The 461,373-nt window shown below is 39.8% G+C and carries 352 protein-coding genes, 4 tRNA genes and 3 pseudogenes (2 of these 359 running past the window's edge); 180 read left to right on the top strand and 179 right to left on the bottom strand.

All coding sequences use genetic code 11. From position 1 onward, the window contains the following. The 6 genes from FIU21_RS01995 to FIU21_RS01970 form a co-directional block, all read right to left on the bottom strand. On the bottom strand, positions 1 to 799 hold the start of the coding sequence (locus FIU21_RS01995; protein ID WP_004359642.1) for a BACON domain-containing protein. The gene continues 821 nt to the left of window position 1, outside the view; only the first 799 of its 1,620 coding nucleotides appear in the window; its start codon is at positions 797 to 799; its stop codon lies beyond the left edge, outside the window. Positions 800 to 1,439: 640 nt separating this feature from the next. After that, positions 1,440 to 3,320 carry an IS1634 family transposase gene (locus FIU21_RS01990; protein WP_172891284.1) on the bottom strand — a complete coding sequence of 627 codons (1,881 nt, stop codon included), beginning with the start codon at positions 3,318 to 3,320 and terminating at the stop codon, positions 1,440 to 1,442. 519 nt (positions 3,321 to 3,839) lie between these two features. After that, on the bottom strand, positions 3,840 to 4,652 hold the full coding sequence (locus FIU21_RS01985) for a PepSY-associated TM helix domain-containing protein (protein ID WP_004359641.1): 813 nt from the start codon (positions 4,650 to 4,652) through the stop codon (positions 3,840 to 3,842). Between the two features lie 207 nt (positions 4,653 to 4,859). Then, entirely contained in the window at positions 4,860 to 5,585 is a 726-nt protein-coding gene (locus FIU21_RS01980) for an SDR family NAD(P)-dependent oxidoreductase (RefSeq protein ID WP_004359640.1), read from the bottom strand. Beyond that, positions 5,582 to 5,830: a hypothetical protein gene (locus FIU21_RS01975; protein ID WP_394358101.1), complete on the bottom strand. Its 249-nt coding sequence runs from the start codon at positions 5,828 to 5,830 to the stop codon at positions 5,582 to 5,584. The genes FIU21_RS01980 and FIU21_RS01975 overlap by 4 nt, the downstream gene beginning before the upstream one ends. 228 nt (positions 5,831 to 6,058) lie before the next feature. After that, positions 6,059 to 6,146, bottom strand: a tRNA-Ser gene (locus FIU21_RS01970). Between the two features lie 477 nt (positions 6,147 to 6,623). Here FIU21_RS01970 and pyrG point away from each other — a divergent pair. The 4 genes from pyrG to FIU21_RS01950 all read left to right on the top strand — a co-directional run bounded on the left by pyrG (position 6,624) and on the right by FIU21_RS01950 (position 14,247). Next, positions 6,624 to 8,234 carry a CTP synthase gene (gene pyrG, locus FIU21_RS01965; protein WP_036866321.1) on the top strand — a complete coding sequence of 537 codons (1,611 nt, stop codon included), beginning with the start codon at positions 6,624 to 6,626 and terminating at the stop codon, positions 8,232 to 8,234. Beyond that, positions 8,235 to 10,166 (top strand): membrane protein insertase YidC, encoded by a 1,932-nt coding sequence (gene yidC, locus FIU21_RS01960; RefSeq protein WP_004359637.1) that lies wholly within the window; start codon positions 8,235 to 8,237, stop codon positions 10,164 to 10,166. A gap of 2 nt (positions 10,167 to 10,168) precedes the next feature. Then, entirely contained in the window at positions 10,169 to 12,328 is a 2,160-nt protein-coding gene (dpp5, locus tag FIU21_RS01955; protein WP_036885981.1) for a dipeptidyl-peptidase Dpp5, read from the top strand. Between the two features lie 296 nt (positions 12,329 to 12,624). Further along, positions 12,625 to 14,247, top strand: a complete 1,623-nt coding sequence (locus FIU21_RS01950; protein WP_036885979.1) for an MFS transporter — start codon at positions 12,625 to 12,627, stop codon at positions 14,245 to 14,247. A 642-nt stretch (positions 14,248 to 14,889) separates the two neighbouring features. Here FIU21_RS01950 and FIU21_RS01945 read toward each other — a convergent pair. The 6 genes from FIU21_RS01945 to FIU21_RS01920 all read right to left on the bottom strand — a co-directional run bounded on the left by FIU21_RS01945 (position 14,890) and on the right by FIU21_RS01920 (position 19,523). Continuing rightward, positions 14,890 to 15,399 (bottom strand): Lrp/AsnC family transcriptional regulator, encoded by a 510-nt coding sequence (locus tag FIU21_RS01945; RefSeq protein ID WP_004359634.1) that lies wholly within the window; start codon positions 15,397 to 15,399, stop codon positions 14,890 to 14,892. A gap of 95 nt (positions 15,400 to 15,494) precedes the next feature. Next, positions 15,495 to 15,971: an ExbD/TolR family protein gene (locus tag FIU21_RS01940; RefSeq protein WP_004359633.1), complete on the bottom strand. Its 477-nt coding sequence runs from the start codon at positions 15,969 to 15,971 to the stop codon at positions 15,495 to 15,497. Next, entirely contained in the window at positions 15,968 to 16,513 is a 546-nt protein-coding gene (locus tag FIU21_RS01935; RefSeq protein WP_004359632.1) for an ExbD/TolR family protein, read from the bottom strand. Before FIU21_RS01935 ends, FIU21_RS01940 begins: the two co-directional genes overlap by 4 nt. Beyond that, positions 16,510 to 17,025, bottom strand: a complete 516-nt coding sequence (locus FIU21_RS01930) for a hypothetical protein (RefSeq protein WP_004359631.1) — start codon at positions 17,023 to 17,025, stop codon at positions 16,510 to 16,512. The genes FIU21_RS01935 and FIU21_RS01930 overlap by 4 nt, the downstream gene beginning before the upstream one ends. A 108-nt stretch (positions 17,026 to 17,133) precedes the next feature. Continuing rightward, entirely contained in the window at positions 17,134 to 17,967 is an 834-nt protein-coding gene (locus tag FIU21_RS01925) for a MotA/TolQ/ExbB proton channel family protein (protein ID WP_004359630.1), read from the bottom strand. A 740-nt stretch (positions 17,968 to 18,707) separates the two neighbouring features. Then, positions 18,708 to 19,523, bottom strand: a complete 816-nt coding sequence (locus FIU21_RS01920) for a hypothetical protein (protein ID WP_004359629.1) — start codon at positions 19,521 to 19,523, stop codon at positions 18,708 to 18,710. A 141-nt stretch (positions 19,524 to 19,664) separates the two neighbouring features. On the opposite strand from FIU21_RS01920, the gene FIU21_RS01915 reads away from it, so the two are divergent. From FIU21_RS01915 to FIU21_RS01900, 4 genes are all read left to right on the top strand, one after another. Next, complete coding sequence (locus tag FIU21_RS01915) at positions 19,665 to 21,443, top strand: biotin/lipoyl-binding protein (protein WP_004359628.1); 1,779 nt, start codon at positions 19,665 to 19,667, stop codon at positions 21,441 to 21,443. Positions 21,444 to 21,532: 89 nt separating this feature from the next. Then, a complete protein-coding gene (locus FIU21_RS01910; RefSeq protein WP_004359627.1) occupies positions 21,533 to 22,066 on the top strand; it encodes an HDIG domain-containing metalloprotein in 534 nt (177 codons plus the stop codon). Between the two features lie 134 nt (positions 22,067 to 22,200). Next, positions 22,201 to 23,091, top strand: coding sequence for an RluA family pseudouridine synthase (locus FIU21_RS01905; RefSeq protein ID WP_004359626.1), 891 nt, complete (start codon positions 22,201 to 22,203; stop codon positions 23,089 to 23,091). Between the two features lie 11 nt (positions 23,092 to 23,102). Next, the gene (locus tag FIU21_RS01900; RefSeq protein ID WP_004359625.1) at positions 23,103 to 23,258 is read left to right on the top strand and encodes a hypothetical protein; all 156 of its coding nucleotides are present in this window, start codon (positions 23,103 to 23,105) and stop codon (positions 23,256 to 23,258) included. A gap of 368 nt (positions 23,259 to 23,626) precedes the next feature. Here FIU21_RS01900 and FIU21_RS01895 read toward each other — a convergent pair whose 3' ends face one another. Next, positions 23,627 to 24,604: a FecR family protein gene (locus FIU21_RS01895; RefSeq protein WP_036885976.1), complete on the bottom strand. Its 978-nt coding sequence runs from the start codon at positions 24,602 to 24,604 to the stop codon at positions 23,627 to 23,629. Positions 24,605 to 25,283: 679 nt separating this feature from the next. Next, positions 25,284 to 25,808, bottom strand: coding sequence for an RNA polymerase sigma-70 factor (locus FIU21_RS01890; protein ID WP_004359623.1), 525 nt, complete (start codon positions 25,806 to 25,808; stop codon positions 25,284 to 25,286). A gap of 257 nt (positions 25,809 to 26,065) precedes the next feature. Between FIU21_RS01890 and FIU21_RS01885 the strand changes: the two genes are divergently transcribed. Further along, a complete protein-coding gene (locus tag FIU21_RS01885) occupies positions 26,066 to 29,404 on the top strand; it encodes a SusC/RagA family TonB-linked outer membrane protein (RefSeq protein ID WP_036885974.1) in 3,339 nt (1,112 codons plus the stop codon). Positions 29,405 to 29,408: 4 nt separating this feature from the next. Next, on the top strand, positions 29,409 to 30,941 hold the full coding sequence (locus FIU21_RS01880; RefSeq protein WP_004359621.1) for a RagB/SusD family nutrient uptake outer membrane protein: 1,533 nt from the start codon (positions 29,409 to 29,411) through the stop codon (positions 30,939 to 30,941). A gap of 927 nt (positions 30,942 to 31,868) precedes the next feature. On the opposite strand, the gene FIU21_RS01875 is transcribed toward FIU21_RS01880, so the two are convergent. The 7 genes and pseudogenes from FIU21_RS01875 to FIU21_RS01845 all read right to left on the bottom strand — a co-directional run bounded on the left by FIU21_RS01875 (position 31,869) and on the right by FIU21_RS01845 (position 40,210). Next, positions 31,869 to 32,177 (bottom strand): hypothetical protein, encoded by a 309-nt coding sequence (locus FIU21_RS01875; protein WP_004359620.1) that lies wholly within the window; start codon positions 32,175 to 32,177, stop codon positions 31,869 to 31,871. Positions 32,178 to 32,222: 45 nt separating this feature from the next. Then, positions 32,223 to 32,747 carry a hypothetical protein gene (locus tag FIU21_RS01870; RefSeq protein WP_004359619.1) on the bottom strand — a complete coding sequence of 175 codons (525 nt, stop codon included), beginning with the start codon at positions 32,745 to 32,747 and terminating at the stop codon, positions 32,223 to 32,225. Between the two features lie 414 nt (positions 32,748 to 33,161). After that, a pseudogene (locus FIU21_RS13440) lies at positions 33,162 to 34,619 on the bottom strand (DUF4091 domain-containing protein); the annotation flags it as partial. Between the two features lie 42 nt (positions 34,620 to 34,661). Further along, positions 34,662 to 36,038: pseudogene (locus FIU21_RS01860) on the bottom strand (sialidase family protein); the annotation flags it as partial. Between the two features lie 24 nt (positions 36,039 to 36,062). Then, complete coding sequence (locus tag FIU21_RS01855; protein ID WP_004359616.1) at positions 36,063 to 38,051, bottom strand: glucosamine-6-phosphate deaminase; 1,989 nt, start codon at positions 38,049 to 38,051, stop codon at positions 36,063 to 36,065. After that, positions 38,051 to 38,839: a glucosamine-6-phosphate deaminase gene (gene nagB, locus FIU21_RS01850; protein ID WP_004359615.1), complete on the bottom strand. Its 789-nt coding sequence runs from the start codon at positions 38,837 to 38,839 to the stop codon at positions 38,051 to 38,053. Before nagB ends, FIU21_RS01855 begins: the two co-directional genes overlap by 1 nt. Before the next feature lie 54 nt (positions 38,840 to 38,893). After that, on the bottom strand, positions 38,894 to 40,210 hold the full coding sequence (locus tag FIU21_RS01845; protein WP_004359614.1) for an MFS transporter: 1,317 nt from the start codon (positions 40,208 to 40,210) through the stop codon (positions 38,894 to 38,896). Positions 40,211 to 40,466: 256 nt separating this feature from the next. On the opposite strand from FIU21_RS01845, the gene FIU21_RS01840 reads away from it, so the two are divergent. Continuing rightward, positions 40,467 to 42,011 (top strand): alpha-L-fucosidase, encoded by a 1,545-nt coding sequence (locus FIU21_RS01840; protein WP_004359613.1) that lies wholly within the window; start codon positions 40,467 to 40,469, stop codon positions 42,009 to 42,011. A 246-nt stretch (positions 42,012 to 42,257) separates the two neighbouring features. Here FIU21_RS01840 and FIU21_RS01835 read toward each other — a convergent pair whose 3' ends face one another. The 5 genes from FIU21_RS01835 to FIU21_RS01815 form a co-directional block, all read right to left on the bottom strand. Continuing rightward, on the bottom strand, positions 42,258 to 42,866 hold the full coding sequence (locus FIU21_RS01835; protein WP_036886029.1) for a type 1 glutamine amidotransferase family protein: 609 nt from the start codon (positions 42,864 to 42,866) through the stop codon (positions 42,258 to 42,260). A 786-nt stretch (positions 42,867 to 43,652) separates the two neighbouring features. Beyond that, positions 43,653 to 44,540, bottom strand: coding sequence for a hypothetical protein (locus tag FIU21_RS01830; protein ID WP_004359611.1), 888 nt, complete (start codon positions 44,538 to 44,540; stop codon positions 43,653 to 43,655). Continuing rightward, positions 44,530 to 44,907: a LytTR family DNA-binding domain-containing protein gene (locus tag FIU21_RS01825; RefSeq protein ID WP_004359610.1), complete on the bottom strand. Its 378-nt coding sequence runs from the start codon at positions 44,905 to 44,907 to the stop codon at positions 44,530 to 44,532. The genes FIU21_RS01830 and FIU21_RS01825 overlap by 11 nt, the downstream gene beginning before the upstream one ends. A gap of 113 nt (positions 44,908 to 45,020) precedes the next feature. Next, complete coding sequence (locus FIU21_RS01820; RefSeq protein WP_004359609.1) at positions 45,021 to 45,656, bottom strand: SanA/YdcF family protein; 636 nt, start codon at positions 45,654 to 45,656, stop codon at positions 45,021 to 45,023. Between the two features lie 679 nt (positions 45,657 to 46,335). Further along, a complete protein-coding gene (locus FIU21_RS01815; RefSeq protein WP_004359608.1) occupies positions 46,336 to 47,586 on the bottom strand; it encodes a phosphoglycerate kinase in 1,251 nt (416 codons plus the stop codon). Positions 47,587 to 47,703: 117 nt separating this feature from the next. On the opposite strand from FIU21_RS01815, the gene queC reads away from it, so the two are divergent. Beyond that, positions 47,704 to 48,360, top strand: a complete 657-nt coding sequence (gene queC, locus FIU21_RS01810) for a 7-cyano-7-deazaguanine synthase QueC (RefSeq protein WP_004359607.1) — start codon at positions 47,704 to 47,706, stop codon at positions 48,358 to 48,360. A 332-nt stretch (positions 48,361 to 48,692) separates the two neighbouring features. Here queC and FIU21_RS01805 read toward each other — a convergent pair whose 3' ends face one another. The 5 genes from FIU21_RS01805 to FIU21_RS01785 all read right to left on the bottom strand — a co-directional run bounded on the left by FIU21_RS01805 (position 48,693) and on the right by FIU21_RS01785 (position 57,618). Then, entirely contained in the window at positions 48,693 to 51,080 is a 2,388-nt protein-coding gene (locus tag FIU21_RS01805) for a bifunctional dihydroorotate dehydrogenase B NAD binding subunit/NADPH-dependent glutamate synthase (RefSeq protein ID WP_004359606.1), read from the bottom strand. A gap of 170 nt (positions 51,081 to 51,250) precedes the next feature. Continuing rightward, positions 51,251 to 52,540 carry a serine--tRNA ligase gene (serS, locus tag FIU21_RS01800; protein WP_004359605.1) on the bottom strand — a complete coding sequence of 430 codons (1,290 nt, stop codon included), beginning with the start codon at positions 52,538 to 52,540 and terminating at the stop codon, positions 51,251 to 51,253. A 456-nt stretch (positions 52,541 to 52,996) separates the two neighbouring features. Then, complete coding sequence (locus FIU21_RS01795; protein ID WP_004359604.1) at positions 52,997 to 54,496, bottom strand: DUF5687 family protein; 1,500 nt, start codon at positions 54,494 to 54,496, stop codon at positions 52,997 to 52,999. Next, positions 54,497 to 55,111, bottom strand: a complete 615-nt coding sequence (gene lolA1 / locus FIU21_RS01790) for an outer membrane lipoprotein periplasmic chaperone LolA1 (RefSeq protein ID WP_004359603.1) — start codon at positions 55,109 to 55,111, stop codon at positions 54,497 to 54,499. It lies immediately after the preceding gene. Between the two features lie 44 nt (positions 55,112 to 55,155). Beyond that, a complete protein-coding gene (locus FIU21_RS01785; RefSeq protein WP_004359602.1) occupies positions 55,156 to 57,618 on the bottom strand; it encodes an FtsK/SpoIIIE family DNA translocase in 2,463 nt (820 codons plus the stop codon). 103 nt (positions 57,619 to 57,721) lie between these two features. On the opposite strand from FIU21_RS01785, the gene FIU21_RS01780 reads away from it, so the two are divergent. The 3 genes from FIU21_RS01780 (at position 57,722) to tilS (ending at position 61,108) form a co-directional block, all read left to right on the top strand. Then, positions 57,722 to 58,396: a 3'-5' exonuclease gene (locus tag FIU21_RS01780; protein WP_004359601.1), complete on the top strand. Its 675-nt coding sequence runs from the start codon at positions 57,722 to 57,724 to the stop codon at positions 58,394 to 58,396. A 149-nt stretch (positions 58,397 to 58,545) separates the two neighbouring features. Continuing rightward, a complete protein-coding gene (locus tag FIU21_RS01775) occupies positions 58,546 to 59,748 on the top strand; it encodes a class I SAM-dependent rRNA methyltransferase (RefSeq protein WP_004359600.1) in 1,203 nt (400 codons plus the stop codon). Beyond that, on the top strand, positions 59,738 to 61,108 hold the full coding sequence (tilS, locus tag FIU21_RS01770; protein WP_004359599.1) for a tRNA lysidine(34) synthetase TilS: 1,371 nt from the start codon (positions 59,738 to 59,740) through the stop codon (positions 61,106 to 61,108). Before FIU21_RS01775 ends, tilS begins: the two co-directional genes overlap by 11 nt. A gap of 165 nt (positions 61,109 to 61,273) precedes the next feature. Here tilS and FIU21_RS01765 read toward each other — a convergent pair whose 3' ends face one another. Continuing rightward, positions 61,274 to 63,601, bottom strand: coding sequence for an outer membrane beta-barrel family protein (locus FIU21_RS01765; RefSeq protein WP_231291315.1), 2,328 nt, complete (start codon positions 63,599 to 63,601; stop codon positions 61,274 to 61,276). Positions 63,602 to 64,283: 682 nt separating this feature from the next. On the opposite strand from FIU21_RS01765, the gene FIU21_RS01760 reads away from it, so the two are divergent. The 5 genes from FIU21_RS01760 to nadC all read left to right on the top strand — a co-directional run bounded on the left by FIU21_RS01760 (position 64,284) and on the right by nadC (position 70,599). After that, positions 64,284 to 65,840, top strand: coding sequence for a sensor histidine kinase (locus FIU21_RS01760; protein WP_004359597.1), 1,557 nt, complete (start codon positions 64,284 to 64,286; stop codon positions 65,838 to 65,840). A gap of 40 nt (positions 65,841 to 65,880) precedes the next feature. Then, positions 65,881 to 66,588, top strand: a complete 708-nt coding sequence (gene rprY / locus FIU21_RS01755; RefSeq protein ID WP_004359596.1) for a response regulator transcription factor RprY — start codon at positions 65,881 to 65,883, stop codon at positions 66,586 to 66,588. A 475-nt stretch (positions 66,589 to 67,063) separates the two neighbouring features. Next, a complete protein-coding gene (gene nadB, locus FIU21_RS01750; protein WP_004359595.1) occupies positions 67,064 to 68,653 on the top strand; it encodes an L-aspartate oxidase in 1,590 nt (529 codons plus the stop codon). A 71-nt stretch (positions 68,654 to 68,724) separates the two neighbouring features. Then, positions 68,725 to 69,717, top strand: coding sequence for a quinolinate synthase NadA (gene nadA / locus FIU21_RS01745; protein ID WP_004359594.1), 993 nt, complete (start codon positions 68,725 to 68,727; stop codon positions 69,715 to 69,717). A gap of 15 nt (positions 69,718 to 69,732) precedes the next feature. Beyond that, positions 69,733 to 70,599 (top strand): carboxylating nicotinate-nucleotide diphosphorylase, encoded by an 867-nt coding sequence (gene nadC / locus FIU21_RS01740; RefSeq protein WP_036885959.1) that lies wholly within the window; start codon positions 69,733 to 69,735, stop codon positions 70,597 to 70,599. A 227-nt stretch (positions 70,600 to 70,826) separates the two neighbouring features. Here nadC and FIU21_RS01735 read toward each other — a convergent pair whose 3' ends face one another. Then, the gene (locus FIU21_RS01735) at positions 70,827 to 72,401 is read right to left on the bottom strand and encodes an NAD(P)/FAD-dependent oxidoreductase (RefSeq protein ID WP_004359591.1); all 1,575 of its coding nucleotides are present in this window, start codon (positions 72,399 to 72,401) and stop codon (positions 70,827 to 70,829) included. Between the two features lie 154 nt (positions 72,402 to 72,555). Between FIU21_RS01735 and thrA the strand changes: the two genes are divergently transcribed. Then, on the top strand, positions 72,556 to 74,991 hold the full coding sequence (gene thrA, locus FIU21_RS01730; RefSeq protein ID WP_004359590.1) for a bifunctional aspartate kinase/homoserine dehydrogenase I: 2,436 nt from the start codon (positions 72,556 to 72,558) through the stop codon (positions 74,989 to 74,991). Between the two features lie 189 nt (positions 74,992 to 75,180). On the opposite strand, the gene FIU21_RS01725 is transcribed toward thrA, so the two are convergent. The 5 genes from FIU21_RS01725 to ypfJ all read right to left on the bottom strand — a co-directional run bounded on the left by FIU21_RS01725 (position 75,181) and on the right by ypfJ (position 80,869). Further along, positions 75,181 to 76,098 (bottom strand): IS982 family transposase, encoded by a 918-nt coding sequence (locus tag FIU21_RS01725; protein ID WP_172891283.1) that lies wholly within the window; start codon positions 76,096 to 76,098, stop codon positions 75,181 to 75,183. Positions 76,099 to 76,763: 665 nt separating this feature from the next. Then, positions 76,764 to 77,759 carry a hypothetical protein gene (locus FIU21_RS01720; RefSeq protein WP_004359588.1) on the bottom strand — a complete coding sequence of 332 codons (996 nt, stop codon included), beginning with the start codon at positions 77,757 to 77,759 and terminating at the stop codon, positions 76,764 to 76,766. 23 nt (positions 77,760 to 77,782) lie between these two features. After that, positions 77,783 to 77,995, bottom strand: coding sequence for a hypothetical protein (locus tag FIU21_RS01715; protein ID WP_004359586.1), 213 nt, complete (start codon positions 77,993 to 77,995; stop codon positions 77,783 to 77,785). A 57-nt stretch (positions 77,996 to 78,052) separates the two neighbouring features. Beyond that, complete coding sequence (locus FIU21_RS01710; RefSeq protein WP_004359585.1) at positions 78,053 to 79,096, bottom strand: hypothetical protein; 1,044 nt, start codon at positions 79,094 to 79,096, stop codon at positions 78,053 to 78,055. An 888-nt stretch (positions 79,097 to 79,984) separates the two neighbouring features. Continuing rightward, the gene (ypfJ, locus tag FIU21_RS01705) at positions 79,985 to 80,869 is read right to left on the bottom strand and encodes a KPN_02809 family neutral zinc metallopeptidase (protein WP_036885956.1); all 885 of its coding nucleotides are present in this window, start codon (positions 80,867 to 80,869) and stop codon (positions 79,985 to 79,987) included. 331 nt (positions 80,870 to 81,200) lie between these two features. Here ypfJ and pheT point away from each other — a divergent pair, with 331 nt between their 5' ends. The 3 genes from pheT to FIU21_RS01690 all read left to right on the top strand — a co-directional run bounded on the left by pheT (position 81,201) and on the right by FIU21_RS01690 (position 86,765). Beyond that, a complete protein-coding gene (gene pheT, locus FIU21_RS01700) occupies positions 81,201 to 83,669 on the top strand; it encodes a phenylalanine--tRNA ligase subunit beta (RefSeq protein ID WP_004359581.1) in 2,469 nt (822 codons plus the stop codon). A gap of 12 nt (positions 83,670 to 83,681) precedes the next feature. Further along, complete coding sequence (locus FIU21_RS01695) at positions 83,682 to 84,413, top strand: YebC/PmpR family DNA-binding transcriptional regulator (protein ID WP_004359579.1); 732 nt, start codon at positions 83,682 to 83,684, stop codon at positions 84,411 to 84,413. A 687-nt stretch (positions 84,414 to 85,100) separates the two neighbouring features. After that, positions 85,101 to 86,765 (top strand): AMP-binding protein, encoded by a 1,665-nt coding sequence (locus FIU21_RS01690; protein WP_004359578.1) that lies wholly within the window; start codon positions 85,101 to 85,103, stop codon positions 86,763 to 86,765. Between the two features lie 134 nt (positions 86,766 to 86,899). Here the strand turns inward: FIU21_RS01690 and FIU21_RS01685 are convergent, their stop codons facing one another. Together FIU21_RS01685 and FIU21_RS01680 are read right to left on the bottom strand one after the other, a co-directional pair. Then, complete coding sequence (locus FIU21_RS01685; RefSeq protein WP_036885952.1) at positions 86,900 to 88,702, bottom strand: M6 family metalloprotease domain-containing protein; 1,803 nt, start codon at positions 88,700 to 88,702, stop codon at positions 86,900 to 86,902. A 12-nt stretch (positions 88,703 to 88,714) separates the two neighbouring features. Further along, positions 88,715 to 89,554 (bottom strand): EFR1 family ferrodoxin, encoded by an 840-nt coding sequence (locus FIU21_RS01680; protein WP_004359573.1) that lies wholly within the window; start codon positions 89,552 to 89,554, stop codon positions 88,715 to 88,717. A 111-nt stretch (positions 89,555 to 89,665) separates the two neighbouring features. Here FIU21_RS01680 and FIU21_RS01675 point away from each other — a divergent pair, with 111 nt between their 5' ends. The 4 genes from FIU21_RS01675 (at position 89,666) to dapA (ending at position 93,989) form a co-directional block, all read left to right on the top strand. Continuing rightward, complete coding sequence (locus FIU21_RS01675) at positions 89,666 to 91,210, top strand: ComEC/Rec2 family competence protein (RefSeq protein ID WP_036886028.1); 1,545 nt, start codon at positions 89,666 to 89,668, stop codon at positions 91,208 to 91,210. Between the two features lie 24 nt (positions 91,211 to 91,234). Continuing rightward, a complete protein-coding gene (gene truA / locus FIU21_RS01670; RefSeq protein WP_004359569.1) occupies positions 91,235 to 91,996 on the top strand; it encodes a tRNA pseudouridine(38-40) synthase TruA in 762 nt (253 codons plus the stop codon). 10 nt (positions 91,997 to 92,006) lie between these two features. Next, on the top strand, positions 92,007 to 92,933 hold the full coding sequence (locus tag FIU21_RS01665) for a DMT family transporter (protein ID WP_004359566.1): 927 nt from the start codon (positions 92,007 to 92,009) through the stop codon (positions 92,931 to 92,933). A gap of 171 nt (positions 92,934 to 93,104) precedes the next feature. Further along, the gene (gene dapA, locus FIU21_RS01660; RefSeq protein WP_004359564.1) at positions 93,105 to 93,989 is read left to right on the top strand and encodes a 4-hydroxy-tetrahydrodipicolinate synthase; all 885 of its coding nucleotides are present in this window, start codon (positions 93,105 to 93,107) and stop codon (positions 93,987 to 93,989) included. A 527-nt stretch (positions 93,990 to 94,516) separates the two neighbouring features. On the opposite strand, the gene FIU21_RS01655 is transcribed toward dapA, so the two are convergent. After that, complete coding sequence (locus FIU21_RS01655; RefSeq protein ID WP_004359561.1) at positions 94,517 to 94,807, bottom strand: DciA family protein; 291 nt, start codon at positions 94,805 to 94,807, stop codon at positions 94,517 to 94,519. 3 nt (positions 94,808 to 94,810) lie between these two features. Next, positions 94,811 to 95,917: a DNA replication/repair protein RecF gene (recF, locus tag FIU21_RS01650; protein ID WP_004359559.1), complete on the bottom strand. Its 1,107-nt coding sequence runs from the start codon at positions 95,915 to 95,917 to the stop codon at positions 94,811 to 94,813. Between the two features lie 299 nt (positions 95,918 to 96,216). Here recF and FIU21_RS01645 point away from each other — a divergent pair, with 299 nt between their 5' ends. Next, a complete protein-coding gene (locus tag FIU21_RS01645) occupies positions 96,217 to 96,891 on the top strand; it encodes a tetratricopeptide repeat protein (protein ID WP_004359557.1) in 675 nt (224 codons plus the stop codon). Positions 96,892 to 96,897: 6 nt separating this feature from the next. Beyond that, complete coding sequence (ribH, locus tag FIU21_RS01640; RefSeq protein WP_004359555.1) at positions 96,898 to 97,374, top strand: 6,7-dimethyl-8-ribityllumazine synthase; 477 nt, start codon at positions 96,898 to 96,900, stop codon at positions 97,372 to 97,374. A 430-nt stretch (positions 97,375 to 97,804) separates the two neighbouring features. On the opposite strand, the gene radA is transcribed toward ribH, so the two are convergent. After that, the gene (gene radA / locus FIU21_RS01635; RefSeq protein WP_004359554.1) at positions 97,805 to 99,205 is read right to left on the bottom strand and encodes a DNA repair protein RadA; all 1,401 of its coding nucleotides are present in this window, start codon (positions 99,203 to 99,205) and stop codon (positions 97,805 to 97,807) included. Positions 99,206 to 99,268: 63 nt separating this feature from the next. On the opposite strand from radA, the gene FIU21_RS01630 reads away from it, so the two are divergent. The 3 genes from FIU21_RS01630 to FIU21_RS01620 all read left to right on the top strand — a co-directional run bounded on the left by FIU21_RS01630 (position 99,269) and on the right by FIU21_RS01620 (position 103,112). After that, the gene (locus tag FIU21_RS01630) at positions 99,269 to 100,189 is read left to right on the top strand and encodes an ABC transporter substrate-binding protein (RefSeq protein ID WP_004359552.1); all 921 of its coding nucleotides are present in this window, start codon (positions 99,269 to 99,271) and stop codon (positions 100,187 to 100,189) included. Positions 100,190 to 100,223: 34 nt separating this feature from the next. Beyond that, a complete protein-coding gene (locus FIU21_RS01625) occupies positions 100,224 to 102,398 on the top strand; it encodes a tetratricopeptide repeat protein (protein WP_004359550.1) in 2,175 nt (724 codons plus the stop codon). Between the two features lie 99 nt (positions 102,399 to 102,497). Beyond that, positions 102,498 to 103,112 (top strand): DNA alkylation repair protein, encoded by a 615-nt coding sequence (locus FIU21_RS01620; protein WP_004359548.1) that lies wholly within the window; start codon positions 102,498 to 102,500, stop codon positions 103,110 to 103,112. A gap of 853 nt (positions 103,113 to 103,965) precedes the next feature. Here FIU21_RS01620 and FIU21_RS01615 read toward each other — a convergent pair. From FIU21_RS01615 to FIU21_RS01595, 5 genes are all read right to left on the bottom strand, one after another. Beyond that, positions 103,966 to 105,423: an IS4 family transposase gene (locus FIU21_RS01615; protein WP_172891275.1), complete on the bottom strand. Its 1,458-nt coding sequence runs from the start codon at positions 105,421 to 105,423 to the stop codon at positions 103,966 to 103,968. Between the two features lie 425 nt (positions 105,424 to 105,848). After that, positions 105,849 to 106,661 carry a hypothetical protein gene (locus tag FIU21_RS01610; protein WP_004359546.1) on the bottom strand — a complete coding sequence of 271 codons (813 nt, stop codon included), beginning with the start codon at positions 106,659 to 106,661 and terminating at the stop codon, positions 105,849 to 105,851. Positions 106,662 to 106,814: 153 nt separating this feature from the next. After that, positions 106,815 to 107,795, bottom strand: a complete 981-nt coding sequence (locus FIU21_RS01605; protein WP_004359544.1) for a CapA family protein — start codon at positions 107,793 to 107,795, stop codon at positions 106,815 to 106,817. Beyond that, positions 107,761 to 110,274, bottom strand: coding sequence for a DUF3160 domain-containing protein (locus FIU21_RS01600; protein ID WP_036885947.1), 2,514 nt, complete (start codon positions 110,272 to 110,274; stop codon positions 107,761 to 107,763). Before FIU21_RS01600 ends, FIU21_RS01605 begins: the two co-directional genes overlap by 35 nt. A 32-nt stretch (positions 110,275 to 110,306) precedes the next feature. After that, complete coding sequence (locus tag FIU21_RS01595) at positions 110,307 to 110,867, bottom strand: FG-GAP repeat protein (RefSeq protein WP_050759740.1); 561 nt, start codon at positions 110,865 to 110,867, stop codon at positions 110,307 to 110,309. Positions 110,868 to 111,944: 1,077 nt separating this feature from the next. Here FIU21_RS01595 and FIU21_RS01590 point away from each other — a divergent pair. The 9 genes from FIU21_RS01590 to FIU21_RS01550 all read left to right on the top strand — a co-directional run bounded on the left by FIU21_RS01590 (position 111,945) and on the right by FIU21_RS01550 (position 123,960). Next, positions 111,945 to 113,573, top strand: a complete 1,629-nt coding sequence (locus FIU21_RS01590; protein WP_036885940.1) for a nucleotidyltransferase family protein — start codon at positions 111,945 to 111,947, stop codon at positions 113,571 to 113,573. A 52-nt stretch (positions 113,574 to 113,625) separates the two neighbouring features. Continuing rightward, positions 113,626 to 114,669: a CDP-alcohol phosphatidyltransferase family protein gene (locus FIU21_RS01585; RefSeq protein ID WP_172891282.1), complete on the top strand. Its 1,044-nt coding sequence runs from the start codon at positions 113,626 to 113,628 to the stop codon at positions 114,667 to 114,669. 120 nt (positions 114,670 to 114,789) lie between these two features. Next, positions 114,790 to 115,584, top strand: coding sequence for an HAD family hydrolase (locus tag FIU21_RS01580; protein ID WP_004359534.1), 795 nt, complete (start codon positions 114,790 to 114,792; stop codon positions 115,582 to 115,584). 29 nt (positions 115,585 to 115,613) lie between these two features. Further along, positions 115,614 to 116,921 carry an inositol-3-phosphate synthase gene (locus tag FIU21_RS01575; protein ID WP_004359532.1) on the top strand — a complete coding sequence of 436 codons (1,308 nt, stop codon included), beginning with the start codon at positions 115,614 to 115,616 and terminating at the stop codon, positions 116,919 to 116,921. Between the two features lie 403 nt (positions 116,922 to 117,324). Further along, on the top strand, positions 117,325 to 119,859 hold the full coding sequence (locus FIU21_RS01570; protein ID WP_496109401.1) for a DUF5686 family protein: 2,535 nt from the start codon (positions 117,325 to 117,327) through the stop codon (positions 119,857 to 119,859). A 32-nt stretch (positions 119,860 to 119,891) separates the two neighbouring features. Further along, positions 119,892 to 120,275, top strand: a complete 384-nt coding sequence (gene crcB, locus FIU21_RS01565; RefSeq protein WP_004359528.1) for a fluoride efflux transporter CrcB — start codon at positions 119,892 to 119,894, stop codon at positions 120,273 to 120,275. Positions 120,276 to 120,392: 117 nt separating this feature from the next. Beyond that, the gene (locus tag FIU21_RS01560; RefSeq protein ID WP_172891281.1) at positions 120,393 to 120,545 is read left to right on the top strand and encodes a hypothetical protein; all 153 of its coding nucleotides are present in this window, start codon (positions 120,393 to 120,395) and stop codon (positions 120,543 to 120,545) included. A gap of 274 nt (positions 120,546 to 120,819) precedes the next feature. Then, on the top strand, positions 120,820 to 121,704 hold the full coding sequence (gene fabD, locus FIU21_RS01555; RefSeq protein ID WP_004359527.1) for an ACP S-malonyltransferase: 885 nt from the start codon (positions 120,820 to 120,822) through the stop codon (positions 121,702 to 121,704). 90 nt (positions 121,705 to 121,794) lie between these two features. Beyond that, positions 121,795 to 123,960 carry an alpha-amylase family glycosyl hydrolase gene (locus FIU21_RS01550; protein WP_004359525.1) on the top strand — a complete coding sequence of 722 codons (2,166 nt, stop codon included), beginning with the start codon at positions 121,795 to 121,797 and terminating at the stop codon, positions 123,958 to 123,960. 463 nt (positions 123,961 to 124,423) lie between these two features. Here FIU21_RS01550 and FIU21_RS01545 read toward each other — a convergent pair whose 3' ends face one another. Beyond that, complete coding sequence (locus FIU21_RS01545) at positions 124,424 to 125,995, bottom strand: Rne/Rng family ribonuclease (protein WP_004359524.1); 1,572 nt, start codon at positions 125,993 to 125,995, stop codon at positions 124,424 to 124,426. 319 nt (positions 125,996 to 126,314) lie between these two features. Beyond that, on the bottom strand, positions 126,315 to 126,593 hold the full coding sequence (locus tag FIU21_RS01540; protein WP_004359523.1) for an HU family DNA-binding protein: 279 nt from the start codon (positions 126,591 to 126,593) through the stop codon (positions 126,315 to 126,317). Positions 126,594 to 126,946: 353 nt separating this feature from the next. On the opposite strand from FIU21_RS01540, the gene coaW reads away from it, so the two are divergent. Next, positions 126,947 to 127,777 carry a type II pantothenate kinase gene (gene coaW, locus FIU21_RS01535; RefSeq protein ID WP_004359519.1) on the top strand — a complete coding sequence of 277 codons (831 nt, stop codon included), beginning with the start codon at positions 126,947 to 126,949 and terminating at the stop codon, positions 127,775 to 127,777. Between the two features lie 735 nt (positions 127,778 to 128,512). Here the strand turns inward: coaW and FIU21_RS01530 are convergent. Beyond that, positions 128,513 to 129,874, bottom strand: a complete 1,362-nt coding sequence (locus FIU21_RS01530; RefSeq protein WP_036885934.1) for a TrpB-like pyridoxal phosphate-dependent enzyme — start codon at positions 129,872 to 129,874, stop codon at positions 128,513 to 128,515. Positions 129,875 to 129,993: 119 nt separating this feature from the next. On the opposite strand from FIU21_RS01530, the gene FIU21_RS01525 reads away from it, so the two are divergent. Further along, positions 129,994 to 131,436, top strand: a complete 1,443-nt coding sequence (locus FIU21_RS01525) for a sodium:solute symporter (RefSeq protein ID WP_004359517.1) — start codon at positions 129,994 to 129,996, stop codon at positions 131,434 to 131,436. Positions 131,437 to 131,761: 325 nt separating this feature from the next. Here the strand turns inward: FIU21_RS01525 and FIU21_RS01520 are convergent, their stop codons facing one another. Next, the gene (locus tag FIU21_RS01520; RefSeq protein WP_004359516.1) at positions 131,762 to 132,310 is read right to left on the bottom strand and encodes a glutathione peroxidase; all 549 of its coding nucleotides are present in this window, start codon (positions 132,308 to 132,310) and stop codon (positions 131,762 to 131,764) included. Between the two features lie 284 nt (positions 132,311 to 132,594). Here FIU21_RS01520 and FIU21_RS01515 point away from each other — a divergent pair, with 284 nt between their 5' ends. The 3 genes from FIU21_RS01515 to FIU21_RS01505 all read left to right on the top strand — a co-directional run bounded on the left by FIU21_RS01515 (position 132,595) and on the right by FIU21_RS01505 (position 136,067). Next, complete coding sequence (locus FIU21_RS01515) at positions 132,595 to 133,437, top strand: hypothetical protein (protein WP_036886022.1); 843 nt, start codon at positions 132,595 to 132,597, stop codon at positions 133,435 to 133,437. Positions 133,438 to 134,280: 843 nt separating this feature from the next. Continuing rightward, positions 134,281 to 135,255 carry a bile acid:sodium symporter gene (locus FIU21_RS01510; protein ID WP_004359514.1) on the top strand — a complete coding sequence of 325 codons (975 nt, stop codon included), beginning with the start codon at positions 134,281 to 134,283 and terminating at the stop codon, positions 135,253 to 135,255. Between the two features lie 2 nt (positions 135,256 to 135,257). Beyond that, a complete protein-coding gene (locus FIU21_RS01505) occupies positions 135,258 to 136,067 on the top strand; it encodes an SGNH/GDSL hydrolase family protein (protein ID WP_004359513.1) in 810 nt (269 codons plus the stop codon). 378 nt (positions 136,068 to 136,445) lie between these two features. On the opposite strand, the gene FIU21_RS01500 is transcribed toward FIU21_RS01505, so the two are convergent. Then, on the bottom strand, positions 136,446 to 137,357 hold the full coding sequence (locus FIU21_RS01500; protein WP_004359512.1) for a DMT family transporter: 912 nt from the start codon (positions 137,355 to 137,357) through the stop codon (positions 136,446 to 136,448). Between the two features lie 349 nt (positions 137,358 to 137,706). On the opposite strand from FIU21_RS01500, the gene FIU21_RS01495 reads away from it, so the two are divergent. Both FIU21_RS01495 and FIU21_RS01490 read left to right on the top strand, forming a co-directional pair. Continuing rightward, on the top strand, positions 137,707 to 138,396 hold the full coding sequence (locus tag FIU21_RS01495; protein WP_004359511.1) for a peptidylprolyl isomerase: 690 nt from the start codon (positions 137,707 to 137,709) through the stop codon (positions 138,394 to 138,396). Between the two features lie 54 nt (positions 138,397 to 138,450). Then, a complete protein-coding gene (locus FIU21_RS01490) occupies positions 138,451 to 140,949 on the top strand; it encodes a zinc-dependent metalloprotease (RefSeq protein ID WP_004359510.1) in 2,499 nt (832 codons plus the stop codon). A 232-nt stretch (positions 140,950 to 141,181) separates the two neighbouring features. Here FIU21_RS01490 and FIU21_RS01485 read toward each other — a convergent pair whose 3' ends face one another. Next, positions 141,182 to 141,529, bottom strand: a complete 348-nt coding sequence (locus FIU21_RS01485) for a DUF4491 family protein (protein ID WP_004359509.1) — start codon at positions 141,527 to 141,529, stop codon at positions 141,182 to 141,184. A 188-nt stretch (positions 141,530 to 141,717) separates the two neighbouring features. Here FIU21_RS01485 and FIU21_RS01480 point away from each other — a divergent pair, with 188 nt between their 5' ends. Next, positions 141,718 to 143,463, top strand: coding sequence for a phospho-sugar mutase (locus tag FIU21_RS01480; RefSeq protein ID WP_172891280.1), 1,746 nt, complete (start codon positions 141,718 to 141,720; stop codon positions 143,461 to 143,463). Positions 143,464 to 143,952: 489 nt separating this feature from the next. Here the strand turns inward: FIU21_RS01480 and FIU21_RS01475 are convergent, their stop codons facing one another. From FIU21_RS01475 to FIU21_RS01460, 4 genes are all read right to left on the bottom strand, one after another. Beyond that, positions 143,953 to 146,496 (bottom strand): ATP-dependent Clp protease ATP-binding subunit, encoded by a 2,544-nt coding sequence (locus tag FIU21_RS01475; protein WP_004359507.1) that lies wholly within the window; start codon positions 146,494 to 146,496, stop codon positions 143,953 to 143,955. A 141-nt stretch (positions 146,497 to 146,637) separates the two neighbouring features. Next, positions 146,638 to 146,769, bottom strand: coding sequence for a hypothetical protein (locus FIU21_RS01470; RefSeq protein WP_004359506.1), 132 nt, complete (start codon positions 146,767 to 146,769; stop codon positions 146,638 to 146,640). Then, positions 146,759 to 148,204 carry a DUF4270 domain-containing protein gene (locus tag FIU21_RS01465; RefSeq protein WP_004359505.1) on the bottom strand — a complete coding sequence of 482 codons (1,446 nt, stop codon included), beginning with the start codon at positions 148,202 to 148,204 and terminating at the stop codon, positions 146,759 to 146,761. The genes FIU21_RS01470 and FIU21_RS01465 overlap by 11 nt, the downstream gene beginning before the upstream one ends. Before the next feature lie 33 nt (positions 148,205 to 148,237). Beyond that, a complete protein-coding gene (locus FIU21_RS01460) occupies positions 148,238 to 149,047 on the bottom strand; it encodes a glycogen/starch synthase (RefSeq protein ID WP_004359504.1) in 810 nt (269 codons plus the stop codon). Positions 149,048 to 149,276: 229 nt separating this feature from the next. Between FIU21_RS01460 and panC the strand changes: the two genes are divergently transcribed. Next, entirely contained in the window at positions 149,277 to 150,128 is an 852-nt protein-coding gene (panC, locus tag FIU21_RS01455) for a pantoate--beta-alanine ligase (protein ID WP_004359503.1), read from the top strand. A 9-nt stretch (positions 150,129 to 150,137) separates the two neighbouring features. Further along, a complete protein-coding gene (gene panD, locus FIU21_RS01450) occupies positions 150,138 to 150,482 on the top strand; it encodes an aspartate 1-decarboxylase (protein ID WP_004359502.1) in 345 nt (114 codons plus the stop codon). Positions 150,483 to 150,795: 313 nt separating this feature from the next. Here the strand turns inward: panD and FIU21_RS01445 are convergent, their stop codons facing one another. From FIU21_RS01445 to FIU21_RS01400, 10 genes are all read right to left on the bottom strand, one after another. Beyond that, a complete protein-coding gene (locus tag FIU21_RS01445) occupies positions 150,796 to 151,224 on the bottom strand; it encodes a biotin/lipoyl-containing protein (RefSeq protein ID WP_004359501.1) in 429 nt (142 codons plus the stop codon). 9 nt (positions 151,225 to 151,233) lie between these two features. Beyond that, a complete protein-coding gene (locus FIU21_RS01440) occupies positions 151,234 to 151,383 on the bottom strand; it encodes a hypothetical protein (RefSeq protein ID WP_004353441.1) in 150 nt (49 codons plus the stop codon). A 17-nt stretch (positions 151,384 to 151,400) separates the two neighbouring features. Then, entirely contained in the window at positions 151,401 to 152,966 is a 1,566-nt protein-coding gene (locus tag FIU21_RS01435; protein ID WP_004359500.1) for an acyl-CoA carboxylase subunit beta, read from the bottom strand. A 263-nt stretch (positions 152,967 to 153,229) separates the two neighbouring features. Further along, positions 153,230 to 153,730: a hypothetical protein gene (locus FIU21_RS01430; RefSeq protein ID WP_004359499.1), complete on the bottom strand. Its 501-nt coding sequence runs from the start codon at positions 153,728 to 153,730 to the stop codon at positions 153,230 to 153,232. Continuing rightward, positions 153,717 to 154,253 carry a Panacea domain-containing protein gene (locus FIU21_RS01425; RefSeq protein WP_004359498.1) on the bottom strand — a complete coding sequence of 179 codons (537 nt, stop codon included), beginning with the start codon at positions 154,251 to 154,253 and terminating at the stop codon, positions 153,717 to 153,719. The genes FIU21_RS01430 and FIU21_RS01425 overlap by 14 nt, the downstream gene beginning before the upstream one ends. Positions 154,254 to 155,261: 1,008 nt before the next feature. Next, positions 155,262 to 157,391, bottom strand: a complete 2,130-nt coding sequence (locus FIU21_RS01420; protein WP_036885929.1) for a YgiQ family radical SAM protein — start codon at positions 157,389 to 157,391, stop codon at positions 155,262 to 155,264. Positions 157,392 to 157,476: 85 nt separating this feature from the next. Beyond that, complete coding sequence (locus tag FIU21_RS01415) at positions 157,477 to 157,806, bottom strand: DUF8442 family protein (RefSeq protein ID WP_004359496.1); 330 nt, start codon at positions 157,804 to 157,806, stop codon at positions 157,477 to 157,479. Positions 157,807 to 157,844: 38 nt separating this feature from the next. Then, positions 157,845 to 160,433, bottom strand: a complete 2,589-nt coding sequence (locus tag FIU21_RS01410; protein WP_004359495.1) for a golvesin C-terminal-like domain-containing protein — start codon at positions 160,431 to 160,433, stop codon at positions 157,845 to 157,847. Then, positions 160,433 to 160,993, bottom strand: coding sequence for a 1-acyl-sn-glycerol-3-phosphate acyltransferase (locus FIU21_RS01405; RefSeq protein WP_004359494.1), 561 nt, complete (start codon positions 160,991 to 160,993; stop codon positions 160,433 to 160,435). The genes FIU21_RS01410 and FIU21_RS01405 overlap by 1 nt, the downstream gene beginning before the upstream one ends. After that, a complete protein-coding gene (locus FIU21_RS01400; protein WP_004359493.1) occupies positions 160,993 to 161,265 on the bottom strand; it encodes a hypothetical protein in 273 nt (90 codons plus the stop codon). The genes FIU21_RS01405 and FIU21_RS01400 overlap by 1 nt, the downstream gene beginning before the upstream one ends. Before the next feature lie 201 nt (positions 161,266 to 161,466). Between FIU21_RS01400 and FIU21_RS01395 the strand changes: the two genes are divergently transcribed. Together FIU21_RS01395 and FIU21_RS01390 are read left to right on the top strand one after the other, a co-directional pair. Further along, entirely contained in the window at positions 161,467 to 163,110 is a 1,644-nt protein-coding gene (locus FIU21_RS01395; RefSeq protein WP_004359492.1) for a diphosphate--fructose-6-phosphate 1-phosphotransferase, read from the top strand. A gap of 468 nt (positions 163,111 to 163,578) precedes the next feature. Beyond that, positions 163,579 to 164,409 carry a glycoside hydrolase family 25 protein gene (locus FIU21_RS01390; RefSeq protein WP_394358099.1) on the top strand — a complete coding sequence of 277 codons (831 nt, stop codon included), beginning with the start codon at positions 163,579 to 163,581 and terminating at the stop codon, positions 164,407 to 164,409. Here FIU21_RS01390 and prmA read toward each other — a convergent pair. Beyond that, a complete protein-coding gene (gene prmA / locus FIU21_RS01385; RefSeq protein WP_004359490.1) occupies positions 164,333 to 165,202 on the bottom strand; it encodes a 50S ribosomal protein L11 methyltransferase in 870 nt (289 codons plus the stop codon). The two genes, FIU21_RS01390 and prmA, sit on opposite strands and share 77 nt — an antisense overlap. Before the next feature lie 168 nt (positions 165,203 to 165,370). Between prmA and FIU21_RS01380 the strand changes: the two genes are divergently transcribed. After that, positions 165,371 to 166,417, top strand: coding sequence for a hypothetical protein (locus FIU21_RS01380; RefSeq protein WP_004359489.1), 1,047 nt, complete (start codon positions 165,371 to 165,373; stop codon positions 166,415 to 166,417). A gap of 42 nt (positions 166,418 to 166,459) precedes the next feature. Continuing rightward, the gene (locus tag FIU21_RS01375; protein WP_004359488.1) at positions 166,460 to 168,067 is read left to right on the top strand and encodes an OmpP1/FadL family transporter; all 1,608 of its coding nucleotides are present in this window, start codon (positions 166,460 to 166,462) and stop codon (positions 168,065 to 168,067) included. Between the two features lie 419 nt (positions 168,068 to 168,486). On the opposite strand, the gene FIU21_RS01370 is transcribed toward FIU21_RS01375, so the two are convergent. The 6 genes from FIU21_RS01370 to hcp form a co-directional block, all read right to left on the bottom strand. After that, a complete protein-coding gene (locus FIU21_RS01370) occupies positions 168,487 to 168,684 on the bottom strand; it encodes a hypothetical protein (RefSeq protein WP_004359487.1) in 198 nt (65 codons plus the stop codon). A 43-nt stretch (positions 168,685 to 168,727) separates the two neighbouring features. Beyond that, positions 168,728 to 169,492 carry a YaaA family protein gene (locus tag FIU21_RS01365; RefSeq protein ID WP_004359486.1) on the bottom strand — a complete coding sequence of 255 codons (765 nt, stop codon included), beginning with the start codon at positions 169,490 to 169,492 and terminating at the stop codon, positions 168,728 to 168,730. Between the two features lie 147 nt (positions 169,493 to 169,639). Continuing rightward, positions 169,640 to 171,754: a prolyl oligopeptidase family serine peptidase gene (locus FIU21_RS01360; protein ID WP_004359485.1), complete on the bottom strand. Its 2,115-nt coding sequence runs from the start codon at positions 171,752 to 171,754 to the stop codon at positions 169,640 to 169,642. A 107-nt stretch (positions 171,755 to 171,861) separates the two neighbouring features. Further along, the gene (locus FIU21_RS01355; RefSeq protein ID WP_036885922.1) at positions 171,862 to 173,064 is read right to left on the bottom strand and encodes a GDP-L-fucose synthase family protein; all 1,203 of its coding nucleotides are present in this window, start codon (positions 173,062 to 173,064) and stop codon (positions 171,862 to 171,864) included. Positions 173,065 to 173,192: 128 nt separating this feature from the next. Next, a complete protein-coding gene (gene gmd / locus FIU21_RS01350; protein WP_004359483.1) occupies positions 173,193 to 174,284 on the bottom strand; it encodes a GDP-mannose 4,6-dehydratase in 1,092 nt (363 codons plus the stop codon). A gap of 703 nt (positions 174,285 to 174,987) precedes the next feature. Further along, positions 174,988 to 176,640: a hydroxylamine reductase gene (gene hcp / locus FIU21_RS01345; protein ID WP_004359482.1), complete on the bottom strand. Its 1,653-nt coding sequence runs from the start codon at positions 176,638 to 176,640 to the stop codon at positions 174,988 to 174,990. A gap of 378 nt (positions 176,641 to 177,018) precedes the next feature. On the opposite strand from hcp, the gene FIU21_RS01340 reads away from it, so the two are divergent. Then, the gene (locus FIU21_RS01340; RefSeq protein WP_004359481.1) at positions 177,019 to 177,477 is read left to right on the top strand and encodes a helix-turn-helix domain-containing protein; all 459 of its coding nucleotides are present in this window, start codon (positions 177,019 to 177,021) and stop codon (positions 177,475 to 177,477) included. Between the two features lie 11 nt (positions 177,478 to 177,488). Further along, positions 177,489 to 179,480: a dipeptidyl-peptidase 3 family protein gene (locus tag FIU21_RS01335; protein WP_004359480.1), complete on the top strand. Its 1,992-nt coding sequence runs from the start codon at positions 177,489 to 177,491 to the stop codon at positions 179,478 to 179,480. Positions 179,481 to 179,954: 474 nt separating this feature from the next. On the opposite strand, the gene FIU21_RS01330 is transcribed toward FIU21_RS01335, so the two are convergent. Continuing rightward, complete coding sequence (locus FIU21_RS01330; RefSeq protein ID WP_004359479.1) at positions 179,955 to 182,246, bottom strand: NADP-dependent malic enzyme; 2,292 nt, start codon at positions 182,244 to 182,246, stop codon at positions 179,955 to 179,957. A 123-nt stretch (positions 182,247 to 182,369) separates the two neighbouring features. Here FIU21_RS01330 and FIU21_RS01325 point away from each other — a divergent pair, with 123 nt between their 5' ends. The 4 genes from FIU21_RS01325 (at position 182,370) to FIU21_RS01310 (ending at position 187,933) form a co-directional block, all read left to right on the top strand. Continuing rightward, the gene (locus tag FIU21_RS01325; protein ID WP_004359478.1) at positions 182,370 to 183,005 is read left to right on the top strand and encodes a TetR/AcrR family transcriptional regulator; all 636 of its coding nucleotides are present in this window, start codon (positions 182,370 to 182,372) and stop codon (positions 183,003 to 183,005) included. Positions 183,006 to 183,075: 70 nt separating this feature from the next. Next, positions 183,076 to 184,479 carry an SGNH/GDSL hydrolase family protein gene (locus FIU21_RS01320; RefSeq protein WP_036885920.1) on the top strand — a complete coding sequence of 468 codons (1,404 nt, stop codon included), beginning with the start codon at positions 183,076 to 183,078 and terminating at the stop codon, positions 184,477 to 184,479. 57 nt (positions 184,480 to 184,536) lie between these two features. Continuing rightward, positions 184,537 to 186,054: an MBOAT family O-acyltransferase gene (locus tag FIU21_RS01315; RefSeq protein ID WP_004359476.1), complete on the top strand. Its 1,518-nt coding sequence runs from the start codon at positions 184,537 to 184,539 to the stop codon at positions 186,052 to 186,054. 532 nt (positions 186,055 to 186,586) lie between these two features. After that, the gene (locus tag FIU21_RS01310) at positions 186,587 to 187,933 is read left to right on the top strand and encodes a YihY/virulence factor BrkB family protein (protein WP_004359475.1); all 1,347 of its coding nucleotides are present in this window, start codon (positions 186,587 to 186,589) and stop codon (positions 187,931 to 187,933) included. Between the two features lie 529 nt (positions 187,934 to 188,462). Here FIU21_RS01310 and FIU21_RS01305 read toward each other — a convergent pair. From FIU21_RS01305 to pyrB, 13 genes are all read right to left on the bottom strand, one after another. Continuing rightward, positions 188,463 to 189,935: a glycoside hydrolase family 125 protein gene (locus tag FIU21_RS01305; protein ID WP_004359474.1), complete on the bottom strand. Its 1,473-nt coding sequence runs from the start codon at positions 189,933 to 189,935 to the stop codon at positions 188,463 to 188,465. A 16-nt stretch (positions 189,936 to 189,951) separates the two neighbouring features. Then, positions 189,952 to 191,049: a DegT/DnrJ/EryC1/StrS family aminotransferase gene (locus tag FIU21_RS01300; RefSeq protein ID WP_004359473.1), complete on the bottom strand. Its 1,098-nt coding sequence runs from the start codon at positions 191,047 to 191,049 to the stop codon at positions 189,952 to 189,954. Between the two features lie 46 nt (positions 191,050 to 191,095). After that, positions 191,096 to 192,055, bottom strand: coding sequence for a GNAT family N-acetyltransferase (locus tag FIU21_RS01295; RefSeq protein ID WP_172891279.1), 960 nt, complete (start codon positions 192,053 to 192,055; stop codon positions 191,096 to 191,098). A gap of 79 nt (positions 192,056 to 192,134) precedes the next feature. Beyond that, complete coding sequence (locus tag FIU21_RS01290; RefSeq protein WP_004359470.1) at positions 192,135 to 192,560, bottom strand: sugar 3,4-ketoisomerase; 426 nt, start codon at positions 192,558 to 192,560, stop codon at positions 192,135 to 192,137. 27 nt (positions 192,561 to 192,587) lie between these two features. Continuing rightward, complete coding sequence (gene purT, locus FIU21_RS01285) at positions 192,588 to 193,769, bottom strand: formate-dependent phosphoribosylglycinamide formyltransferase (protein ID WP_004359469.1); 1,182 nt, start codon at positions 193,767 to 193,769, stop codon at positions 192,588 to 192,590. 102 nt (positions 193,770 to 193,871) lie between these two features. Beyond that, positions 193,872 to 195,026 carry a dTDP-glucose 4,6-dehydratase gene (gene rfbB, locus FIU21_RS01280; RefSeq protein WP_004359468.1) on the bottom strand — a complete coding sequence of 385 codons (1,155 nt, stop codon included), beginning with the start codon at positions 195,024 to 195,026 and terminating at the stop codon, positions 193,872 to 193,874. 96 nt (positions 195,027 to 195,122) lie between these two features. Further along, positions 195,123 to 195,620 carry a metallophosphoesterase family protein gene (locus tag FIU21_RS01275; protein WP_004359467.1) on the bottom strand — a complete coding sequence of 166 codons (498 nt, stop codon included), beginning with the start codon at positions 195,618 to 195,620 and terminating at the stop codon, positions 195,123 to 195,125. Beyond that, complete coding sequence (locus FIU21_RS01270; protein ID WP_004359466.1) at positions 195,620 to 196,240, bottom strand: cytidylate kinase-like family protein; 621 nt, start codon at positions 196,238 to 196,240, stop codon at positions 195,620 to 195,622. Before FIU21_RS01270 ends, FIU21_RS01275 begins: the two co-directional genes overlap by 1 nt. A 15-nt stretch (positions 196,241 to 196,255) precedes the next feature. Then, positions 196,256 to 197,629: an MATE family efflux transporter gene (locus FIU21_RS01265; RefSeq protein ID WP_004359465.1), complete on the bottom strand. Its 1,374-nt coding sequence runs from the start codon at positions 197,627 to 197,629 to the stop codon at positions 196,256 to 196,258. Between the two features lie 1,064 nt (positions 197,630 to 198,693). Then, positions 198,694 to 199,149 carry an aspartate carbamoyltransferase regulatory subunit gene (gene pyrI / locus FIU21_RS01260; RefSeq protein ID WP_004359464.1) on the bottom strand — a complete coding sequence of 152 codons (456 nt, stop codon included), beginning with the start codon at positions 199,147 to 199,149 and terminating at the stop codon, positions 198,694 to 198,696. Positions 199,150 to 199,252: 103 nt separating this feature from the next. Further along, a complete protein-coding gene (locus tag FIU21_RS01255) occupies positions 199,253 to 199,672 on the bottom strand; it encodes a hypothetical protein (RefSeq protein WP_231291312.1) in 420 nt (139 codons plus the stop codon). A gap of 43 nt (positions 199,673 to 199,715) precedes the next feature. Next, positions 199,716 to 200,093, bottom strand: a complete 378-nt coding sequence (locus FIU21_RS01250) for a hypothetical protein (RefSeq protein WP_436972086.1) — start codon at positions 200,091 to 200,093, stop codon at positions 199,716 to 199,718. A gap of 64 nt (positions 200,094 to 200,157) precedes the next feature. Then, a complete protein-coding gene (pyrB, locus tag FIU21_RS01245; protein ID WP_004359461.1) occupies positions 200,158 to 201,105 on the bottom strand; it encodes an aspartate carbamoyltransferase in 948 nt (315 codons plus the stop codon). A 163-nt stretch (positions 201,106 to 201,268) separates the two neighbouring features. Between pyrB and FIU21_RS01240 the strand changes: the two genes are divergently transcribed. Further along, a complete protein-coding gene (locus FIU21_RS01240) occupies positions 201,269 to 203,572 on the top strand; it encodes a transglycosylase domain-containing protein (RefSeq protein WP_004359460.1) in 2,304 nt (767 codons plus the stop codon). A gap of 578 nt (positions 203,573 to 204,150) precedes the next feature. Here FIU21_RS01240 and FIU21_RS01235 read toward each other — a convergent pair. From FIU21_RS01235 to FIU21_RS01210, 6 genes are all read right to left on the bottom strand, one after another. Beyond that, a complete protein-coding gene (locus tag FIU21_RS01235) occupies positions 204,151 to 204,696 on the bottom strand; it encodes a hypothetical protein (RefSeq protein ID WP_004359459.1) in 546 nt (181 codons plus the stop codon). A 30-nt stretch (positions 204,697 to 204,726) separates the two neighbouring features. Then, positions 204,727 to 205,242, bottom strand: a complete 516-nt coding sequence (locus FIU21_RS01230) for a hypothetical protein (RefSeq protein ID WP_004359458.1) — start codon at positions 205,240 to 205,242, stop codon at positions 204,727 to 204,729. A 120-nt stretch (positions 205,243 to 205,362) separates the two neighbouring features. Continuing rightward, complete coding sequence (gene ruvC / locus FIU21_RS01225) at positions 205,363 to 205,938, bottom strand: crossover junction endodeoxyribonuclease RuvC (protein ID WP_004359457.1); 576 nt, start codon at positions 205,936 to 205,938, stop codon at positions 205,363 to 205,365. Between the two features lie 25 nt (positions 205,939 to 205,963). Continuing rightward, positions 205,964 to 206,608, bottom strand: a complete 645-nt coding sequence (locus FIU21_RS01220; protein ID WP_004359456.1) for an MBL fold metallo-hydrolase — start codon at positions 206,606 to 206,608, stop codon at positions 205,964 to 205,966. Between the two features lie 68 nt (positions 206,609 to 206,676). Continuing rightward, the gene (gene rsmG, locus FIU21_RS01215; RefSeq protein WP_004359455.1) at positions 206,677 to 207,300 is read right to left on the bottom strand and encodes a 16S rRNA (guanine(527)-N(7))-methyltransferase RsmG; all 624 of its coding nucleotides are present in this window, start codon (positions 207,298 to 207,300) and stop codon (positions 206,677 to 206,679) included. A gap of 50 nt (positions 207,301 to 207,350) precedes the next feature. Next, a complete protein-coding gene (locus tag FIU21_RS01210) occupies positions 207,351 to 208,121 on the bottom strand; it encodes an RsiV family protein (RefSeq protein WP_004359454.1) in 771 nt (256 codons plus the stop codon). A 69-nt stretch (positions 208,122 to 208,190) separates the two neighbouring features. Between FIU21_RS01210 and FIU21_RS01205 the strand changes: the two genes are divergently transcribed. From FIU21_RS01205 to FIU21_RS01040, 34 genes are all read left to right on the top strand, one after another. Beyond that, on the top strand, positions 208,191 to 208,814 hold the full coding sequence (locus FIU21_RS01205) for an HAD family hydrolase (protein ID WP_036885916.1): 624 nt from the start codon (positions 208,191 to 208,193) through the stop codon (positions 208,812 to 208,814). Positions 208,815 to 208,919: 105 nt separating this feature from the next. Continuing rightward, positions 208,920 to 209,738 (top strand): 3-methyl-2-oxobutanoate hydroxymethyltransferase, encoded by an 819-nt coding sequence (gene panB, locus FIU21_RS01200; protein ID WP_036885914.1) that lies wholly within the window; start codon positions 208,920 to 208,922, stop codon positions 209,736 to 209,738. A 178-nt stretch (positions 209,739 to 209,916) separates the two neighbouring features. Next, positions 209,917 to 211,092, top strand: a complete 1,176-nt coding sequence (locus FIU21_RS01195) for an MFS transporter (protein ID WP_004359450.1) — start codon at positions 209,917 to 209,919, stop codon at positions 211,090 to 211,092. Between the two features lie 525 nt (positions 211,093 to 211,617). Beyond that, on the top strand, positions 211,618 to 212,568 hold the full coding sequence (ftsY, locus tag FIU21_RS01190; RefSeq protein ID WP_004359448.1) for a signal recognition particle-docking protein FtsY: 951 nt from the start codon (positions 211,618 to 211,620) through the stop codon (positions 212,566 to 212,568). Positions 212,569 to 212,727: 159 nt separating this feature from the next. Further along, the gene (gene rimO / locus FIU21_RS01185) at positions 212,728 to 214,029 is read left to right on the top strand and encodes a 30S ribosomal protein S12 methylthiotransferase RimO (RefSeq protein WP_004359444.1); all 1,302 of its coding nucleotides are present in this window, start codon (positions 212,728 to 212,730) and stop codon (positions 214,027 to 214,029) included. Between the two features lie 88 nt (positions 214,030 to 214,117). Further along, a complete protein-coding gene (locus FIU21_RS01180; protein WP_004359441.1) occupies positions 214,118 to 214,411 on the top strand; it encodes an HU family DNA-binding protein in 294 nt (97 codons plus the stop codon). Beyond that, complete coding sequence (locus FIU21_RS01175) at positions 214,404 to 215,771, top strand: HU family DNA-binding protein (protein WP_004359439.1); 1,368 nt, start codon at positions 214,404 to 214,406, stop codon at positions 215,769 to 215,771. Before FIU21_RS01180 ends, FIU21_RS01175 begins: the two co-directional genes overlap by 8 nt. 190 nt (positions 215,772 to 215,961) lie before the next feature. Continuing rightward, a complete protein-coding gene (locus FIU21_RS01170) occupies positions 215,962 to 216,957 on the top strand; it encodes an AAA family ATPase (RefSeq protein WP_004359437.1) in 996 nt (331 codons plus the stop codon). A gap of 50 nt (positions 216,958 to 217,007) precedes the next feature. Then, the gene (locus FIU21_RS01165; RefSeq protein ID WP_004359435.1) at positions 217,008 to 217,880 is read left to right on the top strand and encodes a DUF58 domain-containing protein; all 873 of its coding nucleotides are present in this window, start codon (positions 217,008 to 217,010) and stop codon (positions 217,878 to 217,880) included. Continuing rightward, entirely contained in the window at positions 217,877 to 218,911 is a 1,035-nt protein-coding gene (locus FIU21_RS01160) for a hypothetical protein (RefSeq protein ID WP_004359433.1), read from the top strand. The genes FIU21_RS01165 and FIU21_RS01160 overlap by 4 nt, the downstream gene beginning before the upstream one ends. Before the next feature lie 20 nt (positions 218,912 to 218,931). After that, positions 218,932 to 219,888 carry a vWA domain-containing protein gene (locus tag FIU21_RS01155; RefSeq protein WP_004359431.1) on the top strand — a complete coding sequence of 319 codons (957 nt, stop codon included), beginning with the start codon at positions 218,932 to 218,934 and terminating at the stop codon, positions 219,886 to 219,888. Between the two features lie 56 nt (positions 219,889 to 219,944). Further along, positions 219,945 to 220,940 carry a VWA domain-containing protein gene (locus tag FIU21_RS01150; protein WP_004359428.1) on the top strand — a complete coding sequence of 332 codons (996 nt, stop codon included), beginning with the start codon at positions 219,945 to 219,947 and terminating at the stop codon, positions 220,938 to 220,940. Between the two features lie 5 nt (positions 220,941 to 220,945). Then, positions 220,946 to 221,644: a tetratricopeptide repeat protein gene (locus FIU21_RS01145; protein ID WP_036886012.1), complete on the top strand. Its 699-nt coding sequence runs from the start codon at positions 220,946 to 220,948 to the stop codon at positions 221,642 to 221,644. A gap of 10 nt (positions 221,645 to 221,654) precedes the next feature. Further along, positions 221,655 to 224,207: a BatD family protein gene (locus FIU21_RS01140; protein WP_172891278.1), complete on the top strand. Its 2,553-nt coding sequence runs from the start codon at positions 221,655 to 221,657 to the stop codon at positions 224,205 to 224,207. A gap of 39 nt (positions 224,208 to 224,246) precedes the next feature. After that, positions 224,247 to 224,942, top strand: coding sequence for a phosphatase PAP2 family protein (locus FIU21_RS01135; RefSeq protein ID WP_004359421.1), 696 nt, complete (start codon positions 224,247 to 224,249; stop codon positions 224,940 to 224,942). A gap of 8 nt (positions 224,943 to 224,950) precedes the next feature. Further along, a complete protein-coding gene (locus FIU21_RS01130; RefSeq protein ID WP_004359420.1) occupies positions 224,951 to 226,222 on the top strand; it encodes an S-adenosylmethionine:tRNA ribosyltransferase-isomerase in 1,272 nt (423 codons plus the stop codon). Positions 226,223 to 226,345: 123 nt separating this feature from the next. Then, a complete protein-coding gene (locus FIU21_RS01125; protein ID WP_004359419.1) occupies positions 226,346 to 227,566 on the top strand; it encodes a DUF2027 domain-containing protein in 1,221 nt (406 codons plus the stop codon). A gap of 14 nt (positions 227,567 to 227,580) precedes the next feature. After that, positions 227,581 to 229,548: an NAD(+) synthase gene (locus FIU21_RS01120; protein ID WP_036885908.1), complete on the top strand. Its 1,968-nt coding sequence runs from the start codon at positions 227,581 to 227,583 to the stop codon at positions 229,546 to 229,548. Further along, entirely contained in the window at positions 229,545 to 230,057 is a 513-nt protein-coding gene (locus FIU21_RS01115; RefSeq protein ID WP_004359417.1) for a hypothetical protein, read from the top strand. The genes FIU21_RS01120 and FIU21_RS01115 overlap by 4 nt, the downstream gene beginning before the upstream one ends. A 1,249-nt stretch (positions 230,058 to 231,306) precedes the next feature. Next, positions 231,307 to 231,459 carry a hypothetical protein gene (locus FIU21_RS01110; RefSeq protein WP_172891277.1) on the top strand — a complete coding sequence of 51 codons (153 nt, stop codon included), beginning with the start codon at positions 231,307 to 231,309 and terminating at the stop codon, positions 231,457 to 231,459. Positions 231,460 to 231,655: 196 nt separating this feature from the next. Then, a complete protein-coding gene (gene gyrA / locus FIU21_RS01105) occupies positions 231,656 to 234,235 on the top strand; it encodes a DNA gyrase subunit A (protein ID WP_036885906.1) in 2,580 nt (859 codons plus the stop codon). A gap of 169 nt (positions 234,236 to 234,404) precedes the next feature. Continuing rightward, positions 234,405 to 235,667, top strand: a complete 1,263-nt coding sequence (locus tag FIU21_RS01100; protein ID WP_004359415.1) for a tetratricopeptide repeat protein — start codon at positions 234,405 to 234,407, stop codon at positions 235,665 to 235,667. An 82-nt stretch (positions 235,668 to 235,749) separates the two neighbouring features. Beyond that, complete coding sequence (locus FIU21_RS01095) at positions 235,750 to 236,862, top strand: hypothetical protein (protein WP_004359414.1); 1,113 nt, start codon at positions 235,750 to 235,752, stop codon at positions 236,860 to 236,862. A gap of 53 nt (positions 236,863 to 236,915) precedes the next feature. Beyond that, positions 236,916 to 238,064: a tetratricopeptide repeat protein gene (locus FIU21_RS01090; protein WP_050759742.1), complete on the top strand. Its 1,149-nt coding sequence runs from the start codon at positions 236,916 to 236,918 to the stop codon at positions 238,062 to 238,064. 2 nt (positions 238,065 to 238,066) lie between these two features. After that, positions 238,067 to 239,380, top strand: coding sequence for a DEAD/DEAH box helicase (locus FIU21_RS01085; RefSeq protein WP_004359412.1), 1,314 nt, complete (start codon positions 238,067 to 238,069; stop codon positions 239,378 to 239,380). Positions 239,381 to 239,589: 209 nt separating this feature from the next. Continuing rightward, positions 239,590 to 240,660: a 3-phosphoserine/phosphohydroxythreonine transaminase gene (gene serC / locus FIU21_RS01080; protein WP_004359411.1), complete on the top strand. Its 1,071-nt coding sequence runs from the start codon at positions 239,590 to 239,592 to the stop codon at positions 240,658 to 240,660. 90 nt (positions 240,661 to 240,750) lie between these two features. Then, complete coding sequence (locus tag FIU21_RS01075; protein WP_004359410.1) at positions 240,751 to 241,668, top strand: NAD(P)-dependent oxidoreductase; 918 nt, start codon at positions 240,751 to 240,753, stop codon at positions 241,666 to 241,668. 88 nt (positions 241,669 to 241,756) lie between these two features. Next, the gene (locus FIU21_RS01070) at positions 241,757 to 243,004 is read left to right on the top strand and encodes a DUF1015 domain-containing protein (protein WP_172891276.1); all 1,248 of its coding nucleotides are present in this window, start codon (positions 241,757 to 241,759) and stop codon (positions 243,002 to 243,004) included. A 21-nt stretch (positions 243,005 to 243,025) separates the two neighbouring features. Then, positions 243,026 to 243,619 (top strand): IMPACT family protein, encoded by a 594-nt coding sequence (locus tag FIU21_RS01065; protein ID WP_004359407.1) that lies wholly within the window; start codon positions 243,026 to 243,028, stop codon positions 243,617 to 243,619. Between the two features lie 162 nt (positions 243,620 to 243,781). Continuing rightward, on the top strand, positions 243,782 to 245,239 hold the full coding sequence (locus FIU21_RS01060) for an IS4 family transposase (protein WP_172891275.1): 1,458 nt from the start codon (positions 243,782 to 243,784) through the stop codon (positions 245,237 to 245,239). Positions 245,240 to 245,397: 158 nt separating this feature from the next. Beyond that, complete coding sequence (locus FIU21_RS01055) at positions 245,398 to 246,210, top strand: DNA-deoxyinosine glycosylase (protein ID WP_172891274.1); 813 nt, start codon at positions 245,398 to 245,400, stop codon at positions 246,208 to 246,210. A gap of 640 nt (positions 246,211 to 246,850) precedes the next feature. Then, positions 246,851 to 251,977, top strand: coding sequence for a translocation/assembly module TamB domain-containing protein (locus tag FIU21_RS01050; RefSeq protein WP_231291381.1), 5,127 nt, complete (start codon positions 246,851 to 246,853; stop codon positions 251,975 to 251,977). Continuing rightward, positions 251,961 to 254,384 carry a translocation and assembly module lipoprotein TamL gene (gene tamL, locus FIU21_RS01045; protein ID WP_036887004.1) on the top strand — a complete coding sequence of 808 codons (2,424 nt, stop codon included), beginning with the start codon at positions 251,961 to 251,963 and terminating at the stop codon, positions 254,382 to 254,384. The genes FIU21_RS01050 and tamL (FIU21_RS01045) overlap by 17 nt, the downstream gene beginning before the upstream one ends. Positions 254,385 to 255,227: 843 nt before the next feature. Beyond that, a complete protein-coding gene (locus tag FIU21_RS01040; protein WP_172891273.1) occupies positions 255,228 to 257,108 on the top strand; it encodes an IS1634 family transposase in 1,881 nt (626 codons plus the stop codon). Positions 257,109 to 257,380: 272 nt separating this feature from the next. Here FIU21_RS01040 and FIU21_RS01035 read toward each other — a convergent pair whose 3' ends face one another. From FIU21_RS01035 to FIU21_RS01015, 5 genes are all read right to left on the bottom strand, one after another. Continuing rightward, entirely contained in the window at positions 257,381 to 257,866 is a 486-nt protein-coding gene (locus FIU21_RS01035) for a dihydrofolate reductase (RefSeq protein ID WP_004359715.1), read from the bottom strand. A gap of 173 nt (positions 257,867 to 258,039) precedes the next feature. Beyond that, entirely contained in the window at positions 258,040 to 258,834 is a 795-nt protein-coding gene (locus FIU21_RS01030) for a thymidylate synthase (RefSeq protein ID WP_004359716.1), read from the bottom strand. A 70-nt stretch (positions 258,835 to 258,904) separates the two neighbouring features. Continuing rightward, complete coding sequence (locus FIU21_RS01025) at positions 258,905 to 260,308, bottom strand: methyltransferase RsmF C-terminal domain-like protein (protein WP_004359717.1); 1,404 nt, start codon at positions 260,306 to 260,308, stop codon at positions 258,905 to 258,907. A gap of 4 nt (positions 260,309 to 260,312) precedes the next feature. Then, positions 260,313 to 262,406 (bottom strand): PorE family type IX secretion system protein, encoded by a 2,094-nt coding sequence (gene porE / locus FIU21_RS01020; RefSeq protein WP_036886061.1) that lies wholly within the window; start codon positions 262,404 to 262,406, stop codon positions 260,313 to 260,315. A 109-nt stretch (positions 262,407 to 262,515) separates the two neighbouring features. Beyond that, a complete protein-coding gene (locus tag FIU21_RS01015; protein ID WP_004359719.1) occupies positions 262,516 to 265,224 on the bottom strand; it encodes an endonuclease MutS2 in 2,709 nt (902 codons plus the stop codon). 691 nt (positions 265,225 to 265,915) lie between these two features. Between FIU21_RS01015 and FIU21_RS01010 the strand changes: the two genes are divergently transcribed. Then, positions 265,916 to 267,934 (top strand): TonB-dependent receptor plug domain-containing protein, encoded by a 2,019-nt coding sequence (locus FIU21_RS01010; RefSeq protein ID WP_231291321.1) that lies wholly within the window; start codon positions 265,916 to 265,918, stop codon positions 267,932 to 267,934. Positions 267,935 to 268,175: 241 nt separating this feature from the next. Then, positions 268,176 to 268,919, top strand: a pseudogene (locus FIU21_RS01005) (IS4 family transposase); the annotation flags it as partial. A gap of 201 nt (positions 268,920 to 269,120) precedes the next feature. Here the strand turns inward: FIU21_RS01005 and FIU21_RS13435 are convergent. The 5 genes from FIU21_RS13435 to lepA all read right to left on the bottom strand — a co-directional run bounded on the left by FIU21_RS13435 (position 269,121) and on the right by lepA (position 273,779). Beyond that, positions 269,121 to 269,372 (bottom strand): HNH endonuclease, encoded by a 252-nt coding sequence (locus tag FIU21_RS13435; protein ID WP_367302985.1) that lies wholly within the window; start codon positions 269,370 to 269,372, stop codon positions 269,121 to 269,123. 295 nt (positions 269,373 to 269,667) lie between these two features. After that, on the bottom strand, positions 269,668 to 270,789 hold the full coding sequence (locus FIU21_RS00995; protein ID WP_172891272.1) for a hypothetical protein: 1,122 nt from the start codon (positions 270,787 to 270,789) through the stop codon (positions 269,668 to 269,670). Between the two features lie 42 nt (positions 270,790 to 270,831). Beyond that, entirely contained in the window at positions 270,832 to 271,377 is a 546-nt protein-coding gene (locus FIU21_RS00990; RefSeq protein ID WP_172891271.1) for a hypothetical protein, read from the bottom strand. Then, positions 271,370 to 271,969, bottom strand: a complete 600-nt coding sequence (locus FIU21_RS00985; RefSeq protein ID WP_036864618.1) for a Crp/Fnr family transcriptional regulator — start codon at positions 271,967 to 271,969, stop codon at positions 271,370 to 271,372. Before FIU21_RS00985 ends, FIU21_RS00990 begins: the two co-directional genes overlap by 8 nt. 28 nt (positions 271,970 to 271,997) lie before the next feature. After that, on the bottom strand, positions 271,998 to 273,779 hold the full coding sequence (lepA, locus tag FIU21_RS00980) for a translation elongation factor 4 (protein ID WP_004359732.1): 1,782 nt from the start codon (positions 273,777 to 273,779) through the stop codon (positions 271,998 to 272,000). 171 nt (positions 273,780 to 273,950) lie between these two features. Here lepA and FIU21_RS00975 point away from each other — a divergent pair, with 171 nt between their 5' ends. From FIU21_RS00975 to FIU21_RS00965, 3 genes are all read left to right on the top strand, one after another. Then, entirely contained in the window at positions 273,951 to 274,349 is a 399-nt protein-coding gene (locus tag FIU21_RS00975) for a DUF8479 domain-containing protein (RefSeq protein ID WP_004359734.1), read from the top strand. A 163-nt stretch (positions 274,350 to 274,512) separates the two neighbouring features. Next, the gene (locus tag FIU21_RS00970; protein ID WP_004359742.1) at positions 274,513 to 276,033 is read left to right on the top strand and encodes a Y-family DNA polymerase; all 1,521 of its coding nucleotides are present in this window, start codon (positions 274,513 to 274,515) and stop codon (positions 276,031 to 276,033) included. Beyond that, positions 276,030 to 276,455 carry a YolD-like family protein gene (locus tag FIU21_RS00965; protein WP_004359744.1) on the top strand — a complete coding sequence of 142 codons (426 nt, stop codon included), beginning with the start codon at positions 276,030 to 276,032 and terminating at the stop codon, positions 276,453 to 276,455. Before FIU21_RS00970 ends, FIU21_RS00965 begins: the two co-directional genes overlap by 4 nt. Before the next feature lie 401 nt (positions 276,456 to 276,856). On the opposite strand, the gene FIU21_RS00960 is transcribed toward FIU21_RS00965, so the two are convergent. The 4 genes from FIU21_RS00960 to FIU21_RS00945 all read right to left on the bottom strand — a co-directional run bounded on the left by FIU21_RS00960 (position 276,857) and on the right by FIU21_RS00945 (position 280,816). Then, complete coding sequence (locus FIU21_RS00960) at positions 276,857 to 277,225, bottom strand: hypothetical protein (protein ID WP_254361430.1); 369 nt, start codon at positions 277,223 to 277,225, stop codon at positions 276,857 to 276,859. 64 nt (positions 277,226 to 277,289) lie between these two features. Then, complete coding sequence (locus FIU21_RS00955) at positions 277,290 to 277,997, bottom strand: hypothetical protein (RefSeq protein WP_155812490.1); 708 nt, start codon at positions 277,995 to 277,997, stop codon at positions 277,290 to 277,292. Positions 277,998 to 278,026: 29 nt separating this feature from the next. Further along, the gene (locus tag FIU21_RS00950; RefSeq protein ID WP_004359752.1) at positions 278,027 to 279,274 is read right to left on the bottom strand and encodes an ABC transporter permease; all 1,248 of its coding nucleotides are present in this window, start codon (positions 279,272 to 279,274) and stop codon (positions 278,027 to 278,029) included. A 336-nt stretch (positions 279,275 to 279,610) separates the two neighbouring features. Further along, positions 279,611 to 280,816 carry a pyridoxal phosphate-dependent aminotransferase gene (locus FIU21_RS00945; protein ID WP_004359754.1) on the bottom strand — a complete coding sequence of 402 codons (1,206 nt, stop codon included), beginning with the start codon at positions 280,814 to 280,816 and terminating at the stop codon, positions 279,611 to 279,613. A 224-nt stretch (positions 280,817 to 281,040) separates the two neighbouring features. Between FIU21_RS00945 and FIU21_RS00940 the strand changes: the two genes are divergently transcribed. Both FIU21_RS00940 and FIU21_RS00935 read left to right on the top strand, forming a co-directional pair. Continuing rightward, entirely contained in the window at positions 281,041 to 281,520 is a 480-nt protein-coding gene (locus FIU21_RS00940) for a DUF4494 domain-containing protein (RefSeq protein WP_004359756.1), read from the top strand. A gap of 33 nt (positions 281,521 to 281,553) precedes the next feature. Continuing rightward, a complete protein-coding gene (locus FIU21_RS00935) occupies positions 281,554 to 282,225 on the top strand; it encodes a YggS family pyridoxal phosphate-dependent enzyme (protein WP_004359757.1) in 672 nt (223 codons plus the stop codon). A gap of 221 nt (positions 282,226 to 282,446) precedes the next feature. Here the strand turns inward: FIU21_RS00935 and hisC are convergent, their stop codons facing one another. Both hisC and FIU21_RS00925 read right to left on the bottom strand, forming a co-directional pair. Next, positions 282,447 to 283,496 (bottom strand): histidinol-phosphate transaminase, encoded by a 1,050-nt coding sequence (hisC, locus tag FIU21_RS00930; RefSeq protein ID WP_004359758.1) that lies wholly within the window; start codon positions 283,494 to 283,496, stop codon positions 282,447 to 282,449. Positions 283,497 to 283,547: 51 nt separating this feature from the next. Next, positions 283,548 to 284,270, bottom strand: a complete 723-nt coding sequence (locus FIU21_RS00925; protein ID WP_004359760.1) for an RNA methyltransferase — start codon at positions 284,268 to 284,270, stop codon at positions 283,548 to 283,550. 217 nt (positions 284,271 to 284,487) lie between these two features. On the opposite strand from FIU21_RS00925, the gene tamL (FIU21_RS00920) reads away from it, so the two are divergent. The 13 genes from tamL (FIU21_RS00920) to FIU21_RS00860 all read left to right on the top strand — a co-directional run bounded on the left by tamL (FIU21_RS00920) (position 284,488) and on the right by FIU21_RS00860 (position 297,706). Then, positions 284,488 to 286,752 (top strand): translocation and assembly module lipoprotein TamL, encoded by a 2,265-nt coding sequence (tamL, locus tag FIU21_RS00920; protein ID WP_004359762.1) that lies wholly within the window; start codon positions 284,488 to 284,490, stop codon positions 286,750 to 286,752. A gap of 122 nt (positions 286,753 to 286,874) precedes the next feature. Beyond that, positions 286,875 to 287,681: an MBL fold metallo-hydrolase gene (locus tag FIU21_RS00915; RefSeq protein ID WP_036886070.1), complete on the top strand. Its 807-nt coding sequence runs from the start codon at positions 286,875 to 286,877 to the stop codon at positions 287,679 to 287,681. A 198-nt stretch (positions 287,682 to 287,879) separates the two neighbouring features. Next, entirely contained in the window at positions 287,880 to 288,044 is a 165-nt protein-coding gene (gene rd / locus FIU21_RS00910; protein ID WP_004359765.1) for a rubredoxin, read from the top strand. 687 nt (positions 288,045 to 288,731) lie between these two features. Then, the gene (locus FIU21_RS00905) at positions 288,732 to 290,213 is read left to right on the top strand and encodes a hypothetical protein (protein WP_004359766.1); all 1,482 of its coding nucleotides are present in this window, start codon (positions 288,732 to 288,734) and stop codon (positions 290,211 to 290,213) included. Positions 290,214 to 290,440: 227 nt separating this feature from the next. Beyond that, complete coding sequence (locus FIU21_RS00900; RefSeq protein ID WP_004359768.1) at positions 290,441 to 290,950, top strand: DMP19 family protein; 510 nt, start codon at positions 290,441 to 290,443, stop codon at positions 290,948 to 290,950. Further along, positions 290,943 to 291,422, top strand: a complete 480-nt coding sequence (gene smpB, locus FIU21_RS00895) for an SsrA-binding protein SmpB (RefSeq protein WP_004359770.1) — start codon at positions 290,943 to 290,945, stop codon at positions 291,420 to 291,422. Before FIU21_RS00900 ends, smpB begins: the two co-directional genes overlap by 8 nt. An 8-nt stretch (positions 291,423 to 291,430) precedes the next feature. Next, positions 291,431 to 294,178, top strand: a complete 2,748-nt coding sequence (metH, locus tag FIU21_RS00890; protein ID WP_004359772.1) for a methionine synthase — start codon at positions 291,431 to 291,433, stop codon at positions 294,176 to 294,178. Positions 294,179 to 294,451: 273 nt separating this feature from the next. Then, complete coding sequence (map, locus tag FIU21_RS00885; RefSeq protein WP_004359774.1) at positions 294,452 to 295,312, top strand: type I methionyl aminopeptidase; 861 nt, start codon at positions 294,452 to 294,454, stop codon at positions 295,310 to 295,312. A gap of 36 nt (positions 295,313 to 295,348) precedes the next feature. Continuing rightward, a complete protein-coding gene (gene tsaD, locus FIU21_RS00880) occupies positions 295,349 to 296,380 on the top strand; it encodes a tRNA (adenosine(37)-N6)-threonylcarbamoyltransferase complex transferase subunit TsaD (RefSeq protein WP_004359776.1) in 1,032 nt (343 codons plus the stop codon). Positions 296,381 to 296,414: 34 nt separating this feature from the next. Beyond that, the gene (locus tag FIU21_RS00875; RefSeq protein ID WP_004359777.1) at positions 296,415 to 296,918 is read left to right on the top strand and encodes a CinA family protein; all 504 of its coding nucleotides are present in this window, start codon (positions 296,415 to 296,417) and stop codon (positions 296,916 to 296,918) included. Positions 296,919 to 297,043: 125 nt separating this feature from the next. Continuing rightward, entirely contained in the window at positions 297,044 to 297,307 is a 264-nt protein-coding gene (rpmB, locus tag FIU21_RS00870) for a 50S ribosomal protein L28 (RefSeq protein ID WP_004359782.1), read from the top strand. Positions 297,308 to 297,312: 5 nt separating this feature from the next. Continuing rightward, entirely contained in the window at positions 297,313 to 297,501 is a 189-nt protein-coding gene (rpmG, locus tag FIU21_RS00865; protein WP_004359784.1) for a 50S ribosomal protein L33, read from the top strand. Positions 297,502 to 297,547: 46 nt separating this feature from the next. After that, entirely contained in the window at positions 297,548 to 297,706 is a 159-nt protein-coding gene (locus FIU21_RS00860) for a DUF4295 domain-containing protein (RefSeq protein ID WP_004359785.1), read from the top strand. A gap of 472 nt (positions 297,707 to 298,178) precedes the next feature. On the opposite strand, the gene FIU21_RS00855 is transcribed toward FIU21_RS00860, so the two are convergent. The 3 genes from FIU21_RS00855 to FIU21_RS00845 all read right to left on the bottom strand — a co-directional run bounded on the left by FIU21_RS00855 (position 298,179) and on the right by FIU21_RS00845 (position 298,473). Beyond that, a tRNA-Glu gene (locus tag FIU21_RS00855) sits at positions 298,179 to 298,253 on the bottom strand. 30 nt (positions 298,254 to 298,283) lie between these two features. Continuing rightward, a tRNA-Glu gene (locus FIU21_RS00850) sits at positions 298,284 to 298,358 on the bottom strand. A gap of 28 nt (positions 298,359 to 298,386) precedes the next feature. Continuing rightward, positions 298,387 to 298,473, bottom strand: a tRNA-Ser gene (locus tag FIU21_RS00845). Between the two features lie 375 nt (positions 298,474 to 298,848). Here FIU21_RS00845 and FIU21_RS00840 point away from each other — a divergent pair. After that, positions 298,849 to 300,258, top strand: a complete 1,410-nt coding sequence (locus tag FIU21_RS00840; protein ID WP_231291322.1) for a B12-binding domain-containing radical SAM protein — start codon at positions 298,849 to 298,851, stop codon at positions 300,256 to 300,258. A gap of 654 nt (positions 300,259 to 300,912) precedes the next feature. Here FIU21_RS00840 and FIU21_RS00835 read toward each other — a convergent pair. Beyond that, positions 300,913 to 301,515 carry an OmpH/Skp family outer membrane protein gene (locus FIU21_RS00835; protein ID WP_004359790.1) on the bottom strand — a complete coding sequence of 201 codons (603 nt, stop codon included), beginning with the start codon at positions 301,513 to 301,515 and terminating at the stop codon, positions 300,913 to 300,915. Between the two features lie 28 nt (positions 301,516 to 301,543). Then, positions 301,544 to 301,738, bottom strand: coding sequence for a hypothetical protein (locus FIU21_RS13210; RefSeq protein WP_036886137.1), 195 nt, complete (start codon positions 301,736 to 301,738; stop codon positions 301,544 to 301,546). 77 nt (positions 301,739 to 301,815) lie between these two features. On the opposite strand from FIU21_RS13210, the gene FIU21_RS00830 reads away from it, so the two are divergent. From FIU21_RS00830 to FIU21_RS00815, 4 genes are all read left to right on the top strand, one after another. Next, positions 301,816 to 303,267: an aminoacyl-histidine dipeptidase gene (locus FIU21_RS00830; RefSeq protein ID WP_004359792.1), complete on the top strand. Its 1,452-nt coding sequence runs from the start codon at positions 301,816 to 301,818 to the stop codon at positions 303,265 to 303,267. 169 nt (positions 303,268 to 303,436) lie between these two features. Continuing rightward, positions 303,437 to 305,491 (top strand): molecular chaperone HtpG, encoded by a 2,055-nt coding sequence (gene htpG, locus FIU21_RS00825; RefSeq protein WP_004359794.1) that lies wholly within the window; start codon positions 303,437 to 303,439, stop codon positions 305,489 to 305,491. A gap of 612 nt (positions 305,492 to 306,103) precedes the next feature. Next, positions 306,104 to 306,793, top strand: coding sequence for a monofunctional biosynthetic peptidoglycan transglycosylase (gene mtgA / locus FIU21_RS00820; protein WP_004359795.1), 690 nt, complete (start codon positions 306,104 to 306,106; stop codon positions 306,791 to 306,793). Between the two features lie 57 nt (positions 306,794 to 306,850). Continuing rightward, positions 306,851 to 309,406: an ATP-dependent helicase gene (locus tag FIU21_RS00815; protein WP_004359796.1), complete on the top strand. Its 2,556-nt coding sequence runs from the start codon at positions 306,851 to 306,853 to the stop codon at positions 309,404 to 309,406. A gap of 76 nt (positions 309,407 to 309,482) precedes the next feature. Here the strand turns inward: FIU21_RS00815 and FIU21_RS00810 are convergent, their stop codons facing one another. The 3 genes from FIU21_RS00810 to ispE are packed head-to-tail and all read right to left on the bottom strand — an operon-like array spanning position 309,483 to position 316,574. Continuing rightward, the gene (locus FIU21_RS00810; protein ID WP_004359797.1) at positions 309,483 to 312,359 is read right to left on the bottom strand and encodes a PD-(D/E)XK nuclease family protein; all 2,877 of its coding nucleotides are present in this window, start codon (positions 312,357 to 312,359) and stop codon (positions 309,483 to 309,485) included. A gap of 52 nt (positions 312,360 to 312,411) precedes the next feature. Next, the gene (locus tag FIU21_RS00805) at positions 312,412 to 315,711 is read right to left on the bottom strand and encodes a UvrD-helicase domain-containing protein (protein WP_004359798.1); all 3,300 of its coding nucleotides are present in this window, start codon (positions 315,709 to 315,711) and stop codon (positions 312,412 to 312,414) included. Positions 315,712 to 315,734: 23 nt separating this feature from the next. Next, a complete protein-coding gene (gene ispE, locus FIU21_RS00800; RefSeq protein ID WP_004359799.1) occupies positions 315,735 to 316,574 on the bottom strand; it encodes a 4-(cytidine 5'-diphospho)-2-C-methyl-D-erythritol kinase in 840 nt (279 codons plus the stop codon). 99 nt (positions 316,575 to 316,673) lie between these two features. Here ispE and dnaB point away from each other — a divergent pair, with 99 nt between their 5' ends. After that, the gene (dnaB, locus tag FIU21_RS00795) at positions 316,674 to 318,194 is read left to right on the top strand and encodes a replicative DNA helicase (protein ID WP_004359800.1); all 1,521 of its coding nucleotides are present in this window, start codon (positions 316,674 to 316,676) and stop codon (positions 318,192 to 318,194) included. Between the two features lie 379 nt (positions 318,195 to 318,573). Here dnaB and FIU21_RS00790 read toward each other — a convergent pair whose 3' ends face one another. After that, complete coding sequence (locus FIU21_RS00790) at positions 318,574 to 319,284, bottom strand: GDSL-type esterase/lipase family protein (protein WP_004359801.1); 711 nt, start codon at positions 319,282 to 319,284, stop codon at positions 318,574 to 318,576. A gap of 148 nt (positions 319,285 to 319,432) precedes the next feature. Beyond that, positions 319,433 to 319,852, bottom strand: coding sequence for a lysozyme family protein (locus FIU21_RS00785; protein WP_004359802.1), 420 nt, complete (start codon positions 319,850 to 319,852; stop codon positions 319,433 to 319,435). A gap of 375 nt (positions 319,853 to 320,227) precedes the next feature. On the opposite strand from FIU21_RS00785, the gene FIU21_RS00780 reads away from it, so the two are divergent. Beyond that, a complete protein-coding gene (locus FIU21_RS00780) occupies positions 320,228 to 321,019 on the top strand; it encodes a glycoside hydrolase family 25 protein (RefSeq protein ID WP_004359803.1) in 792 nt (263 codons plus the stop codon). Positions 321,020 to 321,103: 84 nt separating this feature from the next. Here the strand turns inward: FIU21_RS00780 and FIU21_RS00775 are convergent, their stop codons facing one another. From FIU21_RS00775 to FIU21_RS00740, 8 genes are all read right to left on the bottom strand, one after another. Continuing rightward, positions 321,104 to 321,538 carry a hypothetical protein gene (locus FIU21_RS00775; protein ID WP_004359804.1) on the bottom strand — a complete coding sequence of 145 codons (435 nt, stop codon included), beginning with the start codon at positions 321,536 to 321,538 and terminating at the stop codon, positions 321,104 to 321,106. A 134-nt stretch (positions 321,539 to 321,672) separates the two neighbouring features. After that, positions 321,673 to 323,340 carry a formate--tetrahydrofolate ligase gene (locus FIU21_RS00770; RefSeq protein WP_004359805.1) on the bottom strand — a complete coding sequence of 556 codons (1,668 nt, stop codon included), beginning with the start codon at positions 323,338 to 323,340 and terminating at the stop codon, positions 321,673 to 321,675. Between the two features lie 498 nt (positions 323,341 to 323,838). Continuing rightward, positions 323,839 to 324,291: a YqaA family protein gene (locus FIU21_RS00765; RefSeq protein WP_004359806.1), complete on the bottom strand. Its 453-nt coding sequence runs from the start codon at positions 324,289 to 324,291 to the stop codon at positions 323,839 to 323,841. Then, entirely contained in the window at positions 324,264 to 325,208 is a 945-nt protein-coding gene (locus FIU21_RS00760; RefSeq protein ID WP_004359807.1) for a hypothetical protein, read from the bottom strand. Before FIU21_RS00760 ends, FIU21_RS00765 begins: the two co-directional genes overlap by 28 nt. An 86-nt stretch (positions 325,209 to 325,294) precedes the next feature. Further along, positions 325,295 to 326,563, bottom strand: coding sequence for a phosphoribosylamine--glycine ligase (gene purD / locus FIU21_RS00755; RefSeq protein ID WP_004359808.1), 1,269 nt, complete (start codon positions 326,561 to 326,563; stop codon positions 325,295 to 325,297). A gap of 124 nt (positions 326,564 to 326,687) precedes the next feature. After that, on the bottom strand, positions 326,688 to 328,898 hold the full coding sequence (locus FIU21_RS00750) for a S9 family peptidase (RefSeq protein ID WP_004359809.1): 2,211 nt from the start codon (positions 328,896 to 328,898) through the stop codon (positions 326,688 to 326,690). Continuing rightward, positions 328,888 to 330,435: a THUMP domain-containing class I SAM-dependent RNA methyltransferase gene (locus FIU21_RS00745; protein WP_036886074.1), complete on the bottom strand. Its 1,548-nt coding sequence runs from the start codon at positions 330,433 to 330,435 to the stop codon at positions 328,888 to 328,890. The genes FIU21_RS00750 and FIU21_RS00745 overlap by 11 nt, the downstream gene beginning before the upstream one ends. Positions 330,436 to 330,576: 141 nt before the next feature. Then, the gene (locus FIU21_RS00740; RefSeq protein ID WP_004359811.1) at positions 330,577 to 331,521 is read right to left on the bottom strand and encodes a serine O-acetyltransferase; all 945 of its coding nucleotides are present in this window, start codon (positions 331,519 to 331,521) and stop codon (positions 330,577 to 330,579) included. 168 nt (positions 331,522 to 331,689) lie between these two features. Between FIU21_RS00740 and FIU21_RS00735 the strand changes: the two genes are divergently transcribed. Together FIU21_RS00735 and FIU21_RS00730 are read left to right on the top strand one after the other, a co-directional pair. After that, positions 331,690 to 332,400 carry a glycoside hydrolase family 25 protein gene (locus FIU21_RS00735; protein WP_036886140.1) on the top strand — a complete coding sequence of 237 codons (711 nt, stop codon included), beginning with the start codon at positions 331,690 to 331,692 and terminating at the stop codon, positions 332,398 to 332,400. 242 nt (positions 332,401 to 332,642) lie between these two features. Next, positions 332,643 to 333,806, top strand: coding sequence for a penicillin-binding transpeptidase domain-containing protein (locus tag FIU21_RS00730; protein WP_050759745.1), 1,164 nt, complete (start codon positions 332,643 to 332,645; stop codon positions 333,804 to 333,806). A 718-nt stretch (positions 333,807 to 334,524) separates the two neighbouring features. Here the strand turns inward: FIU21_RS00730 and FIU21_RS00725 are convergent. Further along, on the bottom strand, positions 334,525 to 336,735 hold the full coding sequence (locus FIU21_RS00725) for a RelA/SpoT family protein (protein ID WP_004359814.1): 2,211 nt from the start codon (positions 336,733 to 336,735) through the stop codon (positions 334,525 to 334,527). A 144-nt stretch (positions 336,736 to 336,879) separates the two neighbouring features. Between FIU21_RS00725 and FIU21_RS00720 the strand changes: the two genes are divergently transcribed. Together FIU21_RS00720 and rho are read left to right on the top strand one after the other, a co-directional pair. Beyond that, entirely contained in the window at positions 336,880 to 338,397 is a 1,518-nt protein-coding gene (locus tag FIU21_RS00720; protein ID WP_004359815.1) for a DUF4301 family protein, read from the top strand. Between the two features lie 816 nt (positions 338,398 to 339,213). After that, positions 339,214 to 341,169, top strand: a complete 1,956-nt coding sequence (rho, locus tag FIU21_RS00715; protein ID WP_004359816.1) for a transcription termination factor Rho — start codon at positions 339,214 to 339,216, stop codon at positions 341,167 to 341,169. Between the two features lie 475 nt (positions 341,170 to 341,644). On the opposite strand, the gene FIU21_RS00710 is transcribed toward rho, so the two are convergent. Next, positions 341,645 to 342,910, bottom strand: coding sequence for a type IX secretion system plug protein (locus FIU21_RS00710; protein ID WP_004359817.1), 1,266 nt, complete (start codon positions 342,908 to 342,910; stop codon positions 341,645 to 341,647). Then, positions 342,907 to 343,353 carry a hypothetical protein gene (locus FIU21_RS00705; protein WP_004359818.1) on the bottom strand — a complete coding sequence of 149 codons (447 nt, stop codon included), beginning with the start codon at positions 343,351 to 343,353 and terminating at the stop codon, positions 342,907 to 342,909. Before FIU21_RS00705 ends, FIU21_RS00710 begins: the two co-directional genes overlap by 4 nt. Positions 343,354 to 343,524: 171 nt before the next feature. Here FIU21_RS00705 and galE point away from each other — a divergent pair, with 171 nt between their 5' ends. From galE to FIU21_RS00685, 4 genes are all read left to right on the top strand, one after another. Then, entirely contained in the window at positions 343,525 to 344,562 is a 1,038-nt protein-coding gene (gene galE, locus FIU21_RS00700) for a UDP-glucose 4-epimerase GalE (protein ID WP_004359819.1), read from the top strand. A gap of 569 nt (positions 344,563 to 345,131) precedes the next feature. Further along, the gene (locus FIU21_RS00695) at positions 345,132 to 345,725 is read left to right on the top strand and encodes a TetR/AcrR family transcriptional regulator (protein WP_004359820.1); all 594 of its coding nucleotides are present in this window, start codon (positions 345,132 to 345,134) and stop codon (positions 345,723 to 345,725) included. A gap of 76 nt (positions 345,726 to 345,801) precedes the next feature. Next, complete coding sequence (gene fabG / locus FIU21_RS00690; protein WP_004359821.1) at positions 345,802 to 346,548, top strand: 3-oxoacyl-[acyl-carrier-protein] reductase; 747 nt, start codon at positions 345,802 to 345,804, stop codon at positions 346,546 to 346,548. Positions 346,549 to 346,757: 209 nt separating this feature from the next. Further along, positions 346,758 to 347,429 carry an RluA family pseudouridine synthase gene (locus tag FIU21_RS00685; RefSeq protein ID WP_004359822.1) on the top strand — a complete coding sequence of 224 codons (672 nt, stop codon included), beginning with the start codon at positions 346,758 to 346,760 and terminating at the stop codon, positions 347,427 to 347,429. Positions 347,430 to 347,618: 189 nt separating this feature from the next. On the opposite strand, the gene mltG is transcribed toward FIU21_RS00685, so the two are convergent. Continuing rightward, positions 347,619 to 348,653: an endolytic transglycosylase MltG gene (gene mltG, locus FIU21_RS00680; protein WP_004359823.1), complete on the bottom strand. Its 1,035-nt coding sequence runs from the start codon at positions 348,651 to 348,653 to the stop codon at positions 347,619 to 347,621. Positions 348,654 to 348,812: 159 nt separating this feature from the next. Here mltG and FIU21_RS00675 point away from each other — a divergent pair, with 159 nt between their 5' ends. After that, positions 348,813 to 349,457, top strand: coding sequence for an HAD family hydrolase (locus FIU21_RS00675; protein WP_036886076.1), 645 nt, complete (start codon positions 348,813 to 348,815; stop codon positions 349,455 to 349,457). 247 nt (positions 349,458 to 349,704) lie between these two features. On the opposite strand, the gene rlmH is transcribed toward FIU21_RS00675, so the two are convergent. The 4 genes from rlmH to FIU21_RS00655 all read right to left on the bottom strand — a co-directional run bounded on the left by rlmH (position 349,705) and on the right by FIU21_RS00655 (position 352,145). Next, a complete protein-coding gene (rlmH, locus tag FIU21_RS00670; protein ID WP_004359825.1) occupies positions 349,705 to 350,175 on the bottom strand; it encodes a 23S rRNA (pseudouridine(1915)-N(3))-methyltransferase RlmH in 471 nt (156 codons plus the stop codon). A gap of 1 nt (position 350,176) precedes the next feature. Beyond that, positions 350,177 to 350,740, bottom strand: a complete 564-nt coding sequence (locus FIU21_RS00665) for a Maf-like protein (RefSeq protein ID WP_036886078.1) — start codon at positions 350,738 to 350,740, stop codon at positions 350,177 to 350,179. An 11-nt stretch (positions 350,741 to 350,751) separates the two neighbouring features. Further along, positions 350,752 to 351,270, bottom strand: a complete 519-nt coding sequence (locus FIU21_RS00660) for a KdsC family phosphatase (protein WP_004359827.1) — start codon at positions 351,268 to 351,270, stop codon at positions 350,752 to 350,754. Between the two features lie 80 nt (positions 351,271 to 351,350). Next, a complete protein-coding gene (locus FIU21_RS00655; protein WP_004359828.1) occupies positions 351,351 to 352,145 on the bottom strand; it encodes a Rossmann-like and DUF2520 domain-containing protein in 795 nt (264 codons plus the stop codon). 131 nt (positions 352,146 to 352,276) lie between these two features. On the opposite strand from FIU21_RS00655, the gene kdsB reads away from it, so the two are divergent. From kdsB to pyrF, 6 genes are all read left to right on the top strand, one after another. Continuing rightward, the gene (gene kdsB, locus FIU21_RS00650; RefSeq protein WP_004359829.1) at positions 352,277 to 353,017 is read left to right on the top strand and encodes a 3-deoxy-manno-octulosonate cytidylyltransferase; all 741 of its coding nucleotides are present in this window, start codon (positions 352,277 to 352,279) and stop codon (positions 353,015 to 353,017) included. A 643-nt stretch (positions 353,018 to 353,660) separates the two neighbouring features. Further along, positions 353,661 to 354,824: an AIR synthase-related protein gene (locus tag FIU21_RS00645; protein ID WP_004359830.1), complete on the top strand. Its 1,164-nt coding sequence runs from the start codon at positions 353,661 to 353,663 to the stop codon at positions 354,822 to 354,824. A 6-nt stretch (positions 354,825 to 354,830) separates the two neighbouring features. Continuing rightward, entirely contained in the window at positions 354,831 to 355,802 is a 972-nt protein-coding gene (locus FIU21_RS00640; protein ID WP_004359831.1) for a hypothetical protein, read from the top strand. 18 nt (positions 355,803 to 355,820) lie between these two features. After that, the gene (gene prfA, locus FIU21_RS00635; protein WP_004359832.1) at positions 355,821 to 356,933 is read left to right on the top strand and encodes a peptide chain release factor 1; all 1,113 of its coding nucleotides are present in this window, start codon (positions 355,821 to 355,823) and stop codon (positions 356,931 to 356,933) included. 19 nt (positions 356,934 to 356,952) lie between these two features. Beyond that, complete coding sequence (locus tag FIU21_RS00630; RefSeq protein ID WP_004359833.1) at positions 356,953 to 357,459, top strand: hypothetical protein; 507 nt, start codon at positions 356,953 to 356,955, stop codon at positions 357,457 to 357,459. Positions 357,460 to 357,619: 160 nt separating this feature from the next. Further along, entirely contained in the window at positions 357,620 to 358,447 is an 828-nt protein-coding gene (pyrF, locus tag FIU21_RS00625) for an orotidine-5'-phosphate decarboxylase (protein ID WP_004359834.1), read from the top strand. A 596-nt stretch (positions 358,448 to 359,043) separates the two neighbouring features. On the opposite strand, the gene FIU21_RS00620 is transcribed toward pyrF, so the two are convergent. Then, positions 359,044 to 359,823 (bottom strand): porin family protein, encoded by a 780-nt coding sequence (locus tag FIU21_RS00620; protein WP_004359835.1) that lies wholly within the window; start codon positions 359,821 to 359,823, stop codon positions 359,044 to 359,046. 78 nt (positions 359,824 to 359,901) lie between these two features. Continuing rightward, positions 359,902 to 360,984 (bottom strand): PCMD domain-containing protein, encoded by a 1,083-nt coding sequence (locus tag FIU21_RS00615; protein ID WP_004359836.1) that lies wholly within the window; start codon positions 360,982 to 360,984, stop codon positions 359,902 to 359,904. 240 nt (positions 360,985 to 361,224) lie between these two features. On the opposite strand from FIU21_RS00615, the gene FIU21_RS00610 reads away from it, so the two are divergent. From FIU21_RS00610 to hutI, 5 genes are all read left to right on the top strand, one after another. Beyond that, the gene (locus FIU21_RS00610) at positions 361,225 to 361,932 is read left to right on the top strand and encodes an SDR family NAD(P)-dependent oxidoreductase (protein WP_036886082.1); all 708 of its coding nucleotides are present in this window, start codon (positions 361,225 to 361,227) and stop codon (positions 361,930 to 361,932) included. Between the two features lie 843 nt (positions 361,933 to 362,775). Beyond that, on the top strand, positions 362,776 to 364,479 hold the full coding sequence (gene ftcD, locus FIU21_RS00605) for a glutamate formimidoyltransferase (protein ID WP_004359844.1): 1,704 nt from the start codon (positions 362,776 to 362,778) through the stop codon (positions 364,477 to 364,479). A 248-nt stretch (positions 364,480 to 364,727) separates the two neighbouring features. Then, entirely contained in the window at positions 364,728 to 366,737 is a 2,010-nt protein-coding gene (hutU, locus tag FIU21_RS00600) for a urocanate hydratase (RefSeq protein ID WP_004359846.1), read from the top strand. Positions 366,738 to 366,771: 34 nt separating this feature from the next. Further along, positions 366,772 to 368,253, top strand: a complete 1,482-nt coding sequence (gene hutH / locus FIU21_RS00595) for a histidine ammonia-lyase (RefSeq protein WP_004359848.1) — start codon at positions 366,772 to 366,774, stop codon at positions 368,251 to 368,253. Between the two features lie 108 nt (positions 368,254 to 368,361). Then, the gene (gene hutI / locus FIU21_RS00590) at positions 368,362 to 369,606 is read left to right on the top strand and encodes an imidazolonepropionase (protein ID WP_004359850.1); all 1,245 of its coding nucleotides are present in this window, start codon (positions 368,362 to 368,364) and stop codon (positions 369,604 to 369,606) included. A gap of 780 nt (positions 369,607 to 370,386) precedes the next feature. On the opposite strand, the gene FIU21_RS00585 is transcribed toward hutI, so the two are convergent. Together FIU21_RS00585 and FIU21_RS00580 are read right to left on the bottom strand one after the other, a co-directional pair. After that, positions 370,387 to 370,938 (bottom strand): 30S ribosomal protein S16, encoded by a 552-nt coding sequence (locus FIU21_RS00585; RefSeq protein ID WP_004359858.1) that lies wholly within the window; start codon positions 370,936 to 370,938, stop codon positions 370,387 to 370,389. Positions 370,939 to 371,131: 193 nt separating this feature from the next. Then, positions 371,132 to 371,926 (bottom strand): DUF5715 family protein, encoded by a 795-nt coding sequence (locus FIU21_RS00580; protein ID WP_036886085.1) that lies wholly within the window; start codon positions 371,924 to 371,926, stop codon positions 371,132 to 371,134. Between the two features lie 108 nt (positions 371,927 to 372,034). Here FIU21_RS00580 and FIU21_RS00575 point away from each other — a divergent pair, with 108 nt between their 5' ends. The 4 genes from FIU21_RS00575 to FIU21_RS00560 all read left to right on the top strand — a co-directional run bounded on the left by FIU21_RS00575 (position 372,035) and on the right by FIU21_RS00560 (position 375,828). Further along, complete coding sequence (locus FIU21_RS00575; RefSeq protein ID WP_004359860.1) at positions 372,035 to 372,982, top strand: PhoH family protein; 948 nt, start codon at positions 372,035 to 372,037, stop codon at positions 372,980 to 372,982. A gap of 21 nt (positions 372,983 to 373,003) precedes the next feature. Continuing rightward, entirely contained in the window at positions 373,004 to 373,954 is a 951-nt protein-coding gene (locus FIU21_RS00570; protein ID WP_004359861.1) for a phosphoribosylaminoimidazolesuccinocarboxamide synthase, read from the top strand. Between the two features lie 146 nt (positions 373,955 to 374,100). Continuing rightward, complete coding sequence (gene ubiE, locus FIU21_RS00565) at positions 374,101 to 374,835, top strand: bifunctional demethylmenaquinone methyltransferase/2-methoxy-6-polyprenyl-1,4-benzoquinol methylase UbiE (protein ID WP_004359862.1); 735 nt, start codon at positions 374,101 to 374,103, stop codon at positions 374,833 to 374,835. A gap of 240 nt (positions 374,836 to 375,075) precedes the next feature. Beyond that, entirely contained in the window at positions 375,076 to 375,828 is a 753-nt protein-coding gene (locus tag FIU21_RS00560) for a shikimate dehydrogenase family protein (RefSeq protein ID WP_004359863.1), read from the top strand. 518 nt (positions 375,829 to 376,346) lie between these two features. On the opposite strand, the gene FIU21_RS00555 is transcribed toward FIU21_RS00560, so the two are convergent. Further along, positions 376,347 to 377,432: a 4Fe-4S binding protein gene (locus FIU21_RS00555; protein WP_036886089.1), complete on the bottom strand. Its 1,086-nt coding sequence runs from the start codon at positions 377,430 to 377,432 to the stop codon at positions 376,347 to 376,349. Positions 377,433 to 377,678: 246 nt separating this feature from the next. Between FIU21_RS00555 and gcvT the strand changes: the two genes are divergently transcribed. The 8 genes from gcvT to FIU21_RS00515 all read left to right on the top strand — a co-directional run bounded on the left by gcvT (position 377,679) and on the right by FIU21_RS00515 (position 386,927). Next, a complete protein-coding gene (gene gcvT / locus FIU21_RS00550; RefSeq protein WP_004359865.1) occupies positions 377,679 to 378,764 on the top strand; it encodes a glycine cleavage system aminomethyltransferase GcvT in 1,086 nt (361 codons plus the stop codon). Between the two features lie 38 nt (positions 378,765 to 378,802). Then, positions 378,803 to 379,183, top strand: coding sequence for a glycine cleavage system protein GcvH (gene gcvH / locus FIU21_RS00545; RefSeq protein WP_004359866.1), 381 nt, complete (start codon positions 378,803 to 378,805; stop codon positions 379,181 to 379,183). Positions 379,184 to 379,311: 128 nt separating this feature from the next. Continuing rightward, positions 379,312 to 380,622, top strand: a complete 1,311-nt coding sequence (gene gcvPA / locus FIU21_RS00540) for an aminomethyl-transferring glycine dehydrogenase subunit GcvPA (protein WP_004359867.1) — start codon at positions 379,312 to 379,314, stop codon at positions 380,620 to 380,622. Between the two features lie 31 nt (positions 380,623 to 380,653). After that, on the top strand, positions 380,654 to 382,144 hold the full coding sequence (gene gcvPB / locus FIU21_RS00535) for an aminomethyl-transferring glycine dehydrogenase subunit GcvPB (RefSeq protein WP_004359868.1): 1,491 nt from the start codon (positions 380,654 to 380,656) through the stop codon (positions 382,142 to 382,144). 34 nt (positions 382,145 to 382,178) lie between these two features. After that, entirely contained in the window at positions 382,179 to 383,543 is a 1,365-nt protein-coding gene (gene lpdA, locus FIU21_RS00530; RefSeq protein WP_004359869.1) for a dihydrolipoyl dehydrogenase, read from the top strand. 759 nt (positions 383,544 to 384,302) lie between these two features. Next, positions 384,303 to 384,908 carry a riboflavin synthase gene (locus tag FIU21_RS00525; protein WP_004359870.1) on the top strand — a complete coding sequence of 202 codons (606 nt, stop codon included), beginning with the start codon at positions 384,303 to 384,305 and terminating at the stop codon, positions 384,906 to 384,908. A gap of 251 nt (positions 384,909 to 385,159) precedes the next feature. Further along, on the top strand, positions 385,160 to 386,242 hold the full coding sequence (locus FIU21_RS00520; protein ID WP_036886101.1) for a sensor histidine kinase: 1,083 nt from the start codon (positions 385,160 to 385,162) through the stop codon (positions 386,240 to 386,242). Continuing rightward, on the top strand, positions 386,217 to 386,927 hold the full coding sequence (locus FIU21_RS00515; RefSeq protein ID WP_004359872.1) for a LytR/AlgR family response regulator transcription factor: 711 nt from the start codon (positions 386,217 to 386,219) through the stop codon (positions 386,925 to 386,927). The genes FIU21_RS00520 and FIU21_RS00515 overlap by 26 nt, the downstream gene beginning before the upstream one ends. 209 nt (positions 386,928 to 387,136) lie before the next feature. Here FIU21_RS00515 and trmB read toward each other — a convergent pair whose 3' ends face one another. Continuing rightward, on the bottom strand, positions 387,137 to 387,934 hold the full coding sequence (trmB, locus tag FIU21_RS00510) for a tRNA (guanosine(46)-N7)-methyltransferase TrmB (protein WP_004359879.1): 798 nt from the start codon (positions 387,932 to 387,934) through the stop codon (positions 387,137 to 387,139). A gap of 135 nt (positions 387,935 to 388,069) precedes the next feature. Between trmB and FIU21_RS00505 the strand changes: the two genes are divergently transcribed. Both FIU21_RS00505 and FIU21_RS00500 read left to right on the top strand, forming a co-directional pair. Beyond that, entirely contained in the window at positions 388,070 to 388,861 is a 792-nt protein-coding gene (locus FIU21_RS00505; protein ID WP_004359880.1) for a Cof-type HAD-IIB family hydrolase, read from the top strand. A 73-nt stretch (positions 388,862 to 388,934) separates the two neighbouring features. Continuing rightward, positions 388,935 to 389,567 carry a cation diffusion facilitator family transporter gene (locus FIU21_RS00500; protein ID WP_004359881.1) on the top strand — a complete coding sequence of 211 codons (633 nt, stop codon included), beginning with the start codon at positions 388,935 to 388,937 and terminating at the stop codon, positions 389,565 to 389,567. Positions 389,568 to 389,987: 420 nt separating this feature from the next. Here the strand turns inward: FIU21_RS00500 and tnpC are convergent, their stop codons facing one another. The 6 genes from tnpC to bamG all read right to left on the bottom strand — a co-directional run bounded on the left by tnpC (position 389,988) and on the right by bamG (position 399,384). Continuing rightward, positions 389,988 to 391,421 carry an IS66 family transposase gene (gene tnpC, locus FIU21_RS00495; RefSeq protein WP_172891270.1) on the bottom strand — a complete coding sequence of 478 codons (1,434 nt, stop codon included), beginning with the start codon at positions 391,419 to 391,421 and terminating at the stop codon, positions 389,988 to 389,990. A 276-nt stretch (positions 391,422 to 391,697) separates the two neighbouring features. Continuing rightward, a complete protein-coding gene (locus FIU21_RS00490) occupies positions 391,698 to 393,362 on the bottom strand; it encodes an AMP-binding protein (RefSeq protein WP_004359882.1) in 1,665 nt (554 codons plus the stop codon). Between the two features lie 223 nt (positions 393,363 to 393,585). Then, complete coding sequence (locus FIU21_RS00485) at positions 393,586 to 395,733, bottom strand: peptidylprolyl isomerase (RefSeq protein WP_004359883.1); 2,148 nt, start codon at positions 395,731 to 395,733, stop codon at positions 393,586 to 393,588. A gap of 100 nt (positions 395,734 to 395,833) precedes the next feature. After that, the gene (locus FIU21_RS00480) at positions 395,834 to 397,099 is read right to left on the bottom strand and encodes a hemolysin family protein (protein WP_004359884.1); all 1,266 of its coding nucleotides are present in this window, start codon (positions 397,097 to 397,099) and stop codon (positions 395,834 to 395,836) included. A 322-nt stretch (positions 397,100 to 397,421) separates the two neighbouring features. Beyond that, entirely contained in the window at positions 397,422 to 398,075 is a 654-nt protein-coding gene (locus FIU21_RS00475) for an LptA/OstA family protein (protein WP_004359885.1), read from the bottom strand. A gap of 1 nt (position 398,076) precedes the next feature. Continuing rightward, positions 398,077 to 399,384 (bottom strand): BamG family beta-barrel-assembly machinery protein, encoded by a 1,308-nt coding sequence (bamG, locus tag FIU21_RS00470; RefSeq protein ID WP_004359886.1) that lies wholly within the window; start codon positions 399,382 to 399,384, stop codon positions 398,077 to 398,079. A gap of 155 nt (positions 399,385 to 399,539) precedes the next feature. Between bamG and FIU21_RS00465 the strand changes: the two genes are divergently transcribed. From FIU21_RS00465 to FIU21_RS00450, 4 genes are all read left to right on the top strand, one after another. Further along, on the top strand, positions 399,540 to 400,718 hold the full coding sequence (locus FIU21_RS00465; RefSeq protein WP_004359887.1) for an Lnb N-terminal periplasmic domain-containing protein: 1,179 nt from the start codon (positions 399,540 to 399,542) through the stop codon (positions 400,716 to 400,718). 6 nt (positions 400,719 to 400,724) lie between these two features. Beyond that, the gene (locus FIU21_RS00460) at positions 400,725 to 401,093 is read left to right on the top strand and encodes a hypothetical protein (RefSeq protein ID WP_004359888.1); all 369 of its coding nucleotides are present in this window, start codon (positions 400,725 to 400,727) and stop codon (positions 401,091 to 401,093) included. 84 nt (positions 401,094 to 401,177) lie between these two features. After that, positions 401,178 to 404,537, top strand: coding sequence for a preprotein translocase subunit SecA (gene secA, locus FIU21_RS00455; protein WP_004359889.1), 3,360 nt, complete (start codon positions 401,178 to 401,180; stop codon positions 404,535 to 404,537). Continuing rightward, on the top strand, positions 404,518 to 405,270 hold the full coding sequence (locus tag FIU21_RS00450; protein ID WP_036886105.1) for an ABC transporter ATP-binding protein: 753 nt from the start codon (positions 404,518 to 404,520) through the stop codon (positions 405,268 to 405,270). The genes secA and FIU21_RS00450 overlap by 20 nt, the downstream gene beginning before the upstream one ends. Before the next feature lie 234 nt (positions 405,271 to 405,504). Here the strand turns inward: FIU21_RS00450 and FIU21_RS00445 are convergent, their stop codons facing one another. The 9 genes from FIU21_RS00445 to FIU21_RS00405 form a co-directional block, all read right to left on the bottom strand. Continuing rightward, complete coding sequence (locus FIU21_RS00445) at positions 405,505 to 407,670, bottom strand: cytochrome c biogenesis protein CcsA (RefSeq protein WP_004359891.1); 2,166 nt, start codon at positions 407,668 to 407,670, stop codon at positions 405,505 to 405,507. An 82-nt stretch (positions 407,671 to 407,752) separates the two neighbouring features. After that, on the bottom strand, positions 407,753 to 409,450 hold the full coding sequence (locus FIU21_RS00440) for a di-heme oxidoredictase family protein (protein WP_004359892.1): 1,698 nt from the start codon (positions 409,448 to 409,450) through the stop codon (positions 407,753 to 407,755). A 103-nt stretch (positions 409,451 to 409,553) separates the two neighbouring features. After that, on the bottom strand, positions 409,554 to 410,915 hold the full coding sequence (locus FIU21_RS00435) for an imelysin family protein (protein ID WP_036886107.1): 1,362 nt from the start codon (positions 410,913 to 410,915) through the stop codon (positions 409,554 to 409,556). A gap of 47 nt (positions 410,916 to 410,962) precedes the next feature. Further along, entirely contained in the window at positions 410,963 to 412,267 is a 1,305-nt protein-coding gene (locus tag FIU21_RS00430; protein ID WP_004359894.1) for a putative porin, read from the bottom strand. A 668-nt stretch (positions 412,268 to 412,935) separates the two neighbouring features. Beyond that, a complete protein-coding gene (locus FIU21_RS00425) occupies positions 412,936 to 413,892 on the bottom strand; it encodes a hypothetical protein (protein ID WP_004359895.1) in 957 nt (318 codons plus the stop codon). Between the two features lie 4 nt (positions 413,893 to 413,896). Continuing rightward, positions 413,897 to 415,981 (bottom strand): alpha amylase C-terminal domain-containing protein, encoded by a 2,085-nt coding sequence (locus FIU21_RS00420; RefSeq protein ID WP_172891269.1) that lies wholly within the window; start codon positions 415,979 to 415,981, stop codon positions 413,897 to 413,899. Between the two features lie 40 nt (positions 415,982 to 416,021). Further along, positions 416,022 to 417,134, bottom strand: coding sequence for an MORN repeat-containing protein (locus FIU21_RS00415; RefSeq protein WP_004359898.1), 1,113 nt, complete (start codon positions 417,132 to 417,134; stop codon positions 416,022 to 416,024). A gap of 1,121 nt (positions 417,135 to 418,255) precedes the next feature. Further along, positions 418,256 to 419,194 carry a ribose-phosphate pyrophosphokinase gene (locus FIU21_RS00410; protein ID WP_004359899.1) on the bottom strand — a complete coding sequence of 313 codons (939 nt, stop codon included), beginning with the start codon at positions 419,192 to 419,194 and terminating at the stop codon, positions 418,256 to 418,258. 54 nt (positions 419,195 to 419,248) lie between these two features. Then, entirely contained in the window at positions 419,249 to 419,857 is a 609-nt protein-coding gene (locus FIU21_RS00405; RefSeq protein ID WP_004359900.1) for a thiamine-phosphate pyrophosphorylase, read from the bottom strand. A gap of 73 nt (positions 419,858 to 419,930) precedes the next feature. On the opposite strand from FIU21_RS00405, the gene nspC reads away from it, so the two are divergent. The 3 genes from nspC to FIU21_RS00390 all read left to right on the top strand — a co-directional run bounded on the left by nspC (position 419,931) and on the right by FIU21_RS00390 (position 423,921). Continuing rightward, complete coding sequence (nspC, locus tag FIU21_RS00400; RefSeq protein ID WP_004359901.1) at positions 419,931 to 421,097, top strand: carboxynorspermidine decarboxylase; 1,167 nt, start codon at positions 419,931 to 419,933, stop codon at positions 421,095 to 421,097. 59 nt (positions 421,098 to 421,156) lie between these two features. Then, positions 421,157 to 421,852, top strand: a complete 696-nt coding sequence (locus tag FIU21_RS00395) for a DnaJ domain-containing protein (RefSeq protein WP_004359902.1) — start codon at positions 421,157 to 421,159, stop codon at positions 421,850 to 421,852. A 521-nt stretch (positions 421,853 to 422,373) separates the two neighbouring features. After that, a complete protein-coding gene (locus FIU21_RS00390) occupies positions 422,374 to 423,921 on the top strand; it encodes a Gfo/Idh/MocA family protein (RefSeq protein ID WP_004359903.1) in 1,548 nt (515 codons plus the stop codon). A gap of 110 nt (positions 423,922 to 424,031) precedes the next feature. Here the strand turns inward: FIU21_RS00390 and FIU21_RS00385 are convergent, their stop codons facing one another. The 4 genes from FIU21_RS00385 to rpsF form a co-directional block, all read right to left on the bottom strand. After that, positions 424,032 to 425,105, bottom strand: a complete 1,074-nt coding sequence (locus FIU21_RS00385; protein ID WP_004359904.1) for an AAA family ATPase — start codon at positions 425,103 to 425,105, stop codon at positions 424,032 to 424,034. Positions 425,106 to 425,191: 86 nt separating this feature from the next. Next, positions 425,192 to 425,719: a 50S ribosomal protein L9 gene (gene rplI, locus FIU21_RS00380; protein WP_004359905.1), complete on the bottom strand. Its 528-nt coding sequence runs from the start codon at positions 425,717 to 425,719 to the stop codon at positions 425,192 to 425,194. Between the two features lie 15 nt (positions 425,720 to 425,734). Beyond that, a complete protein-coding gene (gene rpsR, locus FIU21_RS00375) occupies positions 425,735 to 426,004 on the bottom strand; it encodes a 30S ribosomal protein S18 (RefSeq protein ID WP_004353605.1) in 270 nt (89 codons plus the stop codon). Between the two features lie 3 nt (positions 426,005 to 426,007). Next, positions 426,008 to 426,352 (bottom strand): 30S ribosomal protein S6, encoded by a 345-nt coding sequence (gene rpsF, locus FIU21_RS00370; RefSeq protein ID WP_004359906.1) that lies wholly within the window; start codon positions 426,350 to 426,352, stop codon positions 426,008 to 426,010. A 137-nt stretch (positions 426,353 to 426,489) separates the two neighbouring features. Between rpsF and FIU21_RS00365 the strand changes: the two genes are divergently transcribed. Then, a complete protein-coding gene (locus FIU21_RS00365) occupies positions 426,490 to 426,693 on the top strand; it encodes a hypothetical protein (protein ID WP_004359907.1) in 204 nt (67 codons plus the stop codon). Between the two features lie 603 nt (positions 426,694 to 427,296). Here FIU21_RS00365 and FIU21_RS00360 read toward each other — a convergent pair. The 3 genes from FIU21_RS00360 to mazG all read right to left on the bottom strand — a co-directional run bounded on the left by FIU21_RS00360 (position 427,297) and on the right by mazG (position 429,788). Further along, a complete protein-coding gene (locus tag FIU21_RS00360) occupies positions 427,297 to 428,211 on the bottom strand; it encodes a ribonuclease Z (protein ID WP_004359908.1) in 915 nt (304 codons plus the stop codon). Positions 428,212 to 428,319: 108 nt separating this feature from the next. Beyond that, on the bottom strand, positions 428,320 to 428,877 hold the full coding sequence (locus FIU21_RS00355) for a lipocalin-like domain-containing protein (RefSeq protein WP_004359909.1): 558 nt from the start codon (positions 428,875 to 428,877) through the stop codon (positions 428,320 to 428,322). Between the two features lie 29 nt (positions 428,878 to 428,906). Continuing rightward, the gene (mazG, locus tag FIU21_RS00350; RefSeq protein WP_004359910.1) at positions 428,907 to 429,788 is read right to left on the bottom strand and encodes a nucleoside triphosphate pyrophosphohydrolase; all 882 of its coding nucleotides are present in this window, start codon (positions 429,786 to 429,788) and stop codon (positions 428,907 to 428,909) included. Between the two features lie 145 nt (positions 429,789 to 429,933). Between mazG and FIU21_RS00345 the strand changes: the two genes are divergently transcribed. Beyond that, positions 429,934 to 432,627, top strand: a complete 2,694-nt coding sequence (locus tag FIU21_RS00345; RefSeq protein WP_004359911.1) for a valine--tRNA ligase — start codon at positions 429,934 to 429,936, stop codon at positions 432,625 to 432,627. A gap of 252 nt (positions 432,628 to 432,879) precedes the next feature. Here FIU21_RS00345 and FIU21_RS00340 read toward each other — a convergent pair whose 3' ends face one another. From FIU21_RS00340 to FIU21_RS00330, 3 genes are all read right to left on the bottom strand, one after another. Further along, on the bottom strand, positions 432,880 to 433,590 hold the full coding sequence (locus FIU21_RS00340; RefSeq protein ID WP_004359912.1) for a DUF2461 domain-containing protein: 711 nt from the start codon (positions 433,588 to 433,590) through the stop codon (positions 432,880 to 432,882). 135 nt (positions 433,591 to 433,725) lie between these two features. After that, a complete protein-coding gene (gene nth, locus FIU21_RS00335) occupies positions 433,726 to 434,373 on the bottom strand; it encodes an endonuclease III (RefSeq protein WP_004359913.1) in 648 nt (215 codons plus the stop codon). A 62-nt stretch (positions 434,374 to 434,435) separates the two neighbouring features. Then, entirely contained in the window at positions 434,436 to 435,056 is a 621-nt protein-coding gene (locus tag FIU21_RS00330) for a Type 1 glutamine amidotransferase-like domain-containing protein (RefSeq protein WP_004359919.1), read from the bottom strand. A 208-nt stretch (positions 435,057 to 435,264) separates the two neighbouring features. On the opposite strand from FIU21_RS00330, the gene FIU21_RS00325 reads away from it, so the two are divergent. Then, complete coding sequence (locus FIU21_RS00325) at positions 435,265 to 435,486, top strand: hypothetical protein (protein ID WP_004359920.1); 222 nt, start codon at positions 435,265 to 435,267, stop codon at positions 435,484 to 435,486. Positions 435,487 to 435,884: 398 nt separating this feature from the next. On the opposite strand, the gene FIU21_RS00320 is transcribed toward FIU21_RS00325, so the two are convergent. Then, the gene (locus FIU21_RS00320) at positions 435,885 to 437,147 is read right to left on the bottom strand and encodes an Nramp family divalent metal transporter (RefSeq protein ID WP_004359922.1); all 1,263 of its coding nucleotides are present in this window, start codon (positions 437,145 to 437,147) and stop codon (positions 435,885 to 435,887) included. 795 nt (positions 437,148 to 437,942) lie between these two features. Here FIU21_RS00320 and FIU21_RS00315 point away from each other — a divergent pair. The 4 genes from FIU21_RS00315 to FIU21_RS00300 are packed head-to-tail and all read left to right on the top strand — an operon-like array spanning position 437,943 to position 442,276. Continuing rightward, positions 437,943 to 439,661: a glutamine--tRNA ligase/YqeY domain fusion protein gene (locus FIU21_RS00315; protein ID WP_004359923.1), complete on the top strand. Its 1,719-nt coding sequence runs from the start codon at positions 437,943 to 437,945 to the stop codon at positions 439,659 to 439,661. 17 nt (positions 439,662 to 439,678) lie between these two features. Next, positions 439,679 to 440,872, top strand: a complete 1,194-nt coding sequence (locus FIU21_RS00310; protein WP_004359925.1) for a tetratricopeptide repeat protein — start codon at positions 439,679 to 439,681, stop codon at positions 440,870 to 440,872. Between the two features lie 31 nt (positions 440,873 to 440,903). Continuing rightward, on the top strand, positions 440,904 to 441,554 hold the full coding sequence (locus tag FIU21_RS00305; protein ID WP_004359927.1) for a DedA family protein: 651 nt from the start codon (positions 440,904 to 440,906) through the stop codon (positions 441,552 to 441,554). Positions 441,555 to 441,589: 35 nt separating this feature from the next. Then, positions 441,590 to 442,276 (top strand): sigma-70 family RNA polymerase sigma factor, encoded by a 687-nt coding sequence (locus FIU21_RS00300; protein ID WP_036886111.1) that lies wholly within the window; start codon positions 441,590 to 441,592, stop codon positions 442,274 to 442,276. A 24-nt stretch (positions 442,277 to 442,300) separates the two neighbouring features. On the opposite strand, the gene FIU21_RS00295 is transcribed toward FIU21_RS00300, so the two are convergent. From FIU21_RS00295 to aspS, 5 genes are all read right to left on the bottom strand, one after another. Beyond that, positions 442,301 to 443,332 carry an esterase-like activity of phytase family protein gene (locus FIU21_RS00295; protein ID WP_004359932.1) on the bottom strand — a complete coding sequence of 344 codons (1,032 nt, stop codon included), beginning with the start codon at positions 443,330 to 443,332 and terminating at the stop codon, positions 442,301 to 442,303. Positions 443,333 to 443,693: 361 nt separating this feature from the next. Further along, entirely contained in the window at positions 443,694 to 444,761 is a 1,068-nt protein-coding gene (locus tag FIU21_RS00290; RefSeq protein WP_004359934.1) for a mannose-1-phosphate guanylyltransferase, read from the bottom strand. Between the two features lie 128 nt (positions 444,762 to 444,889). Continuing rightward, positions 444,890 to 445,219, bottom strand: coding sequence for a hypothetical protein (locus FIU21_RS00285; protein WP_004359936.1), 330 nt, complete (start codon positions 445,217 to 445,219; stop codon positions 444,890 to 444,892). 65 nt (positions 445,220 to 445,284) lie between these two features. Next, positions 445,285 to 445,566 (bottom strand): winged helix-turn-helix domain-containing protein, encoded by a 282-nt coding sequence (locus FIU21_RS00280; RefSeq protein ID WP_004359938.1) that lies wholly within the window; start codon positions 445,564 to 445,566, stop codon positions 445,285 to 445,287. A gap of 241 nt (positions 445,567 to 445,807) precedes the next feature. Continuing rightward, entirely contained in the window at positions 445,808 to 447,565 is a 1,758-nt protein-coding gene (gene aspS, locus FIU21_RS00275; RefSeq protein ID WP_004359940.1) for an aspartate--tRNA ligase, read from the bottom strand. 290 nt (positions 447,566 to 447,855) lie between these two features. Between aspS and FIU21_RS00270 the strand changes: the two genes are divergently transcribed. Next, a complete protein-coding gene (locus FIU21_RS00270) occupies positions 447,856 to 448,242 on the top strand; it encodes a DUF1573 domain-containing protein (protein WP_004359942.1) in 387 nt (128 codons plus the stop codon). 327 nt (positions 448,243 to 448,569) lie between these two features. Here the strand turns inward: FIU21_RS00270 and FIU21_RS00265 are convergent, their stop codons facing one another. Both FIU21_RS00265 and FIU21_RS00260 read right to left on the bottom strand, forming a co-directional pair. Continuing rightward, entirely contained in the window at positions 448,570 to 449,109 is a 540-nt protein-coding gene (locus tag FIU21_RS00265; protein ID WP_004359944.1) for an FHA domain-containing protein, read from the bottom strand. Positions 449,110 to 449,298: 189 nt separating this feature from the next. Next, a complete protein-coding gene (locus FIU21_RS00260; protein ID WP_455131088.1) occupies positions 449,299 to 450,294 on the bottom strand; it encodes an HU domain-containing protein in 996 nt (331 codons plus the stop codon). A gap of 138 nt (positions 450,295 to 450,432) precedes the next feature. Between FIU21_RS00260 and rfbC the strand changes: the two genes are divergently transcribed. The 7 genes from rfbC to FIU21_RS00230 all read left to right on the top strand — a co-directional run bounded on the left by rfbC (position 450,433) and on the right by FIU21_RS00230 (position 458,727). Then, the gene (gene rfbC, locus FIU21_RS00255) at positions 450,433 to 450,987 is read left to right on the top strand and encodes a dTDP-4-dehydrorhamnose 3,5-epimerase (RefSeq protein WP_004359946.1); all 555 of its coding nucleotides are present in this window, start codon (positions 450,433 to 450,435) and stop codon (positions 450,985 to 450,987) included. A 103-nt stretch (positions 450,988 to 451,090) separates the two neighbouring features. After that, positions 451,091 to 451,882 carry a DUF4738 domain-containing protein gene (locus FIU21_RS00250; protein WP_004359947.1) on the top strand — a complete coding sequence of 264 codons (792 nt, stop codon included), beginning with the start codon at positions 451,091 to 451,093 and terminating at the stop codon, positions 451,880 to 451,882. Positions 451,883 to 452,491: 609 nt separating this feature from the next. Next, on the top strand, positions 452,492 to 453,298 hold the full coding sequence (locus FIU21_RS00245; RefSeq protein ID WP_004359948.1) for a hypothetical protein: 807 nt from the start codon (positions 452,492 to 452,494) through the stop codon (positions 453,296 to 453,298). Then, on the top strand, positions 453,299 to 453,691 hold the full coding sequence (locus FIU21_RS13205) for a hypothetical protein (RefSeq protein ID WP_231291323.1): 393 nt from the start codon (positions 453,299 to 453,301) through the stop codon (positions 453,689 to 453,691). Continuing rightward, the gene (locus FIU21_RS00240) at positions 453,681 to 454,238 is read left to right on the top strand and encodes a condensin complex protein MksE (RefSeq protein ID WP_004359950.1); all 558 of its coding nucleotides are present in this window, start codon (positions 453,681 to 453,683) and stop codon (positions 454,236 to 454,238) included. Before FIU21_RS13205 ends, FIU21_RS00240 begins: the two co-directional genes overlap by 11 nt. Then, positions 454,222 to 457,869, top strand: a complete 3,648-nt coding sequence (locus FIU21_RS00235; protein ID WP_004359951.1) for an ATP-binding protein — start codon at positions 454,222 to 454,224, stop codon at positions 457,867 to 457,869. Before FIU21_RS00240 ends, FIU21_RS00235 begins: the two co-directional genes overlap by 17 nt. A 12-nt stretch (positions 457,870 to 457,881) precedes the next feature. Further along, a complete protein-coding gene (locus FIU21_RS00230; protein ID WP_004359952.1) occupies positions 457,882 to 458,727 on the top strand; it encodes a DUF7281 domain-containing protein in 846 nt (281 codons plus the stop codon). Between the two features lie 41 nt (positions 458,728 to 458,768). Here FIU21_RS00230 and mnmE read toward each other — a convergent pair whose 3' ends face one another. The 3 genes in view from mnmE to FIU21_RS00215 are tightly spaced (at most 10 nt apart) and all read right to left on the bottom strand, a layout consistent with a single transcriptional unit that may run on beyond the window. Beyond that, positions 458,769 to 460,157, bottom strand: a complete 1,389-nt coding sequence (gene mnmE / locus FIU21_RS00225; protein WP_004359953.1) for a tRNA uridine-5-carboxymethylaminomethyl(34) synthesis GTPase MnmE — start codon at positions 460,155 to 460,157, stop codon at positions 458,769 to 458,771. Between the two features lie 10 nt (positions 460,158 to 460,167). After that, entirely contained in the window at positions 460,168 to 460,929 is a 762-nt protein-coding gene (locus FIU21_RS00220) for an exodeoxyribonuclease III (protein WP_004359954.1), read from the bottom strand. A gap of 8 nt (positions 460,930 to 460,937) precedes the next feature. Then, positions 460,938 to 461,373, bottom strand: the end of a protein-coding gene (locus FIU21_RS00215) for a nucleoside phosphorylase (protein WP_004359955.1). It continues 440 nt past the right edge of the window; the window shows 436 of its 876 coding nt (coding positions 441-876); its start codon lies off the right edge, out of view — the gene reads right to left on this strand; the stop codon is at positions 460,938 to 460,940.

Below are 461,373 nucleotides of genomic sequence, written 5' to 3'. Positions count from 1 at the left end.
TAATACCATCAGTGCTACAATACTGAATCAAAGTAAAGATAGGAGAAGGCGTGATAAAGGTGTATGTCTCCTCAAGTCCGTAAGCTGGCATAGCTGTTTGATACTCGCGCAGGTAGCTACCACGACCCAACTCAAAGTCCATAATCTTATGTTCGTCCTGTGGTACACCTGGATGAATAGGGAGGAGGTAGCGTTGAATACCCGACTGAGATACAACAATCTCACGGATAACACTACCGCTCTTTGCGTAAAGTTTCACCTCACGTTTCTGATAGGTATCGTTACGTTCAGCAATCAGTTTGATTTCTTCCTCAGACTTAACAATCTTCAGCCAACTAACTTCTTCGCTGGTAGTTACGTCATAGACAGACGAATTCGTCGTAATGTCAATCGTCTTCTCACCACCTGTCTGTGGAAGATAGATAGCATTTGGAACCACGTCAAGCGTTACGTCAGCAGCGCTCTGAGTCACAGCAATCTTACCAGATGCGCCATTGGCGTTAACGAGTACATAGCTTGTGCGCTCTGTTCCAATCTTGTTTTCAGTTACCTTCACCTTCAGTACGTTACCGTCCTGAACCAGCGAGAGCCAGTCGCCTTCCTGTGGAGACGATGCAATCCAGCTGTTTTGATTTGTTGTTACACTAATGTTTCTTTCGCTTACGCCTTTGTCAAAGGCAATACTGTTTTCAGAAAGCACCAGTGTTGGCATTTCAAATTCGTCTTCCTTTGCACATGAGAACAAGCAAAGAAGAATGCCGCCTAACATTAGGGAGTAGAGTGTCTTTTTTAATTCCATACTCTTCAAGGGTTTTATTAGATAAAATATAATATTGATTAGATTTTTTTAAAAGAGAAAAATCTCTTTGTCTGGTATTTAAAAATGAGTAAAAGCTTTAAATGATGGTATTTATCTTATTCGCGCCAAATTAGATTATCTGTCGCAAATATATTATTTGATAAGAACAAAAGCAAGTCGATTTGGTTAAAATAAACTAATCATTTGTTATTTATTTCTCATCTTATACACGCATGTAAATAAATACAAATATGTTCTTTTAACACATATTTCTGATTTACTTTTCGGCAAGTCAAGTCTTCCGCCAGACTTATCACCTTATTTAATATTCTATATAACATCATTATTATTACGGTCTGTAAAATTTTTCGAGTGCAAAGGTACTGGCTTCTTGTTAAGGTGGCAATACTCATTTATAGGTAATTTATTGTTGATTTTTTGTGTGATTAGGTTTTCTTATCCCTAATAAAGATTACATAACTTTGATTATTAGTTATGGTTTATTGGGTTTTGTGGACTGTGAAAAATAATTACAGAATACGCCTTCTGTAAGCCTTTTGTTTATAGAAAATTGCTCTAACCCAAGTTTAACACCCACTTTCGCCTAATTGTTACTGTCACCGTACTTTTCTCGTTTTTCTTATGGGCTCTGTGTCCTACAAATTTTATTCTTTTTGAATGGTGAGTGTTTTAAGTTCAACTTATCGTATATCTGTTTTGCTTGCTTCGAAGGACTACTACATTGGCGCATCTCGATGGTTTCACCTAATGGATTCTTCCCTTTTGTGGTGACGAGCTTTTGGGTACTCATACGTCGTACTATCTCGGTCCAGTAACAGGATTCTCCTTCTCGTTTTAATTGACAACGGATAGTGTTTACCACCCAGTAGGCTAATAAACCGAAGAAGAGGTGTGCGTCGCTTCGCTCATCTTTCTGATGATAGATAGGACGGAGGTTGAGTTCATTCTTTAGTTGTCTGTTCGTACATTCTATCTCACGGATGAGATTGTAGTATTCCCATGTCACACGCTCAGAAAGTGTCCTGACATTGCTGCGGAGGAAATAGACTCCATGACCAGATTCCATTGCCGAGAGGTCTTTTATCTCCCAGTCTACACGTAGCATCTCCTTGGGTTTCTTCTCATTTTTTATGTAGCTTATCTGGTAGAACTTCGCTATAGAAGGGTACTTCTGTATGGCACGTCCTGTACGTTCAACAACCTTTTCATAGGTTTTCGTTCCACCTTTCTTGGAGATTCCTTCGTTTATCCTCTGCAGGTCCATCTTAAAACGCTCTCTCCAAACCCTGTTCATGGACGACTCTGTCATAGCTTTCGAAGGAGATGTTATTTCGAGATAATAATCCTCATCATCCTCTGTCTTAACCTCTTTCAGCGTTATCTTCTGCCGACGGGCATCCATTACTGTAACGCTCTTGTTATCATCACTGAGCGTATAGTCTTTCATTTTCGTACGAGATACGCAGAGATAATTGTAACCCTTTTTCTTTATTAACTCCAAGTTCTCTTCCGTGGCAACACCTGCATCCATGATAACGAGCGTATCCTTGGTTCGTGATGGATTCCTCTTTGCCAGCGTATCAATCATATTGGGTAGAGACTTGGGATCTGCTGTATTACCCTCCAAGATAGAAGAATAACGTATAAAACCTTCTTTATTGATACATAATGCAAGTACAAGTAGCTTACAGTCAGAGCGTTTTTCTTTTGAACGACCGAACTTGGCTTTATCGCTATTACGCTTACTACCCTCGAAATAGAAGTTGGTTAAGTCGAAGAGCATCAACTTGTTGTCTATATTAAAGAGATCGTCAGTAACGCTGCACAGATGACGCTCTAACTGTTCCTTTAGTTCATACAACTTGTCAGTGATTTTATACAGAGAATTGATCCCTGGTGTCCAGCCAGGAACTCCACTGTAAAGTTCGCCAGCAGCTGAGTTATCGCGCAAATAATAATAAGATGAACGTTCAGAGACTGCATATACCGTGCGAACAATCAATGCTGACAAAGCCGTGTGTATCGCATTCTCCGTCCAGCCGTTTTTGCGCAGAAAACCCTCTAACTGCAGCTTGTCTATCGTCTGCTTGCAGAGCCACTCTGCACCAACATTCCTTGCGTCAGTATAGTTTGCCGTCTCGAGGTCAATGTAGTTCTCATATTTTCTCAGCGACTTCTGCTCTTCCTTATTAAACCGATCGATTCCACCTTCTTTCTCCATACGGCTCCACCATTCGTCAGCCTTTGCCTGTTCAATAGGAGTAAGTCCCTCAAGGCGTTCTTTGAAAAGCGAGGGTGTACTTCTGGTTTTGAAGCGTTCGGTAAGAGCGTATGCAATTTTTCGAACCTGTACAGCAGTAAGTGAAGGTTCAAAACCTATGTTCAACAGAATTAGCGAATGTACATGACCCTGCACGTCACGATATGACTCCTTGATGCGATAATAAGGAGCCATGTCGCCTGTGGCAGGGTTGAATCGTGTCTGTACATTTGCGTGCATGAGTGCAAAGTAACAAAATATTTTTGATATGGCTGTGTCCTACAAATCAGATTTTACTCCTCGTTACAATACCCTATACTTGATTATCAATCATTTATCAAATTGATACTACACAAAACATCCCGAAAATTTATGAAAAATAATTTTGCCGGTTAAACTTGGGCTAAAAATGGGGTTTTGTAACGGTCAGATAATCAAGGTCTTACAAATACGATTTGAAAAGGGCGTCTTTTAGACTCTTAAAGGGCGTTAGTTAGACCTCAAAAGGGCATCTTTTGAAAGCCAATTAAGGCTTAATTCGAGTCTAATTGGGCGTTAGTTGTTTTTTAGTAGTTTGAATAATCTTTACATAATATTGATTATTTAATCCTCTGTGAGTGGATGAATGCAGTTGGGAGTTAGTCTGTACATTTAGGTAAGTGCTTCGTAGAAGGATAAACGTAAAAGCCCATTGATGGTATTCTGTAGGTTAATCAACCGAATACAATCAATGGACTTGTGATATATGATGATTATGTTTTATGCTTTTTTCTTCTTAGCACTTCTTCTCTTCCACCACAGGTAGTAACCACTAATAGGGAGGAAGCCACCGATAAGGGCTGCGATAGCATAGAGAACGCGTGAGAACCATCCGCCCCATGTTCCTGTGTGTAACTGCTTAAAGAGCATACCGCCCTTTGGCTTCTTACCATGCTGATCGCCTTTCATGTCTTTTGCTCCCTCCTTGTGTGTTTGTGATTGTCCCTTCATCTGACTCGCGTTCGTAGGGGCAAAAGCTTTATCGTTTGTTCCGCCCTGCTTCATTCCATCTTTAGGCTGTTGCATCTTCATTTCCTTTGGTGGCATAGGCTGACCGAAGAGTTTAGACATTCCCGCTCTGTACCAGCCGAAAGAGAAGACAGGACCAGTGAGTGCCATGAGGAAAAGGAAGATAAAGACATAGATACCTAATGACACGTGAGAGTCGTAAACAAAGCGACGGAAACCCTTGTCAGTGCTGACGGTCAAACGACTTTTCAACGCCTTCTTGGTCTTTGGCCACCAGATGACAACACCCGATAACAATACGATTGACATACAGATTGCTGACACAGCTGTAAGGATGCGTCCAAGTGACTGTCCACCCTCATGTGCATTCTCAGGTTTCATAAAGAGCCAACGGTGCAGTCGTACTACCATTGTATAGATTGGCATCTCTTTGGCATTCATGTCAAAGAGGGGTGCGAGGTCTTTTATTAGCAGTATTGCCAGACCACTGAAGCACAAAATAGCCATGACTACGCCTAATGGTAAAGCAAACCAACGGTGAATCTTTAAACAGAATTTTCTCATATCCTAAATAATTATTGTTTTGTTACTTGTTTATCTGTTGTTTCCTCTTTTACTTATCCTTTTCCTTCCCTTTCGTTATGGACAGCTTTTAAGACTTATATGCTTAGATGATTGAAAACCCTGAAAGTTTATTTTATGAGGAAAGAAATTAGTGTTTGTTTATGTTGTTGTGGAGATTTTGTTTGTTTTCTTTGTATGAAAAAGAGGTTAACATAGCTTCATTCGCCTCCATATCCAGTTAGGGATATGTCGCCATAAGTAGGTGAGTACGCACCAACGGCTATCGATGACGCAGATGTGTCGTCGGCTGTTAATAGCCTTTATAATACTACGTGCCACCTTTTCTGTGGTCATCAGCATCGGGAGGTGAGAGGTACCAGCGAGTAGGGGAGTGTCGACAAAGCCGGGACGGATATCGGTGAAGTGGATGTTATGATATTTACAAGCAGCGAGTTGTTCCAATGCTTGTAGATAGGTGTTCTGCATCGCCTTTGTTGCACTATAAGCAGGAGCCGGTCCGAGTCCTTTTGTTCCAGCGATAGAGGTGATACATACGATGTGTCCACCTCCCTTATTGGCAAAATAGCGATAGGCACAACCAATCATTCGTGTGAATCCAACAGCGTTGGTTTCCATCGTTTTGAGTTCTATGTCAGCATTAAGACTTGGGTTTTGCCAACCGATTCCTGCGGCATGAAAATAGAGGTCGAGTCCTCCCATACCTTCTATAAGTTGCAGTAAGGAAGTTTCTGCATCTTCGTTATTTACATCAATTTGGGCGGTGTAGACTCGCTCTGGTGCTATAGCTTGCAAGTCTGTCAACTTGTCTATACGACGAGCAGCCACACCAACCGCCCATCCTTGTGCGATGAGCAGTCGTGCTACTTCATGTCCGATACCGCTGCTGGCGCCTACGACGATTGCTTTTTTCATTTCAGTAAGTCCTTAGGTAAGAGTTCGTTGAGGCTATCTTCGCGAATAATCTTTGGTACAGCCTTGCCGGGAAGCACTAAAACTTTTTTACCATTGCGGTAGATATGCAACTGTCGTGAACGTATCACAGCTGTTATCTCATCATCATTCTGCATCGCCTGCCATATAGGATAGTAGACACCTTCTTCGTTAAAGAGCTTCTTCTGCAGGTGTGAACACATATTGGTAGTATCGAGTTCTATCATTTCTTTCGTTAAATTTGGATGTTATTACGTGGATACAATATCCGTTTCCTAATCTTACTTTCTGCAAAGTTAGGAAAATAAAGCCGTATAACAAGCAATGAATTGGAAAATACGTGTTTTGTGTAAGGATGTGTAGTTGTGGTTATTAGAATGTTTCCCTTTCTATATTAAGTTGTCAGAAAAGAAAAAGGTGCAAGCCACGTAATCCATTGGCTTACACCTTTCTTGCGGAAAGAGGGGGATTCGAACCCCCGATACCCTTTAGGGGTATACACGCTTTCCAGGCGTGCCTCTTCAACCACTCGAGCATCTTTCCTTGTGAATCCTAACGTATATCGTCTATATGTTAGACTCAAATTGGTTTGCAAAAATAGAACTTTAGTTTTACAATAATGCGGCAGTAAAGAGGATTTTAAGTTTCTTTAAAGTTTTAGAGTAGTCTTCTCTTGTGATATTCTTCTTAGTTCGTTATTGCTAAATTGTAGTTTTCTTATGTAATAGTAACTGTTTGAAATATAAGATTTAGTCTTGTGAAAGGGGTGTTTTGTTGCAAAATATTTTATTAAAATGTCTCTTAGTTTTGTAATAATAAAATCTGCCATAAGGTAGATAAAATCTCATTGTAATCATAGATGATAGCACTGTTTATAGGTCTTGTGGCAATTAAATGAAATATACTATGTTTTTTTTATCTTTATATCCCGCCTAATTCATGGAAAATTAGTATCTTTGCATTTTAGTTTAGAACCAACGATTTTCGTTTTAGAAGATAATAATTAAACATACATACATCGTGGCTGAAACAAAGTACATTTTCGTTACGGGCGGCGTAGTTTCTTCACTTGGTAAAGGAATTATCTCGTCATCAATCGGTAAGCTTCTTCAAGCAAGAGGTTACAACATTACCATTCAGAAGTTTGATCCGTACATCAACATTGACCCAGGTACGCTGAACCCTTACGAGCACGGTGAGTGCTACGTAACAGAGGATGGTATGGAGACCGACCTCGACCTCGGTCACTATGAGCGCTTCACAGGTATTAAGACTACGAAGGCGAACTCTATGACTACGGGACGTATCTATAAGAGCGTTATTGACAAGGAGCGTCGTGGCGACTACTTGGGTAAGACTATTCAGGTTGTTCCTCATATTACGGATGAAATCAAACGTAATATTAAGCTTTTGGGGCAGAAGTATCACTATGACTTTGTGATTACTGAGATTGGTGGTACTATTGGTGATATTGAGTCAGCTCCTTTCCTTGAGGCTATTCGCCAGTTGAAGTGGGAATTGGGTAAGCGTGCTATCAATCTTCACTTGACATATGTTCCTTATCTTAAGGCTGCAGGTGAGTTGAAGACAAAGCCAACTCAGCACAGCGTAAAGGAATTGCAGAGTGTAGGTATTCAGCCAGATGTGCTCGTGATGCGTACAGAAAAGCATCTTGACGATGATATTCGTAAGAAGGTCGCAGCTTTCTGTAATGTTGATTTCGACTGCGTTGTACAGAGTGAGGACCTCCCAAGTATCTATGATGTTCCTGTAAATATGTTAGAGCAGGGTTTGGATGCTGCTATTCTGCGTAAGTGCGGTGAGGAAGTTGGTCCTAAACCAGCGCTCGGTCCTTGGAAGGAGTTTCTTGATCGTCAGCGTAAAGCAACTAAGGAAGTACACATTGGACTTGTTGGTAAATATGACTTGCAGGATGCTTATAAGAGTATTCGTGAAGGATTGTTGCAGGCTGGAACCTATAACGACCGTAAAACAGTTATTACCTTTATCAATTCTGAGGAACTGACAGAGGAGAATGTAGCTGAGAAACTTAAAGGACAGGATGGTATTGTGGTTTGTCCGGGCTTTGGTCAGCGTGGTATTGAGGGTAAGATTGTTGCTGCTCACTATACACGTACACATGATATCCCAACCTTCGGTATCTGTCTTGGTATGCAGATGATGGTGATTGAGTTTGCTCGTAATGTCCTTGGGTATAAGGATGCTAACTCACGAGAGATAGATGAGAAGACTACACACAATGTGATTGATATTATGGAAGAGCAGAAGAATATCACCAATATGGGTGGTACGATGCGCCTTGGAGCCTATGAGTGCGTACTGCGTCAGGGTTCACATACCTTTAATATCTATAAGCAAGAGCATATACAGGAGCGCCATCGTCATCGTTATGAGTTCAATAACGACTATGAAAAGGAGTTTGAGAAGCATGGTATGATGTGTGTTGGTCGCAATCCAGAGAGCGACTTGGTTGAAATCGTTGAGATACCAGGTTTGAAGTGGTATATTGGAACACAGTTCCACCCAGAGTATCAGTCAACTGTACTCGGTCCACATCCGCTCTTCCTCGACTTCGTAAAGACTTCAATTGAAAATCAGAAAAACAAATAAATGGATAAAAGAACAATCACAGGGTTTGTACTTATTGCCCTGATCCTCTTTGGTTTTGCTTGGTGGCAGCAGCCATCAGCTGAACAGGTAGCACAGCAGAGAGCTGAATTTGTAAAGGATTCTATCGCTGCAGCTAAGAAAACTCAGACAGCGAAACTTGCAGCTGAGAAGCAGGCACAGCAGAAGGCTGCGCAGGCTACTGATACTACAGCACTGTTTTATTCTGCATTGAGTGGTAAAGCACAGGATATTACGCTGAAGAATAGTAAGGTAGAACTGACTTTGAGTACCAAGGGTGGTGTTGTAAAGAAGGCTGTTATCAAAAACTATATCGGTCATAATATCGCTGTTAAGGATGGTTCACAGGACCAAAAGAATGTTACTTTGTTTAGTGGTGACGACCAGAGCCTTAACTTTATGTTGGCTGCAAAGAATAGTAATATTGAGACAAAAGACCTTATCTTCACTCCTTCAAATGTGACAGATTCTACTGTTACGTTTACAGCAGTTGCAGGAAAGGGTAAGACACTTACCTTGAGCTATACACTTGGTAAGGACTATTTGCTCAATATGTCTTTGCAGGCAGAGGGTATGGGTGGACTCTTTGCTCCAAACTATAACCAATTGGATATCAATTGGCAGGATCGTTGTAGACAGCAAGAACGTGGTTTTACATTTGAGAATCGTTATGCAACACTTACTTACAAAAAGCATGATGGTGGTACTAACTATTTAAGCGAGACATCAGAGAAAGAAGAGACGACAGAAGAGCCAATGGACTGGGTGGCTTTCAAAAACCAGTTCTTCTCTGCTGTGATGATTGCAAAGGATAACTTTGCAACAGGTGCAAAGCTTAAGAGTACACCACTTGAGAAGTCTTCTCATTACCTTAAGCACTATGAGGCTAATATGAAGGCTGGCTTTGATCCAACGGGTAAGCGCCCTTCAGAGTTCGAATTCTACTTTGGTCCTAACGATTTCCGTCTGCTTCAGTCTGTTGAAACAGAGAGTAAGTTTGCAAAGGAACTTGATATGGAACGCCTCGTATATCTTGGTTGGCCATTGTTCCGCATTATTAACCGTTGGTTTACTCTTTATGTATTCGATTGGTTGAGTAAGGTGTTCCCAATGGGAGTTGTATTGATTCTCATTACCTTATTATTAAAGCTTATTACCTTCCCAATGGTGAAGAAGAGCTATATGAGCTCTGCTAAGATGCGTGTGTTGAAGCCAAAGTTGGATGAAGCAACGAAGCAATTCAATAAGCCAGAAGACCAGATGCAGAAGCAACAGGCTATGATGCAGAAGTATTCAGAGTATGGGGTGAGTCCTTTGTCAGGCTGTCTTCCTATGTTGATACAGATGCCAATCTGGATTGCGATGTTCAACTTCGTACCGAATGCTATCCAACTTCGTGGTCAAAGCTTCCTTTGGATGCACGACCTCAGTACTTTCGATCCAATCTTCTCATGGAACCATGACGTTTGGCTCGTTGGTGACCATATCTCATTGACTTGTATCCTCTTCTGTGGTGCTAACTTGCTCTACACATGGTTTACCATGCAGCAGCAGAAGGATCAGATGGTTGGACAGCAGGCTGATCAGATGAAGATGATGCAGTGGATGATGTTTGGTATGCCATTGTTCTTCTTCTTCATGTTCAATGATTATTCATCAGGTCTGAACTTCTATTACTTTATATCACTCTTCTTCTCAGCTGCTATCATGTGGGCATTGCGCAAGACAACCAATGAGGAGAAACTTCTGGCTATCCTTGAAGCACGTCGTGAAGAGCGAAAGAACAACCCTAAGAACAATATGGGTAGTGGACTCTTCGCTCGTATGCAGGCTTTACAGGAGTTACAGAAGCAGCAGCAAGAAGAACTTCGACGCAAGCAAGATGAGCTAAATAAGAAAAAGAAAGGTCTATAACTATGAACAAAAACTTAACCATGGCAATGACTGCGGCTCTGATGATGAGTGGTAGCGTTGCACAAGCACAGGATGTGAACATCGGACGTAACAACATTACGCTGACAAGTGACCTCATGACTCCTGAGACACTTTGGGCTATGGGACGTATCGGTGCTGCACAAGCCTCACCTGATGGCAAGAAGGTTGTCTATCAGGTGGGTTATTACAGTGTCAAGGAAAACAAAGGACACCAGGTACTACGCGTGATGGATGCCGATGGTAAGAACGACCGTCTGCTGACTACCTCTGCAAAGAGTGAGGGAGATGCAGCATGGCTCGACAACAACACCTTGGCATTCCTTACAGGTGGACAGCTGTGGACAATGAATGTAGACGGTACTAACCGTAAGCAGTTGACACATTCGGATATCGACATCGAAGGTTTCCGATTCTCTCCAGACTGTAAGCGTGTTGTTCTTATCAAGAGCATCCCTTACTATGGCACTATCAAGCAGAACCCAAGCGACTTGCCAAAGGCTACGGGTATGGTTATCACTGACATGAACTATCGTCACTGGGACCATTACGTTAGAACAAATGCACATCCATTTGTGGCAGATGTAACTGCTGAGGGTGTTGGTGCGGGTGTTGATGTACTCGAAGGTGAACCTTATGAGAGTCCGTTGGCACCATTCGGTGGTATTGAGCAGATTGATTGGAGCAAGGATTCTAAGTTCATTGCTTATACCTGCCGTAAGAAGGAAGGTACACAGTATGCTATCTCTACCGATGCCGACATATATATATATAATGTGGAGACTCGCCAAACAAAGAATCTCTGCAAGCCAGCCGACTATGTTGAGCCAAAGATTGATGCTACAAAGAGTATGCGCAATCAGGCTGTAAATCATCAGGCTGGCGATATGAATGTAGGTTACGATGTTAACCCTAAGTTCTCACCTGACGGCAAGTACATTGCATGGCAGAGTATGAAGAACAATGGTTATGAGAGTGACCGCAACCGCCTCTGTGTCTATGAATTGGCAACAGGCAAGAAGACATACGTTACTGAAAGCTTCGATTCAAATGTAGACGACTACACATGGAGCCTTAATTCAAAGGACCTCTATTTCATTGGTGTATGGCATGCAACGGTCAACGTCTATCAGACGAATCTTAAGGGCGAGGTGAAGCAGCTTACAGAAGGCAATCATAACTATGTAAGCATCTCACTCCTTGGTGATAAGAAGTTGCTTGCTATCCGTCAGAGCATCTCTCAAGCTAATGAAATCTTCGCTATAACTCCTGCTAAGAAGGAGAAAGCAAGCGTTCAGACACAGCTCAGCTTTGAGAATAAGTATATCTATGACCAGTTAGCTTTGGGTGATGTAAAGTCTCGTTGGGTAAAGACAACTGATGGTAAGGAAATGATGGAATGGGTAATTACTCCTCCACACTTCGATCCAAATAAGAAATATCCTACATTGCTCTTCTGTGAAGGCGGACCACAAAGTCCTGTTTCTCAGTTCTGGAGCTATCGTTGGAACTTTCAGATAATGGCAGCCAATGGCTATGTCATCATTGCACCAAACCGTCGTGGCTTGCCAGGCTTTGGTAGTGCATGGAATGAGGAAGTTAGTACCGACTGGACCGGTCAGTGTATGAACGACTACCTCTCAGCAATTGATGATGCAGCTAACAATCTCCCATTTGTAGACAAAGACCGCTTAGGTGCTGTTGGTGCTTCATTTGGTGGCTTCTCTGTTTATTATCTTGCAGGTATTCATAAGAAGCGCTTTAAGTGTTTCATCTCTCATGATGGTGCTTTCAATCTTGAGAGTATGTACACAGATACTGAGGAAGCTTGGTTCAGCAACTGGGAGTATGACGATGCTTATTGGAATAAGGACAAGAGCGAAGCTGCAAAGCGTACTTACGCAAACAGTCCTCATTTGAATGTTGATAAGTGGGATACTCCAATCCTTTGTATCCACGGCGAGAAAGACTATCGTATTAATGCTAATCAAGGAATGGGTGCTTTCAATGCAGCTCGTCTGCGTGGTATCCCTGCTGAGTTACTTCTCTATCCTGATGAGAACCACTGGGTATTGAAACCACAAAACAGTGTTCTCTGGCAGCGTACATTCTTTAATTGGCTCGACCGCTGGCTGAAGAAGTAGGTGATTAGTAGACAAGTGAACGAGTTTACAAGTCAACAAGTTGTTTGATAGTATTAACTCGTTTATTTGTCAAACAAGTAGACAAGTCAATAAGTCAACAAGTAGACAAGTTGCTTGATAGTATTAACTCGTTTACTTGTAAACGTGTTAACTCGTCAACTTATAAACTCGTTAACTCGCCAACCTATTCACTCATCAATTCATTCATTTTTAACTTATAATCTAACAAATAACTGGTTTACTTGTCAACTTGTCAAACTTGTCAACTCGTAAACTTGTTAACTAATAAAATCATCATGACTGATAAAATTCAAACATCATTGAGAGATTCAGCAGCGATGCGCTGGACGGCTCTCCTCCTTTTATCCCTGGCAATGTTCTGTGCCTACATCTTTGTTGATATCCTTTCTCCAATCAAGGAGTTGATGCAGGAGCAGAGAGGTTGGGACTCAACCGCATTCGGTACTATGCAGGGTTCAGAGACATTCCTTAATGTCTTCGTTTTCTTCCTCATCTTCGCAGGTATCATCCTCGATAAGATGGGCGTTCGTTTCACTGCTATCTTGTCTGGTGCAGTGATGTTAGCTGGTGCTTTAATCAAGTACTATGCCATCAGCGACAGCTTTGCTGGTAGTGCACTTGACGTATGGTTTACCAATAACCTCAACCACATTCCTGTCTTCGAGCAGTTGGGTGTATCTCCTTTCTATCAGGGTATGCCAGCCTCTGCAAAGGTTGCAGCTTGTGGTTTCATGATATTTGGTTGTGGCGTTGAGATGGCAGGTATCACTGTTTCTCGTGGTATTGTAAAGTGGTTCAAGGGTCGTGAGATGGCATTGGCAATGGGTTCAGAGATGGCTTTGGCTCGTCTTGGTGTTGCTACCTGTATGATTTTCTCACCATTCTTTGCTAAACTTGGTGGCGATATTAATGTTTCTCGTTCTGTAGCTTTCGGTGTAGTACTTATCTGTATTGCATTGATGATGTTCATCGTTTACTTCTTCATGGATAAGAAGCTCGACTCACAGACAGGTGAGGCAGAGGAGAAAGACGATCCATTCAAGATTAGCGACCTTGGTAAGATTCTGTCAAGTATGGGCTTCTGGCTCGTAGCATTGCTCTGTGTGCTTTATTACTCAGCTATCTTCCCATTCCAGAAGTACGCTGTAAATATGCTTCAGTGTAACCTTACCTTCCACGAACTTCCTGCAGGTTCATTCTGGGCTTCATCAAGTGTGACTATCATACAGTATGTTATCATGCTCGTTGTTGCTGCAACTGCATTCATGTTCAACTTCATGAAGAATAAGGCTTTGAAGAATTTTATGCTCTTCTTGTCTGTTTTGAGCCTTGTAGTTTATTGCTACATGGGTTATATGCGTCAGTCTGCAGAGTCTATCTTTGCTGTATTCCCATTGCTCGCAGTAGGTATTACACCAATCCTTGGTAGCTATGTTGATCATAAGGGTAAGGCAGCTTCTATGCTCGTTTTGGGTTCATTGCTTCTGATTGTTTGTCACCTCACTTTTGCCTTTGTTCTTCCACAGTTTAAGTCAAGCCAGGTAGGTGGTGTTATCGTTGCTTATGTAACCATCCTCGTTCTCGGTGCTTCTTTCTCACTCGTACCAGCTTCATTGTGGCCAAGTGTTCCAAAACTCGTAGATGCAAAGATTATTGGTTCTGCTTACGCCCTTATCTTCTGGATTCAGAATATCGGTCTGTGGTTGTTCCCACTCCTTATTGGTAAGGTACTTGATAAGACAAACGTAGGTGTTACTGACCCAACACAGCTCAACTACACAGCTCCGTTGGTTATGCTTGCTGGTTTGGGTGTGATTGCTCTTATCATTGGTCTTACTTTGAAGGTAGTAGATAAGAAGCGCAACCTCGGTTTGGAAGAGCCAAATATCAAGGAATAATAGTTGTATGACAACGGGTAAAAGCCCATATACTAAGTAGTAATGGGTCGCTCGTAAATTGTTCTACAGCTTAAAATAAATTATATTGAAAAGTCCTCGCAAGTATATTTCTGCTTGTGAGGACTTTTTTTATTTATAAAATGATAAAGTTTCTGTGAGTTCAGTACCTCTTACTAAGTTCTTCTTAAAGTCTTTATATTTATTGATTTTGTAAAGAAAAATCACATAACCAATTTTAATTGATGCTTAACAGCGTTTGAATTAACGCCCAATTGGCTTCTAAAAGATGCCCTTTTGAGGGCTAACTAACGCCCTTTTGCGCCCTTGTTAAGCACCTTTAGAAATGTTGTTTTGTAACTGTTTCGTTAATAGGGAGTTATAGGCGTATGGCTTATGTTGGTTTTGAGCATTAAAAAGAGGCTTGTTGTTGAGTTTTATGTCAATACTTTTCGCAGCTGATGATGTGTAAAAAGTGACGTGATAAGAGCTGATATAATCGAGGGATAAATTGTTTGAATAGGGGAGGAAAGCATGAAAACGAAGAAACCCACACATCGACTGTGCGGGCTTCTTTGTATGTTTCATCCTTTATAGAAGGATTTTTGGTTATTCTACGCTATTAATAATAGGTAGATAATGTTCTTACTCCTCGTCCTCTTCATCATCATCTAAAACGACGTCAGCAACCTTCATACCCTCAATAGGTAAGGTGCGGTCGATAACAGCATTGTAAGAGATTGAGCTCTCGCTGCGTGACAGACCAAGTGGCATCAGCTTGTCGTGAATGACAGACATAAGGTGATGGTTGTTGTATGCGTAAATCTTCAAGAAGAGGTCATACTCACCTGTGGTGTAGTGACACTCTACAATCTCTGGAATCTGACGCAGAGCTTCAACAACATCATCAAATTTCTCAGGATTCTTAAGGTTCAAACCAATGAATGCACAGGTCTCATAACCGATACGCTCTGGGTCTATAATAAACTGTGAACCCTTTAATACTCCAAGATTTGTTAACTTCTGAATACGTTGATGAATGGCTGCACCGCTGACGTTACATGCACGTGCAACCTCAAGGAATGGAATTCTTGCATCCTCAGAAATGAGGTGCAGAATCTTCTTATCAAGACGATCTAAACTTCTATGTGCCATTATTTACAATTTGATTTTGCTTACAAAGGTATTAAAAAAACTCTTAATAAGTAAGTTAAAAAGTCGTTTTTTACAACAAATTACAACTTTATAACCTACTTCAGTTTGTTATTCCTACTCATTGTGGCTGTAAAGTTGACATTCAACACGTTAGCCTCTCTCAACACTTGTTTGAGATCCATAATCGTACCCATATCTGCATGGCGGTCTGCCTTGATGCTTACACTTAGCTCCTTGCGCTGTTCTGGCGGTAAGGCGGCAGAGAGTTGAATCAGATATTTCTTTATTTCAGGAATCGTTGTGATATGGTCATTTAATTGTACAACCATCTTCTCTCCTTCTACTTGACCGAGACTATTGATGGGACGACCAATATAGATGTGCTGTATAGTTGAATTATTATACATGCGTGAAAGCTCTGTTGCCATTGGCACTTGGTACTTTACGTGTACGTTTGCTTTCCTCATGTGTACAACCAGCATGAAGAAGAAAAGAATAGAGAAGATAAGATCGGGCATAGAAGCTGTGTTCAATGCAGGGATCTCATGATTTCTTCCACGATAGAGTTTCATTCTGTACCCCCTTTCTCTGTGTTGTCTGCCTTGCTAACAGTATACACCTCTGATATTCGCATAGGCACTTCGTCGGCTATTTGCTTCTGCTGTTCGTTGCTACATAGCTCAAACTCTTTTCCAAAAAGATTGAGTGCACGTTGGTTGCGAAGGGTGTTATACGCTGCAACTAATTGGTTTTGCACGTGGATATAAGTATCGTATGAAGCGTTACGGCTGCTCTGTAACTGGATAAGATGCCCCTTTCCGTTAGTTTGAATAAGCTGTGTTGCGCGCTGTAAGAGCTCCTTCATCGTCACAACCTTTCCATCAAGTGTCACTTGATTCTCCGCATCGATAACAATACGCATTACTTTTCTGCTATCAACGGCAGCAGGTGGTGTCTTTGTTTTGTCGATAGCAGGCAACTGACGTGACAGTCCTTTGTCGAGGTCCATAGAAGAGGCAACAAGGAAGAATATCAACAGCATGAACGAAATATCTGCCGTTGACGTCGTATTTAGTATAGGAACTTTCCTTCGTTCTCTCTTACGAAACATCATTTTCCGCGTCCCTTTCTGTAATAACGAGTCGCTCCAAAGGCTACTACTCCTGCTGCAAGAACAAGTAAAAGTAGTGAACTGTTCACAAACATATCTGTTATACGAAGCCAGAAGCTATCTGTGAAGTTCTCTCCATTGACCATCATTGTCTGCGTAGAACCGAAAACAAAGGTCAAGAGTAAGATGAGTGCTGTTATTCCATATGTAGTATAGGTAATCTTTCTTGCAGGAATACCATTCGTCATTCCTTCACTTCGGTTGGCTCTTCGTATGCCTCGAACTACGGCAACGATAGAGGCTATAGTTGTGATAGCAAGCAATCCCCACATAAACCAAAGCAAAACGTCGGTAAGCATAGGTGCATTGAATGCTGTGTTGCCTGTAAAAGGGGTGTCATAGCCAATGAGGTAGAAAGCCAAAAAGACAATAGCTGATAACGCTACTATCACGTAGAGGACACGCTGTGATATGCGTTCTTCGTCCATCTTTGCTATACCTTTTATTTTCATCATAACACTTTTTAATTCAGAATTCAGAATTCAGAATTCATAATTGTAATTACTTCTTTAATTCATAATTATGAATTTTGAATTTCTCAATTATGAATTATGAATTTTGAATTATGAATTCTGAATTCTCTTAAGTTTATATTTCATGATTGCATCCAACAATGTGATGGCTGATTCTTCCATCTGTGCTGTGATATGGTCAATCTTTGAGAGGATATAGTTGTAGAATATCTGCAGCACGAGGGCTACGATGATACCGAAGATGGTTGTAATTAAAGCCACCTTCATACCTGATGCCACAATCGTTGGACTAATATCGCCAGCCTCTTGAATCTGATCGAACGCCATAACCATACCGATAACGGTTCCAAGGAAACCGAGTGATGGAGCCATTGCAATGAAGAGTGTAATCCATGAACAGCCCTTCTCAAGGTTAGCACTCTGAACACTACCGTATGAGGTAACGCTACGTTCTATATTTTCTATAGAATCGTCTATACGCAACAAACCTTGATAACAGATGGAAGCTACTGGTCCACGTGTGTCGCGACTCAGTGCTTTTGCCTGTTCAATCTCGCCTGCAACAATCATATCATCCAACTTACCAACAAATCGTTTGGCGTCTATTTCTGAAAGACTTAGATAGATAATGCGTTCAATACAGAATGCTAAGCCTAACACCAAAGCTAATGCTACCAACGACATGAAGCCTGCATTACCCTCGATGAACTTACGCTTTAAGGATTGGTGGATGCCCGTATCTTGTGCGGTTGGTGTTTTAACGGTTGCTGTATCGGCTACACCTGTCTCGTTCAGTGCATCATCTGAAAGTGTGTCAGCAGTAGCTGTGGTCGCTGCTTTGGCTGGTGCCTGTGCTGAAACGATGGTTGAGCAAGAGAAGGAGAGTATTGTTATGATTGAAAACAACGCTATTAATTTCTTCATATTCTTAAAACCTGTAGTGGTCTCCTTTTTATAACGGCATTGCTGCCTTGGTTGTGAAAGGCTTTTTAGCCTATGTATATGACGGCTAAATTACCTCTATAATTATCTGCGCAAAGGTATATAAAATTGTAATAACAGCCAAATCTTGTGCTTGAAAAGATTAAACCTAAATCGGTTTATTAGATTACAACGCTCATATTTTTACGATAACTATCCCCAATTAGATGCTCTCACAAAGGGGAATAAATACAAGGTAAAATGTGAATAGATTTGGTGTCTGACCGTTTTCTACAAACAACTTATTCCTTGATTATGCAATATATGTAAACTATTTTCAGACGACTCAAGTCTAATACATGCCCTTTAGGTTTCTTAAAGACGCCCTTTTGGCTTGCAAAAGGTGCCCTTTAAGCCCCTTGCTAACGCCCTTTTGAAGTCCAATTAAGCATCTTTTGATATGCTACTTTCTAACTAATTGATTTCCTTTTGGTTACAAGTCTTCCTTTTATATGTGTTTTTGTCTTTATTTATAGATGTTTTATTTGAAATTATGTAATGATTTTTCAAATCTCTATCCGTATCTTTGAGGTATTAATAAGAAAAGGTATCTTGCGTCGGAAAGTTATAATAAAATATGTAGTTTGATAGTTTTTATCCTATCATTTTGTTTAATAAGTTACTTCAGTCCTTCCGTTAAAACTATGTAAGAATCATCTATAGATTTAACGGAAGAAACATATTTATTTCTTAAAACTCTGTGTAATAGCGTTCTTCTCTTCTGCTTTTTGAGCTTCTTTGTTTGCTTCCAACGCATTCTTCTTGCGGTGATACTGCATCACTTTCTTACCGAAAAGAGCAGCCATGGAGTCTTCAGAGAGGTAGCGCATAGAACCAGAGTCAAAGCCGACAGAGTCTTGTGGGATGCGGTGTCCCTGTTCGTCAAGTGTGTCTTTATAGATATAAAGTCTACCGTTGAAGATGTGCCAGCTCGTATAAACAGTCACCTTAGGATATTCCACAGGACTTTCATCTTCCAAAGAGTTAGCTTTCATGATGTAACCCACAGGTGAAGCCTGGTTATAACTCTTCAGTGTAAAGCCATACTCACGCGGTGTAAACAAGGCAGCCTTCATAGAATCGCTCATGCCAGCCAATATTTCCTCCTCTGTCTTCGTAGGGTTAGGCTTCAACTTTGGCAAGACTTGGAAAGTCCATGTACCCTTCATTTGTTCAAGATTAATAACCATTTCTGCCTCAAAGGGGTCAATAGGATTAGGAACAATAGCTAATTCGTCGCCTATCTCGGGTGTACCATAAACCATGCCATTGCGTTTTGCTGTTACAATGTCAAACTTTACAGGGTCACCTCCCTCGTTTGGTAGGAGAACAATTATAGAATCAGAGCAACCGTCGCACGCCAATCCGTAGCGTGTACTATCACCTTTCATTTGAACCTCAACATCGATAGCACTGTAATCTCCAGTCGATACTTGGTTGTAACAAGCTGTAAGGAAAAGCAGTGCAAAGCCGAAGAGAGGGAAAAACTTTTTCTTCATGTACTAACTTTTAGACTGCAAAGATAGTCAATTATTGCAAAAAATATTAGCGGTCAGTCGTTTTTTGGAAATTTTTATCTAATTTTGCAGGTCAGATTGCATGCTGCAATCCCTTCATTTAGTAACATATTGAAAATATATATGGGAAAGAAAATTGAGTTCAGTCTCATTTATCGAGACATGTGGCAGAGCTCTGGTAAGTTCCAGCCACGTAAGGATGAGTTAGTTCGTATCGCACCAGTCTTCGTTGAGATGGGCTGTTTTGCACGTGTAGAAACCAATGGTGGTGCATTTGAACAGGTTAATCTTTTAGCTGGTGAGAACCCAAACGAGTCTGTACGTGCCTACACCAAGATTCTGCATGAAGCTGGTATCAAGACGCACATGCTTGACCGCGGTCTGAACGCTTTGCGTATGTATCCTGTTCCTGATGATGTTCGTGCATTGATGTATCGTGTAAAGCATGCTCAGGGTGTGGATATCACTCGTCTTTTCGACGGTCTGAATGACATTCGTAATATTGCACCTGCATTGAAGTGGGCTAAGGAAGCTGGTATGACTCCACAGGGAACACTCTGTATCACTACCTCTCCTGTTCATACAATTGAGTACTACTGTAAGTTGGCTGATGAGGAAATTGCAGCTGGTGCAGAGGAACTTTGTTTGAAGGATATGGCTGGTATCGGTCAGCCTGCATTCCTTGGTGAGTTGACTCGTCGCATTAAGGAGAAACATCCAGACATTATTCTTGAATATCACGGTCACTCTGGTCCAGGTTTGTCAATGGCTTCTATGCTTGAGGTAGCCAAGAATGGTATTGATATTCTTGATGTTGCTATTGAGCCTTTGTCATGGGGTAAGGTTCATCCAGACGTTATCTCTGTACAGAGCATGTTGAAGAATGCTGGCTTTGATGTACCAGAAATCAACATGGATGCCTACATGAAGGCACGTGCTATGACTCAGGAGTTTATTGATGAGTGGCTCGGCTACTTCATTAACCCACAGAATAAGATTATGAGTTCATTGCTTCTTAGCTGTGGTTTGCCAGGTGGTATGATGGGTTCAATGATGGCTGACCTTGGTGGTATTCGTTCAACTATCAATAACCTCCGCAAGAAGAAGGGCGAACCAGAGCTTTCTGTTGATGATATGCTTGTTAAGTTGTTCGATGAGGTGGCATATGTATGGCCACGCGTAGGTTATCCTCCATTGGTGACTCCATTCTCACAATATACAAAGAACATTGCCCTTATGAACCTCCTCACCCTTGAGCAGGGTAAGGGTCGCTTCGTAATGATGGACGATTCTATGTGGGGAATGATTCTTGGTAAGAGTGGTCGTGTTCCTGGTGAGATATGTCAGGAGTTGAAAGACCTTGCTAAGCAGAAGGGTCTTGAGTTCACTGATGCCGATCCTCACACCTTACTTCCAAACGCTCTTGACGACTTCCGTAAGGAAATGGATGAGAACGGATGGGATTACGGACAGGATGATGAGGAACTCTTCGAGTTGGCTATGCACCCAGAGCAGTACCGTAACTACAAGAGCGGACAGGCTAAGAAGAACTTCCTTGCTGACCTTCAGGCTGCAAAGGATGCTAAACTCGGTGCAAAGGTAAGCCCAGAGGAGGCAGCAGCATTCAAGCATGCTAAGGCTGATGCTATCGTTTCTCCTGTTAAGGGTCAGCTCTTCTGGGAATTCCAAGGTGATGGTGAGGCTGCTCCAACTATCGAACCATTCATCGGTAAGGAGTATAAAGAAGGTGATGTATTCTGCTACGTTCAAGCTCCTTGGGGCGAGTTCGTGACTGTTCCTGCTGCCCTCGGTGGTAAGTTAGTGGAAATCAACGCTAAGCAGGGTGCCAAGGTAGACAAGGGCGACGTTATCGCTTACATCGAGAGAGCACACGAAGAATAAAGAATCATTATTATAAATGATAGGGCCACGGCTCCTCATTCATGGCGGTGTAAGCCGACTGGGAGAGGAGGTGTGGCTTTTTTCGTGATATGGATTACCAAGTAATTATCAATAAATACTATCCCGAGGATAACGAACTACGTCATATCCTTCTTGTTCATAGTCGTGCTGTAGCGGATAAAGCACTTGCTATTGCTGATTGTCATCCAGAGTTATCGCTTGACAGACAGTTCATTGAGGAAGCTGCAATGCTACATGATATAGGTATCGTACGTTGCAATGCCTCAGGCATACAATGTTTCGGCACTGAGCCTTATATCTGTCATGGTCGTATTGGTGCAGAGATGTTGCGTGCAGAAGGCTTCCCTCGACATGCTCGCGTTTGTGAACGTCATACTGGAGCGGGTATCACTCGTAGCCAAATCATTGCACAAAAGCTGCCACTTCCTCAGCAAGACTTCCTCCCTGAAACCATGGAAGAGAAGGTAATTTGTTATGCTGATAAGTTCTTTTCTAAGTCTCATCTTGATGAAGAGAAGACGATAGAGCAAGCAATAGCAAGTCTTTCCAAGTTTGGCGAAGAAGGTGTTGTACGCTTTCGTGAGTGGGTCAAGATGTTCTAAAACGGCATTGAGCGTATTGACAATCTTATTATAGGAAAGCAATATATTAGCTGTTTTATCTCAGTCGTAGGCCATTCGGATGATTTATTAGGTGTGTAATAGTTTTAATCATTATTTCTTTGTACTTTTGTAGTATGATAAGAAAGAACCCATATACAGAAGAAAAATATAAGCATTATAAGGTGACGGCCCCCGCTCCATTGCTTGAATGGTTGTTGGCTAACCTGAATGAGAGTAAGAGTAAGGTTAAGGCAACGCTACAGAATCGTGGTATCAAGGTGAATGGTAAGTGCGTTACACAGTTTGACCATCCACTGAAGGCTGGCGACAAGATATCTGTTAGCAAGAGCAAGAAGAACGATCTCTTCCGTAGTCGCTATGTGAAGATCGTCTATGAAGACAGATTTTTGGTAGTGATTGAAAAGAATATTGGTATTCTTTCAATGGCTGCTGGCCATTCTTCATTGAATGTGAAGACTGTTCTTGACGATTATTTCCGTAAGACAAAGCAGAAGTGTACGGCACATGTTGTCCATCGACTTGACCGTGATACATCAGGACTGATGATTTATGCTAAGGACATACAGACGGAGCAGTTACTTGAGCATGACTGGCATAATATCGTTTATGATCGTCGTTATGTAGCTGTAGTAAGTGGTGAGATGGAGCATGATGAAGGTACGATTGCCAATTGGCTAAAGGATAATAAGTCATACGTAACCTATAGCTCGCCAGTGGATAATGGTGGAAAATATGCCGTTACACATTTTCATGTGCTTGATCGTACGGTAGCTCACAGCCTTGTTGAGTATCAGTTAGAGACAGGTCGTAAGAATCAGATTCGTGTACATTCAGCCGATATGGGGCATCCTGTCTGCGGTGACATAAAGTATGGTAATGGTGATGACCCACTTCATCGTCTTTGTCTACATGCATACGTACTCTGTTTTCATCATCCTGTTACACACCAGCGTATGGAGTTTGAGACACCAATACCTGCTGTATTCAGACATTTATTCAAATAAAGCATTCTTGAATGGAGAACTTACAATATTTTATAGCCCTCCTTGCCGTATTAGTTATCGGTCTTATTCTGATTAAGAAGATAACAGGTTGTATCTTCCGCATCATCATTACGCTTGCAATTCTTGCTTTTGCTTATTGGGCTTTGACTGGTTCACACGTCCTTTAGAAATCCTATTATTGAATTATTTACGTGAGAATAGATATTACTTTCTCACGTAAATAATTCTTTTTATAGTGTCGTTTGATTAAATCTTTCTCATCTTGGAAAGCTATTAGCGTCTTACTATCTTCATTATAACGACCATAATGCCCCTTTCTCTTTATCTTCAACCGATGTGTTGATGCCTAACACATGTCGTGCGGATGGTAAGCACCAATGGTGCTGACCGCTAATAACATTTTAATTTGTTATTGAAGTAGAGTTGAGTTGTCGTTAGAAACGAGTTATATAGTCTCTTCTCATTTTATAGCTTTTCCAAAATTTAAGAAACTGATTTAGCCGTTTCGTGGCAAAAAGATAGCTCTCTCAGAAACTTATTCTGAGAGGGTTATCTCTTTGTCGTGGATGGTGTAGTGGAAAGAGATGGTATAAGAAAGTCCGTCTAAGACATTTCTTATATCCTTGTTTCTCTTGATTACACCTGTGTAAGTTTTTGTGTGGTCTAACTTAGCGTCAACAATAATCTTGTAATCGTAGAGCTGCTCAAGGATTTTGGCAATCTCATTGATTCGCATATTGTTAAATGGGATTATGTCGTCACGCCATACAGCGTCGGCAAGTGCATAACTGTTTTCTGTCTTAATGGTCTTGGAATCCTTGCTGACAGTAGCCTTTTGGTTAGGATGAAGGACAACCTTTCCTTCTCCGTTCAGTCCTGTTACTTCCAATCTACCTTCTATCAAACTGATAACTTCTTTTCCATCAGTAGCTTGATCTTTAAAGTTGAAGGTTGTTCCCAATACCTTTGCTGATGCTCCATCACTGTTTACAATGAATGGTTTTGCAGCGTTCTTTGTTACGTGGAACAATGCTTCGCCCTTTAAGTTTACCTTACGCTCGTCGCCCTCAAAGTTATCTGCATAACTAATTGTAGCTCCCTTGTTGAGCCATACGGTAGAATTATCAGGTAAAACGACTTTCTTTACCTCGTTCATCGCTGCAATAGTAATCGTTTCTGCAGACTGGTGAAGATAGGCAAAGAGTCCTCCTCCAATCAGTAATACGGCAACAATAATTGCTGCAGCATAGCGGAGAAAATAAAGTTTATTCTTATTTCTGTTCTGTTCTTCGTATTCAGTGATTTGGTCAAATAGTTTAGTCTCTGCTTCTTCAATTTTCTTAGATGTAGCAAACGAGTTGTTCTTTCCTAAATGGAAAGCCAACTCCATCTCGAAGAATTCCTTTTGGTTTTCCTCCGAGACTGCCAGCCATTCAGCCAGCTGCTCCATCTCCTTGGCTGTTGCTTTGCCAATAAGATAGTCTTTAATGGTCTTGTTATTTATTTCACTCATTCTGTTTTGTTTCAACTGAGGCGTATTGTATTTTAATATTTTAGTCAGCAGTTTTCCTGCTACTCATTTCTTATAACAACCTAATTCGTCTTTTTACGTAATAGGAATTAATAAAAAATGTTATAAAGATTGATATATCATCAGATTATATAATGTGTTTACATTGCTAACTAAGGGTTGATGGTGTATTCTTCTCAATAAATATTGTTGTTATATTCCTTTACTTCTTACACCATCGATGCCTCTGTGGGCTACGTGTCTTTAAATAAAAGCACTATTAGCCTCATATCTCCGTGGGGGATTTATCTCAAAAAAGCAAGGAAATATATTGACAAAATATTCGAAGAAAAGGTAGAAAAATGGCATAAAAGTGATTTATTTTAGTGCATTTGTAAGTTGTTTACTATCAGATAGTTGTAAATAAGGATTTTAAAAGGTGGTTAATTGGACTTCAAAAGGGCGTTAGTAAGAGCTCAAAAGGGCACCTTTTGCAAGCCTAAAGGGCGTTAATTGCAAGCCATTTTGTGGTCTTTATAAAAGCAATATGTGAAAAATTAGGACAAAGCTTGGTGTTTTGAGGTTTGGAGTATAAGGTCTATTTTTTGTGTTTAAACTTTTAAGAGATGCCACTTATAACCACTATAAATTTCTTGCCACATACTTTTTCTTTGAAAAGTCCTTAAGTATGTCGCTTTAACCTTGTTCTTAAAGTCTTCAAAGCCTTGTATAAATGTACCTCAACAGTGCGAATCGAGATTCCTAACTGCTCTGCAATCTCCTTGTTTTTCTTATCGTGCTGATAACTCAGTATGAAAACTTCACGACATTTAGCAGGAAGTTCGCTGATGGCATCGTTGATTTGCTTTCTTGTTTCCAGTCCTTCTATGTAGCCCATTACGTCGTTAGCCTCTGGGTCATAATAGTCTAACTTGAACTGAGTTACTTTCTTCACGCTGTCAGCATGGTTATTGACAACGGTGCGGTGCTTAATGATATTGAGCGCACGAGTATAGACAATACGATAGAGGAAAGCCTTGATATGGCTCTCGTCTTCAATGTCTTCTTTTCGTTTCCATAACTCCATGAAAGCTTCCTGTACGATATCCTCTGCCTCATCGTCTTGTACAAGACGAGTAGCATAGAAGGAGAGGGAGGGATATAATGCCCTAAATATCTGTCGGAACCTTTGTTCTGGTAATGTCATTGTTTATTCTTTAATCCTGCTTACTATGGTTCTATCCTATCTACAACTTTATTTTTTGCAATGTTGTTAGCAGGAGAATTTCAATATTTATGAACAAAGATACACTTTTTATACTTGTAAAGAGGAATGAAGGGGTTAATTTATGTGAAATGGGTATGAGGCATCTTTATTAAATAAAGATAATTGACTATCTTTGTGTATGTAAACTCAATGTTTTGTTAGTGTATTGTAAGAATAATACTATTTAAACTGATTCCATGGTGATAGATGGTCGTCTGAAAGTATTACTTTCCCTCAGAACGTTTATGTGTGCCTTTCTTTTGATGATAGGTGTACATAGTGTTTCTGCACAGGTATCACTAACAACAAACCAAACTGATTTAAAGACTGTTATACAACGAATTAAGTCGAAAACTAAGTATCGTTTTTTCTATGATGATGCGCTTGGGAAACAGAAGGTTAATGCTGTTTCTATAAGTAATTTACCGATTGATTTTGTCTTGAATAGACTCTTTGAAAATACGGGGATAACTTATAAAATCATCGATAATATTATCTATCTGAAGAAGGAGAAACCAGCTATAAAAAATAGATATACGAATAGTACGGAAGCTGCTTACCAACAACGTAAGAGAGAGGAGCCTGTTGCGCCAACGCTCTATACCTTTAATGGGCAGGTGCAAGATGTAGAGGGTAATCCGCTTATTGGTGCAACCATCATGGTAAAGGGTAGTTCTAAGGTACGTGCGATGTCTGATTTAGAGGGTAAATTTGTCCTAAAATCAGAAACACCTAACCCTATTTTGATTATTTCTTGTATCGGTTTTGATGCGATAGAAAAGCGTATAGAGAATAGAAATAATCAGTTGTTTGTGTTGAAGGAGAGTCCCTATGAGTTAGAGGCAGTCTTTGTAACAGCTTTGGGTATCAGCCGTTCGGGTACGGCTTTGAACTATAATGTCAAGCAGATGGATGGTGACGAGTTGAACAAGGTGAAGACAACTAACATTGCTAATGCCTTGGCGGGTAGGATGGCTGGTATCTCTGTTAATGAGTCTGCAGCAGGAATGGGGGGTGCAGCACGTGTGGTAATGCGTGGTCCGAAGTCTTTAGCGCAGAGCAATCAACCGCTTTATGTGGTCGATGGTATTCCTATTAACAATCGTAGTAATGATGATGTGAAGGGGGGCATCTATTCGATACAGCCTGGTGCAGAGGGTATTTCAGATATTAATCCTGATGATATTGAGAGTGTGTCGGTGCTTAGTGGTGCTGCTGCAGCAGCCCTCTATGGATCAGCCGCAGCGCAGGGGGCTGTGATGATTAAGACAAAATCGGGTCGAGTGGGGAAGACATTGGTGGAGTTTTCTACAAGTACACAGTTCCTTTCTCCCTTCGTCTTACCTGATTTCCAGAATGAATACGGCAATCGTACCAATGAGATGAAGTCATGGGGAACGAAGAATACGTCGGGTACTGGTGGTTACACTCCAAAGGATTTCTTCCGTACAGGAGTCAACTTTACGAATAATGCGACAGTGATGTCAGGTACAGAGCGCAATCAAGTCTATCTTTCTTTGGGTTCGTCTACTGTGCGTGGTATCATTCCGAACAATGATTTTGAACGTTATAATCTCACATTTAAGAATGTATTCTCGGCATTACAGGACAAGCTAAGGCTTACTTTTTCTTTTAAGTTTGTCAGAGAAAATGATAAGAATATGTTGGCACAGGGACAATACTTTAATCCACTGACTTCTGTCTATCTCTTTCCACGTGGAGAAAGTTTTGATGCTATTAAGGAGTTTGAGTCTTATGACGTAGCACGCAATATCAATTTGCAGAATTGGAGCTATGGAGACGACTTGAAGATGCAAAACCCTTATTGGGTTACGAACCGTATGTTGAAGACAACAAAGCGTAACAGATACCTTACAGACCTTGGTGTGAAGTATCATCTTACGAATTGGTTTGCCCTTGAAGGAAGACTTCGTTGGGATGAAGCTGTTAATAGATTGGAAGACAAACGATACGCTTCAACGCTTGATATTTTCGCTCATTCGCCTTATGGATATTATAGTTATTGCAAGATAAATGACCGTTCTTTCTATGCAGATGTTATGGCTGACGTTACTAAACGGTGTGGTACTCTCTCGCTGGTAGCAAACGTTGGTACTGCTTTCTCACATACATCCTATGACGTGTCAGGCTTTCAAGGAGGTTTAAAAGCGCCTTCAAATATCTTTACTCCTAATGGAATAGATTATAATAGAGTGTCGGGAGATAACCGTCCAATCTTTGATATCACGCGTCATGCAATTCATTCCGTACTTGGGAGTGTGGAGTTAGGCTGGCAAGAACGTGTTTATCTGACAGTGACAGGGCGTAACGACTGGGACTCTTCACTTAGTAATACAGCCCAACAGTCCTTCTTCTATCCTTCTGTGGGTATGTCGGCTATTCTCTCAAAGATGCTCAAATTGCCGAAGTTCATTGACTTCTTGAAGTTCCGTACCTCATGGGCATCAGTGGGTTCTGCCATTTCTCCTAATATTTCCTCTGCTTGGCGTTATGAGTATATTCCTTCTACTGGTACTTACCATACGGTTACTTATAAGTTTCCAGACAACTTCTATCCAGAGCGCACGAACTCTTGGGAAGCAGGAATGACGGCACATCTGTTTAAAGAAGCTATGTCTGTAAAGTTCACGTTGTACCAATCTGACACGAAGAATCAAACCTTCCTTCGTTCTATTACACTTGGTGGGGCGTTTAATCGTGAGTATATTCAAGCAGGAGATGTGCAGAATCGAGGTTTAGAATTGAGCATTGGCTATAACAAGAAGTGGAGTAATCTTCGTTGGTCAACCAATATGACTTATAGTACAAACCGTAACCGGGTTGTTAGATTACTTGATAATCCTAACGAGACATTGCGTCAAGGAGGTCTGAATGGTTGTGAGGTGATATTGATGCAAGGTGGTACGATGGGGGATCTCTATACATTCACCGATTTTAAGCGTGATGCACAAGGGAATGTTTTGCTCAATACCGATGGGCAGGTGATGCAGATGGAGTTAGCTTCACCTAAGTTAGTTGGTTCTGTTTTACCTAAGGCGCAACTTGGTTTGAGCAATAATTTCTCATGGAAGGGAATAGAACTTGGAATGTTGATAACAGCCCGTTTAGGTGGTGTCTGCGTGTCACAGACGCAAGCTTTTATGGATTCGTATGGCGTTTCTAAGAAGACTGCAGAACTGAGAAATAACGGTGGTGTCTCAGTTGGCAATCAGTTGGTTTCTACGGAGAAGTATTATACAGTTGTCGGAGGAGAAACTCCGATTTGGGATGAGTATGTCTACAGTGCTACTAACGCCCGAATCAAAGAGCTTTATTTGGGTTATACCTTCGATAAACTGATTCGTGGTGCAAAGGTGTCTGTGGCTTTGACAGCAAGAAATCTCTTGATGCTATATTGTAAGGCACCTTTCGACCCCGAGGCAACTTCCTCAACCGATATTTATTATCAAGGATTTGATTATTTCATGCAGCCCAGTCAACGCTCATTGGGCTTTAGTATCAACGTAAAACTCTAAGATTATGAAGTTGAGTAGAAAGAAACTGTTTTTCTTCTTCTGTCTGCTGACAGTCTTTTCTTCCTGTACGGGTGAATTCGTTGATATTAACCGACCAGGCAGTAAGCTATCGCCAGAGGAGTTGAAGCGCGATAACTACGCTGTCGGTTCATTTTTGATTCAGATGCAGGGGGTAGCTTTTCCAGAGCAGGAGAATGCTTATCAAACAATGATAGACTTCGTTGGTAATTATCTTGGGCGTTATACCACCTACACCAAGGAATTACCAAAGAATCATACACTCTTTAATGCAAGCAATGCTTGGTGTGCTTGGCCTGCTTCTTATGCTCCTCCTATGGTATCTGCATTTGATGAGGTTGTCAAACTGAATGGTAAGAAGAATATTTCTTATGCGTGGGCATTGATTCTGCGTGCACAGGCTTTCCTTCGCTTTACAGATATCTATGGATCTTTCCCACTCAGTATGAATGCAGATAATACGGAGGTTTATACATCTCAGAGAGATATCTATTTACAGCTGATAAAGGACTTAAATGAGGCTACTACTTATATCTCATCTGACACGCAACTGGCTAAGGAAATGATAGTCTTTGCACCATACGACCTCGTATATAAGGGTGACTTCAATAAGTGGCGTAAGTTTGCTAATTCGCTTAAATTGCGCATTGCTGTGCGTATCAGTAATGTAGAACCAACGTTGGCACGTTCTTTAGCTGAACAAGCGGTGAGAGATGGTGTCATAGAAGGGAATGAGGACAATTGTGCTATTCGTTATAATAAGTCGGGTTTGTGGACAACTGCTGTTTCATGGGGCGACAGTCGTATCTGTGCTGACATTGAAAGCTATATGACTGGCTATAAAGATCCACGAATGAGTATGTATTTCCTACAGCCTATGACGGCAGGGCAGCGTAAATATATTGGCTGTCGGGCTGGAGCAGCGATAGGGAGTAACATTGTTGCTAAGCGTCTTTATTCAACAGTCAATGTGCAAGAAACGACACCAAGTTTATGGCTCACTGCATCGGAAATGGCATTTTGTAAGGCGGAAGGCGTCTTGCGTGGTTGGAATATGGGTGGTGGTACTGCCAAGGAGTATTATGAACGAGGCGTAACATTGTCTTTCAATCAATGGGGAGCAGATGGTGTTGTAAACTATTTGTTGGATGACACCTCGACAGAAGCTAACTATGCAGATGCCTTAGGTGGCTTTGGTGGAGCGGCTGCAAAGGCTTCTACGATCACCATAAAATGGGACGACAATGCGCCTATGGATGAGAAAATGGAGCGTTTGATTACGCAGAAGTGGATTGCTTTGTTCCCAAATGGACAGGAAGCATGGAACGAAATTCGTCGTACGGGTTATCCTCGTATCTTCTCTGTACCACAGGCAACAAATGGTTATACGTTGTTGACGCCTAATAGAATACCTTTTGATAAGAATCAACAGATTAATAATCGCAGTAATTACGACAAGGCTGTCGAACTTTTAGGTGGTCCTGATGATTACGCAACACAAATGTGGTGGCAGAGATAGATTGTCTTTTTGTGTTCATTTTAGCAATAGTTTGGCGGAAATTTGTTTACAAAAATCTGCGCTTTGAGATGCTGTTCTTATACTCAAAATGACAGTTTTAGTCACTCTTGTAATCATCATATAGTCAGATAGTTATAAGAGTGTATTTGTAAAGGTGCTTAATTGGACTTCAAAAGGGCGTTAGTAAGACCTTAAAAGGGCATCTTTTGCAAGCCAATTGGGCGTCTTTTCGAATCCAATTAATCATCTCTTTATTTTATTATGATGATTTTTTGTTTACAAATAAAAGAGCTCTTTCGAAATATGGAGTGATAAACTAAAAGTCTTATATCATAGGCACACGGAGTCACGGAGGGGACGGAGGTAAACGCAATGTTACGGAGGTGCCGACGGCACAAAGAGCTACGGAGGTGTAGCGTACAGATTCTTGATAACTATTTTGAGGTAAACGCTTTGTATATAAATTGCTAATAGCATTGATAAATAGGCTCCGTTGCTCTATGCACCGACGGTACCTCCGTGACTTCCATTGCTTTTTTTAACCCAAATCGGTCATTAGAGGCTAAACATATTTTGTTTTATTATCGAGCAGATTGTTTGACTTTGTAATGCAGACGTAGTGGGCTACGTCAAGTTACAAAGACATACAAGATACCGATAAGAAAAAAAAGATGTTAGGAAACAATACCATAGTAATAAGAATTATACATATTGTGGTCTAATGACCGATTGGGGTTAAATAATTCTCCGTCTTCTCCTTTTCTCTGTGTGACATTTTGTAAGAAACCTAACCTTAAGTGACAAACCTTATCACTCCAAAATCCTGAAGACCCAATAAAAGAACTATAAACGTGTAGATTAAAAATAATAATCGAGTAGAAAGGAAAGGTTTAGTTTTCTTTCTACTCGATTTTTACTTGTTAAGGGTTATGCTCTTTTCAAGTACGCAGCAAGACCATGGCGTGGACCAAGATATTTGACGTCTATTGTAGTAATAGGCTTGATTTCTTCTATGACATATTTCTGTCCTTGATAATTGATGATTTGTCCAACTTGATACTCTGCGTTGAAACGAACCATCTGCTTCTTGCAGCGTTCAGAGACACCAAGGAAAAGCATACGACCAGTTCCATCTGAAAAGATCTCAATCTTTGGTGTAAACTTTCCGTAGTTGATATTGTACCATACCCCTATGACTATTGCTATGATTCCGCACAAGATAACAAGTGCAGCCATTATGTAATATGTGTTTATCTCCATTTGTGAATGTTGAAATGTAGGTTAATTCTTTTGATACTTATGCATATCCCAGTTCGCATAGCGTTCAAGATTCTTGTGTAGAACGTCAGCCTGTGAGAAGTACTCCCATGGAATGTTATGGGCTGATATACCCAATACGGCACAATCTATGAAAATGCTTTTTTGATATTTCCCGTAGTGGAAATAAACTTTATTGTGCTCTACACGTTCCAATTTACCAAACATTGTTACAAAGCCGATTCCATCCTCATAGATTTGTAACTCCATGAAGGGCTGTTTCTCTTTCCATTTTATCAGCGTTCCTATTACTAAAAGAATTGCAATTATCCAGAGACCATGAATAATAAAGTTTACTCCAGATGAGAGCCAAGCTACGCCTTTCATCGAATTAGCAAAGTCTAACATAGCTTGCTGTACGTTTGGTATGCGTGTAATGCCATAAATAATTAGGAATACAACCCATCCTTGTATAACTCCTTTCCATTTTCCTTTCCCTTCATATTGGCTTGCATCCAATATGTGTTTAGAAACTAATTTGTCTTCCATTTGATTTTTATAAGTTGTTTATTTGCTACAAAGATATAAAAGTTCCTACATATGAGCAATTTAAATAGTTTTTTTTGTTGTAAGATGCTCTCTCTTTTTGTCCATTTGATGTTATTTATTAGATTGAAAGGAATATTTTTTCTTTTATTGTGTAGGATATAACCATTTGTGAATAATTCTAATTCAGTTTCTCAATATGACGATGATAGGGTAATTCCATTAAAAATGCGTTTCCTGTCTTTTTTATCATCTCATGTATGCTGTAAATTTGTAAATTTATAATCGGCTTACTTGAGTTGTTATAAATGACAGGAAAAGAATTTCATCGTAATATAATAGTAGTATTGTGTAATACCTCCTTAATTTGTTTTGGCTTAATCACTTCGGGTTTTGAAAGACCTTTCCCTATAATGTTTATTTGTTGAGCAGTAACTCAATCTTATTTATGCTTGATTTCAATTCAGCCTCGTTTGGTGTTGGATTTTTGAACTGAGAGAGAGCGTCTTCTAACATCTGTAAAGCTTTCTGATTTCTTTTTTGCTTGTACTCCTTGCGTAATATCTCAATCTTTGTAACGTTTTGTACACCTCTTATTATATGTTCAAACCGGCGGCTTGAGTGCATTCCTGGATATACGATGTAGGTGTCTCCCGGTGTGAACAACTTAAAGCGACTGTCATACATTGGGTTATCAGTCCAGTTCATCCATGCCCAGCGGAGGAAACCATTGAAGCCATTAGCAATACAATAGAGTGGGAGGTAGGTTGCTTCTATCGGCTCGTTGTTGCTGCCAACATTTGGCATGGCATTGGGACAGGCGGTATAGGAGGTGCTAATCCAACCTTTTGATTTTCTCAAAGCAAGGTCTTCTTGTGTGAATTGTTGCTTCCAAGCAATGCAATAGTCATAGATTTTATCGACAAGTTCTTTGTGGTAGTTTCCTGCTAATGACATCTTGATACCCGGTGCTGCCTCCTGCGCAATTTGGTAGGCGTCTTGCATAGCATCGAGGGCGCGTTCGTCCATTGCTATGACTGTTCTGTCAAACCAACCTTTCTCCTTCTGGTGGGCAGCAAAGGAACGTAAGAATGGAATCCATAAGTCGCTGTACTCTTTGCTATTAGTTGTCGTTTTAAGTTCCTTATAGCTTTTCGAGGCTTCATCATAATAGGTGAAAGTCATGTCCCAAGGCACCATTGAAAAACAATTGATATCTCCATTGATTCCACAAGAGTCGAGGAATGAAATCCAACGGTCGAAGGCAGTATAATCATACGACCATGTTCCGTCTGCCTTTCGTGTCGTTTCAATCATCGCATCGAACTTGTCATTGCTCTGTACGCCCCAAGGTTCGTAGAAGAGAATGGCTGATGCATTGTGTTGTCCTGCACGTGCAAGCAACTGCATGTATGGCCGGAGGATGTCAAGGTGTGCTTGACTCCAAGGAGCTACACCATAATATCTACTAACAGCGTAGGGTTGTTGCCAGAAGTTGAGATGGAAGTTGTCAGAGAGGGTGAGCTTGCGATTAAGCACTTTTATTGTGAATGGGATGGTGCTGACTATCTTACCGTCTTGTTGTAGCAGTAAGTTTAATTTGTAGCTACCTGCCTTAATGTTTTGAGGAATCTCAATTGTGCACCATGCAGACTTGCCATACATAGAATCATCAGCCTTTATGCTATCATCGCCAATGATGTCGGGCATGAGCCATGTCTGTAAGGAGTCGGGATGATTACCACAGTTTTGGAAGTCATCGGTGATAACGGCAGAAAGAAAATGAGCTGTAGCAGTCGACAGGAGTCGATTGCTACAGCTCATAGTTAATTTCAAGTTGCCCTTTACCACTTCTGGCAATGGGAACTCAAGTCCGATACGTTCGCCTTTCCAGGCTGTTATTTCTTTCTTTTCACTTGCTTTTTTTTTTACAGCAAGTGGTGCTTTGGTCTGATGTGCCTTAGCTGCATCAACCACGTACTTAGAACGATCAACGTAAGGAAGAATGTCATATTCTCCATTAGTAATCGCCTTCAATGACAGACTCTTGAACTCAATGTCATAGCCGTCATTCTGTCCGCGAACCTCATAGAGGAAGCCGATACGCTGGTTCTTCATAAGTACCATTGTTGAATAGCATGAAGACTCGTCTGTTACACGCAGACCTTTCTTCCAGTTGCTACCCAATGCCTTTGCTGTAGAATAGTCAGCGTAAGCTGCTAACTCCTTATAGAAGAAACCTACACTGTCGCGACGTGCGCTGAGTGGTACTGACTGAAGGGCTACAAAAAGCTTCTTGCCGTCAGCAATTCGCTTTGCAGGAACAATCAGAATACCACCGTTGCAGGCATTTACCTGCTTGCCAGTCATATTCTGTGGCATAACCTCTTCGCCCCAGCTACCTGTAGCTTTCGCTGCATCTTTGTAAGTAAAGATATTAAAGCGTCTGCCTCCGTAAACGTCACGGCAGCTCAGTAATACGCTACCATCAGGCATCTCCTCAACCTTTGACTCGTCCTGAGCAATAGAAGGAGCCTTTGAAGGAGTACCTAAGACATGCCATGTGCGACCGAAGTCGTCAGAATAGATAACAAAGGTACCGCAACGGTCAACGCCTTTCTGACGGATAGGATGTGCGATGTAAAGGCGATAGAACTTGCCATTACGGATGTAACGGCTCTGCATAATCTTACCTGATGTGAGGAAAATACCATCTGGGTTGCCACCATTAGGCAGCTTTCCATCGTATAGACCGTGAATCATCTCGGTAAGGTCTGTTCCATTGTCCCATGTCTTACCACCATCAGTACTGTGGAAGAAGTAAGCGTGCTGTGGGTTCTGACGGGTTGCAGTCTGATAAGCACTCTTACCTGCTACACAGTGAAGTAATACATTATCTGACGTGCGGTCAGCAATGATACTTGGGTCACCGAAAGCAGTACGAATTGGGTCAGCTGCATGTTCGTTACCGCGTGCTACGCAAACAGTATCAGACCAAGTCTTACCAAAGTCCTTACTCGTTCGCATAACAATGTTAATCTGCCACAAACCATTTCTGTTGTTCCATCCCACGTCGGTATGACTAAGGCGGAAGTCGCAAGCTGCTAACAGTGTTCCCTTACGTGTCTCGGTAATAGCTGGGATACGATAAGGAACAGGGCTGTTTGCTCTATCAAAAACGATGGTGGTAAAACCATCATCGTTCTTGATATTATTGCTCTTCTCTGTTCCCATTGCACCTACCTGTAAGAGTGAGGCGCAGAGGGAAACAGTTAATAAGATCTTCTTATACATTAATTCTTGTTTGTCTTATAAGTACTAAAACTTGTATTCAACAAATGCTTCCATTGCCTCGTAGCAAGCCAAACCTAAGTCATCATAAAGCTTAGCAGTACCACGATTGCGGTCTTCTGAACGCTGCCAGAAAAGACGTTCGTCGTTGCCAAGGAATGGAGCACTTTCCATCTGACTCTGGTGTTTGAGGATAGAGTTACGCTTTGCACGTAGCTCTTCAGGACTGATAGGAACACACATTTCGATGTTCTCAATTTCCCATTCTGCCCAAGCACCACGATACATCCATACGCGACAATCCTTCAACCATTCAGACTTAGCTTCCTTCTCGAGGTCGATAGCAGCCAAAACAGCATCTGTACACTTACGGTGAGTACCATGTGGGTCAGCCAAGTCGCCAGCTACATAAATCTGATGTGGCTTAACCTTTGTAATGAGTTCTCTTACAATGTTCACATCAGCTTCGCCCATTGGGAGCTTCTCAATCTTACCAGACTCATAGAAAGGAAGATCGAGGAAGTGAACATGGTCGAGAGGAATCTGATTAAAGGTTGAAGCAGTACGTGCCTCGCCACGACGGATAAGTCCCTTGATGGTACGGATATCCTGTGAGTCGATGTCTCCTTCCTTCTTGTTCTTCAAGAACTCCTTAATCTCTTTGTACTTAGACTTGATAACCTCATCTTGCTCATTAGCAAAGAGCTGATTAAAGCCGTTGATGAAGTGCATGAAACGTACAACTTCCTCATCACCTACAGCGATGTTACCTGATGTCTCGTAAGCTACGTGAACGTCATGTCCCTGCTGTACCAAACGACGAAGTGTACCACCCATTGAGATAACATCATCGTCAGGGTGTGGAGAGAATACAATCACTCTCTTTGGGAATGGATTAGCACGTTCTGGACGATAGGTGTCGTCAGCATCTGGTTTACCACCTGGCCAACCTGTAATTGTATGCTGGAGATCATTGAAGATCTTGATATTTGCATTGTATGCAGAACCATAGAGTGCAAGGAGTTCGCTAAGACCATTCTCATTGTAGTCCTTGTTGGTCAACTTGAGAAGTGGCTTACCTGTAATCTGGCAAAGCCAAACAAGTGCAGAGCGTACTAACTTATCTGTCCATTTGCATGAAGCAACGAGCCAAGGATGCTGAATACGTGTCAACTTAGCGGCTGCAGAGAGGTCAATAACAACATGCGCATCGTTATGTGTTTGCAAGAAAGATGCTGGAATAGCATCACTTACTTTACCCTCAACGGTCTTCTTGATAATGTTAGCCTTCTCTTCACCCCATGCAGTAAGGAATATCTTACGTGCAGAAAGGATTGTGCTAACACCCATAGTGATAGAACATGGAGGAACAGACTCCTGAGAACCGAAGCTCATCTTCATCTCCTCACGTGATGTCTCGTCAATCAAGATAAGACGTGAAGCAGAGGTAATGCTTGAACCTGGCTCGTTGGTAGCGATATTACCCATACGGCCAATACCTAAAAGGATAACATCAAGACCACCTAATTCCTTAATATGCTGCTCGTACTGACGGCAATGCTCCTGTACATCATTCTGAGCAATAGTACCATCTGGCGTAAAGATGTTCTCTACATCAATATCAATATGATTCAAGAAACGCTCTTTGAGCTGATTGATACCACGATTTACGTTTTCCTCGCTCAGTGGGAAATACTCGTATGCGTTGAATACAACAACATTCTTGAAACTCAACTTACCAGCTTGATGACGCTTGATAAGTTCCTGGAAGATAGGAGTGAGGGAAGAACCAGAGCCTACGCCCATAACATACTTTCTTCCTTCTTGTTCTCTCTTCTTGATGTCTGCCTCAAGGTGGTTGGCAATGTCGATAGCTCCTTCTTCAATTGTTGGGAAGATATCGGTAGGAACCTTCTCAAAACGTGTTATCTCAGAGCGTTCAATAGCTGTTGCAGGACGATAAAACTCCTCAGGTATTTGATTGAGTACAATCTGTGAACTTAAATTCAGTTTCATTACAAGTTCTCCTTTTCTATGTCTTTAAAGTATTTGTATGTTTCTACTGTTAGCTTGTCTGTTGCACTTTCATCACAAACGATGATACCATGCTCGTGCATCTGTAAAGCACTGATAGTCCACTTCTGTGTGAGCGGACCTTCAACAACAGCACGCAAAGCTTCTGCCTTGTTGTGACCATTTACAAGAATCAACACTTCCTTTGCATCCATTACTGTACCAACACCTACTGTCAGTGCATGTACTGGAACCTTGTTAGGATCATTGTCAAAGAAACGTGAGTTTGCAATACGTGTATCTGAAGTCAATGTCTTGATACGAGTGCGTGAACGGAGAGATGAGCCTGGCTCGTTGAAAGCAATGTGACCATCAGGGCCGATACCACCCAAGAAGAGGTCGATACCACCTGCCTCACGAATCATCTCCTCATAATGCTGGCACTCAGCTTCGAGGTTCTCTGCATTACCATTCAAGATATGAATGTTCTCCTTTGGGCAGTCGATGTGGTTAAAGAGATTCTCAGCCATAAAGCTGTGATAGCTCTGTGGGTGACTCTCTGGCAAACCAACATACTCATCCATGTTGAATGTAACAACATTCTTAAAGCTTACCTTACCTTCTTTATATGCCTTTACCAACTCAGCATACATGCCCTCTGGTGAAGAACCAGTTGGCAAACCGAGTACAAAAGGCTTGTCTTGATTCTTAGCAGCATTAATACGCTCAATAACGTAGTTTGCTGCCCATTTAGACAACTTTTCGTAGTTAGGTTCTATGATTAATCTCATAATCTTTGGTTTTAATTATTATGTTTTGGTTTATTATGTTATAAAATTCTTTTCTTATGCTTCAAGTTTTTCTGTCTTCGTATCATCTGTATAGGTGAATGGGACAAACCATGTAACCAACAGTGCTGGAATAGTACATACCAATACGAAGATAAAGAACTGGCGATACCCCAAGAAATCGCTGAAAACACCACTCAACATACCGGGTAACATTACACCCAGGTTCATGATACCACTTGCGAAAGCGTAGTGTGCCATCTGGTGTTTACCTGGTGCAATCTGTTGCATCATAAAGAGGGAGAGTCCAACAAAGCCGAAGCCATAGCCGAAGTATTCCATTACGATAGCACCACCAATCAACCAAAGGCTCTCTGGCTGATAGATAGCTAAGAATGTATAAGCTATGAATGGGATATTGAATACCAATGCAAGTGAGAAGAGACTCTTTTGTAGTCCTCTCCATGCAATGTAATAGCCTGCAAGGATTGAACCGATGACAAAGGCTGCAGCACCAAAGGTACCATAGCAAAGTCCAATCTCTTGTTCACTCAATCCTAAACCTTGGTCGGCACGTGATGCCTTGAGGAAGAGAGGAACAATCTTCATTACAAACCCTTCAGCAAAGCGATAGAGGATGATGAAGAAGATATAATATACTATGTGTTTCTTCTTGAAAAAGTCGATAAATACCTCAACAAGTTCACCTAACGATTCTTTTAATGTTTTAGGAGAATCAGTTGTAGTCTTCTTTGGATTTGGGAGTATAATGATGTGGTAACAGCCTATCACTAACATGATTGTAGCGATAATAAGCATGATAAACATCCATGCCTTTGTTACGCCGAAATGTTCAATAAACGTACCTGCAAGGTAGACTAATCCTCCAGTCGCAGCAATCTTTGCAATGTTATAGAATGCTCCTTGCCAACCAATCCATCGTGCTTGCTCTTCGTTTGAGAGCACAGACATATAGGTTCCGTCTGCTGCTATATCATGCGTAGCACCACTCAGCGCAATAACAGCAAGTATCGCTATTGTGACGGGGAAGAAGAAAGGAAGATGAAGGGCAAAGGCTACTAAGGCAAAAAGCACACCTGTAAGCAGCTGTGTCAATACAACAAAGAATTTCTTTGTCTTATAAATCTCTAAGAACGGACTCCATAAAGGCTTCAAAGTCCAAGGAAGCATGATGAGAGAGGTCCAAAAGGCTATCTGCTTGTCAGATACTCCCATTCCTTTATACATTAGTGTACAAACCATATTGAGTACGACGAAGGGCATACCCATGGCAAAATAAAGTGTAGGAACCCATGTTGCTGGACTATGCAGCATCTTGTTTTCCTCTTTTAGGTTCTTAGGGTTTAGACTCATTTTCTTTATATAGGATTTCTAAAGAAAGTAACAGTTAAAGAGAGGTTTTTACTTATCAAAAAGGTTTTATTTAACTTTAATTTACCAATGCAGTGAATCTCTTACTTTGAAAACCGCACTTCTCTGAATTCATACTATTGTACATATAACGCTTATAAATGTGTTTTATTGTGAACGTATTTGGTTTTCTCGACGAAAATATTTAAATTTGCCGTAGAATATTAAAATTACATTTATAAATCATTACCTAATAATTATGTGGCTGAATTCTTATTCCCATTTTTTTAAGGCAACGATAGCTTGTACAAGCTTATTATTCTCGCCGGTAGTTCTTCCAACGCTTCATGCTCAGGAGCAGAACGTTGTAATAATCAATCCGACAGATTCTCCTGCGGAAATTGTTCGTAAGGCAGCAAATGTCGTTCCTTCTGCTCGTCAGTTTAATTGGCAGCGTCAGGAACTTACTGCTTTCTTGCATTATGGTATAAACACCTATACTGGTAGAGAGTGGGGCGATGGTAAGGAGTCACCAGCTATCTTTAATCCTACTGACCTTGATGCTGATCAGTGGATACGTGAGTTGAAGGCAGCAGGCTTTAAGTGTGCTGTCCTTACTTGTAAGCACCATGATGGTTTCTGTTTGTGGCCATCGGCTTATACAGAACATAGTGTTAAGAACTCTCCATGGAAGAAGGGTAAAGGTGATGTTGTACGTGAGGTGAGCGATGCCTGCAAGAAGTATGGTATGGACTTTGGTGTCTATCTCTCTCCTTGGGATCGTAATTCAGACCTTTATGGAACTGAAGCTTATAACGACTTCTTTGTTAAACAGTTGACAGAATTGCTTACACAATATGGTAAGGTAAGTGAAGTGTGGTTTGATGGTGCTTGTGGTGAAGGACCAAATGGTAAGAAGCAGGTGTATGACTTCGTACGTTGGTATGAGCTTATTCGTAAGTTACAGCCAGAGGCAGTGATAGCTGTCATGGGACCTGATGTTCGTTGGGTTGGTACAGAGACTGGCCGTGGTCGTGAGATGGAATGGAGTGTTGTGCCAAAGGACAATCTTGATCAGGATGCTATTGCAAAGAACTCACAGAAGGAAGTACTGACTGCACCTGTTGGTGATATGATGGGGCAAGACCTTGGTAGTCGTAAGAAGATTGAAAAGGCAAAGTCACTTATTTGGTATCCAGCTGAGATTGACGTATCTATCCGTCCGGGATGGTTCTATCATGAGGATCAGGATAGCAAGGTGAAGTCGCCTAAGGAACTGATGGATATCTATTTCACATCTGTTGGAATGAATGGTGTACTCCTCTTGAATCTTCCTCCTAATAAGGAAGGTAAACTCTCTGAGGCTGATATAAGAAGTCTTCGTGGTTTCCGCCAGTTGTATGCAACAACCTTTACTGATAATCTTTTGGCGAAGGCTAAGGTTACTTGTGTGCTTTCAGAGGGTAAGGGTCGCAATGTTATTGACGATAATTATGACACATCTGTACGTCCAAAGATGAAGGATGGTAAGGCTGTCTTCCTGTTCAAGCTGAAGAAGCCAGCTACCTTCAATGTTCTTTCTGTGCAAGAGGATATCCGTAAGGGACAGCGTGTAGAGAAGTTCTCACTTGAGGTGAAGGATGCCAAGGGCAATTGGAAGAAAGTAACTGAGGGTACAACCGTTGGTCATAAGCGTTTGCTGAAGTTCCCTGTTGAAACTGCTAAGGAGGTACGCCTTATTATCAGTGAGGTGCGTGCAGTGCCAACTATCTCTGAAATTGGACTTTATCGCTTAAGAGATTAGAATATCATTCTCAGACTTATTACAACAAGTTATATAGAAAGAGCGTGTGTCAAAATGCAAATTAATAACTTGACAACTTTCAAACTATAAGTAGTTTTTCCTAAAACAAAGAAAAGACCATTTCTTTACTCAAAATCGAGTACAGAAATGGTCATTTTTAATGAATTGTTTCAAACTGTAAGATTATCAAATTGGTATATACATTTTGATACACCCTCTCCTAATCAATTTTATTTGTTAGTATTACTACTGTTTTACAAATCCATTCTTATAAAAGTCATACCAATCTGCAATCTTTTTAGGAGTATTGGCTTTCAGAAGTAAGAGCATTTCACGAGTGAACTCCAAGTGACCAGTAATATTTGCTGTAACGATATTTTTATCACTTACAGCCTGTGCGTTCACATATCCTGTTTCGTTCGTGTATCTTTCACCACTCCATTGTTTAAGTTGGTCGAGACCATTACCCGTATGTTTTACGTTGTTCAAGAAGCCATGAGCACACAGAAATGATGCTCCGTTGCATATAGCTCCTACGGGTTTGCCATTATTCAATGCTTCTTGTACCAATGGCTCAACAAGTTCTGCTTCAGGAGAATCCCATTGATTGCCACCGATAAGCACTAAGGCTGCATAGTCTTTGGGCATATTCTCAAAAGAATAGTTGGGCAATGTTTTGAATCCACCAATGGAACAGACTGCATCTAATGTCGGAGCAACTGTATGCACTCTGTACTTGATTTCACTACCTGGTATTACGCCAACATGAAGGGCTGTAGAGAGAAAAGCACCTTCCCAATCTGTGTACTCATTCAATAAGACAAACAAAACTTTTTGAAGGTTAAGTAGTGCCATTATCTTATTCGCATCTTCATGATTGGCTGTGTTGTATAGTGTGGCATCGTCAACCCATTTCTTTTCAATGTAATCGTGCATAGGATAAGCATTGATAGCAGCTTGAATACTGTCTTTGCCGTAACCAATTGTACAAGCACAAATAGCCACATCGCATCCCAAATCCTTTAATTCTTCGAGATGATTCTTTATAGAGCATTCTCCTCTTGAATAATCTCCCTGTGTAACAATACCAACTTTTCTTCCGTTGTATTCTATGACATCAAGAAAATCACCATTGGATATTTCTTTAAAATAACTGTTAGAATTTTGAGAGCTTTGTTCCAATAGCTTATCATGCACAATCGTTAGTGTTGTTGTTTTCCCACTATTTTGGGGACCTCTTAATGAGATAATTTCCATATTATTTATATTTTAATTACAAACAAAATAACTCTTCAGCGATAATGAACGTTGAATATCAAGAACTTATAAACGTAACATTGTGGCAAAAAGGCTCGAAATGACATTCTTTACCAGAACTTGTATGTATCTATTAATGTAACTTGTTGATAATCAACAGTAGTTTATACATCTTATCGCTGAATAGTTACGTATAACCTTATTCATTGATTAAATGCTTTTAAAAAATAGTGCAAATATACAAAAATAACAAGATATAAACATCTTATTCAAACTAAAATATATATTTTGTCTTAAGAACTAAAGTTTGTCATACTCTCTTCAATATATTTACGTACAAATGAGTCTTTTATTCTTTTATTTGATATTCCTATTAACTTGTTTCTATTTTGTTTTCTTAAATATCAACAGGTTATCTGAATATCCCTTCCAATCAGCCACTCCACAAATACTATCTGTTGGTGTGCGATAGAAGGTGTTGCCGTTGTTTCCACCTGTCAGATAAATGGCATCGGTAAAACCATAGTCGGCAAGGGCTTGTGCAAAGTCGTAGAGGGATTCTTTATGGATTGTCTCAACATACCAAATCATTGTAGAGCCTGCCTTACGTGCTAATGCACAGCGTGTCACTTTTCCCTTTAAGGCAAACTGCTCCTCGCATATTTGTCCTGCCGATACGAGGGCAAATTGGCGGAATAGACTTCCATTGTGGGCTTTGACATACTCCTTTATGGAATCATCTTGACCGATACCTATTTGCCACTTGTCGCCAACAATAGCTACAAAACCAGCCTTGTTATGGTTGCTGGCATACTCCTTACCATGATAGATAAAGTCGCCAATGTATTTGTACTGATGGTTTTCATCCCAATAGAAGTCCCAACCATGTGTGACGAGGCAGACGGTAGAGTCGCTGTCAGAAGGGGCAGTGCGAGATAGGGTAGGTGTGAGTCCATGCAGTTCGTATAGTCTCATACTTACTCCATAGAGTGAGTCTATTTTCATTGTCACACCTTGTAGAGAATCTGTCGGCATTTTTTCCAAGTCGCGAATAATTTCATTTGAAGTGCGACTTAGTGGGTAATCAAAAGCGAGGGTACTGCTATTTGCTTTCTGCCAGAAGTAGAAAGTTGCTGTAGAAAGGACGATGAAAGCAAGCACTATAAGTCCTACCCACCACCTTCGAGATGTTAGTTGCTGCTTGTCTGTTAGCTGAGAAGGCTTGAACTCCGTACCTCCTAAGAACTGAATATCGTCGTCACTATAGCTCATTCTGTTTTTGTTTTAAACCCTCTTCAAGGAGCTGCAGCGCTTTATGGGAGATAGAGTCGAGTACTATCTTTTGTGATAGTTCTTTTCTCCACAGGCTCAGCTGGTCCTTCTTCGTGTCAATTCTACTGATATAGTGAAGGTTGAGAACGTATTGTTTACCCACCCTTACGAATACAATTTCTTGCTGTCTCATCTGTTGATCAATGAGTTCTGTAATGGCTTTGAGGTTCATCCATAACTGTATCTCCTCACCATTTGAAAGCGTCATCACACAGTAGTTGCCGTCTGACCGGATATAAAGAATCTCGTCAAACGCCAGTCGCATCATTTCTGTGCTTCCGTTTTGTATGATTAACAGCTGTTTCACTACTTATTGTCAACAAATTGTTATAGTACTGCAAATTTAGTAATAAAAAGCTATACTCTTGTTGCTTTGTATAGAAAATCTATTTCTGTCAGTCATTCAATGGTTTAGAATGGCTACTCACAGAAGTCTTTTCGATGTGTAATATACAAGTCAATAAAGAGTTTAACTCTTGCCAGCAACTCCCTTATATGTGTCCATATCGCCCTTGGATGTCGTACGTCATCAGCATTATATCCCACAGCTTTAATATTCATCTTGTCTGCTAAAAAGATGCTACGTTCATTGTGCCACTTCTGTGAGATGATAATCATATCATTTACTCCAAAGTGTTGCTTAATATTTCTCATAGAGAGTAGGGTGCGATAGCCTTGTCCGTCCATTGTGATGATACTATCAGGCACACCTCTTACTATAAGGTCGTGGCGCATTGTTTGTGGTTCGTCATATCCTTCGCGCTTGTCTCCACTGATAATAAGTTGTTTGAACTTCCCATGTTTGTAAAGTTCTACAGTCGCCTTGATACGTGCCATATAGAAGGAACTCGGTCTTTTCCCTCCCCTTGCCTTTGGGTTAGTACCGAGCAGTAAGGCTGTCTGCATAGTGGGAACATCATTGATATCATTGAATGTTCTTCCTTTTGCATTCTTATCAACAATAATATTGCACAATGCAATTATCGCTCCGAGTATAGCAATGATAGCGGTGGTGGAAAGAATGATTTGCTTTTTCCTTTGTTTGTTTTTCTTCATCTTTGTTTGAGTTAAATATATCATGTTGTCATGTACTTTAATGGTCATGTTTTGATACTGTTTTAATAACCTCATTGCAAAGTTAGTTTTAATCTTCTACTTACTCTCATCTTTTTTCTCCCTGCTGATGAAATAGTGCTCAAGCTGTATGAAACTGCGAGTTGTTAATTCATAATTCAAAATTCATAATTATGGTTACCGTTTGGGGGACAGTTTAAACGTCAAAGTTTAAGGTTTTAAGTTTAGTTATCAATTATCTTTACAAAACAATGGAAGATAAGGCAAGAAAAACCTCAAAAAATATGCGTTTTAAGCGTTCTTGTAAATGTTTTGTTATCAGGTTGTTGTGAGTGTGTGTTTTAAAAGGTGCTTAGTAAGGGTGCAAAAGGGCGTTAGTAAGGGTTCAAAAGGGCATCTTTTAGAAGCCAATTAGGCGTTAATTCAACTCCGATTAAGCATCTACTAAAATTGTAGGTATGAAGTTTTTATTACAAAAGAGTGTCGATTGATGAAGATTATAACCTGTTGTTAAGTTGTAAATCGTTAATTAGTTTCCTGTAAGCCATTAGATACTACTCTCGTATATGGTTCGTTTCCTCGTTTAGTTCGCTATATAAAAAAAGCCGTCACTTCATGATGAAGCAACGGCTTTTGTATATTTGAGAGATAGATAAATCTCTTACTTCTCGATAGCAGCTACACCTGGGAGTACCTTACCCTCGATAGCCTCGAGCATAGCACCACCACCAGTAGATACATAAGAAACCTTGTCAGCAAGACCAAACTTGTTAACAGCAGCAACAGAGTCACCACCACCAACGAGTGAGTAAGCACCATTCTCCTGAGTTGCCTGTGCAACAGCCTTAGCAATCTCACCAGTACCCTTAGCAAAGTTCTCCAATTCGAATACGCCTACAGGACCGTTCCAAAGGATAGTCTTAGAAGCGAGGATAATCTTCTTCCATGCCTCGATGCTCTCATCAGATGCGTCCATACCTTCCCACTCATCAGGAATCTGGTCGATAGGGAATACCTTACGCTCCGTGTCGTTAGAGAAATCCTTACCACAAACAGTAGCAACAGAGAGTGAAAGGTTTACACCCTTCTCCTTAGCTGCAGCAATAACGTTCAATGCCTCTGGCATCAAATCGTCCTCATGGAGTGACTTACCAATCTTACCGCCCTGTGCCTTGATGAAGGTATAACCCATACCGCCACCGATGATGAGGTTGTCAACCTTGTCGAGGAGGTTCTTTATAACACCGAGCTTAGAGCTAACCTTTGAACCACCGATGATAGCGGTGAAAGGATGCTGAGCGTTCTTCAATACGTTGTCGATAGCTGTAACCTCTTTCTCCATGAGGTAACCCAACATCTTGTGGTCAGCATCGAAGTAGTCAGCGATAACTGCTGTAGATGCGTGCTTGCGGTGAGCTGTACCGAATGCATCGTTTACATATACGTCAGCGTATGAAGCGAGCTTCTTAGCGAAGTCCTTCTGACGTTCCTTCATCTCTGCCTTTGCAGCGTCGAACTCTGGAGTTCCCTTCTCAACACCTACTGGCTTGCCTTCCTCTTCTGGGTAGTAACGAAGGTTCTCAAGCAAGAGAGCCTCGCCTGGTTTCAATGCAGCAGCCTCAGCTTCAGCGTTACCAGCGTCCTTAGCGAACTTAACCTCAACGCCGAGAGTATTGCTTACGTTCTTAACAATCTGGCTCAATGAAAGCTCTGGCTTCACTTTGCCCTTAGGCTTACCCATGTGGCTCATCATGATAAGAGCACCACCGTCAGCCAATACCTTCTTAAGTGTTGGCAAAGCACCACGGATACGTGTCTCGTCAGTTACATGACCATTCTCATCCAAAGGCACATTGAAGTCTACGCGGACGATAGCCTTATGTCCAGCGAAGTTAAAATCGTTAATTTTCATTTGTTCTTTATTATTTGTAACGTTATAATATTCCTATCCGCAAAAATACTAATTTTTGATGGATTGGTGAAATCAAACACTATCTTTTTTGTAAATTTGCAGAAAAATAAGATTGTAATGAAAGATTCGGTTATTATTGTCAGTGGTGGACTTGATTCTATCACGTTGCTTTATGATAAGGCGGAGACGATCGCTTTAGCAATCTCTTTCGACTATGGTCAGAACCATGGGGCTAAGGAACTGCCTTATGCTCAGTATCATTGTGAGAAGTTGGGGATTCCTCATATAACGATTCCACTGTCTTTTATGCACCAGTATTTTAAGAGTTCGTTGCTTGATGGGGCTGATGCTATTCCAGAGGGGCATTATGAAGAGGAGAATATGAAGTCGACTGTTGTTCCTTTCCGTAATGGTATTATGCTTGCGATTGCAACGGGTATTGCCGAGAGTCATGAGTTGAAGCGTGTGTATATTGCAAATCATGGTGGCGACCATACGATTTATCCTGACTGTCGCCCAGAGTTTATTCATGCGATGAATGGTGCTACGGAGGCTGGAACCTTTGTGAAGGTGCGTGTGGAGGCTCCTTATACGGAGATTACTAAGGCTGAGATTGTGGCGCGTGGTGCTGCGTTGGGAATAGACTATTCTAAGACTTGGAGCTGTTATAAAGGTGCTGATATTCACTGTGGTAAGTGTGGAACATGCGTTGAACGTAAGGAAGCCTTTGAAGCTGCAGGGGTGAAGGACCCAACGATTTATAGCAAGGAATGATAGGGTAGTTCTATTATTGCTTACCTCTTAATTTCAAAAACTAAAACAGTCGGATTGAAGAACTCAATCCGACTGTTTTGATTATAGGGTTTCGTACTATCCTGCACACGCTTCTCATATACTTTGTTTGTGAGTATATTGCCCTTTATTATGTGTACAGAAAGTAAGCTATTTATGCCTCTTTGCACATGTGTTGATGCTTCGCACGAATGGTGCTTACGTACAACACCATTGGTGCTAAGGCTTAGCACCAATGTTTATTGTTGTTGGAAAGGGAGTAACTGTTATTAAAAAAACGTGCTACTAACCAATACAAGCAACAAGCAGGGTGATTAGTGGGCTGCTAATAATTGTTCTGCCATGTTTGCAGCGGCTCTTCTTCCGTCTCCCATGGCAAGGATGACGGTTGCACCACCACGTACAATGTCACCACCAGCAAAGATTTCTGGCTGTGAACTCTGCATCTGTTCGTTGACAACAATCGTGTCTTTGCGACCTAACTCAAGTCCTTTTACAGACTTAGGTACCAATGGGTTAGGTGATACACCTACGGCAACGATGACCTGATCGCACTCGACTGTGACGGTCTCACCAGTCAATTCAGGACGACAGCGACCACTTGCGTCTGGTTCTCCGAGTTTCATCACGTCTAAGACGGCAGCACATACACGGCCCTTCTCATCTGCCTTATATTCCTGTGGATTATGAAGTGTGAGGAAGTTAATACCCTCTTCTTTAGCATGTTTCACCTCTTCAAGACGTGCTGGCATCTCGGCTTCAGAACGACGATAGACGAGTGTGACGTCTGCGCCTAATCGTTTGGCAGTACGACAAGAGTCCATAGCAGTGTTACCACCACCGATAACCAAGACTTTCTTACCCATAATAATAGGTGTGTCGGTCTCTGGATTGGCTGCGTCCATGAGGTTTACACGTGTCAGATACTCGTTACTTGAAAGGATATTGATAGCGTTCTCACCTGGAATACCCATGAAGTTAGGCAATCCGGCACCTGAACCAACGAAGATACCCTTGAAGCCTTTCTCTTTTAAGTCTTCTATGCTGATGGTCTTACCGACGACAGTATCGGTCTGGAAGTGTACGCCTATGCGACGAAGATTATCTATTTCGACATCAACAATCTTGTTTGGTAGACGGAACTCAGGGATACCATATTTCAATACACCGCCAATCTCGTGTAGTGCCTCAAATACATAAACCTCGAAGCCACGCTTAGCCATATCGCCAGCAAAGCTTAATCCTGCAGGGCCAGAACCGATAACAGCTACCTTGATACCATTGGATGGCGCAACGTCTGGCAATGCCATGTGTCCACTTTCACGCTCGTAGTCGGCTGCGAAACGCTCAAGATAACCGATAGCTACGGCTGGTGAGTTCATCTTCAAGTGGATACAACGGCTCTCACATTGCTTCTCTTGTGGACAAACACGGCCACATACGGCTGGTAGGGCAGATGTTTCCTTGAGTATCTTGGCTGCTTCGAGGAAGTCGCCACGCTCTATATTCTTAATGAAGTCTGGTATGTGAATGTTTACAGGACAGCCCTCTACGCAAGAAGGTTTCGGACAGTCAAGGCAACGTTTAGCCTCTTGCATAGCCATCTCTGGGGTTAATCCGATATTTACTTCCTCTAAACGAGTCTTCGCACGATAGTCGGCATCCAGCTCTGGCATCTTCACACGCTCAATAGCTGTGCGCTCCTTTGGCTTTAGGGCTTTACGTAATGTGGTGCGCCAATCGGCTCCCTCCATTTCTTCTGATAGGTGGGCTGTAGGTGATGAAGTGTTTTCTTCTTGACAGTTTGCTGCTCCATTTTCTGCGTTGTTCTTATCTCCTGTCTTCCCTTGAGCCTCTTTTCCCAACTTATTTTCCGTCAGGCACTCCCCTCCTTCGGAGGGGTTGGGGGAGGTCTCAAGCTCCTTAAACGTCCCCATTCGCTTGAACATCTCGTCCCAGTCGACGAGGTCGCCATCGAATTCAGGACCATCAATGCAGACAAAGCGAGTCTTACCACCAATCGTCAGACGGCAAGCACCACACATACCTGTTCCGTCCACCATAATAGTATTGAGTGAAACATCGTTAGGAATGCCGTATTTCTTAGCTAAAAGAGAGGTGAACTTCATCATGATAGGAGGTCCGATAGCTAACACCTTGTCTACGTGTTCGCGCTGTATCACCTTTTCTACGCCCACGGTTATGACACCTTTCTCTCCGTAGGAACCATCATCGGTCATGATGATAACCTCATCAGAGTATTTCTTTACGTCATCTACCATGATGACTAACTCCTTAGTACGACCGGCGAGGACAGAGATTACTCTGTTGCCAGCTTTCTTTAGTGCTGTAAGAATAGGGAGAATGGCAGCGATACCAATACCACCACCCGCACAGATAATCGTACCGTAGTTCTCAATATGGGATGGAGTACCGAGTGGTCCGACAATATCAACAATCTCATCGCCTTCATTCAACTGGCAAAGTTTTGTTGATGAGCGTCCTACCTCTTGGATAACCATGGTGAGCGTACCCTTTACTGGGTCCGATTTCGCAATGGTGTAAGGTACACGTTCGCTGTGGTTGTCAACACGCACGATGATAAAGTTACCTGGACGGCAGCTTCGTGCAATGAGCGGTGCTTCTACTTCTAAGCAGAAAACCTTCTCTGAAAACTGTTGTTTACGGATAATCTTGTTCATGGAGTGGTAATAGATATGAAAAGTACTGACCCTATGTGTTCTTTATACTTTGGGTGTTCTTCTATTGTAAAGAGTCGTATAAAAGATTGATAAGGGTAAGTAGCTTTTGTTGTTTTATTAGTTGTTCGCGGTAATAATGCCCCTCCTTTTTAAGGGAGGGGCTGTATTCTTTAGTCCATCTTGTCATCGAGCATCTCGAAACCACAGTAAGGAACGAGTACCTTTGGTACACGAATACCCTCTGGGGTCTGGTTGTTCTCGATGATAGCTGCAACGATACGTGGCAGAGCAAGGGCTGAACCATTCAGTGTGTGACAGAGTTCAATCTTCTTATCCTCGGCATGACGGAAACGACAATGCAGACGATTTGCCTGATAGCTTTCGAAGTTTGACACGCTTGACACCTCCAACCAACGCTCTTGTGCAGCACTCCACACCTCAAAGTCATAGCAGAGAGCAGCTGTAAAGCTAATGTCTCCACCGCAAAGACGGAGGATGTGATAAGGCAATTCGAGCTTCTTTAAAAGACCTTCAACGTGGTCTAACATTTCATCCAATGACTGATAAGAGTGCTCTGGCTTATCGATACGTACAATCTCAACCTTATCAAACTGGTGTAAGCGGTTCAAACCACGTACGTCCTTACCATAGCTACCAGCCTCACGACGGAAACAAGCAGAGTAAGCACAACGCTTAATAGGCAGGTCTTGTTCGTTGAGAATCTCGTCACGGAAGATATTTGTTACAGGAACCTCAGCTGTTGGGATGAGATAGAGGTCGTCAAGATTAGCATGATACATCTGTCCCTCCTTATCTGGCAACTGACCAGTAGCCTGACCAGACTCCTGATTTACTACCAATGGTGGCTGTACTTCCAAGTAGCCACTCTTACGAGCTTCATCGAGGAAGAATGCCTCTAAGGCACGTTGGAAGCGTGCCATCTTACCGATATAGAGTGGGAAACCAGCACCAGTAATCTTCACACCAAGATCGAAATCTACCAAGTTAAACTTCTTCAGCAAGTCCCAGTGGCACAATGCGTCAGCAGGTAGGTTTGGCTTCTCGCCCCCTTCCTTTACAACAACATTATCCTCAGCATCCTTACCTTCAGGTACAATCTCGTTAGGGATGTTAGGAATTGTCAGTAACACGTCTGTCATATCCTTCTGAGCCATATCCATTATCTCTTGAAGAGCCTTGTCAGAAGATTTTAATAGTGCTACCTCTTCCTTTATCTTGTCAGCTTCGTCTTTCTTTCCTTCTTTCATCAGTCCACCAATCTGCTTCGAGAGCTGATTCTGCTGCTGCTTGTTTGTGTCAAGCTTCTGCTGAGTCTCACGACGCAAACGGTCATATTCCAATACTTTCTCAATTGCCTCACGTGCACCTTTGAAGTGTTTCTTCTCCAGTCCTTTGATGACGCGTTCAGTTTCTTCACTGATGAGCTTTAATGTAAGCATAACGTTCTAATCTTTATTTTAATTTGTTTCTGAGAGCAAAGTTACGAAAAAACTTCTATAAGTCAAAAACATTTATATTACTTATTTTGTTCTGTGTTGAGTTGAATTAACTATAGTTGTTTTTCTAATGATTGTAGATATTTTCCTGTTAAGAGAAGAGTTTCTTTGATTATATTGGCTATGCTTGGTTTATAAGTATTCCTCTTGTCACCTTATTCATTGTTATTTGGCGGTTCTATTCACCCTAAAGTTCATTTTGTTTTTAGTACTTTTATTGTGGGGTTGAGGCTGCGCACATATTGTGCTCACGCTTAGCACATGTGGTGCTCATGCTTAACACATGTGGTGTTGATGCTTAGTACTATGTAAAAGGTGGTGAAGATGATGCGAGTTGTGAGTGATTACCCAGTCTAACTGCCCATTTTTGGTTTTGGTTTTAACGGAAAGTTGTTTTCTTTATCTACTCTTCTGAAACCCTTCAAGTTGTTCGTATTGGTTGTCTTTCATCTTTCGGCTGATACTACTAATCCAACGACGGTGAGTGGTTATGAAGATGATACCAAGGAGGGAGAGGATAGTATTAGAGAGGATAGGTTGGTTTAGCCACCATGTACCTAATGCGGTAATTGGGAATGGACTGATGATGGTAATGATTGTAACGATGAGTTGTATATAGTTAGTATTCGCATTCTTGCCCGTGTGGGTAGCTTGCATAGAGAATGTTACCTTATTATATATTGCCATTTGAAATAGAATACGATAGGCGACGCCAGCTGCAAAGAGGGCATAAGATAATATTGTCCAAAAGCTTATCTTCCCAATTAGAGCTACAGGGAGGAAAGCGAGCAGCGGTATCAAGAGTAGGGCAGTATAGAAATAATACTTTGCAAGCAAAAGATTTTGGATACTATTACGCTGTATCAGTAGGCATTCATAGTAATTTCCTTCATAACACATGATTCTTGAGAGTGAGCTTAGTCCGTAGATGATAAAGCTATAGTAGACAAAGCCGTTAATCTTAACCATATCACTCTCAGGGTCAAAGGCTGTGATTAGACTAAAGATAAAGATACCAAAGGTGTTGAGAAAGAAGAGCAAACGGAGTCTTTTGTTGCGTAGAATACCCCACACTTCAATCTTAAGATACTCACCAATCTGGTTGAATCGGTCGAAGAAAGTAAGGTTTATGCTATTTTTGTCATGTTTCACTGGTGCTGCTGTGTATTGCTCTTGGAGAATACGATGCTCAAGGACGTTGCGATTTAGCAATATCATTCCTATTAGAAGTAATATCATTACAGCATATATCCACACTTCTCCTCTTATCATTGCATTACCAATCTCTGCCCAACGGTGGAGGTAACCCTGTGAGGAAGGGAAGAAGATTGTTATTATGGCGATAAATAAATAGGTAAGAATAGGTATGAGCCAATACCACAGTCCACGTGCCGTCAGCACTTGTGTAAACTGGAAAAACTGTCCGTTGATAAGCAGAAGGAGGTAAAGTCCTGCTGTATAACCAATCATAGCCGATGCACCCAACTCTGGAATGAGCGTTTTGATACCAAAGGGAATACAGATAAAGAGAAAGTTTACATTCTTGAAAACTATCAGTTGTCGCAGAATCAGATAGTCTGTATAGCTATGTTTGGGCAGCGGTAAGAGTAGATAAGGACGGATATGCATCAGTAATCGGTGGTCTGTCGTATATCTGAAAATATAATCAATGAACAGAAACACAGGTATTAGGGCATAGATGAAACGATAGCCGCCAAGATTATCCTCGATAACGAGGTCTGCCAATTCACATCCAATCCATACAAAATAAGCACAAAGAAAAATAGCCAACACGTAGTAAAAGTACTTTGCTACGTTGTTGGCTTGCCATATTTTATTTCTTCTACCCGATAGGCAGAAGTGCTTATGTAATGTTTGTATAGCTTCCCAGTAAGTCATTTATCTCAAGTCTATCACCTCAGCAGACGGATAGTTCTTCTTGTTGAAAGTAAAGATATTGTCTGAAAGGTTCTTGCGCTGAATACCAGAAACGGTGATAGTAGTCCACTTATTAGCCTGCTTAATCTTAATCTTTTGTAGCTGATAGGCTTTGCTTATAGTTACATAAGTCTCAGGAATATTACGTTTTGGATTGGTTGCCTTCATGTGTACCACGTAAGAACCACCTTCATTTGTCATTGAAAGGTTGTAACCCTGACGATACAATGTCATCAATGCGTAAGGGTTCATTGAAAGACGCTGTGCTTCAGTAGGTGTAGAAACATTCACTTCGTCAGTAGATTTCATATATGACCATTGTGTTATACCATTAAACCATACAGTTGTCTGTGGCGTTGTGGCAACAAACTTAACACCTTTCACAGAAATAGTACCGGCAGTTCTACCTACAGCACCGGGTCTGGAAAGTGCAAAGCGAGCCGTAAAACCACCCAAGTTAGAAATGTTAGCTGCAGCTTTATCCATACAAGCCTTAGCCTGATTAGCATTCTGTGCGAAAATACTATTTGCCATAAAGATGGCTACGAACAATAGCAAATATTTAATCTGTTTCATTGTTTTATCTTTTTTATTCTGATTTCCTATACTTTTATTCTTAGTTATCCACGTAGGATGGTAAGCATATTATCAAGACTTACCTCGTCGCTTATCAGTACCTCACGTGGCTTGGAGCCCTTTGCTGCACCAACGATACCTGCTTTCTCCATTTGATCCATCAGTCGACCAGCACGGTTGTAACCAATAGACAGGCGACGTTGAATCATACTTGTAGAACCTTGTTGGCTGACAACAATAGCACGTGCAGCCTCTTCAAACAATGGATCAAGGTTGTGAGTGTCCAGTGAGCCACCACCTCCAGCTTCGTCTTCAGACAATGGTTCTGGGATTTCTAATGGGCGAACCGGTCCTGGTTGATTAGCAATGAACTTGGTAATGTTCTCTACTTCAGGAGTATCAACAAAGGCACACTGTACACGAACAGGGTCAGCACCATTGAGATAAAGCATATCACCACGTCCAACAAGCTGTTGTGCACCTGGTCGGTCGAGGATGATACGTGAGTCCATCATCGCTCCAACACGGAAAGCAATACGTCCAGGGAAGTTTGCTTTGATGTTACCAGTGATAATTGTTGTTGTTGGTCGCTGGGTTGCAATAATCATGTGAATACCGATAGCACGTGCCAACTGTGCGATACGTGTAATAGGCATCTCCACTTCCTTGCCCGCAGTAAGAATCAAGTCACCGAACTCATCAATGATGACAACGATGTATGGCATGAACTCATGACCTTCTTCTGGGTTCAGTTCGTGTCTGAGGAACTTCTGATTATATTCCTTTATATTTCTAACACGAGCCGCCTTCAGTAAGTCATAACGCTCATCCATCAACACACAAAGACCTTTCAATGTCTTTACAACCTTCTGAACGTCTGTGATGATTGGTTCATCTTCATTCTCCTCAACAGCTGCCATGAAAGGTTTGGCTATAGGAGAGTAAACGCTGAACTCTACCTTCTTTGGGTCAACCAGTACAATCTTTAGCTCATTAGGATGCTTTTTATAAAGAAGGGAGGTGATAATAGCATTCAGACCGACTGACTTACCCTGTCCGGTAGCACCCGCAACGAGTAGGTGAGGAATCTTAGCAAGGTCGACCATGTACACCTCATTGGTGATAGTCTTACCCAATGCGATTGGTAACTCCATTGTAGAGTCTTGGAACTTGCGTGAGTTCAGAATAGAGAACATTGACACAATGTTTGGCTTAGCATTTGGTACCTCAATACCAATCGTACCCTTGCCTGGCATTGGAGCAATGATACGGATACCGATAGCCGCCAAACTCAGCGCAATATCATCTTCAAGGTTCTTTATCTTAGAGATGCGAACACCCTGGGCAGGTGTAATCTCATAGAGAGTAATCGTTGGGCCGACTGTTGCACGAATACTACGAATCTGTACACCAAAGTCGTTTAACACCTTGATAATACGGTCTTTGTTTGCTTCTAATTCCTCTTGACTAACGTAGTTGGTCTTAGAATCAGAAGTATATTCCTTTAATAGGTCAAGTGAAGGGAACTTCCACTTTGTAAATGGCTCACGAGGATTGATAGGAGTCAGTGGAAGGTTGTTGTTAGCAAGCGTCTTGCTATTTGCTTTCTCCTCAACTTTCTCCTCCTCAACTTCAAAGCCTGGACCTTCTTTCTCTGCTGTATTCTTAGCCTTGTCACTACCATTAGGTGAATAGAGTGAGTCTGGTTCTTGTTGAACGATTGCAGGCTCTGTTGGTAAGTCGATAGGTTCTGCGAGGGTTGGATCAACATATTCTGCTGGTTCTACAGGTTCTTCCTCAATAACTACCTCATCATCATAGACGTTTTCAGTGTTGTCTCCCTTACTATCATGTACCACCGTAAACTTCACTTTGTCACGAATATACCCAAATGGGTTAATCATCTTGCGTACGACAGTAATCGTTTCGGAAGTAAGATAAGTGAGATAAGCCAACATGATAATCACCAATATAGCGATTAACCCCGGTGTACCAACAAGGTTTTCCATGTATTGTACACAGAAAGCACCATGGTCTCCTCCTGGATTATAGACTTGGTCACCCATCAGTGGGGTAAGTGCTTTGGCAAAAGTAATAGACGACCATATCATTACCAAAGCCATACCCATGAACCATTTCGTTAGGTTTAGCTTTTTGTAGGCTCCCATCATACGGAGACCACAGAGTGCAATGAAGGCTGGAATAATAAAGGCTGGAATACCAAAACAGCGGGAAATAAGTCCGTATGATATGATTGCACCGAGTGAACCGCATACATTTTGGAAAACTCTACTTGTGTTTTCCACCTCTCCAGGACGAAGGTCTGTTACTAAACTTTGGTCTGCTGCACCTGTACTGAAATAGCTAAAAAAAGCTACACAGATATAGATGGCAACGCATAAAAGGATAAGTCCGGCAATAAATCCAGTCTTGTCGTTAATAATGTTATTTAGTCCGATCGCCTCGGTGAAAGTCTTTCTTTTATGTTCTGTTTTCTTCTTTGCCATTTATCGCTATTCTTTTATACTTGCAAAAGTAATAAATTAGTGCCACATAAGTGCCGTTTTTCAAACTTTTTTTTTAATTTTGCAAGTTAGTATGCAATCCGAAATGAGTACAGTATTATACAGTAGATTCGATAAAAGTAAAATATCACAGTTGCCAAGGGTTACTTTCCCAGGGAAGATTGTCGTTGTCTTAAATGAAGCTGAAGCTGAGAAGGCGGTTAATTATTTGCTTTCTAAGGACATTATCGGTATTGATACGGAAACGCGTCCTGTCTTTAAGAAAGGGCAACGTCGTAAGGTTGCACTCTTGCAAGCCTGCGACCGTGAAGTGTGTTTCCTCTTTCGTTTGAATCTCATAGGTGTACCTGATTGTATTAAACGTTTTCTTGAAGATACAACAGTGCCTAAAGTGGGACTCTCTTTGGGCGATGATATGTTGATGTTGCATCAGCGACTCGACTTCAAGCCGGGTTATTTTATAGACCTTCAAGACTATGTTAAGTCGTTAGGTATTGAAGATATGAGTCTTCAGAAACTCTATGCAAATGTCTTTCAAGAGCGTATAACAAAACGTGAACAATTATCTAATTGGGAGAACGAGATATTAAGTGATAAGCAGAAAATATATGCTTCTACAGATGCTTGGACGTGTATCAAACTCTATGAGCGTCTGCATGAGTTGAAACATAGTGGTAATTACGAACTCGTTGTCGTTCCTCCAAAGGTGAAACCTACACCAGAAGAAATGGAGCATACACCAGAAGTGACATCAGAATAACATCTCTATGTAAATTATTTTCATGAAGATAATTTTTTTTTTTTCATGGAGAAAAAGATTTCTTTTCACGTAAATAAATATTTATCTTCATGAAAATAATTCGCGAATCGGCAAGAAGCGGAAACCAATAAACTCTAAAAAGGAACTTTATGTATAAGCAAGTATATTTGAAAAGGGGCAAAGAAGAGAGTCTTCTTCGCTTCCATCCATGGATCTTCTCAGGTGCTATCAACAAGATAGAAGAAGGACTTGAGGAAGGCGATATTGTGCGTGTGATGACGCATGATAAGAAGTTTATTGCTGTTGGTCATTTCCAGATAGGCTCTATTGCTATCCGTGTTCTCTCATTCCACGACGTAAAGATAGATGATATGTTTTGGGAAAGTCGTTTGAAAGCGGCTCTTCAAGTGCGTCAGGCGATTGGTGTAATTCGAGAAGAATCAACAGGAACAGGACTGTTCCCAAACACAACATACCGTCTTGTTCATGGTGAGGGCGACAATCTTCCAGGATTGATTATTGACATATATGGCAAGACTGCCGTTATGCAAGCCCATTCTGTAGGTATGCACGTATGCCGTGAGGTAATTGCAAAAGCCCTTGTTAAAGTAATGGGCGATAAGTTGGACAGCATCTATTATAAGAGTGAGACAACGCTTCCTTACAAGGCGGATCTTGGTCAAGAGAATGGTTTTATCTATGGAGATACTGACAATAACATAGCGATTGAGAATGGCTTAAAGTTCCATATTGACTGGTTGAAAGGTCAGAAGACGGGTTTCTTTATCGATCAGCGTGAGAACCGCTCTCTCTTGGAGTATTATGCGAAGGGAAGAAGTGTACTAAATATGTTCTGTTACACGGGTGGCTTCTCTGTTTATGCTATGCGTGGCGGTGCAGAAGTGGTGCATTCTGTTGACAGTTCTGCTAAGGCTATTGAGTTGACTAATAAGAATGTAGAACTCAACTTCCCTAATGATTCACGCCATGAGGCAATCTGTGAGGATGCTTTCAAATATCTTGACGATAACGATGGCAAGTATGATCTTATCATTCTTGACCCACCTGCCTTTGCAAAGCATCGTAACGCATTGAAGAATGGTTTGCGTGGTTATACCCGATTGAACGTCAAAGGATTTGAAAAGATTAAGCCGGGAGGAATCTTATTTACCTTTAGTTGCTCACAGGTAGTCACAAAGGACAACTTCCGACAGGCTGTCTTTACTGCTGCTGCACAAGCTGGACGTAAGGTGCGCATCCTGCATCAGATTCATCAGCCTGCTGATCATCCAATTAATATTTATCATCCAGAAGGCGAATATTTGAAGGGTCTGGTCCTTTATGTTGAATAAAATCAAACGATTCATAGCTTCTGAGCATCTGCTACAAGTAGATGCTCTTTATTTAGTAGCGCTGTCTGGTGGTGCAGATAGTGTTGCCCTTTTGCTATGTCTCAAGGAGTTGGGCTATCGTGTTGAGGCTGTTCATTGCAATTTCAATTTGCGTGGAGAGGAGAGTCTGAGGGATGAACAGTTTTGTGAGGACCTTTGTCAACGTGAGAATATCCCATTCCATAAAGTCCATTTCGATACACAGGCTTATGCCGATTTGCATAAGGTGAGCATTGAGATGGCTGCACGTGAACTGCGTTATCGTTATTTTTTTCAGTTGAAAGAGGCGTTAGGTGCTAACGGAGTATGTGTAGGGCATCATAAAGAAGACTCTGTAGAGACAATTCTCATTAACCTTGTTCGTGGAACAGGATTGAGTGGTTTGATGGGTATTCGTCCTCGTAATCATGATGTTATTCGTCCATTACTTTGTGTAACACGCCAAGAAATTGAAGATTATCTTCGTCAACAAGCTGTTTCCTTTGTTACTGATAGCACTAACCTAATAGATGATGTAGTGCGGAATAAGATTCGGTTGAATGTCCTTCCACAGTTATCTGAGATTAACCCATCGGTTAAGGATGCTATTCTTACTACTGCCAATCATCTCTCTGAGGTAGATGCTATTGTGCAGGAGTCGCTCAAAGAGGCTTTTGGGAAGGCTGTTTGCTTTATCAATTCTGTAACTCAAGTTAGTTCAAACAGTTTAAGTAATGAACCTTTCCAGCTCAACTTGTCTGTTATTCGTGCGTTTCCTTCTCCTTCTTATCTCCTCTTTTATATACTAAAACCACTCGGTTTTTCATCATCTCAGATTGCAGAGATGGTTTCACATCTTGATGGACAGACGGGGCAGCTGTGGTATTCTCCATCGCATGAGGTAACACATGATCGTGGTGTTTTCATGGTTTTACCTCGTGAGGAAACTGAACCACGTCACCTTGTTATCCCTGAAACAGGGCGTTATGTCTATGATGAGCAATTGTCTCTTCGACTGACTGAACGAGCATTGACACCTTCTTCAAACGTTTCATTCTCAAAGGTTCCTACTGTTGTTGACCTTGATGCATCCTCTATCCGATTTCCTTTGACCTTAAGACGTGTTGCAGAGGGCGATCGATTTACTCCTCTTGGCATGCGTGGTACTCAACTAATGAGTGATTTTCTCACCAATCTCAAACGTAACCGCTTTGAGAAACGTAACCAGTTGGTCCTTCTTGATGCTACAGGTACTATCCTTTGGGTCCTCGGTCTTCGTATCAATGACCGTTTTAAGTTGACCCCACAGAGCACTTCTTGCCTACAGATAGAGATCTTGTAATGTAGAAGAACTTTCTGTTTATTCTAATCTTTATCTACTTGTGTAGTGAAGGAATGGGCTTAAAATAATCATAAACAAAATGGTCGACCATTTCTGTTTTTACAGAAAGGGTTGACGTTTTTTGCAAAAAAGGTTGACCGTTTTAATCAAAAAGGTAGCAGATAGCTACAGACGTTCTGCCTCCTTTACTTTGTTCTTATTTGTTTCAAACTTTCTACTTCCGAAATTGTAATGTACACGGAAGATAACTTGGCGGCTTTCACTGTTCCCCCAAATGTCTAAATTCAATGCTCCCTTACGTCCATAGCTATCCCAACGCTCAGTGTGAAGTAGGTCGGTAATCATCAAAGATAGGGAGAGCTTGTCTCGGAGTAATCGTTTACTCAGTCCGATATCTATACTTCCACTTGGTTTGAAAACCTCATAACTTCTGCCTTGTCGTTTACTTGCGTATCTTGCTGACAGTTCCATACGAACTTTTGCAGGTAGTTGTATGTCGTTTGAAAGTGAAAGATTGCATGAGGGGCGCCGGTAGTCTTCTTTATAAGATTCATAATCAAGATGGTTGATAAAGTAGTAAGCACCGATGTTTGCACTTACATCCCACCACGAGGTGAGACGTTTGTTATAGATAAGGTCAAGTGCCAGCTGTTTCTGTTTACCAATATTCTTGGTTGTCATGACTATGCAGTCTTTCTTGTATGCATCGGGAAGCTGCGTAAAATAGTTGTTTAGCTGATTGTAAGAGAGCGTTACACTAAGATTATTCTTTGTGTAATCTAAAGATATTCTATGATTTATTTGTGGCTGAATAAATGGATTCCCTTTCCAATAGGTTAGTTCATCTAATAGATATTCAATGGGGTTAAGGTCTTCGTATCTTGCTTTGTCTTGCCGTTTACTGTAGGCAAGTGTGAGCTTTGCTTTGTTGTTAAGATCATAACTGATAGAAAGATTAGGAAAGAGTCTTGTGTGATTGTTCTTATTCTCCTCCATCAGTTTTCCGTCCAAATAGGATTCTAAAGTCCCGATAGTCTGCATATATTCAATCCGCATACCTGCAGTTGCCTGTATATGTTTCCACTTCTGGGCATATTGTATATAGCCTTCAAGGTTTGACTCTTGGTAGGTAAACCTGTTAGACCTTGTGTTGTCAAGCACACCTTTTGCATAGAAGCCAAAGCGATTGTTACTTTCTACCTTGGCAGCTTTAATACCTGTAAGGAGCTCTCCGTCATGGCTATTCTTCAGTTTATAGTCAATAGCAGATGATATGATGTTTATATTCTTCTTGGATTTAGCTGGATAGTTGTCTTCCCTTAGTAATGTTCCATTTGGAGAGTAAAACGTATTAGGCTGATTGTTATTACTTACAACATCAACGTGAATCCAATCTGCATTTGCAGTGATGGTCTGCTGTTCTGTAATATTGAACTGATAGCCTATGCCTGTCGTATATTTTGTATTCTCTTGTTTGGTATAATCATTCCTTGCTTTAAGTATTTCATGAAGCGTGTCTCTACCTTTATATATCCAAGTAGTTGTTGCTGTCACTCCGGGACCTGTTAAGGCATCAACTGATGCATTTAGCATAAGTTTGTGTTTCTTGTTAGGTTGGAATACAAAAGCCAGTCCCCCTGCGTAAGTGTTACGCTTGTCTGTATCATTGGTCTCTGAGAAGTTTCGGTCTCCTTCTTGCATTCTATCAGTACCATACTCCATGTCATAGTGTCCAATGTTATGACTATAGTTAATGCCCAGCTGCCATGTCTGTTTGTTATAAGTCATACTAAAATCAGAACTTTGGCGTATGTGATTCCAAAAAGACATACCATGAGAGGTCGAAATGTAAAGTCCTCGTTCGTTGTTGTCTTTTAGTTTTATGTCAATAATACCACTTGCCCCTTCTGAATCATAACTTGCATCAGGGTTGGTTGAAGTAGTTATGCTTGCAATGTTAGAAGATGGAATAGTACGCAGATAGGCTGTAAGCGTTTCACCTTGAAGTCGTATGCGTTTTCCGTTCACGTAAACGGCGGCATTGCCAAGGGCAGAAAGCGATAGATTTCCTTTATTATCAAGCCTTACACTTGGGGTGTGGCGCAGAACATCTAAAGAGTTGCCAAGGTTAGCAAGATAGGATTCTGCAACAGAAATGCTTATCTTCCCACTTTCCATTTTAATGAGTGAGCGTTGTTTGCGAGCTGTGACAATAACGTCTTTCAGCTCTGTACCGTCAGGATATAAATAGATGTTATAAATGGAATGGTTATTTGGAATGGAGAAAAGAATAGTAGTATCACGGCATCCGATAGCTCCGCAGTATAGTTGATAACTACCATCAATAAGGGTGTAATTAAACTTTCCGTCCGTCTCAGTTAGTCCATTGGCAATTACTTTTCCTGTCTTCTGATCAGAAATGATAATTGTTGCTGCATCAATAGGTTCCTTTGTTTGTTGTTGGATACTAAAGGTTACGGTCTGTTGAGCCATAAGATCAGATGTATTCAGCAACAATAGAGTTATAACTAAGATGATGTGTGTTGCGAAAGGTCTTGTTTGTAATCTTTGAATTGTCATGAGGTTTGTTATTTTTATAGTATACTAAGCACTCAACACGCTTGGTGTTTACCATCATCACCACTCGTGCTGGGCATCAACACATCGGTAAAATATGAGAAGTTAGGTTATTATTATCATTATAATATTGTAATAGATGAAAGATTAACTTATGTGAGAGATGTTTACTGGATAGCATATTAATTTATTTTTGTTTATAGGCAATAGGTTTAATGATTCTACAAAGATAATAAAATAATATTTTTCTTAGGTGTTTTTTGTATAAAAAATAAACGTTTTGTTTTCAGCTAATGCTTTTTATTGATTTATAGAAAGACTTACTTACTTTTGTTTTGTGAATCTAAACAAATGTTTTATTAGCTCTTTTACTTTCTTGTATATCTTTTGGAGTAATCAAAACTGTATGTTTAAAGATTATACTTGATAATTATTAAATTAAAAAGTAATATTTAGTTAACGAAAATCAATTATGAGTTATTTCTTAACTTTTAGATGTTAATTGTTTAAGGAAATCCTATCTTTGCATTCGAAAAATAAATATATGGTGCTGTGAGTGGAGTCTTTCCATGACCAGTATGAATATAAACAGAGAGTAATGAAGAAGAAAACAATTTGGACAATAGCCATAATCATGGGACTTTCGTTCCTTGGTTTGCTTCTGCTCCAGCTCAACTATATTGAAGAGATGGCTGAGATGAAGAAGGAACAGTTTGACGAATCTGTCAACCGTGCCCTCTATCAGGCATCACGCAATATGGAGTTGAATGAGACTCTTCGTTATTTGGAGGATGATGTAAACAAGAAGGAACGCTCACAAGACGACGAGCAGAGCACAGATAAAGATACATCTACTGCCGCACATCAGGCTCCTGTCACAGATGATCAAGGCGAACCCTATACCTCATTCGAGGCAAAGTTGCTTCAAGCAAAGCCTTCTTTGACACCAAAGGCTATGATTCTGCGCAATGATAGTAGTACATTGTCTGCTACAAAGCGTAATATGCAGGAGATTGTTCGCAATCGTTATGTCTATCAGAAGGCGATGTTGGAAGAGGTGATTTACAATATCCTTTATTCCGCTTCAGACAAACCATTGCGCAATAGAATCAACTTCAAGCTGTTGGATCAAGACTTAAAGGCGGAGATGATGAACAATGGAATCAATATTCCTTATCATTTCACGGTGACGACACAAGACGGTCGAGAGGTTTATAAATGTCCTGATTATGTAAGTGATGGTGAGGAGAATACTTATTCTCAGGTGTTGTTCCGTAACGACCCTGTAAACAGAATGGGTGTTGTAAAGGTTCATTTCCCACAGATGAACAACTACATCTTCTCCAGTGTACGGTTTATGATTCCGTCAATCATCTTTACTTTCGTACTGTTGGTTACCTTTATCTTCACGATTGTAACTATCTTCCGACAGAAGCGGTACAGTGAGATAAAGAATGACTTTATCAATAACATGACGCATGAGCTTAAGACGCCTATCGCAAGTATCTCTTTGGCAGCTCAGATGATGAACGATAAGACGTTGACAAAGAGTCCGAAGATGATAGAACACTTAGGAGGTGTTATCAATGATGAGTCAAAACGTTTGCGTTTCCTTGTTGAGAAGGTACTACAGATGAGTATGTACGACCGTAAGAAGGCTGTTCTAAAGAAGAAATACACCGACCTTAACGAGATGGTTGAGACGATTGCTCACTCCTTTAGTTTACGTGTTGAGCATACTGGCGGTAAGGTGTATACAGAGATCGAAGCGGTTGATTCGCTCATGTATGTTGATGAAATGCATTTCCAGAATGTTATTTTTAACCTCTTGGATAATGCAGTTAAATATGCGAAACCCGACCAACCATTAGATGTCTATTTGAAGACTTGGAATACGAATGAGAATCTCTATCTCTCAGTTCGTGATACTGGTCAAGGAATAAAGAAGGAGAACTTAAAGAAGATCTTTGATAAGTTCTACCGTGTTCACACTGGTAATCTTCACGATGTCAAAGGCTTTGGATTAGGCTTGGCATATGTAAAGAAAATGGTTGACTTACATGAAGGTGAGATTAAGGTGCTGAGCGAATATGGTAAAGGAACAAAATTCGTCATTAAACTCCCCGTTATTCGCGATGAGGAGGATGAAGAATAAAAGATAATTAAGAGTATAAACAATTTAATACGTATAAGTTATGGATGATAAATTGAAAATTCTGTTGTGTGAAGACGATGAGAATCTCGGAACACTGTTGAGTGAATATCTGCAGGCAAAAGGCTTTCAGGCTGACCTCTGCCCTGATGGTGAGGTTGGTTACAGAGCCTTCTTGAAGAGCAAGTATGATATCTGTGTGCTTGATGTTATGATGCCAAAGAAGGATGGTTTTACCCTTGCACAGGAGATTCGTCAGGCAAATGCAGAAGTTCCTATCATCTTCCTTACTGCAAAGCAGTTGAAAGAGGATATCTTGGAAGGTTTCAAGATTGGTGCTGATGATTATATCACTAAGCCATTCTCTATGGAGGAACTCGTATTCCGTATTGAGGCTATCCTCCGTCGTGTAAGAGGAAAGAAGACCAAGGAGTCAACAATGTACACCATTGGTCGCTTTACTTTCGATACACAGAAGCAGTTGCTTACACTGGATAACAATCCTGAGAAGGCTACTAAGCTTACGACAAAGGAGAATGAGTTGCTCGCTTTGCTTTGCGCACACTCTAACGAGATTCTTCAGCGTGATTATGCTTTGAAGACTATTTGGATTGACGATAACTATTTCAATGCACGTTCAATGGATGTTTATATCACTAAGTTGCGTAAGCATTTGAAACCAGACCCACAGGTTGAGATTATCAATATTCACGGTAAGGGTTATAAACTCATCGTTCCAGACGAGCAGTAAAAACTTTATTCTGTAAGTTTCTCTTTACAGAACCACTAAATATTAACGCTATTCTTTCCTCTTTTAAGGGGATTGAATAGCGTTTTTTCTTGTTCAATATGGAAGTGGAAGGATAAGGATTTTGTATAAAGTAAAGATGAAAACCTCGTTAGTATATCATAAATTATAGTAATCCTTATTATGTGTTAGTACTCCGCACCAATGGTGTTAAGCCTTCGCACTATATGTGTTAAGCCTCCGCACATGATGTGCGCAGTATTCGGACAGCATATAAAAAGCATCAATACTGGGATTGGAAACGTGCTAAAAGAGGATTGCTTATACTTAATTCAGAGAAAAAGGTTCTCGTGTTTGATAGGAGAAGAAAAAGTTTTCTCATGCACGCATAAATATATATGCTCTTTTCTTACCATTGTTATGGTAATTTTTATTACTTTTGTACCGATTAATTTTTGATATCAGAAGGAATCATATTATGATACACAAATTCGATTTTCTGGTTATCGGTAGCGGTATAGCAGGAATGAGTTATGCACTGAGTGTGGCAAATAGTGGTAAGGGAAAGGTTGCCCTTGTTTGCAAAACTTCTTTGGACGAAGCCAATACGGCTAAAGCACAAGGAGGAATAGCAGCTGTAACGAACCTTGCCATAGACAATTTTGAGAAGCACATCAACGATACTATGGTCGCTGGTGATTATATTTCTGACCCTTTAGCTGTAAGACAAGTTGTGTGTAATGCGCCAGAAGCTATCAAAGCGCTTGTTAACTGGGGTGTAAATTTTGATAAGCATAAAGACGGTACATACGACCTACATCGTGAAGGAGGGCACAGCGACTTTCGTATTCTTCATCATGCTGATGATACAGGCTTTGAGATACAGCGTGGATTGATGAATGCGGTGAGAGCTAACCCAAATATTACAGTCTTCGAAAATCACTATGCTGTTGAGATTATCACGCAACACCACTTGGGTATAAAGGTGACACGCAGAACCCCAGATATAGAATGTTATGGTGCGTATATCCTCAATCCTGAAACGAAAAAGGTAGAAACCTTCTTAAGTAAAGTAACACTCATGGCTACAGGTGGAGTGGGGGCAGTCTACGCAATGACATCTAATCCAGTGATAGCTACTGGAGATGGTATTGCAATGGTTTATCGAGCAAAGGGAACGGTAAAGGATATGGAGTTCGTACAGTTTCACCCGACGGTTCTTTACAATCCTTCTGAGACGCATCCAGCATTTCTGATTACTGAGGCTATGCGTGGCTATGGTGGGGTGTTGCGACTTCCTAATGGTCAAGAGTTCATGCAAAAGTATGATAAACGTCTTTCTCTTGCTCCACGTGATATCGTTGCTCGAGCTATCGACCATGAGATGAAGATTCACGGACTAAATCATGTTTGTCTTGACCTGACACATAAGGATGCTGAAGAAACGAAGCGTCATTTCCCACATATCTATGAGAAGTGTTTGAGCGTTGGGATTGATATAACAAAAGAATATATCCCTGTTTGCCCCAGTGCTCACTATATGTGCGGAGGTATAAAGGTCGATTTGAATGCAGAAAGTTCTATTCATAGACTCTATGCTGTTGGTGAATGTTCATGTACGGGGTTGCATGGTGGAAACCGACTTGCCAGTAACTCGCTGATAGAAGCAGTCGTCTATGCTAAGTCTGCAGCAGAACATACGCTTCAAATGATTGACAACTATGACTTTAATACAAATATTCCTGAGTGGAACGATGAAGGCACAATGACCAATGAAGAGCATGTTTTAATCACACAGAGTATTAAGGAAGTTGGCGAAATCATGAGCAATTATGTTGGTATTGTTCGAAGTGATTTACGTTTGAAGCGTGCTTGGGCAAGACTCGACTTATTGTATGAGGAGACAGAAAGCCTATTTAAGCGTGTGACGGCAACGAAGGATATATGCGAACTCCGTAATATGATAAATGTCGGTTATCTGATAACACGACAAGCCATAGAGCGAAAGGAAAGTCGAGGATTGCACTACACAGTAGATTATCCGAAGCATGCATATGACGAGAAGTAGTAAAAGAGTATAGATAGATGATGAGAGAAGCACAATAACCATTGTACTCTCAGCTTATAATACAAAATAGAATGATTGAAAAAAAATGGCTGGAACAGGGCTTTATAGATGAACCTATTCCTGAAGGGACAGATGTGAAAACTGAAATTCGTCGAATGTGTAAGGAAAAGAATGCACTTATCATGGCGCATTATTACACAGAAGGCGTAATTCAGGAGTTGGCAGATTTTGTAGGTGATAGTTTGGCTTTGGCACAAAAGGCAGCTACTACAGATGCCGATATCATCGTTATGTGCGGCGTACATTTCATGGGTGAGACAAATAAAATCTTATGTCCTGAGAAGACTATACTCGTCCCTGACCTTAACGCCTCTTGTTCGTTGGCAGAGAGTTGTCCAGCCGATGAGTTTGAAAAGTTTGTAAAAGCACACCCTAATCATACCGTGGTAAGCTATGTCAATACAACTGCAGCAACCAAAGCTGTGACAGATGTTGTAGTGACGAGCAGTAATGCAAAGCAGATTGTTGAGTCTTTACCAAAGGATACTCCTATCATTTTTGGACCAGATAGGAACTTAGGACATTATATCAGCGAGCAAACAGGACGTGAGATGTTGCTTTGGGATGGTGCATGTGAAGTTCATGATAGGTTCTCTGTAGAGAAGATTCAGCAGTTAAAACGCGAACATCCTGCAGCAAAAGTACTGGCTCATCCTGAGTGTCCACCTACTGTACTCTGCTTAGCTGATAAGGTTGGAAGTACATCTGCCTTATTGAAGTATAGTGTTGAGAATGATGCTCAGGAGTTTATTGTGGTGACGGAGAGTGGTATTCTTGTTGAAATGCAGCGATTGGCTCCACAAAAGACCTTTATTCCTGCTCCTCCTAATGATAGCGATAGCCCTTGTAATGAGTGTGAGTATATGAAATATATTACTTTGAGGAAGCTGTATAATTGCTTGAAGTATGAGTGGCCTGCTATTGAGGTTGAGCCAGAAATGGCAAAGAGGGCTGTCAAATCAATTCATAGAATGTTGGATATCTCAAACAGATTAGGTTTATAATTTAAAGATATTATTATGTTGTCAGTAGAAGAACTAAACGATAAACTTATCGAACTCGCTTTCAGTGAGGATATAGGTGATGGTGACCATACAACGCTTTGCTGCATCCCTGCTGATGCTAAGGGTGAAAGTAGATTACTGATTAAGGAAGAAGGAGTCTTGGCAGGAGTTAATGTTGCTAAAAGGGTGTTCCATCTTTTTGACCCTGAACTACAGGTAGAAGTCTATGTAGAAGACGGTTCTCATGTGAAGCCTGGCGATATTGTTATGAGTGTGAAGGGTAGAACGCAGAGCCTTTTGCAGACAGAACGTCTTATGCTTAACATCTTACAGCGTATGAGTGGTATTGCAACGATGACCCATAAGTATCAGCAAGCACTCATTGATGCAGGTACGAAGACACGCGTTTTAGACACACGTAAGACGACTCCAGGTATGAGAATGCTGGAAAAAGAGGCTGTGAAGATTGGTGGTGGTATGAACCATCGCATTGGTCTCTTTGATATGATTCTTCTGAAAGATAATCATGTTGATTTCTGTGGTGGTGTACATAATGCGATCTCTATGGCAAAGCAGTATTGTAAGGACCATGGTAAGGATGATCTCAAGATAGAATGTGAGGTAAGAAACTTTACCGAGTTGGAAGAAGCATTGAGTGAAGGCTGCGACCGTATCATGTTTGATAATTTCACACCAGAGGATACTCGAAAAGCAGTTGAGATGGTTGCTGGACGCTGTGAGACGGAGTCAAGTGGTGGAATTACCTTTGACACGATGATTCCTTATGCGCAAGCTGGTGTTGATTTTATTTCCTTTGGTGCACTAACACATAGTGTTAAAGGACTTGATATGAGCTTCAAGGCTGTGGTTTCAAAAGACTAATTCTTAGTTAAATACCAATACCTCTGATTTCTTTTCATGAAGAAAAATATTTTTCTTCATGAAAAGAAATCTTTTTGTTCACGTAAATAAATATTTCTTTTCATGAAAGTAATTTGATAAGATAGAGTCTATAGAAGTAGAAAAAGGTACTCCAAGGAATCTAATACTTTCTCTATCAAGCTATAAACAAAGCCTATTGACCTGCTTACTAACAGAAGCAAACAACTTTATAATTGCTGGAGATAAGCCGAAACCATTTCAGCACAGCGCTCTCCATCAATGCCCGCACTAACGATTCCACCAGCATAACCAGCACCTTCTGCACAAGGGAAAAGCCCCTCAAGGCGGACATGCATGAGGCGTTCTCTATCACGGAGGATACGAACAGGAGAACTTGTACGAGTCTCGGAAGCAATCATGACAGCTTCATTCGTAAGGAAACCATGCGCTTGTTTACCAAAGGTTCTGAATGCTTCTTGGAGTCGTTTTGTGATAAATGATGGCATCCAGAAATGAAGTGGACTGGAAATAAGTCCTGGTGCATAGCTCGATTTAGGAAGATCATACGACAGACGATTGTTCACGAAGTCTGCCATACGCTGTGCAGGAGCAGTCTGTTTGCGGTTTCCCTGCTGCCATGTGTCTCGCTCTAACTGTTCCTGATAACGCAAGATACGCAAAACATCATCACCTTCAACATCCTCTGGATTTAATTGAACAACCATACCCGAGTTAGACCATTGCGTTCCACGATTGGCAGGACTCATACCATTGGTAACTGTTTGTTCTGGCCCAGTTGCTGAAGGAATCACAAAACCACCAGGACACATACAGAAAGAATATACACCACGTCCCTGTGCTTGTGTCACAAAAGAGTACTCTGCTGTTGGAAGATACTTCCCCTTACCGTTCTTATTATGGTACTGTATTTGATCGATTAAGTGAGAAGGATGCTCCAATCGTACTCCAACAGCGATTCCTTTTGCTTCCATCTCAATTCCTGCCTCTGCAAGATAGCGATAGACATCGCGTGCAGAGTGCCCCGTAGCAAGAATGACTGGACCATGAAACTCACGCTTCACACTCACAGTTCCACTGTTATCAACAGCCTCAACACCAACAACTTTATCACCATCGAGTATCAAAGAAGTCATCTTTGTTTGGAAATGAACCTCACCACCACAGTCAAGTATTGTGTTACGCATATTCTCTATGACACGAGGAAGCTTGTCTGTACCTATGTGTGGATGGGCATCAGCGAGGATAGAAGGTGATGCACCATGTTGACAAAAGACATTTAGAATCTTATCAACAGGGCCACGCTTCTTACTTCGTGTATAAAGTTTTCCATCAGAATACGCTCCAGCTCCACCTTCACCAAAGCAGTAATTTGATTCAGGATTAACCTCTTGTGTCTTCGAGATTAAAGCCATATCTAACTTACGATCACGTACATTCTTTCCTCGTTCGAGAACTATTGGGCGCAATCCTAATTCGATTAGCTTCAGAGAAGAGAACAAACCAGCAGGACCAGCGCCTACCACAACGACCGAAGGACGACTGCTTACGTCTTGGTATTCAGTCTTCACATAAGGGTCGTCTTGTGGAAATTCGTTAATATAAACACGAATTTTCAGATTAACATATATGTCACGATGGCGTGCATCAATAGAACGCTTCAATACTCGAACACGATAAATGGTACGCTCATCCAGCCCCTTTTCTTTTGCAAGATATGCCTTCATGTTGTTTTCATTATAGGCAACTTGGGGCAAAACGCGTAATTGATATTCCTCTGTCATATATAGTATAACTTCTTCTTTTTGCCACAAATTTACTCAAATATATCGAGAAATTCGTTGGCTATTGCAATATTTCTTATTATTTTTGTGGCTAAGTTTTGCACCTCCCCCATTGTAAAGGGGATGCCAAATAATAACAAAATAAACATCAGGAATGAAAGTATTAAAGTTTGGCGGAACATCCGTAGGTTCTGTCTCGAGTATTTTAAGTCTACAAAAGATTGTAGAAAAGGAGGCTAAACATCAACCAATTATTGTGGTTGTTAGTGCCTTAGGTGGTATAACAGATCAGCTCATAGCTACTTCTCAACTTGCCTTGAAGGGTGATGAAAGTTGGAAAACAGAGTTCGAGTCTATTGTTGCACGACATCATAAGATGATTGATGCGATTATTACCGACCCACATGACCGTGAGATGCTATTCAACAAAGTGGATAGTCTTTTTGAGCAACTTCATTCTATTTATTACGGTGTATTCTTAATTCACGACTTCAGTCATAAGACAGAAGACACTATTGTAAGCTATGGTGAACGTCTAAGTTCAAGAATAGTAGCAACGCTTATTCGTGGAGCAAAGTGGTTTGATGCACGTGAGTTTATCAAGACTGAAGAGAAGTTGGGCAAAAGAAGTCTCGATTCAGAACTAACTAACAAACTTGTAGTAAATACTTTCTCTGACCTTCCTCGTATCTCCCTTGTACCTGGTTTTATAGCACAAGACAGTGACTCTGGCGATATTACCAATCTTGGGCGTGGTGGAAGTGATTACACGGCATCCATCCTTGCCGCATCACTCAATGCTGAAGTCTTGGAGATATGGACGGATGTTGACGGCTTTATGACAGCTGACCCTCGTGTCATCAAGAGTGCATATACCATTAATGAACTTTCCTATACGGAGGCCATGGAGCTTTGTAACTTTGGTGCAAAGGTCGTTTATCCTCCAACGATATACCCTGTTTGTGTAAAAAACATCCCAATCAAGGTAAAAAACACATTCAATCCAGATGGACAGGGTACGATTATTAAAGCACACATAGAGAACAATCAAAAACCTATTAAGGGTTTATCATCTATCAAAGGTACTACGGTCATTACTGTGACAGGTCTTTCAATGGTGGGTGTTGTTGGTGTCAACCGTCGTATCTTTAGTTCTCTTGCCAACAATGGTATCAGTGTCTTCCTCGTATCACAGGCAGCCTCAGAGAATAATACCTCTATCGGTGTGAAGGATGAAGATGCCGACAATGCTGTGAAGGTACTTAATGAAGAGTTCCGACTTGAGATAGAAGATGGACGTATGTTCCCTATGCACGCTGAAAGTGGACTTGCAACAGTGGCGGTCGTTGGTGAGAACATGAGACAGACACCGGGTATAAGCGGTAAGCTCTTTGAGGTTCTTGGTCGTTCTGGTATTAGTGTTATTGCTATTGCGCAGGGTGCATCTGAGATGAATATCTCATTTGTTGTGAAAGGCTCTGACTTAAGGAAAGCACTGAATGTACTTCATGATTCACTGTTCTTATCGGAATATAAAGTGCTGAATCTCTTTATTTGCGGTATTGGTACAGTAGGAGGAAAGCTCATTGAACAGATTAAGAGCCAGTATGAAGAGTTGAAGCAAAATTCTAACTTAAAGTTGAAGGTGGTGGGAATTGCTTCATCTAAGAATGCTATTTTCAATCACGACGGCTTAAGTCTTGATAATTATCGTAAAGAACTAAAGGAGAGTGAGCCTTCTAATCCAGAACATTTGCGTGATATTATCCTAAAGATGAATATCTTTAACTCGGTGTTTGTGGATTGTACTGCTTCTAAAGAGGTGGCTGCACTCTACCAGTCTTTGTTGGAAAATAATATCTCTGTGATTGCTGCCAACAAGATTGCAGCATCTGGAACATATGATGATTATTACCATTTAAAGCAGACAGCCATTCAACGTGGTGTCAAATTCCGCTTTGAAACAAACGTGGGTGCAGGTCTACCTATCATTGGTACAATCAATGACTTACGCAATTCAGGTGACAAAATACTTAAGATAGAAGCTGTATTGTCTGGTACACTAAACTTCATCTTTAACGAAATTGGAGCAGATGTTCCTTTCTCTGAGACTGTAAAACGCGCTAAAGAACAAGGCTATAGTGAGCCAGATCCACGCATAGACCTTAGTGGAACAGATGTCATTCGTAAGTTAGTTATCCTTACACGTGAGGCTGGATACAAGGTGGAACAAGAGGATGTTGAAAAGCATCTATTTGTTCCTGATGATTATTTCCAAGGTTCAGTAGAAGACTTCTGGAGGCGTCTTCCAGAACTTGATGCTAACTTTGAACAACGTCGTCAGCTATTAGCAGAGGAGGGTAAGCGTTGGCGTTTCGTTGCCACTATGGAACATGGTAAGACTAATGTTGCATTAAAAGAAGTGGATTCTAACCATCCTTTCTATAATCTTGAAGGTTCTAATAACATAGTTCTACTGACAACTGATCGTTATAAAGAATACCCTATGCAGATTCAAGGCTATGGTGCTGGTGCATCTGTTACCGCAGCAGGTGTGTTTGCAAACATTATGAGTATTGCAAATATATAATGATACTATAAATCCAAACCTAAAGGGCATACACAATGTATGCTCTTTTTTTGTGTTTCTCTCGAAATATGGAGTTAATAACCTGAACTCGGGATAAGTATCATCCCACTCTTCTGTTTGGTTTAGTACAACGGCTCTTTAGACTCAATCTTTTGATTGGGCCTAAAGATAATAATAAAACAGATTACTTTAGAATAATGTAAGCTGTCCCGAATGTTGCTCTATAGCAAAGTCTATGTTCACTGCTGGCTTCTTCTCAAAGAAGCTGTAGGCTGCAATAGCAGAGAGAACATTCATTGCGAAATTAAATATGCTTCTATGCCTTGAATGCACTAATTGAGCTACATTCTTTAGCTCATCATTGATAGTCTCTATTACAGATCTTTTCCTTAGAAGAAGTCTATCATAAAGTGGCATTAGTTTGTTTTTCATGTTACTCCTAATGCCCGTAACTAAATTTATTCCATCATTGAACAATCGCTCAAATAATCCTTGAGAAATGTACCCTTTGTCTGCAAACAATTTACCAAACACATTGTCTGTCAACCTGTTAAATACATTTTCGTCTCGGTCATCAACATTTGCTTTAGTGAGCATAAAGTTTAGAATCTCACCTCTTTCATTACAGATAAGATGTAGTTTGAATCCAAAATACCATCCCATTGTACTCTTACCCCTTGTTGCATAATTTCTAAAAACCTTATTGCGACAAATACGTTTATTATGGCAAACTGGAATACAAGTTGAGTCAATAAAACTAATACCAGTACACCTCCCAAAACAACATATTTGCAGGAACATCATCATCTCTACAGAGACTCTTGCCTCTAATTCAAGAAAACGATTATAAGACAATTGATTTGGAAATAAATCTGCTAAATGCTCTTTTACGAAAAAGGTATAATAGTGACGAAAATTACGATAGGAATTAAAGTGGAAGCAAATTAATATCGTTATGATTTCAGACTTACTCATACGCCACTTGCGATGGCGATGACACCCTTTACTCTTTTCTGAGAGACCTATTTTATCAGTTTCTAACTCAAATTCTTTGCAAAAGTCATCTGCAATACAGAAAATTTCAGTAATTTTGTCCTTGGTAATCATCGTTATGTTTATTGTAAATAATTGATTTTCAACTATAAAGTTACAAAAATATAATGAGATTACCAACTTTTTGCAGACTTTTCTTATCCCGAGTTCAGGTTAATATGTCCCTTTGCTCCCTACACTGTCGATGACTCAATGAACTACATGTTCATAAATAAGACTTCCGTTTACACTGTGGCTCTGTGTCAGATTTACGCACATTCAATTAGTAAATGCGGATATTCTCGGCAAGAAATATATTTACAAAACATTCAAGGAAAAGGTAGAGAAATGGATAAAATGTGAGTTCTTTTAATACATTTGTAAGTTGTTAGTTATCAAAATGTTACAAACCAAGGCTTTAAAAGGTGCTTAATTGGACTTTAAAAGGGCGTTACTTGGACCTCAAAAGGGCATCTTTTGCAAGCCAAAAGGGCGTTATTTGCAAGCCATTTGGTGGTCTTTACAAAATCAACATGTGAAAAATACGGACAAAATAGCATCTTTGGAGGTTTGGAGTGAGAAGTTTTTTCTTTTGCGTTTAGTATTTAGGAAATAACACACAGAGCAACGCTAAGTTTCTTACAGCAAACTCAGCGTTGTTTTGTGTGCCTTATTATATAATAGCATTAGCTTATCATTCCATATTTCTGAAGAGCCTTTTTTATAAGTACAACTAAAAGCTATAATAACAGATTCCATTCAACTTTTTCTGTTTTCATGTCATCCGGCTCTTCATTCAACGTAAAACCCTGTGGCTTTTGTCCTTCTACCCTTATTTCAACGACGGTCATGACATTACGTTTTAACACTAACTGCTTACTTTCTTGTTCGACAGTCCCATCGTCTTTCGTCCATGTTACCTTCACCTCCATCGTCAATTGATATCCATCTTCACACGCTTTTGGAATGTTAGAAAAGGAGTAGACGGAACTATGATCATATGTATCACTACCCTTTGTTAAAGAGATACGCCACCCGATATAGTTAATTACCAGACTACCTTCTTCTGGTGGTGTCACCTTGAAGTGCAACCCGAACACCGACCTTTTCATATCAACGGTCAGTTCCTTTGATGTTTTTGGACTGAAATCATTGATAGTACCATAGAGTTTCACAAGGCGTGGATATTGAAAAGTACGCCCCTTAGCTACAGTCGTTTCGCCTTTTGTTAGACTATTCAAGTTTTCTTCTTTTGAGAATACAAAGCTATTAGTAACTTTTGTAGCCTTATTTGCCCCATGCAAGAAAGGAGCTGAAAACTCATCTTCATTTGCGAAAAGTTCATCATCACCTTCCTCCACAATCAAACACTCTACTTTATAAAGATTGTTCACATTCATCTTTAGTGCAATCTTTGAAAGGCTGGTAAACAAACCATAAGCATACATTGAGTAGTTTTCATCATTAGGTTTCTTCTCGTAGACATTAACAGCATAATACTTCCGTTTCCGGCTTTCGCTAACAGCCCTACTCAAAGGTTGATATTTCGCCCCTATAGCTTCTTCTATTGTTTCTATACGTAATTCTTTGGGGTGAATACGCACGACTCTTGTCAACTTTTGCTTAGCATTATTCGGTTTTTTACCATCTTCACCATTGTCTAATACTGGCTTTTCGCAGGCTGCAAACAATAGTAAGCACAACAAAAGTCCAATCCATGTTACTTGTCTTTTCATATCGGTAATTGTTTAAGTTATATTCATTCATCCCAATCCGTCTGCGTGTCAGAAAGATTAAAAGCGGAGAAAAAGTCTTCTTTTGATAATTGTTGAATACTGGGCTCAGTCTGATTTCCAATCACTTCTTGTGTACTCGTCAATGTATTTGGATATTTCCCTGGTGAACCTTCCAACAAATGGAAAGAGGTTAAAACGTGATATTCACTTATTAAAGGTTTGATATATGTTTTCATGTTTACTTATTAAAAATCAATTATTTATCATGGTTTTGTGTATAAGTACAAGAAGGCTTATCTATTAAGATACTTCTTACCATTCACGATTATAATCCCCTTATAATCTTTATCTACTCTTTGCCCTGAAAGGTTATAAATAGGACCATCGAAAGTTATCTTCTCTCTCACCATAGGACCTTGTATTTCTAATGCTACATCAAAGCCAAGGAAACTCTTTGTGTTTGTAGTCTTTGATGGTGTATAAACGAGATAAGCTTTATGTGCTTCGGTAGTAAAGGCTTTTCCATTTGCTTCTTTCCAATAAAAGCCTACTCCGTTACGACCTTTTCCAAACACATAGTATACCTCTCCACCTGACGTTGTAGTCTTAATATCCTCACCACGCAACGCATTATAAGGGTCTGTTTCACCTATCTTACTTGTTTCTTCAAAGATATACTTACCTTCTTTTGCTTCTAAAACAACAGCTGTACCCTTGGGAAGAACATCTCCTTTTTTATATTCCCGACTTCGAGAGAGGACATTACCTTCAATCTTATAGGTACGAGCAACAACCCCCTCAGGAATAATAAACGACCTGTCACTATAATAAAGTGTTGCTCTCTCAGCAGAAGAAACTGCAAGAGAGACGTCCTTATTAAATGTCACTACTATTGATTTAATATATGCAGCTCGTGAGGAAGAAGGGGTAAAAGCCACTTTCTCAGTTTCTTCATTCCATGGCTGTTTATAAAACTCGTTACTACCAACACGGATTCTGGAATAAGAAAGTTGGTCTTTTTCTTTATTATATAACTTTAGTAGGTGGTTAACATCAGAAATAACAAAAACAACTGACGTTATTAAACAGTCCTTGCTTTCAACCGTCAGCAGCCTACCAAAGTTAAGTATAATGAATTCATTTTTCTTGATTGTGATAAATGTAGGTGTAATAGGCTTTCCCAACAGATCACTAAACTTTAAAGTTATACCATCCTTCTCGATAGTGTTTTGCACTGCTTGAGAAGAACTTGAGAAATCGAATATAACGGAATTCTGCGCCCATATCATTACAGGCAACAACAACAATAGGAATAATACAATAAACTTTTTGGTCATAGTTATTAAGTTATATGTTTTATCAATCAAGTTTGTAGCCAACGTTATTCATGTTCCATTAAGTAGGAAATAGGTTTCTGTAGACTACTCTTTATCAATAAGTTGTTTAGTTCTTTACAGTGCAAAGATAAAAAAAATCAACAAAAAACAAACAAATTTAAACAAAGAATATACAAAATGTGGATTAGTCTCTTTAAAAATAGAGTTTACATCTATAATTCCTTTCTATTCATCACAGCCCCACTATACTTTAAAAAGGGTTCTTCTGTTAAATGTGTAGATGTTTTCCGTATTGCTTTAACGGGAAGAACTGAGGTTGCTCATTAAACAAAAGCATAGCTAAGAATGTCAACTATTTGTCCTATCATCATCCTCTGATATTGAAAACATTTTCATCTTAAGACTTCAAAAATCTGTAGATAAGGATTTGAAAAATCATTACATAATTTCAAATAAGACATCAATAAATAACGGCAAAACCACATACAAAAACCAGTTTTGTAATCAACAGGAAATCAATTAGTTATAAAGCAGTAAAGTAAAAGGTGCTTAATTGGACTTCAAAAGGGCGTTAGTTTGACCTCAAAAGGGCACCTATTGCAAGTCAATTTGGCGTCTTTTAGAAGCCAAAAGACGACGTGTTAGACGCGAAGTGTATGAAAATGATTTACAAATCTCAGCTAATAAGGGGGGTAAGTTGTTTGTAGAAGGCAGATAAACACCGCACCTAATTACATTTATTATGTAGTTTATCCCCCTTTGTCAAACCATCTAATTAGGGGTAATCATCTCATTTATGTGGCTTAATCTCATTCTATTAACAATCTACGCATTTAATGGAAGAACCATAAGTATACTTTTAGATGAAGATAAGGTTGTTTAATATCCTTAGTCTAAATCCCCTGGTGCAAAGGTTGTTGTATTCCAATCACCAGTTTCGATACCTTTCTTTAACCAGTACATACGCTGTTCGGAAGTTCCATGGGTGAAAGTCTCAGGAAGTGCATAGCCACGAGCTTTCTTCTGGAGATAGTTATCTCCGATTTTCTCAGCACAATCAATAGCCTCTTCGATATCACCATCAGTAAGACTTTGATATTTTTCATTGTCATAATGTGCCCAACAACCAGCATAATAATCGGCAAGAAGTTCTAATTTTACGCTCAGTTTGTTCGCTTCTTCCTTACTAACACGTGCCATCTTTGCATGACATTTGCCAAGGATTCCGCGGAGATATTCCACATGATGACCCACTTCATGCGCAATCACGTAGGCATACGCAAAGTCAAGGTCGCCCTTTGCTTGTATTCCTAAGTCCTTACGCATACCGCTAAAGAAACTTAAGTCGAGGTAAAGACGTTGGTCATCAGAGCAGTAGAATGGACCCATAGCAGCAGAGCCATTGCCACAAGCAGTTTGTACAGCACCTGTGAAAAGAACAAGCGTAGGGTATTGATATCTCATGCCGTGCAACTGAAACTGTTCCGTCCATACATCTTCTGTACCTGCAAGAATCTGTTTTGAGAAGTCAGCAAGTTTTTCTTCTTCCTCTGTAAATTGATGTTGTTCTCCACCAGTTTGTATCTCAGTTTGTCCTTGCATCTGCTGTTGAACGATGTTGTTGACTACATCTCCCATGTTTCCACCGCTTAAAAAGGTGATAAGTGCAATGACAATGATACCTCCGATACCACCAATACCAGCTTTTGCGCCAGTACCCATGCCGCGACGATCTTCTACATTATTACTTTCTCTGCGTCCTGTAAGTCTCATTTTATGTCCTTTGTTTTTTAAGCTTAATTGTTCTATGTTGGCAAAGGTAAGGCATTATCTTGAAATCTGCAAGTATTACAACCCTGTTCCTATAACCTAAATGTATGTCTTATATACTATAAAACTGGTGTTTTCATGGATTAAAGCTATGTGATAACGACTTTGAAAGATAGCTTTATGTGCGTAAAAAATAGTCTACTTTTTCTTTGTTACGATTATAGAAAGAGAGACTTTCTCTATATGCAACGGCTTTTTTCTTTTATCCTTTTGCTATATCTGAGTTTTTTCGTAAATTTGCATGTATTTTCAGAACAAACAATATAACTATATAATGAAGATTTCATACAAATGGCTAAAGGAATACGTTGATTTCAATCTTAGTCCAGAAGAGATTGCCGTTGCGCTCACTTCCATAGGTTTGGAGGTAGGCTCACTTGACGAGGTTGAAACGATACGTGGTGGATTAAAGGGTTTATATGTTGGTAAGGTGCTTACTTGCGAGGCACATCCAAACTCTGATCACCTTCACGTAACAACCGTTGACCTTGGCAAGGGAGAACCACAGCAGATTGTATGTGGCGCACCGAATGTTGCAGCAGGACAGAAGGTAATCGTTGCTGACTTAGGTTGTGTACTCTATGATGGCGACAATGAGTTTACTATCAAGAGGAGTAAGCTGCGTGGTGTAGAAAGTCTTGGTATGATTTGTGCCGAGGATGAGATTGGTGTTGGTACTGCTCATGATGGTATCATTGTGTTGCCAGAGGATGCACCAGTAGGTCAGCCAGCATCAGAGTATTACCAATTAGACAGTGATTGGCTGATTGACATAGACATCACTGCTAACCGTGCAGATGCGTTAAGTCATTATGGTGTAGCTCGCGACCTCTATGCATGGTTGACACAGAATGGTTATGAGACTTCGTTGCATCGCCCATCTTGTGATGCTTTCACGGTTGACAATCATGACCTTCCTATTGATGTGACCATCGAGAATACAGATGCTTGCCGTCGTTATGCTTGTTTGAGCATTACTGATTGTGAGGTAGAGGAAAGTCCACAATGGTTGAAAGACAAACTGAATATTATCGGTTTGCGTCCAATCAATAATATCGTTGATATCACTAACTATATCATGATGGCTTATGGCCAGCCTATGCACTGTTTTGATGCAGACATGGTTAAGGGTCATCATATCATCGTTAAGGATAAAAACGAGGGAAAGAAGTTCGTTACTTTGGATGGTGAAGAGCATATACTTGGTGAGCACGACCTTGCAATCTGCAATGAGGAAGACCCTATGTGTATTGCTGGTGTCTTCGGTGGAAAGGGTAGTGGAACTTACGAAACGACAAAAAATGTAGTATTGGAGAGTGCTTACTTCCATCCAACATGGATTCGTAAGAGTGCTCGTCGTCATGGTCTTTCAACTGATGCCAGCTTCCGTTTTGAGCGTGGTATTGATCCAAATGGTGTCATCTATGCGCTAAAACAGGCTGCAATCCTTTGTAAGGAACTTGCAGGTGGAAAGGTAAGTATGGAGATTCGTGACGAGTATCCAACTAAGATGGAGGGCTTCCCAGTTCGTCTGAACTACGAGTATTGCGACCGTCTTATTGGCAAGAAACTCGGTAATGAAACGATTAAGCGTATTGCTGAAAGCCTTGAAATGAAGGTAGAGAAGGAAGATGCAGAGGGACTCAATCTCCTCGTTCCTCCTTATCGTGTTGATGTACAGCGTCCTTGTGATGTTGTTGAAGACATCCTTCGAATCTATGGATATAATAATGTAGAGATTCCTACAGAGTTGAAGTCTTCATTGACAATTGCAGAAGAGGCTGACAAGAACTATCACCGTGAGAACATCATCGGTGAGCAGTTAGTAGGTGCTGGCTTCTCAGAGATTATGAACAATTCACTCACAAAGAGTTCTTACTATGAGGAGACAGGCCTTAATGCTTATCCTTGGGAGGAGACTGTAAAGGTAATGAATCCACTTTCAGCAGACTTGGGTGTGATGCGTCAGACCCTTTTCTTTGGTGGTTTGGAGAGTATTGTACGTAATGTAAACCGCAAGGCACAGAATCTCCGCTTCTTTGAAGTAGGTAATGTCTACAAGTTCAATAAGGAAAAGTGGTCAGAAGAAAGTCCTGTTAAGGCTTATAGTCAGGATTATCACATGGCATTGTGGGTGACAGGTAAGCGTGTACAAGGTTCATGGGCACATCCTGATGAGGAAAGTACATTCTATGAACTAAAGGCATACGTAGAGAATATTCTTCGTCGTATCGGTATTGCACAGGGCTTACTCGTTAGCGAAAAGTCTGATAACAACGTCTTTGATAAGGCGATAGTACTGAAGACACGTGCCGGTAAGGTACTCGTAGAGATGGGTATTCTTAGCCACAAGCTTTTGAAGAGTTTCAATATTGATCAGAAGGTTTATTATGCAGAGTTGGATTGGGCTGGATTGATGAAGGCCATCCGCAAGAATAAACTTCAGTTCCAGGAGATATCTAAGTATCCTGCTGTAAGCCGTGATCTTGCCTTGTTGGTCGACAATAATGTTGAGTTTGCACAGATTGAGGAGATCGCTCGTCAGGCAGACAAGAAACTTTTGAAGCGTGTTGAACTCTTCGATGTTTATCAGGGTAAGAATCTTCCTGAGGGTAAGAAGAGCTATGCAGTAAACTTCATTCTTCAGGACGAAAGCAAGACACTCAACGACAAGGCAATTGATGCCATCATGCAGAAATTAATTAAGAATTTAACAAATAAACTCGGAGCAGAACTCCGTTAACAAACAAATCCAATGGGTAGAGCATTTGAATATCGCAAAGCAAGTAAGCTCAAGAGATGGGGTCACATGGCCCGTACGTTCACAAAGTTAGGTAAAGAAATCGCTATTGCTGTTAAGGCAGGTGGTCCTGAGCCTGAGAACAACCCACGCCTTCGTGCGATTATAGCAACATGTAAGCGTGAGAACATGCCGAAGGACAATATCCAGCGCGCTATTAAGAACGCAATGGGTAAAGACACCAGCGACTACAAGGAGGTAACATACGAGGGTTATGGTCCTCACGGAATTGCTGTGTTCGTTGAGACATTGACCGACAATACTACACGTACTGTAGGTGATGTTCGTTCAATCTTCAACAAGTTCAATGGTAATCTTGGTACACAGGGTTCTCTTAGCTTCCTTTTTGATCATAAGGCAGTCTTCACCTTTAAGAAGAAGGACGGCTTGGATATGGAAGAGTTGATTCTCGACTTGATTGACTATGGCGTTGAGGACGAATTCGATGAGGATGAGGAAGAGAACGAAATCACAATCTATGGTGAACCAACAAGCTTCGGTGAGATTCAGAAACACTTGGAGGACAATGGCTTTGAGATTACTTCTGCTGAGTTCACTCGTATTCCTAACGACTTGAAGGACGTAACACCTGAAGAGCGTGAGACTATCGATAAGATGGTTGAGCGTTTGGAAGACTTCGACGACGTGCAGAATGTTTATACTAACATGAAGCCAGCTGAAGACTAATCATCGTCTCTAATACACCTATATATGATAAGGTGTAACTGGTTTTAAGAGTATAGAAAGAGATTATATCAAAAATGTAGTCAGAGTTTTTATTGGGAAATAAAAGTTATATTTCCCAATAAAGTGCTACTGGCAGATACACAAATCATGTGTTTCTACATTTTTGATATAGTCTCTTTTTGTTTCTTGTTTGTTGGTGTTTCTACTCCTATTGTTATCCTATAGAAAGATAATAAAAGTCGGTTTTGTTGTAATTTTTCATAACCTTGTTTTTAAAACATGCTTTTTGGGCTTCTAAAAGACGCCTAATTGACTTGCAAAAGATGCCCTTTTGAGGTCCAACCAACGCCCTTTTGAAGTCTAACTAAGCATCTTTTACAAAGTGGCTTTGTAACCTATTGATATCGTGTAAGTTGCAAAGGCACGAGAAATAGCGCTAATATATGACTTTTATAGGTGATTTGCAGTCTATTATGTAAATATATTTCAATTGTTTAGTACGCTTTTTAAATAAGAAAATAAGTACAGAATGATGAAAAACTAAATTCAACTTTGAATTCTTTTTTTCGAAGAAAAAAAAGGAATATTTCTCCTCTTTTTGTCTATTTAGTATATTTTTATTGCACAATGTTTTTGTAAATGTGCAGAAAATTACTTAACTTTGCACGCAAATCATATTTTTGTGCAATGGATTCTATAAAAAGTTTCAACGCGTGTATAGAAAAGAGTATCAAGGATAACTGGGATAAAGATGCTCTGACTGACTACCTTGGTGCTACACTTCAATACCATGATGTAGCCCGTAAAATAGAGAAATTACATATTCTTTTTGAGAATAGCGGTTTGAAGAAGGGTGATAAGGTTGCTCTTTGTGGTAGAAATTCCTCGTCATGGGCAGTTGCTTTCTTCGCAACTCTCTCTTATGGAGCTGTAGCAGTACCTGTTCAGCATGAGTTTAAGCCAGAACAGATTTACAATATTGTTAATCACTCGGAAGCAAAACTTCTCTTTGTTGGTGATGTTGTGGCTACAACAATCGATGGAGAACAGATGCCTCAGTTGGAAGGTATAATATATCTACCAGACTTCTCATTGATTCTTTCTCGTTCAGAATCATTGACAAATGCTCGTGAAAACTTGAATGCGCTCTTTGGAAAGAAGTATCCAAAGTTCTTCCGTGCAGAGGATGTAAATTATTTCAAAGACGAGGCTGACGACCTTGCACTGATTAATTATACCAGCGGAACTACTGGTTTTTCAAAGGGTGTGATGCTCAGTTATCGTTCTGTGCGTAGTAATCTCGCTTGGGCAACAGCCGATTTGAAACCACATATTAAGCCTGGTAGTAAAGTTCTTTGTATGTTGCCAATGGCTCACATGTATGGAATGATTTGTGAGTTTATCTGCCAGTTTAGCTTTGGCAGTCATCTATATTTCCTCACACGACTGCCGAGTCCTTCTTTGATTTCTCAGGCTTGTACTGATATTCGTCCTGCTATTATTATTGCAGTACCAATGGTTGTTGAGAAGATTATTCGTAAGAATGTCTTTCCAAAGGTACAAAGCACAGCAACTCGTATGCTGCTGAAGATGCCTGTTGTTAGCAAGAAGGTGAAGGAAAGAATCAGTGCGATTGTTATGGAAGCCTTTGGTGGCAATGCGTATGAACTTGTTACCGGCGGTGCAGCTCTTAACAAGGAGATAGAAGACTTTTTGGTAAGCATTAATTTCCCTGTAACAAGTGGGTATGGCGCAACAGAATGTGGTCCGATGGTGACTTATAGTGATTATAAGGACTTTGTACCCGGTTCTTGCGGCACGGCGGTTTTGAATATGGAGGTGAAGATTGATAGTTCTGATCCTGCAAATGTTCCAGGCGAAGTAATAACGAGGGGAGAGAATGTGATGCTTGGTTATTATAAGAATGAAGAGGCTACTAATGCTGTTCTTGACAAGGAAGGCTGGTATCATACGGGCGATCTTGGAACTATGAGTGCTGATGGTCATCTCTTTATTCGTGGACGTATAAAGAATATGCTTTTAGGCTCTAACGGTCAGAATGTTTATCCAGAGGAAATTGAAGATAAGCTAAACTCTATGTCTATGGTCAGTGAGTGTATTATCATTCAGCGTGGTGATAAGATTGTTGGCTTGGTTTATCCTGATTTTGATGAGGCAAAAGAGATGGGCTTCTCACAATCAGATTTGCAAGAGATTATGGAGCAGAACCGTCTGGAACTGAATAATATGTTGCCATCTTTCTGCCACCTCTCGGCTATAGAGTTGCGTGATGAAGAGTTTGCGAAGACTCCGAAGAAGAGTATTAAGCGCTATCTTTACCAAGAGAAGTAAAAATGTTTTAGGTGATAATATGTACATTCTTGTAGGTCTTTGCGGTTTTGTACATATATTTTGACCAATAAATAAAGCCGCCTCCCAATGGACTATCCATTAAGAAGCGGCTATTGTATGTTTAAAAGTTTGTACTACTTCACAAATTTCCTGTTGTTCTGAATGTAGATTCCATGAGGTAGGATAGAGGCGTCAGTGCCTACATATCTGCCGTCAAGGGTGTAAATACGGTTGTCAGATGTACTCCTTTCAATGATTGAAGGTGCCTGAATACCGTTGGTTTCATTGTTCTTAAACTTGAAACTAACATATCGTGCAGCATCATTCTCTACGATGTCAAATATTGACTTATTCAGAATAGTACCATCATACATCTTAAAGTTGTTAATCTTGTTGTTTCCATTGTAAGGGTAAAGGTCGCCATTGAGCTGAGCGGTGTATACATTTAGTTTTCCTCCAGCATTGGCAGCTGCTAATATTTTACCATCTGCAGGGATAGGGATTACACGTGGTTTACCCTTTACATTGTTGGGATAATCAAAGACATTTACTTTGCCAGAAGGGTATGAGATGCGATAGGCAAACAACCCCTTCCCGTATGTACCATATCCCCAGCCTTGATTCCATGGTCCTTTTTGAATACTCTGCAATACAATATACTCATTTGAATTTTTAGGGTTGACAATCTTGTATGCCTTTCCTCCATTATCGATGCTCTTTAGGTTGTTTATAGTGATATCATTTTTAAGTTCATCAATATTTATCCAGCCCATTACTTCACGTTCCCAAGCAAGATAAGATGCTGGTACACGTCCATTACGTACTTCTGTTCCACCATCCATGAGGTCCCAGAACTCCATACCTTGGTTGTCTTGGCTTTTTGCTTCTTCATCAAGAGCATAGATGTCCGGGAGTCCAAGTGTATGAGAGAACTCATGACAGAATAAACCTATACCGTTAATTTTCTTGTTATTCTTAGATGTCTTATCACTTCCATTAAGCTCATTGCTGACTCCATAGCGTCGGATACTTTTACCGTCAAACTTATTTGAGACAGTAATTGTACCAGACTTTGGCCATATGTTTGAAACTTTATTATCATGGTAATTGGCAGAATGTCCTGCATAGATTATATAAACCAAATCAACGATACCATCGTTGTTCGCATCGTATTTTGCAAAGTCTACCAAATCATCCACAGCAGCACAAGCATCAGCAAGTAATAAGTCCATTCTATCATTACCTGCACCATAGATAGCATGTTTCTTGGGTAATTTGATAGGACCTACAACGTCAAAGATAGGTGTAAACTGTCCATAACTACAATCCTTGAAATAACCACGAACACCTTTGTAGTTCTGATTCTGACCATAACGAGAATCTGTGAAATGATCCTCATTCATCAGATAGTTTGTGAACACCTTCTTTGTATCTTGGATAGTAAATGTTGTGTCTTGGAACTCTGCAAGGATGACAAGGGCCTTTGGGCTACCTGTGTGAGGAAAATAAGGTACGCCATTGTAGCCAGAATCTATGATTGGTCCTCGTGTAAGAGGAGAGTTTTCGTATGTGTTTTCAGATTCTTCAGCAATCTTATTAACGTAAGCAAAAAACTTCTCCTTATCTTGCTTAGCAATCAGGTTACGCTCAGCTTGTGAACGAGATAGTGCTTCATGTGCAAGCTGTTTTGTTGCTATAAGTTTTCCGTTTCTCTCTACTTGTCCAATATAGTAGTTGTTATCCTCACCTTGTACAAGTAATACACCATCAAGCGTTGTGTACCAGTTGATATGTTCATCACCACGCAAAATGACAGTAATAACAGTGCCATCAGCCTGTCTTACTTGTACAGGTATTGATTCTGCCTTTGCTGCCCAAGTAGTAAGGGAACAAAGCATCAGGCATACTATGAGCGATAGTTGTTTTAATGTTTTCATTATATTCACCGTTTAGTTTCTTTTACTTAATTTGTTATAGAAATATTGTCCCTTCTTCTGTGTACGTTTACCAAACTCAATTGCATGGTGTGGACAGTGATGATAACACGAGAAGCAGGTGAGGCATTTGCCATTGTGTAGCCATTCTGGTTCAAAGCCTAAGCCACCTTTGATGTCACTAACAGGACAAACATTTGCACAAATACCACACTTCACGCATCGACGACTGTCTACATGAAAGGGCTTATCCGTAATGAGGAAGTGTTCAAAGAAGCCTCCTACAGGACCAGAGAAGAAAGAAGGAATAGGACCTCTTATTAGTTGGTTCCAACCCCAAATCTGATTGCTATCCTTATGAGGACGCTGTTTAAGAATGTTAGAGAATTCTTTTAACTGCTTTGAAGCAAGTTCCTTCTTTTCTAATTCTTTCTCTTTCGTATCTACATCCATACCTGGCAAGCCAACATATGACTCTGGCATAATTAAAGAACATACCGCCTTAAGTGACAGTGCGTCATTCACTGTTACACTCTTTAATTGCTGCTGAAAGCGTTCCATAGCTTTACCGATAGAATCTCCAGCTGTAACCAAGCAGAAACAATAATGTTTAACGTGGGAAGTGTCTTCTCCCAGAGTCTTTATTGTTAATTTAGTTAGAAACTCTTTTACAATATTCGGAACTCTCCAACCATGTATAGGAAAGATGAAACCTACGTGTTCATCCTTTTCTAATGTAAAAGAACAGTCGCTATTGATTACTTCTGGGATTGAAACAAGTGTATCACCAGTTTCTAAAGCCAATGTCTTTGCAGCCCATTTGCTATTACCTGTACCAGAAAAGTAGAATATCATGTGGCAAAGGTACTGATATTTTGTAAATCTTGCAAGATAAGTAAGTGCAATATTGTTGTTTTTCAGTTCTTTTTCTTACATTTGCAAGAAGTACATGAAGACATTAATGCTGTGAAGAAGAAAATGGACTTACTGATGTATCCCTCAGTCAAGTTACTCTTACCTTTGGTGTTGGGTATTGCTGTTGGTGATGCTTTAGAAGAAGATATATCCTCTATGTTTTGGTGGTTGATGACAATCTGTATGATTGGCATTACCTTTGTGGTGTGGAGGAAGAAGTATCTTCAGAGTCTATTATTGCTCTTTACGGTCTTTCTTGTTGGTGGAACTTTTGTTTCAATGAGCCGGCAAGCTGCAAAGATACAGCTTCCCAATAAGCAAATAACCTTTAAGGCAGTTCTTCTTAGTAATCCTGTCGTTCGTGGTAAAGTCATACAAACAGACTTAATGGTTATGACTGCAGGCGAACCGATGAAGGTTAAGGCTTCAATACTTCGTGATACGATAACAAATCGTTATCGAACACTACACCTTGGAGACGGAATAGAAGCTTCAGCTTACCTTGAAGAACCAATAAACTTTGCGGATGCAACCTTTGATTATGCCCGCTGGTTGAAGTTACATGGCTATTCTGCAGAAACCTTTATCTTTTATAATCAATGGCAGAAAACCAAAGTGAGTCTTCGTCAGATGAGCTTTCTTCAACGTACATCTTTGTCTGCTGCGCTCCATAGAGAGAAGTTAATGAGAGTATTAGAAAGTAATCTTGATAGCACTCATTTAGCTGTTGTGTCTGCAATGACGCTTGGAGATAAACATTTGATTAGTAGAGATATAAAAGAAGATTACTCCATAACTGGTGCAAGTCATGTGTTAGCTTTGTCAGGTTTACATCTAACTATCTTGTATAGTTTGCTTTTGTTTATTCTGAGTTGGTGTGAACGTGTTATGCCCAGGGGCTTTAAAAGGGGAATCAGTGAACTTCTTATTCTGTTTATTCTATGGAGTTATGTCGTCTTGGTAGGGATGTCTTCGTCTGTTGTTCGTTCTGCAGTGATGCTGACTATCTACTCTTTTGTAACCCTCTTGAATAGAGAACGGTTGTCAGTTAATACTTTGGCACTAACTGCTATCATTATGCTTGTTAGCAATCCTAATAGTCTTTTCGATATAGGTTTTCAACTATCCTTTATCTCTGTATGGTCAATTCTATTGTTCTATCCACTCATTTATGAGTTAATCCCTTTACAGCAGAAGAAGAGTTTATTTGTTTTCAGGTGGTTGTGGGGAATGATTGCTGTGTCATTGGCTGCACAATTGGGAACGGCACCTTTGATAGCTTTCTATTTCGGAAGGGTCTCTACAATCTTTGCTGTTAGTAGTCTTATAGCTGTACCATGCACAATGCTAATCGTATTAGCATCATTCTGTTTGTTACTTCTTAGTCCATTGCCTTCTTTATCATCGTTTATTGGGAAGTGCATCTGTGTTATTACAGAAGGATTGAATACCTCACTTCATTGGCTTGCAAGCCTACCTTGCGCATGCATAGAGGATGTTCATGTAACCATTTTCCAGCTCTTTATATACTATTTCATGCTGATGGCTATTTGGATTTTATGGAGTTTTTTAGCTGGGAAGATAGAGTTTAAGTAATTATTTGTACCTTTGCAAATAGTTATGCAACGATATTTTATCACCCTTTCATACGATGGAACGGCCTATCATGGCTGGCAGATTCAACCCAATGGGATTTCTGTACAAGAAGTATTGGAACACGCTTTGTCTACAATACTAAGAGAATCGATTGCTATTACAGGTGCAGGACGTACCGATGCTGGTGTACATGGCAGAATGATGGTTGCACACTTTGACACGGAATTGTCGTTTGACAGTGCACAATTAGTTTATAAAGTAAATCGTTTATTACCACGTGATGTCTCTGTAAGTAGGATTGAACCTGTCGGTGAAGACCTCCACGCACGCTTCTCAGCGACCTCACGTACTTATCATTATTATGTTCATACGGGGAAACAACCATTCTCACGGCAGTATTCGTGTGAGTTTCGTTATGCTTTAGACTTTGATAAGATGAATGAGGCTGCAGCCTATTTGATAGGGGAGAAAGACTTTAAATGTTTCTGTAAGACAGGAGCGGACGTTAAAACAACTATCTGTAATCTTACCGAAGCACGATGGATTCCTGCAAATGAGGAATTTGCTTTGACAACTGATAATACTGTCACGAATTGGTGTTTTGTGATAACAGCTAACCGGTTTCTACGCAATATGGTACGTGCAGTTGTTGGTACATTAGTAGAAGTGGGAAGAGGTCGTCTTTCGTTAGATGATTTTAAGAAGATTGTAGACGGTGGAACAAGAAGCGATGCTGGTGAGAGTATGCCAGGCAACGCCCTCTTCCTTTGGGAAGTAAAGTATTAGAATATAGCTTATGTGGATTCTTTTGGCTTTTGTTTCAGCAACATTGCTGGGACTTTATGATACGTCGAAGAAGTTTTCTCTCCGTGGGAATGATGTCATACCTGTACTCTTTCTCAATACACTCTTTTGTTCGGCAATCTTTCTGCCATTGATATTATTGTCACAATATACCCATGTACTCGATTCCAGTATCTTTCATGTCGGAACTGGTGGGTGGGAGATGCACCGATGGATCATACTAAAGAGCGTTATTGTACTCCTTTCTTGGGTATTCGGTTATTTTGCGATTGCACAGCTACCCTTAACGATTGTCGGTCCAATCAACGCTACACGTCCAGTGATGACACTTGTCGGTGCTATGCTTGTCTTTGGCGAACGACTAAATACTTGGCAATGGATTGGTGTCAGTCTGGCTATTATTTCCCTGTTCCTATTGGCAAGAAGCGGTAAGAGAGAGGGTATAGACTTCAAGCATAACAAGTGGATCTTCTTCTTGGTATTGGCAGCCATGATGGGAACATGTAGTGGACTGCTTGATAAATATCTGATGGCAAGCCCTGAGAATGGTGGGGTAGGGCTCGATCGTATGATGGCACAGAGTTGGTATAATATCTATCAATGTATCATGATGGGTGTAGTTCTCCTTGTCTATATCTTCAATCAGAGAAAGAAAGCAGAGCGTACAGCCCATTTCTCATGGAAGTGGTCTATCCTGCTCATATCTATATTCCTATCAATGGCAGACTTTGCCTACTTTTATACACTCTCATTACCAGGTGCGCTGATTTCCATTGTGTCAATGGTACGTCGTGGTTCCGTCCTCGTATCGTTCTTATGTGGTGCATTACTGTTTAGAGAAAAGAACTTAAAAGCAAAGGCAATCGACTTATGTTTTGTTCTCCTTGGAATGATATTCCTATGGATTGGCTCACGTTAAGATGATGACTTACTCTTTAAGATAAAGGATAAAAGTCTTTGGTTATTGATAAATATTTGCTATATTTGCAACGATATTGGTAGACGCCTTTCAGCGTTTAATATGAATAGGACTGCACATTAACTCCCCATGGAGTCTTTACCGTGAGTCTCTTAAAAGACGATAATTACTATGCAGAATGTTTTTCATGGATTAGGTATAGCATTGATAACTCCATTTAAGGAAGATCTCAGTATTGATTATGAAGCACTTGAAAACTTGGTTAACTACCATTTAGATAACGGTGCTGACTTCTTCTGCATTCTTGCTACTACTGGTGAGTCTCCTTGTCTTTCGCGTGAAGAAAAGGATCAACTGACTGCTGTCATTAAACGAATCGTTAATGGTCGTGTGCCAATCCTAAAGTATTGTGGTGGAAACAATACTGCTGCTGTTGTAGAAGAAATTAAAACGACTGATTGGAGTGGTATTGATGGTATTCTTAGCATCTGTCCTTATTATAATAAACCAAGTCAGGAGGGACTTTATCAGCATTTTAAAGCTATCGCAAAGGCAAGTCCACTGCCGATTGTCCTGTATAATGTGCCTGGTCGTGTTGGGGTCAATATGACTGCAGAGACAACAGTTCGTATTGCTTCAGGGTTTTCTAATGTTGTTGCTATCAAAGAGGCGTCAGGTAACTTAGAGCAGGTAGACGAGATTATTAAGAACAAACCAAAGCACTTTGAGGTTATCAGTGGTGACGATGCCTTGACCTTCCCAATGATAGCAAGTGGTGCAGTAGGTGTTATCTCAGTTATTGGTAATGCCCTGCCTAAGGAGTTCTCACGTATGATTCGTTTGGAATTTAAGGGCGAGTATGAGCCAGCACGCAAGATACATCATCAGTTTACTGAGCTTTACAAACTTCTCTTCGTTGATGGTAATCCTGCTGGTTGTAAGGCACTCTTGAATGATATGGGTATGATAGAGAATGTCTTGCGTCTTCCTTTAGTTCCAACACGTATTGAGACAAAGCAGAAGATGAATGAGATTCTCAAAGGAATGAGAATCTAACAATAATAAGTATCAGAATCGTAGTATAACAAAAGGGCAGGTGACTGCCCTTTTATATTGGTTATAAAAGTAAAGAGCACGATAGAAACTCTATTATGCTCTTTCTTATTTCTTGTGTGAAATGTCTGTTTTATGCTTGATTTTTGGTTCATGCCTCACGGCAATCCCCAATCATCTTGCATCATTGTTATCCTTAATCAATCCTTTTTATTACCTTAACTAAAAACCTATTTGTGTTATTTGAACAATCTCTTTTGTTCTACCTTAAACTAAATAACTAAAAACCTAAATCTATTACTACTAACCTAAACAATCTATTATTTGTCTTTTGACGATGCAAAGGTAAGCATTGTTTGCGCACACACCAAATAATTCACGCATAAATTTCCTTCAATTTGTTGTTTCTTGATTTGTATCAATTACAAATAATGAAAACAGTTGCAAAGAGAGAGGAATGATAACGAGTAAATATCCCATTACTTCTTTGATTATATAAGTTTGTTATTTCCTATGATAGAAAGGGCGATTTAGTAGATTTTCACTTCGGAAATAACCATAGAACCAACTGCAGCATTAAGTTTCTTGACTAAGTCTGATTGCATCATGCAGAGGTTGGCACGTAAAGCTGGGTTTATAATCTTTACGAATAGAGTTTGATTTTTGATAAACTTCTCTTGTGTGTATCGAGCAACAGTCTCACCAGCCACAGCGTCCCATGCAGCAATAATACGTTTCTGTAGTAGGGGAGACTCAAGTCCTTCTTGGCGTAAGAACTGATTGAGCAAGTCATCTAATGGTTGTACTTTCCGTCTAAACATATCTTATCCTTCTCTTTCGTTTATTTCTCCACCTTCTACAGAGAACAGCTTGTAATTGAAGCCACTACCTTGTAGAATTTTATCTAAGTGATCACGGTTCGTATCTGTGATGAAAATCTGTCCGAAATCATCACCAGAAACCAAGCGTACTATCTGTTCTACTCGACTACTATCGAGCTTATCAAAGATGTCATCAAGCAATAATAATGGTGTGTTATTACCTGCTGTGCGTCTAAGGAAATCAAACTGTGCAAGCTTCAGCGCTAATACGTATGTCTTATTTTGTCCCTGACTTCCTTCTCGTTTCATAGGATAGCCACCAAGTTTCATCACTAAGTCATCCTTATGCGTGCCATGAAGCGAATAGCCCATAATACGGTCTTTTGCTCGATCACGCTGAATAACGTCTAATAAGTCGCCACGCTGACAATGCGAAACATATTCGAGTGACACCTGTTCTCGCTCACTGCAGATAGTCTGATAGATACGTTGGAAAACAGGGGTTAGCTCCTCTACGAAGGCAGCCCGCTTCTTATATACTGCTTCACCATGCTCTGCCATCTGCATCTCAAGTAGTTCCAGAAGAGTAGCATCTGGTTCTTCCTCTTGCTTCAGCAAGCTATTACGCTGTTGTAAAGCCTTATTATATCGGCTGAGCGATTCTATATAAGGTGTGTCGTATTGCGAGATAACCACATCCATCAGCTTTCTTCGCTCTTCGCTTCCTCCTTCAATAAGGGTCGCATCAGCTGGAGAAACAAAAATCAATGGCACCAGTCCGATATGCTGTGACAGTCGTTTATATTCTTTCTTATTGCGTTTAAAATGCTTCTTTGAGCCACGCTTCATACCGCAGTACACCTGTTCATGCTCACCAGCATCCGTACAATAATCCCCTTCCAGTACAAAGTAGTCTGCATCATGGCGCATCACTTCCGAATCCTTTGGGTTAAAAGCACTCTTACAGAACGAAAGATAATAGACTGCATCAAGCAGATTAGTCTTTCCCTCACCATTATGTCCAATAAAACAGTTAAGCTTAGCCGACAAGTTTAATGTTGCCGCCTGAATATTCTTATAGTTTATAATGGATAGTTTCTCTAATTGCATTGTCTTATTTTATTGCTTGAATGTTAAGGAGATGAATGTGAGTGAATGCTCCTTATGACTAAAAGAACTGTAAAGAAACAACTCCTCCTCTGTTAAGAGAATAAAAAGTAGAGTTAATCCGATTAACCTTTAAACGCTATATTATTCCATTCCATTCTCTGCAAAGTTAACTCATTTCCGTTCAATAAAAGAAAAAAGTCGTTGATAAATTTCAATATATGCGACTTTTTGATTAATTTTGTCCCGCTATAATGCGTACCTTACAGTTTAGAATAAAATAAAAACATCATAACGTAAAAATGGTAAACAACAAAGAACAGGGTACATACGAAGATACCCTTAACAAATCAGAGGCTACGTTCTTGAAGTACAAGAAGCCTTTCATTATCGCTATCGTTGCTATCGTAGTGGTTGTAGCTGGCTTTATCCTTTACAAAAACTACATTTCTGCTCCACGTGAGGCAGAGGCAAGTACTGAGTTGGCTAAGAGTCAGACACTCTTCAACAGTCAGCAGTATGACCAGGCTCTCGCTGGTTTCCAGAAGGTTCAGAGTGACTATAGCAGCACTGATGCTGGCAACCTTGCAAACCTTTATGTTGCACTTTGCTATGCACATCAGGCTAAGCCAAACTGGGCAAAGGCGTTGGAGAACGCAGAGAAGTTTAGCACAAGCGACGACGAGATGATTAGTCCAGCTTCTCAGATGGCACTTGGTGATATCTATGCTAACAACAACCAGAATGATAAGGCTGTTGAGTGCTTCAAGAAAGCTGCAAAGATGGCTAACTCTGAGGCTGCTGATAACACGAATCTCACTATTGCTCCATTAGCATTGCGCAAGGCTGGTGTCCTCCTCGAGAGCGAAGGTAAGAAGGCTGATGCACTTGAGATTTACAAGGATATCAAGAATACTTACGTCAACTCTCCTATCTATCAGGATATTGACAAGTATATTGAGCGTGCTTCTAACTAAGCAAACATGGCAACAGAACTTCATCATTTATCCGACTACGATGCGCAGAGTGTACCAGATGCAAGTAACATGTGCTTTGGTATCGTTGTAGCTGAGTGGAATCCGGAGATTACTGGTGCCTTGCTTGATGGTGCTGTAAAGACACTCGAGAAGCATGGTGCTATTCCAGAGAATATTCATATTAAGACTGTTCCTGGTAGCTTTGAACTCATTTATGGTGCACAGATGATGACTAAGAATGACGGTTTCGATGCTGTTATTATTCTTGGAAGTGTTATCCGCGGTGAAACACCTCATTTTGACTATATCTGTGAGGGTGTGACATACGGAATAGCTCATCTCAACGCATCACAAAATATTCCTGTTATCTATGGTCTTCTGACAACCAACGATCTCCAGCAGGCTAAGGATCGCAGTGGTGGCAGACTTGGAAACAAGGGTGATGAGTGTGCGATTGATGCTATCAAGATGGCTAAGTTCTAAAGCAATAGTTTAAAAAGAAAATATTAAAGGCAGTAGCAATGGTTTTATCCCATTAGCTACTGCCTTTTTTGTTTGTATCTGTTCGGATGGTTTTATTCTTTAAATAGCCCTTAATTTGCGTTTATTGCATGCTGAATTATCTTTACATTATCCCCTTGTGTTTTACTCAAAGAAACAGTGAGATAACGCCACTTTGAGCGTCTTTGTAACTCTTTAGTTATAAAGGAGTTGTAAGTGTCTATTCGAAAAGGTGCTTAATTGGACTTCAATAGGGCGTTAGTTAGACCTCAAAAGGGCGTCTTTTGAAAGCCAATTAAGCCTTAATTCAAGTCCAATTAAGCACCACTTAGAATATTGGGTACTGAATTTTTATTACAAAAACGAGATGTTGTGTGTTGTGAGAGTTCGTCTCAAAGTATTCATTTTCGTTTTATCCAAACAATGCTCTGAGTGCTTCTTCAACCTTTCTTACGGGGTGAAGTTGTATATTGTACTTACCTGTAAGTCCTGAAAGGTTATACTTTGGAATAATGATATGGCTAAAACCTAATTTCTCAGCTTCTGCAATGCGCTGCTCAATACGGCTGATAGGACGTACTTCGCCACTCAATCCGACCTCACCACACATACACCAGCCTTGTTCTATTGGTGTGTCAACATTCGATGAAAGTACGGCAGCAATGACACTGAGGTCCATCGCCATGTCTGTCACACGTAAACCACCTGCAATGTTCAGGAAGACATCCTTCTGCATCAGCTTAAAACCGACACGTTTCTCTAATACAGCGAGGAGCATGTTAAGGCGTCTTTGGTCGAAACCTGTGGCTGAACGCTGTGGAGTTCCATAGGCAGCTGATGATACAAGTGCTTGTGTCTCAACAAGGAAAGGACGTGCACCTTCGATAGTACTTGAGATAGCAACACCCGATAATCCCTCATGGTCTTCCGTAAGAAGAAGTTCGGAAGGGTTGCTAACCTCACGAAGTCCCTGCTGTTCCATCTCATAAATACCGAGTTCTGAAGTAGAACCAAAGCGGTTTTTTATGCTTCGGAGGATTCGATACATATAATGTTGATCGCCTTCAAACTGAATCACGGTGTCAACAATATGCTCTAATATCTTTGGTCCAGCAATGCTTCCCTCTTTATTGATATGTCCAATGAGAATCACAGGAACGCCACTTGTCTTGGCAAAGCGTAGAAGAGCTGATGCACATTCGCGTACTTGAGTAATGTTTCCGGGACTACTGTCAACGTCTTCTGTTGAGATAGTCTGGATTGAGTCTATCACAACAAGCTCTGGCTGTACGTCACGAATATGCTCAAAAATATGTTCTAAGGATGTTTCCGACAAGATAATGATGTTTTCTGCAATATCTTTGGAAATACGTTCGGCACGCATCTTTATCTGATGAGGACTTTCCTCACCGCTGACATAGAGTACACGTTGCGTCATGTGGAGTATTGTCTGCAGTGTCAGCGTACTCTTACCAATACCGGGTTCGCCACCAAGTAGTACGATACTACCCGGTACCAAGCCGCCACCTAACACACGGTTAAGTTCACCATCGTGCATGTCTATGCGTGGGTCATCGTGAGATGAAATGTCACGGAGACGCTGTGGCTTATTTGCTAAAGCCGAAACAGAGCCGCCAGAAGCCGCATTGCGCAATGTTGTTGCGGCATTGCGTGCAGCTTGTGAACCCGTATCAGCAGCGATACGGAACTCCTTGAATGTGTTCCACTGCCCACAGTTGGGGCATTTACCAATCCATTTTGGACTTTCCTGTCCACAATTACTGCAGACGAAAGCTATCTTGTCCTTTGCCATAAGTAAGACAAAAGTAATAAGATTTTTCTTAGTTACAAAATTTATTCTTAATTTTGCAACTATATGAAACGTATTAATTACCTGCTCATACTGGCTGTGCTTACCTTTGTCAGCTGCGGTAAGAGCGACAAGGAGCTGCAGGCTGAACGTCAGGCACAGAAGGTTGCTGAGCGTGAAGCTTATCAGAAAGCTTATAAAATAGCTGTTATGCCTACGATGGATTGCCTTCCGGCGTATCTATTGAAGGATAGCTTGTTATATGATACAGCGAAGGTTGACATTAGACTTTGTAGGTTTAATGCACAGATGGATTGCGATACGGCTATGATTGGGGGAAGTGTACAAGCTGCTTTCAGCGACCTCGTTCGTACAGAAAGACTGAAACATAGAAACAAGGTGCTGATGCACTATCTGACAGATACGAATCTTAATTGGCAACTGATTGCTGACAAGGATTCGAAGTTGAAGCAACTCTCTGACCTAAGTGATAAGATTGTTGCTATGACTCGTTTCTCTGGAACTGACCTTCTGACTGATATGGCGGTGAAGAAGGCTAAGCCTAAGTATCAAGTCTTTCGTGTACAGGTTAATGATGTACTGGTGAGACTTGCTATGTTGCAGAACCATGAGATTGATGCTTACTGGTTTGCTGAACCACAGATAACAAAGGCTTTGTCAGCAGATAATAACTCCCTTTTCAATTCGGAAGATGCTGGTGTACACCTTGGTGTGGTGGCTATAATGGATAAAGTGCGTCGTCAAGATGAAGAAGCAGCCTTTGCAGCGGCTTATGATAAGGCTGTAGAGCAAATCAATAAGAATGGTGTGAAGTATTATTCTGCCTTGATTCAGAAGTATATGAAGGTTGATGAGTCTGTTGTACGTGCATTACCTGACATCAAATATACGAAGATTGGACCACCACGTAAGGCAGACTTGCTCATGGCACGCAACTTTCTTAGCAGTGGTAAGGTTAGTAAGTAAGAACTGAATAGTAATCATATAAAGGAGTAGGGAAGTGAATGTAGAGGAGATTCTTAGCAAGGCTATAAACTGTTTAATGGACAGAAGGTTGAGTAATGCCATTGAGGTATTAGAGCAACTTTATGTTCAGCGTCCATCACTTATGGGTCACAGTGAGTTTGAAGCTATCAAAACTGATTATCAGTTGATGGTAGACTATATGGGAAGGGGCTTCTCAGATAGTCATCGTGAATCACTCTACAGCACATTGTTGCAGCGACTTTACCGTGTTGCTGCCGACCTTGAGATTAGCTGGCGATGCAAGAATGTTAGTGCATACGTTAACTCTTTTAGGGTAATTGACCACCTGAATACCAGCCATGACTTCGTTCGTACAGTGTTAGAATCTTTTGTTTCAGACATCGCTATGCTCTCACTTCAACCAGAAGAAACAAGAGAACAGAAGAGTACTGAGTTATATGATCGTCACCAATCGTTTATGAATCGTCTTTTTAGTGCCTTATGGACATCGTGTCAATGGACTGATGATGATTGTAAATTCTATACTGAGCTGCTCCTTTCTCCTACTGTTATGTCAACTGATCAGCAGGTAATTGTAAGTGCAATTAGCCTTGGTGCAATGAATCAGTTTGATATTAATAAGTTTAAAACACTTGTCAATGTATATCAGCAGGCTACAGACGAGCATGTAAGACAGCGTGCATTGGTGGGCTGGGTGTTAGCAGTCTTCGAAGGAATGGACATCTTCCCAGAGCAGGATGCGTTGATACGTGAGCTCTGTGAGAACCCTACCATCACTCGTGAATTACTGACTTTACAGATTCAGTTCTTCTATAGTAAGGATGCTGAGAAGGATAATGACAAGATTCAACGTGATATTATGCCTGATATCATGCGCAACTCTAATCTGACAATCGGGCGTCTTGGCATTATGGAAAAGGAAGAAGATGCGATAGAGAGTATCCTCCACCAAGATGCTGATGAGAAGCGCATGGAGCAGATGGAAGAGAAGGTACGCAAGATGATGGATATGCAGAAGCAAGGTTCTGATATCTATTTTGGCGGTTTCAGTCAGATGAAGCGATTCCCTTTCTTCAATGATATGGTGAATTGGTTCACTCCTTTCTACTTGAATCACCCTGCTTTACGCCCTGTGATAAGTAAATTAGGCGACACGAAGTTCTTAAATACTCTCATGGAAAGAAGTAATTTTTGTGAGTCGGATAGATACTCTTTTGCTTTTGCTTTAGAACAAATCATCAATCAGTTACCATCTGATATTAAGGAGGTAATAGGTTCTGATGCAATGTTAGGACCGTTGGCAGAAAGTGATGATGTGGAAGATGCTATTAGTATTCGTCGTACCTACTTACAAGACCTTTACCGTTTCTTCCGTCTTTATCATACAGCTAATGACTTTATTAATCCATTTGAGGATAATGGTAAGGGTGACTTTGTTGCTGATACCTTCTTCTTTACGTATAAATCCTTCATGGGTACAGGGCTCGATGATGTCAAGTTGCGCTTGGCTTCACACTTGTATAAGCATCAGCAGATGACGGAACTTGCAGAATTGCTCACTACTTTCCAGAGTGCAGACCCACGATATGCCATCTTAATGGGCTATACAAATATCCATATGGGTAAGGCTGAGTTTGCTTATCAGTTCTTCGACTATGCGTTGAAGGCTGAGCCTGATAATCAGTGGGCGCTGAAAGGAAAAGCAAGAGCAGCGCTTGACGCAGAGGATTATAAAACTGCAGAAGAGGTGTATACTGAGTTGCTGAAATTAGAACCAGGTCATAAGAATTACACAATGAACCGTTGTGTTGCTCTTTTGAAGTTAGGTAGGACGAGCGAGGTGCGTGAAGAGTTATTCCGTCTTGACTATCAATATCCGGAAGACATGAATGTGAAGCGTGTTCTTGCATGGGCAATGCTGTCGGATAATAGTCTTGATAAGGCTTCACTGTTGTATGATACGCTGTTAACATCAACTCCAGCACATGAGGATTATTTGAATGCAGGTTATTGTCAGTGGGCTATGGGTAATGTTCAACATGCTGTTGAATTGTTCCGTGAATGGATGGTAAAGAGTGGAAAGAGTACTGAACAATTATTAGAGGAGTTCCGTAGTGATGCTGATACATTGGAGATGTACGCTATTTCTGAAACTGACTGCTTTTTAATGTTGAGTTTAGTTGGTTAATATCAATTATCAATTGGTGTTCAAATACTTAATAATTAAACTGTTGTGGTATAGAAAAGCCATAATAGAATTTATCAATTTATATAGATTAATAGGATAATGAATGAACAGATACACGAGAAACTGAAAGAGATTAAACAGTCTTTCCGCCTCTTGATGAATGGAGTTGCATCGCACTCTATGCGTCAAAAGGGTGTTACGTATAAGATAAACTGGGGAGTACCAATCCCTGATTTGCAGAAGATGGCAGCTGAATATGGTAAGGATTATGAGCTCGCTATAGAACTATGGAAAGAGGATATTCGTGAGTGTCAGGTACTGGCTACGCTTATTATGCCAGCTGAGAAAATGGATGAAGACCTTGTGGAGGTATGGATGGAACGCCTTCGTACACAAGAAATGGCTGAGTTATTGGCGTTTAATCTTCTTCAGTATCTTGACTTTGCACCTGCTTTGGCATACAAGTGGATTGCTTCTGAACGTGATATGTATCAGCTTTGTGGCTATCAGTTGCTTGCTCGTTTGTTTGCTCGTGGTATGGAACCTAATGAGCGAGGAATTAATGAGTTCCTTGATCAGGCACACACAACGTTAGCAGGTGAGAGCCTACCATTGAGACATGCTGCATATAATTGTGTTCTAAGTTTCTGCGAATTAAGAGAAGACTTCGATACTATAGCACAGAAAGCGCTTGCTGATCTTAATATCCTTTAGTATAAAGTGATAGTAGAAAACTACTCTTTTATCAATAAGCTAAAGTAAGGATGTCTTCTTTTTAAGGCTTTATAATGTTTTGTTAGAAGAACTATTACAGTCTTTTTTCCTATACTCTACCAACGTATAGCTACTTTTCAAATGGCATATTGCTGCTTAGCACATGTGGTGCGGATGCTTAACACCATATGTGCGCATGCTTAGCACGAGGTGTGCGGATAGTTAACATCAACGATAATGAGGGCTAAATACTATGCAAAAGGGTGTTGGATTGAGAGAAAATTATTGTTAGAAAAGAGTAATAACATCCATAGAAAAAGCCGATACACCATTTAGTGCATCGCCTTTCCTTTTTTATTTGTCTGCTGTTAATCGTTTTCAACAGCTTACGATTTAATTTCTGGTCTTTTGTTTACTTGATAATTACTAATCAAGATTAATCTTCTTTGAAACAATCAATGCCTCTGCAATTACTGCTGCAACGATAGTAACAATACCAAATGTCAACATAATGTTATCCTCTCTTCTTTTGTGCGGAACCCCTTTGGTTCTGCGGTTATTACTTATTTTTCTTTGTTAATTCAGTGCAAAGTTAGGAAAGATATTTGACATAGCCAACTTTTTTAGTCTTGTTTGCAATATAACACGTGGATGCTTGATGTAAGTCAATAGTATTGACTATGGTCAAAAAGTAACTAAAAAGAGTTCAAAAAAGGTCGTATAAATTTGTTATGATTACTTAGAAAACGTATCTTTGCATACGATTAACTAAAGTTTCCCACCCCTCTATTTCATGGGTATTTCAACCAAACTGCTTTGCGAATACCCATGAACGTGAGCCGTTAACACTTGTCTAAAATATGTTTACGGTTGTGAGCTTTTCTTGTTGCCTGTCTTCCAATGCTTGGACCATAATCTCAAAGTTGTTCCGCATTGCTGAGTCGGTGACTATTAACTGCCCTATCTCACTAACAGAGAACCCAAGAACGTCACAAAGAGCAGCAAGCAATCTCTCTATGCAATTCAGCACACGATGCCATAACGTAAGTGCCATGACATCATCTTCCATGTCAGCAAACAATTCACCCATGGTCTCATACTCTGACATCCGTTTTTCTAACGACATCACGATATATGTAATGTAGCAGAGCGTTGCATCAGCAATCTGACCATCAAAGTCTCTCCCCATGTATGAGCCGAGTCCGAGATGTCCTTTTGTCTCCTTGTTGACCACTTCAATGTTCCATCGTATCTGGTATAACTCGAAGGCACGCACAAAGCTCATCGATAGATCCGTACTAAGCATGATGTTCCAAGTCTGTCGACGCCCATATTTAATCAGGTATATCCTGACTGGTATATTCCCCAGACAGCCCCTCAACTCAATGTACTGACACTTGTACTTCCGGCAGCATTTGGTACGTCTTGCATACATTGCTACGAGCTCAGCAGCATTGTGTCGCTTATTCTCCACAAAGTACTTTGTCTTTCCCATCTTTGCAAGACCAATGTAGTGTATAGCTCCGTTGCCTACTCTCCTGATTTCCTCAATGAACTTCTCACAGGCAAACCAACTATCCGCCAAGGCATAATGGGGATGAATACCTCTCTTCCACATGCGCTGGAGCATCCTTATGGCGGAGTCCATCTTGCTCATACCGCATTCTTGATTCCGCTCATACGCTGGGCTCTCTTTCATGCGTCTCTTGGAGAATCTGCTGCGGAGTGCCTTCTTGCCAAGTCCGCCGTCCCCTTTCTTTCCTAATTCCTCATGGATGGAGAAGTCGAACGGCAGAGAGGACTTACCATCGAAGAACAGGCACAAAAGAAGCTTGTAGCCTAAGACATAGTTCATTCGTACATGGTCGAAAACCTTGGTAATATGCTCAAACTTCCTACCAGTCTTTTCCAAGGTTGTATCGTCAAATATAACACAGGAGTTCTCGCTCTCTGTCTGAATGCCATTCTTACGGAGAATGCATTCAAAACGAAGAACAGTATAGCTAAGCAAACGACGCCAATTCATTGCCTGCCTGACCATCATACGATAATAGCAGTTCTTTCCAGTGGTGAGAAGATGGTAGAAATTCTTCTTGTATATGGAGTGTATCGTCTCACCATTAATACGGAAAAGACAAAGGGAAAGAATCTGTTGAACAGCAGAGATACCATCGTGTTTCTCCAAAGAAAGCCTACAGAGCAGACGTCCAAAACCAAATTTTGAGAAAAGTGAGAGAATATCGCTACTCATCTTACTTTTAACACTTAAAAGCTTGGATATCTCGCTTAAATTGTCTAATTTTGCATCCATAACAGTTACTCTTTAATTTGTTGATAATCAATGTAATAAAGCACTACAAAGTTACCAATAATTATTGAGAAACTGTTATTTTAAGCCAACTTTTTGAGGGTGGGAAACTTTAGCGATTAAGTATTTAAGATAACATACATTTATGGATAGGCTCATTATTAAGAACCAAGAGTTTGACAGTAGTATGGATGCTCGTTTCCTCGAGATTCAGAATGCTCGTCGTCAGGCTTTGGCTCAGAAGGCTAAAAAGCACTAAAACAAACGCCTCGCGTTAGTGGCTATTCGTAGCTCGGTAATGCGAATTAGGTAAGAAAACGTGTAGAAGATTAATCTTAGAAAACAAGAAAAGACCCAATCATCATTAAATGATTGGGTCTTTTCTTATAGTGATTTGGTTAATCACTTACTATCTTTATTATGCTTGTTTAGAAGTCGACATCCTCTCCAACCTCATCGGCTTGCATTTCCAAATCCTCTGGGTTGGTGTCGAATGTGGTACGATAGCTTTCTTCAGTGAGCTTGTCCTCATCGAAATCCTCATCGTCCTCATCGTCTGTATCTCTATCTTCTTCAGGCATCATTTCGTCTTCATTATCCAAATCCTTCAAGTTTTCTTCTTCTCCAATCTCATCAAATGATGAAAGTTTAGTAGTAAGTACGTTTGAAATTGGCTTTTCTTTAGCAAAGATAGCTTCTGTCCATGAGCCCTTTGAAATCTCAAGAACTTCGAAGCCATCAGCGACTTTCTTCTCATAAAGACCACCTGGTTTCTTCAGACGAACGGTCGGAAGCGTAGTTGTACTTATATCAAATCCACTTAAGATAATATCCTGTACGCTCTGTGGAAGGCTCTCCCAACCACCGCCAAAGTTACGCTCAAGTACTTCTATTAGCTTTTGAGCTGATATATGATGGATATTTTCCCAAGTTAAATCAGTAATACGTTGGATTGATTTTTTCTTTAAAGCCCATTTTACAGTGGTACCCTCATCAAGTCTAACTTGACCAACTTGGCAGCCACGTTCTTCGTATTTCTTGATAACTTCAGGCTTATCAACCTTAATTTCTTCTATGGTAAAGGCACTTTTGATTACATCAATATAATGACGCTCATTATCCCTTAAGTCGGCGTCACGTTCTGCTTGTGCCCAAAGGCGGAAGACATCGTTTTCCTGAATGTCCCACACATTGCTTTTTGTTAGATTCTTTAACGATAGTGCTTGTCCTTGTCGCTTCATATTGTGTTTACTTTTTCATTTTGCTTTATGGTATAGCTTTGTGCAAAGCCATACCCTCAGACCTGCTGCAAAAGTATATACTTAAACGTAAACTTCCAAACTTTTTCGCTGAAAAGTTATCCAAAAGTGAGAAATAAGCACAATTTGAAAACGCTATTTACTAAGGTAGGGTGTGCAGTTCTTGATTTCTATAGGTAAAGCCTTTGCTTTACACTTCTCTGCAGTGATGCTTAACTCCACAAGACAAGCCCGTGAATTCATTGGTTTTCTTTGGTCAAAGATAAAGTTTCCAATACCATAATAGATTGGTTTTTCTCGATATGTATCTAATGTTTGGAGCGTATGACTATGGTGTCCAACAATAGCATCAGCCCCTGCATCTATTAGTTTGTGTGCATCTTCACGCTGCTGTGGAGTGGCTCTGAAGTGGTGTTCCCATCCCCAATGTAGTATAAGGAGAATATAACAATTCTTATCTGTGGCTCGTAAGCGTTTAACTCGCATGATAAGACTATCTATACTCTCCTGACTAACACAAGGTTTTTGAGGAAGATAGAGGAAGTTTTCTAAGGGTAAACGTAGGGATGAAACTACCCAAACATGGCGTGGACTTGTAGAAATGAGTACTGGTTCTGCTGCTTCTTCCATATTCTTACCAGCCCCGATAGGTATCATTCCTGCTTTTTTAATCTGTTCTTGTGTGTCTAAAAGTCCTCTTCTTCCTTGGTCAATACTATGATTATTGGCTAAGTTGAGGTGTGTTATGCCATGACGACGTAATGAGGGCAACCATTCTGGTTCGCCTCTAAAGATGAAACGTTTGAACACTCGTTCCCTTATTTTGGTCACTGGGCACTCTAAATTGGCAATTACATAGTTGGAAGAGTGAAACAATGAGTCGATAGTAGGTGAGAAGAGAGCATCGACTCCCACCATATCAATCTTCTGTCTTACCCCTCTGTCAAGTAGGAGGTCACCTGTAATAACGATACGTAAGGTGTCGTCTACCTCTTTAGAAGTAGACTTCTTTTTGTCTATATTATTAACTCCTATCCCGTTGAAAGATAGTAGGATAGGAGTTAGCAAGCATATAATAACTTTAACAACCCGAGCTATAGAAGGTCTCTTCATCATCAGCACTCATTCCTTTTACTGGAGCTATGATCTCTTTCATCCATGATGGCGTTCCACCTGTTGGTGACTTCTTTAATTCCTCTTGCCATTCTTCGTCCGTCATGCGTGGGTCTGAAGTCAATCGAGTGAACTCACGGTAAGAGAAAACAGAGCCACGAGTGAGATAAAGGGAGCCGTCTATCTCAACAACTACGTATATTTCGTAAGCAGGACCAACACCTTCGTAAAGTACACACATGTCTTTCATAGCCACGTTTTCACCTGTAGCAGTGAAGACATCAGCAACAACTGCAACCTTCTTGTCGGTACTTACAACATCCGACCACCCCTGCAACATCTGGTTATCTTCACTGACAAGCTCCAAAGATATGTTCTCTACGGTCGAACCAATAATCTCCATCTGGTTATATTCCTCATCAGTTATCTTTCCACCATTCAGTTCTTTCTTACTGATATCACGGCAGAATTCAGCCATTTCCTTTATTCGTTCATATACAGCCTTTGCCTTTTCTGTCTGTAAATTGTAAGTTGTGAGGACTTTATCCATTCTTGTTACAAGTGCAATAGCTTTCTCCCAAAACTTTATGTTAGGCTCTACATAACCTTTCACGACAGGTGGCTCTGGACCTCCATCACCACACTCTGCCAACATAGGCTGCTTTGCGTAGAGGATAGCATCATGCTTTAACTCAGCCCAAGAAGCAAGTGCTGTGTTCAAATTCTTCTTCTGCCACTGTGGTGTCCGCATGAAATAAGGAAGCGACTGTGCGGTATCACCTAATGACTGGAGCGTGTACATCCATTGATTTGCTACACAAGCCTCCCACGGAGTATCAGCAACTTTCTTACGAGCTGTGGTTAATGCCTTAGGGAAATCCGCCCACTTCTGTGCTTCTTTCAGCTCATCCATGAGAATGCGTTCGGCACCTGGCAGTCCCATCACAGCCATCCAGTCGAGTCCCTTAGGGCATGGACGGAGAGAAACAGGGCTATCTTGATCCGTAGTAGCTATCAATGCCTCTGCATCAGGTTGATAACGCTGTGGCATAATGTCTACGACATATTTGCTACCATGTGTTTTCTTCAACTCGATGCGTGTTTGTTTTTTTGCAATACTTTCGATATCTTCTGTCAGCTTAGCCATATCTTTTTTCGAAGACAATAGCTTTTCTATAGGTAAGTTCGTTTCCTTAATAAGTTCCGCAACCTGTATTAGGGTAACATTATCAGGTGTTCCCATAAGATAAGTGATAGGTTCACTTACCTTGTCGTATATGATTTTGATCTTTGGTTGTTGATTGAAGACATTGGCGATAAGCGCAATCTGCTTCATCTTTGCAAGCTTGTCCGTGCCAAAATGGGCTGTTTGCAACCACATCATACCACGGAAGTAACGACTGCAAACCTTAGATCGGGTATAGTGACCGCGTGGACGGAAGAGCGAATAAGCAAACATTCCTCCTGGAGGAGCATATTCAAGCATCTCTGAATACCCATTCTCAGCCTCAAAGGCCTTATTAATTTCCTCCATTACCATTGTTTTGTAAGCTTCAGGAACATTCAATGTGGCAGCTGACGTAGGAGCCTTATCATGACTAAAGAGCCAAGATGCGACTTCAAACCATGCCTGACCATATTCCGCTGCAGCCTTTATATCTGTATTCTGACTGCTTGTCAGCGTCTTCATCTCTGCTCCCATTTTGGAAGAAAAGACAATCATCAGGGAGTCCAAGTGCTTTTCTTCCACATCACGCAACACACAATCAAAATAGAGATGGAAAAGTTGTAGATAGAGATCGGTGGTAACGAAGCTTGGGAAATCAGCATAATCATTCTTCTCATATACGTGGAAAAGCTGATTATGTTCGGCAGGAATGATTGCAAAACCATTCTGTCCCAACATGCTATATAGCTTTGGGTCAAACTCTTTTAGCTGGAAAGGGTTGATAAGATTCTTCATATTCACCACGTCCTTACTGTTCGCTGGTTTAAAGTTCAGCTTTCGTAATTCAGCTTCTCGTGCACGGATGCGCTCTGTAAAGGCAAGTTGTTCTTTCGTATAACGTGGTGAGAACTTCTTACCAGTGGTCTCTTCTTTTTCACCAACATCCCAAAGTGCATCGTTATACCATGTTGTTGTATTGTATAATGCACGTAAGGTTGCATCCTTGAAAGGGTATCCTTGCCTTGCAGCAAAGGCGTTTCTGATTGCACGTAGCTCTAAAAGATTGAGTTTAGAGATATCCATCTGCGTATCAATCTTACCCTTCAATTTTTCAATATTGACTTTTCCAGCACCAGGGAGAATAAGAGGCGTCTTCTTCTCTTGGGCACGTTCAATATATGCATCACCTGTGTTGCCATCAGTCTTTTCACTTTGTGCCCACGCAGTAGGTGAGACTAACAAGATTAGTAATGCAATAGCTACAGCTCTAAATGCGTTCTTTTGCATTCGCTTGTGATAGGGATTGTGTTTCATCTTGTTTTGGTTTAAATTGTTATATTTTAGTTTTATTCGTTCGAAGTAAATCGTTTTAGGGCTTCTTCGTGGCTAACTGCTTCAGTTAAAAAGCGTACGAAGGCGAGTCCGAAGTCGTCCCAAACATAGTCTGCGACAACATATTTATCATCGGTGGTTGCTTGCAATGTACGTACGTATGGTTCAATAAAACGAAAATCGCATAGTATTCCACCTATTCGCGCCCCCATCCACATGGGGCGTATTTTACCATTTATTTGTTTAAAGATGAAGAGTCGGCGTGCAGGTTGTGGATAGAAGCGAGTCGGTTTGATAACCCCAACGATTGCTTCGTCCTTTCCATCTCCATTAATATCGCCTGTTACGAGTTGATAAACAGGGTAGGGAAGCCGCCATTTCGCAATAGCTGTTCTGCTTTTTTTATTCTTCTCTTGTCTTTTCAGTGCCGTCTTGCTTTCTATCTTAGGATATGTCTTGCTTTCTATCTTAGGATATAAACAAAGCCATGAAAGTGAGTCGCTGACACGTTCCAACTCAAAGGTTAAGGGCTGTTGTGCCATAGTTCTTCCTACAATGAGGAAAAAGAGCAACATACAACTTATTCGCTTGTATTTATCTTTAAACATATATGGTTACAAATATAGGCACTTTAACGGATAAAACAAAATATTTCAAATAAAAAATCCTGATTTCACCGACGTGAAATCAGGACTGGCTGAATGTCTTCGAAATCCCAACATGAGATAGAGTGGGACCCATGACAATTTTGTTATCCTTCACCTTAAAAAACTAACCTATGTAATTCGTACTCTTATTTGCGTGAATTATCCTTGCGTGGTTAACGCAACTAAGTAGCTATATATTTCTTTTGATGTCTTTAGTAAAATAGTTTTTATAACCTCTTTTCATCTCATACAAGTCAAATTAAATCTCAACTTGGCTTGTGAATATCTATAGAGGATTAGTTTCTTTTAGTCTTAAACAATCTGTGTTATGTTGTTGTTATCATCCTCTAATTCTATATATGCAAAGATAGAATATAATATTCAATCAAGCAAATTTTTTATTTAGATTGTTCGCGCTTTAACATTAAATTAACTATAATGACCTTTAAACTTGCTTTTTTCGCTTATTTTTCTGCTGTTTTTTGCTTTCTTTGTACCTAAAACGCTTTTTTCTCGATTATTATATTTGCTTTTATGAGAACTATGTGTTTCATTAATTGTAATAAATTTTCTAACTATTGGAAAGTAATATGTGCCTTTTAGGCTTCGAAAAGATGCCCAATTGACTTGTAAAAGACGCCCTTTTGAGTTCTAACTAACGCCCTTTTGAAGTCCAATTAAGCATCTTTTAGTTTACTGTTTTGTAATTGTTTGATTGTCTTTTGGTTACAAGAGTAGTGAAAAATACTGATTTAGGCTGTTATTAAGTCTCTTTTTCTTCTTGCTTTTGTAATAAAATTTCCCAGCTCTCTTAGTGCTCAAATAAGGCTGTTATTATCTTTTATTTATTTTATTTGTCTTCTGTCATTTTTAGAGGGGTTAGTTAAGTATCAAGGCTTGTAAGCCGATAAAAGTATTATAAAAGTCTCTTTAGGGGTATATTTAAGTAGAAAAACGTTACCGAGAAAGAGGCTTATCTCCTTAGAATTATGTATCTTTGCAGGGATGAAATTCGCAATTATTGCAGCTGGCGACGGTTCACGACTGGCTCAAGAAGGTGTCACCGAACCCAAACCATTGGTGAAGGTAAGGGGAGAACGGCTCATAGACAGATTAATAAGGATTTTCATGGGAAATAATGCCACGGAGATTGTTGTTATCTGTAATGAGCAGATGTCTGATGTGGCAAGCCATCTGAAGATGATACAAGACAAAGGATTGAATGGATTGCCAGTCCCTCTGCGATTTGTTGTAAAATCAACTCCGAGCTCAATGCATAGTTTTTATGAGTTGCGCAATTTCCTTCGTGATGACCCTTTTATCCTAACAACAGTCGATACAATCTTTGATGAGAGAGAGTTTCATGATTACGTCTTATCCTTTCAAGATAAGATAGCACAGGGGACAGACGCTTTGATGGGTGTTACAGACTATATTGATGATGAAAAACCACTTTATGTCGGTGTAGACAATGTTATGCGTATTAATGGTTATTATGATACACCTCAAGCCGATTCTCACTTTATTTCTGCAGGTATATATGGTTTGACTGCTCCCTCGCTTAATATTCTGGAATCTTGTATAGAGAAAGGTGAGAGTCGGATGCGTAATTTTCAGCGTGCATTGGTTGCAGATGGCTTGCAAATAGAAGCTTATCCGCTGACAAAGGTGTTTGATATTGACCATATAGATGATATAAGAAAGGCTGATGAAAGAGTAAATAACTTATCTTCTTGTTGTAAGGGGAAAACCCTGTTGATACAACGTGCAGCCTGCTATTCACCTAATTCTGAGGAGAAAGACTTAGCTATCTTGCAAGAGGTTGGTAGTTTTTTAGAGAATGCCACGATAATAAGTGAAGATGATTTTGTCAATCGTTTTAGTACTTATAATCAGTCTGTTTCATCTGAATCAGTAGATTTAGTAAATGTCAATAGCCAAATTATTTCTATGGCTCGCAGCACAAAGGCTTTAGAGTGTTTTAAGCAGTTGGAGCAGAATGGCATACAAGTTATTAACCCATCGGATGGCGTTTGGGCTTGTCAAAGGAGTAATATAGACAAGGTGATGCGTGAAAACCATCTCCCATTGCCACCTGATAAGGGGGATGATGGCTATTGGGTAAAGCGTGCTGATACTGCTGCTCAAAGCAAAGAAGACGTCTGTTTCTGTCATGATTGGTCAGAAGTCGAAAAGATAAAATCAACCTTTATGCAGCGTGGTATCACAGATGTTGTGACGCAAGCACATGTAAAAGGTGACGTTGTGAAGTTTTATGGTGTTGAAGGTACTGGCTTTTTCCGTTATTATTATTCAGGTGATGATACTGAAACAAAGTTTGGTGATGAAGAAAGGAATGGTAAACCGCAGTATTATCCATTTTCATCTTCTGACTTACAAACTGATGCGGAGAAGTTAGCTTGTTTACTACAGACGCCTATTTATGGTGGTGATGCGATAGTACGGGAAGACGGCAGTTATGTTATCATTGATTTTAATGACTTCCCCAGTTTCTCAAGATGTAGGGAAGAAGCGGCAAAGGCTATTGTTGAACGGATGAAACAGAAGGTTGAGGCTTCTCATAAAACCTCCTCAAACGAGACGTGTAAGGACGATATGAATAGTTGTAGTTGATTGATAGTCAATTATTCCTTAATTCGAATCGTTTATAAATAATCAGAATACAATGATAAAAGAAGAACAAAATAATAGAGCAACTGCTCAGCAAACAATGGGCAACGCTCATTTTGCAGCTCAGCCCTCTTCACCTTATTTGGGAGAAGGACAAGATGGTAAGATGGGATTCTTTAGTCTTCTTCGTGCCTCTTTTAAGTCTATGGATACGGAAGAATGGCTTGATATCTATTTTACTCGCCCCATAGGCTTGGCATTTGCCTTGTTCTGGCATCGCTTAGGTGTTACACCTAATACGATTACTATTCTCTCTATCTTCCTTGGAATTGGTGCGGGTGTAATGTTTTATTTTACAGATACTTTGCATAATATCATAGGAATTATTCTCTTGATGTTAGCAAACTTTTGTGATTCAACCGACGGACAGTTGGCACGGCTTACTCGTCAACAATCTATGAAAGGTCGCTGTTTAGATGGTTTTGCAGGCGATGTGTGGTTCTTCTCAATCTATCTTGCTATTGTCTTACGACTGTGGTATCAGCCAATGCCTGGCACATCAGAGGTGTGGGGCTTTTGGGGATTAGCCTTGGCAGCCATTGCAAGTTTGTTATGTCACTCTCCACAAAGTTCATTGAGCGACTATTATCGACAGATTCATCTTTATTTCTTGAAGGGTAAAGAAGGTTCAGAACTTGACTCATACGAACGCGAACACGATATTGTCGAAAGCTTGAAAGGAAAGAAGGGAGTCGTTTGGGACCGTGCTTTTCATAGTAATTATCAACGTTATTGTAGAAGTCAGGAGCGTAGAACTCCTGCTTTTCAGAAGTTTCATGCGGCATTGATTGAGAAGTACGGAGGAATAGATAAGGTACCACAGGAACTCAAAGACCGCTTTTTGGCAGGTAGTAGACCGCTGATGCCTTTTACAAATTTTCTTTCGTTCAATAGTCGTGCTATTCTTATCTACGTCACTTGCTTATTGAATTGTCCGTGGATATACTTTGTGTTTGAGATTAGTTTATATAGTTTGTTGTACATCTATATGCACAAGCGGCACGAAGATTTGTGTAAAAGTCTTACGCCAAAAGAGTAAATTATATGTTTCTTAGGCTGTATTTAAGATTGAAAATATGTTGAAGATTTACTTTTTCTGTTCACCATTTAATGTTGAATGACAGTCTATTATGATCTAATATTGCTTAAACCATTTAGAATGAACAAAGAGTTAAACGATATATCATTAAGAACAAAGAGAACACACGCTACTCAATGTGATGAGGAGGGAGGGTTAACTCTCCTCTTTGACTTTGGTGGTACGCTTGATACTGCAGGTTGTCACTGGGGAAAGTTTCTTTGGTATGCATACAAAAGAAACGGAATTCCAGTGACAGAAGTGCAGTTTCGTGAAGCCTATGTACATGCAGAACGTACCTTAGCGAAGCAGCCTATTATACAGTCACACGACACATTTCTTTCGATGTTAACGTCTAAATTGAAATTAGAGTTTGAGTACTTGGTAGGCTGTGGCTGGTTAGTGGCAGATAAAGTTGAGGCTGAACGGATGCAAAGAATTCTGTTGAATGATATTTATGACAAGGTAAAAGCCAATATAGCAGAGAGTAGAGAAGTGCTGTCAGACTTAAAGAAGCATTATAGAATAGGCTTGGTAACAAACTTCTATGGCAACATGTCTGTTGTGCTTGAGGAGTTTTGCTTATCTTCTTATTTTGAAACCATAACGGAAAGTTCTGTTGTTGGTGTTCGAAAACCTGATTCACAGATATTTAATTTAGCTGTGAAATCTATGGAAGTGAGGCCTGAAAACGTTGTTGTGATTGGCGATAGCTATACCAAAGACATACTTCCTGCACATGAATTTGGTTGTCATACCCTATGGTTAAAAGGCGAAGGGTGGACGTTTGAAGAGCCAGCAACGTGTGTAGCAGATTATATTATTAAGAATTTAGTTGAACTACAACCTATATTAAGACAATATACGCCGCTTTAATGCGTTAATTAAATATTGCAGTAATAATCATGAAGCAAACAAATGTAAAGCCTGCAGAAGGCAGATTAGGAATAATGGTCGTTGGTTGCGGCGCTGTTGCTACGACCTTCATGACTGGAGTGTTAATGACACGCAAGGGTCTTACGAAGCCCATTGGCTCAATGACTCAATATGATAAGATCCGTGTTGGGCGCGGAGCTGATAAGAAATATCTTCATTACAAAGATATTGTTCCATTGGCAAACTTAGATGATATCGTCTTTGGTACATGGGATGTGTACCCTCAGAATGCTTATCAAGCAGCAGTATATGCTGAAGTGTTGAAGGCAAAGGATATCGAACTTGTACGCGAGGAACTGATGGCTATCAAGCCTTTGAAGGCAGCTTTCGACCGAAACTATGCTAAGCGACTTGACGGAGACAATGTTAAAGACTGCAAGACACGCTGGGATATGGTGCTGGAATTGCAGAAAGACATTCAGAACTTTAAGAAAGAGCATGGCTGCGAACGTGTTGTTGTCATCTGGGCAGCTTCTACCGAGATTTATGTACCATATGATGAGGCATACCACAAGACGCTTGAGCAATTGGAATCGGCTATGAAGTCAGATGATAGAGAGCATGTTGCGCCATCTATGTGTTATGCTTATGCGGCATTGACAGAGGATTGTCCGTTTATCATGGGTGCTCCTAATACAACGGTTGACATACCTGCTATGTGGGAATTGGCTGAGAAGACACGTATGCCTATTGCTGGTAAAGACTTTAAGACGGGGCAAACATTGGTTAAGTCGGGCTTTGCTCCTATCATTAAGACACGTAACCTTGGACTTGCTGGTTGGTTCTCAACGAACATCTTGGGTAATCGTGATGGCTTAGTTCTTGATGAACCAGCTAACTTCCATACAAAGGAAGTAAGTAAGTTGTCGACACTTGAGACCATTTGTAGAGCTGATGAGCAGCCCGACCTTTATGGTAATATCTATCATAAAGTACGTATCAACTATTATCCACCTCGTAATGATGACAAGGAAGGATGGGATAATATAGACATCTTTGGCTGGATGGGTTACCCGATGCAGATAAAGATTAATTTCCTTTGTCGTGATTCCATCCTTGCTGCACCATTGCTTCTTGACCTTACGTTGCTCTCTGATCTTGCTGCAAGGTCTGGTCGTTATGGTATTCAGCGTTTCTTGAGTATCTTCCTCAAGAGTCCAATGCACGATTTCACTCGTGGTGAGGAAGCTGTCAATAATCTCTTTGAACAGTATACAATGCTGAAGAATGCCATTCGAGAAATGGGTGGATATGAAGCTGATGAGGAGATTGATTAGTCATCTCCTCAATTAACAGAGAAGTCCTCCAAACCCTTTTATGGGATAGGAGGATGCTTGAATGCAAAATGACGAAAGTAAGTTGTCTTGCATGATTCTAAAACTAAAGTAAGATATGAATAGATTAATGAGTCTAAACATGCGTAATCATATATCTTCTGTCTTTGATAAGACAAGAGGAGGACGGCGAATGATAAGGTTGAGAGTGATAGTTGCTCTCCTCTTAGTGTTCGTATCATTTTCAGCACATGCATATACATTTAAGTCTTTGTTCTTTAATTCAAAGCCTTATGTTATGCACATTGATTCTTTGTTGGTGGGTAAAGACTCTTCGTTTGTAGGTAAAGATTCTTTGTTGACAGCAGCTGACTCGATGGGAATTGCAACTGATTCGTTGCTGCAGATGATGGACTCATTAGCTAAGATAGCCCCAAAACCAGCTGTGATAGATAGTACGCTACTTCAATGTTATGTGGTTGATTGGCAAACAGGAGATAGTATTCCTTATGCGAATGCAGTCTATCGGAATTTAAAGTTAGGTGCTTCGAGTGATGCGAATGGTCATTTCTCTATTGCAAGAAAAGTAGGAGAACAACTTACAATCACTGCTGTTGGCTATAAATCACGTAATATTAAGATTACTGCACATACTTCAAGAGAATTGAAAGTGACGCTTATCGCAGACTCTAAGCAGTTGCAGGGTATTGTTGTGAAGGCTAAACGTCGTCATAAATATTCGCGTAAGGATAACCCAGCAGTAGAGTTGATGAGGCGAGTTATTGCTGCGAAGAAGCAAACTCACTTGGAAAACCATGATTATTATCAGTATGATAAGTATCAGAAGGTGACTATGGCTATTAATAACCTTACACCTGATGAACTTGAAGGCTCTATGTTTAAGAAAGCTCCTTGGCTTCTTGACCAAGTAGAAACTTGTCCTTATAATAACAAACTCATTCTTCCAATCTCTGTAGATGAGGCGCTTACGCAGCATCTTTACCGTAAGAACCCACGTGATGAAAAGGATATCGTGTTAGGACAGTCTACTAAAGGTATTTCAAAACTTATACAAACAGGTGAAGCTTTGAATACGATAGTGAAGGATCTCTTTAAGGATATCAATCTTTATGACGACCAAATTGATCTTCTTCAGAAGCGTTTCCCTTCTCCAATAGGCTCTACAGCGATTTCGTTCTATCATTTTTATATCGACGATACGGTCTATGTAAATCAGGATCAGTGTATTCGTTTGCAGTTTATGCCAGCCAACCAGCAGGACTTTGGGTTCCGTGGAGAGTTGTATGTGTTGAATGATAGTTCACTTCATGTGAAGAAGTGTGATATGCAGTTGCCTGCTAATACGGGTGTTAACTTTGTTGATGCAATGAAGTTTCAGCAGGGATTCACGAAGTTAAGTAATGGAGAGTGGGCTTTAACGACTGATAATATGATTGCCGAGTTGAAGCTGACAGACCTTTTGCAACGTGCTATTGTCATTCGCACGACCGGTATAACAAACTATTCTTTTGCCCCTATTGAGGACAAACAATTTAAGGGAAAGGCAAAGACAATATACGATACCCATGCTAAGATGCGCGATAATGATTTCTGGGCAGCACATAGAACAACGCAACTGACGAAGAGTGAGGCTGGAATGGACTCATTTATCAAGCGTATGGCAAGCACAAAGCATTTCAAATGGGTGATGTTTGCGTCCAAGGCTTTGATAGAGAACTTCATTGAAACAGGTTCAGAAGATAAGCCAAGTAAGTTTGATATTGGTCCTGTCAATACTTTTATCTCAAAGAACTTTGTTGATGGCATTCGTTTACGTGCCTCTGCCCGTACTACAGCTAAGTTTAATCCTCATTGGTTCTTTGAGGGTTACTATGCTTATGGTACACGGTCGCGTCGTAATTATTACGATGCAAAGGTAACATACTCGTTTAATAAGCCCGAGTATCAGCCTATTGAGTTCCCTATCCGTACCATATCTTTCGAATCAACAAGTGATGTTGAGTCTCCATCAGACAAGTATCTGAAGCACAATAAGGATAATATCTTCATGACTTTCCGCCCAGTGAAGGTTGAGCAGATGTATTTTGTAAATCGTCAGAAGATTAACTTCATGTGGGAGACTGACTATGGTTTGGCTACAAACTTTGAGATTCGTACAGAGAGTAACAGGCCTACAGGTAAGCTTGTCTATGAGAAAATGGATGGTACGTTGGTTGACAAACTGCGTGTGAGTGAGATTAGTCTTGGATTCAATTATCGTCCAGGACAATCTTATGTGAACTCAAAGCAAAAGCGTATGACTGTAAATCTCGATGCGCCAGAGTTCAATGTTACGCATACAATGGGTATTAAGCATTTCTTAGGTAGTGACTTTAATACTAATCTTACGGAGGTTTCTATTTATAAACGTTTCTGGTTAGGAAGTTGGGGACATGTTGATACACGTGTACAAGGTGGTGCACAATGGAATAAGGTACCATTCCAATTCCTTATTACTCCTCCTGTGAACACGTCTTATTTCGAGCATCAAGGAACATTCAACCTCATGAAAGGACTTGAATTCCTTAATGACCGATATGCACAGTTTAATCTTGCATGGGACTTAGAGGGTAAGATTTTCAACCGTATTCCACTCATTAAGAAGCTGAAGTGGCGTGAGTATGTTGCCTTTAAAGGAATGTGGGGACATTTGACAGATAAGAACAACCCATATTTACCACAGAATGCTAATGATACGGAATTGTATAAGTTCCCTGTCGATACACGTGTTATGACACGCGATCCTTACATGGAGTTTGTTGTCGGAGTACATAATATCTTCAAGTTTTTGGAGGTAGATTACGTTCGTCGACTAACTTATACACATGCTCCGGGTATCTCAAAGAATGGTATTCGATTTGGTTTTAATCTGGTTTTCTAAGCCTTATAGACAAAAAAAATTGTTCGTTCAGTATGATAAAGGATATTCTTTTAGTAGGTATTGGAAGTTTTGTTGGTGGCAGTCTTCGAATGGTTATCTCGAAGTATGTACAACTTGCTGTAGCTGGCTCATTCCCTTTGGGAACAATGGTCGTCAACGTGCTTGGCTGTTTCCTTATAGGTATCTTCTCTTCATTAACTAATGATCATGGCGGATTCAGTCCTGCTGTTCGCCTTATGCTCACTACTGGTTTCTGTGGAGGTTTCACAACCTTTTCAACTTTTATGAATGAGCATGCAACGTTATTAAAGGGAGGGGATGGTTTTATTATTTCTTCCCTTTATATCATTGCCTCCCTTGCATTAGGCTTTATCGCTTTATTAGCAGGTCGCCACCTTGTTATGTCTTTTCAATGATGTAACTATATCGTTCGTTTAGCGTGTTTAGATGTAAAGGTAATGATTACTTAGATGAATGAAGTAGGTGTTATATCCTTTCGATAGTACAACTCATTTCTTTCGTTTTGGGTATGTATGGTAAGCTATCTACCAACAACACGAATGGTGTTTGACGTTCGCACCACACGTGCTAAGCCTTCGCACGAATGGTGCGGATGCCTTTCTGAACTTGTAACATTCCTTATAAGAACAGGTAAAGACAAGACTTATATGGTTTTAAAGGGGTAAGTAATGTTTGTCTTAGGGGATGTCGATGGCATTGGAAATGCTGGCAAAGTGAATGTTCTTTGGTAATTTATAACCCCAAAGTATTCTTATACAAACCTAATGTGTACAATCTTATTGATGCAAAATACATAGTGGAAATAACAAGAAATTATTTCTACAAGGTTAGAGTGATGCAAAGCACATCGTGTTTTTTACTTAGTTTCTTTTCTATCTCCTTTCTTTTCTGTATCTTTGCACTCTGTAGAATATTAATAATTAAACAATTCAATAGTATATGAAAGCATTTGTATTCCCTGGACAGGGATCTCAGTTTGTTGGTATGGGTAAGGACCTCTATGACAATAACCCATTAGCAAAGGAACTTTTCGATAAGGCTGACGAGATTCTTGGCTTCAAGATAACCGAGATTATGTTTGCTGGTACAGACGAGCAGTTGAAGGAAACTAAGGTTACTCAGCCTGCAGTATTCCTCCATAGCGTTATTTCAGCACTTTGCTTAGGCGATGAGTTCAAGCCAGATATGGTTGCAGGTCACTCTTTGGGTGAGTTTTCAGCACTCGTTGCAGCTGGTGCATTGAGCTTCGAAGATGGTTTGAAGCTTGTTGCTGCACGTGCTAATGCTATGCAGAAGGCTTGTGAACTGAATCCTGGTACTATGGCAGCTATCATAGGTTTGCCTGATGAGAAGGTTGAGGAAATCTGTGCATCTGTATCTCAAGAAGGTAAGGTTTGTGTTGCAGCTAACTTTAACTGCCCTGGTCAGTTGGTTATCTCTGGTTCAACAGAGGGTGTCAATGAGGCTTGCGAGTTGATGAAGGCGGCTGGTGCTAAGCGTGCATTGCCATTGAAGGTAGGTGGTGCTTTCCACTCTCCATTGATGCAGCCTGCTAAGGATGAGTTGCAGGCAGCTATTGAGGCAACTACCTTCAATGCACCAAAGTGCCCTGTTTATCAGAATGTGGACGCATTGCCACATACTGATCCAGCTGATATTCAGAAGAATCTTATCGCTCAGCTTACATCAAGCGTACGTTGGACCAAGAGCGCACAGAACATGATTGCCGATGGTGCTACAGAGTTCGTTGAGTGCGGACCTGGTACAGCTTTGCAGGGTATGCTCGGTCGTATCGACAAGACTGTTAATGCACACGGTGTATAGTCCTAACTTTATTATTAAGCGACAGTCCCCTCCTCCGTCCCCTTCCTTTTGAGGGAGGGAACGAAGGAGGGGCTTTCTTTCTATTTGTTTATGAAAACTAAATTAGTTATCTATCAAGTTTTCACTCGTACTTTCGGTAATAAGAACCTTACAAAGAAGGAGAATGGTACATTAGCTGAGAACGGAGTAGGGAAGATGAATGACTTTGATGAGGAAGTGTTGCGACGCATCCATGACTTCGGTGTTACTCATCTTTGGTATACAGGCGTAATCCGCCATGCAACATGTACAGATTATTCAGCTTTTGGCATACCTACACAGAATCCTCGTGTAGTAAAAGGACGTGCTGGTTCGCCTTACGCCATCACGGATTATTATGATATTGACCCTGATATAGCAGTAGATGTAGATGCTCGTATGGTAGAGTTTGAGGCACTTGTAGACCGTACGCATACAGAAGGTATGAAGATGATTATTGACTTTGTACCCAATCATGTTGCTCGTCAATACAAGAGTATCGCCAAGCCAGAGGGCGTAGAAGACCTTGGAGAGGGCGATGATACGAGCAAGCACTTTGATGCTCAAAACAATTTCTATTATTGTCCAAACGAAAAACTTGACCTCTCTGGTGTTGTTGAGAATTCTTATGCTCACGATGCTGAACCTTATAATGAGTTTCCTGCAAAGTGTACAGGTAACGATCGCTTCGACTCTCACCCACAGCAAAACGACTGGTATGAAACGATAAAGTTAAACTATGGTGTAGACTATTGTGATGCTGGTGGCAGAAGCTATCACTATCACCCTATCCCTTCTACATGGAAGAAGATGACTGATATTCTTCTTTTTTGGGCTGCAAAGGGCGTTGATGGTTTTCGTTGCGATATGGCAGAGATGGTTCCGCATGAATTTTGGGCATACGCAACACAACAGGTTAAGAATCGTTACCCCAAGATGATATTTATTGGTGAGGTATATGATCCTAATCAATATCGTATGTATATTGAGTCAGGTTTTGACTATCTCTATGATAAGGTGGGAATGTACGATTGTATTCGTGGTGTTATGTGCGACGAACGCCCCGCCTCTTCTATCACACGTGAGTGGCAGCAGGTTGATGATATTCGCGATCACATGCTCTATTTCCTTGAAAACCACGATGAGCAACGTATTGCTTCTGATTTCTTCGCAGGTAATCCTTGGAAGGGAGTTCCGGGTATGATTGTTTCTGCTCTTCTCCAACAGAACCCTGTCATGGTTTATGCAGGGCAAGAGTTTGGTGAAAGAGGAATGGATAAAGAAGGCTTCTCTGGGCAGGATGGACGTTCAACCATCTTTGATTACTGGACGAGTGACGCTATTTTTAAAGGATTTTTTAATCGTGATTCCTTGACAACAGATGAGAAGAAACTTTCGTTGGTTTATCAGGGAATTCTCCGTTTTTGCAATCGTGAGAAAGCTGTTAGGGAAGGACAGACTTTTGATCTTATGTATGCAAATAATCAGAGCTATCAGTTTAATCCTCGCAAACAGTTCGCTTTTTTACGTAAGACAGACAATGAAGTGTTATTGGTTGTAGCTAACTTCGACCAAAAGCGAGTATATATCAATGTAACTGTTCCCTCTCATGCGTATGATTTCCTTGGTCTGCCCGAGCAGGAAGTAGAAATGACCGACTTGCTTTCTGGTTTTACGAAAGTCGTAGAATTGAAACGTGATGGTCAAATTGCATTGGATATAGCTGCAAACTATGGTAGAATTTACAAGTTTAATATAAAGAGGAAGACAGTGGATTACGTATTAAATGCACACAATAAAGAGGAATTCCCTCCTGCTCATACAGCAGAACATTTGCTAAATCAGGTGATGATGCGTATGTTTGGAGCAGAGCGTAGCAATAATGCTCACATAGAACGAAAGAAGAGTAAAATGACTTTCATTCTCGATCATAAGCCGAGTCGAAAAGAAGAAAAGGCGATAGAGGACGAGATGAATCGTTTGATAGCAGAAGATTTGCCAGTAACTTTTGAAATGATTGATCGTAATAATATTCCAGAAGGTGTTGATGTTGGCAAACTTCCAGAGGATGCTTCGGAGATGTTGCGATTGGTTCGTATTGGTGACTTTGATGTCTGTCTTTGCATAGGTAAGCACGTCCGTTCAACCGCTCAGATTGGTCGCTTTGAAATGTTGGGTACAAACTGGGATGAACAGAAACGTGCATTCAGAGTACGCTTTAAAGTCATTCCGGCTTAAAACGTTTATTAGGCCATATAGCAAACGCCCACACTTGTCTTTTTTTTGGACAGGTGAGGACGTTTTTGTTGATGCGAATTTATTTTACATTGTTGCTAATGTTTCCCACTTAAAATAAGCATAAAGCCACTCTTTCCTACACCCTTGTAACTGTCTTGTAATTAATAAGTTACAAAAATGGTTTGCAAGAGGTGCTGAATTGGACTTCAAAAGGGCGTTAGTAAGACTTCAAAAGGGCATCTTTTAGAAGTCAATTGAGCGTTAATTCGAGTGTAATTAAGTCTTAATAAAAATCGATGAGAGGAAAATTGTTGACAAATTGACTTTTGGTTAGGTTTGTACTCAATGTTTTTATGCTATATGTAAAGTAAGGATAAAAAGAAATCCGCCACCTTATATATAATAGGTAGCGGATTTCTAATGTTGTAAACCTTTCGTTTTATCTAACGACTTAGTAGTTTGTTCAGGATTTGTCGTTCTGTTCCTTCATATCAATAAACTGCTGTTTTGCATCATAGAACTCATACTGCAAATAAGCAAGTTTCTGTGAAGGAATGATATTTACACCTAAACCATACTTCATCTGCCACTTACGTTTCAAGGAAATAAGACCCTTGTTGATGTAAGCTGCAACGTATGGATGAACGTGCAAATAGAATTTCTTTACTCCAACCTTATTAACCAATCGGTCAATCTTACGCTCCAACTGATCGGTAAAAAGGATGCTTGAACGAATCTTACCAGTACCGAAACAGGTAGGGCAGTTCTCATCTACATCTACATCCATCACTGGGCGTACACGCTGGCGAGTAATCTGCATAAGTCCGAACTTGCTCAGTGGAAGGATGTTGTGACGTGCACGGTCCTTCTGCATGTTCTTACACATACGCTCGTACAGCATCTGTCGGTCTTCAGCAAGATTCATGTCGATAAAGTCTACGACAATGATTCCACCCATATCACGCAGTCGAAGCTGGCGAGCTAACTCATCAGCGGCACCAAGATTGGTGTCAAGCGCATTCTGTTCCTGTGCTTTTTCTTTCGTTCTGTTTCCACTATTCACATCCACAACGTGCATTGCCTCTGTGTGTTCGATGATGAGGTAGCAGCCATGACCATAATTAATGGTCTTGCCGAAGCTTGATTTAATTTGCTTCGTAACGTCAAAGTTGTCAAAGATTGGCACCTTACCAGTGTACTTCTTCACTATGCCCGCCTTTTCAGGGGCTATTAGAGAGACGTAGTGTCGAACGGCAGTGCAAATCTCGTCATCGTTGACGTAGATGTTTTCGTAGGTTGGATTGAAGAGGTCACGCAGCATGGCAACAGCACGTCCAGTCTCCTCAAACACAAGTTGAGGGCGTTCCTGCGTTTTCTGCAGTCTTGTGATTGCTTCATTCCAGCGGCTCAGTAGGACTTTCATCTCAGCGTCAAGCTCGGCTACGCGCTTTCCTTCAGCTACCGTACGGACAATTACACCGAAGTTCTTTGGTGTAATACTCTGTATGAGCTGCTTGAGGCGTGCACGTTCTTCACCGCTTTTGATTTTAGAAGATACGCTAACTTTATGCCCGAATGGTATAAGCACCAGGAATCTGCCAGCGAATGATATTTCGCCTGTAAGGCGAGGTCCTTTGGTGGAAATGGGTTCTTTAACAATCTGTACCATCACCTCTTGTCCTACCTGCAGTGTGTTTTGAACTGTTCCGTCCTTTTGCAAGTCGGGTAGGCGAGTGGCTTTTTGAATGGGATAAAGTTTCTTGCGGTCGCTCTGAACCTGTTTCAGATACTTTGCATAGGAGTTGAATTGGCTCCCTAAGTCAAGATAATGAAGAAAGGCGTCACGCTCATAACCTACATCTACAAAGCAGGCATTCAGCCCTGGCATCAGTTTCTTTACCTTTGCCACGTAGATGTTTCCAACCGAGAAGCTCGCCTCTCTTGGCTCACGCTGGTATTCAACCAGACGCTTGTCTTCGAGTAGCGCTATCGAAATCTCTTTCGGTTGGGCATCAATAATTACTTCGCTTGTCATCTTCTTCGTTTGTTATAAGCTATCATTTAACGTCTTTTATAGTCTCTACAATGGTGCTAAAGGATACTTATAGATAAAATAAAAATGCGGAACCTGTCGTCGCACTTCCAGGGAAGAGAAGTATATTGCGATGACACGCCCCGCCATATTATTGAAAGTCAGTTGTAAAGCCTTTCAGCCTTGGGGCTTACTTGCTCTTATGTCTGTTCTTTCTTAATCTCTTTTTACGCTTGTGCGTAGCCATCTTGTGTCCCTTTTTCTTCTTTCCGTTTGGCATAGCTTTAAATTGTTTTAAATTGTTATTGTATTTATGTTTAATTTATTTCTTCATATCCTCGATGAAGGTCTTTGCTGGCTTGAAGCTTGGGAAATCGTGTGCTGGGATAGTGATAGTCGTGTTCTTTGAGATGTTACGAGCTGTCTTTTCCGCACGGTGCTTAACGATGAAGCTACCGAAACCACGAAGGTATACATTTTCTTTCTTCTCCAACAAACTGTCTTTGATGGTTTCCATAAAAGACTCAACCACAGCTGAAACGTCCTTCTTGGCGATGCCAGTAGACGTTGCAATCTCATTGATGATATCTGCTTTCGTCATTTTGTTTTTGTTCTTTATTGATGTTTATTTCTAATCTCTCATTATAACGGAATGCAAAGATACTCATTTTCAGCTTAATAGAGAAATATTTTTGTGTCTTTTTTGTAAAATATCTCGGTAAATGCTCTAAACTTTAAGGTTTTTCGTACCTTTGCGACATTATAAGTTGTATTTCATGCTTATGTGGAGTATTGGATTTAATGATGTTATAAGGAATTGAACCATTATCAACACTTGCGCAGAGATAATTCTTTATGAGTGATTACTTGGTGTAAATTCTTATATATTTTGGTTTATTCATTATCTCCCAGAAAGCGGTTTTTGTAAGACTTCTGTATAATTATATAAGGTGTATGAAGATTTCCATCGGTATAGATGTGGGTATTTCAACAACCAAGATTGTTGGAATCAGAGAGGGAAAGGTTATTAAACCTTTGCGTATCAAGGCTACTGATCCAGTAACGTCCTTGTATGGAGCTTTTGGAAAATATCTATATGACAATAGGATTGACCTATCTGACGTTGAGCGTGTTATGCTTACGGGCGTAGGTGCTCACTATATTGATAAGCCTGTTTATGGACTTCCAACGGCTAAGGCAGATGAGTTTTTGGCTGATGGCTTAGGTGCTCAGTTTGAGTCGAAGTTGCAACGTATGATTGTAGTTTCTATGGGTACGGGTACCTCACTTGTACTTTGTGATGGCAATGAGGTACGTCACATTGGTGGTATCGGTATTGGTGGCGGTACGTTGAGTGGTCTTTCACGTTTGTTGTTACAGACTGATAACATTAACGAAATCATTGCTTTGGCTAATAAGGGAGATATTTCTCGTATCAATCTTCAGATTAAAGACATCTCAACCAGTCCACTTCCAGGCTTGCCAATGGATGCTACTGCATCTCTCTTTGCCAATGCGCAGGCTAATGCAAGTCGTGAAGATATTGCCTTAGGTTTGATAGGATTGGTGTTACAGTCTATCGGTTCAGCAACAATCTTGAGTTCTTTGAATAGCGATATCCGTGACTTTGTACTCATAGGTAATCTTAGTTTGTTGCCACAATGCGAACTCCTTTTCCCTGTTATGGAGAAGATATACGATGTTCGCTTTATTATTCCGAAGAATTCTGAGTATTGCACGGCAATCGGTGCAGCTTTGCAAGCAGATAACATTGAGACAGTTTAATCATTGTTTATAAAGGATTACAGGCACTTTGTAGCGCTGTCTACAAAGTGCCTGTAATTTTATAGTAACCTATCTGCTGTATAGATTGTTAAAGGTAAATACCTTTATCCTTTCTTTAAGATGATATTTTACTTAAAGAGAGGATTTCTCCTAACTTAGCTAAGACTGTCAACTATCTATCCTATTGTTATCCTCTGATATTGAAAATCATTTCTTTTTAGACCTCTATAATATACAGATAAGGGTTTGAAAAATCATTACATAATTTCAAGGAAAGCATCTATAACTAATGGTAAAAAGACATATAAGAAGTGGGTTTGCAATCAACAGATAATCAACCAGTTACCAGGTAACAAAGTGAAAGATGCTTAATTGGACTTCAAAAGGGCGTTAGTTAGACCTCAAAAGGGCACCTTTTGCAAGCCAATTAGGCATCTTTTAGAAGCCAAAAGAGCATGTATTGGTTTTGAACTGTACGAAAATAGTTTACAGGTTTCAACTAATGAGGGAATAAGTTGTTTATATAAGACGGATTGACATCGCACCTAATTACATTTATCGTGTAGTTTATCCCCCTTTATAAAACCATCTTATTGGAGGTGATTATACCGGTGTTGGGTGATGGTTGTTGAGTGTTGAGCCTTTATAAAACAATCTTATTTGAAGTAATCATACCATGTATGTAGATTAATCTCATACTATTAACAATCTACGCATTTAAAAGAAGAACCTTAACTATACCTTCGGAACAGTTCCAAGGTTCTTCTCTATCTCATCATCAGAGAGTGTATAGTTTCTTAAATCACCATTGATATAGGTGTCATAAGCCGTCATATCAATGAGTCCATGACCAGAAAGACAGAAGAGGATAACATCTTCTTTTCCTATTTCCTTTGCCTTCTTTGCTTCTCGAATGGCAGCTGCAATGGCATGACAGCTCTCTGGTGCGGGGATAGTTCCTTCTGTACGAGAGAAGAGGATACCTGCCTCAAAGCTTTCTAACTGTGGTATGTCCATTCCACACATGTATCCGTCTTTGAGCAATTGACTGACGATGACACCAGCACCATGATAGCGTAAACCACCTGCATGGATATTGGCTGGTTTGAAATCATGGCCAAGTGTGAACATTGGTAGCAAGGGAGTATAACCCGCTTCGTCACCGAAGTCGTATTCAAACCTGCCGCGTGTCAGTTTAGGACAGCTGTTTGGCTCTGCTGCGATAAACTCTGTATTCTTTCCTTCAAGGATATTGTGGCGCATAAATGGGAATGCAATACCACCGAAATTACTACCACCACCAAAGCAGGCTATGACCTTATCAGGATATTCCCCAGCCATTTCCATTTGCTTCTCAGCCTCCAAGCCAATAATGGTTTGGTGCAATGCAACGTGATTGAGTACTGAACCTAAAGTGTACTTACAGTTAGGTGTAGTTTTTGCCAGTTCTATAGCCTCTGAGATAGCTGTTCCCAACGAACCAGGATGTGTTGGGTCGCGTGTCACGATGTTCTTTCCTGCACGTGTAGACATTGAAGGTGAACCTTCAACCATAGCCCCAAATGTCCTCATAATCAGCGAACGGTATGGTTTCTGTTGCATGGAAATCTTCACCTGATAAACCGCTGCTTCAAGTCCATACACCTTTGCAGCGTAGGATAATGCAGCACCCCATTGACCCGCACCTGTCTCTGTTGTCACGTTCGTAACACCTTCCTTTTTACAATAGTAACACTGAGGGATGGCAGAATTGACCTTATGTGAGCCCAGTGGGTTTACACTTTCATTCTTGAAATAGATATGTGCTGGGGTGTCTAATGCTTTCTCCAAAGCATACGCACGGACAAGAGGTGTGGAGCGATAATACTTATACATATCCAACACTTCTTCGGGAATATCAATCCAAGCATGCTCACAATCAAGCTCTTGCTTAGCACATTCCATACTGAAAATTTCAGAAAGATCCTCTGCTGTCATTGGCTTACGTGTAGCCGGATGAAGTGGAAGAAGGGGCTTGGTGGGCATGTCTGCCTGAATATTATACCACTGTGTAGGGATATCTTTCTCGTCAAGTATAAATCTTTTCTGTTGTGCCATACTCTTACTCAATTATACAATGGATGAATGTTTATTGAAATATGATGTCCCACAAAGTTACAAAATAAGATTTCTTAATTGCATGAAATGATAATATTTTTAGTAATTTTGCTGCCATTATGATAATAATCGCTACTATTCTTGCATATTTTTGCATCTTATTGTTAATAAGTAGAATCACGGGACATAAAGCTGACAACGATGTTTTTTTTCGTGCAAACCGTCAGTCACCTTGGTATCTTGTTGCCTTCGGAATGATTGGTGCCAGTATTTCTGGCGTTACCTTTGTTAGCGTTCCGGGAATGGTAATGTTGAGCGATATGACCTATATGCAGACATGTTTAGGTTTTGTGCTGGGTTATTTTGCTGTTGCATATCTGTTACTTCCTGTTTATTACCACCTAAAGTTGACAACTATCTACTCTTATCTACAAACACGTTTAGGCAATTATAGCTATAAGACTGGTGCTTCATTTTTCCTATTGTCTAAGATGACAGGTGCGGCAGTGCGCTTCTATGTTGTTTGTATGATACTTCAACGTTTCGTCTTAGATGCCTACGGCATACCTTTCCCCATTACGGTTGTGTCTCTTGTGGCACTCATTTGGCTCTACACGCGTAGGGGAGGAATTCGTACACTGGTCTTGACAGACACCTTTCAGACCCTTTGTATGCTGCTTGCCCTCATTCTTATTATATATAAGGTGGTAGAAACATTAGGCATGTCGCTCCCGGAAGCAGCTCAAGCGATAGCCAATGACAGTCATTCTCATATATTTGTATTCGATGACTGGGTATCAAAACAGAACTTTTGGAAACAGTTTCTTAGCGGTATCTTTATTGTTATTGTTATGACAGGACTGGACCAAGACATGATGCAAAAGAATCTTACTTGTAAGACTTTGCGTGAAGCACAGAAGGATATGTGTACCTATGGTTTTGCCTTTGTACCTGCCAATTTACTCTTTTTATCCTTGGGTGTACTGTTAATGATGTATTTCAATAGTATTGGACAAGCCTTGCCTGACGTGCCAGACAATCTCATGTTGCAGGCTGTTGCAGGTGGACAATTAGGTACATTGGTTGTCATTCTCTTTACAATCGGTATTGTGGCAGCGTGCTTCTCCAGTGCAGACTCTGCCTTAACCGCCTTAACAACAACTTATTGTGTAGACATCTGTGGTCGTCCAAAGGATGAAAAGTTACGCAAACAGGCACATATAGGCGTGTCTATTGTGTTTATTTTGTTTATCCTTATCTTCCGTTATGTCAACTCAACGAGTTTAATAGATGCAATTTACACGATAGCTTCTTATACATATGGTCCACTCTTAGGTCTTTTTGCCTTTGGCTTATGTACCAAGCGAACTGTAAATGACAGGTTAACTCCATATATAGCAGTAGCCAGTCCGCTTCTTTGTTTTGCTTTAGATACAATCGTTTCGAGGACTACAGGCTACAATTTTGGCTACGAATTGTTGATGTTAAATGGATTGATAACATTCTTAGCATGCTTCTTTCTTCCTGCAAGAAAGCAGGGCTCGGATTGCGAAATGAAGTAAGCTTAAAACTTACTTTGCATGTTTAACTTATGTGTTATTGCCCAGCACGCATTGTGTTGTTGGTAAGCACCATTGGTGCGGAGTGCTAATTACCTTGCAATATCTTACGATAGGAAAGGCAAACAGACATTAGGTAATAACATATCTACTACAAGTAATTCCCTAATACGACGTTTGTATTTTCTGTTTAGAGGACAGCAATAAGTATGATAAATAATAAAAGGCAAAGAAAGCTAAACTCTTTGCCTTTTTATCGTTTTGTTATATGTAATTTTACAAATAGCTTTTATCCTTATTAGGAAAGAACTAATTGCAAGTCTTTATCCTACAATAACTCCTCAATCTGCTTTGCGATATTCTCAATGCTCTCTGTTGGCTCAAAGCGAGCAACGACCTGTCCCTTCTTATTAATAAGGAATTTAGTGAAGTTCCACTTAATATCTGGATTCTCCTTATAGTTTGGATCAGCCTCAGAAAGCATCTTATCGAGGATAGGGTAGAGCTTGTGTGACTCGTCCCAACCAGCAAAGCCCTTCTGCTCCTTAAGGAATTTGAAGAGAGGGTCAGCGTCTTCACCGTTCACCTTTACCTTCTTGAAGCGTGGGAATTTTGTGCCGTATGTAAGTTTGCAGAACTCATGGATACTTTCATCTGTACCTGGTGCCTGCTGTCCAAACTGGTTGCAAGGAAAATCAAGTACTTCAAATCCTTGTGCATGGTACTTCTCATAGAGTGCCTCCAACTCCTCGTAAGTTGGTGTGAAGCCACATTTTGTAGCTGTATTTACAATCAGTAGCACCTCATTAGAAAACTCTTTCAGTGAAAATGCCTTACCTTTTCTGTCTTTGACAGAGAATTCATAAACTGTTCTCATTTCTGTTTCTTATCTTCTCTTTATATAGTTTACTTATTTGTGTGTTGCAAATGTACGAATTTTATTTGTTTCTTCCTTCATTGTTTAGGAGTTTTTTAGTAATCGATTTAATTCGTAATAGATTATTGGAGATTCTTTATTCGGGTTGATGATATGGAGTGAAATCTTCTTTAATAGGGATTTCCCTATCTTCAAATAGTGTATTTACTCGATAAACATCTTATAATTTCACTATTTTTGCATCAGTAAATAAACAAAGAATAAGAATTAAATAGGATATGAGTATGAGACGAATTTCAAAGTTTTTCTTGGCACTTGCAATAGTTGCGAGTCCATTGGCATTTACAAGCTGTGACGATGATCTATGGGGAGATAATAACTATTACTATAATGATTTGGTAAATGATGCGGTACGAAACTACCTGCGTGAATACCCAAGTGGCTCGAGTTATTATACAGCTTACAACTGGTTCTATTATTATTACCCAGAAGCAACAACCCCAGAGTTCTATGCTTTCATGGATGCTGTAGGTAATAACAGTAGTTATAATTGGAATAATAACTATCGTCAGGAGGAGAACGGACAAGTAAATAAATTGGTTGCAGAAGCACAGACACTTACCGGCGAGTGGGATGGTAATATGACTCTTGAGTACACGGATGATGCAACACATCAGCGTAAGAGCAATAGTTTTAGAGTTAACATGAAGTTCTTCCAGTATAATTCTTCTACTAATTCACTTCAAGGTAATGGTGTTGAGGTAGATACTGATGCACAAGGTAATACACAGACATTGGCATTCTCTTGGAAAGTTTTGGATAATGGAAGTATTGAAATAAAGTACTCAAAGAGTGGAACTATCTTCATTCTTGATGCAAATGCTGTTAATGATGGCTTCCATTTAGGGTATGAAAGTGCAAAGGGTTATGACACCTTCTATGGTGTGGCACGTAGTACAAATACAACAGATGTTATGCGCTTTGACCTTGCTCGTCAGAGACCAGCAAATGCAAAGGCTCAAAATGCGTTGACAAGAGCTTCAAGCAAGGCTTCCTTTGGTTCTGCTAAGGAGAATGACTATGCACAGAAGACTATTGGATCAGTAAATGGTCTGCGTGAAAGATAACAAAAGCTAATCGCTTTTCTATAGCTTCATATATACTTGAATGGGTCCCACCAACTGCGAAGTTGGTGGGATTTTTTGTTCCTCCGTTAAATGCGTAGATTGTTAATAGAGTGAGATTAATCCACATACATGGTATGATTACTCTCAATTAGATGGTTTTATAAAGGGAAATAAACTACATGATAAATGTAATTAGGTGCGATGTCTATCTGTCTTATACAAACAACTTATTTCTTCATTAGTTGAAGTTTGTAAACTATTTTCGTGTAGTTCAAAACCAATACATGCTCTTTGGGCTTCTAAAAGATGCCTAATTGGCTTGCAAAAGGTGCCCTTTTGAGGTCTAACTAACGCCCTTTTGAAGTCCAATTAAGCACCTTTTACTTTACTACTTTATAACTAATTGATTTGCTGTTGATTATAGAGTTGCTTTTTATATGTGTTCTTGTCGTTAGTTATAGATGTTTTATTTGAAATTATGTAATGATTTTTCAAATTCTTGTCTATAGATTTTTGAAGTCTTAAATGAAATTGTTTTCAATGAAAGTGGATGATAAAAGGATAGATAGTTGACTATCTCAGCCATATTTTTGTTTAATGAGTTACTTCGTTTCTTACATTAAAGCAATATGAAAAGCGTCCACACATTTAACGGAAGAACCGGATTTTTGTCTTTATTCTTTGTCGTTTAATTAATGTATTCTATAATTGTAAACTCTGAATTTGTCTTAATCATATTTACGATTTTTGAATTATATTGCTGATTTTCAGTCTTTTTTCGTAACTTTGCAGCCCATTCTCTTTCTGAAAAGGGGGAGAAACTGCATGATTTGATGATTAAAGATGAGGAGAATCATACAATTTATAAAGGAGTGGACACTACCAGTGTCAATAGCTACAGGTAGCTTATTATACCTTGTTTTTGCCTTTATACCAGCCTTGGATGGCGCAGCAAACTTTTTTGCTCCTATCCTTGACGCAGCTCTTCCATTGTTTATGTTCCTCGTCTTATACGTTACCTTTTGCAAGGTAGACTTCCGTAAGCTAATTCCAGTAGGGTGGCATCTTTGGATAGCACTCTCTCAAGTGTTGATGGTTGCGGTCGTTATTGGGGCAATCTTGTTTTTTCATGTCACAGGTGATTCGCTCATATTACTTGAAGCTCTACTCACTTGTATCATTTGTCCTTGTGCCTCTGCAGCCGCAGTGGTTACACAGAAGTTAGGTGGAAACCTTGAGGAAATGACAACTTATACCTTCCTCTCCAACTTTCTCTGTGCCTTGTTGATACCAGTCTGCTTTCCCTTGCTTGATGCTGAAGCGGATATAACTTTCTGGAGTGCTTTTGTGGCAATTCTTTATAAGGTGTGTCTGGTATTGGTAGTACCGATGATTTTGGCTTATATAACGAAACATTGGCACACTTTATGTAGGTTCTATCAATGGGTAATCAGTGTGAACAACCTTAGTTATTATCTTTGGGGATGTTCATTACTCATCGTTTCAGGCACAACAGTAAAGAACATTGTCCATGCTGAGGTAGCTGTTAGCTTCCTTTTGTTGATTGCTGTATTGGCATTAATACTTTGCTTGATACAATTTGCCATGGGTAGATATATTGGTTATTTCTTCCGCAGTACGATTAATGCGGGACAGGCTTTAGGGCAGAAGAACACTGCTTTTGCTATCTGGATAGCCTACACTTATCTGAATCCATTGTCAACTGTGGGTCCAGGCTGCTACATTTTGTGGCAGAACATTATTAACAGCGTAGAGATATGGCGGTATGACCACGCCATTAAACGCAAAAATAAATAATTGTGAGAACAATAAAGTATTTTATAGTATTACTATTTCTTTTCCTCTTGTCACCTGCTGTTTCAGCGCAGGATGCTAACGGAATAAACGAACATGATGTCGAACCGGCTAAATCAGTAGAGCCAGATGTAATGCCAGTAGCTGCTAAATCTCAAACAGCTTCAGCCTCGGTAGAAGAAATGGCAATGGAACCATTGCCCACATCGACAACCCGAGTGTCACAGGTGGCAGAAAGTCGTGACCAAGTAGTACTTCTCATTGGTGATTCTATGGCTGATGGTCTTGGCTCTCGATTTAATGATTATGCCGTAAAGAACGGTTTTAAGTTTCATTCAATCGTATGGTATGGTAGCACAACACGTGACTGGGCGATTGCTGCTGACCTTCAATATCAGATAGAAAGAGTGCGTCCTACTTATATAATTATTAGCTTAGGTACCAATGACTTAGGTTATAAGGATTATAGTAGACGTGAAACAGCAATTCAAACGATTCTGAGTCGTGTTGGTAATATTCCATATGTATGGGTTGGTCCTCTCCCTTGGAAGAAGATTAAAGATAGAACAATTGTTGATGTGATACGTGAATGTACGGGTGAAGGTCGATTCTTTGACAGTAGTTCTGTCATTGCTTCTCGAGCGGATGGTATTCATCCAACACGTCAAGGTGCTGCCCTTTGGGTGGATAAGATTGTAGAGTGGATGGGCGAACCAGAGCTGAATGCAAATCCTATAGAGATGGAAAAGCCCGATTTTACTACTCGTTTCAAACATGACGAGAAGCATGGTATGGGTTATCACGGTCGTCGATAGATTTGAAATATTATTACAATCTTAATGGCTTTTATACCATGTTTCTCATCAAAACACTACTGTTTTGAATGCGTTTGTAAGCTACAGATAAACAGGAAGTTATAAAGCTGTAAGGTAATAGGTGCTTAATAGCATTGCAAAAGGGCGTTAGTTGGGATGTAACTAACGCCCTTTTGCACGTCAATTAAGCCTTAATTCGAATGCAATTAAGCCTTAATTCGAATGCAATTAAGCCTTAGTTGTTTTCTAATACTATGATTTTATTTTACAATCTGATTGATGTTAAGATGCTATTATGTGACAATGGTACCATAGAGCTTGTCTTTTGGGGACATTCTATAGCTATGGTTTCTTTGCACAAAATAGCTGTTTAGGTGTCTAACTCTTATTAATAATGTATATACCCCCTGCTGCTAATGCACCAGCTATCATATATTTGATATAGAATGTTTCGTCAAGGCATAGGCAAGAGGTAACTGCACCGACAACTGGAATCAATGAATTGTAGATAGCTACCTTACCAACAGGATTGCAAGTGAGTAGTTTGTTATAGAGCGTGAAACCTAATGTACTAATAGCGATGAGTAAGAGTAGGTAGGTAATACCTAAAAGGGTAATCTGTGGAAGTTCACCACCCATCATTAGTCCAGGGATAATCAATAATGCACCACCTATTGCTAAGCTGTAGCCAGTACCGACAAAGACATCAACACGTTTACCCAATCCACGAGTAAGTAGTGATGCTGAGGCACCACAAAGGGCGTTAAGAATAATCATTCCGTCACCTAACCAAGTGAACTGTCCACTCTCTGCTCCGCCTAAATTTAGTGATAATATACCTGCAAAACCAACAACACAACCAATGATTTTTTTCACCGTCATACGGTCGCTCTTAAAGAAGATACAAGCGAAGATAACAACAGAGAAGACACTTAACGAGTTGAGAATGGCTGCTCGTGAACCCTCACTATGAGATAGACCAAAGTAGAAAAAGGCATAATGAAGTGTGGTATTCATCATACAGAACAATAGGATATACCACCAATCGACAGGTTTTCTTACTTTGAAATCACGCTTTTTTGCACCTGCAATTGCCAATATAATCAGTCCCGAAAGACAGAAACGAATACCAGCAAAAAGCATTTTAGAGCCTGTCATATCTGCTGTGATGGCAAACTCTGAGAAACCTAATTTAATCAAGGGATATGCCCAGCCCCATGCAATTGCAGCTGTTAGGGCAAAGACTGTCACCCATAGTGGGCGTTGAAATATACTTTTTGTTTGTGTCATTGACTATTTATTACAATATATAAAAGTTATTAATTGTTTGAAATTCAGTCGTTATAATAGTTATCCTCTATTCTTACTTTAATGCTTATAGACTTGCTTTTGCAAATTATTTACGTGAAAATAAATATTTATTTACGTGAGTAGAAATCTTTATTTTCATGAAAAGAAATTCTTCTTTTCACGTAAATAATTCAAGAGGAGATATCATCAACGAGCTTCTTTTGTTGTGCAAAGGTACGTTCTTTCCTTGATATATCTGTCCTTTTAAGCGCTTTTTTGTTATCGGTTAATTAGGTTATTTGTTCTTAAATGTTTATCTTTGCGGATAATTTGCGCTTTATTAAAAAAGATGAAGAAGTTATTATATTCCTTTTTGCTGATTTTGTTTGTTGCTAATGTTCAAGCACAGTCTTTGACAGACACATTACGTCATGAAGTATTGTTGGAAACAGACAGTGGAAACATTCGTATTCAACTTTATAATGAGACACCACGCCATCGTGACAACTTCTTAAAGTTGGTGCGCAGTGGTGCCTATAATGGTGTTTTGTTTCATCGTGTTATTAAGGATTTTATGATACAGTCAGGTGATATGGCTTCGAAGACAGCAAAGCCCGGACAGGCATTAGGCGATACGCCTGAGACCTATTCGCTTCCTGCTGAGATAAATTATCCGAAGCTATTGCATCGTCGTGGCGCTGTTGCTGCAGCACGTGAGAGCGATGATGTCAACCCGAAGCGTGAGTCATCTGCCTCACAGTTCTATATTGTATGGGGAATAAAGTTCTCTGACGGACAGCTTGACTGGGCGCAGGAACGCCTTAACGCACATACAGATAGTACGGTACAGATGACACCTGAGGTACGTCAGATATATAAGGAGGTGGGAGGAACACCTCATTTGGACGGACAGTACACAGTTTTTGGACAAGTGTTGGAGGGCTTAGATGTTGTTGAGCGTATTCAACGTCAGCCTGTTGATGCAAACGACCGACCATTGGTTGATGTCCGTGTTCGTAAAGCAACCGTATTAAAGTAAGGTTGTCTTTATTTATTCTATGTGTAAATATAAAGTAAAGTTACTAATAAATCTATGTCAATCAACAAAAAAGCAACAGCCTGTCTGTTTGCGCTTATGCTCGGAAGTGGAGTAGGCGTAGCAGGCAACAGGTATGTCTATCGTGCTGTAAAAGACACTATCACACAGCGTAAAGACACTACAAAACAGAATATTCAGAAAGAGAAAGCACCTGAGAAAGAAAAGGAAAAGCCTTCTGCTTATGATCAACTCGTGAAGAAAAAAGGAAGTGTTCAGAATGGACTCTTTACCGTAAGACATATTGATGATCAATGGTATTTTGAGGTTCCTGACTCTATTATTGGTCGTTATCTGCTTGCTGTGACTCGTTTTACAGCTGTTCCACAGAACTTTGGTAAGTTTGCTGGAGAGGCAGTTAACCAACAGACGGTTTATTTTGAGCAGCGTGATGACAAGACAATGTTGCTTCGTGCCTACGTCCTTTCACAAGAGGCTAACCCTAAGAGCAGTATTTCTCGTACGTTGAAAGCTTCTACGGCTGACCCTATTGTCGCTTCATTTAAGGTAATTGGTCGTAACAAGGATACAAAGGCACAGTTGATTGATGTTACACCATTGTTTGTTAAAGATAATGCAGTTCTTAGTGTGTCTTCAAACGACTCTAAGCAGTTGAAGTTAGGTGGACTGATGTCTGACCGTACTTTCATTGATACGATGAAGGTTTATCCTATTAATGTAGAGATTGCAACGACACGTACTTATTCAAGTTCACCTTCTTCTGTACCCGCTTCTTATACAGGTGCAATGACCATCGGCCTGAATACCAGTGTTGTCCTTCTTCCGAAGGTGCCTATGCGTAAGCGAGTATGGGATAATCGTGTGGGCTATTTCACGAACAGATACACTATCTTCAGTGATGACCAGACCAAGACAGATCGTCAGCAGTTTATCTCTCGATTCCGTTTAGAGCCTAAAGATAAGAAGGCATACGCAAAGGGTAAGCTTTCAGAGCCTATCAAACCTATCGTATTCTATATTGACCCCGCCACTCCAAAGAAGTGGGTTCCTTATCTCATGAAAGGTATTGAGGATTGGAATGTAGCTTTTGAGGCAGCTGGTTTTAAGAATGCAATACAGGCAAAGGAGTGGCCTAACGACCCAACAATGAGTGTTGATGATGCTCGTTTCAATGTTCTTCGTTATCTTCCAGCTGAGATAGAGAATGCATACGGACCTCGTATTGTTGACCCACGTAGTGGTGAGATTATCGAGAGTCATATCTGTTGGTATCATAATGTGATGAACCTCTTGACAAAGTGGTACTTCACACAGTGCGCTCCATTGGACAAGCGTGCGCAAACGGTACACATGGATGATAAACTCATGGGTGAGTTGATTCGCTTTGTGTCAAGTCATGAGGTGGGACATACTATCGGTCTACGTCATAACATGGGTGCAAGCCATGCTACACCAGTAGAGAAGCTGCGTGATAAGAAATGGGTTGAGGAACATGGTCATACTGCCAGCATCATGGACTATGCTCGTTTCAATTACGTTGCACAGCCAGAAGATGGCATTTCTGAGCGCGGACTCTTCCCACGTGTGAACGATTACGACAAGTGGGCAATCCGTTGGGGCTATCAGTATCGTCCAGAGTTCAAAGATGAGATGGATGAGAAGGAGAAGTTGATGACTGAGACAACAGCCATTCTTGCTAAGAATCCGCGTCTTTGGTTTGGTGGTGAGGGTAAGAATGAAGACCCACGTGCACAGACAGAAGACCTTGGAGATGACAATGTGAAGGCGAGTGATTATGGTATTAAGAACTTGAAACGTATCGTTGCAAAACTTCCAGAGTGGACACGTCAGCCTAACGACCAGTACGAGGACCGCATGGAAATGTGGCGAAGTGTTGTTGGTCAGTATGGACGTTATACGAATCATGTACTGAAGAGCATTGGTGGTCGTTACATTAACAATATGCCTGGGCAGAAACCTTATGAGGTTGCACCAGCTAAGAAGGGTAGAGATGCTGTCGACTATATCGGTCGTCAGGTGTTTGAAGCACCACTTTGGCTTTATCCTTCATCTATGACTGATATTGCAGGTACCGACCTTGTCGACGAAATCAGTACTTATCAGGATCGTATTCTGAAGGTGATGATGAACGGAACCATTATGGATAAGATTTATAAGGACCAGCGTGAGGCAGGTGCTTATCAGTTCAAAGACTATCTTAATGATTTGTTCCACAGTGTTTGGAAACCACTCACTGGTCTTAATGATATGCAGGTACGCACACGTCGCTTACTCGAGCGTAACTATGTAGACCAACTGAATAGCCTTTTAAATCCTGTTCAGAAAGACAAACCAACCGTTGCTGACCGTGCAAGTAATTCAGATATTATGCTCTATCTCATGCAGCATTTAGATACTGTTGAGCAGTTCTGTAAGGCACAAGCAGCACAAAGTGAAGGCATTAACCTCCTTCATTACAACGATTTGTTACGTCAGATTAAGCTGATTCGTGAGCGTCGTGTGACAGTAAAGTAATTGTTTAAATAAACTTCTAACCATATACAAGAAGTCTATTCGTCTTTTATGGTTGTGATAATCGTCCATAGTAGAGTCTGAAACTCTGCTATGGACGATTTCTTTAAGCGTAGTTTAGAACCAGTCGTGACAGTGTTTTAAGATGTATTTAGCTGTTAACACCATTGGTGTTAAGCCTCCGCACCATATGTGCGGGGCGTTAGCACGATGGTAAAAGAAGAGCTGATAGTCTTTATTTTTTATGCTTACAAGGGCATATAGACTCGTCTTTGCTAAGTTTTTCGTAGTGTTCCTTACGTTTAGGATTCATAGGGAACCATCCTTTTAAGACACGCTTCTCCTGCGAGATGAGCTCACCAATTCCCCAAAGGAATGAAGCTCCAAGGACACCGAGTAGAGCAGACCAAAAGATACTTTGTACAAACAAGGCTGCTACACAGCAAGCAATACCCGCTATGAGCCATAGCCACCAAGGTTTTGTACCGAAATAATACTCTGTTTTTATAACGAGTGGATGACAAAGTCCAATGATTAAAAACGTACATACTGCGAGGAGTATACCTTCAAAATTTAAATCCATTTATGTAAAGTTACAAGATTAAATATAATTCTTATGTTGAGAAATATGCTATAGAACGTATTATTCTTAGCAAAGCCTCGGTTTATATAGCTGCAAAAATACAAAAAAAACTCTATTTGCAAGTGTCTTTCTCAGAATTATTGATTACATTTGCAAATACAAGTTGTAAATAAGAAAATACTTAAATTATGAGCAATAACCAAACACTCATCGCACAATGCGAAGAGAAAGCAAGACAGTGGCTGTCTCCTGCTTTTGATGAAGAAACTCGTTCTGCCGTTGAGGCTATGATTAACAATGACGATAAGGCTGACCTTATTGAGTCTTTTTATAAGGATTTAGAGTTTGGTACAGGTGGACTTCGTGGTATTATGGGCGCAGGCTCTAATCGTATGAATATCTATACCGTCGGTATGGCAACTCAAGGCTTTGCTAATTATCTGAAGATTAACTTCAAGGATAAGGAGCAGATTAGTGTAGTTGTTTGCCACGACTGCCGTAACAATTCTCGTCTCTTTGCTGAGACCGTTGCTAATATCTTCTCTGCTAATGGCATAAAGGTTTATCTTTTCGACGATCTTCGTCCTACTCCAGAGTGTTCTTTTGCTATTCGTCATTTGAAGGCACAGGCAGGTGTGAATATTACCGCAAGTCATAACCCACGTGAGTACAATGGTTATAAGGCTTATTGGGATGATGGTGCACAGGTACTTGCGCCACATGACAAGGGTATTATCGACGAAGTAAACAAGGTTAAGGTTGAGGATGTTAAGTTCGAAGGCAATAAGGCGTTGATTCAGATTATCGGCGAGGATGTTGATAAGGTTTATCTGGAGCAGGTAAAGACTATCAGCATTGACCCACAGGTAATCAAGAATCAGCATGATCTTAAGATTGTCTATACTCCTCTGCATGGTGCTGGTCGTGTAATGATTCCACGTGCATTGGCTTCTTGGGGCTTTGACAATGTTCATTGTGTGAAGGAGCAGATGGTTAAAGATGGTAACTTCCCAACTGTTGACCGTCCAAACCCAGAGATAGCAGAGGCTTTGACACTTGGATTGCGTGATGCAAAGGCTCTCGATGCCGATATCTTGATGGCTTCTGACCCAGATGCTGACCGTGTAGGTATGGCTTGTAAGAATAGCGATGGCGAGTGGGTACTGATTAATGGTAACCAGACTTGTCTGCTCTTCTTGTGGTATATCATCACTAATCGTCAGGCTGTGGGCAAGATGAAGCCAACAGACTTCATCGTGAAGACTATTGTTACAACAGAGGTTATCCGTAAGATTGCTGAGAAGCAGAACGTAGAGATGCGAGATTGCTACACTGGTTTCAAGTGGATTGCACGTGAGATTGCACTCTCTGAGGGTAAACAGCAGTATATCGGTGGTGGTGAGGAAAGCTACGGTTTCCTTGCAGAAGACTTCGTACGCGATAAGGATGCTGTAAGTGCTTGTGCTTTGTTGGCTGAGATTTGTGCATATGCAAAGGATCATGGTAAGACTTTGTATGACATTCTCATGGATATCTATATGGAGTATGGTTACAGTCATGAGTACACAATCAATGTTGAGCGTCCTGGTAAGAGCGGTGCTGACGAGATTCAGCAGATGATGAAGAACTTCCGTTCTAATCCTCCTAAGGAGCTTGGCGGTAGTGTCATCGATGTTTATAAGGACTTCCAGAGTCTTGAGATTACAAAGGCTGACGGTTCTAAGGAGAAGATGGATATGCCTGATACAAGCAATGTTCTCCAGTGGTTCTGCACAGATGGTACTAAAGTTAGTGTACGTCCATCAGGTACTGAGCCAAAGATTAAGTTCTATCTTGAGATAAAGGATACAATGAACTCTGCTTCTGACTTCCCTGCTTGCGAGCAGCGTGCAGTTGTAAAGATTGAGGCTATCAAGAAGAGTTTGGGTTTGTAATTGTCTATTTTTAGCCTTTGATAATATTTGCGAGGGCTTGATATTATAATTAAAGCAGGAGTTTCTATAAAGTCTTATTTGTGGGAACTCCTGTTTTTATTGTTCTATGCCCTTCTTATATTTAAATCTTTGGGTAGCTTTCTGTCTCTTTTATTGGGCTACGCTGTTTGCTATTTTAAGTTGTTAGGTTATCGTTAAGGGTTAAAAATATCATTACAAAAAAGTTAGGCATTCTATATGTTTTTTCTTAATAAAGAGCCTTTTTAACCGTGTTTGTAACTTTCAGTTAATCAGTGTGTTGTAAAATAGCATAAGAAAAGGTGCTTAGTTAGACGCTAACTAAGCACCTTTAAGGCTTCAATTAAGCATTTTTTGAACGTCAATTAAGGCTTAATTGGAATGCAACTAAGCATCAATTCATTCTTTAAAGATGACTTTTATATTACAAATTTGGTAAGGATAGGAGGTGATTATTCCTTCCTTTGGATTTTATTCAGCCGATATAATATCAAACTTTAGTTTCTCACTATCTTTCTCTTTAGATACTTTGATAGTGTCACCAGCCTTGATTTCGCCAGAGAGAATCAGTTCGCTCAGTCCGTCCTCGATATGGTTCTGGATAGCACGCTTCAATGGACGCGCACCAAATTGTACATCATATCCCTTGCTTGCAACAAACTCCTTAGCTTCATCTGTTATCTCCATTTCGTAGCCTAATTCATGCACACGCTTGAACAAACCCTTGAGTTCGATGTTGATAATCTTCTTGATAGCTTCGAGGTCGAGTTGGTCGAAGGTAATAATCTCGTCCAAACGATTGAGAAACTCTGGTGCGAACTGCTTGCTGAGACTTTTCTGAATGATAGCACGTGCACGCTCCTTGTCACCTTCACTCTGTGAAAGACCATTCAAGTTAGCAGCCTTAAAGCCGACACCTTGCCCGAATTCCTTCAGCTGACGTGTACCCGCATTTGATGTCATAATAATCACCGTATTGCGGAAGTCTATCAATCGGCCGTTACCATCTGTCAATCGGCCTTCATCGAGTACCTGCAAAAGCATGTTGAATACGTTACCATGTGCCTTCTCTATCTCATCAAGTAGGACAATAGAGTAGGGATGACGGCGCACTTTCTCAGTCAACTGTCCACCTTCATCATAGCCAACGTATCCTGGAGGCGCACCAACAAGGCGAGAGGTGTTGAAACTTTCTGTATATTCGCTCATATCAATGCGTATCAAAGCATTGGCAGAACCAAACATCATCTCGGCAAGTCGCTTGGCAAGATAGGTCTTACCCACGCCCGTAGGACCTAAGAACATAAACGCACCGATAGGGTGGTTAGGGTCTTTCAAACCAACGCGGTTACGCTGAATAGCCTTTACCATCTTGTCGATAGCTGCGTCCTGTGCGATAACAACCTGCTTGAGTTCAGCATCCATATTCTTCAACCGGATACCTTCTGCCTCCTGCATGCGCTGTACTGGAACGCCTGTCATCATAGAGACAACATCTGCAATGGCTTCTTCATTAATTTCAACCTTATCTTCGGTATCACCTTTCTGCCATTTCTCCTGCTCCTCTTTGAGTGTCTTTTCTAATTCAGTCTGCTTATCACGGAAACTTGCAGCCAACTCAAAGTTCTGATTCTTTACAGCAGCTTGCTTTTTCTCTTGCGCTATTTCAATGTCTTTCTGAATATCAAGAATCGCCTGTGGCACCTTTACATGTTGCAGGTGGATACGTGAACCTGCTTCGTCAATAATGTCTATCGCCTTATCAGGGAAGAATCTATCAGTAATATATCTGTCTGCATACTTCACACAAGCCTTTAGCGCATCCTCTGTATAACTTACATGATGATGTGCTTCGTAGCGATCTTTAATATTTTCAAGAATCTGTAATGTCTCTTCAACTGTTGTTGGTTCAACCTGTACCTTTTGGAAACGACGTTCTAAGGCACCGTCTTTCTCGATAGACTTGCGATATTCGTCAAGTGTTGTTGCACCAATACACTGTATAGTACCTCTTGCCAAGGCTGGTTTGAGGATATTAGCAGCATCCATTGAACCTGGTGAAGAACCTGCTCCGATGAGTGTGTGAATCTCGTCAATAAAGACGATAATGTCTGGATTCTGTTCGATTTCCTTAATCAATGCACGGATACGCTCCTCAAATTGACCACGATACTTTGTTCCAGCCACGACAGCTGTCAAGTCAAGTGTGATGACACGTTTGTTAAAGAGAATTGGAGAGGTGAGATGCTTCACAATAAGTTGTGCTAAACCCTCAACAATAGCACTCTTACCAACACCTGGTTCACCAATGAGAATAGGATTATTCTTCTTTCTTCTACCAAGAATCTCACTGACACGCATAATCTCTTTCTCTCTGCCTACAACTGGGTCGAGTTTTCCCTCGGTAGCAGCTTGAGTAAGATCAGTACCGAAACTATCGAGTACTGGTGTCTTTGATTTTGTACGTGGAGCCTGTGTTGTCTTGGCATTATTGCTGCCTTCAGATGATGAAGATGACATCATATCATCATCCATTTCTTCTTCGTCAGCCATTCCTATACCATTCTTTGGTTGGTTTGCGCGTTGTTGTAACATCGATATTGCGTTGTTATAATTGAATCCATTCTCTTCCATTACCTTCTTAGCACCATTATTAGAAGAATCATGCAATATTGCAAGGAAGAGATGAAGGATATCCACTGTCTGTGCATGTTGTATACGTGCCTCAAGTACAGCTAATTTCAATATGTTATTTGCCTGCTCGTTTAAAAGCATATCAGGGACATAAGAAGTTGGGTCAATTGTTTCCTCCTGAAGTCTTCTTTCTATTTCTTTCTTTATATTGTCTATATCAACCTTCCATTGGTTGAATAGTTCCCATACTGGTCCTGACTTCTCTCTCAGAATGGCGAGCATGATATGCTCAGGAGCAACCGACGCACTTGTCAGTCGTTCTGCTTCCTCTCTGCTGAATGAAAGTATTTCAGAAACCTTTGGGGAGAATTGATTCATCATATCCTAACCTTTCTTTTCTTTACTTGTATCTGTGGACAATATGTCCTGTATTAGTAGGATTGTATAAACAAAAGGTGTGCCAAAAACAAAGAATCGGACATACATGGGTGTTGTAAGTCCGATTCTACATTTTATATTCTATTACAGTGCCTCGTCGTCAGGCTTCTGAAGTTTTGCTTTGGGTTGTCGACCCAAGTGCTTTTTCTTGCGAAGCCAAGCCGCCTTGCGCTGCTCATATTCCTCACGATGACGTTCCAAGAAGTTATCTGCCATTGAACTTACCGTATATTATCGAAATCTGAATATTCTTTCCAGTCGATGTGTTTCCCAATAACTTTGTGCTTGAGAGACCCATATCGTGGGAAACCTTAGTAATAATTGTTTTCTGAGTACTACCAGAACCTTGTGTTACAGTCTGCAATTCAACTGGTACAATTACAACTTTACCCCATGCAGGCATCGATGTGTTGCGTGAGAAGAGGTTGATAATTCCCGAGATATTGTTGAACACATAGCTATTCGTTGTCTTGTTGTAACTTGCCAAGAACGAAGTCTTGTTGTCAGGTAGACGGTTGTTCGCAAAGAACGACTGTAGACTATCTGCAGCTACCATAACGACATTCTGTGGTATTCCAAACTGATAATCGGATGTTGTACTATTGTTTTCTCGGTAGAGTACAACCTTAGCCGAGTTGATAGAATCGTTTGTATGTCCTGCCATAATGTCAGATACAGGGAGCGTCAACTTTGTAAACAAGCCTGATGGAGTCTTAAGATAAGTATGACCAGACTCACTTGCTAACTGCTGTAACTTTGTGTTGTCGTTAGAGAAGTTTGTCAACTGAAGGACCTCTTCAGTACTTACAAAGTTGGTTGATATCTCTGATACTTTACCCTTTTGTTTATTCTTGAAGTAAATATTCAGCTGTGCAACCTGTATATGTGCCATTGAACCAGAGCCACCATCAACCTTGAAGTAGAATCCTGGACAGATTTCATGCAAGAAACGATAAGGATTACGGAATGCAGCAGGGTTCTGCTGATACTTGCGAAGCAGGTAAGTTCCGTAGTTGTTATATGTAACACCGCTCTTATCCTTGTACTGTTTGTTTAGGCGGACAATGATGTTACGTCTATAGTTTTTCTTATTTCTGATACTGTCAGCCTCTGTATAATCTGTAAGTGTGAATGAACGTATCTCTGCAATTCCACCCAGTGCAGCAGGTCGGATATAGCCTTGTGCTTCTGGATCGAAGTTTGAATAATATGTTTTCCCTTCCTCAACAGGCTTAGAAAGCTCGTATGCTGTTAGCTTCATCTGACTAAGTGAGTCGCCATAATAAGTGCTATAGTACAGTCTTATATCGCATGAATCAGCAATAATCTCATTATTTGCATCACGACTCATGATAGAATCCTTTGCTGGCAACTCATAACTACTAAGCACATGGAACTGTGACATAAGATTACCCGTAACAGTTGTATTTGTTTCAGGGTCAACCATTCTGCCCAAATATCCAGTTGATGAACGTGCTATAACACTGCCAGAAACCATTGTTTCAGAAGCTACGCTGAAGGTGTCTGCCTTTATAGAAAGTTTGTCGCCATTGTCGATAAGTGAGCCTCCAAGGGTATCTGTAGTATCATCACATGATACCATTCCGATACAAGCTACAAGCATACAGGCTGCAATGAATTTCCTTCTCATTTAGAATGTCTTAATTGTATGAATCTAAGTGTATCAGAACAATTTATTATAAAATTCTGAATACTTCTCCTTTAGTTCAGCATCATCGATTGCATGTTCCAAAAGCTGCTTATCGTGAGTCTTAGCATAGTTGATAAGATCAGCGTGAGCTTTGTCACTGGTACCAATGACACCATCAGAATAGTCGATAGCCAGTTTACCTAACTCCATGAAATCGAAGTCGTCACCATAGTTCTTCAAATACTTAGCCTTCGCCTCACGGAACTCAAGACAATGCTTAAAGTTAGTACCTAAGCTGTCTTGTGGCTGTTCTGCAAAGAGTGAAGTCACAACCTTTGAATTGGCAAACTGTGGCTCATCTTTGTAGGCAGTCTTTACATAGAATGGGATAACAGAAGACATCCAACCCTGGCAATGAATCACATCAGGAGCCCATCTTAGCTTCTTTACTGTCTCCAATACGCCTCTTGCAAAGAAGATAGCACGCTCGCCGTTGTCAGGATAGTCGTTACCCAATTCGTCCTTTGTCATTGCAGGACGTTTCTGGAAGTAATCTTCATTATCAATGAAATAAACCTGTATACGTGTCTGCGGAATACTTGCCACCTTGATAATCAATGGATGGTCTGTATCGTCTATAATCAAGTTCATACCTGAAAGGCGAATAACCTCGTGTAACTGCCCTCTACGTTCGTTTATATTTCCCCATCTTGGCATGAATGTACGGATCTCAAATCCAGCTTCTTGCATGATGTGTGGCATTTCTGAGCCATAGAAAGACATCTCTGTCTCAGGCACATATGGCATGATTTCTTGATTAACAAATAATACTTTTTTTCCCATTCTTTATGTTAGAATTTTTGTTTCTGCAACTATTGCAAGCAAACGCATAGAATGTTAGTCTTTTCTGGGCGCAGCTTATTTTCTGCAAAGGTACGAAAAAAAAATGAGACAACTCCTGCTTTCGCCTGAAAACAAATAAAAAGTAGGGCATGTTGAGATTATTTAATTAAAATCTCGTCTATTTAATTATTTTGTTGTTACTTTGCAACGATTTTAATTTTAGAGACTGATGAAAGTTATCCAAAAGATTGTTGAACTTCAGAACGAACTTTTCTCTTGTCGCAAGGAAAACAAAACTATTGGATTAGTTCCTACGATGGGTGCGTTGCATGATGGTCATGCGTCACTTGTGAAACAAAGCGTCAAGGAGAATGATATAACAGTCGTTTCTGTTTTTCTTAATCCTACCCAGTTTAATGATAAGGGAGATTTAGAACGTTATCCTCGCACATTAGAGGCTGATTGTAAGCTTATTGAAGCTTGTGGAGCAGACTATGTTTTTGCCCCATCTGTTGAAGAAGTATACCCTAAACCAGATAATCGTCAATACGATTTTCCACCACAATCTACAGTGATGGAGGGTGCAAAACGCCCTGGTCATTTCAATGGTGTTTGCCAAGTTGTCAGCAGATTATTCTATATTGTTCATCCAGATAAAGCCTATTTCGGTGAGAAAGATTGGCAGCAGATAGCTGTTATCAAACGTCTTGTTGATTTCATTGGCATGAAGGATGAAATAACGATAGTGGAGTGTCCAATTATACGTGATGCGGATGGTTTAGCTATGAGTTCACGCAATATGCTATTGACAGCTGACGAGCGTGCTATAGCACCGAAGATCTACGAGGCGTTAAGTCAAAGTGTAGTGTTTTCTAAGACCCATACTGTAGCAGAAACACGTGAGAAAGTCATTGCCGATATCAATGCAGTAGACGGACTTGAGGTAGAATATTTTGAGATTGTAGATGGCAACACGCTTCTTGAAATAAATACATGGGAAGCGTATGTTGTAGGTTGTATTACAGTTTATTGTGGTCATACGCCTATTCGACTTATTGACCACATAAAATACAGAGGATAATAAGAAAAGATGCAGATAGAAGTATTAAAAAGTAAGTTGCACTGTGCTACTGTCACAGAGGCAAATCTTCATTATATGGGTAGTATTACCATTGATGAAGACTTGTTGGATGCTGCTAATATGATAGCAGGTGAGAAGGTTCAAATTGTGAATAACAACAATGGTGAACGCTTTGAAACTTATATTATTAAGGGAGAAAGAGGCTCAGGCTGTATCTGTTTGAATGGTGCAGCAGCTCGCAAGGTGGTAGTAGGAGATGAGGTAATTATCATCTCTTATGCATTGATGGATTTTGAAGAGGCAAAAAACTTCAAGCCCTCAATTGTTTTTCCAAAGGAAGGCAACAAGTTATAAACAGATAGAAAAGGGTATCAGTTAGAGGATAAACCCTTTGACTTTGTAAGTGTAGGACGTAGCGTCCTTACTGTTATAAGCACACAATCACATTTCTTCTTTCAAAGTAAGGTAAGGAAGTTATTTATTAATAAGGTGTAACTTTATAATAGATATTCCTCTTTCCTGCTTGGAGAAAGAAATGTGATTATGTGTTTTTTTATTTCCTATATTTTGATGTACTATTATCAAAAAAGCGAGGATATGCCGTAATGACACACCCTCTTAAGAAAATGATAATAGCATCAGTGACGAATGTCAACTGATAGCAGAATTATTCAATAACAACCAATGGGTCGTCCTCAAGCACAGCCTGACCGACCTTTACAGCAATAGCAGTTACCTTGCCATCCTTCTCAGCTTCGATGTTGTTCTGCATCTTCATAGCCTCGAGGACAACAACAGTATCGCCAGCCTTTACCTCCTGACCAACAGTCACCTCAACAGATGTGATGGTTCCTGGAATTGGAGCCTTAACAGCTGCAGAACTGTTGATAGCAACAGCAGGAGTAGCCTCTTCACTTGCCTCAGCAGCAGCTGGCTTACCAAGCTCAACCTTCTTCTTTTCTGGTTCAGCAGGCTGTTCCATCTGTACTGCATACTGCTCACCGTTGACAGATACTTCTGCAACATTCTCGGCATTAATCTCACCAATCTCGACTTTATATTCCTTGCCGTCGATAGTATATTTGAATTCTTTCATTGTTGTCTATTATGGTTTCTTTGTCATTATCTCGAACTTAGCATCCCACATTGTCTGCTTTGGCAGAATAGTGATAATACCTGGTTCGTTATCGTGAACATTGTTTCCGGCAAACTCATAGAGTGCCATTGCAATAGCTGCATATACGTTTTTATCCATAGTTGCGTGCCTCCTTATTACATTGGCATACAGCCATGCTTCTTAGCTGGTAAGTCTTGCTTCTTATGAGCCAACTGAGCCAAGCCACGGCAGATGCGGAAACGAGTGTTGCGTGGTTCGATAACATCATCGATGTAGCCGAACTGAGCAGCCTGATATGGATTAGCAAACTTCTCTGAGTACTCCTCTTCCTTTTCAGCGAGGAACTGCTTAACGTCGCCACCCTGCTCTTTAACTTCCTTAGCTTCTCTACCACAGAGAACGGCAACAGCACCAGATGCACCCATAACGGCAATCTCTGCGCTTGGCCATGCAAAGTTGAGATCAGAACGGAGCTGCTTACAACCCATAACGATGTGTGAACCACCATAGCTCTTACGCAATGTGATAGTAATCTTTGGAACTGTAGCCTCACCGTAAGCATAGAGCAACTGTGCACCGTGAAGAATTACAGCGTTATACTCCTGACCAGTACCTGGGAGGAAACCTGGTACGTCAACAAGTGAAACGATTGGAATATTGAAAGCATCGCAGAAACGAACGAAGCGCGCACCCTTACGGCTTGCGTTAGTGTCTAATACTCCTGCGTAGGCTGATGGCTGGTTAGCTACGATACCAACACTCTGACCATTGAAACGAGCGAAACCAGTGATGATGTTCTTAGCAAACTTTGGCTGAACCTCAAAGAACTCTCCGTTGTCTGTTACAGCCTGAATTACCTTGTACATATCGTATGCTTGGTTTGGATCGTCTGGGATAATCTCGTTCAAGAGGTCTTCCTTACGGTCGATAGGGTCGGTACACTCTACACGTGGTGCTTCCTCGCGGTTGTTTGAAGGAATGTAAGAAAGGAGCTTCTTGATAAGGTCCATTGCCTCTTCCTCAGTCTTAGCTGTGAAGCTTGTTACACCACTCTTTGAAGCGTGAACGCTTGCACCACCAAGGTGCTCTGCGTCGATATCTTCACCAGTTACGGTCTTTACAACCTTAGGACCAGTCAGGAACATGTAACTTGTCTGCTCCTTCATGATGATGAAGTCTGTCAATGCTGGAGAGTAAACTGCACCACCGGCACATGGACCAAGGATGCTTGAGATCTGTGGGATAACACCAGAAGCGAGGATATTACGCTCGAAGATTTCGCCGTAACCTGCCAAAGCAGAGATACCCTCCTGGATACGTGCGCCACCAGAGTCGTTCATACAGATGACTGGTGCGCCATTGGTCATAGCCATATCCATTACCTTGCATATCTTCTGAGCCATTGTTTCAGAAAGCGAACCACCGTTTACGGTGAAGTCCTGTGCATAGAGGTAGACGAGACGACCGTCGATAGTTGCTGAACCAGCAACAACACCATCACCGAGGTACTGCTTCTTCTCCATACCGAAGTTATGACAACGATGGAGTTTGAACATATCGTATTCCTCGAAGCTGCCTTTGTCAACCAGCATTTCAATACGCTCACGTGCAGTATACTTTCCGCGCTCATGCTGCTTGTCGATGGCCTTCTGGCCACCACCTAAGCGTGCTAACTCGCGCTTCTCCACGAGTGCCTTGATCTTTTCTGTTTGCTTACTCATAATTTGAATTTATTTTCTTATTTATAGCTTCTTAATAAATTATCTTTTAATCATCTGTTTCTTCCTGCCCATCTACTTTGTAGGAGCAAAAAGGCTCTTATTACAGAATCAAATGCAAAATTACTAAAAAAGGTGGAGATAGTTATCTTCACCTCTTTAAATATTGTTAAGGTATTGTATAGCTCTTTTTTATTATCGACATAAGGTAAGAAATAATCTTGTCATGTATTGATTTAATTTTAGACAGACTCGCTGGTATTTATTTAAGGATTCAATTCATGGAAAGGATCAAAAAATAAGATATAGATAAAGCCATAATTGCCTAACACAAAATAGATTCTAGGAGACCTTTCTCCAGTTTCTCTTCTTGCTTCTCTGCTGTCACATTCATATAGTCCAAAGTGATAGATAATAATGCTCTCATCTACATTAGGCATAATTTTTAGGATATTCTCTCTTACCTTCCCTGTGAATGGTGAAGGATAGAAGTGATGTTCCTTTGCTATTTTCTCTAGATTGTTTATGGTGTTAGATGATATCTCTTTCATCTTAGAGAAATAGGCTTGCGTATCTCTCAAAGTAAAATCTTGATGAAAATGATAATCAGTTTTGCCCAAATCAATATAATCATACTTAATGACTATTGGTAAATTCTTTGATATCAAAACATCATCTGTATGAATCTTATTCTTAAAAGAATCAGGTTTGTTGATTGTTTCTAATTCTTCACGTTGTATATCAATATCACATTCATTGAGCTTCATGGTGCTTCCGATTTCTATCGTATCTATCTTTATAAAAACTATACATTGTATCTAGACTAATACTCTCTCCAGAACGTTGAAAAGGGTTAAGACTACCACGAGCTTCTACCCATGGCTTTTCAGAATGAGTTAAAAATATAAGATCATTCTGCGATTTCGAGCCATATAACATGAATATTGAATCTAATAACTCTATTTGGTCTTTTGAGAATGATAATTTCTCTGCCAGTTCTTGAAGAGTTTTATCGATATGAGCACTATCAGTACCAAAATTAGTTTCATCTAAATAATCACACATATTCGGTACCTTATCTTTGTATTCATAATAAATCTCTGGATATACAGGACCATTAACCCAAGCTTGTGGAGCTTGAGCAAACAATGTTTTGTTCCGACCAAAGATTACCATATTCCATGATTGAACATAATAAAGTATTTTTTGGAGCTTCAATGGACTAACTGATAAGCCTTTATTAATTAGTGATAAGCCAATATATCTGGCTACGTCCTTAATATCGCACATACTATCTTTCTTTTATTTATTGCAAAAATACGTATTATTTTGTATTCATGCTACCACTATTTTGTTAAACTAACTAAATTATATTACAAGCATAACAAATCATTCTTAATAGTAATTTATTATTTTTGCCTTTACCAGTATGCTTAAAGTAAGGACAGATGAGAACGCATGTTCTTTCTTTGGTACGCTCGGCATGAGCATTATCTAACGGGTTCAAATCACGAGTAAGCATGATAGCGGGAATTACATAGGCAAAGGAAGGGGGGAATCTGAGGAGGTCTCACGGGCGCAGGTGAAGATGATGTCTTTGCTATACCATAACGAAGTCAAGCTTGTCGTGAGAAGTCAGCAGAGGTCATAGTAACCAAAGCACGGGTTGCCTATAGGGAAAGACTTATTCGTGCAGTGCAATAGTCAATGACTGCTACCTTGAAAGTCTTTTGTAGTCAGATGTTCGAAAAGGAACTCTCATCATACTGGCAAACTGTTAGTTATAAATTTTCTATATATACCTAAAGTATATCATTTATGCTCATCCTTTATCGTAGCATAGATGATAAAAGGAGTTGCTTGTCGGCTCTTTACTCATCACTTATTCCGTTGTTTTGTAATAAAAAATCTAATCAAGAATATAAGACATGCTCTTTTGATTTCTAAACAAGGCCAGTCTTGCTTATTGAAGACGCCCTTCATGGGGCTAACTAACGCCCTTCTTGAATCAAGCTAAGCCTCTTCTTTGTCGTTGTTTCTATTTCTTTGGATATTAGTTGGTTATGAATTTGTTGAGAACTTACCTTCGGGAATGATTCTGAACCGGTTATCTTTTATTTTGTCATATTATTTCATAACAATGTAGATTTAGTTTTCATAGTCCTTTCTGTATTTCTTCAATCAACATCTTTGGTATGTTATAAAAACTATTTGACAGTGAAGTCTCAGCTCTGCTATCAATGAAAACTAAAAAAAAGGAGCTATGATTAATGGGTCATAACTCTTTTTTTAGATGTCTTATTTTTGTCTGCGACGATGGTTACCAGAAAAGTTTGGGTTGAAACTTTTTGGCTGTTTACCATTTTGCTTAGCAGATTTTCTACGATTCTCTGTTGGTTTTTCCTCTCTTCCCTTCCGTTTTTTGTTTGGAATGTCGGGAGTACTTCCAATTGCCTTAGGATCATAAACCGCACGAGGGTGTCGCTTCGGAACATTGTCATAGAGCTTAGCAATCAAGTCACTACGTCCAATGCGGTGAAGCTCTCGCTCAATATCTCGTCGTGCTTCAGGCTTATACCAGAAGAAGAATTGACGCTGTGCAAGTTTCTCCTTTGGTGTCTTTGCTGAGAAGATTGGTTCGAGTGTGTAAGGATCATACCCCGTGTACCATGCCTCTGTAGAAACTGTCATTGGGGTAGGGGTGAAGTCCTGCACTTGTTCCAAGTGGAAGTCAAGGTTTTTTGTCAGTACCGCCAACTCTGCCATATCCTCTTCCTGGCAGCCAGGATGAGAAGATATGAAGTAAGGAATAATCTGCTGTCGCATATTCTCCTCACGGTTGATGCGGTCAAAAATCTTCTTGAATGCATAGAATTGTTGGAACGAAGGTTTACGCATCAGATTTAGAACGCGGTCTGAAGTATGCTCTGGTGCAACCTTCAATCGTCCACTCACATGTCGTGTTATCAACTCACGAGTATATTGTCTGGCAGCTTCATTACTCTTCTCGTCCTTACTCTTGTGCAGAAGTAGGTCATAACGTACACCAGAACCGATAAAACTCTTCTTGATTCCTGGTAGTTCATCGACTGCATGATAGATTTCAAGCAGTTTGGTGTGGTCGGTTTCAAGGTTAGGACATATCTCTGGATTCACACAACTCGGTCGTTTGCAATGCTCACACGCCTTCTGGTTCTTACCTGCCATACCATACATATTAGCTGATGGACCACCGAGGTCGGAGAGATAACCTTTGAAGTCGGGCATCTGTATAACCTGCTTTACTTCCTTTAAGATACTCTCTTTCGAGCGACAGCTAATAAACTTACCCTGATGTGCAGAAATGGTACAGAATGAACAGCCACCAAAGCATCCGCGATGAATGTTCACACTGTGCTTAATCATCTCATAGGCAGGGATAGTCTTACCGCGATACTTCGGATGTGGTTCGCGTGTATATGGTAGGTCGTAGGCTGCATCTACCTCCTCTGTTGTCATGGTAGGATAGGGTGGATTAACAACGGCATAAACGTTGTCAACAGCCTGCAGAATACGTTGTGCGTGCTTCTTGTTTGACTCTTCTTCTATATGTTTGAAGTTTTCTGCTTGATATTTTTTGTTGTGTAAGCAAGACTCGTGGGAATGAAGTACAATATCACTCTCTTTTATTCCGTCAGGAATCTCTGATTCTTTACAAAGATATACGGTCTGTGGAATATGCTTCAAGTCTTTAATGTTAGCACCATTTTCCAACTCTTGTGCTATGCTTACCACCTGTTTTTCACCCATACCATAGATAATCATGTCGGCACGTGCATCACAGAGAATGGACTTACGAACACAATCTTTCCAATAGTCGTAATGAGTAAGACGACGTAATGAAGCCTCGATGCCGCCTAAGACGATAGGAACATCGGGATAGAGCTGTCTGAGGATATTAGAGTAAACAATGCTTGGATATTCTGGACGCAGGTTGGGTCTACCATCAGGTGAATAAGCATCGTCTGAGCGTAGACGACGATTGGCAGTGTATTTGTTCACCATCGAGTCCATTGCGCCGGGTGAGATACCAAAGTAGAGACGTGGACGGCCTAATTTTTTGAAGTCTCGGAAGTCGCCATGCCAGTCAGGTTGTGGAACGATAGCCACCTTATAGCCAGCTGCCTCAAGTGTTCTACCAATGACAGCAGCACCAAAAGCAGGATGGTCTATATAGGCATCACCCGAAAAGAGGATAATGTCTAACTGATCCCACCCACGGAGTTCTACTTCCTTCTTTGTGGTAGGGAGGAAGTCTGTCAACTGAAATCTTGAAGGTCTTGTGGTTTTTGCTTCATTCTTAACAGCAGCCTCTCTATCTTGTCGCTGTGTAGGTGTTGTCTTTTTATGCTGCTTTGCAGGTCTTCTATTTTCTTTTTGTGAACTCAAATGTTTTTGTTTTTAAATGAATTTCTTTTTAAGTATGTTACTTGTTTTCAAGAAATTGAACTTTACTATTATTCCTTCTTTATGATTAAAGAACTTCACTGTTCTCTTCTTCAGCATCTTGGTGTGTTAAGATCCACTCCTTGAAGAGTGTTACAAGATTTTTAAGTCCGATAGCTTTCATGTTTTGATTATAAATAACATCAAGACATAAGTCTAACAAGTCTTTATCTTTACCAGGTTCAGACTCGAGAAGTCCACGAACATTGAATCTCAGTTTGTCGAGGATATCCTCGTCAATAATACCATTGGAATCAACCAGTCCAGAGAGAAGTGAATATTTCTTTATTGTCTCAAGATGGCTGTCTGTAATCTCAATGCTTCGTGTTCCCGAAGCGTTTGCTTGAATTTTATACATAGTCTTTACGCTTTTAGATTATTCCAATTTCTTTGTTTTTATTTCTTCATTAAGAAGTTGACAATACCCTTCATGATACTGTTACGCGTAGGAGCATCCTTGATGCACTCGAATGGGAAGGATAGTGAGAAAACACTGTTGTCAGTTCCTTTATATGCCACAGCTGCTGTTTTGCCATCTGCATAAGTTAAGGTACTGAAAGCATTGTCAACAGGAAGAATATAGTCTGGTGTATAAGCACCGTAATGTTGCTCGTTGATAGTGCGGTAAACATCGAATGACATTCCCATACCACTTACTACAGAGTTATAATTGTCATAGTTTGCCCCATCAAATGTAATCTTGAGGTTGTTTTTCAACCAATCTTGCTCATCAACACCCTGCATATCGGATGCAAGATAAGAACCACTGACAAAGAGTTTGCCACGATTATTCAGGTACTTTGTCAACTGTTGACGAAGTGCAGGCTTAAAAGTCTTGTAATAATACAAGCTATGCCCATCATCTTTCTCATTGCCAAGGAGTAAGTCAACCATTGCATACTTGGAAAGATTCACCTCGCCATACTCTACAGCCTTACTGTTACAGCTGACGATATTGTATTTTCCTGCATGGCGTAATGCCTCTGCGTGGTCTTTGACATAGTTGAAATCATTTCCTGCAATAACCTTACCTACGAGTTCTTCGCCACCATAACCTAAGGCACTTGGACCTTCTTTGCCCATCATTGCCTTGTTGAAGTTGGCTTGTCTTCCTGCCCATCCAGCCACAGGACCATAGCTAAGACCTGGATCTGCTTCAAGGTCGAAGCCCTGTTCTGTGCTTGTATTAACAACAGCAGGAGAAGAAAGGCGACTGAAAGCATTGACAATGAGAATTGTCTGAATTGCACCTTCATTGCGTAAAGCTGAAAGAACTTCTGTTGGGAAACTCTCACCACCACGGTTACAAGCCGTTACCTTAAAGTTGTAGACTACACCAGGTAGCAATTCTATGTCAAAATAAGGATTGCGAACGTTCATACCATTGTCAAAACCTCTTGTTCCCATCGCAACATACACGTTATAGGAAGTAGGGGTTGCAGTAGGTTCACTGGCATCCGTAGTTGGTCTCCATTGCAATCTCACCTTGTTTGCTGATACATATTCTATCTTGAAGTTATTTGGTGCAAGTGGTTGAACAGTATAAGTCTTACCGTGCATGTTAGCTTCATATTTCAAGACAGTCTTATATACGGAACGTGCAAAGGTGAATTTGAAGTTAGGATCTTGACCTAATTTAATGTCGGGGAAGTTCTGATGAGAGAGCGTTTCAAGGATAGCAGAGGGAACTTCAGGCAATCGCGTTTCGCTATAGTTGCGATCCCACACTGAACGAGTTGTCCAATTGATGTGGAAAGCATTGTCCAAATCCTTCTTTACATTGGCTACCAACTGTTCTGCAAAGGTCTTTGAAACCTTACGTGAAAGTCCATCTCCCAATGTTTTATTACCATCTTGCGTAGTACAGATTCCCAAGGTACCTACGTAACTATCATCAGTTTTAACTCCGGCATCGCTATGTATAGCCAACGTAAGTTCGATAGGTACTTTCTTACCATCTTTCTTTTCAGGCAGATAACAAGAACCTCCAGCGAGCCAATTCGTCATCAAGGAACGGCAGTTGATGTCGTCGTTATAGTCATTAGAGCCATTACTCTTGCTGACTACATTCCAAGGTGCACCAGCCCATTGTGCTGAGTATCTTGCACCTTCAAGGAAACGAGGTAAACCACTCACTGTTCCACCACGAACAATGTTACCCATACCACCACCAAAGCGTACTGCGTCAGTAGTTACAATACCTCTATGCGAGCTATGATTAGTCAGTACAACAGAGTTATTGATACTGTTTCCCTTGTCAAACTCAAAAGTGCCAAGATAAACCCAAGTGCCACCACCCATACGTTGGTTTACTCGGAAATGTGTTTCTTGTCCTTTATGAAAAACAATATACTCTGCCGCTTCCACACTCTTCTTCTGTGTCTGATAGCTTACATATACGGCATAGCGTCCTGTTTCAGGGAAAGTGGGTTGGTAGACAACAGAGCTAATCTTACTGTTGCGCTTTCTTGCCTTTACTTGTCGAGCCGTACCAGCTGTAAATGGATTCTCACCATCATTATAGCTTCCATAATGTTGTGCGAAGCCTTTATCCGAAGTGGTCGCCCACTTCTTCTTCATACTCTCTTCCTTGTAGTTGGTGCGACTATCGTTATCTACTATAATTTCATTCTTCTGCCAGTCTCTTTCACGAGGTGTAAAGACAATTGCTCCTGCGTTCTCAAGCATAGGAATGAGATAAGGAAGAACTATTGTTTGTGTGTATAGGTCCTCGGTAGTACCGAATAGAATTGGTCTTTGCCATCTCCATCCACCTTTCTTCGCATCGTAATATCTTCCATGCGATGACCATACAGAAAGATGTCTATTCTGTAATCCCTCTGTGATTTCATTAGGGCGAGAAACATTCTTTACCCATGGTGCATCTTTATAATCAGTTTTCCCCCATGTTGATTTACCCGCTTGTGCAAAGATATTTGTAAACGACATTGCAAGAAGGGCTGTACACAGCAATTTTATCTTCATTATCCGTTTAATTCTCCTATCGTAAACAATTCTGGATGTTTACCCTTAAAGTCTTTGAAATACAATTTGATTTCCTTCATGTCCTGTTCCAAATCGCCCGATGGTTTTATAACCTTTGAACACTCTATTAGCTTCCTTTCATAATCTAATCCGTAGAGGTAGATAGGCAGTTGTGCTGTTAGTGCAATATAATAAAAGCCTTTCTTCCATTCAGGGTTTAGACTTCTGGTTCCTTCGGGAGTAATACAAAGTTGGAACTTGTCAGCCTTTATAGCATAGTCGGCTAACCGGTCGGTCATACTTGTCTTCTTATCACGCCATACAGGGATTCCTCCGAGTTTGCGAAAGATAGGACCAAGCGGCCAGAAGAACCATTCCTTCTTCATAAGGAAGTTGCTCTTCAGTCGCTCAGCGCTTGCGTAAAGCTGACCAATTAGGAAATCATAATTACTTGTGTGAGGTGCAAGACAAATAATAGCTTTGTCAGGTAATGTAAACCTAACATCCTTCTTCCACCCCATAAAACTATAAAGAAGCCACTTTGATATACCCTGTAACATTATGCAAGGTTATTGAGTTGATCAACAATCTCATTGACTTCTTTACTAAACTTGTCTTTCAAGTCTTTGAAATATACTTTGGCAGGCATACCCGGCTGAACGTGAGATACGCGTCTGATGTAATTGCTGTGCATTACCAAAATAGAAGTGAGGATAGCCTCAGTATTGTCATTATCACGATTCTCACCATAGAGAGATGCTGCGATGCCCTCTGTAAACAAATCACCACAAATGTAATTGATGGTGCGTTTCAAATCTCTTTTGTTGCTCATATTAATCCTAAATAGCTATATTTTATATTTTCGTTCAAAGATAAATAAAAAAATAGAAAAGCAAGACTTTCTTACATAAAAATAGAGTTAAAATTTTAATTTAGCGTCTTTTCCTTTCTATTATCGGATAAAAAAGGTAAATTTGCAGAGTAGTAAAGACATTAAATAAATCATTATATTCAAATCATTTAAATTAAACACATGGAAATTAGCGCATTGCAGAAGGAAAGAGCAGGCTATCAGCCAAAGTTGCCTAAGGCTCTTCAGGGTGCAGTAAAGGTGCAGGAAGGTGCTCCTACACAGAGTGTTGACAATCAAGAGGATATCAAGAAGTTATTCCCTAACACGTACGGAATGCCTCTCGTAGAGTTTGTTCCAGCTGATTCGGTTAACAATGCTAAGATTAACGTTGGTATCATCCTTTCAGGTGGTCAGGCTCCTGGTGGTCACAACGTTATCTCTGGTCTCTTCGATGAGGTTAAGAAGTTGAACCCAGAGAACCGTCTTTATGGTTTCCTTATGGGGCCTGGTGGTCTTGTTGATCACAACTATATTGAGATTACTGCTGAGAATCTTCAGGCTTACCGCAACACTGGTGGCTTCGATATGATTGGTTCAGGTAGAACAAAGCTTGAGAAGGAAGAACAGTTTGAGAAGGGTCTTGAGGTTCTTCGTAAGTTGGATATCAAGGCTGTTGTAATCATTGGTGGTGACGACTCTAACACTAATGCTTGTGTGTTGGCTGAATACTATGCAGCTAAGCAGTATGGTGTACAGGTTATTGGTTGCCCTAAGACTATCGATGGCGACTTGAAGAACGATCAGATTGAGACTTCTTTCGGTTTCGATACAGCTACTAAGACTTACTCTGAGCTTATCGGTAACATCGAGCGTGACTGTAACTCTGCTCGTAAGTACTGGCACTTCATCAAGTTGATGGGTCGTTCTGCATCTCACATCGCTCTTGAGTGTGCTTTGCAGACTCAGCCAAACATCTGCTTGGTATCTGAGGAAATTGAATCTAAGGATCAGACTTTGAATGATATCGTTGAGTATATCGCAGGTGTTGTTGCTTACCGTGCAGAGCAGGGTAACAACTTCGGTGTTGTTTTGATTCCAGAAGGTCTTATCGAGTTTATTCCTGCTATCGGTCGTTTGATTCAGGAGTTGAATGATTTGCTCGCTGCTCATGGTGCTGATTATTTGAACCTTGACAAGGATGCACAGCGTAAGTATATCCTTGAACACCTCTCTGCAGAGAATAAGGCTACATTTGAGACACTTCCAGAGGGTGTTGCTCGTCAGCTTTCTCTCGACCGTGACCCACACGGAAACGTACAGGTATCTCTCATCGAGACAGAGAAACTCATCTCTGAGATGGTTGCAGCTAAGCTTGATCAGTGGAAGAAGGAAGGTAAGTATGCTGGAAAGTTCTCTCCTTTGCACCACTTCTTTGGTTACGAGGGTCGTTGTGCAGCTCCTTCTAACTTTGATGCAGACTACTGCTATGCACTTGGTTCATCAGCAGCTCAGTTGATAGCTAACGGTAAGACAGGTTATATGGCTATCGTTAAGAACACTACTGCTCCTGCTGATCAGTGGAAGGCAGGAGGTGTGCCAATCACTATGATGATGAACATGGAGAGACGTAATGGTGAGATGAAGCCTGTTATTCGTAAGGCACTTGTTGAACTTGATGGTGCTCCATTCAAGACTTTTGCTGCTCAGCGTGAGAAGTGGGCTAAGGAAACATGCTATGTTTATCCAGGTCCTATCCAGTACTGGGGCCCTTCTTCAGTATGTGATCAGACTACTAAGACTCTCGGATTAGAGCAGGCTAAGTAATAGTATATTCATAAAGAAGAAATGGGGGATAAATCTATCCTCTGTTTCTTCTTTTGTTTTATACAATTTCTTATTTTCTTCTGACCTTTATGCTTTGAGTAGTTGGTAAATATTTTAAATTATCCCTTTGATATTCAATCTATTATTATAGTATCCATACGAGAATAAAAGCACATGAATACAGCTGTAAGTAGTGCTTAATCGCTTTCATTTTTGTTGTCTATTGATCTAATGAAACAACATGTTTGAACTCATATTTAAGTAGTGTGCTAATTTATTTTCATGAAAATAATTATTTATTTTCACGTAAATAAATCTTTTTCTTCATGAAAAGAAATTCTTTTCTTCATGAAAAAAACTTGAAAGTTCAATATATATATAGATGTAAAGTAGAATATAAAATTATCCAAAAGTAAGAAAATGTTTATCTCCAAAGTGCTTCATTCAATACTAAAAACTTGGATTCAGATGCCAAGTTGGATGAGATGGGCAGGGGGATTGTGTCTTGCTGCTGGATATAGTTTCTTGTTCTATTATTTCTTTGTATCACCTACAGGCTTTAGATGGCGCGCTATTTATGGTGACCCTGATTATCCAGAGGGCTATACGATTTATGGTATTGATGTAAGTCGTTATCAGGGTACGATTAATTGGAACCGACTTAGAAATGCGATGATAGACCGTTCGCCCATATGTTTTGTTATTATAAAGTCTACAGAGGGTGATAGTCATGTTGATGTGAAGTTCCGTGAGAACTTTTATAATGCAAAGGAGTCAGGCTTTATACGTGGTGTTTATCATTTCTGGAGCAATAACTCGTCGGCACGTCGTCAGGCTTATTTCTTCCTTGCTATGGTTCATTTGCAGCCGGGAGATTTACCACCTGTACTTGATGTGGAACATAAACCAAAGAATATCAGTACAGAAGAGTTCCAGCAGAATATTCTGACATGGCTACATATAGTAGAAGATAGGTATCATGTGAAGCCTATCATCTATACCTATTATAAGTTTAAAGATCAATACCTTTCTGATTCTCGCTTTGATGATTATCCTTATTGGATAGCTCACTATTATGTTAATCAGATGGAGTACCAAGGTGCTTGGAAATTCTGGCAGCATACCGATGCCGGAAGGCTGCCAGGTATTAAGGGGTATGTAGACTTAGACATCTACAATGGTAGCTTCTATGACTTACAGCAACTACTTATTCAAGATGATGTTACTGACGCTCAAGTAGTAGGCAACACCAGTCGTGATTCAACAAACGTTGACTCTCTTTCAGACCGAGTTCATTAGCTTTTTGAAGGATAGCCTCTGCGTCTTGCTCATAAAATCCACTCAGAATAATCTTTGATTCTGTTGTCATAACGCTGACAAACTCGTCTATATCTTCAAGGATAATGTTACGGTTGATATTTGCTAAGATAACATCAAAGACACCACTCACGTGTGACAAGACTCGTCTGTCGCCTTCAAGCACATCTAATTCTACACCATTTAGTTCGGCATTATGCTCAGCATTGCGTACACTCCACTCATCAATGTCATAGCTTACAACTTCTTTTGCACCGCACTTTGCTGCAACAATGCCTAAAATACCTGTACCACAACCACAATCAAGAACTCTCTTTTCTTTGAGGTCTTGGTTTAGTAGTAATGAAACAATCATCTGTGTTGTCTCATGTGTACCTGTTCCAAATGCTTGTTTTGCATCAATGACAATCTTCATTGGGATTGTCTCAAGCTGAGGGTAGATTGCAACAGCTTCTTCTTCCATGTTTTTGCAAACGATAGCACAGCGATTATCAATTATTATTGGGTCGAAACCAGCTTTCTCCCATTCCTCATTCCAGTTCTTATCTTCAGCTTGAGCAGCTTCGAAAGAAACTTTTACGTCTTGAATTGGCAAGTTCTGCATGGTCTCAGTGAGTGTTTCTTCATTGAAAAGATCTTCTTGGCAGTAGCCAACGAGTCCGTCTGGTTCGTCTGTGAAGGAATCAAATCCAACTTCAGCTGCAAGAGCTGCAATGATGTCTCTTACATCCTGAGAATCAGGTTTTGCCGTAAACTTTACTTGTATATATTTCATCTTGGTGTTAAATTTCTACTGCAAAATTATAAAAAATAGGGAAAAACCTACCATGGATTAGGGAAAATCCGTATATTTGCAAAGAAAGTTATCTTATTTTTGCACTATAAAGATTGTGTACAAACATTATCTTGGTGTTAAAACAAGTGTAAATTAAAAAAAAGGTATATGAAACGTTCAGTATTACTTTCGGTTTTATTTGGAGCTATGCCATTGCTATCAATGGCGCAAGATGACCTTTATTTTACCCCGTCAAAGGCGGATCAGTCTGCTTATCAACAGAGTAAAGTGGAGGAGGACCGCCCTGTTTATTATAGCGGTATTGGTAAGTCTAATGACGAATACAATCGTCGTGGCAAGTATAATTATAAGAAAATAGGAGTTGACTCTCTTGGAAACGATATCTTTATGTCGCGTATCTCTACGTTGCATGGCGACTCTGTAGTGTTAGATACTATCTATGGAGGTTTCACTCGTCAGTACGAAAGCGATAACGATGACTTTGCTTATAGCCGAAGAATGAGTCGTTTTGATGGATTTTGGGGTGGCTATTATGACCCATGGTTTGCTGGTCGCTCTTCGTTCTATGTAGGATGGGGATGGCGTTCACCTTATTATGGTGGCTGGTATGACAGATGGGATGATCCATGGTCATATGGTTATTATGGTGGCTATCCTTATTATAGCTATTATGGTGGTTATCCATATTATGGCTACTACGGCGGTTATCCATACTATTATGGTTATGCTGACTATGGTTGGTACAACCCATGGAGCAGATATTATGGCTATTATGGTGGCTATCCTTACTATGGTTATAGAAGAGGTGGCTACTATGCTTACAATGGTCATACGGGTACAGCTAATCACTGGGGTAACTCTCCAAGAGACTTTGGTTCTCAAGCAAGAAGTGGTTCCTATGACAACGGACGATCTTCTTTCTCAAATCGTCGTGGCAATGTAAACCAGTATGGTAACAATGCATCTCAGAGTAATGATATGAGAAGTTACTATGACCGTTTCGCTGGCGCACGTCAGAATGGTTTTGAGAATCAGACACGCTCTTATTCTCAGCCAGAGCGCTCTACATTCTCACAGCCTTCACCAAGCTCATTTGGTGGTGCAAGAGGTGGTGGTAACTTCGGTGGCTCATATTCTGGCGGTGGAGGCAGCAGTTCTGGTGGCTCACGCAGTGCCTTCGGTAGTCATAGATAGTATTTGGGATAATGAATGTTTAATTAATAAAGAATATCAGAAATGAAGAGTAAATATATTTTCTTTGCTGTTTCGTTGTTTGCTGCTTTGTCTGCAAATGCACAGGAGACATACGAGAATGCTAAGTTAGCAGGAGAGGACTTGAATGGTACTGCACGCTATGTTGGTATGGGTGGAGCCATGGAAGCCTTGGGTGCTGATATTTCTACTATCGGTTCTAACCCAGCTGGTATCGGTTTGTTCCGTCACAGCAATGTTAGTCTCAGTGCTGGTCTTCTTATGCAATCAGATGGTAAGGAGTTCTCTAATGGTAAGAAGACTAATCTGAGTTTCGACCAGATTGGTGGTGTCTATACTACTCGTACTGGTCAGAAGTCATTCCTTAACTTTGGTTTCAACTATCATAAGAGCAAGAACTTTGATTATATCCTTAATGCTGCAGGCTCTTTGAATGGAAGTTCACAGAATAAGCAGTCATATATTAAAGGCATACTCGGTGATGAGAATAAGGGAGGATTCTATGTTGGTAAGAATAAAGAAGGTCAGAATATCGGCTATGTAAATGCTACATCAACAAATGTTGCATATACTTGGAGTCAGATTGATAAACTTTATTGGAATTCATTGTTCTCTGGTACTGGACCTTATAGCTATCAGCAAGCTACTGGTTATACTTTAGACCGTGCGCATACTGGCTATATTGGTAACTACGACTTTGCTGTGAGTGGAAACCTCAATGACAGGGTTTATCTCGGTTTGACATTCGGTATGAAGGATGTTAATTATAGGGGATACAGTGAGTATCGTGAGAACTTTAACAATGCTGGTGGTGTACTTGTTCGTGATGAGAGAAAGGTAACGGGTTCAGGTTTTGATATCACTGCTGGTGTAATTGTTCGTCCAGTAGCTGAGTCTCCATTTAGAATTGGTGCATACGTGAAGTCTCCAACATGGTATGACTTGACGACTTCAAATGTTACTCGTCTTGTTTATGCGTCAGGCACATCAAATCCGGAAAAAGATGTTAACTCATATGATTTCAAGATGTGGACACCTTGGAAGTTTGGCTTCTCTCTTGGTCACACTGTTGGCAACTACCTTGCCTTGGGTGCTACATATGAATATGAAAACTATGCTAATATTAATAGCAGAGTTAACAATGGTGGCTATTATGATTATTACTATGGTCAGTACTACGAGTCATCAATCCCTGACAAGAATATGAATGCACACACTAAGGAGGTTCTGAAGGGTGTAAGCACTTTGAAGTTGGGTGTTGAGTATAAGCCTGTAAGTAATGTTGCTTTGCGTGCGGGTTACAATTATGTAAGTGCAATGTATGTAAATGATGCACAGAAGGATCCAGGTCTTGCTTCTTTAGGTACATCGTATGCTTCAACAACAGACTACACAAACTGGGGAGAAATTAATCGCTTCACATTAGGTGTTGGTTATCAGGTCAAGAAGTTCAATATTGATTTGGCTTATCAGTACAGTGCACAGAATGGTTCTTTTGCTCCATTCTCTAATGTAAGAGATGTTACTTACACTTCAAGTACTGCAACTATAACGGAGTCTAACATTGCTTCAAACACTGATGTTAAGAATAACAGAAGTCAGTTACTCCTTACATTGGGTTATCGTTTCTAAGTAGAAATTTAGTAAATAATAAAAAGGTAAAAGGGTTTATTCTCTTTTACCTTTTTTGTTGTTTTGTCAAAATAAATCCTCATTAGCATTTTTAATAACCATGAATAGCATTCTAATTAAGCCTTAATAGACTTGTTAAAGATGCTCTTTAAGAGCCTAACTAACGCCCTTTTGAAAGCTAATTAAGCACCTTTTCTCGTACTACTTTATAATGTCTTGATAACTAACGAGTTATTAGAGTCTTGAAAAATGCTTCTATTTCTTGTTTTTAAACAGAAATATCCGTAAGTTGTGTAAATATATTTCATTACTGAAGATGTTTGGGTTTAAGATGGAATATGCTTATAATAAGCCGTGAGAAACCTCTAATAAACTACGTATGTCGCCTATGGTTTCCTCTATTACTTATAAATGAGCACTTAGAGTGTTCCTACTTCTGATAGGATTTCAGCTACATCTTCAGGTGTGTTGAATAGGATTCCTTCTTCCAGTTCTTCATCTGATAACTGGTCAAGAAGTTCCTTGGCAGACGATTCATCAAAACGAGCCGTCCCCTTGGCGTTGGTTTTTGCAAGCAAAATACTGAGTATTTGCTGCCGGTATTCTTCGATTGACATTTTTGTACTATTTGGTTTGGTTGTTTGACGACGAAATGTTTGCTTATGTCCTTAATATAAAGTGTGGATGTTCCTCATCTCCATAATCGGGTTGATAGGTGAAACCATCAAGTTCAAAGTCAAGCAAATCATCGTATGATGTCAGCTGGTTGCGTATTATATAACTTGTCATCGCACCGCGGCAGCTCTTGGCATAGACATTGATAGCTTTCAGCCGGCTGCCCTGATCCACCATAAAGAAGGGATGTATGACACGTGCTTCTTTCTTCAGCCGCTTCCAATCAAAGAGATGTTTGAACTCTTCTGCGGCAAGATATACAAGAATTCCGTCATCAGCTTTCAAGGTTTTAATGAGCATATCGGTAAGAAGTGGTCTCCAGTAATCAAATATATTCTTTCCTTCTGCTGACGGAAGTTTTGTCTTACCTTCCAGACGGTAGGGATGTATGAGGTCTAACGGTCGTAATAGTCCGTAAAGGAAACTTGTTATCCAGAGGTGTTTGTCTGCATAAAGAAAGTCATTCAGGCTGTATTCCTCTGCTTTCAAATACTTATAAGCCTGACCGTAATAGGCAAGAAGTGCCGCGAGATAAGCATCCTCGTTGAAGAAGTCTTGATAGCGAAGCTTGTTCTCCAATGCTATTTTATCATTACACTTTAGTTCTTTCGCAAGATTTTCAACGGAGAGTTCTCCCAGCTCTAATGCCATCTGTCTCGCTTCCTTATGGAAACGAGGCAGGTGTGTATCTGGGGTTTGTACCTTTGTGGTACTTTTCATTATTTTTGCGGATGCTAATAGAATCTGCATTTGATTGGAAACTTAAGAGGTTAAGTATTTTAATTGAATTAAGACAATACTGTTATTCATGAAATATGTTTTGGAGTTTGAGGAGTTATGCTATTGCAAGAAGTTACTTTTCAAGCAAAGATATATGAACATAACTCCTCCGAACTCTTAATATTTCAATCCCATATTATAAAGGATAAAGCCGTAGATGTCAGCCTGCTCTTCCAACTGCTTAGACAAAGGCTTACCACTTCCGTGCCCTGCCTTGGTATCAATACGAATGAGTGTTGGTGTGTTGGCAGCATTGTCAGCCTGCAGGGTAGCTGCAAACTTAAATGAGTGCGCAGGTACAACACGGTCGTCATGGTCGGCTGTTGTTACCAAAGTTGCTGGATACTTTGTGCCAGGACGGAGATTGTGGAGTGGAGAATAAGCGTGAAGATACTCAAACATCTCCTTTGAATCTTCGCTTGTTCCATAGTCTGGAGCCCAGTTCCAACCAATAGTAAACTTATGATAGCGCAACATATCCATTACTCCTACTTGTGGAATACATACTTTAAAGAGGTCAGGACGCTGTGTCATGCAAGCTCCTATAAGCAAACCACCATTTGAACCGCCAACAATAGCGAGGTAGTCTTTACTTGTATACTTGTTTTCGATAAGCCACTCACCAGCTGCAATGAAGTCATCAAAAACATTCTGTTTCTGCATCTTCGTACCAGCTACGTGCCAGTCCTCACCATACTCACTGCCACCTCGTAGGGATGCTTGAGCATAGATTCCACCATTTTCGATGAAAGGAATACGTACAGAAGAGAAGTAAGGGGTTAAAGCTATGTTGAAACCACCGTAAGCATAGAGGAATACTGGGTTCTTGCCATTGCGCTTCAAACCTTTCTTATAGGTGATAAAGAGAGGTATCTTTGTTCCGTCCTTACTTGGATAGAACACCTGTTCGCAGACATAATCAGATTCCTTGAACTTAACCTTTGGTGCAGCATACACCTTACTGTTAGTTGTTGCGAGGTCGTACTGATAGATGGTGGTTGGTACGGTGAAAGATGAGAAGGAGTAGAATACTTCCTTCCGGTCCTTTTCTCCATAGAAACTTGCGCTGCCCAATGTAGGAAGTTTTATCTCAGAGAGTTGCTTTCCATCCATAGAATAAACGTAAGCATGGCTGGAAGCATCTTTCATATAGTTCAGAATCATCTTACCATCAGCAAAGGTAACACCTTCAAGCATGTCCTTAGACTCTGGTACAAGTGTTTTCCACTCATGGAAACCAGGGTGCTTAAGGTCGGTAACCATAAGTCGGTTCTTTGGTGCGCCATCGTTTGTAAGGAAGTACATCTTGTCACCAATAGTTTCAACTAAACTATATTGCAAATCAAGATTTGATGTCATCTGAATGAATTGGCTATTAGGCTGACGGAGATCACGTACGTAGACAATGTTGCCTGAGCCTGCACCGCTCTCATATAGAAACATCATGGTTTCTTCTTCATTGACACTTACAGCATAGAAGCGCATAGGATTCGCTGGATTCTGATAGAAGAGAACATCCTCAGACTGTGGAGTACCAATCTTGTGATAGTAGATTTTCTGGATAGAATTCACATTACTAAACTCATGTCCCTTTTGTGGAGCATCGTAAGCACTGTAATAGAATCCGTCACCTTGCCATGATGCGCCAGAAAACTTTGCCCAAGTAATATGGTCATCAAGAAGTTTTCCGGTCTTGACATCCATAACATAGAACTCTTGCCAGTCGCTTCCGCTGCGAGAGATAGAGTAGGTTGCATACTTACCGTTGTGTGAGAAGTAGATACCCTTCAGTGCAACGGTTCCGTCTAATGACAATTGGTTAGGGTTAAGGAATACACGTGCATTCTTCTCGTCCCCAAGACGGTCCATGATGTAGAGTACACTTTGGTTCTGAAGACCATCATTTTTGTAGAAAAGCCACTTACCTATAGATTTGATATAGGAAGGAGCCGATACCTTCTCATAGTTCGCCAACTCCTTCATACGATTGAAAAGTTTCGCTCGGAATGGAATACGAGAAAGATACTCTTGTGTAACCTTGTTCTCAGCAGCTACCCATTCAGCGGTAGCTTTGGAACTGTCATTCTCTAATGGACGATAAGGATCGGCAACTTGAACACCAAAATAGGTGTCTACAGTTCCGTCCTTAGGAGCTTGTGGATACGTTAGCTTCTGTGCCATCATGCTTGTTGCAGACAATAATGCTGCGGTTAGTAATACTTGTTTCTTCATATAGTAAAGATTTGAATGAATGTTCGCTGTTTGCGATTGGGGGGACTTATTAGTCAAATTAGGCTTATTGGGCTGATATGCTCAATATGCCTAATCAATGATAAAAATTACTTTAAGCTTTCTTGATACCACTCGTAGAGTTTCTCAACACCATCTTCAATTTCTACTTTGTGCGTCCAACCAAGGCTGTGCAACTTCTCAACATCAATGAGTTTACGTGGTGTACCATTTGGTTTCTCGGCATCCCAGATGATGTCTCCTTCAAAGTGAATGGTCTTCTTGACAAGTTCAGCAAGTTCTTTGATAGTAAGTTCCTTACCAGTCCCAACATTGATATGACAGTTACGAATCTCTCCTAAAGATGGGATAGCACCACCACGGCCCTCAGAGTTGTTGCGGTCAACAGCTCCATCAATCTTTGCACCGTAGAATACACTTGAATATTTCTCAATGCCAATGATATCTTTGAAGTCTACATTTAATAAGACGTGAACGCTGGCATCAGCCATATCCTCACTCCAAAGGAATTCGCGTAATGGACTTCCGTCACCCCATAGGGTCACCTTATTATTCTCAATACCATAGAAAGCGAGTGCTTTCAGGATGCGCTCCTCTGTATTCTTGCCATCAACATTACCTTCACCAATCTCTGCACTCAGTTTATCAGTTGGATTGATAGGACGCTTATCCATATCATTACGTATAGCAGCCCAGTTGTTTTCGTGAATAAGTTTCGCAAGATAAATCTTGCGCATCATAGCTGGCATCACATGAGAGTTCTCCAAATGGAAGTTATCATTAGGGCCATAGAGGTTTGTTGGCATGACAGCTATGTAATTAGTACCATACTGAAGATTATAGCTTTCACACATCTTAAGACCTGCTATCTTTGCAATAGCATACTCCTCGTTGCTATACTCCAGTGGAGAAGTCAGCAAACAATCCTCGCGCATTGGCTGTGGTGCATTCTTTGGATAGATACACGTACTTCCAAGGAAGAGAAGTTTCTCTACCTTATGAAGGTAGCTCTGCTCAATAACATTGCATTGCATCTTCATATTCTGCATGATGAAGTCTGCACGATAGAGATAGTTTGCCATAATACCTCCAACGAAAGCAGCAGCAAGGACAACGGCATCAGGTTTCTCTTCATCAAAGAAACGCTTCACAGCCTGCTGGTCTGTCAGATCTAATTCTTTATGGCTTCGTCCAACGAGATTTGTATATCCTCGTTGAAGAAAGTTATTCCATATTGCTGAGCCAACTAATCCATTGTGTCCAGCAATGTATATTTTACTATTTTTGTTCATTGCGTGTTTGTTGAATAGACGATAAAAAGTAATAATAGCTGATAGCAAGCGATTATTTGGAATCGCCAACTATCAGCATAAGCGGTAATTATCCCTCTCATAAGAGGGGAGGGAAGGATGAAGCGTTCTTACTTAACGATACCCTTCTCCAAATACTCTTCAAGGTTTGTTCTAACCTTCTCAGCAGCACCCTCAGAAGCAACCTTAGCCATGTCGCTGTCTACCATAATGTTGACAAGCTCTTCAAAACTTGTACTGTTAGGATTCCAACCGAGTTTCGCCTTTGCCTTTGTTGGGTCTCCCCAGAGATTGATAACGTCAGTAGGACGATAGAAATCAGGACTAACCTCAATAAGTACCTTTCCTGTAGCCTTATCAATACCCTTCTCGTCCATGTCCTCACCTTGGAATTCGAGTTCAATACCAACACGCTTAAATGCATAATAGCAGAAATCACGTACGCTATGCTGTACACCAGTAGCAATAACGAAGTCCTCTGGCTTCTCCTGCTGGAGTATCAACCACATGCACTCAACGTAATCCTTAGCATAGCCCCAGTCACGAAGAGAACCAAGATTACCCAAATAGAGTTTTTCCTGCTTGCCCTGCTTGATACGTGCAGCAGCAAGTGTAATCTTACGTGTAACGAAAGTCTCACCACGACGCTCACTCTCGTGGTTGAAGAGGATACCAGAGCAACAATACATGTTGTAAGCCTCACGATACTCCTTTGTAATCCAGAAGCCATACTGCTTAGCTACAGCGTATGGGCTGTAAGGATGGAATGGGGTGTTTTCATTTTGTGGAACTTCCTCAACCTTACCATACAACTCAGAAGTAGAAGCCTGATAGATACGACAAGTTTCTGTCATACCCAACTGGCGAACTGATTCTAAGATACGTAATACACCAACAGCATCAACGTCAGCAGTAAATTCAGGAGAATCGAAACTTACCTGTACGTGACTCTGTGCTGCAAGGTTATAAATCTCATCAGGACGCACTTTACTGATTACACCAAGGATACTCATAGAGTCACCAAGGTCTGCATAATGCAAGTGGAAGTGTGGACGACCTTCCAAATGAGCAATACGCTCGCGGAAATCTACTGATGAACGACGAATAGTACCATGTACATCATAACCTTTTTCGAGTAATAACTCTGCCAAATAGGAACCATCCTGGCCTGTAATACCCGTAATAAGTGCTTTTTTCTGCATTGTATTTCTTTTGAGTTTATAATTTTCTTAATGATAGCACAAAGATACAAATTAATATTAATAATTTATCCATTTAAGGATAATAAACTTCATATTTATATTTAATTTATTTTCAAGTAGATATTCAATCCTAATCTTTGTTAGGTCATTATTGAAATGATTATTTGCAAATTATAATGTTTTTGTGCTGAATTTTATTTACATTTTCGTTGGTATTTTACGTTGATACAAGTCATAAAAGGAACATTTTACTTAGTGTTGTAACTCTTTTATTTTGAGAGCCTTACATGATTGCATTTGAAAAGCTGCTTAGTTGGCTTCTAAAAGGGCGTTAATAAGACTTCAAAAGAGCACCTTTTGCAAGCCAAAAGGGCGTCTTTTCAATGCCAAAAGAGCATCTATAAATAAGTTGTGGTTTAAAAAATGTTTACAAAAAACTTTTGGTTAGAATCAAATCTGCTATTTCATTCTAATGTGTTTGTTAAATCACTATATTTTTATGCTTACCAACCTTGATACACCTTATAACAATACGCATTCAAACTCCAACTCAAATGTAGTCATTAGACCGCAATACTCATACTCTTACTGTATTATTATTCCATAATATAATCTGTTTAGGCTCTAATGATTGATTTTGGTTAAATAAAAAAGTCCACTCTAAAAAGAATGGACTTTTGGTTTTAATAAGTGGTTATTTGGTTTATCCTACCATGTTCTTGAGGTCTTCTTCAACAGATGTGATACCACCAAGACCGAAGTTCTCAACCAATACTTTCAGAACGTTTGGAGAAACGAAGGCTGGCAATGTAGGACCAATATGAATATTCTTAATGCCAAGGTAGAGTAGGGCAAGCAAAACGATAACGGCTTTTTGCTCATACCATGCAATATTGAACTCGATTGGAAGATCATTGATGTCGTTTGCACCAAAAATCTCTTTCAGCTTCAAGGCAACAACTGCCCATGAATAAGAGTCATTACACTGTCCTGCATCCAATACACGTGGGATACCATTGATATCGCCAAGGTTCAACTTGTTATATTTGAACTTAGCACAACCACTGGTTAAGATTACTGTATCCTTTGGCAACTGAGCAGCAAACTCTGTATAGTAGTCACGGCTCTTCATACGGCCATCACATCCACTCATTACGACAAACTTGCGGATAGCACCACTCTTAACAGCCTCAACAACCTGATCAGCCAAAGCAAATACCTGTGCATGAGCAAATCCACCGATGATCTCACCCTGTTCGATAGCTGTTGGAGCCTTACAAGTCTTAGCAATTTCGATTACCTCAGAGAAGTCCTTGTGACCGTTCTCATCGGCAAGGATATGCTTCCAGCCTGGGAAACCTGTTGCGTTTGTTGTGAATACGCGGTCCTTATAGCTTGCCTTTGGTGAAGGAGGAACAATACAGTTGGTTGTGAAGACGATAGGACCATTGAATGTTTCAAACTCTTCCTTCTGCTTCCACCATGCATTACCATAGTTTCCAACGAGGTGCTTGTACTTCTTCAACTGTGGGTAATAGTGAGCTGGGAGCATCTCTCCGTGGGTGTAAACATCTACGCCTGTTCCCTCTGTTTGCTCCAAAAGCTGTTCGATATCCTTCAAGTCATGACCAGAGATAAGAATACCTGGGCGGCTACCTGTACCAATATTTACCTTTGTAAGTTCCGGATTACCATATGCCTGAGTGTTAGCCTTGTCAAGTAATGCCATTGCATCAACACCGAACTTACCTGTTTCCATAACAGTTGCCAACAATGTGTCCATGTCTGCTGCTGGGTTAGAAATGGTAGCAAGTGCCTTTTCCATGAATGCAATAATCTCTTCATTACGCTCATTGAGACGTGATGCGTGCTCATAGTAAGCTGCTATACCCTTCAAACCGAGTACTGTCAACTCCTTCAATGAACGGAGGTCTTCATTCTCTGTACGGAGAACGCCCTCACGATCCCCCTCAGCTTCATAGTCTGCTTTCTCACCACCCCAGTTTACTTCCTGGTAGTTAGGCAATATTACATTGTTCTCTTTTGCAAGTGCGAGCAACTCACGTTTGATACGTACACCGTTGTCCACCTTATTTAATATAGCCTGATCATCAAAGTTTGCATTGGTGATAGTTGCAAAAAGTGCATCTACAATATAATCACCAACCTCCTGGTTTGTTTTAACACCTGCATTGCGAAGTGAGTCTGAAATCGTAGCTACACCTCTTACAACACCAAGTAACAAATCTTGCCAACGGCTTGTCTCAGCTTTTTTACCGCAAACACCTTGAATGGTACATCCTGTACCCTTTGCTGTTTCCTGACATTGGAAACAGAACATTTTGTTCTCTGCCATGTTTTTTGTTTTATATATTATTTCTATAATGTTATTATGGCTGCAAAATTATAGATAAAAAAAAGCCAATAAGGTAACATATGTGACGGCTAAGGGTTAAAAAATAATAAATCTAACTATGCAATGTTTTTTATCTATAATATCACTTTGATGTAAAGAAGAGCGTAAAAGATAAAAATCGGAAACGCTTTGTATAAAAAGATGTTAAGATGATGTTTGTAAATATTTTCTACATGTATATATTGGAATGTAATAAAATATTTGCGAAATTTAATAACTAATAGATATTAAAAAACTTGCCATAAACTTGACATTCTTAATTAAATATGTTATATTTGCAGTGTAATAACAGAATAGGTAACTAAAAATACACGGATTATGGCTAAGTACAATTTAACAGAAAAAAAAGAGAAGGTAGCCGCCTACCGTAGTTTGGTCAGTCCGCAATTAATGGATGAGTTAAAGGATAAGATTCTTAATATCATTCTTATTCAGCAACGTTACAAAGACAAGAATTATTCTGCCAAGCAACTTGCTGAGGACTTAGGAACTAATACGCGCTACATCTCGGCTGTAGTTAATGTGCGATTCCACATGAACTACACGTCATTTGTTAACAAATTCCGAATAGAGGAAGCAATGGCTCTTTTGGTTGACAAGCGTTATCAAGAACTGAATATGGAAGATATCAGTGATATGGTGGGCTTCTCTAATAGGCAGTCTTTCTATGCTTCTTTCTACAAATTAAATGGTGTCACACCTCGTGACTACAGAATGCGCCATTTGGCACAACCCTCTTCAGAAGAAGTGTGTTTGAAAAAACCACTTAAGAAATGAATTAAAACAAAATGATAGAATCGATAGGAGAAGAAGCTTTTAACTTTCAGGATGAACGGTTTGCCGATATACAAATGTTACGATATCGGCTTCCGGATTTCGAATCACTGACAATTCGGCAAAAACAGTTAATTTATTGCTTGTCAGAAGCAACACTATTTGGACGTGATATAACGTTTGACCAATTTGGCAAATACAACCTCCGTATTAGAAAAACTTTAGAGGCTGTCTATTTGAACTTCAATGGTGATAGGTTAGAACATAATTTTCGTGCTTTAGAAGAATATCTGAAGCACGTTTGGTTTGCCAGTGGTATTTATCATCATTATGCTTGCGACAAATTTTCACCTTTATTTTCGGAAGATTTTTTTCGCAATGAAGTTTTAGCAATTGATTCTAAGTTACTTCCACTTAATGATGGAGAGAGTGTTACTTCTTTACTTAACGAATTGTGTCCAGTAATCTTTGATCCAACGATTCTTCCAAAGCGAGTTGATAAGTCAGATGGTAAAGATATTGTTCGCTCTTCTGCTTGCAATTATTATGACGGCGTTTATCAGCATGAAGTTGAAGAATTCTATACTAAGTTAAAGAAAGATGGTCCAACAAATGAAGCTCCATCCTATGGATTAAATTCTACTCTTGTAAAAGAAGGCGATTCTATCCGTGAGGATGTATGGAAGATTGATGGCAAATATGGTGCAGCAATCGAAAAGATTGTATATTGGCTGAATCGTGCAAAGGACTTTGTTGAAAACGCCCAACAGCTTCATGTTATAAATCTGTTGATTCGCTATTATGAGACAGGTGACCTTCATGATTTTGATATCTACTCTATTGAGTGGTTACGTGAGCAAGAAGGTAGAATAGACTTTATTAATGGTTTTATAGAAGTTTATGGTGACCCAATGGGATTGAAAGGTTCTTGGGAAGGCATAGTCGAATATAAAGACCTTGAAGCAACTCATCGTACGCAGGCTATATCAGCCAACGCACAATGGTTTGAAGACCATTCGCCTGTTGATCCTCAGTTTCGCAAGGCTATTGTGAAAGGTGTCACAGCCAATGTTATATGTGCAGCAATGTTAGGAGGAGACGAATATCCTGCTTCTGCTATTGGAATTAATTTACCAAATGCAGACTGGATTCGTGCAGAACATGGCTCAAAGAGTGTAACGATTTCCAATCTTACTCATGCATACGATATGGCTGCTAAGGGTAACGGATTCCGTGAGGAGTTTGTTATTGATGCTGATACTTGTAAGTTGTTGGATTTATATGCGGATAAAACAGATAATCTTCATACAGATCTTCATGAGTGTTTAGGTCATGGTAGTGGACGATTATTGCCTGGGACAGACCCTGATGCGCTGAAGAATTATGGTAATACAATTGAAGAAGCACGTGCTGACCTCTTTGGATTATATTATATAGCTGATCAGAATTTTTTAGAACTTGGACTTTTAGACAGTAAAGAGGCATACAAGGCACAGTATTACAGCTATATGATGAATGGTCTACTCACACAGCAGGTTCGCATAAAACCTGGAAAGCAGATAGAAGAGTCACATATGCAGAATCGTGCACTTATTGCACAATGGGCAATGGAGTTAGGCAAAGAGAATAATGTTGTAGAACTTATTACTTGTGCGGATAAAATCACAAGTGAATCTAAAACATATGTTCGTATTAACGATTATGATGCTTTACGCAATATTTTTGCTTATCAACTCGCTGAGATACAGCGTATAAAGAGTGAAGGTGACTTTGAAGCTGCACGAATGTTAGTAGAGAAGTATGCTATTAATCTTGACCCAGTACTTCATGCAGAAGTTCTTCGTAGGTATGAGGCTTTGAATATTGCACCTTATAAAGGATTCATCAATCCTATTCTTAAACCAGTTTATAATGAACTTGGTGAGATGATAGATGTTGTTGTTGATTATTCAGAGTCATACACAGAACAGATGCTACGTTACTCTCGATATTATCAAACTCTTTAATGGAATAGAGTGTGTCTATATTCTACTATATGAATGCAATAATATAAAGCTATTCCCGATAAAGGTAAACAAGTTAGAAAATAAAAGCAGGATGCCAAGTGGTATCCTGATTTTATTATTTAAATATACTGTTCTGTAAATATTGTCCACATGAAATTAGTGCTCTACTATATATCATAATGAACCTCTTATTTTACTTTTAGTTGATGTATTTATGTTCGGCACAATACGTGTTGACTCTCAACACGTATTGTGTTGTTGGTAAACACCAATGGTGCGAAGTACTAAATACATTTCAACTTGCTAACAAAGTTGAATCAACTTTATATTAGGAAAAAGCTACACTACCATAAGCAAGCAAAGTTTACTTGATGAGTTGATCTACTCTTTCAATGATAATACAATATTATCCATTTAAAAGAAATTCCTCATGAAAGCATATGCTATTTAACTTTTACTGAACAGTACTATTACTTATAATGCGTTCTTTTTCACTTTCTCCACATAAGCATCAATAGCCGCAACGGCTGTGATGTTCACGATGTCACGTACAGAGCACTCGAAATCAGTGAAGTGAATTGGCTTATTAAGCCCCATCTGAATAGGACCAATAACCTCTGCTTCAGGACTCAATGCCTGCAAAAGTTTATAACCACTGTTGGCAGAAGATAAGTCAGGGAAGATGAGCGTGTTAACATCTAATCCTTTCAAGCGAGTGAATGGGAACTTCTCATCACGTAGTTCTTTATTTAATGCAAAGTTAACCTGCATCTCACCGTCAATCGCCATATCAGGATACTCCTTTTGCAACTTTTCAACAGCAGTATGTACCTTTAATGGAGAACCTTCCTTATCAGAACCAAAGTTAGAGTAGGAGAGCATTGCAATAGCAGCTTTATCATTGAAGAAGCTAACAGAGTTAGCAGCTAACTTTGCAATGTCAGCCAACACTTCAGCATCAGGATGACGATTAATAAGTGTGTCTGCTATGTAGAATACACCCTTCTTTGTATTCAGAATATGCATAGTACCAAAGTGTTTGTACTCTGGACGAATACCAATAATATCCTTTGCTACCTTAATCGTATTGCTATATTTGGTATATAGACCTGTGATAAACGCATCAGCATCACCATTTTCAACCATTGACATACCGAAATAGTTACGCTCATACATCTTATCATATGCTTCCTCGAAAGTATAACCCTCACGTGCACGCTTCTCTGCTAAGTGTTTTGCATAAGTAGCACGACGTCCCTGCTCCTTATCCGCACGCATATCAACAATCTCAATGTCTGAGATATCAAGCTTCAAACGGTTGGCAACACGATTTAGACGGTCAGGGTTTCCTAATAAGATAGGAACACAGATTCCCTCTTGCTTAGCCTGTACAGCAGCTTTCATCATAGTCTGGTGACCACCTTCAGCAAATACAATACGTTGTGGATGTTGTGCAGCAGTGGCATGGAGCGTATGTGTCAACTTTGTTTCCTGACCTAACATCTGAAGCAGGTGCTGCTTGTAAGCCTTGAAATCCTTGATAGGAGTGCGTGCTACACCACTGTCCATAGCAGCCTTAGCAACAGCTGCACTAACTTCCGTAATCAGTCGTGGGTCAACTGGTTTTGGGATAAAGTATTTAGGACCGAATGTAAGATCATTTACATGATAAACCTGATTAACAACGTCTGGTACTGTCTGTTTTGCTAAATCAGCAATCGCATGGACAGCAGCCATCTTCATTTCCTCATTGATAGCCTTAGCATGAACATCCAATGCACCACGGAAAATGTATGGGAAACCAATCACATTATTAATCTGGTTAGGATAGTCTGAACGGCCAGTTGACATGATTACGTCTGGACGTGCTGCAATAGCATCATCGTATGATATCTCAGGAACAGGATTAGCCAAAGCAAAGACGATAGGATTCTCATTCATTGAACGAATCATATCCTGTGTAAGAATATTACCCTTTGATAAACCAACAAATACGTCAGCCCCCTTAATAGCTTCCTCCAAAGTGTGAACATCTCGACGGTCAGTAGCGAAGAGAGCCTTCTGTGGTGTAAGGTTCTTTAAATCAGAAGTGATAACACCCTTTGAATCGAGCATTACAATATTCTCTTTCTTTAGACCTAAAGCCATATAAAGCTTAGTACATGAAATAGCTGCAGCACCTGCACCATTAACAACTAACTTCACATCAGCAATGTTCTTGCCAGCTACCTCCAGTGCATTCTTCAAACCAGCAGCAGAGATGATAGCAGTTCCGTGCTGGTCATCATGCATAACAGGAATGTCAAGTGTCTTCTTTAGACGCTCCTCAATAGCAAAGCATTCAGGTGCCTTGATATCCTCAAGATTGATACCACCAAAGGTTGGAGCAATCTTTTCTACAGCTTCACAAAACTTATCAGGGTCCTGTTCGTCTACTTCTATGTCGAAAACATCAATACCACCATATATCTTAAACAGTAAGCCCTTACCTTCCATTACAGGCTTACCACTCATAGCACCGATGTTACCCAATCCTAAAACAGCTGTACCATTACTGATTACAGCGACCAAATTTCCTTTGTCGGTGTATTTATATACGTCGTCTGGATTTTGCTGAATTTCTAAGCATGGGTATGCCACGCCAGGCGAATATGCCAGACTAAGGTCTGTCTGTGTACTATAAGGTTTTGTTGGCGTTACTTCAATTTTGCCAGGACGGCCGTTGTTATGATATTCCAAAGCGGCTTCTTTTGTTACCTTGACCATAGTTAATCTTTTACTTTTAATATTACAAAAATGTATATTTGACTTACAAAGTTAGTAAAATCCACTCTAAAACAGATGCCATTATGAAAGTTTTTTGTAATTTTGTCGCAAAAATAAAGTTTAATGTATAATACAGCTACAGAAACCACTTATCGGCAAGAACTTAAAGAGAAGATTCTCATTACTGCCATAAACCTTTTCCATAAACATGGAATAAGGAGTGTTAAGATGGATGATATTGCCAATGAACTTAAAATATCAAAGCGTACACTCTATGAAATATACAGCAATAAGGAAGAATTGCTGTTAGAAGTCGTGCGACGTGATAAGCAAAGAGAGAAACGACGGATGGACGAGATAGGCAGAACTGGATCGAACGTAATAAATATAATTATAGAAATCAGCCGTTTCCGCTTAGAAGAGTTTAGTCAGATTAACCCTCTCTTCTTTGAAGAAATACATAAATATCCAGAGTTATTGGCTTATGTTCATAGGTTGCATGATGAAAGAGAATCTGATGCCCATGCTTTTATACAGCGTGGTATAGATGAAGGTTTGTTCCTTCCTAATTTAAATTATAATATTGTACGTACAATGACAGTTGCTTTACAGAATGCTATTATGAATCAATATCTTTATAAGAAGTACGATATAAAGGAACTGGCACATGTTAGTATATTATTCTTTATACGCGCTTATTGCACAATGAAAGGTGTTAAGTTGTTGGATGAAGAACTAAATTCTCTTCCCTTGTCATAAAGTGAATAATCAACATACTATATTTTTTGCATTTCAAAAGTGATGCATTTAGGTAAACGATAATTAGTAAATGAAAGATAATGCATATAAGACATTGCTGCTAACATTATTAGTAGCATTGTTTCTTTTTCTGCTTCATTTTTTTCCTACCTTCAAGATAGGAGATACGAAGCTTCGAGAGATAGACATTCTGAGTGATCTTGCACAAAAGAAAAAAGTACTTGAAGACGTCATACCTTCCCCAAAGAAACCTTCAGCTATTGTTGCTTACGATAAAGATGGAAAGGTTATAGATTTTAAGGAAGAATGGCCTAAGGGTACAGAGCGTATCGTTGATTATTCTGCAGGTAAACCTGGTGGACTTGATCATTTTTATAGTCAACTTAATTTGTTGGCTCAGAAGCAGGCAGTTGGTCGTCCTGTTCGTATTGCCTATTTTGGTGATTCATATATAGAAGGAGACATCTTATTAGCTGATTTACGTGAAGACCTCCAGAAGCAGTATGGTGGTTATGGCGTAGGTTGGATAGATGCTGGTAATGATCTTGACCAATACAAGCATACAGTGGATAATAAATTCACGGGACTTACTGAACATATGGTTAAGAAACCTGCAAGTTATGATGTTAATCAAGCTGGTATTGCGGAGCGTTACTATACAATGAATGGACAAGCTACTATGTCTTATGCTCCTTTTTCATTGTCTCATGACTACAGTCGAACTGAGAAATGGGCAAGCACATGGCTCTACCTTCGTTCAAAGGGTGGTGCAAACGTAACCTTTGAGATAGATGGTGGTAAGACAAGTACGCAGCGTGTCAATCCGTCGGCAGCAGTACAAGCAGTAAAGATGGATGGTGTTACTTCTCATGCAACAATAAAGGTGAATGGTTCTAATACTGTTCTCTTTGGTACATCACAAGAGGGACGCGAAGGAATTGTTGTTGACAACTTCAGTATGCGTGGCTCTTCTGGAACATCATTAGCAAAACTTCCAGAACAGATGTTGAAGGAATTTGCTCTTGTTCGTCCGTATGATCTTATTGTATTTCAGTTTGGTGTCAATGCTGTAGATGCAGAGACAACGCCTGAGCGATTGAAGAAGTATATGGCTGACATGAAGCTTGTTGTAGACCTCTTCCACAAGTGTTTCCCTGAAACGAGCATTCTTATTGTTAGTAGTCCTGACCGTGGCTCAAAGACTTCACCTGATGGTACAATGAAGGGGGTTGAGATGTTGGTGGGCTATCAAGAACAACTTGCTGCCGATAGCCATGTCGGCTTCTATAATCTTTTCCGTGCTATGGGTGGTCCAAGTACGATGATGCGCATCGTAGACGAACAGAGTATGGGTACAAAGGATTATGTACACATTAATTATAAAGGTGGTAAATATGTCAGTCAGCGTATTTTCAAGTCTATTGTAGCAGGACAAAAGAATTATACAAGACGTGAGAAACTGGCTGAAGAGTAAGTATTTATTAGTACAACATAGAAACAGATGGATTTAAGTAATTTGTTTAGCCAATTCATGGCTATATTAAAAATCTTCCTACAGAATATAGAGTCATATGTCTCAGGCCTTGATTTTACAAAGGTAGCTGATATCCTACTCTATAATCCACGCGAACCGCTCCTTTTCTCATCAGGTGCATTCCTTTTTATCTTCCTTGTCTTTATGATAGGTTATTACTGTCTGCGAAACAAGGTTGATGCAAGACTTCTCTTTGTGACGCTCTTCTCTTATTATTTCTTTTATAAGAGTAGTAGCTTCTATTTCCTATTGTTACTTATCGTAACTGTCAGCGACTTCTATATTGCAAGACGTGTTGCTAAGGGAAAGCATCCTAAGTTGTGGTTGGCTTTGACACTGTTGATAGACCTTGGATTGTTGGCTTACTTTAAGTATACCAACTTCTTTGCTGGAATGGTTACACAGATGATTGGTGGAAACTTCCAACCTTGGGATATTTTCTTACCAGTAGGAATTAGTTTCTACACCTTTAAGACAATTTCATACGTTGTAGACATATACAGAAAGAAGGCTGAGCCAATGGAGTCATTACTTGACTATGCGTTCTATGTCAGCTTCTTCCCAACACTTCTTGCTGGTCCGATTACGCGTGCAACAGACTTCGGACCACAGATTCGCAAACCATTACATATCAGCCGTGAGATGTTTGCTCAGGGAGTATTCTTTATTATCATTGGTCTTTTTAAGAAAGCGGTTATCTCTGATTATATCTCACAAAACTTTGTAGATCGTATCTTTGACAACCCAACGCTCTTCTCTGGTGGCGAGGTTCTTCTTGGTCTTTATGGCTACTGTATTCAGATTTACTGCGACTTCTCTGGCTATTCTGATATGGCAATTGGTATTGCATTGCTGCTTGGATTTAAGATTCCAATGAACTTCAATGCACCGCTTACAGCCGATTCCATGACTGATTTCTGGCGTCGTTGGCATATTTCGCTTTCAACTTGGATTCGTGATTATGTCTATATCTCACTTGGTGGAAACAAGAAGGGAACACTTCGTATGTATTTCAATCAGATGGTGGCTATGACAGCTTGCGGTCTTTGGCACGGAGCTTCGTTGAACTTCATTGTTTGGGGTGTCTTGCATGGTGCATTGGTTTGTGTACATAAGTTCTGGTCTCAGACTGTTTTGAAGCACGATCGTCGTTATCATCCATCTGGTCTTCGTCGGTTTATTTCAGTATTTATTACTTTCCACGTTCTCTGTTTCACATGGTTGTTCTTCCGTTGCAAGGACTTTGATGCAGTGTGGGTTATGGTAAAGCAAATGTTTACGAAGTTCAATCCTTCCGTACTTCCTGACGTCTTTATGGGGTATAAGTATGTATTCTTACTGATGATATTTGCGCTTCTGACACATTGGATTCCAGACTCATGGCAAAACCGTTGTGTTCGTATCTTAGAGAAGGGTGGTGTCTTACTCTCTGCAATTGCAATTACGATTGTTATCTTTATTATTATGCAGGTAAAGAGTTCTGATATACAGCCATTTATTTACTTCCAGTTCTAATTGGCTCTTGATATAAAAGACAGCGCATAGGGTTAAACTAAATGTTAGATTAACTGTATGCGCTGTTTTATTTGCTTCTTATAATCTACGTTGATAGCTGTCTTTGCCTTGCGAAAAAATACTTACAAAAAGCTGGGTAGATATGCTTTAAATAAGCAAAATAAAAGTCTTAATATGGAGCTTTGCAACTAACAGACTATCAGTTAATTATAAAAGTGCTTGGTAATAGGTGCTTAATTAGCCTTCAAAAGGGCGTTAACAGCATCGTAAAAGGGCGTCTTTTGGATGCCAATTAAGCCTTAATTCGAACGCTATTAAGCCTTGTTTAAAATTAAGGATATGAATTTTTATTACAAGACGAGGATTATTAACTTTACAAGATGATGAGAAGAAGTAACTAAAAGTAGACTTATTGTTTTGGATGAATCTCGTTAGTGTTATTATTATAAATAGGTGTAATTGTTGCTAATTTCGCTTTTTTTTATTAAGTTTGCATAATAACTCCTACTCTTTTCTGAAATAAGAAACCATAATGAAGATAGATATAGAAAGCATTAAGTACTTCTTAACTGTTGGTATGTTCATGAAAACTGAGCATAGTTCAAAGCGTAGAAATATGCTAATCAGACAGTTTCAGAAGTTTTATCTGACTGTCAAATTCTTTTTTGTGCGCGATCATGCTGCTTCCACGGCACAACTTTCGTTTTCTACGATAATGGCAATCGTGCCTATAGCATCTATGATTTTTGCTATTGCAAATGGCTTTGGTTTTGGGCAGTTTCTCGAAAAACAGTTTCGTGAGATGTTGTCTGCACAACCCGAAGCGGCTACTTGGCTGTTAAAGCTTACGCAGTCTTACCTTGTTCATGCTAAGACTGGACTCTTTATTGGAATAGGACTGATGATAATGTTTTATAGTGTTTTCTCTCTGATCAGAACGGTAGAGACTACTTTTGATAATATATGGCAGGTTAAAGATAGTCGCCCTCTCAGTAGGATAGTCATAGACTATACGGCTTTAATGTTTCTCGTACCTATTAGCATTATCATTCTTTCAGGACTTAGCATCTATTTCTATAGCTTTGTTGAGAACCTAAATGGTTTACGCTTTCTCGGTACCATTGCGAGCTTTTCACTTCGTTTTCTCGTGCCATGGGCTATCCTTACGCTTATGTTCATTGTGCTTTATGTTTTCATGCCCAATGCGAAGGTTAAGATTACGAAGACAGTTGCTCCTGCGATGATAGCCAGTATCGCTATGCTTTGCTTACAAGCGGTTTATATACATGGACAGATTTTCCTTACAAGTTATAATGCCATTTATGGTTCGTTTGCAGCACTTCCACTGTTTATGTTGTGGATACTTGCATCGTGGTATATCTGTCTATTCTGTGCAGAACTCTGTTATTTTAATCAAAATTTAGAGTACTATGAGTGTCTGATAGATACAGAAGATATATGTCATAATGACCTTTTAATACTGTGTGCGACTGTATTGAGCCATATCTGTCAACGTTTTGCAAATGACCAAAAGCCTCAGACTGCATTACAAATAAAGTCTGAAACGCATATTCCTATTCGTGTGATGACGGATATTCTCTATAGATTAAAAGAGGTTAATCTCATCTCGGAGAACTTTTCACCTACTTCTGATGAAGTAACTTATACGCCTACGCACGATACAAATAACATAACTGTAGGTGAAATGATTGCTCGTTTAGAATCTACTCCAGCATCTGATTTTGCGCTTTTAGGTTTCTCTCCTAAAAAAGCATGGAACCATGACATATATGATAGGGTGGGAAGTATACGCGAGATTTATCTTAATGAGTTGAAATCAATCAATATTAAAGAACTAATAAGTTATTCAGAGAATTAAAGGATTATTTTAGATTTAGTGGTATACTTCGTTGATTGTTTTTTAAGAAGGATAATATTGTAACACTAAACCATCTGATATTCTCTTCCAAACGAATATGATAACATAATAAAAGAGCCAGTTCTCTAATAGAAAACTGGCTCTTTTATCGTACTATAAAATCTTGTTTTATCTATGAAGTATGATTTTTGTTACAACTCCTAAATGATGCTTCGCTTTTAGAAGCTAACAGAAGCATCATCTTCTATACTTAATGAGGTTTTTCAAGACTTTGTTATTTCGATTTGTTAAGACAATAAAGTCATAGTATATTAAAAATAAAAAGTCCCAAACTGTTGGTCTGGGACTGAAAGATTACTTGTCTCACGACAACTAATCTTCTAACCTTAATAATCTAATACCATGAAAAATACGTTGCAAAAATATCTAAATCTTGTTATATTTCCAAATATACAATGTTAAATAAGGTAAATATTAAGATTTAATCTCCTAACTTTTGAAATGTCTCTACAATTGTGCCTTTACTGGTCTATTTTATACTATTGAGCAAACCAAGTTTGCCATCGTTTACTAACTTAACGATGAGTTCACCAAATAAAGTATTTTGCCATGCAAACCACTCACGTGTAAATTTGTTAGCATCATCCTTATAAAAACTCTCGTGGATAAAGCCTGTTCCGGCATCAGTATTCATTAATATTTCAATGCACTGTCGAATTTCCTTATCATCTTTTGATGTGAAAGCCCGCATCATGATAGACATTGGCCATATCATATCGTTACCAATATGTGGACCACCAATACCCTCGCCAGCCTTACCACGATGGAAATAAGGATTATCCTCACTCCATACATAACGGCGAGTGTTCTGATAGATTGGGTCGTCTACGCTTACATCACCAAGATATGGCATAGCTAACAGACTTGGTACGTTGGCATCATCCATTAAGAAGTAGCTGCCAAAGCCATCTACTTCATAAGCATATATCTTACCATATTTAGGATGTTCGTATACAGCATACTTCTGTAAAGCATCATTTACCTCATTAGCAAGGTCGGTACATTGAGTAGCAAGAACTGTATTCTTATTTACCTTGGTTAAAATCTCTGCTGCTTTGCGAAGAGAAGATACTGCCATGAAGTTTGATGGAACAAGAAATTGTAGAGTCGTCGCATCGTCTGAAGGGCGAAAGGCAGAAGCAATCAGTCCTACAGGCTTAACAGGTGCACCCCAACCTGCATTGTTCATTGTGTCAAGTGCACGGTCGGTAACACGTAAGAACTTATAGGTTCCTCTGCCGTCTTTCTTCTGCTGCTCATGGAAAGTCTTTAGAATGTTCTCTACTGCCTTAACCCATTCTGGACCAAAAACACTTGTGTCGCCTGTTACTTTCCAATATTCATATGCAAGGCGGATAGGGTAACAGAGTGAGTCAATCTCAAACTTACGTTCGTGTAGCTCCGGTTTCATATCCGTTTCATCGGTCATCCAACGGCCATTTGGGTCTGGCTTATGATTGAATGCATTAGCATATGGATCGATGTTGATACATTTAAACTGGCGATTAATAACACCAGCTAACATCTTCTTCAGTTTCTTATCCTTTCCTGCTAATTGTACGTATGGCCACACTTGTGCGCCTGAATCGCGAAGCCACATAGCAGGAATGTCACCAGTATAAACGTAAGTATCAGGTGTTCCATCAGCTTCCTCACCATAGTGAACAGTAGTATCGAGTGTGTTTGGGAAGCAATTCTCAAACATCCATGCCAAACGTTTATTGGTTAACTTCTTTATAATATTCTGTATTTCCTTCTCAACAGCTTCTGAGCGGAAAAGTCTTTCTGTTTCTTTAGGGCGTTTCGAGATGAAAGTCACTGCATCTGCAGGGCAGGTGAGTTGGTTTGCTGGTACCTTATTAATATTGTCAGCATTGATTGGTTGCGCCTGTAATGCCATTAGCGCAACGAATGTTGATGTGATATAGGTTATTTTTCTCATACGTTATGGTTTAGTTTTATTGATACATATTGATGCTATCAATGATCTGATAAACTTCTTCATCAGTCATTGTTGGATTGCAAGGGAGGGAGAGTTCTTGTTGATGGATGAACTCTGTGATAGGATAATGTTGCTCATTCCATTCCTTATAAGCCTCTTGCTGATGTGGTGGAATGGGGTAGTGTATCATCGTTTCAATACCATTATCTTTGAGATATTGTTGCAAACGATTACGAGATGGACAGAGAATAGGGAATATGTGATAAACATTATCTCTGTCATTATCCTTTATCAATCTTATTTGTGGGTTGTTAATGCCCTCTAAGTATGCTTTAGCAATCTGCTTTCTACGTTGGTTTTCTTTATCAAGATAGGGGAGTTTTACATTGAGAACGGCAGCTTGAATTTCATCCATACGGCTATTCTTTCCCTTGAAGGAAAACTCATATTTGCGTGTAGAACCATAGTTGGCAAGGCTACGAATAGTCTGTACCAACTGTTCATTATCGGTTGTCACAGCTCCAGCATCACCTAAGGCACCAAGATTCTTGCCTGGATAAAAACTATGTGCGGCTGCATTTCCAAGGCTTCCTGTACGTTTGTTACCAAAGTGACAGCCGTGCGCTTGCGCATTATCTTCAAGCAGTAAGAGGTTATAGTGTTTACAAATGTCGCCAATGAAAGGCATATAGGCACATCTTCCATAAAGGTGTACAAGCATAATGGCACGTGTACGAGAGGTGATAGCTTGTTCAATCTGTTTCTCATCAATCTCTAAAGTGTTGATATCTGGTTCTACAAGGATAGGGGTAAGGTGGTTTTCGGTGATAGAAAGGATAGTTGCTATATATGTATTGGCAGGAACTATAACCTCATCACCTTCTTTGAGAAGTCCTAACTCTATATAGGCACGGAAGATAAGACAGAGTGTATCAAGCCCATTACCACATGTTACACAGTACTTTGTACCAATGTATTGTGCATAATTCTTTTCAAATAAAGCTATATGCTCCCCCTGCAGATACCAGCCAGAACGTAGTACCTGATTAACAGCTGTAGTAATCTCTGATTCATGTAATGCTGTTATTTTTTGAAGTGAGAGATAGTTTATCATGTTTATTCTTTAATGAAGTAGGTTGAGTATGGTCGGGATCTTTATATTACTCTATGATAGTATCTGTTTCCCACTCATAACAGTCATAGCATACACCTCGTCCTCCAAAGCCTTCTTTTTGGAAAATAAGCGTTGTGTTTAGAATCTTTCCTTCCTCTTCTGTGCTTTTACCAAAGTCAAAGAAGCCCTTATGATTGGCATATACATTATTAAGAATATAGTCAAAGAGAAGATCGATAGCTCCAAGCCTTTTCCCTTCTGGAGATGCTGAGATATACTGAGAATGAACGACTCGTGGCATTTCATAGATGATAGTACCCCCAATAGCTATCCCTTTGTTGTTGTATGCCATGAATAGTCTAATCGAGTTAGGGAACCGACTGTGGAGTAAAGTTAACTCTTCAAGGGAGTGTACAGGGTGAGTTGCATACTTATTGGTGAGGTTCTTATCGAGAATATCCCAAAAAGTTGCAAGGTCTTGACTCTCTCGAACTGTCACACTAGCACGTTTGGCCTTCCTAACTCCACTTCGACGACTCTCATTGAACTTTATACGTGAATCGAAAGGAATAGTACTTGATATGTCACGAGCCGTTAGTTGTGCATGACAAATAAATGTAAGTGCATAGAGATCTTCCTCGGCAGGATAACAATGGTATATCCATGGCGTAGGTTTATAGATAACTCTTTGTACTCCAGAATGGTTAAGATATTCATTAATCTTTATGAATACTTCGCAAATCTCTGCTGTAGTAGCCTGTTTTTTTGTTATAAGTCCACCGTAAGTTAATCCTTGATGAGAGTAAAGTGTGTCGCCTAAACGATTAGCAGGTAAGAGTGCATAGAGCTGTCCTTTTCGATAAATCATCAGCGAAGTATCCTGAAATCTATCGGCATGATAATCCATATAAGAACGATTGAAGAGGAATGTTCCTTGTCGTGAATCCTCAATAAACCCGTTCCACGCTTGTGCTTGTTCTTGCGTGTATTGCTTTACTTCAAACATTATATTTTAGGATTGCATAAAAGAAGATAGTCTGAAGGGTCTTCTTTTATCCTTTTATATCTAATCTATGGTTTTACTTTTATCCTTTCTTAGAACACTTATAGTTAAGAAACTCTGTGTATTCACGGATATAATCATTCTCTTCAAAAGAATCTTCTGCCAAAACAAGGCATACGGCTCCTGATGAAAAATCATCGAGTGTACGCCATGTATCAGTCTCAACTAAGAGTCCTTGATAAGGATGATTCAAGAGAAAAGATTGCTTATCACGTCCATTATCGAGGGTAACCGTGAAGGAACCGCTAACAGCAATGATGAATTCTCGGCAATGTTTATGGGCATGACCACCACGGCAAGCACCTGAAGGTACATCGTATGTCCAATAAACACGAGAAATGTTGAAAGGAATATCCTTCATTCCCTCAGCAATAGAGAGGTTACCACGTGGGTCAACCATCTTTTGTAAGGAGATAATCTTTCCTATTGAAGCTTCTGTTTCTTTCATTCTTACAGCCTTTAGACTATTCAGTCTTTATTTCTTCATATAGGGATCTGTACCCAATACGGTTGCTGCAACACGCTTAGTCTTATCACGAAGTGCATCCATATCTGTTCCTACTTCTCCATAACAGAGTGCTACACCCATACGACGACCCACGTGAGCAATTGGTTTACCGAATATACGTAGGCGTGTTTTATCTTCATTGCAAGCATCTAATAGGTTGTATGATAAAGGTTTGTCTGTTTCAATAGGAGAAAGAATTACAGCAGAACAACCTGCATGTTCAAGGTGAATAGCAGGGATTGGGAGTCCCATTACAGCACGGAAATGAAGTTCAAATTCGCTGAAGTTGGTTGTATGTGCCAATGTGACCATACCTGTATCATGTGGACGAGGTGATAATTCTGAGAAGATTACTTCTCCCTTCTTTGTTAAGAAGAACTCGACTCCCCAGATACCATATCCAGTTAGTGCGCGTGTTACTTCATTAGCAATGTGTTCTGCCTGACGTAATGATTCTTTTGAGATGGCATATGGTTGCCAGCTTTCACGATAATCACCACCTTTCTGTATGTGTCCAATAGGTGGACAGAAGAGGGTAGGGCCATTCTTCTGTGTCACTGTAAGCAGTGTAAACTCACTCTCAAACTCAATAAACTCTTCAATAATCACCTCCTTCACATCGCCACGTGCGCCATCCATCGCATTCTTAAACGCTTCTTCGAGTTCTTCATCATTGTGAACATAACTCTGACCATGTCCACTTGAACTCATTAAAGGTTTAACGACACATGGGAAACCAATCTCGTCAGCTGCAGCTTTGAACTCATCATATGTCTTTGCATAGAAATATTTGGCTGTTCTTAAACCCAAGTCACGTGCTGCAAGGTCGCGTATGGCACGACGATTCATGGTGAAGTTTACAGCACGTGCTGATGGAGCAACTTGTATTCCACGTTCTTCATAATCAAACAAACGTTCAGTTCTGATTGCTTCAATCTCAGGAATAATCAAGTCCGGTTTGTGCTTATCTACAATAGCATCAAGGGCTGTACCATCAAGCATATCTATTACTTCAGACTCATCAGCTACCTGCATGGCTGGTGCATTCTCATAACTATCGCAAGCAATGACATATTGTCCAGCACGTTTAGCTGCTATAACGAACTCTTTGCCCAGTTCGCCTGAGCCTAATAACAAGATTTTTTTCATTTGAAGATGTGTTGTTTATCTTTTGTTTGTGAGAAGGTTTTACACCCTCGCCGTATAATGAAGAGTTAGACGAGGGTGTGAGATTATATTTTAGTAGATTTATTATCTTCTTTTTTTCGTGTACATCATGTCATAATACTTTTGGTAATCTCCAGAAGTAACCTCTTGAATCCAGTCTTGATGCTCTAAGTTCCAACGGATAGTTTTTACAATACCGTCAGCAAACATTGTTTCAGGATACCAACCTAACTCATTCTTTATCTTTGTTGGGTCAATGGCATAACGTGCATCATGACCAAGACGGTCTGGGACATGTGTGATTAACTCTTCATTTATCCAGCTAATATCAATGTCACCATTTGCGTCTTTGACCTGCTTCTTGAGGATAGTACGGAGGTTCTTATCCTCTGCCATCATGTCATGGATAGTCTTTATTGTGAGTTTAACGATGTCGATATTCTTCATTTCATTATGTCCACCAACATTGTAAACTTCACCTACACGACCTTCACGTACAACCATATCAATAGCTTTGCAATGATCCTCTACATACAACCAGTCGCGTACATTCAACCCCTCACCATATACAGGGAGTTTCTTTCCCTCGAGGATGTTATTGATAATTAATGGAATCAATTTCTCTGGGAAGTGGTAAGTACCATAGTTGTTTGAACAACGTGTAATACTGATAGGCATATGATAAGTGTCGTGATAAGCCATTACAAAATGGTCAGCACTTGTCTTGCTGGCAGAATATGGGCTATGTGGGCAGAGTGGAGTCTCCTCTGTAAAGTAGCCTTCTGCTCCCAATGAACCATACACCTCGTCTGTTGATACCTGATGATAACGCTTTCCTTCTTTCCATGTTGGATAACCCTGTTCGTCCTTACCTGTCACCCATGCACGACGTGCAGCATCCATAAGGTTCTGTGTACCGAGAATGTTTACGGAAAGGAACAACTGTGGGTCTTCAATTGAACGGTCAACATGACTTTCAGCCGCAAAGTTTACGAGGTAGTCAATATCATATTCAGCAAAGAGTTTGTCGGCAAGTTCACGATCACGAATGTCACCCTTTACAAAGATGCAACGCTCGTTATCAATATCATCTTTGATAGTACCGAGGTTACCTGCATAAGTAAGTGCATCGAGGACGATAACCTTAATATCTTCATTCACATACTTCTTATGAAGTAAATACTTAATGTAGTTTGCTCCGATAAAACCGGCAGCACCAGTTACTAAATACGTTTTCATATCTTTATTATTTTGTTTGTTTTCTTATTGTAAGTTTTAATAGTTTTATTGTTAGCGACTCCGAATGTTGTTTATTACAAATCAGATGGGTTTAGTTTATTTATTTCCTAATGTTATAACCTCGCAATCAGTAAATTTATCACCTTCGATGGTTAATCTCACTAAAGTTCTATCTTTATGCCATCCGCGAAGACCAGCTGCACCAGGATTGATATGAAGTAGGTTTAGTGTTTTGTCGAATTGTATTTTGAGGATATGTGAATGTCCATCAACAAAAAGGTTAGGTGGAGAAGCATAGAGCATACTCTGTACTGAACGGTCATAACGTCCAGGATAACCTCCAATATGTTTAAGTAGCACGTCAACATCCTCGCATTTAAAACGCAGAACATCCCGATAGCGGTTGCGCATAGTGTAATCATCTATATTCCCACATACAGCGCGAAAGATGGGTTTCATTGCCTCAAACTTATCCGCAACTTCTAATGAACCTATATCACCTGCGTGCCAAATCTCATCACATTCCCCAAGATAGTATTCGTATTTATCATCCCAGTAGCCATGAGTATCAGAGATTATACCAATTCGTTTCATTAAATACCTTTCCTTTTGATAAAATCAGCTATCAGATCCTTTGTTTTTTCTAAGCCAAGTATACTGGCATCAATGCAAAGGTCATAACTTTCAGCATGCCCCCAAACCTTTGTTGTGTAATAGTTATAGTATTTGGCACGCTCGCTTTCTCCATTTTCAATAAACTTACGAGCTTCTTCTTTTGAACATCCACGTCGTTTACATACATTAGTAATACGAGTGTCCATTGAAGCTGTTATAAAGATATTGATTGTGTTTGGATTATCACGTAATACGTAATCTGCTGTTCTACCAACAAATACACAGCGTGGGTTCTGCTTCGCTACTTCACGAATGGCATCACTTTGGAACTGATAAAGACTTTCCTGTGAGAAATTACTCTTATAAAAGTCATTGTCACCTAAAAGAGGAAGGTGTATATGAAAGTGTCCTTTCATAAATCCTTTTTGCTCGTCGTTTTGCTCAAAGAACTTCTCTGAAAACCCACTTTCCTTAGCTGCAATGTTAAGGATCTCTCGGTCATAGTATTGGCAATCGAATTCTTCAGCAAGCATCTTAGCGATAATATGACCACCACTGCCAATCTGACGACCAACGTTTATGATTAGTTCCTTTTCCATATTTAGATTCTTTATTTATGAATTTAAGTTTTGATTGTTCACACTTTGTTTTTTCAACCGACGCATATAAGCCATCATAATGATAGCTGCAACTAATGATGCCAAGAAGTCACTTGAAGGCAATGATGCCCATACACCATTTAAGTTGAAGAAATGTGGTAGGATAACAAGTAATGGTATTAAGAATAGTAATTGGCGAGAAAGAGATAAGAAGATACTTATCTTTACTTTACCAATACACTGAAAGAAGTTTGTTACAACCATCTGAAATCCCACGACAGGATACATCATCATGTTTATTTGAATAGCCTTAATTGCTTGGCGAATTAATTCTGGGTCCTTTGTGAACATACGTGCACAGTAATATGGAGCTAAATGAGCAATTAGCCAACCTGTAACCATTATCCCTGTTGCTGCAAAGATAGTAAGTTTCAATACACGCATAAGTCTATCAGTCTGCTGTGAACCATAGTTATATCCAGCTATAGGCTGCATACCTTGGTCTAATCCGATGACAAACATTACAAATATCATAGCCACACTATAAGCTATGCCGAATGCTCCAACAGCCATATCACCACCGTATCTGACAAGTTGATTATTCATAAAGATAACTACAATGCAAGCACAAACATTCATCAAGAATGGAGAAATACCAATAGAGATGATGTTTTCTACCAAATGTCTTTTAAGTCGATAGATTCCACGCTTTAAATGTAAAATCTCATCTTTGTTAGTCAACTGCTTCATCTGCCAGCATAATGCCAATGCTTGAGATAAGACTGTGGCGAAAGCTGCACCACGAATTCCCCAGCCCCAGAGCCTAATAAAGATAAAGTCTAAGACTATATTCATCAAGACGGTGAAAATCGTAGCCATCATTGCCTGTCGAGGTTTTGATGCTGCACGAAGTACTGCATTCATTCCAAAGTACATGTGAGAGATGACATTTCCCGCCAAAATAACCTCCATAAAACTGCGGGCATAGGGGATTGTAGCATCACTTGCACCAAAGAATCGCAAGATTGGGTCAAGAAAGATAAGGCAGATAATACCAAATACACTTCCTATAATCAGATTAAGCGTTACAGTATTACCAAGTATATTCTCAGCTGTGTCATAGTCACGCTGACCTAATTTCACACTGATAGACGTAGAGGCTCCTATTCCTACTGCTGCACCAAAGGCTGCGCCAAGGTTGATAAAAGGGAAAGTAATAGCTAAACCAGATATAGCCATTGGTCCTACAATCTGACCAATGAATATTCGGTCTACTATGTTATAGAGTGAGGCTGCAATCATAGCAATAATTGCTGGGAACGCATATTGTACCAACAATTTACCAACAGGTTTTGTGCCTAACTCTAAAGTTGCATTCTTATTATCCATCAAGATTCTATTACTTGTCTACGAATGAATGGAAATCCTCCTTATACTATGCTTGCAAATGTACGAAAAAAAAATGAGAAAACCTATTTGTAGCATAATGAATTGTAGGTTTATAAAACCTATTATTGCTATTTTTTAGGGTCTTCAGTATTTTGGAGTGATAAAGTTTGCCACTTAAGGTTAGGTTTCTGACGAAATGTCACACGGAGAAAAGGAGAGGACGAAAGATTATTAAAACAAAGCAATGTAGTTATCAAGAATCTGTACGCTATATCTCCGTCGCTCTTGTGCCGTCGGCACCTGCGTGACATTGCGTTTACCTCCGTCCCCTCCGTGACTCCGTGTGCCTATTATATAAGACTTTTAGTTTGTCATTCCATATTTCAGAAGAACACAATTTATTCCTATGTCATTTGTTTTTGTAAACTATTTTTGTGCAGTTCAAAACCAATACATGCTCTTTTAGCTTCTAAAAGACGCCCAATTGGCTTGCAAAAGGTGCCCTTTAAGCCCCTTACTAACGCCCTTTTGACGTCTTATTAAGCATCTTTTCTCGTGTTACTTTATAACTAATTGATTTCCTGTTGGTTGCAGACTTGCTTCTTATATGTGTTTTTACTGTTAGTTATAGATGTTTTCTTTGAAATTATGTAATGATTTTTCAAACCCTTGTCAGCAGATTTTCGAAGTCTTAAAATGAGAAGTCTTCAATGACGAAGGGTGATAGTAGGATAGATAGATGACTGTTTGATCTATGCTTTTTGTTTGATGAGTAACCTCGGTTCTTACGTTAAAGCAATACGAAAAGCGCCTACACATTTAACGGAAGAACTAAAAAAATGATTTCTCATCACGTAAATAAATAGAAAAAAAGGTTTTAAGGCTGAGTAAACAAGTCTATAATTTATAAAATACTTCAATCTAATTAGCTTTAATGATATCAATTAATTTACTCATAGATAGTTGCTTAACATATCGACTTATTCTTCAAGACAAGTAACTAATCTACTTGTAAATTCGCCAACTTGTCTACTTATAAACTTGTTTACCCAGCAACTTGCATTCTATACCAGTTCAACCTTCTCCATTTCCTGTTCTTTATCGCAGTAATGACATTTAAGAATACCATGCTCCTTATCGACAACATGGAAAATGGTGTTCATAGGTTCGTTGTTAGTGATGCACTTTGGATTATTGCATCTTACAATGCTCCGAAGCTCGTCCGGTGTCACAACCTTCTTCTTCTCTACCACTTCATAGTCATTAATGATGTTCAACACCACGTTCGGTGCCACGACCGACAAACGGGAGATTTCATCATCAGTAAAGAACTTGTCGCTCACCTTGATGATTCCCTTTGTGCCTACCATCTTCGATGAGAAGTTGAAACCAATAGTGACAGGTGTGGAGAGCTTCTGGAGCTGTAATAGGTTCACAACCTGAAAAGTCTTCTCTGCTGGAATATGATCTATAACGGTGCCGCTCTTAATAGCAGCTACCAGACGTTCTTTCTTTGACATAATGATATGAGCCTCACTCCGTCTCCTTGGTATGAAGGAATGCCTGACAGGGTATTTGTAGGCTATTTTCTTTGTTCACTCATAGGCATTATGAGTATGCATTCTATTTTTCTTGGGTGATTTTCACTCTATCTACGGCATCATCTGCTCTTATCCCAAAGATTAGCTTACGTATTTTACCTGTGGTGTTAGGCTTGATGGTAATCGTGAGTGTATTACCTGTTAATTCTGCTGTGTACCATCTTCCCATAATACCAGTACTGATTACCTCTTCTCCATATATTACTGATGAATCATCAACAGTCTTATTTGCAAATCGCAGAGTTTGGTAGTTGGCGCATACCAACTTATAGGTACCTCCTTCAGCAGGAACTGTTATATTCCTTGGGTCACCAGTATAGTCTGTAGTCCACTTAAAGGTTGTTCTGTGGATATCATCAATCGTATTCTTGCTACAACTGAATAGGGTGGTTAAAAGAACCAGCAACAACGCTATAAACGTTACATTCTTAAGTTTATTCATGTTCATTAAATGGATATAGTTATATAGATATTATGAGTATATTTTATTTGTTTTGTGTCACTTCTATATGATCGAAGATATCACCTGCTGTCACATCGATGGATAGTTTGCGTTCTTTGCCAGTTGTATTGGGGAGAAGAGTAATATAAAAAGTATTCTCTTTTGCTAATACATCGTACCAATCATATTTAATATGACGAAAATCTTGCTCTTTACTACCGGCATAGATGACAGTGTCAGCATCTGTCACGCTACTAATCCATGGTCCCCCATAGTTGGTACATTTTAATTGATAAGTTCCACCTTCTGCTGTAGCAGTAATCTTTCTCGGGTCTCCTGGGCGGTTCGAAGTCCACTTCATAGGATCCCAACGACCATCTTCAGAGTTTAGTTCGCAGCTGAATATGGTGGTCAAAAGCATCAGTAGCAGAGCGGCAAACGTACTCTTTTTTAATATACTCATACTCGTAAAAATGATAAAGTTATTATTCCAAGATTGTCTTATCGTTTTTTACTTCCTCCATAGATATACCAAGACAATGACAGAAAATAGCTTCACGCGCAAAAAGACCATTGCGAGCTTGCTCTATGTAGTAAGCATGTGGACTATCATCAACATCGTATGCTATCTCGTTCACACGTGGCAGCGGATGAAGAATCTTCATGTTTGGACGAGCCAATGAGAGCATATCACGACGAAGAATATAAACATTCTTTACACGTTCATATTCCATTAAGTCAGAGAAGCGTTCTTTCTGTACACGTGTCATATAGATAATATCAGCATTAGCAATCACTTCTGGCGTGAAATCCTCATGCTCTTCAAAGTGAATATTATGCTCACGACAATATACCTTATACTCCTCTGGCATAGCAAGTTCCTTTGGCGCGATAAAGTGAAACGTTGGGTTGAAATGGCGCATAGCCATAAGAAGAGAATGAACTGTTCTACCGTATTTAAGATCACCAACAAGATAGATGTTTAAGTTCTCTAATGTTCCTTGTGTCTGATTAATCGTATAAAGGTCAAGCAAGCATTGTGAAGGATGTTGATGTGCTCCGTCGCCAGCATTAATGATAGGCACTGGAGCCACTTCAGAAGCATATTGTGCTGCACCCTCTATGTAATGTCGCATAACAATTGCATCGGCATAATTAGAGACCATGAGGATGGTGTCTTTTAGTGTTTCACCCTTGCTGACACTTGAAACCTTTGCATCGGTAAAGCCAATAACACGTGCGCCGAGTCGGTTAGCCGCTGTTTCAAAACTAAGTCGGGTACGTGTAGAAGGCTCATAGAAGAGCGTTGCGATAACCTTACCTTTAAGTAACTCTCGGTTTGGATGTTTCTCAAACTCTTGAGCCATTTGAATAAGATAGAGTAGCTGCTCACGATCTAACCCTTGGATATTCACAAAGTTATGCTTTTCCATATTTGTTTTGTGATGTTTTAGTTCTTTTCTGTTGGTAAAGGTACATTATTATTTTCTAATCAACGAACTATAGAAAGGGAAATATCCACCTATAACAAAAAAATATCTATTTATTTTGCTTATCCATTGATTTACATTATCTTTGCATAATATTTTCACAATTATGAGAAGACACTTTGTACATTTCCTCTGGGGGTCACTTCTTGCCATCTTGGGCTTGGTCTTCGTATTCTTCATCTCTGTATGGAACGGATGGGTAGGGTACATGCCTGATATGGATGAATTGTCTAACCCTATAGATAAGTTTGCTTCGCAAGTCTATTCTTCAGACCAACAACTTATCGGTACTTGGAACGCGGATAACAATAATCGTGTGGCAATCGACTATAATGGACTGTCGCCACACCTTGTTCATGCCCTTGTTGCGACAGAAGATGAACGCTTCTATGAACATTCAGGTGTTGACTTTATAGCCCTTGGACGTGCTGTTGTGAAGCGAGGTGTGATGGGACAGGCAAGTGCAGGAGGTGGTTCTACAATCACACAGCAGCTTGCTAAACAGCTTTTCTCTGAGAAGGCACACAGCACAGTAGAACGTCTTTTGCAGAAGCCTATTGAGTGGATTATTGCAGTGAAGTTGGAACGTTACTTCACGAAGGAAGAGATACTTGCTATGTATTTCAATTATTTTGATTTCCTTCATAATGCTGTTGGTATCAAGCGAGCTGCTAATGTCTATTTCAATAAGGAACCACGTAAGTTGACGGTGACTGAGTCTGCTATGTTAGTAGGACTTTGCAAGAACCCATCAATGTTCAATCCTCTTCGTCATCCAGAACGTTGTTTGCAACGTCGTAATGTTGTTTTGATGCAGATGGTTAAGTCTGGCTATGTAACGAAAGATGAATATAAAGAATTGTCACAGCGTCCTTTAGGACTTCATTTTACGAAGTCAAAGCCAGTGAATGGCGCAGGTGACTATTTCCAAGCATTCCTTCGTCAATACATGATGGCAAAGAAACCGGAGCGTGAGAATTATCAGTCATGGCAGAATCGTCAGTTTGTTCTTGATTCTATTGCCTGGGAGCAGGATCCACTTTATGGTTGGTGTAATAAGAATACGAAGCGTAATGGTGAGCCTTATAATGTGAATACTGATGGTTTACGTATCTACACGACCATTGATACACGTATGCAGCAGTATGCTGAAGAGTCTGTGCGCAAGCATGTAGGTGGATACTTGCAATCACAGTTCAATCAGGCTATGCGTTATAAGAAGAATGCACCGTTCTCATCTAACATATCACGTCGTACGATTAAAGAGATATTGAATCGTTCTTGCCGTCAGACACTACGCTATCAACGTTTGAAAGAACAGGGAGCTACCCCTGATGAGATTAGACGTAGTTTCCGTACACCACATGAGATGACGCTCTTTACATACCATGGTGATATTGATACGGTGATGACGCCAATTGATTCAATACGTTACTATAAGTCATTCCTCCGTTCAGCCTTTGTTAGTATGGACCCACATACGGGTGCTGTTAAGGCTTATGTTGGTGGTATTGATTATCAACATTTCAAGTATGATGTTGTTATGGGTGGTCGTCGTCAAGTTGGTTCAACTATAAAACCATTCCTTTATGCACTTGCAATGCAGAATGGTATGACCCCTTGTACACTTGCTCCAAACGTACAGCGTACTTATGGTGGATGGACACCTCGCAATGGTTCACGTGCTCGTTATGGTCAAGAGGTTCCTTTGCGCTGGGCTTTACAACAGTCTAACAACTGGATTTCAGCGTATTTGATTAACCTCCTCGGTCCGTCTCAGTTCGTAAACATTCTACATGACTTTGGATTGAACAATCCTGATATTGATAAGAATACAAGTCCGGTGTTGTGTCTTGGACCTTGTGAGGCTTCTGTTGGTGAGATGGCAAGTGCCTATACAACGTTTGCTAATGGTGGTATTCGTTGTGCTCCACTCTTTGTAACAAAGATTGAAGACAGCCATGGTAACGTCATTGCTAAGTTCCAACCCTTGATGACAGAGGTTATTTCAGAGGTAAGTTCTTATCAGATGATTGATATGTTGCGTGCCGTTATTCAAGGTGGTACAGGTAGTCGTTTGCGTTATGCTTACCATCTTACAGCTGATATTGGTGGAAAGACAGGTACAACGAACAATAACTCGGATGGTTGGTTTATGGGTATTACACCAGAACTTGTCAGTGGTTGCTGGGTTGGTGGTGAAGACCGTGATATTCACTTCGACCATACATCAATGGGTCAGGGTGCTACAACTGCCTTGCCAGTATGGGCTTACTTTATGCAGCGTGTTTATACTGACAAACGGTTAGGATATAATCAAGGTACTAAGTTTGCTATTCCAGCTAAGTTTAATCCTTGTGAGACGGCTGACACTATCAATGTTAATGGTATACAAGAAGAGTACTTCTAAGTGATAATATCTATCTTTAGACGTTGATAGATATATAAGAAAACAGGGATACCTCATCGGGTATCCCTGTTTTCTTATGTTCATTGGGAATCATTTAAAAGCTGTAAAGATGCTTTCTATTATATTAAAACAATAAGTTCTTGCTTTTTTGTTCATAATTAGTAAGATGGTAAATGCTTATAAAGATTGATATAAAGCCTCCGCACAACATGTGCGGGGCATTCGCACGATGTGTGCTAAGCGTCTGAAGGTAAGTTGAAAAGGGTAAGACATCGTCATAAATATGATGTATCTTAAGCTCATCTTTATAATCTTAGACCGAATAGAGTTATTAAATAGGACTGTCTATTATAATAAAGAAGGTGTGTTTTGCTTTAACCCAAATCGGTCATTAGGGCACAATATGTATGATTCTTATTACTGTGGTATTGTTTCCTAACATCTTTAATTTTCTTATCGGCATCTTGTCCTTCTTTGTAACTTGACGTAGCCCGTTACGTCTGCGTTCCGAAGCCAAACAATCTGCTCGATATTAAAACAAAATATGTTTAGGCTCTAATGACCGATTTGGGTTAAAACTATATTTTTGTCATGTGATAGCCCATACGTTTTAACTGCATGGCTGCACCCATATAATACATTTGGTGAAGTGCTGCTACATATGCTTGAAAGGCATCACTACTACCTGGTGCAATAGGAAGATGACGGAGTAGGCTATTGGTTCGTGCTGCACACTTTCCTACAATAGCGGCAATATCCTTATGGTCTTCAGTAGAAAGAAGTAGAACTTTCTCACAAATATAGTCATCCATGTGGTCATAATCAATACGATCGCGTAGATAAGTGTAGAGATTCTCTACCTTACTATACAACCCCCAGTCTTCATCCCAATATTTAGCTATTGCCATACCGATGTACATCATCCAACCAAGGGAGACGGTAGGATAGTTGGCACACTCTCGCATACCATCAGGTAAGTAAGCTTCAGCAATACCCAACCACTTATCTTCCATGTCGGTAATATCTGGCAACATATTATCTACAAGTTGTTTCCCTTGTAGATAAGTTGTCAAATCCTCTTTGAATTTGTCTTCAAATGAATATCTTAATTGTTCGTCTTGCATTGTTATGTATCTTAAAATATTGAATTTATACTACTCAGCCAACTTCTTCTTTACTTCTGCCAATGCTTTAATCCAGTCGGTATCGAGGGAGAACTGAGTAAGATAGTCCTCACTATTGAAGTATACCAAAACAAGATTCTTATCAGGGTCATTGTAGAGTGGGTGATTAATACTTGCATCACGGAATATCTTGAGAATTTGCTCTTTTCTCTTTTGCTTGTCAACACGTGCATACTCTTTCGTAAAGAGATTAACATACTCATGCATATAATAAGCCATAGAGTCAAGTTGTGCGTTGAGATGAGCTATATCCTTAGTAGAAAGTTGCTTTGTTGTATCAACAAGAGCAGATAATGTTCGAGTATTAAGATAGGTAATTGCGTCGACTTTAAAGGAAGCTGCTTTGCGCACGTTTACATCTTCTTTACTGTCAGTTGCTATCTTGTAAGCACTTGCATATAGTTGTTTCGATACACGCTCCTGCTGGGCATTCACCGTAAGTACAGATGCGAGTAGGAATGAAAGAGCTATTATTCTATTTTTCATACGCTTGATACTTAAATCCTTGTGTTGTTTTAGTTGTTATCTTTGACGTTATTGAAGTTTTATAGGTTTAATGTACATAATTGTATTCATAACTAAATACAGCCGTGTTAGGTCTTTTGTTTATCTTATTCTGTCCGCATTTTTGCGCGCAAAATCTTTCCAAGACCCATAGTGTTTTGCATCCGTTTCTGGCCGACTCATCTGTAAGAAATGACAATAAGCTGCTGCAACAGCATCCGTAGCATCCATAAAATGAGGCATTTGATCGTCACGTAGATGTAATAGCTTTTGTAACATACCAGCAACCTGTTCCTTAGAGGCAGAGCCATTTCCCGTAATTGCCATTTTAATTTTCAATGGTGCGTATTCTTGAATAGGGACATCGTGGTTAATAGCTGCAGCAATAACAACACCTTGTGCACGTCCAAGTTTCAGCATTGATTGTACATTCTTTCCAAAGAAAGGAGCTTCGACGGCTACTTCATCGGGTAAATATTCGTCGATAATACCTGTTACTCGCTCAAATATCCTGCCCAATCGGAGATATACATCTTTCTCCCTGCGCATGTCAATGACACCCATGACAACAAGTTCAGCTTTATTTCCACAGACACGTAGCACACCATATCCCATCACATTAGTGCCAGGATCGATACCAAGTAGTATCTTTTCGGGTTGTGAACTTCTTGTCTTCATCTTGAGGAATTATTTTACTTGTGTTTTATCGGTCCATATAAGGGTTATGAGATAGCTCGAAACCGATAGATGTCTGTGGTCCATGCCCAGGATAAACAATAGTAGTGTCGGGAAGTTGTGCAAGTTCTCGAAGACTACTAATAATCTGAAACATACTACCTCCAGGGAAATCTGTTCTACCAATACTTCCTTTAAATAAGGTATCACCAGTAAAGATGACATTCTCTTCTGCACAATAAAAACATACTGAACCGCCAGAATGTCCAGGAGTATGGATAACCTTAAAGGTGTGTGAACCGAATGATATAATTTGCTTGTCTGTTAGTTTTAAATCACCAGCAGGCAAGTCATAGTTCAGTTGCATTCCCAGCATCTGTGCAGCTGCCTGTTTTGGATTATTCATAAATACACTATCGCCTTCAGAAACCTCTGGCTGGAGGTTAAAGGCAGTAAGAAGAGCAGCATCACCAAAGTGATGATCAAGATGGCCATGGGTACCAAGATTGTGGACAGGTGTTAGCCCGTTCCCTTTTATATAATCAATGATAGAGTTCTGTTCGCTTTCGGTAAGTGCGCCACAATCAATAATAATACATTCCTTAGTTTCGTCACTGACAACGTAGCAGTTCTCCTGAAGAGGATTAACCTCAAAAGTTTGGATTTTAAGCATAAGTGATATTTGAGTATAAATGGTTGATAATGAAGAAGAATAATATTATAAAAGCGTAAGGGATAGGATTATCCTGGTACGTAAATAAGATATTTCTCCTTAAACCATTCTTCATCAAACCATTGTGAAAGTTCAGTTTTTTCAGCAATGTTTTTGTATGGTTTCAGTTCTTCATCAAGGTTTCCACCTTTTAAAACAATAACACCATTTGGTAAAACATTATGTTGGTCTGATGCAATATTCTTCTTGACAATCTTCATTAAATCAGGTAGTGGCATCACTGCACGTGATACAATGAAGTCAAACTTACCTTTCTCTTCTTCTCCACGTAAGTGAGAAGGGAGGACATTCTCAAGGCCAATTGCATCAGCAATTTCCTGTGCAACTCTTATTTTCTTACCTGTACCATCAATGAGTTTAAAGTTGGCTTCAGGAAAGAAGATTGCAAGAGGAACACCAGGAAAGCCTCCACCAGTACCAAAGTCAAGAACGTTTGTACCTTCACGGAAGTTTATATATTTTGCGATAGCTAATGAATGAAGAATATGATGCTCATAAAGATTATCAATATCTTTACGTGAAATGACATTAATTTTTGCATTCCAGTCGTGGTATAGTGCATCGAGCGCTGCAAATTGTTCTTCCTGTTTTGGAGTAAGTTGAGGAAAGTATTTCTTTATAATTTCAATCATAATCTTTTTGTATGAGGTTTAGCGGTACAAAAATAAAGCCATAGAGAATGTTAGTTGTCGATAGCAACTCTAACTTCTTTCTGACTAATCTCACCTGGGCTATAGATAAATACAGTTGAATCATCTGTAAGAATGAAGTTATCTGCAGGGTAGGGGGCTATACCAATGAAATAACCCTTTGCTTGTAATCCTGCTATGTCATCTTTCTCAAGGTCCTCTTTCTCTGCTAAACGCACAATGATTTCCTTTGTTAGCGTTTCTTTATAATCCTTACCAAATTGGTCTTGAAGTGTGATAAGTTTACCGTTTTGGGGATTAAAATTACGTACAATCGTATACTTTGTAAGCTGACCATTGCCATTGTTAATGGCAATATGTGATAAGGCAGTAATATATTTGTCCGCAGCAGCTCTTAATTCTGTCTTGATAGTTAGCTCCCCAATGAGTTGACTTTTATCTCTCTCTTTCTGGCGAATAAGCTGAGCTATTTCCATATACTGCTTTATATACTGCCGTACAAAGGACGGAATAGCAGTCTTAGGAGTGAGTTTATCGTTATTGATAGCGAAATAGTCTGGTTGTAAAAGCCCCATTCTGAGTAAAGAATCATTGACAGCAGCATGTTTACTCTCTTTTAAGTAAGTGAAATCTACATGTACATGACATTGTATTGCATCTGAAAGACGAGCTACAGTGTCTATAGAAACGACAGCTGTTGGGATATCCAACTTCTTTGGTGCTGATGACTTGTGTTCACAACTGCTCATAATGAATATTAGCATTGTGGAAAAAGCAAATATTGTAAATAACTTCTTTGTCATATATAGGCTACAAAGTTACGAAAAGTTTTTGTAACTTTGCATTATAATATATAATAATAAATGAGGAAAATGGTAAAAGCTTGTTTGTTTGATTTGGATGGAGTTGTGTTCGATACAGAGCCTTTATACACCTTGTTTTGGCGAAATTTGGATAAAAGACTTCGTCCTAACATTGATAATTTTGAGCATATTATTAAAGGACAGACACTTGTTCAGATATACGATAAGTATTTTACTGGAGACGAAGATAAACAGAAAGAAGTTACTACACTTCTCTATGAATACGAACAGAATATGTCTTTTAATTATATTACTGGTTTCGAGGACTTTGTAAAAGATGTTAGAAGTAAAGGTATAAAGACTGCTGTTGTTACGAGTTCTAACCTTGAGAAGATGCTGAATGTTTATAATAAGCATCCAGAATTTAAGGGATACTTTGACGAAATTCTAACCTCTGAAGACTTTGAAGAGAGTAAACCATCTCCTGATTGTTACTTTAAGGCTGCTGCTCGTTTTGGTGTATCACCTAAAGAATGCATTGTCTTTGAAGATAGCTTTAATGGATTGCGTTCGGGAATTGCGTCAGGAGCACGTGTAATAGGTCTTGCTACGACTAATTCTGTGGCTGAAATAGAACCTTACACAAAGGAGGTTATTAGTAATTATGATGGTTTTACTTTGTCAGACCATTAAAAAGGAGTAACTTTGCAGCCCGAAACAAAAGTCAAGGTTCAAAATCATATTTGCTTATAAAGCATAAATTGGAAAGGATTGGACTATTGAATTATAAAAGTGATTATGGGATATTTAACAACAGATAAGAAGAAAGTTACTGCAAAAACATTATTGGAAATGAAGGCAGCGGGCGAGAAGATTACTCAAATGACTGCCTATGACTTTACGACAGCAGGAATTATTGATGCCGCAGGAATCGACAGTATTCTTGTGGGTGATTCTGCATCGAATGTGATGGCAGGTAATCAAGATACAACTCCTATTACTGTTGAACAGATGATTTATCATGCACGTTCTGTTGTACGTGCTTGTCAACGTTGTCTTGTTGTTTGTGATATGCCATTCGGTTCTTATCAGATAAGTCGTGAAGATGGTATTTGCAATGCTATTCGTATTATAAAAGAAACTGGTGCAGGTGCACTCAAAATGGAAGGTGGTAAGGAGATTGCTGATACTGTTAAAGGAATAGTTGATGCTGGTATTCCTATTATTGGACATCTTGGTCTTACTCCACAAAGTATTCATAAGTTTGGTGGATATGGACTACGTGCCAAAGACGACGCAGAAGCTGAGAAACTTATAGAGGATGCACTTGCGCTTGATGCTGCAGGTGTCAGTGCTATCACCCTTGAGAAAGTTCCTGCATCTTTAGCCACAAAGGTTACTTCTATGGTGAAAGCTGCAACGATAGGTATCGGTGCTGGTAATGGTACAGACGGTCAGGTGCTTGTTTATGCAGATGCTCTTGGTATGACACAGGGCTTCAAGCCTAAGTTCCTCCGTCATTTCGCTAATGTCAACAAATGTATGACAGAGGGTGTACAAGAATATATTAAATGTGTGAAGGATACGAGCTTTCCTTCAGAATCTGAGTCATATTAATATTCGTTTATAGGTAAGAATTTATAAATTACGATTCTAAATGATGTTGGATTTATTAATGGAAATATGTATTTAAAAGCTAAATAGAGACTGTTGTATTCATCTATCTCTAACAAAATACATTACATATTTCAGAATCTAACTCACATAATGATTAATTTCTGGATAATAATGATTTATGGATACTCAAAACATACCTGTTCACGTTCGTTTGTGGAATAAGCATTTTTGGTTATTGGCAATGGCTAATCTTTTGTTAGTCATGTCGTCTTATATGCTCATTACTACCATACCTTTGCGTATGGAAGTTAGAGGATATTCTATGTTACAGATAGCTTTGGTAATGGGTGTGTTCTTTATTGGGATATATCTCTTTGGTAGTCTTTCTGGCTATCTTGTTCAACGCTATCGTCGCAAAAATGTATTTAATGTCTCAACATTATTACTATTGGCAGTTACAGGGGTACTTTATTATCTAAGTAATTTACCTTATAACTCTTTTGATTATACGCTACTTGTAGGACTTCGTTTCATACAAGGTGCTTTCTATGGTCTTTCGCAACTCGTCCTTCTTAGTACACTCATTATTGATACTGTTGAAGCTGTACACAGAACAGAAGCAAATCATGCTGCAACATGGTTTGGACGTTTTGCGCTCTCATTTGGTCCTTTAGCGGGAATCATGGTATATCAAACAATGAATTTTGCTTCAGTACTCCTCTTGTCTTGTATATGCTTGGCTGTTTCTTTTATCTTTGTCAACTTAATAAGATTTCCATTTCGTATGCCAAGTGAGGATTTCTCTCGCTTTTCTTGCGATCGTTTTCTATTGAAAGGTAGTCATTGGCTTTTTGTCAATGTGACTCTTATCACATCTGTTGTTGGACTTCTTTTGAGTATAGAACACAGTCCTCGTTTTTATGGAATGCTGATGGTGGGCTTTATTATAGCAATTCTTGCTGAAAGATTTGTCTTTGCAGATGCTGATCTTCGCAGCGAAGCCACAACAGGAATGATTGTTATTGGTATTGCGATTCTACTGATGATTACTCGAAATCAGGAAAGTGTTAGCTATATCGTACCAATCCTTATTGGTCTGGGTGTAGGATTGATAGGAAGTAGATTCTTACTCTTTTTTATAAAGATGTCAGACCATTGTCAACGCGGAACGAGTCAGAGTACGTTTTTACTGGCTTGGGAAACAGGTATCGGTGTCGGTTTGGTTCTTTCTTATGGAGTATTTAATCTTGAACTACCTCTTATCTTATGGATTGGACTTGGAATTTTAGCAGTCTCACTGATTCTGTATGATACGTTTATCCATAGTTGGTATGTAAAGCATAAGCATCGATAATTTACTTTAATTATTTATTGATACATATTTGAATATTAGTATTTTATATATCGATTTGATTAAAGATACTTAATAAGTTCTCATAAACTCGTTAGTAACGTTGTAAGTAAGCATTTCTTTAAGCATAAGGAATGCTTAATTGCGTTTACTGTAATCTGATAAAACTAATATTTCGATTGATATTATACTATATAACCCGGTTTTAATAGTAAATGATACCCCTAATCACAAACAAATATAGTTTTTCTTAGTATTATAAAGCATGTTGTTAAGGCTCCGCACCATTGGTGCGAAGCATTAACACGGCTGGTGCGGAGGCTTAACATGATATGTGATGAGTTATATTATTTCTATTAAAAACAAACTCTACTATTCAATCTTATCATAAAAAAGAATACACTTAGGCTTAAATACGTAAATTGTAACGTAAATATTTCTTGGATAATACTAATTTTCATTGTGTTGTAAAGCAAATTTGCTTTTTCGTCAACTTTTTATTATCTTTGCAACAAATTAGCTAATTATATGGGATTATTCGGTTTATTCGGTAAGAAGAAGAAAGAAACACTTGACAAAGGACTTGAGAAAACAAAAGAAAATGTTTTCTCAAAACTGACACGTGCAGTGGCAGGAAAGTCAAAAGTAGATGATGAGGTCTTAGACGACCTTGAAGAGATTCTTGTAACGTCTGATGTAGGTGTAGATACAACTATTAAGATTATCCGACGCATTGAAGAACGTGTTGCCCGCGATAAGTATGTTTCAACAAGCGAGCTTAATAGTATTCTTAAAAGTGAGATAACAGCATTACTCACTGAAAATAATACTGGAGATAATGGAGAATGGACGTTACCAGAAGGTACACACCCATACGTTATACTTGTTGTCGGAGTAAATGGTGTAGGTAAGACTACAACCATAGGTAAACTTGCTTGGCAGTTTAAGCAAGCTGGAAAGAAAGTTTATCTCGGAGCAGCTGACACCTTCCGCGCTGCTGCTGTTGAGCAGATTCAAATTTGGGGCGACCGTGTTGGTGTTCCAGTAGTGAAACAGCAGATGGGAGCAGACCCTGCAAGTGTTGCTTTTGATACACTGCAAAGTGCTAAAGCAAATGGTGCGGATGTAGTGATTATTGACACGGCAGGTCGTTTGCACAATAAAGTAGGCTTGATGAACGAGTTGAAGAAAATCAAGGACGTAATGAAAAAGGTTGTTCCTGAGGCTCCACACGAGGTACTGCTTGTACTTGATGGAAGTACTGGACAGAATGCCTTTGAACAGGCACGTCAGTTTGCTGCTGTAACACAGATTACATCTCTGGCTATTACGAAACTTGATGGAACCGCTAAGGGAGGAGTCGTGATAGGTATTAGTGACCAATTGAAGGTTCCTGTTAAGTATATTGGATTAGGTGAAGGCATGGAAGACTTGCAGCTTTTTGATAAGGTGCAGTTTGTTGATAGCCTATTTAAATAGGGTGTTGGGTGTTGAATGTTAGGTGTTGAATGTTGGGTGTTGGTTGTTGATGAAGTGATATTACATCCATTTATGCAATTCATTAACACCCAACACCCAACATTCAACACCTAACATTCAACACCCAACATTCAACGCCTATCACTAAACAAAGAACGAATGAAGAAAAATCAGATAGATATTGTTACCATGGGCTGCTCAAAGAATCTTGTAGATTCAGAGCTAATCATGAAGCAATTTGAAGAAAACGGCTTTCATTGTACACATGACTCAAAGCGTCCACAAGGTGAGATAGCCGTTATCAATACATGCGGATTCATCGAAGCTGCAAAAGAAGAAAGTATCAATACGATTCTTGAATTTATCAATAGAAAGAAGAATGGACAGCTTAATAAGCTCTATGTAATGGGCTGTCTGTCACAACGATACAAAGACGAGCTTGAAGCAGAACTTCCAGAGGTAGATAAGTTCTATGGTAAGTTCAATTATAAACAGTTGCTGACAGACCTTGGTAAGGCTGATGTTCCTGCTTGTAATGGGGTTAGACATCTTACCACTCCACGCCATTATGCTTATGTAAAGATTGCTGAAGGTTGTGATCGTCATTGTGCTTATTGCGCCATTCCATTGATTACGGGTCGTCATCATTCACGTTCTGTTGAAGAAATTTTGGATGAGGTGAGAGGGCTTGTTGCTCAAGGAGTGAAGGAGTTTCAGATTATTGAGCAGGAACTGACCTACTATGGTGTAGACCTTGATGGTAAACATCATATTACTGAACTTATATCACGAATGGCTGATATAGAGGGGGTAGAGTGGATTCGCCTCCATTATGCTTACCCAAATCAGTTCCCACTTGACCTTCTCGATGTAATCGCAGAAAAACCAAATGTGTGTAAATATTTGGATATAGCCTTCCAACATATTTCGGACCATATGCTTAATCGTATGCGCCGTCATGTGAGTAAGCAGGAAACACTTGATTTAATTGCAGAGATACGTCGTCGTGTGCCAGGTATTCATCTTCGTACAACACTTCTTGTTGGTTTCCCTGGTGAGTCTGATGAAGATTTTGAGGAATTAAAGGAGTTTGTTACTAATGCTCGCTTTGAGCGTATGGGAGCCTTCTCTTATTCTGAAGAAGAAGGTACCTATAGTGCAAATCATTATAAAGATGATGTACCAGAGGATGTTAAACAGGCTCGTCTCGATGAACTAATGGCTATTCAACAAGGGATATCAGAAGAATTAGAAGCTGAGAAGGTAGGTAAAACCTTTAAAGTTATTATTGACCGTAAGGAAGGAGAATACTATGTTGGTCGTACAGAATTCTGTTCACCAGAGGTGGATCCTGAAGTCTTGATATCATCAGCAGAGAAGCCTTTACGTATCGGTAAATTCTATGATGTTTGCATCACAGACTCCGATGAGTTTGACCTTTTTGGAGAGGTAGTTAAGTAATAGTTTGTAGTTCATAATTTTGAATTTATAAACTAAGAATTAATTTGATTATAGATTCTGAATTTTTGAATAAAAAGGAGAAAACAGAATGAATAATAAAGAATTCATTGCAGCATTAGCAGCAAGAACTGGATATACACAGGATGAAAGCCAGAAAATGGTGAAAACTGTTGTAGACATGATGGGTAAGTCCTTTGAAACAGGCGATCCTGTGCCAGTTATTGGTTTCGGAACGTTTGAAGTTAAAAAGCGTTTGGAACGTGTTATGGTTAATCCTTCAACAGGTTTGCGTATGCTGGTTCCTCCAAAGTTGGTTCTTAACTTCAAACCTGCAGCAACAATCAAAGGACATGTAAGAAAGGGAGGACAAGATAATGGCTAAGAGTGCAATACAATTAATTACAAGTGCATTGGCTAAACAGCATAATCTGTCGGTTGCTGATGCGGCAGCTTTTGTTGATGCCTTTTTTGACATTATAAGTTCTGAATTAAAAAACGGTAATCAAGTAAAGATTAAAGGACTTGGAACCTTTAAGGTTCAAGCTGTTAAACCACGTGAGAGTGTTAACGTTAATACTGGTGAACGTGTACTTATTGAAGGTCATGACAAGATCAGTTTCACTCCAGATACAGTGATGAAGGAACTTGTGAACAAACCTTTCTCGCAATTTGAGACTGTCGTTATCAATGATGGCATTGACACAGAGGAGTTAGAACGTATTCCTGCTGAAGATAGTTCTGATGAGGTAAAATCAGAACTTGTTGATGATGCCACAACAAAAAATACTTCTGAAGAAAAACTACTTGTCGAGGAGGAAAGAACAGAAGTAGAAGATACAAAGGATGAAACTAATAATATTAGTTCTGTAAAAGGGGGTGCGGAAATAGAGGCAGAAGATAATCTCAATGAAAAGAACTTACCGATTGATGTTATAGAAGAGCCTACTACAGAAGAAAATGAGGCTATCTTTGATTTAGAAGAAAAACCTTCTAATCTTGAAGAAAAGAAAGAGGAAAAACAGGAGGTTGCTAAAGAGGTAGATTCTAAGGTCGATTCAATTGTTGAGTCAAAGGTTGACGCTATAGTTGAACCAAAGGATGAGGAGGAAACTATAGAGGTTGAAGTTAAGTCTGTACAATCTGTTTCTAATACATCAGAAGAACGAGAAGAGTCTTCAAATGAGAATAATATTGATAAAAAAGAATTACCAAATAGTTCTGAACCAACTCATATTCTTGACGACGAAGACACTGATGTAGAAAGTTCAGAGAATGGTATACTAAAGAAGGTTGCATTGGTTGCATTTATTGTAATCATATGTCTTGGTATTTTTCTTTGGGCACGAATGAGTAGCACAAACTCAAAGAAGAAGACGAAAGAAGTAGCAGAGCAAGTAAATACTTCAGAAGATCATTCTTCCCTTGGCACACAGACTGTCCCTGCAGATACAACATCTGTAACTAAAGTTCATAAAACACCTGAAAAGAAAGAGACAGCTAAAGTTGATTCTTTTATGGCTTTAAATAGTGACCCTCGTATCCGTTATGGTGCTTATAATATTATAGGCATTGATCGCATTGTAGTGTTGAAGAAAGGTGAGACTATGGAGAAGTATAGCCGAAAGACACTTGGTGCTGATATGGTTGGGTATTTTCAAGTTCTTAATGGTCGTAAGACAATGCAAACTGGTGACACTATGAAAGTTCCAAAGGTTGAATTAAGACCAGAGTATAGAAAGTAAGTATTTTAAATATAATAAAGCAGTATTTGTTTTATACAGCTGTAATCTTGTAGAAAAAAGTCCTTAAAAGAAGTTTTAAGGACTTTTTTAATATAATTTAGACACTATTCTTCGCTTCATCCGCATTTATGTTGTACTTTTGCGACTAATAGAATAAGAATATAATAGTACAATAATAATTTGTAAGATAATGGCAGAATCTATTGATATTAGAGAGTTGAACGAGCGGATAGAAAGTCAGAGTTCATTTGTAACCAACCTTACAACAGGTATGAATCAGGTTATCGTTGGTCAAAGACATCTGATAGACTCACTACTTATTTCGTTACTCAGTGATGGTCATATTCTTCTTGAGGGTGTGCCTGGTTTAGCAAAGACCCTTGCTATCAAGACTCTATCACAGCTTGTTGATGCACGTTATAGTCGTATTCAGTTTACTCCAGATCTTTTGCCAGCCGACGTTATTGGTACACAGATTTATTCTCAGAAGGATGAAGCCTTTCACGTAAAGAAAGGTCCTGTATTTGCTAATTTTGTACTCGCTGATGAAATCAATCGTGCTCCTGCAAAGGTTCAGAGTGCATTGTTAGAGGCTATGCAGGAGCATCAAGTAACAATTGGCGACTCTACTTTTACACTTCCAGACCCTTTCCTTGTATTGGCTACTCAGAATCCGATAGAGCAGGAGGGTACTTATATGCTTCCAGAAGCACAGGTAGACCGATTCATGTTGAAGGTTGTTATCGATTATCCTACATTAGAGGAAGAGAAACTTGTTATTCGTGAGAATCTTCAAGAGAGTATGCCTGTTGTACATCCTGTTATTACTGCGAATGAGATTCTTGAGGCACGTCGTGTGGTTAAGGATGTATATATCGATGATAAAATCATGCAGTATATTGCTGATATCGTTTTCGCTACACGTTACCCAGAGCGCTATCAATTGCCAGAATTGAAGCAAATGATAACATTTGGTGGAAGTCCACGTGCAAGTATCAATCTTGCAAAAGCAAGTCGTGCCTATGCTTTCATCAAGCATCGTGGTTATGTTGTCCCTGAAGATGTACGCGCAGTTGCACATGATGTTTTGCGTCATAGAATTGGTTTGTCTTACGAGGCAGAAGCAACTGATCTTACAACAGAGAAGATTATTAGTGAGATTATCAACAAAGTACAGGTGCCTTAATCTTCAATTATATTCTTAGAAGAGTTTAAGAGGCATTATTATCATTTTCTATGGATACTACTGAATTACTAAAGAAAGTCCGAAAGATTGAAATCAAGACCTTAGGACTGAGCCAGAATATCTTTGCAGGGCAGTATCATTCTGCCTTCAAAGGACGTGGTATGGCTTTTTCTGAAGTACGCGAGTATCAGTATGGTGATGATGTAAGAGATATAGATTGGAATGTGACAGGACGTTTTCATCGTCCATACGTTAAGGTTTTTGAAGAAGAACGTGAGTTGACAGTGATGCTGCTAATAGATGTCAGTGGCTCGCTTGATTTTGGTACTTCAGGGCAGTTAAAACGTGAGTGTGCTACGGAGATAGCCGCTACATTAGCATTCTCTGCCATTCAAAATAATGATAAGATTGGTGTTATATTTTTTTCAGATCATATTGAGAAGTATATTGCTCCAAAGAAAGGACGTAAGCATATCCTTTATCTTATTCGAGAGATGCTTACTTTTACTCCGAATAGCAAGAGAACAGATGTCGGCATAAGTCTTGAATACCTTAACAAGGTAATGAAGCGTCGTTGTACAGCCTTTGTAATCAGTGATTTTTATACTCGTAAGGATTTCAGTCAAGAACTACGAATAGCTAACAAAAAGCATGATATTGTTGCCATTCAAGTTTATGATCCTCGAGCAAAAGAAATGCCTGATGTGGGTTTAATGAAGGTTGTTGATGCGGAGACAGGGCATGAGATGTATATTGATACACATGATGCTCGTTTACGCAAAGTACATAATAAATATTGGGAGGAGCGTGAGATACGATTACATGAAATGTTAACTCAGAGTCATGTTGATAGTGTGGCTATAGCAACGGATGACGACTATGTAAAGATGTTGATGACGTTGTTTTCAAAGAGGAACCGATGAGAAAATATATTGTTATATTTATATTGCTTATCCTGGCAGTTGTAAGCCATGCACAAGTACAGGTAACGGCAAGTGTGGATTCTACCAAAATATTGATAGGTGGACGTTCACACTATTTCATTACTGTATATGCACCTAAAGGGACGAAGATTTCCTTTCCAGAATTTAATAATAAAAAAGAGATAGTATCAGATGTTGAAGTTCTTAGTGCTAAGTCTGACACAGCAGATGCAAATGGTAAGGTAAGAATTAGACGAATATATACCATAACTGCATGGGATGCTAAGCGTTATCCTATTCCTGCACAGAAAGTTATTGTAGGTGGTGCAACTAAGACAACAGGTAATGTTGTTTTAGATGTTCAGGCTGTTCCTATTGATACAGTGAAAAGTACTCCTATGCCACCAGATGATATTCAAAAGGTTCCTTTTTCATGGGGGGAATGGCTTCCTGTAATTTTTGTAATTGTACTTGCACTTATACTTATCTGCATTGTTTTCTATCTTTATAGAATTCTTTGCCATAAGAAAAATGATATAACACCAAAGAATACACGTGTACTATCCTACTATGAGCAAGCAAAACATGACCTTTCTGAGATAGCTGCAAATAAAATGTTGTATGCAGAACAGAAGGCTTATTATACAGATGTTACAAACGTTCTCAGAAAATATATTTCACAGCGTTACAATATCAACGCATTGGAAATGACTTCTCATGAGATCTTAGAAAGCATGAAGGACGTTTGTGATGTTTCTGAATTAAAAGTAGTATTCAACACAGCAGACCTTGTAAAATTCGCTAAATATTCAACAGATGCGAATGACATGACATATTATCTTGATAGTATTGTTCATTTTATAGATAGTACAAAGGTTGAAGAACCAAAAGAGGTTATTGAAGAACCAAAAGAAAACATAAGCGATACTCGTTCACATAAGACAATAAAGTTCGCTATTGGATTACTATTAGTGACATCCGTAGCTTTGCTTATTTACGCTGCATTTGAAGCCTACGCGCTTTTGATGTAATTATAAATTGAATTATAGAAATGGAATTTGCCAATAGTGGATATCTCCTTTTACTGCTCTTGTTGATACCGTATCTATTATGGTATTTCTTTCGTGGTAAAGGTAAAGAACCAACCATGAGGATGAGCGATACATTTGCTTATCAGCATGCTCCCAAAAGTTGGAAGGTGAAATTGATTCATCTCCCTATGGCTTTGCGTTGTATAGTTTACGCATTAGTAGTTATCGTTTTGGCACGTCCACAAACTTATAATACTTGGGATAATAAAGATACTGAGGGTATTGACATCATGTTGACAATGGACATTTCTGCAAGTATGTTAACAGAAGATGTTTTTCCCAATCGTATGGAAGTCGCAAAGGAAGTTGCTTCTGAGTTTATCAGTAGTCGTCCAAGCGACAATATAGGACTTACTATCTTTGCGGGTGAAGCTTTTACACAGTGCCCAATGACGCTTGATCATGCAGCCTTGTTGAATCTTCTTCATAATGTTCGTACGGATTTAGTTACAAATGGATTAATGCAAGATGGCACTGCTATCGGTTTGGGATTAGCAAACTCTGTGAGTCGCTTAAAAGATTCTAAAGCTAAGAGTAAGGTTGTTATTCTGTTAACCGATGGTAGTAATAATGTTGGTTCTATATCTCCAATGACAGCTGCTACTATAGCAAAGAAATTTGGTATTAGAGTTTATACAATCGGCTTAGGTAGAGAGACTGGGGAAGATATTGGTGCCATCGATTATAAGACATTGCAAGATATTGCGGTATTGACGAATGGCGAATTCTATAGAGCACAAAGTCAGGCTGAGTTATCAAAAATCTATCAAGATATTGATAAACTCGAAAAAACAAAGATGAATATTAAGTCATATAACCATCTACATGAAGCTTATATGCCTTTTGCTTGGTTGGCTTTGTTACTCTTCTGCTTTGAGTTAATTCTTCGTTGGACAGTCTTCAGACGATTGCCATAATGTTATCTCTTAGCGATACAAATAAGATTTGCTTGTTTAACAAGATTAGTTGAAGAATGTTTAGATTCGATAATCCCATATATCTGTGGTTATTATTACTGATACCCTTATCAGTAATTGTCTACTTGTACTCCATTCGTAAGCGTAAGCAACAATTGGTGAAGTTTGGGAATCCAACACTTATACACCAGCTTTCTCCTATGACAAGTAAGAGAAGAGGTTGGATTAAATTTGTGTTGGTAGAACTGGTATTATTACTCCTTATACTTATTATCGCCCGTCCTCAGGTTGGAAGTAAAATTGCTACTAACAAGGAGCGTGAAGGCATAGAAACCATAATTGCACTTGATATTAGTAATTCAATGCTGGCAGAAGACGTTGCTCCTTCACGTTTAGGGAAGAGCAAATTGATTGTTGAAAATTTGATGAATAAGTTTAGTGAAGACAAAATAGGATTGATTGTCTTTGCGGGAGATGCTTTTGTTCAATTACCTATAACAAGTGATTATGTTTCAGCTAAAATGTTTTTAGATAATATCAATCCTTCTTTAATTGGTACACAAGGAACAGATATTGGTAAGGCACTTCAACTTTCTATGAATAGTTTTACACCTAACTCTAAGGTCGGGAAGGCTATTATCTTAATTACGGATGGTGAAGATAATGAAGGTGGTGCTGAAGAAATGGCAAAACAGGCACAAAGCAAGGGGATAAGAGTTTTTATTTTAGGTGTTGGCTCTACAGAGGGTGCAACAATTCCAATGCCTGATGGCAGCGAATTGAAAACATCTAACAGTGAAGTTGTGAAGACTCGTCTTAACGAAGAAATGTGTAAACAGATTGCAACTGCAGGACATGGTGTTTATCTACATGTTACAAATAGCAGTATGGCTGACGCTGTCTTAGGCAGAGAACTTAATAAATTGCAGAAAGGTAAAATTAACAATGTTGTTTACAGCGACTTTGATGAACAATTTCAGGCATTAGCATTGCTTGTTGTCATTCTGCTAATTATAGATGTCTTATTACTTGAAAGAAAAAGACGTTGGTAAAAGGTATGGTAAAACGACTTTATATCTTAATATGTATGTTGTTGGTGTTTGTCGGGAGTAATGCACAAACAGCTAATCAACTCATAAGAGAGGGAAATAAGCTTTTCTCTTCAAAAAACTATGCACAGGCGGAAATTCTTTATCATAAAGCTATTGATAAAGATGGTAGCAATGCGATTGCTAATTATAATTTGGGTAGATGCCTACAAGCACAAAAAAAGAATGAGGAAGCAAAGAAATTGTATGATAATGCTACAAAGTTAGAAAAAGACCCAGTTCGCCTCTCAAGCAGTTATAATAATCTTGGTACAATCTTTCAAGATGAGCAAAATTATGAAAAGGCTATAGAGGCTTATAAGAGTGCTTTACGTAGTAATCCAAATCATAAGAATGCTCGCTATAACCTTGAGTTATGTAAACGTAAATTGAAACAGCAACAAAATCAGCAATCATCTGATAAAAATAAATCTGATAAGGATAAGGATAAAGAAAAGAAAAAGAAGCAACCTCAAAATCAGAATCAAAATAAAAACAATCAAAAAAATAATCAGAAGAATAAACAACCGAAAGACGACCAAGGCATGAGCAAAGATAATGCTGAGCAACTTCTCAATGCTGTTAAACAGCAAGAGAAAGAAACTCAAGAGCGTCTATCAAAGGTTATGCGCCAACCTTCTGATAAAAAACTTGATAAAAACTGGTAATATTGAAAATATGAAACGATATATAATTTTATTTCTGTCACTAATGAGTGTTTGTGTTTTACAAGCACAACGTGTTCGGGTAGCTGCACCAAAACAAGTGACAGTAGGTGAGGAGTTTCAGGTTGAATACGTTGTATACACCCAAGATGTTCGTAGATTTCAATTGGGAAGATTATCAAGTGGACTTGAGAAAGTATTTGGTCCTGCAACTTCTTCGCAATCAAATTATCAATTCATTGATGGGCATGCAAGTAGTTCATCTTCTGTTTCATTTACATACGTCTTTATAGCAACTAAGAAAGGAAATGTAAATATTGGTCCTGCTCATATTTTTGTGAATGATCAGGAACTCGCATCAACGCCAGTAAAAATTTTAGCTACTACAGGTTCTCATAGTGCTACAAGTGGTGGATATTATGATTCACGTACAGACTCTCGTGCTGCTGCAGCAAAGATTACAGCTAACGATTTGTTTATCAAGGTAAGTGCTAATAAGACTACTGTTTATGAACAGGAGCCTGTTTTACTGACATACAAGGTCTATACAACAAAGAACTTACGCCAACTTATTGGTAAGATGCCAGACTTGGTTGGTTTTCATGTGCAAGAAGTTGACTTGCCACAACAAAAAACTTTCCATAAAGAGCGTATTGGTAAGCGTTTATATAATTGTGTTACATGGAGCCAGTATGTAATGTATCCACAAATGACAGGTACTTTACAGGTTCCACCATTGACTTTTCATGGTATCATACAAGAATCTAATGGCTTTAATCCATTTGAAGCCTTTGGTATTGATGGTGGTAGTACAAATTTTAAGAAAGACATTGTAGCACCAGGATTAGCTGTTAAGGTTTTACCTTTACCTAATCGTCCTACAGATTTTTCTGGTGGTGTTGGTCATTTTAATCTTTCTGCACAATTAAATAAAAAAGAAGTAAAGGCTGGTAATCCTATTACGATTCGTGTTGTTGTTAGTGGAGCAGGAAATCTGAAGTTGATAAAGAAACCTATCATTCAGATTCCTAAGGGCTTTGAGTCATTTGATATTAAAACAACTGATAAGACCCAGTTGACAACAAAGGGTGCAGAGGGTAACATGGTTTATGATCAGGTCGTTATTCCTCATCAGGAAGGACTTGTAGCCATACCTCCTGTAAAGTTCTGCTACTATGACTTAGCGCAGAAGAAATACGTAACACTGCAGACAGAACCGATGGAGTTAAAAGTATCAAGAGGTGACGGCTCTTCAAAAGATATTCTTTCTGTTGATTTACCAAATGAAGACATTTTACCATTGAAGATAGGCGACAGTTCACTTGATAAAGTTGGCAACTTCTTCTTTGGTTCTGTGACATACTATATAATTCTTCTTTTACTATTGGGAGTAGGGGGTGCGCTATCATTCTACTATCGTGATCGCTTTGCGCATCGTGTGGATATGGTATTAAAACGTGGAAAAAATGCCAATCGTGTTGCTTCCAGTCGTTTACATGCTGCAGAACTTTTAATGCTGAAGAATAAAAATCTTGATTTCTATGATGAGGTTTTGAAGACATTATGGGGTTATGCAAGTGATAAGCTCAACCTGCCTGTAGAATCATTATCACGTGATAATATTAGAGAGCAGTTTAGTAAAATCAATGTTCCATTCGAAGTGATTGATAACTACATTTCTGCTATTGACGAATGTGAATATGAACGCTATGCTCCTGGTGACGAGAAAGGTAATATGAAACGAACACTTGATGCAGCAATGAAAGCTATATCAGATATGGAAGAGATTGTAAAGAAATTGAAGCCTTCAAGCAAGAAGACTTTCAGCTTCTTCTTCCTTATCATATGCATGTCTATTTTCTCTTTGCAGTTATCAGCACAAACAAAGGCTGATGTTGACAAGCTATATCAAAAAGGGAATTACATGCAAGCTGTTAAAGGTTATGAGAAACTATTAAAGCAGGGCGAATCTGCTGCCTTATATTATAATCTTGGCAATAGCTACTATCGCCTTGATAACATCCCACATGCCGTGTTATCATATGAGCGTGCACAGCGTCTTGCTCCAAGCGATGAGGATATTCGTTTCAACCTTCAGTTGGCACAATCAAAGACAATTGACAATTTGACACCAGAGCCAGAAATGTTTTTTATAACATGGTATAAGGCATTAGTTAATTATCTTAGTGTTGACATGTGGGCAATTCTCAGTCTTGTTTGTCTATTTATTTCGATTTTAGCGCTTGTCGTGTACTTGTTTGTTGACATTGAGTTCCTTAGGAAGTTGTCAAAGGTGGTATTGCCTATCTTTTTCCTATTTTTCATTATCAACACATTCTTTGCTATACAACAGGTTTATTTGTTAGACTCAGAATCACATGGTATTATCATGACACCATCAGCCGTTGTAAGAAAGACGCCTGATCAGAAGTCTGCTGAAGCCTTTATCCTTCATGAAGGTTCAAAAGTCAGAATTACCGATAATAGTATGAGCCAGTGGACGGAAATCAAGTTGAGTGATGGGCGTCAAGGTTGGATTAAGGCTGAGAATGTTGAAGCTATATAAATGACAACTTGACAGAAAGTTTCTTATAGAATCCAAACAATGAATTTAGACGTATTTAGAGAACTTGATAAATCAATTTTACTCGCTTTCAATGGAGGCGATAACCTTTTTATTGATTATTTTGTTCTTACAGTGACCAATGCTTTTACATGGATTCCTCTTTATGCGTCTTTGCTTTATTTGGTTATAAAGAATAATGAGAACTGGCAAAAGATAATACTTGTTATTGGAGCTGTGGCATTGGGGCTTTTTATCGTAAATGGTTTAAATCTTGGTATTGTTAAGCCACTTGTAGCTCGACCACGTCCTCTCAATAATCCAGACTTACAGGGAATTATTGTGGCTGTAAACCATTATATGGCTGATGGTTATAGCTTTTTCTCGTCACATACTGCTAATGCCTTTGTGATAGCAGTATTCTTCTGTTTATTAGTACGTGACCGTATCTTTTCTATTTTGATGATTGAATGGAGCATTATGGTATCCCTAACACGTCCATATCTTGGTGTTCATTATCCTTCTGACGTATTTGTTGGAATGATATTTGGCTCAAGCGTCGCTGTTTTCATTTATTTTTTATACCTTCGCATTTATATTCGTTTTAGTGACAAATTACACTATATTTCGACAAAATATACGCGAACAGGTTATAGCTTTGCAGATATAGACGTTGTTATTAGTGTACTTATATTGTCATTTATTTATGCGGCTTTTCGTGCCGTCTTATCAATATAAATTAAATTATGTCTGAAGATACAAAACATATTAGCATTTCTGATTACAACTATCCACTCCCCGATGAGCGCATCGCCAAGTTTCCGTTGACAGAGCGCGACCATAGTAAGTTATTGCTTTATAAGCATGGTGAAGTATCGGAGGACATTTTTTATAATCTTCCTGAATATTTGCCTAAGGGTGCGTTGATGATTTTCAATAATACGAAAGTCATTCAGGCACGTATGCACTTTCGCAAGGAGACGGGAGCACTCATAGAGGTGTTTCTTATGGAACCAGCACAGCCAACAGATTATGAATTGATGTTTCAAACAAATCATGAGTGTGCATGGCTTTGTATGGTTGGCAACCTTAAGAAGTGGAAGGAAGGTGCTTTAAAGCGTGCATTTGAAATCAAAGGGCATAAGCTGACACTTACAGCGACAATGGACCGCAGTAAGGTTCAAGAGCAAGCTGGTGGAACTAATCACTGGATTCAATTTGAGTGGGATAATACAAACATATCATTTGCTGAGATTCTTGAAGCCGTAGGTGAATTACCTATTCCTCCATATCTTAACCGTGCTACAGAGGAAAGTGATAAAGAAACTTATCAAACCGTATATTCAAAGATTAAAGGTTCAGTGGCAGCGCCTACAGCTGGACTTCACTTTACCGATAAAGTGCTGAAGGCCTTGGATGAACATGGTGTTGATCGTGAGGAACTTACACTTCATGTGGGAGCCGGAACTTTCAAACCAGTGAAGAGTCAGGAGATTGAGGGTCATAATATGCACACGGAGTTTGTTGTTGTTCGTCGTCAGACCTTAGAGAAACTTCTAAAGCATAAATGTCACGCTGTTGCTGTAGGAACAACAAGTGTGAGAACACTGGAAAGCCTTTATTATATGGGTGTTAAGTTGGTATTGTCTCCAGAAACGGCAGAGAAAGACCTTCATGTCAATCAATGGGAGCCATATGACTTACCACATAATGAAGAAGGATTGGTAGTAGTGAATGGTAAGGTGATAACTGCGGAGGAATCAATCCGTCATTTGCTTGCCTATTTGGATAAAGACGGATTAAATGTGTTACATTCAAGTACCCAGATTATCATTGCTCCAGGTTATACTTATAAGATAGTCAAGGCACTCGTTACCAATTTTCATCAACCACAATCAACGTTGTTGCTCTTAGTAAGTGCCTTTTTAAAGGGCGATTGGCGTAAGGTTTATGATTATGCCCTCAGCCATGACTTCCGTTTCCTTAGCTATGGAGATTCTTCATTATTGATACCATAGTATTATTCCCTCAGCGTGAGAATTTATAAAACTTATTTATTATAAGTAGACTTGGTATTTAAAAGAGGGAGGAAATGCAGCTAATTGATAAGATATTCTTTATAAACATTAAGAAGAAAAAGGATGAAAATAGGTGATAAAGTAAGATTTTTAAGCTCTACTGGTGGTGGAGTCATTGCTGGTTTCAAAGGTAAAATTGTTTTGGTTGAAGACGAAGATGGTTTTCAGATACCGACACCAGCCAATGAGGTAGTAGTTGTTGAAGATGCCGCTACTGACCGTGCAAAACTGCGTATCGACCAGCAGCAACGTAAGATGGAGAAAGACGAGGATACTCGCAGTATCAAGCAACGTCTGACCGCTACAGGCGCTGAAGAAGAGGAAGTAGGGGAGGATTGGCGTGATGTTGATGCAGACATAGAACCACATGACGACCCTTCTGTTAATTTTGAAGCTCCAGTGAGAGAACGTGTGGGTGGTGATGAATTGTCTATCTATTTAGCTTTTACACCTACAGATATTAAGAATCTTACGACGACACACTTCAAGTCTTATCTTGTCAATGATTCAAATTATTATGTTCATTTCTCCTACGCCTTGAAGCAAGAAGAGAAGTGGATATTAAAGGCTGTTGGAGAATTAGAACCAAATATGAAGTTGCTGATAGAGGACTTCACGCTTGCCGACCTCAACGATATGTTGCAGGGATGTGTTCAGCTTCACAGCTATAAGAAGGATAAGCCTTTTGTGCTCAAGCCTACTTGTGATCTTCAGGTAAAGATTGATGCCGTGAAGTTCTATAAGCTCAACACTTTCCACGAAAACGACTTCTTTGAGCAGTTAGCGTTGATTTATACATTGATTGAGAAGGATAAAATGGTTCAACACCCGATGTTTGAACCTTTAACAAGGAAAGGTGAGGATGAAGCCACGGAGAAGTTGAAGGTGGGTTATTCGTCACCAAGCCGTCTGTCAGAAGAAGAGATTGACAAGAAGACGGACGAACTTGCCAAGCGTTATAAATTTGAGCGTAAGAAGCCAGCAAAGCAGATTCTTAGCGATGATAAAATTATCATAGACCTTCATGCCGACGAATTGCTCGAGACAACAGCGGGTATGACAGCAGCCGATATTCTTGAATATCAGTTAGATACCTTCCGTCGTACGCTTGAGCAATATAAGGCTCATCGAGGCAAGAAACTCATCTTTATTCATGGAAAGGGCGAAGGCGTATTGCGCCATGCAATCATTCATGAACTTAATTATAAATACAAACATTATTCTTACCAAGATGCTTCTTTCCGTGAATACGGTTACGGAGCTACTCAGGTAACAATTAAATAATTTTTTCATTCAATATGAAACACGGACTTATAAAGGTGGCTGCAGCTATTCCTGCAGTGAAGGTTGCAGATACAAAGTTCAACCTTATAGAAACAGAAAAGCAGATTGCTATTGCTGAAGGTCAGGGCGTAGAGATTATCGTTTTCCCAGAGCTTTCAATAACGGGTTACACTTGTCAGGACCTTTTCCAGCAGCAACTTCTTCTTGACGATACTGAGCAGGCTGTCATCGAGCTGCTCGAATTTACTCGCCAATTAGATATCACTGTCATTGTCGGTGCACCTGTAGCTGTGGGAGCATTGCTTCTTAATTGCGCATTGGTCATTCAACAAGGAAAACTCTTAGGCATCGTAGCAAAGACCTTCCTACCTAACTACAGCGAGTTCTATGAGAAACGATGGTTTGCGTCTTCACAAGACTTGCGTCCACAGCACATTCGCTTTGCAGGGAATAATATTCGCGTGACGCCAGAGTTACAGATTTTCCGTACATCAGAGGGTGCAACCTTTGCCATTGAAATCTGTGAGGATGTATGGGCGCCAACACCACCGAGCAATCATCTTGCCTTGGCAGGTGCTGAGATTATCTTTAATCTTTCAACGAGTGATGAACTCATCGGAAAGCATGCTTACTTAAAGTCGCTCCTTGCTCAGCAAAGTGCTCGCACCATTAGCGGATATGTTTATAGCAGTAGTGGTTTCGGTGAGAGTACGCAAGATGTTGTCTTTGGTGGCAATGCGCTGATTTTTGAGAATGGCTCACTTGTTAAGCAGTCAGAGCGTTTTCAGCTTGAGCCACAGTTAGTTATTTCTGAAATTGATATTGAAAATTTACGTAGCGAACGTCGCACCAATAGCACCTTTGTCAACGCACAACGTCCTGTTGCTTCAGGATTAGCTGGTATTACTGGACAGATTGGTGAACTCGCCTTACATGTTGATTGTCAGCCTCCACTCAATCCTCGTGAGTTTACACTGACACGAGAGTTCGACCAGCATCCATTCATTCCTAAGTCAGAAAATATGCAGGAAGCTTGCGATGAAATTTATAACATTCAGGTCAGCGGATTGGCAAAGAGATTAGTACATACTAATTGCAAATCAGCAATTATTGGTATTAGCGGTGGACTTGATTCCACCCTTGCCCTCCTTGTCGTTGTCAAGACCTTTGATAAGCTTGGACTTGATCGTAAGGGAATTGTAGGCGTTACCATGCCAGGGTTCGGAACAACAGGACGAACCTATAAGAATGCTATGGCACTCATGGAGCGTCTTGGTATCACGATTCGTGAGATTGATATTAAAGCCTCTGTTTTACAGCATTTTGAGGATATTGATCACGACCCAGAGGTGCACGATTCTACGTATGAGAATGCACAAGCACGTGAGCGTACGCAGATTTTGATGGACCTCAGCAATCAGATGAACGGACTTGTCATCGGTACGGGCGACCTCAGCGAGTTGGCTTTGGGGTGGTGTACCTATAATGGCGACCACATGAGCATGTACGCCGTGAATGCTGGTGTTCCAAAGACGCTGACACAATATCTTGTGCGCTATGCTGCCGATACGACTAAGGATGAGAATGTACGACAGATATTGACCGACATCGTGGAAACACCAATCTCACCAGAGCTAAAACCTGCTGATGATAAGGGAGAAATTGCTCAGAAGACAGAAGACCTCGTTGGCCCTTACGAACTTCACGACTTCTTCCTCTATTACGTTCTTCGCTGCGGTTTCCGCCCATCAAAAATCTATTGGATGGCACAGAATGCCTTTCGTGGCGTTTATCCCGACAGCGTCATTCTCCATTGGATGCGCATTTTCTTTCGCAGGTTCTTCTCACAGCAATTCAAGCGTTCGTGCTTGCCTGACGGACCGAAGGTGGGCAGCGTGAGTCTTTCACCACGTGGCGACTGGCGTATGCCATCAGATGCGATGTCAACCAACTGGCTCAATGAGTTGGAAGGACTGTCATGAAGCGAGTAATCATTCAACTTATTTTCCTACTGATTCCTCTGTGCATATCTGCGCAGGGGAATCTGCCTTTACTTCCATTGCCTGTGCTCGAATTACTTCAATATCAGGTGCAGAAAGGGAAGCGGACTGTTGCACCTTGTCTTTTCAGTAAGTATGGACTTAGGCAGATACCTGCAGAATTGGTGGTTGATGACTCTCGTCAGCTATGGGGGTGGCATGTCAGTCCTAACACGGATTTTGACCAATCAAAACAGCCTTTTTATAGGCTCTTTGCCAAGAAGGATAATTCAAGCCTTGCAATCATTGACGATAGGGGAGGAGCGTTGCAAATCGTCTTTTGGGACAAGGGGTATTATCGTGCTTTAGTGTCTGGGCTTCAGTCGCATGGCTATCAGCTGCAGCAAGTCAAGCCAGCGAGCAATATCCTTCGTTTTCAGCGTGAGGGCAGTTCTGTGATTGCTGACATAACGGTGTGGGCAGATTTGTATGTCTTAGAGCTTCACAGCTGATTTATGTTTAAAAGCTTCACAGCTGACGACGTGTCTTTTTAGCTTCACAGCTGATGACGGTTTGTGTTGTTTTTCATTTCTTCCGCGGTCTTTCATTTTGACCATACAAAGGTAACTATTTATTTTGAAGATTGCAAGAAAAGGGCGTGTTAAAAAGTGTTTTATTAGCTGTAAACTGTTGCTTACAAGTGCGTTATGCTTGTTGTGAGCAATTGTTTACCAACACTGGGCACCCTATTGCTATCATTTGTTTTCTCTATGCGTATAAGCCCTTTCTAAGCTTGTTAAAGGCCATATCCGTAATATGTTTAGATATGCTTTGTCAGGTAAAAAGATAGGCTTAAAATATTTTCACCCCAAATCGTAAACATATTTTGTTTTACTATCGAGCAAATTGATTCTTGATAGTAGAGTATCTTGGAGATTCTCTCCCTCGATTACAAAATTACAAATTACAAATTACATTAAGGACCATCAGGGGTTTCTTTACTTGTATCGGGGTTATAAACTGATAGTTTTAAAATACTAAATATGATAATTAATAATATTATTAACTTTATTATAATATATAATATATTATATATTATAATAAAACTTTATCATCCCAGCACCTGACCAAATATACCCCGACCAACCTTAATGTAATTTGTAATTTGTAATTTGTAATTTGTAATTTTTGAGGGCAATATGTTTTGTGTTATTTAGTTTTCAAAGGGGCAATCATCTTGTAAGTGTTAGGTTGTTGTCATTTCTCAATTGTTTCTAATCGCCATAAGTACAGCGTGTTAAGGTGTGAATAATATTTTTTCACACGTATTGGATTTTGCATTTTTGATTATATTTTGTACCTTTACAGGTACTAAGGGGGTGAAGACAATCACAAAAATCACAAATCACAAAATCATAATAAGGAATTTCAATACAACGAAAAGGAGAGTCCATATAATATAATACCTTATTAATAAATAATAATATATAATGTCTTTCATTGGTATCAGTAAATACGGAAAAACCTTAATGTGATTTTGTGATTTGTGATTGTTGTGATTGCAACCTATTGGGAGGGCTGAATCTTTGAACGGAATGTTACATAGGGGTAAGATGTTCATTGATAGGGATTTATGGCGCAAGTTGCATTAGTATGTATGTTTTAAATGCCCATATTCTTGTTTTTCAGAAAGATATTATTTATCTTTGTAAACAAATTGAGCAATCTATATATCACCGACCATCTACGCCAGACTATCTTATGAGAAACGGAAGTGCAAAAGTTTACTTGATGCCATCAGATTGCATGGTCATTGATAGACGATTACCTATCCTGCAGATGCTGAAAACATGGAATAATAGTGTAATGTTATCCTTGTCATGGCGATTTAATGTAAATCCTAAAAAGAAATAAACGCTTCAAAATAATAGGTCCTGATAACATTTTTTCGTTATAAGCCCTTTGTGGTATCAAAAAATGTTCGTATCTTTACACCTTGAAAAAGTACGAAAACGGCTCAGAAGGGAAATAAAGGCTATTGTGGGCAATTTTAGCCTTATGGGGATGAGTTCGTTAAAGTGATAGAAATTTATAACAGAAAAAATATATAATGGACGAAAATCAGACAATTGATCAGGACAGAATTATGAAGATCAACATCGAGGAGGAGATGAAAAGCTCCTACATCGACTACTCTATGTCGGTGATTGTGGCACGTGCCCTCCCTGATGTTCGTGACGGTTTTAAGCCTGTTCACCGCCGTATCCTCTTCGGTATGCGCGGTATCGGTAACTTTAGCAACCAGCCTTACAAGAAGTGTGCCCGCGTTGTCGGTGAGGTACTTGGTAAGTATCACCCACATGGTGACTCTTCTGTTTACGGTGCGCTTGTGCGTATGGGACAGGACTGGAATATGCGCTACAAGTTGGTTGATGGACAGGGTAACTTTGGTTCTGTCGATGGTGACTCTGCTGCTGCGATGCGTTATACTGAGTGCCGCCTCTCAAAGATGGGTGAGCACGTTATGGACGATATCGAGAAGGATACGGTTGACATGGTCAACAACTTCGACGATACGTTGCGCGAACCAGCTGTGATGCCTACAAAGATTCCTAACCTGCTTGTAAATGGTGGTAATGGTATTGCTGTGGGTATGGCAACAAATATTCCTACGCATAACCTTGGTGAGGTTATTGATGGATGTTGTGCATACATTGACAATCCAGAGATTTCTACTGATGGATTGATGGAATTTATCCCAGCCCCAGATTTCCCAACAGGTGCATATATTTATGGTCTTCAAGGTGTTAAAGATGCCTATGAGACTGGTCGTGGTCGTGTCGTTATGCGTGCCAAGGCTGAGATTGAGAGCGATGAGAGCCATGATAAGATTGTTGTGACAGAGATTCCTTATGGAGTTAATAAGCAGCAACTTATAGAATATATTGCTGACCTCGTGAAGGAAGGCAAGCTTGAAGGAATTTCTAATGTTAACGACGAGACAGGCCGTCAGGGTATGCGTATCGTTGTTGACGTGAAGCGTGATGCCAATGCAAACGTTATTCTGAATAAGCTCTTTAAGATGACAGCCTTGCAGAGTTCTTTCTCTGTAAACTGCATCGCGTTGGTTGCTGGTCGTCCACGTCTGTTGAGCCTTCGTGAGTGCATCAAGTACTTTGTTGAGCATCGTCATGACGTAACTATTCGCCGTGCCCAGTTTGACCTCAAGAAGGCGCAGGAGCGCGCACATATCTTGGAGGCATTGATTAAGGCTTGTGACAATATTGATGAGGTTGTCCGTATTATTCGTGCCAGCAAGACACCTTCTGAGGCTCAGAAAAACCTCGAGAAGCGTTTTGACTTCGATGAGCTTCAGTCAAAGGCTATCGTTGACATGCGTCTGTCACAGTTGACAGGTCTTCGTCTTGATCAGTTGCATCAGGAGTTTGAGGAATTGATGCAGACAATTAAGGATTTGCAGGAGATTCTTAATAATCCTGAGCGTTGCAAGGAGGTAATGAAGGAAGAGTTGCAGGAGGTGAAGGAGAAGTATGGCGATGATCGTCGTACAGAGATTATCCCTGACGAGCATGAGTTTAATGCTGAGGACTTCTATCCTAATGACCCTGTTGTTATTACTATCAGCCACCTTGGTTATATCAAGCGCACACCACTTGCAGACTTTAAGGAGCAGGCTCGTGGTGGTGTAGGTTCAAAGGGTGCTCGTACTCGTGAGAAAGACTTCACCGAATATATCTATCCAGCAACAATGCACCAGACAATGTTGTTCTTCACTCGTAAGGGCCGTTGCTACTGGATGAAGTGTTATGACATCCCTGAGGGTGATAAGAACTCAAAGGGTCGTGCTATTCAGAATATGCTCTCACTTGAGCCAGGCGATTCTGTTAACGCATTCTTGCGTATTCAGGGTTTGGATGATGATGACTTCCTCGATTCTCACTATGTAGTATTTGCTACAAAGCAGGGTATCGTTAAGAAGACCTCTCTCCGTGCTTACTCTCGTCCTCGTACCAATGGTGTGATTGCTATTAATATCAATGAGGGTGATGAGGTCGTAGACGTTCGCTTGACAAATGGTCATAACGAGCTGATTATCGCTGACCGCAATGGTCGAGCTTGCCGCTTCGACGAGTCAAATATCCGCACAATGGGCCGTGTTTCTACTGGTGTTCGTGGTATGCGATTAGATGATGACGGACAGGACGAGGTTGTTGGCATGATTGTTGTAAATGACCCAGTCAAAGAGACCGTTATGGTTGTATCTGAAGAGGGTTATGGAAAGCGTTCACAAGTTGAAGACTACCGATTGACCAATCGTGGTGGTAAGGGGGTTAAGACGCTGAACATTACGGACAAGACCGGTAAACTTGTTGCTATCAAGAACGTTACCGATGATAACGACTTGATGATTATCAACAAGAGCGGTATTGTTATTCGTATGTCTGTTGCTGAATGCCGTGTTATGGGTCGTGCAACGCAAGGTGTGCGCCTAATAAACCTCGCTAAGAAGAATGATGTCATCGCATCTGTATGTAAGGTGATGAGTTCTGAGATGGAATCACAGGTTGAGGAAGAAAACAACGAAGAACTTCCAAACAACGCTGAGAATATCGAGGGAGAGGCATCATCAGCAGATAACACTGAGGTAACACCAGTTGATTTCGAGTGAACAAGTTGACAAGTTAACGAGTTGACAAGTTGACAAGTTGCTTGTTTAAAGCTCATAGAAACAACGGTAATCATAATTATGAATTATGAATTCTGAATTAAGAATTAACATAGAATTCTGCATTATGAATTAAAATAGATTTATAAACCTTTTAATAAAGATCACTAATATGAAGAAGTTAATGTTCGCAGCATTGATGTTACTCAGTACATCTGCTGCATTCGCTGGTGACAGCGAGCCACTGAAGGCAATCCTTAAGGCACAGAGCTACGCAGAGGCTGCTGAGCTCGTTAAGGCTAACCTCGGCCAGCTTACAGACAATGCTGAGAAGGCAAAGGCTTATGACAAGCTCTATCAACTTGCTATGAAGAAGGTAAGTGCAGAGCAGGGTGTTCAGCTTGAGAACCAGACTAACCAGCAAATGGGTAAGGAAGGTAACAAAGCTGTTGATGAGAAAGGTCTCTACGAGGCTGTAGGTCAGGCTTTCGATGCTGCTGAGGAGGTTGTTAAGTATGACAATATGCCTAACGCAAAGGGTAAGGTTAAGCCTAAGTATACAGGTATTGCTGATGAGCTCTATCCACTCCGTGGTCAGCTTATCAATGGTGGTATCTTCTATCAGGGTGCTAAGGATGATGCAAATGCTTATAAGTATCTTGCTCGTTACGTAGACTCTGCTGATGAGCCAATGTTCTCAAAGTTTGATAAGTCTAAGGATGAAAACTTGAATGAGATTGCTTATTTCGCAACTTATTATGCTTATCAGAATAAGGACTATAAGAAAGCTGAGAAATATGCTGAATACGCTGTAAAGAGTAAGGACCGTGGTAAGGATGCAAAGCAGTTGCAGTTGGCTATTATGGGTGCACAGCTTAATAGTCGCCAAGACTCTGTAGCTTATGCAGATAAGCTCGCTGGTATCTATGCTCAAGATCCTGATAATGATGCCGTATTGACAACTTTGACATCTATCTATAGCTCACTTGGTATGCAAGACAAGGCAGAGGAAATCGTAAACGCTGCCCTTGCAAAGAATCCTAACAGCTATGGTGCATTGGTAATGCTTGGTCAGTTCGCAAGCCAGAAGAAGGAATATGAGAAGGCTGCTGATTACCTTTCTAAGGCATTGGCATTGGCAAAGGATGATAATGCAAAGATTGCTATTAATGCATCTATCGGTCAGTGCTGGTTCTACAAGGCACAGGACCGTGTAGCAGCTGTGAAGGGTGTATTGTCACCAGCTGCACGTGCTCAGTTCAACGATGTTTACAATAAGGCAATTTCATACCTCGAGACAGCTAAGAATCTCGATGTTATGAAAGAGCATAAGAGTTCATGGGCTTACCCACTTTACGGTTGCTACTATTTCGTAAAGGGTGCACAAGCTCCTGAGACATTGGAAGCTGCAGCTATTGCTGGCGTTCAGCAGTAAATAGTTTTTAATATTCCCCTCTTATATGAATTATTAGATTAAATCATATAAGAGGGGATTTTGTGTTACTAAAATATAGCCGATGAAAAGAGTACTAATACTGATTATTTCTATTTTTACAAGTTGGAATATCGCAGAGGCGCAAGAAGCATATCAGCAGGCAGAATCTTTTAATCGCCTCGCAAAAGAAGCTTTCACCCGTGTAGAAAAACAATCGAATAGGGATTCTGTAGCCATTTTCAATGCTGTTGTTGATGGTGTGGAATATTCATTGAAAAGTGATGAATTTGACAGAATGCCTAATCGAAAGGGGAAAGTTAACCCAAGATTTGAGGAGGAGAACAAGAATCGTCTTGCAGTTCTGCATCCAATGTTGATAGATGCTGGTAAGTATTTTACCAAAGGAAGTTATACGAGAAATGAAGGACTTGATGCCTTACAATTATATCTAAAAGCTCGTAAATCTCCATTGGTAAAGGATAATATCGATGAGTCAGGTGTTGCTGCTTATTACATTGCTTATTATTATTTAAAAGCTCACAACTTAGAGAAAGCTGATAAATATGCTGATATTGCTATGCAATACGATGAAACGGCACAAGCAGCAGCAGAAATTAAAGCTCAGTGTATGCACGGTAAGATGGTGACAGAGGAAGACTCTTTACGTTATCTTTCTGTAATACAACGACTTTATCGTACTGACCCTACTAATGAGACTTATTTCTCATGGATAATGAAGTTCTATCAGAATCCTACACGTAAGTTCAATATTGAAGACTTTATTGATAGAATTCTTGAAGAGAATACAAATTCAGCAGTGCCATGGATTCTTAAAGGTGAAATTGCCATGCATGCTGAACGTTGGGAAGAAGCAATAGATGCTTACAAACAAGCGGATGAAATAGACCCAAGCAGTATTCCTGTTGCCTATAATATTGGTGTATGTCTAAACACTGTTGGTATGGCTGCGCGTGAGGCTGTTGCTGAACGAAGAAAGAAAAAGGAAGACGTATCAGATAATGAGTATATGAAATATTTTGCAGAAGCACGTACTTATCTTGAACGTGTGAGAGCAAAAGACCCTCGTAGGAATAGAGTAGATTGGGTAGGTCCTCTCTATTTGGATTATACTATCTTGAATGATAAAATAAAGGCTGAAGAACTTGAACCTCTTGTAACAAATTTTAAAAAGTGAAATTTATAAAGTTATTTTTGATATATATCTGCTTGCTCTTTTCCCTTACAGGTATGGCACAGAAGAAACAATTACAGGCAGTACGTGACCAGATAAAGTCGGGAAAAGAACTCACAAAAGCAGAAAACACACTTCGTGGATTATTGGTTGATTCGGCTTCTAAGAAGAATAGTAAAATATGGCTCCTTCTCTGTGATGCATTAACAAAACAATATGAGCAGGGAAATGAAAAATTATATTTGAAACAAAAGTATGACACGGCAGCCCTTTTTACTGTAACAAGGAAGTTGTATGATGTAATGTCACGCTTTGATTCTCTTGATGCTCAACCAGATGCTAAAGGAAGGGTACGTGCTAAATATAGAGCTAAGCATGCAGACTTCCTAAACTCTATTCGTCCTAATCTATTCAATGGAGGTTCATATTTTATCCATAAGAAAGATTATAAGACGGCCTTTGATTATTATAGCGATTACTTGCTGTCAGCAAATTATCCTCTATTTGAAGGTTATGACTATATGCAGAAAGATGCTCTTATTCCGCATGCTGCTTATTGGGCTATGTTCTGTGGCTATAAGCTTAGTGATGCTGATAAGATTATGCAGTTTAAAGAGCAGGCAGAGCGTGATACCTCTATGCTAAACTTTGTAAGGCAGTATGAGGCTGAAGCATATTTGGTAAAAAAGGATACTGCCATGTATGTAAAGTCTCTACAAGCAGGTTTCGAACAATATCCTAATTTTGCATTCTTCTTCCCACGATTAGTTGAATATTATGCTAAGATTGGAGAACATCAAAAAGCATTAGAAATCACGGAGCGTGCTTTGAAAGCTGATTCCACAAGTCTTTTGTTTCGTTTTGCTAAAAGTACAGCATTGCTGAACCTTGGTAGATACAATGAATGTATTGAGATTTGTAAGCAGCTGATAAAAGATAAAGACACTTATGCTGATGCCTATTATAATATAGGACTTGCCTATTTTAATCAAGCGATAGAATTAAATAAAGATAGGCAGAAGTATCGTGCCAACAAGGAAAAGATTATAACATTATATCAGCGTTCTAAACCCTACATGGAGAAATACAGAGAGCTTGCTCCTACCGCTAAGAGTAAATGGTTAGCTCCTTTGTATACAATTTACCTTAATTTGAATATGGGTAAGGAATTCGATGAAATTGATAAGTTGAGAAAGGAAAGATAAAGATGAACAATAATATTCTTAATAAACTTGGCATCACGCTCAATGCAATGCAGGAGGCTACGGCTGATGCAGTATTGCATACGGGTAAAGATGTTGTAGTGATGTCACCGACAGGTTCAGGTAAGACTTATGCTTACCTCCTACCATTAATTCAGCGCTTAGATGCTTCGTCAGATGCACTGCAGGCTGTAGTGTTGGTACCTGGACGTGAATTGGCATTGCAGTCAGCTAATGTTCTTAAGGATATGGGTAGTGGCTTACGCTCTATGCCTTTATATGGTGGACGTCCAACAATGGAAGAGCATCGTGTATTGAGAGATGTAAAACCTCAGATAGTCTTTGCAACTCCAGGACGTTTAAACGATCATCTTGATAAGGCTAATATTAATGCAGAAACGATAAAGTGGCTTGTCATTGATGAGTTTGACAAGTGTCTTGAATTTGGTTTTCAAGATGAAATGATGAGTATTCTCTGTAAGTTACCAAATATTGAAAGACGAATCCTACTTTCAGCAACAGAGTCTGAAACTATTCCTAATTTTGTATCAATGGGTAGGACCGTTCATTTGGATTATCGTACAGAAGATGAGAATATTCCTAATCGCATACATCTCTACACAGTTACAAGTCCCGAAAAGGATAAACTTGAGGTATTGAAGAAACTTCTCCTTTCTTTAGGTGACAAAAGTAGTATTGTATTCTTGAATTATCGTGACTCCGTAGAACGCACTGCTTTATTCTTAAAGGAGAATGGTTTTACAATTAGTTGGTTTCATGGTGGCTTAGACCAGCGTGAGCGTGAAGCATCTCTTTATCGTTTCTCAAATGGTTCTGCACCAATACTTGTTAGTACCGACTTGGCTTCACGTGGATTGGATATACCAGATGTTGATAATATCATACATTATCATTTCCCAGAGACAGAAGATAGCTATGTTCATAGAGTAGGGCGTACAGCACGTTGGGACAAGGAAGGAAGAACCTTCTTTATCCTTGGTCCAGAAGAACATTTGCCAGAGTATGTTACCAATGAGCATGAAGAATATAAGATTCCAGAGACTTTACCAAAACCTGCTCAGCCTCGTATGGCAACAATATATATAGGTAAAGGAAAGAAAGATAAAATCTCAAAAATAGATATTGTAGGCTTTCTTTGTAAGAAAGGAGGATTAAAGTCTTCTGAAATTGGAAAGATTGATGTGAAAGATCGTTTTACTTATGTAGCAGTTTCACGCACAAAGATTAAAGAAATAATTTCATTGACTAAAGGTGAAAAAATAAAGGGTATTCGTACCGTTGTGGAAGAGGTAAGGTGACACATTATACAATGTGTCACCTTTTTCTTTAACATCCCTCTCCACGTGTATAAAACACATACTATCTTGCAAATAAAAAAAATGATATTTTATTTGGAAGTATAAAAATAAAAGCGTATCTTCGCATCGTAGACCATCAAAACCTATTACAATATTTAATACTGATAATAACTACAAAACATAAGTCAAACTTAAACTAAACAATCGAGATGAAAAAGTACAATTTTGGTGCAGGTCCATGTATCCTTCCACGTGAAGTAATCGAAAAGACAGCAAATGCCATTTTAGATTTTAATGGAATTGGTCTCTCAATTGCAGAAATCAGCCATCGTTCAAAGGATTTTCAGCCAGTAATGGACGAAGCTATGGCTTTAGTAAAGGAAGTGTTAAATGTTCCAGAGGGCTATTCAGTGCTTTTCTTGGGTGGTGGTGCATCACTTGAGTTCTGCATGATTCCTTTCAACTTCTTGATAAAGAAGGCTGGTTATTTGAATACTGGTGTTTGGGCAAAGAAGGCCATGAAGGAGGCTAAGTTGTTTGGAGATGTTGTTGAAGTTGCTTCATCTGCAGATGAAAACTATACATATCTTCCAAAGAACTTCGATGTTCCTACAGACTTGGATTATTTGCACATCACTACCAATAACACAATTTATGGTACTGAATATCACAAAGATTTAGATGTACCAGTTCGTTTGATTGGTGATATGTCTTCAGATATCTTTAGCCGTCCAGTTGATGTTTCTAAGTACGACTGCATCTATGGTGGTGCACAGAAGAATCTTTCTATGGCGGGTGTGACATTCATTATTATTAAGGATGAAGTTCTTGGCCGTGTACAACGTGAAATCCCAACAATGTTGGATTATCGTACACATATCAAGAAGGGTTCTATGTTCAATACTCCTCCTGTAGTGCCAATCTATACAGCTTTAGAGAACCTTCGTTGGATTAAAGCAAATGGTGGTGTAGAAGCAATGGAGAAACTTGCTAAGGAGCGTGCTGATATTGTTTACGGTGAAATCGATCGCAATAAGTTGTTCCGTGGTACAGTTAAATGTGAGGAAGATCGCTCTTACATGAACATCTGCTTCGTTCTCAACGATGAGTATGCAGAATTGCAAGATGAGTTCTTTAAGTTCGCTACAGAAAGAGGAATGGTTGGTATCAAGGGTCACCGCGATGTTGGTGGTTTCCGTGCAAGCTGCTACAACGCAATGACAGTTGAAGGCTGCAAGGCCCTTGTTGAAACAATGAAGGAGTTTGAAGCTAAACACTAAATATATAAAGATTAGACTTAGCAGTGGTGTACATGCCACCTGCTGAGTCTAAACGATAACTTTACTATATCTAACCAAAACATTAAGGCTATGAAAGTTTTAATTGCAACTGAAAAACCCTTTGCACCATCTGCAGTGCAAGGTATTACAACAGAACTTAAGAATGCTGGACATGAGGTTGTTCTGCTTGAAAAATATACAGAGAAAGCTGAATTGCTTGAAGCAGTAAAAGATGCTGATGCAATGATTGTACGCTCTGATAAAGTTACACCAGAAGTACTTGACGCAGCTAAGCGGTTGAAGATAGTTGTTCGTGCAGGTGCTGGTTATGACTCTATTGATACAGCCTATGCAAAGGAGAAGAATGTTGTTGTAGAAAATACTCCGGGACAGAACTCTAATGCTGTTGCTGAACTTGTATTTGGTTTGTTGGTATATGCTGTACGTAGTTTCTATAATGGCAAGGCAGGCACCGAATTGATGGGCAAGAAAATTGGTATTCTTGCTTTCGGTAATGTTGGTCGTAATGTAGCTCGTATCGCCAAAGGCTTTGGTATGGAAGTGTACGCATACGATGCATTCTGCCCTGCAGAGGCTATTGAAGCAGCGGGTGTTCATGCTTGTAAGACACAAGATGAATTATTCCAGACTTGTGACGTTTTGTCACTCCATATCCCTGCAACTCCACAGACCGTTAAGAGTATTGATTATCGTTTAGTTAACCTTCTCCCAAAGAAGGGTATCCTCATTAATACTGCCCGCAAGGAAGTTATCAATGAGGAGGAACTTCTGAAGTTGATGGCTGAGCGTGAAGACTTGAAGTTTGTGACTGATATTATGCCTGATGCTGATGCTGAATTCAAGAAATTTGAAGGACGTTATTTCTCTACTCCTAAGAAGATGGGTGCACAGACAGCTGAAGCTAATAATAATGCTGGTATTGCTGCAGCAAAGCAGATTAACGCTTTCTTTGCTACAGGTGATACTAAATTCCAAGTAAATAAATAACTTTCTAATACATAAGGGTTGATTGTCTTAATCTACTAAGTGAGGTTGGGACTTTCAATCCTTTTATTTTTATTTAAAAACTAACACTATGGCAGTAATAAAACCTTTTAAAGGTATCCGCCCTCCAAAGGACTTGGTTGAGTCTGTTGCAAGTCGTCCATACGATGTTTTGGATTCTGAAGAAGCTCGTGCAGAAGCTGGTGACAACGAGAAGAGTTTATATCATATCATCAAACCAGAAATCAACTTTGAAGTTGGCACAAGTGAATATGATCCAAGAGCTTATAATAGTGCTGTTGAACAATTCCAGAAGTTCCAAGATGAAGGTTGGTTAGTCCAAGACAATAAGGAGCATTACTATATCTATGCACAAACTATGAATGGCAAGACTCAATATGGTCTTGTTGTTGGAGCATATGTTGATGATTATCTGACAGGTAATATCAAGAAGCATGAGCTAACACGTAGAGATAAGGAAGAAGATCGTATGAAACATGTCCGCATTTGTAATGCTAATGTTGAACCAGTGTTCTTTGCTTATCCTGATAATCAAGTACTTGATACCTTGTTGGCTCGATATGCTGCTACAAAACCAGAATATGACTTTGTAGCTCCTGATGATGGTTTCAGACATCAGTTCTGGGTTATTACAGATGAAGCTGACATTAAGACTATAACTGAAGAGTTTAAGAAGATGCCAAGTCTTTATATTGCTGATGGACACCATCGTTCTGCTGCAGCTGCTTTAGTAGGTGCTGAGAAGGCTAAGAACAACAAAAATCATAAGGGTGACGAGGAGTATAACTACTTTATGGCAGTATGCTTCCAGGCAAGTCAATTAACGATTCTTGACTATAACCGTGTCATCAAGGATTTAAATGGCATGGAAGTTGCTGAGTTCTTAAAAGCTTTGGAGAAGAACTTTACTGTTGAGCTGAAAGGACAAGATGAATATCGCCCAACAAAGTTGCATGAATTCTCTATGTACCTTGACGGCAATTGGTATAGCTTGGTTGCTAAACCTGGTACATACGATGATAATGACCCTATTGGTGTTCTTGATGTTGACATCTCAAGTCGATTAATTTTGGACGAACTAATGGGCATTAAAGACCTCCGTTCAGACAAACGTATTGATTTCGTTGGTGGTCTGCGTGGTCTTGGAGAACTGAAGCGTCGTGTTGACAGTGGTGAAATGCGTTGGGCATTGGCACTCTATCCTGTATCAATGCAGCAGATTATGGATATCGCTGATAGTGGAAAGATTATGCCACCTAAGGCTACATGGTTTGAACCAAAACTTCGTTCTGGTCTTGTCATCCATAAGCTGGATTGATACAAGATTAACATAAATTGAATGGATAGCGATAAATATAAGACAATAAAAGAGAAAGCGATTAGCGAGGGATATTACTCTGAAAAGCGGAGTAAGTTCCTCGCTTTTGCGCATCATGTTGATTCTGTCGAAGAGGCGTTAGAGATAGTAAAAGAATATCGAAAGAAGTATTATGATGCTCGCCATTGCTGCTATGCTTATAGAGTAGGTTTTGATGGTACTGAATTCCGAGCAAATGATGATGGTGAACCGTCTTCAACAGCAGGTAAGCCAATTCTTGGACAGATTGATAGTTATGGACTAACAAATACACTCATTTGTGTTATCCGTTATTATGGAGGTATAAACCTCGGTACTGGTGGTTTGATTGTTGCCTACCGTGAGGCTGCAGCAGATGCATTATCAAATAGCGAGATAGAAGAAAAATTCATTGAAGAAGAAGTGAAATATACATTTACTTATCCGATGATGAATGATGTTATGCGAATCATTAAGGAAATGAATCCTCGCATTGTTAATCAAGTATTTGACAATACTTGTGAAGTTGTTCTTTCTATCAGAAAAGGGCAGGCAGAAGAACTACGCACTCGACTGAAGAAATTGTCTTTTGATTGATACGCAATTTAGGAAAGATAAAAATATAGGACACAAAATCTATTATTAACTAAAGTTTCCCACCCTCAAAAAGTTGGCTTAAAATAACAGTTTCTCAATAATTATTGGTAACTTTGTAGTGCTTTATTACATTGATTATCAACAAATTAAAGAGTAACTGTTATGGATGCAAAATTAGACAATTTAAGCGAGATATCCAAGCTTTTAAGTGTTAAAAGTAAGATGAGTAGCGATATTCTCTCACTTTTCTCAAAATTTGGTTTTGGACGTCTGCTCTGTAGGCTTTCTTTGGAGAAACACGATGGTATCTCTGCTGTTCAACAGATTCTTTCCCTTTGTCTTTTCCGTATTAATGGTGAGACGATACACTCCATATACAAGAAGAATTTCTACCATCTTCTCACCACTGGAAAGAACTGCTATTATCGTATGATGGTCAGGCAGGCAATGAATTGGCGTCGTTTGCTTAGCTATACTGTTCTTCGTTTTGAATGCATTCTCCGTAAGAATGGCATTCAGACAGAGAGCGAGAACTCCTGTGTTATATTTGACGATACAACCTTGGAAAAGACTGGTAGGAAGTTTGAGCATATTACCAAGGTTTTCGACCATGTACGAATGAACTATGTCTTAGGCTACAAGCTTCTTTTGTGCCTGTTCTTCGATGGTAAGTCCTCTCTGCCGTTCGACTTCTCCATCCATGAGGAATTAGGAAAGAAAGGGGACGGCGGACTTGGCAAGAAGGCACTCCGCAGCAGATTCTCCAAGAGACGCATGAAAGAGAGCCCAGCGTATGAGCGGAATCAAGAATGCGGTATGAGCAAGATGGACTCCGCCATAAGGATGCTCCAGCGCATGTGGAAGAGAGGTATTCATCCCCATTATGCCTTGGCGGATAGTTGGTTTGCCTGTGAGAAGTTCATTGAGGAAATCAGGAGAGTAGGCAACGGAGCTATACACTACATTGGTCTTGCAAAGATGGGAAAGACAAAGTACTTTGTGGAGAATAAGCGACACAATGCTGCTGAGCTCGTAGCAATGTATGCAAGACGTACCAAATGCTGCCGGAAGTACAAGTGTCAGTACATTGAGTTGAGGGGCTGTCTGGGGAATATACCAGTCAGGATATACCTGATTAAATATGGGCGTCGACAGACTTGGAACATCATGCTTAGTACGGATCTATCGATGAGCTTTGTGCGTGCCTTCGAGTTATACCAGATACGATGGAACATTGAAGTGGTCAACAAGGAGACAAAAGGACATCTCGGACTCGGCTCATACATGGGGAGAGACTTTGATGGTCAGATTGCTGATGCAACGCTCTGCTACATTACATATATCGTGATGTCGTTAGAAAAACGGATGTCAGAGTATGAGACCATGGGTGAATTGTTTGCTGACATGGAAGATGATGTCATGGCACTTACGTTATGGCATCGTGTGCTGAATTGCATAGAGAGATTGCTTGCTGCTCTTTGTGACGTTCTTGGGTTCTCTGTTAGTGAGATAGGGCAGTTAATAGTCACCGACTCAGCAATGCGGAACAACTTTGAGATTATGGTCCAAGCATTGGAAGACAGGCAACAAGAAAAGCTCACAACCGTAAACATATTTTAGACAAGTGTTAACGGCTCACGTTCATGGGTATTCGCAAAGCAGTTTGGTTGAAATACCCATGAAATAGAGGGGTGGGAAACTTTAGTTATTAATACTACAAAAAGTTAGATAACAGAAATATTATACAATGACATAATTGAATAAAAAAACAGACTGATATGACTTTACATGAAGCTATTATTTACGTATTAGAGGGCTATGGTTCTGCGATGAGCTCTGCTGAAATAGCCCAGAAAATATTTGAAAAGAAATTATATCTACAACAGGAAGGTTCTATGGCTCCAGCCAAACAGATAAGAACTCGTGCAAGAAAATATCCACAGTTTTTTATTATTGAAGACGGTAAAATACGCCTTAAAACATCTTTAGACTTCACTGATAGTCAAAAGAATAAAACGTCAATTAATCTTTGTCAGTTTACCTCCTCGCCATTTCCCAAAAGCAAATGTAAAGAAAATTTGCCATCAGTTTCTCAAGATATGTCTTCTAATTTTAAACAGGGACTTGTTCCATGGGTAAATGAGAAAACCAAGGTACTCATCTTAGGTACTATGCCTGGAGATATTTCTATCCAGCAGCAGTCCTACTATCTTAATCCACGCAATACGTTTTGGAAGATTATCAATAATCTTTTCAATTCAACAAATAGATTAGAAAAGAGCCGTTCATTTCTTAACAATATCGGTATAGGGCTGTGGGATGTTTATAAGGAAGGTTTAAGAAAAGGTAGTCTTGATAGAGGCTTCATCGGCAATCCTTCTACTAATGAGATAAAAGACCTACTGAATCAATATCAATCCATTAAATACCTTGTCTTTAATGGTCAAAAAGCATATAAGGCTTTCCTAAAGGCAATTGGCAAAGTTAATATACCATGTTATGTCTTTCCATCAACGTCTTCTGCCTATAGTCGAATGACATTCGAAGAGAAGTTGAAAGTATGGACTAAACTAAAGGAGTTGCTGAAATGAAATTCTAACAAGTTGACATCAGTCTTTCATTCATCTATTTTTTCGGACGTCAAGCTACGTAGTGTTTGTAAACTATTTTCACGCAATTCAAAACGCAAAACATGCCCTTTTAGCTTCTAAAAGATGCCTAATTGGCTTGTAAAAGGTGCCCTATTGAGATCTTACTAACGCCCTTTTGAAGTCTAATTAAGCACCTTTTAAAACACATCTTTATAACCAGCTGATTTACTGTTTGTTGTAGACTTTCTTTTTGGTAGCATTTTTATCATTACTTATATGTGTTTATTATAGTTTTTTGTAAATATAATATCATCCCTTTATCTGTATTTTCGGGGTATAATAATGAATCGGCTTTTTAGTATAGGAAGATATAGGGAAAAACTAATTAACAATATTGGCTATTTGTTTGTTTTATATCTAATTTCCGTTTTTCTATTAAAGCAATACGAAAGGCGATTAGACAATAATCAGGAGAACCTTATTTTATCCCATTCTCTTTTTGCTTTTTTACCTTTTTAAACTCTTCTATTCCATTTTTTTTGTGTTACTTTGCAGGTAATTATATGAGTTTACTAACGTATTAATCCTACTTATTAAGGATATTTTCTCGAGAAAGTTGTTAATGACTAACATTTTAAATATGAATAGGAGCTTGAAATGGCTGGTTGCAATTGTAGCAACACCTGTCATTCTGTTTCTTATCCTCGTAGCTTTACTATATTGTCCACCCGTTCAAAATTGGGCTGTAAAGCATGTGGCGGCCTATGTTTCAGACAAGACTGGAATGGAGGTAAGCATCGAACGGGTCAATCTTTCTTTTCCATTAGACCTTCAGTTAGATGGTCTAAAGATGCTTCGCCCGAATGATTCTATCCCTAATAAGAAAGATACGGTGGCAGATGTACATCGCTTGGTGGCTAATGTAGATCTATTGCCATTGCTTAAAAGTAGGGTAGAAGTAAACGAATTAACATTTACAAAACTCAAAGCAAATACCGTCAACTTTATTGGTGACCTACGTATTCGTGGTGATTTGCAACGCTTGCATATTGTTAGCCATGCAGTTAACCTTGTTGGTGATTCTGTTCGTGTTAACAAAGCAGATATAGAAGGGGGATGGGTAGATATTGCTTTGGGAGATACTGTACCCGAAGATCCAAACAAACAGAAGCCACTTTGGCGTATCAATATAGATAAACTTAATCTTACAAAAACGGATTTTCGCCTCCATATGCCTGGCGACACAATGAGTGTTCATGCTAACTTTAAGAAAGCAGTAGCTAACGGAGCTGAACTTCTATTACATGACAACATATACAAGGTTGCAAACGTAGATTGGCAAGGCGGTGATTTTAGTTATGATCAAAACTATGTACGCCATGCAAAGACAGGTTTTGATGCATCACATATAGCCATGCAAGATGTTAATTTAGGTATAGATTCCTTCCTATATGCTGCTCCAAAGATTCGATTACGTGTTCGTACAGCTAATATGAAGGAAAAGAGTGGACTGATAGTAAAGGATTTCCGTGGACCATTTTCTATGGATTCTACAAGTATCAATCTACCTGATTTGTATTTCCGACTACCTAACACTGAGCTTTCTGGACGGTTTATGATGGACATGAATGCCTTTGCTGATAAGAATCCTGGGCAGATATCTACTCAGTTAGATGGTTTTCTACGTCTGGGAGATTTGCACCCGTTCCTAACCTCCGTACCAAAGAATATTTATCAGGCAATTCCTAATCAAAATATCATCATAAAGGGTCAACTGGATGGAAATCTTCGTTCAGCAGCTTTTAAACAGCTTCGTTTAGCTATGCCAGGCTATTTTGACCTTACAGGAACAGGATGGATAGCTGATATGATGTCTGGAGCTGGTCATCTTCGCAGTGACTTAAAACTTAAAGGAACAGCAAGTAATCTTGGTTTTGTTTCTAAATTATTACCACGTGATGTGCGCAAGACAATAGCTTTCCCACATGGAGTAGGTATAAATGGTGATATTCATGTGCGTAAAACGCTGTACACAGGTAACATACAGTTGACACAAGGTGACGGACGTATTCGATTGAATGGTGCTTATAATACAGCAACAGAACTATATCGTCTTACAGCAGATGCAACTTCGTTCCCAGTTCATCGTTTCTTACCCCATATGGGTTTATCAGCTTTCTCCGGAACAATAAAGATGCAAGGACGAGGCACAGACTTCTTAAATCCAAAATCATCAACCAATCTCAGCCTTCGTATTCGTAGTTTCAAATATGGTAACTACGTATTGGATGGCTTGAATGGAGACATTTCAAAACATGGAGAGCAACTTTCGGCTCATGTAAAGAGTACGAACCGAATGATAGGTGGCGACTTCACTTATAAAGGCAGAGTTAATACAAAACTTGTGGATGGTCATCTACGTGGTTGGTTACGTCGTGTTGACTTGTACGCCATGGGCGTAATGAATCAAAGATATGTAGTTTCTACATGGGCTGATGTTGATGTACACTCTGATATGAAGAACATTCATCATGTCAGTGGTCCACTTCGTTCGTTCCGCTTTCTGCAAGAAGGACGAAAGAAAAGCAGACTTTTAGCAGCTGGAAACTTTGATGTGCGAGCTGATGTACGCCCTGGTAGCCTTGACACTCACATAAAAGGAAATCTATCAGAAGCTGATTTGCAGGCTTTCGGATTTATAGATAAGCATTATATAACATCTGCTAATACAGACATTACACTTCGTTCAGATATGAAGAAGTACTATGCTGTAAGTGGAAATGTGGGTAATTTATTACTAAGCGAACAACGTAAGGGAGAGCGTTTACCATTAGCTGAAGGTAATTTCAATCTTGATGCAACCATGCGTGGTGATCAAATTGATGGTTCAATAAATGGAGTTTTCCCACGTGTAGACCTTTACCAATTAGGAATTGTAGACAAAGCGATGACAAGTAGTTTCTCTGCTAACACCTCGTTTGCAATGTCTGGCAAAGATAATTTGAATGTTCGTGGTTTGATTGGCAATCTTCGTGTTACCGAAAAAGACCGTACCTATACTCCAGGTGATGTGAATGTCGACCTTATGAGTCGTCGTGATACAGTGCATGCAGTCCTGAATGGTGGAGACTTCCATCTCAGTACAGCTTTTAATAGTAGTGTCAACCAATTGACAGAAAGTGGAAAGCTAATCTATAAGACTGTACGTGAGCAATTGACTAATCGACGTATAGATCAGTCTGCTATACTCCGTCAGTTACCAACAGGACACTTTACGCTCCGCAGTGGACGTGATAACTTGTTCTCTAACTTGTTAGCACAAGATGGATATGCCTTTAGTCAGGCTGATATTAACCTGACATCATCACCAACAAAGGGACTTGATGGAAGAATTAGTATTGATTCTTTGGTATATAATGATATTCTTCTCGACAGTATTAGGGCTGACCTTAACAGTATTGATGGACAGTTGAACTATATGCTATCTGTAATAAATAACCCTAATAATACATATCCTTATCATGGATCTTTGCAGGGTGCACTCTATGAACATGGTTTGAAGACACATGCAACCATCCTTGATAATAAGGGTAAGACTGGTTTCGACTTAGCGATGAAGGCTGCTATGAAGGGTAGGGGAATAGAACTTTCAATTACTTCTCCTCAATCTATCTTAGGTTATAAGTCATTTACAGTCAATGACTCCAACTATATCTACATCGGACGTGACCGTCGTCTATCTGCCAACCTTCGTCTGGTGGCAGCTGACGGAACGGGTATGCTCGTGTCAACAGAAGATAATGATTCTACTTCATTACAAAACGTTACACTCTCAATGAACCACTTTGAGTTAGGTAGTTTGTTTGAAGTCTTACCATTTGCGCCGAAGTTGTCGGGTATGTTGGACGGTGACTATCACCTTGTTCAGACAGAAAAGGAACTCACGATATCAAGCGATATGACTATTAAGAAACTTGTTTATGAGAATAGTCCTATGGGAGATGTGGGCACACAGTTTGTTTATATGCCTAAGGGAGATGGTACTCACTATGTTGATGGTATAATAACGCAAAACGGAAAGGAAGTCGGTTCGCTTTCGGGTACCTATAATAATGAGGGGGCTGGAGAACTTGATGCAACCTTGGAGATGAACCGTTTCCCACTGAATTACGTCAATGGCTTCGTTCCTGACCAAATTGTAGGACTCGATGGAGTAGGAGAAGGAACCCTAACGGTAAAGGGTCCACTTAAGAACTTGGACTTCAATGGTGAGATTTATCTTGATTCAACTTATTTGGTGAGTGCACCTTACGGCATAAGGATGCGCTTTGCGGATGATCCTGTTCAAATACACAATAGCCATATTCAGTTTGAGAACTTCGAACTCTTTGCAAGTAATGGTTCACCACTCGACATATCGGGCTACTTAGACTTCTCTAATCTTAATAAGATGCAGCTTGATGCACAACTGAGGGCTAAGAATTTCCAAATTATCAATGCGAAGAAGAATTCCCGATCAGAAGTTTATGGAAAGGCATTCGTTGACTTTACAGGACGAATAAACGGTCTTTTAAATAACTTACAGTTAGTTGGAAAGCTTGATGTCTTAGGTAGTACAGATGTTACATACGTAGTACGCGATGGTACATTATCTACTGATGACGATTTGAAAGACCTCGTTCAGTTCACCAACTTCAATGATTCGACGATTAATGTTGTCAAACGTCCAGATATTACTGGCTTTACAATGGGGCTTGGTGTAGATATTGATGAGCAGGCACATGTATTATGTGCGTTGAATGCTGATCAGTCTAATTATGTCGATTTTGTAGGTGGCGGCAATCTACTTCTTAATTATGACCCGACCAATGGTGTGCAGGTTCGAGGTAGATATACGTTGAGTGATGGTAAGATGAAATACTCTCTGCCAGTTATTCCACTCCGTACTTTCAACATTAAAGACGGAAGTTATCTTGAATTTACGGGTGATCCGATGAAACCAACACTGAAAATTACCGCAACGGAAGAAGTCAGAACAAGTGTTTCGAGTGGTTCGGGGGAAGGTAAGATTGTTGATTTTGAGTGTGGTGTAAGCCTTACCAAGCAGTTCCCTAAACCTGGTGTGGAATTTATTATAACTGCTCCAGACGACCAAGAGATGCAGAATATCCTTAATACGAAGAGTGTTGAGGAACGCTCAAAGCTTGCCGTTACAATGTTAGCATCAGGTATGTACTTCGATGGTGATAACTCAGCAAGTGCTAATACTGCCATGAGTGGTGCATTAGCGGGCTTCCTACAGACACAAGTCAACTCTATTACGGGTAAAGCCCTTAACTCTATGGGACTCGACTTGACTGCCAATATGGAAAGTGCTGCCGATGTGAATGGTAACTTACACACCGACTATACCTTCAAGTTCTCAAAACGTCTGTGGAATAATCGCCTACGTATCATTATGGGTGGACGAGTTTCAACAGGTTCACAGTTCTCTGAAGATAATGGTGCTTACTTCGATAACTTCTCGCTTGAATATCGTCTAAACCAAAAAGAAACCAAGTATTTAAAACTCTATTATGAGCGTGAGGCATACGATTGGTTAGAAGGTAACTTGAGTGAGTTTGGTGCTGGCTTCATGTGGCGTCGTAAGTTACGTCATTTCAAGGATATCTTCCGCTCTAAAGAAGATAATCCTATGGTAGCACCAAAGACTGAGAAGCCCAAACGAGATACATTAATAAACTTTGTAAATGAGAAAAAGAAATAAATATATAAGAACAACAGGTAGAAAAGGCGTTATAGAACTATTTGCTTTTATGGCATTCTTATTCATACTTGCTGCCTGTAGTACGACTTCAGCAATCCCTGATGGTGAACAGCTATATACAGGTATGGAGCCGACAAAATACAGTAATTACAAAGAAAATCAACACTTCAATGATGTGAAAGAAGAGTTGGATCTTGTGTTAGCAACTAAGCCTAATGCCGCTTGGTTGGGTAGTCCCAGTGTGCGTTCTCCTTTCCCTATCGGGTTATGGATATGGAATGCTTTCTCACAAGATACAACCGGACTCAGTCGTTGGTTAGTACGTGCATTTGGCTCTTCACCGGTATTAATGAGTTCAACAACACCTGATTTGCGCGTAACGGTTGGTGAAAATCTCTTATGCAAACGTGGTTATTTCAAAGGAAAGATAAGCTATGAGAAGCTTACACAGAGTAATCCAAAGAAGATGCGACTACAGTATGCTGTTGATATGGGACGTCTGTGGTTGCTCGATAGCGTGCAATACACCAACTTTCCACCTTCAGCAGATAGTTTGATAAGAACCAATCTTGATAAAGCAATTATCCGCAAGGGAGATGCTTTTGATGTAGCAACACTTGAACGAGAACGCAAGCGAATAACTGATTTGTTCCGTAATAATGGTTATTATTATTATCAGAATAACGATGCGAGTTATCTTGCTGACACAACGAAGGCTTATGGCTTAGCTTCTGTTCGTCTGCAGATGGCGGATTCAGTAAGTGATAAAGCATTGAGAAAATGGACAATAGGAACCATTAACATCAACCTACAGCGTCAGTTCATAGATTCTCTTACTCAGCACAAGCGTTTCCGTGATGTCATTGTGAATTACAACGGTTCGCACATGCCACTCCGTCTACGCGCCATAGCTAATGATTTAAAGATATGGCCGGGTACTGTGTATAATAACGAACTATTTGAAAAAAGCCAGCAACAGCTGAATGGTAGCGGACTATTCTCTGCTACGAACTTTACTTTCACTCCACGTGATAGCACTGATTCATGTAATATCTTAGACATGACCATTAATTGCACCTTTGATAAGCCTTATGACTTCTATATTGAGGCTAATGGAAAGGGGAAAACAAGTGGCAGATATGGTCCAGAGGCTATTATTGGTCTGACAAAACGTAATGCATTCCGTGGTGGTGAGAAACTTAACTTACGCGTACATGGTTCTTACGAATGGTCGGCAAGTAGTGATGATGACGACCGTGATCACCTTGGACTGAATAATTATGAGTATGGTGCTGAAGCCAGTTTACAGTTTCCTCGCCTTGTCAATCCTTTCATTACTCCACCACGAAAGCGTTGGGAACGCGAAGAGAGAAAGAGTGCAGAAGCTGCAGAGAAGGGACTTGTTTATATTCCAAAAGGTCCTCGCACTTATTATACGACACCATCAACTACGCTTAAAGCTTCTGTAGATGTGTTGAACCGTTCTAAGTATTTCAAGCGTCATGTTGTGTCAGGCGAGTTAACATACCAGTGGCAGCCAAACGAGCGTAATAGCTATTCGTTCTCTCCTTTGACACTAACTTATGAGTATATGCATAACGTGACTGACCGTTATCTTGAATTGATAGATAGTGTTCCATATCTTGAAGTATCATTGGCAGACCAGTTCATTCCTAAGATGATGTTCCAATACACCTTTATGAGTCCAGCTCGTTATAAGAGTCCGATTAAAATATGGACAACGGTTAGTGAAGCTTCTAACATCTTGTCTGCAGGTTACGCTGCCTTTGGCAGACGTTGGAGTGAAAAAGAAAAGAAACTTTTTAAAAATCCATACGCACAATTTTTCAAAGTTGATGCCAATCTTACAAAAGTATGGAACATAGGAGAGAAGAGTAGTGTTGCTGCCCACGTCAATTTGGGTACGCTATGGGCTTATGGTAATAGTCGTTTTGCACCTTATACTGAACAATTCTATGTGGGTGGAGCTAATAGTATCCGTGCGTTTAATGCCCGACAAATAGGTCCAGGACGTTATCGCTCAACGCAGCGTCGACGTTCATACGTAGAGCAAACAGGTGATATTAAACTGCAATTCAATCTTGAATATCGTCCTCACCTTATGGGTTCACTCTACGGAGCAGTTTTCCTCGATGCTGGTAATGTGTGGACAATGCACTACGACGATGGTCGTCCAGAAGGACATTTCAAGATAAAGAATGTATTAAATGAAATGGCACTCGGTACGGGAGTTGGTCTACGCTACGATATTGGCTACTTTATGATTCGTCTTGATTGGGGACTTGGCTTACACGTGCCTTATGAAACTGGTAAAACAGGCTTCTATAACATATCAAAATTTAAGGATGCACAAGCCTTCCACTTAGCGATTGGTTTGCCATTTTAATCTTTTTGATTTTCAACTATTCAGCCCTGCTAATCTGATTAGTAGGGCTGAATAGTTTTATTTGTGTCTTATTATACTTAAACCCAAATCGGTCATTAGAGCCTAAACAGATTTTGTTTTATTGTCGAGCAGATTGCCTGTCTTTGTAACGCAGGCGTAGCGGGCTACGTCAAGTTGCAAAGACAGGCAAGATGCCGACAAGAAAATAAAAGATGTTAGGAAACAACACAAAAATAAGAATTCCTGAAACATTGTGGTCTAATGACCGATTGGGGTTTAAGATGATAACTATAATATGCTCTAACATCAAATCTTACTTACGTGTTTATGCCAGACACATATAGTGCTAATGCCTAACACATGTGGTGTTGATGCCTAACACATGTAGTATTAATGGTAAGTACACATTTTCTTTAATATCAAACACATTGAATATTACCTTTTGGTAGAAAGCAGTTAAGCGTTAGAAAAGTACTTTTAAACGACTATAAGCAAACAAAAAGACTTTACAAAAATATCAAAGTTGAGAATGTTTTTTAATAAAAAAACACTTCTTTCTTATGCGTTTGTAACTTACAGCAATACAGATAGTTATAAACTTGTATTTTATAAGGTGCTTAGTAAGGGCTCAAAAGGGCGTTAGTTAGAGGTCAAAAGGGCATCTATTGAAAGCCAATTAGCCCAAGTTTAACCGGCAAAATTATTTTTCATAAATTTTCGGGATGTTTTGTGTAGTATCAATTTGATAAATGATTGATAATCAAGTATAGGGTATTGTAACGAGGAGTAAAATCTGATTTGTAGGACACAGCCATATCAAAAATATTTTGTTACTTTGCACTCATGCACGCAAATGTACAGACACGATTCAACCCTGCCACAGGCGACATGGCTCCTTATTATCGCATCAAGGAGTCATATCGTGACGTGCAGGGTCATGTACATTCGCTAATTCTGTTGAATATCGGGTTCGAACCTTCACTTACTGCTGTACAGGTCCGAAAAATTGCATACGCTCTTACCGAACGCTTCAAAAATAGAAGTACACCCTCGCTTTTCAAAGAACGCCTTGAGGGACTTACTCCTATTGAACAGGCAAAGGCTGACGAATGGTGGAGCCGTATGGAGAAAGAAGGTGGAATCGATCGGTTTAATAAGGAAGAGCAGAAGTCGCTGAGAAAATATGAGAACTATATTGACCTTGAGACGGCAAACTATACTGACGCAAGGAATGTTGGTGCAGAGTGGCTCTGCAAGCAGACAATAGACAAGCTGCAATTAGAGGGTTTTCTGCGCAAAAACGGGTGGACGGAAAATGCGATACACACGGCTTTGTCAGCATTGATTGTTCGCAAGGTATATGCAGTTTCTGAACGTTCATCTTATTATTATTTGCGCGATAACTCGGCTGCTGCTGAACTTTATAGTGGAGCTCTTAGCTGGACACCAGGAATCAATTCTCTGTATAAAATCACTGACAAATTATATGAACTAAAGGAACAGTTAGAGCGTCATTTGTGCAGCGTTACTGACGATCTCTTTAATATAGACAACAAGTTGATGCTCTTCGACTTAACCAACTTCTATTTCGAGGGTAGTAAGCGTAATAGCGATAAAGCCAAGTTCGGTCGTTCAAAAGAAAAACGCTCTGACTGTAAGCTACTTGTACTTGCATTATGTATCAATAAAGAAGGTTTTATACGTTATTCTTCTATCTTAGAGGGTAATACAGCAGATCCCAAGTCTCTACCCAATATGATTGATACACTGGCAAAGAGGAATCCATCACGAACCAAGGATACGCTCGTTATCATGGATCCAGGTGTTGCCACGGAAGAGAACTTGGAGTTAATAAAGAAAAAGGGTTACAATTATCTCTGCGTATCCCGTACGCAAATGAAGGACTATACGCTCAGTGATGATAATAAGAGCGTTACGGTAATGGATGCCCGTCGGCAAAAGATAACGCTGAAAGAGGTTAAGACAGAGGATGATAAGGATTATTATCTCGAAATAACATCTCCTTCGAAAGCTATGACAGAGTCGTCCATGAACAGGGTTTGGAAAGAGCGTTTTGAGATGGAACTGCAGAGGATAAACGATGGAATCTCCAAGAAAGGTGGAACAAAGACCTATGAAAAGGTTGTTGAACGTACAGGACGTGCCATACAGAAGTACCCTTCTATAGCGAAATTCTACCAGATAAGCTACATAAAAAATGAGAAGAAGCCCAAGGAGATGCTACGTGTAGACTGGGAGATAAAAGACCTCTCGGCAATGGAATCTGGTCACGGAGTCTATTTCCTCCGCAGCAATGTCAGGACACTTTCTGAGCGTGTGACATGGGAATACTACAATCTCATTCGTGAGATAGAATGTACGAACAGACAACTAAAGAATGAACTCAACCTCCGTCCTATCTATCATCAGAAAGATGAGCGAAGCGACGCACACCTCTTCTTCGGTTTATTAGCCTACTGGGTGGTAAACACTATCCGTTGTCAATTAAAACGAGAAGGAGAATCCTGTTACTGGACCGAGATAGTACGACGTATGAGTACCCAAAAGCTCGTCACCACAAAAGGGAAGAATCCATTAGGTGAAACCATCGAGATGCGCCAATGTAGTAGTCCTTCGAAGCAAGCAAAACAGATATACGATAAGTTGAACTTAAAACACTTACCATTCAAAAAGAATAAAATTTGTAGGACACAGAGCCCATAAGAAAAACGAGAAAAGTACGGTGACAGTAACAATTAGGCGAAAGTGGGTGTTAAACTTGGGTTAGGCATCTTTTAGAAGCTAAAAGAGTATGTATTAGAATTACAACTATGAAAAATATCTGACAAATAGTAAAATGGAAACAAACTTTTATACAAAAAAAGCTCCTATGTTAGGAGCTTTTTAAAATGAGTTATCTTGTATATTTTGTTATGCTATTATACAACTCAATATTTGTTATTCCCTCTCTGGAGGACATTCTTTTGGGATGAAGATTATTTCCTCACATAGTTTACAAACGCGTATGCAGGATTATCATCAATAGCAGGACGTTCCTCACGTGATTCTACAACCCATGTACCATCATTATATTCTGGGAAGAAAACATCTGCTTGTGGAGGAGTTGCAGCTATCTCTGTGAGGTAGAGATGGTCTGCTATAGCAAGCGCCTCTTTATAAAGACTGGCTCCACCAATGATAAATGCCTTTTCTTCTGCCCCAATATGTTTAAGCGCTTCTTCAAGTGAAGAATAAACATCGCAACCAGGAAAGTCTGTTTCCGTTCTACTGAGTACAATGTTTCTACGATTAGGCAGAGCACCTTTTGGTAATGAATGGAAGGTCTTACGCCCCATGATAACAGTATGTCCTGTTGTTAGTTGCTTAAAACGCTTAAGGTCTTCGCTAATGAAATAGACCACATCATTCTGATAACCAATGGCACGATTAGCTGCTACTGCAGCAATGATATTTATTTCCATAATGGTGTTTTTGGACCTCCCCCAACCCCTCCAAAGGAGAGGAGTACTGATTTAGCAATCAATTTGGTGAAGGATTTAAAGTTCTTGACTAATATACTTTACTACAAAGTTAAGAGAATAGCTACTCCCTATTTGCACTCCCCTCCTTTCGGAGGGGTTGGGGGAGGCTTCCTTTACACTGCAACTACTCCCGGAATGTGTGGCAACGGATCGTAACCAATCAGTTCAAAATCTTCATACTTAAAATCAAAGATATCCTTTACATCAGGATTAATCTTCATCTTTGGCAGTGGACGTGGCTCACGAGTAAGTTGGAGTTTAGCCTGCTCAAGGTGATTTAAATAGAGATGTGTGTCACCTGTAGTATGGATAAATTCACCTGCTTCAAGTCCCGTAACCTGTGCAATCATTTGCAAAAGGAGAGCATATGATGCAATGTTAAAAGGGACACCGAGGAAACTATCTGCCGAACGCTGATAGAGTTGGAGCGATAATCTACCATCTGCAACATAGAATTGGAAGAGACAGTGGCAGGGTGGGAGAGCCATATCTTCCACCTCAGCAGGGTTCCATGCTGTGACCAACATACGACGTGAGTCAGGATCATGCTTAATCATCTCCACCACATTCTTAATTTGATCGATTGTACCTCCTTTGTAATCAGGCCATGAACGCCACTGATGACCATAGACTGGACCAAGTTCACCGTTCTCATCAGCCCACTCATTCCAAATCCTTACACCATGTTCTTGTAGGTATCGCACATTCGTATCACCACGTAAGAACCAAAGTAATTCATAAATAATACTCTTCAGATGAAGCTTTTTAGTTGTCAACAGTGGAAAGCCATCGCGCAAGTCAAAGCGCATTTGATGACCAAAAATGGATAAAGTTCCTGTTCTGGTTCTATCACCTTTCTGTGTTCCTTCTGTGAGGATGCGATTGAGGAGGTTTAAATATTGTTGCATAATTGTCCGTTTATTTCTAAGATATTATAGGGATATATTGTTTTTTGGATTTTTCTTGTCTGCATTTATATTATAAAAGAACCAAAGGCTCGTCTGGTATATGTGTACTCTTTATGCGCCATTCCTGTGGATAAAGATTGTTCGCACGGTTTCCGAGATTCTTTGCAAAGCCTATTGGATAGCCTTTGTAAGTAAGTAAAACAATACCACGTGGAGCATCAGAAGATAGTACAATAGCCTCATGACGAAGATAAGCGATAGCTGTTTGATAATCAACCTCTACATTAGGATAGGCCGATTTATCAGTTGAAAAGGAGAGTGCTAACGTATGGTCAGGGATAATATTCTTCCCTTTTTGCATTCCATCTTTTACACCATGCGAGAGAATGCGAAGGCGTTTACGAGCTTCTGTGATTGCTTTATCAACATCAATAGTTGTCTTATTGATAAACGTCTTGTTCTCTCCACGCTTACGAATGATAGCCATAAAGATACCTTCACCACGTGTCTTACCAGGAATGAAGCGATAAACTGGGAAATCCCGACCGTCTTTAAGTGGATTATCAATGAGTGACCCTGTTATATTCCATGCTTCTTCTATAGGCACAGAGAGGAGTTCAGCATCGTATTCGTTGAGAATCCACGCAATATTCTCTTCATCTTCATGCGCATTAAAGGTGCAAGTTGAATAAATAAGAATACCTCCAGGCTTTAAGTTGTCCCATATATCAGCAATAATACTACGCTGAAGTTGCCAACAGTTCTCTACATTCTGTAGACTCCATTCCTCTATTGATTGTGGATCTTTACGAAACATTCCTTCACCAGAGCAGGGTACATCGGCTATAATAACATCAAACCCAAGCTTTGTCTTTTTGTAATCACGAGGGTAATTGTTCGTAACAGCGACACCCTCATGACCAAACTTTTGAACGTTCTCTGCTAATATTTGTGCACGTTTCCTTATCGGTTCGTTAGAGAAAAGGAAGGAACCTGCAGGTAAGGATGCACGTGCACAAGTTGTTTTACCACCTGGTGCAGCACAGAGATCGAGTGCCATAACTGGCTGTTTTACGAAGTGTTGTAACACATGAGATAGAAACATAGATGATGCTTCTTGCACATAATAAACCCCAGCATGAAGTAGTGGGTCAAACGTAAAGTTAGGTCTTGTATCCAACCAATAGCCTTCCTTACACCAAGGAATAGGCTGAGGATTCAACTCTGGATTAACTTTATGAGTCGTTTCTGCCAACTTAAAGGGATTAAGACGTATACTCACCGGTGCTGTTTCTCCCAATCCTTTTAGGAATGTATGATAAAGTTTATCACCAAAAAGACTACGAGTATAATCAGTAAAAGCAAGAGGAAGTCTTTCTTCAACTTCTTCTATAGTCCTTATTTCTTGCCCATTTAGGTCTAAAGAACAAGGAGATTGTGCTGCCTGACATTGTCGGCTCTTATCTTTTATCATATGTTTAGGGAATGTTAATGATAATCATTCCATCGTCATCAAGACTTTCTTTTTTCTTTGGTTTTGGCTGTTGCTTAAGGTTTCCCTTCTCATCAAACATACCATATGTGGTTCGAAGCACTGTAAACTCAGTACGGCGGTTCAATTGATTGGCTATTTCTTGCTTCTCCTTATCGAGTTTCTTGATGAAATCTTCAGTGAGAACATCGTTTTCCTTTAGCCAAGGGTACTTCTCTGTAACCTTCTTACGAATCTTCTTTGGACGTTCTTTACCATATCCAACAGGTGTAAGACGGTCGCGAACAATGCCATGTGCAGTGAGATAAGCCACTACGGCATCTGCACGTCGTTGTGAAAGACGTTTATTATAATCAGCAGAACCAAGGTAATCGGTGTGAGCCGAGAGTTCTATTGTTACGTTAGGATTCTCTTTGAGAAGATTGACAAGAGCGTCCAAAGCCTTCTCTGATTCTGGTCGAAGTGTCGCTTTATCAAAGTCATAGAAGATATTGTCTATCAATATAGGTACGTTGATTCCTGCTAAAGCAAACTGAAGGGTATATACTTTAGAATCATCTACATTCCCAACCTTAATCTCCTCCTTATGATTTAAGTAGCCATTGCAGGTTGCAAGGAAGATATAATTAACGCCAGGCTTTATCTCTTGTTCGAAAGAACCATCTCCTTTGACAGCTAACTTCTTGTTAGTTCCATCATCACCAACCATAAATATCTGTGCTGCTGGTAACTCGTAACCATCCATTTCATAGACCCATCCCTTCACAGTCTGAATAATTTCAGGGAGTTCAAAGCTATAGATATGATCCCAACCTCGACCATCACCACGGTTTGAGGAGAAGAAACCACGATTATGAATGCCCTCGAAGGTCATACCAAAGTCGTCACCTTGTGAGTTAAGAGGGTATCCAGGATGTTCCAAGTGGTAGCGACGATCGTTGCCAACCTTAGCTATAAAGATATCAAGACCACCCAAACCACCATGTCCATTACTTGAGAAATAAAGGTCACCGTTTGGTCGGAAGGTAGGGAATTCTTCATCTCCTGGGGTGTTGATTGGTTCTCCGAGGTTCTCAACACCTCCTGTTGTACCGCCTGTCAGACGTACACGCCAAATGTCAAGACCACCTTTTCCACCAGGCATATCACTGGTAAAATAAAGCCAATTACCATCAGGTGAGACAGCAGGATGTGCAAAACTCGATAGCGTATCACGACTAATTTCCAACTTATTAGCCTTTCCCCAAGCTGCATCAGAGCGATTGCTTACTGATATTTGAGCATAGCGAGGGTTGCTTGGATCAGTTAAACATTGTGTAATATACATCTCCCTGCCATCTACTGAGAATGCAGGCGTACCCTCATCAGCCTCTGTATTCAATGCAGACTCTATAGCCTTCGGTGTACTCCATTTGCCTTTATCATCCTTTTCACTAAGGAAGATGTCACCAGCCTTTGCACCAGTAATACCACTCAATTCGTCACCTTTGGCTTCATTTCGTGTAGAAGTAAAGTAAAGCTGTTCGTATTTATCACCAAAAAGCATTGGCGAATAATCCTGTCGACGTGAGTTAAACACATCCATACGCTTCACAATATACTTTGAACCACGCTCTTTTACGCTTGCAGCTATTGATGCAGCCTGAAGCTCTTGAGCTATCAATTGATTGTTAGGGATTGAATCAAGCGCAATGCGATATTCCTTAACAGCCTCTGCATAGCTACCTTCCTTCATTAGATTATCAGCCAAACGCTTATGCGTCTCACCATTATCCAGCTTATAGCGGATAACATTTCTATAAGCTGATATTGCCCGTTGAGAGGACGAAATACGCTCATAACACTCAGCCATCTTCAAAGAAAGTTCTCCACGTTGGCGTCTATCCTTAGGCGAAGTACGTTGATAAGCTGTTTTAAATTGGTTCGCAGCGTCATAATATTCGCCCAAGGAAAGGTGTTTTTCACCTTTCTTAATATTTCTATCTATACCGCATGACGTCAGCATCAACGTGACACCAATAGCTAACAGAAGATTCTGTCGCTGTTTGCGAAGTATATGTAAAAGCCTTAGGTCGTTCATATTAATATTCTAACGCTTGCTCTTTCAATTTATTGCCTATATTCTTTATCTGTCTTCTAATAAAAGAAATAACTCGTAAACTTGTTTACTTGTAAACTTGTCAACTAACTTATAGTTCCACAACCGTGATACCTGCACCGCCAAACTGTACATGTTCATCGCGATAGTTTGTGACGTTAGGGACACTGCCAAGGTACTGTCGGATTAGCTGACGAAGTATACCATTGCCTTTACCATGAAGAATACGCACCTGACTTGCCCCAACAAGGATAGCATCATCTATAAAGTATTGCACCTGATTTAAGGCTTCATCAGCCCTCATACCACGTACATCCAACTCTTGTCGGAACTGATTACGATGCTTATCAATGGTCTCACGAGTCTCACGACTATAGTTATAAGCCTGGAATTGCTTCTGTTCTGACTGAATAGTAGCCGCATCAACATGCTCCAAACGACTGATAGCCATCTTTGTTCTCATACCACCAAAGATAACAGTTGCCTGCTTTCTTTCAATAGATTCCACCTTACCAACAGATGTAAGCCCCTTTATACGTACAGCATCACCAGCCATAACGATTCCACCTCCTTGCTGTTTACGTACGGCATTCTTCAATGCTTCAGCAGCTGCTTGTTGCTTACTTGCCTTCTCTTTCAGATGCTGTTCGTGGCGTTCCTTACGATTCTTAATCTTGTCAACCTTCTTTTGGAAATCGTCATCAGAGAGTAATCCGCTACTCTTAAGCTTCTTCTTATTAGACGTATCGCTCTTATCTGTCTTTCCCGCATCTGTCAATCCAGCTTCATAAGCAGCTAATTCCTGACGAATACGCTTGGTTTCTTCCTTCTCAGCCTGCTTCTCTCTGATTTCACGAATAGCGTTTTCTATACGACGATTGCTCTCCTTGATAATCTCTTCTGCTTGTACCTTGGCACGGTTGAGAATATCCTTACGACTTTGTTCTAACGCTGCAATATCCTTTTCATATTGACTAATACGTTTCTCCAATTCCTTCTCATGGCTGTGAATGGTTTGACGCTTATTCTCCCAATAACGTTTATCTCGAACAATATCCTGTAAGTACTTATCAATCTGAATATAATCGGAACCAACAATCTCTGACGCATCACGGATTACTTCTTCTGGTATTCCCGTCTTTCGAGCAATCTCTATAGCAAACGAACTACCGGGTCTACCGATTGCCAACTGGAAGAGTGGGCGCATTTCATGACGGTCATAGAGCATCGCACCATTGACTGTACCAGGATGTTCTTCTGCAAAATGCTTGAGGTTCTGATAGTGGGTTGTAATCACAGCCCAAGCATGCTTCTTCCAGAACTGACGTAAAACAGACTCGGCAATTGCTCCACCAATCTGTGGTTCCGTACCAGTTCCAAACTCATCAATGAGGATAAGCGTACGCTCTGAAGCACGACGCATCATCACCTTCATATTCATCAAATGAGAAGAATAGGTACTGAGGTCGTTCTCAATACTCTGTTCATCACCGATATCTATCATAATATCCGTAAAGATACCTGTGGTTGAACGGTCACCAACAGGGATTGAAAGACCGCACTGAAGCATATACTGAAGTAAACCCACAGTCTTCAAACAAACGGATTTACCACCAGCATTCGGACCAGAGATAATCAACAGATGCTTATCTTTTGTGAGTTGAATATCGAGGGGAACAACACTTGAAGGGACATTACGTGTATCGTTCTCTTCTTCTAATATCGTGTCGTAATCCTGTGTATTATCAACTTCATTAGAAACTTTATCTATTTCTCTGTTATCTACAGATAATGAATCTTTTAACTTGTTATTATGCTTTCTTTCTAATGATAGTTGCAGTAGGGGATGAATAGCTCTAATCCAATCAATATGAGGTTCCTCAGCTACCTGCGGTTCAAAGCTCTTGAAGAGTCGAGCCAGCTCAGCCTTTGCACGAATAAAGTCAACTGCCGCCATAAGATTGTACGAATCGAGAATCTCCCGTACGTTAGGACGTACCTTCTTAGCAAAGTCCGTGAGAATTCGAATCATCTCTCTACGCTCCTCATTCTCAAGTTCACGAACCTTATTATTAGCCTCTACAACCTCAGTAGGCTCAATATATACCGTCCTACCCGTAGCACTTTCATCGTGTACAATACCCGAAATCTTACGTTTTAAGCCCGGTGCAACAGGGATAACCAGTCGACCATCACGCAATGTAGGTGTGACATCCTTCTCAACAAGTCCTTCACCCTGTGCAGCACGCAAGATACCATATAACGTACGTGAGATACTTCCCTCGATGCGCGCCAACTCACGGCGTATCTGAAGTAGTTCTGGAGAAGCATTGTCACGCATTTTACCGAATTTATCGATAATCTGTGAGATACGCTGAACAAGCAGTGGGAAGGTTGCTACACCATCAGCAAGATTATAGAGAGCAGGGTAGTAATGACGTATTTCGCCCTGTTCCGTCTCCTCTCCACGGCTCAGAAAGTTCACAATAGCAATAATTGTCTCTAATGAACGCTTCAAATCAAAGAGTTCTTCAACCTCCATGTAGGTTCCTTCCAAGCGGATTCGTGCCACACTTTCACGTACATCAAAGAAATTATCTAAAGGAAAGTCGTCTTGTCCCTCTTGTATTCTGCGAAACTCTCTAATCTCTTCCATCCAGGTATTCACCTGTGCGGCATCGGTTGAGAAGCTCATTGCATCAACTCGTTCCTTACCTAAAGGAGACAAACAGCGTGCACGCAGAAGTGAGCGCACCTCTGTGAAACCAATCTTTTGCTCAAAATTCTTGGGGTATATCATTCTTTTATCTTCTCAATGTGTTATTTGTAGGCTTTAATATCAGTATCGTTTCCACTGATAAATTACTAAATCAACAATCCTTTTTTGCTAATATATAAAACAGCCTATTGAACTGCAAATTTACAAAATGTTTCTGTAATATGGATAGTATAAGTGCAGAACCTTTGACGCTAAGTTGATTATTAATCCACATCTGACTGTTATTTCAATTCATATTATTGTCTTCTGAATCAATATTTTTATTGTTTCCCGACAATACATTGCTCAAACAGATGAGTTATTTGTAGCTTATTCACCTTATAACAACTTCTATAAGAGTTCTAACTTCCCATTTCCTACTAACAGATTACAGCTTATCACATAGAGTATGAATGCTCCGCACATGTGGTGTTGATACTCCGCACATATAGTGCTGATGCTCCGCACATATAGTGCTGATGCTCCGTACCATTGGTGCTAATGGTTAACACCACTACACTATACGTTTAAAACATAAGTAATTTGTAGTTTGAAAAACATTATAACACCCTAAACAGACAAAGAATACAAGTTTTTCAATGTTAATGTATGGTTTTTCTATTTTTGAACCTATTATTTAATATTTTTGTGTAAGTTTGCATATGATTCTACGGAAGATTATCTTTATTGCTGAAAGTCTATTACATAAACTCATTCACTGGGGTCTATCTATATGAGAAAACTACTATTCATAATATTTCTAACATGCTTTCAAACATCATTGTATGCTCAGACTAACAATGTGTTACTGAGTCGTATCCTGCGGCAAGTACAGCTATTCCCTCAAGAGAAAACCTACGTATTTACCGATGCAGATAGTTATCAAGCAGGGCAACGTATTAACTTGCGTGTCTTCTTAGTGAATGCAGTAGTTCATCAGGCGGATAGTGTGAGCCGTTATGTATACGTAGAACTTCTTAATCCAGAACATCTCGTCGTGAAACGAGTACGTCTAATACGGAGCGATCAAGGTTTTGTTGGACATATTGACATTCCAGAAGGAGTTGCAAAAGGACGTTATTTGTTACGTAGTTATACGAAGAATATGTTGAACCTCAGTCGCTATGAGAGTCTTAAAAGTATCTTTATTGGTGGTCATGGAAAGCTATTACCTTTTAAGTATGGGGAAGCTACTGATATTACCAATAGTAATTCGAAAATAAAACTATCTATCAATGAATTAAACAAGGATATTAAAGTAAGTATTAATAATCCGTCAGATAGCTTAAATAGTAGCTATAGACTATTTGTTCACTGTCGTTCAATCCCTCTTTACTTTGGAAAAATAAGCCAAGGGAAAGATGTTATTCTGAGTTATGATAGTCTTTCTCAAGGCGGTATTTATTCTTTCCAGCTCTTGGATTCCAACTTAAAAACAGTTGTAGAAAAACTGAAATTCTTATATCCAGAGAAAGAACAGTGTCCGATTTCTGTAAGATGGATGGGGACAGAGAAATCAAATGATGAGCAAATACCTTTTATTATTAAGGCTGATAGCTTACGAGAGGGAGAGACAATGGACGTTTCTCTACGTGTAGAATATGCCGGAACTGACGATTTAACAGGACAATCAAACATTCTTTCTCATTTATTATACGATATGGATGTGGCAGATTGTCCAGAAGAACCAGCATCTGTTCTTTCTAATAATGAATCGGAACGATTGCTTGACAGCTGTAGTTGGAATCGGTATCGAATGGCAGATGTAATCAGAGGGGAATGTAAGAAGGGAAAGATTGGTATCGAAAAGTCTGCTGTAATACGTGGACGAGTTGAGACATTGGTAGGGCATAAAGCTATAAAAGAAGGTATTGTAAATCTTATTTCACCCGATAAAGGTTTTTATGCTGTTACTAAAACCGATGCACAAGGACGTTTTTCATTTGAAGGAATAGATTTTCCTGAAGGCACACAGTATGTCCTTAATGCGTTTACAAAAGCTGGAAAATCGTGGGTAAAACTGCTGTTAGACGAAGAGGAGTTCCCTGCTTATAAAGGACAACTTCCTCCGTTTGAATGGACAAGTAATGATACTACACGCGTAGATGCAACATTAGAATTACCGAAAGGGAGTATACAGATAGAAGAAATAAATATCTTCAGTCATCAACCTACCTATTCTTCTCGTTCTGATGCTTATGCACGAACTGCTGATTTCTCCTTTGGTCTACGTGATATAGAAAGTATTGGTGCAACTTGTTTGCATGAATTGTTGCGTAGAGTACCGAGTGTTACGGTTGAATTGGGGAAATGCTATGTACGTGGAGGTACAGCTGTGGATGGAAAAAGACCTGCTGCTATTGCCATAGATGGGATATTTGTCAATGATGATTACGACTTAGACAACATCCAGATGTCTGATGTTGAGAGAGTAGATGTCTTTAAGGGTGGCTCAACAGTTATCTGGGGAGCGATTGGTGGTATGGGTGTTATCTCTATAACAACGAAGAAAGGGGATTTCAAAGCGGCTTCTGTGCCACTGACAAATACGAAGACTTTTACTACATTAGGCTATCAAATTCCACAAAGTTACACTCCTAACGCACATACTCCTGTGTGGTTACCCTCATTACGCGGTAGCTCTTTCCGTCTACTTTTACCTGCAGAATATCGTTCAAACTATCGTATTATAATTGAAGGTGTGACAAGTGAAGGGAAAATTATCCACTATGTGGGTGAGTTAGGGAAATAGGATAGGGGAGATTTAGTAGAAAAGGGGTCTTCAGGATTTTGGAATGATAATGTTTAATGTCTGATTATCAATAACTTTTATAAGTTATGTACTTTTATATCCCCTTTGTTTACTGATATTAAAGAATACAAAGTACTAATTTAATGGTTACGAAAGTTGTTGTTGTACCACATGGGTTATACACACTACAAAACGCTTATAATGAACTATTTACAAACTTTCTTTACTAACAAGTGGTATAAAGGACATCATAACATCACTCCAAATTTTGGAAGAGCTTTTTTATCTTTGTCTTTCCCGCATTAATGGTGAAATGATACACTCCATATATAAGAAAAACTTCTACCAGCTTCTCACAAAGACAAAGTACTTTGTGGAAAACAAGCGACACAATCTCACTGAGCTCGTAGCAATGTATACAAGACGTACCAAATGCTGCCAGAAGTACAAGTGTCAATACATTGAGTTGAGGGGCTGTCTGGGGAATATACCAGTCATGATATACCTGATTAAATATGGGCGTCGACAGACTTGGAATATCATGCTTAGTACGAATCTATTGATGAACTTTGTGCGTGCTTTCGAGTTATACCAGATACAATGGAACATTGAGGTGGTCAATAAGGAAACAAAAGAACACCTCGGACTCGGCTCATACATGGGTTGCGACTTCAATGGTCAGATAGCCAACGCAACGCTATGTTACCTTACAAATACCGTCATGGCTTTGGAAAAGAGGTTCACAGAATACCAAACCATGGGCGAACACTTTTCGGATATGGAGGTCGACCTCATGGCACTCACGTTATGGAAGCGAGTTTTTGCCTGCATCGAACACATTCTTCGTGTTTTAGGGGAAACGCCTGGGATGATGTCCCAACACCTTATGGCTACAATCTGCGATAATGACAAAGAGATGAGCAAAATCCTTGTAATGGCTGAAGCATTGGAAAAATGGAATGAAGTATGTGGACAGACTGCTTAACTTCTATTAGACATGTGGTAGCCAACCACTGGGCGACAGGGTGTCCACTAAAGCAAAGTGACTACCGATAAAAAGAAAGCAAGCCTTGGTGCACCCCAATGGCGAATCCAAGACTTGCTTGTAAGTATGAGTTAGGGATTTAAGCCAAAAGGTCGAGATTATAAGTTCGATTCACGAAAGTCCGCCCCACGGAGGAACTTCCTAAATGGAATACAATTTCAATAACTCGTTTAAGGAAATATCTAATCCCACCTTTTTAAGGTTTCCTATCTGAGAATCATACAACGTCTTGATTAAGCTCTTCTTTTCTTGAATAGAGCCATAATGAATACGTCTGTGGCACGTTGGGCATAGACAGACAATATTATTTTCACAGTCAATGTTTCTATTTCTCGTCTGCCAAAATAGAGTGGCGTTTGATTGCGTGCAAGGTATCAAGTGATGCCCCTCCATGTAAGGTTTTCCCTTTGCCGTATTGAACGTAATGTGTTTCGGATTGGCAACACAGCGATACTTGGCGTGTGCCAGTGCCTGCTTGGCAATCTTCGGATTTTTCTTGACCATCTTGCTGTTATTCCCATTCAAGAAGTCTGGCTTATCCTTGGAGGTGTCCTTGAAATTATTGGTGTCCGATAAAACTTTTTTGGAGTTATCTGTGTTAGTTAAAATAGACTTAAACTTATGATTTCATTAATTTATCTGGTTATTATAGGGCTTTCCTTGTCAATATAAGCACATTTTATAATGCTTACAGTTTGAAACTGAAAACCAAGCCCCCTGGATAAGTAAAACGGCTGTAACACCGATGAGTAAAGAGATACAGAGCTTTCATTTTATTTTTACCGGACAGCAATACCTTGAAATTATCCTCATCGTCAAGTGTAATATCCTGAATAGCCTCTTGATAGCTCAAATCATCTTCAGACTCCTCTTTCTTAAGGTAGGCTTCGATATAAGATATTATCTTGTCGTCCAGTTTTGGATATGTACCTTTGTAAAAACGTTGCTGTCGGAACATCCAAGTGCTATAATCAGCAACGTGAATAACAAACTTTTCATCAAGCCCTGAAAGATTGAAAAGCGTGTCCGATTCTATTGCAAAGCTACAAACGGACTTTTCTCCGTTCTCTTCAATAGTCCTTTGGAGATTATCATCATAGATGCCTTTCCTATGAATGGTAGCATTGTCGCAGAAAGCAATAAGCTCTCTGTCTGATGAACCTATCATTTTCTTCGTATAAACAACGATAACACCAGAAATTGATTCCTCTAAAGGTCTTGCCCCAAGTTCTGAAATTGAAACATTACCGTATGCAGGGCAATAGCCATAATATCTGCCATCAACAGGATTCTTATCCAAATTGAATACCTCGTGTCCTATTCTTGTAGAAACATATCTACCAGAGAATAGGTCAACGTAGAGAATAGGGCGATTAGCCAATGTGGGCAATCCTATCAATGCAAACTCAACTTTGTCAAAGACTGACTCAATATAAGAAAGTAGCCTTTCGTTTTTATATGTAGGGTTTTGTATGCTACCTCCACCTTTGAAACCATTCTTTTCAAGGACACTCTCATTCAGTTCTTCTCCGTTGTATTCCTTTCGCAAAAGTAGCTTATATGTTCTATCATTGGGAGCATCAATAACCCAGTAATATTGATCCTCGCGAGGACAATTCTCGGCGATGACTTCCATTTGAAACATGACACGTCTTTCATTTGAAACAAACAAATAAATGATGTCTCCAACTGAGAAATGAAAGTTATCTTTCATTCCCCAGTTGATAAAGCCTTTATCGTGTATTGCGTTTGCATGTCTGCAAACTTTACTATTAGCAAAAGCTAACCAAGAGCGTTGGTGTTTATTCATAAATATTTGCGTGAAGAAGAACGGTCTAATAGTTATATTCCACTAATCGGTAGTATTGTAGAAACATGTATTATCGGGAAACTTGATATTCGGAATCCAAAGTGGGTGTCCATACCATCCCTTTTCTACATTGCCCAATACTCTATATAGCGTAAGAACAATATCGTTATTGAATTTGTCTCCTAATTTCCTATCAGCAGGAGAAAGCAAAGTTCCCGTTCCTCTACTGATATTTCTATCTATACGAACAATTAGTCGACATTTCACAGTTGGTCTTTTTTCTCTCAGGGCTGAAATGCAATATGAAAATTTGGAACTATCAAAATCTGTGTTATCAATATCTCCAACATATTTCAGAACTTCCAAAAGTTCTTCAGCAGGAACTTCTACAGACTCTTCTGACGCATAATGCTCTACCAATCTATTTACTATTTTAGTATTAATAGGCAAAGGATTGGTCACAAATATATTAACTCCGCCAACAATCATATTCAGGAATTTGTTACCCAAAACATTTTTGCGAGTAGGATTAATTTTAACTCCTCTAACCCCATATACTCTTAACAAATATAAAGACTCATTAATCATCAAGCAATGTTGACGAACGAACACGGCTTAATGTTTCTGGTGTCATCTGCAGATAGCTGGCAATATAAACCAGCGGTGCACGCAAGATAACCTGTGGACTTAGCTTACACATTCTCTTATAACGAGCTTGTGCAGTCTCAAAACGTACAAGATCAGCATGTACCTGTGAAGTGATAAGACTCTCTTCTAATATCTTACGATAGAGAATCTGAATATTAACATTATGAAGAGCTACCTGCTCCAACTTCTGTTTTGGTAGCGCATAAACCCATGTTGGCTCTAAAGCCTCAACCTGTAGTTTAGTAGGCTCCTCACGGAAAAGACTTTCAATACACATAAAGATACTTCTATCCTCTCCTAAGTGTTCAGTAATCTGCTTACCGTTCTTAAAATAGAATTGACGAATTAGTCCTCTTTCTATATAATAAACGTGCTTGCAGATTTCACCTTCACTGAGAATCATCTGTCCTTTTGCGAATTTCATTGGTACGAGGATACTTTCAAGTACATCCAACTCATCATGGGTCATCGTACTATATTTACGTGCCAATTCACGCGCTATATCTCTTGAATCGTTCACCAAATCTTTCATTTTCCTTTCCTTTCTTTACTCTTTGATATTAATCTAACTTCAATACTGCAAGGAATGCTTTCTGTGGAACCTGTACGTTTCCAATCTGTTTCATACGCTTCTTGCCCTTCTTCTGTTTCTCAAGAAGTTTACGCTTGCGGCTGATGTCACCACCATAACACTTGGCTGTAACGTCCTTACGTACCTGCTTAACGGTCTCTCGGGCAACAATCTTTGCTCCGATAGCAGCCTGAATAGCGATATCAAACTGCTGACGTGGGATTAAGTCTTTTAGCTTCTCACATATTCTTCGACCAAAAACAATAGCATTACTCTCATGTGTCAGTGCTGATAGGGCATCAACAGGCTCTCCATTCAAAAGAATGTCAAGCTTAGCTAACTTTGAAGGACGGTAAGAATCGATATGATAATCAAATGAAGCGTAGCCTTTAGAAATACTCTTCAGTTTGTCATAGAAGTCTATCACGATTTCACCCAATGGAATCATGAAGAGGAGTTCCAAACGATTTCCACTCACATAGTTCTGGCTAATGAGTTCACCTCGCTTATCAAGACAAAGCGTCATGATAGGACCAATGTAATCACTGGAGGTAATGATAGAGGCTTTAATATAAGGCTCTTCAATATGATCAATCATTGTCTGGTCTGGTAGACCAGATGGATTATGAACCTCCTTTTCATTTCCTTGCTTGTCATACACCATGTAACTTACGTTAGGCACAGTGGTAATGACATCCATGTTGAACTCACGATCCAAACGTTCCTGTATAATCTCCATGTGAAGCAGACCTAAGAAGCCACAACGGAAACCAAAACCCAAAGCCTGAGAACTCTCTGGTTGGAAGGTTAGTGAGGCATCATTCAACTGCAGTTTCTCCAATGAAGAACGCAATCCTTCGTAATCATTTGGGTCAACAGGATAGACACCAGCAAAGACCATAGGCTTTACTTCTTGGAATCCTTCAATAGCTTTCTCACAAGGATTGACTATATGGGTAACAGTATCACCCACCTTCACCTCTGTGGCAGTCTTGATACCAGAAATGATGTATCCCACCTCTCCTGTTGAGAGCTGTTGGGTAGGCATCATATCCATCTTCAATACGCCCACTTCATCAGCAGCGTATTCCATTCCTGTCTGTACAAACTTAACTTTATCACCCTTCTTGATGACACCATTCTCAACCTTACACAGTGTGATAATACCACGGAAAGAGTTGAAGATAGAGTCAAAGATAAGCGCCTGCAACGGAGCTTTGGTATCACCTGTTGGTGAAGGGATACGCTTAATGATTGCTTCAAGTATGTCAGGCACACCCTCACCCGTCTTTCCACTGGCACGAATAATGTCCTTTGGATCACAACCAATAAGATCGACAATCTCGTCTTCAACCTCTTCTGGCATAGCATTTGGCATATCAATCTTGTTGATAACAGGGATAATCTCCAAGTTATGATCGATAGCCATATAGAGGTTAGAAATCGTCTGAGCCTGTACTCCCTGTGTAGCATCAACAATAAGCAATGCACCTTCACACGCAGCAATGCTTCGTGACACCTCATACGAGAAGTCTACATGGCCCGGAGTATCGATAAGATTAAGAATATATTTCTCCTTATCCAATGTGTACTCCATTTGGATAGCATGACTCTTGATAGTAATACCACGTTCACGCTCCAAGTCCATATCGTCGAGCATCTGCCCACCAGTAATCTTTATCGTCTGAGTATATTCAAGGAGACGATCCGCCAAGGTTGACTTACCATGGTCAATATGGGCAATAATGCAGAAATTTCTTATATGATTCATCAGTTTGTCTATATTTTCAAAGTGCAAATATAGTCATAATTATTGAGAATTAAGAACCTTAAAATAAGAAATTGCCTATTTTTTCTTATCTTTGCAACGGATATATGGTTAGGGTGAAGATAAAAAGTGTTATCTTTACATAAAGCCCTTACCTATTTAATATTAACTTGAATGAGAATGAAACACTTACTTTATGCAGGCGTACTGCTGCTTTCTCTTTCTGCTTGTCATAAAAGTCTGGAGGACAGAGCAGCACAGGAATGTAAAGAATATACAGAAAAGAAGTGTCCTACACCCGTAGTAAATGACACAAGAATGGACAGTATGGTCTTTGAACCTTCGTCTCGAACCATTCATTACTATTACTCACTTGTAGGAAATGCAGATAACGAACAGGCTGTTAACGCAAAGAAGTCTGAGTTAAGAAAAGCTTTGCGTGATGCTTTGAAGGCTGACACTGGCACTAAAGGTTATAAGGATTCTGGTTTCAACTTCCGATATACTTATCGTTCAGGCAAATCTCCTTCAAAGGTGTTGCTGGATGAGCAATACACTGAAAAGGACTATTAAAAGCTGAAAAAAAGGATTTTAGAGGGAGTTAGTGAAGTAAGTTACGATTCTAATTTATCTATAAAAGAGGATTGATGCTTAACTTCACTAACTCTCTTTCATCGTCTTTTGATTCCTGCAATACTATTCTATAAAACTTTTAAACACCTATCCCTTCCGCAAAATGTCTTCATCAAGAAAACCATCTACTAAGACTTACATTGCCATAGACCTTAAATCGTTCTATGCCAGTGTGGAATGTGTAGAGCGTGGACTTGACCCAATGACAACCAACTTGGTTGTTGCGGATAAGGGAAGAACTGAAAAGACAATTTGTCTTGCCGTCTCACCATCTCTGAAAGCACACGGTATTCCTGGCCGTGCGCGTCTTTTTGAAGTGATTCAACGCTTGAGAGAGGTTAATGAGGAACGTTGTCTCTTAGCAGGAAAAGCACTTACAGGAAAATCATACAACGCGAAAGAACTCGAACAACATCCTGATTGGGCTGTTGATTATCTTACGGCAATCCCTCGTATGTCGCATTATATCAAGCATAGCACAAAGATTTACAATATTTACCTGCGCTATATTGCCCCAGAAGACATACATGTTTACTCCATTGATGAGGTCTTTATCGATGCTACAGCTTACCTCTCCAGCTATCGTATGACTCCCCACGAGTTAGCAATAAAGATGATACGTGATGTCTTACGTGAGACTGGTATCACTGCAACAGCAGGCATAGGAACGAATATGTACCTTTGTAAAGTAGCGATGGATATTGTTGCAAAGCACATACCTGCCGACAAAGATGGTGTACGTATTGCCGAATTAGATGAGAAAAGTTATCGTGATAAACTATGGGACCACCGTCCACTCACCGACTTTTGGCGTGTAGGAAGAGGCATTGCACAGCGTCTTTATTCCTATGGTATTGACACAATGGGTAAGATTGCACGTTGTTCTATCCATCAAGAGGAACTACTTTATAAGCTCTTTGGTGTGAATGCCGAACTACTTATCGACCATGCTTGGGGTTGGGAGTCTTGTACGATGGAGATGGTTAAGGCTTATCGACCGGAGCATAGTTCGATGAGTAGTGGTCAAGTTCTCCAAGAGGCTTATAGTTTTCGTAAGGCAAGAGTTGTCGTACAAGAGATGGCTGATGCCATTGCATTAGACTTAGTTGAGAAACGTTGTGTGTCTGACCAACTTGTTCTGTATGTTGGTTACGACCGTGAAAGCCTTACTTCCCCTGCTGGCAAGGATTATACAGGACCTGTCTCTGTAGACTGGTACGGACGAAAAGTACCCAAGAGTGCTCACGGAACAGCCAATCTCCACCTCTTTACATCTTCCTCGCGACTGATAGGAAAGGCTATCCTTGCACTTTATGATGAGATTGTTGATAAACGCTTATTGGTTAGAAGATTAAATATATCAACCAATCACGTTATTAGTGAAGAGCAAATGAAACTGCGAACCTCCAAACCAGTTGAACTTGATATGTTCACAGATTATGAGGCTGTAAAGAAAGAGAAGCAAATTGAAGAAGTGGCATTAGCACGTGAACGAAAGATACAAGAAACCATTATTAATATCAAGAACAAGTTTGGTAAGAACTCTTTGCTTCGTGGCTTAAACTTTGATGAAGGTTCAACGGCAAAGGAACGTAATAAACAGATAGGAGGACATAAAGCATGACAGATAATTACGATGATATTATTCACCTTCCTCGTCACGTCTCAAAGCGGCATCCGCAGATGAGTCTGTATAACCGTGCTGCTCAATTTGCTCCTTTTGCTGCCCTCACTGGTTATGGTGCAGCGATTGCAGAGACTGCCCGACAGACAAGTCCTAAGATTGAGATGATGGAAGACGACCGTCAATTAATGGACCGAAAGCTCTCAATTCTTTCCTCTCATTTAGAAGAAGAGCCGACTATCTCTATTACCTTTTTTCAGCCCGATGGGCGTAAGGCAGGTGGACATTATCTTACGATTACTGGTGTTGTCAAGGCTATTCGAACCAATGAACGCATCATTATAATGAAAGACAGAAAGAAAATAAGCATTGACACTATTGTTGGTTTGGAAGGAGAGGTGTTTTCTCCCAATAAACTTTAGATATCTATCACAGGAGTTAAGACATAAAAAGATTCCACTGTGGTAACTTTATATAAGGTATTTAGCACTCGCACCATTGGTGTTTACCATTCGCACCACAGGTGTTTACCAACAACACGAGGTGTGCTTAGTAACAACTAAATACCTATGAGTGATATTTTCATTCTAAAATCATCACGAGAAGAATCGGAAAATAGTTTACATAAAATTCTTATCTAACACCTTACGACGATAAGAAAACAACGTTTTAAATCGCCTTTGTAACTAAAAGCATATCAAACGATTACAAACTTGTACAAGAAAAGGTGCTTAATAGGACTCTTAAAGGGCGTTAGTAAGGCTTCAATTAACGCCCTTTTGAACTTTAATTAAGCCTTAATTCAGATTGAAGTAAGCCTTAATTATTTTTCAACCTTGTAATTTTCTTTACAAAACCGAAGATTACCTTTCCAGTAATTTATATCATCTTCCTTCATAGACATCCTCCAATCTTCGATGTCTCTATGATATAATAAAACTATTGCATCACGATTGTAAAGGGAATATAACAAGGCATTGGCTGCATAATCAGTTACCGAATTCTGCAAAAGTTGCAACCATTGTTCTTTCTTAATAGTTCTTATAAGGCTATCCTCGTCGGCGGATAGCTTTACACGTACACGATAACCAATATCGTGAATAGGGAAACAGGAATCGCAAGCCACCTTTAAGATATCAAAATGAATATCTCGGTTATTAATAAAGCTAATATCAGTTCTATGCTTCTTCACTTCAGTTGGCTTTCTAAGCGTACAAGAAAATACCATCAAAGATAAGATAGTTAATAGACCTAATTTACTCGCACCTGCACGTAACCCGCAAGTAAAGACGTGATAAAATTTGTCCTTTAGATGAATCTTTGTCATAAGTAACTTGATAACTCTTTCCGTTGTAAGTAAATATAGTCCAAGATCCAATAGGCTTTATTCTTTTAGTTTTAACGTCAACTAAAGCAAAGCCCTTTGAAGCAATATGTTTCTTGTCATAAAACTTCTTAATAAAAATTATGCTGTCTGCTGTTGTGTAGTTAAAGAAAGGAATGTTTTCCTTCTCACTTTTTGTAACGTTGCTACGTACTGAGGTTGTGAGTTTATTTGAAGACTCTGCTAATAGATATTTTTTATAAAGTGGTTCTGTAAGCTGTTTGATAATTTCAGCCCTGTTGACACTAAACCATTTTTCGGCGAGTGAATAGTAAATAGGGGAGTCTAAACCATCAGTAATTTCCAAATCAAAGTCACATTCACTTTGTCTTATATAATAATAAGTACCTTTATACTCCACATACTCACATAATTCAGCCTTTGGAAAGCCTATAGGCTTCAATGTTTCCGGATATTCTCCGTGCTGTTTTTTATACGTTTCTAATCTTTCAATTAGATCCTTAGCCCGCAGCTTTCCTATATAGATGCTATATACAGGGATATATTTAATAACACAGAGTACAACCAAAATAATCTCCGTAACAACAGAAATATAGATAACCACTCGATACCTTTTCATAGCTTTCATTCTGAAGGGGATAAATGTTACTACTCGTAGTGCATTGACTTAGCTGGATGAATGCGACTTATAAGATAGCTTGGTGCAATCAAAACTGCAACACATACCAACAATGTCGCGAGGTTAAGAGCAATGATAAGTGGAAGGTTGACTTCTACTGGTACCGTACTTACATAATAAGTTTGCGGATCGAGCCTTATAAGTCCAGTCCACTTCTGTAAGAAGATAATACCCAATCCTATGATGTTACCAATAAGCAGACCTCTACCAATAATAAAGGTGGCAAACCAAAGGAAGATATGACGTATCTGACGATTACGTGAACCAAGTGCCTTTAAGATACCAATCATCTGGGTACGTTCGAGAATGATAATCAATAGACCTGATATCATCGTAACACCAGCAACCGCTACCATAAGTGCAAGAATAATCCATACATTTAAGTCCATTAAATCAAGCCAAGAGAATATCTGCGGATTTTGATCTATAATATTCTCTGCAGAGTAAGTTTCTCCGTAATGGTCAGTCGTATTCTTCACTTTATTAAGTACGCGAAGAGTTATATTATTTAGTTGTGAGAAGTCGTTAACAAGTAATTCCACTCCGCTATATTGGTCAGCTTCCCATCCGTTTAGCTTGTTAGCTGTATATAAATCAGTAAAACAAATCTGCGAATCAAACTGCTTCATATTTGTTTCATAGATACCAGCGATAGTAAACTTACGTGTACGAACACCTTGATCGTTGATAAAGTAGGCAAAAAGACGTTGTCCCACCTTCAGGTTTAGTTTGTCAGCAATCGTTTTAGAAATTACTAATTTCTGTTGACTCTCTGTGGCAGAGAAATGGGGGAGACTTCCCTCTACCATATTGTTATGTATAAAGGTAGAATCAAAGTCGGGTCCAACACCTTTCAACATAACACCTAAGAAATCATTGTCGGTCTTTAATATGCCCTGTGTATACGCATAACGCTGCACATGTTTAATGCCAGGTACCGCCTTGAGTTCCTTTATTAGTGAATCGTTTACTGCTATTGGATATTGCTCAGAGCCCTGCAATGTAAGGAAGTTGGCTACAGTTATATGACTCCCAAAGCCTACCATCTTATCACGGATAGTATGCTTAAAACCCAATACAACACATACAGACACAATCATTACAGCCAAACCAATTGCTACACCAATAGTAGCAATAGTAATAGCAGGCTTCGACACCTTCCGTGTCTTGTCTCCTCCGTTATATATTTTACGAGCAATAAAAAGCGGGTAGTTCATTATTTTAATTTATAATTCAGAGTTCTGAATTCATTATTATGATTACTACTTTAATTCAGAATTCATAATCCATAGTTCATAATTATGGTTACTTCTTTAATTCAGAATTCATAATCCAGAATTCATAATTATGATTACCTTCATTCTGTATGAGTTCATATTCTATTTCAATATATTAATTATACAAGCTTATTTTTATTCCTTGCTTACAGTTATTTGCCTATCTTCAACCTGTAATACTCTCCTAAATAAAATTGAGAAAGGGATTAACGAAAACAAATATCAGTAATCATAATTATGAATTATGAACTATGAATTGTGAATTATAAACAGACTTTACTCTTCATCTACACGTCCTGGATATGCCTCCAAAGCCTTTTGAAGAACAATCAAAGCACGCTGTAAATCTTCACGTTTGAGTACGTAAGCAATGCGAACTTGGTTATGTCCAGCACCTGGTGTTGTATAGAAGCCACTGGCTGGAGCCATCATTACTGTCTCACCTTCATAATTGAATTCCTCTAAACACCAACGACAGAACTTATCTGAGTCGTCAACAGGGAGTTTAGCTACAGTATAAAAGGCTCCCATAGGGATAGGAGAGTAAACGCCTGGAATGCGATTCAGTCCGTCAATCAGGCATTTACGACGCTCAACATACTCATCGTAGACATCACGATAGTAGGATTCAGGTGCATCAAGACTTGCTTCTGCTACAATCTGACCAATCAGTGGGGGAGAGAGGCGTGCCTGACAGAACTTCATCACAGCCTTACGAATCTCCTCATTCTTTGTTATCAGCGCACCAATACGAATACCACACTCACTGTAACGCTTTGATACAGAGTCAATAAGTACGGTATTATTCTCTATTCCCTGTAAGTGCATTGCAGAGATATAAGGCGACCCAGTATAGATATACTCACGATAAACCTCATCAGAGAAGAGATAAAGATCGTACTTCTTAACGAGGTCACGAATCTGATTCATCTCCCTTCTTGTATACAGATAACCAGTAGGGTTGTTTGGATTACATATCATGATAGCACGCGTCTTCTCATTGATAAGTTCTTCAAACTTCTCAACCTTAGGCAGTGCAAATCCTTCTTCTATAGAGGTTGCAATCGTCTTTATCTTTGCACCAGCTGATATAGCAAATGCCATATAATTAGCATATGCAGGCTCTGGAACGATGATTTCATCTCCAGGATTTAGACATGCCATAAAAGAATACAGCACAGCTTCAGAACCACCAGCAGTAATGATGATATCGTCTGGTGTAACATTAATATTGAACTTCTCGTAAAAGTCACAGAGTTTTTCTCTATAAGAAAGATAGCCTTGAGATGGTGAGTACTCTAAAAGTTTACGATCAATCTTCTTCAGAGCGTCCAGTCCACATTGCGGTGTTGGAAGATCAGGTTGACCGATATTCAAATGGTAAACTTTAATACCACGTTTCTTTGCTGCAACGGCAAGTGGAGCCAGTTTTCTAATAGGTGACTCCGGCATTTCAAGTCCACGAACTGATATTTCCGGCATAATGACTTTATTTATTCTCCCGATAATGAATGAGAGTAGAAGATATCTGCTCTTATATTCTTTACTATGATGCAAAGATAGACATTTTTTTTATTTTAACCGCACTTTTAGCTGATTAACGCAGATTTTTTACTACTTTTGCACATCTATAAAACCGCCTATTGCTCTTCATTTTGTCTTTATTTGATAGCTGAAAAGCAGGGCTTAAAACTTAAAGAATAATTATGAGAAGTAGAACAAGCACTTGGTTTGAAACACGAGTTAGATATGACAAGACCATGGAAGATGGTCAGAACAAGAAAGTCATTGAACAGTATGTGGTTGATGCATTCAGTTTCTCTGAGGCTGAGGAGTTTATCACAGAGGAAATGTCACACTATGTTAGTGGTGAGTTTGACGTAAAAGCCATCTCTCCAGCACCATTCGGTGAGATTTTCTTTAGCGATATTGATACTGATGACAAGTGGTTTAAGGCAAAGCTTTCTTTCATCACATTGGATGAAAAGACAGATAAGGAAAAGCGTACTTCAGTAACTTATCTTGTTCAGGCACATTCTGTAAGCGGTGCTGTTAAGCATGTAGACGAGGTGATGGGTTCTACTATGATCGATTACGAGATTGCAGCTATCACCGAAACAAAGATTATGGACGTCTTTGAACATCATGCTGGAAAGAAGAACGAGAAGCCAGAATTCGAACAATAACTTAATCAGTAAACAAGACAGAAACTTACAGTTATGTATGATGTAGCAAATAATTTACACGAAGTGCTTGGGAATCTTCCTGATGGTGTGAAGTTGGTTGCCATCAGTAAGTTTCACCCTAACGAATATTTGGAAGTGGCTTATCGTGAAGGGCAGCGTATCTTTGGCGAAAGTCAGGTGCAGGAACTGTCACGTAAGGTTGAGACACTCCCAAAGGATATAGAGTGGCACTTTATTGGTCATCTACAGACCAATAAAGTGAAATACATTGCTCCCTATATCTCTATGGTTGAAGCTGTTGACTCTTTGAAGCTTTTAAAGGAAATCAATAAGCAAGCTGCGAAGTACAACCGTGTCATCAACGTTCTTCTTGAACTCCATATTGCAGAAGAGGAAACAAAGTATGGCTTCACTCCTGATGCTTGTCGAGAACTATTAGAGAGCGGTGAGTGGAAAGAGCTTAAGAATGTACACATTTCTGGTTTAATGATGATGGCATCAAATGTAGATGATCGTAATCAGATTAAAAAGGAGATGATGTTGGCAGCCGACCTCTTTGACGAATTGAAGGCAAAGTATTTTGCTGATGATCCTGAATTCAAAGAGCGTTCATGGGGTATGAGTCATGACTATGATATAGCCGTGGAATGTCGCTCAACAATGGTTCGTGTGGGTACGACTATCTTTGGTCCGCGTGTTTATTAACCATCCGCACCATTGGTGTTAACCGTCCGCACCATTGGTGCTGGGGCTCTGCACTATCCTAAAAAGGCATAAGAGTCATGTCTTATTGTCACAATAAAATAAATAAGACATGACTAAATTACTTATACGAAGACGCCTTATCGTATAATACTAAACAGAAGTTTTCGATTATCTATAAGTTGATGTTGTAATAAGGCAACATCAACTTATAGACTTTAAGACTATTTTGTTGGCTTATAATATCTAAGTATTCCAAGGATTTCTGCGTTTTCAGCCTTGGAACCAATTGTTATACGCAAGCAATTACCGCATAACGAAACATTAGAACAGTTCCTAACATGAATACCTTTTTCACACAGATAATCATACACACTTTGTGCATCTTTCATCTTTGCTAAGAAGAAATTGGCATTCGAAGGATAGACTTTCTCACAACAAGCTAAACTCTCGAAGGCAAGAATCATACGCTTACGCTCTAACAAGATTATCTTTATCCAATCTTCGATATCATAGCGATGCTTAAGCGCATCAAGCCCTTGCGCTTGTGTCAGTTGGCTGATATGGTAAGGGCTACTCACCTTGTTGAAGATGCTTATAATAGCTTCTTGTGCATAAACCACGCCTAAACGGATAGCAGCACTTGCCCATGCCTTAGAGAAAGTGTTGAGTACTATTATATTAGGAAATTCCGATATACGCTCTCGAAAGGTTTGTAAACGTGTGAAATCAGCATAAGCCTCATCAATAACAACAATACCATCAAATCCTTTCAAGACCTTCTCAACTTCTTCAACATTCAGCAAATTGCCGCTTGGGGTATTAGGAGAGCAAAGCCATACTAACTTTGTATGCTTGTCACAAGCCTTAAGAAGTTCTGCAGCATTTAACTGAAACTCCTCATCCAAAAGTACTGAACGGTATTCAATATCATTTAATTTAGCAAAATGTTTGTATAGTTCACAGGTCGGTTCTATCGCAACAACATTATCAACCTTTGGCTGACAAAAGATACGATAGCACATATCTATCGCCTCTGTAGAGCCATTGCTTAAGAAAATCTCCTTAGTTCTAACACCTTTTAGCTTGGCAAGTTCTTCTTTCAACTCTATCTGATCGTCAGAAGGATAGCGGTTAAAAGGTTTGTTATATGGATTTTCATTAGCATCAAGCATAATATGTTGAGAATCCCTTACATTCTCTTCAGCTTTCGTTTCAGCGCAAGAGATGAGTTCTCTAATATTTGTTCTAATTAGATTTTGTAAGTTTATCATATTATGTTTCTTTGTAGGTTGGTAGTTAATTATTTCAAGAATAACAGCCTTTTATCGTCTTCTGAACTCAGCACAAACAATAGATGTTGCAATGGCTACATTCAAAGACTCTGCCGTTTCACGCTCTGGAGGATAGTTTGGAATCAGAAGTTTTCGGTTAATCTTTGTTCTAAGCTGCGAAGATATACCTTTTCCCTCATTTCCCATTACAATCATTCCGTGATGAGAGAGTTCTTGACTATAAATGTTATTACCATCCAAAAGCGTGGCATAGATAGGGTAGTCAATAGGGAGATGGTCTATCAACTCATTCAAGTTTAAGTAATGAAGCTTTACTCTTGCAATACTTCCCATCGTTGCCTGCACAACCTTTGGATTCCAGCAGTCAGCTGTCTCATGCGAACAGAAAATGTTTTCAATACCAAACCAATCTGCAATTCGAATGATTGTACCAAGATTACCAGGGTCTTGCACTCCATCAAGGTCTAATACAAGTTGATTATCAATGTATTCATTGAATAGACTTAAGTAATCATTTGTTACTTTACAATCTTCTTCTGGCATCTTGAAAACACCCAAAACAGGCTGTGGATGTTGGAGAAAAGAAACCTTTTTGATATCTTCAATATCTTCTAAAATCTCATCTGCCACAAACCCTTCGTGCAGCAAATCATTGACAACTTTGGGTCCTTCTGCTACAAATAATCCTACTTTCTCTCTTCCTTTTTTAGTCTCAAGAGAATGGATAAGCTTTATCTTATTTTTTGATATCACTTCGCAAATTTACAAAAAACTATCCACTCGCCGACTATTACTTCTTAACTTTTTACTACCTTTGCATAAAATAAGCTGCGTTCGGCAAATTGAAAGTCAACTTTCTTTGCGCTCACTTGCATTATTTTTGCATAAAATAAGCTGCGTTCGGCAAATTGAAAGTCAACCTTCTTTGCGATTACGTGTATTATTTTGGGATTAACAAATTAGGATATCAATGCTGTTTCCAAAGTCACATAGATTTCTCACACCCCTCCTTATCGTTATGACTATACTTGTTGTCATAGCGTGTTCATCAGATAAGTTTGTTCCTGATGGGCAATATCTTTTAGATAAGGTAGAGCTACGTTCTGACAGAAAGGACGTTAACTCTTCACTTCTGATGCAGTATGTACGTCAAAAAGGGAACTCACGTTGGTTCTCTCTCTTTAAGATTCCATTAGGAACTTACGCTATGGCGGGAGAAGATACTACGAAATGGATTAACCGTACACTCCGTAGAATGGGAGAGGAACCTGTATTGTATGATTCTGTTCAGGCTCGCCTTTCTTCAGAAGATTTGACGGTTGCTATGCAGAATATGGGTTATATGAATGCAACAGTAGACGTAGAGAAAAAGGTTAAAGGAAAGAAACTGACCCTTAACTACCTACTTCACCCAGGCAACCCTTATATTATCGATAGATTTAACTATGAGATAGAGGATTCTGTCATTGAAAGAGTACTTGCTCCTCACCTCAAAAAAGATACTGATCGACCACGCCAATTTACCGTTACTTCCTTGGATGACGAGCGTAAAAAACTGACACATATCCTGAATGATTCTGGTTTTTACAGATTTCATAAGGACTTCATATATTATACTGCAGACTCTACGCAAGGTAGACAGCATGTAAACGTGACCTTACACTTAATGAAATACGTTGAGAATAGTGATGCTAAACCAACATTACACCCACGCTATGTCATCAATAATGTCAATTTTATTCCAGGTGATTCAACAGGTTTTCATCTTAGAAAGGGAGTATTGGAAGACAATACGCTAATAGAAAAAGACAAATACTTCTCGGCTATAGACTTACAAAAGACTTATAACAACTTCTCTCGTCTTGGTGCAGTACGCTATACGAACATCAATTTTAGGGAAGTTCCTCGCTATGATAGTTTGGTGATAGGTAAGACATTTACCTATACAACATCTTCTACGCATTACTTAGATGCTGATATTCAGGTTTCAAACAATAAACCAAACACCATCTCTTTCCAACCAGAAGGAACAAATACAGCGGGTGATTTAGGTGCTGCAGCCGTACTTTCTTATCAGAATAGGAACCTTTTTAGAGGTAGTGAACATTTAAGTTTGGAGTTTCGTGCAGCCTTTGAGGCAATCAAAGGTCTTGAGGGCTATAAGAATAGTGACTATGAGGAGTATAGTGTACAAGCACATCTACAGTTCCCTCGCTTCTTAGCTCCATTTATCTCAAAGAATTTTAAAAGAAAGAGCAGTGCCATGTCAGAAGTATCTGTGGGCTGGAACCTACAAAACAGACCAGAGTTCCATCGTCGAGTCTTTTCTTCTGCATGGAAATATCATTGGTCAGATCCTGTTCGTCACCTGACCTATGACTTTGATCTCCTTAATCTCAGCTATGTATATATGCCATGGATTAGTGAGACTTTTAAGCATGATTACCTCGACAACGCGACAACACGCAATGCCATTCTTCGATATAACTATCAAGATTTGTTTATTTTACGAACAGGTTTTGGCGTGAATTATAGTGGTGCAAACCAAACTTTCAGAGCAAGAATGGAATTGGCAGGCAACTTACTGAATGGATTGAGTAGTGTCTTCAACTTTAAAAAGAATAGCGAAGGAAAACGAACACTTTTCAATATTGCCTATGCACAATATGCAAAGTTCGACTTCGATTATACAAAGATACTACGATTTGACGAGCGTAACTCCTTAGCTTTACATGGTGGCTTGGGTATTGCAATTCCTTATGGAAACAGTACAGTACTTCCATTTGAGAAGCGTTATTTCTCTGGTGGTGCCAACTCTGTTCGTGGCTGGAGCGTAAGAGAGTTGGGACCGGGTAAGTTTAAGGGTGTTGATGGTCGAATAGACTTTATCAACCAGACTGGTGATATGAAGCTTGATTTAAACGCAGAGTATCGTACACATCTGTTTTGGAAACTTGATGCAGCAGCCTTCATAGATGCAGGAAACATATGGACACTACGTGACTATGCTGACCAACCAGGCGGACAGTTTAGCTTTAAGAGTTTCTATAATCAAATAGCGGTTGCATACGGACTTGGTTTACGACTCAATTTCGATTACTTCATACTTCGATTTGATGGTGGTATGAAAGCCATTAACCCTGCTTATACAAGTACGGAAGAGCATTATGCTTTATGGCATCCAAATCTAAAACGAGACTTTACGTTCCATTTCGCCGTAGGACTTCCATTTTAGTCATTTCATAGATACTTTTATGTTTAATTATTCCTAAAAGTAGAGTGTATAATAAGGCAAACATAAACAATAATTTTGTCTATCAAAATACTTTTGTTACATTTGCCTAAAATAAGAAAATAATGCTGAGGTTTTTATCTTTCGGCAGTGGTAGTAGTGGTAATTGCTATCTTTTATATACTGACACAGACTGTCTAATGATTGATTGTGGTGTTGGTATTCGCTCATTAAAGAAGCATTTCCACAACTATGGTCTGCAATTAAATATGGTTCATAATGTGCTTATCACCCATGATCATGCCGATCATGTGAAGTCTGTTGGCTCTATAAGTGGTGATTTGCAACTACCTGTATATACAACAGAAGATGTTCATAGAGGAATTAGTCAGAACTGGTGTGTAAGACGTAAAGTCGATCAACAATACGTTAAATTCGTACAAAAAGGCGAAGAGATTACTATTGGTGAATTTAAAGTAACCCCTTTCGGAGTACCCCATGATAGCACAGACTGTGTTGGTTATTCTGTAGAATATGAGGGTATTCGATTTACATTAATCACCGATTGTGGACATATCACAGATGAGATTGCTCAGTTTATTTCTATTTCTAATTACTTGGTAATTGAGGCAAACCATGAACCTGAGAAGTTGGCTGCTGGTCCATATCCACGCCATTTAAAGGAACGTATCAGTGGACCAAACGGACATCTTAGTAATGAAGCTTGTGCAAAAGCACTTGTAGAGAATGCTTCACCTGCTTTACGCCATGTATGGTTATGCCATCTGAGTGACGAGAATAATCATCCAGAACTGGCTAAGAAAACGATTGAGGCTGTTTTACGTGATTGTGGAATAATCATTGGAAAGGAATTTAAACTTGAAGTATTGAAACGAAAGATACCAAGTGAAATGTATGAATTAAATCCTTAAAGATACTTTTCTCATCAAGTATATAGACATTGTATTTGCATGTAAATCAGAAGGTTTTGTATCTATGAGCAATATTAGCACATTAATGTAATAGCATTTTTTAACTATTTAATTGTGTAATTATTACAAAATACTTGTAACTTTGCAAGCGATATAATTCAAATTAAAATTATTTTTAAAATTATAAACAGAAGCATTATGAAGAAGTACGAATGCGAGACATGTGGTTATATTTATGACCCAGAACTTGGTGATCCAGATAGTGGCATTGCGCCAGGTACAGCATTTGAGGATATTCCAGATGATTGGGTTTGCCCTCTTTGCGGTGTAGGTAAGGATGATTTCACTCCAGTTGAAGAGTAATCAATTTACAACTATAGAATTAAAGCCTGCTCATTTTAATGAGTGGGCTTTTTTGTTGGTATGCTGCAAGTAGTTAGCTTACCAAAGTTTCCTATTTGCTGTATTATTCCATTCTATACTTATCATACCAAGCAGATATGCCAGAAAACATTAGTAGGAATAGGTCTTTTCATCTATCGAAAACACTCTTTTATTCAAAGAATAATCTATTTTTTAACTATATATATGCTCGCTTTGAAGAATATTGACATAAATCCTTACGCTTCGCAGCTAAAACTCACAAGAAAAGTCCCTTTTTTGCGTGTTTATAACCTCCTGTTAATCAGAATGTTGAAAACCTCTGCAAAAAAGGTGCTTAGTTGGGCTTCAAAAGGGCGTTACTTCGACATCAAAAGGGCATCTTTTCAAAGCCAATTAAGCCTTAATTCAAGTCCTAATGAGCATCAATAGACATTTGAGCTGTGAAAAATATTTACATATAAGGTCGTTTACTGTCTTCTGCTGTATCTCGTTTTGCTGTTGTAATATTATGTAAGGTCAATCAGGAAATCCAATTTTTGGAGATAAATAAAAGGAGAAAAAGGGCTACTATTTCAGAGAGAAAAAGGTATAGTATTTGCTAATTAATCAAGAAAAAAGGTTATCTTTGCAAACAAATCATCTTAATATTAAATTTTAATAAACAATATGAAGAAAACAGTATTAGGCTTCATCGCCAGCTTCATGGTGCTTTCCGCACATGCCCAGGATATGAAAATAAAGAAGGGAGCGGTATTACTTAATGAAACACCAGTAGCGCTTCTAAAAGAAGAGAAAAGAACGTGCGAATTGTCTACACTTGATGGGAAGCAAGTTCTTACGTTTTTCATTACCAATAAGACGAAACAAGGCATCAGCGCGCCAGAAGAGTGGCTTAAGTTTATATCGCCTGAGGGCGCAGTCTTTGAATTACCTAATCCGCAAGATAGGATAGTTCTGTCCAATACGAAGTTTTTTGCCTACAAACTATTAGATAGCAAACCCAGTCTCCTCGCAGTGAACGGCATCAAGAAATCTATCATTGATAACCTCTTCGCACAGGGTTCATCCCCTTTCTCTGCAAAATGGGACAGCATCTATACCGTTGTTAAAAAGATGGAGAAAGCCGATGAAGAATTTACAGCACAGCATCCTTTCTTCATCAATGACGATGGCGACATTATCATCAACAAGGTGATGGTGGGTAAGGTTCTTGTCAATGAACCATCATTGGGCAAAAGAACCTATTATATTAAGGACCGCGTGGGCAACCAAGTTGCCGAGATTAAACTGGAATCGTGGACTAACAGCGAGAATTTCAGCAATATAACAACCTGTGATGATAGGAAACTTCCTTTCTTAGAATACAAGACAGCATTTAAACTCTCTGAGAACGAGATGGCACATCGTATGGTGTCTAAACTGCTTGCAAACGGCTATACATTGGGAGATATGACGGAGGACATTAAGCAGCGACTGGCTAACAAGGCTAAGGCAGAGGAACAACAGGCTGTTGAGGAAGAACAACAGTTGGTGAACGATGCCCAAAAAGCTTCCGTGAACATCTATAATGTGCCTGGTAAGGTGGTACTTGCTGATGGCACGACACACGAGGGAAACATCACTATCATCTATGAATCTATTGAAAAGAAGATGGGTAAAGGCACTAATGGAATTCTCGATCTTGATGCTCCGGCAATGGGTTCTTCTGTAACGCTAACACACAATGATGCAAACGGCAATACTGAACAGAGGTTCAAGGCTGCTGACAACGTAACCGTCTATGCTGGTGGTAAGACCTATATCGGTACAAAGGGCTTAAAAGACAGTGCGTTAAGAAATGCTGGGGGTAGCAGTTCTATTAATATCGGAACACGTCATCCGCAGTTCTTCGAGGTTCTCTTTACCGATGGAAAAGGCAATTATATTCTGCAACATCCATTAGATAAAGACGAACTTTATTTGAAGTTGAAGGACAGAAATGGAGCTATCTATCTTGGCGATAAAGCCTTATTAGGTACACGAAGTGAGAAGACAAGAATAAAACTGACGGCTGAATATCTGGATACCCCAAGTATGGATGCCGCTAAGTATGACACTCGTACGAAAGAAGGACTGCAACAACTTATTGCAGATTATGCAAAAAAATAGAAGATAATCGTTCTCTAATCCCTTCGAGAGGAGGAATTAGAGAACGATACTTGTTGTTTTAGATAACTGGTTTGTGTTGTAATCTCAACTTTTTTATTCTACAGGCATGAAATCAAATAATTTTATGTAAGTTTGCAAAGTATAAAAATCAATACTTGGCAAATAAGCTGTATGCTTCTTCTGCCTTGCTCATATAGTTTATTCATTGTTTAAAAATAAAATGATTAATGATTGACGTCAAAGTAAAAGATAGCGATATACGCAAAGCCGTTGAAGAAGGAATGGACAGTTTTGTTCAGGTCTTTGTTGATGCCATTGGCAATGCAATAGATAATAAGCTAACATTGGAAGCTATGCAGCAACTAAATGCTGATCAGATAACACTGTTGGCATGGAGTTATCTCCATCAGGAAGTGATGGATGGCGGTTATGTCCAGTTGATATACAATGGTTATGGTGCTTTTATCTTCAAGAACCCTTTTGCCGTAGCAATGCGCAACTGGGGAATTCGAGAGCTATACACACACATTCGTCACGGAAAGAAATATTACGAAAAATATCACGAGGCGATTGAAGCTGTTGAATCTGACGAAGATTTCATGGCTTTATATGAACAGATGCCAGAATTTGACGAGTTTGATGATGAATTTGTGGTCAATGAGGAACGATGGAGTGCAATGATTGCAGCCTATGTCGATGACCATATTGAGAATTTTGCAACAATTGAAAATGAATAAGGAACAACAAGAGAAAAGAAAGAAATCACCTGTACAGATAAGAAACAAGAAAGCTTCTTTTGAGTATTTCTTCGTTGATACTTACACTGCAGGTATTGTTCTTACTGGTACGGAGATAAAGTCTATCCGTGCTGGTAAGGCTTCGTTGGTTGATTCTTACTGCTATATAACAAAAGGTGAAATGTGGGTTCAGGGGATGAACATATCTCCTTATTTCTATGGTTCGTATGCTAATCATGAGGCGAAACGCCCCCGTAAACTCCTTTTGACTCGAAAAGAGATACGCAACCTTGAGTCTGAATCAAAGACTCCTGGCTTTACTATCATCCCAACACTTATCTTTATTGATGAGAACGGACGAGCAAAGGTTGACATAGCCTTGGCAAGAGGTAAGAAAGAATACGACAAACGACAAACACTAAAAGAAAAAGAAGACCGACGAGAGATGGATCGGGCGAAGAAACACTATTAAGTAAGAGAATGAAGCTAAGGGATAACATTAAAGATAGAATACTGATTTTAGACGGTGCGATGGGTACTATGATTCAAGGATATAACTTGACGGAGAAAGACTTCCGAGGTAACCTTGAACTTTTACAGATGCTCAATTATCAGGGTAATAATGATATGTTGAACCTCTCACGTCCTGATATCATTGAGGATATTCATCGTCGTTATTTAGAGGCTGGAGCTGATATTATCAGTACTAACACCTTCTCTGCACAGCGTGTTTCGCAAGCGGATTACCACATGGAAAGCTTCTCTCGTGATATTGCCTTTGCAGGGGCGAAGCTTGCACGACAGTGTGCTGATGAATATTCGACTGTAGATAAACCTCGTTTTGTCGCAGGTAGTATTGGTCCGACAAACAAAACTTGTTCGATGTCGCCTGATGTAAGCGACCCTGCTAAGCGTGACCTTACGTATGACACACTCTTTGATACTTATAGCGAGCAGGTTGCAGCGATGATAGAAGGCGGTATTGATGCTGTTTTGATTGAGACTATCTTTGATACGCTTAATGCTAAGGTAGCAATTGATGCGTCATTGTCAGAGATGAAGAAGGCGGGTGTTGATTTACCTATTATGCTGTCAGTGACCATTACCGACTTGTCTGGTAGAACGCTTAGTGGTCAGACACTCGATGCTTTCCTTGCGTCAGTATCGTCTTATCCTATCTTTTCTGTTGGTCTTAACTGTTCGTTCGGAGCAGAACAGATGCGCCCTTATTTGAAGGAGTTGGCAGCTAAAGCACCTTATTATATAAGCATTCATCCAAATGTGGGTCTGCCAAATTCGATGGGAGAATACGATGAAACACCTGATATCATGGTGCCACAGATGGCTTCATTTGTGGATGAAGGGCTGGTAAATATCATTGGTGGCTGTTGTGGAACAACGGAAGAGTTCATTGCTGGCTACGTAAAGGTTGTTGAAGGAAAGAAACCTCATATACCAGTTGATGCACCAAAGGAGATGATTCTCTCTGGACTTGAGCAGTTCCGATTGACCCCAGAAATATCATTTGTAAACGTTGGTGAGCGTTGTAATGTTGCTGGAAGCCGTAAGTTCCTTCGCTTAGTTAAAGAAAAGAACTATGAGGAGGCGCTGACGATTGCTCGTAAGCAGGTGGATGATGGTGCGTTGGTATTGGATATCAACATGGACGATGGGCTGTTGGAAGCCAAAGATGAGATGGCTCATTTCGTCAATATGATTTCATCAGAACCAGAGATTGCCCGTGTTCCATTGATGATTGACTCATCTGATTGGGAGGTAGTTGTATCTGCTTTGAAGTGTGTACAGGGAAAAGCCATTGTCAATTCGATTTCTTTGAAGGAAGGAGAAGAACTCTTTATCCAACATGCAAAGGATGTACTGCGTTTCGGTGCAGCTGTTGTCGTGATGTGCTTTGATGAAGAGGGACAGGCAACAAGCTACGAGCGTCGTATCGAGATAGCTAATAGAGCTTATAAGATTCTTACTGAGAAAGTGGGTTTCCCACCTCAGGATATAATCTTCGACCCTAATATTCTTGCTATTTGTACGGGTATGAAGGAGCATAACAGCTATGCTGTCGACTTCATCCGTGCTACCGAATGGATAAAGAAGAACTTACCTGGTGCCCATGTCAGCGGTGGTGTAAGTAACCTTTCATTTAGTTTCCGAGGTAATAACTATATCCGTGAGGCTATGCATGCCGTATTCCTTTATCATGCCATTCAGGTTGGTATGGACTTTGGTATTGTCAATCCAGCTACCAAAGTGACATACGCCGATATCCCAGAAGACCATCTGAAGATAATTGAAGATGTTGTTTTAGATAGGGTAGAGGGAGCCGACGAACTACTGATAGAATTAGCTAACAAGATTCTTGAAGAAAAAGAAGCACAAAAGAATGGCGGTGCTACGCAGGATGTAGCACAGGAAGCATGGCGTAATGATGCGTTGGAAGACAGATTAAAATATGCACTGCGTAAAGGTATTTCAACCTATTTGAATGAGGATATTCACGAAGCATTGGAGAAGTATCCACACGCTGTGAATATTATCGAAGGTCCTTTGATGCAGGGTATGAACGAAGTCGGTGACTTGTTTGGTGCTGGCAAGATGTTCTTACCACAGGTTGTCAAGACTGCCCGCACAATGAAAGATGCTGTAGCTATCCTTCAACCTTATATTGAAAAGGAGAAGGTAGACGGTAAGGCTATTGCAGGAAAGGTGCTATTGGCTACTGTAAAGGGCGATGTGCACGATATCGGAAAGAATATTGTGGGTGTTGTGATGGCTTGTAACAACTATGAAGTCATAGATTTGGGCGTTATGGTGCCAGCTGACCAGATTATTAAGAAAGCCAAGGAAGAGAATGTAGACTTGATTGGACTGTCTGGTCTCATTACACCAAGTCTTCAGGAGATGGTAAATAGTGTTGTAGCTTTTAAGGAAGCAGGACTGAATATCCCTGTCATGATTGGTGGTGCAACAACCTCTCAACTTCATGTAGCACTGAAGATTGCTCCGTTATACGATGCCCCAGTTGTATGGGTTAAAGACGCTTCTGTCAATCCTTCCATAGCAGCAGCACTGCTTAATGACAAAGATCGTGAACGTTTCTGCAAAAACTTAGGCGCAACATACGAGGAACTCCGTGCAGGTTATAAAGAAGAACAACAAAAGGTTTTGTCTTTGAGTAAGGCAAGAGAGAATAAACTCAACCTTTTTGATTAAGAATAAAGACTTGACAAACAGAATTATCACCGGACATTGGTAGAAGTTTTTCAGGTGAGATTCATATAGATTTTAGTACCCCTTACTTGATTACATTCCAGTAGGATGTTGTACGATATATCAAATAAGACTCTTCTGTAAGAAAGGACTTGATTTATTTTGTTTTGTCTTTGAATTATAGTACTTTTGCAAAGACTAAGTAGCATATAAGGAGAAAAGATTGTTTTCTTGTACTTATTTGCTTAATTCTTGCAAAAAGATAAAATTGACGATATGCAGTTGAAAAAGAAAAGGTGGCATTGTCTTCCAGGACAGGAGCCAACCGAAATGGATTTAAAGATAATGGCTCTTGAGAAGAAGGGCAAACTCGTTCCTACACGTGATATGATTAAGACACCTGAGCAGATTGAAGGTATCCGAAAGAGTGGTATAGTCAATACTGGCTGCTTGGATGCTGTCGCTGAGGCTATCCACGCAGGAATGAATACACAGGAGATTGATGATATCTGTATGCAGTATTGCAAGGATCATAACGCTATCCCTGCCTGCTTGAACTATGAGGGATATCCTAAGAGTGTATGCACAAGTATTAATGAAGTTGTGTGTCATGGTGTTCCAAAGAAAGAAGATGTTCTTCAAGAAGGTGATATTATCAATGTTGATATGACAACGATTGTAGATGGCTATTATGCAGATGCAAGTCGTATGTTCATCATTGGAAAGACAACACCAGAGAAGGAACGTTTGGTACGTGTAGCGAAGGAATGCCTTGAGATAGGTGCCGAAGCAGCTAAGCCTTATTCCTTTGTAGGTGACATCGGTCATGCTATACAGAAGCATGCCGAGAAGAATGGCTATGGTGTTGTACGTGACCTCTGTGGGCATGGTGTGGGTATCGAATTCCACGAGCAGCCAGATGTTGTTCACTATGGACATAAAGGTACTGGTATGTTACTGGTTCCTGGTATGGTATTTACCATTGAACCAATGATTAATATGGGCACATGGAAAGTCTTTATTGATGCTGACGACCCGTATGGTTGGGAGGTTATCACAGGTGATGAGAAGCCTTCAGCTCAGTGGGAGCATACTTTCGTTATGACAGAACATGGATTAGAGATTCTGACACATTAATGTCTGATATTCTTTTAGGAGAGAATCTAACTGAAAATGGAAAAAGAAGATATTTATATATTAGGTATAGAAAGCAGTTGTGATGATACAAGTGCTGCCGTATTGAGGAATGGTGTAATCCTCAGTAATGTAACAGCCTCACAGGAGGTACATAAAGCTTACGGAGGAGTTGTTCCTGAGCTTGCTTCAAGAGCTCACCAACAGAACGTGGTTCCTGTTGTTGACCAAGCGTTGAAGCGAGCTGGTATTACAAAGGAACAGCTTTCAGCCATAGCGTTTACACGCGGTCCAGGATTGATGGGTAGTCTTTTGGTCGGAGTGAACTTCGCCAAAGGTTTTGCTCGTTCATTAAATATACCAATGATTGAGGTAAACCATTTGCAAGGTCATGTCATGGCTCACTTTATCAAGGAAAGTGATGACGACAATCACATGCCTCCATTCCCATTCATTTGTCTCTTGGTATCTGGTGGTAATTCCCAGATTGTTAAGGTGAATGCTTATAACGATATGGAAGTACTCGGTCAGACTATTGACGATGCTGCTGGTGAGGCAATAGATAAGTGTTCAAAGGTAATGGGACTCGGTTATCCTGGTGGTCCAATCATTGATAGGCTTGCTCGCCAAGGTAATCCTTTGGCTTATAAGTTTGCAGAACCAAATGTAGCTGGTTTTGATTACTCTTTCTCAGGTCTTAAGACATCATTCCTATATAATATGAGAAAGTGGGTACAGGAAGACCCAGACTTCATCGAGCATCATAAAGAAGACATTGCAGCCAGTCTTGAGCATGCGATAGTTGACATACTTATGAAAAAGCTGCGCTTAGCCGTTAAAGAGACAGGCATTAAGCATGTAGCTGTTGCGGGTGGCGTATCAGCTAATAATGGTCTTCGTAATGCGTTCCATGACCATGCAGAGCGTTATGGTTGGACGATTTACATACCAAAGTTTAGCTATACGACAGACAATGCAGCAATGATTGCCAGTGTAGGTAACTTCAAGTATCAAGACAAAGACTTTACAAAGATGGATATCCCAGTATTTAGTAAAGTAACTTTTGAATAATAACAAAATTAAGTCCTATAATAAGAATAAGTTTATGGAATTTGAAAGTAAGATAATATCACGTCAGATTGGTGACATCCTTTATGCTTCAGGTTACACAATTGGAACAGCAGAAAGCTGCACAGGTGGTCGTATCAGCGAAGCGATTATGGCTATCCCAGGATCATCTAATTATTATAAAGGAGGAGTAGTTGCTTATACGGATGAAGTAAAGGAGAAACTACTTGGCGTATCTCACGAAGTACTTGAGGAGAAAAGTGCAGTATCAGAGGAGGTTGCACGTGAGATGGTATTAGGCACTATAAAAACTATTGGAGTAGACTTTGCCATTGCATCTACAGGAGTAGCCGGCCCTGGAGGCGGTACAGCAGAACATCCAGTGGGTACTATTTGGTTGGCATATGGCAACAAAGATGAGGTAAGAACATTTAAGTTAACCGAAGACTTCGGACGTGATATAAATCTTGCCATTGCAACAAACAAAGCAATTCGTCTATTCCTTGATTTCCTAAAAGAATTAGATATTAAGTCCGAATAAACTCGCAAAAAAGCTTAAAAGCAACAATTATTGTAGTAAAAGTTTTGCTTATTTGAAACTTTTTTGTAATTTTGCACCCTGTTTGGAATAGGTATCAATTAACGAATCACAAAACAAAGATAGAAATGTCTAAGATTTGTCAAATCACAGGAAAGAAGGCACAGATAGGTTGTAACGTGTCTCACTCAAAGCACCGTACAAAGAGAAGCTTTGACGTTAACCTCTTCAGCAAGAAGTTCTACTACGTAGAGGAGGCTTGCTGGATTCAGCTGAAGATTAGTGCTGCTGGTCTTCGTCTTATTAACAAGGTAGGTCTTGATGCAGCACTAAAGCAGGCTGTTTCTAAGGGTTATGTTGACTGGAAGGACATTAAGGTAATAGGAGACTAAATATCATGGCAAAGAAAGCTAAAGGAAACAGAGTCCAAGTTATCTTGGAATGTACCGAGATGAAGAACAGCGGTGTAGCTGGTACAAGTCGTTACGTAACTACAAAGAATCGTAAGAATACTCCAGAGCGTCTTGAGCTCATGAAGTATAATCCTGTTCTGAAGAAGGTTACCCTTCACAAGGAGATTAAGTAAGCTCGCTAAAAAGAGTAGTATAGTTAATAGTTAAAATTAATAGACTATGGCAAAGAAAGCGGTCGCTACCCTCCACGAAGGTTCTACGGATGGTCGCGCATATTCAAAGGTTATCAAGATGGTAAAGAGTCCTAAGACTGGTGCTTACATCTTCGATGAGCAGATGGTCCCAAACGAGGACGTCAAGGAGTTCTTTAAGAATTAATTCTATAAAGATACAATCAATAAAAGGCTATAGGATTTCCTATAGCCTTTATTTGGTTTAGCCCATTATACCAACCTTACCTTTATTCACACACAACACACGCAAAGATTATCTATGCAAGCAGCTTACACGAAACAATAGAGTAGGAGAGCAGTTTAGAACCTCAAATATACACTCTAAGAGTATCTACACTTAACTACAAGCATACATTTTAAATACACAAGATAACTTTTACTAAAGAATTACGATTTAATTTCGTTTTACACACACATATCTTACAAGAATATTTTTGTTTCAATTTCCTGTCACTTTTAACATTTCATTTATTCTACTGTAAACAAACAAGTTAAGTACTCACTGTAAATGACAGAAGTGACAGCAAATTTAATTTAACATATCCATCTGGTGTAATCCGCAAAAACAAATAAGCATATAAAACAAAAAAGTTCAGCTATTAAGCTAAACTTTAGTTTGGTAGTCGATAGGGGAATCGAACCCCTATGCCAAGATTGAGAATCTTGTATCCTAACCATTAGATGAATCGACCAGAATAATTATTTCTCACTAAGAGGATGTTTGGTAGTCGATAGGGGAATCGAACCCCTATGCCAAGATTGAGAATCTTGTATCCTAACCATTAGATGAATCGACCAAAATACATTTGAGATAATGAGATAAAGCGGAAGGAGGGGGATTCGAACCCCCGGTACGCGAATGCGCACGGCAGTTTAGCAAACTGCTGGTTTCAGCCACTCACCCATCCTTCCAAGATGGCCTATAACCGAATTACCAAGCATTATCTCAAATGCGAGTGCAAAGATAGTACTTTATTTTCATACCTCAAAATTTTTCGTTGTCTTTTTCTTTTATTCTATGAAAAAACACAGCAATGACAAGAATACTAATGATAGAAATAGAATATATCTGTTTTAGAAAAGAAAATGTAACTATAGTTGAATTGAGTTTTCTTGAAAAAAGTTTGCATATATGAAATGTAATAACGACTTTTGTATAATATACTTAATTAAGGGCGATAGGGTAAACTTCATTTTCTATGCGTTGATTAGCTTTACCTAATTAATCGCCTCATTAAGATAATATAGTGTCTTGAAAAATAAAGAATTGACAGCATGAGGGTAAAAATGATATTACCAGCGTTGCAAGAGGCAGAAAGCCCTTATTGGCGACCAATCAAATACTCGCTTTTCCCACCTTTGGGATTAGCTACACTTGCAGCCTATTTCTCTGAAAATGACGATGTAGAGATACAAGATCAACACATTGAGAAACTAAAGTTGGATGATACTCCAGATTTGGTTTGTATTCAAGTCTACGTTACTAATGCTTATAGGGCTTACAAGATTGCTGATGAGTATAGAAGAAGAGGTGTGTATGTAGTTATGGGAGGACTTCACGTTACAAGTCTTCCTGATGAAGCTGCACAACACGCCGACACACTTATATTAGGGCCAGGGGAAGAAGCATTCCCACGATTCATCAAAGACTTTCGCGAAGGGCATCCTCAAAAACGATATGTAGCAAGTTGGAGAAGCATTGAAAATATTCCTCCTGTACGTCGTGACCTTATTAAAAGAGAGAAGTATTTCGTACCAAACTCGCTTGTTGTTTCCCGTGGTTGTCCTCATCATTGTGACTTTTGCTACAAGGATGCCTTCTATAGCGAGGGTAAATCGTTTTACACCCGAAAGGTAGACGATGCCTTAGCTGAAATTGATAGTCTGCCTGGCAGACATCTTTATTTCCTTGACAATCATCTTTTAGGTAATCCTCACTTCGCATCAGAATTATTTGAAGGTATGCGCGGTATGGGTAGAGTTTTTCAGAGTGCCTCTACTGTTGCAGCAGTACTAAATGGCAATTTGATAGAAAAAGCTGCCGAGGCAGGATTACGAAGTTTGTTTTTAGGCTTCGAGACATTTTCTCCAGACAATCTTCGTTCAAGTAACAAACTACAAAACTTATCGAAAGATTATGTAGCAGCTGTTGAACGGCTGCATAGTCTTGGTATAATGATAAACGGAAGTTTTGTTTTTGGACTTGATCATGATGATAAAGACGTATTTCGAAGAACTGTTGATTGGGGGATTGAACATAGCATAACAACAGCTACTTTCCATGTTTTAACTCCTTATCCAGGAACTCGTATGTTTCAACAGATGGAACGAGACGGACGGATTACATCCTATGACTGGAGTCAATATGATACTCGGACGGTTGTGTACAAAACATTGGGATTGACTGCAGAGGAGTTAAAACAAGGCTACGAGTGGGCTTATCGTAACTTCTATTCATGGAGTAATATTTTTAAGGCAAGCTTTGGGCACGATAATATAAAGCAGCAATTGGCTCATCTCCTTTATATGGGAGGCTGGAAGAAGTTTGAACCTTTTTGGAACTTTATGATTCAATATGGTAACCTCAATCGTATGTTACCTGTGCTGGAGAACCTATTGGCTAATACAAATGGGCATAATACAAAGAGTAAAATGTCAAGACAAGGAATAGAACTTGTTAAAAAGACCGCATTATAAAAACCTGCAATTCAAAATATAAAAAGATTATGAGGAAGAAGATTTTTTCTTTTTTACTACTGTTCATGGCTTTCTTAGGCTATGCAACATGGCAGTATCATTTATTTTAGTATCTTGCTACTACTTTTTGATGAGAAAGAAAAACACTACATATTGATACATCAAAAAGAATAATAGCTTTTCTCAACTATGAGTTAAAAATGAAATAAATCATTAATTATAGCAATACCCATAAGCATTAAATAACACACTCGCAAATGTTGAATCTATTTAGACAAGTAAACTACTAAATCAAAGAGATTATGTTTGATTGGTAAAAGCTTTCTACTTTTTAGCAACAAATTCAATACAACAAAGCCATATTTCGTAAGGTATTAAACGCCCAGCACTATTGGTGCTTACCATCAACACAATATGTGCGAAGCATCAACACACATGTAAAAGGTAAGAAACAAGAATTGTTACGGTCATTATTGCCTATAGGAAAGATAGGTATGTCAAACTTATGTGAGACATAACTATCAGAAAGGGTTATACCAAACAAGGGAGTAATCTTTATTCCTTTCTATGATATACTTCTATAAAAACAAAACCAGCCGTAAATAACGACTGGTTTTATTATGTCTATTTAATAAGTAACTGTAAGCCTACAAATTACTTCTTCATACCTTTGTAAGCCTGGTTCATACCCTTAACAACATCGTCTGTAATGTTGTAAGCAGGGTCAGCATAAAGAATATTATCACCACTCTTAGCAAGAATGATACTATACTTCTTATCCTTGTTATACTCCTTCAGATAGTTATGTACGCTGTCAGAGAGAGCTTTGTTATACTTAGCAACCTCGTTCTGATACTCAGCACCAAGACGCTGCTGTAAAGCATCAGCATCCTGAGCCTGCTTCTGGATACTTGCCTGAATCTGCTGTGCCTGTGCCTGTGTGTATTTATTTGCCTGAATATTCTGCTGGAAGTTAGCAGCTGCAGCCTGAATAGCCTTCTGCTTACCAGCCAATGTACGCTGGATGTTAGCTTCTTTTGCCTTAACAAGTTTAGTAACATCTTTCCAATAAGTATACTGGCTCATGATAGAGTCTATCTCTACATAAGCTACTTTCTGACTATTTGCAGCTGGAGCAGCTGTAGATGTTTCAGCCTTACCTGCTGCTGTATCATTCTTCACTGGCTGATTGTTACATGCAACAAAAGCGAATGCTGCCATAGCAAGCACTGCCATTTTGCTAAATGATTTCTTCATTTCTATTGTATTTAATTAATTATTTCTTCTAATATGCTTTGTTTCTTGCTCGGGCTTCCTTGTCTTGGTCTATAACACAATGGATTCCCTTCTCCTTTAGATATGCATTATCCGATATATGCTGCGATTGAAACTCCCCACCTTTCTTGAATAACACACGTACTCCGAGGAGCAACATAGCTATAGCAATTATTAACAATGTTAACAATAATGTTACAAACATTTTCTTTATCTTTGCATTTATATTGACCGCAAAGGTAATATAAAACAGCAAGATTACAAAAAAAAATATTATTAAAAATGGCAAATGTAGAATTAAAACCTGCTTGTGTCTTTGAGCAGTTCGCTAAAATCAATCAAATACCACGCCCATCTAAGCATGAAGAGCAGATGATTAGTTATTTACAGGAGTTTGCTAAGGAGCGCAACCTCGACGTAAAGGTTGACAAAGTTGGCAATGTTCTGATTTCTAAACCTGCTACAAAAGGTATGGAAAATGTTCCAACTGTAGTACTCCAGAGTCACATGGATATGGTATGTGACAAACTCGTTGACATAGAATTTGACTTCCACAAGGATGCTATTCAAACCTATGTGGATGGCGAGTGGCTTCATGCAAAGGGTACAACACTCGGTGCTGATGATGGTATCGGTATGGCTTATGAGTTGGCTATCCTCGACTCTAATGATATTGAGCACGGACCTATCGAATGTCTCTTTACACGTGATGAGGAAACCGGCTTAACTGGAGCCTTCGGCTTGGAGGCTGGTTTCATGACAGGAAACTATCTCATCAACCTTGATTCTGAGGATGAAGGTCAAATCTTTGTAAGTTGTGCGGGTGGTAATAGTACGACAGCAGTATTCAACTTTGAGCGTGAGAATGCACCAGAAGGCTACTTCTTTATGGAAGCAAGTTTGAAGGGTCTGGTTGGTGGTCACTCTGGTGATGACATCAATAAGAAGCGTGCCAATGCTATCAAACTCCTTGCACGCTTCCTCTATGCTGAACAGGCTAAGATGGACCTTCGTTTAAGCTACTGGAATTCAGGTAAGATGCACAATGCTATCCCACGTGATGGTAAGGTACTCTTCGCTGTTCCTTCTGCTAATAAAGAGACCGTTAAGGCAGACTGGAATATCTTTAGCACAGAGGTTGCAGACGAGTTCCATGTTACTGACACAGCTATGGTATGGAATCTTGAGAGTGCTGATGCTGCTCCTGTTATGCCAAAGCAGATTTCTCATAACGTTATCCTTGCTTTGCAGGCACTCGACAATGGTCCATTGACCAACTGCCAGGATGAAGCCTTGGCTTATATGGTTGAAACATCAAGTAATGTTGCAAGCATACAGACAGAGGACAATAAGTTAACAGTTGTCTCTTCACAGCGTTCAAACGTAATGAGTAACTTGGTAAACATGACCAATACTGTTCGTGCATGTTTCGAGTTGGCAGGTGCTGAGATTGTTGTAGATGACAGCTATCCTGCATGGAAGATGAATCCTAATTCAAAGTTAGTACATGTTGCAGTTGAGCAATACAAGAATATCTTCGGTAAGGAACCACTCGTTCTTGGTATTCACGCAGGTCTTGAGTGTGGTCTCTTCTCTGAGAAGTATCCACATTTAGATATGATTAGCTTTGGTCCAACACTTCGTTATGTTCATACACCAGACGAGTGTCTGCTTATTCCTACAGTTCAAATGGTATGGGATCACCTCCTTGCCGTTCTTAAGAATATCAAGTAATAGGACACAACCATAATTATTTACACGCCATCTTGCTCCTTAGAACAAGATGGCGTTTTCTTTTTTCTATGATTGTATCTTGACTAATATAAGATATGTTGTCATATCATGGCACGGAGTTTGTTATATACGACGAATAAAATAGAAAACAATTAAAATTTATATTGCTATGCAAAAAGGAAATATTGGGGTTACAACTGAGAACATCTTCCCCGTTATCAAAAAGTTCTTATATTCAGATCATGACATCTTCTTGCGTGAGATGGTATCAAATGCTGTTGATGCTACTCAAAAACTGAAGACTCTTTCTGCAACAGGTGACTTCAAAGGCGAGTTGGGTGATTTGAGTGTTCGTGTCAGTTTAGATGAGAAGGCAGGAACATTGACTATCAGCGACCGTGGTATCGGTATGACCGCTGAGGAGATTGAGAAGTATATCAATCAGATTGCTTTCTCTGGCGTCAATGACTTCCTTGAGAAATATCAGGACAAGGCAGAGGCAATCATCGGTCATTTCGGTCTTGGTTTCTATTCTTCTTTCATGGTTTCAAAGAAGGTAGAGATTATCACTAAGAGCTATAAAGAAGGTAGCAAAGCTGTGAAATGGAGCTGTGATGGTAGCCCAGAATATACACTTGAAGACGCAGAGAAGGAGGATCGTGGTAGCGATATAGTCCTTTATATAGATGATGATTGCAAGGAATTCCTGCAGAAATCAAAGATTGAAGAACTGTTAAACAAGTACTGTAAGTTTATGGCTGTTCCTGTTGTCTTTGGTAAGAAGACTGAGTGGAAAGACGGCAAGATGGTTGATACTGAAGAAGATAATGTCATCAACAGCGTTGAACCCTTGTGGGTAAAGGCACCATCAGGTCTGAAGGATGAAGACTACAAGAGCTTCTATCGTACTCTCTTCCCAATGAATGACGAGCCATTGTTCTGGATTCACTTGAACGTTGACTACCCATTCAACCTCACGGGTATTCTTTATTTCCCACGTGTAAAGAACAATATCGAACTGCAACGTAATAAGATTCAGCTCTATTGCAATCAAGTATTCGTAACCGATCAGGTTGAGGGAATTGTACCAGAGTTCCTTACATTGCTCCATGGTGTTATCGACTCTCCAGATATTCCTCTGAATGTGAGCCGTAGCTACTTGCAAAGTGATGCGAATGTAAAGAAGATTGCAACTTATATCACTAAGAAGGTTGCTGACAGACTGCAGAGTATTTTCAAGGAGAGTCGTAAGGAATTTGAGGAGAAATGGGATGATCTAAAACTCTTCATCAACTACGGAATGCTTTCAGAATCTGACTTCTACGAGCGTGCAAAGGACTTCTCTCTTATCAAAGATACCGAAGGCAAGTACTTCACCTTTGAAGAGTATAACACACTCATTAAGGATAATCAGACCGACAAAGAGGGTTACCTTGTAAACCTTTATACAAGTAACAAGGAGGAGCAGTACAGCTATATTGAAGCTGCAAAGCAGAAGGGGTATAGCGTTATTGATGCAAGCGGACAGTTGGATGTACCATTGCTTTCAATGCTTGAGCAGAAGCAGGAGAAGACACGCTACGTACGTGTTGACTCTGATATCGTTGATCGCATTATTCAGAAGGAAGATGCACCAAAGAATAATCTGTCAGTAGAGGAGACTGACAATTTGTCAGAGGCTTTCCGTTCACAGATTCCTACAATCGAGAAAGCAGACTTCACTGTAGACGTACAGTCACTTGGAGAGTCTTTCCAGCCAGTTCTCGTAACACAAAACGAGTATATGCGCCGTATGAAGGAGATGAGTCAGTTCCAGCAGGGAATGGGTTTCTATGCTCAGTTGCCTGACTCTTATAATCTCGTTCTTAATGCCGACCACCCATTAGTGAAGAAGGTTCTTGACAATATCACTGCTAATACAGCAGATGAATTGAAGCCTGTAGCCAGCGAACTGAAGGGACAAGAGGCACGTTTGGCAGCTTTGCATCAGTCACAAGACAGCAAGAAGGCTGAGGAACTGACACAGGAGGAGAAGGACGATATGCAGAACACTCAGAAGACTGTTTCTGAACTTCAGGACAAGAAGAAAGCTATTGTCGCTGCATATGCTAAGGGGAATGATATTGTTCATCAACTCATCGACTTGGCATTGCTACAGAATGGTATGCTTCAGGGTGCTGCACTCGATAAGTTCCTCAAGCGTTCTATCAGTTTGATTAAGTAAAAATAAAGTAGCTATCCTACTTATATACACAAAGTAATTAAAAGGTTCTTCCGTTAAATGTGTAGACGCTTATTTTATAGGCGTATATCTTTAACGGAGGAACCTTTCTTTTTTCACCTCAAAAAAACGTAGCTTCTACCATAAAAAATCATTACATAAATCCAAATAAAAATCCTCAAAGAAAGGCAAAAACGCCCCATCACAAGTTGTTTTGTAACCTTCAATAAATCAACAAGTTACAAAATAGTAAAAGTAAAGGTGCTTAATTGGACTTCAAAAGGGCGTTAGTAAGACCTCAAAAGGGCACCTATTGCAAGTCAATTGGGCGTCTTTAAGAAGCTAAAAGAGCATGTACTGATTTCGAAGAGTTAGAAAAAAGTTTACATCCCTTTATAAATAGAGCGAGGAATTACATGTAAAAATAAAAGATATACTTATCGACTAACTTCAGTTTTAACTTCTATGGGAATATTTACTGTACAGTAGTAGGGTTGATTTGATTGTGTTATTGTTCAGATTTTTAAAGCTGTTTTTACAGAGGAAAAAAACTCCTCCTTCCCGCTTGCTATCGGATAAGATTTAGTACCTTTGCAGATAATTAACTCATTAACTATGTTCAAGAAGATTTTTAAAGTGATAAGATGGGTATTATCCCTAACCTTTATCTCTACAATATTGGCGGTAGTTGTCTATCGCTTTATACCTGTATACTTTACCCCTCTGATGATTAGTCGTTGTTTCGAACAGATTGGTAAAGGAGAGTCTGTGAAACTTTACCATGAATGGGTTCCGTTAGAGAAGATGTCAAAATCAATGCCTGTAGCAGTGATGGCAAGTGAGGACCAACGCTTCCTTACGCATCATGGTTTCGACTATCAAGCTATCGAGAAAGCTGCAGAAGACCACCTAAAGAAAGGGAAGAAACTACGTGGTGGCTCTACCATCTCTCAGCAAACCGCAAAGAATGTCTTTCTGTGGCAGGGACGCTCATGGGTAAGAAAAGGATTGGAGGTTTATTTCACTTTCCTCATAGAGACACTATGGAGCAAACAACGTATCATGGAGGTTTATCTTAATTCAATTGAGATGGGCGATGGAATCTATGGCGTTGAAGCTTGTGCTGAACAGAATTTCGGTATGGAGGCCAGCCAACTTAGTCGAAGAGATTGTGCACTCATAGCAGCGACATTACCTAATCCACGTCGCTTCTCTTCAAAGAGTCCTGGACCTTATATGCGCAAGAGAATCGGACAGATTGAACACCAAATGACTTTTATACCAGCTTTCCCAGAAGAACATTAAAAAGGCTGTATATTAGTTTATTAAACAATTCTGTTCGACAAAAACAAAAAAGATAAAATGATAAATCAAGATAAGGAAGAGGCTATCCTCGCCGCACTGAACGAAAGCCAGCGTGAGGCAGTTGAGTATTGTACAGGACCATCACTGGTAATTGCTGGTGCAGGTTCTGGTAAGACACGTGTGCTTACCTATAAGATTGCCTATCTACTTAATAAAGGTTTAGCCCCATGGAACATTCTTGCACTTACGTTTACAAACAAAGCTGCAAGAGAGATGAAGGAACGTATCGCACAGATAACAACCGCTAAAGATGCGCAACATCTTTATATGGGTACTTTCCATTCCATCTTTGCACGTATCCTACGTCGTGAAGGAGAGGCTATCGGCTTTGGAAGTAATTTCACTATTTATGATGAAAACGACTCTCGTTCACTGATTAAGAGTATTGTAAAGGCCTTAGACCTTGACGAGAAAACGTATAAGCCAGCCTCAGTGCATAACTTTATTTCAATGGCAAAGAACCATCTTATTACTGCTTCAGAATATGCAGAAGACCGTGCTGCCATTGAGCGTGACCGAAGTACACGTATGCCTGCAATCCACATGATTTACAAAGCATACGAAGCAAGATGTCGCCAGGCAAATGCTATGGACTTTGACGATATTCTGCTTTATACCTTCTTGCTCTTCCGTGATAACAAAGAGATTAGAGAGAAGTATGGACAGCAGTTTGAATATATCTTGGTAGACGAGTATCAAGACACAAACTATGCGCAGGTTAGTATCATCAGCCAGTTGGCTGAGACACATCGTCGTATCTGTGTTGTGGGGGATGACTATCAGAGTATCTATTCTTTCCGTGGTGCAAATATCGACAATATCCTTGACTTTAAGAATAAGTTTGAAGATGCTAAACTCTTTAAGTTAGAGCGCAATTACCGTTCAACACAGCTCATCGTACAGGCTGCTAATTCGTTGATGAAACACAACGAACGACAGATTCCTAAGGATGTATTTTCTAAAGAAGCCGAAGGAGACAAGATTCTCTATAAGCCTTGCTACAGTGATAGGGAAGAGGCTATGGTTGTTGCGAATGAACTGAAGCGTATCAAACGCAATGACGATTGTGACTATGGCAACTTTGCCATTCTCTACCGTACGAATGCACAGAGTCGTTCTTTCGAGGATGAATTCCGTAAACAGGGCATTCCTTACAAGATTATCGGTGGACTTTCTTTCTATCAACGTAAGGAAATCAAAGATATCATCGCATATTTCCGCTTGGTTTCTAATCCTGATGACGAAGAGGCCTTCCGACGTATCATCAATTACCCAACACGTGGAATTGGTAATACGACCATTCAAAAGATTATTGATTGTGCCCAGCGAAATTCTGTATCGCTATGGGAAACTATCCTCAATCCTATTCAATATGGATTAGATGTCAATAAGGGCACAATGACAAAGCTTTTTGCTTTCAGAACGCTTATCAGTGGATTTATTAAGAATGTAGCACTGAAGGATGCATATGAACTTGGAAAGGAGATTATTGAAGAGAGTGGGGTGAGTGCTGATATCCGTTCGGGTAGTGAACCAGAGGACTTGGCTCGTCGAGAGAACTTGGAAGAGTTTATGTCGGCTATGCAGGGTTTTGTGGACTCTGGACGCGAAGAAGGACGAGAAGAGAATGTCTACCTTACTGACTACCTTCAGGAAGTAGCATTATACACAGATGCTGACAAGGAAGACGATGACACCCCGAAAGTGACATTGATGACAATTCACGCAGCAAAGGGATTGGAATTCCCTACTGTGTTTGTCGTTGGATTGGAGGAAAATATATTCCCAAGTCCTATGTCAGCAAGTTCAAAACGTGAGATAGAAGAAGAGAGAAGATTACTCTATGTGGCTATAACACGTGCCGAACGACATTGTATATTGACGAATGCAAAGAACCGTTTTCGATATGGAACAATGCAAATTGATAATCCAAGTCGATTCTTAAATGATTTCGACCCTGCATTGATTCATGTAGAAGATGAAGCAAACAGTGCTTTTGGAGGTGAACGACGTAAGATGCCTTGGGATGAGGACAATAGCGCAAGAAGTCCTTGGGGACATAATGGTTCAGGAGATAACTTCCGTGAATACGAGCCAAACAAGGCATATACTGGTAGCAGACCTTGGGGACAAGAATATCGTCAAATGGGTTCAAGATGGCAGAATTCAAATCCTGTTGCAAGTCAATTTCGCGCTGACCCGAAACCTAAGATAACTGAACGTAAACGTCCTGAAGCTGCTGTTGACCCATTCTCTGAGCGTGCTAAACGCAGATTAATAGCGGAGGGTGGTAACTTCAAACGGCTTTCGTCTGCAATGACAAATGGTGGTAGGACATTATCGACAGAGAGTACTTCAATATCCTCGGTTTCATCGACAGCCTCAGTAGCTGGACTCAGTGTTGGTGTGACCATTGAACATCAACGCTTTGGTATTGGAAAGGTATTAAATCTTGAAGGTTCTGGAGAAAATGCTAAGGCAACTGTTGAGTTCCGTAATGCAGGAACCAAACAACTACTGCTGAAGTTTGCCAAGTTTAAGGTTATTGGTTAATAACAATAGAAAACGATAATAGGCGGTCATAAATGTATTCGCATTTATGACCGCCTATTATCGTTTATAGCTGTAATTATCGTCCACACATCTGTTTATAAGGACAGTATTGACAACTATCAGTATTGTCGGTTGGAGCAAAAGCTATATTGGGATTATGTATTTCTTCGAGTTTCTCCGTGAGATTTCTAAGAAAATCCTCTTCATATACGGTGACATCAGTAACTTCCTCCTTATCTATTGATAGTACTGGAGTATAATCTTCACTACCTGCATGTTGGATAAAGAGCAAAGCTGGACTAACAGCACGATGATTTGGATTATGTTCAGAATCGTTCTTTGCTTCAATAAGACTGTAGAGCATCACCTGCATTGTGTAATCACTCTTTTTACTTAAGTTCTTTGAATCGAACATTTCATCAACACTTTTCAGTGACTCCGCTGCTTTTCCACCAGTCTTATAGTCTACAACTCGCAAGCGTGCGCTATCACTATCAACAAGAATCTCGTCTAAACGGTCAATACGTCCACCTGTTTCTATTTGCTTCTCCAATCCATTCACATTAATTGTCAATGAACGTTTAACAGGAAACTCATGACCAATCACACGCAATGGGGCAGAACGTCGATCAATTCGCAATAATTGATGAAGGTACTTTATGATAACTTCACGATTGATGAGTTGGAGTCCATTGAGCTTTGGATGTTTCTTTACTCCTCGTTGTTGATGAAATAGTTCAGTAGCAAATGCCTCGTCGACAATATCATCCAATGTAAGTTCTGCATTGCCTGATGTGAGTGACTGTGTGCTCTTACCAGTCTTCAACAAATAATCTATGTTCTTAGCTGTGATGACTTCTCTTGGCAGTAACTTTTCATACATAAGCTGTGCTGCTGTATGAAAGATATTACCAAACATTCGATTATCAACATCATCTACATCGACTTCATCGAGTTCATTAATACCTGCAATATACTTAAAGTAATACTTTAGCTGGCAAGTTATATATGTATTAATAGCAGTTGGGGAGAAATAACTGATTTCATCGAGTCTTTTCAGCACAGCTTCATTCTTTTCAACCACTTCTGCTTCACAGTGCATAGGCTCTTGCCCTGCTTGTAAAGTTAATCGATGAATTGGGTGATTCCACTCTACCATCAACTGTAAAATAAAACGACTCATCTCTCCTGTATGGCTACCTTGAGTGGAGTTATTATAAAGGAAAGTAACATCTTTTGCCCGCTGAATCAGACTATGGAAATAGTAACTGTAGATAGACACCTTATTATCAATTGTTGTTAACTCGTATGCCTTACGAATAAGATGAGGTATGAATGATGCATCGTCTATTCCCTTTGGCATATTACCTTCATTACAAGAGAGCACAAGTACATGATCGAAATCGAGATTACGCGTTTCAAGAACGCCCATCACTTGTACTCCACGTGCTGGTTCACCATGGAAAGGAATACTTGTAGCAGCAATAAGCTGTGTTAATAGACGACGGAAGATTATCTTATCTGCATCTAAATCACCATTTATCATCAAATCAGACAGTCGTGTGAGTAAGGTGTACATACGAAAAACAGACTCTTCAAAAAGTGGGTCTTTGTCAGCTGCACCATTTACACCGATGAAACGGATAGTTTCTGCCAACCAATTAACTAATACTTGTAGGTTCTGCTTATCACTTGGATGGTATTCAAAGATTGAGCCTTCTTTTGGCTTTACATAAAACTGTCGTTCACTATTCAATCGTTCGATGATTTCGGCAACTTTTGGTGTGAGATACTTCCCATAAGGATGTCGTAATACTCTGTTTACATAGTGAAGTCTATAACTCTGTTCTTGTACTGAATAACCTTCTGTCTGTAACGCCCAAAGCTGCGTAACCATCGATGCAATCGGGGTTTGTTGTAACGGATAACCCGTTGTGACATTCAGAGTTTCGACTTCATCAGGTATACAATGGATTACTGTCTGCAACAGATGTTCATCACAAAGAACAATTGCTGTTCGCTTACCATCTTTATATCTTTCATTCTCACGCAACCACTCGGTGATATAACGTGCTTGTAAGTTCTCTGTAGGAGCAGAGATAATATTTATTTCCTTCTCTTTACCTAAATTATCGTACAATTCATCGTTATCGTTTGGTAAAGCATTGGGGAATTTATCAAGCCAACAACGAATATAGTTACCCGCTTCATTTGTTGACTTCATATAATATCGGTCATAATCCCAATAGAAACTTGCCTTTTCTTCCTTTAAAAAGAGCTTAAAGAGGAGCTGTTCTACCTTCTGAAGTACGTTGAATCCGACAAAAACATAGCATTCATATTGTGCTTCTATCTTTGTTTTCTCTACCACATCACGATAAAGCATACCTTCATATGCAAGTTTTTGAGATTTAAGCCTTTGCTTGAAATCATTATATATATCATTCAACTTATTCCAAAGAGTTATAAAACGCTCTCTAATACCCTCTGAATTATCATCGAAATTAGCGAAGAAACGGCGTAATTCTACTTTCTGTTCATCGGTAAGATAACTAATATCATCTAACTCTTTAAGGTTACAAATATTAGAGAAGACCATCTCAGTGTTCGCCATATTCTTATCGATATCATCGAAATCGGCTAAGAGCAGTTGCCCCCAACCATAGAAGTGATCTAAGGTTTCATTCGTATTGCCTGTTACCTCTACGTAACTCTTATAAAGATCGCAAATACTTTTAATAGGATTAGCTATTGTTAGCTCTGAATGTTGACGAAAGAAGTCAGAGATGGTAATATATGCTGGACTCCATACAGGACCATCAGCCAATCGAGCTAATGCTTGATTCAGAAAGAGTGCAGCACGCTTATTAGGAAAGACAACAGCTATATGCGCCATGTCATTACCATACTTCTTCAGTAAATCAGCTGCAACGTGTTCGAGAAATGTATTCATAATTTATATATCAGAACGCTTGTTAAGAATGAAATGAAGTTAGTTATACAGGCTATTCGCCCTTTAATGGGAGAAAAGGAGTTGGTACGATCTCGTTTCTAACGACATACCAAATATAACCAGAGACCTTCTCATAGCCCATGCGCATCAGCAAAGTCATATAGCGTTGTACTTGCTCATGATATTCTTCACGTGGTTTACCGAACTTGAAATCTACTACAATAATCTCTTTTCCATCGGTCATTACACGGTCAGGACGATGTTCTTGAATATCTCCACTCTCCTTATCATAGTCAAGAATAGTGCACTCATTAAACAACTTCCATCGTGAACTAAACCAATCTTTTACTTTCTCATTCATCAGAGCATTGGCAATCTTATTCTGCAATTCTCTCGATGTAACCTCATCATTATAGATAACTCCTTCTTGCTCTAATTCCTTTAAGCGTGGTTCAATATCATCTTCTGTAAGGATAGTAGAAAAGAGTTGGTGAAGTATATTTCCAACCTTTATGTAACGATTTGCGTCTGAAGGGTCAATATCCTCACCATTGATAAAGTCATGACTCTTATTACTCTGTCGGAAGCTAACAGGATGGGGGAAAGTTTCTATCTTTAACTTATGCGTCTTAGGTGTAAGTTCAAAAGGATTCTCCGTAGACTTCTCCTTATCAATACGCTGTCCACAATCCAACAAAGTACCAAAATCAAAACTGATAGCCTCCTTATCACCAGCATCATCACTCATTGCTCCTGGCAATTCATTAGCAAGATCATCAATAACTAATTGAATAATCTGTGAACGATCTGTGGCAGTATTACCATTTTGTAGCTTAGTAAAAGTGCTTTTAGAAGCCTTTTTACCAGTAATAAATAGGTTCTTTCCTGCACGTGTAAAGGCAACATAAAGCAAATTCATGTTATCAACAGTATTCTGAAGATGCTCCTCTTTGTAATCATCTTCAAAGACAGTACCTATCATCTTTTTAGAAAAATCTATCGGAATCAACGGTAATTCTCCATAAGGCTTCTCCTTATTATCACCTGGACACCAGATTGTATTACCTACTGTCTTCTCCAATCCCCAATCACAGAAAGGAATCAGAACGTTATCATATTCCAATCCCTTACTCTTATGAATGGTAATCAAACGTATTCCATCAACTTCATCACTTTGAATTGTATTGCTTGAAAGACTATCTTCCCATTCTTCGATGAAATCATCAATATCTGCAGGATGGTCTCTCAAATACTCATTCAATGTATCGTAGAATGTACATACGTATGCACTTTGTCCTTCAAGACTACCGAGATTAAAAAGTGAGTAAATCTCATCAACAAGGTCTACAAGTGGCGATCTTAACAAAAAATCAAACTTATCTACATAACCACTTGGTAAAAAAGACTTTAATTCTCTTTCACCTTCATCTACAAATAAAGCATTATTATCTCTATTCGTCTGTATTACTTGTTGTTGATAAAGCTTAACCAACTTACTTTCTGTAAGTTTATCATCAGGATGTGTAAGCAATCGCAGAGCAGCAATAATCACATTAACAGCTAACGAAGCATCCAATTGGAATGCCTCATCAGAAACAATGCTTACATCTGTACCAAACTCACCTTGGAATTTATCAGCAATATCTTGTATTACTCCTTTTGATCGGACAAGAATAGCAATATCCTTTTGTTTATACCCGCGATTTAATAGTTCACGGATATTACTAACTAATTCATTGAGAACATTCTCGTTATATTCTGATACTGCCTTTTTATCATAAGGAAAGAGTTTTATATGAACAGATCCCTTACCATCATATTTTCTTGGTTTCTGTTCAATCTCTTTATAAGCTTCAATCAACTGAGAAGCACCTTTTATATCATCACTCTCTAATTCTTTAACTGTTTGAATAACAGCCTGCGTAAAGAAAGCATTATTAAATCGGATTATATTCTCTTCAGAACGATAGTTGGTCTCAAGTGGTTCTATCTTTATTTGCTCTTCAGAGAAGTCATGCTCAATATTGTTTAGTAATTTCCAATCACCTTGACGCCATCGATAAATACTCTGCTTAACATCACCCACAATCAAATTGTGAGATTCTATTTGAGCCATACAGTTATCGAGTAACTTACGGAAATTAGTCCATTGAATAGTACTCGTATCTTGAAACTCATCAATCATGATATGCTTCAAGTAAGCACCCATCTTTTCAAAAACGAATGGAGTATCAGTATCTTTCATCAAAGTGCTAAGTAGTGACTGAGTGTTACTTAGCATAAATCGGTTCGTGTCTTTATTAATCTCATCGACAGCCTCAGAAATGGCATGTAAAAGACGAAGTTGAGAAAGATGTTTAAGTGTAAGATTACTGGATTGATACTCTTTCCAACATTCTTTTCGATATTGTTCTAATAGCAGTAAGTCATCATACCATGATTCGGAGATAAGAGTACTAATGCGCTCTTTCTCCCCTGCAGGGCATTTCTTCACCAACCAATTATCTGGACTATCAAGACATTTCAACACATTTGCAGATGGTCCCTCATCTGTAGGTTCATTCTCAAACTGCTTAGTAATATATCCACACAATCCTTTAATGAAATATCCAGTATCAACACCAGCATCACTTATTTTTTGAAGTAACTTCCCTGCCTGTTCTTTAACCTTCTTAGGACTTTCCTTTCGTATCTTACGCAAATCTGTGATGAAATCGTCAAAAAACGATTCTTCACGAAACCGACTATCAAGTTCTGCCTTATGGTCTTTATAGAAGTCCTTAAAAATATTCTTTCCAAAGTCTTTTATCTGTCCAATGACGTTCCACCCCTTGTCATCTTCAATATTTTTATCGATGTAATCGCGAATCCAAGTCAAGACCTCTTCGCCTTCCTCAAGACTATTAATCAACTCATCGACAGCCTGAGCTTCCACTTGTTCATCATTGAGATCAATACGGAGATTAGCCGTAAGATTCAGTTCACGAGCAAGATTACGCAATACAGATTGAAAGAAGGCGTCAATCGTCTGTACACGAAACTCATTATAATGATGGGTAAGCAGCGACAAAGCTTCAGCGGCATTCTCCCTAATCGTGAGTTCAGGGAAACCTGTCTTCCGTAATACCTGTTCATAATATGCCTGAGAATCTGGCAACTTATGAGCAATACCATATAGCTGGGAAAGGATACGCGTTTTCATTTCCTGCGTTGCCTTATTGGTAAAGGTAACAGCAAGAATCTTCTTATAATCTTGTGGATTCTTTACCACTAAAGTAATATATTCTGATGCTAACGTAAAAGTCTTACCTGAACCTGCTGACGCTTTATAAACCGTTAATGCTTTTTCCATCATGAATATCTAAAGAATTGGATTTAGAGTCTGACACAATATGTGAACATTCCTGGGAAAAATTCCTTTATATTCGCTGGCTTTTGACCAAAGATACCAAAGATAGTACTACCACTACCTGACATCTGTGCATACAAAGCACCATTCGCATATAGTTTTTCTTTAACATCAGCCAATATTGGATGTTTTGCAAAAATAGATTTTTCAAAATCATTTGTAAGCTCATCACGCCATGTATCAATTGGTTGACAAACTATATCACGACAGCTTTTCGCAGGCTTCTTTGGTGTCACTCCAGCATATGCTTCGGCAGTAGAGACAGCTACATCAGGCTTTACCAATGCAAGATAATATCCTTCTAAACTATGATGTTCGTTATCTGCAGGTGCAAGAACATCACCTATTCCCGTTGCATAGGCTATTTCAGAACGAATAAAGAACGCACAATCGGCACCCAATTGGGCTGCATAACGCTCCATCTCTGCATTACCCATATTCAAACGAAAACGCTCATCGAGCAATCGAATCATATAAGCAGCATCAGCTGAACCACCTCCAAGTCCTGCTTGCATAGGAATACGCTTAACAAGGTGAACATGTATACGAGGTAACTCATAATCCTTTGCAAGGAGATGATAAGCCTTAACTACCAAATTATTACGCTCATCACATTCGACAGTATGACCAGTCACTTTTAAGTCAATGGGAGTAGGAGAAGGGAACTCCTCATCCATCTTTTTAATTTCCAACACATCACATAAAGGAACAGGATAAAAAACTGTTTCAAGGTCATGATAGCCATCTGGACGTTTTGCAACAATATTTAAACCAAGGTTGATTTTACAGCAAGGAAAGGTAATCATAGTCTAAAAATATAATTAAAGAATTCTTTTTTGCAAAGATAATAAAAGGTTACAAGATTGATGTTAGAAATGGAATATTTTTTGTAATTTTGCCACCATATGGCAGAAAGAAGTAATAACAACAAAAGTAGTCGTAGAACCAAGCAGGCTCCTATCGACACGACGTTTGGTCACCTACAACCACAAGCAACTGACATTGAAAAGGTTGTTTTAGGTGCGCTTATGATTGATAAGGATGCCTTTACTGTTGTCTCAGAGATTATTAAACCAGAGACATTCTATGAGTCTCGTCATGAGAAGATTTATGAGGCTGTGCAATCTCTGAATCTGCAGGAGAAGCCTGTAGATATTATGACCGTAGTAGAAGAACTTCGTCATAAAGGAACACTTGAAGAAGTTGGTGGTCCTGCATATATTGTTGAACTTAGTTCCAATGTTGCTTCATCTGCACACATTGAGTATCATGCACATATTCTTGCACAAAAGTTCTTGGCGCGACAACTTATCCAGTTCGCATCAATGATTGAGACTGATGCTTTCGATGAAACCGTGGATGTTGACGAGTTGATGCAGAAAGCCGAGGGTGCTCTGTTTGAGATTTCCCAGAAGAATATGCTACAAGATTATGTACAGATTGACTCTGTCGTTGAACAAGCCCATCAATTACTTCTCAAGGCAGCAAATAATAAGGGTAGCTTAACTGGCGTACCAAGTGGGTTCCACGACTTAGATAAGATAACAGCTGGTTGGCAGGCATCCGACTTGGTTATTATTGCTGGTCGTCCTGCCATGGGTAAGACTTCTTTTGCACTTAGTATTGCTAAAAATATTGCCATTGACTATCGTAAACCAATTGCATTCTTCTCTCTTGAGATGAACAACGTACAGCTTGTCAATCGTTTAATTTCAAACGTTTGTTCTGTACCTGGTAACAAGATTCTTAATGGTCAGCTAACACCTGACGAGTGGGAGCGTTTCGACTCTAACATACGAAAGATGCAGGGTGCACCGATTTATATTGATGACACACCTGGACTTTCTATCTTCGAGCTTCGTACAAAAGCACGTCGATTGGTGCGTGAACATAATATTGAAGTGCTCATGATTGACTACTTACAGCTGATGAATGCCAATGGTATGCGCTTCAATAGCCGTCAGGAGGAGGTTTCTACTATTAGCCGTTCTTTGAAGGGACTTGCAAAAGAGCTGAACATTCCAATATTAGCACTGTCACAGTTGAGTCGTGCGGTTGAACAGCGTGACCCACGTGAGGGTAAACGCCCACAGTTAAGTGACTTGCGTGAGTCTGGAGCTATCGAGCAGGATGCCGATATGGTACTCTTTGTACATCGCCCAGAGTATTATCACATTCTGCAAGATGACCACGGAAACGACCTTCACGGTATGGCTCAGATTATTATTGCCAAGCATCGTAAGGGTGCAACTGGTGATGTTCTACTCAACTTCCGTGGTGAATACACTCGTTTTGCTAATCCTGAGGATTTGGATATGGCTGCTCCAATGCCTAATGACCCATTAGGTGGTGAGATTATTGGTAGCAAGATGAATGATGACCCTATACCACCATACCCAAGTGGAGATATGAGAGTGCCCTTCTAAACGACATTAGGTAATCATTTCAAGATACACAAAGTTTACGAAATTTCATTACAAAAATAACAACTATTAAACCTTATGTAAGGTCAAAATAGTCGTTATTTTTTATCTTTGTAATTAACCGATTATCAAGTAATTGCAAAACACTATACAAAAAGGGGATTAATTGGACTTCAAAAGGGCGTTAGTAACATCGCAAAAGGGCACCTTTTGGAAGCCAATTGGGCGTTAATTGCAAGCCAAAAGAGCATCTTTTATTTTTTAAGATGTGATTTTATTTTACAAATAGAGATACTGGCAAAGACAAATCAACAGTTACTTAATAACTAAATTCGGCTTTATCATCAAGAACAACAGCAAACCTCTAAGATGAACACTAACGTCATTCATTGATATAAGAGCGGATAATATTTGCCCAAACTTCATAACCTTTATTCGAAAGATGCAGTCCATCACGACAATAGTCTGCGTGCATTTCTTTAGCATTGACACCTAAGAGGGGATGATACAGGTCGATAAAAACAAGTTTATTGTCATTACAGTAATCTTTCAACTTATCATTTAACTGAATAATCATATCATCCTTACCCTTAAGTAGTTTCCACACACCAACTTTTTCATTCAAAGGTAAAAGACTTTGTACGTACAGCTTGGTTTCTGGACATGTTGTACGAATTGTTTCTATGACATTAACTACCTCTTGAAAGATACGATCAACCGTCCAACCATGACTTAAATCGTTTGTTCCGCATTCAAAGAATATCTTACTGGGATTATAAGGCAGAATCTGATTTAAGCGTTTAGAGATTCCACGACTATCATCTCCTATAATCCCTCTATTGATAATCTTTCTCGCGTTTGGGAAAAAACGATTCCAGTCTTTCCCATATTCGGAATGACTATCGCCCAACATAACAATTGCATTATCTGGCAAAGAGCCTTCTTGCTTAAATTGATTCACTCTTATGTTATAGTGTTTTGAGCCGTGATACGTAACATTTTGAGCATGCATTGATAGGGTAGTAACTGAAAGGAAAAGATAAAATAATAGCTTTGTCTTCATATAAATACTTGTATAACACGTCAAACCCATCAGAATACGAAATAATAATCTGATGTATTCTTACTGCAAAAGTAAGAAAAAAGAAAGAGAAAAGAAAGGAAAAGTCCGGTTATCTGTTCCAAAGGAAAGGATAGCCGGACTTTTAAATAAGAGGATTCTTAAATAATTATTGCGCTTATTAGTTCATGTGACGCATTACCTTGCGTAAATAAGCTTGTGTCTTAGCCACATTATATCGAATACCACCGCCCCATAAGCGAATAGCTTTTTCAATACTGTTTAATGGGTTGTGGAAACTCTGAATGATAATAAACATTTCCTTTGACTTTGCAGCATTAAAGCGATCCGAAAGCGAATAACGCTTGTTGCTACCAATACTTTTAAGGATGTTGTTGCACTCCTTTACCAAAACTGGGGAAATCTGCAGTACACCAACATAAGGACCATTTACAGCTGCAGGATTACCCTTGCTTTCAATCTGGATGATTGCATTCATTACAGGTTCCCAATCAAAGCCATCTTTCTTGGCTGACACTTCAACATGTGAAGCAAAAATCATTAAGAAACAAATACTTACTACTTTTAAAATTCTCATCATTAAAAAATTTCCGAAACCTTGGAAGAGTAAGTCAATAGAGCTACTCTCTACGGCGTGTTCCTATGTGAGAATGAGTTACTACCACGCCTCAGTTTCATATTAACACTGCAAAGATACAAAAAATATTCCTGATATACATCACTTTAAGATTTATTTAATAAAGTTAGAGATGAATGTTAGACTGGTTAAACAATCACTTTAACTTGCATATAGTCGATGAAATCATATCATTTTTACGATACATGCAATTTGTAGTATTGAAAAAGAATGTTTACCTTTGCGATGTTTTAAAGTCGTAAGAAGGCATATTATTAGGCTTATCGACCCTAATATGCTTAACATTCCAGATATAAGCTCTACAAGTTAAGACAACAGATGATAAAGCGTAAACGTAGGCGCAGAAAGCAAAAGCGCAATAAACATAGTTTTTGGTGGTGGGTTTGTGCTGCTTTAGCGGGGCTGACTACTATTCTTATCATTGACCTTAAACCATGGCGAAAGTCGCGCTCTGCAGTCAGCGACCAATGGCCTTACCACGATATGACTAAGGGACCGTATTCCAAAGACTTTGATGGTCTGGACATCTCACGTCATCAAGGGAAGATACATTGGGATGAATTAGTGGAGGAGAATCCACAACTTCGCTTTGTCTATATCAAGGCTACAGAAGGTAGTTCTATCGTTGATCCATTCTATAAGAGAAACTTTAAAGCTGCAAAGGAAAGAGGCTTATTAGTAGGTTCTTATCACTTCTTGACTTATCGAACTTCTATGGAACGCCAAGTAGATAACTTTCTTGCTAACATTGACCTTAGTCAGCAAGACTTATTACTACTTGTAGACATAGAAAAGGATGGAACACGCAGTTGGGGACGTGAGATTATTCAGAAGAATCTTGCCGAGTTTATCCGATTAATAAAGGAACGAACAGGACATTCTCCGATGATTTACACCAATGAAGCTTATTATCATCTGAACCTTTATCCAGAGTTTAACAGGTATCGATTGTTCATTGCGAACTATAATCTTCCTCCTCAACTACCAGATACTAAGCACGACATATGGCAGTCGAGTAAGCGTGGGAGGGTGCGTGGAATATGGACATATGTAGACATAAACCAGCTACGTGAAGGTGTTTCTGTAGATGATTTCAAAATGCCTAAATAAGAGTTTGCACCGATTAAACCCACATCTGTCATTAAACCACAATAAGTATATAGGTCAAGACTCTAATGATTGATTAGGGTAAAATCAGCAATCTGTCGCAAACTTATTTATAACTTGTATTTTATCTGCAGCCTTATAGGTTGTTTTGCTCAGTGAACTAAAATCGATTACATTACGATAAATACTCGAAAAGGCGACAAGCTTATTCCCCTTTATAAAGAGAAGTGTACAGATACTATCAAATAAAGTGTTATCAAGGATAGCAGCTCTGTCCCCAGCATAGCCCATATCAATTCTTTCATCAGAGGCAGTACGCTTATCGTAAGGCTTAATAACGATCATCGTATCCCAGTCTTTATCTTTATACAGCTCATGAACAGAGATACAAGATTCAGACTTTTGGATCGTTTCTAAGTTATCATTTAGATTTACTTCACGATAGGGTGCATTGACACACCAAATAATTGCACCTATAAGAATTATTGAAAAGATGATTAGTAGTATTGTCTTTTTCTTCATATTATTTTCGTTAACATCCTAAGTTACATCTGGTAATAGTAATATCTTGTGTCAAGAAGAAACTTGTATAGTTTGTATAGGAATCCTATAAAACTATACAAGTATAGAATTAAACAAAAGAATATTGATACTCGTTAAGCCAAACCTTCAATCTGACCACGAACAATATCAATCTTTTCTGCTTGAGGAATCTTAGGTAAACCAGGCATACGCATTATCTCACCAGCAATAGCAACAATCATCTCTGCACCTCCATTGATGACAAAGTCACGAATGGTAATGTCGAAATTCTTAGCTACACCCACCTGCTTAGGGTCTTCACTAAATGAGAATTGTGTCTTAGCTATGCAGATAGGGAATCTATCCATTCCCCAAGACTTGATACGTGCGAGTTTGTTTTGAGCTGACTTCTTAAGGATAACAGAGCGTGCACCATAGATATTCTTGGCTACCTTATTAACTTTCTCTTCAATACTATCCTCATCTGCATACGTCATCTTGATTTCCTTAGCTCCCTGCTTATCAATGGTTTCAACGACAAGACGAGCCAAATCCTCAGCACCTTCACCACCTTTCAAGAACACATTGTTTTCTGCAAAGCCTACACCCAACATCTTACAGTGTTCTGCGAGAAGAGCAATTTCCTCCTCAGTATCATCACCATATCGGTTTAGTGTGACAATCACTGGCTGTCCAAAGCGTTGCATATTTTCAACATGACGATCGAGATTAGCAAAACCATCCACAAGTGCTTGACGTTCCTGCTCATGCGATGCACCATCAACAAGTCCGCCGTGCATCTTCAAACCACGTAAAGTTGAAACAAGAACAGTTACACGAGGATGAATTTCAGCCTTACGACACTTAATGTCTAAGAATTTCTCTGCACCAAGGTCTGCACCGAATCCAGCCTCAGTAATAGCATAATCACTCAGTGACATAGCCATCTTGGTTGCGACTAAACTGTTACAGCCATGGGCGATATTCGCAAATGGTCCACCATGAACAAAGGCTGCTGTCCCCTCAAGTGTCTGAACAAGGTTAGGTTTGATAGCATCCATCAAGAGAACTGTTATTGCACCAGCGACGCCGAGATCGCGTACTCTAAATGGTTTGTCGTCAAAGGTAATACCCAAAACCATATTCTCAATACGACGACGGAGGTCTTGCTCACTATCAGCAAGACACAATGCTGCCATAATCTCACTCGCAGGCGTAATATCAAAACCAGACTGTGTTGGTAAGCCATCAGTAGAAGCACCCAGACCAGTAACGATGTTGCGAAGGCTACGATCATTTACGTCCAAGACGCGCTTCCAGAGAATTTGCTTCAAAGTAAAGCCCTCACTACGATGCTGATAAATATAATTATCAAGCAAGGCTGCAATCATATTGTGTGCACTCGTGATAGCATGGAAATCGCCTGTAAAATGGAGATTAATCTTCTCCATAGGTACTACTTGGGCATATCCACCACCAGCAGCACCGCCCTTCATGCCAAAGCAAGGACCAAGACTTGGCTCGCGTAAAGCGAGAACCGAACGCTTACCAATGCGATTAAGTGCCATTGATAAACCAATACTAACTGTAGTTTTACCAATACCAGCACGGGTAGGGGAGATTGAACTAACAAGAACAAGACGGTTGCAAGCTACTCGATCTTCATCAATCAATGAGAGAGGCACTTTTGCCATATACTTACCATAATGCTCCAAAGCATCAGCTGGAATACCGATTGTAGCTGCTACTTCCTCTATTGGCTTCATGTTACATGAGCGTGCAATTTCGATGTCAGATTTCATAGTTATATTATTTTTATAAAGTTATAATCGCAAAGATAGAAATAAAATTTGAATATAACCAGTTCTTGCGAAAAAAAAGTTTTTTGCTTTTAAGTATTATGACCCCATCCTTTTGTCTTTTCAAGATGCTTATCTTGTTCTTCGATCTTTCTATTGTGCCACTTGATTATAGTTTATCCATAGAATACAAGCGCATAAACATCTGCCTACATGCCAAATCCTATCTATCGTATAATGTCTGAATAGACTCATCCATGCACCTTTTTATCAACATGAGGATATTCCGCACATGTGGTGCGAGTGCTGAGCACATATGGTGCGAATACTAAACACCAATAGTGCGGATGCTAAACAGTAATTATCTTGAGAGCTTTACTCCTTATTATATATTACTAAGATGCTATCAAGTTATTGATAGAAGAATATTGTACACTAAAGTATTTCAAATATTCAATGAGGTGTAACATTGCCTATGGATATGTCCTTTGGATAAAAAGACTAAAAGAAAGAGCTTGCACCCCAAATCAAAACTGCATAACGAAGCACTTTACCTATCGTGATACTTAATACAGACAAAACAATATTAGCACGTGTCAGACCTAAAACGATGGTGATAGCACTACCTAAAATAGGTAGAAAGGCAAAGAATCCCATCCAGGCACCATGTCCACCCATAAAGCGATAAGCTCTATCCAATGATTCTTTTTTCACTCGGAAATATCGTTCAAGCCACTCCAGTTTACCTAACCTGCCAAGACCATAATTTAACATTCCTCCCAAAACGTTACCTATACTACCATAAACAAGTAAAAGAACAGGATCTACGCCAGCTGCAAGCAAGCCAAGCATTACTGCTTCACTACTAAAAGGTAAGAAACTTCCTGCAAGGAATGCTGATAGGAACATTCCCCAATAACCATAATCTACAAGTAATTGTGTAAGAGATTCCATAAGTTGAATAGGGTGATGATGATAGCTGAATAAGAAAGAATGATAAACATCCAGTTGGTTATCCTTGTGCGTGTTAGTGCAAAGAAATGTGCAATGAGTGGAGCTGTAGTAACAATCATTACGCTCAGCAATGCTTCATAATGCTGAGGTTGCAAAAAGAAAAAGACTATTGCTAAAAGATCTATTGTTACGAAAATCTGATAGAACAAACGGGTCCTAATATTATCATTACGCTTTTGATTCATAAAATGAACAATACCAATCACAGCACATACTAACACAAATGATAAAGTCAATGCTTGACTAAAGTTCAGAAACTTTAAGTTGAATGGTTCACCAAACACAGCAATCTTAGCGAAATGATTGGTGAGTATTGTAATGTCTCCTTTGACCACCAAGTATCCTGCATAGAACCAATAAGGCAGGATTATACCGAGGATAGATGCAACAAAATTGCGTGGACTCATCGAGAGAATATTGGTACGCATAATAACCCAGAGTACTGGTAGGAAGAAAAGAGTTTGTACCCAAACAATACTTGCCATACCTATACAGAAGAATGCATAGAACGTCCAACCGGGTGCATGTGTGTTTTGATAGCAACGAAAAGCAAATGTATAGAACCCTACAAAGCCTAACATGATGATGGCTGATTGAATAGATGGGAACATAAAGACAGCCATAGTCGCAAAGACGATGAACGAACATGACACCATTCTACTATAGATACGAATAAGCGCATTGGCATTATTCAGCTCCATCATAAGATAAGTAGACAGCAAAAGGCATATACCTGGCACTATTACTGAAGGGTTATATATCCCCGCAATAACCCATACAAGAGCAGCCGCTGAAACAACGTATGCTTGTGTCCAGCGGCTTTCTGATATTCGATTTTGAATGCGTTTTTGTTGCATAATAGATGATATGTGGAGATAGCCATGAGAAGGTGCTAAGTAATAAACAACTTAAGAGCTATCTTCTTACTTTCAAAGGGCTAAGACTATAGGTCTTGTCCTATATCTCTTCTAAAATATTTATCCGTAAATTCAATCTTCTGAGCTTCCGCAAAACTCTTCTTTAGTGCTTCTTCTTTATTCTCACCATAAGAAGACACTGCAATTACACGACCACCAGCAGTAACGACCTGACCTTCCTTCACAGCTGTACCGCTATGGAAAACTACAGAATCTTCAACCTTATCAAGTCCTGTGATTGGATAACCTTTCACATACTCTTCAGGATAACCACCGCTAACAAGCATTACACAAACGGCAGAGCGTGAATCAAATTCAACATTTCGCTGATTGAGGTTTCCCTTTGCAACTCCTTCAAAGAGATCAACAATGTCACTCTTTAGGCGTAACATGACACTCTCAGTCTCTGGATCACCCATACGACAGTTGTACTCGATAACCATAGGTTCACCTTCTACATTAATCAAACCAAAGAAGATAAAGCCTTTATAATCAATACCCTCTGCCTTTAAACCATCAACAGTAGGACGGATAATGCGCTCTTCTACCTTTCCCATCCACTCCTTGGTAGCAAATGGAACAGGAGTAACACTACCCATACCGCCTGTGTTCAAGCCTGTATCATGCTCACCAATGCGCTTATAGTCCTTTGCTTCAGGTAATATCTGATAGTGAGTACCATCTGTAAGTACAAATACAGAGCACTCAATACCAGAAAGGAACTCCTCAATGACCACCTTTGCAGAAGCATTACCGAACATACCACCAAGCATTTCTCGTAGTTCCTTCTTAGCTTCTTCAAGCGTTGGAAGAATGAGAACACCCTTACCAGCCGCCAAGCCATCAGCTTTCAACACATAAGGAGCCTTAAGCGTCTCCAAGAAACGCATGCCTTCCTCTATCGTTGTACCATCGAATGTTTCGTAAGCTGCTGTCGGAATATTATGACGCTTCATGAAAGCTTTGGCAAAGTCCTTTGACCCTTCGAGTACAGCACCAGCCTTTGAAGGACCAATAACAGGAATATTAGCTGTACGGCTGTCTTCCTTAAAACTGTCATAAACACCATTTACCAATGGGTCTTCAGGACCAACCACAACCATATCAACCTTCTCTTCGACAACGAAATCTTTCAGTTTGTCGAAGTCATTTACTCCGATTGCAACGTTCTCACCAACTGCTCCCGTACCAGCATTACCTGGTGCAATGAAGAGTTTACTACACTTTGCACTCTGTGCAATCTTCCATGCCAAGGCGTGTTCACGACCGCCGCTACCTAAAAGTAATATTCTCATAAAGCTTTGCCCGCCCCCTCCGATGAAGGAGGGGGGAGTGCAGTCTTGCTGCACATGGGTATTTTTTAATTGTTAGATATGATTATAAGCAATGCTCAAGCGTATTATTAACTTATCAGATACGCTATTTTATTGGCTTCAGATAATCCTCAAAGTACTGTGTAATACGCTCATGTAAGTGTACACTCTGATGTCCACGCATGTTATGAGGTTCGCCAGGATAAACGAAGAAGTCAGGTTGCGTACCAGCAGCAATACAAGCCTTTAAGAAGGAATAAGAATGCTGAGGAACTACAACTGGGTCATTCAAGCCTGTAATAATCTGGAGTTTGCCTTTAAGATCCTTTGCCTTTGTAAGAAGTGATGTCTGTGCATATCCTTCTGGATTAGTTTGTGGAGTATCCATATAACGCTCACCATACATCGCCTCATACCACTTCCAGTCGATAACAGGACCGCCAGCAACACCTACTTTGAACACGTCAGGATAGTTGGTAATCAATGAAGTAGTCATGAAACCACCAAACGACCATCCATGAACACCTATACGATTCTGATCAACATATGGGAGAGACTTTAAATACTTAACACCTTCCATCTGGTCTTTCATCTCTTCTTGACCAAGATGACGGAATGTTGCTTGCTCAAACTCCTTACCACGATTATCGCTACCACGGTTATCAAGGATGAAAAGTAAATAACCTTTCTGCGCCATGTAGGTTTCCCAACCACGTGAACCCCAGTTCCATGAAGCCTCAACATTATGCGCATGAGGACCACCATAGACATAGATAACAGTAGGATACTTCTTATTTGGATCGAAGTTAACAGGCTTCACCATACGCCAATATAGGTTTGTCTTACCGTCTGCAGCCTTTATTGAACCGTTTGTATATTCTGGAACAGTATATCCTTCCCAAGGATTAGTAGCTGCAAAGTAATCATGACGCTGTGGCTTACCATTCAAACTGATAATTTCATACTTACGAGGCACAGATGGTTCACTGTAATTATCCATGACAGCATTACCATCTTCACTCAGTTTTGGATAATGATAACCACGGCCATTATCAAGTAGTGTGCGCTTTCCAGATGCTATATTCACAAGCCAAGCATTGCGCTGAATAGGATTACATTCGTTTGAAACGTAGACAATACTCTTCTGTTTGCTATTGAAACCGAGTACTTCCAGCACAACCCACTTACCACTTGTAATCTGCTTAAGCTGTCGACCATCCTTATTAAAGAGGTAAAGATGATTATAACCATCCTTCTGACTCTGCAAGATAAACTCATTGCCGTTCCATGGTAAGAACTGAATTGGATGACATGGCTCAACATATTTTGCGTCAGTTTCACGATAAAGTTCTTTCAGCTTAGCACCTGTAGCAGCATCATAAGAAACTAAACGGCAATCATTCTGATCACGGTTAAGTTCAAACATATAAACCGTCTTCTCGTCTGGGCTCCATGTGATGTTTGTAAAATAACAGTCGGTTGGGTCGCCAGTTTGAAGATATACGGTCTTGCTGGTTGTAAGGTCATACACACCTACAGTTACCTTATGAGATGTTTCACCAGCCATAGGATACTTAATAAGGTCAACCTTAGCTGCACGTGACTCACCCTTTGTAGGTTTCCAGTCCAACTCTGGAACATCAACGAGAGGATAGTCAGCAACCATACTCTGGTCCATTCGATAGAAAGCTAAGCGATTTCCCTTTGGACTCCAGTAGAGGCCACCATTAATTCCGAACTCATCACGATGTACACTTTGACCATATACGATATCTCTTGAACCATCTGTTGTTAACTGATGCTCTGTACCTTTCGCATCTGTAACATATAACTGATGGTCCTTTACCAGTGCAGTTGCACCAGATACCTTGTTCCAATCACGTGCTTGAAGACCAGCTTGTCGATTCAAACGCTGCTCAAGTTTGTGTGTTTTGAAGTCTACATATAAGTCCTCATTACCATTCTGAACCTTCACAATAGAACGATTAGCATAAGGAAATTCAGCACCATAGAGATGACGTACAACCTCATCCGAAGCTGATAAACCTGCCCATTTATTGATGTCATCTAATGAGAAGAGCGGTGTCTCCTTACCAGTTACTAAGTCAACTAACGAACAGTTGTTAAGGTCTTGGCGTACCAACTTCCCTCCCCACCACGTAAGATAACGTGCCTCAGGGCGCATGTTGTAGAAGTTTTTACCACCAAAGTTCAAATCCTCAAGGGTAAACTGCTTTTGTGCCATACTTTCAGTAGGACTTAAAAGTCCTGTGAAAGCACAAAGCCCCACAAGACTAATAAATGATTTAATCTTCATGATTATACGTGTTTTTACCACGGAATCCTCCGCGCTTGTTAGATTTATCAAATCGTTTGCCGCCAAACTTACGGTCATCATCACGACTGAACGAACGTTTCCGATCGTCATCACGTCGGAATGAACGCTTACGGTCGTCGTCTCCTCTTCTGAAAGAACGTTTGCGGTCTTCCACATCACGATAGAAACGAGGGCGACGCTCACGGTCTTCACGGAACTTACCACCACCGAATTTATTACGTTCTAAGCTATGGAAGGTGAATGAACGAATATCAGCCTCAGCATTTTCCTCATTTTCATCAAGACGTTTCTTAAACTCACGTTCCTTCTTAAAGCGATGCTTCTGTGCCATCTCACGCTTCTCATCTTCGGTCTTTACGACACCACCTTCATGTCGGAAGTCACTCATCTTACCATCAAACATCTGGTAACGACGGAATTCACACTCCAAAGAGCCATTGTAAACAGGAATCTTAATACTTGGCTTCAATCCAATCTGACGGAAACATTCCTCACGATAAGATAGAATCCAAGCCTCATTACCCATGAAATGATGCTTCAAACGTTCACCAATCATCTTATAGGTACCGAGCAAGTTTGGTGTAGAAATACGCTCACCATATGGAGGATTCATCACAATCATGCTCTTCTCCTTTGGCTGAGTGAAGTCTTTAAAGTCCTGCTGTTCGATGGTTACATATCTTGACAAACCTGCTGCAGCAACATTCATACGAGCCGTATTGACAGCCTTCATCTCTGTGTCATAGCCATAGATATGATGTGTAAACTCACGTTCTTGTGAATCATCATTATATATCGTGTCAAACAGCTCTTGGTCAAAGTCAGGCCACTTCTCAAAAGCAAATTCCTTACGGAACACACCCGGAGAAATATTAAGAGCAATAAGAGCAGCCTCAATAGGCAAGGTACCAGAACCACACATTGGATCGATAAAGTCTGTTTCACCTTTCCAACCCGTCATAAGAATCATACCTGCAGCCAAAACTTCATTCAATGGTGCCTCAACACTCTCTTGACGATAGCCACGGCGATGCAAAGACTCACCACTTGAGTCCAATGACAGGGTAGCATTATCCTCTGCCACGTGGATGTTCAAACGAATATCAGGATTGCTGACAGAGATATTTGGACGGGTACCAGTACGCTCACGGAACTGGTCTACAATAGCATCTTTAACTTTGTATGTAACGAAGCGTGAGTTAGTAAACTCTTCAGAATAAACGACAGAGTCTACAGAGAAAGTCTTTCCTGGGAGGATATACTTACTCCAGTCTATCTTCATTATCTCCTCATACATATCTTCAGCACTCTTCGCCTTGAAATGTGCGATAGGTTTAAGGATACGAATAGCTGTGTGTAACTGGAAATTTGCACGATACATCATTTCCTTGTCACCCGTAAATGACACCATTCGGCGTCCTATTTGTACGTTATTGGCACCTAACTGTGTCAGCTCTTTTGCTAATACTTGCTCCAAACCCATGAAGGTTTTAGCGATGAGTTCAAATTCTTGCATTTATGTGATAAATATTTTTATATACGATGTTAAAATTAAATTAGCGGAAAACATTATCTGATAACTTCAATAAGAATAACCTATCGGTTGCTTATCAAGTGCTCCCCTTTTCCCTTTCGAGGTGAGAATAGGGTAGCCCCTTTATATTCCTCCGCCATATTCAAAGTCAATATCTAAGATATCTGTTTTGTTCTGTTTATACTTCTTTGTTCGTGGACGCATATCTCGCGTAACCCACACATTGGCTCCAATGATACAGCCTTTCCCAATAGTGATACGACCGAGGATAGTTGCATTGGCATAGACGACAACATCATCCTTTAGAATAGGGTGACGAGCAATTCCCTTAATAGGCTTACCATCTTTGTCAAGTGGGAAACTCTTTGCTCCTAAAGTAACACCTTGATAGAGTTTTACATGATTACCTATAATACAGGTTGCACCAATCACCACACCAGTACCATGATCAATGGTAAAATGTGTACCAATGGTCGCAGCGGGATGAATATCAATACCAGTCTCTGAGTGCGCCATTTCTGTAATCATGCGTGGAATAAGAGGCACATTTTCTAAAACTAATTCATGTGCCAAACGATAGTTAATAACAGCCTTAATAGCTGGATAACATGAAATTACTTCTCCCAAATTAGCAGCTGCAGGATCACCATCAAAGGCAGCTTGTATGTCTGTTGAAAGTATTTTACGCAAGGTAGGGAATTTCCCGATGATACGTCCAGCTATCTTATCAGCCTCTTCCTGCATACAACGACGCGTATCAGCAGCATTCGGACAATGACAGTCTTCATTAAAACATAAACCAGCCATAATCTGCCGACATAGCAGTTTATGCAGTTGTTCTACATTTACACCGATTTGGTATTTTATCGTTTCAAAGTTAACAGACGAACGTCCATAAAAACCAGGAAAGAGAATAGAACGTGAAAGTTCAATAATCTCTTCCAATTCTTTAGCTGATGGCAATGGGTCTCCATCACGATGCTCATGGCAAATACCCTGCAACGCTTCCGGTTCAGAAAGTTCTTCAACGGTCTGTATAAGTTGCTGCGTGATGTCTTGTTTACTCATTGATACTGTATCGAGATGTAATTACGTTGCAAAGATAATGATTATTATCGGATTTTTATGAGTTTGTTCAAGAAAAATATACTAATTTTGCAGCGCTTTTTAAGCATCATTACAGGATAATTTAGATTCAAAAAGAATCTTATTCAGAATGTTTCAAATATTTAAATGATGAAATCAACTATATTTCCACGTACCATTAACATCTTATTCCTATCTGCCATTTGTGTAATCGCTTCTGCAACAACATCTTCTCATAAGTCTTCAAAAAACACCAAACGTCAGTATGATGGTATTGACGTATCGCATCATCAGGGACAAATCGACTGGAAAGAAGTGGCAAAAGACAAACAAATTAAATTTGTATACATCAAAGCAACACAAGGAACAAGCATTAAGGATAAAAACTACGAACAGAACATTAAGGCGGCACGCCGTCAAGGTTTACGTTGCGGTTCTTACCACTATCTTTCATGCTTAACCTCCGTTAGGTCTCAGTTTCGCAATTTCCAGAAAGCTATGCGAGGACATAAACAGGATTTAATTCCAATGATTGACATAGAACATGATGGTGTAAGACGCTGGAGCAAGAAACAAGTACAAGACAGCGTTGCCTTGTTTGCGAAATTAATAGAGAGAAAGTATGGTAAGAAACCACTAATTTATTCTCATGTAAGTTTCTATAATTCTCATCTTAGTCCTCGATTCAATAAGTACTTCCTTTTCTTAGGTAGATATAGTTCTGTGCGTCCATCCATCAAGGGAGTAGGGCGACATAACATCTGGCAGTTCTCTGATCGCGGTAAAGTTCGTGGTATTCGTGGCTACGTAGACCTTGATCGCTTTATGTCAGGAACATCGCTTGCAGCTATCCGTCTATAGTAATTTACAATTATTTGGGATTGTTGCAAATTAAATATAAACAGAGAAAAGTATGTTTCAAGCGAATAATTTATTCGTAATTTTGTAGCTCATAAAAAATTAGATGACTTAAAACTTTCTTTTAAAGAAGAAAGAATGAGAGTACATTATAGCTTCTAAAAGAAGAAAATATCAATCGATTTATGAGCTATGAGTCCTCGTAAATGATGATCAGAAACATATTAAGAAATAATTTAATAAGTATGCGTAAAATATCTATAAACAAAACAATTATATCATTTCGTTCTGCACTACTTACGCTCTTATTCGTAACAACGAATAGTGTTCAGGCGCAAGAGTACCGTGAAACCCCACCGTTAACATTTCGTCCACTGCTACAAGAGCTTGGCACAGAACTTATACAAGGTAAGAAGGGTAGTATCGTTGCCATTGATCCAGCCACGGGTGAGGTGCTCTGTATGGTAACAAATTCACCTACGGGTCCTAATGATGCCCTTGCCATTGCAACTGCTTATCCTCCTGGCTCAGCCATTAAGCCAGCACAAGCATTAGTCTTCCTCTCAGAAGGAATCGTCAAGCCTGACACCAAGATTGCCTGTCATGATGGGTTTCGTGATGGAAATATAAAGGTGAAATGCCATCCGCATTATTCTCCAGAAGCACTTGCAGGTGCTTTGGCTGTATCTTGTAACACTTGGTTCTTGAAATCCTACTTATCAATGTTGAACAATACACAGAAGTATGGTTCTAAGGAAAAGGCTGTTACAATTTGGTGGGAATATATTATTAGTATGGGACTTGGTGGTCCGTTAGGTATTGACATGGCTGGTGAAAAGGGTGGATTGGTTGCCAATGTGAACTATCTCTCACGCCGTTATAAGAATAATTGGGACCCCAAAACAATTATGTGGGCAGGAATGGGACAGGGTGACATCACAGCCACTCCTTTACAGCTCTGTAATTTAGCCGTAACGATTGCAAATCGTGGCTGCTTCTTTACACCACATATTCATAAAAGCGTTGACTGGGCACCCCTCCCTTCACGCTTCCTCACGCCACGTCAGACAAAGGTTCCTTCTTACATTTATGCAGATGTCATTAAAGGTATGCGCTTAGCAGTAACAAAGGGTACAGCGACCGTACTCAACGGAACAACCTATCCTGTTTGCGGAAAGACCGGAACAGCCGAAAACGCTGGTAAGGACCATTCTATTTTCATAGGCTTCGCACCAATGAATGAACCAAAGATTGCAATCTCTGTTTATATTGAACATGGTGGATTTGGTGCCGATGTAGCTGCCCCGATAGCAGGATTGATAATGGAGAAGTATCTTAAAGGTAAACTGAGTCCAAAATCACAAGCTATGGCGAAACGCATTGAGCGCATAAACACGATGGATAAGTAAAACCATTTTGTAATAAAAAATCATATTCTTAAAAATCAATAGATGCTTAATAGCACTTCAATTAAGCATCTATTGGCTTCTAAAAGGTGCTCTTTTGAGGTCTTACTAACGCCCTTTTGAAGTCTAATTAAGCACCTTTTAATTTATGAATGTGCAACAATTTGATAACTAAACAGTTACAACACCCGCCAAAAACTCTATTTTCAGACTTACAAATAGCTTTTTATAACATTAAACTTGTAAATATATTTCATGCCAACACATCTTTTTCTGAGTCTTCAGGATTTTGGAGTGATAAGGTTTGCCACTTGTGTTTAGAGTTTGAAGCAATGTCACACGGAGGCACGGAGAGGACGGAGGATTATTAAAACAAAGCAATGGAAGTCACGGAGGCACCGTCGGTGCATAGAGCGACGGAGCTTATTTGTCAATTCAATTAGCAATTTATATACAAAGCGTTTAACTAAAAATAGTTATCAAGAATCTGTACTCTACAGCTCCGTCGCTCTTTGTGTCGTCGGCACCTCCGTGACATTGCGTTATCTCCGTCCCCTCCGTGACTCCGTGTGCCTATTATATAAGACTTTTAGTTTATCACTCCATATTTCGGAAGAATCTGTTTTCTTTAGCAAGATTTGATAATAACATTAATAAAAAAAGCCCCCATTCTCACCTTTAAAATAGGGTAGAGAATGGGGGCAAAGTTTATTAGATTATTTTATATTCTCATTACTTCCTTAACGCCCTTCACTGTTCTAAGTTTCTTGATGAGCATATTCAACTTGGAATTATCATCAAGGAGAACAACGAGGTTACCAGAGAAAAGGCCATCATTCGAATCAATATTGATAGAGCGCATCACTATTTTTTCATCTTTTGAAATGATATTTGAAATGTTGCTTACAATACCGATGTCGTCATTACCTATGACACGCAGTGTAATAGCATACTGGGATGTACCCTTGCCACTCCAACGTGCCTTAACAACTCGATAGCCAAAACGCTTGCGCATCTCAGGTGCATTGGGGCAATCATCGCGGTGAATCTTTATTCCTCCACTGACTGTCACAAAGCCAAAGACGGGATCTCCATAGATAGGATGACAACACTTAGCAAGCGAGAAATCTAAACCCTTGAGATTTTGGTCAATGACAAGGACATCATCATTCTTCTTCAGATATTCTGTCGTAGGATTCTCAAACTCAAAGTTCTCTGCACTCTCAGTCTCTTTTGTCTGATTGAGGTTGTGTGCATGATTGTAAACCTTCTGATATTCCTCGATGACATAGTTCGGATCAAGCTTCTCATCAGCAATCTGCTTATAGAATTCAGAAACCTCCTTGAAGCCTAACTTGCGAATGAGTTGACCCATCGTAGAGTCTTCTATCTCAATCTTCTTATTCTTAAACCTACGTTCGAGTAATTCCTTCGCATATAGACCATCTTTCACTTGCGTCTCTTTTAGCGCAAGACGTATCTTTGCCTTTGCTCGAGATGACTTGCAAATGTTCAGCCAATCACGATTAGGCTTCTGCGTTGTGGAGGTTAGAATCTCTACAGAATCACCACTATGTAACTCGGTACGGAAAGATACATTCTTGCCATTTATCTTTCCTCCAACACATTGATTTCCTATCTTAGAGTGGATGTGATAAGCAAAATCGAGTACTGTCACACCTTTTTGAAACTTTAGAAGGTCGCCCTTTGGCGTAAAGACATAAATCTCCTTTTCGTAAAGGTCAGACCTAAACTCGTCCATCACCTCAAGGTTATTACCAGCCTCAAGGGCAGAACGAATAGAAGCTAACCAGTTATCCATTCCGCCTTCTGCCTTCACTCCTTTATATCTCCAGTGTGCAGCAAGTCCATGTTCGGCTATCTCATCCATACGTTCTGTACGAATCTGCACTTCTACCCACTTTTTATCAGGTCCAAGCACAGTGATATGCAAACATTCATAACCATTAGACTTTGGTACAGAAAGCCAATCACGGAGTCGCTTTGGATTTGGCTGATACATATCCGTCACAATCGAATATGCCTGCCAACACTGCATCTTCTCCTTGTCTTCTGGTGAATCAAGAATGATACGAATGGCAAAGAGGTCATAAATACCTTCAAAGCCACACTTCTGCTTCTTCATCTTCTGCCAGATAGAATGGATTGACTTCGTGCGACCTTTAATATGAAACTTAAGTCCTGCTGCTTTAAGTTGCTCACTAACAGGAGTGATAAAGCTACTGATATAAGCATCACGCACCTTCTTGGTTGCATTCAACTTATCTTTTATATGATAGTAAGCATCATGCTCAAGGTATTTCAAAGAAAGGTCCTCTAACTCACTCTTTAGCTGGTATAAACCTAACTTATGTGCCAAAGGAGCATAAAGATAACTTGCCTCTTCAGACACTTTTCGTTGCGCTTCCTTATTCTCAACGTCACGAATCTGACGCATAAGATTAACACGATCAGCTATCATAATCAAGATAACACGCATGTCTTCTGCAAAAGATAACAGAAGATTTCGGAAGTTTTCACTCTCGATAACTGGCGTTTTCTTATAAAGTGTCTGAATACGTATAAGCCCATGGATAATCTTCGAAGCACCATCACCATACAACTTGCTTATCTCATCAAGTGAAAGGATTCCTGTTTGAACACTTTGATAGAGCAAAATCGAAATGACAGACTCACGATTCAAACCAATGTCCTTAACTGCAATGACTGCAGTCTGTAGTGAACAAAGAATAGGATTCAAGCCAAAGACATTGCGTTGTATGCTATTCTCTGATATTATCTTATCCAAATGTTCGCGCAATTTAGGAAGATCATTCTCATAAAACGTTTCCCCAAGTGGCTTCTTCAGACTTTCGAATATCTGTTCAGATAATTCTCTTTCCTTATCCGTATAAATGAATTTCTCTTCCATAGGCATAATATATTCTATTTTCCAAAGGCAAAGATACAAAGAATTTCGATATAATTAGAAACAAATGTGTCAAATAGTTCTTTTCTTTCGGTTTAATTCGTTATTTTTGCAGTTAAAATACAATCTTTTTAATACCTTACCATTATGTTGAAGAAAGAAGACCTAAAACAGATTCATGACAAAGGAATAAGTGAGGAACAGATTAATAGACAGTTGGAAGACTTCATAAGAGGCTTTCCTTACTTGAAGCTTGAAGGTGCTGCAACACCAAAGAAAGGTCTTACGGTACTCGATAAGAATGCTTGTGAGGCTGCTTGCAAAGCATGGCAGAATTATCAAACTCATGGGCATAAAGTTGTCAAGTTTGTTCCAGCTTCTGGTGCAGCCAGCCGCATGTTCAAAGACCTTTTTGCATTCCTCAAAGGAAATAACGAGGCACCAGTTAGTGATTTTGAAAAGGAGTTCTTCTCAAATATTCACCACTTTGCGTTCTACGAGGCGTTATCAGCCAAATGTCAGCAGTTAGAAGGTAAGACTATCGACGCGTTGATAGCTGAAGGACGATACAAAGCTGTCGTTGCTACATTATTAAATAGGGAAGGATTGAATTACGGACAGCTACCTAAGGGGTTGCTGTTGTTCCATTCTTATGACGATGGAGCACGTACCCCAATGGAAGAACATTTGGTTGAAGCAGCTCGGTATACGGAAAGTAACAAGCAAGCACACGTACATTTCACCGTATCACACGAACACTTAGCCTTCTTCAAACAGAAGGTTGCCGACAAGCAGGCTAAATTTGAAGGTAAATTCGGTGTAAACTTTGATATTTCTTTCTCTGAACAGAAACCAAGTACGGATACAATTGCTGTAAATCTTGACAATACTGCTTTCCGCAATGAGGACGGCTCACTATTGTTCCGTCCAGCCGGTCATGGCGCATTGATAGAGAATTTAAATGATTTGGATGCTGAAATTGTATTCATTAAGAATATAGATAATGTGGTACCAGACCGATTGAAGGAAGAAACCATCAGTTGGAAGATGATTATTGCAGGTAAACTTGTAACCTTACAAGAGCGTGCTTTTGCTTATCTTCACAAACTGGAGGAAGGTAATTGCACACATTCAGAACTCGAAGAGATGCTTGATTTCTTACAGAATGACCTCTTTTGTGAGAAGCATGATGTGGCTTCTTTGAATGATATAGCACTGGCAGATTACTTACATAGGAAGTTAAATCGTCCAATGCGTGTATGCGGTATGGTTAAGAACGTTGGTGAACCAGGCGGCGGTCCGTTCCTTGCTTATAATCAAGATGGTACTGTCAGCCTTCAGATTCTTGAGAGTTCTCAGATTGACAAGAACAACGAAGCATCTATGAAGATGTTTACAGAAGGTACACACTTCAATCCTGTTGATCTTGTTTGCGCTATCAAAGATTACAAAGGCAATGCTTTTGACTTGACAAAGTATGTAGATAAGTCAACAGGCTTCATCAGTTCAAAGTCAAAGAATGGTCGTGAGCTTAAGGCATTGGAACTTCCGGGCTTGTGGAATGGTGCTATGAGCGATTGGAATACAGTCTTTGTAGAAGTACCACTCGCCACTTTCAACCCTGTAAAGACTGTCAACGATCTTCTGCGTGAGCAGCATCAATAAACATTATGAGCGCCATTAATAAGCATCATAAGTACAAAACTTAGTTTCGTTCACGATAAACTCAATTATTCCCAACCCTTAGAAAACTGATTTCTAAAGGTTGGGAATCTTATTATCCATGAATGTTAGGATATTAATCATTTGACATACAGACACTACTTCTCGACCCATGATAAACATAATTTGGTGCGATGTTTATCTGTCTTCTACAAATAACGTATTCCCTTATTAATTGAGGTTTGTAAACTATTTTCATACTCTTCAAAACCAAGACATGCTCTTTTGGGTGCTAAAAGACGCCCAATTGACTTGCAAAAGGTGCCCTTTAAGACCCTTACTAACGCCCTTTTGAAGTCCAATTAAGCACCTTTTATTTTACTACTTGGTAACTACTTGATTCTCTGTTGATTGCAAACCTACTTCTTATATGTGTTTTTGCCGTTAGTTATAAATGTTTTCTTTGAAATTATGTAATTATTTTTCAAACCCTTATCTGCATATTTTCGAAGTCTAAAAAGAAATGAATTTCAATGTCAGAGGATGATAATAGGATAGAATGTTGACTATCTTAGCCAAATTTTTATTTAATGAATGGCTATGGTTCTTCCATTAAAGCAATACGAAAAGTGTCCACACATTTAACGGAAGAACCCTATTATATCCTGTTCATCCACAGAATAATATCAAAAAAAGATAAGAGAAATCTTGTAAGGTTCAAATAAAAATTATACCTTTGCGCCACAAAAGACACATTTAATGATGTTTCACCTTATGAAACGTCGACACTATCAAATGTAATTTCCCATACATATTTATATGTTAAGCAAAGAAGAATTATTAGAGAAAGAAGTTTCTGAACTTGAAGCTATTGCTCAGAGTACTGGTGCTGTTTACTCACCTGGAGATGATAAGGATAAGCTCGTTTATGCTATCCTTGACCGTCAGGCAGAAGAGGCAGGTACAGCACATCCCTTAGAATCAAAGCGTAAGCGTACCAGAATAGCACGAAAAGATACCGACAGGGTTTATTCGGTACATGGTGAAGAAGGGGAAAACTTCGACGTACAGAAGAATAAAAACACGGCAACAAGTCAGCCTTCATTATTCAAAGAGTTACCTGAAACAAAGGACGATAAGACTGAAGAGAAATCTCCAGAAGAAATATTAGCATCTATTCCAAAGCATCGTGGTCGTAAATCTAAGGCTGAATTAGAGGCTATTGCGGCTGCAGAAGCTGCTATAAAGGCAAAAGCTGAAGAAGCACAGCAGGTTGAAGAGCCTGTAGAGGAGGCTCCAATAGAGAATGTAAAGCCATCTGCTCCAGAGGATTTCATCCCAGAAGATCAGTTCTCTAACGTACCACAGCAGGAAGAGAGTGAAGGTAAAGAAGAATTATTGGCACGCCTTCAGGAGAAGGTTAACGCACATAATATGAATATGGAACCAGCTGGTTACTCTGTATTACCTGATGGTGTATGGGCAGGTGACCCAGGAGATGGTACAGATTTCATTCCAGTTGTTGACCTACCAATTGAAGATCAGGGTATTGTTCCAAACTATGATATGTTTGATCAGCCTACAACTCCTGCTCAGTTGCCGTCAACTCCGGTCTATGATAATGCTCCAGTTGCAAACAATGCGAACTATGATTTCTCTGATCTTATCAAGGCAAACGGTGTTCTTGAGGTAATGCCTGATGGTTATGGCTTCCTGCGTTCAAGCGATTATAATTACTTATCATCACCTGATGATGTATATATTGCAAACAATCAGATTAAGCAATATGGTCTGAAGACAGGTGATGTTGTAGAATGCCACGTACGTCCACCACATGAGGGGGAGAAGTATTTCCCACTGACAAGCATTGACAAGATTAATGGTCGTAAGCCTTCTGAGGTACGTGACCGTATACCTTTCGAGCATCTTACACCACTCTTCCCAGAGGAGAAGTTCACACTCTGTGGCGATCCTCGTACAACTAATCTTTCAACACGTATTGTAGATCTCTTCTCACCAATCGGTAAGGGACAGCGTGCATTGATTGTTGCACAGCCAAAGACGGGTAAGACTATCTTGATGAAGGATATTGCAAATGCTATTGCAGCCAACCATCCAGAGGCTTACTTGATGATGCTCTTGATTGATGAGCGTCCTGAGGAGGTTACCGATATGGCACGCACAGTAAATGCTGAGGTCATTGCTTCAACATTTGATGAGCCCGCAGAACGCCACGTCAAGATTGCCGGTATCGTATTGGAGAAGGCAAAACGCATGGTTGAATGTGGTCATGATGTAGTTATCTTCCTTGACTCAATCACCCGTTTGGCACGTGCTTACAACACTGTAGCACCAGCATCTGGTAAGGTATTGACTGGTGGTGTGGATGCCAATGCATTGCAGAAGCCAAAGCGTTTCTTCGGTGCTGCACGTAATATTGAGGGTAGTGGTTCTTTGACTATCATTGCAACAGCCTTGATTGATACTGGTTCTAAGATGGATGAGGTTATCTTCGAGGAGTTCAAGGGAACAGGTAACATGGAGTTGCAGCTTGACCGTAGCTTGAGTAACAAGCGTATCTTCCCAGCTGTTAACTTGGTTGCTTCAAGTACACGTCGTGATGACCTCCTCCAGGATCGTACAACACTTGATCGTATGTGGATTCTCCGTAAGTACATTGCTGATATGAATTCTATTGAGGCAATGAACTCTATCCACGACCGTATGAGACGTACAGAGAACAATGAGGAGTTCCTGCTGTCAATGAATGATTAATGAAATCAGATTATTGAAACTTATTGTTCTTTTCTAACAGTAAGTTTACAGTATTAGTAAAATAGAAAAAGTGTATCAAAAGTATGAAACAGCATTGTTTCCTTTTGATACACTTTTTCTGTTTATATACAATTTCGCCCAACTGCCCAAAAGCTCTCTTTTGTCTTATTTTTTCACAACCTACTTTTTAAAAGATGCTCTATTGCGTTTGAATTAACGCCCAATTGGCTTGCAAAAGATGCCCTTTTCGATGCTAACTAACTCCCTTTTGAACCCTTACTAAGCACCTCTTAAAATATGGTTTTATAATATGCTGGATTACTGATAGTTATAAAGATGATTTTAAGACATCATATCTTATGCTTTTAGGGAGTAAAGATAATAAATTATGTAATATATTTTCAAACAAGAAAATATAAAATATCATGTACTTTCAGAATATAAAAACACGATGCTTTGATAACTGAATAATCCCTTATCTCTTGATAAACCTAACATTTGCATAGCCAACAAACTTATCGGTACGTCCTCCTGGTGGACGGAAATAAATAAGGGCTTGATAGCTATTTTCGGTTTGATAATGGCTATTGTCAACTCTAAAAGACGAGAGTCTACCTTGCTCATCTACAGCAAGGAACTGATAATTATAATAACCTAACTTTAAAGGGACTACTGCCTCATAATATCCACCAGCAGAATTATATGTCATCTCGTAAGCAGGAAGCAGACGGTCATAAGTCCAATCACCATTCAGAAATATTCTGTAAGGGTAGGGGGAAGATACGTTTAACTGAAAATGAGTCAGCATATAGTCGCTCGTTGTATTTATCTCAACATTATCCGAGTTACGTATTAAGAATGCACCATCAGCATCTTCATCATACAGATAATTCAAGAAAGGAGTAGTAGGGTAGAGATAGGCATGAAAAATCTTACCGTCCCAACCAATTTTATCTACGCCCATTGAGGCAACATTGGTAGATAGAATCTCAAACTTCCTATATTCATTACCCGCCCAAAAGATATAATCCTGGTTGTGTGACCATCGTAAACCATTTGGCATGACATACTGCGGTTTACTATTCCAACGAGCATCAAGCCAATTACGGTTTTGTAATACTACTGTCTTAATCTGCTGCTGTGGATTACTTACCGTGTAAGGACCATAATCTATCAGCATCTCAGCCTGCTGCTGCTCACGATTAATTGACTGATCTGTTTGTGTAGTTATATTCAATCTAACGCCCATAGAACTCTCCGCAGGCTCTGTAAGCATAAAGCAAGCAGTTAGCAAAGGATAATCAGAACTACTATCATCATCATAGACATATAGACGATAATTGCCTGACAACTTTGGTTGACACTTATCATTCGGAATATCTAAATGATAATGTGTATAAAGTGTATTCGTAAGGGTAGATTCCTTTATGTCATCTATTGTATTTCCAGCAATAAAACCATCTACAATATCGCTTTCAAAGAGTCCGACGGAAGGCTTCCAGTCAGCTTCACAATGCTCTAACCGATAAGTCAAACGGCGATAAGTATGCGTAAGATCGTCAAAATCTATACTTATCTTTCCGTCATTGAGTACCATAATAGGCAAATCCATCCACTTCTGATTAGCAACAACCTGCAATGAACGGATATTCTCGTCATTGATTTCATGTCGCTGAGCAGAGGTAGAAAGGGGGAAAAGATAAGCTAAGCAATAGATGAATATAAAGCCTAATCTCCTCATTCTTCTTTATTCAATAAATCATTGAGGAAGCAATCGAGGTCTTTATCTAAATCATGCATAAGATCACCACCTATAATAACAATGTCGTCATCAACAAGATAAAGCTCAGAAATATTATTCCTATCATCATCTTCAAGGATGAAACTATAAGGCTTCATGATTGACATATTCTCAATTACATCCTTTATACGATTAATTTCTGAACGCAAGATACATGCTGCTTCTTGATAAAAATTATCACTCTTATTATCAATCCATTGGTCGATGACACAGCGAGTAATCTCATCATCGCTATCGTCAAAAGCCATAAGATCACCACTATCTTGCGATACACGCAAATGAATATCTGTCATTGGCATATCACAATCATTAGCAGTAAATTTCTGTGCTACTTTCTTCAAAAAGCGCTCAATTTGTTGCTGGGTCTGTTCGGTTCCTATCATGTCCTTGGTATATGTTTATTTTATAACAACGGCAAATATACAAAAAGTTTTCGATTTTGTATATACGAACACATTTTTTTACGCTCTTTTTTTGATGATTATAAAAAAAACATTATCTTTGCAACATAACTATTTGAAATAAAACAGCCTAAATAAGGAAAACAATATAAAATGAAACAAACAATTCTTGTTACGGGAGGAACTGGATTTATTGGTTCACACACAAGTGTAGAGCTGATAGAAGCTGGTTATGAAGTCGTTATTGTTGACGATTTATCTAACTCTAAAATTGAGGTTTTAGATGGTATTGAGAAAATAACGGGCGTTAGACCAGCTTTTGAGCAGGTTGACCTTCGTGATCGTGAAGCTACAGAAAATGTCTTCCGTAAATATCCTAAGATTGAAGGTATTATTCATTTCGCAGCTTCTAAGGCGGTAGGCGAGAGTGTACAGCTTCCTTTGATGTATTATAGAAACAATATTGTTTCATTGTTGAATCTATTGGAACTTATGCCAAAGTACAATGTAAAGGGAATCATCTTCTCAAGTTCTTGTACGGTATATGGTCAGCCAAAGCCTGAAAACCTACCTGTTACAGAGGATGCTCCACATCAGAAAGCAACTTCACCATACGGTAATACCAAGGAAATCAACGAGCAAATTATCTTAGATTATATTAATAGCGGTGCCGATATTAAGAGCATCGTATTGAGATATTTTAATCCTATTGGTGCACACCCATCAGCATTGATTGGTGAGTTACCTAATGGTGTACCAAATAACTTGATTCCTTTTGTTACACAGACAGCTATGGGTATCAGAAAGGAATTGACCATCTTCGGTAATGATTATAACACACCTGATGGTACTTGTATCCGTGACTACATCTATGTTGTTGATTTGGCAAAGGCTCACGTTGCAGCTATGGCACGCGTACTTGACCAGGATACAGAGAAGATTGAGTACTTCAACATTGGTACAGGTAGTGGTAACTCTACAAAGGAGATTGTTGAAACCTTTGAAAAAGCTACGGGTGTTAAGGTAAACTGGAAGTATGGTCCACGTCGTGAAGGCGATATCGAAAAGATCTGGGGCGATTGCACCAAAGCCAACACAGTATTGGGTTGGAAAGCTGACACGCCATTGGCTGACGTTCTCGCAACTGCTTGGAAATGGCAGGAGAAGCTTAGAGAAGACGGAATTATGTAGAAATCATTTTTTACGATTAATAATAGTCAAGATTAGTAAGCAAAAACAATATTGCAGGTGTATCCTGCTTTATTTTGTGTTTGTGTTGTTGTTATCCCTCGATGTGAATCGAGGGATAATTTTTATGCCCTTAAATCAGTCCAACTATTACTCAGTGCTGTACGCTAAACATTTACTCTATCATTAGTGCTTATAGTTTTCTATCTTATATATAACTACAATAAAGTATCTCTCTTTTCATTTTCAAGCAACGTGTTGTTGCCCAGCACAAGTGGTGCTCATGCTCAGCACGATTGGCGTTGAGGGTTAATCACATTACAAAATATGGATAGGAGAGCAACAACTTATATAATAATCAATAAGAAGAACAGAGCTGTTATCTACTATTCGATTGAGGCTAATTATACTTCCCAAGAACTATCTTAAGGTAAAACAGAACAACATTAAAGATAAATAGATTAAAAAAGAACAACTTTTATCCGTATAAATTTGCGAATATGGGATATAATCTATAATTTTGCACATAAGATTTGCGATGTGCAAGTAACTAAATGAATAATTACAAGAGTATGTCAATATCAAAGACCAGACAAAAGCTTGTTGATGTAGCACGCCAACTTTTTGCAAAAAATGGTATTGCCAACACAACGATGAACGACATCGCCAAGGCTTCAGGTAAAGGTAGACGCACACTCTACACTTACTTTAAGAGCAAGGACGATGTGTATTATGCTGTTATTGAGTCTGAGCTGGAGCGTTTATCAGACAAGTTAGACGAAGTAGCTGCCAAAAACATCAGCCCTCAGGATAAAATCATCGAACTCATTTATACTCATCTTAGTATGATTAAAGAGACTGTTATGCGTAATGGTAATTTACGTGCAGAGTTCTTTAGGAATATATGGATGGTAGAGAAGGCGCGAAAGAACTTCGATGAAGACGAGATTGAACTCTTCCGTAAGGTTTATTCTGATGCCAAGGAAGACGGAGATTTTGATATTGAAAACGTTGAACTTGTAGCAGACATCACACACTATTGTATCAAAGGACTTGAAGTACCATTCATCTATGGTCGATTAGGTCATGGACTAACAGAGGAATCTTCACGTCCGCTTGTGGCTAAGGTTGTGTATGGTGCATTAGGAAAAAGTGGACTGAAATAAACCATCATTCTATCATGTGATTTCAGTCAGTTTGCTTATTATAAACTTATAAACTAACAATATAAATCAAAACAACATGAAATTATTGGAAGGTAAGACAGCCCTGATTACAGGTGCTGCACGTGGTATTGGTAAGGCTATCGCATTGAAGTTTGCAGAGGAGGGTGCAAACGTTGCATTCACCGACCTCGTTATCGACGAGAATGGTAAGGCTACAGAGGCAGAGATTGCTGCTTTTGGCGTAAAAGCTAAGGGTTATGCAAGTAATGCAGCAGACTTCGCACAGTCAGAAGAGGTTGTAAAGCTGGTTAAGGAGGAATTCGGTTCTATTGATATCCTCATCAATAATGCTGGTATTACGAAAGATGGTCTTATGCTTCGTATGACTGAGCAGCAGTGGGATGCAGTTATTGCAGTAAACCTTAAGAGTGCCTTCAACTTCATTCACGCTTGTGTACCAGTAATGATGCGTCAGCGTGGTGGTAGCATTATCAACATGGCAAGTGTTGTTGGTGTTCATGGTAATGCTGGTCAGGCTAACTATTCAGCTTCAAAGGCAGGTATGATTGCTCTGGCTAAGAGTATAGCTCAGGAGATGGGCCCTAAGGGAATTCGTGCCAATGCTATTGCTCCAGGCTTCATTGATACAGCTATGACACAGGCTTTGGATGACAATATCCGTAAGGAATGGACTTCAAAGATTCCTCTCCGTCGTGGTGGTACTGTTGAAGATATTGCTAATACAGCTGTTTATCTTGGTTCTGAACTGTCAAGCTATGTTACAGGTCAGGTTATCCAGGTTGATGGTGGTATGAATATGTAAAGTTTCTTCCCTCCCACCTAACAGCAATGCTGAAAGGGTAGGGAGGGAGAATTTAGTTTGCTTCTATAATTTCTTTACTTATTCGACAAGCAGTTAGCCCTTTCTTCTAACACATACAGCGAAAAAGGAAGATTTTATATAAGCTGTTTCTCTATAATTGTTACTACTGATAATCTTTTATTATAGCTCTCTATAAGGCTTTTCTTACTATGGAAGTACTTTACGAAGATAATCATATCATCATCGTCTACAAAGAGGCAGGCGAGATTGTACAAGGTGATAAAACTGGTGATGAACCTTTGTCAGAGATTGTCAAACAATGGATAAAGGAGAAATATCAGAAACCTGGGAATGTATTTTTGGGTGTTGTACATAGACTGGACCGTCCTGTAGCAGGATTGGTTGTCTTTGCCAAAACATCAAAAGCACTTACAAGACTAAACGATATGTTCCGCAATGGTGAGGTGCATAAGACTTATTGGGCTATTGTTACGCGTCCACCATTTGAGACAGAGGCTACATTAACAGACTGGCTTGTACGTAACGAACGCCAGAATAAGAGTTATGCTTATAATCACCAAGTACCAACTTCTAAGAAATCTATCTTACATTATAAGGTAATCAATCAGTCAGAACGTTACACACTATTAGAGATTAATCTGATGACAGGTCGTCATCATCAAATTCGTTGTCAGTTGTCTAACATGGACTGCCCTATAAAAGGCGATTTGAAGTATGGTGCTCCGCGTTCTAATCCAGATGGTAGTATTTGTTTGTTGAGCCATCGCGTTGAATTCATTCACCCTGTTTCAAAGGAGAAGATATGTATAGAATCACCACTGCCAAAAGACAACTTATGGCAAGCAATAGGTAAATTATAATAGAGAAAGCCTAATTTTAGTAAGACTGATAGCCCCAGCTTTCGTTGGTTATTACCATCCGCACAACATGTGCGGGGCATCAACACGATATGTGCGAGACCTCAACACAATATGTGTGGAAGCATCGCACATAATAAGATAAGTATTAAAACTTCAAGAGAAGATAGTCAAACAAACTATATTTCCTCCTTAATTTATTCCATGTTCATTCAATGCTTTAGCATACTTAGCAGCATTCACTTGATGTTCTTCGTATGTCTTGGCAAAGTTATGTGTACCACTAAAATCCTCCTTAGCACACATGTAGATATAATCATGATGAACATAATTCAATACAGCATCAATAGCTGACACAGATGGAATACGTATTGGGCCAGGAGGAAGACCGCGATATTTATAGGTATTATAAGGATTATCAATCGTAAGCCACTTCTGATAGATACGATGAGCAGTAAAGTTCTTTGTAGCAAACTTTATTGTTGGATCAGCCTGCAAAGGCATATTCATGTGTAAACGATTGATATACATACCTGCAATCTTTGGCATTTCTGCCTCATTATCGGTTTCTTCGTCAACAATACTTGCAAGCGTAACAATCTCACTTTCAGTAAAGCCAGCCTGTTTCGCTTTCTCTTTACGTTCAAAGTTCCAGAACTTCTTGTTCTCTTCACTCATCTTATCGAGAAACTTATCGACTGAAGTATTCCAATAGAAATCGTATGTATTAGGAATAAACATTGCAGGGATGGTTTCTGGAGTAAAACCATACTTCTTACAAGTTTCTTTTGACTTAAGACGAGAAAGGAGTTCTGAACGTGAGAACATCAGCTTTTCGCTCACATCAGTGGCAAGATCTTCAATCGTTCTTACTGACCTAATCGTAATCTTCACAGGGGCTTGAAGACCATTAATAATATGACGTGAAGTCTGAAGAGAACCAGAAGAACCAACAGTAAATCTACCAGGACGGATATGATTTGAATATCCCATAATTCCAGCAAGCTGCTTGAATACCCAAAAACCTTGAGGAGTTGAGATTGGCTGAAGCTTAGCATATACTGAGTCTATATTATCGTTCTCATCAATAAGAACATATTTTTCTTTCCCTGTACGGGACATTCCCGAGAAGAAAAGAAAGTATGCTACACCTACTAATATCGCAAAAATTGCAACAATAATCCAACGGGACGTTGTCCCTTTGTTCTTTCCTTTAGATTTTGCCATCGTCTTTACTTTATAATTCTGAAGTGCAAAGGTACAATTTTAAAGTACAAAACGAGCAATGACATGCGACTTTGATTATATCTTTTTTGAAATTTAAGAGAAAAGATAAGCTATTGTCTGCATAATTGTGTACTTTTGTCTGAGGTAAACAAAAGGATAATGAAAGAATTTGATACATATATCTTTGATTTAGATGGTACGTTGCTAAGTACATTAAACGACTTGGCTGCAAGTACAAACTATGCACTTTGTTGGGCCGGAATGCCTGAACGTACAATAGAAGAAATACGTATGTTTGTGGGAAATGGAGTAAAACTACTCATGGAACGTGCCATTCCTAATGGTATTAATAACCCTAAGTTTGAGGAGACTTACGCCAAGTTTCGTGAACATTATTTGGAACATAATCTTGATACAACCAGTCCTTACGATGGTATTCCAGAGTTATTACGCGAATTAAAACGTCGTGGTAAGAAACTTGCGATTGTAAGCAATAAGTTCTATGCAGCAACACAAGACCTCGCAAAGCATTTCTTTCCAGACACAATAAAGGTGGCAATAGGAGAGCGCGAGACAATCAGAAAGAAGCCTGCACCAGACACAGTATTGGAAGCTCTTCGACAATTAGGAGCATCAAAGGAAGGTGCTGTATATATTGGTGACAGTGATGTAGATATAATAACAGCCAAAAATTGCGGATTACCATGCATCAGTGTGCTTTGGGGATTTCGTGATAAAGATTTTTTAATACAGCATGGTGGCACGATATTCGTTAATAAACCATCTGAGATTTTAGGCGAATAATCTTTTTGCTTATTCTTACTTGCTATATATGAAGTCATAGAGGCTTTATATATAGCAATTCTTTTTTATTCCAATCAACCTTAAAAAAGAATAATAAATAGGGTTTTATAAACTCTATTTATCATAACTAACATTATCTTAAAAATAATAAACACGTTTTGTGTTCATGCTCAGCACATATGGTGCTTATCATCAACACCATATGTGTTAGGCATAAAAACGTTGCATAAAGATAGCAAAATTGAATTTATTCATGGTGATATGGTTCACCTTTAATAATTGTGCAAGCACGATAAAGTTGTTCTGTGAAGATGAGTCTGACCATCTGATGTGAAAAAGTCATACATGACAATGAGATCTTTTCATTGGCACGTGCATAAACATCTGGGGAGAAACCATAGGGTCCACCAATGATAAAAATAAGTCGTCGAGCCGTATTTTGTTTTTGTTTCAACCAATTTGCATATTCAACAGAACGAAAAACTGCACCATGTTCGTCTAACAATACGACCGTATCAGAAGGCTGAATTTCTTTCAATATCAATTCACCTTCCTTTTGTTTTTGTTGATCTTCTGAAAGGCTTTTCGTATTTTTTAATTCTGGGATTGTAGTAATACTAAACGGCATATAATGCTCAATACGACTGACATAATCATCTATACCAACCTTAAATATCTTACTCTGCGTTTTCCCAACAAGGATAAGTATCGTCTTCATATTAAAACTTCTTTATTTCTTCCCACAGTCTTTGCACTGGCAATCCCATAACATTAAAATAGCTACCGTTAATAGATGTAACTCCAACATAGCCAATCCATTCTTGAATACCATAAGCTCCTGCTTTATCGAAAGGCTTATAATGCTCTATGTAATAGGCGATTTCATCTTCCAAAAGCTGCTTAAATGTCACATCAGTAGTCACTGAGAAAGCATGTTCCTTATCGATTGTCAACAAACAAACACCCGTAATAACCTGATGCGTTCTACCACTGATAAGCTGAAGCATACGACGTGCATCCTCTGCATCCTTAGGCTTTCCAAGCACCTCATCTCCAACAATTACCACCGTATCAGCCGTAATGACAAGGTCGCCCTCCCCTATCAATGTACGATAGGGGGCTGCCTTCTCACGAGAAATATAGCCAGCTACTTCAGCGGCAGGTAGATTATTAGGATAAGACTCATCAATATCAGGCAGTACTTTTACCTCAAAATCCAAGTCCAAACCACCTAAAAGTTCACGACGACGCGGCGAATTACTCGCAAGTATTATATGTTTCATTATATTACAGTTTACCAGCCAAAAGCCTTTTCATTCAATACCCATTTCCCTTGAGCCTTCATCACCTGTTCAAGAATATCACGTGCAACACCATATCCTCCCTTACAATCACTAACGTAGGTTGATATCTCTTTGATTTCTGCACAAGCATCCTTTGGACAGCAAGGACAACCAGCACGCTTCATCACTTCGTAATCAGGAATGTCATCACCAACATATATGATTTCATCTTCTTTCAAATCATACTTCTTAAGAAACTCTTCCCATGTGCGTATCTTCATCGAGCAGCTAATATAAACATCCTTAACGCCAAGATATTCATAGCGTGAACGCACGTTCTCATTATGTCCACCAGTCATAATCGCAAGCTGTAGCCCATGCTTTACAGCCAACTGAATAGCATAACCATCCTTAATATTAATCGTACGTAGTGGGTCACCCTTTTCATCCATCTGAATGGTAGAAGCAGACAATACGCCATCAACATCAAAGACAACAGCCTTTATCTTTTGTAAATCGTAGTTTATCATATAAGTAAGTATAATCTATTTAGATTGTAAATAATTATATTATAACAAGTTACATCTATATATTAGAGTTTATTATTAATCTATCTTTTGTCTAAAGTGAGATTATCCACCAGCGGATTAATCCCCTTTGAAAGCATCTTATAAAGTTTCTGCAAATCCTCTTTGTCATTCATCAACTCCAACTGCTTACTCATTACATTCCTATCTCCACGCACTGCAGGTCCCGTCTGTGCCTCCTTTGGACTGATTTTCTGTATCTTTTCTGTTGTTTCATTAATCAATGGCAACATCACATCGAACGGAATACCATGCTCACCGAGAATGTCTGAAGCCACCGTATAACAGTAATTTGTAAAGTTACAAGCCCAAACAGCAGCTAAATGTAGATACTTTCTATCTGCAGAAGACAATGTTATCACACGTTTAGAAAGCATATTGGCAAAACTTCTAATAATATCCTCTGTCTCAATAGAATTGCCCTCAATGAACACTGGGACACGCTCAAAATCCACATCCTTAGTCTTAGAGAACGTCTGCATAGGATAGAATACACCATAACGCAGTACTTTTCCCTCAAAACAACTCATTGACATAGAGCCTGCTGTATGGAGAAAAAGTTTGTCTCCCCTACCCTTACAGACCTCTGAAATCAACTCACAGAGAACACTATCTTTCACAGAAAAGATGTAAATATCAGCCTCATCGCGAAGTGCTTTTATATCTGTTAACCACTCTGCCTCAAGCAACTTACCTAATGTTCGGGCAGAATCTTCAGTACGACTATATACCTGACTGATAATTACACCAGCCTTTTTCAACGACTTACCTAACTGTGTGGCAAGATTACCAGCACCAATCAATGTAACCTTCATCATGCCAACAAATTTAATAATTTTAAAGGAAATATGTCGGGAAGTCATCGCCTTTTTAATAAAGATTTACTACTTTTGCGCATACTGGTACATAAACCAGCAGTATATTAAACTTTAAACGGATAGAAACACGTATGAAATTTATTGGAATTATCCCCGCTCGCTATAGTTCTTCACGCTTTCCTGGTAAACCTTTAGCAATACTTGGAGGAAAAGCCGTAATAGAACATGTTTACAGACAGGTAAGTAGTGTGATGGAAGATGTATTTGTTGCCACAGACGATCAGCGTATCTACGATGCCGTAGAGGCGTTTGGCGGTAAGGCTATAATGACTCGTTCCGACCATCAGAGTGGCACAGACAGAATCTGCGAAGCCCTCGACAAGGTGGGTGGAGACTTTGATGTCGTTATCAACATACAGGGTGACGAACCTTTCATACAGAGAAGTCAGCTTGAAACTGTCATGCAGTGTTTTGACGATCCACGCACACAGATAGCGACACTTGGTAAACCTTTTGAGTCTATGGAGGCAGTAGAGAATCCTAATTCACCTAAGATTGTACTCGACAATGATGGTTATGCACTTTATTTCTCTCGCTCAGTCATTCCTTTTGTACGTGGAAAAGAAAGTGCAGAGTGGCTCACTCATTTTCCATTCCTCAAACACATCGGACTTTATGCTTACCGTACTGAAGTGCTACGTGAAGTAAGTCGTCTGCCACAGTCCTCACTTGAGTTAGCAGAAAGTCTTGAACAGCTACGCTGGTTACAGAACGGATATAAAATAAAGGTAGGTCTTACGGATATTGAAACCATCGGTATTGATACACCAGAAGATCTACAAAACGCTGAAGAAAAATTGCGTAGTCTATAAAAACAAGGGCTGAAAGCATAAGAAACAGACTTCAGTACAACTCGTCTAAGAACTATATCAAATACTTTTGTCCGAACGTTGCCTACTTTGTTAGCCACGTTCGGACGAAATAACACAAATAAAGATGACTAAAGCATGGGCGCACATAAAGGAAATTTTATTACAAAACACAACCTAATTTTATCTTAAATAACAGCCTAAAAGTACCTTAACCGCCACCTCTGTAACCAACTAATAATCAAACCATTATAAACCACTATTTCAAAAGATGCTTAATTGGCTTCTTAAAGGGCGTTAGTAAGACCTCAAAAGGGCATCTTTAGCAAGCCAAAAGGGCGTCTTTTCAAAGCCAAAAGAGCATCTATTGGTTTTTTATATACGAATTTATCTTTACAAATAAGACTATCTTTAACATGCAAAATCCTATAAAATAGATATTGCCCATTACCAACTTAAATCACTAACACGTCAAAGCGAGCAACAAGTTAATATCTATCTATGATAGAACTTCAAAACAACTATAAAAGTCGGCAACCCATTTTTCAAGTAACAAAAGCCCTCTTTTAGTAGAAATTTATGCTTTAATTCAGCTGATAATCAACAAATATTAGCTACCTTTGCACAAGAAAACTCCTTTTAAGATATGAACAACAGATACATGATGCGCGGCGTAAGTGCTGCAAAGGAAGATGTGCATAATGCCATCAAGAACATTGACAAAGGTCTTTACCCACAGGCTTTCTGTAAGGTTATCCCCGATATTCTTGGCGGAGACCCAGAGTATTGCAACATTATGCATGCCGATGGTGCTGGTACAAAATCTGCACTGGCTTACATGTATTGGAAGGAGACGGGCGATTTAAGCGTATGGCGTGGCATTGCACAGGATGCTATCGTAATGAATACAGACGACTTGCTCTGTGTAGGAGCAGTAGACAACATCCTTGTTAGTTCAACCATTGGTCGCAACAAGATGCTTGTACCGGGCGAGGTTATCTCTGCCATCATCAATGGTACCGATGAACTCTTGGCAGATATGCGTAAGATGGGCATCGGAATCTACCCTACTGGTGGTGAAACAGCTGATGTTGGTGACCTTGTTCGTACGATTATCGTAGACTCAACTGTTACCTGTCGTATGCGTCGTGAGGATGTTATTGACAATGCAAACATCCGTCCAGGCGATGTGATAGTAGGTCTTTCATCTACTGGTCAGGCTACATACGAGACACGCTATAACGGTGGTATGGGTAGCAATGGTCTGACTTCTGCGCGTCATGATGTATTTGCTAAATATCTTGCTGAGAACTATCCAGAGAGTTATGACCACGCTGTACCAGAAGAGTTGGTGTACAGTGGTAAGTATAAGTTGACCGATGCTGTTGAGGGAAGTCCTATCAATGCAGGCGAATTAGTACTTTCTCCTACTCGTACATATGCTCCAGTCATCAAGCGATTGTTGGACGAGTTGCGTCCAGAGGTTCATGGTATGGTACATTGTACAGGTGGTGCACAGACTAAGGTACTGCACTTTGTAAATGAAAACTGCCGTGTCATCAAAGACAATATGTTCCCAGTTCCTCCACTCTTCCGTGCTATTAAGGAGTGTAGCGGTACAGACTGGAAGGAGATGTATCAGGTATTCAACATGGGTCATCGTATGGAAATCTATGTTCGTCCAGAGGTTGCTGAGCAGGTTATTGCCATCAGTAAGGAGTTCAACATCGATGCACAGATTGTCGGACACATCGAAGAAGGCAAGCGTAGCTTAACTATTAAGAGTGAGTTTGGCACATTTGAATACTAAGTTATCATGACAATAAAGGAAGCCATACTAATAAGTTTAAAGGATTTTCCTAAAGGAGCAATAGCAAAGGAAGTCTATCAAAATATCATAGATAAAGGTATCTTTAAGTTTAACATTAAAGCTAAGACACCTGATGCAACTGTGTCCGCCTGTTTAGTTACAATGGCTAAGAAGAAAGATACTCGCATTGGACGTTTTAAAAATGAGAAAAATGTATATTGCTATTACCTTAGTGAATATTCTAAGAATATAGGAAATAGTGTTTCTTCACAAACTCAGAGGATTACTATATCTGATGTAACATTTCATGAGCGAGACCTTCACCCTCTTCTTTGCTGTTTTTTGCAGCATCAAGGAATTATGGCAAAGACTATCTTCCATGAGAAATCTAAGAAAGATGATGAACACCAAAAGTGGATACATCCAGATATTATTGGAGCAAAGTTTGTTGAACAAACAAATACTATCAGTAATTCATTGTTTAAGGCAATAAGCAAGAAAGATTCTTTACGACTATATTCATATGAATTAAAACGCAAGATTGATAATGATTATGAACTAAAGAAATGTTTCTTTCAAGCCGTTTCTAATTCGAGTTGGGCTAATAACGGATACCTTGTTGCTTTTGAAATCAATGAAGACCTTAAAGATGAGCTTGCTCGTCTTAATCATTCTTTTGGTATTGGTTTCATACTATTAAAAGCTAATCCATACGAGAGTCAAATTTGGTTAGAAGCAAAAGACCGACAAATAGACTTTAAAACGGTTAGTAAGCTGTGCGAGATTAACCCCAACTTTAAAGATTTCATTAAATCAGTTGAGGCTGCATTAACTGCAGACGAGAAGCACTTTACGGCATCTAAAGCCGCATTAGAAAACATATGTGACAAATTTCCAAAGTCAGATGGAGAGATACAGAAACACTGTATAGATAAACATATTCCCACTAACGAAGAAGAATTTACAGAAGAAATATAATAAAATCCCAAAAAGATTATGATAGATAACAACAGTATATTACAGAAACTCGACGGACTTGAGGCTCGTTATGAAGAAGTATCAACGCTTATAACAGACCCAAGTGTCATTGCAGATCAGTCACGTTATGTGAAACTGACAAAGGAATATAAGGATCTTGGCGACATTATGGATGCTCGTCGCCGTTATATCAACTGTCTTACCACTATCAAAGAGGCAAAAGATATCATTACCAATGAGAATGATGCGGAGATGAAAGAGATGGCACGTGAGGAGTTATCTGAGAACGAAGCACTTCAACCTGCACTCGAAGAGGAAATCAAGTTGCTACTTGTACCAAAGGATCCAGAGGACGCAAAGAACGTTCAGATGGAGATTCGCGGTGGTGCTGGTGGTGATGAAGCTGCGCTCTTTGCCGGTGACCTCTTTAATATGTACAAGCGTTATTGCGACAAGAAGGACTGGAAGCTCTCTATCACTTCCGTTTCTGAGGGTACTGCAGGTGGATTTAAAGAGATTGACTTTGCCGTTGAGGGTGATAATGTCTATGGTACCTTAAAGTATGAGTCAGGTGTTCACCGTGTACAGCGCGTACCTGCTACCGAGACACAAGGTCGTATGCACACATCCGCTGCGACAGTAGCCGTATTGCCAGAGGCTGATAAGTTCGAAGTAAATATCAACGAAGGCGATATCAAGTGGGATACATTCCGTTCCAGTGGTGCCGGTGGTCAGAACGTAAATAAGGTTGAATCTGGTGTACGTCTGCGCTATCCATGGAAGAATCCTAACACTGGTGAGGTTGAAGAAATCCTTATCGAGTGTACCGAGACACGTGATCAGCCAAAGAATAAGGAGCGTGCATTGAGCCGTCTTTATACTTACATCTATGACCACGAGCACCAGAAGTATGTTGATGATATCGCAAGTCGACGTAAGACTTTGGTCTCAACAGGTGACCGAAGTGCTAAGATTCGTACATATAACTACCCACAAGGCCGTGTTACCGACCACCGTATCGGCTTCACTACTCACGACTTACAGGGCTTCATGAATGGTGAAATTCAGGACATGATTGACGCTTTGACCGTTGCAGAGAATGCTGAGAAGTTGAAGGAAACAGAGTTATAACAACTAATATTAAGTAGATATGAGCAACGAAACTAAAGCTAAGAAAGAAAGCAAGTTAGATATTGACAACAACTTTGACTTGCAACTTGTAAAAACGTTGAGCCCAGCACTTAGATGGATACTTGTATTACCAATAGCGTTCCTTGCAATGTTTGTAATTCAAATTGGATATGGTTTCATCGTTAAACTCATATTATCGAACTTTGCTCAAGATGGTATTGTGAGCATAATCGGCAATAGTACTGTTATGCTTGCTAAGTACACTATGTTCGTAATAGCAGCAACATCAACTGCTCCAGTTGCACGCAACAAGAAGTTCATTGTAGCTATCGTATCAGCACTTATCGGTGCATTGCTATGTGTGGGAGGTACAGCCATTGCTATTTCAGTTGCTGTTTCAACCGATAACACCATGTTAATCGCAACATTTGTAGCTTCAATGGTTGGCTTGCTATTAGGTATATGGAAGGTTCGCAGCGCAACTTCTAAACCTCTAACAGAAGAGAACAAAGCTTCGCAGCTATAAGAAGTAACTACAAGAAAAGCGATATCACAATTTAGGGACGTACGGTTCGTGTATTTGTTATATAACATTACTTACAGACATAGGAACCGTACGCCTTTGAAAATACAACAGTTAGTCATTAAAAATACCCTTTTGATTAATTCTAAAAAAGATAACCTTTATGAACAGACAACAGTTAATCAACGAGATTTTCACAAAGAAGACATTCTTATGTGTGGGACTTGACACTGATATCAACAAGATACCAGCGCACTTGAAGAATGAGGATGACCCTATCTTTGCTTTCAACAAAGCAATCATTGATGCAACAGCACCTTATTGTGTTGCCTACAAACCCAACCTCGCTTTTTATGAGTGCTATGGCTTAAAGGGTATGTTGGCATTTGAAAAGACCATTCAATACATAAAGGAGAACTATCCAAACCACTTTATCATTGCTGATGCTAAGCGTGGTGATATCGGTAACACATCTAAGATGTATGCCCAGACTTTCTTCGAAGAGTATAATCTTGATTCTGTTACTGTTGCTCCATACATGGGCGAAGACAGTGTAAAACCTTTCCTTGAGTATGACGGAAAGTGGGTTATCCTACTCGCATTGACAAGTAACAAAGGTAGCCATGACTTCCAGCTGACAGAGGATAAGCAGGGCGAACGCCTCTTTGAAAAGGTTTTAAAGAAATCACAGGAATGGGGAACAACCGAAAATCTCATGTACGTTGTAGGTGCAACACAGGGAAAGATGTTTGAGGATATCCGCCGTATAGCACCAGAACATTTCCTCTTGGTACCAGGTGTTGGTGCACAAGGTGGTAGCTTGCAGGAGGTTTGTAAGTATGGAATGACAAAGGATTGTGGTCTACTTGTTAACTCATCACGTGGTATTATCTACGCAAGCACTGATACCGACTTTGCTGAAGTTGCTGCTGTAAAGGCAAAAGAGCTACAAGAAGAAATGGCTGTTGAACTGGAACGTATCGTAAGATAACGATATACATACATCTACAAGAAAAGGCTCAGTAGACAAACGAAGATGTTGTCGACTGAGCCTTTTTACTTATTTCGCATTTAGAGTAATAAGAATAGTTCTTCTGTTAAATGCATAGATTGAAATAGAATAAAGACTTATACTCTCCTTAAGACAATACCACTTATTCCCATTCTTTTAGTTTTTGTAAATTATTTTCAAACGACTCAAAACCAAAACATGCTCTTTTAGCTTCTAAAAGACGCCTAATTGGCTTCCAAAAGGTGCCCTTTTGAAGGCTAACTAACGCCCTTTTGAAACCCAATTAAGCACCTTTTATTTTGCTACTTTATAACTATCTGATTCTCTGTTGGTTGCAAAGTTGCTTTTTGAGAGGCTTTGTGCTTGATTTTGAAGAAGGTTTAAGTAAAGAAATGTAATAATCTTTCAAAATCTTATCTATATTTTTTTTAAGTATTGAAATTAAATAACTTTCCGTGTCGAGGACTGATAATAAAATAGGCAGATGGCTGTCTTTGCTATGTTTTTATTTAATGAGCAACTTCGTTTTTTCCGTTAAAGCTATACGAAAAGTATACACATTTAACGGAAGAACCTTAAAAACGATATCCGAATCCGAGGTTAAGATAGATTGGATAAAGTCCGAAGCTAATCGTCTTGAAATCACTTTCAAAGATGTTATTGAATGCCCATGTAAGGTCAGCATTGACTGTGAAGTGATTGAAAGCACGCCATGTTGCACCCAACTGACCACCCCACTGAAAGTGACGGAGGTTAGATGAGAAATCATATGACGCTGTATTGCCATCAGCAAAAGTAAGTTTCTCACCCACTGGAGTACCTTCACGCAGATAACCATCACTCACGTTACCCGTAAACTGACCATCTAACTTGATAGAAGAGTAAAGCCCTGCACGCACCTTCCAGCGATCATTGAAACGATAGTTTGCCATAACAGGAATGGTGAAGAGGGTTGTATTATAGTTTGTCTTTACATAACCCGTCCAGTAACCAGCCACACGACTACCATCATTGAGAATTTCCATGCTATAGTTTTTCACGTTTGCACCAGTTATCATACCCTTTTCTTCAAACTTCAAACCAGTAGAAACACCCCACTTCTGCTCCTTACCGAGCCATTTAGTGACTGTTCCCTCTAACGTTCCATTGAACTTTGGACTATAACTACTTATCTCTCTGATTTCTACAGGCATAGGAAGCGGAGAAGCACCACCAATATTTACGCCAGCTTTTACCTCATATTCCCAGCCATTTTGTTCTGCACTGCTTAGTGAAGAAGTACGGTCTGTTTGTGCAAAGGCTGTCGTTGCGCAGCTCATTGCCATGATTGCAACTGCAATAATATGTTGTCTCATTTGTCTTATTTTATCTTTAATATCTTTGTGTTAACTCTCAAACCATTAAACTCGTTACTTGTCAACTCCAAACAACTACTACTCAGAGTATAACTTCAGTTCATCCACATAGAGCGTACTGCCAACAGCGCCATTGAAGAAGGCACCATCCTTACTTGAAGACATGATGATAGCAAGACTATACTTACCCTTCTTCAACTTCTCACTGTCTACAGTGCGACCTGCTACAGGCTCAAATGAGATAGAGAAACGTGTCCATTCGTCTGTTTCCTTTGCATTCTTAAGCTGTGCAAGGAGAACAATATGGTCACTGGTTAATGAATTGGTACCATCAAGATACTCCACTCCGTCGCCTGTTTCAAAGAGTACTGCGTAAATTGCCAAACTATCCTTACGCCCTTTGATATCCTTCTTATCCTTATCTTGGTACTTCTCTCCAGCCTTATATTTATAGTAGCCAATCAACTCCTTAGGCATCTTGTAGAATGGACGACCAAAGTGAGTTGACTTTGCTGGGTTACCCATATCAATTTGGAAATCACCTGTAAAGAGATTACCTGCTGCTATTGGGGCACCGAACATAGCACCAAGGAAACCCGTACTAACAGTTGTCAGCTTCAGACACTTACCCACATAACCATTTTCTGCTTGACTTGTTGGGTATTCAGTTGCCTTACTATCACCCATAAGGAATGACACACCTGAGTTACCACTGCCCCACTCTGCAAGATTACCATCATCCGTCTTGTCAACGAAAGTATGATACTTACTGGTAGAATCAACCTTAAGCGTCTCAAAATGGTAATCAGTTGCAACATCATTACTTACAAATGACACTTTATAAGTCTTCTTCCACTGACCGTCTTGTGAGGTCACTGTATAGCTCTGAGGCTGTGTAAAGTTTAACTTAGTACCACTCTCAGGCTCAATCTTAGCACCTTCAGTGAGCTTAAACATTGGAGCCAAGTTAGTTAAGTCTTCCCAACCATTGACATAGAATAGTACTTCATTATTTGTGATAACAGGCTTACGGACCAGTGTTGTACCGTCAACCATAACATCTGTAATATCTGCTTCCGCATTTAATGCTTCTTCCTTAATACAAGAAGAAAGTAAAAGTCCTGCCATCATAGCAAGCACCATTGGTCTAAATAACTTCATTAGATTATACGATTAATTATTAAAAATAGACGAATTATCACTGCAAAGGTACGTAAAAAAAACTGTATAAGAAAGAGATAAAGCTATATGATGATCAAAGCAAGGAACACACACATTAAAATTATATAAAGAATAAAGTCTTTTATGTAATTATATCTCAGCATTAAAGATTATTCTCTCAATAAAATAATGTATCTTTGCAAGCAAATATATCACACTGATAAACATAGAAAAACAAATATGGCAAAAGTATTGGTAACAGGTGCTAACAAAGGCATTGGCTATGGTATCTGTAAGTTTTTAGGCAAGAGTGGCTGGCAGGTAATCGTTGGTGCGCGTAATAGTGAGCGTGCCGAGGAGGCGATGAAGTCATTGAAAGCTGAGGGAGTGGACGTGATTGGATGGCAATACGTCAATCTATCAGACAATGCTTCTTTGGAGCAAACAGCAAAAGAAGTAAAAGAGAAATATCATGACTTGGAACTATTGGTAAACAATGCTGGTATTCCTGGCGATATGGAAGTAGCAAGTTATGAGTCTGAGCTAAAGGATGTAATAGATACCGTACAAGTAAACTATGTCGGAACATTCTACTTGACAAAGGCACTTACCCCATTACTCTCTGCAAACAAAGGAAGAATTGTGAACATAACCGTACCATCTGAAGTAAGTCCTTACTGGCATCCTATGGCTTACGTAGCCAGCAAAGCAGCACAGAATGCAATGACCAGCATTATGGCTATGGAATTTGAGAAGAACATTATACCTGTTGAGATTTTCAATATTCACCCTGGTGCTACAACAACCGACTTAAATAATCATTATACAGGACCTGGTTCTCACTCGATAGATGTTGTTAGTGAGAAGATTGCAGAGGTTATTAATGATGGGGAAAAGCATCAAGGAGAGTTTGTTGAGCTATATCCTATCGTTGACGAAGGACGATAGTTTAGACTAAAAGAATATCTCTTTATTCTTCCCAAGAAACATTGCAGTTATACTCCTTTACTTCCTACATCGTCGGAACCAGTGTGGGCTACGTATCTTTAAACCCAAATCAGTCAATACACTTGTAAGAATTATACATTATTATGGTCTAATGACTGATTGAGGTTAAACAAAAACTCCCTCAACCCCCGTGGTTTCGCGTGAGATTTGACTCCAAAAACTAAGAAAATATATTGACAAAATATTCAAAGAAAAGATAGGGAAATAACTTAAAAGCAAGTTCTTTTATCACCTTTGTAAGTTATTTGCTATCAAGCAGTTGAAAAGATAGATCTGAAAAGGTGCTTTGTAAGGGTCCAAAAGGGCGTTAGTAAGACCTCAAAAGGGCATCTTTTGCAAGCTAAAAGGGCGTTAATTGCAAGCCATTTGGTGGTCTTTTAAAAAACGATATGTGAAAAATTCTAACAAAAGGCGACTTCGGTAGTTTGAAGTGATAAGGTTTACTACTTACATTTAGAGTTTTAAGAAATATCGCATAGAGCGATTCTAAGCTTTCTGCAAGAAACTTAGAATTGCTCTGTACACCTTATTATATAATGGCTTTTTATCATTCTATATTTTAGAAAAACCATTTTTCACCTTCTAATCACTCTTATTTCTATGCCTAATAACTGTATTTATAAACCTATTTCTAATACGATTACCTTCCATTACTTTGCCAAATGAAGGTAACTAAAGTTTGTTTAAATAGTTTTGCATTAAAAGTTTTGAATTACAAAAACTAATTTGTATTTTTACACTCGAAACCTAAACTATCATTGTTTAAATCTATATTTGTTATATATGGCACGAGAAAAACAAATCATCGAGTGTGTCCCTAATTTTAGTGAAGGACGAAACAAAGATGTAATCAAACAGATTACTGATGAAGTGGAACGCGTTAAAGGCGTTAAATTACTGGATGTTGACCCCGGAGAAGCAACCAATCGTACGGTTGTAACCTTCGTTGGCGAACCATCAGTAGTTGTAGAGGCTGCTTTCCGTTGTGTTAAGAAGGCTGCGCAACTTATTGACATGCGACAGCATCATGGTGCTCACCCTCGTATGGGTGCAACAGATGTTTGTCCGCTTATCCCTGTTGCTGGTATCACCTTAGAGGAATGTGCAGCATTGGCACGTAAGTTGGCAGAGCGTATTGCTAATGAACTACAGGTTCCTTGCTACTGTTATGAAGCTGCAGCCAAGACTCCAGAACGTAAGAACTTAGCTATTTGCCGTAAGGGAGAGTATGAAGGACTTCCACAGCGTATGTCAGAAGCAGCAGAGGCACCTGATTATGGTGCACGTGAATGGGATGAGCAGTTAGCACGAACAGGCTGTACAGCAGTCGGTGCACGCGATTTCTTGATAGCAACAAACTTCAACCTCAACACAACCTCTACACGTCGTGCCAATGCAATAGCATTTGATGTAAGAGAAAAGGGGCGTCCAATGCGTGAAGGTGGTTCGCCTGTGGGTAAGCCAATGAAGGACGAAAAGGGCGAAATCATCATGCAACCCGGTACGTTGAAAGCTACAAAGGCTATTGGCTGGTTCATTGATGAATATGGAATAGCACAGGTGTCAATGAATATAACTGACATCAATATCACACCTCTCCACATTGCCTTTGATGAGGTTTGTCGCTGTGCACAGAACCGAGGAATACGCGTGACTGGAACTGAAATAGTAGGTCTTATTCCTAAACGAACACTCCTTGAAGCTGGAACTTATTTCCTAAAGAAGCAGCAACGTTCAACAGGTATTCCAGAAGAAGACATCATCAAGATTGCCATTATGTCAATGGGCTTAGACGATTTGAAACCTTTCAACCCACGTGAGAAAGTCATTGAATATCTGTTGGAAGATGCCGATAAGACTCCAAAACTCATTGACTTGACTGTCAAAGAGTTTGCCAATGAGACTTCACGTGAATCTCCAGCACCTGGAGGTGGTACTATCTCTGCTTATATGGGAGCTTTAGGTGCTGCTTTAGGTACAATGGTAGCCAACCTCTCCAGCCATAAAGCAGGTTGGGATGCACGCTGGGAAGAGTTCAGCAACTGGGCTGAGAAGGGACAAGCAATACAAGCTGAACTAATGATACTCGTTGATGAAGATACAGAAGCTTTCAACCGAATCATGTCTGCCTTTGGACTTCCTAAGGGTACCGATGAGGAAAAGGCTGCACGCTCTACAGCAATACAAGAAGCAACACTCTTCGCAACAGAAGTTCCTTTGCACACGATGAAGGCTTCATACAAGGTATTTGAACTTTGCCGTGCTATGGCAGAAGAAGGTAATCCTAACAGTGTTTCAGATGCTGGTGTTGGTGTATTGGCAGCTCGTGCTGCTGTACTCGGCGCAGGTCTGAATGTGAAGATTAATGCTTCTGGCTTGAAAGACAAAGAAAAAGCAGAACATTTAGTTGCCGAGGCAAACAAGTTGATTGCTCAAGCTAATGAAGCTGAGGCAGAGATAATGAAGATAGTTGAGGCTAAACTATAATGTTTTTCTTCACTTTATAAGAGCTATACAGCTTATAAACAATGAGATATACAACACTTTAACTATCTCTTAACGAAGTTAATGATATATCAATAATAAGGGCAGGCATACCTTGCCTGCCCGATTAAACTATCTCTAAAATAATAGATATATAATGATAGCTAAACAGCTATATGCTTTAACAATTTCACTTTACGCTTGAAAGCAAATCAAATAACTACAACCCAAAATAAATCTATTAAGTAACTATGACAAAAGAAGAATTTATTAAAGACATTCGCACAGGTATAGCTGACACTTTACCTGAGCCACAAGCATACGACCCTTCTATCAATCACGCACCAAAGCGTAAGGACATTCTCACACAAGAAGAGAAGAAACTTGCACTACGCAATGCCCTGCGTTATTTTCCAAAGAAGTTTCATGCAGCATTAGCTCCAGAGTTTGCGGAGGAGTTACGCCAATATGGTCGTATCTATATGTACCGTTTTCGCCCTACATATGAGATGTATGCGCGTCCTATCGACGAATATCCTCATAACTCTAAACAAGCGGCAGCCATCATGATGATGATTCAGAACAACCTTGATAAGGCTGTTGCACAGCATCCTCATGAATTGATTACATACGGTGGTAATGGTGCCGTATTCCAGAATTGGGCACAATATCGATTGGTGATGAAGTATTTGAGCGAGATGACCGATGAACAAACATTGGTGATGTATTCTGGTCATCCGCTCGGACTCTTCCCTTCTCATAAGAATGCTCCTCGTGTAGTGGTAACAAATGGTATGGTAATACCAAACTATTCTAAGCCTGACGATTGGGAACGAGATAATGCCTTGGGCGTAAGTCAGTATGGACAGATGACCGCAGGTTCCTATATGTATATTGGTCCACAAGGTATTGTTCATGGCACAACCATTACTGTTCTAAATGCTGCACGTAAACGATTGAAGGCTGGAGAGACAAGTATCAAAGGTATGCTCTTCGTTACTTCTGGCTTAGGCGGTATGTCTGGTGCTCAACCTAAGGCTGGCAACATAGCTGGTGTAGTAAGTATTACAGCAGAAATCAACCCATTAGCAGCACAGAAACGTTATGACCAAGGTTGGGTTGACGAACTGCATACTTCACTCGATGAACTAATTCCTGCAGCATTGAAGGCTGTTGAAGAGAAACGAACTGTCTCTATGGCTTATGTTGGTAATGTTGTTGACCTTTGGGAACGCTTAGCAGCAGAAGATGTACACGTTGACTTAGGAAGTGATCAGACCTCCCTCCACAATCCATGGGCAGGTGGCTATTACCCTGTAGGACTTTCTTTGGACGAGTCTAAGCGTATGATGGCAGAGGAACCACAGCTCTTTAAAGAGAAAGTTCAGGAGTCTTTACGCCGTCAGGTGGCAGCTATTAACAAGCTGACAGCGAAAGGTATGTACTTCTTCGACTATGGAAATGCTTTCCTTTTAGAGTCAAGTCGTGCGGGAGCGGACATCATGAAGGCTGACGGTAAGTTCCGTTATCCTTCTTATGTACAAGATATTATGGGACCAATGTTCTTCGATTATGGCTTTGGACCATTCCGCTGGGTTTGTTCATCAGGTAATCCAAAGGACTTAGAAACATCCGATCACATTGCAACAGAGGTATTAGAGGAAATACGCAAGACTGCAACTCCAGATATTATCGGTCAACTTGACGATAATATTCATTGGATAAAAGAAGCAGGAAAGAACCATTTAGTTGTTGGTTCTCAGGCCCGTATCCTTTATGCTGACTCGGAAGGACGCACCAAGATTGCCTTGGCTTTCAATGAAGCAATACGTAGGGGAGAAATCTCTCGACCTATCGTTTTAGGACGTGATCACCATGATGTGTCGGGAACAGACTCTCCTTTCCGTGAGACATCTAATATATATGATGGCTCACAGTTCTGCGCTGACATGGCTGTACAGAATGTTATCGGCGACTCTTTCCGTGGTGCAACATGGGTATCTATCCACAATGGTGGCGGTGTTGGCTGGGGAGAAGTTATCAATGGTGGCTTCGGAATGGTGATTGATGGTAGTGAAGACTCTGACCGTCACATCCGTCAGATGCTCCTTTGGGATGTCAACAACGGTATTGCACGTCGTAGTTGGGCACGCAACACAGGTTCTATTGATGCCATTCGAAGAGAGATGGAACGTACCTCAGGACTCTGTGTTACTCTCCCTAACTTCGTTGATGATGATGTTATAAATACTGCTTTTTAATCATTTAAATCTATTATACTAATCCTTAGAAACTATGAACAAAATTCATCAGATCAGTGCCGAGCATCTGTCTATTGAGCAGATTGGTGAGATAATCAAGAATGGCACAAAGCTTGAACTTTCTGAAGATGCACGTCAACGAATTATTCGTTGTAGAGAGTATCTCGATAATAAGATTAAAGAATCAGAAACTCCTATCTATGGTGTGACAACAGGTTTCGGTTCTCTATGTAAGATATCCATCGACAAGGATAGTCTTTCACAGTTGCAGAAAAACCTCGTAATGTCTCATGCTTGTGGTGTAGGGGACCGCGTGCCGAATGAGATTGTAAAGATAATGTTGCTGCTCAAGATTCAGTCGCTCAGTTATGGTTACTCAGCCTGTCAGCTGAAGACCGTCGAGCGACTGATAGACTTCTTCAACAACGACATTTATCCTATTGTATATATGCAAGGATCGTTAGGTGCATCAGGCGACCTCGTTCCTTTAGCTCACCTTTCTCTACCACTTATCGGTATGGGTGAAGTTGAATACAAAGGCGAAATCTTCTCTGGTGCTGCCATCCTTAAAAAGATGAAATGGGAGGTTATCGAACTCGTTTCTAAAGAAGGACTTGCCTTACTCAATGGAACTCAGAATATGAATGCCTTCGCTGTATGGGCACTCTTACAAAGTGAACGTTTGAGCGAGTGGGCTGATGTTATCGGTACAATGTCTCTTGAGGCTTACGATGGACGTATTGAACCATTCACACACGCTGTTCACGCTGTTCGTCATCACAAGGGACAGATTGACACTGCAGCACGTATAAGAGAACTATTAGAAGGCAGTGAGCTTATTAAACAGCCTAAAGTCAACGTACAAGACCCTTATTCATTCCGCTGTATGCCACAGGTACATGGCGCATCAAAGGACACCATTGCCTATGTTAAGTCTGTCGTAGATATTGAAGTGAATGCTGCAACTGATAACCCAACCGTTTGTCCTGATGAAGATCTTGTTATCTCAGCAGGAAACTTCCACGGAGAACCAATTGCACAACCAATGGACTTCCTTGCTATCGCACTCTGCGAACTAAGCAATATCTCTGAACGTCGTATCTATAAGCTCGTTTCTGGAACACGCAATCTACCAAGTTTCCTTGTAGCTAAACCTGGTGTAAACAGTGGTTTTATGATTCCACAATACACAGCAGCATCTATTGTTAGCCAGAGTAAGACTTATTGTACACCTGCATCTGTCGACAGTATTCCATCTTCGCAAGGGCAGGAAGACCATGTTAGTATGGGTGCCAATGCTGCAACAAAGCTCTATCAGGTTGTATTGAATACGGAGCGTGTACTTGCTATCGAACTTTTCAATGCTGCACAAGCACTTGAGTTCCGTCGTCCGTTAAAGTCTTCTCCTACGATAGAAGCTATCCATAAGGCTTATCGTGAGAGTGTACCTTTCATTGACACAGACGAGTTTATGGCACCTCACATCGCCAAGTCTGTTGAATTCTTACGCAAATAAATAAGTCATAAAGGGGTTGTATCAAGATTGTCTACAATTTTGACATAACCCCTTTCTTATTGAACATCCCATATTCTCACACTTTCATAGATTATAGGAACACTTGAAATGAAAAGATTAATAGTAAAAAACATCGGCTTACTTGCTGGTATAGGGCATGAGGGAAAGCTATGTCTTAAAGGTAAAGAGATGACAGAACTAAACACGCTGCCCAATGCTTACCTTATTATAGAGGACGGACATTTTGCTGATTACGGTAAGATGAGTGATTGCCCACCAGCTTTTGGGAACGAGGAGATTGTTGATGCAGAAGGAGGAACAATTCTCCCTTCATGGTGTGACTCTCATACCCACATTGTCTTTGCTGGTAGTCGAGAGCAAGAGTTTGTTGACAAGATTCGTGGACTTAGCTATGCAGAAATTGCTAAACGTGGTGGTGGTATCCTTAACTCAGCAGATCGCCTTCATGAAATGAGTGAAGAAGATCTTTATCAACAAGCGATGAAACGTGTTGATGAGATTATTAGAAAAGGAACTGGATGTGTAGAGATAAAAAGTGGATATGGACTTAACATGGAAGATGAACTAAAGATGCTCCGTGTTATCCGTCGTATCAAAGAGACAACACAGCTGAAAGTCGTTGCAACATTCCTTGGTGCACATGCTGTTTCGCGTGAATATAAAGGTAGACAAGATGCTTATGTTGATTTGATTATCAACGAAATGATACCAGCTGTGGGTGCAGAGAAATTAGCAGAGTTCATTGATGTCTTCTGTGACACAGGTTTCTTTACCCCAGAAGAGACTGCACACATTCTAAAAGCTGGTGCAGAATATGGTATGCGACCAAAGATTCATGCCGACGAGTTAGAATCATCTGGTGGTGTAGAGGTTGGTGTAGAGCATAACGCACTGTCAGTTGATCACTTAGAGAGTATGACAGAAGAGGAAATAAAGATTCTAAAGAACAGCAAAACCATGCCTACTGCACTTCCAGGAACCTCCTTCTTCCTTAACCTACCTTTTGCCTTAGGACGAAAGATGATAGATCGAGGATTGCCACTTGCCCTTGCAAGCGATTATAACCCGGGCTCTACTCCATCAGGAGATATGAAGTTTATCATTTCTCTTGCCTGTATCAAGATGCGCCTAATGCCAGCAGAAGCAATCAACGCCGCAACCTTGAATGGAGCATGTGCAATGGGATTAAGTAAGGAATATGGCTCTATAACACGTGGAAAGGTTGCTAACTTCTTCATTACAGATACGATTCCTTCTATTGAATTTATCCCATACGCTTACACAACACCTATCGTAAAACGAGTCTTCCTACAAGGAGAAGAGTATGTATAGGTAGATTTAATGACACATCATAATAAGTTGAAACTACATTAGTAACATATTGCAAGGTAATCAAGCCTCAACGACACATTTATTGAAAAGGGGAGAACAAGTCATTATGACGGTTCTTGCGAAATATGGAGTGATAAAGTAGACCCTTAGATAATAAGGTACACGGAGAGCAAAGAGGACTAATAGCTATACACGGAAATACCTATGGTATAAAGAGCAACAGAGAAGTTCCACACAGGTTTCTGATATCTTTATCATCTATTTTTCCAATAAAAACTGCAGCTATGGTCCTTTGATTCCTCCCTCGTCGGTGTCACTGTGGGCTACGTATCTTTAAATAAAGCCCTCGTTACCTTCGTGCATCTGTGTTATATTTAAAGTCGCAAGGCAATGAAATATATTGACAAAAAGATTGAAGAAAAGGCAGGGAAGTGACTTAAAAGTGAGTTATTTTAACGCTTACATAAGTTACTTGTTATCAAATAGTTACCAGAGGGAGCTTTTAAAAGGTGCTTAACAAGGGTCCAAAAGGGCGTTAGTTAGACCTCAAAAGGGCATCTTTTGCAAGCCAATTAGGCGTTTATAGCAAGCCGTTTAGTGGTCTTTACAAAATCGATATGTGAAAAAATCGGACATCATTACCTTTATTTAGTAAGACAAGAATGACTTATTTATGTGGGAATGCTTACCGTATTGTAACACTTTTGAATCTATCACAAATAAAAAAGTCCATAAACTCTTGAAGAGTCTATGGACTTATGCTTTAATTGCGAGCGAGGGTTATGCCTCTGCTGGTGCCTCCTCTGCAGGAGCCTCAGAAGTAGTATCCTCAGCAGCCTGTGCTGCCTCAGCCTCAGCCTGTGCTGCAACGGCAGCAGCCTTCTTGTCTGCAACCTTCTTAGCAATAGCCTCGTTAACCTTCTTCTCAGCCTCGAGGTTCTGAGCAGCAGCAGCCTTCTTCGCGTCGGTTACCTTCTTCTCAACAGCCTCTGTAGCTGCAACCTTAGCCTGCTTCCAAGCATCAAACTTCTGCTGGCATGCAGCCTCGTCGAATGCGCCCTTCTTAACACCACCACGGAGGTGCTTCATCATGTAAACGCCCTCACCCTTAAGGATGTTACGAGCAGTGTCTGTTGGCTGAGCACCTGTCTCAACCCAGTAAAGAGCACGATCAAAATTCAAATATACTGTGGCTGGATTGGTGTTAGGGTTATAAGTACCAATCTTCTCAGTAAACTTACCATCACGTGGTGCACGAGCGTCAGCGATTACGATGCTGTAGAAAGCATAGTTCTTACGACCACCGCGCTGCAATCTGATTTTTGTTGCCATAATTCTTTAATAAATATTTTAAAGGTTTGAATTTAATGCTGTCATCTCGTGACAGCGACTGCAAAATTACTTCTTTTTTTTCTAACAGCCAAAAAATCTGATGATTATATTAATGCCACAACGATTATTTCTTGTACTGCTACGGCTTTTTTTTATAAAAGCATTTCAAGATTTGACAGCTTTCAATACTAAATTATCTTACAGTAATATGGAAACAACCCTGATGCTTCTCATGCTTTATGAAGCATCGTCCTTGTGAACGTAAGTCGTTAAGCACTTCACTTAAAACCCATTTAAGAGTATCATTTGTCACAGGACGAGTAACTGAAACATATTTATTGTAAGCAATATCAAAGGTTGTACCATACAGGTGGCAGCTATTCTCTGTTGCATTATGATTATGCCGACGAAGCTTCTCAACATCTTCCTTTGTTCTCAATACGCTTGAAACTAAAAGTTTATTGATAGGAACTCCCTTTGTCTGCAAGCTATCCATAAAGTTACGGGCAATATCTTGAAGTAAGATAGCAGCACGTGGCACAAGATATGGTATGCTACTATTCAACTTCTTCATATTATAATATGGATTACTACCAACATATACCAACTCGCTCTTACGCTTCTCAGCATCAGCACGATCAGCAACAGGCTTCACACCATAACGCAACGCAGCTTCAAGTTGCTGTGGCTGTGAGTCAGGGAAGCTCTCCTCATAATCTCTTACACCAACGATTCTATTTTTCTTCTGTGAACCATCTGATGTAAAGAAATGAGACATCTTAACATTACTTGGAGTTGATTGAGCTTTAATCTTAGCTGAGTCAACTTTTTCCATGACATGCGTGCTATCACTATCAACTTTGGATAATGCTTTCATCCTATCATGAGCGATAGACGGAAACAGTAACCTTATGAGGGCTAAAAGAAAAGTTATAGCAATGAAGCCCAATAAAAAACGATTCTTTGTTATCTTCTTTTTTTGTTTCATTGATACAAAGGTAATAAGTTTTTGCTGATTGCGAATTATGAATTAAGAATAATTTGTAAGTATCATTATTTTATAGTAACTTTGCGAACAAATATAAAGTAGAAAAAATTGATAGAGAAGCATATAGTTCTTGAAGATATAGACCCAGTAGTCTTCTATGGGGTTGGCAATGGTCACCTCCAAATGATAAAGTCACTCTTCCCTAAGTTGAGAATTGTTGCAAGAGACAATGTTATTCGCATCTTAGGTGATGAGGAAGAGATGGTAAAGATTGAAGAAGATATTGAAACCATGCGTAAGCATGTGGAGCGGTATAACACCATTACAGAAGAGGACATCCTTGATATCGTGAAAGGTCGTAAGACCAAAGCTGATGCGGTAAAGGACGTCCTTGTTTATTCTGTATCGGGCAGACCTATTAAAGGTCGTTCGGAACATCAGCAGCAACTGATTGATGCCTTCGAGAAAAACGATATGATATTTGCAGTTGGACCAGCGGGAACAGGTAAGACCTATCTCAGTATTGCTTTGGCTGTTAAGGCTCTCAAAGAGAAAGCTGCAAAGAAAATTATCTTATCACGCCCAGCCGTTGAAGCTGGTGAGAAACTTGGCTTCCTTCCGGGTGACATGAAGGATAAGATTGATCCATATCTTCAACCACTTTATGATGCTTTAGAGGATATGATCCCTGCTGTCAAACTACAAGATATGATGGATAAGCATATCATTCAGATTGCTCCATTAGCATTCATGCGAGGCCGAACACTGAGCGATGCTGTTGTCATCCTTGATGAAGCACAGAACACAACACCAGCACAAATCCGTATGTTCTTAACACGAATGGGCTGGAATACAAAGATGGTTATTACAGGTGACCTTACGCAGATAGACCTCCCCCATGTCGAGAAAAGCGGATTGAAAGAAGCTCTTTCTATTCTAAATGGGGTGGATGGTATATCGGTCATCAATCTTGACAAGAAAGATATTGTAAGACACAAATTGGTTACGCGTATCGTGAACGCATACGAAGCACACGATAAAGCTAACAAGAGATAGGACTCTATAAACATAAAAACAATGAAAGCATTAACAAAAACTGAATTCCATTTCGATGGACAGAAAAGTGTGTATCACGGCAAAGTACGTGATGTGTATGACATCAACGACGATCTTATCGTCATGGTAGCTACCGACAGAATCTCTGCATTCGACGTTGTACTGCCAAAGGGAATACCATTCAAAGGACAGGTTTTAAACCAAATTGCTGCCAAGTTCCTTGACCTGACAACAGATATCTGTCCTAACTGGAAGTTGGCTACTCCTGACCCAATGGTAACTGTTGGTCTGAAGTGTGAAGGCTTTCGTGTTGAAATGATTATCCGTTCAATCCTTACAGGTTCTGCATGGCGTGCCTACAAGGACGGATGTCGCGAGATTTGTGGCGTAAAACTCCCTGATGGTATGCGTGAGAACGAGCGTTTCCCAGAGCCAATCGTAACTCCAACTACTAAGGCTGACGAAGGTCACGACATGAACATCTCTAAGGAAGAGATTATTGAGCAGGGTATTGTTTCTGCAGAAGACTATGCAATTATCGAAGACTGGACACGTAAACTCTTTGCACGTGGTCAGGAGATTGCTGCAAAGCAGGGCTTGATACTCGTTGATACAAAGTATGAGTTCGGCAAGCGTGATGGTCAGTGCTACCTCATTGATGAGATTCACACACCAGACTCAAGCCGCTACTTCTACGCAGAAGGTTACGAGGAGAAACTTGAGAAGGGTGAACCTCAGAAGCAACTTTCTAAGGAATTCCTTCGTCAGTGGCTTATTGAGCACAACTTTATGAATGAGCCTGGACAGACAATGCCTGAGATTACAGATGAATATGCAGAGACTGTTAGCGATCGTTATATCGAGCTCTACGAGCATATCACAGGCGAGAAGTTTGACAAGGCTGTTGAAGATGGTGATATTGCTGCACGTATCGAAAAGAACGTGAAGGAGTACTTAGCTTCAAGAAAGTAAATTGATAAATACTAAATTCATAATTCTAAATTCATAATTTTGATTAGAACTATTCAGTGCTTAACACCTAATATGCTCTAATAGCATATCAAAGAATAGTAATCATAATTATGAATTATGAATTATGAATTATGAATTAAACAAATATGTACGAGCAGGAAAAGATTAAGCCCTATGATGGCGATGGCGAGAAAGGAAAACTAATAGAAGAGATGTTTGATAACATCGCACCCACTTATGACACCCTAAATCATCGTCTTTCTGGAAATATTGATAAGGGGTGGCGTAAGAAAGCTATTCGTCAGTTGCAGCCTTTCCGTCCAAAGCAGATGCTTGACATTGCTACAGGTACTGGCGACTTTGCCATTCTTGCAGCTAAAGAGCTGAAGCCTGAACATCTTATTGGTGCAGATATTTCTGAAGGTATGATGGTTATCGGTCGTGAGAAGGTAAAAGCTGCAGGACTAAGTGATGTCATTTCTTTTCAGAAAGAAGACTGTCTTAACCTTTCTTTTCCTGACAATACGTTTGATGCTGTGACAGCTGCATTCGGTATTCGTAACTTCCAGAACCTCGACAAAGGACTTGCCGAGATTTGTCGTGTACTGAAGAGGGGCGGACATCTAAGCATAGTAGAACTGACAACACCTGTTAAGTTCCCTATGAAACAACTTTTCCGCATCTATTCTAACACATTCTTGCTGAACTATGCTAAGTTTATCTCAAAAGATAAAAGTGCATATGAATACCTTAACAAGACTGTTGAGGCTTTCCCACAAGGCGAAAAGATGATGGAGATATTCCAAAAAGCAGGCTTTGCGAAAAGCTCTTTCCGCCGGTTGACATTCGGTATCTGTACAATGTATTTTGCAGAGAAATAGGATTCTTCTGAGATATTGACTTACAAAACCTAATATGACAGAGAGAAATTATTAGACACATTATCATAATAGTTTTGATTTCATTTTCCTGTCACATTTAACACTTCAAGTTAAACAAGTGTGATACAGAGCATTAAGCAACCGATTTGAATGACAGAAGTGACAGGAAAGTTTGTTTGTAAGTAGAATATCGTTCGATGTAACGGATGGATAAAATAATTTATAGAACAAGGTAAAGATATGGACAAGTACGGACTAATTGGCTACCCATTAGGGCATTCTTTCTCTATTGGCTATTTCAATGAGAAATTCGAGAACGAACACATCAATGCCCAATATATCAACTTTGAAATTCCATCAATAGAGGATTTCAAAGAGGTTGTTGATGCTAATCCTCAATTACGTGGACTGAATGTGACCATTCCATATAAGGAGCAGGTAATTCCTTATCTTGATAGTCTTAGTCCAGAAGCTAAAGCTATTGGTGCTGTAAATGTTATTCGTGTCACCCACAAAGGCAATAAAACTATACTTAAAGGCTTCAATAGTGATGTGATTGGCTTCACACGTAGTATTGAACCTTTACTTGAACGCCACCATAAGAAGGCGCTTATCCTCGGAACTGGGGGTGCATCAAAGGCTATCAACTATGGGCTAAAGTCGCTCGGACTGGAAACGAAGTTCGTATCACGTACAAAACGAGCTGAGGTTTTAACCTACGAAGAAATAACTCCTGAGATTATTCGTGAGTATAATGTGATTGTTAACTGTACTCCACTCGGCATGTATCCCAATACTGAGGTGTGTCCGTCGCTTCCATACGAGGCTATGGACAGCCATACACTACTCTACGACCTACTTTATAACCCTGATGAAACCTTATTTATGACAAAAGGGCGTGAGCGTGGAGCTATTATAAAGAATGGTCTTGAAATGCTTCTTCTACAGGCTTTCGCAAGCTGGGAGTTTTGGGAAGGAGAAGAACAGAAATAAAACTGATTCATCCAAAACATATAGTGAGAAACTAAAGCCCTTACATTATAAGGTAAACCTTATCACTCCAAATTACTAAAGACCCATAAACTTTCTGAAAGGAGATGAGGAATAAGGAGGAAAGATTAACTTAATCTTTCCTCCTTATTTTATATACGGAAAACACATCGTCATCTCCCCTACTCATTTGAAAAGAGATTGGTATAAGAGCATTTGTCCTAATTTTTTACTCCCTATTTTTAAGAACATGCTCTTTTAGCTTCTAAAAGACGCCCAATAGGCTTGCAAAAGATGCCCTTTTGGGGTCTTACTAACGCCCTTTTGAAGTCCGATTAAGCACCTTTTACTTTCACGTTTTACAAATATCTGATTCTCTGTAGGTTACGAATGTATCAAACAGAAGTGATTTTTGACCATTCAAAGGGGGAAATTAGTAATCTAATGTCAATATTTTTTCAACAGATACATACTCCCAACCTATTTACTTAAAGATGGATGTGGGCTGTTTTATTCCTACACTACACCCACTTTGTAACCTTAGTTGTAGGCAACTTTAATAGACTTCCCATTGGACAGACAAAGCGACAATAAGGACGTGGTACAAAGAATGACAGCAAGATAAACACAACAGCTATCAGAATAATTACCCAAGCTGCTGATTTGAATATAAAAGCTACAAACAATTCATAATCCATCCACTGTGACCAAACACCTGCAAGCATCAAGATCATCAACACCCAAAACAATAGTTTACGGAAATGTTCAAGATATTGTACAGTCTGTTTGCTCATCTTCAACTTATTATGATTTATCATTCCCGCCAACTCTTGTACAGAGCCTAACGGACAAACATGCGTACAGTAGTAATTCTTCTTACCAAAAAGGGGATAAATGAAGGCTGTTATCAACATAATGATAGGAATCAATGATATCCATACATTCATACCACCAGACATGAAGCCAACAAGAACAGACCATGAAATGAATGTTCCTCCCCATAAGCCTAAAACCACAAAGTTCAATAAGAGCTGGAAGACACGATAACGCTTGTTCTTAACAAACAAAGGAATAATAGCTGCCATAAGAACAACAATAAAACCAATTATCGTCTTTGCTCGTAAGTCCAGTCTATCTAAGAATGAAGTCTCTTTCACATTCTTAGCCGCATACTGTAAACCAGCCTTCATATTTCCAATAATAGCATTTGAAGAGTAAGTGGCTCCAGTTACGCCGTCAACCTTCATAGCCAACGCCTGCTCGGTCGTTTTACCATTCCAACGATTTAATAATTCACTGGCTTCTTGGAAGAATTCGGGGGTCTCAGAATTATGTAATGCCTTTACCTGCTGTACTTTCCCTTTCTTAAGATAAATATCTAAAGGAACTGTGCCTCCAAAGCCCTTTACATCCTTTGCTAAATAAGTGGTATTGATAACAACCCTACCATCATCTAATGTACGAAGGGTATCTATCTTGGTTTTTGTTTCCTTGTTATCATTACTAAACACACGATTACCCAATAGTTTTCCATCACGTTGTACAGCCGCAACTGCCAAAACCAATATGCAGGCTAATAACAAAAATAATTGTTGAAGTTTCTTCATTAAACTGATACATCTTTTTATTCTGGGAAATGCAAAAATACAAATAAATATCGAAATCAACCTAATGTGAGATACAGATAATTGAACTTTTTTACACTTTAACTTTATTAACATCAAAATATTATATTTTATTTTGCCTCTTCACGGCTTTTTCCTATATTTGCAAGCAGACTTTGCAAATAGGTCTACCTAAGCATATACTTACAAGCTACCAAACGAAGAACCAAACTTATAAACCTAAACAATATGACAAACAAAAGAACATGTCTATATGACAAACACGTAGCATTAGGTGCACTTATCACTCCTTTTGCAGGCTTTGACATGCCCATCCAATATACAGGAATTATTGATGAGCATAACGCAGTAAGAGAACATTGCGGAGTTTTTGATGTGTCTCACATGGGAGAGGTTATAGTATCAGGTCCCGAAGCAGACAAGTTTATTAACCATATCTTTACAAATGACGTAAACGGACTTGCTGCGGGTAAGGTGCTTTACGGTATGATTTGCTACCCTGATGGTGGAGTTGTAGATGACACATGTATTTGTAAACTTGACGACCACTTGTACCTCATGACAATCAATGCTTCCAACATTGATAAGGACATAGCATGGATTGAACAGAACGCAGAAGGTTTCGATGTTATTATTGAGAACAAGAGCGAAGCTTATGGTCAGTTAGCAATTCAAGGTCCAAAGGCTGAAAGCATGTTAGAAGATGTACTCGGGCTTGCTTGCAAAGAATTGAAGTTCTATGAGGTAAAGCGTCTTCAGCAAGATGGTACTGAGGTTATCGTTTCTCGTACAGGATACACTGGAGAAGACGGTTTTGAAGTTTATGGCACACCAGAATATATCGTAAAGATATGGGATAAACTGATTGAAGCTGGCGTAAAACCTTGTGGATTAGGCTGCCGAGACACCTTGCGTTTTGAGGTAGGAATGCCTCTATATGGTAATGAACTTTCTGATAAGATAACTCCAGTCATGGCTGGTTTATCAATGTTCGTGAAGTTTGATAAAGAAGAGTTTATCGGAAAGGAAGCCCTTTTGAAACAAAAGGCAGAAGGTGTCAGCCAGCGTCTCCGTGGTATTGAGTTAGACGATAATGCTATTCCTCGTCATGGATACAAGGTTCTGAAAGATGGTGTAGAAGTTGGTGAAGTCACCACGGGCTACCACCTCATCTCTGTTGATAAGAGTTGTGCTGTCGCATTGGTAGAAGCTTCCGTTCAGTTGGGTGATAGACTTGAGATCCAAATCCGCAAGAAGACTTTCCCAGGCACTGTTGTTAAGAAGAAATTCTATGAGAATCACTATAAGAAATAAAATCTATAAAGCTAATAAACAATCAAAAAAATAATATTATGGCAAAAGTTATTGAAGGACTCTATTATTCAGAGTCACATGAATTCGTGAAAGTAGTTGGCAGTGTTGGCTATATTGGTATTACCGATTATGCACAGCACGCTTTAGGTAACATCGTATATGTTGATATGCCAGATGTAGACGATAACATTGAAGTAGACGAAGATTTCGGTGCTATCGAGAGTGTTAAGGCTGCTTCAGACCTCAAGTCTCCAGTCTCAGGTAAGGTTATCGAAGTTAATGAGGCATTGGAAGATGAACCAGACTTGCTCAATAAAGATGCATACGAAAACTGGATTATAAAAGTTGAACTTACAGATACTGCAGAGCTAAAGAATCTTATGGATGCTAAAGCTTACGAAGAATTCTGTGCAGAATAAAGTTCTACGAAATAAATATATGGGCGTTTATAAGTGCAAATAGGTGATGATAGAAAAGCCTATCATCGCTTATAAACGCTTATTTATATTTATATCAGTCTACTACTAACCTATTCAATCCTAAACAAATGATTCATAAGTTTTTACCTCACACAGGTGAGGATATACAACAGATGCTTGACCGTATTGGCATAAAGAAGCTTGAAGACCTATATGCTGAAGTACCCGAGAGCATCCGTTTCAAGGGAGATTATGATATTCCTGAGACGATGAGCGAGTTAGAAATACGCGCTTTCTTTGAGAAACTTGGACAAAAGAATGACAAACTTACTTGCTTCGCAGGTGGAGGTGTATATGACCACTATGCGCCAAGTGTTATTCAGAATCTTCTCAGTCGTTCGGAGTTTCTTACATCATATACCCCCTATCAAGCTGAAATATCACAAGGAACACTCCATTATATCTTTGAGTTCCAAAGTATGATGGCTGAACTTACTGGTATGGATATTGCCAACGCTTCTATGTATGAAGGCACTACAGCAAGTGCTGAAGCTATGATGGTAGCTTTTGATAATGCCAAGAAGGCTGACACTGTATTATATTCTGAGACTTTATGCAAGAATATCATTGGCGTATTAAAGACTTACGCACATTTTCATGGCATTAAGCTCAAGGCAATCAAGGCGGTTGATGGAGAGACTTCACACGAAGACTTAAAGAACCAATTGCAGGCAGGTGGTGTGGCTGGAGTTATCGTACAACAGCCTAATCGACATGGTATTATTGAAGACTTTACAGGCTTTGCTGATACTTGCCATGAAGAAAAGGCACTGTTCATTATTAACAGTGTTGCAGCTGACCTTGCTTTATTAAAGACACCAGGAGAATGGGGTGCAGACATTGCTATAGGCGATATTCAGAGTCTTGGACTTCCAATGGCATTTGGTGGACCATACGCAGGCTACATGTGTTCAACTGAAAAGCTAATGCGTAAGCTCCCTGGTCGTATCGTGGGTAAGACATGCGATAGCCGTGGACAGCGTGTATTCGCACTGACGCTACAAGCACGTGAACAGCATATCCGTCGTCAGAAAGCAACTTCAAACATCTGTTCTAACCAGAGTTTGATGGCGCTTTATGCTACAATCTACATGAGTATGATGGGAAAAGAGGGTATAAAGGAAGCAGCACAGATAGGCTATGATGGTGCACATTACCTTTGCGAACAACTCCTTAGTACAGGAAAAGTTAAGCTTGTTTACAACAAGCCTTTCTTTAATGAGTTCCTTATTCAAATGAAGGAACGCGACACCTTCTTCGACAAGGCTATCAAACAGGGCATTCTCCCAGGTATCAAGGTTGATGATGACAAACTCCTTATTGCCGTTACAGAGAAACGTACAAAAGAGGAGATTGATACACTCGTCGGATTATTATAGTCACACAAAGTTTTTCTAAATCTACGCAACAATGAATAATAAACTATATGGCAATCTGATATTTGAGTTGTCACATCCAGGAAGACGTGCTTACAGCCTCCCTGAGAATCGTTTTGGCCATCATCCTTTACCCGACTTCTGCAAACGAGAGAAAGATGCAGAGCTACCAGAATGTGATGAGATGACGGTTGTACGTCATTATACTAATCATAGTGAGAATAACTTTGGCGTTGATAATGGTTTCTATCCTCTGGGGTCTTGTACGATGAAGTACAATCCTGTCATCAACGAAGAGATAGCTTCAATGCCATGCTTTACAGCCCTTCACCCCCACCAACCTATTGAAACAGTCCAAGGTGCACTGGAGGTTGAATACAATATTCAACGTGCTCTTGCTTCTATTACGGGTATGGCAGAAGTCACACTTAACCCATACGCTGGTGCGCATGGCGAGTTAACAGGTCTGATGCTCATAGCATCTTACCATCAACAGCGTGGTGACACAAAGCGAACAAAAGTTATCGTACCTGACTCTGCTCATGGTACTAACCCTGCCTCTGCTGCTGTTTGTGGTTTAGAGATTGTGGAAGTAAAGAGTACAGCTGAAGGACTTGTTGATGTCAACGACTTAAAACCTCTCTTGGGTGATGACATTGCGGGTATGATGATGACCAATCCTAACACCTTAGGTCTCTTTGAGAAAGATATTCCAGAGATTGCTAAGCTCATACATGACTGTGGCGGTCTGCTGTATTATGATGGTGCCAACCTCAATCCACTATTAGGTGCAGCACGTCCTGGAGACATGGGATTCGATGTTATTCACCTCAATCTACACAAGACATTCTCTACACCACATGGTGGAGGTGGTCCTGGTGCTGGTCCTGTCGGTGTCGCCGAGAAACTAATTCCATTCCTTCCAAAGCCACATGTAAAGAAAACAAAGGATGGTTTTGTTGTTGACAATCCAGATACGACAGGAGAGTTCTCGTCTGATAATATTCGTATTAGCGGTTACCTCGGCAATTTCCTCGTTATCCTTCGTGCCTATACTTATATTCTCACACTTGGCAAGAAGCATCTCAAGGAGGTTGGACCATTTGCAACTCTAAATGCGAACTATATCAAGGAATGTTTAAAGGATGATTACGAACTTCCTATTGACACACTTTGTAAACACGAGTTTGTATTCGATGGTTTGAAGGATAAGAGTACCGGTGTAACAACAATGGATGTTGCCAAACGCCTACTCGATTATGGCTATCATGCTCCAACAATATATTTCCCACTTCTGTTCCATGAGGCTATGATGATTGAGCCTACTGAAACTGAAAGTAAGGACACTATTGATGGATTTATAGAGGTGATGCATACTATTGCTAAAGAGGCTCTTGAGAACCCAGAGCTTGTTAAGGGAGCACCATACAACACACCTATTGGACGTGTAGATGATGTTCTTGCAGCTAAGCATCCAATCCTTACTTATCGTCAGCTTGTCAACGACGTAGAGGAGAATGTATAGCATATCTCCACAGTAACTCTATTAGAGATTGAATATGAAAAAGACAAATCTATTAATAATCGGTTCGGGACCTGGTGGTTACCGAACCGCTTCCTATGCTGCTCAGAATGGTTTGGAAGTGACTATCATTGAGAAAGCACAGCCTGGTGGAACCTGTCTGAATGCTGGTTGTATTCCTACGAAATGCCTTGCACATGATGCTGAGCTACGCCTTACGACTTCTTCTCTTTACGAAACGACTCCCCCGCTCGATTTTACAAAGGTAATGGAGAGGAAAGAAGGAGTTATCAATCAACTTAGAGAGGGCGTAAGCACTTTGCTTAGTCAGCCTGGTATAGACTTTATTGTAGGCGAGGCTCGATTTGTTTCTGACCATGTTATTGAAGTAAATGGCGAACAAATAGAGGCTGAGCATATCATCATTGCGACTGGATCACGTTCAAAGATGCCACCTTTCATGAGTGAAGAAGACTTCTTGAGCCAGTCTGAAACAGCACAAAACATTGTCACATCCACAGAATTACTTTCTATTGCGAAAGTTCCTAACCGTCTCACAATCATTGGAGCAGGAGTTATCGGAATGGAATTTGCCTCGGCTTTCTCAGCTTTCGGTAGTGAAGTGACAGTTATTGAATTTATGAAGGAATGCCTCCCTCCTATTGACAGCGACATAGCTAAACGCTTAAGGAAGACATTAGAGAAAAGAGGTGTAACCTTCTACATGCAGAGTGCCGTAAAACAAATCCTATCACCTGCAGAGAGTGGACAAGAGTATACAACCGTTGTATTCGATAAAAAGGGTAAAGAAGATAGAATTGATACCGACCTTGTATTGATTGCTACCGGTCGTCAAGCTAACTTCGACAATATTGGTATTGAAACAACTGGCATAGAAGTAAACGCAAAGGGTATTGTTGTCAATGACAATATGGAAACAAATGTGAAGGGTGTATATGCTATCGGTGACGTCAATGCACGCCAAATGTTAGCGCATGCAGCAACCTTCCAAGGCTTCCGTGCTGTCAATCATATTCTTGGAAAGGACGATAATATCCGCCTTGATATCATGCCATCTGCAATCTTTACATATCCAGAAGCAGCCTGCGTGGGTAAGACTGAAGACCAGTGTAAAGCTGAGGAAATAAAGTTTTCTACTCGAAAAGGCTTCTATCGCGCCAATGGTAAGGCTTTAAGCATGGAAGAAACTGAAGGTATGATAAAGGTGCTGATAGCTGAAGATGGCTCTATATTGGGCGCACACAGCTATGGCGCACACTCTGCCGACCTTATTCAAGAAGTTGCAGCTTTAATGAATTATGATGCTAAACTGGATAAGATACGAGACATCATTCATATCCATCCTACGTTAAGTGAAATTCTACAAGATGCACTCCTATAAAAAGACAAGAATATTGGTTTCATTCTCTAAAATGACAATAATGAACCTTTCTTCTCACATTTAATCAACGTGCCGATACTTAGCACGTGTGGTGCGGAGGCTTAGCACATGTCGTGTTGATGCTTAGCACCAATGGTGTGGAGCGATAAACACCTGCAAATATGTACTCATGACGAGGGCAAATTGTTATCAAAAGAAGGTTATAAAACCAATAAACTATTAAAGTTATACACAAAAGAACATTATCATTTCTGCTCCTTTCAACACAAAGAACAAAGGGATTCACCTCCAGAAGTAAATACTTTTAAGTATAAAATGTTTGGAGGATAAAAATCTTTATGCTAACTTTGCACGCAGAAAGGATACAGATTTAGTCGTATCGATTCGATCGGGATAGTCATCAAATAAATTAGAAAACCCGAGATGACTTCTTTTGTTAATGGCGGGCCACATAAATCGCATTTCAGCGACTAAGCCGCAAGGTCAGTGGATTACAAAGACGAGGAGCTCTCTTATCATTGATACTCGGACTTTTCATCACATCGTCGATACGACTTTTCTAATTCCCATTTCTTTAAAGAAGAGGGATTGAGGTGGGGTTTCCAAGTGATTCCCCACCTTTTTCAATTATTCAAGCGTATAGTAATTATGTAAAACTTAACCTCCTATAAGTAGCCTGTGAAGTTATAAAAGATTATCTATCAATACTTATACCATCATTTAGGCTTTCTTAAAGGGGATAATAAAAGAAATTTAGCAATGTTCTCAGGAATTGTAGAAGAGATGGCAATCCTTAGAGGGATTGAACATGAACAGGAGAATATCCATTTCACTTTTCAATGTTCATTTACAAAGGAATTGAAGATTGACCAAAGTATTGCACACAATGGAGTGTGCCTTACGGTCGTTCGCTTCCAAGACGATACCTATACGGTGACAGCCATGAAGGAAACCCTTGAACGCTCGAACTTAGGCTTACTCAAAGTGGGGGATCGTGTGAATATAGAACGTTCAATGATTATGAACGGTAGATTAGATGGACACATCGTACAAGGTCACGTTGATCAAACAGCTAAGTGTGTTAATATGGAAGATGCAGATGGTAGTACCTATTTCACCTTCGAATATCCGTGCAACCGAGAGATGGCACAACGTGGCTATTTCACTGTTGATAAAGGGTCAGTTACGGTCAATGGCGTCTCGCTGACTGTTTGCGAACCTACAGATAACAGCTTTAAGGTAGCCATCATTCCTTACACACGAGAGAATACCAATTTTGCTGACATTAATATTGGCACTGTGGTAAACCTCGAGTTTGACATTCTTGGCAAATATATAGCACGCTTAAACAGCTTTACAAAATAGATATTGTAAATATTTATTATCACAGCATCTAACAACCCTAAACAACGTAGGAAATAGAGTAAAGAAAGCTATTTTAGTGTTGTTTAGGGTTGTTTTATTATAAAAATAAGTTAATTAAAAACCTTTTGTATATATATAACAATAGGTTAATGTAAAAAAAACTCACATATTCAGTCAATACATTTTATTTTACAAAAAGTTTTATTACCTTTGTTTGCAGATATAGTTGTAAAGACAAATAAAAGTAATAAATGAGGAAACAAACAGACATATTTAAGAGCTTTTGGAACCAAATTATCATTTGGCTTCCGCTTTTCCTCATACCAATTTTGTACGCTCCGCAAGGACATACATCATGGCAAAACGACTTGTCGATATATATCATTCCCCTTTCAATGATGGCAGTTGCATATACCAATTATTTTGTACTTGCCCCCATGTTATTAAAGGGACGGAAGAAAGAGTTTTGGGTAATCAATACACTGCTCATCCTTTTCTTATCTATTGCACAGCACGAATGGTTATACTACATCTCAGGTGAGCAAAACCTGACGACTTATCCATACCAAATCTTTGTAGAAAACAAAGAGGACAAGTACGTATACCCACACATCTTTTTTATTATACGCAATGTCTTTAACCTAAGTATCTGTGCTGGTGTTGCAACATCGATACTAATGGCACAGCGTTGGTCAAAGGCTGAAAAGGAAAAGCGTGAGGCAGAAACAGCAATGACAAAGGCTGAGTTGGTAAACTTACGTCAGCAAGTCAACCCACACTTTTTGCTCAACACAATGAATAATATCTACGCGCTGACAGCTTTCGATACAGAAAAGGCGCAGAAGGCAATTATCGACCTTTCAAAGATGTTACGACATATTCTCTATGACAACCAGCAGCCTTACGTCTGCCTGAAGGAAGAAGTAGAGTTCTTACACAATTATGTCGACTTGATGATGATACGCATACCAGAGAATGTAGAAATCAAACGCGAGTGTAACATCCCATCTAATTGTAACATCCATGTTGCGCCAATGATATTTATCTCATTGTTAGAGAATGCCTTTAAACATGGTATTAATCCAGAGCAAAAGAACTTTATTCACATAAAGTTAGATGCAAATAATGAGCAAATAATATTCTCCATACAAAATAGTAACAACCCAAAGGGAGAGGCAGAAAGGAACGGTCACGGCATAGGTCTCAAACAAGTAGAGCGCCGTCTTGAGCTTGCTTACCCTGGTAAGTACAAATGGGAGAAGGGATTTGATCGTAATAGAAATACATATTCATCTAAAATTATCATTTATGACACTAAACTGTATAATCATTGACGACGAACCTTTAGCAGCAGACTTGCTTGCGAGTTATGCTAAGAAAACACTCTTTTTGAACTTAATTGGTGTTTTTAATAGTGCTGTAGAAGGCGTAAAAGCCATCCGTGAGAATAGGGTTGACCTCATATTCTTAGATATACAGATGCCTGAACTTAGTGGACTGGAGTTTGCAAAGATTCTACCAAAGGAAACTAAGATTATTTTCACAACTGCATTCAGCCAATATGCTATAGATGGTTACAAGGCAAATGCAATTGATTATCTTATGAAGCCAATTAGCTATGATGACTTCTTAGCAGGTGCAAACAGGGCTTTAGACTGGTTCCAAAGTACCCGTCAGACAGAGAATGCATCGAACGACCGCTTTATCTTTGTGAAGAGTGAGTACAAACTGGTTAAAATCATGTTTGATGACATCCTCTATATTGAAGGATTGAAGGACTATGTTAAGATTTATCTTGCTAACGACCATAAGCCAATCATGAGTCTAATGAACATGAAGAAGATTGAGGAGTCACTTCCTAAACCTGAATTCATGCGCATTCATCGTTCCTACATCGTACACATGAAGAAGATTGATGGCATTGATCGTTTCCGCGTTGTAATCGGTGATGCTATCCTTCCAATCTCAGATAGTTATAAGTCAGTTCTTCAAGATTATCTTGATGGACATACATTATAAGTTTGAAAAGATAAAACAAACAAAATAATAAAGACACTAACTTCTGTCTCTTTCAAAAGAAGAAAATAGAAGTTAGTGTCTTTTTTATGCTTTAAACCCATAGATAACTATATGGGTAAGAAAAGTCAAAAAGACGAAATGGATAGTGAAACTAATCCAATTCAAAACTCATATATATATGTTTCTACCACGCAAACATCAGAACAACGCTACTTACTCGTAGTCAATCCACTGCGTTTCGTGCGCTTAAATGAGCGGTAATCATCAAGTTCAATCTCAACATCTGGCTCTACCAGTTCACCTTCTCTTGGTAACTGGAACTTCATATACTTGATGTTCAATCCACGTTCAATCCATTGATTCTCATAATAAGTATGAATACCAAGAATCTCACGTGTCTTCTCATCCATCTGATTCTCAGCTACCCTCCCCTCGCTTAACTCATTACCATAGAGGTCTTCCGTACGGAACAGAACTGGCAAATGGTTCACATTAACCATGTAGGTAGTATATGTAAAGAGGAAGTTTGAATCCGTCTTAAGATGAACAATACCACCATCTATCAAGAAACGACGATAACGATTCATGAAGAAGGTAGAAGTCAGACGCTTATGCACGTTCTTCATCTGAGGATCCGAGAAGGTAAGCCATATCTCTTGCACCTCATCTTCGCTAAAGAAACGGTCGATAATCTCAATGCTGGTACGCAAGAAAGCTACATTATCCAACCCTTCTTCCAAAGCTTGTTTAGCACCTGTATAGATACGAGCCCCCTTAATATCAACGCCAATAAAGTTGATATTAGGGTAAACACGTGCCAAACCAACAGTATATTCACCCTTACCACATCCCAACTCAAGTACAATCGGGTTATCGTTATGGAAATACTGTTCACGCCAATGCCCTCTCATTTCAAACGGAACTTCACTGATAACGCCATAAGGATATTGGAAAACGTTCTTAAACGTTTCCATCTCTGCAAATTTCTTTAACTTACCTTTACTCATGAGTGCAAAGGTACAATAAAAATAAGGAACGAGCCGTAAGGAGCAGTATTTAATTTATTTAGACTGACTGCATAGCTATAAATTCACTTGATTACAAGATATTTTTGTACCTTTGTACTCTAAAAGTGATTCATCATGGCAATAAAAGCTGCATTCTTCGACATAGATGGTACGTTAGTATCCTTTAAGACGCACCAGATTCCAGCATCTACGATAAAGGCTATTGAGCAGGCAAAAGAACAAGGTGTAAAGATTTTCATCTCCACCGGACGCCCTGTAGCCATCATCAATAACATTGATGCCATCCGTCATCTTATTGATGGATATATTACTTTTAATGGTGCGCGTTCCTTTGTTGGCGAAGAAGATATCACTTTGATGCCTATTCCCGAAACCGAGGTACGCGCAATGATTGAGGATGCCAGCCGTCGCGACTATGCCGTTTTAGTATGTGGCCGAGATGTTGTTGCACTTCATAATCATAAACCTATCTTTGACGAGATTTTCGTCCAAGACTTAGGTGTTAACAATATCGATATCAATAAACCTGTAGAGCCACTGCTCAGCCAACCCGTTCTGCAGCTAACACCTTTCTTCAGTGAAGAAGATGAGAAGGCTATTTCCTCATCAATGCCACACTGTGTATCAGCACGTTGGCATCCAAATTTCACCGATATTACTGTACAAGGAGCTGACAAAGGGAACGCATTGAAGCAGATGTCAAAGCATCTCGGTATCGGTTTGGAAGAATGTATTGCCTTCGGTGATGGTGGCAATGACATGACGATTCTCCAAACAGCCGGTATCGGTGTCGCAATGGGAAATGCCTATGAAGGAGTAAAGGCTGTGGCTGACTATGTCACAACAAGTGTAGATGAGGACGGCATACGAAATGCCTTCATACATTTCGGAATTATAAACAACTAAAGATTAAGGGTTATGGCTTCTGAATCTTGATTCATAAGCATATATAACTATACATTAGGAATTAAAGAAAACAATGTCAAACAAGATAGAACGTTCTTCACAAGAAAAACGTACTGCCTTTGTGGTAGTCTTCGCTTTCTGTGTTATGCTTGCTGAAATTGTTGTGGGACTATCTTCCCACTCAATGGCACTCTTTGCAGATGGCGTTCACATGGGTTCACACGTATTGGTTATCGGACTCAATTGGGCAGCCTACGTGTTGGTACGCTACTTACAAAACAAGGGTACGACCCATTACGATACAGAAAAGATACTAAACTTAGCTGCTTTCACAAGTGGTATATTTCTGATTTTCACAGCTATCTTTATTATCGTAGAAGCAGTAGAACGATTATCTTCACATGGAGAAATCCACAACTATGAATTGGCATTAACAACAGCAGGAATAGGTTTGGTAGCAAACACTATTAGTGCTTCAATCCTTCATGGACATCATGGTACAGCAGATTACAATAGCCATGCAGCCTACCTCCATGTCCTTTCAGATGCTCTAACAGAGATTGGAGCAATCATCGGAATACTCTGTGCCATGTTTTGGAACATTACTTGGATTGACTCAGCAGTAGCCGTTGTCAGCGCATTGGTTGTTCTCCGTTGGGCAAAACGATTATTATGGGATACTGGCAGATCGCTAACAATGTTATAGTTTTGTCTGCCATCGCATATTTCATTCTAAAGTTCAGGGTTAATCATAGCCGATTAATTCTATCTCATCAGCTTAAAATAAGTCTGATGAGTGTATATTAGAAGGAAAGAAAAAAACATTACAAAATTCACAAATCAACATGCTATTTTACACGTAAAAATAGCTTCACACCACACCTTTGTAATCAACTCACACTCAAAACATTACAAGATAGCCTTTTAAAAGGTGCTTAGTTAGCCTTCAAAAGGGCGTTAATAAGACTTCAAAAGGGCACCTTTTGCAAGCCAAAAGGGCGTTAATTGCAAGCTATTTGGTGGTCTTTACAAATTGGCTATGTGAATTTATTTTACATTATTAACTATTATCGTACTATAAGTCACTATTCAGCGATAACCAATATATACAGTGCATATCAATTTATCAAACCTTAAATAAGGCTTGAATCACATTATATGGAGTTTTGTCGTGCTTCTTCGCTGTTTCTACAATCGAATGAAGTTCAAGGAAAGCGTCTGCTCCGAAGTCTGAACGAAATGTACAGGAGTTCTTCAGTTTGATTTTTAGCTTGCGTATTCCCCTTTCGCTTCCATTATTGTCAAATGGTATCATCGGATTTTCGAGGAAATTGAAAATGTAATCTCTGCATTTGACCAAGCCTTTTCTGAACGTAATAAACTTTTTACCAAGCTTCTCTATACTCTGTTTGAGCAGATTGTCTAAACGTCGGGTCCATGACACCTTGTCTATAACGTCGTTCGGATTGGTATTTCGCTCGTGAATAGCTTCACGGAACAGATTGGTTACTTTTCCAGACCACTCTTGCTCAGTGTTCAACTCTGAGAGATATTGCAGTTCGCGGAGTAAGTGAGCAAGGCATACCTGATGGTTGAGGAAATGGAGTGCAAAGTATGCGCTATGGCGGTCGGTAACGGCAGTCATTCGTTCCAAGCTATCGCCAAATTTGTCTGCTAATACCTTCGATCCTCTTCCATCAGCACGGAAAAGCAATGTGTAATAAACAGTCTGTGCAATCCATGCCCAGTCGAGTCTTTTGTTACAGTACAAGCCGCTCTCATCGAAACCAACAACTGCTGATGACTTGATATATTCTTTAATCTTATCAATCACAGGTTGCGCATTTCTCTTTGCCTCATTCACCCAGTTCACCAGCGAGCCTTCGCTTGGAGTGAGACTGAATACCTCACGCAAAAAACTTGCTATACGACCGTATGGAAGAAATTGCACGACACTCAGATAAACCACTAAAGTCTTTACGCTTGAAGCATATACCACGTTATTTGACCGCCTTCTTGGTGCCGTCCGAATACGTTCACCACAGTTCTTGCATACCATCACATAGTGTCGGATTTCCTTGATTACGGGCTTCAACTCTGGAATGGAAATAACCTGTGTCACATAATCAAGCACACGTTCTGCATCTGATAAAGATTCTCCGCAACGAGTGCAATAGTTGGGTACCTCATCGATTATCTCGTCAGGTATGGAAGAGCAAGACAACTTATGCCCATCATGCCCCTTTTGTCCTCCCGGCTTCTTACCACTTGGCTTACGGAGGCTTCTTGTTCTTCTGATAACCTCATCATTCATACGCTCCTTGCTTGGCGGAGTACTGCTGTTATTAGAGTTCTTGTCTGGGTTTTCATATTTAGCTAAGCGTTCCCGTAAGTTTGTAAGTTCCGTATCTTTCTTACGGATTTGGAGGTTCAGAGCATTTATGTTACGGTTCAATTTCATAATCTCGGCATACTGCTGATTGACAGTTTCACGCAACAATCGCATCTCTTCTGTCATGTCTTGTAATACTTTTGATATGTCCGTAACTTGCTCTTTCATAGTCGTAAAGGTACAAAGAAAATCTGAAATACACAAGAAAAATAAGCATTTTTATAGGTCTTTATACGAAGATTTCAGAGGAAAGAATACAGACTGATCGATACCGCTGAATAGTTACTACTATAATAAAGGGCAAAGTTATACTTCCTCAACTATAAATCAATCTATCAAAAGGGTAAAAACAAAAGAGGGACATAAATTCCCTTCTACCCATAGTTGCATAAAATGCTGGATAAAAGAGGATTTATATCCCCGATATTCTAATAGAATAAAAGATTATTCTGTGTATAAGAATCGCTTGATTGACTTCTTTGGTGTCTTTTCAAACTCCTCTTCTTGAATACGTATCTCAGCAACCTTGCAGTAAGCTGGTACAATTGTATTCAACTGTGTGCGGTTTTCCTCCATAATATTCTTGAGGTCATCCGCATTGAGTCCTAAGTTCTGAGCTTCGTCATAATCAGGATGAACTAAGGCAATAAGCTTTTCACCACTCTGAATAACTAAACATTCACTTACGAGAGGCAGAGAATTAAGTTTATCCTCTATCTCCTCTGGGTAGATATTTTGCCCATTACTTCCAAGAAGCATATTCTTAGAACGTCCCTTAATAAAGACGTTACCATCCTCATCCATCAAACCAAGGTCACCGGTATGGAACCAACCATCCTTGTCAATCGTCTGACCTGTATCTTCTTCATTCTTATAGTAACCAAGAAGAACATTAGGTCCCTTGGTCAAGATTTCACCTGGTACGTTTACTGGATCAGAACTATTGATACGTACTTCCTGGTGTAAAGCAGCCTGACCACAAGAGCCCTGCTTAAAAGTCTTCCAATCACGATAACAGATAATTGGACCACATTCTGTTGCACCATAACCTACAGTATATGGGAACTCTATGCGACGTAAGAAACTCTCGATTTCACCATTGAGAGCTGCTCCACCAATAATAATCTCGTAAAGATTACCACCAAAGGCCTGATATACCTGCTCACGAATCTTTGCACGTACCTTCTTATTAATTACTGGCATATTCAGCAGAAGACGCATACGATTGTTCTGAATCTTTGGGAATACCTTCTTACGAATAATCTTCTCAATTACCAAAGGTACAGCAATCATAATAACGGGCTTTACTTCTTGAAGTGCTTGAGAGATAATAGCAGGAGAAGGGATACGTGTCAAATAGTAAATGTGAACACCTGAGAGAAACTCATAGATAAACTCGAATGCCATTCCATACATGTGAGCCATTGGAAGAATACTGATAACATTATCTCCGGGCTTAATTACATGGCCTAAAACATGCTTAGCAAAATCAGCATTGCTCCATAAAGAACGGTATGGAAGCATTACACCTTTAGAGCGACCTGTGGTTCCACTGGTATAATTTATCAAAGCAAGTTCGTCTGGACTCTGCTCACGATAGTAATGTATATGCTCTGGACGGAAGTACTTAGGGTAACGACGTCCAAACTCCTCATTGAGATGTTCACGTGCATAAGTCAACTTATCCGTACGACTTACTACCAATGAGTAATCTGGAATATAAATAATTCCCTCCAAGTTTGGCATCTTCATGGCGTCAATCTGAGTCACAACGACATCACCTACAAAAAGAAGTTTTGCATCTGAGTGATTGACAATGTTATGAATCTGCTCTGGCATAAACTCATGCAAGATAGGCACAGCTACCGCACCATAAGTGAGTACTGCAAGGAAAGAAGCAGCCCAAGCAGAAGAGTTTCTTCCACATAGCGCTATCTTATCACCACGTTTTACACCACTTGCCTCAAACATAATGTGCAACTTTTCAATCTTTCTTGCAACATCATGATATTGAAGGGTCTTGCCTTTATAATCTGTTAGAGCATCACGGTCCCAATGTTCGATGATACTCTTCTCTATTAATTCATTAAAACTCGGAATCTTTTCCATTGCACAATATTTCAATCTGTGTGCAAAGATACATATTTATAAGCACATTTCAAAATATTATGTGCGGAAATGTATAAAGATTAGCTTAAATGAGAGCATCAAAGAAATAATTATTATAACACGATATTCAACATGTTAAAACCACAAAAAAGCTATATAAAGAAAAAAGACGGATATACTTTGATAGTACATCCGTCTTATATATATAAGGTGTAGTTATCTCTTAGAAGAAGAGGTAGCGGTTATCGACAACCTTTGCCTTAAGGATTAGATCCTGCATAAAGTTACCAACCAACTGCATATTTGCCTGAGCAGCCTGCTGCATTACCAAAGTCTCATCGTACTTAGAACCTGCACGCATAGACTTCTTTACTACCTGGAACACATAAACACCAGCATTACCCTTTACAGGAGCCTTAGAGAACTTGCCTGCTGCTGTACCCGCAACTGCACCAGAGAGAGCTGGCTCTACAGAACCAGTTGCTTGTACGAATGCTGGAGCTGCAAATGTAATCTGATTAACAGAAGAAACCTTAGCACCCTTAGCCTGAGCTGCTGCAATAGAGTTTACACCCTTGAGCTTAGCCATGAGTTTCTCAGCCTTCTTATCTTTAATAACCTCACGTTTGAGGATTTCCTTTACCTGTGCATCATCCCATGAACGATAGCCCTGTGGATGAACAGCTGTCAAAGCGATAACCAAGAGGTGATCATTATTACCACACTCATAGAGAGGTGAAACCTCACCCTGCTTAGCCTCGAAGAGCCACTTCAAAGCATCACGTGTACCAGGAATACCACCAACATAGTGCTCAGCCGTAGAGATGTCATTGAGTGACTGAACCTGATAACCAGACTTAGGAGCATTCTTCTCAAGGTCAGCTACAGTAGAACTCTTAGCAACAAACTCAGAGAACTTATTGTAAGCATTGCTGCGTGTAGCCTTAGAGAAGTCTATGACCTTCTTAATAACAGCAGCAGTTGTCTTTGTTGTAAAGGCCTTCTTATCAAGTACCTGAAGGATAATGTTACCCTGCGTAAGAGCAAGATTCTGCGTTGCATTCACCTCACCATTGAGCAGAGCATTTATAAATGTACGATTGTCTTGATTCATACTTGGAGCCATCTCGTACTGCTGACCAGTAAACCATACCTTCTCACCAGTCTGACCATAACGCTTTGCAAGTGCATCAAAATCAGCACCACCAGCCAATGCCTTCTGGATAGAGTCTGCCTTAGCACGTGCCTCATCAGGAGTTGCAGCTGCAATATTAATCTGACGGAACTGGATTGAGTCTGCCAACTGCGCCTTAGAAAGTACACGGATGATATTTAAAGTATTGTCCTGAGCGTTTTCAACAACACCAGTTGTACCTACAGAAAGTGAATCAATCTTTGATGCAATGTCAGGATACTGCTGATAAGCCTTGTTACTTACAGGAAGACCAAGATAAGGAATCTCAGAACCACTCTTGCTAACAACAGCAGCAGGATCTTCTGCAGAAGCAAGTTGCTTTTGGAAGTCGTTCATCTCCTTAACAACCTGACTGCGGTCTGCAGCACTTGCCTTAATCTGGAAGTCAACAAACTTGATATCACGTGTCTCAACATTCTGGCGGAAAGCTGGCTTCAATTCTGCATACTTAGCCTTGAGGTCATCGTCTGTCATCTTAACATCAGAATCTTTTACAGTGCTGTAAGCCAAAGAAGCAAGTTGAATCTGACTTTCCTCGTTATTATCCTTGAAAGCCATCTTAGCCTCAGCCTTGTTTGAGAGAACACAACTTGCGAGCAGTGCCTGATACTTCTGACCGAGCAACTGAGCACGAAGATTCTTCTCTACAAAGAGCCAATAGTCATAGATAGCCTGCATCTGCTCTACCTGTGGAGACTTTGCAGCCTTAGCCTTGTTATAGCTATCAAAGAACTGCTTTAGAGCATTTACATCAAAACGACCAGTCTGCTGGTTCACGAATGGAGTCTGAACCAACATTGGATTAGTACCCTCATTCAATACGTTCTGAATCTCATTCTCTGTTACAGTAAGACCAACCTTCTCAGCGTCAACCTCGATAACACGATTGCTTACAAGCTGCTGCCAAACTTGGTCCTTTACTTGATTAAGTTCCTGATCGGTGAGATTATCACGCTGCATAGTAAACTTAATTGCAGACTGATACTCATCAATCAACTTCTGATAATCCTGGACACTAATCTTTTTGCCCAAGATTTCTCCAATCTGCTGACGCGCTTCGCCCTTGATTCCATCACACGAGCGAGCTGCATCTCCAGCTAAGAATGCAAACAAGGCAAGACCGATAGCTGCTACCAGTATGCCACCTTTGCTTCTGATTTTTCCTAATGCTGCCATTTTAGATTTATTATTTGATTTTAATTATTCTATTCAATATGACAAATTGCCCACAAAAATACAAAAAAAAGGGCAAGTATCATAATTTTTCATTCAGAAATTACTCTGTACTATTGACTTTTAGCCGTACGAGTTCTATTTTTGTCATGGTCTTCTTGATTATCTTAAACTCATATTGTCCAACAGTAACAATTTCGTTTAGTTTTGGAAAACTCTGATAGACGTGTAACAATAAGCCTCCGACTGTCATATAATCATCATTCTCTGGCAAATCAAGATTGAACATTTCATTCACCTTGTCAATCTCCAAACGTGCCGAAAGGACATACTCGTTAGCATTTATCTGCTTTGCAATATACTTTGTATTGTCATGCTCGTCCTCAATGTCGCCGAAGATTTCTTCTACGATGTCTTCCAATGAAACAATACCACTGGTACCGCCAAACTCGTCCACAACCACACCCAAGCTTTTCTTTTGGATAAGGAAAACCTGCATAAGTTTATGTGCAGCCATCGTCTCTGGCACAAACGGCATTTGTCGGATATGGTCTTTCCAGTTCTTTGGAGAACGGAACATCTCTGAAGAGTGAATATAACCCTTTATATGATCGATATCCCCTTCATAAACAACTATCTTAGAGTTACCACTTTCTATGAACATTTGCTGTAGTTCTTCGAGCGAGCAATTCTCTTCAACAGCCTTAATCTCAGTACGTGGCACCATGCAATCACGCACTTTCGTATCTTGAAATTCCAAGGCATTTTGGAATATCTTTACCTCGTCTTCTATTTCATCTTCGTTCTTAGCATTCTCAATAGTACTCTGTACGAGGTGATCAAGGTCTACTCTCGTAAACGTACCATCAGACTCTTTCTCATCCACCTTTACACCAACAAGACGCAAAAGGACTCGCGCAAGAAAGGTTGCAAAGCGACTAATAGGCCAAAGAATAATAAAAAAGACATATGCCAATGGGGCAAAAAAGGTAAGTAAGCGGTTAGGATTGCTCTTAAACAAGGTCTTAGGTAAGAACTCTCCTGTAAAAAGAATGACGAGTGTTGATGCTAAAGTATCTAATATCACACGTGTTGCTGAATCAAACGATGCAAACAGTGTCGTATCAAATATCTGAGCAAAGAAGATACCATAGATAACAAGAACAATGTTGTTACCTACAAGCATCGTAGATACAAAACCATTCGGATTATTATAATAGATGGTTAGACACTTTTGTGCAATACCATTCTTCTCCTTATCCATCTCCGCAAGAAGACGATTACTTGCAACAAAGGCAATCTCCATTCCTGAAAAGAATGCAGAGAGTACCATTGTTATTATAATTCCTATAATTAAATTTATATCCAATTTCTTATTACTATTTAGTGCGACTTGGTAAACATTTCCCGTACATGTTAGCCATAAGTCTCTTCCTATATATGACAGTTGTGAACCTATTTTCTCATCTTCTATGATTGTGTTGATGCCCCACACATGTCGTGCGAAGGCTTAGCATCAATGGTGCGGAGCACTAATTGCAATGCAATAGATTAATGAAAGAAAAACAACTTGTTGTAAGTAAGTATTGTAAGGATAAACTTACTAACGCTTAAAACAACACGAAACTATCTATTTAAGAGAGATTATACATGGTAGGGAAGAATATTTAAGTTTTATCAAACTACAATTATTACTTTTGTTTAACTACAGGACCTTTCATGCTATCAACACGTGTGGTATCAATAGGCGTAAAGGGAGGAGAACCAGCAGGCGACATAAACTCATTATTAGAGAAGATGCCCCACCCTTTTGTCTGTCGTATCTCGTAATTTGTCATCTGCTCATCGCTATGGAACCAGTTTCCTTGCAATTCCTTATCAGGTGTCTTGAGGTGTGAATAAGAATATGACCACATCTCATGGTTACGCTCATCCCAATAGAGTTCATTGCTATAGAAATTAAGCCCTTGCGCTGTAAGGATTCTTACACGCCCTCTTAGTTCCCAACGACGGTCCTTATCAAAGTAAACAGCAGAGTCACATTGAATATAACCCACTACATGTTTCTTCAAATCAAACTGAGTAAGTAGGATTCCTTTATTGAAAGTCCAACGTGAAGGTCTTCTATTCTCATTAATTTCCCAACGCTCAGTAACAATACGATATTTGATAACGCCTGAATCTGAGATAAGTGTATTGACACCATATGTAGTCATAACCGGCACAGAGTCACGGTCATGAATAGCAGGAGCGGTATGCTCACGTTCCTCCGAACAGGAAACCATAGCATAGCTCGCTGTAAATAATACTAATCCAATAAAAAATGAATAAAGGCTTGAACGCATATTATTCAACCTTGAACTTAGCAAACCAGCGCTCATTAAATGTGAAACCAACGTTGATACGGAACATATTTTCCTTGATCATTCCCGTAACACTCTGGTTCACCCACTCTGCACTGATATTCAACATACTGCGATTATTGTAAGCATTGAGGATTGGAATACCAACTCCAAGGCTTGCAGAAAGCTCGCGTGGACCGTCTACACCATTAATCTTTAGATAAGGACTGGCATAGCTAAAACCTGCTCGATAGTGCATACGACTAAAGAAACCACGATAGCGTTCGCCCTTGCAGTAGTCACCACCCAGTGTGAACTTATGACGATTATTGAATTGTCCATCAACGAGATTATAGCTTGTTGTACCATTGACTGTGGTTAATTGTGGGTACTTTAGCTTAGCCCACTTCTGCAACTGATAGTCAACACCGAACTTCAGACGGTTATTATGATTCCACATCAAACCAACTCCGAAAGTATGAGGCAGTTCAAGAGAGTTTGATACAACATAACGAGTTGTATCAGAAACGCTTGTTTGTGAATTTGTTGAAATCAAATTACACTCAGCCTCTGTCCATAAATTATGTCCAAGAGAGTAAGTAAGACCCAAGGTCAGCTCATTCTTCTTATCTACAGCATAAGTATATTGTGCACCGAAGTCAACCTTGTAGCTTTTTACCTGTGCAGAGTAATTCTTTGACAATGTATTAACATAACTGTCACTATAGGTATTTGTCGAATTACGATTCAATGTTCCCCACAAGTAACCAATATTCGCACCAAATGAGAAACCCTTAAAAGGCTCCCAACCAGCACCTAAATAAACAAGATGTAAACCACCACTACCATTATAAGCATTGGAATACGTAGCATTTACAGAAGATGTACTTGGGAAAGCATTGACATTTTGAGTGTTACTAAAGTTGTAACCTACATTTGTATAAGGTAAAAGACCAAAGCTAACACCCACATGCTTAAAAGCTCTGAATGACGCAACAACGTATTCAATATCAGCATTCTTAGCATTTACCTTGTTACCATTTTCCTCAAAATTAGTCAACTGAAGGCTAACACCTGCATCAAATATGAATGAAAGAGAGTCAACAGAAGCGTATGAAGCAGGGTTCGCATAGTTCACCTGATTACGCTCATGAAATCCGTATGCCAATCCGTTCATACCACGATTAAAACTTGTTGCCTGAGATGCCAAAGCACCTAATCCATACTGACTATATGGAGAGTTAGTTCCGCTTTGAGCTGACACCTGTACTGCAAGACCTGCAAGGAACGCTGCTGCAATTATCTTTTTCATTCGCTTTCTTTTTCTTATTCTGACGATATGTCTAAACAATATATTGGCGCAAAGTTATTAAAAAAAATCTATATTGCAGAAAAACAATAAAGGATTTTGATTTTTAATAAGCTTTCTTTGTGCTCTCATGCTTTTTTACTACCTTTGCGGAGAAAATGAAAAAGGGATTATTATATATTGTACTGACTTTCATCCTGTCTGTTGTTAACGCTACAGCGGGGGCTCAGTCTATGACTAATCCTGATCGCATTCAGATATCCCTTTTGACTTGTTCACCTGGTAAAGAAGTTTGGGCACAATATGGTCATACCGCTATTCGATATTACGACAAAGAAAGCGGAGAAGACCTTGCCATCAACTATGGTATTTTCTCCCTCGACCAAACCTACTTTATCCCTCGTTTTGTTCTTGGTATGACAGACTACCGCATGGGAGTTCAACCTATGGATATGTTCCTTGCCCAATATAGTTATGAAGGGCGAGGAGTTGTCGAACAGGTTCTTAATTTATCAGCTGAAGATAAAGAGGTTATCTATGAAGCTCTGCAGGAGAACATGAAGCCTGAAAATGTTGTTTATCGCTACAACTACTTCTTTGACAACTGTACCACAAGGGCACGTGATATGCTCGTCAATCACCTCCATGGAAAGGTTGTTTACCCACCAGCAGAAGAAGATGCTACGTTCCGTTCTATGATACATAAATGGAACAACAAATATAAATGGTCACAATTTGGAGAAGACCTTCTACTCGGTGTGAATGCTGATCGCAAGACAACAAAGTCTGAACAGCAGTTTCTTCCAGAGAACTTAAGAAGCGATTTCGATAAAGCTACCTATAAAGGAAAGCCATTAGTAAAGGAAACTAACATACTATTAGATGCTGAAACAGAAGTGGCAGAACCAGCTTTTCCACTTTCTCCGCTATCTATAGCACTCATATTTGCAGCTATCAGTCTTGTAATGATGCTCTTTAGCTATCGTAGACAGCAGGTTTATTGGGCGTGGGACTTAGCTTTAATGCTTACATCGGGGCTCATGGGAATTATCTTCTTCGTTATGATTTTCTCACAACATCCATGTGTTAGCTTGAATTTCATCCTATTATTCTTTAATCCTTTACCATTGTTCTTCCTTTATAGTACAATTAAAAAGAAGAAGGTAATATGGTGGAAAATATGGGGAGTCCTTATCATTTTAGGACTTTTCGGAAGTTTATTCCAAGAAATACCACTGCCAATATTAATTGTGGCATCATTCTTGCTATTACATTGTATAGTACATTTGCGGATTAATAAAGCGGTTGCACCAACCGTGAGTAGTTCAAAGAAATAAAAGATAATGAATAAATACATCACCGCATTACTTGTCGTACTTGCGGCAACAGGAGTCGAGGCGCAGAGCTATCAGTCTGCGCTAAAGATTGCGTTGGGTGATGTCAACATCGAAGATCTTTGCCATAAGCAAGCGTTTAAGGGCGTTGAACAGGAGATTCTGTCAGTTCTTGAAGCCTTTAAGCAGATTAAAGAAGACGAAGAAACAGAGCCTGCACAAAGCAAAGCAGTCTTTGTGACAGACTTATACGACAATTATTCCATAGCTTTAACATCTCAATCAAATAATAATCAGGAATCACAACTATTCCTTCCTAATCCTTCCTTAAGGACTGGAATCAAGATTCGTGCCCCCAGTTTACTTCCTTTAGCATAATAAACAATATTACAAAACATAGATATATAGAAGTAAACAAAGAGGGAGAACCTCTAATATAAAAAACAAACTCAATTAGAATAAATGAATTTCAATAAGATATTAAAGGCACTTTTCGGAGATAAGTCAACACGTGATATGAAGCTTATACAGCCATACGTAGATAAAGTAAAGGCTACATATCCAGAGATTAAAGCACTCAGCAATGACGAATTGCGTGCAAAGACAAAGGAAATCCAGAAGTATGTTCAGGATGCTGGTAAGGAACAACGTGAGAAGATAGCCGAACTTCGTGCAACAATTGAAGCTACACCGATTGAAGATCGTGAAGCTATTTTCAATCAAATAGATAAACTTGAGAAAGAAGCTCTTGACAACTATGAGAAGGCTCTCGATGAAGTTATGCCAGTAGCATTCTCTATTGTCAAGGATACAGCACGTCGTTTCTCCGAGAATGAGGAAACAATCGTAACAGCAACCGACTTCGATCGTGAGTTGGCAGCAGACCCTTCAAAGGACTTTATCACTATTGATGGCGACAAGGCTATCTACCACAACCACTGGACAGCAGGTGGCAACGACCTTAAATGGGAAATGGTTCACTATGATGTACAGATATTCGGTGGTACAGTCCTTCATCAAGGTAAGATTGCCGAGATGGCTACTGGTGAAGGTAAAACCCTTGTTGCTACCCTCCCAGTATTCCTTAATGCCCTCACTGGCAACGGTGTTCACGTCGTAACTGTCAACGACTATCTTGCAAAACGTGACTCTGAGTGGATGGGACCTCTCTATATGTTCAACGGTCTTTCAGTTGATTGTATTGACAAACACCAACCAAACTCTCCTTCACGTCGTAAGGCTTATCAAGCAGATATCACCTTCGGTACCAATAACGAGTTTGGTTTCGACTATCTGCGAGACAATATGGCAGTATCACCAGCCGACCTCGTACAGCGTCAGCACAACTATGCTATTGTCGATGAGGTTGACTCTGTGTTGATTGACGATGCTCGTACACCTCTTATTATTAGTGGTCCAGTACCAAAGGGTGACGTACAGATGTTTGAAGAGTTCCAGCCATTGGTACAGAGCCTTTATGAGGTTCAGCGCAAGCAGGCTACAGAACTTCTTTCAGAAGCTCGTCACAAGTTGGCTGAGGCACAGAAGAATGCAAACAATAAAGAGGTTTTCCAGAAGCTCCAAGAGGAAGGATTCCTTGCCCTCTATCGTTCATTTAAGGCACTGCCTAAGAACAAAGCCCTCATTAAATACCTCTCTGAGGAAGGTATCAAGGCTGGTATGCTGAAGACAGAGGAGTATTACATGGCCAATAACAACCGTGAAATGCCAAAGGCCATCGAACCTCTCTACTTCGTGACAGACGAGAAGTTGAACTCATGTGACCTCACAGATAAGGGTACAGCATGGTTAGCTGCACAGGTAAAAGATGACCAGTTATTCGTATTACCTGATATTACCACAGAGCTTTCTGCGCTTGAGAAGCAGAAGGATGATAAAGTTATTGATGAGCAGACATATATCGACCAGAAAGATGCGTTGATGGCTCACTATGGAGTTCAGAGTGAGCGTGTACACACATTGCAACAGCTCTTGAAGGCATACACCATGTTTAACAAGGACGATGAGTATGTTGTCTTGAATGGTGAGGTTAAGATTGTCGACGAGCAGACTGGTCGTATCATGGAAGGTCGTCGTTGGAGCGATGGCTTGCATCAGGCTGTTGAGGCAAAGGAACATGTAAAAGTAGAGGCAGCGACACAGACTTTCGCAACGATTACTTTACAGAACTACTTCCGTATGTACCACAAACTTGCAGGTATGACGGGTACAGCTTCTACTGAGGCTGGTGAGTTCTGGGATATCTATAAACTCGATGTTGTTGAGATTCCAACCAACCGTCCAATCCAACGTAAGGATATGGAAGACCGCGTTTATAAAACAGCACGTGAGAAGTATGCAGCTGTTATCGACGAGGTTGAGGCAATGAGAAATCAAGGTCGTCCTTGTCTTGTTGGTACAACATCTGTCGAAATCAGTGAGCTTTTGAGTAAGATGCTTAACATGCGTAAGATTCCACACCAGGTATTGAACGCTAAGCAGCACTTGAAGGAGGCTCAGATTGTTGCCGAGGCAGGTCGTTCTGTAGATGGTCTTGGTGCAGTAACAATCGCTACCAACATGGCAGGCCGTGGTACCGACATCAAGCTTTCTCAGGAAGTGAAGGATGCTGGTGGTTTGGCAATCATCGGTACAGAGCGTCACGAGAGCCGTCGCGTAGACCGTCAGCTTCGTGGTCGTGCTGGACGTCAAGGTGACCCAGGTTCATCAGTGTTCTATGTATCACTTGAAGACAAGTTGATGCGTCTCTTCGGTTCAGAGCGTATTGCTAAGGTAATGGATAGACTCGGCTTTGAAGAGGGTGAGCGTATTGAGAGTTCAATGATTTCAAATAGTATTGAACGCGCCCAAAAGAAGGTTGAGGAAAACAACTTCGGTATCCGTAAGCGTCTGTTGGAATATGATGATGTCATGAACAAGCAGCGTACAGTTATCTATGAGAAGCGTCGTCACGCTTTGATGGGTGAGCGTATCGGCATGGATATCTCTAACATTATTTGGGACCGTTGTGTAAACATCATTGAGAACAATGACTATGAGGGTTGCAAGGAACAATTCTTGAAGATTCTTGCTATGGAATGTCCATTCACGGAGGAAGAGTTCAATGGTGGTAACACTTCTGAACTTTCTGAGCGCAGTTTCCAGGCTGCAATGGAGGCTTTCTCACGCAAGACAGAGCGTATCCAGACTGTTGCATGGCCTATCATAAAGCAGGTATATGAGAATCAAGGCGCAATGTATGAGCGTATCATGGTTCCAATCACAGATGGTAAGCGCGTTTACAACATACCATGCGACTTGAAGGAAGCTTACGAGAGCGAGGCTAAGTCTGTTGTTAAGCAGTTCGAGAAGGTAATTCTCCTCCACATCATTGATGATGATTGGAAAGAGAACCTCCGCCAGTTAGACGACCTTCGTCACTCTGTACAGAATGCTTCTTACGAGCAGAAAGACCCATTGCTCATCTTCAAGTTGGAGAGTGTGAAGTTGTGGGACAACATGATTGACGATATGAACAATCGTACTGCAAGTGTACTCATGCGTGGTCAGATTCCAGAGATGCAGCCAGCTGAGGACATTCAGGAGGCTGCGCCAGAGGAGCATAGCCAGCAGTACAGAGAGGAGAAGGTGGAACTAAATGACCCTAACCAGGTTGCTGCAGCACAGCATGACACCCGCGAAGGCGCACAGGAAGTAAACCACACTCCATATCGTGCAGACAAGATGCCACGTCCAAACGACCCATGTCCATGTGGTAGTGGTAAGAAATTTAAGAATTGTCATGGTCGCGATATCCGTTAATAACCTTATAAAGAAATTCGGGGATAAGACAGCTGTGTCTATCCCCGATTTTTGTTTTCCCTCCAACGAGATTATTGGTCTTGTTGGGAATAATGGCGCCGGTAAGACAACTCTCTTCCGTCTGATTCTTAATCTAATCAAAGCAGACGGTGGTATCGTAAACTTCTGCCTTACTGACGAAAACACTCAACAGGATAAAGCAAATCTTAACAGCAATATGACTTTGGTTTCTCATCTTGAAGACGCATGGAAAAGTTATATAGCTGCTTATCTTGATGAGAGTTTTTTAATAGAGTTTCTTACGCCAAAAGAGTTCTTTACCTTTATTGCAAAAGTCAATAACATTGAAGAACAGGAGATGGAAGAAAGACTCAACAGTTTACAATCCTTCCTTGGCGATGATGTTCTTGGCAGAAAAGTATATATCCGTGAACTATCTGCAGGAAACAAACAGAAGGTTGGCATAGTTGCTGCCCTACTCTCTTGTCCAAAGTTCGTTATCCTTGATGAGCCTTTCAACTTCCTCGACCCAAGCAGTCAGAATCATCTTAAAAAACTTTTGATAGAGTATAAAACGGAACATAAGGCTTCTATTCTCATATCAAGTCACAATCTACACCATACAACAGATATCAGTAATAGAATTGTATTGATGGAGAAAGGTGAGATTATAAAGAATATTGATGACATAACAGAGGAGTCGATAAAGGAGTTAGAGAACTACTTCTTGTAGAGACCATAAAACAATATTAGAAACGAATAAGGTCTGAATGTGCGAAACATTCAGACCTTATTCATTTGTAAGCAACAACAAAAACTAACTTTTCTTGTCCTTATCTATCAGTGTGCTACTACTCCGCACATCTGGTGTTGCAGCCCCGCACATATGGTGCTAATGGTCAACACCATTTGTGCGAAGCCCTCCTTAACTCTAAATAAACATATGAGTACAACACACATGTACACCTTAAGCATAAGAATGCATACCACCAAGGATATAGTTAACACCAAAGTAGGTCATAAGTATACTAAAGAATGACAGTAACATAAAGAGATGATAATTCTTTGGTTTACCTAATGCTGAAAACGAATTGGTGTGCAAGGGGATAGCATAAATCATAAAGGTAATCAATGCCCACGTTTCTTTTGGGTCCCATCCCCAATAACTTCCCCAACTGATATTAGCCCATATAGCACCAATAAATATTCCTAATCCCAATGTTGTTATGGCTGGATAGAGGAAAATCTGTGAAAGAACGGTCAACTGGCGATTAGCAGCCATAACGCTTTCTCGTTTACTATTACAAGTAAGGAAATAGGCTATCGCACTAATAAACGTAAGAGAGAGAAGTGCGTAAGAAATCATGATGATACTTACATGAATGCTTAACAGCGGACTATTCAACACAGGCATACGCGGTGTAATACTTGGATCCATCTCGCCAAGATGACTTACAAGAAGCATAAAACCACTCATGAGTAATCCGAAAGTTGTCATAAGTTGTAGCTTCCTTGTCGTCAAAACAGATACAAGCATGATGAGCCAAGATAACAGTAACATCGTCTCATAGCCGTTAGCAAGTGGAATCGTACCATTTATAACCCATCTCAGAGCTAACGTAAAGGTAAGAACACACCATGAAAGAGACATTAACCAGGTAAAAAGTCTATATCTTTTCTTATGTGCAAGGAATAAGACTGAGAGTAAACCTGCTGTCAAATTAAAAATGAAAAGTATAGTTGCAAATGGGAAATGATTGTAGATTCCCTCTGCTTTAATTACCGTATCAGATGGAATAGTATTGCCACCATATCTATATTGATACTTTCTTAATTTCAGGATGAGCTCGTTCAGCATATCTATCTTCCCCTGTCTGGCAAGCTGCCCCGCTAAAGGAAGAATAGATCGAATATACTGTTGCTGTTCCTTTGGCATATCTTTCGGATATCTATCAGTAGGTGTAAACCAGTCAACAGTATTACTCTTAGACATATAAGGGAAGATTCTGAGGGGTTTACCTTGCGTTAGTTCCATCAACAGCATCATCTTATCGTCCGTATCAAGCAACTGCTTTGATACATTGTCATTCTCCTGACTATGTGCATCTTGGAGGTAAGGTCCTAAGATATAACCTTGTTGTCCAAACAAACTCATAGGAGAAATATATTCATTTAAGTTCAGCTTATTACGCAGTTCAGCTCCCTTTAGTCTTAAGATAGGCTCCTTCATCCACTCTTGTCCCCAAAACATAAAGCCCGTTAAAACCTGAGAAGGAGTAAAATCTTTGTAGTTCTTCTTACCATAAAGTTTTGTGGTAAAGTCGATAGCATATGTCTCTATAGGACAAATTCGTCCATTATATACAATCAATATCTTTTCAAACTCGTCAGCACTCTGACGTGGTAATGCAGGTTGTGCACTTGCATTCAAACATCCCATCACCAACATGATGCCAGCTATTGCTTCCTTACGGAGCAAACGCCGGAAGTTTCCCTTAGGGTCAATCAGCATCGCAATAAGTCCGAAAAATAGAAGAGCATAACCTAAATAAGTAACAGGAATTCCATACGGGTCGGAATTAACAGAGAGATAACTACCCTTCATGTCTTCATCATAGCTACTTTGATAAAGGCGTGTACCATATCCAGAGTAGATATTATTCATTGAAATCTGATACTGTTCATGCTTATCTCCTTGGATAAGTGTGACAATTGATGCATAATCCATTGCAGCCATATTACCAACATGGTAAGATACAGTAAACTTGTTCAGTTGAATACTGAATGGTAGTTTAGCCTCATTTCCATCCTTGGTAATATACGTATCTATCGTTTTCCCTTGTCGAAGATGTACCACACCTTTATTAGAGGTGAGATGAGTTAGCAATGCACCAAGGAGAATTACAACAAAAGACAAATGTAATGTTATAACAATTAGCCGACGAATCTTTCGCTTTAGAAAATAAACAATGCCTGCTGCAGTACCAATAGCCCACAACAAACAAAACCACCACGACCCGAAGATGTTGTCTGAAACATAATCAAGACTGGTATATTTCCCAATGATTGTCCCCGTTGCCATCACTATAACAAGGAGAACATAAATAATTTCAAGCGTCTTCTTTGTTCGCATCTGTAAGATAATAAAGAAGAAGATGAGTCCTTCTAAGACTACATCTTCTTCCTATAAATATTCTTGTTACTTACTAAAATTATTAGATAGAGCGTATAAACTTAACCACTGCATCTCTATCAGCCTTAGGCAACTTATAGAACTTCACAGCAGCATTATAAGCCTGACTGTTCTTACTATAAGCATGCCACATGATTGCTTCAATCTCATTGCGTGCTCGAGCATCATGGAGACGATCTTCTGCACCAGAGTTGATAAGTGACAGACCTCTACCCCATAAAGGTGTTGTACGGCACCATGAACCATGAATATCATTCTTCATATCCAACTTATGCTGGATAAAGTCTGAGTAAGGATAAATCTTCTGATTAGCATACTTAGGCAACTGCTTGTTGCCAATAATCTTAGAAGAGCCATGATTATCTGCACCTGTTGTCCAAGAAGCCTTGTGACAATGAGCGCATCCTAACTCACCAGTAAAGAGTTCCTTACCACGCTGTACATCCTTGTCATTCAAATTTCTTGCACGAGGAACAGCAATACCTCTGTGCCAAACCATAAATGCATGATAAGCATCGTCGCTCATCTCTGGCTTAAAGTTGAAGTAAGGATTGTTATAGAGGTTTACGTTGTCGCTTGGTGAAAGCAAATAACGAACAGCATTCTTGATACCTTCACGTGTTCCATCATTGTAATATGGATGTACGTAAGAGTTAGGATCACTACCATGCTGTTGGATGTAACTAATCACGTTCTCGTTCTCTGACATTGCTTTTGCCCATGGCTCTGTAGAACAAATGTGCTTGATATCTGAACGAAGAACATTCAACTCGTCCCAAAGAGCAACGTCATTCTCAAGACAGCCATCAAGTAAGTCATAGTTGAAACGCTTGATGAACTTGTTTCCAAAATAATCACTTGCCCATGCTTCAGGCTTCAACTGCTTTGTTGTATTGTCCCAGAACTCTGGATTCAACTCTACAAAGCGTCCCTCTGTTTCATATTGCTTCTTTAAGTCTTCATTAGAAATAGCATCAATCAAACCAAGACCTTGGAAGTTACATGAAGCTATCAAACGTACTTCATAGTTGCTTGGCACTGGGTCTGTGTTGAAAGCAGACTGTGGAATAGCAACAGAAGGATAACGAAGACTAAACTTCTCACCATCAGGGAACTGCATTGGGAGTCCGCTTGGCATTGAAGTAACATCATGCCAAGTAATCTTTATCTGCTTTGGATCTACTGGTGGCAAGAATGGCTCTACAGCTTGAAGCATCGTAAAGGTAGTCAACTGGTCAATTGGTGTACCATTGTTGCTACCTGGGGCATCAGGAGTATAAACAGAAACGATGTAACCGTTGCCCTTTACTGGTTCCATGTCATTACGACTATGACCATGGCTATATCCGCCAGAGTGGCAATACTCGCATGAACGACGGGATGCTACAGGGCCCCAACCTTTGTATGGTTCAGTACTAAGCGTGTACTTAGCACTTGCCATCATATCTCCTTGGTTGAAGAGATCAGTTAGGCCTTGTTCGTCGATAGCTGGTGTGTTGTCCTCATAACCACCTGCTGCGGTGTTCTCTGTTGTACCAAGTTTGCCACCTGGGTACCATTCGTCTGCAGAGAAGTTACCTACCGCTTGACCAATGTACTTCGTTTCAGGCTCTGATGGCTTTAGTGGTGTTTCTGGTGAAACATTGTCATCTGAGCATGCAGCAAACGAACATAATAGTGCTCCAGCAAGTAAAAAATTGCTATAGCTGTTGTGTCTCATAATGTTTTATAATTAAATTTACGTTTGAAACGTAGCCTTATCTTAGAGAAGACAAGGCTACGTTTATTATTGACATTTGCTTTTCAGATTTGCAAGAATCAGATTACTTGTCTGTCTGTTTGTTAATCCATGTACCAGCAGCATTAAGTGCTTCGTTCAAAGCATCAACCTTATCAATGCAAGTCTTAACCTGTGGATTACCTGGTTGGTCAATGAATGCAATACCGCTCTTCTTAGCTGTCTCCAAGGCTGCAATTGCCTCGTTAAGAGCGTTGTTCAACTCATTGTAGTTAGGATAGTTGTTATTCTTCAAGAAGTTCATGATAGAGTACTGAGCTGGGGTAGAGATGTTCTCTGTACCACGTACGCCATAGAGTGAGTTCTTGATAGAATAGATGTTATCCTGGTAGTCTTGGAATGAACGCTTACTGTATGGTGACTCGATGTAGTTAGCTGCATCTTTTTCCGTACCAGTACCTGTAGCCTTACGATAAGCTTGACCAAGTTTCTGTGAAGCGACCTCCTCACAAATACCACTACATCCGCCAATAAAGATATTGTTCAGTGTCTCATGCCATGAAGCAAACATACCATTCTCCTTTGTGGCGAACTGTGAATAATCACGGTATGGGATATTCTTTGCAGAAAGTCCTCTGTGACGTGTTCCATTGACTACCCACATAGCATTTGCAAGCTGATTCAAATGTGATGTTGGGATAGTTGTACCTAACCAACCATATTCCAAGAGATAAGTCATGTTACGGAGGTCACTGGCAACAGCTGCTGCAAAGGCAGCTTCGTTCACTGTACTTACACTTGTAAGACCTGCTTCTGTTTCCTTCTCTGCATTGAAATCTGCTACGGTACGATTCTTACCATTACGGAAGAGTACAAACTCCAAGCCATGGAAACCTAATACCGAATCAAAGTTACCATTATTGTCATAAACATACTTGGTAGGGTTCTCACCATTAATACCTGCAATAACATTAGCATCATTCAATGCCCTTGTCAACTGATCATGGTCGAGTGGCCATGAGTCGATATGTGGGTCGATCTCATTGTCAGAAGCTGCACCATAGAGGAAAGACTCACTCTGCTCCCAATCTCGACGTGCTCCTTTGAAAGCCTCACAAGCTGCATCAATATCATTCTGGGTCAAAGTACCTGCTTTACGTTTCTGATAAAGATTTTGGCAAGCCTTATAAAGAATATCAGACTTCTTTGCCAAGTCTAAATATGTAGGTTTAACAACTTCATCAATGTAGTTGGCAACAACCTTACCCATCTCTGTTTTATTAGCGTTTGCTCTACTTTCGCTTTCGGCCTGGCTTAAAGCAGATTGCTGTTCAGGTGTAAGAATTGTTGTGTTAATAACTTCATCATCATCACTACTACATGATACGAAGCCTGTAGCTAATGTTCCTGCAAGGAGGAACATCGCAAGTTTTGTTACTTTTTTCATTATAATCCCTTTCTAATTATGGTTATACAATCTTTATTCTTTGCTTTTTAGAGGAAGAAACCTTCGTAAGCAATACCTATATTAATAGAAGGTTCATCGTTATATCCTTTCTTCAGATTACGATAATTGTACTCTGCCTTAATAGCAATCTGTGGGATAGGATAATAGTTAATACCTGTTGCAAGAACGGTTCTATTCGTCCACTGTTTTGTTGTAGCGTGAATGTAAGAATCATAGTGCTCAATATGTCCGAAAACATAAAGCTTCTGATTGTCTTCACGCATCTTGTGAATCTGAGAGAAGATATCATAACCTACCTCAAACATCATTGCCATTGCATGACTTCCGAAGTATTTACCATTACCAGACTCATATGGCTTAACATACTGTACATTAGGGTATGAAAGCTGAGAAATCTCTTGCGCGTTGCTTACATAACCATAGTCAATATTTCCGCGTGCAATCCAATTATACTTATTATAGGTGAAGTCTAAACTACCAAGATAGACATTACCCTTAATCTTCTTCTTCTCTCCCTTCTCACTATCATGTGGAACATTGTTGTGCATAGCCTGACCAACATAGCCACTAACACCAATACGAAGACCAGGAATAGTATGATTGTCTACACGTGCAAGGAAACCATACTTATTAGCAACCTCGAACTCGAAAGGACTTGATGTGCCTTTCTGAATCCAGTTAGCACGACTAAAATGATAAGCATCCAATCCTGCAATCATCTGTGCAACATAACTAAAATCACCAGCCTTGCCCCAGAAAGAAATACCTGTTTGATGCCATGTACTTGGAAGAATTGTGTTTTCCCCTTCAGGACGATATACTGTAAAGAAGTTTAATGGCTCATGGTGTGCATTCACTAAACCAAATGGAACTACAATATGACCTGCTCTAATATTAAAGGCTTTACTGAATGATTTCTGAAGCCAAAATTGTTCAAGTTCAACTTCTCCACCTTTCTCTGTTTCATGTTCAAACTCAATCGCCTCGTCTGCCTCATATTCTATTGCAGAACCAGAGCCACCATGTTCAAATTCAATCTCAGAACCTAACGACCAGCCCTTTCCAAAATCATAACCAAGATAGATAACGGCATGCGGAATATCAAATCTTCCATGACTTGGGTCCTTCTTATAAAGACCTGGCGTCGTATAACGATTACCATTATCACTGTAAAAATTGCGAGAATAAGCAGCTTCACCATATCCGCCAAGACTTAGCTTATTGCCTTTAGCATGTGTCATAACAGAATCGGCTGCATTTACTTGTGCATGTACTGCGGTCGTACCAAAAAGGAGTACGGCAAAAGTTACCCCAGATATAAACTTCATCATCGAGTTATTATTTAATATATTTATAACTTGTATATAAAGGTAGAATTTTCTGAATTAAATGGCAATACCTAAATCTGTTGAAATTATGTACCTAAGTTATACCACAACATTTAACCTTTTATTCAGGTATATCACCATATTTAGGTATTATTGAAAATAATACAAACACTCCATTCCATAAATAAACTATTTTATCACAATTAATTATTAAGGTCACAATAATCACGTTTCCGTATTAGACGAATTACATACTAACATCTATTATAATCCTAAAACCACCTATATATATTTATAACGTACACATTCTATTGAACCGTCGTTACAAAAACAAACAACACCCTATTTAAGATTTTAAAGGCTATTGGGGCTAAAAGGAAGTCAACAAATTGGCGATTATGTAAGGATTTTTTCTTTCGTAGATTTTTATTGATGCTTAATTGGACTCGAAAAGACGCCCTCTTGACTTGCAAAAGATGCCCTTTTGAGGTCATATTAACGCCCTTTTGAAGTCCAATTAAGTACCACTTCGCAAGTATCTTTACAACATACTGATACGCTGCAAGTTACAAGCATCCCGAGAAATAGTGTTTTATTCGGTTTTTAAAAGAATATTTTTACAATATTTGTAAAGATATTTTTAGACTAAATTTATTGTATAAAGAAGAATGCTACTTTGCATAATAATAGGCAGCATAGCTACCTTTTTTATAAGGTGCAATAAGTCTTAATCCTCGGTTCTTAAGCGAGAGAATCTTGAGAGCTTCTTTATAATAACGTGGACGAAGGCTATCTGCAGGATAATACTGTGGAAGATAGCGAGCAAAGTCATTAAGATTGCGATCTAACAAGAAACCTGTCAACTGATAGTTAGCTGAATTATGGGTAACTTTATAGAGTACACTATCAGGTTGTAGCCACGAATGTACCTTACCAGGACGCAATGTACTTGCCCCACCCACCAAAGGATAATAGAAAAGGCTGTCTGCTAAATGACCTCTACGCGCAACTGCATAGACGGTTAGCATAGATGTTACAGAATCCGTATGAGGCATTGTTCGTACTACATCCAATGCACCAGCATAATCCTTCTTATCTATCAAAGCCTCAACTTTAGCTCGCTGATGAAAATAGCGATTACTATTACTGAAAAGTCCAGTAAATAAGAAGAAGCCAAGAAAAAGCAGTAGATTTATCCAAATCATCTGTGAAAACGGACCATAGCTACGCGATTCTGGTTCATAAGGTTCAAAGCGTTTGACAGCAAACATTACAAAAATATAAACCAAAAATAGCAAAGGAGCTATCCATAACCAATTGCCAAACGTTACGCTATCGGCTGTAGGACGAAGGTCAGAGATGATTGTAAGAATAAGAAAAGATGGAAAGTAAGTCAAGCCAAAGCCACGCTTCTTCAACTTAAACAATGAGCTTACACCCATTTGGAGTAACTTTAAAGTAAATGTTATCAGCACTGCACCCAACATTGGATCATAGAAGGTTTGCCTTCCTGAAGCCAAGTGCTGTACTACGGTCATCACATCTGCTTGATAGAAAAACAGATAACAGAATGTAAATGAGCAAAATAGTACTGTGCAAATAGCACGCATAAACTTACTTTCCATCATGAATTTATTTCTTTCTCAATACTACAGCACTACGAGCTGGTATATAAAGTTTGAGCCAGCCTTTATGATCTTTCTCATAAAGAGGGTCGCTATTTGTGAAATGCTCTACTGTATCATCAGCAAAGCCAAAGCCACCATACTCTTTAGCATCTGTGTTTAATACTACATTATAAGAACCCTCTGGCACCAAGAAACCATAATCAGAATAAGAATGTGTTGGTGAGAAGTTAAATACAAAGACTAACTCTCCCCTACTAAATGCCAATATCTGGTCGCCATCATTGTGCCAAATCTCTTGGATAGGAGTCTCATTAAACTTTTTCTCGCTTGTAATTACCTCTAACATCTTGCGGTCGAAATCGCCAAGCAAGTGATAACATAGATCCTTGTTATCAACTAAGTTCCACTGTCGACGGGCATACTTATAACTCCATCCATTACCTTCACGTGGGAAATCAATCCACTCTGGATGACCAAACTCATTACCCATAAAGTTCAGATAGCCACCATTAATAGCAGCAATAGTGGCAAGACGAATCATCTTATGCAGTGCAATGCCACGATGGGTCATCTCTGTTTCGTCTCCCTTACGGAAATGCCAGTACATATCTGCATCTACCAATCGGAAGATAATAGTCTTATCGCCCACCAACGCTTGGTCGTGTGATTCGCAATAAGAGATAGTTTTCTCATCAGAACGTCGATTCTTTATCTCCCAGAAGATAGAAGAAGGCTTCCAAGCTTCGTCTGCTAACTCCTTGATAGTCTTTATCCAGTAGTCTGGAATATTCATTGCCATACGGTAATCAAAGCCGTAACCGCCATCCTTAAACTTAGCTGCTAAACCTGGCATACCTGATACTTCCTCTGCAATCGTTACTGCATTCTTGTTTACCTCATGGATAAGACAGTTGGCAAGTGTCAAATAACAGATAGCGTTATCATCCTGATGTCCATTGAAATAATCAGCATAGTTGCAGAAAGCTTCACCTAATCCATGACTGTAATAAAGCATTGAAGTCACACCATCAAAACGGAAACCATCAAAGTGATATTCCTCTAACCAGTATTTACAGTTAGACAAAAGGAAGTGGAGAACCTCGTCTTTACCATAGTCAAAACATAGCGAATCCCATGCTGGATGCTCATGACGGTCACCTGGGTAGAAGTACTGATTAGGGTCACCAGCCAAGTTGCCCAAACCTTCCACTTCGTTCTTAACAGCATGAGAGTGGACAATATCCATGATTACAGCAATGCCATTCTTATGCGCTTCATCAATGAGTGCCTTCAACTCTTCAGGCGTTCCGAAGCGTGAACTGGCTGCAAAGAAAGAGCTAACGTGATAACCAAAGCTACCATAATAAGGATGTTCCTGAATAGCCATAATCTGAATGGCGTTATATCCGTCCTTAATTATACGTGGTAATACCTTCTCACGGAACTCATTATATGTTCCAACCTTCTCCTCATCCTGTGCCATACCTATGTGGCACTCATAAATCAGGAGTGGAGAGGTCTGTGGCTTAAAGGTCTTTTTTTTCCAAACATATGGCTCAGCAGGTGCCCATACCTGTGCAGAGAATATTTTGCTTGCTTCATCTTGAACAACACGTTGTGTCCAAGCAGGGATGCGCTCACCTTCTCCACCTTCCCAATGTACACGCATCTTGTAGTACTGACCATGCTGCATAGCATCATGTGGGAGCGTAAGTTCCCAGTTACCAGTACCTTCAATCCTGTGACATTGATAGGCTTCTTGCTCATTCCAACCATTGAAATCACCAACAAGATAAATCTCAGTAGCGTTAGGAGCCCATTCACGGAACACCCATCCATCAGCTGTCTGATGCAAACCATAGTAGTTATGGCCGTTTGCAAAATCCGAGAGTGTTAACTTACCATTCTGAGTAAGCTGATTCATCTTCCAAAGAGCATGCTCGTGACGTCCACGAATTGCATCCTCATAAGGAGCCAAATAGGCATCATTCTTTACGAGTCCTATGTGAGAAGGTTCCTTCACTTTTACCGTTTTGGCAGAAGTCTTTTTGACTGGAGCCTTCTTTGTTGTGGTCTTCTTTGTAACCATGGTAGATAAGCTTTATGTTATTTGTTATATTTTGTAAAGACTAATTCGTATAACGTTTCCCTCTTTCATAATAACCACTGGCAGTTACTTTACCGTTCTTATCACGCTCAATGAACTTTCCATCACGTCGGTCATCACGATAGTTACCTTCAAAACGAACACCCTCTGCAGTCTCCTCAACAGCTGTTCCATTTCTTTTACCATTATGGTAGCTGCCACGAAACTTACTGCCATCAGCATAGTGAATGATGATTAGTCCTTCTAATAAACCATTTCGGAACTGCCCTTCATACACATCCTTATTCTTCTTGGTCAGTTTTCCCTGTCCGTTCTGCATATCTTTCTCCCAGTAACCTACATAGATATCGCCATTATTCCATGACATTGTGCCATAGCCAGACTTAAGTCCTTTAAGGAAATGACCAGAATATTGATTTCCATTCTTATAACGGAAGATGCCTTGTCCTGTGCGTTCGCCATCTAAATATTCACCATCATAGCTTTCGCCATCCTTGAATTTATAGATTCCCTTACCATTCTGTAGATCATTCTTCCACTCTCCATTATATTCATCACCATCTGCATAAATATAAATACCTCTACCTTCTTTTAGGTTATTCACCCAATTTCCTGTAAATGATGAGTGGTCTGGCCAATTGAAACTTCCTTGTCCATTCTTCATATCGTTCTTCCAAGAGCCTTCATAAAACGCTCCATTGGCAAAAATATACTTTCCTTCACCACTTCTTTTGTCATGATCCCATTTACCAATATACTTATCACCATTGTAATAATACATTGTTCCCTGTCCCTGCTGATAGTCCTTGTACCATAAACCATCATAACGATTACCATTGGCAAAGTAGTAAACACCTTGCCCATGTTGCTGATCTTGGAACCACTGACCTACATACTTCTCACCATCTGCAAACTTATAGGTTCCTTGTCCATGGCGTAAACCTTTCATATAATCGCCTTCATAGACATTACCTTTCTTATAAGTTGTTTTTCCTTTACCATTAGGTTTACCACGGAACATCTGTCCATGATAAGTTCCTCCATCCTTTGTTGTACAAGTACCTATCTCTATGTCTTGTGCAAAGAGATACGAAGGAAGAAGAAGTAACAATATGATGATATATTTATGTTTCACGTTTCACGTTTTTAGTTTATTATAATTAAAATAACCTATATGCAAAGATACCGATTTCAACTGAGAACAACAAATTTATAAAACATTTTTAAGCCATGTTCTCAAAATTACGTTTGTAAGCTTTTACTTTTATAGAGAAGGGGCGAAATCTATTGTAAATGATAAAGAAACTTGAACAAAGTGAGGGAGTATGATATTTAAACTAAAAGGATAAAGTTCTCTTTTTATAATTAACCTTTCAAGATGTGTCACTATAAAAAAGCAGACATTGAATTATATCTTATTTCTTTGTAAAAGTAAGTTCAATATCAAACTAATATCTGCAGCAGGTGATATAACACCTTTGCAACCTCAAACTGTAATCACTTTGACTATATTTTACAAAACAAAGAACAATCAACACCAATGCTATTTACCATCCGCACAAATGGTGTTAAGCCTCCGCACAACATGTGTGCATCATCAGAATGTTGGGTAAAGACAAGGAGATAGATGCTTTATTACCATTACAACATTGCGTAAAACACCTCTTCTATATGTTTCTTGGAGAACTTCATCGAGAAAGAACACTCATTACAAAAGAATTAAAGGGCACAGCAAGTAATTTGCTGTGCCCTTTAATACCCACATTTCTGTGAGTTCTTTGAGCTTGACTTTTGGTTCGCGCCTCACGGCGTTCCCCAATCATCTTGCATCATTGTTATCCTTTAATCAATCTCATATTACCTTAACTAAACCTATTTTAAATCTAACCTGAACAATCTCTTTTGTTCTACCTTAAAATAATAACTAAAAACCTAAATCTATTACTACTAACCTAAACAATCTATATTTGTCTTTTGACGATGCAAAGGTACAACTGTTTGCGCACACAACAAAACTTTTTCACGATTATTTTCAGCAAAACGACGTTTATTGACATACATCAAGTGGAATAACAAAGAAGGGATATGGGAAAGAAGGAGGAAAGAAGTTGACCTATAATGAGCAAATGCCGTAAGACAAAAGCCAACTTTTGGGCAGAATAAGCACAAATAAAAAATGTTGGAACACATAAACTATGCGTCCCAACATTATAATATATCCTTTTATAAAAAAGACTAATCTTACGTCATTCCTTATTATATAAGGTACTGGCTTGAAATACTCTCATTGTTCAATACACGCTGGATTGTTTCTGCAAACATATCAGCTACAGAAATCTGCTTTACCTTTGAGCAACGATCTGTATATGGAATAGAGTCTGTGAAAACCATCTCCTCCAACGCAGAAGCCTCTACACGCTCAGTAGCAGGACCACTCATCACACAATGAGAAGCAATAGCACGTACACTCTTAGCACCTGCCTCCTTCATAACGTCAGCTGCCTTGGTGATAGTACCTGCTGTATCAACCATATCATCAACGATGATAACGTTCTTATCTTTCACATCACCAATAATCTGAATTGTGTCAACGACATTGGCACGTGCACGAGTCTTGTTACAAAGAACCAGTGGACAACCAAGATACTTAGCGTAAGTATTAGCACGCTTAGATCCACCTACATCAGGACTTGCTATAACAAGATCCTTCAAATGTAAGCCCTGAACATAAGGAAGAAGAACACCACTTGCATAGAGATGGTCAACAGGAACATTGAAGAAACCCTGAATCTGATCTGCATGTAAGTCCATTGTAATCAGACGGTCGATACCAGCAACACTCAACAAGTCGGCTACTAATTTCGCACCAATGCTGACACGTGGCTTATCCTTACGGTCTTGACGCGCCCAACCAAAATAAGGCATAACAGCGATAATGTGACGAGCTGAAGCACGCTTAGCCGCATCAATCATCAAGAGAAGCTCCATAAGGTTGTCAGAGTTTGGGAAAGTGCTCTGTACAAGGAAGACATCCTTACCACGAATACTCTGCTCGTAAGAAACGACAAATTCGCCGTCAGAGAAGCGGGTCATCACCAAGTTACCAAGCGGACAGCCAAGGCTGGCGCAGATTTTCTCAGCAAGGTATCTCGTCTTTGTACCAGAGAATACCAAAAAAGAGTTATTTTCACTCATTTCTTTTAGTTGTTTATATTGATAACGTATAAATCTTTATAAGTCTCCGCATCATTAACAGAGGGCACGTAACTTACGGAAGTGATTAATGATAGAGCTAAAATTCTGTTCATTATAAATACGAAACTTATCCCATAAGTCGTTCCGAACCACTACTCCACCAAAGTCAAGCTCACGAAGAATAGGTATATCGTCTATCGTTACACCACCCATTGCATAAACATGTCGCCCAAGAATGCCCTGCCTATAAGCCTCATCTAATTCAAGATCAGAGAGAACACGCTCTTCTTTTTCCGATTGTTCACGAGGTTGGTGGATATTCTTTAGAAAGACATAGTCCGATTGTTTCTTCATAGCCTTTAGCTGCATTACATCATCACAAGTTCTACTTAGAGAGCCACGATAGCCACGAGGCACAGCAACACTTGAGTTATCCAAGTGGATACCACCCAAAGAAAACTCATTCTTCATATTAAAATGCTGATGTATTGTGATTTTACGATGATATTCAGAAGGCAAAAGTGAAAGAAGACGCTCCAAATAAAGTGGGGAAGTATCTGCCTTCGAGATATGGAGACTATCAAGTCCTTCCTCGAAAAGCATACTTAAAATCTTATCTTCTTCCACAAAATACGTGGACTTAGTCATGATGACCAGTTTCATGCCTTTAGTTTATTTGTATTGCAAAGGTAGAGATTATTTCCCATAACTGCAAATTTTTCCTTATATTTGCACCATGAAAATAAATCCATTAACATACGCTGAACTCTCTCGCCCAATGTATGTGCTGGAAGAGACAAGGCTCAGAGAAAATCTAAACCTCATTGCTCACGTGGCAAAAGAGGCTGATGTTGAGATTATTCTCGCATTCAAAGCATACGCTTTATGGCGTACGTTTCCTATTTTTCGTGAGTATATCAAGGCTACAACAGCCTCCTCTCTCTTTGAAGCTCGACTTGGCTTTGAGGAATTTGGAGCACCCACACACACCTTCTCACCGGGCTATACGGATTATGAAATTGACGACATTGCTCGCTGTTCTTCTCATCTTGTATTTAATTCCTTGACACAATACGAGCGTTTTCACGTACGTGCCAAGATTGAAAATGAGAAGTTGAGTTTCGGTTTGCGTGTGAATCCTGAGTACTCAGAGGTAGAAACGCTCATTTATAACCCTTGTGCGCCTGGTACTCGCTTTGGAATATCATCCGATAAGCTACCAGAAACACTACCAGAGGACATTGATGGCTTTCATATCCACTGTCATTGCGAAAGTGGCAGCGATGTCTTCGAGCGTACCTTAGTACATATAGAAGAGAAGTTTACCAAGTGGTTCCCTCAACTAAAGTGGATAAACTTTGGTGGTGGTCATCTCATGACACGCAAAGACTATGACGTTAAACGTCTGATACATGTCCTACGAGGATTCCGCAAACGCTATCCGTGGCTTAAGGTTATCCTCGAACCAGGTAGTGCCTTTGCTTGGCAGACGGGTCCACTGGTAGTACAAGTTGTTGATATAGTAGAGGATTATGGCATAAAGACAGCTATCCTTAATGCAAGTTTTACTTGTCACATGCCTGATTGTCTTGAAATGCCTTACCACCCAACCATTCGTAATGCAAAACTTGTCGACGAAGATGGTACTGCAAAAGGCGAATATACCTACCGATTAGGTGCAAACAGCTGTTTGAGTGGTGACTGGATGGGTTCGTGGGACTTCGGCCATGCACTGGAAGTAGGCGAGAACATTATCTTTGAAGATATGCTCCACTACACGACTGTCAAGACAAATATGTTCAATGGTATCAGTCACCCAGCTATCGCCCTACTCCATACAGATAACGAACTCGAGATGCTTCGCGAATATACATACGAGGATTATCGTGACAGAATGGACTAATGGCACATTATTTGCTACCTTAAGTACGGTATTAAAACATTAATTAAGGAAGAAATATTATGGCATTTATAGATTATTATAAGATTCTTGGTGTTGACCGCAACATCCCTCAAAAAGATGTGCGAGCAGCTTATAGAAAGAGAGCTAAGCAGTTTCATCCTGACTTACATCCAAACGACCCAAAGGCAAAAGCTAAATTCCAAGCATTGAGCGAGGCGTTTGAAGTTATTGGTGATCCTGACAAGCGAGCTAAATACGATAAATACGGAGAGCAGTGGCGTAATGCTGAAGCCTACGAGAACGCTGGTGGATTCGGTGGAGCCCAAGGTGGACAAGGTGGAGGTAACCCATTTGGCGGATTCGACTTTAATAGTTTCGGTAATGGCGGAGGTGGCTTTAGCAGCTTCTTCCAAGACCTATTCGGAGGCGGTGGACGTCGCCGTTCATCTGGTTTCAACACTGGTAGAACACAAAGCCAACGTCCTACAGGACAAATGGAGGCTACTGTTGGTATCGACCTTTACACCGCTTTATTAGGAGGTGAGGTAATCATCCAACTGTCAGGAGGGCAGAAACTGAAACTGAAGGTAAAACCATTGACACAAGGTGGAACAAAGGTACGCCTACGTGGTAAGGGTTATGACCGAGGCGATGGTACCTTCGGCGACCTTATTATCACCTACAATGTGAAACTTCCTGACCACCTCACTGACCGTCAGAAAGAACTGATTGAGCAGATGAGACGCGAAGGATAATAAGCATATAGACACAACAAAGGAACTTTTACTTAATGTAGGAGTTCCTTTTTTTGTATCACAAGCATTATCATACAAGCCCATCATTAAACCAAAACATCAATTATTCATATTAAGTAGGTATAGTTATTTGATAAGTGTTGACCAACAACACATGTGGTGCGCACCATTCGCACCATTAGTGTTCACCATTCGCACCACACGTGCTAAGCATCAACATATCGATAAGAAAGCGAAAGAAAGAACCTTTTTTGTCATTATAACATAAGTAAGAAACTAATGATTAACAACTTCGAGATTTTTTTGTCGACAGCATAAAAGCCCTATAAACTAATTTAAGTATAAACGTAAGCAATAATACATAACACATTGAATAGTTGAGTCTTACTAAACAATGGCTAAATCGTTAGGAAAAAGGGGAAGTCATACTTCTTTTGTTTAAATATTTTTTAGTATCTTTGCCTACAAATACTTTGAACATTAGAATACAAAATTTACCAATAGACAAATAACTAAAAACAATGAGTATCAGAAAATCAATAGCTGCTGCGTTTATTCTTGGTAGCTTACTCTTACCATCAAGCGTATCGGCTCAATTCAATTGGCCATACAAGGTGACCAATGGAAAAGCTGTAACAGAAGTTCCAGTACGTGCAGCTGGACAGGAAAGTGCGTTGAACATGACGACACCTAAGTTAAAGGTTGTTCGCGTAGCTTTTGTTGGTTTAGGAATGCGCGGTCATGATGCTGTAGAGCGTTGGACACACATCCCAGGCATCCAAGTAATGGCTCTCTGCGATTATGAGCGTGACAGAGCTGAGAGATGTCAAGAATATCTGCGTAAAGCAAGTATGCCTGCAGCCGACATTTACTCTGGCGAAGATGGATACAAGGAGCTTTGCAAGCGTAAGGATATTGACCTTGTGTATATTGCTCCTGACTGGAAGCACCACTTCCTTGTTGCCTACGAGGCTATGAATAATGGTAAGCACGTTGCTGTAGAAGTACCTGCTGCCATGAACCTTACAGAAATTTGGAAACTCATCGATATATCTGAGAAGAAGCGTCTGCACTGTATGATGCTTGAGAACTGCTGCTATGACTTCTTTGAGTTGAACTCACTAAACATGGCACAGAAAGATGTCTTCGGTGAGATTCTTTATGTTCAGGGTGCCTATCGTCATGAACTATCTAAATTCTGGGACGCATATTGGAAGAAAGATGCACAGGACAAGTTAGGTTGGAGATTGGATTACAATCAGAAGTTCCGTGGTGATGTCTACGCTACTCATGGCTTAGGTCCTATCGCACAGGTTCTGAATATCCACAGAGGTGACAAGATGAATACGCTTGTTGCAATGGACACAAAGTCTGTTAACGGTAAGAAACAGGTTGAAAAGATGACCGGTGAACCTTGTAAAGAGTTCCGTAATGGTGACCAAACAACCACCCTTATCAGCACTGAAAACGGAAAAGTTATTGAGATTCATCATAACGTAATGACTCCACAGCCATACAACCGTATGTATCAGCTTACTGGTACAAAGGGTTTTGCCAATAAATATCCTTTTGAAGGCTTTGCGCTTTCTGCTGAGGAGATGAAGAAATCAGGTGTTACTCCGTCATCTGACAACCTTTCAGGTCACTCTTATCTGTCACAGGTTGATACAAAAGCATTGATAGAGAAGTATGAGAGTCCTATCGTTGCTAAATATGAGAAGCAGGCAAAAGAAGTTGGTGGACATGGTGGTATGGACTTTATCATGGACTCACGTTTGGTTTACTGCTTGCAGAATGGTCTTCCTTTGGACATTGACGTTTATGACTTGGCAGAATGGTGCTGCTTAGCAGAGTTAGGTTCTATCTCTATGGACAATGGTAACATCCCTGTAGAGGTGCCTGATTTCACACGCGGAGAGTGGAATAAGGTTAAGGGATTCCACCACGCTTACGCATCTCCTGCTGATGAAGCACAGGCTGCAGCAGACGCAATGGACTTCACAACTAAGTTGAAGGAAAAAGGTAAAAAATACTGGGAGAAGGTCGACAAGGCTACAAAGAAGAAGTAAACTCCTACGAATACTAAATATACAAATGCCGTAACGCTCGGAGAGTGTTACGGCATTTGTTTTACTTTAAAGTGGTAAAGCTATTCTTTAGCACAGAAAGCTTTAACTCTTTATCTCTTCAAAGCTAAATTGTAGTTATAATATTCCGTATTACCAGTGATGTCCTCAAGTACTTCTATGAATGGAGGGAAGTTCACATCCTCATGATCAACGATTCCCTTTGTCTCCAAAATCTGAAGATTAGAGGTAGGTGCAAGATAAGTGTCAAGTTCAAAGAACTGACCACGCCAGATAAAGGTCTTGCGAATCTTGTGGATAGACTGACGATAAGGATCTGCCTGACGCATCAATGATTCATATAGATTATTATCTATCTGTCGCTCAGTAACGACCTGTTCATTATTCGGTAAAGTCTTCTTTGTTGTACGAACATTAACCGAAACACCATTCAGAGTACGACGACGTAGACGCACCTCACTGCGAGGTTCTGAGGTTAGATAGGTCTGTGTAATCTCACTTTCGATAGCATCAGGAATCTCACCTGTCAATCGAACAATGTATTTACGCTCCTCAACTATCTGCTGTGGAATCTCCAATACATTAGAAATATCTTGTATAACACGATTAATCTTTGTGTCAAAGTTCTCGTGATTGTTGATTACACGCAAGTGCGGATGCTCTGACCAAGCCTGAATAACCTTCTTATCAAGTTCACGTGCAAGCTCAAGTCCTTCCTTACGTTCAGCATTATTAGCAGTGGTATAGAACTGTTCTGCTCCATCCGCAGCACTCACAAGGTGAAGAACTGCATCATAACGAGCACGAAGTTCCTCAGAAGTTGTTCCTACACCAGCTGTAATCTCTTTCCACATCTCTGGCTTCATATAAGCAGAGATATCCATTGTACCACGATCACATACTATAATCGTAGGTTTATCAATGGTCTCAGCCATACGCGTAAACTTATCTTCCAAAGCAAGCTGAACCTCCAATGTTGCCTTCTCTCCTTCATAGAAGAACGCGGCATTATCCGTAAGATAATCCATACCCGCTTGAGAGAAGAGCGTTGGAACTTCTGGAATGATAAACACTTTATAACCAAGACTTGAGAAATGCTCAATAATCTTGACAAGTGCTGTCGTTTTTCCGGCACAAGGTCCGCCGGTAAGTACAATTCGTTTCATAATGACTAAAAAATCCCCTCCACCCGAAAGTGAAAGGGATTATTATCTAACATTACTGCTTTACAGTGCAAAATGTCAATATAAAATTACTCAGCTGCTGGAGTCTCCTCCTCAGCTACAGGTGCCTCTGCTGGCTGCTCTACTGGAGCCTCCTCAACAGCAGGTGCAGGCTGGTTCTCTGCAACAACAGTTACAGGAATCTTAACCTCAACCTCCTTGTGGAAGTGTACAGTAGCCTCAGATGTGCCAACCTTCTTCATATCGCGCATTGTAACAATCTTACGATCAATTTCAATACCGCGCTTAGCGAGTTCCTCAACAACAGTAGCTGCGTTAACTGAACCGTAAGTTACGCCAGTAGCAGATACCTTAGTTGCAATAACAAGCTCTACACCATCCAACTGAGCTGCCTTCTTCTCTGCCTCAGCCTTGAGAGCTGCGAGCTTAGAAGCCTGCTGCTTCAAGTTCTCTGCCAACTGCTTCTTTGCAGATGGAGAAGCGATGATACCCTTACCAGTTGGGATGAGATAGTTACGGCCATAGCCGTTCTTCACATTAACGATATCGTTCTTGTATCCAAGACCGATAATATCTTCTTTCAAAATAATTTCCATCTATTGACCTCCTTTTTACTTCATCAAATCGGTTACGTATGGAAGGAGCGCAATCTGGCGTGCACGCTTAACAGCTTGAGCCACACGACGCTGATACTTCAAAGAAGTACCTGTAATACGACGAGGAAGAATCTTACCCTGCTCATTGAGGAACTTCTTCAAGAACTCGCCATCCTTATAATCGATGTACTTAATACCGCTCTTCTTGAAACGGCAATACTTCTTCTTCTTTGTATCGATAGAAGGAGCGGTCAAATAACGGATTTCTGATTTCTGCTCTGCCATAATTTAAGCCTCCTTTTTAGCTGCCCATTTAGCACGACGCTTCTCAGCATAAGCTGCAGAATACTTGTCCTGCTTAACGGTGATGTAACGAATAACCTTCTCGTCACGACGGAAGCCGGTCTCGAGAGTGTCGATAACTGTTGGTTCTGCGTTGAACTCCAACAATGCGTAGAAGCCAGATGACTTCTTCTGGATGTTGTAAGCCAACTTCTTCAAACCCCAGGCCTCCTCGTTCAAGATCTCAGCGCCATTGTCGGTGAGCAGTTTCTTGAATTTAGCGACCGTTTCCTTCATCTGTTCATCAGACAAAACGGGAGTCAAAATGAAAACGGTTTCGTATTGATTCATACTACTTAAAAATATAAAATTGTGAATTAAATTACACCTGCTTTCGCAAAATGCGGTGCAAAAGTACTAATTTTTATGCAACTGACCAAATATTTTTTGTACTTTTGCGCCAATAAATAGTATATTTACACTTTTGTATGAAAAGATATATCAAATACTTAGGCATTGCAGACATTATTTTAGGTCTGCTTCTATTCGCGCTCCATGTCATTCTCCATTTCAATGGAAACGAACTTCTTTTCGGTGGATTAGCACTGGTCTTGAGTGGTGTTATCATATTTGTAAGGGGAGAACGTTTAGCCTCATTCCAAGCTTCAAAGGAGGAAGAGAAGGAGGAATAACAGGATTTTCCGTTAAATTATGTGGATGTTTTTCGTATCGTTTTAAAGAAAGTCGAAGTTAAACATCATAGAAAAACATAGGCAAGATTGTCAAACTACCTATTTTATTATCACCTTCCAACATAGAGCCCCCTTTCTTCTTGTATGTTGATAATTCGCAGACAAAATCTTGAAAAATCATTACATAATTTCAAATAAAACATCTATAAATAAGAACAAATACACGTATAAAAAGCAAGTCTGCAACCAACAGAAAATCAATTAGTTATAAAAAGGCGCAAGAAAAGGTGCTTAATTGGACTTCAAAAGGGCGTTAATAAGAGTCTTAAAGGGCACCTATTGCAAGTCAATTAGGCGTCTTTAAAAAGCCAAAAGAGCATGTATTGGTTTCGAATTGCATGAAAATAGCTTACAAATATCTATCAATATAAGAACAAGTTGTTTATAAAAGGTGGATAGACATGATAATTGGTAGATATTTAACCCAAGTCGGTCATTAGAGCCTAAAAGGTTTTATATTATATAAAAAGGTGTATGCAACCTCTTTATATAATATTATAAAAGAAAGATAGAATGGCATCAAAACAACTCTAACAAACCGACTTATATATCAAAACTTGCACCTTCTTGTGTCAGGAAAGTATTAGGAAATATTTCTTTAGCTTCATCTAATAGCTGCTGTTCATTACCATAACGTGCTGAGTAATGCCCTAAAAGAAGTTTCCCTGCAGCTGCATCCCGAGCCACCTGTGCTGCTTGCTGCGACGTACTATGCCAATAAAGACGAGCACGATCAGCATCTTGTGCTGCGTATGTACTTTCATGATAAAGCGTACTTACGTCTTTTACAAGATTATGGAGGGTTTTAATGTATCGCGTATCAGAGCAATAAGCATAGCTACGAGCAGGTGCAGCAGGGGTTGTTAGCTTACTATTAGGAATCACATCACCCTCTGGCGTTACCCAATCAGCTCCCGCCTTTATATTATTAATCTGACTGATAGGAATATGATAAAAGTCTATCATGTCACGACGGATATGTGGTAGGGTTGGTTTCTCACGGAACAAATAACCACAACAATCAATACGATGCTGCAAAGGGATTGTTTCAACCGTCAGACTCCTATCCTCGTAAACCACCTTATTCTGCTTTGTATCAACAGCATGAAACACTACTTCAAACTCTAACCCCTGACAAAAAAAGTTCAGTGTCTGGTCAAGAATAGGCTCAAACGCAGCGGGAGCGTAGATATGTAACGGAGCCGTACGCCCTGTCATTCCAAAGGTTGAGATCATACCAGGCAAGCCAAAGCAATGATCACCATGCAAGTGGCTAATAAAAACGGCAATAATCTTTGAGAAATGTATGCGCGACCGACGAAGTTGTATCTGTGTTCCTTCTCCGCAATCAATCATAAAAAGCTTCTCCCTAAGCTCAACAACTTGGGAAGAAGCATTATGTTGCAAAGTTGGTAACGCACTACCGCAACCAAGAATATGTACTTTGAATGGTTCCATATAGACTACCCCATATCTTCTCATTCCACCCTTTTAAGGGAGGAATAAAAAGATTCGTTTTCTAATAATAGTCGTCACAATCTCTTTAAAGAGAGTATAGCGAAGAACTTACTTACCCCTTGTAAAGACAAAAAGTCCCGATTTATTCTCTAATGACAATGTGTCCGCGCCAAGGCTTTCTACATCAAAGGTGTCTTTTGACAGAATCAGCTTACCATTCCATATTTTCCATGCTGTCCATGGATTCTTCTCAGACTGTAAGCTTGATGTAACGCTTCCTCCTTCTTTTATCTCAAAGTTGCGATCAAGACTACTCCAGTTACCTAACAAAGAGGTAAGATTAATCGCTGAACGCATAAAGTTATCACCATACTCTTTATAACCAATAATGGCAAATCGGTCACCATTAATCTTTCCACCTTTAACAACTTCAAATGTATCATTTGGGTTTACAAGATATTCAAGTGTGTCACCATGATCGGTAAGCAGGACTATAGAGTTCATACCACCATCCACCATCGTACCATAGATAGTACTATCGTTTGTGGCTACAGAGTCCTCAGCCTCTTCAGTTTCAGACATCATAGACTTAGGTTTGCTATCCTTACAAGAGATTACTACTGCAAGAATAAACAAAGACATGATAAAATAAAAGGTTCTTTTCATATTTATACTCCTTAATTTTTATCGTAATTTTAATTGTTAACAGCCTTGGCTTGATTCCATAACTCATCCATTTCAGCAAGAGTTAAGTCTTTTATCGTAACGCCCTTTGCCTTAGCAGCTTCCTCAATATAGTTAAATCGTTTAATAAACTTCTGATTCGTGTGCTCAAGAGCATTATCAGGATTCAAATGATAGAGGCGTGCTGCATTAATGAGAGAGAATAAGAAGTCACCAAATTCTTCTGTTGAACGTTGCTTATCCTCCTTCATCATCTCATTCTTCAGTTCTCCTAATTCTTCATATACCTTATCCCAAACCTGCTCTTTCTCTTCCCAATCAAAACCAACATTGCGTGCTTTGTCTTGGATGCGGTAAGCCTTAATGAGACTTGGTAGTGAATTTGGCACACCAGAGAGTACCGAAGTATTTCCGTCACGTTCACGTTGCTTGCGCTGTTCCCATGTAGATTCCACTTGAGAAGCAGTGTTAGGAGTTGACGACTGTACGTTATTATCAGCCCGATGTTCTTCATCTTTGTAAACTACTTGTCCTGCAGCATTAACTACCATATCAGAACGTGTCACGCTCCAACCCGTCCAATCGATAAAATCATGTCGAAACATAAGTTTGTCGGATTGCGCATTGCAGACATCAGCAACATCAAAATCCCCCTTTTCTTCACCCAACATAGAATAGAAGATAACATGTTCCATGACGTCTCCAAGCTCTTTACAGATATTCTTTGAGTCATTTTTTAAGAGCGCATCTGCCAACTCAAAGGTCTCTTCAATCGTATTGGGGCGGAGGCTTTCATTGGTCTGTTTACTATCCCATGGACACTCCTTTCGGAGTCGTTCTTGAATGTCTAAAAGTCGGGAAAAAGCTTTCAGTTTATCTTCTTTAGTATGCAAAGTCTTGATGTTTAAAGTTAAACATAAACGTTAAAGTACTCATCAGTGTACTATTATTGATGCAAAGATACGCTTTTTAGGCGGATTTTTTGTACTTTTGCATCGTAATTTTAAAGATAATAAAGAAATAATAATATACGAGACAATGGAATTAGCAAGCAAGTATGATCCACAAGTAGTGGAGTCTAAATGGTACCAGTATTGGCTGGACAACAAGCTTTTCAGTTCTAAGCCTGATGGCCGCGAGCCTTACACTGTGGTTATTCCTCCACCAAACGTAACGGGTGTGCTTCACATGGGCCATATGTTGAACAACACGATACAGGACATCTTGGTAAGACGTGCCCGCATGGAAGGTAAGAATGCATGCTGGGTACCGGGTACTGACCACGCAAGTATTGCTACAGAAGCAAAGGTTGTGAACCGCCTCGCAGAGCAAGGTGTAAAGAAGACTGACCTCACTCGTGAGCAGTTCCTTGAGCATGCATGGGATTGGACACACGAACATGGTGGCATTATCCTCAAGCAGTTGCGTCGACTTGGTTGCTCATGCGATTGGGATCGTACTGCTTTCACCATGGATGATACTCGTAGCAAGAGTGTTATCAAGGTGTTCTGCGACCTCTATAAGAAGGGTTACATCTATCGTGGTGTACGCATGGTTAACTGGGACCCACAGGCTCAGACGGCTCTTTCTGACGAAGAGGTAATCTACAAGGATGAGCATTCTAAGCTTTATCACCTTAAATACTATGTTGCTGAAGAAGACCAAGCAAAGGTTGAACGTAAGGATGAAGGCAACGTAATGCATAAGGATGCGAAGGGTTACTATGCGGTTGTTGCAACCACTCGTCCAGAGACAATCATGGGTGATTCAGCAATGTGTATCAACCCAGAGGACGTTAAGAACACATGGTTGAAGGGTCTTCATGTTATCGTTCCATTGGTAAATCGTGTGATTCCAGTTATCGAAGACACCTATGTTGATATCCAGTTCGGTACTGGTTGTTTGAAGGTTACACCTGCTCACGACGTTAACGACCATGCACTTGGCTTGAAACACGGTTTGGAAACTATTGATATCTTCAACGATAATGGTACTATCTCTGAGGCTGCTGGCTTGTATGTTGGTCAGGATCGTATGGATGTGCGTAAGCAAATATCAAAGGATTTGGAGGCAGCAGGACTGATGGAGAAGGTTGAAGACTATGATAATAAAGTCGGATACTCAGAGCGTACACACGTACCTATTGAGCCAAAGCTGTCTACACAATGGTTCTTAAAGATGCAGCACTTTGCTGATATCGCCCTTTCTCCTGTCATGGACGACGACATAGAGTTCTACCCAAAGAAGTATAAGAACACATATCGCCACTGGTTAGAGAACATCAAGGACTGGTGTATCAGCCGTCAGTTGTGGTGGGGTCATCGTATTCCGGCTTACTACTTCAAAGATGCTGAGGGCAAGAATGCCACCGTTGTGGCAGAAACTACTGAAGAAGCATTGAAGTTGGCACAGGAGATTAATCCTTCTGTAACAGCTGCCGACCTTGAACAAGAGAGCGATTGCATGGATACTTGGTTCTCAAGTTGGTTGTGGCCAATCTCTGTCTTCGATGGAATCAACAACCCTGACAACGAAGAAATCAACTACTACTACCCTACCAGCGACCTTGTTACTGGTCCAGACATTATCTTCTTCTGGGTAGCACGTATGATTATGGCAGGCTATGAGTATCGTGGTAAGTTCCCATTCAAGCATGTCTACTTCACAGGTATTGTACGTGATAAGCTCGGACGTAAGATGAGTAAGAGTCTTGGTAACTCACCAGACCCGATCATGCTCATCGAGAAGTATGGTGCTGATGGTGTTCGTATGGGTATGATGCTCTCTGCACCTGCAGGTAATGACATCCTCTTCGACGAGACACTTTGCGAACAAGGACGTAACTTCAACAATAAGATTTGGAATGCCTTCCGCCTCGTTCAAGGTTGGGAGACAACTGATGCTGAGCAGCCATTGGCAAACAAGATTGCTGTTGAATGGTTCGAAGCGAAGTTGAAGGAAGTAAATGCTGAGATGAACGAGCAGTTCAAGAGCTATCGTATTTCAGAAGCTTTGATGACTGTTTACCGCCTCTTCTGGGACGAGTTCTCAAGCTGGTACTTGGAGATGATTAAGCCAGAATACGGCAAACCAATCGACAAGCTCACCTACGAAGCAACCCTTAAATTCTTCAATTCACTCTTGAAGATGTTGCATCCATTCATGCCTTTCATTACTGAGGAGTTGTGGCAGCACATCTATGAGCGCAAGGATAACGAGAGCATCATGCGTGACGAACTCAAACTTGATGCACCAAGCAAGGAGGAATTAAAGCTCATCGAGGCTATTGAGCAGGTTAAGGCGATTGTCAGCGGTGTAAGAGCCGTACGCAACCAGAAGAACATTGCTCCAAAGGTTGAGCTCGACTTGAACGTAATCGGTCAGAACAACTACGAGGCTTACAACAGTGTAATCATTAAGATGGCTAACTTGAAGGCTATTGAAGTGGTAACTGAGAAGAGTGGTGACGCATCAGGTTTCATGGTTGGTACCGATAGTTTCGCTGTACCAGTGGGCGACTTGATTGACGTTGCAGCTGAGATTGAGAAGCAGGAGAAGGAGCTCAAGCATCTTGAAGGTTTCCTCACAGGTATCAAGAAGAAACTCTCAAACGAGAAGTTCGTAGCAAATGCACCTGAAGCTGTTATCGAACGTGAGCGCAAGAAGCAGAGTGACTCTGAAGAGAAGATTGCCGCTTTGAAGGCAAGTCTTGAAGAGTTGAGAAAGAAGTAATCTATTATCTCTTTGACTAATGGGTTCATTAGCCAAAGCGTTTTAGTACATATAAAAATAAGAGGGTGTGTCAAAATGCAAATTAATAACTTGACAACTTTCAATCTATAAGTAGGATTCTTCTAAAGGCAAAGAAAAGACCATTTCTTTACTCAAAATCGAGTATAGAAATGGTCATTTTTTATTGGATTGTTTCAAACTGTAAGATCATCAAAATGATATTTGCATTTTGACACACCCTCTTATTTGTTTTTATTCATAATCATCTACCACATTATTAATAAAGTCCATCATAGGCTTACCTGTCTTACAGATATGTTCTAACTGCTCAATCCAGCCATCGCCCTCGAAGAAGTCATCGGGCACAGACACCCAACAGCAATAATCCTTCATTCGAAGATACTGAAGATGCTCATAATCTTTTGGGAATCCCTTTGGAACAGTCTTTAAAGCTGCAAGTCCAAAGCCTCTCTTACTGACTTTATCGTCGGTCCATTCACCTTCATTAGGTCGTCCAAACAAATCGATAAACTCCTCATTCTCTACATGCTTGAGCCATTCATCAATGTTTGCCATGATTTCATTGCGACATGAAGTCAATATATTCGTAGGCAACCAATAGCATCCCACAGCAACCAAGCAGTTGCCTGGCTGAAGATGTATATAATAACCACCACGCAAAGCCTTTCTACCACGTGCACAGATGTATGCACCCAAGTGACGTTTATACGGACTCTTATCAGGTGAGAAACGTATATCACGATAAAAACGATAGGTACAATCCTTTGCCGTCAAGTGTGAAACCTCATCATCAAAGGTTGCCAAACAAGATATTATTTGGTCAACTCCGTTCTCAAAATCAGCCTTCACCTCATCGTATTCAGCCTTATGCTCCTGAAACCATTGCTTATTATTGTTCGCAGCAATACCTTTCAAGAAGTGTATTATCTTCTTTGTATTCATAATCTTTTGCGTTTTATCTTGTTTAATTTTACACTATCAATTCATTCACTTGTTAACTCGTCAACCGTCAACTATAAACCTACCATCAATTAACTCGTTAACTTGTAAACTCGTTAACTCGTCAACTATCCTATCCTACAACTTACTATTCTCTAACAGCTTTGGGCAAATACTATCAAAAGGACAATGCTCACAATCAGGCTTAGCACTCTTGCAAACATAACGTCCATGAAGCAATATCCAATGGTGGGCATCCGAGACCTCCTCTGTAGGGATATTCTTCATCAGATAATCCTCAACCTTACGAGGCGTGTTAGCTGTTGAAGGAACCAGCCCCAAACGATGACTGACACGGTAGACATGCGTATCGACAGCAAGTGTTGGCTTACCAAACCACACTGCTTGAATAACATTTGCCGTCTTACGCCCTACTCCAGGCAGCGTAACGAGGGCATTAGGATCAGAAGGCACCTCACCATCAAATTTCTCAACCAACATCTTCGACATCTCAACTAAATGTTTTGCCTTTGAATTGGGGTAAGAAACACTCTTCACATACTCAAATATCTCATCGGCTGTAGCCTCTGCCATCGCCTTTGCATCTGGATAATGACGGAACAATTCTGGTGTTATCGCATTGATTCGCTTATCCGTACACTGAGCAGAAAGGAGTGTCGCACAAAGAAGTTGGAATGCCGAACCAAAATTTAGCTCAGTCGAAACATGCCCAACATTCTTGCGAAAATAACTCAGTGCATAATCATATCTTTCTTTTCTTGTCATCCTTTTATAGTATAGTACAGCATAAAATAAACAGCTCAGCCAATTATCTCAGCCAATAAAAATTATTTTCTTTCTTTTATTACGATATTATTTCCCACAACAGCAATAGCTTGCTGATTTGTAATAATCTTCAAGGGAAGATGGCTATTCTTGTTGACAACTTCCCGTGCAGCCTTTTCAAAAGGAAAACTATCGAAATGTACGACAGGATAGAATCCAACAAGTCCAAGACCAACAAAATCCTCCATTCCTGACACCCGCGAATAACAGTCATCCATACCCTTTGCATATTCAATGTTGGGAGCAAGTATCATCGCTCCAGCAGATTCCCCAATATATAGTTTTCCTTGCTCCACCTGCTCTATGATACACCTGTCAATCCCAGTTCTCCTCAATTCCTGCAAGAGAAAAAACGTATTGCCACCCGATACATAGATACAGTCGCAGCTTGTCAAGACCTCTTCTATTTCATTCTTACTACATTGAGTAATTTCTAATTCCTTAACAATAAGTCCAAGAGAATCAAATGCCACTCTGGCTTCTTCCACATATTGTGTATACGCTTCATGAATGCTTGCTGTAGGGATAAATGCTACTGTCTTGCCTCTCAACGGAACTGAAACAGATTCGGATAAAATTGAAGCAACCTCAGCAAAATATGAACATAAAAAGATCTTCTTCATTAATATATTATGTTTAGAACTTCCTTATCATTAGTACTATAAACAGATTGAACAGGAATAAAAATAAGTATTATAATCAAGAATACTATAAATCTATACCTCTTACTTCTCACGTTTAATACTGCAAAGTTACTAAAAACTAACAGATTATTTGGTCCTTTCCGAAACTTAATGTAATTTTGCATCAGAAATAAAAAACAAATCAATTATGATAACTCCAATGACAGGACTGATTGCACTGCTAATCATCGCACTGATTGGCTGGGTAGTTGCAGAACTTAAAGACAAGTGCGTTACATTCGTTCACTCTGAAGAAGAGGCTGAGGGCGAGGAAGAAATGAGAGAAGCTTACGAAGCACATGGTGGCAGAGAGCTAAATCTGAAAGACTTGCTTGCACATAACAGTACGAACGGCTATAAGTCTATCTAAGATTAATAGCAAATAACATAAAAGACGGGAATGGTATGGTTGTATCATTCCCGTCTTCTTTATATTATGTAATGTGGGATTAATCCTTAGAAGTTGGTTTTTATAGGAGTAAAACGCTTATAGCTGATTTGAAAAATCATTACACAAAAAGAGAGGAAAGAAACTTCTTCTACCTTGGAAACATCAAAAAAGACTGCATTCATAACCATCAGGGCATCAAAGAGTTGCAAAAGCACATCATAAAAGGTGCTTAATTGCATTGCAAAAGGGCGTTAGTTGCATGGCAATTAACGCCCTTTTGGACCTCAATTAACGCCCAATTGGAACGCAATTAAGCATCTATTCATTTTTAAGATGTGAATTTATTTTACAATATTCCACCTCGCAAGACATCACCACTATGATATACTCTCTATCAAGAGCCATATATTAAGTAAGGTGACGATGCCCGCTAACGAGTAAAGGAAGACCATATTCAACTTACTATTGGCATACTTACCCATCACACGCTTGGAAGATGTCAGACCGACTTGTAAGAAAACGGTGAAAGGAAGTTGGACAGAAAGGAACATCTGTGAGATAATCAATCCCTTAAATGGGTCACCAATAAAGAATATCATCAGAAGGGCAATACCTAATGAGAGGACAATTCCAGCAATAGAGTGCGTATCTTTTGCATTATATGACTCACCAAAAAGTCCAGAGAAGATACTACCCGCAGCCATTCCACTGGTTATCGTACTTGAAATACCCGCTAAAAGTAAGGCAATAGCAAATATATTCGCAGCATTATTACCCAAAAGTGGCTGTAGCATTGCTTGCGCCTGAGACAGTTCATCAACATGCTGACCATGAGAGAAGAACGTACTTGCTGCCAAGAGAATCATCGCAGAGTTGATAGCCCAACCCACAATCATTGAGAAAAGTGTGTCGACAAACTCATACTTTAACATGTGACGGATACGTTCGTCACCCTCCAAATAGATCTCGCGACTCTGTACAATCTCAGAGTGAAGGAAAAGATTATGAGGCATCACAACCGCTCCCAACACACTCATGATAATCAAGAGAGAACCTTGTGGGACTGTTGGAACGAATGCTCCCTCAATAGCTGCAGGCCAATGAATATCAACGAGAAAGAGTTCATAAACAAACGAAAGACCTATCATTGACACAAAGCCAATGATGGCACGTTCCATCTTCTTATAGCTATTCGTAAAAAGCATTATCAACACAGCCACTGTTGTTAAGACAGAGCCTGTAGGAATACTAATGCCAAAGAGCATTTGTAGCGCAATCGCACCACCAAGAATCTCTGCTAAAGAGGTAGAGATACTGGCAAGAATTGCACTCAAGATGATAGGACGACCTATCCATTTAGGTGCATACTTAACTGCTGCCTCACTGAGACAAAGTCCTGTCACAATTCCAAGATGAGCAACATTATGCTGTAAAGCTATAAGCATAATTGTTGAAAGGGTTACTACCCATAACAATGCATAGCCATACTCTGAACCAGCAGCAAAGTTACTTGCCCAGTTTCCTGGGTCGATAAAGCCTACGGTCACCAACAAACCGGGACCAATAAATTTAAATATATCTAAGGCACCCAACACACGTGGGTGGTCCTTACGTTGTAGTTCTTTTAATATATTCTTCATTCTAATTAAGTTTTATGCAAAGTTACAATATCTATATGACAAACTACAAGATGATAAGGGAATATTGAAAAAAATACAAACAATTAGGTAGGTGGATTAAAACCAAATCGGTCATTAGTCCACAATGTTTCAGGAATTCTTGTTTTTGTGTTGTTTCCGAATATCTTTTTTTTCTTGTCAGTTACAATTCTACAACAAAATGAATAATAAAAGGTTGGAACGAAGCGTTAAAATATACTTTGAATAGTCACAATCACACCTAAGTATAAATCAGAGAACCGCTTAAAAGAACTATAAAGAAAAATATAAGACTTTGTCTAAGAAACCTAAAACGAATCTACAAAATACTGTAAACAAAATTACAGAACCAAAAAGTTACTAAAAATAAAAATGCCCTACGCTTCACAGCGATGGGCATTCAATCTCAATAGGTATTAGTTTCTTTAAGGTAAAAAGATTGTATTCAGGATAACGTTTGCAAAGATAGGGCATTATTTTTATATGTGCAAACTTTTATACAACTTTTTTATTAATAATGAAACATTTGTTATCACACATACACCTATCGCTGAAAGCCATTCAGATTCACTTTTATTAAACACTTTAAAAAGATAAAGAAAAATCGTTTTATTTCGTTACGGAAAATGTATAAAACATTATAAAACATTACTCGGGAAGTATTTTGCATGACTAAATTCAAACTGCATAAAAGAATATACATTATTATTTAGAACAAAGTGCATCATAAACAAGAAAAAATGAGTAACTTTGCAGCATAATAATAAATAGGAAAATATGACTACGATAGAGAACAACACCAATGAGGAGAAGCGTAGCTTGAGCTTCGTAGAACAACTGGTAGAGGAAGACCTCGCAAAGGGTAAGAACGGAGGACGTATTCAGACACGTTTCCCACCAGAGCCAAATGGCTATCTTCATATTGGTCATGCGAAAGCGATTTGCATGGACTTTGGTGTAGCTGAAAACTATAAGGGAATTTGTAATCTTCGTTTTGATGATACAAACCCAAGCAAGGAGAACAACGAATATGTAGAGAATATCCTTCATGATATTAGCTGGCTTGGCTTCAAATGGGGTAACATTTATTATGCAAGTGATTACTTTGAGAAGTTATGGGACTTTGCTGTTTGGATGATTAAGAAGGGCTTGGCATATGTTGACGAGCAGACTTCTGAGCAGATTGCAACACAGAAAGGTACACCAACAACGCCTGGTACAGCATCACCATACCGTGATCGTCCTATCGAGGAAAGCCTTGCTTTGTTTGAGCAGATGAACACACCAGAGGCTGTTGAGGGAAGCATGGTACTTCGTGCAAAGCTCGATATGGCTAATCCTAACATGCATTTCCGTGATCCAATCATATATCGAATCATTCAGATTCCACATCATCGCACAGGTACAAAGTGGCATTGTTACCCAATGTATGACTTTGCACACGGACAGAGTGACTACTTTGAGGGTGTTACCCACTCTATCTGTACACTCGAGTTTGTGCCTCACCGTCCTCTCTATGATAAGTTTATTGACTTCTTAAAAGAAAGTGATGGCACCGATGACAACCTATCAGATAACCGCCCACGACAGATAGAGTTCAACCGCTTGAACCTTACTTATACAGTAATGTCAAAGCGTAAACTTCATACATTGGTTGATGAACATCACGTCAAGGGATGGGATGATCCACGAATGCCGACACTCTGTGGTATGCGTCGTCGTGGTTACTCTCCAGAGTCTATCCGTAACTTCATCGACTCTATTGGCTATACTAAGTTCGATGCACTCAATGATGTAGCGTTGTTGGAGGCTGCTGTACGTGACGACTTGAACAAGAAGGCTACACGTGTTAGCGCTGTTCTCGACCCTGTAAAACTTGTTATTACCAACTATCCAGAAGGAAAGACTGAGGAGATGGAGGCTATTAACAACCCAGAGAATGAGGCAGATGGTTCACACACTATCACCTTCTCAAAGAATCTTTGGATTGAACGTGCTGACTTTATGGAGGATGCTCCAAAGAAATTCTTCCGTATGTCTCCAGGTAAGGAAGTGAGATTGAAGAACGCTTACATCGTTAAGTGTACTGGTTGTACTAAGGATGCTGAGGGCAATATCATTGAGATTCAAGCAGAATATGATGCTGACAGCAAGAGTGGTATGCAGGGTGCTGACCGTAAGGTGAAAGGTACTCTCCACTGGGTTAGCGCTGACCACTGCTTAAAGGCAGAGGTACGTGAGTACGACCGCTTGTTCAACGTAGAGAATCCTGCTGCTGATGAGCGTGATTTCCGTGAGCTTCTCAATCCAGAAAGCCTTACTGTACACACAGAGTGCTACGTTGAACAGTATCTCGCTGAGAAGAAACCGGGTGATTACCTACAGTTCCAGCGTACTGGTTACTTCATGCTTGACCCAGATACAACAGCTGACCACCTCGTGTTTAATAAGACTGTTGGCTTGAAAGATACTTGGGCAAAGAAGGCCAAAGCATAACTAAAGTAAAGTAAGATTTGGATATATACTATCAGAGTGATAAATTCAAGCAAGTCCTTCATAGATATGAGGAACTGCAAAAAGACAACATCAGCGAGTTCCTCGACCCAGAGGAACTGACTGATGTTGCTGAATATTACCACTATATTGGTGAGGATAACAATGCTTTAGACGCTATCGATTATGCCACCCGCTTGTATCCAACAGCCACTACTCCACTTGCTTTCAAGGCACGTTTAGCATTATTCATCGACGAAGACCCAGAGCTTGCTAACGAGATTGCAGAGATGATTGTTGATAAGAGTGACTTAGATTATCTCTATCTTAAGGCTGAAATTATGATTGTTGATAATAAGGCAGACGAAGCAGATGACTTCCTTCAAAATCAGTATGACGAGGTTATCTCACAAGAAGACCGCGAGGATTATGTCCTTGATGTTGCTGCTCTCTTTTCCGATTATGAAGAAAATGAATATGTAGAGAAATGGTTGAGCCGCTCAACAAAGACAGAAGATAACGATTATAAGGAACTTCGTGCGCGTCTTCTCAAGAGCCGTGGGAAGTATAAAGAGAGTGAATCCATTCTCAATGAGTTACTTGATACCAACCCTTATTCTGGTCCTTATTGGAATCAGTTAGCCCAGAATCAGCTTTTAAGGAATGACATAAAGGATTCAATCACATCAAGTGAATACTCCATAGCTATCAACCCTGATGATGAAGAAGCTATCCTCAACAAGGCCAACGGACTCTTTACACTTGGGAATTATGAGGAATCTCTGAAGTACTACGAGCGTTATAAGAAACTCTGCCATAATCAAGATACAACTGTCGTTGATGTTACTATCGGACATATACATCTCATGCAGGGCAATGCTTCAGAAGCGCAACGATATTATCATTTGGCTTTAGCAGAAACACAGAGCAAGAGTCTGACACTCATCCACATTGGTATTTCGACCTTTGACAATGGATATGTCGAATATGCTTACAACATCTTTAGTACGTTATTGCCTGAAATGGATGACGACTGGGACATCGGCTTCGCATACCTCGCACGCTGTTGTTATGAATTAAAGCTAAAAAAGGAGTTCAATATATACTTGCGACAAGCCGTTGAAAGGAATCCAGAGGAGAGTATAGAGGTACTATCAGACCTCTATCCAGAAGGAACAAGCCCACAAGACTACCCCAATATTCGTATTTTATAACAAACAGAATTATAATTAATAACATATCATTATGAGTTTTATCACATCCATGCTCGGACATCTCAACTATGGCACCATCTTTATTTTGATGCTTCTTGAAAGTACGGTTATCCCTGTACCATCAGAATTAGTTGTTGCCCCAGCTGCCTATCATGCTGCCGCAGGCAACCTTGATATATGGTTGGTAATTCTTTTCTCCACTTTAGGAGCAGACGTTGGTGCAACTATTAACTATCTTGCAGGATGGTATCTTGGTCGCCCTATCATCTATAAGTTTGCCAATAGTAAGTGGGGACACTTGTGTTTATTGAATCAAGAGAAAGTTGAAAAGAGCGAACGATACTTCGATGAGCATGGTATGGTGGCTACAATCACTGGCCGTCTCTTGCCAGGTATTCGCCATCTTATCTCCATTCCAGCAGGATTGGCGAAGATGAGCTACTGGAAGTTCTTGCTTTATACTACTATAGGTGCAGCCTCATGGCACACTATTCTTGCACTTTTAGGACATTACATGCACTCTTTTGTACCAGAAGATCAGCTCCAAGAGAAGATTTTAGAGTATGGAGAGTATATTAAGTTTGGTCTTATCTTCTTGGTAATTGTTGTTTGTTTTTACTTCCTTGTTAAGTGGTATGTCAAGAAAAAGAAGAACAACAAGAACCATTCACAGCAGGTATAACCCTATATAATAATATTCTACCACAACACTTTTTTATGACTTCAAACGAGAAATACATAGAAGATATAGCTAACGAGCAGCTTCTTTCAGATAAAGAAGAGCAGGATTTAGCAGAGAAGATAAAGGTTGGTGACGCAAGAGCTTTGGAGAAGTTGACCAAGGCTAACTTGAAGTTTGTTGTTTCATTGGCTCATCAATACCATAACCGAGGATTGGGTGAAGACGACCTTATCAGTGAAGGAAATATTGGTATGATGTATGCCGCACAGAAGTTTGATGGTTCAAAAGGTGTACGCTTTGTTGTCTTTGCGGCTCCTTACATCCGTAAAGCTATGGAAGAGGCTATCAAAGAGCAAGCAACACTCTATAAACTTCCTAAGAACGAGACAAGTAGATTTGAACAGAAGCGTTCACATGCTATCTCTATTGACCAGCCTGTACCAGTAGGTAGCAACAATAACTTCACACTTCAGCATATCCTTGAGAATGAAAATGCCAAGCATGCTGACGAACATCTTAACCAAGAAATACTCAGCAATGAAATCCAAAAAGGATTAGATGTACTTGATGAACGTGAAAAAAGGGTCATCACTTATATCTATGGATTGACTGGAGCACACTATACGATGGCAGAGATTGCGGAGGATATGGGATTAAAACGCGAACGTGTACGCCAGATTCGTGACAAGGCTTTGCGCAAACTTCATAAGAAGATGAAATAAAAGCAGCACAAAGTTGAATAGGATTCATCGAATAATAATCGTACGAAACCAGTCACGAAGAACACCACCATATTGGTCTTGGCTGTCAGCACAAAGTACTACAACTTGACTTCCGTCTGCAAGGCGGGGGCCAAGACACATACCCTCATAGTTAGCAAGATTCTGACGAAGCAGTCCTAAGGAGGTTTTCCACGTTGCAATCAAAGTCTTCTGCATATACGGACTATCCGTATCAAGTGCTTTTTCTTGACTGATAGTCATAGACTTCGAAGGGTCAACACAATAAATCTTATTCTCTACAAACGAACCAATTTTACTTGAGGTTACCACGAATTCACGCTCTAAAACAAGTAATTTTCCATCATCTAAGGCTGCCATTGCTGGTACACCCATTGCATAATTAGACACAGAAGGATGAATCTCCGCAGCATCCATCAAATAAGCATACTGTTCTTGAGGAACAAAGGAGTCATCAAAACTTTGAAAACGAAGTCTATTCTTCACTTGATTCTTTGCATTAGCTTGTTCTCCATCTATCTTCAACGTACTTTCAGAAGTCGTCCAAAAACGATGCGTATGGGCATTGTAAGTTAGTGCTTCAAAACTATAAGCCGGTGTAGCCGTACTGAAAACGGAGGGAATAGCAAGCTTCCGCCCCGTCAGTTTACCATTCATTCCATATTCTAAGATACTATTATCTGCTTCACGGGATATGAACAACGTGCTGTCCTTAGGAAAGAAAGCTATGCCCTCTTCATCCTTATTCAACTCGCCCGATGATTGGAAGCCCTCATTCACAACGTCTTTAATATCTCCACTAACAGAATCTATCTGTATACGAAAGCGAAAGAAGCCACTTTCAGACATCTTATCAGAAACCACTGCATAACGATCACCACCCAACCATGTCAACCCACTATAGTTTCCTTTAGGAACTGTACGCTGAAAGTAATGCTGTGGATTGAGTCTGACAAGCTGTTGAGCTTGTGCAAAAAGCGTAAATGGGAAACAGAATACAAAGAATAAAATATGCTTGAGTTTTAGTTTCATAACCATGAATATTTGGTTTTAAGCCGTCTAACAATGACTTCCTTTTATCTTAATCAATAAAGTCTTATTATATAAGATAAGGTCAATTAACATCCTTACTATCCTTGGCAAATACTGTGCGAAGGCTTCGCACGAGGCGTGCGGAGGGTGAACACCAATGGTACGGGGACCTAACACAGTACAAACGAACCTCAGAAAGAGAACGAAAAGTTGGTTAACTCAATCAGACAACAGCCTTCTTAATCGTTAAACAAGCTATTAGTACATCTCACATAGCCCTCTTGTTATAAAAGAGATATGCGTAGGTCTCGTTTATAAAACAAGTACCTACGCAAGCTTTTAATTTACGAATTCGAATTGAATAAGCCTATCCTTCTCCTGTAAACTGCTTCAGACGCTGTTCTTCAGAAAGGCGACAAATAAGCAATTTACCATCCTGCTCAGCTACAATATAGCCATCAAGCCCCTGAATAACAACCTTACGTTCCTCCGTTGTATGTACAATACAGTTCTTACTATCAAACAGATGAACATCATTACCAATAACAGCATTACCGTAAATATCATGCTGTGTCTGAGCAAGCAACGAGCCCCAAGTTCCTAAATCACTCCATCCAAAGTCTGCAGGGCATACAAATATCTCTTCAGCCTTTTCCATAATAGCATAATCAACAGAGATATTCTCACACTCTGGATAAACCTCATCAATCACACGCTGTTCATCCGCAGTATCCAATACATCCATGATACGCTCGAAAATTCTTGCTATACTTGGCTGATAAATACGGAAAGCATTGACAATAGTAGAGGCACTCCAGATGAAGATTCCTGCATTCCAGAAGAAGTTATTCTGCTTGATATATTGTTCTGCAGTTGGTAAATCAGGCTTCTCACGGAACTGATCAACACGATAAATCTCGCGATTACGCGCTGAAGCTGTTGAAAGATCGGCTTGTATATAGCCATAACCCGTCTCTGGACGTGTTGGTTTCATACCCAAAGTAACCACAGCATCCGTTTCTGCAGTAAACTTCAAACAGTTAGAAATGACACGTTTGAATTCCGCTTCATTGGTCACAATATGATCACTTGGTGACACCACGATATTAGCCTTTGGGTTCTCTTTCTTGATACGCCAGCTCACGTATGCAATACAAGGTGCTGTATTACGACGGCAAGGCTCGCTCAAGATATGATTCAGAGGTATCTCTGGGAGCTGTTCATGAACTAAAGAGACATACTTTTGGTTCGTGACAACCCACATATTGTCAGAAGGAACAACACCTGCAAAGCGATCATAGGTCAGCTGGATGAGTGATCTACCTACTCCTAAGACATCAATAAACTGCTTAGGACAGTCTGCTGTACTCATCGGCCAGAATCTACCTCCTACGCCACCTGCCATAATGACGAGATGATTATCAGTTTGCGCCATAACTTATTATCAAAAAATTAATATGACTGCAAATATACAAATAAAAATGAATAACGACAATTATTAATGTCGCTTTTTCTTTTTTAGTGATGCTAAGCAAGGATTACTGCGGTAATAAAGCTATAAAATCAGAAATCAAACAGATTCAGACTTCTATCTTCAGTAGGCTTTTCTTTAGGAGTTTCTACCTCGTCATGAAACTGAAGAATCAGTTGTTGAGATAACTGATTATTCTCATTTAGCCTATAAACTCCTTTCCTACTCTTTTCTATAAGAGAGTTGCAAGACTTGCTATTCTTCAAGAGATACATCTGTACATACTTGTGTACGTCTTCTTGATTTAGTGAATTGAAAAGAGAATTACAAGCATTAAAAACATGACGGGAGACTTTCTGAACAGAAAGTCCCTCGTTTCCTGCTTCAGCAAGAACTCGTAATATTTCCTTATCGTATTGCATACAAAAAGGGAGCCTATACCTTTATCATACAGACTCCCCCTCCTGTGTTATAATAATTACTCTAATTATGCAAGAGCAACTTTGTCGTTTTCACCTTTAACTTTGCCCTCTTTAAAGAGCCAACCAATGCCAAGATAAACCTCATCAGTACTAATATTAGCAGCCTTAGCAATCTCAGCAACTGTCAAAGCCTTGGCTTCAGCAGCAAGAGCATTGTAAACATCGCCAGCCTTAAAGCCGACATTCTCTGCATTAATAGCTACAACTGACTTCTTAGCAGGAGCTTTCTTAGCAGGAGCCTTCTTTGCTGCCTTAGGAGCAGACTTAACTTCTTTCTTTTCTGTCATAGTTTTACACAATTAAAGTATAGTTCAAACAATCGAATAATTATTTATATGTATCAATCTACTTAAATAATGCAAACATACAAAAGAGTTGTTAGCTTTCTTCTGGTGAATGCTATTTATTTGTTGCAAAAGTACATCAAATATTCCAATGTATCAAATACTTACGACGAAAAGTAACAAATAATGAACGCTTTAACTCCTTCAGCAAGATTTTTTTGACTTAAGTCAACCGAAAAGAGTGTTATGCCTTCAAATCTAACTTGATTTCCAACTCGTCCAACTGCTTCTGATCAATAAACGAAGGAGCATCCAACATGACATCACGTCCACTATTATTCTTAGGGAATGCGATACAATCACGAATTGAATCGAGACCTGCCATGATACTTACAAAGCGATCAAGACCGAAAGCAAGACCTGCATGAGGTGGTGCACCATACTTGAAAGCATTCATCAAGAAGCCAAACTGTGCCTTAGCACTCTCTGGTGTGAAGCCGAGAACCTCAAACATCTTCTCCTGCAACTGAGTATCGTGAATACGAAGTGAACCACCACCAACTTCGATACCATTGCAAACAAAGTCGTATGCCTTTGCTCGAACCTGCTCTGGATGCTCATCCAACAACTTGATATCATCAGGATTAGGCATTGTAAATGGATGGTGAGTAGCCATCAAACGCTGCTCTTCATCACTCCATTCGAACAATGGGAAGTCAACAATCCAAAGACACTTAAATACGTTCTTATCGCGAAGTCCTAAGCGATCACCCATCTCAAGACGCAGAGAACAGAGCTGAACTTGTGTCTTTCTAACGTTGTTACCAGAAAGAATCAACACAAGGTCGCCATCCTTAGCACCTGTTGTTTCCTTAACTTTTAGCAACTGCTCCTCTGTATAGAACTTATCAATAGAACTCTTAATAGTACCATCTGCATTGTACTTAATGAACACAAGCCCCTGAGCACCTACCTGTGGACGCTTCACAAAGTCGGTCAATTCGTTAAGTTGCTTGCGGCTATAGTCAGCACAACCAGGAACAACAATACCTCCAATGTAAGCAGCCTCATCAAATACAGAGAATGAACCTGTACCCTTCAAGTCGTCCATCAACTCTACGAATTCCATGCCGAAACGCAAGTCTGGCTTATCAGAACCATAACGCTTCATAGCATCATGCCACTTCATCTGCTCCAACTTAGGAAGCTCTACACCGCGAATCTCACGGAAAAGATGACGTGCCATCTCCTCAAACAGATTGATAACATCATCCTGATCAACGAATGACATCTCGCAATCTATCTGTGTAAACTCTGGCTGACGGTCGGCACGTAAGTCCTCATCACGGAAACACTTAGCAATCTGGAAGTAGCGATCAAAACCCGCAACCATCAACAACTGCTTCAATGTCTGTGGACTCTGTGGGAGTGCATAGAACTGACCTGGGTTCATACGTGATGGTACAACGAAGTCGCGTGCACCCTCTGGTGTTGAACCAATGAGGATAGGTGTCTCAACTTCCATAAACTGTGCAGCATCGAGGAAGTTACGAATAAGAATCGTCATGCGGTGACGTAATTCCATATTCTTGCGCACTGCCTCACGACGAAGGTCTAAATAGCGATATTTCATACGGAGGTCATCACCACCGTCTGTGTTATCTTCAATTGTGAAAGGAGGAGTTTCTGAGCTACTAAGCACCTTCAACTCCTTAGCAATAATCTCTATATCACCTGTAGGAATCTTGCTATTCTTACTCTGACGCTCATTAACAACACCCTTAACTTGAATGCAATATTCACGTCCTAACTTGTTAGCTTCGCCACAAAGGTCTGCATTATCGGCCTCATTGAAAACTAACTGGGTAATACCATAGCGGTCACGAAGGTCGACAAAAGTCATACCTCCCATTTTACGTGCGCGCTGTACCCATCCAGCGAGGGTCACTTCCTTGCCTGCATCCGAAAGGCGCAGCTCTCCACAAGTATTTGTTCTATACATATCTTATTATATGTTTATTATATTTCGCTTCTGCAATTATCCCCAAAAGGGAAATCAAACGTAATTGTTTGGTTTTGATAATCTCCTGCAAAGATACGAACTTTAAATTAAAAATGGGAAACACCTTATAAAAATATAAAGAAAGTTCTGTGGAATTATTGTTAAGTCTGCTATATGAAAGGCGTTAAAATAACAATATCTCCTTAATTATTGTGAAATTTTAATGAAACTATAAACTTTCTCATTACTTTTGCATCGAACTTAATAAATATCAATTAAACAAAGACGACATGAAAAAGTTCTTATTAATGACAGTGATGTTAGTTTTCGGACTGACATTTGCAGTAGCACAGAATCAGGCAGAAATTAAATTTGATAAGGTAACTTACGACTTCGGTACTTTCTCTGACGACAATCCAGTGCACAAGACAACATTCACTTTCACCAATGTTGGCAAAGCTCCATTAGTGATTAACCAGATTGTTGCAAGTTGTGGTTGTACTATACCAAGCTATGATAAGAAACCGATTGCTCCCGGTCAGAAAGGTACGATTGATGTGACGTATAACGGAACAGGCAAGTTCCCGGGACACTTCAAAAAGAGCATTACCGTACGTACAAATGGAAAAGTAGAAATGACCCGACTATATATAGAGGGTGTCATGACTGGTAAATAAACAACAAACTAAAATAATAGAGCCAACTTTTACGCATCTGTAAAAGTTGGCTCTATTGTTTTGTAAACACTGAACAACCAAATATTTTGTAATAAAAATTCACAAGTCCTATTTATATTGATGCTTAATTGCATTCGAATTAAGCACCAATTGGCTTCTAAAAGATACCCTTTTGGAGTCTAACTAACGCCCTTTTGAACCCTTATTAAGCACCTTCAAGAACACGACTTTACAACAAACTGATATACTGATAGTTACAAAGTCGACAAAAAGACGTACATTCTTAGGCTTTTAAGAGTAAATCGCCCTAACTGTTGTAAAGTATTTTCACGACTTATCTTCATCTGGAGTATGAAGAATAATACTTGTGGCACCAATCGTAAAGAGCGTACCGCCTTCAATAACACGACGTTCACGGTCGCCAAGAATCACATTGTCAACAAACGTACCTGTATAAGAAGGACCATCACGCAACACATATTGCAATTTACCATGCTTATTCTTACTAACAGTAATAGAGCAGTGCGTCATGTCAACACTTGGGTCAACCGTTTCAATCGGACAGTTAATTGGATTTCCCTTCATATAACGTCCGATGACATTTTCACCCATCTGTAGAGGAATCACTTGGCGGAAATGAAAGACGTTTTCAATCACGTGAAGAGAGCCATACTTGTTCTCTGCTTCTTCATCTACTGAAGCATCGTTTTCCTCTTTTTGTGTCTTACGAAGTTTAGAAACTCCTATACGGATTCCAAACTCCTTACTACACTGAGGACACTGGAAAACAAGACGTTGTCCCGACTTATATTTTGTTTCATCAAAAGTTATGAAGTTATCACACTTCGGACATCTTACACGCTTCATATATAATAAAAGTAATTTTAATAAAAATGCCCCTCACCTCAGAAGAGGATAAAGAGGCTCTCATGGAGAAACATACAAGGCTAAACATAAATAAGCAATGAAAAGCCTTCTCTCTAAACTTTATTGTATTGGATTCTATGTGAAAGAAAAATATATCTGCCCTACCCTTTCATTGTATGTGAGCCTATCTTACTTTCCGATTTCTATCACCCAAGCTTCCTTAAAATCTGTAGTTTTATTGATAAACTTCATCTTTTCATAAGCTTCCTTTTGACTTGAGAAATAGCCATAAAGAACCTTTATGCTTTCAGCTCCTTCATAGACACGCGCATCAGAAAGTCCACTCTTTTGCAATTTATGTACAAAAGCACGTGCATTACTTTCTGTTACATGGCTTGCCATAACGATTGCCCAATAATGAGAAGTAATAGTAGGAGTTGTCTGCTGCAGCTTAACACCTGACACTTGATTGGTAGGCGTTAATGTATTTAGTTGCTGAGAAGCATTTGACGTATCGTCAGAATCGAAGATATTATAAAGAACTCCGCTCTTTATTTGCTGTTTATCATTTGCACCTTGACGGTTAGAGCCAGGGAAAGCTACAAGGAAGACCGCAGTAAGGAAGACTGCTGCAGCAGCTACATTGCGCACTGCACGCATACTGATACTAAGACGTTTATTCGCAGTATCTGAGTCATCAACAAAGACAACACCCTGCTTCTGTGTCTTAACCTCAATCGTTGTAGGTGCAGACTGCTTCTCAGCAACAAACTTAGTGAAGTTAAAGCTACTCAAACCATAATACAATGGCGTAAGAATACCACTTTCAAAAGGTTCAAACTCTAAATTACCTTCACTATTTCTTGATAGACTTCCAAGGTCATTCAGTTCAAATAATCCTTCCTCATCTAATGCTTGATAAATCTCATCAACCTCTTTTTCTATCTGTGCTAAAGCCTCAGGATAGCTTAATTCATAGGCATCAACATAAGATTGTACCAACAAAGAGTCGTTCATTCGCAGCTGTGCATTAAAGCCGAGTGTGCGATAAGGTGGCAGAAACAAGCCATCCTGCTCATCATATCTTGCTGAAACATGATGGGCAACAAAGCCACCTAAGCCTGGGACAATGACACAATCATTCTCCAACAGAAGTATCTCTATATGTCGGTCAAGTTTTATCACGCTTGCAAAATTAAGTATTTTATTTGGAAGTGGCAAGTCCCCAACGTTAAATTCTTATTTGAATAATGAAAAAGGGAATAATCCTTCCGATAATCGATAAAACTTCTTATCTTTGCAATAAGAACTAAAAATAAAGCTATGGAGTTTATCAAGACAGAAATTGATGGCGTTTGGATTATTGAACCTAAGGTGTTTAATGACGATAGAGGTTATTTCTTTGAATCCTTCAAACAGTCTGAATTCGACAAAAACGTTGGTTATCATGTTGATTTCATACAGGACAACGAGTCTAAATCAAGCTATGGTGTTCTGCGTGGATTACATTACCAAGAGGGCGATACCGCACAGGCTAAGTTAGTGCGTGTCATCAAAGGTAAGGTAGTTGATGTAGCTGTTGACCTTCGCAAGAGCTCACCTACATTCGGAAAGTATGTTATGGTTGAACTGTCTGACAAGAACAAGCGTCAGTTCTTCGTACCACGTGGCTTTGCACATGGCTTCCTCGTTCTTTCTGATGAGGCCATCTTTACTTATAAGGTGGATAATGTTTACTCTCCACAGACTGAAGCAAGCCTTCGTTGGAATGATGAAACGGTAGCTGTTAAGTGGCCTATCGATGCAAAAGATGTCATACTTTCAGACAAAGACCTTAACAAGGGACTGTCTTTGAAGGACGCTAAAGTATTTGAATAAACACCAAAATCATTTACAATATCGGGCGCAGTGATTGTGCGTCCGACATAACAAATTTATTTACGAACGTACAATCGGAGCGTTCTACTATGTATCAGTAAAGATGAAACAGAAGTTATTTGTCTGCATATTAACGTTACTGGTTCTTTTAACGGCTTGCAAGAATCGTGGAACTGATTTTCAACAGCAACACGAAGATAAGCAAGCAAAAGAGATGTTACAGGGCTTATGGACCAATGGTGAGAACAGTGATCCTGCCATGTTGGTTAAGGGAGACAGTATTTTCTACCCTGATTCAGCCAGTATGCCTGTACGCTTCTGGATTTATCAAGACACTATCTACCTGCAAGGTCAAAGCATTCATGGCTATAAAATAGAAAAACAAGCTGCTCACCTACTGAAATTTGCCAACCAAAATGGTGATGAAGTAAAGTTGATAAAGAGTAATGATAAAGCACTCTATTCAGCCTTTAACTATCATGTTTACGCTATGAACACCTTCTTGGAGCAATCACAAGATACCGTTATCCGTACAGACTTAGGTTATTTCCAAAGTAAAGTTCATGTACAAACAACCTCCGACAAAGTGGTTAAATCGACTTATAATGATAATGGAGTAGAAGTTGACAACATCTATCTTGATAATGTTGCGTCACTACGATTGTACAATCATGGTACTCCTGTCTTTGCACATGACTTCCGTAAGCAGGAGTTCCAGTCGCTTATCCCTAAGACTTTCCTCTCTGGTAGCATCCTACGTAAGATGTATTTCACGCATGCTGATGCCAAAGCACTCTACTATTATGTTATTATCGGAATCCCTGATGCCGCCACAACATACGTTATCGAACTGAGAGTGACACCTGACGGAAGAATGAGTAAGAAGTTAAAGTAATATTGATTATCACTGACAGATAATCAAAAGAAAAACAAATCCATATCCGCACTTAGTTACGTTTGTGATTAAGTGCGTTTTTTTAATACAACCTAATTAAACAGAAAGAAGAAACTAAACTATATAAAATGCTATTTATCATACGCTTACGTCTTCCTAATCACAAAGAGACTTATGCCAATCAGATAACTTTTGTATACTTCTTGACGATAAGTTACCTTTATCCTTACCATAAACTTGTATGGTGTTAAGCATCCGCACGCATAGTGCTAAGCCTCCGCACCACATGTGCGGAGCACCCGCACAATAAGAGAAAGATGTATATAAGTTCGTCTATTACTATCTATTTCACACGAATATACCGATAAAAAGATATGTACATGGTGTGTTTACCATAAGTTACTCAGATTTCATCAAGAATTAGCAACATTGTTCAAAAGTAATTATTATATTTGTATCTGTTTTAATACCTAAAGTATAAGATGCTGGTCAGATAGCAAACAAATTCTTATCCATACAAAACTTATGTATTAAGAATTCTTGCTAAATTCCACCTTATTCAATAATAAAGTCAAAGACTATCATACTCTTGATATATAAAACAAGCACATGGACATACTGTCACACTTTAGAACAATAGAAGAGCTTACTAAAACACTCTCACGCGAACAAAAACTACTGAGTGAGATGTTTGAAAAGCGAAAGCTGATAAAGTTCCCCAAAGCTATAGCACTGGAGTTGGTCGGCGAAAACGAGAGCCGACTAAGTAGGCTCATTGACTATGGTGTAGTAGTAGAAACTGGCAATTCTCTTGAAATAGAAAGCGACTATCTTAATTTCTTCGAGGAGGTACTAAACGTGAATGAGGAAATAAGTGTGTTAAGTGTGCAGGAATGTATCAACACACTAAAGGAGCATATCACTTATTTCCTACAAGAGACAAACGTAAATCGGAAGGCTGGCTACCAAGATAGTGTACGCCAACTCTTGAAGAAGACAGGCTTTAGGACGTTGAAAAATGTGGTGGACTTGAAACGAAACATGGATAACACCTATAAGCAAGAACCCAACTATCTCAACAAGAAAACGAAACTACAGAATCTTGATGAGAAAAGTCATAGCATACGCTCAATGATACGTGAATGTGAGAAACTAATGGACAACGAGCAAGCTTTCTTCATTATCGCCAATGACCCACACATGGCTAAGACCTGTAGCAATGTAAGACACGATTTCGTTGAAGCCTATCATGCACTGATGGAGATAGACAGACAGATTATTGTCTATATCAATCAAATAGACCAACAGAACCAGCTTTACAAAAAGATACGCAAATTAAAGTATCTGAAAGACCAAGTTCTCATCAAGACAGAAACTAATATTACACAAGTATTAGAAGATAACAATCCACTATGAATGGAGTCTCGGCAATATAGTAAGATTCGTCTTTCATTGGAGGCATTAAGAGAGAATGATGAGATAGCAAAGGTTTTAAGGAGAATAGCAGAACGTAATGGTATACAAAAGACGTCACGAACAGAGGCAGAGCCACTTACAAAGGAAGACTTACAAGAGCAAGTACAACTTCTGAAAGAGATTGATCCTACTGAAGTGTGGAATGCCTTTGCTGCCTCAAGCTACAATCTCTTTGAATTTATCCTCAGATACAACTACACGACAAAACGTGAAATAGAAGATCATGCAACCCTCTTTTGTCAACTTGTCATCCTACACCCCGATGAATGTAAAATGACAGGAGAATACGCAACTTACCAAAACATTGAATATCCAATCATCTATGCGAAATAACACTCAACGAATATATGAACGATTAATCCGCGGAGAATTCCTCTCTGTTGACAGTTCAGACAACTCTATCCGCCATCTATACGATGACTTAGAAGAGAACTTTGAAGATTATGCAGACTACTTTAAAGAAGTTGGTCTACAATTAGAACAAGGCAATGGTTACTTCTACTTCTCTCGTATAGGGGAAGGGAAACAAGCTATAGAACAGAAGTTAGAGAGTTTCTCTAAGTGGCTTGATTATCTTGACTTCCTTAAATGCTATAACCAAGCATTCTCTGCAGGCTATCAATTTCGTAAAGGACATCTGATAGAACAAATCAGTTTGGATATTGAATTGAAGGAGAAAGCCAACCACTTGTTTAAAAAGTATGGCGCAGGCTCAAATCAAGAGATAGTAAACAAGCTACTCCAAGAGATGCAAAACATGGGCTTTGCTGAATGTGTCAATATTCAAGATGAGACTTTTAAGATAACCTCTGCATTCCGTTATGCTGAGGAAATGGTTAACATGATTCAAATAGCTAACGAAGATGAAATACCTGAATAGAATCATATTTATCAATAGTGCGAATATTCCATACGCAGAAATATCAGTAGATGGTAACGTGCATTTCACTGGAACGCAGGGTGTAGGAAAGAGTACAGTACTAAGAGCACTACTATTCTTCTACAATGCCGACAAGCATAAGTTGGGTATTCAACAAGGCCAGAAGTCGTTTGATGAGTTCTATTTCCGCCAATCTAATTCGCATATCCTCTATGAGGTAATGCGTGATAATGGAGCATATACCATATTAGTCAACCGATACCAAGGACGTGCTTCTTGGCGGTTTATTGATGCACCATACCAAAGGGAGTGGCTCATTGATAATGATAAACAGGTGTTGAGTGACTGGGTCAAGATACGTGAACGTATTGATAAGAATGTGAGTGTGTCAGCAAGAATCGACTCTGGGGTAATGTTTAAGGACATTATCTTTGGTAACACACACGACCACAAGTTTACTCGCTATGCCTTAGTACAGAGTTCTCACTATCAAAATATACCCCGAAGTATTCAAAATGTATTCCTTAACACGAAGTTGGATGCTGACTTTGTGAAGAATACTATCATCCAGTCAATGGCTGACGAAGACCACCCTATTGATTTACAAACGTACAGAAGACTGGTAACAGACTTTGAAAGGGAATACGATGAAATAGACTGTTGGTTCCGACAGACACGTGACGGAATTTATCCCGTACGCCAGCAGGCACTGAAAATAGCTGAACAGGGGCGTAAGATTGTTGCGTTTGATCAGCAACTACTTGATGTATGGCACATGTTGAACTACGTTGTAGCGGACGATGAACAACAAATACCACTATTAGAAAGTAAACTTTTAGATGTAAGAAACAATATTGAGAAAGAGAGTAAACGTCAGAAGGAACTTAAAGCAGACTATGACAAAGAAAAAGACTCACTCAATCAAGACCTTGGTGGGAAGAATAGTAAACTGAAAGAGATAGCTGAGAAACGAAAGTATTTTGATGCTATCAATATAAAAGAAAAGGTTGCTCTTAACGCTCGTGAGAAGTCATTAAAGTATGAGGCGGATGAGAAAAAAATGCTATTGGATGATTTACTCAAAACGAATGCTTCAATAGCAGAGAAGTATAATATCGCCAAAGCGAAACTTGAAAATGCTCATCAAGCATTTATCAATAGGCAGAGAGAGAGTTTATATACAAAGCAAACAGAGCTACAACAAGAACGTAATCGCTATGAAGAAGAACGCTCTAAGAACAGAAACCTGGTTATGAATGCGTATCGTGCTTGGTCACTCGAATCCAAAGAACGTCTTCACAGTCTTACTGCTGAACAGTATAGAGCTGACAGTAGAGTTAAAGAACTACGTCAATGGCACCCTAAAGAGAATGATATCAAGCTGGTAAAGGAGCAGCTGCTGCAATTAGATACCAATGAAAAGGCTAATAAGGCACAGCAGACAACTGTTAGGGTTCAAATAGAAAAGCTGACTAACGAATTCGAAATGAAAGAGGCTGAATTGAAACAAGCCTCTTTGCAGGAACAAAAACGATTGGAGAACGAGCGCGCAATATGCCGTAATGAGATTGCAAGAATCAACGACTTGCTGTCACATTTAGATGATTCACTGTATCATTGGTTGTGTGAGAACGCTGAAGGGTGGGAAGATACGATTGGAAAAGTTGTAGATGAAGAACGAATACTCTATGCCCAAGGACTTGAACCAACATTAGATAATAACACAGACAATCTATTTGGAGTAAAGCTCAACTTGGAAAATATTGAGCCTACCCATCGTACCCCTGATGAGTATAGGACAAAGAAGAAAAATTTAGAGAGCCAACTTCAGCTATTGAATAGACAGTTATCACAACTACCAGTAACCCTTCAAGAGGAAATATCTAAACTCGGTAAGAAGTATGGTAACCTACTTAAACCATTACGTCAAGAGGCTACTCAGTTAAGAGTGGAGGCTGAACAAATACCTACAAAGAGACAGAACCTGCAGAACCAACGGCATAAATTAGAGATGGAAGAGCAGGAAATAATCTCAAGCGAACAAGAGTTACGTATGCGTGCATTCAATGATGCCACTCTTAAAGTTGAAGCTGAGAAAGAAAGACAAGCCAAGAATGATGCTAAGAACGAAAAGGACTTGAAGGAACTTGATGCAGCGTTCAATAGGTCTGTAAAGGCACTTAATAATGAACTACATGCGTTTCAAGAGCAACAAAAGACTGAATCTGAATTGCATAATCAGGAGTTTGAAAATCAAAAAGCTCAACTTGACAAGCAACAAAAAGCTGAGCTTGAAGGTAAGGGAGTAGATATCAAACTATTGAACGAATATCGCAAAGCACTTGATGAACTTAACAAGCTACTTCAACAGATAGAAACAGACCGCAATGACGTAATCAAATACGAAGATGCGGTGGAAACTCTCTTCTCCAAAGAAGTTGATATTAGAAACAATATAAAGGAGATTGGGCAGCGACTTATTATGTTGCAACAACGCTACGAAGACAAACGAATACGCATAGAAAAGAAGAAGCAAGCATTTGAAGACCAACAGAGAGCGATACAAAAAGACCTCGCTCATAGACGAGATGGGCTAAATCAATATCATCAAGTTATAGAAAATGAACACTTAGTATCCAACGATTATCTCGCTGACAATAAGGTAAAGTCTACACATTTAGACTGTCTACAGCTAATAAGTCAGCTGAGAGGTACCATTAATCAGAAACGAGAAGCCATTGAGATACTAAAAGGAACTGTCGTAAACTTCAATCGTAACTTTAAGCCTCAGAATGCTTTTCACTTCAACACAATGCCTATCACAGACGATGATTACATGCAAATTGCAGTTGACTTACAAGAGTTTATCGACAATAATAAGATAGAAGAGTATCGAAGACGCACCAGTGAACATTACAAAGACATCTTGGGACGTATTTCAACTGAGGTCGGCGCGTTGATGAAACGTAGATCAGATGTAGATGGAGTAATCCTTGACATCAATCGAGACTTTGTTGAGAAGAACTTTGCTGGAGTCATTAAAAGTATAGAATTAAGAGCAAATGAGTCGTCAGACAAGCTTATGCAGTTGCTTATATCTATTCATAATTACTGCATAGAGAATGCGCTTTCTATAGGAGAACTTAACCTCTTCTCAAGTGATAATCGTGATGAAGTAAACCGAAAGGTTGTAGACTATCTAAAGAGCTTATCTCATCAGTTACAGAACGAGCCAAATCGTAACATCGTATCATTGGGTGATGCCTTCCGTTTACAGTTCCGTGTAAAGGAGAACGACAATGATACAAGCTGGGTAGAACGCATTAATAACGTTGGTTCAGACGGAACAGACATCTTAGTGAAGGCAATGGTTAACATCATGCTTATCAACGTATTCAAGAAGAAGGCAGCCCGTAAGAGTGGTGATTTCATCGTCCATTGTATGATGGATGAGATTGGTCGTCTACATCCAAACAACATTAAAGGCATCTTACAGTTTGCCAACTCACGTAATATCCAGCTAATAAATAGTTCACCAACATCCTATAATCCGTACGATTATCGGTACACCTACCTACTAAGCAAGCATGGTGTAAAGACGAAAGTTGAGAAACTTTTAAAGAGAATATAACATCGAAAGACTATGGCAGTAAGTGCATCTATACAAGCGTTAATAGCTGGTGAGACCGTTGCAGGCTCAAGGATAAGTAATAGCCTACTGACAGAACTTATCCAGGAAGGTCTATTGCAAATCATTATACATGGGTCGAGAAAATCGTATCGTGCCAACAATATCGAAGCATTAAAAAGGTTTCTTATTGATAAAGATGAGAACTATCGAATATTAGATGTCGGTAATTCTGAGTCAAGGAGTTTAATGGCAAGCGAGACAGGAAACTCTAAACTCGTGACTATACGCTCGTGTCCTGGATTCCCAGTGAATACGTATGAGTCGATTGAATGTCGATTGAATAAAGAACCATTTACCATCAATCCACAAGAAGGATATTTCTTTTTTGTTTCTGATTGGAGAACATTTACGATTCCAAACAACGTGATTATCATTGGAATTGAGAATATGGAGAATTTCAGAAAAGTTCGTCAACAAAGACTATTCTTCGATGAGTACCTACATAAACATGGACTTTCACAAAAGGTACTGTTCGTCTCACGCTATCCACAATCAACCGATCTTAAAGAATGGCTGGCATCTATCCCCAATCCATATATCCACTTTGGCGACTTTGATTTGGCTGGTATTCATATATTCCTGTCTGAGTTTCAGAAGCATTTAGGCACAGAACGCACATCTTTCTTAATCCCAGAAGATATCTCCTCACGGTTAAGATGCGGCTCAACAAGACGTTATAACGAACAATATGCTCGTTATAAGGATATTAAATCAGACAGAATAGAGATTCAACAATTGATAGACCTCATTCATCATGAGCGTAAGGGCTATGATCAAGAGGGTTACATTTCTCAATAATAAGGACTTATGAAACAAAGAGAGTAACCTATCCAAAGACCTTACTTACCTATACAGAAGTGCTTAAATATATTTCCAAGCACTTCATGTGGGGTAATCTGCCCGCCTGTTATATCGGCGAGTTGATGAAGACAGATGCGCAAGTCTTCACTAACAAGGTCACCACTAAGTCCAAAGTCGAGAGCTTCTATGACACGTAAGATAGATTCGTCAGCATGCGTTAATGCCTCGTAATGACGCGCAGAAGTAATGATAACACTATTCTCACTTATCTCAGGGATATCAGCAGCTTCATAAATAGCCTCCTCCAAAGCCTTAATATTTTGCTTTAACTTCGCTGATATATAGACTGTATGTAAGTCATTATCTACCTGCTTAGGCTCTACCGCTTTACTATCGATTTTATTGAAGATTGTTATCAAGTGCTTACCCTGTGTCAAACGTTGCATTTCAGTACATTCTTCTGCTGTTGGTTGTTCATCAATAACCCACAAAACAATGGCTGCCTCATCCATCTTTTGATAAGCGCGCTCAATGCCTAACTTCTCAATTTGATCATCAGTGTGACGAATACCAGCCGTATCTATAAAACGGAATGTGACACCTTTGATTTCTGTAGTATCTTCAATGACATCGCGTGTCGTACCATGAATATCTGAAACAATAGCTTTCTCCTCATGAAGAAGGCAATTCAACAGAGTCGACTTACCCACATTTGTCTTACCAACAATGGCTACAGGCACACCTTTCTTCAAAGCCTTACCCGTCTCAAAGGAATCTGTGAGAAGTTTTATCTTTTGATGAATCGTCTCTGCCAAAGCTTTTAGTTCTGTACGATCAGCAAACTCAAGTTCCTCATGATCAGAGAAATCAAGTTCTAACTCCAACAAAGAAGTCATTTTCAAAAGCTGTTCACGCAAGAGTGAAAGCTCTGAACTAAAATGGCCCTTCAGTTGACTCAAAGCCACTTGATGCGTAGCACGATTAGAAGCAGCGATAAGGTCGGCAACAGCTTCTGCCTGACTAAGATCCATCTTACCATTCAGATAAGCGCGCTGTGTATACTCTCCCGGCTGAGCCTGACGACAGCCAGCATTAATGAGTGCCTTTACAACCTGATTAAGAATATAAGCAGAACCATGACAGGATATCTCCGTACTGTTCTCACCCGTATAACTATGGGGAGCACGGAAGACACTAACTAAAACATCATCAATGGTATTTCCCTCCTTATCGAGGATTTCACCATAATGCAAGGTGTTCCCTTTCGCATCTGTTAAATGCTTTCCACGAACACCATGAAAGACTTTGTCCGTTACTTCTATCGCCTTCTCACCACTCACACGGATGACACCTATAGCTCCACCCGGCTGAGTAGCGAGACTACACACAGTATCAGATGCTGATAAAAATATACCCTTTGAATTCATTTTACTATTGTTATATATCTATATCGAGTAAGAGAGGGACATTACATGAGCCTTCCACATCCTGTAATGGATAGCAGTCAACAACCTTACTGATTAATTGTTTGCTAATGAGAAACAAGTCTATTCTATACCCTTTCTTATTCTTTCTATAGTCAGACCCGAATGGGAAATAAGTAAATCCCTCACTTTTAGTGCTGGGATATAGGTAACGATAGACATCAATCAACTGTTCTTCTTGAACAAACCTTCCAATCTCTGCACGTTCTTCTTTACTAAAACAAGCTAAAGAAGTGTTTATAACAGCCTTATCCCAAGCATCTATATCTTGCTGCACAACATTGAAATCACCACATATAACACATGGCTTATTTTGCTGTAATTGGTGAATAATACTTTGAAAACATTTATACCAATGGTGTCTATTATCTCTTGTTGTTGCTGTTGCCCCTGCATAAGGAACATAAACACATACAACATAAATCTCCTTTAACTCTGTAACAATGACATTCCCTTTGTCGTAATATACATCAAAGTTATCATATGTAACAGATATAAGCGTGCTTGATTTTAACAGAAGAGCAGTACCTAAATGTGCAAAGTCTGTTGACTCATTCCAATACTGTTGATAGCCTTTAAAGTCAAAATTGGCATATTGCGTTCTTACTTTGGTTTCTTGTAAACATACTATATCAGGAGTACAGCTTTCCAACATCTTCTGAAGATTTGGTAAAGCTGTCCTAATACCAAAAGTATTCCAAGAAATTATCCTCATAAAGAGTCCTATATTCTCTCCAACACCTTCTCTATCAAGCCGTCGATAGTATTCTTATAGCTTGCATTTGCTTCTTTTGCAAGACGGTTGGCAATAACCATACAAACCGTTACAGCCTTATGCCCCATAAGCGTTGCAAGACCAGCAAGAGCCGATGACTCCATCTCGAAGTTAGTTACCTGCATACCATTATAAGAGAAGTTTTCTATCTTCTCATTCAGTTTAGGGTCCTGCAATGGCAAACGAAGTTCACGTCCCTGTGGTCCGAAGAATCCTCCACAAGCAATCGTAACACCACGTACCATATCATCAGCAGCGATAGTGTCAAGCAACTCCTTATCAGCACAAGCCACGTATGGATTTCCCAACTGCGAATCCCATTCAACCTGCTTCTTGAATTCCGCTTCAAACTCAAGGTCAGAAGCCTGATTACGACCTGCATAG

Source organism: Prevotella melaninogenica (assembly GCF_013267595.1).
GTDB classification, from domain to species: Bacteria; Bacteroidota; Bacteroidia; order Bacteroidales; family Bacteroidaceae; genus Prevotella; species Prevotella melaninogenica_D.
This window is presented reverse-complemented; position numbering and strand designations above follow the sequence as displayed.

What these genes read in the sequence shown, in the direction of transcription:
- FIU21_RS00695 (WP_004359820.1), top strand. Translation starts at nt 345,132, where the DNA reads ATGTCAATATCAAAGACCAGACAAAAGCTTGTTGATGTAGCACGCCAA.
- FIU21_RS00585 (WP_004359858.1), bottom strand. Translation starts at nt 370,938, where the DNA reads ATGGCAACAAAAATCAGATTGCAGCGCGGTGGTCGTAAGAACTATGCT.
- FIU21_RS01945 (WP_004359634.1), bottom strand. Translation starts at nt 15,399, where the DNA reads ATGGCACATAGAAGTTTAGATCGTCTTGATAAGAAGATTCTGCACCTC.
- FIU21_RS00775 (WP_004359804.1), bottom strand. Translation starts at nt 321,538, where the DNA reads ATGAAGAAAAAGACAATACTACTAATCATCTTTTCAATAATTCTTATA.
- FIU21_RS01855 (WP_004359616.1), bottom strand. Translation starts at nt 38,051, where the DNA reads ATGAAACTGAATTTAAGTTCACAGATTGTACTCAATCAAATACCTGAG.
- FIU21_RS01655 (WP_004359561.1), bottom strand. Translation starts at nt 94,807, where the DNA reads ATGTTTAGACGGAAAGTACAACCATTAGATGACTTGCTCAATCAGTTC.
- FIU21_RS01935 (WP_004359632.1), bottom strand. Translation starts at nt 16,513, where the DNA reads ATGATGTTTCGTAAGAGAGAACGAAGGAAAGTTCCTATACTAAATACG.
- FIU21_RS00280 (WP_004359938.1), bottom strand. Translation starts at nt 445,566, where the DNA reads ATGACAGAAAAGAAAGAAGTTAAGTCTGCTCCTAAGGCAGCAAAGAAG.
- FIU21_RS01470 (WP_004359506.1), bottom strand. Translation starts at nt 146,769, where the DNA reads ATGGCAGATAACTTCTTGGAACGTCATCGTGAGGAATATGAGCAGCGC.
- FIU21_RS01695 (WP_004359579.1), top strand. Translation starts at nt 83,682, where the DNA reads ATGGGTAGAGCATTTGAATATCGCAAAGCAAGTAAGCTCAAGAGATGG.
- trmB (WP_004359879.1), bottom strand. Translation starts at nt 387,934, where the DNA reads ATGAGTAAAGGTAAGTTAAAGAAATTTGCAGAGATGGAAACGTTTAAG.
- FIU21_RS01620 (WP_004359548.1), top strand. Translation starts at nt 102,498, where the DNA reads ATGAATGAACAGATACACGAGAAACTGAAAGAGATTAAACAGTCTTTC.
- FIU21_RS00365 (WP_004359907.1), top strand. Translation starts at nt 426,490, where the DNA reads ATGAAAAGATATATCAAATACTTAGGCATTGCAGACATTATTTTAGGT.
- FIU21_RS01085 (WP_004359412.1), top strand. Translation starts at nt 238,067, where the DNA reads ATGAACAATAATATTCTTAATAAACTTGGCATCACGCTCAATGCAATG.
- FIU21_RS01220 (WP_004359456.1), bottom strand. Translation starts at nt 206,608, where the DNA reads ATGCTTAAAATCCAAACTTTTGAGGTTAATCCTCTTCAGGAGAACTGC.
- FIU21_RS01540 (WP_004359523.1), bottom strand. Translation starts at nt 126,593, where the DNA reads ATGACGAAAGCAGATATCATCAATGAGATTGCAACGTCTACTGGCATC.
- FIU21_RS00330 (WP_004359919.1), bottom strand. Translation starts at nt 435,056, where the DNA reads ATGAAGAAGATCTTTTTATGTTCATATTTTGCTGAGGTTGCTTCAATT.
- ispE (WP_004359799.1), bottom strand. Translation starts at nt 316,574, where the DNA reads ATGATTACCTTTCCTTGCTGTAAAATCAACCTTGGTTTAAATATTGTT.
- FIU21_RS01115 (WP_004359417.1), top strand. Translation starts at nt 229,545, where the DNA reads ATGAAGCGAGTAATCATTCAACTTATTTTCCTACTGATTCCTCTGTGC.
- FIU21_RS01575 (WP_004359532.1), top strand. Translation starts at nt 115,614, where the DNA reads ATGAAGCAAACAAATGTAAAGCCTGCAGAAGGCAGATTAGGAATAATG.
- FIU21_RS00620 (WP_004359835.1), bottom strand. Translation starts at nt 359,823, where the DNA reads ATGAGACAACATATTATTGCAGTTGCAATCATGGCAATGAGCTGCGCA.
- FIU21_RS01300 (WP_004359473.1), bottom strand. Translation starts at nt 191,049, where the DNA reads ATGATAAACTATCTCTCACTTCAAAAAATAACAGCATTACATGAATCA.
- FIU21_RS00745 (WP_036886074.1), bottom strand. Translation starts at nt 330,435, where the DNA reads ATGCAAGAATTTGAACTCATCGCTAAAACCTTCATGGGTTTGGAGCAA.
- FIU21_RS00360 (WP_004359908.1), bottom strand. Translation starts at nt 428,211, where the DNA reads ATGGAACCATTCAAAGTACATATTCTTGGTTGCGGTAGTGCGTTACCA.
- FIU21_RS00720 (WP_004359815.1), top strand. Translation starts at nt 336,880, where the DNA reads ATGTTGAAGAAAGAAGACCTAAAACAGATTCATGACAAAGGAATAAGT.
- FIU21_RS01550 (WP_004359525.1), top strand. Translation starts at nt 121,795, where the DNA reads ATGAAAACTAAATTAGTTATCTATCAAGTTTTCACTCGTACTTTCGGT.
- FIU21_RS01180 (WP_004359441.1), top strand. Translation starts at nt 214,118, where the DNA reads ATGAATAATAAAGAATTCATTGCAGCATTAGCAGCAAGAACTGGATAT.
- FIU21_RS01240 (WP_004359460.1), top strand. Translation starts at nt 201,269, where the DNA reads ATGAGAAGACACTTTGTACATTTCCTCTGGGGGTCACTTCTTGCCATC.
- FIU21_RS01480 (WP_172891280.1), top strand. Translation starts at nt 141,718, where the DNA reads ATGAGCAATAACCAAACACTCATCGCACAATGCGAAGAGAAAGCAAGA.
- FIU21_RS01435 (WP_004359500.1), bottom strand. Translation starts at nt 152,966, where the DNA reads ATGAGTAAGCAAACAGAAAAGATCAAGGCACTCGTGGAGAAGCGCGAG.
- pheT (WP_004359581.1), top strand. Translation starts at nt 81,201, where the DNA reads ATGAAGATTTCATACAAATGGCTAAAGGAATACGTTGATTTCAATCTT.
- tsaD (WP_004359776.1), top strand. Translation starts at nt 295,349, where the DNA reads ATGGAAAAAGAAGATATTTATATATTAGGTATAGAAAGCAGTTGTGAT.
- FIU21_RS00780 (WP_004359803.1), top strand. Translation starts at nt 320,228, where the DNA reads ATGATAAAGCGTAAACGTAGGCGCAGAAAGCAAAAGCGCAATAAACAT.
- FIU21_RS01380 (WP_004359489.1), top strand. Translation starts at nt 165,371, where the DNA reads ATGAAACGTTCAGTATTACTTTCGGTTTTATTTGGAGCTATGCCATTG.
- FIU21_RS01835 (WP_036886029.1), bottom strand. Translation starts at nt 42,866, where the DNA reads ATGGCACTACTTAACCTTCAAAAAGTTTTGTTTGTCTTATTGAATGAG.
- FIU21_RS00860 (WP_004359785.1), top strand. Translation starts at nt 297,548, where the DNA reads ATGGCAAAGAAAGCGGTCGCTACCCTCCACGAAGGTTCTACGGATGGT.
- FIU21_RS00490 (WP_004359882.1), bottom strand. Translation starts at nt 393,362, where the DNA reads ATGGAAAAGATTCCGAGTTTTAATGAATTAATAGAGAAGAGTATCATC.
- FIU21_RS01120 (WP_036885908.1), top strand. Translation starts at nt 227,581, where the DNA reads ATGAAACACGGACTTATAAAGGTGGCTGCAGCTATTCCTGCAGTGAAG.
- FIU21_RS01795 (WP_004359604.1), bottom strand. Translation starts at nt 54,496, where the DNA reads ATGACTTACTGGGAAGCTATACAAACATTACATAAGCACTTCTGCCTA.
- FIU21_RS01230 (WP_004359458.1), bottom strand. Translation starts at nt 205,242, where the DNA reads ATGAAAAATAGAATAATAGCTCTTTCATTCCTACTCGCATCTGTACTT.
- FIU21_RS01205 (WP_036885916.1), top strand. Translation starts at nt 208,191, where the DNA reads ATGGTAAAAGCTTGTTTGTTTGATTTGGATGGAGTTGTGTTCGATACA.
- FIU21_RS00340 (WP_004359912.1), bottom strand. Translation starts at nt 433,590, where the DNA reads ATGAATACAAAGAAGATAATACACTTCTTGAAAGGTATTGCTGCGAAC.
- aspS (WP_004359940.1), bottom strand. Translation starts at nt 447,565, where the DNA reads ATGTATAGAACAAATACTTGTGGAGAGCTGCGCCTTTCGGATGCAGGC.
- ribH (WP_004359555.1), top strand. Translation starts at nt 96,898, where the DNA reads ATGGCAACAGAACTTCATCATTTATCCGACTACGATGCGCAGAGTGTA.
- FIU21_RS01235 (WP_004359459.1), bottom strand. Translation starts at nt 204,696, where the DNA reads ATGCAAGACGAACAATTAAGATATTCATTTGAAGACAAATTCAAAGAG.
- FIU21_RS01910 (WP_004359627.1), top strand. Translation starts at nt 21,533, where the DNA reads ATGGATTACCAAGTAATTATCAATAAATACTATCCCGAGGATAACGAA.
- FIU21_RS01410 (WP_004359495.1), bottom strand. Translation starts at nt 160,433, where the DNA reads ATGAAGATAAAATTGCTGTGTACAGCCCTTCTTGCAATGTCGTTTACA.
- FIU21_RS01425 (WP_004359498.1), bottom strand. Translation starts at nt 154,253, where the DNA reads ATGTGCGATATTAAGGACGTAGCCAGATATATTGGCTTATCACTAATT.
- FIU21_RS01975 (WP_394358101.1), bottom strand. Translation starts at nt 5,830, where the DNA reads ATGATAGAACTCGATACTACCAATATGTGTTCACACCTGCAGAAGAAG.
- FIU21_RS01610 (WP_004359546.1), bottom strand. Translation starts at nt 106,661, where the DNA reads ATGAAGCGACAAGGACAAGCACTATCGTTAAAGAATCTAACAAAAAGC.
- FIU21_RS01885 (WP_036885974.1), top strand. Translation starts at nt 26,066, where the DNA reads ATGGTGATAGATGGTCGTCTGAAAGTATTACTTTCCCTCAGAACGTTT.
- porE (WP_036886061.1), bottom strand. Translation starts at nt 262,406, where the DNA reads ATGAACGACCTAAGGCTTTTACATATACTTCGCAAACAGCGACAGAAT.
- FIU21_RS00560 (WP_004359863.1), top strand. Translation starts at nt 375,076, where the DNA reads ATGGACAAGTACGGACTAATTGGCTACCCATTAGGGCATTCTTTCTCT.
- rpmG (WP_004359784.1), top strand. Translation starts at nt 297,313, where the DNA reads ATGGCAAAGAAAGCTAAAGGAAACAGAGTCCAAGTTATCTTGGAATGT.
- FIU21_RS01980 (WP_004359640.1), bottom strand. Translation starts at nt 5,585, where the DNA reads ATGAAAAAAGCAATCGTCGTAGGCGCCAGCAGCGGTATCGGACATGAA.
- FIU21_RS00580 (WP_036886085.1), bottom strand. Translation starts at nt 371,926, where the DNA reads ATGAAACAAAAAAAGAAGATAACAAAGAATCGTTTTTTATTGGGCTTC.
- FIU21_RS01685 (WP_036885952.1), bottom strand. Translation starts at nt 88,702, where the DNA reads ATGAAAACATTAAAACAACTATCGCTCATAGTATGCCTGATGCTTTGT.
- rprY (WP_004359596.1), top strand. Translation starts at nt 65,881, where the DNA reads ATGGATGATAAATTGAAAATTCTGTTGTGTGAAGACGATGAGAATCTC.
- FIU21_RS01515 (WP_036886022.1), top strand. Translation starts at nt 132,595, where the DNA reads ATGAGACGAATTTCAAAGTTTTTCTTGGCACTTGCAATAGTTGCGAGT.
- FIU21_RS00840 (WP_231291322.1), top strand. Translation starts at nt 298,849, where the DNA reads ATGATATTACCAGCGTTGCAAGAGGCAGAAAGCCCTTATTGGCGACCA.
- FIU21_RS01110 (WP_172891277.1), top strand. Translation starts at nt 231,307, where the DNA reads ATGAGAAACGGAAGTGCAAAAGTTTACTTGATGCCATCAGATTGCATG.
- FIU21_RS01160 (WP_004359433.1), top strand. Translation starts at nt 217,877, where the DNA reads ATGAGAAAATATATTGTTATATTTATATTGCTTATCCTGGCAGTTGTA.
- FIU21_RS01355 (WP_036885922.1), bottom strand. Translation starts at nt 173,064, where the DNA reads ATGAACAAAAATAGTAAAATATACATTGCTGGACACAATGGATTAGTT.
- FIU21_RS00705 (WP_004359818.1), bottom strand. Translation starts at nt 343,353, where the DNA reads ATGATAGGAACCGAACAGACCCAGCAACAAATTGAGCGCTTTTTGAAG.
- FIU21_RS01805 (WP_004359606.1), bottom strand. Translation starts at nt 51,080, where the DNA reads ATGAACAAGATTATCCGTAAACAACAGTTTTCAGAGAAGGTTTTCTGC.
- hutI (WP_004359850.1), top strand. Translation starts at nt 368,362, where the DNA reads ATGAAAAGATTAATAGTAAAAAACATCGGCTTACTTGCTGGTATAGGG.
- FIU21_RS01095 (WP_004359414.1), top strand. Translation starts at nt 235,750, where the DNA reads ATGAAAAGAGTACTAATACTGATTATTTCTATTTTTACAAGTTGGAAT.
- FIU21_RS01100 (WP_004359415.1), top strand. Translation starts at nt 234,405, where the DNA reads ATGAAGAAGTTAATGTTCGCAGCATTGATGTTACTCAGTACATCTGCT.
- FIU21_RS01720 (WP_004359588.1), bottom strand. Translation starts at nt 77,759, where the DNA reads ATGAAAAGACAAGTAACATGGATTGGACTTTTGTTGTGCTTACTATTG.
- FIU21_RS00475 (WP_004359885.1), bottom strand. Translation starts at nt 398,075, where the DNA reads ATGCGTTCAAGCCTTTATTCATTTTTTATTGGATTAGTATTATTTACA.
- FIU21_RS01135 (WP_004359421.1), top strand. Translation starts at nt 224,247, where the DNA reads ATGAATTTAGACGTATTTAGAGAACTTGATAAATCAATTTTACTCGCT.
- FIU21_RS00770 (WP_004359805.1), bottom strand. Translation starts at nt 323,340, where the DNA reads ATGAAATCTGACATCGAAATTGCACGCTCATGTAACATGAAGCCAATA.
- FIU21_RS01065 (WP_004359407.1), top strand. Translation starts at nt 243,026, where the DNA reads ATGGATAGCGATAAATATAAGACAATAAAAGAGAAAGCGATTAGCGAG.
- FIU21_RS01615 (WP_172891275.1), bottom strand. Translation starts at nt 105,423, where the DNA reads ATGGATGCAAAATTAGACAATTTAAGCGAGATATCCAAGCTTTTAAGT.
- rpmB (WP_004359782.1), top strand. Translation starts at nt 297,044, where the DNA reads ATGTCTAAGATTTGTCAAATCACAGGAAAGAAGGCACAGATAGGTTGT.
- rho (WP_004359816.1), top strand. Translation starts at nt 339,214, where the DNA reads ATGTTAAGCAAAGAAGAATTATTAGAGAAAGAAGTTTCTGAACTTGAA.
- FIU21_RS01495 (WP_004359511.1), top strand. Translation starts at nt 137,707, where the DNA reads ATGAAGAAGTTATTATATTCCTTTTTGCTGATTTTGTTTGTTGCTAAT.
- FIU21_RS00655 (WP_004359828.1), bottom strand. Translation starts at nt 352,145, where the DNA reads ATGATGAAGGTTACATTGATTGGTGCTGGTAATCTTGCCACACAGTTA.
- FIU21_RS01520 (WP_004359516.1), bottom strand. Translation starts at nt 132,310, where the DNA reads ATGAGAACAGTTTATGAATTCTCTGTCAAAGACAGAAAAGGTAAGGCA.
- FIU21_RS01155 (WP_004359431.1), top strand. Translation starts at nt 218,932, where the DNA reads ATGGAATTTGCCAATAGTGGATATCTCCTTTTACTGCTCTTGTTGATA.
- FIU21_RS01485 (WP_004359509.1), bottom strand. Translation starts at nt 141,529, where the DNA reads ATGGATTTAAATTTTGAAGGTATACTCCTCGCAGTATGTACGTTTTTA.
- rsmG (WP_004359455.1), bottom strand. Translation starts at nt 207,300, where the DNA reads ATGATTGAAATTATAAAGAAATACTTTCCTCAACTTACTCCAAAACAG.
- FIU21_RS01560 (WP_172891281.1), top strand. Translation starts at nt 120,393, where the DNA reads ATGGTAAGCTATCTACCAACAACACGAATGGTGTTTGACGTTCGCACC.
- FIU21_RS00875 (WP_004359777.1), top strand. Translation starts at nt 296,415, where the DNA reads ATGGAATTTGAAAGTAAGATAATATCACGTCAGATTGGTGACATCCTT.
- FIU21_RS00250 (WP_004359947.1), top strand. Translation starts at nt 451,091, where the DNA reads ATGAAACAGAAGTTATTTGTCTGCATATTAACGTTACTGGTTCTTTTA.
- FIU21_RS00730 (WP_050759745.1), top strand. Translation starts at nt 332,643, where the DNA reads ATGCGTAAAATATCTATAAACAAAACAATTATATCATTTCGTTCTGCA.
- FIU21_RS01820 (WP_004359609.1), bottom strand. Translation starts at nt 45,656, where the DNA reads ATGAAGAAAAACAAACAAAGGAAAAAGCAAATCATTCTTTCCACCACC.
- FIU21_RS00445 (WP_004359891.1), bottom strand. Translation starts at nt 407,670, where the DNA reads ATGCGAACAAAGAAGACGCTTGAAATTATTTATGTTCTCCTTGTTATA.
- FIU21_RS00785 (WP_004359802.1), bottom strand. Translation starts at nt 319,852, where the DNA reads ATGATGAGAATTTTAAAAGTAGTAAGTATTTGTTTCTTAATGATTTTT.
- coaW (WP_004359519.1), top strand. Translation starts at nt 126,947, where the DNA reads ATGAAGATTTCCATCGGTATAGATGTGGGTATTTCAACAACCAAGATT.
- htpG (WP_004359794.1), top strand. Translation starts at nt 303,437, where the DNA reads ATGCAAAAAGGAAATATTGGGGTTACAACTGAGAACATCTTCCCCGTT.
- FIU21_RS01315 (WP_004359476.1), top strand. Translation starts at nt 184,537, where the DNA reads ATGGCTATATTAAAAATCTTCCTACAGAATATAGAGTCATATGTCTCA.
- dnaB (WP_004359800.1), top strand. Translation starts at nt 316,674, where the DNA reads ATGGCAGAAAGAAGTAATAACAACAAAAGTAGTCGTAGAACCAAGCAG.
- rimO (WP_004359444.1), top strand. Translation starts at nt 212,728, where the DNA reads ATGAAGAAAAATCAGATAGATATTGTTACCATGGGCTGCTCAAAGAAT.
- yidC (WP_004359637.1), top strand. Translation starts at nt 8,235, where the DNA reads ATGGATAAAAGAACAATCACAGGGTTTGTACTTATTGCCCTGATCCTC.
- FIU21_RS01545 (WP_004359524.1), bottom strand. Translation starts at nt 125,995, where the DNA reads ATGACAAGCGAAGTAATTATTGATGCCCAACCGAAAGAGATTTCGATA.
- FIU21_RS01055 (WP_172891274.1), top strand. Translation starts at nt 245,398, where the DNA reads ATGACTTTACATGAAGCTATTATTTACGTATTAGAGGGCTATGGTTCT.
- FIU21_RS01325 (WP_004359478.1), top strand. Translation starts at nt 182,370, where the DNA reads ATGTATAATACAGCTACAGAAACCACTTATCGGCAAGAACTTAAAGAG.
- FIU21_RS01210 (WP_004359454.1), bottom strand. Translation starts at nt 208,121, where the DNA reads ATGACAAAGAAGTTATTTACAATATTTGCTTTTTCCACAATGCTAATA.
- FIU21_RS00955 (WP_155812490.1), bottom strand. Translation starts at nt 277,997, where the DNA reads ATGAAAAGGTATCGAGTGGTTATCTATATTTCTGTTGTTACGGAGATT.
- FIU21_RS00810 (WP_004359797.1), bottom strand. Translation starts at nt 312,359, where the DNA reads ATGAATACATTTCTCGAACACGTTGCAGCTGATTTACTGAAGAAGTAT.
- FIU21_RS00735 (WP_036886140.1), top strand. Translation starts at nt 331,690, where the DNA reads ATGAAATCAACTATATTTCCACGTACCATTAACATCTTATTCCTATCT.
- nadB (WP_004359595.1), top strand. Translation starts at nt 67,064, where the DNA reads ATGATACACAAATTCGATTTTCTGGTTATCGGTAGCGGTATAGCAGGA.
- FIU21_RS00965 (WP_004359744.1), top strand. Translation starts at nt 276,030, where the DNA reads ATGACAGATAATTACGATGATATTATTCACCTTCCTCGTCACGTCTCA.
- FIU21_RS01905 (WP_004359626.1), top strand. Translation starts at nt 22,201, where the DNA reads ATGATAAGAAAGAACCCATATACAGAAGAAAAATATAAGCATTATAAG.
- FIU21_RS00830 (WP_004359792.1), top strand. Translation starts at nt 301,816, where the DNA reads ATGGCAAATGTAGAATTAAAACCTGCTTGTGTCTTTGAGCAGTTCGCT.
- FIU21_RS00660 (WP_004359827.1), bottom strand. Translation starts at nt 351,270, where the DNA reads ATGATAAACTACGATTTACAAAAGATAAAGGCTGTTGTCTTTGATGTT.
- bamG (WP_004359886.1), bottom strand. Translation starts at nt 399,384, where the DNA reads ATGAAAAAGATAATTGCAGCAGCGTTCCTTGCAGGTCTTGCAGTACAG.
- FIU21_RS01900 (WP_004359625.1), top strand. Translation starts at nt 23,103, where the DNA reads ATGGAGAACTTACAATATTTTATAGCCCTCCTTGCCGTATTAGTTATC.
- FIU21_RS00685 (WP_004359822.1), top strand. Translation starts at nt 346,758, where the DNA reads ATGGAAGTACTTTACGAAGATAATCATATCATCATCGTCTACAAAGAG.
- FIU21_RS00805 (WP_004359798.1), bottom strand. Translation starts at nt 315,711, where the DNA reads ATGGAAAAAGCATTAACGGTTTATAAAGCGTCAGCAGGTTCAGGTAAG.
- FIU21_RS01400 (WP_004359493.1), bottom strand. Translation starts at nt 161,265, where the DNA reads ATGAGCAACAAAAGAGATTTGAAACGCACCATCAATTACATTTGTGGT.
- FIU21_RS01990 (WP_172891284.1), bottom strand. Translation starts at nt 3,320, where the DNA reads ATGCACGCAAATGTACAGACACGATTCAACCCTGCCACAGGCGACATG.
- FIU21_RS13205 (WP_231291323.1), top strand. Translation starts at nt 453,299, where the DNA reads ATGGAGTCTCGGCAATATAGTAAGATTCGTCTTTCATTGGAGGCATTA.
- FIU21_RS01780 (WP_004359601.1), top strand. Translation starts at nt 57,722, where the DNA reads ATGAGTACAGTATTATACAGTAGATTCGATAAAAGTAAAATATCACAG.
- FIU21_RS00570 (WP_004359861.1), top strand. Translation starts at nt 373,004, where the DNA reads ATGAAAGCATTAACAAAAACTGAATTCCATTTCGATGGACAGAAAAGT.
- FIU21_RS01890 (WP_004359623.1), bottom strand. Translation starts at nt 25,808, where the DNA reads ATGACATTACCAGAACAAAGGTTCCGACAGATATTTAGGGCATTATAT.
- map (WP_004359774.1), top strand. Translation starts at nt 294,452, where the DNA reads ATGCAGTTGAAAAAGAAAAGGTGGCATTGTCTTCCAGGACAGGAGCCA.
- rpsF (WP_004359906.1), bottom strand. Translation starts at nt 426,352, where the DNA reads ATGAATCAATACGAAACCGTTTTCATTTTGACTCCCGTTTTGTCTGAT.
- FIU21_RS00315 (WP_004359923.1), top strand. Translation starts at nt 437,943, where the DNA reads ATGACTACGATAGAGAACAACACCAATGAGGAGAAGCGTAGCTTGAGC.
- FIU21_RS01030 (WP_004359716.1), bottom strand. Translation starts at nt 258,834, where the DNA reads ATGCAACAATATTTAAACCTCCTCAATCGCATCCTCACAGAAGGAACA.
- FIU21_RS01950 (WP_036885979.1), top strand. Translation starts at nt 12,625, where the DNA reads ATGACTGATAAAATTCAAACATCATTGAGAGATTCAGCAGCGATGCGC.
- secA (WP_004359889.1), top strand. Translation starts at nt 401,178, where the DNA reads ATGAATTTCAATAAGATATTAAAGGCACTTTTCGGAGATAAGTCAACA.
- FIU21_RS00265 (WP_004359944.1), bottom strand. Translation starts at nt 449,109, where the DNA reads ATGAAGCGTGTAAGATGTCCGAAGTGTGATAACTTCATAACTTTTGAT.
- ftcD (WP_004359844.1), top strand. Translation starts at nt 362,776, where the DNA reads ATGGCACGAGAAAAACAAATCATCGAGTGTGTCCCTAATTTTAGTGAA.
- FIU21_RS01725 (WP_172891283.1), bottom strand. Translation starts at nt 76,098, where the DNA reads ATGATTACCAAGGACAAAATTACTGAAATTTTCTGTATTGCAGATGAC.
- rfbC (WP_004359946.1), top strand. Translation starts at nt 450,433, where the DNA reads ATGGAGTTTATCAAGACAGAAATTGATGGCGTTTGGATTATTGAACCT.
- dapA (WP_004359564.1), top strand. Translation starts at nt 93,105, where the DNA reads ATGCAGAATGTTTTTCATGGATTAGGTATAGCATTGATAACTCCATTT.
- FIU21_RS01490 (WP_004359510.1), top strand. Translation starts at nt 138,451, where the DNA reads ATGTCAATCAACAAAAAAGCAACAGCCTGTCTGTTTGCGCTTATGCTC.
- lolA1 (WP_004359603.1), bottom strand. Translation starts at nt 55,111, where the DNA reads ATGAAACAGATTAAATATTTGCTATTGTTCGTAGCCATCTTTATGGCA.
- panB (WP_036885914.1), top strand. Translation starts at nt 208,920, where the DNA reads ATGGGATATTTAACAACAGATAAGAAGAAAGTTACTGCAAAAACATTA.
- ruvC (WP_004359457.1), bottom strand. Translation starts at nt 205,938, where the DNA reads ATGAAGACAAGAAGTTCACAACCCGAAAAGATACTACTTGGTATCGAT.
- FIU21_RS00245 (WP_004359948.1), top strand. Translation starts at nt 452,492, where the DNA reads ATGGACATACTGTCACACTTTAGAACAATAGAAGAGCTTACTAAAACA.
- FIU21_RS01270 (WP_004359466.1), bottom strand. Translation starts at nt 196,240, where the DNA reads ATGGAAAAGGAACTAATCATAAACGTTGGTCGTCAGATTGGCAGTGGT.
- FIU21_RS00385 (WP_004359904.1), bottom strand. Translation starts at nt 425,105, where the DNA reads ATGAAACGAATTGTACTTACCGGCGGACCTTGTGCCGGAAAAACGACA.
- smpB (WP_004359770.1), top strand. Translation starts at nt 290,943, where the DNA reads ATGAATAAGGAACAACAAGAGAAAAGAAAGAAATCACCTGTACAGATA.
- FIU21_RS00220 (WP_004359954.1), bottom strand. Translation starts at nt 460,929, where the DNA reads ATGAGGATAATTTCTTGGAATACTTTTGGTATTAGGACAGCTTTACCA.
- lepA (WP_004359732.1), bottom strand. Translation starts at nt 273,779, where the DNA reads ATGAATCATATAAGAAATTTCTGCATTATTGCCCATATTGACCATGGT.
- FIU21_RS00505 (WP_004359880.1), top strand. Translation starts at nt 388,070, where the DNA reads ATGGCAATAAAAGCTGCATTCTTCGACATAGATGGTACGTTAGTATCC.
- FIU21_RS01500 (WP_004359512.1), bottom strand. Translation starts at nt 137,357, where the DNA reads ATGACACAAACAAAAAGTATATTTCAACGCCCACTATGGGTGACAGTC.
- FIU21_RS01760 (WP_004359597.1), top strand. Translation starts at nt 64,284, where the DNA reads ATGAAGAAGAAAACAATTTGGACAATAGCCATAATCATGGGACTTTCG.
- FIU21_RS01330 (WP_004359479.1), bottom strand. Translation starts at nt 182,246, where the DNA reads ATGGTCAAGGTAACAAAAGAAGCCGCTTTGGAATATCATAACAACGGC.
- FIU21_RS01940 (WP_004359633.1), bottom strand. Translation starts at nt 15,971, where the DNA reads ATGAAACTCTATCGTGGAAGAAATCATGAGATCCCTGCATTGAACACA.
- FIU21_RS01845 (WP_004359614.1), bottom strand. Translation starts at nt 40,210, where the DNA reads ATGAGTCTAAACCCTAAGAACCTAAAAGAGGAAAACAAGATGCTGCAT.
- mnmE (WP_004359953.1), bottom strand. Translation starts at nt 460,157, where the DNA reads ATGAATTCAAAGGGTATATTTTTATCAGCATCTGATACTGTGTGTAGT.
- FIU21_RS00985 (WP_036864618.1), bottom strand. Translation starts at nt 271,969, where the DNA reads ATGAAAGATTTGGTGAACGATTCAAGAGATATAGCGCGTGAATTGGCA.
- rpsR (WP_004353605.1), bottom strand. Translation starts at nt 426,004, where the DNA reads ATGGCAGAGCAGAAATCAGAAATCCGTTATTTGACCGCTCCTTCTATC.
- FIU21_RS01735 (WP_004359591.1), bottom strand. Translation starts at nt 72,401, where the DNA reads ATGACAGAGGAATATCAATTACGCGTTTTGCCCCAAGTTGCCTATAAT.
- FIU21_RS01035 (WP_004359715.1), bottom strand. Translation starts at nt 257,866, where the DNA reads ATGGAAATAAATATCATTGCTGCAGTAGCAGCTAATCGTGCCATTGGT.
- nspC (WP_004359901.1), top strand. Translation starts at nt 419,931, where the DNA reads ATGAAAATAAATCCATTAACATACGCTGAACTCTCTCGCCCAATGTAT.
- ftsY (WP_004359448.1), top strand. Translation starts at nt 211,618, where the DNA reads ATGGGATTATTCGGTTTATTCGGTAAGAAGAAGAAAGAAACACTTGAC.
- FIU21_RS00325 (WP_004359920.1), top strand. Translation starts at nt 435,265, where the DNA reads ATGATAACTCCAATGACAGGACTGATTGCACTGCTAATCATCGCACTG.
- FIU21_RS01150 (WP_004359428.1), top strand. Translation starts at nt 219,945, where the DNA reads ATGTTTAGATTCGATAATCCCATATATCTGTGGTTATTATTACTGATA.
- FIU21_RS00975 (WP_004359734.1), top strand. Translation starts at nt 273,951, where the DNA reads ATGAGAATGAAACACTTACTTTATGCAGGCGTACTGCTGCTTTCTCTT.
- FIU21_RS01305 (WP_004359474.1), bottom strand. Translation starts at nt 189,935, where the DNA reads ATGAGAAAAATAACCTATATCACATCAACATTCGTTGCGCTAATGGCA.
- FIU21_RS00995 (WP_172891272.1), bottom strand. Translation starts at nt 270,789, where the DNA reads ATGAATAAACACCAACGCTCTTGGTTAGCTTTTGCTAATAGTAAAGTT.
- FIU21_RS00835 (WP_004359790.1), bottom strand. Translation starts at nt 301,515, where the DNA reads ATGAAGAAATCATTTAGCAAAATGGCAGTGCTTGCTATGGCAGCATTC.
- FIU21_RS00630 (WP_004359833.1), top strand. Translation starts at nt 356,953, where the DNA reads ATGAGCAACGAAACTAAAGCTAAGAAAGAAAGCAAGTTAGATATTGAC.
- rlmH (WP_004359825.1), bottom strand. Translation starts at nt 350,175, where the DNA reads ATGAAGACGATACTTATCCTTGTTGGGAAAACGCAGAGTAAGATATTT.
- FIU21_RS01165 (WP_004359435.1), top strand. Translation starts at nt 217,008, where the DNA reads ATGGATACTACTGAATTACTAAAGAAAGTCCGAAAGATTGAAATCAAG.
- FIU21_RS00950 (WP_004359752.1), bottom strand. Translation starts at nt 279,274, where the DNA reads ATGAACTACCCGCTTTTTATTGCTCGTAAAATATATAACGGAGGAGAC.
- FIU21_RS01255 (WP_231291312.1), bottom strand. Translation starts at nt 199,672, where the DNA reads ATGAATAAACTTAAGAATGTAACGTTTATAGCGTTGTTGCTGGTTCTT.
- FIU21_RS01595 (WP_050759740.1), bottom strand. Translation starts at nt 110,867, where the DNA reads ATGTTGCTCTTTTTCCTCATTGTAGGAAGAACTATGGCACAACAGCCC.
- FIU21_RS00390 (WP_004359903.1), top strand. Translation starts at nt 422,374, where the DNA reads ATGAGTATCAGAAAATCAATAGCTGCTGCGTTTATTCTTGGTAGCTTA.
- FIU21_RS13435 (WP_367302985.1), bottom strand. Translation starts at nt 269,372, where the DNA reads ATGGAGGGGCATCACTTGATACCTTGCACGCAATCAAACGCCACTCTA.
- FIU21_RS00815 (WP_004359796.1), top strand. Translation starts at nt 306,851, where the DNA reads ATGATAAATCAAGATAAGGAAGAGGCTATCCTCGCCGCACTGAACGAA.
- FIU21_RS00230 (WP_004359952.1), top strand. Translation starts at nt 457,882, where the DNA reads ATGGCAGTAAGTGCATCTATACAAGCGTTAATAGCTGGTGAGACCGTT.
- nadA (WP_004359594.1), top strand. Translation starts at nt 68,725, where the DNA reads ATGATTGAAAAAAAATGGCTGGAACAGGGCTTTATAGATGAACCTATT.
- metH (WP_004359772.1), top strand. Translation starts at nt 291,431, where the DNA reads ATGAAGCTAAGGGATAACATTAAAGATAGAATACTGATTTTAGACGGT.
- ubiE (WP_004359862.1), top strand. Translation starts at nt 374,101, where the DNA reads ATGTACGAGCAGGAAAAGATTAAGCCCTATGATGGCGATGGCGAGAAA.
- FIU21_RS01025 (WP_004359717.1), bottom strand. Translation starts at nt 260,308, where the DNA reads ATGATAAAAGATAAGAGCCGACAATGTCAGGCAGCACAATCTCCTTGT.
- FIU21_RS00945 (WP_004359754.1), bottom strand. Translation starts at nt 280,816, where the DNA reads ATGCCGGAAATATCAGTTCGTGGACTTGAAATGCCGGAGTCACCTATT.
- FIU21_RS01365 (WP_004359486.1), bottom strand. Translation starts at nt 169,492, where the DNA reads ATGCAGATTCTATTAGCATCCGCAAAAATAATGAAAAGTACCACAAAG.
- FIU21_RS01870 (WP_004359619.1), bottom strand. Translation starts at nt 32,747, where the DNA reads ATGGAAGACAAATTAGTTTCTAAACACATATTGGATGCAAGCCAATAT.
- FIU21_RS00345 (WP_004359911.1), top strand. Translation starts at nt 429,934, where the DNA reads ATGGAATTAGCAAGCAAGTATGATCCACAAGTAGTGGAGTCTAAATGG.
- recF (WP_004359559.1), bottom strand. Translation starts at nt 95,917, where the DNA reads ATGCAATTAGAGAAACTATCCATTATAAACTATAAGAATATTCAGGCG.
- FIU21_RS00665 (WP_036886078.1), bottom strand. Translation starts at nt 350,740, where the DNA reads ATGAAACATATAATACTTGCGAGTAATTCGCCGCGTCGTCGTGAACTT.
- hutH (WP_004359848.1), top strand. Translation starts at nt 366,772, where the DNA reads ATGAACAAAATTCATCAGATCAGTGCCGAGCATCTGTCTATTGAGCAG.
- FIU21_RS01390 (WP_394358099.1), top strand. Translation starts at nt 163,579, where the DNA reads ATGCCAAGTTGGATGAGATGGGCAGGGGGATTGTGTCTTGCTGCTGGA.
- FIU21_RS00555 (WP_036886089.1), bottom strand. Translation starts at nt 377,432, where the DNA reads ATGAAGAAACTTCAACAATTATTTTTGTTATTAGCCTGCATATTGGTT.
- gcvH (WP_004359866.1), top strand. Translation starts at nt 378,803, where the DNA reads ATGGCAAAAGTTATTGAAGGACTCTATTATTCAGAGTCACATGAATTC.
- FIU21_RS01250 (WP_436972086.1), bottom strand. Translation starts at nt 200,093, where the DNA reads ATGCTTTTGACCACCATATTCAGCTGCGAACTAAACTCTGAAGATGGT.
- FIU21_RS00725 (WP_004359814.1), bottom strand. Translation starts at nt 336,735, where the DNA reads ATGGAAGAGAAATTCATTTATACGGATAAGGAAAGAGAATTATCTGAA.
- FIU21_RS01815 (WP_004359608.1), bottom strand. Translation starts at nt 47,586, where the DNA reads ATGAAAATTAACGATTTTAACTTCGCTGGACATAAGGCTATCGTCCGC.
- FIU21_RS01370 (WP_004359487.1), bottom strand. Translation starts at nt 168,684, where the DNA reads ATGTCAATCGAAGAATACCGGCAGCAAATACTCAGTATTTTGCTTGCA.
- FIU21_RS00270 (WP_004359942.1), top strand. Translation starts at nt 447,856, where the DNA reads ATGAAAAAGTTCTTATTAATGACAGTGATGTTAGTTTTCGGACTGACA.
- FIU21_RS01320 (WP_036885920.1), top strand. Translation starts at nt 183,076, where the DNA reads ATGAAAGATAATGCATATAAGACATTGCTGCTAACATTATTAGTAGCA.
- mltG (WP_004359823.1), bottom strand. Translation starts at nt 348,653, where the DNA reads ATGGCAAAATCTAAAGGAAAGAACAAAGGGACAACGTCCCGTTGGATT.
- purD (WP_004359808.1), bottom strand. Translation starts at nt 326,563, where the DNA reads ATGAGAATATTACTTTTAGGTAGCGGCGGTCGTGAACACGCCTTGGCA.
- FIU21_RS00485 (WP_004359883.1), bottom strand. Translation starts at nt 395,733, where the DNA reads ATGGCAGCATTAGGAAAAATCAGAAGCAAAGGTGGCATACTGGTAGCA.
- FIU21_RS00450 (WP_036886105.1), top strand. Translation starts at nt 404,518, where the DNA reads ATGGTCGCGATATCCGTTAATAACCTTATAAAGAAATTCGGGGATAAG.
- FIU21_RS01310 (WP_004359475.1), top strand. Translation starts at nt 186,587, where the DNA reads ATGAAGATAGATATAGAAAGCATTAAGTACTTCTTAACTGTTGGTATG.
- FIU21_RS01680 (WP_004359573.1), bottom strand. Translation starts at nt 89,554, where the DNA reads ATGATATTCTACTTTTCTGGTACAGGTAATAGCAAATGGGCTGCAAAG.
- FIU21_RS00320 (WP_004359922.1), bottom strand. Translation starts at nt 437,147, where the DNA reads ATGAAGAATATATTAAAAGAACTACAACGTAAGGACCACCCACGTGTG.
- FIU21_RS01175 (WP_004359439.1), top strand. Translation starts at nt 214,404, where the DNA reads ATGGCTAAGAGTGCAATACAATTAATTACAAGTGCATTGGCTAAACAG.
- FIU21_RS00525 (WP_004359870.1), top strand. Translation starts at nt 384,303, where the DNA reads ATGTTCTCAGGAATTGTAGAAGAGATGGCAATCCTTAGAGGGATTGAA.
- FIU21_RS01775 (WP_004359600.1), top strand. Translation starts at nt 58,546, where the DNA reads ATGTATAAGCAAGTATATTTGAAAAGGGGCAAAGAAGAGAGTCTTCTT.
- hcp (WP_004359482.1), bottom strand. Translation starts at nt 176,640, where the DNA reads ATGGCAGAGAACAAAATGTTCTGTTTCCAATGTCAGGAAACAGCAAAG.
- FIU21_RS01440 (WP_004353441.1), bottom strand. Translation starts at nt 151,383, where the DNA reads ATGGATAAAAACGTATATGCAGCTATTGCAATGGCACTCTATGAGTTT.
- FIU21_RS01765 (WP_231291315.1), bottom strand. Translation starts at nt 63,601, where the DNA reads ATGGCTCAACAGACCGTAACCTTTAGTATCCAACAACAAACAAAGGAA.
- FIU21_RS01925 (WP_004359630.1), bottom strand. Translation starts at nt 17,967, where the DNA reads ATGAAGAAATTAATAGCGTTGTTTTCAATCATAACAATACTCTCCTTC.
- mtgA (WP_004359795.1), top strand. Translation starts at nt 306,104, where the DNA reads ATGTTCAAGAAGATTTTTAAAGTGATAAGATGGGTATTATCCCTAACC.
- FIU21_RS01830 (WP_004359611.1), bottom strand. Translation starts at nt 44,540, where the DNA reads ATGAGCTATAGTGACGACGATATTCAGTTCTTAGGAGGTACGGAGTTC.
- FIU21_RS00750 (WP_004359809.1), bottom strand. Translation starts at nt 328,898, where the DNA reads ATGAAGATTAAATCATTTATTAGTCTTGTGGGGCTTTGTGCTTTCACA.
- FIU21_RS01915 (WP_004359628.1), top strand. Translation starts at nt 19,665, where the DNA reads ATGGGAAAGAAAATTGAGTTCAGTCTCATTTATCGAGACATGTGGCAG.
- FIU21_RS01465 (WP_004359505.1), bottom strand. Translation starts at nt 148,204, where the DNA reads ATGAGAAGGAAATTCATTGCAGCCTGTATGCTTGTAGCTTGTATCGGA.
- gcvPB (WP_004359868.1), top strand. Translation starts at nt 380,654, where the DNA reads ATGAATAATAAACTATATGGCAATCTGATATTTGAGTTGTCACATCCA.
- FIU21_RS01930 (WP_004359631.1), bottom strand. Translation starts at nt 17,025, where the DNA reads ATGATGAAAATAAAAGGTATAGCAAAGATGGACGAAGAACGCATATCA.
- rd (WP_004359765.1), top strand. Translation starts at nt 287,880, where the DNA reads ATGAAGAAGTACGAATGCGAGACATGTGGTTATATTTATGACCCAGAA.
- FIU21_RS00300 (WP_036886111.1), top strand. Translation starts at nt 441,590, where the DNA reads ATGACTTCAAACGAGAAATACATAGAAGATATAGCTAACGAGCAGCTT.
- FIU21_RS01290 (WP_004359470.1), bottom strand. Translation starts at nt 192,560, where the DNA reads ATGAAAGAAACAGAAGCTTCAATAGGAAAGATTATCTCCTTACAAAAG.
- pyrI (WP_004359464.1), bottom strand. Translation starts at nt 199,149, where the DNA reads ATGTCAAAGAAAGAACGTCTGGTAGCTGCTATTAAGAGCGGCACCGTT.
- rfbB (WP_004359468.1), bottom strand. Translation starts at nt 195,026, where the DNA reads ATGAAAACGTATTTAGTAACTGGTGCTGCCGGTTTTATCGGAGCAAAC.
- FIU21_RS01075 (WP_004359410.1), top strand. Translation starts at nt 240,751, where the DNA reads ATGAAAGTTTTAATTGCAACTGAAAAACCCTTTGCACCATCTGCAGTG.
- FIU21_RS01665 (WP_004359566.1), top strand. Translation starts at nt 92,007, where the DNA reads ATGTGGATTCTTTTGGCTTTTGTTTCAGCAACATTGCTGGGACTTTAT.
- kdsB (WP_004359829.1), top strand. Translation starts at nt 352,277, where the DNA reads ATGAAATTTATTGGAATTATCCCCGCTCGCTATAGTTCTTCACGCTTT.
- FIU21_RS01715 (WP_004359586.1), bottom strand. Translation starts at nt 77,995, where the DNA reads ATGAAAACATATATCAAACCTTTAATAAGTGAATATCACGTTTTAACC.
- FIU21_RS01920 (WP_004359629.1), bottom strand. Translation starts at nt 19,523, where the DNA reads ATGAAGAAAAAGTTTTTCCCTCTCTTCGGCTTTGCACTGCTTTTCCTT.
- FIU21_RS01090 (WP_050759742.1), top strand. Translation starts at nt 236,916, where the DNA reads ATGGCACAGAAGAAACAATTACAGGCAGTACGTGACCAGATAAAGTCG.
- FIU21_RS01475 (WP_004359507.1), bottom strand. Translation starts at nt 146,496, where the DNA reads ATGATGAATCAATTCTCCCCAAAGGTTTCTGAAATACTTTCATTCAGC.
- FIU21_RS01375 (WP_004359488.1), top strand. Translation starts at nt 166,460, where the DNA reads ATGAAGAGTAAATATATTTTCTTTGCTGTTTCGTTGTTTGCTGCTTTG.
- FIU21_RS01275 (WP_004359467.1), bottom strand. Translation starts at nt 195,620, where the DNA reads ATGAAACGAATTGGTATAATCTCTGATACTCATGGCTACTGGGATGAT.
- FIU21_RS00900 (WP_004359768.1), top strand. Translation starts at nt 290,441, where the DNA reads ATGATTGACGTCAAAGTAAAAGATAGCGATATACGCAAAGCCGTTGAA.
- pyrB (WP_004359461.1), bottom strand. Translation starts at nt 201,105, where the DNA reads ATGGAAAAGCATAACTTTGTGAATATCCAAGGGTTAGATCGTGAGCAG.
- dpp5 (WP_036885981.1), top strand. Translation starts at nt 10,169, where the DNA reads ATGAACAAAAACTTAACCATGGCAATGACTGCGGCTCTGATGATGAGT.
- FIU21_RS00790 (WP_004359801.1), bottom strand. Translation starts at nt 319,284, where the DNA reads ATGGGTTTGACGTGTTATACAAGTATTTATATGAAGACAAAGCTATTA.
- thrA (WP_004359590.1), top strand. Translation starts at nt 72,556, where the DNA reads ATGAAAGTATTAAAGTTTGGCGGAACATCCGTAGGTTCTGTCTCGAGT.
- FIU21_RS01170 (WP_004359437.1), top strand. Translation starts at nt 215,962, where the DNA reads ATGGCAGAATCTATTGATATTAGAGAGTTGAACGAGCGGATAGAAAGT.
- FIU21_RS00520 (WP_036886101.1), top strand. Translation starts at nt 385,160, where the DNA reads ATGAGGAAACAAACAGACATATTTAAGAGCTTTTGGAACCAAATTATC.
- FIU21_RS00760 (WP_004359807.1), bottom strand. Translation starts at nt 325,208, where the DNA reads ATGCAACAAAAACGCATTCAAAATCGAATATCAGAAAGCCGCTGGACA.
- panD (WP_004359502.1), top strand. Translation starts at nt 150,138, where the DNA reads ATGCAGATAGAAGTATTAAAAAGTAAGTTGCACTGTGCTACTGTCACA.
- FIU21_RS01585 (WP_172891282.1), top strand. Translation starts at nt 113,626, where the DNA reads ATGATAAAAGAAGAACAAAATAATAGAGCAACTGCTCAGCAAACAATG.
- nth (WP_004359913.1), bottom strand. Translation starts at nt 434,373, where the DNA reads ATGACAAGAAAAGAAAGATATGATTATGCACTGAGTTATTTTCGCAAG.
- FIU21_RS00465 (WP_004359887.1), top strand. Translation starts at nt 399,540, where the DNA reads ATGAAAAAGGGATTATTATATATTGTACTGACTTTCATCCTGTCTGTT.
- FIU21_RS13210 (WP_036886137.1), bottom strand. Translation starts at nt 301,738, where the DNA reads ATGTTTGTAACATTATTGTTAACATTGTTAATAATTGCTATAGCTATG.
- tamL (WP_036887004.1), top strand. Translation starts at nt 251,961, where the DNA reads ATGAGAAAAAGAAATAAATATATAAGAACAACAGGTAGAAAAGGCGTT.
- hutU (WP_004359846.1), top strand. Translation starts at nt 364,728, where the DNA reads ATGACAAAAGAAGAATTTATTAAAGACATTCGCACAGGTATAGCTGAC.
- prfA (WP_004359832.1), top strand. Translation starts at nt 355,821, where the DNA reads ATGATAGATAACAACAGTATATTACAGAAACTCGACGGACTTGAGGCT.
- FIU21_RS01130 (WP_004359420.1), top strand. Translation starts at nt 224,951, where the DNA reads ATGTCTGAAGATACAAAACATATTAGCATTTCTGATTACAACTATCCA.
- FIU21_RS01630 (WP_004359552.1), top strand. Translation starts at nt 99,269, where the DNA reads ATGAAACGTATTAATTACCTGCTCATACTGGCTGTGCTTACCTTTGTC.
- FIU21_RS00305 (WP_004359927.1), top strand. Translation starts at nt 440,904, where the DNA reads ATGAGTTTTATCACATCCATGCTCGGACATCTCAACTATGGCACCATC.
- gcvT (WP_004359865.1), top strand. Translation starts at nt 377,679, where the DNA reads ATGACAAACAAAAGAACATGTCTATATGACAAACACGTAGCATTAGGT.
- FIU21_RS01060 (WP_172891275.1), top strand. Translation starts at nt 243,782, where the DNA reads ATGGATGCAAAATTAGACAATTTAAGCGAGATATCCAAGCTTTTAAGT.
- purT (WP_004359469.1), bottom strand. Translation starts at nt 193,769, where the DNA reads ATGAAAAAAATCTTGTTATTAGGCTCAGGCGAACTGGGCAAAGAGTTC.
- fabG (WP_004359821.1), top strand. Translation starts at nt 345,802, where the DNA reads ATGAAATTATTGGAAGGTAAGACAGCCCTGATTACAGGTGCTGCACGT.
- FIU21_RS00515 (WP_004359872.1), top strand. Translation starts at nt 386,217, where the DNA reads ATGACACTAAACTGTATAATCATTGACGACGAACCTTTAGCAGCAGAC.
- FIU21_RS00440 (WP_004359892.1), bottom strand. Translation starts at nt 409,450, where the DNA reads ATGAGACACAACAGCTATAGCAATTTTTTACTTGCTGGAGCACTATTA.
- pyrF (WP_004359834.1), top strand. Translation starts at nt 357,620, where the DNA reads ATGAACAGACAACAGTTAATCAACGAGATTTTCACAAAGAAGACATTC.
- FIU21_RS01880 (WP_004359621.1), top strand. Translation starts at nt 29,409, where the DNA reads ATGAAGTTGAGTAGAAAGAAACTGTTTTTCTTCTTCTGTCTGCTGACA.
- gyrA (WP_036885906.1), top strand. Translation starts at nt 231,656, where the DNA reads ATGGACGAAAATCAGACAATTGATCAGGACAGAATTATGAAGATCAAC.
- serC (WP_004359411.1), top strand. Translation starts at nt 239,590, where the DNA reads ATGAAAAAGTACAATTTTGGTGCAGGTCCATGTATCCTTCCACGTGAA.
- FIU21_RS01430 (WP_004359499.1), bottom strand. Translation starts at nt 153,730, where the DNA reads ATGAAGCTCAATGAATGTGATATTGATATACAACGTGAAGAATTAGAA.
- tilS (WP_004359599.1), top strand. Translation starts at nt 59,738, where the DNA reads ATGTTGAATAAAATCAAACGATTCATAGCTTCTGAGCATCTGCTACAA.
- FIU21_RS00405 (WP_004359900.1), bottom strand. Translation starts at nt 419,857, where the DNA reads ATGAAACTGGTCATCATGACTAAGTCCACGTATTTTGTGGAAGAAGAT.
- FIU21_RS00675 (WP_036886076.1), top strand. Translation starts at nt 348,813, where the DNA reads ATGAAAGAATTTGATACATATATCTTTGATTTAGATGGTACGTTGCTA.
- FIU21_RS01070 (WP_172891276.1), top strand. Translation starts at nt 241,757, where the DNA reads ATGGCAGTAATAAAACCTTTTAAAGGTATCCGCCCTCCAAAGGACTTG.
- FIU21_RS00905 (WP_004359766.1), top strand. Translation starts at nt 288,732, where the DNA reads ATGAAGAAAACAGTATTAGGCTTCATCGCCAGCTTCATGGTGCTTTCC.
- tnpC (WP_172891270.1), bottom strand. Translation starts at nt 391,421, where the DNA reads ATGAAAGAGCAAGTTACGGACATATCAAAAGTATTACAAGACATGACA.
- FIU21_RS01710 (WP_004359585.1), bottom strand. Translation starts at nt 79,096, where the DNA reads ATGACCAAAAAGTTTATTGTATTATTCCTATTGTTGTTGTTGCCTGTA.
- FIU21_RS00610 (WP_036886082.1), top strand. Translation starts at nt 361,225, where the DNA reads ATGGCAAAAGTATTGGTAACAGGTGCTAACAAAGGCATTGGCTATGGT.
- FIU21_RS00435 (WP_036886107.1), bottom strand. Translation starts at nt 410,915, where the DNA reads ATGAAAAAAGTAACAAAACTTGCGATGTTCCTCCTTGCAGGAACATTA.
- panC (WP_004359503.1), top strand. Translation starts at nt 149,277, where the DNA reads ATGAAAGTTATCCAAAAGATTGTTGAACTTCAGAACGAACTTTTCTCT.
- tamL (WP_004359762.1), top strand. Translation starts at nt 284,488, where the DNA reads ATGCTGTTTCCAAAGTCACATAGATTTCTCACACCCCTCCTTATCGTT.
- FIU21_RS01510 (WP_004359514.1), top strand. Translation starts at nt 134,281, where the DNA reads ATGAGGAGAATCATACAATTTATAAAGGAGTGGACACTACCAGTGTCA.
- FIU21_RS00740 (WP_004359811.1), bottom strand. Translation starts at nt 331,521, where the DNA reads ATGAGTAAACAAGACATCACGCAGCAACTTATACAGACCGTTGAAGAA.
- FIU21_RS01840 (WP_004359613.1), top strand. Translation starts at nt 40,467, where the DNA reads ATGTGGCTGAATTCTTATTCCCATTTTTTTAAGGCAACGATAGCTTGT.
- FIU21_RS00915 (WP_036886070.1), top strand. Translation starts at nt 286,875, where the DNA reads ATGCTGAGGTTTTTATCTTTCGGCAGTGGTAGTAGTGGTAATTGCTAT.
- FIU21_RS00355 (WP_004359909.1), bottom strand. Translation starts at nt 428,877, where the DNA reads ATGAAAAGAACCTTTTATTTTATCATGTCTTTGTTTATTCTTGCAGTA.
- FIU21_RS00235 (WP_004359951.1), top strand. Translation starts at nt 454,222, where the DNA reads ATGAAATACCTGAATAGAATCATATTTATCAATAGTGCGAATATTCCA.
- FIU21_RS01295 (WP_172891279.1), bottom strand. Translation starts at nt 192,055, where the DNA reads ATGTTTGAAGTAAAGCAATACACGCAAGAACAAGCACAAGCGTGGAAC.
- FIU21_RS00615 (WP_004359836.1), bottom strand. Translation starts at nt 360,984, where the DNA reads ATGAAGTTATTTAGACCAATGGTGCTTGCTATGATGGCAGGACTTTTA.
- FIU21_RS00395 (WP_004359902.1), top strand. Translation starts at nt 421,157, where the DNA reads ATGGCATTTATAGATTATTATAAGATTCTTGGTGTTGACCGCAACATC.
- FIU21_RS00935 (WP_004359757.1), top strand. Translation starts at nt 281,554, where the DNA reads ATGTATGATGTAGCAAATAATTTACACGAAGTGCTTGGGAATCTTCCT.
- queC (WP_004359607.1), top strand. Translation starts at nt 47,704, where the DNA reads ATGAAAGATTCGGTTATTATTGTCAGTGGTGGACTTGATTCTATCACG.
- radA (WP_004359554.1), bottom strand. Translation starts at nt 99,205, where the DNA reads ATGGCAAAGGACAAGATAGCTTTCGTCTGCAGTAATTGTGGACAGGAA.
- FIU21_RS01590 (WP_036885940.1), top strand. Translation starts at nt 111,945, where the DNA reads ATGAAATTCGCAATTATTGCAGCTGGCGACGGTTCACGACTGGCTCAA.
- FIU21_RS01605 (WP_004359544.1), bottom strand. Translation starts at nt 107,795, where the DNA reads ATGATGAAGAGACCTTCTATAGCTCGGGTTGTTAAAGTTATTATATGC.
- serS (WP_004359605.1), bottom strand. Translation starts at nt 52,540, where the DNA reads ATGCTTACATTAAAGCTCATCAGTGAAGAAACTGAACGCGTCATCAAA.
- FIU21_RS01875 (WP_004359620.1), bottom strand. Translation starts at nt 32,177, where the DNA reads ATGGCTGCACTTGTTATCTTGTGCGGAATCATAGCAATAGTCATAGGG.
- FIU21_RS00990 (WP_172891271.1), bottom strand. Translation starts at nt 271,377, where the DNA reads ATGATTAATGAGTCTTTATATTTGTTAAGAGTATATGGGGTTAGAGGA.
- FIU21_RS01360 (WP_004359485.1), bottom strand. Translation starts at nt 171,754, where the DNA reads ATGAAGAAACAAGTATTACTAACCGCAGCATTATTGTCTGCAACAAGC.
- FIU21_RS01460 (WP_004359504.1), bottom strand. Translation starts at nt 149,047, where the DNA reads ATGGGAAAAAAAGTATTATTTGTTAATCAAGAAATCATGCCATATGTG.
- FIU21_RS00425 (WP_004359895.1), bottom strand. Translation starts at nt 413,892, where the DNA reads ATGATGGAAAGTAAGTTTATGCGTGCTATTTGCACAGTACTATTTTGC.
- FIU21_RS01010 (WP_231291321.1), top strand. Translation starts at nt 265,916, where the DNA reads ATGAGAAAACTACTATTCATAATATTTCTAACATGCTTTCAAACATCA.
- FIU21_RS00710 (WP_004359817.1), bottom strand. Translation starts at nt 342,910, where the DNA reads ATGAGGAGATTAGGCTTTATATTCATCTATTGCTTAGCTTATCTTTTC.
- crcB (WP_004359528.1), top strand. Translation starts at nt 119,892, where the DNA reads ATGATAAAGGATATTCTTTTAGTAGGTATTGGAAGTTTTGTTGGTGGC.
- FIU21_RS01335 (WP_004359480.1), top strand. Translation starts at nt 177,489, where the DNA reads ATGATAGAATCGATAGGAGAAGAAGCTTTTAACTTTCAGGATGAACGG.
- truA (WP_004359569.1), top strand. Translation starts at nt 91,235, where the DNA reads ATGCAACGATATTTTATCACCCTTTCATACGATGGAACGGCCTATCAT.
- FIU21_RS01265 (WP_004359465.1), bottom strand. Translation starts at nt 197,629, where the DNA reads ATGGATAATAAGAATGCAACTTTAGAGTTAGGCACAAAACCTGTTGGT.
- nagB (WP_004359615.1), bottom strand. Translation starts at nt 38,839, where the DNA reads ATGAGATTAATCATAGAACCTAACTACGAAAAGTTGTCTAAATGGGCA.
- FIU21_RS01015 (WP_004359719.1), bottom strand. Translation starts at nt 265,224, where the DNA reads ATGATATACCCCAAGAATTTTGAGCAAAAGATTGGTTTCACAGAGGTG.
- FIU21_RS01525 (WP_004359517.1), top strand. Translation starts at nt 129,994, where the DNA reads ATGATAATAATCGCTACTATTCTTGCATATTTTTGCATCTTATTGTTA.
- nadC (WP_036885959.1), top strand. Translation starts at nt 69,733, where the DNA reads ATGTTGTCAGTAGAAGAACTAAACGATAAACTTATCGAACTCGCTTTC.
- FIU21_RS01580 (WP_004359534.1), top strand. Translation starts at nt 114,790, where the DNA reads ATGAACAAAGAGTTAAACGATATATCATTAAGAACAAAGAGAACACAC.
- FIU21_RS01125 (WP_004359419.1), top strand. Translation starts at nt 226,346, where the DNA reads ATGAAAATAGGTGATAAAGTAAGATTTTTAAGCTCTACTGGTGGTGGA.
- FIU21_RS01690 (WP_004359578.1), top strand. Translation starts at nt 85,101, where the DNA reads ATGGATTCTATAAAAAGTTTCAACGCGTGTATAGAAAAGAGTATCAAG.
- FIU21_RS00285 (WP_004359936.1), bottom strand. Translation starts at nt 445,219, where the DNA reads ATGCAATACGATAAGGAAATATTACGAGTTCTTGCTGAAGCAGGAAAC.
- lpdA (WP_004359869.1), top strand. Translation starts at nt 382,179, where the DNA reads ATGAAAAAGACAAATCTATTAATAATCGGTTCGGGACCTGGTGGTTAC.
- FIU21_RS00500 (WP_004359881.1), top strand. Translation starts at nt 388,935, where the DNA reads ATGTCAAACAAGATAGAACGTTCTTCACAAGAAAAACGTACTGCCTTT.
- FIU21_RS00645 (WP_004359830.1), top strand. Translation starts at nt 353,661, where the DNA reads ATGAACAACAGATACATGATGCGCGGCGTAAGTGCTGCAAAGGAAGAT.
- FIU21_RS01785 (WP_004359602.1), bottom strand. Translation starts at nt 57,618, where the DNA reads ATGGCAAAGAAGAAAACAGAACATAAAAGAAAGACTTTCACCGAGGCG.
- gmd (WP_004359483.1), bottom strand. Translation starts at nt 174,284, where the DNA reads ATGCAGAAAAAAGCACTTATTACGGGTATTACAGGCCAGGATGGTTCC.
- FIU21_RS01645 (WP_004359557.1), top strand. Translation starts at nt 96,217, where the DNA reads ATGGTAAACAACAAAGAACAGGGTACATACGAAGATACCCTTAACAAA.
- fabD (WP_004359527.1), top strand. Translation starts at nt 120,820, where the DNA reads ATGAAAGCATTTGTATTCCCTGGACAGGGATCTCAGTTTGTTGGTATG.
- FIU21_RS01415 (WP_004359496.1), bottom strand. Translation starts at nt 157,806, where the DNA reads ATGTATAAAATTCAAGCAAACGCTTCGGGAACACGAAGCATTGAGATT.
- FIU21_RS01600 (WP_036885947.1), bottom strand. Translation starts at nt 110,274, where the DNA reads ATGAAACACAATCCCTATCACAAGCGAATGCAAAAGAACGCATTTAGA.
- prmA (WP_004359490.1), bottom strand. Translation starts at nt 165,202, where the DNA reads ATGAAATATATACAAGTAAAGTTTACGGCAAAACCTGATTCTCAGGAT.
- FIU21_RS00970 (WP_004359742.1), top strand. Translation starts at nt 274,513, where the DNA reads ATGTCTTCATCAAGAAAACCATCTACTAAGACTTACATTGCCATAGAC.
- FIU21_RS00640 (WP_004359831.1), top strand. Translation starts at nt 354,831, where the DNA reads ATGACAATAAAGGAAGCCATACTAATAAGTTTAAAGGATTTTCCTAAA.
- FIU21_RS00410 (WP_004359899.1), bottom strand. Translation starts at nt 419,194, where the DNA reads ATGAGTGAAAATAACTCTTTTTTGGTATTCTCTGGTACAAAGACGAGA.
- FIU21_RS01985 (WP_004359641.1), bottom strand. Translation starts at nt 4,652, where the DNA reads ATGAGAAAATTCTGTTTAAAGATTCACCGTTGGTTTGCTTTACCATTA.
- galE (WP_004359819.1), top strand. Translation starts at nt 343,525, where the DNA reads ATGAAACAAACAATTCTTGTTACGGGAGGAACTGGATTTATTGGTTCA.
- FIU21_RS01570 (WP_496109401.1), top strand. Translation starts at nt 117,325, where the DNA reads ATGATGGACTCATTAGCTAAGATAGCCCCAAAACCAGCTGTGATAGAT.
- FIU21_RS01895 (WP_036885976.1), bottom strand. Translation starts at nt 24,604, where the DNA reads ATGAGTGAAATAAATAACAAGACCATTAAAGACTATCTTATTGGCAAA.
- FIU21_RS00290 (WP_004359934.1), bottom strand. Translation starts at nt 444,761, where the DNA reads ATGGCGCAAACTGATAATCATCTCGTCATTATGGCAGGTGGCGTAGGA.
- FIU21_RS01195 (WP_004359450.1), top strand. Translation starts at nt 209,917, where the DNA reads ATGGATACTCAAAACATACCTGTTCACGTTCGTTTGTGGAATAAGCAT.
- FIU21_RS00420 (WP_172891269.1), bottom strand. Translation starts at nt 415,981, where the DNA reads ATGGTTACAAAGAAGACCACAACAAAGAAGGCTCCAGTCAAAAAGACT.
- FIU21_RS00765 (WP_004359806.1), bottom strand. Translation starts at nt 324,291, where the DNA reads ATGGAATCTCTTACACAATTACTTGTAGATTATGGTTATTGGGGAATG.
- FIU21_RS01145 (WP_036886012.1), top strand. Translation starts at nt 220,946, where the DNA reads ATGGTAAAACGACTTTATATCTTAATATGTATGTTGTTGGTGTTTGTC.
- FIU21_RS01140 (WP_172891278.1), top strand. Translation starts at nt 221,655, where the DNA reads ATGAAACGATATATAATTTTATTTCTGTCACTAATGAGTGTTTGTGTT.
- FIU21_RS01530 (WP_036885934.1), bottom strand. Translation starts at nt 129,874, where the DNA reads ATGGCACAACAGAAAAGATTTATACTTGACGAGAAAGATATCCCTACA.
- FIU21_RS01405 (WP_004359494.1), bottom strand. Translation starts at nt 160,993, where the DNA reads ATGTTACAGGGTATATCAAAGTGGCTTCTTTATAGTTTTATGGGGTGG.
- FIU21_RS01445 (WP_004359501.1), bottom strand. Translation starts at nt 151,224, where the DNA reads ATGAAAGAATTCAAATATACTATCGACGGCAAGGAATATAAAGTCGAG.
- FIU21_RS00430 (WP_004359894.1), bottom strand. Translation starts at nt 412,267, where the DNA reads ATGATGAAGTTTATATCTGGGGTAACTTTTGCCGTACTCCTTTTTGGT.
- FIU21_RS00460 (WP_004359888.1), top strand. Translation starts at nt 400,725, where the DNA reads ATGAATAAATACATCACCGCATTACTTGTCGTACTTGCGGCAACAGGA.
- FIU21_RS01395 (WP_004359492.1), top strand. Translation starts at nt 161,467, where the DNA reads ATGGAAATTAGCGCATTGCAGAAGGAAAGAGCAGGCTATCAGCCAAAG.
- ypfJ (WP_036885956.1), bottom strand. Translation starts at nt 80,869, where the DNA reads ATGAGACTTACAGGACGCAGAGAAAGTAATAATGTAGAAGATCGTCGC.
- hisC (WP_004359758.1), bottom strand. Translation starts at nt 283,496, where the DNA reads ATGATAAACTTACAAAATCTAATTAGAACAAATATTAGAGAACTCATC.
- rplI (WP_004359905.1), bottom strand. Translation starts at nt 425,719, where the DNA reads ATGGAAATTATTTTGAAAGAAGATATTATCGGTCTTGGATACAAGAAC.
- FIU21_RS01340 (WP_004359481.1), top strand. Translation starts at nt 177,019, where the DNA reads ATGGCTAAGTACAATTTAACAGAAAAAAAAGAGAAGGTAGCCGCCTAC.
- FIU21_RS00940 (WP_004359756.1), top strand. Translation starts at nt 281,041, where the DNA reads ATGAGAAGTAGAACAAGCACTTGGTTTGAAACACGAGTTAGATATGAC.
- FIU21_RS01040 (WP_172891273.1), top strand. Translation starts at nt 255,228, where the DNA reads ATGCACGCAAATGTACAGACACGATTCAACCCTGCCACAGGCGACATG.
- FIU21_RS01050 (WP_231291381.1), top strand. Translation starts at nt 246,851, where the DNA reads ATGAATAGGAGCTTGAAATGGCTGGTTGCAATTGTAGCAACACCTGTC.
- FIU21_RS00240 (WP_004359950.1), top strand. Translation starts at nt 453,681, where the DNA reads ATGCGAAATAACACTCAACGAATATATGAACGATTAATCCGCGGAGAA.
- FIU21_RS00295 (WP_004359932.1), bottom strand. Translation starts at nt 443,332, where the DNA reads ATGGTTATGAAACTAAAACTCAAGCATATTTTATTCTTTGTATTCTGT.
- gcvPA (WP_004359867.1), top strand. Translation starts at nt 379,312, where the DNA reads ATGATTCATAAGTTTTTACCTCACACAGGTGAGGATATACAACAGATG.